455 protein-coding genes, 5 tRNA genes, 3 pseudogenes and 1 riboswitch (1 of these 464 running past the window's edge) are annotated in these 443716 nt (G+C 63.4%); of the genes and pseudogenes, 243 read left to right on the top strand and 220 right to left on the bottom strand.

The genetic code is table 11. The features are described from left to right. Both C1A35_RS00845 and C1A35_RS00850 read right to left on the bottom strand, forming a co-directional pair. A protein-coding gene (locus tag C1A35_RS00845) for a hydroxyacid dehydrogenase (RefSeq protein ID WP_104662485.1) crosses the window boundary here: on the bottom strand, positions 1-894 show its 5' portion. 147 nt of this gene lie to the left of the window's left edge; 894 of the gene's 1041 nt are visible here — the first part of the coding sequence; the start codon lies at positions 892-894; its stop codon lies off the left edge, out of view. A gap of 68 nt (positions 895-962) precedes the next feature. Continuing rightward, positions 963-1274: a hypothetical protein gene (locus C1A35_RS00850; RefSeq protein WP_104662486.1), complete on the bottom strand. Its 312-nt coding sequence runs from the start codon at positions 1272-1274 to the stop codon at positions 963-965. A 108-nt stretch (positions 1275-1382) separates the two neighbouring features. On the opposite strand from C1A35_RS00850, the gene C1A35_RS00855 reads away from it, so the two are divergent. After that, complete coding sequence (locus C1A35_RS00855) at positions 1383-2009, top strand: ribonuclease D (protein ID WP_104662487.1); 627 nt, start codon at positions 1383-1385, stop codon at positions 2007-2009. 101 nt (positions 2010-2110) lie between these two features. Here the strand turns inward: C1A35_RS00855 and C1A35_RS00860 are convergent, their stop codons facing one another. Further along, positions 2111-2470 (bottom strand): YqaA family protein, encoded by a 360-nt coding sequence (locus tag C1A35_RS00860; protein ID WP_104662488.1) that lies wholly within the window; start codon positions 2468-2470, stop codon positions 2111-2113. Positions 2471-2538: 68 nt separating this feature from the next. After that, positions 2539-2820 carry a SelT/SelW/SelH family protein gene (locus C1A35_RS00865; protein ID WP_104662489.1) on the bottom strand — a complete coding sequence of 94 codons (282 nt, stop codon included), beginning with the start codon at positions 2818-2820 and terminating at the stop codon, positions 2539-2541. Positions 2821-3035: 215 nt separating this feature from the next. Here C1A35_RS00865 and C1A35_RS00870 point away from each other — a divergent pair, with 215 nt between their 5' ends. Beyond that, positions 3036-3491: a DoxX family protein gene (locus C1A35_RS00870; protein ID WP_104662490.1), complete on the top strand. Its 456-nt coding sequence runs from the start codon at positions 3036-3038 to the stop codon at positions 3489-3491. A gap of 94 nt (positions 3492-3585) precedes the next feature. On the opposite strand, the gene rnk is transcribed toward C1A35_RS00870, so the two are convergent. Beyond that, positions 3586-3990 carry a nucleoside diphosphate kinase regulator gene (gene rnk / locus C1A35_RS00875; protein ID WP_104662491.1) on the bottom strand — a complete coding sequence of 135 codons (405 nt, stop codon included), beginning with the start codon at positions 3988-3990 and terminating at the stop codon, positions 3586-3588. 358 nt (positions 3991-4348) lie between these two features. On the opposite strand from rnk, the gene C1A35_RS00880 reads away from it, so the two are divergent. Genes C1A35_RS00880 through C1A35_RS00895 form a run of 4 tightly spaced genes read left to right on the top strand, consistent with a single transcriptional unit; the run spans position 4349 to position 6672 of the window. Next, positions 4349-5104: a type 1 glutamine amidotransferase gene (locus C1A35_RS00880; protein WP_104662897.1), complete on the top strand. Its 756-nt coding sequence runs from the start codon at positions 4349-4351 to the stop codon at positions 5102-5104. Continuing rightward, positions 5101-5583 carry a GFA family protein gene (locus tag C1A35_RS00885; protein ID WP_104662492.1) on the top strand — a complete coding sequence of 161 codons (483 nt, stop codon included), beginning with the start codon at positions 5101-5103 and terminating at the stop codon, positions 5581-5583. Before C1A35_RS00880 ends, C1A35_RS00885 begins: the two co-directional genes overlap by 4 nt. Further along, positions 5580-6143 carry a sugar O-acetyltransferase gene (locus C1A35_RS00890; protein ID WP_104662493.1) on the top strand — a complete coding sequence of 188 codons (564 nt, stop codon included), beginning with the start codon at positions 5580-5582 and terminating at the stop codon, positions 6141-6143. The genes C1A35_RS00885 and C1A35_RS00890 overlap by 4 nt, the downstream gene beginning before the upstream one ends. A gap of 25 nt (positions 6144-6168) precedes the next feature. Beyond that, positions 6169-6672 carry a GNAT family N-acetyltransferase gene (locus C1A35_RS00895; protein WP_104662494.1) on the top strand — a complete coding sequence of 168 codons (504 nt, stop codon included), beginning with the start codon at positions 6169-6171 and terminating at the stop codon, positions 6670-6672. A 98-nt stretch (positions 6673-6770) separates the two neighbouring features. Here the strand turns inward: C1A35_RS00895 and lepA are convergent, their stop codons facing one another. After that, complete coding sequence (gene lepA / locus C1A35_RS00900; RefSeq protein WP_407065194.1) at positions 6771-8597, bottom strand: translation elongation factor 4; 1827 nt, start codon at positions 8595-8597, stop codon at positions 6771-6773. Positions 8598-8667: 70 nt separating this feature from the next. Continuing rightward, entirely contained in the window at positions 8668-9909 is a 1242-nt protein-coding gene (locus tag C1A35_RS00905) for an MFS transporter (protein ID WP_104662495.1), read from the bottom strand. Positions 9910-10127: 218 nt separating this feature from the next. Between C1A35_RS00905 and C1A35_RS00910 the strand changes: the two genes are divergently transcribed. The 4 genes from C1A35_RS00910 (at position 10128) to C1A35_RS00925 (ending at position 13007) form a co-directional block, all read left to right on the top strand. After that, positions 10128-10706, top strand: coding sequence for a helix-turn-helix domain-containing protein (locus C1A35_RS00910; RefSeq protein ID WP_199772827.1), 579 nt, complete (start codon positions 10128-10130; stop codon positions 10704-10706). Positions 10707-10708: 2 nt separating this feature from the next. Next, positions 10709-11236, top strand: coding sequence for a GNAT family N-acetyltransferase (locus C1A35_RS00915; protein WP_104662497.1), 528 nt, complete (start codon positions 10709-10711; stop codon positions 11234-11236). A 295-nt stretch (positions 11237-11531) separates the two neighbouring features. Next, complete coding sequence (locus C1A35_RS00920; protein WP_104662498.1) at positions 11532-12557, top strand: histone deacetylase family protein; 1026 nt, start codon at positions 11532-11534, stop codon at positions 12555-12557. A gap of 102 nt (positions 12558-12659) precedes the next feature. After that, complete coding sequence (locus tag C1A35_RS00925; RefSeq protein ID WP_104662499.1) at positions 12660-13007, top strand: antibiotic biosynthesis monooxygenase; 348 nt, start codon at positions 12660-12662, stop codon at positions 13005-13007. A 58-nt stretch (positions 13008-13065) separates the two neighbouring features. Here C1A35_RS00925 and C1A35_RS00930 read toward each other — a convergent pair whose 3' ends face one another. Then, positions 13066-13704, bottom strand: coding sequence for an exopolysaccharide biosynthesis protein (locus C1A35_RS00930; RefSeq protein WP_104662500.1), 639 nt, complete (start codon positions 13702-13704; stop codon positions 13066-13068). 203 nt (positions 13705-13907) lie between these two features. Between C1A35_RS00930 and C1A35_RS00935 the strand changes: the two genes are divergently transcribed. Continuing rightward, positions 13908-14570 (top strand): OmpA family protein, encoded by a 663-nt coding sequence (locus C1A35_RS00935; RefSeq protein WP_104662501.1) that lies wholly within the window; start codon positions 13908-13910, stop codon positions 14568-14570. Between the two features lie 111 nt (positions 14571-14681). On the opposite strand, the gene C1A35_RS00940 is transcribed toward C1A35_RS00935, so the two are convergent. The 6 genes from C1A35_RS00940 to epmA all read right to left on the bottom strand — a co-directional run bounded on the left by C1A35_RS00940 (position 14682) and on the right by epmA (position 20691). After that, complete coding sequence (locus tag C1A35_RS00940; protein WP_104662502.1) at positions 14682-15497, bottom strand: class I SAM-dependent methyltransferase; 816 nt, start codon at positions 15495-15497, stop codon at positions 14682-14684. 80 nt (positions 15498-15577) lie between these two features. Further along, positions 15578-17005, bottom strand: coding sequence for an MFS transporter (locus C1A35_RS00945; protein WP_104662503.1), 1428 nt, complete (start codon positions 17003-17005; stop codon positions 15578-15580). Positions 17006-17094: 89 nt separating this feature from the next. Further along, positions 17095-17988 (bottom strand): RNA polymerase sigma factor SigJ, encoded by an 894-nt coding sequence (sigJ, locus tag C1A35_RS00950; RefSeq protein ID WP_104662504.1) that lies wholly within the window; start codon positions 17986-17988, stop codon positions 17095-17097. A 1-nt stretch (position 17989) separates the two neighbouring features. Further along, positions 17990-18421, bottom strand: coding sequence for a carboxymuconolactone decarboxylase family protein (locus C1A35_RS00955; protein ID WP_104662505.1), 432 nt, complete (start codon positions 18419-18421; stop codon positions 17990-17992). A gap of 168 nt (positions 18422-18589) precedes the next feature. Then, complete coding sequence (locus C1A35_RS00960) at positions 18590-19642, bottom strand: lysine-2,3-aminomutase-like protein (protein ID WP_104662506.1); 1053 nt, start codon at positions 19640-19642, stop codon at positions 18590-18592. Then, positions 19639-20691 (bottom strand): EF-P lysine aminoacylase EpmA, encoded by a 1053-nt coding sequence (gene epmA, locus C1A35_RS00965; RefSeq protein ID WP_104662507.1) that lies wholly within the window; start codon positions 20689-20691, stop codon positions 19639-19641. The genes C1A35_RS00960 and epmA overlap by 4 nt, the downstream gene beginning before the upstream one ends. 160 nt (positions 20692-20851) lie before the next feature. Here epmA and efp point away from each other — a divergent pair, with 160 nt between their 5' ends. Next, entirely contained in the window at positions 20852-21421 is a 570-nt protein-coding gene (gene efp, locus C1A35_RS00970) for an elongation factor P (protein ID WP_104662508.1), read from the top strand. Positions 21422-21583: 162 nt separating this feature from the next. After that, positions 21584-22825, top strand: a complete 1242-nt coding sequence (locus C1A35_RS00975) for an SAM-dependent methyltransferase (protein WP_104662509.1) — start codon at positions 21584-21586, stop codon at positions 22823-22825. On the opposite strand, the gene C1A35_RS00980 is transcribed toward C1A35_RS00975, so the two are convergent. Beyond that, positions 22815-23645, bottom strand: a complete 831-nt coding sequence (locus C1A35_RS00980) for a lipo-like protein (protein ID WP_104662510.1) — start codon at positions 23643-23645, stop codon at positions 22815-22817. The two genes, C1A35_RS00975 and C1A35_RS00980, sit on opposite strands and share 11 nt — an antisense overlap. A gap of 165 nt (positions 23646-23810) precedes the next feature. Between C1A35_RS00980 and mbfA the strand changes: the two genes are divergently transcribed. Beyond that, on the top strand, positions 23811-24794 hold the full coding sequence (gene mbfA, locus C1A35_RS00985; RefSeq protein WP_104662511.1) for an iron exporter MbfA: 984 nt from the start codon (positions 23811-23813) through the stop codon (positions 24792-24794). 70 nt (positions 24795-24864) lie between these two features. Here mbfA and C1A35_RS00990 read toward each other — a convergent pair whose 3' ends face one another. Both C1A35_RS00990 and C1A35_RS00995 read right to left on the bottom strand, forming a co-directional pair. After that, the gene (locus C1A35_RS00990) at positions 24865-25485 is read right to left on the bottom strand and encodes a transglutaminase-like cysteine peptidase (protein ID WP_104662512.1); all 621 of its coding nucleotides are present in this window, start codon (positions 25483-25485) and stop codon (positions 24865-24867) included. A 289-nt stretch (positions 25486-25774) separates the two neighbouring features. After that, the gene (locus C1A35_RS00995) at positions 25775-26575 is read right to left on the bottom strand and encodes an alpha/beta hydrolase (protein WP_104662513.1); all 801 of its coding nucleotides are present in this window, start codon (positions 26573-26575) and stop codon (positions 25775-25777) included. Between the two features lie 220 nt (positions 26576-26795). Between C1A35_RS00995 and infC the strand changes: the two genes are divergently transcribed. From infC to pheT, 10 genes are all read left to right on the top strand, one after another. After that, positions 26796-27332, top strand: a complete 537-nt coding sequence (gene infC / locus C1A35_RS01000) for a translation initiation factor IF-3 (protein ID WP_104662514.1) — start codon at positions 26796-26798, stop codon at positions 27330-27332. Between the two features lie 169 nt (positions 27333-27501). Next, positions 27502-28002: a hypothetical protein gene (locus C1A35_RS01005; RefSeq protein ID WP_104662515.1), complete on the top strand. Its 501-nt coding sequence runs from the start codon at positions 27502-27504 to the stop codon at positions 28000-28002. A gap of 256 nt (positions 28003-28258) precedes the next feature. Next, positions 28259-28744 carry a PepSY domain-containing protein gene (locus tag C1A35_RS01010; protein ID WP_104662516.1) on the top strand — a complete coding sequence of 162 codons (486 nt, stop codon included), beginning with the start codon at positions 28259-28261 and terminating at the stop codon, positions 28742-28744. A gap of 9 nt (positions 28745-28753) precedes the next feature. Next, positions 28754-29419: a response regulator transcription factor gene (locus tag C1A35_RS01015; protein ID WP_104662517.1), complete on the top strand. Its 666-nt coding sequence runs from the start codon at positions 28754-28756 to the stop codon at positions 29417-29419. Then, complete coding sequence (locus C1A35_RS01020; RefSeq protein WP_104662518.1) at positions 29416-30783, top strand: sensor histidine kinase; 1368 nt, start codon at positions 29416-29418, stop codon at positions 30781-30783. Before C1A35_RS01015 ends, C1A35_RS01020 begins: the two co-directional genes overlap by 4 nt. A gap of 219 nt (positions 30784-31002) precedes the next feature. After that, the gene (gene rpmI / locus C1A35_RS01025) at positions 31003-31206 is read left to right on the top strand and encodes a 50S ribosomal protein L35 (protein WP_077962740.1); all 204 of its coding nucleotides are present in this window, start codon (positions 31003-31005) and stop codon (positions 31204-31206) included. A 39-nt stretch (positions 31207-31245) separates the two neighbouring features. Continuing rightward, complete coding sequence (gene rplT, locus C1A35_RS01030; protein ID WP_012710091.1) at positions 31246-31650, top strand: 50S ribosomal protein L20; 405 nt, start codon at positions 31246-31248, stop codon at positions 31648-31650. Between the two features lie 145 nt (positions 31651-31795). Then, the gene (locus C1A35_RS01035) at positions 31796-32569 is read left to right on the top strand and encodes a serine/threonine protein phosphatase (RefSeq protein WP_104662519.1); all 774 of its coding nucleotides are present in this window, start codon (positions 31796-31798) and stop codon (positions 32567-32569) included. Between the two features lie 52 nt (positions 32570-32621). After that, a complete protein-coding gene (gene pheS, locus C1A35_RS01040) occupies positions 32622-33704 on the top strand; it encodes a phenylalanine--tRNA ligase subunit alpha (protein WP_104662520.1) in 1083 nt (360 codons plus the stop codon). Between the two features lie 33 nt (positions 33705-33737). Next, positions 33738-36164, top strand: a complete 2427-nt coding sequence (gene pheT, locus C1A35_RS01045; protein ID WP_104662521.1) for a phenylalanine--tRNA ligase subunit beta — start codon at positions 33738-33740, stop codon at positions 36162-36164. Positions 36165-36229: 65 nt separating this feature from the next. On the opposite strand, the gene C1A35_RS01050 is transcribed toward pheT, so the two are convergent. The 3 genes from C1A35_RS01050 to C1A35_RS01060 form a co-directional block, all read right to left on the bottom strand. Then, positions 36230-36631 (bottom strand): VOC family protein, encoded by a 402-nt coding sequence (locus C1A35_RS01050; RefSeq protein WP_104662522.1) that lies wholly within the window; start codon positions 36629-36631, stop codon positions 36230-36232. Further along, positions 36628-36990 (bottom strand): nuclear transport factor 2 family protein, encoded by a 363-nt coding sequence (locus tag C1A35_RS01055; RefSeq protein WP_104662523.1) that lies wholly within the window; start codon positions 36988-36990, stop codon positions 36628-36630. The genes C1A35_RS01050 and C1A35_RS01055 overlap by 4 nt, the downstream gene beginning before the upstream one ends. A gap of 100 nt (positions 36991-37090) precedes the next feature. Continuing rightward, a complete protein-coding gene (locus C1A35_RS01060) occupies positions 37091-38086 on the bottom strand; it encodes an aldo/keto reductase (protein WP_104662524.1) in 996 nt (331 codons plus the stop codon). 242 nt (positions 38087-38328) lie between these two features. Here C1A35_RS01060 and C1A35_RS01065 point away from each other — a divergent pair, with 242 nt between their 5' ends. Next, complete coding sequence (locus tag C1A35_RS01065; RefSeq protein WP_104662525.1) at positions 38329-39219, top strand: LysR family transcriptional regulator; 891 nt, start codon at positions 38329-38331, stop codon at positions 39217-39219. Between the two features lie 79 nt (positions 39220-39298). Next, entirely contained in the window at positions 39299-39934 is a 636-nt protein-coding gene (locus C1A35_RS01070; RefSeq protein ID WP_104662526.1) for a hypothetical protein, read from the top strand. Here C1A35_RS01070 and C1A35_RS01075 read toward each other — a convergent pair. Continuing rightward, entirely contained in the window at positions 39886-40359 is a 474-nt protein-coding gene (locus C1A35_RS01075; protein ID WP_104662527.1) for a GNAT family N-acetyltransferase, read from the bottom strand. The genes C1A35_RS01070 and C1A35_RS01075 overlap by 49 nt on opposite strands. 19 nt (positions 40360-40378) lie before the next feature. Further along, the gene (locus C1A35_RS01080; RefSeq protein ID WP_104662528.1) at positions 40379-41329 is read right to left on the bottom strand and encodes an aldo/keto reductase; all 951 of its coding nucleotides are present in this window, start codon (positions 41327-41329) and stop codon (positions 40379-40381) included. A 199-nt stretch (positions 41330-41528) separates the two neighbouring features. Between C1A35_RS01080 and C1A35_RS01085 the strand changes: the two genes are divergently transcribed. Next, entirely contained in the window at positions 41529-42515 is a 987-nt protein-coding gene (locus tag C1A35_RS01085; RefSeq protein ID WP_104662529.1) for a Gfo/Idh/MocA family protein, read from the top strand. A gap of 69 nt (positions 42516-42584) precedes the next feature. On the opposite strand, the gene C1A35_RS01090 is transcribed toward C1A35_RS01085, so the two are convergent. Further along, a complete protein-coding gene (locus tag C1A35_RS01090; RefSeq protein WP_104662898.1) occupies positions 42585-42989 on the bottom strand; it encodes a hypothetical protein in 405 nt (134 codons plus the stop codon). A gap of 130 nt (positions 42990-43119) precedes the next feature. Between C1A35_RS01090 and C1A35_RS01095 the strand changes: the two genes are divergently transcribed. Further along, positions 43120-43899 carry a helix-turn-helix domain-containing protein gene (locus tag C1A35_RS01095; RefSeq protein WP_104662530.1) on the top strand — a complete coding sequence of 260 codons (780 nt, stop codon included), beginning with the start codon at positions 43120-43122 and terminating at the stop codon, positions 43897-43899. A gap of 4 nt (positions 43900-43903) precedes the next feature. Here C1A35_RS01095 and C1A35_RS01100 read toward each other — a convergent pair whose 3' ends face one another. From C1A35_RS01100 to C1A35_RS01115, 4 genes are read right to left on the bottom strand one after another with little or no spacing between them, the layout of a single operon-like run. Beyond that, entirely contained in the window at positions 43904-44113 is a 210-nt protein-coding gene (locus tag C1A35_RS01100) for a hypothetical protein (RefSeq protein WP_104662531.1), read from the bottom strand. A gap of 24 nt (positions 44114-44137) precedes the next feature. Continuing rightward, positions 44138-44506 (bottom strand): transporter, encoded by a 369-nt coding sequence (locus C1A35_RS01105; RefSeq protein ID WP_234822693.1) that lies wholly within the window; start codon positions 44504-44506, stop codon positions 44138-44140. Between the two features lie 3 nt (positions 44507-44509). Beyond that, a complete protein-coding gene (locus tag C1A35_RS01110; RefSeq protein WP_104662532.1) occupies positions 44510-45214 on the bottom strand; it encodes a class I SAM-dependent methyltransferase in 705 nt (234 codons plus the stop codon). Then, positions 45211-46239, bottom strand: a complete 1029-nt coding sequence (locus C1A35_RS01115) for a glycosyltransferase family 2 protein (RefSeq protein WP_104662900.1) — start codon at positions 46237-46239, stop codon at positions 45211-45213. The genes C1A35_RS01110 and C1A35_RS01115 overlap by 4 nt, the downstream gene beginning before the upstream one ends. 251 nt (positions 46240-46490) lie before the next feature. On the opposite strand from C1A35_RS01115, the gene C1A35_RS01120 reads away from it, so the two are divergent. From C1A35_RS01120 to C1A35_RS01130, 3 genes are all read left to right on the top strand, one after another. Then, the gene (locus tag C1A35_RS01120; RefSeq protein ID WP_104662533.1) at positions 46491-48230 is read left to right on the top strand and encodes a hypothetical protein; all 1740 of its coding nucleotides are present in this window, start codon (positions 46491-46493) and stop codon (positions 48228-48230) included. 73 nt (positions 48231-48303) lie between these two features. Continuing rightward, on the top strand, positions 48304-49908 hold the full coding sequence (gene xseA / locus C1A35_RS01125; protein ID WP_104662534.1) for an exodeoxyribonuclease VII large subunit: 1605 nt from the start codon (positions 48304-48306) through the stop codon (positions 49906-49908). Between the two features lie 65 nt (positions 49909-49973). Further along, positions 49974-50564: an NAD(P)H-dependent oxidoreductase gene (locus tag C1A35_RS01130; RefSeq protein WP_104662535.1), complete on the top strand. Its 591-nt coding sequence runs from the start codon at positions 49974-49976 to the stop codon at positions 50562-50564. A 6-nt stretch (positions 50565-50570) separates the two neighbouring features. Here C1A35_RS01130 and C1A35_RS01135 read toward each other — a convergent pair whose 3' ends face one another. Then, positions 50571-51053: a MarR family winged helix-turn-helix transcriptional regulator gene (locus C1A35_RS01135; protein ID WP_199772829.1), complete on the bottom strand. Its 483-nt coding sequence runs from the start codon at positions 51051-51053 to the stop codon at positions 50571-50573. Positions 51054-51153: 100 nt separating this feature from the next. Between C1A35_RS01135 and C1A35_RS01140 the strand changes: the two genes are divergently transcribed. The 3 genes from C1A35_RS01140 to C1A35_RS01150 all read left to right on the top strand — a co-directional run bounded on the left by C1A35_RS01140 (position 51154) and on the right by C1A35_RS01150 (position 53163). Next, on the top strand, positions 51154-52032 hold the full coding sequence (locus tag C1A35_RS01140) for an EamA family transporter (protein ID WP_104662537.1): 879 nt from the start codon (positions 51154-51156) through the stop codon (positions 52030-52032). A 75-nt stretch (positions 52033-52107) separates the two neighbouring features. Then, positions 52108-52740: an RNA polymerase sigma factor gene (locus tag C1A35_RS01145; RefSeq protein ID WP_234822695.1), complete on the top strand. Its 633-nt coding sequence runs from the start codon at positions 52108-52110 to the stop codon at positions 52738-52740. A gap of 21 nt (positions 52741-52761) precedes the next feature. After that, positions 52762-53163 carry a VOC family protein gene (locus tag C1A35_RS01150; RefSeq protein ID WP_104662538.1) on the top strand — a complete coding sequence of 134 codons (402 nt, stop codon included), beginning with the start codon at positions 52762-52764 and terminating at the stop codon, positions 53161-53163. 89 nt (positions 53164-53252) lie between these two features. On the opposite strand, the gene C1A35_RS01155 is transcribed toward C1A35_RS01150, so the two are convergent. The 3 genes from C1A35_RS01155 to C1A35_RS01165 form a co-directional block, all read right to left on the bottom strand. Continuing rightward, complete coding sequence (locus C1A35_RS01155) at positions 53253-54506, bottom strand: aminopeptidase (protein WP_104662539.1); 1254 nt, start codon at positions 54504-54506, stop codon at positions 53253-53255. Between the two features lie 87 nt (positions 54507-54593). Next, positions 54594-55472 carry an MBL fold metallo-hydrolase gene (locus C1A35_RS01160; protein WP_199772844.1) on the bottom strand — a complete coding sequence of 293 codons (879 nt, stop codon included), beginning with the start codon at positions 55470-55472 and terminating at the stop codon, positions 54594-54596. Positions 55473-55564: 92 nt separating this feature from the next. Further along, the gene (locus tag C1A35_RS01165; protein ID WP_104662541.1) at positions 55565-56236 is read right to left on the bottom strand and encodes a glutathione S-transferase family protein; all 672 of its coding nucleotides are present in this window, start codon (positions 56234-56236) and stop codon (positions 55565-55567) included. Positions 56237-56320: 84 nt separating this feature from the next. Between C1A35_RS01165 and C1A35_RS01170 the strand changes: the two genes are divergently transcribed. Continuing rightward, positions 56321-56776, top strand: a complete 456-nt coding sequence (locus C1A35_RS01170; RefSeq protein ID WP_234822698.1) for a MarR family winged helix-turn-helix transcriptional regulator — start codon at positions 56321-56323, stop codon at positions 56774-56776. Between the two features lie 258 nt (positions 56777-57034). Here C1A35_RS01170 and C1A35_RS01175 read toward each other — a convergent pair whose 3' ends face one another. The 5 genes from C1A35_RS01175 to tatA form a co-directional block, all read right to left on the bottom strand. Next, positions 57035-57622 carry a dual specificity protein phosphatase family protein gene (locus C1A35_RS01175; RefSeq protein WP_104662543.1) on the bottom strand — a complete coding sequence of 196 codons (588 nt, stop codon included), beginning with the start codon at positions 57620-57622 and terminating at the stop codon, positions 57035-57037. A gap of 108 nt (positions 57623-57730) precedes the next feature. Continuing rightward, the gene (gene ybaK / locus C1A35_RS01180) at positions 57731-58204 is read right to left on the bottom strand and encodes a Cys-tRNA(Pro) deacylase (protein ID WP_104662544.1); all 474 of its coding nucleotides are present in this window, start codon (positions 58202-58204) and stop codon (positions 57731-57733) included. Positions 58205-58225: 21 nt separating this feature from the next. Beyond that, complete coding sequence (locus C1A35_RS01185) at positions 58226-58570, bottom strand: ArsC family reductase (RefSeq protein WP_104662545.1); 345 nt, start codon at positions 58568-58570, stop codon at positions 58226-58228. A gap of 124 nt (positions 58571-58694) precedes the next feature. Further along, positions 58695-59330: a YitT family protein gene (locus tag C1A35_RS01190; RefSeq protein WP_440271487.1), complete on the bottom strand. Its 636-nt coding sequence runs from the start codon at positions 59328-59330 to the stop codon at positions 58695-58697. Between the two features lie 5 nt (positions 59331-59335). After that, positions 59336-60505 carry a tyrosine aminotransferase gene (gene tatA, locus C1A35_RS01195; RefSeq protein ID WP_104662547.1) on the bottom strand — a complete coding sequence of 390 codons (1170 nt, stop codon included), beginning with the start codon at positions 60503-60505 and terminating at the stop codon, positions 59336-59338. A gap of 207 nt (positions 60506-60712) precedes the next feature. On the opposite strand from tatA, the gene C1A35_RS01200 reads away from it, so the two are divergent. Then, positions 60713-61186 carry an Lrp/AsnC family transcriptional regulator gene (locus C1A35_RS01200; RefSeq protein ID WP_104662548.1) on the top strand — a complete coding sequence of 158 codons (474 nt, stop codon included), beginning with the start codon at positions 60713-60715 and terminating at the stop codon, positions 61184-61186. Between the two features lie 64 nt (positions 61187-61250). On the opposite strand, the gene C1A35_RS01205 is transcribed toward C1A35_RS01200, so the two are convergent. Continuing rightward, positions 61251-62309 carry a succinylglutamate desuccinylase/aspartoacylase domain-containing protein gene (locus tag C1A35_RS01205; protein ID WP_104662549.1) on the bottom strand — a complete coding sequence of 353 codons (1059 nt, stop codon included), beginning with the start codon at positions 62307-62309 and terminating at the stop codon, positions 61251-61253. 173 nt (positions 62310-62482) lie between these two features. Between C1A35_RS01205 and C1A35_RS01210 the strand changes: the two genes are divergently transcribed. From C1A35_RS01210 to C1A35_RS01220, 3 genes are all read left to right on the top strand, one after another. Then, positions 62483-63109, top strand: coding sequence for a glutathione S-transferase family protein (locus tag C1A35_RS01210; protein ID WP_104662550.1), 627 nt, complete (start codon positions 62483-62485; stop codon positions 63107-63109). Between the two features lie 153 nt (positions 63110-63262). Beyond that, complete coding sequence (locus tag C1A35_RS01215; RefSeq protein ID WP_104662551.1) at positions 63263-63757, top strand: MarR family winged helix-turn-helix transcriptional regulator; 495 nt, start codon at positions 63263-63265, stop codon at positions 63755-63757. Beyond that, on the top strand, positions 63750-64460 hold the full coding sequence (locus C1A35_RS01220) for a GNAT family N-acetyltransferase (protein WP_104662552.1): 711 nt from the start codon (positions 63750-63752) through the stop codon (positions 64458-64460). The genes C1A35_RS01215 and C1A35_RS01220 overlap by 8 nt, the downstream gene beginning before the upstream one ends. Positions 64461-64465: 5 nt before the next feature. On the opposite strand, the gene C1A35_RS01225 is transcribed toward C1A35_RS01220, so the two are convergent. From C1A35_RS01225 to C1A35_RS01250, 6 genes are all read right to left on the bottom strand, one after another. Next, positions 64466-65032, bottom strand: a complete 567-nt coding sequence (locus tag C1A35_RS01225; protein WP_104662553.1) for a 2'-5' RNA ligase family protein — start codon at positions 65030-65032, stop codon at positions 64466-64468. 129 nt (positions 65033-65161) lie between these two features. Beyond that, positions 65162-65575: a GFA family protein gene (locus tag C1A35_RS01230; protein WP_104662554.1), complete on the bottom strand. Its 414-nt coding sequence runs from the start codon at positions 65573-65575 to the stop codon at positions 65162-65164. 116 nt (positions 65576-65691) lie between these two features. Further along, on the bottom strand, positions 65692-66159 hold the full coding sequence (locus tag C1A35_RS01235) for an SRPBCC family protein (protein WP_104662555.1): 468 nt from the start codon (positions 66157-66159) through the stop codon (positions 65692-65694). Continuing rightward, positions 66156-66485, bottom strand: coding sequence for an ArsR/SmtB family transcription factor (locus C1A35_RS01240; RefSeq protein ID WP_104662901.1), 330 nt, complete (start codon positions 66483-66485; stop codon positions 66156-66158). The genes C1A35_RS01235 and C1A35_RS01240 overlap by 4 nt, the downstream gene beginning before the upstream one ends. A 109-nt stretch (positions 66486-66594) precedes the next feature. Then, complete coding sequence (locus C1A35_RS01245) at positions 66595-67329, bottom strand: SDR family oxidoreductase (protein ID WP_104662556.1); 735 nt, start codon at positions 67327-67329, stop codon at positions 66595-66597. Positions 67330-67592: 263 nt separating this feature from the next. After that, on the bottom strand, positions 67593-68351 hold the full coding sequence (locus C1A35_RS01250; protein WP_104662557.1) for an alpha/beta hydrolase: 759 nt from the start codon (positions 68349-68351) through the stop codon (positions 67593-67595). 147 nt (positions 68352-68498) lie between these two features. On the opposite strand from C1A35_RS01250, the gene C1A35_RS01255 reads away from it, so the two are divergent. After that, positions 68499-68945, top strand: coding sequence for a MarR family winged helix-turn-helix transcriptional regulator (locus tag C1A35_RS01255; protein WP_104662558.1), 447 nt, complete (start codon positions 68499-68501; stop codon positions 68943-68945). 60 nt (positions 68946-69005) lie between these two features. Here the strand turns inward: C1A35_RS01255 and C1A35_RS01260 are convergent, their stop codons facing one another. Then, complete coding sequence (locus tag C1A35_RS01260) at positions 69006-69755, bottom strand: class I SAM-dependent methyltransferase (protein ID WP_337441987.1); 750 nt, start codon at positions 69753-69755, stop codon at positions 69006-69008. Positions 69756-69869: 114 nt separating this feature from the next. Next, positions 69870-71054 carry an MFS transporter gene (locus tag C1A35_RS01265; RefSeq protein WP_104662559.1) on the bottom strand — a complete coding sequence of 395 codons (1185 nt, stop codon included), beginning with the start codon at positions 71052-71054 and terminating at the stop codon, positions 69870-69872. A 110-nt stretch (positions 71055-71164) separates the two neighbouring features. Between C1A35_RS01265 and C1A35_RS01270 the strand changes: the two genes are divergently transcribed. Further along, on the top strand, positions 71165-72070 hold the full coding sequence (locus tag C1A35_RS01270) for a LysR family transcriptional regulator (RefSeq protein ID WP_104662560.1): 906 nt from the start codon (positions 71165-71167) through the stop codon (positions 72068-72070). A 207-nt stretch (positions 72071-72277) separates the two neighbouring features. Here the strand turns inward: C1A35_RS01270 and guaA are convergent, their stop codons facing one another. From guaA to C1A35_RS01290, 4 genes are all read right to left on the bottom strand, one after another. Then, positions 72278-73840 carry a glutamine-hydrolyzing GMP synthase gene (gene guaA / locus C1A35_RS01275; protein ID WP_104662561.1) on the bottom strand — a complete coding sequence of 521 codons (1563 nt, stop codon included), beginning with the start codon at positions 73838-73840 and terminating at the stop codon, positions 72278-72280. Positions 73841-73934: 94 nt separating this feature from the next. Continuing rightward, on the bottom strand, positions 73935-74573 hold the full coding sequence (locus C1A35_RS01280; protein ID WP_104662562.1) for a 5'-methylthioadenosine/S-adenosylhomocysteine nucleosidase: 639 nt from the start codon (positions 74571-74573) through the stop codon (positions 73935-73937). Continuing rightward, positions 74570-75022 (bottom strand): PaaI family thioesterase, encoded by a 453-nt coding sequence (locus C1A35_RS01285; RefSeq protein WP_104662563.1) that lies wholly within the window; start codon positions 75020-75022, stop codon positions 74570-74572. The genes C1A35_RS01280 and C1A35_RS01285 overlap by 4 nt, the downstream gene beginning before the upstream one ends. Before the next feature lie 77 nt (positions 75023-75099). Continuing rightward, positions 75100-75552, bottom strand: a complete 453-nt coding sequence (locus C1A35_RS01290) for a TspO/MBR family protein (protein ID WP_104662564.1) — start codon at positions 75550-75552, stop codon at positions 75100-75102. Between the two features lie 85 nt (positions 75553-75637). Between C1A35_RS01290 and C1A35_RS01295 the strand changes: the two genes are divergently transcribed. After that, positions 75638-76192: a GNAT family N-acetyltransferase gene (locus C1A35_RS01295; RefSeq protein WP_104662565.1), complete on the top strand. Its 555-nt coding sequence runs from the start codon at positions 75638-75640 to the stop codon at positions 76190-76192. Between the two features lie 42 nt (positions 76193-76234). Here the strand turns inward: C1A35_RS01295 and C1A35_RS01300 are convergent, their stop codons facing one another. The 10 genes from C1A35_RS01300 to C1A35_RS01345 all read right to left on the bottom strand — a co-directional run bounded on the left by C1A35_RS01300 (position 76235) and on the right by C1A35_RS01345 (position 87755). Beyond that, positions 76235-77326 (bottom strand): DUF1513 domain-containing protein, encoded by a 1092-nt coding sequence (locus tag C1A35_RS01300; protein WP_104662566.1) that lies wholly within the window; start codon positions 77324-77326, stop codon positions 76235-76237. 76 nt (positions 77327-77402) lie between these two features. After that, positions 77403-78392: a magnesium transporter CorA family protein gene (locus C1A35_RS01305; RefSeq protein WP_104662903.1), complete on the bottom strand. Its 990-nt coding sequence runs from the start codon at positions 78390-78392 to the stop codon at positions 77403-77405. Positions 78393-78599: 207 nt separating this feature from the next. Next, positions 78600-79712, bottom strand: a complete 1113-nt coding sequence (locus C1A35_RS01310; protein WP_104662567.1) for an imelysin family protein — start codon at positions 79710-79712, stop codon at positions 78600-78602. Continuing rightward, entirely contained in the window at positions 79712-81241 is a 1530-nt protein-coding gene (locus C1A35_RS01315) for a di-heme oxidoreductase family protein (protein ID WP_104662568.1), read from the bottom strand. Before C1A35_RS01315 ends, C1A35_RS01310 begins: the two co-directional genes overlap by 1 nt. A 48-nt stretch (positions 81242-81289) precedes the next feature. Continuing rightward, positions 81290-82570 (bottom strand): imelysin family protein, encoded by a 1281-nt coding sequence (locus C1A35_RS01320; protein ID WP_104662569.1) that lies wholly within the window; start codon positions 82568-82570, stop codon positions 81290-81292. 189 nt (positions 82571-82759) lie between these two features. Next, positions 82760-84046, bottom strand: a complete 1287-nt coding sequence (locus C1A35_RS01325) for an RsmB/NOP family class I SAM-dependent RNA methyltransferase (RefSeq protein WP_104662570.1) — start codon at positions 84044-84046, stop codon at positions 82760-82762. Between the two features lie 134 nt (positions 84047-84180). Beyond that, positions 84181-84555, bottom strand: coding sequence for a septal ring lytic transglycosylase RlpA family protein (locus tag C1A35_RS01330; protein WP_104662571.1), 375 nt, complete (start codon positions 84553-84555; stop codon positions 84181-84183). A gap of 461 nt (positions 84556-85016) precedes the next feature. After that, the gene (locus tag C1A35_RS01335) at positions 85017-85892 is read right to left on the bottom strand and encodes an SDR family oxidoreductase (RefSeq protein ID WP_104662572.1); all 876 of its coding nucleotides are present in this window, start codon (positions 85890-85892) and stop codon (positions 85017-85019) included. Beyond that, a complete protein-coding gene (queG, locus tag C1A35_RS01340) occupies positions 85880-87082 on the bottom strand; it encodes a tRNA epoxyqueuosine(34) reductase QueG (protein WP_199772831.1) in 1203 nt (400 codons plus the stop codon). The genes C1A35_RS01335 and queG overlap by 13 nt, the downstream gene beginning before the upstream one ends. Continuing rightward, a complete protein-coding gene (locus C1A35_RS01345) occupies positions 87063-87755 on the bottom strand; it encodes a glutathione S-transferase family protein (protein WP_104662574.1) in 693 nt (230 codons plus the stop codon). The genes queG and C1A35_RS01345 overlap by 20 nt, the downstream gene beginning before the upstream one ends. Positions 87756-87914: 159 nt before the next feature. Between C1A35_RS01345 and C1A35_RS01350 the strand changes: the two genes are divergently transcribed. Then, positions 87915-88721, top strand: coding sequence for an undecaprenyl-diphosphate phosphatase (locus tag C1A35_RS01350; RefSeq protein WP_104662575.1), 807 nt, complete (start codon positions 87915-87917; stop codon positions 88719-88721). A 169-nt stretch (positions 88722-88890) separates the two neighbouring features. Here C1A35_RS01350 and C1A35_RS01355 read toward each other — a convergent pair whose 3' ends face one another. From C1A35_RS01355 to dnaN, 7 genes are all read right to left on the bottom strand, one after another. Beyond that, entirely contained in the window at positions 88891-89052 is a 162-nt protein-coding gene (locus C1A35_RS01355; protein WP_104662576.1) for a hypothetical protein, read from the bottom strand. Positions 89053-89292: 240 nt separating this feature from the next. Next, on the bottom strand, positions 89293-90273 hold the full coding sequence (locus C1A35_RS01360; RefSeq protein ID WP_104662577.1) for a complex I NDUFA9 subunit family protein: 981 nt from the start codon (positions 90271-90273) through the stop codon (positions 89293-89295). 119 nt (positions 90274-90392) lie between these two features. Next, on the bottom strand, positions 90393-90680 hold the full coding sequence (locus C1A35_RS01365) for a DUF1330 domain-containing protein (protein WP_104662578.1): 288 nt from the start codon (positions 90678-90680) through the stop codon (positions 90393-90395). 115 nt (positions 90681-90795) lie between these two features. Further along, positions 90796-91500, bottom strand: a complete 705-nt coding sequence (pyrF, locus tag C1A35_RS01370) for an orotidine-5'-phosphate decarboxylase (protein WP_104662579.1) — start codon at positions 91498-91500, stop codon at positions 90796-90798. Position 91501: 1 nt separating this feature from the next. Continuing rightward, positions 91502-92089 carry a histidine phosphatase family protein gene (locus C1A35_RS01375; protein WP_104662580.1) on the bottom strand — a complete coding sequence of 196 codons (588 nt, stop codon included), beginning with the start codon at positions 92087-92089 and terminating at the stop codon, positions 91502-91504. Between the two features lie 4 nt (positions 92090-92093). Then, on the bottom strand, positions 92094-92696 hold the full coding sequence (gene pmtA, locus C1A35_RS01380) for a phospholipid N-methyltransferase PmtA (RefSeq protein WP_077962678.1): 603 nt from the start codon (positions 92694-92696) through the stop codon (positions 92094-92096). A 237-nt stretch (positions 92697-92933) separates the two neighbouring features. Continuing rightward, positions 92934-94052, bottom strand: coding sequence for a DNA polymerase III subunit beta (dnaN, locus tag C1A35_RS01385; protein WP_104662581.1), 1119 nt, complete (start codon positions 94050-94052; stop codon positions 92934-92936). Between the two features lie 236 nt (positions 94053-94288). Here dnaN and rsmI point away from each other — a divergent pair, with 236 nt between their 5' ends. From rsmI to C1A35_RS01430, 9 genes are all read left to right on the top strand, one after another. Further along, complete coding sequence (rsmI, locus tag C1A35_RS01390) at positions 94289-95233, top strand: 16S rRNA (cytidine(1402)-2'-O)-methyltransferase (protein WP_440271491.1); 945 nt, start codon at positions 94289-94291, stop codon at positions 95231-95233. Continuing rightward, a complete protein-coding gene (locus C1A35_RS01395) occupies positions 95223-95591 on the top strand; it encodes a YraN family protein (RefSeq protein ID WP_104662583.1) in 369 nt (122 codons plus the stop codon). Before rsmI ends, C1A35_RS01395 begins: the two co-directional genes overlap by 11 nt. A gap of 159 nt (positions 95592-95750) precedes the next feature. Then, entirely contained in the window at positions 95751-97049 is a 1299-nt protein-coding gene (locus tag C1A35_RS01400; protein ID WP_104662584.1) for an extracellular solute-binding protein, read from the top strand. Positions 97050-97054: 5 nt separating this feature from the next. Further along, positions 97055-98059 carry an ABC transporter permease subunit gene (locus tag C1A35_RS01405; RefSeq protein ID WP_234822700.1) on the top strand — a complete coding sequence of 335 codons (1005 nt, stop codon included), beginning with the start codon at positions 97055-97057 and terminating at the stop codon, positions 98057-98059. A 9-nt stretch (positions 98060-98068) separates the two neighbouring features. Then, entirely contained in the window at positions 98069-98911 is an 843-nt protein-coding gene (ugpE, locus tag C1A35_RS01410) for a sn-glycerol-3-phosphate ABC transporter permease UgpE (protein ID WP_104662585.1), read from the top strand. 66 nt (positions 98912-98977) lie between these two features. After that, complete coding sequence (locus C1A35_RS01415) at positions 98978-100090, top strand: sn-glycerol-3-phosphate import ATP-binding protein UgpC (protein ID WP_104662586.1); 1113 nt, start codon at positions 98978-98980, stop codon at positions 100088-100090. Then, positions 100087-101076, top strand: coding sequence for an endonuclease (locus C1A35_RS01420; RefSeq protein ID WP_199772832.1), 990 nt, complete (start codon positions 100087-100089; stop codon positions 101074-101076). Before C1A35_RS01415 ends, C1A35_RS01420 begins: the two co-directional genes overlap by 4 nt. A gap of 146 nt (positions 101077-101222) precedes the next feature. Beyond that, positions 101223-102170, top strand: a complete 948-nt coding sequence (gshB, locus tag C1A35_RS01425) for a glutathione synthase (protein ID WP_104662587.1) — start codon at positions 101223-101225, stop codon at positions 102168-102170. A 219-nt stretch (positions 102171-102389) separates the two neighbouring features. Continuing rightward, entirely contained in the window at positions 102390-103922 is a 1533-nt protein-coding gene (locus C1A35_RS01430) for a YifB family Mg chelatase-like AAA ATPase (protein WP_104662588.1), read from the top strand. 66 nt (positions 103923-103988) lie between these two features. Here C1A35_RS01430 and cysK read toward each other — a convergent pair whose 3' ends face one another. Beyond that, positions 103989-104957 carry a cysteine synthase A gene (cysK, locus tag C1A35_RS01435; RefSeq protein ID WP_104662589.1) on the bottom strand — a complete coding sequence of 323 codons (969 nt, stop codon included), beginning with the start codon at positions 104955-104957 and terminating at the stop codon, positions 103989-103991. Positions 104958-105094: 137 nt separating this feature from the next. Further along, the gene (locus C1A35_RS01440) at positions 105095-105712 is read right to left on the bottom strand and encodes a LysE family translocator (RefSeq protein ID WP_104662590.1); all 618 of its coding nucleotides are present in this window, start codon (positions 105710-105712) and stop codon (positions 105095-105097) included. A 269-nt stretch (positions 105713-105981) separates the two neighbouring features. Between C1A35_RS01440 and C1A35_RS01445 the strand changes: the two genes are divergently transcribed. Beyond that, the gene (locus C1A35_RS01445; protein WP_104662591.1) at positions 105982-106614 is read left to right on the top strand and encodes a LysE family translocator; all 633 of its coding nucleotides are present in this window, start codon (positions 105982-105984) and stop codon (positions 106612-106614) included. Positions 106615-106635: 21 nt separating this feature from the next. On the opposite strand, the gene C1A35_RS01450 is transcribed toward C1A35_RS01445, so the two are convergent. Together C1A35_RS01450 and C1A35_RS01455 are read right to left on the bottom strand one after the other, a co-directional pair. Further along, a complete protein-coding gene (locus C1A35_RS01450; RefSeq protein WP_104662592.1) occupies positions 106636-106941 on the bottom strand; it encodes an NIPSNAP family protein in 306 nt (101 codons plus the stop codon). Next, on the bottom strand, positions 106938-107852 hold the full coding sequence (locus tag C1A35_RS01455; protein WP_104662906.1) for a DMT family transporter: 915 nt from the start codon (positions 107850-107852) through the stop codon (positions 106938-106940). The genes C1A35_RS01450 and C1A35_RS01455 overlap by 4 nt, the downstream gene beginning before the upstream one ends. Positions 107853-107984: 132 nt before the next feature. On the opposite strand from C1A35_RS01455, the gene C1A35_RS01460 reads away from it, so the two are divergent. Continuing rightward, a complete protein-coding gene (locus C1A35_RS01460; protein ID WP_104662593.1) occupies positions 107985-108422 on the top strand; it encodes an Lrp/AsnC family transcriptional regulator in 438 nt (145 codons plus the stop codon). A 51-nt stretch (positions 108423-108473) separates the two neighbouring features. Here the strand turns inward: C1A35_RS01460 and dut are convergent, their stop codons facing one another. Continuing rightward, on the bottom strand, positions 108474-108947 hold the full coding sequence (gene dut, locus C1A35_RS01465) for a dUTP diphosphatase (protein WP_104662907.1): 474 nt from the start codon (positions 108945-108947) through the stop codon (positions 108474-108476). Between the two features lie 92 nt (positions 108948-109039). On the opposite strand from dut, the gene C1A35_RS01470 reads away from it, so the two are divergent. After that, positions 109040-110623, top strand: coding sequence for a peptide chain release factor 3 (locus C1A35_RS01470; protein WP_104662594.1), 1584 nt, complete (start codon positions 109040-109042; stop codon positions 110621-110623). 74 nt (positions 110624-110697) lie between these two features. Here the strand turns inward: C1A35_RS01470 and C1A35_RS01475 are convergent, their stop codons facing one another. From C1A35_RS01475 to C1A35_RS01485, 3 genes are all read right to left on the bottom strand, one after another. Next, positions 110698-111396: a B3/B4 domain-containing protein gene (locus tag C1A35_RS01475; protein ID WP_104662595.1), complete on the bottom strand. Its 699-nt coding sequence runs from the start codon at positions 111394-111396 to the stop codon at positions 110698-110700. Positions 111397-111429: 33 nt separating this feature from the next. Then, complete coding sequence (locus tag C1A35_RS01480) at positions 111430-112347, bottom strand: DMT family transporter (RefSeq protein WP_104662596.1); 918 nt, start codon at positions 112345-112347, stop codon at positions 111430-111432. Between the two features lie 95 nt (positions 112348-112442). Further along, positions 112443-113249, bottom strand: coding sequence for an AraC family transcriptional regulator (locus C1A35_RS01485; RefSeq protein WP_104662597.1), 807 nt, complete (start codon positions 113247-113249; stop codon positions 112443-112445). 184 nt (positions 113250-113433) lie between these two features. Here C1A35_RS01485 and C1A35_RS01490 point away from each other — a divergent pair, with 184 nt between their 5' ends. Then, complete coding sequence (locus tag C1A35_RS01490) at positions 113434-114129, top strand: DUF2268 domain-containing putative Zn-dependent protease (protein WP_158664939.1); 696 nt, start codon at positions 113434-113436, stop codon at positions 114127-114129. 18 nt (positions 114130-114147) lie between these two features. Here C1A35_RS01490 and C1A35_RS01495 read toward each other — a convergent pair whose 3' ends face one another. The 8 genes from C1A35_RS01495 to C1A35_RS01530 form a co-directional block, all read right to left on the bottom strand. Then, on the bottom strand, positions 114148-114567 hold the full coding sequence (locus tag C1A35_RS01495; RefSeq protein WP_104662599.1) for a GFA family protein: 420 nt from the start codon (positions 114565-114567) through the stop codon (positions 114148-114150). A 171-nt stretch (positions 114568-114738) separates the two neighbouring features. Further along, complete coding sequence (gene iolB, locus C1A35_RS01500; RefSeq protein WP_104662600.1) at positions 114739-115539, bottom strand: 5-deoxy-glucuronate isomerase; 801 nt, start codon at positions 115537-115539, stop codon at positions 114739-114741. A 236-nt stretch (positions 115540-115775) separates the two neighbouring features. Further along, positions 115776-116675 (bottom strand): myo-inosose-2 dehydratase, encoded by a 900-nt coding sequence (gene iolE, locus C1A35_RS01510; protein WP_104662601.1) that lies wholly within the window; start codon positions 116673-116675, stop codon positions 115776-115778. Between the two features lie 313 nt (positions 116676-116988). Then, entirely contained in the window at positions 116989-118842 is a 1854-nt protein-coding gene (gene iolD / locus C1A35_RS01515; protein WP_104662602.1) for a 3D-(3,5/4)-trihydroxycyclohexane-1,2-dione acylhydrolase (decyclizing), read from the bottom strand. 76 nt (positions 118843-118918) lie between these two features. Then, positions 118919-120856: a bifunctional 5-dehydro-2-deoxygluconokinase/5-dehydro-2-deoxyphosphogluconate aldolase gene (locus tag C1A35_RS01520; protein WP_104662603.1), complete on the bottom strand. Its 1938-nt coding sequence runs from the start codon at positions 120854-120856 to the stop codon at positions 118919-118921. Positions 120857-120980: 124 nt separating this feature from the next. After that, the gene (locus tag C1A35_RS01525; protein WP_104662604.1) at positions 120981-121835 is read right to left on the bottom strand and encodes a MurR/RpiR family transcriptional regulator; all 855 of its coding nucleotides are present in this window, start codon (positions 121833-121835) and stop codon (positions 120981-120983) included. Positions 121836-121888: 53 nt separating this feature from the next. Next, a complete protein-coding gene (locus C1A35_RS35695; RefSeq protein ID WP_158664940.1) occupies positions 121889-122122 on the bottom strand; it encodes a hypothetical protein in 234 nt (77 codons plus the stop codon). Then, positions 122107-123234, bottom strand: a complete 1128-nt coding sequence (locus tag C1A35_RS01530; protein ID WP_104662605.1) for a Gfo/Idh/MocA family protein — start codon at positions 123232-123234, stop codon at positions 122107-122109. The genes C1A35_RS35695 and C1A35_RS01530 overlap by 16 nt, the downstream gene beginning before the upstream one ends. 270 nt (positions 123235-123504) lie before the next feature. On the opposite strand from C1A35_RS01530, the gene C1A35_RS01535 reads away from it, so the two are divergent. Continuing rightward, complete coding sequence (locus C1A35_RS01535) at positions 123505-124311, top strand: class II glutamine amidotransferase (RefSeq protein WP_077962640.1); 807 nt, start codon at positions 123505-123507, stop codon at positions 124309-124311. Positions 124312-124498: 187 nt separating this feature from the next. On the opposite strand, the gene coaBC is transcribed toward C1A35_RS01535, so the two are convergent. Beyond that, the gene (coaBC, locus tag C1A35_RS01540) at positions 124499-125719 is read right to left on the bottom strand and encodes a bifunctional phosphopantothenoylcysteine decarboxylase/phosphopantothenate--cysteine ligase CoaBC (protein ID WP_104662606.1); all 1221 of its coding nucleotides are present in this window, start codon (positions 125717-125719) and stop codon (positions 124499-124501) included. Positions 125720-126062: 343 nt separating this feature from the next. Here coaBC and C1A35_RS01545 point away from each other — a divergent pair, with 343 nt between their 5' ends. Together C1A35_RS01545 and C1A35_RS01550 are read left to right on the top strand one after the other, a co-directional pair. Beyond that, on the top strand, positions 126063-127874 hold the full coding sequence (locus C1A35_RS01545; RefSeq protein ID WP_104662607.1) for a diguanylate cyclase: 1812 nt from the start codon (positions 126063-126065) through the stop codon (positions 127872-127874). A gap of 161 nt (positions 127875-128035) precedes the next feature. Then, a complete protein-coding gene (locus tag C1A35_RS01550; protein WP_104662608.1) occupies positions 128036-129616 on the top strand; it encodes an ABC-F family ATP-binding cassette domain-containing protein in 1581 nt (526 codons plus the stop codon). Positions 129617-129637: 21 nt separating this feature from the next. On the opposite strand, the gene C1A35_RS01555 is transcribed toward C1A35_RS01550, so the two are convergent. After that, positions 129638-130540, bottom strand: coding sequence for a cation diffusion facilitator family transporter (locus tag C1A35_RS01555; RefSeq protein WP_104662609.1), 903 nt, complete (start codon positions 130538-130540; stop codon positions 129638-129640). 212 nt (positions 130541-130752) lie between these two features. Here C1A35_RS01555 and C1A35_RS01560 point away from each other — a divergent pair, with 212 nt between their 5' ends. After that, complete coding sequence (locus C1A35_RS01560) at positions 130753-131529, top strand: DUF4239 domain-containing protein (RefSeq protein WP_104662610.1); 777 nt, start codon at positions 130753-130755, stop codon at positions 131527-131529. Positions 131530-131535: 6 nt separating this feature from the next. Here C1A35_RS01560 and C1A35_RS01565 read toward each other — a convergent pair whose 3' ends face one another. From C1A35_RS01565 to C1A35_RS01575, 3 genes are all read right to left on the bottom strand, one after another. Further along, entirely contained in the window at positions 131536-132804 is a 1269-nt protein-coding gene (locus C1A35_RS01565; protein ID WP_234822701.1) for an MFS transporter, read from the bottom strand. Positions 132805-133018: 214 nt separating this feature from the next. Continuing rightward, positions 133019-133489, bottom strand: a complete 471-nt coding sequence (locus C1A35_RS01570) for a nucleoside deaminase (protein ID WP_104662612.1) — start codon at positions 133487-133489, stop codon at positions 133019-133021. A gap of 11 nt (positions 133490-133500) precedes the next feature. After that, positions 133501-134094 (bottom strand): ankyrin repeat domain-containing protein, encoded by a 594-nt coding sequence (locus C1A35_RS01575; protein WP_104662908.1) that lies wholly within the window; start codon positions 134092-134094, stop codon positions 133501-133503. A 359-nt stretch (positions 134095-134453) separates the two neighbouring features. On the opposite strand from C1A35_RS01575, the gene C1A35_RS01580 reads away from it, so the two are divergent. Beyond that, a complete protein-coding gene (locus tag C1A35_RS01580; RefSeq protein WP_104662613.1) occupies positions 134454-135344 on the top strand; it encodes a LysR family transcriptional regulator in 891 nt (296 codons plus the stop codon). Between the two features lie 6 nt (positions 135345-135350). Here the strand turns inward: C1A35_RS01580 and C1A35_RS01585 are convergent, their stop codons facing one another. From C1A35_RS01585 to ubiE, 5 genes are all read right to left on the bottom strand, one after another. Then, positions 135351-136130: an SDR family oxidoreductase gene (locus C1A35_RS01585; RefSeq protein ID WP_104662614.1), complete on the bottom strand. Its 780-nt coding sequence runs from the start codon at positions 136128-136130 to the stop codon at positions 135351-135353. Positions 136131-136288: 158 nt separating this feature from the next. Next, the gene (locus tag C1A35_RS01590; RefSeq protein ID WP_104662615.1) at positions 136289-136549 is read right to left on the bottom strand and encodes a hypothetical protein; all 261 of its coding nucleotides are present in this window, start codon (positions 136547-136549) and stop codon (positions 136289-136291) included. A gap of 169 nt (positions 136550-136718) precedes the next feature. Then, positions 136719-137249 (bottom strand): GNAT family N-acetyltransferase, encoded by a 531-nt coding sequence (locus C1A35_RS01595; RefSeq protein WP_104662616.1) that lies wholly within the window; start codon positions 137247-137249, stop codon positions 136719-136721. A gap of 223 nt (positions 137250-137472) precedes the next feature. Beyond that, a complete protein-coding gene (ubiB, locus tag C1A35_RS01600; protein ID WP_104662617.1) occupies positions 137473-139047 on the bottom strand; it encodes a 2-polyprenylphenol 6-hydroxylase in 1575 nt (524 codons plus the stop codon). A 5-nt stretch (positions 139048-139052) separates the two neighbouring features. Beyond that, positions 139053-139829, bottom strand: coding sequence for a bifunctional demethylmenaquinone methyltransferase/2-methoxy-6-polyprenyl-1,4-benzoquinol methylase UbiE (gene ubiE, locus C1A35_RS01605; RefSeq protein WP_104662618.1), 777 nt, complete (start codon positions 139827-139829; stop codon positions 139053-139055). 175 nt (positions 139830-140004) lie between these two features. Here ubiE and mutM point away from each other — a divergent pair, with 175 nt between their 5' ends. The 4 genes from mutM to dnaA all read left to right on the top strand — a co-directional run bounded on the left by mutM (position 140005) and on the right by dnaA (position 144664). After that, positions 140005-140895: a bifunctional DNA-formamidopyrimidine glycosylase/DNA-(apurinic or apyrimidinic site) lyase gene (mutM, locus tag C1A35_RS01610; protein ID WP_104662619.1), complete on the top strand. Its 891-nt coding sequence runs from the start codon at positions 140005-140007 to the stop codon at positions 140893-140895. Positions 140896-140946: 51 nt separating this feature from the next. Continuing rightward, on the top strand, positions 140947-141720 hold the full coding sequence (locus C1A35_RS01615) for an enoyl-CoA hydratase (protein ID WP_104662620.1): 774 nt from the start codon (positions 140947-140949) through the stop codon (positions 141718-141720). Positions 141721-141909: 189 nt separating this feature from the next. Further along, a complete protein-coding gene (rpsT, locus tag C1A35_RS01620; protein WP_034797494.1) occupies positions 141910-142176 on the top strand; it encodes a 30S ribosomal protein S20 in 267 nt (88 codons plus the stop codon). 1042 nt (positions 142177-143218) lie between these two features. Continuing rightward, positions 143219-144664 (top strand): chromosomal replication initiator protein DnaA, encoded by a 1446-nt coding sequence (dnaA, locus tag C1A35_RS01625; protein WP_234822704.1) that lies wholly within the window; start codon positions 143219-143221, stop codon positions 144662-144664. Between the two features lie 51 nt (positions 144665-144715). On the opposite strand, the gene gcvA is transcribed toward dnaA, so the two are convergent. Continuing rightward, entirely contained in the window at positions 144716-145660 is a 945-nt protein-coding gene (gene gcvA / locus C1A35_RS01630) for a transcriptional regulator GcvA (protein WP_104662622.1), read from the bottom strand. A 133-nt stretch (positions 145661-145793) separates the two neighbouring features. On the opposite strand from gcvA, the gene C1A35_RS01635 reads away from it, so the two are divergent. The 9 genes from C1A35_RS01635 to C1A35_RS01675 all read left to right on the top strand — a co-directional run bounded on the left by C1A35_RS01635 (position 145794) and on the right by C1A35_RS01675 (position 152659). Continuing rightward, on the top strand, positions 145794-146753 hold the full coding sequence (locus C1A35_RS01635) for a DMT family transporter (protein WP_234822706.1): 960 nt from the start codon (positions 145794-145796) through the stop codon (positions 146751-146753). Between the two features lie 123 nt (positions 146754-146876). Then, complete coding sequence (locus tag C1A35_RS01640; protein WP_043615571.1) at positions 146877-147251, top strand: YciI family protein; 375 nt, start codon at positions 146877-146879, stop codon at positions 147249-147251. Then, positions 147248-148519 (top strand): RNA polymerase sigma factor, encoded by a 1272-nt coding sequence (locus tag C1A35_RS01645; RefSeq protein WP_104662623.1) that lies wholly within the window; start codon positions 147248-147250, stop codon positions 148517-148519. The genes C1A35_RS01640 and C1A35_RS01645 overlap by 4 nt, the downstream gene beginning before the upstream one ends. Positions 148520-148586: 67 nt before the next feature. Beyond that, positions 148587-149000: a DoxX family protein gene (locus C1A35_RS01650; protein WP_199772833.1), complete on the top strand. Its 414-nt coding sequence runs from the start codon at positions 148587-148589 to the stop codon at positions 148998-149000. A gap of 34 nt (positions 149001-149034) precedes the next feature. Beyond that, positions 149035-149400, top strand: a complete 366-nt coding sequence (locus C1A35_RS01655; RefSeq protein ID WP_104662624.1) for a DUF1801 domain-containing protein — start codon at positions 149035-149037, stop codon at positions 149398-149400. 400 nt (positions 149401-149800) lie between these two features. After that, entirely contained in the window at positions 149801-150193 is a 393-nt protein-coding gene (locus C1A35_RS01660; RefSeq protein WP_104662625.1) for an MAPEG family protein, read from the top strand. 37 nt (positions 150194-150230) lie between these two features. Next, a complete protein-coding gene (locus C1A35_RS01665) occupies positions 150231-150581 on the top strand; it encodes a YciI family protein (protein WP_234822707.1) in 351 nt (116 codons plus the stop codon). A gap of 8 nt (positions 150582-150589) precedes the next feature. Further along, entirely contained in the window at positions 150590-151840 is a 1251-nt protein-coding gene (locus C1A35_RS01670; protein WP_104662627.1) for an RNA polymerase sigma factor, read from the top strand. Between the two features lie 204 nt (positions 151841-152044). After that, positions 152045-152659, top strand: coding sequence for a glutathione S-transferase (locus C1A35_RS01675; protein ID WP_104662628.1), 615 nt, complete (start codon positions 152045-152047; stop codon positions 152657-152659). Between the two features lie 40 nt (positions 152660-152699). Here C1A35_RS01675 and hemW read toward each other — a convergent pair whose 3' ends face one another. From hemW to rph, 4 genes are all read right to left on the bottom strand, one after another. Beyond that, positions 152700-153884 carry a radical SAM family heme chaperone HemW gene (gene hemW / locus C1A35_RS01680; RefSeq protein ID WP_199772845.1) on the bottom strand — a complete coding sequence of 395 codons (1185 nt, stop codon included), beginning with the start codon at positions 153882-153884 and terminating at the stop codon, positions 152700-152702. A gap of 79 nt (positions 153885-153963) precedes the next feature. Beyond that, positions 153964-154608, bottom strand: coding sequence for an RdgB/HAM1 family non-canonical purine NTP pyrophosphatase (gene rdgB, locus C1A35_RS01685; protein ID WP_104662629.1), 645 nt, complete (start codon positions 154606-154608; stop codon positions 153964-153966). Positions 154609-154625: 17 nt separating this feature from the next. Next, positions 154626-155021 carry a VOC family protein gene (locus C1A35_RS01690; RefSeq protein ID WP_104662630.1) on the bottom strand — a complete coding sequence of 132 codons (396 nt, stop codon included), beginning with the start codon at positions 155019-155021 and terminating at the stop codon, positions 154626-154628. 16 nt (positions 155022-155037) lie between these two features. Beyond that, on the bottom strand, positions 155038-155757 hold the full coding sequence (rph, locus tag C1A35_RS01695; RefSeq protein WP_104662631.1) for a ribonuclease PH: 720 nt from the start codon (positions 155755-155757) through the stop codon (positions 155038-155040). Positions 155758-155917: 160 nt separating this feature from the next. Between rph and hrcA the strand changes: the two genes are divergently transcribed. Together hrcA and grpE are read left to right on the top strand one after the other, a co-directional pair. After that, entirely contained in the window at positions 155918-156997 is a 1080-nt protein-coding gene (gene hrcA, locus C1A35_RS01700; RefSeq protein WP_104662632.1) for a heat-inducible transcriptional repressor HrcA, read from the top strand. Between the two features lie 220 nt (positions 156998-157217). Further along, positions 157218-157835: a nucleotide exchange factor GrpE gene (gene grpE, locus C1A35_RS01705; protein WP_104662633.1), complete on the top strand. Its 618-nt coding sequence runs from the start codon at positions 157218-157220 to the stop codon at positions 157833-157835. A gap of 80 nt (positions 157836-157915) precedes the next feature. Here grpE and C1A35_RS01710 read toward each other — a convergent pair whose 3' ends face one another. Next, positions 157916-159151: a D-arabinono-1,4-lactone oxidase gene (locus C1A35_RS01710; protein ID WP_104662634.1), complete on the bottom strand. Its 1236-nt coding sequence runs from the start codon at positions 159149-159151 to the stop codon at positions 157916-157918. A 12-nt stretch (positions 159152-159163) separates the two neighbouring features. Then, positions 159164-159931 (bottom strand): SDR family NAD(P)-dependent oxidoreductase, encoded by a 768-nt coding sequence (locus tag C1A35_RS01715; protein WP_104662635.1) that lies wholly within the window; start codon positions 159929-159931, stop codon positions 159164-159166. Between the two features lie 147 nt (positions 159932-160078). Here C1A35_RS01715 and C1A35_RS01720 point away from each other — a divergent pair, with 147 nt between their 5' ends. Beyond that, positions 160079-160891, top strand: a complete 813-nt coding sequence (locus C1A35_RS01720) for a helix-turn-helix transcriptional regulator (RefSeq protein ID WP_104662636.1) — start codon at positions 160079-160081, stop codon at positions 160889-160891. 54 nt (positions 160892-160945) lie between these two features. Here the strand turns inward: C1A35_RS01720 and ptsN are convergent, their stop codons facing one another. The 6 genes from ptsN to lptC form a co-directional block, all read right to left on the bottom strand. Continuing rightward, positions 160946-161410, bottom strand: coding sequence for a PTS IIA-like nitrogen regulatory protein PtsN (gene ptsN, locus C1A35_RS01725; protein WP_043615607.1), 465 nt, complete (start codon positions 161408-161410; stop codon positions 160946-160948). Positions 161411-161582: 172 nt separating this feature from the next. Then, positions 161583-162155, bottom strand: coding sequence for a ribosome hibernation-promoting factor, HPF/YfiA family (hpf, locus tag C1A35_RS01730; RefSeq protein ID WP_104662637.1), 573 nt, complete (start codon positions 162153-162155; stop codon positions 161583-161585). A 223-nt stretch (positions 162156-162378) separates the two neighbouring features. Next, complete coding sequence (gene rpoN, locus C1A35_RS01735; protein ID WP_104662638.1) at positions 162379-163917, bottom strand: RNA polymerase factor sigma-54; 1539 nt, start codon at positions 163915-163917, stop codon at positions 162379-162381. A 146-nt stretch (positions 163918-164063) separates the two neighbouring features. Further along, positions 164064-164882, bottom strand: coding sequence for an LPS export ABC transporter ATP-binding protein (lptB, locus tag C1A35_RS01740; protein WP_043615614.1), 819 nt, complete (start codon positions 164880-164882; stop codon positions 164064-164066). A gap of 12 nt (positions 164883-164894) precedes the next feature. Then, positions 164895-165455: an LptA/OstA family protein gene (locus C1A35_RS01745; protein WP_104662639.1), complete on the bottom strand. Its 561-nt coding sequence runs from the start codon at positions 165453-165455 to the stop codon at positions 164895-164897. 15 nt (positions 165456-165470) lie between these two features. Beyond that, complete coding sequence (gene lptC, locus C1A35_RS01750; protein ID WP_104662640.1) at positions 165471-166139, bottom strand: LPS export ABC transporter periplasmic protein LptC; 669 nt, start codon at positions 166137-166139, stop codon at positions 165471-165473. A gap of 265 nt (positions 166140-166404) precedes the next feature. On the opposite strand from lptC, the gene sppA reads away from it, so the two are divergent. The 3 genes and pseudogenes from sppA to C1A35_RS01765 all read left to right on the top strand — a co-directional run bounded on the left by sppA (position 166405) and on the right by C1A35_RS01765 (position 168249). Continuing rightward, entirely contained in the window at positions 166405-167364 is a 960-nt protein-coding gene (sppA, locus tag C1A35_RS01755) for a signal peptide peptidase SppA (RefSeq protein ID WP_104662641.1), read from the top strand. A gap of 127 nt (positions 167365-167491) precedes the next feature. Further along, a pseudogene (locus tag C1A35_RS01760) lies at positions 167492-167797 on the top strand (integration host factor subunit beta); the annotation flags it as partial. Between the two features lie 107 nt (positions 167798-167904). Then, entirely contained in the window at positions 167905-168249 is a 345-nt protein-coding gene (locus C1A35_RS01765; RefSeq protein WP_104662642.1) for a DUF1049 domain-containing protein, read from the top strand. Positions 168250-168308: 59 nt separating this feature from the next. Here the strand turns inward: C1A35_RS01765 and C1A35_RS01770 are convergent, their stop codons facing one another. Next, positions 168309-168767: an SRPBCC family protein gene (locus C1A35_RS01770; RefSeq protein ID WP_104662643.1), complete on the bottom strand. Its 459-nt coding sequence runs from the start codon at positions 168765-168767 to the stop codon at positions 168309-168311. Between the two features lie 306 nt (positions 168768-169073). On the opposite strand from C1A35_RS01770, the gene C1A35_RS01775 reads away from it, so the two are divergent. The 5 genes from C1A35_RS01775 (at position 169074) to C1A35_RS01795 (ending at position 174917) form a co-directional block, all read left to right on the top strand. Continuing rightward, positions 169074-170228 carry a class I SAM-dependent rRNA methyltransferase gene (locus C1A35_RS01775; RefSeq protein WP_104662644.1) on the top strand — a complete coding sequence of 385 codons (1155 nt, stop codon included), beginning with the start codon at positions 169074-169076 and terminating at the stop codon, positions 170226-170228. Next, complete coding sequence (locus C1A35_RS01780; RefSeq protein ID WP_104662645.1) at positions 170225-171085, top strand: TrmH family RNA methyltransferase; 861 nt, start codon at positions 170225-170227, stop codon at positions 171083-171085. Before C1A35_RS01775 ends, C1A35_RS01780 begins: the two co-directional genes overlap by 4 nt. Next, positions 171082-171573, top strand: coding sequence for a signal peptidase II (lspA, locus tag C1A35_RS01785; protein WP_104662646.1), 492 nt, complete (start codon positions 171082-171084; stop codon positions 171571-171573). The genes C1A35_RS01780 and lspA overlap by 4 nt, the downstream gene beginning before the upstream one ends. Before the next feature lie 55 nt (positions 171574-171628). Then, the gene (locus C1A35_RS01790) at positions 171629-173905 is read left to right on the top strand and encodes a hybrid sensor histidine kinase/response regulator (RefSeq protein WP_104662647.1); all 2277 of its coding nucleotides are present in this window, start codon (positions 171629-171631) and stop codon (positions 173903-173905) included. Between the two features lie 121 nt (positions 173906-174026). Further along, the gene (locus C1A35_RS01795) at positions 174027-174917 is read left to right on the top strand and encodes a GNAT family N-acetyltransferase (protein ID WP_104662648.1); all 891 of its coding nucleotides are present in this window, start codon (positions 174027-174029) and stop codon (positions 174915-174917) included. A 349-nt stretch (positions 174918-175266) separates the two neighbouring features. On the opposite strand, the gene C1A35_RS01800 is transcribed toward C1A35_RS01795, so the two are convergent. Continuing rightward, positions 175267-177552, bottom strand: a complete 2286-nt coding sequence (locus C1A35_RS01800; protein WP_104662649.1) for an NADP-dependent malic enzyme — start codon at positions 177550-177552, stop codon at positions 175267-175269. A 103-nt stretch (positions 177553-177655) separates the two neighbouring features. Here C1A35_RS01800 and mutS point away from each other — a divergent pair, with 103 nt between their 5' ends. The 18 genes from mutS (at position 177656) to trmB (ending at position 199170) form a co-directional block, all read left to right on the top strand. Then, positions 177656-180409: a DNA mismatch repair protein MutS gene (mutS, locus tag C1A35_RS01805; protein WP_104662650.1), complete on the top strand. Its 2754-nt coding sequence runs from the start codon at positions 177656-177658 to the stop codon at positions 180407-180409. A 233-nt stretch (positions 180410-180642) separates the two neighbouring features. Then, complete coding sequence (locus tag C1A35_RS01810) at positions 180643-183483, top strand: [protein-PII] uridylyltransferase (RefSeq protein ID WP_104662651.1); 2841 nt, start codon at positions 180643-180645, stop codon at positions 183481-183483. After that, entirely contained in the window at positions 183480-185084 is a 1605-nt protein-coding gene (gene murJ, locus C1A35_RS01815; protein WP_104662652.1) for a murein biosynthesis integral membrane protein MurJ, read from the top strand. The genes C1A35_RS01810 and murJ overlap by 4 nt, the downstream gene beginning before the upstream one ends. After that, the gene (locus C1A35_RS01820; RefSeq protein ID WP_104662653.1) at positions 185084-185476 is read left to right on the top strand and encodes a VOC family protein; all 393 of its coding nucleotides are present in this window, start codon (positions 185084-185086) and stop codon (positions 185474-185476) included. The genes murJ and C1A35_RS01820 overlap by 1 nt, the downstream gene beginning before the upstream one ends. A 111-nt stretch (positions 185477-185587) precedes the next feature. After that, positions 185588-186652: a tryptophan--tRNA ligase gene (gene trpS, locus C1A35_RS01825; protein WP_104662654.1), complete on the top strand. Its 1065-nt coding sequence runs from the start codon at positions 185588-185590 to the stop codon at positions 186650-186652. Positions 186653-186804: 152 nt separating this feature from the next. Then, the gene (locus C1A35_RS01830) at positions 186805-187296 is read left to right on the top strand and encodes a universal stress protein (protein WP_034797413.1); all 492 of its coding nucleotides are present in this window, start codon (positions 186805-186807) and stop codon (positions 187294-187296) included. 106 nt (positions 187297-187402) lie between these two features. Continuing rightward, positions 187403-187969, top strand: a complete 567-nt coding sequence (locus C1A35_RS01835; protein ID WP_104662655.1) for a NifU family protein — start codon at positions 187403-187405, stop codon at positions 187967-187969. Positions 187970-188071: 102 nt separating this feature from the next. Next, positions 188072-188731 carry a tRNA (adenosine(37)-N6)-threonylcarbamoyltransferase complex dimerization subunit type 1 TsaB gene (tsaB, locus tag C1A35_RS01840; protein ID WP_104662656.1) on the top strand — a complete coding sequence of 220 codons (660 nt, stop codon included), beginning with the start codon at positions 188072-188074 and terminating at the stop codon, positions 188729-188731. Positions 188732-188737: 6 nt separating this feature from the next. Continuing rightward, positions 188738-189235 (top strand): GNAT family N-acetyltransferase, encoded by a 498-nt coding sequence (locus tag C1A35_RS01845; protein WP_104662657.1) that lies wholly within the window; start codon positions 188738-188740, stop codon positions 189233-189235. Between the two features lie 152 nt (positions 189236-189387). Then, positions 189388-190179: a lysophospholipid acyltransferase family protein gene (locus tag C1A35_RS01850; RefSeq protein WP_104662658.1), complete on the top strand. Its 792-nt coding sequence runs from the start codon at positions 189388-189390 to the stop codon at positions 190177-190179. A 71-nt stretch (positions 190180-190250) separates the two neighbouring features. Further along, the gene (miaB, locus tag C1A35_RS01855; protein WP_104662659.1) at positions 190251-191651 is read left to right on the top strand and encodes a tRNA (N6-isopentenyl adenosine(37)-C2)-methylthiotransferase MiaB; all 1401 of its coding nucleotides are present in this window, start codon (positions 190251-190253) and stop codon (positions 191649-191651) included. A 27-nt stretch (positions 191652-191678) separates the two neighbouring features. Then, the gene (locus tag C1A35_RS01860) at positions 191679-192734 is read left to right on the top strand and encodes a PhoH family protein (protein ID WP_104662660.1); all 1056 of its coding nucleotides are present in this window, start codon (positions 191679-191681) and stop codon (positions 192732-192734) included. Positions 192735-192751: 17 nt separating this feature from the next. Further along, entirely contained in the window at positions 192752-193258 is a 507-nt protein-coding gene (gene ybeY, locus C1A35_RS01865) for an rRNA maturation RNase YbeY (protein ID WP_104662661.1), read from the top strand. Positions 193259-193270: 12 nt separating this feature from the next. Continuing rightward, positions 193271-194440 carry a hemolysin family protein gene (locus C1A35_RS01870; RefSeq protein ID WP_104662662.1) on the top strand — a complete coding sequence of 390 codons (1170 nt, stop codon included), beginning with the start codon at positions 193271-193273 and terminating at the stop codon, positions 194438-194440. Between the two features lie 233 nt (positions 194441-194673). Next, positions 194674-196269: an apolipoprotein N-acyltransferase gene (gene lnt / locus C1A35_RS01875; RefSeq protein WP_104662663.1), complete on the top strand. Its 1596-nt coding sequence runs from the start codon at positions 194674-194676 to the stop codon at positions 196267-196269. A 145-nt stretch (positions 196270-196414) separates the two neighbouring features. Beyond that, entirely contained in the window at positions 196415-196834 is a 420-nt protein-coding gene (locus C1A35_RS01880) for a helix-turn-helix domain-containing protein (RefSeq protein WP_104662664.1), read from the top strand. Positions 196835-197035: 201 nt separating this feature from the next. Further along, entirely contained in the window at positions 197036-198304 is a 1269-nt protein-coding gene (metK, locus tag C1A35_RS01885; RefSeq protein ID WP_104662665.1) for a methionine adenosyltransferase, read from the top strand. 167 nt (positions 198305-198471) lie between these two features. Beyond that, positions 198472-199170, top strand: coding sequence for a tRNA (guanine(46)-N(7))-methyltransferase TrmB (gene trmB / locus C1A35_RS01890; RefSeq protein ID WP_104662666.1), 699 nt, complete (start codon positions 198472-198474; stop codon positions 199168-199170). 443 nt (positions 199171-199613) lie between these two features. Here trmB and C1A35_RS01895 read toward each other — a convergent pair whose 3' ends face one another. After that, positions 199614-199871: a DUF1150 family protein gene (locus tag C1A35_RS01895; RefSeq protein ID WP_077962565.1), complete on the bottom strand. Its 258-nt coding sequence runs from the start codon at positions 199869-199871 to the stop codon at positions 199614-199616. A gap of 47 nt (positions 199872-199918) precedes the next feature. After that, a complete protein-coding gene (locus C1A35_RS01900) occupies positions 199919-200350 on the bottom strand; it encodes an Hsp20 family protein (protein ID WP_104662667.1) in 432 nt (143 codons plus the stop codon). Positions 200351-200611: 261 nt separating this feature from the next. Here C1A35_RS01900 and C1A35_RS01905 point away from each other — a divergent pair, with 261 nt between their 5' ends. After that, the gene (locus C1A35_RS01905; RefSeq protein WP_104662668.1) at positions 200612-201556 is read left to right on the top strand and encodes a nucleoside hydrolase; all 945 of its coding nucleotides are present in this window, start codon (positions 200612-200614) and stop codon (positions 201554-201556) included. A 75-nt stretch (positions 201557-201631) separates the two neighbouring features. On the opposite strand, the gene C1A35_RS01910 is transcribed toward C1A35_RS01905, so the two are convergent. From C1A35_RS01910 to C1A35_RS01920, 3 genes are all read right to left on the bottom strand, one after another. Further along, positions 201632-204043, bottom strand: coding sequence for a methyl-accepting chemotaxis protein (locus C1A35_RS01910; protein ID WP_104662669.1), 2412 nt, complete (start codon positions 204041-204043; stop codon positions 201632-201634). Between the two features lie 381 nt (positions 204044-204424). Beyond that, the gene (locus C1A35_RS01915; RefSeq protein WP_104662670.1) at positions 204425-205324 is read right to left on the bottom strand and encodes a ribokinase; all 900 of its coding nucleotides are present in this window, start codon (positions 205322-205324) and stop codon (positions 204425-204427) included. A 51-nt stretch (positions 205325-205375) separates the two neighbouring features. After that, on the bottom strand, positions 205376-206569 hold the full coding sequence (locus C1A35_RS01920) for a DNA recombination protein RmuC (RefSeq protein WP_104662671.1): 1194 nt from the start codon (positions 206567-206569) through the stop codon (positions 205376-205378). Positions 206570-206720: 151 nt separating this feature from the next. Between C1A35_RS01920 and def the strand changes: the two genes are divergently transcribed. The 3 genes from def (at position 206721) to truA (ending at position 209087) form a co-directional block, all read left to right on the top strand. Beyond that, complete coding sequence (gene def / locus C1A35_RS01925) at positions 206721-207245, top strand: peptide deformylase (protein WP_104662912.1); 525 nt, start codon at positions 206721-206723, stop codon at positions 207243-207245. A gap of 163 nt (positions 207246-207408) precedes the next feature. After that, a complete protein-coding gene (gene fmt / locus C1A35_RS01930) occupies positions 207409-208344 on the top strand; it encodes a methionyl-tRNA formyltransferase (RefSeq protein WP_104662672.1) in 936 nt (311 codons plus the stop codon). Beyond that, positions 208344-209087, top strand: coding sequence for a tRNA pseudouridine(38-40) synthase TruA (truA, locus tag C1A35_RS01935; protein ID WP_104662673.1), 744 nt, complete (start codon positions 208344-208346; stop codon positions 209085-209087). Before fmt ends, truA begins: the two co-directional genes overlap by 1 nt. 10 nt (positions 209088-209097) lie before the next feature. Here the strand turns inward: truA and C1A35_RS01940 are convergent, their stop codons facing one another. The 5 genes from C1A35_RS01940 to C1A35_RS01960 all read right to left on the bottom strand — a co-directional run bounded on the left by C1A35_RS01940 (position 209098) and on the right by C1A35_RS01960 (position 216532). Further along, positions 209098-209697: a hypothetical protein gene (locus tag C1A35_RS01940; RefSeq protein ID WP_104662674.1), complete on the bottom strand. Its 600-nt coding sequence runs from the start codon at positions 209695-209697 to the stop codon at positions 209098-209100. Then, entirely contained in the window at positions 209684-210877 is a 1194-nt protein-coding gene (gene dapE, locus C1A35_RS01945; RefSeq protein ID WP_104662675.1) for a succinyl-diaminopimelate desuccinylase, read from the bottom strand. The genes C1A35_RS01940 and dapE overlap by 14 nt, the downstream gene beginning before the upstream one ends. A gap of 227 nt (positions 210878-211104) precedes the next feature. Then, positions 211105-214290 (bottom strand): efflux RND transporter permease subunit, encoded by a 3186-nt coding sequence (locus C1A35_RS01950; RefSeq protein WP_104662676.1) that lies wholly within the window; start codon positions 214288-214290, stop codon positions 211105-211107. 132 nt (positions 214291-214422) lie between these two features. Continuing rightward, on the bottom strand, positions 214423-215625 hold the full coding sequence (locus C1A35_RS01955; RefSeq protein WP_104662677.1) for an efflux RND transporter periplasmic adaptor subunit: 1203 nt from the start codon (positions 215623-215625) through the stop codon (positions 214423-214425). A gap of 82 nt (positions 215626-215707) precedes the next feature. Next, positions 215708-216532, bottom strand: coding sequence for an alpha/beta hydrolase fold domain-containing protein (locus tag C1A35_RS01960; protein ID WP_104662678.1), 825 nt, complete (start codon positions 216530-216532; stop codon positions 215708-215710). A 140-nt stretch (positions 216533-216672) separates the two neighbouring features. On the opposite strand from C1A35_RS01960, the gene C1A35_RS01965 reads away from it, so the two are divergent. Then, positions 216673-217584 carry a LysR family transcriptional regulator gene (locus C1A35_RS01965; RefSeq protein WP_104662679.1) on the top strand — a complete coding sequence of 304 codons (912 nt, stop codon included), beginning with the start codon at positions 216673-216675 and terminating at the stop codon, positions 217582-217584. Positions 217585-217707: 123 nt separating this feature from the next. Here C1A35_RS01965 and C1A35_RS01970 read toward each other — a convergent pair whose 3' ends face one another. From C1A35_RS01970 to dapD, 3 genes are all read right to left on the bottom strand, one after another. Then, positions 217708-219669: a DEAD/DEAH box helicase gene (locus tag C1A35_RS01970; RefSeq protein WP_104662680.1), complete on the bottom strand. Its 1962-nt coding sequence runs from the start codon at positions 219667-219669 to the stop codon at positions 217708-217710. Positions 219670-219807: 138 nt separating this feature from the next. Then, complete coding sequence (locus tag C1A35_RS01975) at positions 219808-220191, bottom strand: DUF805 domain-containing protein (protein ID WP_104662681.1); 384 nt, start codon at positions 220189-220191, stop codon at positions 219808-219810. Positions 220192-220196: 5 nt separating this feature from the next. Beyond that, a complete protein-coding gene (gene dapD / locus C1A35_RS01980; RefSeq protein WP_104662682.1) occupies positions 220197-221054 on the bottom strand; it encodes a 2,3,4,5-tetrahydropyridine-2,6-dicarboxylate N-succinyltransferase in 858 nt (285 codons plus the stop codon). Positions 221055-221419: 365 nt separating this feature from the next. On the opposite strand from dapD, the gene C1A35_RS01985 reads away from it, so the two are divergent. Continuing rightward, positions 221420-222319: an LOG family protein gene (locus C1A35_RS01985; protein WP_104662683.1), complete on the top strand. Its 900-nt coding sequence runs from the start codon at positions 221420-221422 to the stop codon at positions 222317-222319. 100 nt (positions 222320-222419) lie between these two features. Here C1A35_RS01985 and C1A35_RS01990 read toward each other — a convergent pair whose 3' ends face one another. Both C1A35_RS01990 and C1A35_RS01995 read right to left on the bottom strand, forming a co-directional pair. After that, positions 222420-222944, bottom strand: coding sequence for an EF-hand domain-containing protein (locus C1A35_RS01990; RefSeq protein ID WP_104662684.1), 525 nt, complete (start codon positions 222942-222944; stop codon positions 222420-222422). Between the two features lie 166 nt (positions 222945-223110). Next, positions 223111-223824, bottom strand: coding sequence for a pyrimidine 5'-nucleotidase (locus tag C1A35_RS01995; protein WP_104662685.1), 714 nt, complete (start codon positions 223822-223824; stop codon positions 223111-223113). Positions 223825-223979: 155 nt separating this feature from the next. Here C1A35_RS01995 and C1A35_RS02000 point away from each other — a divergent pair, with 155 nt between their 5' ends. The 4 genes from C1A35_RS02000 to C1A35_RS02015 all read left to right on the top strand — a co-directional run bounded on the left by C1A35_RS02000 (position 223980) and on the right by C1A35_RS02015 (position 227663). After that, positions 223980-224771 carry a sterol desaturase family protein gene (locus tag C1A35_RS02000; protein WP_199772834.1) on the top strand — a complete coding sequence of 264 codons (792 nt, stop codon included), beginning with the start codon at positions 223980-223982 and terminating at the stop codon, positions 224769-224771. Positions 224772-224829: 58 nt separating this feature from the next. After that, positions 224830-225744, top strand: a complete 915-nt coding sequence (locus C1A35_RS02005; protein ID WP_104662687.1) for a DMT family transporter — start codon at positions 224830-224832, stop codon at positions 225742-225744. A 75-nt stretch (positions 225745-225819) separates the two neighbouring features. Beyond that, positions 225820-226899, top strand: a complete 1080-nt coding sequence (locus tag C1A35_RS02010; RefSeq protein WP_104662688.1) for a bifunctional transcriptional activator/DNA repair enzyme AdaA — start codon at positions 225820-225822, stop codon at positions 226897-226899. Next, positions 226896-227663 (top strand): isocitrate lyase/PEP mutase family protein, encoded by a 768-nt coding sequence (locus tag C1A35_RS02015; RefSeq protein WP_104662689.1) that lies wholly within the window; start codon positions 226896-226898, stop codon positions 227661-227663. The genes C1A35_RS02010 and C1A35_RS02015 overlap by 4 nt, the downstream gene beginning before the upstream one ends. An 80-nt stretch (positions 227664-227743) precedes the next feature. Here the strand turns inward: C1A35_RS02015 and argB are convergent, their stop codons facing one another. Continuing rightward, positions 227744-228631: an acetylglutamate kinase gene (gene argB, locus C1A35_RS02020; protein ID WP_034797321.1), complete on the bottom strand. Its 888-nt coding sequence runs from the start codon at positions 228629-228631 to the stop codon at positions 227744-227746. A 155-nt stretch (positions 228632-228786) separates the two neighbouring features. On the opposite strand from argB, the gene C1A35_RS02025 reads away from it, so the two are divergent. From C1A35_RS02025 to msrB, 4 genes are all read left to right on the top strand, one after another. Then, the gene (locus C1A35_RS02025) at positions 228787-229326 is read left to right on the top strand and encodes a sigma-70 family RNA polymerase sigma factor (RefSeq protein ID WP_104662690.1); all 540 of its coding nucleotides are present in this window, start codon (positions 228787-228789) and stop codon (positions 229324-229326) included. Next, on the top strand, positions 229323-230042 hold the full coding sequence (locus C1A35_RS02030; protein ID WP_104662691.1) for an anti-sigma factor: 720 nt from the start codon (positions 229323-229325) through the stop codon (positions 230040-230042). The genes C1A35_RS02025 and C1A35_RS02030 overlap by 4 nt, the downstream gene beginning before the upstream one ends. Positions 230043-230209: 167 nt before the next feature. Further along, positions 230210-230767 (top strand): fasciclin domain-containing protein, encoded by a 558-nt coding sequence (locus tag C1A35_RS02035; protein WP_104662692.1) that lies wholly within the window; start codon positions 230210-230212, stop codon positions 230765-230767. 242 nt (positions 230768-231009) lie between these two features. Further along, positions 231010-231486, top strand: a complete 477-nt coding sequence (gene msrB, locus C1A35_RS02040; RefSeq protein ID WP_104662693.1) for a peptide-methionine (R)-S-oxide reductase MsrB — start codon at positions 231010-231012, stop codon at positions 231484-231486. On the opposite strand, the gene C1A35_RS02045 is transcribed toward msrB, so the two are convergent. The 6 genes from C1A35_RS02045 to rpmH form a co-directional block, all read right to left on the bottom strand. Beyond that, the gene (locus C1A35_RS02045; protein WP_077962537.1) at positions 231483-232022 is read right to left on the bottom strand and encodes a DUF1269 domain-containing protein; all 540 of its coding nucleotides are present in this window, start codon (positions 232020-232022) and stop codon (positions 231483-231485) included. The two genes, msrB and C1A35_RS02045, sit on opposite strands and share 4 nt — an antisense overlap. A gap of 141 nt (positions 232023-232163) precedes the next feature. Next, positions 232164-232817, bottom strand: coding sequence for a ribosome biogenesis GTP-binding protein YihA/YsxC (yihA, locus tag C1A35_RS02050; protein WP_104662913.1), 654 nt, complete (start codon positions 232815-232817; stop codon positions 232164-232166). Between the two features lie 56 nt (positions 232818-232873). Continuing rightward, positions 232874-233806: a DMT family transporter gene (locus tag C1A35_RS02055; RefSeq protein WP_104662694.1), complete on the bottom strand. Its 933-nt coding sequence runs from the start codon at positions 233804-233806 to the stop codon at positions 232874-232876. 155 nt (positions 233807-233961) lie between these two features. Beyond that, the gene (gene yidC / locus C1A35_RS02060; protein ID WP_199772846.1) at positions 233962-235749 is read right to left on the bottom strand and encodes a membrane protein insertase YidC; all 1788 of its coding nucleotides are present in this window, start codon (positions 235747-235749) and stop codon (positions 233962-233964) included. Next, positions 235749-236147, bottom strand: a complete 399-nt coding sequence (gene rnpA, locus C1A35_RS02065) for a ribonuclease P protein component (RefSeq protein ID WP_199772835.1) — start codon at positions 236145-236147, stop codon at positions 235749-235751. The genes yidC and rnpA overlap by 1 nt, the downstream gene beginning before the upstream one ends. Before the next feature lie 20 nt (positions 236148-236167). Continuing rightward, entirely contained in the window at positions 236168-236302 is a 135-nt protein-coding gene (rpmH, locus tag C1A35_RS02070; RefSeq protein ID WP_077962533.1) for a 50S ribosomal protein L34, read from the bottom strand. A gap of 385 nt (positions 236303-236687) precedes the next feature. Here rpmH and C1A35_RS02075 point away from each other — a divergent pair, with 385 nt between their 5' ends. The 3 genes from C1A35_RS02075 to C1A35_RS02090 all read left to right on the top strand — a co-directional run bounded on the left by C1A35_RS02075 (position 236688) and on the right by C1A35_RS02090 (position 240960). Beyond that, positions 236688-238688 (top strand): methyl-accepting chemotaxis protein, encoded by a 2001-nt coding sequence (locus tag C1A35_RS02075; protein ID WP_104662697.1) that lies wholly within the window; start codon positions 236688-236690, stop codon positions 238686-238688. Positions 238689-239150: 462 nt separating this feature from the next. Continuing rightward, positions 239151-240632 (top strand): sensor histidine kinase, encoded by a 1482-nt coding sequence (locus C1A35_RS02085; RefSeq protein WP_104662699.1) that lies wholly within the window; start codon positions 239151-239153, stop codon positions 240630-240632. 251 nt (positions 240633-240883) lie between these two features. Next, positions 240884-240960: transfer RNA gene (locus C1A35_RS02090), tRNA-Arg, on the top strand. A 151-nt stretch (positions 240961-241111) separates the two neighbouring features. Here C1A35_RS02090 and C1A35_RS02095 read toward each other — a convergent pair. The 8 genes from C1A35_RS02095 to spdA all read right to left on the bottom strand — a co-directional run bounded on the left by C1A35_RS02095 (position 241112) and on the right by spdA (position 250384). Next, positions 241112-241792: a hypothetical protein gene (locus tag C1A35_RS02095; RefSeq protein ID WP_199772836.1), complete on the bottom strand. Its 681-nt coding sequence runs from the start codon at positions 241790-241792 to the stop codon at positions 241112-241114. Positions 241793-241996: 204 nt separating this feature from the next. After that, the gene (locus C1A35_RS02100; protein ID WP_104662700.1) at positions 241997-242374 is read right to left on the bottom strand and encodes a MerR family transcriptional regulator; all 378 of its coding nucleotides are present in this window, start codon (positions 242372-242374) and stop codon (positions 241997-241999) included. 482 nt (positions 242375-242856) lie between these two features. Next, positions 242857-243288, bottom strand: a complete 432-nt coding sequence (locus C1A35_RS02105) for a DUF1810 domain-containing protein (protein WP_104662701.1) — start codon at positions 243286-243288, stop codon at positions 242857-242859. 40 nt (positions 243289-243328) lie between these two features. Beyond that, positions 243329-244315 carry an aldo/keto reductase gene (locus C1A35_RS02110; RefSeq protein ID WP_104662702.1) on the bottom strand — a complete coding sequence of 329 codons (987 nt, stop codon included), beginning with the start codon at positions 244313-244315 and terminating at the stop codon, positions 243329-243331. Positions 244316-244512: 197 nt separating this feature from the next. Then, positions 244513-245097, bottom strand: a complete 585-nt coding sequence (locus tag C1A35_RS02115) for an IMPACT family protein (protein ID WP_104662703.1) — start codon at positions 245095-245097, stop codon at positions 244513-244515. A gap of 230 nt (positions 245098-245327) precedes the next feature. Further along, the gene (gene putA / locus C1A35_RS02120; RefSeq protein WP_104662704.1) at positions 245328-249035 is read right to left on the bottom strand and encodes a trifunctional transcriptional regulator/proline dehydrogenase/L-glutamate gamma-semialdehyde dehydrogenase; all 3708 of its coding nucleotides are present in this window, start codon (positions 249033-249035) and stop codon (positions 245328-245330) included. A 187-nt stretch (positions 249036-249222) separates the two neighbouring features. Then, positions 249223-249537, bottom strand: a complete 315-nt coding sequence (locus C1A35_RS02125) for a YkgJ family cysteine cluster protein (RefSeq protein ID WP_104662915.1) — start codon at positions 249535-249537, stop codon at positions 249223-249225. Between the two features lie 40 nt (positions 249538-249577). Then, positions 249578-250384 carry a 2', 3'cyclic nucleotide phosphodiesterase SpdA gene (gene spdA / locus C1A35_RS02130; protein WP_104662705.1) on the bottom strand — a complete coding sequence of 269 codons (807 nt, stop codon included), beginning with the start codon at positions 250382-250384 and terminating at the stop codon, positions 249578-249580. 201 nt (positions 250385-250585) lie between these two features. On the opposite strand from spdA, the gene C1A35_RS02135 reads away from it, so the two are divergent. Beyond that, on the top strand, positions 250586-251620 hold the full coding sequence (locus C1A35_RS02135; RefSeq protein ID WP_104662706.1) for a proline racemase family protein: 1035 nt from the start codon (positions 250586-250588) through the stop codon (positions 251618-251620). Positions 251621-251798: 178 nt separating this feature from the next. On the opposite strand, the gene C1A35_RS37180 is transcribed toward C1A35_RS02135, so the two are convergent. Both C1A35_RS37180 and C1A35_RS37185 read right to left on the bottom strand, forming a co-directional pair. Next, positions 251799-252137 carry a tetratricopeptide repeat protein gene (locus C1A35_RS37180; protein ID WP_337441988.1) on the bottom strand — a complete coding sequence of 113 codons (339 nt, stop codon included), beginning with the start codon at positions 252135-252137 and terminating at the stop codon, positions 251799-251801. Next, positions 252114-252659, bottom strand: a pseudogene (locus C1A35_RS37185) (sel1 repeat family protein); the annotation flags it as partial. The gene C1A35_RS37180 and the pseudogene C1A35_RS37185, both read right to left, overlap by 24 nt. A gap of 191 nt (positions 252660-252850) precedes the next feature. Between C1A35_RS37185 and C1A35_RS02150 the strand changes: the two are divergent. Beyond that, positions 252851-253495: a FecR family protein gene (locus tag C1A35_RS02150; protein WP_104662708.1), complete on the top strand. Its 645-nt coding sequence runs from the start codon at positions 252851-252853 to the stop codon at positions 253493-253495. A 60-nt stretch (positions 253496-253555) separates the two neighbouring features. Here the strand turns inward: C1A35_RS02150 and C1A35_RS02155 are convergent, their stop codons facing one another. Further along, positions 253556-255418, bottom strand: a complete 1863-nt coding sequence (locus tag C1A35_RS02155; RefSeq protein WP_104662709.1) for a CHASE2 domain-containing protein — start codon at positions 255416-255418, stop codon at positions 253556-253558. 5 nt (positions 255419-255423) lie between these two features. Continuing rightward, positions 255424-256128 (bottom strand): Crp/Fnr family transcriptional regulator, encoded by a 705-nt coding sequence (locus tag C1A35_RS02160; RefSeq protein ID WP_104662710.1) that lies wholly within the window; start codon positions 256126-256128, stop codon positions 255424-255426. 264 nt (positions 256129-256392) lie between these two features. On the opposite strand from C1A35_RS02160, the gene C1A35_RS02165 reads away from it, so the two are divergent. Further along, positions 256393-256815, top strand: coding sequence for a DoxX family protein (locus C1A35_RS02165; protein ID WP_104662711.1), 423 nt, complete (start codon positions 256393-256395; stop codon positions 256813-256815). Positions 256816-256871: 56 nt separating this feature from the next. On the opposite strand, the gene C1A35_RS02170 is transcribed toward C1A35_RS02165, so the two are convergent. Both C1A35_RS02170 and C1A35_RS02175 read right to left on the bottom strand, forming a co-directional pair. Further along, positions 256872-257300 (bottom strand): RbsD/FucU family protein, encoded by a 429-nt coding sequence (locus C1A35_RS02170; RefSeq protein ID WP_104662712.1) that lies wholly within the window; start codon positions 257298-257300, stop codon positions 256872-256874. Then, positions 257300-258532, bottom strand: coding sequence for an ROK family transcriptional regulator (locus tag C1A35_RS02175; RefSeq protein ID WP_104662713.1), 1233 nt, complete (start codon positions 258530-258532; stop codon positions 257300-257302). The genes C1A35_RS02170 and C1A35_RS02175 overlap by 1 nt, the downstream gene beginning before the upstream one ends. Before the next feature lie 345 nt (positions 258533-258877). Here C1A35_RS02175 and C1A35_RS02180 point away from each other — a divergent pair, with 345 nt between their 5' ends. The 7 genes from C1A35_RS02180 (at position 258878) to C1A35_RS02210 (ending at position 265560) form a co-directional block, all read left to right on the top strand. Beyond that, the gene (locus tag C1A35_RS02180; RefSeq protein ID WP_104662916.1) at positions 258878-259903 is read left to right on the top strand and encodes a sugar ABC transporter substrate-binding protein; all 1026 of its coding nucleotides are present in this window, start codon (positions 258878-258880) and stop codon (positions 259901-259903) included. Between the two features lie 197 nt (positions 259904-260100). Next, the gene (locus C1A35_RS02185) at positions 260101-261186 is read left to right on the top strand and encodes an ABC transporter permease (protein ID WP_104662714.1); all 1086 of its coding nucleotides are present in this window, start codon (positions 260101-260103) and stop codon (positions 261184-261186) included. Beyond that, a complete protein-coding gene (locus tag C1A35_RS02190; RefSeq protein ID WP_104662715.1) occupies positions 261186-261968 on the top strand; it encodes an ATP-binding cassette domain-containing protein in 783 nt (260 codons plus the stop codon). The genes C1A35_RS02185 and C1A35_RS02190 overlap by 1 nt, the downstream gene beginning before the upstream one ends. After that, entirely contained in the window at positions 261965-262585 is a 621-nt protein-coding gene (locus tag C1A35_RS02195; RefSeq protein WP_104662716.1) for a nucleoside triphosphate hydrolase, read from the top strand. The genes C1A35_RS02190 and C1A35_RS02195 overlap by 4 nt, the downstream gene beginning before the upstream one ends. Positions 262586-262784: 199 nt before the next feature. Then, positions 262785-263822, top strand: coding sequence for a dihydroorotase (gene pyrC, locus C1A35_RS02200; RefSeq protein WP_104662717.1), 1038 nt, complete (start codon positions 262785-262787; stop codon positions 263820-263822). Positions 263823-263849: 27 nt separating this feature from the next. Next, a complete protein-coding gene (locus C1A35_RS02205) occupies positions 263850-264542 on the top strand; it encodes an orotate phosphoribosyltransferase (protein ID WP_043618867.1) in 693 nt (230 codons plus the stop codon). 91 nt (positions 264543-264633) lie between these two features. Beyond that, a complete protein-coding gene (locus C1A35_RS02210; protein ID WP_104662718.1) occupies positions 264634-265560 on the top strand; it encodes a carbohydrate kinase family protein in 927 nt (308 codons plus the stop codon). Positions 265561-265568: 8 nt separating this feature from the next. Here the strand turns inward: C1A35_RS02210 and C1A35_RS02215 are convergent, their stop codons facing one another. The 4 genes from C1A35_RS02215 to C1A35_RS02230 form a co-directional block, all read right to left on the bottom strand. Next, positions 265569-265784 carry a helix-turn-helix domain-containing protein gene (locus C1A35_RS02215; RefSeq protein WP_104662719.1) on the bottom strand — a complete coding sequence of 72 codons (216 nt, stop codon included), beginning with the start codon at positions 265782-265784 and terminating at the stop codon, positions 265569-265571. A 3-nt stretch (positions 265785-265787) separates the two neighbouring features. Continuing rightward, positions 265788-266342, bottom strand: coding sequence for a DUF2975 domain-containing protein (locus tag C1A35_RS02220; protein WP_104662720.1), 555 nt, complete (start codon positions 266340-266342; stop codon positions 265788-265790). Positions 266343-266487: 145 nt separating this feature from the next. Continuing rightward, the gene (gene pgi / locus C1A35_RS02225; RefSeq protein ID WP_104662721.1) at positions 266488-268113 is read right to left on the bottom strand and encodes a glucose-6-phosphate isomerase; all 1626 of its coding nucleotides are present in this window, start codon (positions 268111-268113) and stop codon (positions 266488-266490) included. A gap of 139 nt (positions 268114-268252) precedes the next feature. Then, positions 268253-269953: a long-chain fatty acid--CoA ligase gene (locus tag C1A35_RS02230; protein ID WP_104662722.1), complete on the bottom strand. Its 1701-nt coding sequence runs from the start codon at positions 269951-269953 to the stop codon at positions 268253-268255. Between the two features lie 336 nt (positions 269954-270289). Here C1A35_RS02230 and C1A35_RS02235 point away from each other — a divergent pair, with 336 nt between their 5' ends. The 8 genes from C1A35_RS02235 to C1A35_RS02275 all read left to right on the top strand — a co-directional run bounded on the left by C1A35_RS02235 (position 270290) and on the right by C1A35_RS02275 (position 281181). Continuing rightward, the gene (locus C1A35_RS02235) at positions 270290-271525 is read left to right on the top strand and encodes an MFS transporter (protein ID WP_104662917.1); all 1236 of its coding nucleotides are present in this window, start codon (positions 270290-270292) and stop codon (positions 271523-271525) included. A gap of 187 nt (positions 271526-271712) precedes the next feature. Next, positions 271713-272873, top strand: a complete 1161-nt coding sequence (locus tag C1A35_RS02240; protein WP_104662918.1) for an AI-2E family transporter — start codon at positions 271713-271715, stop codon at positions 272871-272873. 319 nt (positions 272874-273192) lie between these two features. After that, positions 273193-273279: a K(+)-transporting ATPase subunit F gene (kdpF, locus tag C1A35_RS37240; protein ID WP_057248082.1), complete on the top strand. Its 87-nt coding sequence runs from the start codon at positions 273193-273195 to the stop codon at positions 273277-273279. A gap of 81 nt (positions 273280-273360) precedes the next feature. Then, on the top strand, positions 273361-275070 hold the full coding sequence (gene kdpA / locus C1A35_RS02255) for a potassium-transporting ATPase subunit KdpA (protein WP_104662723.1): 1710 nt from the start codon (positions 273361-273363) through the stop codon (positions 275068-275070). A gap of 13 nt (positions 275071-275083) precedes the next feature. Then, positions 275084-277201 (top strand): potassium-transporting ATPase subunit KdpB, encoded by a 2118-nt coding sequence (kdpB, locus tag C1A35_RS02260; RefSeq protein ID WP_104662724.1) that lies wholly within the window; start codon positions 275084-275086, stop codon positions 277199-277201. 2 nt (positions 277202-277203) lie between these two features. Then, positions 277204-277773 carry a potassium-transporting ATPase subunit KdpC gene (gene kdpC, locus C1A35_RS02265; protein WP_104662725.1) on the top strand — a complete coding sequence of 190 codons (570 nt, stop codon included), beginning with the start codon at positions 277204-277206 and terminating at the stop codon, positions 277771-277773. A gap of 22 nt (positions 277774-277795) precedes the next feature. After that, complete coding sequence (locus C1A35_RS02270) at positions 277796-280492, top strand: sensor histidine kinase (protein WP_104662726.1); 2697 nt, start codon at positions 277796-277798, stop codon at positions 280490-280492. Next, positions 280489-281181 (top strand): response regulator, encoded by a 693-nt coding sequence (locus C1A35_RS02275; protein WP_104662727.1) that lies wholly within the window; start codon positions 280489-280491, stop codon positions 281179-281181. The genes C1A35_RS02270 and C1A35_RS02275 overlap by 4 nt, the downstream gene beginning before the upstream one ends. 34 nt (positions 281182-281215) lie before the next feature. Here C1A35_RS02275 and C1A35_RS02280 read toward each other — a convergent pair whose 3' ends face one another. Together C1A35_RS02280 and ampC are read right to left on the bottom strand one after the other, a co-directional pair. Next, positions 281216-282430: an alpha/beta hydrolase gene (locus C1A35_RS02280; RefSeq protein ID WP_234822710.1), complete on the bottom strand. Its 1215-nt coding sequence runs from the start codon at positions 282428-282430 to the stop codon at positions 281216-281218. 243 nt (positions 282431-282673) lie between these two features. Continuing rightward, complete coding sequence (gene ampC, locus C1A35_RS02285; RefSeq protein WP_104662728.1) at positions 282674-283846, bottom strand: class C beta-lactamase; 1173 nt, start codon at positions 283844-283846, stop codon at positions 282674-282676. A 524-nt stretch (positions 283847-284370) separates the two neighbouring features. Between ampC and C1A35_RS02290 the strand changes: the two genes are divergently transcribed. The 6 genes from C1A35_RS02290 to C1A35_RS02315 all read left to right on the top strand — a co-directional run bounded on the left by C1A35_RS02290 (position 284371) and on the right by C1A35_RS02315 (position 289834). After that, a complete protein-coding gene (locus tag C1A35_RS02290; RefSeq protein ID WP_077962498.1) occupies positions 284371-284622 on the top strand; it encodes a glycine zipper 2TM domain-containing protein in 252 nt (83 codons plus the stop codon). 17 nt (positions 284623-284639) lie between these two features. Then, entirely contained in the window at positions 284640-284990 is a 351-nt protein-coding gene (locus tag C1A35_RS02295; protein ID WP_104662729.1) for an EF-hand domain-containing protein, read from the top strand. A 403-nt stretch (positions 284991-285393) separates the two neighbouring features. After that, positions 285394-286749 carry a DUF3300 domain-containing protein gene (locus C1A35_RS02300; protein WP_104662730.1) on the top strand — a complete coding sequence of 452 codons (1356 nt, stop codon included), beginning with the start codon at positions 285394-285396 and terminating at the stop codon, positions 286747-286749. 21 nt (positions 286750-286770) lie between these two features. Continuing rightward, positions 286771-287727, top strand: a complete 957-nt coding sequence (locus tag C1A35_RS02305) for a DUF2950 domain-containing protein (protein ID WP_104662731.1) — start codon at positions 286771-286773, stop codon at positions 287725-287727. 5 nt (positions 287728-287732) lie between these two features. After that, positions 287733-288965 (top strand): hypothetical protein, encoded by a 1233-nt coding sequence (locus C1A35_RS02310; protein ID WP_104662732.1) that lies wholly within the window; start codon positions 287733-287735, stop codon positions 288963-288965. A gap of 155 nt (positions 288966-289120) precedes the next feature. After that, positions 289121-289834: a VOC family protein gene (locus tag C1A35_RS02315; RefSeq protein ID WP_199772837.1), complete on the top strand. Its 714-nt coding sequence runs from the start codon at positions 289121-289123 to the stop codon at positions 289832-289834. A gap of 80 nt (positions 289835-289914) precedes the next feature. Here the strand turns inward: C1A35_RS02315 and C1A35_RS02320 are convergent. Both C1A35_RS02320 and C1A35_RS02325 read right to left on the bottom strand, forming a co-directional pair. Continuing rightward, positions 289915-289990: transfer RNA gene (locus C1A35_RS02320), tRNA-Thr, on the bottom strand. Positions 289991-290066: 76 nt separating this feature from the next. Beyond that, positions 290067-291077: an NAD(P)H-dependent flavin oxidoreductase gene (locus tag C1A35_RS02325; RefSeq protein ID WP_104662734.1), complete on the bottom strand. Its 1011-nt coding sequence runs from the start codon at positions 291075-291077 to the stop codon at positions 290067-290069. A 342-nt stretch (positions 291078-291419) separates the two neighbouring features. Between C1A35_RS02325 and C1A35_RS02330 the strand changes: the two genes are divergently transcribed. Then, the gene (locus tag C1A35_RS02330) at positions 291420-292652 is read left to right on the top strand and encodes a biotin transporter BioY (protein WP_104662735.1); all 1233 of its coding nucleotides are present in this window, start codon (positions 291420-291422) and stop codon (positions 292650-292652) included. An 86-nt stretch (positions 292653-292738) separates the two neighbouring features. Here C1A35_RS02330 and ppk2 read toward each other — a convergent pair whose 3' ends face one another. Continuing rightward, a complete protein-coding gene (gene ppk2 / locus C1A35_RS02335; RefSeq protein ID WP_104662920.1) occupies positions 292739-293635 on the bottom strand; it encodes a polyphosphate kinase 2 in 897 nt (298 codons plus the stop codon). 184 nt (positions 293636-293819) lie between these two features. Between ppk2 and phoR the strand changes: the two genes are divergently transcribed. The 7 genes from phoR to phoB all read left to right on the top strand — a co-directional run bounded on the left by phoR (position 293820) and on the right by phoB (position 301739). Beyond that, a complete protein-coding gene (phoR, locus tag C1A35_RS02340) occupies positions 293820-295133 on the top strand; it encodes a phosphate regulon sensor histidine kinase PhoR (RefSeq protein ID WP_440271488.1) in 1314 nt (437 codons plus the stop codon). 195 nt (positions 295134-295328) lie between these two features. After that, positions 295329-296363, top strand: a complete 1035-nt coding sequence (locus C1A35_RS02345; protein WP_104662736.1) for a substrate-binding domain-containing protein — start codon at positions 295329-295331, stop codon at positions 296361-296363. Between the two features lie 94 nt (positions 296364-296457). Next, entirely contained in the window at positions 296458-297942 is a 1485-nt protein-coding gene (pstC, locus tag C1A35_RS02350) for a phosphate ABC transporter permease subunit PstC (protein WP_104662737.1), read from the top strand. Beyond that, positions 297939-299261 (top strand): phosphate ABC transporter permease PstA, encoded by a 1323-nt coding sequence (gene pstA, locus C1A35_RS02355; protein WP_104662738.1) that lies wholly within the window; start codon positions 297939-297941, stop codon positions 299259-299261. Before pstC ends, pstA begins: the two co-directional genes overlap by 4 nt. Before the next feature lie 13 nt (positions 299262-299274). Continuing rightward, entirely contained in the window at positions 299275-300090 is an 816-nt protein-coding gene (gene pstB, locus C1A35_RS02360; RefSeq protein WP_104662739.1) for a phosphate ABC transporter ATP-binding protein PstB, read from the top strand. Positions 300091-300140: 50 nt separating this feature from the next. Next, a complete protein-coding gene (gene phoU, locus C1A35_RS02365) occupies positions 300141-300854 on the top strand; it encodes a phosphate signaling complex protein PhoU (RefSeq protein WP_089043230.1) in 714 nt (237 codons plus the stop codon). A gap of 201 nt (positions 300855-301055) precedes the next feature. After that, positions 301056-301739: a phosphate regulon transcriptional regulator PhoB gene (gene phoB, locus C1A35_RS02370; protein WP_034797168.1), complete on the top strand. Its 684-nt coding sequence runs from the start codon at positions 301056-301058 to the stop codon at positions 301737-301739. Between the two features lie 68 nt (positions 301740-301807). Here the strand turns inward: phoB and C1A35_RS02375 are convergent, their stop codons facing one another. Further along, a complete protein-coding gene (locus C1A35_RS02375; protein ID WP_104662740.1) occupies positions 301808-302329 on the bottom strand; it encodes a GcrA family cell cycle regulator in 522 nt (173 codons plus the stop codon). Between the two features lie 420 nt (positions 302330-302749). On the opposite strand from C1A35_RS02375, the gene C1A35_RS02380 reads away from it, so the two are divergent. The 3 genes from C1A35_RS02380 (at position 302750) to C1A35_RS02390 (ending at position 306201) form a co-directional block, all read left to right on the top strand. Further along, positions 302750-303949, top strand: a complete 1200-nt coding sequence (locus tag C1A35_RS02380; protein WP_104662741.1) for an aspartate aminotransferase family protein — start codon at positions 302750-302752, stop codon at positions 303947-303949. 103 nt (positions 303950-304052) lie between these two features. Next, complete coding sequence (gene argF / locus C1A35_RS02385) at positions 304053-304970, top strand: ornithine carbamoyltransferase (protein WP_104662742.1); 918 nt, start codon at positions 304053-304055, stop codon at positions 304968-304970. A gap of 241 nt (positions 304971-305211) precedes the next feature. Further along, complete coding sequence (locus C1A35_RS02390) at positions 305212-306201, top strand: Hsp33 family molecular chaperone (protein ID WP_104662743.1); 990 nt, start codon at positions 305212-305214, stop codon at positions 306199-306201. 153 nt (positions 306202-306354) lie between these two features. On the opposite strand, the gene apaG is transcribed toward C1A35_RS02390, so the two are convergent. Beyond that, positions 306355-306747, bottom strand: a complete 393-nt coding sequence (gene apaG, locus C1A35_RS02395; protein ID WP_057248107.1) for a Co2+/Mg2+ efflux protein ApaG — start codon at positions 306745-306747, stop codon at positions 306355-306357. Between apaG and C1A35_RS02400 the strand changes: the two genes are divergently transcribed. Continuing rightward, positions 306746-306973, top strand: coding sequence for a hypothetical protein (locus C1A35_RS02400; RefSeq protein WP_104662744.1), 228 nt, complete (start codon positions 306746-306748; stop codon positions 306971-306973). The two genes, apaG and C1A35_RS02400, sit on opposite strands and share 2 nt — an antisense overlap. Before the next feature lie 2 nt (positions 306974-306975). On the opposite strand, the gene C1A35_RS02405 is transcribed toward C1A35_RS02400, so the two are convergent. Next, complete coding sequence (locus C1A35_RS02405) at positions 306976-308160, bottom strand: O-succinylhomoserine sulfhydrylase (RefSeq protein ID WP_104662745.1); 1185 nt, start codon at positions 308158-308160, stop codon at positions 306976-306978. Between the two features lie 44 nt (positions 308161-308204). Continuing rightward, positions 308205-308283, bottom strand: a riboswitch (SAM riboswitch). Positions 308284-308357: 74 nt separating this feature from the next. On the opposite strand from C1A35_RS02405, the gene C1A35_RS02410 reads away from it, so the two are divergent. From C1A35_RS02410 to C1A35_RS02425, 4 genes are all read left to right on the top strand, one after another. Further along, complete coding sequence (locus C1A35_RS02410) at positions 308358-309455, top strand: 2'-deoxycytidine 5'-triphosphate deaminase (protein ID WP_104662746.1); 1098 nt, start codon at positions 308358-308360, stop codon at positions 309453-309455. An 81-nt stretch (positions 309456-309536) separates the two neighbouring features. Next, positions 309537-309611, top strand: a tRNA-Gly gene (locus C1A35_RS02415). Positions 309612-309752: 141 nt separating this feature from the next. Then, complete coding sequence (locus C1A35_RS02420; protein WP_104662747.1) at positions 309753-310586, top strand: transporter substrate-binding domain-containing protein; 834 nt, start codon at positions 309753-309755, stop codon at positions 310584-310586. 311 nt (positions 310587-310897) lie between these two features. Continuing rightward, a complete protein-coding gene (locus C1A35_RS02425; RefSeq protein WP_158664942.1) occupies positions 310898-311701 on the top strand; it encodes a hypothetical protein in 804 nt (267 codons plus the stop codon). A gap of 173 nt (positions 311702-311874) precedes the next feature. On the opposite strand, the gene C1A35_RS02430 is transcribed toward C1A35_RS02425, so the two are convergent. Genes C1A35_RS02430 through C1A35_RS02440 form a run of 3 tightly spaced genes read right to left on the bottom strand, consistent with a single transcriptional unit; the run spans position 311875 to position 313857 of the window. Beyond that, positions 311875-312285: a tellurite resistance TerB family protein gene (locus tag C1A35_RS02430; protein WP_104662749.1), complete on the bottom strand. Its 411-nt coding sequence runs from the start codon at positions 312283-312285 to the stop codon at positions 311875-311877. A 56-nt stretch (positions 312286-312341) separates the two neighbouring features. Then, the gene (locus tag C1A35_RS02435; protein ID WP_104662750.1) at positions 312342-313190 is read right to left on the bottom strand and encodes a thermonuclease family protein; all 849 of its coding nucleotides are present in this window, start codon (positions 313188-313190) and stop codon (positions 312342-312344) included. A 13-nt stretch (positions 313191-313203) separates the two neighbouring features. Next, entirely contained in the window at positions 313204-313857 is a 654-nt protein-coding gene (locus tag C1A35_RS02440; protein ID WP_104662751.1) for a S24 family peptidase, read from the bottom strand. Between the two features lie 186 nt (positions 313858-314043). Here C1A35_RS02440 and C1A35_RS02445 point away from each other — a divergent pair, with 186 nt between their 5' ends. Continuing rightward, positions 314044-315126: a calcium:proton antiporter gene (locus C1A35_RS02445; RefSeq protein ID WP_440271489.1), complete on the top strand. Its 1083-nt coding sequence runs from the start codon at positions 314044-314046 to the stop codon at positions 315124-315126. A gap of 27 nt (positions 315127-315153) precedes the next feature. Here the strand turns inward: C1A35_RS02445 and C1A35_RS02450 are convergent, their stop codons facing one another. Next, positions 315154-315663, bottom strand: coding sequence for a winged helix-turn-helix transcriptional regulator (locus tag C1A35_RS02450; RefSeq protein WP_104662753.1), 510 nt, complete (start codon positions 315661-315663; stop codon positions 315154-315156). Positions 315664-315797: 134 nt separating this feature from the next. Here C1A35_RS02450 and C1A35_RS02455 point away from each other — a divergent pair, with 134 nt between their 5' ends. After that, positions 315798-316262: an SRPBCC family protein gene (locus C1A35_RS02455; RefSeq protein WP_104662754.1), complete on the top strand. Its 465-nt coding sequence runs from the start codon at positions 315798-315800 to the stop codon at positions 316260-316262. 71 nt (positions 316263-316333) lie between these two features. Here C1A35_RS02455 and C1A35_RS02460 read toward each other — a convergent pair whose 3' ends face one another. Then, a complete protein-coding gene (locus tag C1A35_RS02460; protein WP_104662755.1) occupies positions 316334-316915 on the bottom strand; it encodes a LysE family translocator in 582 nt (193 codons plus the stop codon). A gap of 216 nt (positions 316916-317131) precedes the next feature. Between C1A35_RS02460 and C1A35_RS02465 the strand changes: the two genes are divergently transcribed. Beyond that, positions 317132-318016 (top strand): DMT family transporter, encoded by an 885-nt coding sequence (locus C1A35_RS02465; RefSeq protein ID WP_104662922.1) that lies wholly within the window; start codon positions 317132-317134, stop codon positions 318014-318016. 20 nt (positions 318017-318036) lie between these two features. Here the strand turns inward: C1A35_RS02465 and C1A35_RS02470 are convergent, their stop codons facing one another. The 6 genes from C1A35_RS02470 to C1A35_RS02495 all read right to left on the bottom strand — a co-directional run bounded on the left by C1A35_RS02470 (position 318037) and on the right by C1A35_RS02495 (position 325246). Beyond that, positions 318037-318870: a methyltransferase domain-containing protein gene (locus C1A35_RS02470; protein WP_104662756.1), complete on the bottom strand. Its 834-nt coding sequence runs from the start codon at positions 318868-318870 to the stop codon at positions 318037-318039. A gap of 73 nt (positions 318871-318943) precedes the next feature. Further along, positions 318944-319372: a GNAT family N-acetyltransferase gene (locus C1A35_RS02475; RefSeq protein ID WP_104662757.1), complete on the bottom strand. Its 429-nt coding sequence runs from the start codon at positions 319370-319372 to the stop codon at positions 318944-318946. A gap of 159 nt (positions 319373-319531) precedes the next feature. After that, complete coding sequence (locus C1A35_RS02480) at positions 319532-321748, bottom strand: FAD-dependent oxidoreductase (RefSeq protein ID WP_104662758.1); 2217 nt, start codon at positions 321746-321748, stop codon at positions 319532-319534. An 11-nt stretch (positions 321749-321759) separates the two neighbouring features. Then, positions 321760-322173 (bottom strand): YbaY family lipoprotein, encoded by a 414-nt coding sequence (locus C1A35_RS02485; RefSeq protein WP_104662759.1) that lies wholly within the window; start codon positions 322171-322173, stop codon positions 321760-321762. A gap of 2 nt (positions 322174-322175) precedes the next feature. Beyond that, positions 322176-323384 carry an acetyl-CoA C-acetyltransferase gene (locus C1A35_RS02490; protein ID WP_104662760.1) on the bottom strand — a complete coding sequence of 403 codons (1209 nt, stop codon included), beginning with the start codon at positions 323382-323384 and terminating at the stop codon, positions 322176-322178. A gap of 65 nt (positions 323385-323449) precedes the next feature. Next, on the bottom strand, positions 323450-325246 hold the full coding sequence (locus tag C1A35_RS02495; protein WP_104662761.1) for an acyl-CoA dehydrogenase C-terminal domain-containing protein: 1797 nt from the start codon (positions 325244-325246) through the stop codon (positions 323450-323452). 489 nt (positions 325247-325735) lie between these two features. Between C1A35_RS02495 and C1A35_RS02500 the strand changes: the two genes are divergently transcribed. The 4 genes from C1A35_RS02500 (at position 325736) to C1A35_RS02515 (ending at position 331966) form a co-directional block, all read left to right on the top strand. After that, positions 325736-329551: a peptidoglycan-binding protein gene (locus C1A35_RS02500; protein WP_104662762.1), complete on the top strand. Its 3816-nt coding sequence runs from the start codon at positions 325736-325738 to the stop codon at positions 329549-329551. Between the two features lie 339 nt (positions 329552-329890). After that, entirely contained in the window at positions 329891-330817 is a 927-nt protein-coding gene (locus C1A35_RS02505) for a sulfite exporter TauE/SafE family protein (RefSeq protein WP_104662763.1), read from the top strand. Beyond that, positions 330817-331617 (top strand): TIGR02186 family protein, encoded by an 801-nt coding sequence (locus C1A35_RS02510; RefSeq protein WP_104662764.1) that lies wholly within the window; start codon positions 330817-330819, stop codon positions 331615-331617. The genes C1A35_RS02505 and C1A35_RS02510 overlap by 1 nt, the downstream gene beginning before the upstream one ends. Before the next feature lie 112 nt (positions 331618-331729). After that, positions 331730-331966 carry an Lrp/AsnC ligand binding domain-containing protein gene (locus tag C1A35_RS02515; RefSeq protein ID WP_034797129.1) on the top strand — a complete coding sequence of 79 codons (237 nt, stop codon included), beginning with the start codon at positions 331730-331732 and terminating at the stop codon, positions 331964-331966. Positions 331967-332017: 51 nt separating this feature from the next. Here the strand turns inward: C1A35_RS02515 and pdeM are convergent, their stop codons facing one another. Then, positions 332018-332743 carry a ligase-associated DNA damage response endonuclease PdeM gene (gene pdeM, locus C1A35_RS02520; RefSeq protein ID WP_199772847.1) on the bottom strand — a complete coding sequence of 242 codons (726 nt, stop codon included), beginning with the start codon at positions 332741-332743 and terminating at the stop codon, positions 332018-332020. 78 nt (positions 332744-332821) lie between these two features. Continuing rightward, positions 332822-335368 (bottom strand): ligase-associated DNA damage response DEXH box helicase, encoded by a 2547-nt coding sequence (locus C1A35_RS02525; RefSeq protein ID WP_104662765.1) that lies wholly within the window; start codon positions 335366-335368, stop codon positions 332822-332824. 108 nt (positions 335369-335476) lie between these two features. On the opposite strand from C1A35_RS02525, the gene C1A35_RS02530 reads away from it, so the two are divergent. Both C1A35_RS02530 and C1A35_RS02535 read left to right on the top strand, forming a co-directional pair. After that, on the top strand, positions 335477-335980 hold the full coding sequence (locus C1A35_RS02530; RefSeq protein ID WP_104662766.1) for an Rrf2 family transcriptional regulator: 504 nt from the start codon (positions 335477-335479) through the stop codon (positions 335978-335980). Positions 335981-336014: 34 nt separating this feature from the next. Beyond that, positions 336015-336479, top strand: a complete 465-nt coding sequence (locus tag C1A35_RS02535) for a carboxymuconolactone decarboxylase family protein (RefSeq protein WP_043622424.1) — start codon at positions 336015-336017, stop codon at positions 336477-336479. Positions 336480-336578: 99 nt separating this feature from the next. Here the strand turns inward: C1A35_RS02535 and C1A35_RS02540 are convergent, their stop codons facing one another. After that, positions 336579-337214: a YitT family protein gene (locus tag C1A35_RS02540; RefSeq protein ID WP_104662767.1), complete on the bottom strand. Its 636-nt coding sequence runs from the start codon at positions 337212-337214 to the stop codon at positions 336579-336581. Between the two features lie 106 nt (positions 337215-337320). Further along, the gene (locus C1A35_RS02545) at positions 337321-338274 is read right to left on the bottom strand and encodes a methyltransferase (RefSeq protein WP_104662768.1); all 954 of its coding nucleotides are present in this window, start codon (positions 338272-338274) and stop codon (positions 337321-337323) included. Between C1A35_RS02545 and C1A35_RS36305 the strand changes: the two genes are divergently transcribed. From C1A35_RS36305 to C1A35_RS02560, 4 genes are all read left to right on the top strand, one after another. Next, a complete protein-coding gene (locus C1A35_RS36305) occupies positions 338264-338467 on the top strand; it encodes a hypothetical protein (RefSeq protein WP_199772848.1) in 204 nt (67 codons plus the stop codon). The genes C1A35_RS02545 and C1A35_RS36305 overlap by 11 nt on opposite strands. Further along, positions 338436-338702, top strand: coding sequence for a DUF6460 domain-containing protein (locus C1A35_RS02550; protein ID WP_104662769.1), 267 nt, complete (start codon positions 338436-338438; stop codon positions 338700-338702). Before C1A35_RS36305 ends, C1A35_RS02550 begins: the two co-directional genes overlap by 32 nt. 2 nt (positions 338703-338704) lie before the next feature. Then, entirely contained in the window at positions 338705-339208 is a 504-nt protein-coding gene (locus tag C1A35_RS02555) for a CAP domain-containing protein (protein ID WP_104662770.1), read from the top strand. Positions 339209-339525: 317 nt separating this feature from the next. After that, on the top strand, positions 339526-340881 hold the full coding sequence (locus C1A35_RS02560) for an MATE family efflux transporter (protein ID WP_104662771.1): 1356 nt from the start codon (positions 339526-339528) through the stop codon (positions 340879-340881). Here the strand turns inward: C1A35_RS02560 and C1A35_RS02565 are convergent. Together C1A35_RS02565 and C1A35_RS02570 are read right to left on the bottom strand one after the other, a co-directional pair. Further along, complete coding sequence (locus C1A35_RS02565; RefSeq protein ID WP_104662772.1) at positions 340857-341942, bottom strand: quinone-dependent dihydroorotate dehydrogenase; 1086 nt, start codon at positions 341940-341942, stop codon at positions 340857-340859. The two genes, C1A35_RS02560 and C1A35_RS02565, sit on opposite strands and share 25 nt — an antisense overlap. Continuing rightward, positions 341939-342286, bottom strand: a complete 348-nt coding sequence (locus C1A35_RS02570) for a DUF952 domain-containing protein (protein ID WP_104662773.1) — start codon at positions 342284-342286, stop codon at positions 341939-341941. Before C1A35_RS02570 ends, C1A35_RS02565 begins: the two co-directional genes overlap by 4 nt. Before the next feature lie 169 nt (positions 342287-342455). Between C1A35_RS02570 and C1A35_RS02575 the strand changes: the two genes are divergently transcribed. Continuing rightward, positions 342456-342875 carry a hypothetical protein gene (locus C1A35_RS02575; protein WP_104662774.1) on the top strand — a complete coding sequence of 140 codons (420 nt, stop codon included), beginning with the start codon at positions 342456-342458 and terminating at the stop codon, positions 342873-342875. 82 nt (positions 342876-342957) lie between these two features. Further along, entirely contained in the window at positions 342958-343608 is a 651-nt protein-coding gene (locus tag C1A35_RS02580; RefSeq protein ID WP_077962455.1) for a response regulator, read from the top strand. Positions 343609-343671: 63 nt separating this feature from the next. Here C1A35_RS02580 and C1A35_RS02585 read toward each other — a convergent pair whose 3' ends face one another. Next, the gene (locus C1A35_RS02585; RefSeq protein ID WP_104662775.1) at positions 343672-347175 is read right to left on the bottom strand and encodes a PAS domain-containing hybrid sensor histidine kinase/response regulator; all 3504 of its coding nucleotides are present in this window, start codon (positions 347173-347175) and stop codon (positions 343672-343674) included. 261 nt (positions 347176-347436) lie between these two features. Between C1A35_RS02585 and mscL the strand changes: the two genes are divergently transcribed. Together mscL and C1A35_RS02595 are read left to right on the top strand one after the other, a co-directional pair. Beyond that, positions 347437-347865: a large conductance mechanosensitive channel protein MscL gene (gene mscL / locus C1A35_RS02590; RefSeq protein ID WP_104662776.1), complete on the top strand. Its 429-nt coding sequence runs from the start codon at positions 347437-347439 to the stop codon at positions 347863-347865. Between the two features lie 211 nt (positions 347866-348076). Then, the gene (locus tag C1A35_RS02595) at positions 348077-349243 is read left to right on the top strand and encodes a pyridoxal phosphate-dependent aminotransferase (protein WP_104662777.1); all 1167 of its coding nucleotides are present in this window, start codon (positions 348077-348079) and stop codon (positions 349241-349243) included. Positions 349244-349276: 33 nt separating this feature from the next. On the opposite strand, the gene C1A35_RS02600 is transcribed toward C1A35_RS02595, so the two are convergent. The 8 genes from C1A35_RS02600 to C1A35_RS02635 form a co-directional block, all read right to left on the bottom strand. Then, entirely contained in the window at positions 349277-349585 is a 309-nt protein-coding gene (locus tag C1A35_RS02600) for a chorismate mutase family protein (protein ID WP_104662778.1), read from the bottom strand. Positions 349586-350028: 443 nt separating this feature from the next. After that, positions 350029-351033, bottom strand: a complete 1005-nt coding sequence (gene cydB, locus C1A35_RS02605) for a cytochrome d ubiquinol oxidase subunit II (protein ID WP_104662779.1) — start codon at positions 351031-351033, stop codon at positions 350029-350031. Beyond that, positions 351023-352444 carry a cytochrome ubiquinol oxidase subunit I gene (locus C1A35_RS02610; RefSeq protein ID WP_104662780.1) on the bottom strand — a complete coding sequence of 474 codons (1422 nt, stop codon included), beginning with the start codon at positions 352442-352444 and terminating at the stop codon, positions 351023-351025. Before C1A35_RS02610 ends, cydB begins: the two co-directional genes overlap by 11 nt. A gap of 271 nt (positions 352445-352715) precedes the next feature. Further along, entirely contained in the window at positions 352716-353885 is a 1170-nt protein-coding gene (locus C1A35_RS02615) for a M20 aminoacylase family protein (RefSeq protein ID WP_104662781.1), read from the bottom strand. Between the two features lies 1 nt (position 353886). Next, positions 353887-354711, bottom strand: coding sequence for an ABC transporter permease (locus C1A35_RS02620; protein ID WP_104662782.1), 825 nt, complete (start codon positions 354709-354711; stop codon positions 353887-353889). Beyond that, the gene (locus C1A35_RS02625; RefSeq protein ID WP_104662783.1) at positions 354708-355433 is read right to left on the bottom strand and encodes an ABC transporter permease; all 726 of its coding nucleotides are present in this window, start codon (positions 355431-355433) and stop codon (positions 354708-354710) included. Before C1A35_RS02625 ends, C1A35_RS02620 begins: the two co-directional genes overlap by 4 nt. A 98-nt stretch (positions 355434-355531) precedes the next feature. Further along, complete coding sequence (locus C1A35_RS02630) at positions 355532-356314, bottom strand: transporter substrate-binding domain-containing protein (RefSeq protein WP_104662784.1); 783 nt, start codon at positions 356312-356314, stop codon at positions 355532-355534. Between the two features lie 36 nt (positions 356315-356350). Beyond that, positions 356351-357124 (bottom strand): ABC transporter ATP-binding protein, encoded by a 774-nt coding sequence (locus C1A35_RS02635; RefSeq protein WP_104662785.1) that lies wholly within the window; start codon positions 357122-357124, stop codon positions 356351-356353. 283 nt (positions 357125-357407) lie between these two features. Between C1A35_RS02635 and C1A35_RS02640 the strand changes: the two genes are divergently transcribed. From C1A35_RS02640 to C1A35_RS02675, 8 genes are all read left to right on the top strand, one after another. After that, complete coding sequence (locus C1A35_RS02640; RefSeq protein WP_104662786.1) at positions 357408-358031, top strand: TetR/AcrR family transcriptional regulator; 624 nt, start codon at positions 357408-357410, stop codon at positions 358029-358031. A gap of 17 nt (positions 358032-358048) precedes the next feature. After that, complete coding sequence (locus tag C1A35_RS02645) at positions 358049-359239, top strand: pyridoxal phosphate-dependent aminotransferase (protein ID WP_104662787.1); 1191 nt, start codon at positions 358049-358051, stop codon at positions 359237-359239. Continuing rightward, entirely contained in the window at positions 359236-360843 is a 1608-nt protein-coding gene (locus tag C1A35_RS02650; RefSeq protein ID WP_104662788.1) for a 5-guanidino-2-oxopentanoate decarboxylase, read from the top strand. The genes C1A35_RS02645 and C1A35_RS02650 overlap by 4 nt, the downstream gene beginning before the upstream one ends. A 165-nt stretch (positions 360844-361008) precedes the next feature. Further along, the gene (locus C1A35_RS36570) at positions 361009-361416 is read left to right on the top strand and encodes a hypothetical protein (protein ID WP_234822713.1); all 408 of its coding nucleotides are present in this window, start codon (positions 361009-361011) and stop codon (positions 361414-361416) included. 112 nt (positions 361417-361528) lie between these two features. Beyond that, complete coding sequence (gene secD, locus C1A35_RS02660) at positions 361529-364069, top strand: protein translocase subunit SecD (RefSeq protein ID WP_104662789.1); 2541 nt, start codon at positions 361529-361531, stop codon at positions 364067-364069. A 513-nt stretch (positions 364070-364582) separates the two neighbouring features. Further along, entirely contained in the window at positions 364583-364795 is a 213-nt protein-coding gene (locus tag C1A35_RS02665) for a hypothetical protein (protein ID WP_104662790.1), read from the top strand. Between the two features lie 222 nt (positions 364796-365017). Continuing rightward, complete coding sequence (locus C1A35_RS02670; protein ID WP_034797035.1) at positions 365018-365470, top strand: RrF2 family transcriptional regulator; 453 nt, start codon at positions 365018-365020, stop codon at positions 365468-365470. Positions 365471-365614: 144 nt separating this feature from the next. Then, positions 365615-366625, top strand: coding sequence for a KpsF/GutQ family sugar-phosphate isomerase (locus tag C1A35_RS02675; protein ID WP_104662791.1), 1011 nt, complete (start codon positions 365615-365617; stop codon positions 366623-366625). 34 nt (positions 366626-366659) lie between these two features. On the opposite strand, the gene C1A35_RS02680 is transcribed toward C1A35_RS02675, so the two are convergent. Next, the gene (locus C1A35_RS02680) at positions 366660-367184 is read right to left on the bottom strand and encodes an Lrp/AsnC family transcriptional regulator (protein ID WP_034797032.1); all 525 of its coding nucleotides are present in this window, start codon (positions 367182-367184) and stop codon (positions 366660-366662) included. A gap of 48 nt (positions 367185-367232) precedes the next feature. On the opposite strand from C1A35_RS02680, the gene C1A35_RS02685 reads away from it, so the two are divergent. Then, the gene (locus C1A35_RS02685; protein ID WP_104662792.1) at positions 367233-368396 is read left to right on the top strand and encodes an MFS transporter; all 1164 of its coding nucleotides are present in this window, start codon (positions 367233-367235) and stop codon (positions 368394-368396) included. Positions 368397-368423: 27 nt separating this feature from the next. On the opposite strand, the gene C1A35_RS02690 is transcribed toward C1A35_RS02685, so the two are convergent. From C1A35_RS02690 to C1A35_RS02710, 5 genes are all read right to left on the bottom strand, one after another. Further along, positions 368424-369737, bottom strand: coding sequence for a capsule biosynthesis protein (locus C1A35_RS02690; protein ID WP_104662793.1), 1314 nt, complete (start codon positions 369735-369737; stop codon positions 368424-368426). Between the two features lie 27 nt (positions 369738-369764). Then, positions 369765-371357 (bottom strand): LTA synthase family protein, encoded by a 1593-nt coding sequence (locus C1A35_RS02695; protein ID WP_104662794.1) that lies wholly within the window; start codon positions 371355-371357, stop codon positions 369765-369767. A 97-nt stretch (positions 371358-371454) separates the two neighbouring features. Further along, on the bottom strand, positions 371455-372294 hold the full coding sequence (locus C1A35_RS02700; protein ID WP_104662795.1) for an SDR family oxidoreductase: 840 nt from the start codon (positions 372292-372294) through the stop codon (positions 371455-371457). 147 nt (positions 372295-372441) lie between these two features. Continuing rightward, complete coding sequence (locus C1A35_RS02705; RefSeq protein ID WP_104662796.1) at positions 372442-373857, bottom strand: aminotransferase class I/II-fold pyridoxal phosphate-dependent enzyme; 1416 nt, start codon at positions 373855-373857, stop codon at positions 372442-372444. Beyond that, positions 373854-381365 (bottom strand): type I polyketide synthase, encoded by a 7512-nt coding sequence (locus C1A35_RS02710; RefSeq protein WP_104662797.1) that lies wholly within the window; start codon positions 381363-381365, stop codon positions 373854-373856. Before C1A35_RS02710 ends, C1A35_RS02705 begins: the two co-directional genes overlap by 4 nt. Positions 381366-381773: 408 nt before the next feature. Between C1A35_RS02710 and C1A35_RS02715 the strand changes: the two genes are divergently transcribed. The 3 genes from C1A35_RS02715 to pncB all read left to right on the top strand — a co-directional run bounded on the left by C1A35_RS02715 (position 381774) and on the right by pncB (position 385084). Continuing rightward, positions 381774-382961, top strand: coding sequence for a polysaccharide biosynthesis/export family protein (locus C1A35_RS02715; protein ID WP_104662798.1), 1188 nt, complete (start codon positions 381774-381776; stop codon positions 382959-382961). Between the two features lie 180 nt (positions 382962-383141). Further along, positions 383142-383741 (top strand): bifunctional nicotinamidase/pyrazinamidase, encoded by a 600-nt coding sequence (gene pncA, locus C1A35_RS02720; RefSeq protein ID WP_104662924.1) that lies wholly within the window; start codon positions 383142-383144, stop codon positions 383739-383741. A gap of 38 nt (positions 383742-383779) precedes the next feature. Beyond that, positions 383780-385084 carry a nicotinate phosphoribosyltransferase gene (gene pncB / locus C1A35_RS02725; protein WP_104662799.1) on the top strand — a complete coding sequence of 435 codons (1305 nt, stop codon included), beginning with the start codon at positions 383780-383782 and terminating at the stop codon, positions 385082-385084. A 444-nt stretch (positions 385085-385528) separates the two neighbouring features. Here pncB and C1A35_RS02730 read toward each other — a convergent pair whose 3' ends face one another. Continuing rightward, on the bottom strand, positions 385529-386242 hold the full coding sequence (locus C1A35_RS02730) for a DNA helicase (protein WP_104662800.1): 714 nt from the start codon (positions 386240-386242) through the stop codon (positions 385529-385531). Between the two features lie 689 nt (positions 386243-386931). On the opposite strand from C1A35_RS02730, the gene C1A35_RS36575 reads away from it, so the two are divergent. After that, positions 386932-387210 (top strand): hypothetical protein, encoded by a 279-nt coding sequence (locus C1A35_RS36575; protein ID WP_104662802.1) that lies wholly within the window; start codon positions 386932-386934, stop codon positions 387208-387210. Between the two features lie 348 nt (positions 387211-387558). Here C1A35_RS36575 and C1A35_RS02745 read toward each other — a convergent pair whose 3' ends face one another. The 23 genes from C1A35_RS02745 to C1A35_RS02845 all read right to left on the bottom strand — a co-directional run bounded on the left by C1A35_RS02745 (position 387559) and on the right by C1A35_RS02845 (position 398087). Next, the gene (locus C1A35_RS02745; protein ID WP_104662803.1) at positions 387559-388602 is read right to left on the bottom strand and encodes a tyrosine-type recombinase/integrase; all 1044 of its coding nucleotides are present in this window, start codon (positions 388600-388602) and stop codon (positions 387559-387561) included. A gap of 249 nt (positions 388603-388851) precedes the next feature. Continuing rightward, positions 388852-389214, bottom strand: coding sequence for a hypothetical protein (locus C1A35_RS02750; RefSeq protein ID WP_104662804.1), 363 nt, complete (start codon positions 389212-389214; stop codon positions 388852-388854). After that, positions 389211-389387, bottom strand: a complete 177-nt coding sequence (locus tag C1A35_RS35705; RefSeq protein ID WP_158664944.1) for a hypothetical protein — start codon at positions 389385-389387, stop codon at positions 389211-389213. Before C1A35_RS35705 ends, C1A35_RS02750 begins: the two co-directional genes overlap by 4 nt. Then, positions 389384-389557 carry a hypothetical protein gene (locus tag C1A35_RS35710; protein WP_158664945.1) on the bottom strand — a complete coding sequence of 58 codons (174 nt, stop codon included), beginning with the start codon at positions 389555-389557 and terminating at the stop codon, positions 389384-389386. Before C1A35_RS35710 ends, C1A35_RS35705 begins: the two co-directional genes overlap by 4 nt. Next, positions 389554-389913, bottom strand: coding sequence for a hypothetical protein (locus C1A35_RS02755; RefSeq protein ID WP_104662805.1), 360 nt, complete (start codon positions 389911-389913; stop codon positions 389554-389556). Before C1A35_RS02755 ends, C1A35_RS35710 begins: the two co-directional genes overlap by 4 nt. Next, entirely contained in the window at positions 389910-390395 is a 486-nt protein-coding gene (locus C1A35_RS35715) for a hypothetical protein (RefSeq protein ID WP_158664946.1), read from the bottom strand. The genes C1A35_RS02755 and C1A35_RS35715 overlap by 4 nt, the downstream gene beginning before the upstream one ends. Next, on the bottom strand, positions 390392-390874 hold the full coding sequence (locus C1A35_RS02760) for a hypothetical protein (RefSeq protein ID WP_104662806.1): 483 nt from the start codon (positions 390872-390874) through the stop codon (positions 390392-390394). The genes C1A35_RS35715 and C1A35_RS02760 overlap by 4 nt, the downstream gene beginning before the upstream one ends. Further along, positions 390871-391251, bottom strand: coding sequence for a hypothetical protein (locus C1A35_RS02765; RefSeq protein ID WP_104662807.1), 381 nt, complete (start codon positions 391249-391251; stop codon positions 390871-390873). The genes C1A35_RS02760 and C1A35_RS02765 overlap by 4 nt, the downstream gene beginning before the upstream one ends. A 1-nt stretch (position 391252) precedes the next feature. Further along, on the bottom strand, positions 391253-391504 hold the full coding sequence (locus tag C1A35_RS02770) for a hypothetical protein (RefSeq protein ID WP_104662808.1): 252 nt from the start codon (positions 391502-391504) through the stop codon (positions 391253-391255). Then, positions 391497-392351: a hypothetical protein gene (locus C1A35_RS02775; RefSeq protein WP_104662809.1), complete on the bottom strand. Its 855-nt coding sequence runs from the start codon at positions 392349-392351 to the stop codon at positions 391497-391499. Before C1A35_RS02775 ends, C1A35_RS02770 begins: the two co-directional genes overlap by 8 nt. Then, complete coding sequence (locus C1A35_RS02780; RefSeq protein WP_104662810.1) at positions 392348-392722, bottom strand: HNH endonuclease signature motif containing protein; 375 nt, start codon at positions 392720-392722, stop codon at positions 392348-392350. The genes C1A35_RS02775 and C1A35_RS02780 overlap by 4 nt, the downstream gene beginning before the upstream one ends. Beyond that, positions 392722-392934, bottom strand: a complete 213-nt coding sequence (locus C1A35_RS02785) for a hypothetical protein (RefSeq protein WP_104662811.1) — start codon at positions 392932-392934, stop codon at positions 392722-392724. Before C1A35_RS02785 ends, C1A35_RS02780 begins: the two co-directional genes overlap by 1 nt. Then, complete coding sequence (locus C1A35_RS02790; protein ID WP_234822714.1) at positions 392931-393437, bottom strand: hypothetical protein; 507 nt, start codon at positions 393435-393437, stop codon at positions 392931-392933. Before C1A35_RS02790 ends, C1A35_RS02785 begins: the two co-directional genes overlap by 4 nt. Before the next feature lie 351 nt (positions 393438-393788). Further along, positions 393789-394178: a single-stranded DNA-binding protein gene (locus tag C1A35_RS02800; protein WP_104662814.1), complete on the bottom strand. Its 390-nt coding sequence runs from the start codon at positions 394176-394178 to the stop codon at positions 393789-393791. Between the two features lie 3 nt (positions 394179-394181). Next, positions 394182-394931: a hypothetical protein gene (locus tag C1A35_RS02805; RefSeq protein WP_104662815.1), complete on the bottom strand. Its 750-nt coding sequence runs from the start codon at positions 394929-394931 to the stop codon at positions 394182-394184. Beyond that, positions 394931-395128: a hypothetical protein gene (locus tag C1A35_RS02810; protein ID WP_104662816.1), complete on the bottom strand. Its 198-nt coding sequence runs from the start codon at positions 395126-395128 to the stop codon at positions 394931-394933. The genes C1A35_RS02805 and C1A35_RS02810 overlap by 1 nt, the downstream gene beginning before the upstream one ends. A 94-nt stretch (positions 395129-395222) precedes the next feature. Continuing rightward, on the bottom strand, positions 395223-395513 hold the full coding sequence (locus C1A35_RS02815; RefSeq protein WP_104662817.1) for a hypothetical protein: 291 nt from the start codon (positions 395511-395513) through the stop codon (positions 395223-395225). Next, positions 395510-395863 (bottom strand): hypothetical protein, encoded by a 354-nt coding sequence (locus C1A35_RS02820; RefSeq protein ID WP_104662818.1) that lies wholly within the window; start codon positions 395861-395863, stop codon positions 395510-395512. The genes C1A35_RS02815 and C1A35_RS02820 overlap by 4 nt, the downstream gene beginning before the upstream one ends. 4 nt (positions 395864-395867) lie before the next feature. Continuing rightward, on the bottom strand, positions 395868-396122 hold the full coding sequence (locus C1A35_RS02825) for a hypothetical protein (RefSeq protein ID WP_104662819.1): 255 nt from the start codon (positions 396120-396122) through the stop codon (positions 395868-395870). 29 nt (positions 396123-396151) lie between these two features. After that, the gene (locus tag C1A35_RS02830; RefSeq protein ID WP_104662820.1) at positions 396152-396565 is read right to left on the bottom strand and encodes a hypothetical protein; all 414 of its coding nucleotides are present in this window, start codon (positions 396563-396565) and stop codon (positions 396152-396154) included. A gap of 2 nt (positions 396566-396567) precedes the next feature. Further along, entirely contained in the window at positions 396568-397266 is a 699-nt protein-coding gene (locus C1A35_RS02835) for a hypothetical protein (protein WP_104662821.1), read from the bottom strand. 9 nt (positions 397267-397275) lie between these two features. After that, the gene (locus C1A35_RS02840; RefSeq protein WP_104662822.1) at positions 397276-397476 is read right to left on the bottom strand and encodes a hypothetical protein; all 201 of its coding nucleotides are present in this window, start codon (positions 397474-397476) and stop codon (positions 397276-397278) included. A 311-nt stretch (positions 397477-397787) separates the two neighbouring features. After that, complete coding sequence (locus C1A35_RS02845) at positions 397788-398087, bottom strand: helix-turn-helix domain-containing protein (RefSeq protein ID WP_104662823.1); 300 nt, start codon at positions 398085-398087, stop codon at positions 397788-397790. Between the two features lie 935 nt (positions 398088-399022). Between C1A35_RS02845 and C1A35_RS02855 the strand changes: the two genes are divergently transcribed. The 27 genes from C1A35_RS02855 to C1A35_RS02985 all read left to right on the top strand — a co-directional run bounded on the left by C1A35_RS02855 (position 399023) and on the right by C1A35_RS02985 (position 414756). Next, a complete protein-coding gene (locus C1A35_RS02855; RefSeq protein WP_104662825.1) occupies positions 399023-399505 on the top strand; it encodes a hypothetical protein in 483 nt (160 codons plus the stop codon). Further along, positions 399502-399762, top strand: coding sequence for a Lar family restriction alleviation protein (locus tag C1A35_RS02860; protein ID WP_104662826.1), 261 nt, complete (start codon positions 399502-399504; stop codon positions 399760-399762). The genes C1A35_RS02855 and C1A35_RS02860 overlap by 4 nt, the downstream gene beginning before the upstream one ends. Then, positions 399759-399971, top strand: coding sequence for a hypothetical protein (locus tag C1A35_RS02865; RefSeq protein WP_104662827.1), 213 nt, complete (start codon positions 399759-399761; stop codon positions 399969-399971). The genes C1A35_RS02860 and C1A35_RS02865 overlap by 4 nt, the downstream gene beginning before the upstream one ends. Continuing rightward, positions 399968-400183, top strand: coding sequence for a hypothetical protein (locus C1A35_RS02870; RefSeq protein WP_104662828.1), 216 nt, complete (start codon positions 399968-399970; stop codon positions 400181-400183). Before C1A35_RS02865 ends, C1A35_RS02870 begins: the two co-directional genes overlap by 4 nt. A gap of 536 nt (positions 400184-400719) precedes the next feature. After that, positions 400720-401067, top strand: a complete 348-nt coding sequence (locus tag C1A35_RS02880; protein ID WP_104662830.1) for a hypothetical protein — start codon at positions 400720-400722, stop codon at positions 401065-401067. Continuing rightward, on the top strand, positions 401067-401249 hold the full coding sequence (locus tag C1A35_RS02885) for a hypothetical protein (RefSeq protein ID WP_104662831.1): 183 nt from the start codon (positions 401067-401069) through the stop codon (positions 401247-401249). Before C1A35_RS02880 ends, C1A35_RS02885 begins: the two co-directional genes overlap by 1 nt. Beyond that, entirely contained in the window at positions 401246-401599 is a 354-nt protein-coding gene (locus C1A35_RS02890; protein ID WP_104662832.1) for a RusA family crossover junction endodeoxyribonuclease, read from the top strand. The genes C1A35_RS02885 and C1A35_RS02890 overlap by 4 nt, the downstream gene beginning before the upstream one ends. Then, positions 401596-401988, top strand: coding sequence for a hypothetical protein (locus tag C1A35_RS02895; protein ID WP_104662833.1), 393 nt, complete (start codon positions 401596-401598; stop codon positions 401986-401988). The genes C1A35_RS02890 and C1A35_RS02895 overlap by 4 nt, the downstream gene beginning before the upstream one ends. A gap of 23 nt (positions 401989-402011) precedes the next feature. Continuing rightward, complete coding sequence (locus C1A35_RS37190; RefSeq protein WP_337441989.1) at positions 402012-402434, top strand: XF1762 family protein; 423 nt, start codon at positions 402012-402014, stop codon at positions 402432-402434. Continuing rightward, a complete protein-coding gene (locus C1A35_RS35720; RefSeq protein WP_158664947.1) occupies positions 402431-402769 on the top strand; it encodes a hypothetical protein in 339 nt (112 codons plus the stop codon). The genes C1A35_RS37190 and C1A35_RS35720 overlap by 4 nt, the downstream gene beginning before the upstream one ends. Positions 402770-402820: 51 nt before the next feature. Then, on the top strand, positions 402821-403291 hold the full coding sequence (locus tag C1A35_RS02910) for a GcrA family cell cycle regulator (RefSeq protein ID WP_158664948.1): 471 nt from the start codon (positions 402821-402823) through the stop codon (positions 403289-403291). Then, positions 403288-403617, top strand: coding sequence for a hypothetical protein (locus tag C1A35_RS02915; RefSeq protein ID WP_104662837.1), 330 nt, complete (start codon positions 403288-403290; stop codon positions 403615-403617). The genes C1A35_RS02910 and C1A35_RS02915 overlap by 4 nt, the downstream gene beginning before the upstream one ends. A 173-nt stretch (positions 403618-403790) precedes the next feature. Further along, entirely contained in the window at positions 403791-404396 is a 606-nt protein-coding gene (locus C1A35_RS02920) for a hypothetical protein (protein WP_104662838.1), read from the top strand. A 186-nt stretch (positions 404397-404582) separates the two neighbouring features. Then, positions 404583-404738, top strand: a complete 156-nt coding sequence (locus C1A35_RS35725) for a hypothetical protein (protein ID WP_158664949.1) — start codon at positions 404583-404585, stop codon at positions 404736-404738. 70 nt (positions 404739-404808) lie between these two features. Then, positions 404809-405015, top strand: a complete 207-nt coding sequence (locus tag C1A35_RS02925) for a hypothetical protein (RefSeq protein WP_104662839.1) — start codon at positions 404809-404811, stop codon at positions 405013-405015. A 93-nt stretch (positions 405016-405108) separates the two neighbouring features. Further along, complete coding sequence (locus C1A35_RS02930; RefSeq protein ID WP_104662840.1) at positions 405109-405450, top strand: DUF5681 domain-containing protein; 342 nt, start codon at positions 405109-405111, stop codon at positions 405448-405450. Further along, on the top strand, positions 405410-406789 hold the full coding sequence (locus C1A35_RS02935) for a terminase large subunit domain-containing protein (protein ID WP_440271490.1): 1380 nt from the start codon (positions 405410-405412) through the stop codon (positions 406787-406789). The genes C1A35_RS02930 and C1A35_RS02935 overlap by 41 nt, the downstream gene beginning before the upstream one ends. After that, positions 406789-408939: a portal protein gene (locus C1A35_RS02940; protein ID WP_104662842.1), complete on the top strand. Its 2151-nt coding sequence runs from the start codon at positions 406789-406791 to the stop codon at positions 408937-408939. Before C1A35_RS02935 ends, C1A35_RS02940 begins: the two co-directional genes overlap by 1 nt. Next, complete coding sequence (locus tag C1A35_RS02945) at positions 408939-409181, top strand: hypothetical protein (protein WP_104662843.1); 243 nt, start codon at positions 408939-408941, stop codon at positions 409179-409181. Before C1A35_RS02940 ends, C1A35_RS02945 begins: the two co-directional genes overlap by 1 nt. Before the next feature lie 14 nt (positions 409182-409195). Further along, entirely contained in the window at positions 409196-410215 is a 1020-nt protein-coding gene (locus C1A35_RS02950) for a hypothetical protein (RefSeq protein ID WP_158664950.1), read from the top strand. 19 nt (positions 410216-410234) lie between these two features. Beyond that, the gene (locus C1A35_RS02955; protein ID WP_104662845.1) at positions 410235-411245 is read left to right on the top strand and encodes a DUF5309 domain-containing protein; all 1011 of its coding nucleotides are present in this window, start codon (positions 410235-410237) and stop codon (positions 411243-411245) included. Between the two features lie 12 nt (positions 411246-411257). Then, the gene (locus tag C1A35_RS02960; RefSeq protein ID WP_104662846.1) at positions 411258-411689 is read left to right on the top strand and encodes a hypothetical protein; all 432 of its coding nucleotides are present in this window, start codon (positions 411258-411260) and stop codon (positions 411687-411689) included. Positions 411690-411761: 72 nt separating this feature from the next. Then, a complete protein-coding gene (locus tag C1A35_RS02965; RefSeq protein WP_104662847.1) occupies positions 411762-411989 on the top strand; it encodes a hypothetical protein in 228 nt (75 codons plus the stop codon). After that, a complete protein-coding gene (locus C1A35_RS02970) occupies positions 411973-412323 on the top strand; it encodes a hypothetical protein (RefSeq protein WP_104662848.1) in 351 nt (116 codons plus the stop codon). The genes C1A35_RS02965 and C1A35_RS02970 overlap by 17 nt, the downstream gene beginning before the upstream one ends. Beyond that, the gene (locus C1A35_RS02975) at positions 412323-412946 is read left to right on the top strand and encodes a phage adaptor protein (RefSeq protein ID WP_104662849.1); all 624 of its coding nucleotides are present in this window, start codon (positions 412323-412325) and stop codon (positions 412944-412946) included. The genes C1A35_RS02970 and C1A35_RS02975 overlap by 1 nt, the downstream gene beginning before the upstream one ends. Next, entirely contained in the window at positions 412943-414397 is a 1455-nt protein-coding gene (locus tag C1A35_RS02980; protein WP_104662850.1) for a hypothetical protein, read from the top strand. Before C1A35_RS02975 ends, C1A35_RS02980 begins: the two co-directional genes overlap by 4 nt. Then, a complete protein-coding gene (locus C1A35_RS02985) occupies positions 414397-414756 on the top strand; it encodes a hypothetical protein (RefSeq protein WP_104662851.1) in 360 nt (119 codons plus the stop codon). Before C1A35_RS02980 ends, C1A35_RS02985 begins: the two co-directional genes overlap by 1 nt. On the opposite strand, the gene C1A35_RS35730 is transcribed toward C1A35_RS02985, so the two are convergent. Beyond that, a complete protein-coding gene (locus C1A35_RS35730; protein ID WP_158664951.1) occupies positions 414717-415130 on the bottom strand; it encodes a hypothetical protein in 414 nt (137 codons plus the stop codon). The genes C1A35_RS02985 and C1A35_RS35730 overlap by 40 nt on opposite strands. A gap of 39 nt (positions 415131-415169) precedes the next feature. Between C1A35_RS35730 and C1A35_RS02995 the strand changes: the two genes are divergently transcribed. The 7 genes from C1A35_RS02995 (at position 415170) to C1A35_RS03025 (ending at position 422947) form a co-directional block, all read left to right on the top strand. Then, on the top strand, positions 415170-416030 hold the full coding sequence (locus C1A35_RS02995; protein ID WP_104662853.1) for a hypothetical protein: 861 nt from the start codon (positions 415170-415172) through the stop codon (positions 416028-416030). Continuing rightward, positions 416031-416993 (top strand): hypothetical protein, encoded by a 963-nt coding sequence (locus C1A35_RS03000; RefSeq protein ID WP_104662854.1) that lies wholly within the window; start codon positions 416031-416033, stop codon positions 416991-416993. It abuts the gene before it with no gap. Positions 416994-417002: 9 nt separating this feature from the next. Then, the gene (locus C1A35_RS03005; protein ID WP_104662855.1) at positions 417003-418862 is read left to right on the top strand and encodes a hypothetical protein; all 1860 of its coding nucleotides are present in this window, start codon (positions 417003-417005) and stop codon (positions 418860-418862) included. Positions 418863-418942: 80 nt separating this feature from the next. Next, entirely contained in the window at positions 418943-420091 is a 1149-nt protein-coding gene (locus C1A35_RS03010; protein WP_104662856.1) for a glycoside hydrolase family 73 protein, read from the top strand. Between the two features lie 10 nt (positions 420092-420101). Continuing rightward, positions 420102-421412, top strand: a complete 1311-nt coding sequence (locus tag C1A35_RS03015; RefSeq protein WP_158664952.1) for a hypothetical protein — start codon at positions 420102-420104, stop codon at positions 421410-421412. A 10-nt stretch (positions 421413-421422) separates the two neighbouring features. Next, on the top strand, positions 421423-422670 hold the full coding sequence (locus tag C1A35_RS03020) for a right-handed parallel beta-helix repeat-containing protein (RefSeq protein WP_104662858.1): 1248 nt from the start codon (positions 421423-421425) through the stop codon (positions 422668-422670). A 55-nt stretch (positions 422671-422725) separates the two neighbouring features. Further along, positions 422726-422947 carry a hypothetical protein gene (locus C1A35_RS03025; RefSeq protein ID WP_104662859.1) on the top strand — a complete coding sequence of 74 codons (222 nt, stop codon included), beginning with the start codon at positions 422726-422728 and terminating at the stop codon, positions 422945-422947. A gap of 4 nt (positions 422948-422951) precedes the next feature. Here C1A35_RS03025 and C1A35_RS03030 read toward each other — a convergent pair whose 3' ends face one another. Next, positions 422952-423989: a hypothetical protein gene (locus tag C1A35_RS03030; protein ID WP_104662860.1), complete on the bottom strand. Its 1038-nt coding sequence runs from the start codon at positions 423987-423989 to the stop codon at positions 422952-422954. A gap of 29 nt (positions 423990-424018) precedes the next feature. Next, the gene (locus tag C1A35_RS03035) at positions 424019-425053 is read right to left on the bottom strand and encodes a class I SAM-dependent methyltransferase (RefSeq protein ID WP_199772839.1); all 1035 of its coding nucleotides are present in this window, start codon (positions 425051-425053) and stop codon (positions 424019-424021) included. Positions 425054-425194: 141 nt separating this feature from the next. Here C1A35_RS03035 and C1A35_RS03040 point away from each other — a divergent pair, with 141 nt between their 5' ends. The 4 genes from C1A35_RS03040 (at position 425195) to C1A35_RS03060 (ending at position 427564) form a co-directional block, all read left to right on the top strand. Then, entirely contained in the window at positions 425195-426019 is an 825-nt protein-coding gene (locus C1A35_RS03040) for a glycoside hydrolase family 108 protein (RefSeq protein WP_104662862.1), read from the top strand. After that, complete coding sequence (locus C1A35_RS03045) at positions 426019-426258, top strand: hypothetical protein (RefSeq protein ID WP_104662863.1); 240 nt, start codon at positions 426019-426021, stop codon at positions 426256-426258. The genes C1A35_RS03040 and C1A35_RS03045 overlap by 1 nt, the downstream gene beginning before the upstream one ends. A gap of 219 nt (positions 426259-426477) precedes the next feature. Beyond that, positions 426478-426801: a hypothetical protein gene (locus C1A35_RS03050; protein WP_104662864.1), complete on the top strand. Its 324-nt coding sequence runs from the start codon at positions 426478-426480 to the stop codon at positions 426799-426801. 487 nt (positions 426802-427288) lie between these two features. Beyond that, complete coding sequence (locus C1A35_RS03060) at positions 427289-427564, top strand: DUF6107 family protein (RefSeq protein ID WP_104662866.1); 276 nt, start codon at positions 427289-427291, stop codon at positions 427562-427564. A 117-nt stretch (positions 427565-427681) separates the two neighbouring features. On the opposite strand, the gene C1A35_RS03065 is transcribed toward C1A35_RS03060, so the two are convergent. After that, a tRNA-Thr gene (locus tag C1A35_RS03065) sits at positions 427682-427756 on the bottom strand. Between the two features lie 151 nt (positions 427757-427907). Here C1A35_RS03065 and C1A35_RS03070 point away from each other — a divergent pair. From C1A35_RS03070 to C1A35_RS03115, 10 genes are all read left to right on the top strand, one after another. Then, complete coding sequence (locus tag C1A35_RS03070) at positions 427908-428159, top strand: hypothetical protein (RefSeq protein ID WP_104662867.1); 252 nt, start codon at positions 427908-427910, stop codon at positions 428157-428159. 261 nt (positions 428160-428420) lie between these two features. Next, positions 428421-429713 carry a UDP-N-acetylglucosamine 1-carboxyvinyltransferase gene (gene murA / locus C1A35_RS03075; protein ID WP_104662868.1) on the top strand — a complete coding sequence of 431 codons (1293 nt, stop codon included), beginning with the start codon at positions 428421-428423 and terminating at the stop codon, positions 429711-429713. 105 nt (positions 429714-429818) lie between these two features. Continuing rightward, positions 429819-430259 (top strand): DUF2948 family protein, encoded by a 441-nt coding sequence (locus C1A35_RS03080; protein ID WP_104662925.1) that lies wholly within the window; start codon positions 429819-429821, stop codon positions 430257-430259. 52 nt (positions 430260-430311) lie between these two features. Then, entirely contained in the window at positions 430312-431616 is a 1305-nt protein-coding gene (hisD, locus tag C1A35_RS03085; protein WP_104662869.1) for a histidinol dehydrogenase, read from the top strand. Next, entirely contained in the window at positions 431613-432089 is a 477-nt protein-coding gene (locus C1A35_RS03090) for a UPF0262 family protein (RefSeq protein ID WP_104662870.1), read from the top strand. The genes hisD and C1A35_RS03090 overlap by 4 nt, the downstream gene beginning before the upstream one ends. 14 nt (positions 432090-432103) lie before the next feature. Continuing rightward, on the top strand, positions 432104-432571 hold the full coding sequence (locus C1A35_RS03095; RefSeq protein WP_199772840.1) for an arsenate-mycothiol transferase ArsC: 468 nt from the start codon (positions 432104-432106) through the stop codon (positions 432569-432571). 270 nt (positions 432572-432841) lie between these two features. Beyond that, the gene (infA, locus tag C1A35_RS03100) at positions 432842-433060 is read left to right on the top strand and encodes a translation initiation factor IF-1 (protein ID WP_004435948.1); all 219 of its coding nucleotides are present in this window, start codon (positions 432842-432844) and stop codon (positions 433058-433060) included. A gap of 149 nt (positions 433061-433209) precedes the next feature. Beyond that, a complete protein-coding gene (locus tag C1A35_RS03105; protein WP_034797002.1) occupies positions 433210-433830 on the top strand; it encodes a Maf-like protein in 621 nt (206 codons plus the stop codon). Positions 433831-433833: 3 nt separating this feature from the next. Next, the gene (gene yacG, locus C1A35_RS03110) at positions 433834-434046 is read left to right on the top strand and encodes a DNA gyrase inhibitor YacG (protein WP_104662871.1); all 213 of its coding nucleotides are present in this window, start codon (positions 433834-433836) and stop codon (positions 434044-434046) included. Between the two features lie 341 nt (positions 434047-434387). Then, a tRNA-Phe gene (locus tag C1A35_RS03115) sits at positions 434388-434463 on the top strand. Positions 434464-434547: 84 nt separating this feature from the next. Here C1A35_RS03115 and C1A35_RS03120 read toward each other — a convergent pair. Next, entirely contained in the window at positions 434548-435612 is a 1065-nt protein-coding gene (locus C1A35_RS03120) for a tyrosine-type recombinase/integrase (protein WP_104662872.1), read from the bottom strand. Positions 435613-436476: 864 nt separating this feature from the next. Here C1A35_RS03120 and C1A35_RS03130 point away from each other — a divergent pair. From C1A35_RS03130 to C1A35_RS03145, 4 genes are all read left to right on the top strand, one after another. Then, a complete protein-coding gene (locus C1A35_RS03130; RefSeq protein ID WP_104662874.1) occupies positions 436477-436713 on the top strand; it encodes a helix-turn-helix domain-containing protein in 237 nt (78 codons plus the stop codon). Positions 436714-436865: 152 nt separating this feature from the next. Continuing rightward, a complete protein-coding gene (locus C1A35_RS03135; protein ID WP_104662875.1) occupies positions 436866-437069 on the top strand; it encodes a hypothetical protein in 204 nt (67 codons plus the stop codon). Further along, a complete protein-coding gene (locus tag C1A35_RS36580) occupies positions 437066-437566 on the top strand; it encodes a helix-turn-helix transcriptional regulator (protein WP_234822717.1) in 501 nt (166 codons plus the stop codon). The genes C1A35_RS03135 and C1A35_RS36580 overlap by 4 nt, the downstream gene beginning before the upstream one ends. Before the next feature lie 49 nt (positions 437567-437615). After that, positions 437616-438005, top strand: coding sequence for a hypothetical protein (locus C1A35_RS03145; RefSeq protein ID WP_104662876.1), 390 nt, complete (start codon positions 437616-437618; stop codon positions 438003-438005). 37 nt (positions 438006-438042) lie between these two features. Here C1A35_RS03145 and C1A35_RS36310 read toward each other — a convergent pair whose 3' ends face one another. From C1A35_RS36310 to C1A35_RS35735, 3 genes are all read right to left on the bottom strand, one after another. Further along, positions 438043-440187, bottom strand: a complete 2145-nt coding sequence (locus C1A35_RS36310; RefSeq protein WP_199772841.1) for a hypothetical protein — start codon at positions 440185-440187, stop codon at positions 438043-438045. 198 nt (positions 440188-440385) lie between these two features. Further along, positions 440386-442386, bottom strand: coding sequence for a phage tail length tape measure family protein (locus tag C1A35_RS03155; protein ID WP_104662877.1), 2001 nt, complete (start codon positions 442384-442386; stop codon positions 440386-440388). After that, complete coding sequence (locus C1A35_RS35735; protein ID WP_158664953.1) at positions 442376-442525, bottom strand: hypothetical protein; 150 nt, start codon at positions 442523-442525, stop codon at positions 442376-442378. The genes C1A35_RS03155 and C1A35_RS35735 overlap by 11 nt, the downstream gene beginning before the upstream one ends. A gap of 92 nt (positions 442526-442617) precedes the next feature. Between C1A35_RS35735 and C1A35_RS03160 the strand changes: the two genes are divergently transcribed. Next, the gene (locus tag C1A35_RS03160; protein ID WP_104662878.1) at positions 442618-443430 is read left to right on the top strand and encodes a hypothetical protein; all 813 of its coding nucleotides are present in this window, start codon (positions 442618-442620) and stop codon (positions 443428-443430) included. On the opposite strand, the pseudogene C1A35_RS36545 reads toward C1A35_RS03160, so the two are convergent. Then, a pseudogene (locus tag C1A35_RS36545) lies at positions 443427-443716 on the bottom strand (hypothetical protein); the annotation flags it as partial. The gene C1A35_RS03160 and the pseudogene C1A35_RS36545 overlap by 4 nt on opposite strands.

The following is a 443716-nucleotide window of genomic DNA, read 5'->3' on the forward strand; positions in this document are numbered from 1 at the left end:
GCCGGCGCGGTGCGCCGAGCGCAGGAAACCCGGCAGGCGGCGAACGGGGTGGTCGAGCGGCAGGGGCTCTTGCGGAAAGACATCGCTCGCCGCCACGATATGGCCGCGCGCGACGGCCGTCATCAGCGCCTCGAAATCGACGACACCGGCACGGCTCAAGAGAATGAAGGCGGCACCCGGACGCATGCGGGCAAACGCCTTCTCGCCAAGGAAACCTTCGTTCTCGCTGGTAACGGAAGCGACGACGAAGACGAAGTCGCTTTCGCCGAGCACCGTGTCGAGCGATGCCGGTTCGACACCGTTATCCCTCAGGACCGAGGCCGGCATCCAGGGATCGAAGACGCGGATCTTCGCCCGGAAACCGGCGAGCACGCGGTTCAGCGCCTTGCCGAGATCGCCGAAGCCGATGATGCCGATCTCGGAACCGGAAAGAAGGCGTGCCGAGCGGTTGCCGTCGCCGCCCCAGAGTTCGCGGCCCTCGCGGAAGGCAAGGTCGGCATCGACGACCCCGCGCGCGATGTTGAGCGCCATGGCGAGGCCGAGTTCCGCCACCGGTTCGGCAAAGACCTGGCCGGTCGTCACCACATGGATGCCGCGCTCGAACAGCACCTCGTAGGGCATGTTGTTGATCAGGTTGCTTTCGACGTTGAGGATCGCCTTCAGCCTGCCCATGCGCTGCAGCGTGGCATGGTCGAGCGGGGGCTGGCCGATGATGTAGCTGGTGTCGGCGAGCACGTCGTCACCAAGGCCGGCGATATCGTCCGGATCGGCTTCGACGATGTGGTACCGCCGGTGCAGCTCGTTCAGCGCGTCGGGCGTGAAGATCAGATCCAGCGTGCGTGGAGCCGGCGCGCTGATGGCGAGTGGCCGGTTGCCGGCCTTGGTGTCGGACATGGTTTCTCCCCGGCGGAGCGTGGCCTCCGCTTCCCTGGGCTCAGGCTAGGAAGAAATCTGCGCCTTGCCTAGTAACCAAGGCCACGTTTTTGCCGATAGAGCGATGGCGGCAGATCGCTGCCTTGGAACACGGGCCCGTCGCCACGGCGGCAGTTGTAGATCGTATCGTAGATCGGGCCGCCGCGGGCGCTCGATTCGAACGGGTAGTTGCGGTCGACGAAGGTCTGCTCGCAGACGGTCTGGTCGCCGCCACCGTTCAGCGGATCCATCTGGCGCACGCCAGGCAGGTCCCGATAGGTCTGCGCAGCAGCCGGCATCGCCGAGAGTGTCACGGCCAGCGCCAATGTGGAAAGGGTCAGGGCGGAGGGAAGCGACGTCATTGTCAGGACTTTCGAAACGGCAGCCGGCGGGCGTAGTATGACAACGGTATCGCCAACGCCAAACTTGCGCTATAGGCCACACCACTGCGTTTGATCTGGGGATTTTCGATGGCGAATGCAATACGGTTCCACGAAGGCGACATCTCTGCGATCGACGCAGACCGCTATCGAGGCGCAATCGCGATCGACACGGAAACGCTGGGCCTCATTCCGCGCCGCGACCGCCTTTGCGTCGTGCAATTGTCTCCGGGCGATGGAACGGCCGACGTGATCCGCATCGCCGCCGGCCAGAAGGAGGCGCCGAACCTCGTGGCCATGCTCGCCGATCCGGCCCGTCAGAAGATCTTCCATTTCGGCCGCTTCGATATCGCCGTGTTGTTCCACACCTTCGGGGTAACGACGACGCCGGTCTTCTGCACCAAGATCGCCTCGCGGCTGACCCGCACCTACACCGACCGCCACGGCCTCAAGGACAATCTCAAGGAAATGCTCGACGTCGACATTTCCAAGCAGCAGCAGTCATCCGACTGGGCAGCAGAGACCCTGTCGCAGGCCCAGCTCGAATATGCCGCCTCCGACGTGCTGCACCTGCATGCGCTGCGCGACAAGCTGACGGCGCGGCTCATCCGTGATGGCCGCATCGAGCATGCCGAAGCCTGCTTCGCCTTCCTGCCGACGCGCTCCAAGCTTGACCTTCTCGGCTGGGACGAGACGGACATCTTCGCTCACAGCTGATTAAGAGCGTGACGAGAGCGTCGCTGATCAGACGCGCCGTGGAACTTCGAATTGCCGCATGGCTTTGTCCTTTGATCGCAGCCGATCAAAGGATGCCGGCATCAGGGCGTCAGGTAAAGGACGACCGCATAGCGCGCCGCCTTGCCGATCGTGACGAACAGCAGGAATAGCGGCAGCTTCATGCGCAGCAATCCGGCGACCAGCGTCAGCGGATCGCCGATGACCGGAAGCCAGGAAAGAAGCAGCACCGGCTGGCCATAGCGGGCAAAGAGAGCCTCAGCTTTTTGCCGATTGGCGGGGGAGACCGGAAACCAGCGCCGCCCCTCGAAGCGGATCAGAAAGCGCCCGAGCGCGAAATTGACGACGGCGCCGAGCACATTGCCTGATGTCGCCGCTATGAACAGGGCAGGGCGGCTTGCTTCGCCGTGCAGGGCGGCGGCCACGACTGCGGCTTCCGACATGCCGAAAAGCAGGGTTGCCGACAGGAAGGCCGCGGAAAAGACCCCGGCGAGAATTCCGAAATCCAGGATCAGCTCCTGTCCGTATGGCCGAGATCGCGCTCCGGCTCGATGATGTCGCGGATGCGCTGCTTCAGTTCCTTCGGTCCCGGGAAGCCGCCGTCGCGCTTGCGCTCCCAGACGAGCGCGTCATTCACACGGATCTCGAAATTGCCGCCGGTGCCGGGAATGAGCGCCACTTCGCCGAGCGACTGGCCGAAGGTCTGCAGCAGTTCCTGCGCCATCCAGCCGGCGCGCAGCAGCCAGTTGCACTGGGTGCAATAGAGGATGGTGATGCGCGGCTTCTGGTCCATCGGGCGGTCTCGCATGTGTCTCGGGCGGCGACCATAGCGGCGGTGTGGACTGGAAACAACTCCATGCCGGAGTGCTTACTCACGCTGCACTCACATAATTGTCAACAAATTTAGTCATGTTTTTATCGGCGGGTAGCTTGCCTTGAGCGGTCGTCGCGGCGAGACATTGCGGCATTGCACAAATTGTCGCACCCCAACCGCCGGAGAGGCCACCGATGACCGACGTTACAGCTTCCACTTCCCGCCCGCGCGCCATTCTCCCGGCGCTGGAAAAGATCTATCTGCCGCTCGACACCTCCGCCGAGACGCTGCTGCGCGTCCTCGCTGGCGTCCTGCTCGCCGTGCACGGTTTCGGCAAGATCACCGATCCCTTCGGCGCGGTCGGCATGGTTGAAGGTCTCGGCTTTTATCCCGGCGTCTTCTGGTCGCCGCTTTTGGCCGCCACCGAATTCTTCGGCGGCATTTTGATCGCGATGGGTCTGCTGACGCGCCCAGCCGCCTTCGCCGGCATGATCGTTCTGCTCGTCACGGTCTATTTCCACGGCATCGTGCAGGGCGAAGGTCTCTTCGGCGCCGAAAAGTCGATCCTCTGGGCGGCAATCCTGTTCTTCTTCGCCATCCGCGGCGCCAACAGCCAGTCGGTCGACGCCAAGCTCGGCAAGCAGTTCTGATTGATCGAATCCGGCAAAAAAACGGGGAGGCGGTGACAACCGGCCTCCCCGTTTTCGTCTGTCGGCTGGCGTGGCTATCGCCGTCGGCAGCCTCTCAGGCGCTTTCCTTCGCCGTCACGCTGCGGATGGTCATCCGGTGCACCTTGCCCGACCGGTCCTGCCAGTCGATGGACTGCCCGACGGAGAGCCCGATCAGCGCCGCGCCGACAGGCGTCAGCACCGAGATACGGCCAGCCTCGATATCGGCCTCGCCGGGATAGACGAGCGTCACCTGCTTGGCAAAACCGTTGTCCGCCTCGAAAGCCACGGTGGAGCCCATCTGTACGCTGTCGGCGGGCAGCGCATCCGGCGCGCCGATCAGGGCGCGGTCGAGCTCGGAGAGCAGCGCCTCGGCCACATCAGGCACGCGCTCGAGTGCGGACGTGGCGAGTGCCGTCAGCCGCTTGTGATCTTCGGCATTGATGATGATCGGGGGAAGGTTCTTGCGGGATGCCGCCATGATGGGACCTGACACGTTCAATCGGAGCGCACGACAAAGGGCGCAATCGAAAAGGATTTCTGGAGATTCGGCGCTCGTTTAACCGCGTTCTGAAATTTCTTCTGCGAACGCGAAAGGCTCCCCTCACCCGGAGAGCGCAAGCGTCCGGGCCGGGGTCAGGTTCCTGCGATCGGGCACACCCGGAAGCAGCAGTGAGAAGAAATCGCCGGCATCATCATGCCCCAAGGGTCGGAAAGTTCGCGCGCGAAGTCAAGGCCCGCATGAACCCGTCCTGCATCATCGCATCGTCCACGTGACCTCTTGAACAGTGGCGGCGCTCGTGATCAATCTCGACTGGAGATGCGAAGGGATTGCGATGATGCGGGTGCTGGTGGTTGAAAACATGGCGAAGACCGAGCTCGGCCAGGTCGGCACGGCGCTTCGCGAGGCTAAGGCCGAGATCGAGTACCGCCGCGCCTATCTTGGCGACGCCATTCCCGAGACGCCCGAGGGTTACGATGCGCTGGTCGTGCTTGGCGGCGAGCAGAGCGCGCTCGACGACGCGGCCTATCCCTATCTGCCGGATCTTGCCGCGCTGATGCGCCGCTTCGGCGACAGCGATCGCTCCGTGCTCGGCATCTGCCTCGGCAGCCAGCTGCTCGCGCGCGCCTATGGGGGCAAGAACCTGCTGGGCGAAGCCAAGGAGTTCGGCTGGTGCGAGGTGCAGGTGCGTGGAGAAGGCGCTGAAGACCCGGTCCTTTCCAGCGTCGACGAGAGCTTCCCGATCTTCCAGTGGCACGGCGACACCTTCACGCTGCCCGAGGGCGCGGTCCATCTCGCCGAAAACGCCGTCACCCGGCACCAGGCCTTCCGCGTCGGTCGCGCCGCCTATGGTACCCAGTTCCACTTCGAGGCGGACACGCACCTGGTCGAGGACTGGAACCGCGCTTTCCCTGATACGATCAAGCGGCTCGATCCGACCTGGCTTGCGCGCTATCGCGAGCACGCCGCGCGCCATGGCCGGCAGGCGGATGCTGCGGGCCTTGCGCTGGCGCGCGCCTGGGTCACGACGATCGTTCGCCAGCAGGGTGGCGCGGCGACGGAGGAACTGGCGCTGGAGGAGATCGAAGGATGAGCGAAGCATTAGTCGGCGGCTGCTTCTGCGGCCGGATCCGCTATCGGCTGAAGGCGAAGCCGATGTTCGTCAACTGCTGCCATTGCAGCGATTGCCAACGGCAGGTCGGCAGCGCCTTCGTCGTCAACGGCGTCATCGAGCGCGACAACATCGAGATTACCGAAGGCGAGCCCATCGTTGTGATGCTGCCGACCGACAGCGGCCGCCCGCATGACGTTTTCCGCTGCGCCGAGTGCCAGACGGCGCTCTGGAGCGATTATGGCCGGCGCGGATGGCTTTCCTTCCTCAGGATCGCGAGCCTCGATCGCCCATCCGATTTCCCGCCGGATGCCCATATCTTCACCCGGTCCAAAGTGGGCTGGCTGTCGATCGAAGGCGGGGCACCGGTCTTCGAGGTCTATTACGACATGAAGACCCTGTGGCCGCCCGCAAGCCTAGCGCGGCGCGAGGCGGCGGAATCAAAGGCGAAAGCGACGTGAGCGGCAGCGAACGCGACAAGATGGCGGCTGGCGAATGGTACTCGTGCCTCGACGACGAGCTTGACGCCCTTCGCCTGACGGCGCGGGAAGCGGTCCACCAGCACAACACCATGCCGCCGGGCGAGCGCGGAAACATGGCGCCCGCCCTGCGCGCGCTCTTCGGCGCCGTGGGCGATGACGTCGTCATCGAGGCGCCGTTCCATTGTTCCTACGGCATCAACACGAGCCTTGGCGCCCGCGTCTATCTCAATGCCGGCTGCACCATCCTCGACAGCGGCCGCGTCACGATCGGCGAGAGGACGATGCTCGGGCCGAACGTGCAGATCTATTGCGCCGAACACCACAAGGACGCCGTGCTTCGCAGCCAGGGGCTCGAGGTCGCCCGTCCCGTGGTGATCGGCAGCCACGTCTGGATCGGCGGTGGCGCCATCATTCTCGGCGGTGTCTCGATCGGCGACGGCGCGATCGTCGGCGCGGGTTCGGTGGTGACGAAGGATGTGCCGCCTGGAGCGACCGTCGTCGGCAACCCGGCGCGCCCGCTCCGCAGACAGACCATTTGAGGCGATTTCAGGGGGACGATTTTCGATGAAGAACGAGACGAGTACGATCCATGTGCGCCCGGCGCGGCCGGACGACGCGCCAGCACTCAGCGCCTTCTTAAACGAGATCATCGCAATCGGCGGCACCACCGCCCACCAGACGCCGTTCACGCCGGAGCGCTTCGTCGAGCACTATCTTTCGGGTCCCGGCTTCGTCAGTTGCTTCGTCGCCGAGGACGAGACGCGTGAACCCTGTGCCTTCCAGGCTCTGGATCGCTGGGACGGAATCCCTAAGGACTGGGCCGATATCGGCACGTTCTCGCGCCCGGGCAACAAGGTTCCGGGTGCGGGCACGGCGCTCTTCAAGGCCACCTGCGATCACGCCCGCTCGATCGGCCTTACGGCCCTCAACGCCACCATCCGCGCCGACAACGTGGGCGGCCTCAGCTATTACGGCAAGATGGGTTTCGTCGACTACAGGGTCGACAAGGCGGTGCCGTTGGCCGATGGCCGGCCGGTGGACCGGATCTGGAAGCGGTATCTGCTCTGAGGGCGCGTCCGCTTTAGCCTCACCTAAGTCTGGGCGTCCAAACAAAAAGGGCGACCGAAGGCCGCCCTTTCAAACAAGGAATCATGCGGCGCCGCCGCTTACTCGTCGCCCATCTTGAGCGCGGCGATGAAGGCTTCCTGCGGGATTTCCACCTTGCCGAACTGGCGCATGCGCTTCTTGCCGGCCTTCTGCTTTTCCAAGAGCTTACGCTTGCGGGTGGCGTCGCCGCCGTAGCACTTGGCGGTCACGTCCTTGCGCAGCGCCGAGATAGTCTCGCGGGCAATGACGTTGCCGCCGATGGCCGCCTGGATCGGGATCTTGAACATGTGCTTCGGGATCAGCTCCTTGAGCTTCTCGCACATTTCGCGGCCGCGCTTCTCGGCCGCCATCCGGTGCACCATCATCGAAAGGGCGTCGACCGGCTCACCATTGACGAGGATCGACATCTTCACAAGGTTGCCTTCCTTGTGCTCGGTGATCTGGTAGTCGAACGAGGCGTAGCCCTTGGAGATCGACTTCAGGCGGTCGTAGAAATCGAAGACGACTTCGTTGAGCGGCAGGTCGTAGGTCAGCATCGCGCGGGTGCCGACGTAGGTCAGCTCGATCTGGATGCCGCGGCGGTCCTGGCAGAGTTTCAGGATGCCGCCGAGATAGTCGTCAGGCGTCAGGATCGTCGCGCGGATCCACGGCTCGTGGATTTCTGCGATCTTGACGACGTCGGGCATGTCGGCCGGGTTGTGCAGTTCGCGCTCCGAGCCGTCGGTCATGAACAGCTTGTAGACGACCGAAGGAGCCGTCGCGATCAGGTCGAGGTCGAATTCGCGCTCCAGGCGTTCCTGGATGATTTCAAGGTGCAGCAGGCCGAGGAAGCCGCAGCGGAAGCCGAAGCCGAGGGCCGCCGAGGATTCCATTTCGAAGGAGAACGACGCGTCGTTGAGGCGCAGCTTGCCCATCGCCGAGCGCAGGTCCTCGAAGTCGGCTGCATCGACCGGGAACAGGCCGCAGAAGACGACCGGCTGCGCCGGCTTGAAGCCCGGCAACGCCTTGTCGGTCGGGCGCTTGTCCTCGGTGATGGTGTCGCCGACGCGGGTGTCGGCCACTTCCTTGATCGAGGCGGTGATGAAGCCGATCTCGCCCGGGCCGAGTGCGTCCATGGCCACCATCTTCGGCGTCAGCACGCCGACGCGTTCGATCGTGTACTTGGCGTCGGTGCCCATCATGCGGATGGTCATGCCCTTTTTCAGCGTGCCGTCGATGATGCGCACGAGAACCATGACGCCGAGATAGGTGTCGTACCAGCTGTCGACCAGCAACGCCTTCAAGGGGGCCGTATCGCCGCCGTCGCTCTTCGGCGCCGGCAGTTTGGTGACGATCGCTTCGAGCACGTCGGGAATGCCGAGGCCGGTCTTTGCCGAAATCAAGACGGCGTCGGACGCGTCGATGCCGATCACTTCCTCGATCTGCTCCTTGATGCGGTCCGGTTCGGCCGCCGGCAGGTCGATCTTGTTGAGCACGGTGACGAGTTCGTGGTTGTTGTCGATCGCCTGGTAGACGTTGGCGAGCGTCTGGGCTTCCACGCCCTGCGACGCGTCGACGACGAGCAGCGAGCCTTCGCAGGCCGACAGCGAGCGCGAGACTTCGTAGGCGAAGTCGACGTGGCCGGGCGTGTCGATGAGGTTCAGCACATAGGTTTCGCCATCATTGGCCTTGTAGTGCAGGCGCACCGTCTGGGCCTTGATGGTGATGCCGCGCTCGCGCTCGATATCCATGCTGTCGAGCACCTGCTCGGACATCTCGCGTTCGGCGAGGCCGCCGGTGGACTGGATCAGCCGGTCGGCAAGCGTCGACTTGCCGTGGTCGATGTGGGCCACGATCGAGAAGTTGCGGATATGCGAAAGGGGCGTCTTCGAAGATGTTGTGCTCATGGGCCGCATATAGCAGTGCCTTCAACCGCCGCAAAGCGGGAAATGAAGGCTTCGTTCACTATAAATCAGGCTATTCGGCCCTTACCTCTGCCTCAACCAGTGCGCCGGCATTTGGCACCTGCGCGCTCTTCAGTTCGAAGCTCTCCCGTTCGGCGACCGGCACCTCGTCGCGCTTCCTGAGGCGGGCCAGCACGAAGAGGGCGTAGAGGGCCGCTACCGCCATGGCCGCATAGATGAAGGTGCGCTGGCCGAAGACGGGCGTCAGCACGGTCACCAGCATCGGCACGAGCGTCGCGGCAGCCGACCAGGCGACCAGCATGGTGCTGGCGAGCGGCACGAAATCGGCCGGGTCCGTGCGGTCGTTGGCATGCGCGTTGGCGATCGAATAGACGGTCTCGACAGCACCTGCAAAGAGCGCAAAGACCAGCATCAAGAGGATCAGGTTGCTGAAAGAGGCCGAAAGCGCGAAGAAACCGGCGGCGAGGATCAACAGGCAGGTGCCGATCAAAACGAGGCGGCGGTCGATCTGGTCCGACAGCGTTCCCATCGGGTACTGGATGGCGATGAGGCCGAACTGCATGACGAACATCAGATTGGCGACGTCGCCCTGGCTGACATTGTTGGCGGCCGCATAGATGGGCGTAAAACCCTGCACCACCATCGAAAGGCCGCCGGCGGCAAGCACGCCGATGAAGGCTACGGGGGAATTCCGCCAGACCATCGGGATGTCGATGCTGACCTTGGCGGGTGCCGGCGGGGTCGGCAGCCGCGTCAGCCCGATCGGCAAAAGCGCGAGCGCGGTGAAGAAGATGGTGACGAGCGGCGGCAGGTTGCCGTCGGCCGGGATCTGGCCGAACAGCCAGGCGCCGGTGCCGAGCCCGATGACATAGGCCATGTAGAACAGCGCCATCGCTTTGCCGCGCCAATGGTTCTCGCTCGCATGGTTGAGCCAGCTCTGGGCGATGATGAAGTTGGTGTTGCCGGACGCACCGTAAAGCCCGCGGGCGAGCACCCACAAAAGCGGATGCATGCCAAGCGCGATCGTCAGCGCCGAAAGGATGACGAGCGCCATCGAGCAGGAAAACGCACGGGCGTGGCCGACCCGGCGGATCATCGGCCCGGCGATGACGCAACCGATCAGCCCGCCGAAGGCGATCATCGTCACCGCTGCCCCCGGCACCCAGTCCGGTGCGTCCGAGCGCGTGAGCGCGAAGGGCACATAGGCGAGCATCATGCCGTTGCCGATCGCAACCGAAGTCATCGAGGCGACGATACTGGCGATCGAGGTCAGCGAGGAGGGCTGCTTTGTCATGTCCAACCTGTCGATGGAGGACGCATCCTGATGACGCGGATGCGGTGGATGAGAACTATCTAAAGTATTGAAGCGTAAGCTTTTCTCGTATCTGCGCATGAAGCTGCCACCATAGCCGAAGGATGGTCGCCGTGCTGTCGCCAAAGCGGCATCGCATGCCCGTATTTCCAATCTTTCTCAGTCTTGACTCCACTATATGAGAAATGCAATCTCAAATAATGGAAAACACCAGCGTCCCTCTCGAACATGCCATCGGCGAGCGCATCCGCACGCTGCGCAACGAACAGAACCTGACGCTCGACGAGCTTGCCGCAAGTTCCGGTGTCAGCCGGGCGATGATCTCGCGCATCGAGCGCGGCGAGGCGAGCCCGACCGCGCAGCTTCTCGCCAGGCTTTGCAGCGCGCTCTCGACCACGCTGTCAGCCCTTTTCGCCTTCGAAACCCAGCAGACATCACCGCTTGCAAGGCGCGCCGAACAGCGACTCTGGCGTGATCCGGAATCCGGCTATCTGCGCCGCTCCGTCTCGCCGGATGGCCTGGGCTCCCCGGTCGATATCGTCGAGGTCGAGTTTCCGCCGGGCGCCCGCGTGGCGTTCGAGCGGCAGCCGTCGGATCGGGGCATCACCCAGCATCTCTGGTTGTTCTCGGGCCGGCTGGAGATGACGACCGAATCCGGCTCTCATTCCCTTTCGGCCGGCGATTGCCTGTTCATGGGCCTGGGAGCGGGGCACATCTTCCACAACCCCCACGATGAGCCGGCTCACTACGCCGTCATCCTCTGCCGAACCAAGGTTTGACCATGTCCGAATTTGAGATCCGTCTGCTCGATGAAACTGAAGCCCGCGATGCCATCCCTGCGCTTGCCGAAGTGCTGTCCGACTGCGTCGAGGGCGGTGCCTCGGTCGGCTTCATGCAGCCCTATCCGCCGGAAGCGGCACTTGCCTATTGGCGTGGCGTTGCCGAGGCGGTTGCTGGCGGCGAGACGCTGCTAATGGTGGCGGAGGAGACGGGCCGCATCCTCGGCACGGTGCAGGTGGGGGTCGCGCAGATGCCGAACCAGCCGCATCGCGGAGACCTCAAAAAGCTGCTGGTGCATCGCGACGCCCGCGGCAAGGGGCTGGCGCGCCGGCTGATGGACGCGGTCGAGCGCGCGGCGGCGGCCCGCGGCAAGACGCTGCTGGTGCTCGATACCGCGACCGGCAGTGACGCCGAGGCGATCTACCCGCGCCTCGGCTGGGAGCGCGTCGGCGTCATCCCCGATTATGCCATGTGGCCGGAAGGCGGCCTCTGCGCCACGACGTTCTTTTACAAGCGGATCGCGGCTTAGCGGTCATTGCTGCGTGTCGCGATTGCCCCTCTCCTCGAGTTTAACCCGAGGACTAACCCTTTCCCCGCTCGCGGGGAGAGGGGACATGCGCGAGGTGCGGGCTGACCGCTTCACGCCTGATCGGAGAACCCGCGAGCGTACGACTGTGGCCGAGTGGGCGCCGCGCGTCTCCTTCGCCCCGCCTGCGGGGAGAAGGTGGCCGGCAGGCCGGATGAGGGGCATCCATTAAGGTTGCCAAGCCTGAAGCCTCGGGTAGGGTACGGGCACCCGTCTGTAGCCTCTTCAGGACATCCTCATGCGCATCTACTACTCCGAAGATCACAAGCTCCGCGACGCCAAGACCGAACTTTTTGGCGGCGAACTTGTGCCGCCTTTCGAGGCGCCGTTTCGCGCCGAATGGATCCTGGCGGCGGTGAAGGAAGCGGGTTTCCTTGATGTCGTGGCACCTGCGCGTCACGGTCTCGATGTCGCTCTCAAGCTGCACGCGCCCGATTATCTCGACTTCCTCGAAACCGCCTGGTTGCGCTGGGTCGCCGATGGCTACAGGGGGGAGGCGATCCCGGCCTGCTTCCCGGCGCGGCGCATGCGACAGCATCCGCCCAGGGATATCGACGGCGCGCTCGGCTACTATTCGTTCGCGGCGGAGACGGCGATCACCGAGGGCACCTATGCCGCCGCCCGCGCGGCGATGGACTGCGCCATTTCGGCCGCCGACCATGTCCATGCCGGCAATCGTGCGGCCTTCGCGCTCTGCCGCCCGCCCGGTCATCACGCGGCGATCGATCTTTATGGCGGCTATTCCTTCATCAACAACGCCGCCTGCGCCGCCCAGCGCCTGAGGGATCATGGCGCCAAAAGGGTTGCCGTGCTCGACGTCGACTTTCACCACGGCAACGGCACCCAGGATATCTTCTACGAGCGCGGCGATGTCTACTTCGCCTCGCTGCACGGCGATCCGGTCGAGGCCTTCCCGCATTTCCTCGGTTTTGCCGACGAGGAGGGTGCCGGTGCCGGGCTCGGCACGACGAAAAACTATCCGCTGCCGCGCGGCACGCTGTTTGACGCCTGGTCGACCGCGATGGCCGATGCGCTCGCGCGCATCGAGGCCTTCGGTGCCGAAGCCCTGGTCGTCTCGCTCGGTGTCGATACCTTCGAGCGCGACCCGATCTCGTTCTTCCGGCTGAAGTCTGAAGATTACCTGCGCATGGGCGAGGCGTTGCGGCGCGCCGGCCTGCCGGTTGTCGTCTGCATGGAGGGCGGTTACGGCGTGCCGGAAATCGGCCTCAACGTCGCCAATGTGCTGAAGGGGCTTTCCGGCTAGGCATTTCGCATTCGGAAAAATGCGCTTGCCTCTATTGACCTCAACTTTGCTTGAGGTCGTACGACTGCTCTCGTTCAAGAAGAGATCAAGAGGAAGAGAGCGATGAGCAGTCAATCGAATAGCGTGGCGCCACTTTACCGCATCAACAAATACACCGTGCCGGTGGAGGCACGGCAGCAGTTCGTCGAGCTGGTCGACAGGACGCTGGCCGTCATCCGCAAGCAGGATGGCTATGTGAAGGATCTGTTCCTGGAGCAGCATGCCGGCCCCGGCCAGTTCGATTTCATCACCATGATCGAATTCGCCAATGCCGACGTCGCGCCGAAGGTCGCCGCGGCGCTCGTTGAGTTCGACCGCCAGCTCGGCCTTGATCGCGAAGCGTTGATGAAGACGCTTGGCATCCGCACCGACTTCGCCAGCTACCGGGCTTTCGGCGGTCTGGCCGCTTAAGAAATGAAAAGGCCCGGCAGTTGGCCGGGCCGGTTCACATCTCTGACGTGAATACGCGTCAGGAAACGAAGAATGTCGACAGGCCCTGACCGGCGGCAAAGGCCATATAGGCAAGCACGGTGAAGTAGACCGTCGTCGCAACAAGGAAGAGATAGCCGCCGGCCACCATCAGCCCGTCGCGCTGGATGATGCCGAGCGAGAGAAGCAGGATTGCGATCCCCGGCAGCGTGTTCGACAGCGGGATCAGGCCGAGCGGGAACATCAGGAGAATGCCGCCGGCCATGATCATCAGGCCGTTGAAGCGGTTCATCAGCGCGCCCTGGGTCAGGAAGCCGAGACGCGGACGGACATAGCGGTCGAGCCTGGAAACGAGATCCGCCCCTTTTTTCAGCGTCGGCACCAGCTTTTCGGTCTCGATCCGGCGATCGAGAATGCGCTGCGGCATCCACGGCAGCCGGTTGAGCGTGACCGATACGGAGATCAGGATGATCGCCGCGCCGAAAACGGTGCTGACGCCGGGGATCGACACCGGAAGAAGAAATGGCAGCGTCAGCAGGGCGCACAGCAGCAGGAAGCCCTGTTCGCCGATCTCCGTCATCAGTTCGCGCAGCGTGATGGTCTCGCCACGGATCGAGGCAATCATGCCGTTGAGCGTGTCACTGAGACTGCGTTGCGTGTCGCCGAACTCGATTGCCATGAGCGCTTGCCTCTCTTTTCTTCGGTGCCCGTCCTATCAAGAGCGTGTGAAGGATCGGTTATTGTGTGCCCTGATGGCCACGCCTGCCGTTGGCGAAGCGGCATTTGCCGGCAAACCGTGGCGTGAATGGGACGCCTCTTCATCTTCCTGCCGCAATCCGTAGTATGAAGCAAATTCGAGCACCAATGGGGACAACTGATTCCATGATCAAGAAATGCGCCATTCTGGCTGTCGCGGCCATCTATCTTTCGGGATGCACCACCACCGATCCCTATACGGGTGAACAGAAGATGTCGAACACCGCCGGTGGCGCACTGATCGGCGCGGGCCTCGGCGCGGCAACCGGTCTGCTGGTCGGCGGCAGTGCGGCGGGACGCCGCGACTCCGCACTCGTCGGCGCTGCAATCGGCGGTCTCGGTGGCGGCCTGATCGGCAACTACATGGACAACCAGGAAGCCGAACTGCGCGCCCAGCTGCAGGGCACCGGCGTCTCGGTCACCCGCGCCGGCGACCGCATCATTCTCAACATGCCGTCGAACATCACCTTTGCGACCGACCGCGACCAGGTGATCCCGGCCTTCTACGACACGCTGAACTCGGTGGCGATCGTGCTGCGCAAGTTCAACAAGACGATGATCGATGTCGACGGCCACACCGATTCGACCGGCAGCGCCTCCTACAACCAGGGCCTCTCCGAGCGCCGTGCCGCTTCGGTCGCCAACTACCTGGCGGGCCAGGGCGTCGACCAGCGCCGCATGTCGGCCATGGGCTACGGCAAGGAGCGTCCGATCGCGTCCAACGGAAGCGAAGCCGGCCGCGCGCAGAACCGCCGCGTCGAAATCTCGATCGCCCCGATCAAGGCCTGATTGGTTGATATCGACGGCTTGCAATCGAAGGGCCGCGCCGCAAGGTGCGGCCCTTTCTCGTGGCCCTCGATCGAGAGCGCCGTGCGTTCATAGGAACGCAGAAGGGACGCTCTAGAAGCGATAGCGCAGCAGGCGGCCCATCCGGCGAAGCATCGGCAGCGCGCTGACGACATGCGCCGCAATCCGCGCCATTGGCGACAGGCGCGCGACCTGACCTGAATCATACTCGCTGATCTCGTCGAGCAGGGTCAGGCCGGGCACATCGCGCTCCAGCGCCCGCGCGTTTTCCAGCCCCCAGCGGAGCTCCGCCCCCGTCGCCCGCAAGGACGGGCTCAGCCGCAAAAGCTCGATGCCGAGATGGCTGTAGGCGTCAAAGACGATTTCTCCGCCGGCAAGGCAGGCGGTCAAACGTCGCAAGAGGTCGCGGACGTCCTGTTCGAAAAGATAGGGAAACACGCCCTCGGCGACGACGATCGCCGGGCGGTCGGCCGGAACGAGGTCGATCCAGTCACGCTCCGTTATCGACGAGGCGATCGTCGTGCAGCCGGCGCGCGCCGGGAAAAGCTGCCGCCGCAGGGCGATCACATCGGGAAAGTCGACGTCGAACCAGCCGATGGATGCGGGTGGGTCGAGCCTAAGGATGCGGGTGTCGAGGCCGCAGCCGAGGTTGAGCACGACCCCGTCCGGGTGGCGCCCGATAAAGCCGCGCGTCCAGCGGTCGAGCGTATCGGCGCGCACGGCGATCCCGATCGTCATGTCGTGGCCGGCATCAGGCGGTTTCGGCCTGCCGGCAAGCCGTCGCATCAGATCGGCGGCGAAGTGATCGTTAAGCAGGGAATCCGGGAACGCGCTCTCCGCGGCCTTCGCCTGGAGCGTGACCAGCAGGGTCTCCTGTACGCCGCGAAGGTCGATCTCCTCGGCTGCCATCCTCTCCTCCAAAGGGCGTCGGCATCCTGCCGCGCGCCTTGCATTGCGGGGCCGCCACCCGGGACGGCCCGCAATGGCACCTATTTGGCCGCCCGTCGCGCCCGCCAGACGCGGCCGGCCGTCAGCACCGCCAGCGCCGGCATCAGCGCGAACAGCCAGAAAAGCCAGCGCGTGGCGATCGCCACGCCTTCCGTCGAAGGCGTCTCGATGCCGGCGAGATTGGCGGTCAGCCCGGCCAAAGCTGCGCCGAGTGCTGCGGCAAAGAGCTGGACCGTGGTAATCGAGCTCGACGCCTTCTCCGCTTCGCCCTCCGGCGCAAATTCATAAACGGCCGTCACGATGTGCGGCCAGGCAAAGCCCATGCCGAAACCGACCGCCATGATGCCGATGCTGAGCGGTGCAGCGATCGTCATGAATTCCGCACCTGCCATCGGCATGAACAGGGCAATCAGCGCCAGACCGACGAAGCCGAAGGCCGGTCCGGCAAAGATCGTCTGCTTCGCGCTTTCGCCGTGCCAGTGGGCGCTGGTCATCGATCCGGCGGTCCAGCCGATCGACATCAGCGCCGCAATGTAGCCGGCTACCAGCGGCGACAATCCGTGCAGCTCCTGCAGGAGGTACGGCACGTAGATTTCCGGCTGCAGGCCGATCATCAGCAGGGTGATCGTAGCATAAAGGGCTGCCAGCGGGGAGGTCGGGGTGAAACTGCCGGAGGGTAGCAGCTTGCCGGCCGCGCGTTTCTCGACGACGAGCAGCGCCAGGAACAGGAGGATCGCGGCGCCGACGCAGCCTACCTGCTCCCCGGCCGTGCCGAGCGTGCTGGCGATGGAAAGCGCAAGTACGATGCCGACGAGCAGGGCCAGTTGCACCAGGGGGAGCGGCGTGCGTGCGCCTTCGCCGGCGGCCTTGCGCGGCAAGGTCGAGAAGGCGAGCGTTGCAAGCAGCGCCGTCAGCGGCAGGAGCGACCAGAAGGCGACGCGCCAGGTGGAAAACTCGGCGAACATGCCGCCGATCGCCGGGCCGACGAGCGTCGCCGTGCCCCAGGTGGCCGAGATCAGGCCAATGGCGCGCGTCCACAGCTCCGGCCGGAAGACTTCCCGGATCACGCCATAGGCGAGCGCATAGAGCAGGCCGCCGCCAAAGCCCTGGATCGCCCGGCCGGCAAGCAGCATCGCCATCGAGGGGGCGGCGGCACAGAGCAGCGTGCCCAGGCCGAAGACGAGCGCGCCGATCGCATAGGCGCCGCCGGCACCGACGGCGCCAAGAAGCCGGGCCGAAAGCGCTGCGCCGAGGATCGAGGCTGCGACGAAGACGGTCGTGCTCCAGGCGTAGTATTCGAGCCCGCCGATCTCGCGCACGATCGACGGCATGATCGTGGTGACGACATAGATGTTGAGCGCGTGCAGCGCGACGCCGCCACTCAGCACCAGCGAATGCACGGCGTTGCCGCCGGACAGAAGCGCGCGCCAGCCGGTTTCCTGATGGGGTGCGGGTGTTTTTTCAAGCATGTCAGTACCTCATGCAGCGGTATCGCCGCAAACGCGCGACCGGTCTGGCCGGTAGGGAGATCGCGTTTGCTGGGGCGATTTCGCCAATATCAGTGGAGCGCAGCCTCGCCGAAATGCGTGAGCTTGTCCGGGTTGCGCATGATGAAGATGTCGTCGACGTTTCCGTCGCCGTCATAACCGAAGGCGACGGTTGCGGCGATCTCGTTTTTCGCCTCGTCCCGAAGCACGATGCCGCGGCCGCCATTGATGTCGCCGATTTCCCAGACGTAGTGCGCCCAGTATTCGGTGAGCCGGTCGATGATGAAGGCGAGCACCGTGTCCTTGCCCGAGAGTACGCCGAGCACGGTTGCGACCTTGCCGCCGCCGTCGGCCGTCAGCTTCACATCGGCCGAAAGCAGTGCCGAGAGCGAGGCGACATTGCCGCCGTGGATCGCCTGATGGAAGGCGGACAAGAGTTCGTCCTGCCGCTCGCGCGGCGTCTGGTGCCGGGCTTTTTCCAGCCCGATGTTGGTCTTGGCGCGTGAGACCAGCTTGCGGGCGGCCGGTTCCTGCATATCGAGCGTTTCGGCCACTTCCTCATAGGGCTGGCCGAAGATTTCGTGCAGCAGGTAGGCGGCCCGCTCCTTCGGCGTCAGCCGTTCGAGCATCAAAAGGAACGCCGTGGTCAGCGACGAGGTCAGCGCCAGCTTTTCTTCCGCGTTGTCGTTGCTTGCCGTGTGGATCGGCTCGGGCAGCCATGCGCCGACATAGTCGACGCGCTTGCGGTGGGCGGCCTTCAACAGATCGAGGCAGCGACGGGTGCAGGCCGTTGTCAGCCAGGCCGCCGGCGTCTCGATCGTCGCACGGTCGACCTCCTGCCATTTCAGGAACGTATCCTGCACCGCATCTTCTGCGTCGGCCCGCGAGCCGAGGATGCGGTAGGCAAGGCCGAGAAGGCGCGGGCGCGCCTCCTCGAAGATCTGCATATGCTGCCGGTCGTTCATGTCAGTGCCTCGAAATCTGGATGCGGTTCCAAAGGTTGATCATCGCCACCGTCGCGGTGATGACGCTGATCTCCTTCTCGCTGAAATGCTGGCGCAACTCGGCGCGCAGCGGCGCGAAATCCGTGCGGGGCTCGAGTTCGGTCAGCGCCTCGGTCCAGGCAAGCGCTGCCTTCTCGCGCGGCGAAAAATCGGTGACCTGGTCCCAGACGATGATGCGGTCGAGCCGCTCGTTGCTCTCGCCCTCGGTGCGGGATTCCTTCGTGTGCATCTTCACGCAGAAGCCGCAGCGGTTGATCTGCGAGGCGCGCAGCTGCACCAGATTGTGGATCGTCCGGTCGAGGCCGTGCAGGTCCATGGTCTTGTGCACGTCGGCGAGCGCGCCGAGCACATCCGGGATTTCCTGTTCGTAGCGGACGGCTTTGCTATCGGTCATGGTCTCAACTCCATCGTTGTCGTGTTGCTTATGACCATTTGACGACCGACGCCGGACGCCTGTGACGCGGCGCTTCGATTTTTCTCGCAGGACACCGAGAAAAATGCATGACCTGATTATTTTGAAGAAGTTTCAATAATTTGAGAGTCGCGATTTCTCGCGGGGATGTCAGGCCTTCGGCGGGTAGCTGTGCTCGCCGCCGCGAAAATCGGTGACCGTGTAGCAACCGCCGCCGTCGGCAGCGATCGCCGCCGCGCTGATCACCGCCTTGCCGTGACCACCGGGAATGTCGAGGATATAGGTCGGTTGGCAGAGGCCGGAGACCCGGCCGCGCAGGGCCGCGACCAGTGCCTGGCCCTCCTCGATCGTGAGGCGGAAATGACTGGTGCCGGGCGCGAGGTCCGGGTGGTGGAGGTAATAGGGCTTGATCCGCGTTTCGACGAAGGCGCGCATCAGGCTGGCAAGCACCTCGGCATCGTCGTTGACACCCTTCAGGAGCACCGACTGGCTGACCATGACGATGCCGGCATCGATCAGCCGGGCAGAGGCGGTGCGCGCCTCCTCCGTCAGTTCGCGCGGATGGTTGGCGTGCAGCGCCACATAGGTCGCCTTGCCGCTGGCTTTGAGAGCCGCGATCAGGTCGGCATCGATGCGCGACGGCTCGACCACGGGCACGCGGGTATGGAAGCGGACGATCTTCACATGCGCGATCGGCTTCAGCCGTTCCATGAGTTCGGCGAGCCGGCGTGGCGACAGCACCAGCGGATCGCCGCCGGTGAGGATCACCTCCCAGATTTCCTCATGGCTTGCGATGTAGGCGATCGCGGCGTCGAGTTCGGCGGCCGTCAGCGTGCCCAGACCCTGCGGCCCCACCATCTCGCGACGGAAGCAGAAACGGCAATAGACCGGGCAGACATGCACGGCCTTCAACAGCACGCGGTCCGGATAGCGATGCACGATGCCGGCAACGGGGCTGTGCGGCTTGTCGCCGATCGGGTCCTCGCGCTCTTCGGGCAGCAGCGTCAGTTCGGCGGCGTCGGGCACGAACTGCCGGGCAATCGGATCATTGGGGTCGTTGGGATCGATGAGAGCGGCGATGGCGGGGCTGATCGCGACGGCGTAACGTTCGGCGACGGCGGCAACCGCCGCCTCGCGGGAGCTTTCGACGAGGCCGGCTTCGATGAGCTCGCGCGCGGTCTTGATCGGGCGATGGACGTTCACGCGCGTGTCTCCGCCACCGGTGCCCAGAGCACCTGGTCGATGCGTGCGGCCCCGGTTGCCAGCATCACCAGCCGGTCGAAGCCGAGCGCGATGCCGCTTGCCTCGGGCATGATCGCGAGCGCTGCAAGAAAATCCTCGTCGAGCGGATAGGTCTCGCCATAGACGCGGGCCTTTTCGACCATCTCCATCTCGAAGCGACGCCGCTGTTCCGTCGCATCCGTCAGTTCGCCGAAGGCATTGGCAAGCTCGACGCCGCAGGCATAGAGCTCGAAGCGTTCGGCAACGCGACGGTCGCGTGCGGCAGGACGCGCCAGTGCCGCCTCGGCGGTCGGATATTCGTCGAGGATCGTCGCGCGGCCGAAGCCGAGATGCGGCTCGATCTTTTCGACGAGCACCCGGCTGAAAAGATCGGCCCAGGTGTCGTCATGGGCGACCCGAAGGCCGGCTGCCGCCATCGCGGCGGCCAGATGGTCGCGGTCGGTTTCGCCATTGGCGGCGATCGAGGCCAATAGGTCGATGCCGGCAAAGCGCTCGAAGGCGTCCGCCACGCTGAGGCGCTCCGGAGCGGCAAAGGGATCGCAGGCCTGCCCCTGGAAAATGAACTGCTTCGTGCCGGTGGTTTCCGCCGCAAGCGCCAGGATCTCGGCGCAATCGCGCATCAGCGCTTCGTAGCTCTCACCGGCGCGGTACCATTCGAGCATGGTGAACTCGGGATGATGCAGCGGCCCGCGTTCGCGGTTGCGATAGACATGGGCGAAACAGGCGATGCGTTGCTCCCCGGCGGCAAGCAGCTTCTTGCAGGCAAATTCCGGCGAGGTGTGCAGAAAGAGCGGATGGCTCGAGCCGTCGTGGTTGAGAGCCTGCGTTTCGAAGGCATGCAGATGCGCTTCGTTGCCGGGCGAAACCTGCAAGGTCGCCGTATCCACCTCGATGAAGTCGCGCGCCTCGAAGAACCGGCGCAATGCCGATTGGATCCGGTTGCGGCCGAGAAGAAACGGGCGCCGGTCGGCATGGACATCGGGTGTCCACCAGGGTGAGGCATGCGACATGATCGGTTCGGTCCAGGCTTTCTTCGTGCAGATACCGGCTCAGGCTGGCTATTTGCGCGAAATTAGGGTAGTGGCGGCGCGAAATCCTTCTTTCCGCGTCCTTCAGGGCCCATGTTTCCGGCCCGCGGTGTCGCGCATACCTCTGTTACAAGGAAGACTAATGGTCAAGGTCATCGCTTCATCTGTCCGTAAGGGCAACGTTCTCGACGTCGACGGCAAGCTCTATGTCGTGCTCACCGCCCAGAACTTCCACCCGGGCAAGGGCACGCCGGTCACCCAGGTCGACATGCGCCGCATTTCCGACGGCGTGAAGGTCTCCGAGCGCTACCGCACGACCGAGCAGGTCGAGCGCGCCTTCGTCGAAGACCGCGAGCACACCTTCCTTTATGAAGATGCCGAAGGCTTCCACTTCATGAACCCGGAAAGCTATGACCAGCTGGTCATGACCACCGAGGACATCGGCGATCTCAAGGCCTACCTGCAGGAAGGCATGGCCGTCATTCTTTCGATCCACGAAGGCCTGGCGATCGCCATCGACCTGCCGCGCCACGTGATCCTCGAAATCACCGAGACCGAGCCGGTCGTCAAGGGCCAGACGGCGTCGTCGTCCTACAAGCCGGCGGTTCTGTCGAACGGCGTTCGCACGCTCGTTCCGCCGCACATCCAGGCCGGCACCCGCGTCGTCATCGCGACCGAAGACGGTTCCTACGTCGAGCGCGCCAAGGACTGAGGCGAAAGCCGACATCGCATTGGAGCGGGGACGGTGGCTTTAGCTGCCGTCCCCGTTTTCGTTTCGGCAGGCCTGGATGAGCAACCAGAAATTTAAGGGGCGCATTTCGAAAAACGGGTGCTAGGATGCCCGCGCTACGACGCGTGTCACGAGAGGGTCTGCATGTTCCCATTGTCGCATATGATGAAGTCGTTCATTCGCAAGGGTCGCCTGACGGTGATCGACGCCGACGGAAAACGCCACGTCTTTTCCGGAACGCCCGGGCCCGAGGTGACGATGCGGCTCACTGACAAGAAGCTCTATCGCAGTCTCGTCTTCAATGCGGAACTCGCCGCCGGCGAAGCCTACATGGACGGCACCATGCGCTTCGAGGAAGGCTCGACGCTCCGGGACTTCCTGACGCTGTTTTCGATCAACCGCCTGTCGCTTGGCTCCTATCCGATCCAGAAGGTGCTGCGCGCGGTCAAGATGCGCTTCCGCAAGCGCCAGCAGGCCAATCCCAAGGGCAAGGCGCAAGAGAACGTCGCGCATCACTACGATCTCGGCAACGAATTCTACAAGCTGTTCCTCGACGAGAACATGCTCTACTCCTGCGCCTACTTCCGCGAACCCAACGAGACGCTCGAGACGGCGCAGCGCAACAAGCTCAGGCTGCTTGCCTCCAAGCTCTGCCTGGAGCCCGGCATGAAGGTGCTCGACATCGGCTGCGGCTGGGGCGATCTCGCGATGTATCTCGCGCAGCTGGCCGACGTTCAGGTGCTCGGCGTCACCCTTTCCAAGGAGCAGCAGGCGCTTGCCACCGAACGGGCGCGCAAGGCGGGCCTGGCGGACCGGGTGCGCTTCGAGCTCAAGGACTATCGTGACGTTCAGGGACCGTTCGACCGGATCGTTTCGGTCGGCATGTTCGAACATGTCGGCGTGCATCACTATGACGAGTTCTTCAAGAAGCTGAACGCGCTGATGCCGGATGATGGCGTCGCCGTCTTGCATTCGATCGGCCATATGAGTCCGCCCGGCATGGCGAGTTCCTGGCTTCGCAAGTACATCTTCCCCGGCGCCTATTCGCCGGCGCTGTCGGAGGTCTTCGAGGTCGTCGAGCGCAACAGTCTCTGGGTCAGCGATCTCGAATTCCTGCGGGTGCACTACGCGACGACGCTCGCCCATTGGGGCGCACGCTTCGAGGCCAACCGCGACAAGGTGATCGCCATGTATGACGAGCGCTTCGCCCGCATGTGGGAGTTCTACCTGATCAGCGCCGAGATGATGTTCCGCACCGGCAGCCAGCTCGTCTTCCACATGCAGCTGTCGCGCTCGCGCGATGCGGCGCCGATCGTGCGCGACTACATCACCGATCGCCAGCGCGATTTCATGGCCCGCGAGCAGGCGCTCGCACTCACCCTTTGAACGCGTGATCGCTGTCGCCGTGCCAGCGCAGCCGTTTGTAGTCGAAGCCGAACTCGAGCGTCGGCTTGACGATCGCGAAGAACGGCGAGAGGTCGAAATCCCTGGGCGTGTAGAGCGAATGATGCCGGATGTGCAGGATCTCCTCGCGTGAATAGGTCGAGGTCGCAGCCGCCCGCCCGGGCGCGCGGGTGACCTCCGGCAGGATCGGGTAGCGGATCTGCTCGAAGGCTGCGGCGATCAGTGTCGAGCAGATCGCCCGTGTCGGATCACCGGAGCCGAAGGCAAGCAGCCGTCGTCGCCAACGCACCGGCACCGGCGGCGTCGGCAGGAAATAGCGCAGCATGTCGAGGATGTTCTTCAGGTCGTATTTCATCCCGAGCCTGGAGATCATGAAGCCGACGAGCGCCGTGCGGTCGTCCGGCGTCAGCGCGATCGGCCGGCAGATGCGCGTGTTGAACGAGGCGTATTTCTTCAGCGGCACGGCGACGCAGCCCTCACCGATGTTCACCTCGATCAGTTGCGGCCGCTCGATGACCGGCAATGTCGCCTGATCGAGCGTCAGCGGCATCTGGTCGCCGGCGAAGAAGGCTGCATGCGACCAGGTCGATTGCGTCAGATACTTGATCGCCGCCGATACCTTCTGGTTGCCCTCGATCAGGAGAACGTCGCCCGGGCGCAGCGTGCGCGCAAGCGTTTCCTGGTCGGAGGGCGTGTAGGGTTCGTAGCCCGATGTCTGCGCTTGCAGGCGCGCGGCAAGCCGGGCGCCGAGACGGTCCAGCAGCGTGTCCTTGCTTTCGGAAAGCGGATAGATGGTCCTCATCGAGGCGATTGCTCCGGGGAGGGGAATGAGATTCGCGAGTGGCCGGCATGGTGGCCGAGCCGCGACACTCTGTCGAGCGATTGTTACATGATTGCATGGCTTTGGCCTTGACGGTGCGATTCAGGGTTTCTATTTTAGAATCATTCTAAACAAGGTTTTCTCCCAATGTTTTCCCGCCTCTTCTCCCGTTCCAAACGTCCGTTTCTTTCCTTGAGCGAGCAGGAAATCCTGGCGCTCGCCATCTCCTCCGAGGAGGACGACGGGCGCATCTACCTCGCCTATGCCGACGCGCTTCGGGTGCAATATCCCCACTCGGCAAAGGTGTTCGAGGAGATGGCGGAGGAGGAAAGCCACCACAGGCAATGGTTGATCGATCTGCACATCCAGCGCTTCGGCAACCGCATTCCGCTCATCCGCCGCGAGCATGTGCGCGACTTCCCCGAGCGCAAGCCCGACTGGCTGATCGCCGAAATGCCGATCGAAAAGGCGCGCGAGGAGGCCGAAGCGATGGAGGAGGCGGCGCACCGCTTCTATGTCGAGGCCGCCGCCAGAACCCAGGATGCGGCGACCCGCAAGCTGCTCGGCGACCTCGCGATCGCCGAGAAGTCGCATGAATCGCTCGCCCGCCGGCTTGGCGAAGAGCACACGCCCGAAGACGTGCGCGCCGAGGAGGACCAGACCTCGCGCCGTCAGTTCATTCTCACCTACGTTCAGCCCGGTCTCGCCGGGCTGATGGACGGCTCGGTGTCGACGCTGGCGCCGATCTTTGCCGCCGCCTTCGCCACCCAGGACACCTGGCAGACCTTCCTCGTCGGCCTCTCGGCCTCCGTCGGCGCCGGCATCTCCATGGGCTTCACCGAAGCCGCCCACGACGACGGCAAGCTTTCAGGGCGCGGCTCGCCGATCAAGCGCGGCCTTGCCTCGGGCATCATGACCGCGCTCGGCGGTCTCGGCCATGCGCTGCCCTATCTGATCCCGCATTTCTGGACGGCGACCGCCACCGCGGCGGGGATCGTGTTCTTCGAACTCTGGGCGATCGCCTTCATCCAGAACCGCTACATGGAAACGCCGTTCCTGAGAGCCGCATTCCAGGTGGTGCTTGGCGGCGGCCTGGTGCTTGCGGCCGGCATCCTGATCGGCAACGCCTGAGGCCGCAGGAGCAGATACGAAAAAGGGCCGGTTCGACCGGCCCTTTTTCAAGCTCTTCGCTATGCTGAAATCAGTTGCCGACCGAGCCGACGACGATTTCCGCGCCGTTCTGGATCGTGACCCAGCGACCGCTGTGGTTCGAGGCCTGGCGCTTCAGGTAGCGATAGGGCGTGTTGGTCCAGAGCTTTACGCCGTTTTCGAGATTGTCGAGAATGAAGTCGCCCTGCGCGGTGCGCACGGTCAGCACCGCATGGCCTTCGCCATCGGGCTTGCGCACCACGGTGATCAGGAGGTCGCTGGCCGAGAAGCCCTTGCTCATCAGGCGCTTGCGCTTTTCGAGCACGAAGTCCTCGCAGTCGCCGGCATTGTCAGGATAGGACCAGACTTCGTCCCTGCCGTGCAGTTCCAGGTCGGTGATCGGCGTGATCTCGCGGTTGACGGCGGCATTCACCTGCCGGATCGTCGCCCAGCCACGTTCGGTCACGCGGGCCGCAACCGTGCCCTTGGAGCGCACATTGCACTCGCTCTTGTACGTCTGGCAGAATTCGTAGTGGCCGATCGGCTGCGATGTGGCTGAGCCGGTCTGCATCCATGGAGAAGAGCCTGCCTGTGCAGGAATTGCCGTGTTTGCTGAAATGAAAAGTGCGCAGACTGCCGCGATACTTCCCTTAACCCCAGTCCAAGACGCCATACAAGTCCCCTGCGACGCGGTATGCCGGACGCTCTCTGTCCGGACGTATTCGCGCAATCCTGAGTTGAAGGCAGCTTGTTTAGGTTCGTCCCCGGCGCTGCTCTAATCGTTAATAAAGAGTTAATAACGTCGGGGCGGCGGAGTCAATCTCCGGAATCGAGGCATAGGGTTTTATGGTTAAAACCAGGATCGGACGCGCGCGAACCGTTGCGCCGCAGGGGGTCTGCGACGCAGGACGGCTTTTGTCCTCAAGGTTCGGTCGGAAAGGAAGGAATAGTCCGGCGAGGGCTCAGGCGAGCATCGTGCCGATGGCCTGTTTCATTTTAGCGATGTCTTCTTCACGCGAGAGGCGATGGTCGCCATCGCGAATGAGCGTCATGACGACGTCGTCGGCGGGCAGGTGCTCCATCAGCCGCAAGGCGTGGGTATAGGGCACGTCGGGGTCGCGCATGCCCTGCAGGATGTGTACCGGGCAGCCGGTCGTGATCGTGCCGTCCAGCACCCGGTTGGCCCGCCCGTCCTCGATCAGCGCGCGGGTGAAGATGTTCGGCTCGGGGCTGTATTCGGAAGCCTCCTCGAAATAGCCGCGCTCGGCAAGCGAGGCCCTCTCGGCGTCCGACAGGTTGGGCTCGATCAGTTCGGCGGTAAAGTCCGGTGCCGGCGCGATCAGAACCAACCCGGCGACCCGGTCGCCTTCGCCGCGCTTTCTCAGCTCCTGGATCAGGCGCAGCGCAACCCAGCAGCCCATCGAAGATCCGATCAGCACAAGGCGCCCCTTGGTCGCGTGCTCGACGACCGCAAGGCTTTCCTCCAGCCAGCGCGAGATCGTGCCGTCGGTAAAGGCGCCGCCGGAGGCGCCGTGGCCGGAATAGTCGAAGCGTACGCAGTCAGTGCCCCGTTCTATGGCGTAGCGTTCGACCTCGACCGCCTTGGTGCCGGTCATGTCCGAGCGGTAGCCGCCGAGCCAGACGAGCGTCGGCTGCCCGGAGGGCTTGTCGGCACGCCACACGCGCATGGCGATCCTGCGCCCGGCTCCCGCCGCGCCGACCTCGATGAAGCTGATTTCCGTCTCGGCTGGCGTATTCTGCATGCAAATTCTCTCCAAAGGCCGGTTTAGCGGGTGATTTTCTTTCTAAAACAGATTCGTCTTGCTATCGACAGGTGGTGATTTTCCTTGCAAGCCGTGCTATTGACTCTGGCGCCGCAATTCACACATTGCCGTCGGTGACAGATTCAGGCGCTTCGTTTGGGATCGCGCCGGCGATCGAATTAAACAACATTTTTGGAAATAGCTCGAGGAGAGTACGACCATTCGCAGACCGTTCAAAGCGGACGCCCCCGTCAAGGAGGGGCCGCGCTCAAACAAGGAAATCCGGGTTCCCCGGGTTCAGCTTATCGATGCCGAAGGCCAGAACGTCGGCGTCGTTCCGATCGACCAGGCGCTCCGCATGGCGGACGAGGCCGGTCTTGATCTGGTGGAAATCGCGCCGAACTCCGAACCGCCGGTGTGCAAGATCCTCGATCTTGGCAAGCTGAAGTTCGCCAACCAGAAGAAGGCGGCCGAAGCGCGCAAGAAGCAGAAGATCGTCGAAATCAAAGAAATCAAGATGCGTCCCAACATCGACACGCACGACTATGACGTGAAGATGCGGGCGATGAACCGGTTCTTCGAGGACGGCGACAAGGTCAAGGTCACGCTGAAGTTCCGCGGTCGCGAAATGGCGCACCAGGAACTCGGCATGAAGCTTCTGCTGCAGGTCAAGGACGACACCCAGGCGATCGCCAAGGTGGAAGCCGAGCCGAAGCTCGAAGGCCGCCAGATGATGATGGTTCTCGCGCCGCGCTAAGCCGCTTGCCGCCCATCCATCGCAATCGACGAAAAGCCGCCTCCGGGCGGCTTTTTTTGTTGTCGATCCTTTTGCCTTTCCTGACAGAGCGCTGACAATTGTCCTCAGCGAGCTGTCAGGCATCCCGTGCCATTCTCTCCGCATCGCATCGGGAGAAGGAGCCGAGATCATGACTTCAGTGCTGCGAAAGGCCTTGCTCGTTTCTACGGTCGCCGTCTGCGGCCTCGTTTCGGCGCCGATCGGCGCTTCGCTCGTTGCCGGCGGTGCCGCGCATCCTTTCTCGACCATGGCGTTGGCCGACGACGATGATGACGACGACAACAGTGGTCGCGGTGGTGGTGATGATGACGACCGTGGCGACGATCGCGACGATGACCGAGACGATGACGATCATCGCGGCCCCGGTCACCGCGACGACGACGATGACGACATCGACGACGACTTCGACGATGCCCGGGATGACCATGAGATCGAACTGCGGGTTACCGACGAGAGCCTGCGAGGTCTGCGCAACGGTTCGCTGGTTGCCGTCGACAATCTCGGCCGGGTGCTCGAGGTCGATGTGGAATACGAACGGGGCGTTCGCGTCGTGACGGTCGAGCCGCGCGACAGCGATATCCGCCGCAATCCCGGACCGATCGGCAGCGTCTCCATCCGGCCGGCATTCTGATCCGGCCGCAATTTGCCCGGCGCATTAGCCCCACACCATGCGCCGGAGCAATGGTCGGCCGTCACCAGCCCCGCCCGGCGGCCCGACCCGGCAAGCGCATGCCCCCTGTGCCCGATACGGCGCTGGGGGCATGCGCGCCGCTGGCGTTCCCGTAAAGGCTGGAATAGGCTCGCCCCGGCGATTGCCCGCGGCCTGTTCTGCGAGCGCATTGTGAAGACGGAACCGGACCTGAGGAGAGCCGCGACAGGATGAAGCCATGGCGATGACACGTCGAGATCTGATCGCGCTCTTCTGCTGCTCGCTCCTGCTTTCGCTCGCGCCGCGGCCGGGCGGAATGACGGCCCTCGCCGAGGATGACGACGACGATGACGGCGGTTCGGGTGGCGGAGGCGGTTCGGGGGGCGGCGGCTCCGGAAACGACGACGATGATGATGGCGACGACGATGACGATGACGCGGATGAAGATGAAGATGAAGACCTCGGGCCAGATGGCGCGGGCAGCGGCCGCCGCAGCGATCAGGAGCGCGCCCGCGCCGGCGTCGAAAAGGGCGACATCCTGCCGTTGAAGGAAGTTCTGCAATTGGTCGACGAAGACAGATACGGCACGGTCATCGCGGTCGATCTCAAGCGATCGGGCGGCAGCGAGATCTACCGGCTGCGCACCCGCGACCGGCAAGGCACGATCCGCAACCTGCGCATCAATGCACGGACCGGCAAGTTCGTGAACCTGTTCGGTTTTTAAAGGAGCAGCATGCGGATTCTTCTGGCAGAGGACGATCCCAACATTGCGGCCCATGTGGCGAGCCGGCTGGAGGCGGAAGGCTACGGCGTCGACACGCTCGCCCATGGCCCGGATGTCTGGGAACAGGGGGAAACCGGCAACTACGCCTTGGTGATCCTCGATCTCGGCCTGCCGGGCATGGACGGGCTGTCGATCCTGAAACGCTGGCGACAGGCGGGACTGGAGACGCCAGTCCTGGTGCTGACGGCGCGCGGCTCCTGGATGGAGCGCGTCGACGGTTTCGATGCCGGGGCGGACGACTATCTGCCGAAACCCTTCCGGGCCGAGGAGCTGCTGGCGCGGCTGCGCGCGCTGTTGCGACGCGCCGGTCCCCGTCTGCAGTCGGTGCGCGCGGCCGGACGGTTCACGCTCGACGAAGCCGGGCGTCGGGTGACGTTCGACGGCCAGGCGCTCGACCTCAGTCCGCTCGAATATCGCATGCTGGCGCTGTTCGTGGAGCGCAAGGGCCAGGTCGTCACGCCGCTCGAACTGGCAAGCCACGTCCAGGGCCGCGACGACGATGCCGCCAAGAATGCGGTCGAAGCGATGATCGCCCGCCTGCGCAAGAAGACCGAGAGCGGCGCGATCGAAACGCGTCGCGGATTTGGCTATGTCCTGCCGGACGGTGGCGCGTGATCCGCTCGTTGCGGCTGAGGCTCGCGATCGGCGCGTCGATTGCCATCGGCCTGGTTCTGCTGGTGGTCTGGCTCTCCCTGAGCAGGCTTTTCACCGACTACGTCGCCGGACGCTACCGCGCCGAAATGGCAACGCTCGTCGATACAGTGGCCGCCCAGGTGCGGGTGCGCAACGGCGAACTGGTGCTGCCGCGCGAGCCCGCCGATCCGCGCCTCAGCCTGCCGGCCGGCGGCCGCTACTGGCAACTCGACCGTGACGGTGGGCCTCCCCTGCGTTCGCGCTCTCTGTGGGATACGGTGATCGACGTCGATCGACCGTCGGCGCCGCGCCACCTGGACTTCCTGCAAGCGGAGGGGCCCGACGGCGCGCCGATCCTGGTCTACCGGCAAGCCCTGACGCTCGGCGAAGGCGCGGATGCCAAGCCGTTTGCGGTCACTGCCGGCTTTGCGCGCCGCGAACTCGATGATGCACTTTCCGCCTTTCACGGCCGCATCCGGCTGATGTTGCTGGCGACCGCCTTCGTGCTTGCCGGCGCCGCATTCCTGCAGGGCGCGCTCGGTCTTCTGCCGCTGGCGCGCCTGCGGGAACGTGCCGCCCGCGTCCGGTCCGGAGAAGAGAAGGATTTTGGTCTGGCCGGCCCGAGCGAAGTGCAGCCGCTCGTCAGCGAAATCAATCTCCTGCTTGCGGAGCGCGCGACGGCGCTGGCGCAGGCCCGGGCGCGCGCCAGCGACCTTGCCCACGGGTTGAAGACGCCGCTGACGGTGCTGGCGCAGCTTGCCGAAAACCTGCCGGGGGAGCAGCGCGACATCGCCCTCGAACAGGTCGATCTCGTACGCCAGCGCGCCGACCGTCAGCTCCAGGCGGCCCGCATGGGCGTCGAGCGCATGGCAACGACCTTGATCGCCGATCTCGGCAACAAGCTGGTCAGCGTCCTGCGTCCAGTGACGGCCGAGCGCGCTATCGTCTGGGAGGTCGACATCGATCCGTCGCTCTCGCTCGACGTCGATCCGGCCGACCTTGCCGAATGTCTCGGCAACCTGCTCGACAATGCCGCCAAATGGGCGCGGGCGCGCATCCGCCTCTCGGCGGACGTGGTCGACGGGCGCGTGCGGATCACCGTCGGTGACGACGGGCCGGGCATTGCCGAGCGCGACCGCAAGCAAGCGACGCGTCGCGGAGCCCATGGCGCCGATGCCGGGCCGGGCCAGGTGTCCGGCAACGGCCTGGGGCTGGCCATCAGCGCCGACATAGCAGAAGCCTACGGCGCGAACATGTCGCTTGGGCAGTCGGCTCTCGGCGGCCTCGAGGTCGCATTGATATTCGACGTCGTTGGCGGCGGCCGTCGCCCGCGCGATCCGGTTTAGCGCGCAACGCGTCGTCGCAAAAGGCGGACTATGCATTCGGCCGAGGCACTCCATCGCCGCTTGCAGCCCGCCTCTTCGATTCCCCAGTTGCGCTTTTCGGGATGTGCGGTTATAAGCCCCCGTCCGAACGGTCCGGCAGGGCATGCCGTGGCCGTTCTTAACGCTGGAAATGGACCTCGTCTGTCCGTTTCGATTACTTAAGAACAATGGAGTAGCAAAATGCCCAAGATGAAGACGAAATCGTCTGCCAAGAAGCGGTTCAAGATCACCGCCACCGGCAAGGTTCGTGCAGCAGCTGCTGGCAAGCGCCACGGCATGATCAAGCGTACCAACAAGTTCATCCGCGACGCGCGTGGAACCATGGTTCTCGCCGAGCCTGACGGCAAGAAGGTCGTCAAGAACTACCTGCCGAACGGTCTCTAAGACTTTCAGGCATATTGGACACGTTAAGGAGATCATGACATGGCACGTGTAAAACGCGGCGTAACCGCTCACGCCAAGCACAAGAAGACGCTGAAGGCAGCCAAGGGCTTCTACGGCCGTCGCAAGAACACCATCCGCGCTGCAAAGGCTGCGGTTGACCGTTCGAAGCAGTACGCTTACCGCGACCGCAAGGTCAACAAGCGCAACTTCCGCGCTCTCTGGATCCAGCGCATCAACGCTGCCGTCCGCGAATTCGGCCTGACCTACGGCCGCTTCATCGACGGCCTGAACAAGGCTGGCATCGAAGTCGACCGCAAGGTTCTGTCCGACATGGCTATCCATGAGCCGGCAGCATTCGGCGCCCTCGTCGAAGCTTCCAAGAAGGCGCTCGCCTATCTCAAGGAAGCCGGCACGGCAAACGAGTTTGAAAGCGCTGTTCGTTAAGCCAGCGTTTTCCCAAAACCGTTCTTGAAATTTGTTGGGAAACCCGCGCTGGCAGGGCTGGCGCGGGTTTTTCTTGTTCTGCGGGAAGAAAGTGCACCACGATCGAAGGGGACCATCGGCAGTCCCGAAGCTTGATGACGACGACATGAAGGCTCTGCTGGTAGCGCTAGCCACCGGCCGGGGGCGCGTCGAGCGCTGCGACCTCAAGGATCGCATGGTCTGGATCAAGCGCTACCGGCGTCCCGGCCCCCGTCTTGGGCTGCGCGCGCAGGCCTTCGTCGCCCGGATCGGCGGGATCCCGGTGCTGTCGCCGTCCCCGCTTCTTGATGTCGAGGGCATGATCGAGCGCGAAGTTCGCCAGATCGCGATCTTTTCGGCGGCCGGTTTCAAGACGCCGGACGTCATCTACCGTGGGCCGAAGGTGCTGGTTCTCTCCCATCTTGGCCTGCCGATCAGCAAGCATATGGGGCCGCTGCGCGACAGCGATGCCGATGCTCACGATCAGCTTCTGGTGCGCTGCGCCGCGGAACTCGGGCGCCTGCACCGCGCGGGCCTCTGCCATGGACGTCCGCATCCACGCGATTTCATCCTTGAGGACGGCGAATTCGGTTTCCTCGATTTCGAGGAGGTGCCTGCAAGCGTGATGCCTCTGGCAACCGCCCAGGCGCGTGACCTCTGGCTCCTGTTCCTGCAGGTGGCGAGCCGGGCCTTGCAGCCGCAAACCCCGGCCGCGGCCTTTGCCGCCTGGAAACGCGCAGCCCCGGTGGAAGCCACCAGGGCGCTTTGCGAGATCATGCCGCTCTTCATTCGCTTCCTGCCGCTGGCGCGCTTGCTGCTGCGCATCCGGCAGGGCAACGACATCATCCGCTTCGTCGCTGCCACGGACTATCTGGCGGGTGCAACCCAATCACATTCCTGAACACAAGAACCGATATAGAACCGAACCCATTCCCGCATCGAGGCAGGACAGAATGAGCGAACTGGAAACACTGGAACGGACACTGCTGGCGGATATCGATGCCGCTGGCGACGAAGGATCGATCGAGGCGGTGCGCGTCAACGCGCTCGGCAAGAAGGGCTCGATCTCCGAGCTCCTGAAGACGCTCGGCACCATGACGCCGGAAGAGCGCCAGACCCGTGGAGCGCAGATCAACGCGCTGAAGAACACGGTGGCCGAAGCGATCGCCGCCCGCAAGTCGGCGTTGAAGGATCAGGCGATCGCCGAGCGCCTGGCGCGCGAGACCGTCGATATCAGCCTGCCGGTGCGCTCGTCGCCGGCCGAGCGCGGCCGCATTCATCCGATCAGCCAGATCGTCGACGAGATCACCGCGATCTTCGGCGACATGGGCTTCTCGATCGCCGAAGGTCCCGACATCGAGACCGACTACTACAACTTCACGGCGCTGAATTTCCCCGAGGGTCACCCGGCCCGCGAGATGCATGACACCTTCTTCTTCAACCCCGATGAGAAGGGCGAACGCAAGGTGCTGCGCACCCACACCTCGCCGGTGCAGATCCGCACCATGGAAGCGCAGAAGCCGCCGATCCGCATCATCATCCCCGGCAAGACCTATCGCCAGGATTCCGATGCGACCCACTCGCCGATGTTCCATCAGGTCGAGGGCCTGGTCATCGACAAGACCGCGAATGTCGCCAACATGCGCTGGGTGCTGGAAGAATTCTGCAAGGCCTTCTTCGAGGTCGACCAGGTAACGATGCGCTTCCGCCCGTCGTTCTTCCCCTTCACCGAGCCGTCCTTCGAGGTCGATATCCAGTGCGACCGCTCCGGCCCGATCGTCAAGTTCGGCGAAGGCACCGACTGGATGGAGATCCTCGGCTGCGGCATGGTGCATCCGAACGTGTTGCGCGCCGGCGGGCTCGATCCGGACGAGTACCAGGGCTTTGCCTGGGGCATGGGCCTCGATCGCATCGCCATGCTGAAATACGGCATGCCGGACCTGCGTGACTTCTTTAACGCCGACGTTCGCTGGATGACCCATTACGGCTTCCGCCCGCTGGACATGCCGACCCTGTTCGGCGGTCTTTCGGCCTGATCGCGCAGAAAAAAATAGGAAACAGGTGAAATCATGAAATTCACGCTCTCCTGGCTCAAGGACCATCTGGAAACCGACGCCACGCTCGACGAAATCTGCGCCCGCCTGACGATGATCGGGCTTGAGGTCGAAGACGTCGACGACAAGGCCGCCTTCAAGCCCTTCGTCATCGCCAAGGTCGTTTCGGCCGAGCAGCATCCGAATGCCGACAAACTGCGCGTGCTGATGGTCGACACCGGCAACGGCGCTCCGATCCAGGTCGTCTGCGGCGCGCCGAATGCGCGTGCCGGTCTCGTCGGCGCCTTTGCCGCCCCCGGCACCTATGTTCCCGGCATCGACGTGACGCTGGCCGTCGGCACCATCCGTGGCGTCGAAAGCCGCGGCATGATGTGCTCCGAAAAGGAACTGCAGATCTCCGACGACCACAATGGCATCATCGACCTGCCTGAAGATGCGCCCGTCGGCACGAGCTATGCCGCTTACGCCGGCCTCGACGATCCGATGATCGAGATCAACCTCACCCCCAACCGCCCGGACTGCACCAGCGTCTACGGCATCGCCCGTGACCTCGCCGCCTCCGGCCTCGGCACGCTGAAGGCGCGGCCTGCGCCGTCCTTCGCCATCGACGGCGACACGCCGGTGAAGCTCGCGCTCGATCTGGGCGAAGACACCCATCTCTGCCCCGGTTTCTCGCTGCGGCTGGTGCGCGGCGTCAAGAACGGCCCGTCGCCGAAGTGGATGCAGCAGCGGCTGCTGGCGATCGGCCTGCGCCCGATCAATGCACTGGTCGACATCACCAACTACATGACCTTCGACCAGGGCCGTCCGATGCACGTCTTCGACGCCGCCAAGGTCAAGGGCAACCTGACCGTCCGCCGCGCCAAGGACGGCGAGACGGTGCTGGCGCTCGACCAGCGCGAATACAAGCTCGGCCCGACCAATGTCGTCATCGCCGACGAAAAGGCGATCGAATCGATCGGCGGCGTCATGGGTGGCGAGCATTCCGGCTGCGACGAGAACACCACCGACGTCTTGATCGAATCGGCGCTCTGGGACCCGATGAACATCGCCAAGACCGGCCGCACGCTCGGCATCATCACCGATGCGCGCTACCGCTTCGAGCGTGGCGTCGACCCGGAATACATGGTGCCCGGCCTCGAGCGTACCACCGAGCTGGTGCTCGAACTCTGCGGCGGCACGGCGGCCAAGGCGGAAGTGGTCGGCTATGCCGGCTATACCGCGAAGATCGTCGATTTCCCTGTTTCCGAAGTGAAGCGGCTGACCGGCCTCGAAGTCTCCTCGGAAGAGAGCGTCTCGATCCTGAAGAAGCTCGGCTTCGGCGTTGAAGGTTCCGGCGAGCGCTTCAAGGTCTCGGTTCCGTCCTGGCGCCCGGATGTCGACGGCAAGGCCGATCTCGTCGAAGAGGTCATGCGCATCCACGGCGTCGACAACATCGTCGCCGCCCCGCTGCCGAGCCATGGCACCGTCAACGGCAAGATCCTGACGACGCTGCAGATCCGCACGCGCCTTGCCAAGCGGGCGCTGGCCAGCCGCGGCATGCTGGAAGCGGTCACCTGGTCGTTCATCTCCGAAGAGCAGGCGAAGCTCTTCGGCGGCGGTGCGCCGGCGCTGAAGCTCGCCAACCCGATCGCCTCGGACATGTCGGACATGCGTCCGTCACTGCTGCCGGGCCTGTTGACGGCTGCCCAGCGCAATGCCGACAAGGGCTTCGGCGACGTCGCGCTCTTTGAAGTCTCGGGCACCTATGAAGGCGATACGCCGGAGGCCCAGCGCCGCGTTGCCGGCGGCATCCGTCGCGGCACGGCCTCGCTCAACGGCGCCGCACGCCTCTGGTCGAATGCGACCAAGGGCGGCGGCAAGCCGGTCGACGTCTTCGACGCCAAGGCCGATGCCATGGCCGTGCTCGAAGCCTGCGGCGTGCCGATGGGCAACGTCCAGTTCGAGCCGGGCGGTCCCGCCTGGTACCATCCGGGCCGCTCGGGCACGATCAAGCTTGGCCCGAAGATCGTTCTCGGCACCTTCGGCGAGTTCCATCCGAAGACGCTCGAAGCGCTCGACGTTTCCGGTGCTTTGTGCGGCTTCGAGATCTATGTCGACGCGATGGCGGAGCCGAAGAAGAAGGCGACCCGCACGAAGCCGGCGCTCGACCTCTCGCCGTTCCAGGCGGTCAAGCGCGACTTCGCCTTCGTCGTCGACAAGGCGGTGGAAGCGGGCGCCATCCTGCGGGCGGCATCCGGCGCCGACCGCAAGCTGGTGACCGGCGTCAGCGTCTTCGACGTGTTCGAAGGTGCGTCGCTTGGCGAAGGCAAGAAGTCGATCGCCATCGAAGTGACCATCCAGCCGGTCGAGCGCACGCTGACCGACGAGGATTTCGAGGCGCTCACCGCCAAGATCGTCGCCAATGTGACGAAGACGACCGGCGGCGTGCTGCGCGCCTGATCCGAAAACGACAAGACGCATGCCGAAAGGGCCGCTGCATCGCAGCGGCCCTTTCTCGTTCGATCTCAGCCCATACGCTGCATCAACTCGATGCGGTTGCCGAAGGGGTCGCTGACATAGCACCTGCGGTAGCCGGCAAGCGGCTCACCTTCGCCGATCGTCACGCCGCCGGCTTCGAGCCTGAGGGTCATCCGCTCGAGATCGTCGACGAGGAACGCCGGATGGGCCTTGCGCGCCGGCACGAACGCCCGGTCGATGCCGAGATGCAGGCGGATGCTGCCTTGCTCGAACCAGCAGCCGCCACGGGCAAGAAGGTTGGCCGGCTTGGCAATCTCCGTCAGCCCGAGCAGGACGCCGTAAAAGCCGCGGGCCAGGTCTTCGCCGCCTTCCGGTATCGCGAGCTGCACATGCTCGATGGCGATGAGGCGGCCGGTCGCGGCGGCGGGAGAGGGGCCCGGTTTCGTCATCCGGCGTGCAGGTGATAGATCTTGTTGACGATCACCCAGCGCCCGTCGATCTTCACCAGCGACAGATAATCGGAGAAACGCTCGCCGGCAAAGCTGTCGACGACCTTCACCGTGGCGGCGTCGCCGGTGATGTCGATCATCTGCACGTCCATTTCCGGCTGGCTACCGGGCGGCGAAGCACCGGTGTCGAGGATCGCCTTGATGAAGCCGTCACGTGTCATCCATTCGAGCGCGCCCTTGTAGTTGCCGATGATCGCGGCATCGGGATGGAACGCCTTGCGCAGCGCCCCCTCGTTGGCAAAGGCCATGCCATCGACATAGAGGTGCACCACTGCACTGATCGCCTGCTCGTCGGACATCCCCGTGCCTCCCCAGTTGCTTGTAGCTCAGAGGTAGTGCGTTCGGCGGGAATTTCGATGGGCATTCTCTCCGCTTCGGGAAGCGGAGAGAATTTTTGGCTCAACGGTTGGTCATCGCCAGCGAGGCGTCCGTGTAACGCTTGCCGGCGACCAGGGTCGGGGAGAGGGTGTCGCCGAGCCGGCGCGCCTCGTCGGCCGTGAGCCGGATTTCAGCCGCCGCCGCGTTCTGCTCCAGATGGTCGAGCCTGCGGGCGCCGGGGATCGGCACGATGAAATCCCCCTGGTTGATCACCCAGGCGAGCGCGAGCTGGGCGGCGGTCACGCCCTTCTCCTCGGCCAGCGCTTGCAGCGTCTCGACCAACCGGACGTTGGCGTCGAAGTTCTCCGCCTGGAACCGCGGCAGCGAGCGGCGGAAGTCGTCGGCCTCCAGATCCTCGGCCTTGCGGATGGCGCCGGTCAGCATGCCGCGTCCGAGCGGGCTGTAGGGCACGAAGCCGATGCCGAGTTCACGGCAGGTGGCAAGCACCTCTTCTTCCGGGTCGCGCGTCCACAGCGAATACTCGCTCTGCACGGCAGCGATCGGATGAACCTTGTGGGCGCGACGGATGGTGGCGGCACTTGCTTCCGAAAGACCGATCGCCCGCACCTTGCCCTCGCGCACAAGTTCGGCCATGGCGCCGACGGTGTCCTCGATCGGCACGTCAGGATCGACGCGGTGCTGGTAGTAGAGGTCGATGACATCGGTGCCGAGCCGCTTGAGCGAAGCTTCCGCCACCGCCTTCGCCTGCTCCGGCCGGCCGTCGACGCCCGTGATGGCCTGGGTGGCCGGCACGCCTTTTTCGATGCGGAAGCCGAACTTGGTGGCGATCGTCACCTTGTCGCGCACGCGGCCGAGCGCCTTGCCGACGAGTTTTTCGTTTTCAAAGGGACCATAGACTTCTGCCGTGTCGAAGAAGGTGATGCCGAGATCGACGGCGCGGTGAAGCGTGCGGATCGATTCCGCCTCGTCGGCGGCGCCATAGGCGAAGCTCATGCCCATGCAGCCGAGGCCGATGGTGGAGACGGTGAGTTCATTCCCGAGTCTGCGGGTCTTCATGTCGTTTCCTGTCTGGCTGCCACGTGTCGGACCATAGCGCGCTGGGAGCGGGCGTCATTGTCCGAGGCGTGAATTGGTGGTGCCGCGGTGCGCCTCGTCCGGGCAAGCGGCGGTCTCTCGCGTTGCCATTGCAAACGCGCTCCTTGCTGCGTTCTCGCGTTGGCGACATCCGAAGAATAGGCCCATGCGCATCGGCTGAAAATCACTGTCAATTCTCACGGGCTGTTCTATTATTTCGATCAATGAACAGAACGCAGCTCTCCCAACTCGCCGTATTGGCCGCCGTTGCCGCCCATGGCAGCTTTCGCGGCGCTGCCCGGGAACTCGGCGTTGCGCCTTCGGCCGTCAGTCACGCCGTCGGCAGCCTAGAGGCGAGCCTCGGCATTCGCCTGCTGGCACGCACCACCCGCAGCGTCGCGCCGACGGAAGAGGGGCGCCGGCTGCTCGAACGGTTGGCGCCGGCACTGGACGAGATCGCCCATGCACTGGAAGCGGCCGCCGATGCCCGCGAGCGTCCTGCGGGCAATCTGCGCATCACTGCGCCGCGTTTCGCCGCCGATCTGATCCTGGCGCCGCGCCTGGGCGCTTTCCTCGACCTTTATCCAGAGATCGTGCTCGAAATCGCCAATGAGGACGGTTTTACCGATATCGTCGAAGAGGGTTACGACGCCGGCATCAGGCTCGGCGAGAGCCTGGAGGCGGACATGATCGCCGTGAAGGTCGGTCCCGAACTCGAAAGCGCCGTCGTCGCATCGCCCGCCTATTTCGAGCGCCATGGCCGGCCGCTGCATCCGCGCGATCTCGCGCGGCATCGCTGCATCCGCCGGCGCTTTTCCAACGGCACGCTCTATCGCTGGGAGTTCGAAAAGGACGGCGAGGAACTGACGGTTTCGGTCGAGGGGCCGCTGATCCTCGGGGAGGACCGGCCGATCATCAAGGCGGCGATCGGCGGGGCCGGTCTCGCCTACCTCTTCCTCTCTCGGGTCGAGACAGCGATCGCCGAAGGGCGGTTGGAGCGCGTCATGGAGGACTGGTGCGCGCCCTATGCCGGTCCTTATCTCTATTATCCAAGCCGCCGGCAGATGCGGCCGGCGCTGCGCGCCTTCATCGATTTCTTCCGCCATAGCGGATAGCGGCCGGTGGGAAATCGGGTTTCGCGGCTGGGTTGGAAATGAAATGTCTGCGGTTTCGTGTTGCTATGAGAGGAAGCCTATGAAAAAGCCTGGCTCAATGAAGGGTCTCGAAGATCTCGGCCGAGTGCGGCTCTCCCGCAACTTCTTCTTCCGTGAATTCCTGCATTCGGAAATCGCCGATTTCTACCGCATTCCGAACATTCCCGATGATCCGGACCTGGCGATTGAGGCAGGGCGGCGCCTGTGCGAGGAACTGCTGGAGCCGCTGGAGGCGACCTTCGGCCGCCTCGTCATCCGCTCCGGTTACCGCAACCGTGCCGTCAACGGCTTCGGCAACGCCAATGGCCTCAACTGCTCGACCAATGCCGCGTCGGCCGCCGATCATATCTGGGACATGCGCGATGCCGACGGCTGCATCGGCGCCACCGCCTGCATCGTCATCCCCTGGGTCTGGGACCGGCGCGGCGAAATCGGCGGCTGGCAGTCGATCGCCTGGTGGGTCCACGACCATCTGCCCTATGCGTCGCTGTGCTTCTTCCCGAAGCTCTGGGCCTTCAACATCCAGTGGCACGAGCGGCCGGCGCGCCGGATCATGAGCTTCGTCGAGCCGCGCGGCGTCTTGACCAAGGCCGGCATGGCAAACCAGGCCGGCCGTCACGAGGACGCCTATGCCGGGTTTCCGGATTTGAGGAGCGTGCCGAAATTGACCTTGTAGCGCACATGCGCGTCGGTGCCGGAGTAGTGGTCGTAGAGCCGCCGGGCTGTCGTATTGTCGGCCTCGGTGTACCAGTAGAGCCGGTCCCAGCCCTTGTCCTGGCAATGCGTGATCAGATTGTCGATCATCGCCCGCGCCACGCCCTTTCCGCGGGCCGCGGGATCGACATAGAGATCCTCGATGTAGCAGATCGGCTGGCGGAAGAAGGTGGCGAGCTGCTCCTGGCAGATCGCAAAGCCGACCACCTGTCCGTCAAGGATCGCCAGCCGCGCAAAGAGCGGCGCCGCAGGATCGATCAGCCTCTTCCAGGTAAGCTCGATGATGTCTTCGGCGAGATCGGTGCCGGAAAAGGCGACGTAACCGGCCCAGAGACGGCGCCAGTCGGCCTCGTCGCCGCCTGTCGCGGCGCGTATGGTCAATGCCATTTTGTTGTTTTTGCTCCCGTCATTCACCGACGTCGTTGAGTTTTCGCACCGCTTCGTCCGACAGCTTGAGTTCTGCGGAGCGGATGAGGCTCTGCAATTGCGCAAGGCTGGTGGCACTGGCGATCGGCGCCGTGACGCCCTTGCGCGTCCGGATCCACGCGAGTGCGATTTCCGCCTGGGTCGCGCCGGTGGCGGCCGCGATGTCGTCGAGGACGCCAAGGATGCGCATGCCGCGTCCGTCGAGATACTTCTCGACACCGCTGCCGCGCACGGAGCCCTCGAGGTCCTTGTGCGTGCGGTATTTTCCCGAAAGGAAGCCGCGCGCCAGGCCGAAATAGCTGATGACGCCGATCTCCTCGGTTATGCAGAGATCGCGCAGCGGCCCTTCGAACGCGTCGCGGTCGTAGAGATTGTATTCCGGCTGCAACACCTGATAGCGCGGCAGGCCCTGGTTTGCGGAAACGTCGAGCGCCTCGCGCAGTTGCAGCGAGTTCAGGTTGGAGGCACCGATCGCCCGAACCTTGCCTTCGGTCAGCAACTGGTCGTAGGCGCCAAGCGTCTCCTCATAGGGTGTGTCCGGATCGGGCCAGTGCGAGAGGTGGAGGTCGATATGGTCGGTCTGAAGCCGTTTCAGCGAATCCTCCACTGCCTGCAGGATCCAGCGGCGTGAGAGCCCCTTGCGATCGGGGCCGAGCTCCGAGCCGACCTTGGTGACGATGACGGCCTTGTCGCGCGACCGGCCCGACTGTTTCAGCCACTTGCCGATGATCGTTTCGGACTCGCCGCCCTGATTGCCGGGTGCCCAGGAGGAATAGACATCGGCGGTGTCGATGGCGTTGAACCCGGCATCGAAGAAGGCGTCAAGCAGCGCGAAAGAGGTCTTCTCGTCGGCGGTCCAGCCGAAGACATTGCCGCCGAAGACGAGGGGAGCGATTGTCAGGTCGGTGCGGCCAAGTCTCAGTTTTTCCATGGTTTTGCTCCATTGGACTGGAAGAGGGCATGTTGCGATCGGGAGGATTGCGAAGGAAAGATAGGGCAGAAAAGCTGACATTGTCACCCGCCTTTCGGCAATTTTCTGCGCGCCGCCGTCCCAGCCAATCCGCTGTCTGCCGCTTGCTAGGTACGTACCTCGGCGTTAGTCTCGGCGGCAAAGTTCAGGGAGCTCCACCATGTTACGTTTCGGAATTCTGTCGACGGCCCGGATCGGCCGCGATCTCGTCGTGCCGGCCATTCAGGATGCGGAAAACGCCGTCGTTTCGGCCGTTGCCAGCCGCGATTTCGCCAAGGCCCGGGCGATGGCCGATCGCTTTTCCGCGCCTTATGCTTTTGGCTCCTACGAGGAGATGCTGGCCTCTGATGTCATTGACGCGGTCTATATCCCGCTGCCGACGGCGCAGCACGTGGAATGGTCGGTCAAGGCCGCCAATGCCGGCAAGCACGTGCTGTGCGAAAAGCCGATCGCGCTGCGCGCCTCGGAGATCGATACGCTGATCGCCGCGCGTGACCGCAACGGTGTCCTGATCGCCGAAGCCTTCATGGTCACCTATAGCCCCGTCTGGCGCAAGGTGCGCTCGCTCATCGCCGAGGGGGCGATCGGCCGGCTGCGCCACGTCCAGGGCGCCTTCACCTATTTCAACCGCGATCCCAACAACATGCGCAATATCCCCGCGCTCGGCGGCGGCGGTCTGCCCGATATCGGCGTCTATCCGACGATCACGACGCGTTTCGTCACGGGCAAGGAGCCGGTGCGGGTGCAGGCGAATACCGATCGCGATCCGGAGTTCGGCACGGACATCTATTCGAGCGTGCGGGCCGATTTCGGCGACTTCGAGCTGAGCTTCTATATCTCCACCCAGCTCGCCGCGCGCCAGGTCATGGTCTTCCATGGCGACAAGGGCTTCATCGAGGTGAAGTCGCCGTTCAACGCCGATCGCTACGGCCGCGAGGAGGTGGAGCTCACGAACCAGAACCACGCCCAGTCCCAGCTCTTCCGCTTCCAGGATGCGCGCCAGTACAAGCTGCAGGCGGAGGCCTTTGCCCGCGCTGCCAAGGGCGAGGACGAGGAAGTGGTGACGCTCGAAAACTCGCGCCTCAATCAGAAATTCATCGATGCTATCTACCGCGCCAGCGCCAGGGATGGCTGGGAGGCGATCTGAACCGGACGAAGAACGCAAAGAGGCCCGCCGACATGGCCGGGGGCCTCTTCTCGATGCATGGACACCGCGTCAGGCGAGCGCCGCCCGTTCCCGCGCGAGGCCCCGCAGCTTGAGGAACAGGAAGTCGGCGACCGTGATCAGGCCGACGACGATAAAGCCGATGCCTGCGACCGAGAGAAGCGGGTAGGCGGCGAGCAGCAGGGCTACGCTTGCCACCTGCCAGAACACGTCGCCGGCGATGCTGACGCGTGCCGCGGCCGCCACCGGGCCGCCGTTGCGTGCCGCAGAGAGGTGGAAAATCCCCCAGAGCACCAATCCGACGCCGAGCACCTTCAACATAGCGGGCGTTGCGGCCGAGCTGAACAGCGCGGCGAGCGGTGCGGCGCCGAGGATCAGCACGGCGCCGACGGCCAGCGAGTAGACGCCGTCGGCGAGGAAGGTCTTGTTGAGCAGGCTGCGGTTCGAGAAGGTCATCGTCGGCTCCATCCGTTTGTCGATAACAGGATACTTGCGCCGATGAGGTCATCGAGCCAATTACCTCTGAGGTAATGGATTTTACCGGCCGCGCGCGCCACTCTGCCGGGCAAATGGAGAATCACGACACATGCAGTTTGGCGAACACCTGAAGGAATGGCGCGGACACCGCCGCATGAGCCAGCTCGACCTTGCGGTCGCCGCCGGCATTTCCGCGCGTCACCTTTCCTTCCTCGAAACCGGCCGCTCGAAACCATCGGAAGGCATGATCCTGCGGCTGGCCTCGGTGTTGGAAGTCCCGGCTCGCGACCAGGGCACGCTGTTTTCGGCAGCCGGCTATCGGCCGCGCATGGCGACACGGCCGGCCGCGGGGCTGGACGCCATGCCGCCCGTTGTCGCCAATGCGATCAGGCTGATCCTGGCGCGCCACGATCCCTATCCCGGCCTGGTGCTCGACCACGAGTACACGCTGCTCGTCGTCAATCCGGCGCTGGCGAGACTGGCCGTTGCCGCCGACATTCCGTTCCAGGCGGGAGAGAACTTCCTCGACACCTTCCTCGGCAACGAAAACGTGCGCAAGCTGGTCGTCAACTGGGAGGCGGCTGCCGCCGATCTCGTGCAGCGGGTGCGCACGGAAGCCTGGCTGCAGGGACCGCGCAGCCGTCTCGGCAAGCGCCTGGAAAAGGCCGCGTCCAACCCCGCCGTGGCGCGCGCGATCGAGAATCATCCGGATACCGACCGCTTGCCGGTGCTGCCGATCGAGCTCGATGTCGGCGGCCTGCGCTTGAGTTTCATCACCACGCTGCAGACCTTCGGCTCGACCCAGGACGCGCTGGTGGAGGGCGTGCTGATCGAGTCCTTCTTCCCCGCGGACGAGGAAACCAGGTTGTTCTTCGAGCGGAAGGGATGAGCGACTACCGGTCGCGCTCAAGGCCGATGGCAAGGGCGCCGCAGATCATCAGCGCGACGCCCATGTTGTAGGCGCCGATCGCCGCGGCTGCCTGGATCCAGTCGCCGGCGGCACCAGCCAGCGCCAGCAGCGCCGTGCCGGCGAACAGGCAGGCACGTGCCGATCTGAGGCCGCATATGGCAATGCCGAGCAGGAAGGAAACTGTGACGATCATGGGGCGCTGATCCTGGCCATCCGTTCAAGAGTTGATGATGATCATGCCGCCGATGATCAGCGCGGCACCGAAGGCGTAACGCAGCGTCACCGCTTCACCGAGAAAGACGGCGGCAAGCAGCGGCACGATGCAGAAGGTGAGCGCCATGAAGGAATAGGCGATCGTCAGCGGCACCGATTTGATCGTGAAGATCCAGATGATCGTGCCGATGCCGTAGACGGCGAGCGCGACAAGCAGGGTCGGGCTGAGGGCAAGCGCCAGCAGGTTCTGGGCGCTGGCGCTCCCGGTTTTCGCGCTCGTCAGCTTGAAGAGGATCTGCCCGGCCGAAATCAGCACCGGCGTGAAGAACAGTCCGAACCAGACGGTGGGCGCGAGATTGAGGTTCATCGCCATGGCTCACACCGCCTGAGTTCTGTCTTCGCAATAGAAGATGTCGCGGCCGATATCGATGCAGCTGTGCGCGGCCGGAACGGGATGCATCGCCCGCAGGAAGGAGTGGGTATAGGGGAAGAAATTGAAGTGCGGGTTGAAGGTGTAGCGATATTCGCGCTCGCGCGGCACGACGATGATCAGCCGCCGGCGGGTGATCCGGCGAAGTTCCGCAATCGCCTTGCGATAGTCGAGGATGTGCTCGATCACATGGGTGCACACGACCGTGTCGAACTCGCCGTCTGCAAAGGGCAGGTCCTCGATCATCGCGGCGTGATATTCGATGCCTTCGATCCGGGCTGCGTCGTCGATGGCGAAGTCGACGCCGGCGAGGCGCTTGACGGCAGGGTTGGCCGCGCGAATCCGCTTCAACAGGACACCGGTTCCGCAGCCGACATCGCAGACGCTGTCGCCGGCGATGCTCGCCGCGATCTTGCGCACGCAGGCCTCGGAATTGTCCGTTCCTTCATGCACCCGCGGATGCTTCCTGTAGAGGTCCTCATATTCGCACGCCGAAAGGAACGGCGCCCGTGCGCGAAACTCGGCGAGATGCGCGATGTGCTTGCCCCAGGCGAGGCTGGCCATGCCCTTGAACAGGCGCGAATCCCGCAGGATCGGCGGGATGACGTCTTCGATGAGGAAGCGGATGCGGTTGGTCGTTTCCCGGTTCATCCGCGGCGCTCCCGCACGATCCGCGGTGCCGACTGCGGGTCGGCTTCCTGGTCTTCAGTCAGAGACAAGGCGATGCCGCCATTCGCGTTCTCATGGGGCGCGGCGCGCGATGGCGTCGCGATATAGTGCAGCCGGAGCTGTTCGGTGCGGGCGCGCGAAACCGAATCGAGGATCAGGCCGGCGGTAAACATCATGATCGACACCAAAAGCAGCGCGAGCGAGAACACCCAGGTCGGCATGCGCGGCACGAGGCCGGTCGCGAAATATTCGATGAGGACCGGCGTCATGAAGATCGCGCTTGCCGCCAGAAACATCAGGCTGATGAGGCCGAAGAAAGTGAACGGGCGCGTCTCCTTCATCAGCATCACGAAGGTCCACAGGATCTTTGCGCCGTCCTTGCAGGTCGAGAGCTTGGAGTGGGATCCTTCGGGGCGCCGGCCGTAGTCGAGCTCGAGTTCGGCAACCGGCAATTTCAGCCGGGATGCGTGCACCGACATCTCCGTCTCGATCTCGAAGCCGTTGGAAACGGCCGGAAAGCTCTTGGCGAAGCGCCGCGAGAACACCCGGTAGCCGGAGAAGATGTCGTTGAAATCCGTGCCGAACATCGACCGGTAGAGCAGGTTGAAGAGCCTGTTGCCAAGCGCATGCCCCTGCCTGCCGGCGTCGTCGTGAACGCCGCGCCGCGTTCCGACGACCATGTCGGCGCGTTCGGTGATCAGGGTGCGCACGAGGTCTTCCGCATCGGTCGGGCAATAGGTGCTGTCGCCGTCCGCCATGACATAGATGTCGGCGTCGATATCGGCGAGCATGCGGCGCACCACATGTCCCTTGCCCTGCCGGCGTTCACGCACGACGGTCGCGCCCGCGAGCATGGCCTTCAGCGCCGTGCCGTCGGTCGAATTGTTGTCGTAGACGTAAATGCGCGCCGCGGGCAGTGCCGCCTGGAAACCCTGGACCACTTGTCCGATGGTCGATGCTTCGTTGTAGCAAGGCAAGAGAACGGCGATGTTGAAGCGGTCGAACATCCTGAAGGCTCGGTTGCTGTTGGATCGCGCCATCATAGGCATCAGGGTGTTAACAAGACGCCAAGCCACCCTGCATCGGGGGGCCGATAGGCCCGGCCCTGTTGCTTGGCGCTTTACGCTTTCTTGATCGCGCCGGCGTAGCATGCCCGCAGGATCGAGAAGGGCGGGAACCTATGTCGAGCGGCGCGGCGGCACTACCGGAAATGGCAGCGACAGAGAGGCAGAGGCAGCTCTGGTCGAGTCTGCGTTGGATGCTGCTCGCCTATGGTGCACCGACTGTCCTTTTCCTTGTCGTCCAGTTCCTGCGGGCACCCGATTATGTCGGGCGTGACAATGACGATGCCATGCGGCTGGTGCAGGTGCGCGACCTCATCGCCGGCCAGAGCTGGTTCGATCTGACGCAGACCCGTCTGGGGCTCGATGGCGGTACGCTGATGCACTGGTCGCGCTTGATCGACCTGCCGATCGCCGGGCTCATGTCCATGCTCCGACCCCTTGCCGGTGCAATGCAGGCGGAGGTTCTGGCGCTGGCGATCTGGCCGATCTCGCTGGCCGTTGTGCTGCTGGCGGCCATGGGGTTGGCCGGACGCCGTGCCGGCGGCACCCCCGCCATGCATTTCTGCCTCGGACTGACCGTGATCTTCATCGCCACGTCGAACCGTTTCCTCGGGGGCGCGATCGATCACCACAATCTGCAGCTGGTCCTGGTCGCCATCATGACGGCGATGCTCGTCGATCGACACTATCGTGCCGCAAGCTATGCGCTCGCCGGATTGGCGGCCGCGCTCGCCATCGCTGTCGGTGCCGAAACGACGCCGCTCGTTGCCGTCGTGTGCGCCATTGTTACCTGCCAATGGCTCTGGGTGGGTCAGCCGGTGCGGAGCGCGACCGTCGCCTTTGGTCTGTCGCTGGCAGCCAGCCTGAGCGCCATCTTCTTTGCGACCGTGCCGCCGCGCCTCTATTTCGTCGCGACCTGCGACAATCTCTCGATCGCCTTCTATTCGCTGGCGCTGACGGGAGGCGTGCTGCTGGCGCTTGCTGCCGCCACGGCAAGCCGCCGCACTCCGGCGGTGCGCTTCGGCGCGCTCGTTCTCTGCGGCTTCGGTGTTGCCGCCGTCGCGCTGGCTGTGGCGCCGCAATGCCTGGGCAATCCGCTGGCTAGCCTTGATCCCCTGCTTGTCGAGCTATGGCTCGATCGTGTCACCGAAGCGCGTTCCTTCGCCGCCGTCGCCGCGCAGGAGCCCGCCAATATCGGCGCCTACTATTTCACCGGCGCCTTTGCTTCGGCCATCTGCCTCTGGCGCATCTGGCGCGGTGACAGGGTCGGCCTCAATCTCGTTCTTCTCGCTCTGGTGCTTTCGAGCCTGTCGATCGCCCTCGTCCAGCTCCGCGGGATGGCATTCTCCAACCTTTTGGCCATCGTGCCGCTCGCGCTGCTGCTTGCCGATCTCCGTGCCCGCTCCAACGGCGGCACGGCCGGAACGCGTGCCTCCCTCCTCTATGTCGGCGCGCTCATCATTTCGGTTCCGGCGACCTGGGCCGTTGCCGGCACACTCGCTGCAAAGGGGATCGGGGGATTGACGGCGGAAACCGCAGCCACGAACGGCGGAGCGTGCCTGACGGAGGCGGCCGTTGCCGATCTCAAGGGGCTGGCGCCGTCGCTGGTCGTCGGGCCGTCGGATATCGGCGTGACGCTCCTTCGCCGCACCGGGCACCGCGTGCTGAGTGCGCCCTATCATCGCAATGCCGGCGGCCTCATTCAGGAATTGAAGATCGGCCTCGCCGAGCCCGAAGCCGCCGGCGCCATGTTGCGCCAGCTCGGGCAGCCGGTGCTGGCCTTCTGCGCGCGCGAGGTTCAAACGCAGGTCATTGCCGCCCGCGCTCCCGCCGGCCTCTACGCGCAACTGGCCGCCGGACGCGTGCCGGCGTTCCTCTCGCCCCTCCCGGTTTCGGCAGGCTCGCCCATGCGGCTCTATGTGCTGACGCCGTGAGCGCCATGCCTTTGGCGCGTGGAAAGCACGATGGATGTGCTGGCCTTCGGCGAAGGGTGCGGTAAAAGAGGCTATGGCCTCTTTCTTCGACAACGATTCTCCGAGCAACCTCACCGAATATTCGGTGTCCGAGCTTTCGGGCTCGATCAAGCGAACGGTCGAGCAGGCCTTCGACCAGGTGCGCGTGCGCGGCGAGATCTCCGGCTATCGCGGTCCGCATTCGTCGGGCCACGCCTATTTCGCGCTCAAGGACGATCGTGCGCGTATCGATGCGGTGATCTGGAAAGGCACCTTCTCGCGGCTGCGCTTCCGCCCGGAAGAGGGCATGGAAGTGATCGCGACCGGCAAGGTGACGACCTTCCCGGGCTCGTCGAAGTACCAGATCGTCATCGAGACGATGGAGCCGGCCGGCGCCGGCGCGTTGATGGCGCTTCTCGAAGAGCGCAAGCGCAAGCTTGCGGCCGAGGGCCTGTTCGATGCCGGCCGCAAGCGGCCGCTGCCCTTCATGCCGCGGGTCATCGGCGTCGTGACCTCGCCGACCGGCGCCGTCATCCGCGACATCCTGCACCGCATCGCCGATCGCTTTCCGGTGCACGTCGTCGTCTGGCCGGTCAGGGTGCAGGGTGATGGCTCGGGCGACGAGGTGGCGGCGGCCATCCGCGGCTTCAATGCGATCGAGCCCGGCGGCCCGGTTGCGCGGCCGGACGTGCTGATCGTCGCGCGCGGCGGCGGCAGCCTCGAAGACCTCTGGGGCTTCAACGACGAGGCCGTCGTTCGCGCCGCGGCCGCCTCGGAGATCCCGCTGGTTTCCGCCGTCGGGCACGAGACCGACTGGACGTTGATCGACTACGCCGCCGACCAGCGCGCGCCGACGCCGACGGGCGCTGCCGAAATGGCGGTGCCGGTCAGGGCCGACCTCGAGGCTGCGGTCTCGGGCCTCTCGGCGCGTCTGAAGGCGGCCGTCGGGCGCCAGATGGACAATCGCCGCCAGGCGGTGCGTTCGCTGGCGCGGGCGCTGCCCTCGCTCGATCAGTTGCTGGCGCTGCCGCGCCGGCGTTTCGACGAGGCAGCCCTCGGCCTCGGACGCGGCCTCGCAATGAACACCGCCAACAAGCGCCGCCAGTTCGAGCGGGTCTCTGCCGAACTGCGCGCCGATCTGCTCAAGGGCAAGCTTTCCGAGCGCCGCCAGCGCCTGGCCGATGCCATGAACAAGGCCGAGCGCATCGTCGAGCGGCAGGTGCATCGCGGCGAGGCGCGGGTATCGGCGGCGGATGCAGCGTTGCGCGCACTGCCGTCGCGCCTCCTCGGCCAGATCCACCGTGCGTCCGATCGTGTCGCCGGGCTTGCGGCCCGGTCCGATGTCGCGGTGCGCGCTGACGTGCGCCGTCTGCGCAGCGTCATCGTCGCCCAGGACCGCATCCTGCAGTCGCTCTCCTATCGCAACGTCCTGCAGCGCGGTTTTGCGCTGGTCCGGGATGGCGAGGGCGGCCCGGTGCGCCAGGCTGCGTCCGTTTCGGTCGGCATGGCGCTGAGCCTCGAATTTGCCGACGGTCGCGTTGCGGCCATTGCAGGGGAAGGCGAGGGCGAGCCGGCCGCTCTGCCCTCGGCGCCGCGCAAGAAGCAGACGAAACCCGTAGAGCCGACCGGTGGCACGCCGAAGCAGGGCAGCCTGTTCTAGGTCGCCGAACGACAACTAAATCCGGCAAAGCGTCTCAGTGTCCCGCTTGGGCGATATGGAGAAACATGCGTATCCTGCTCGTGCTTGCCCACCCGCTTGAAGACAGTTTCGCCGCGAGCGTCGCGCGGGAAGCGTGCGCGGCTTTGGAGGCGAATGGCCATTGGGTCGATTTGCTCGATCTCTACCGCGAGGACTTCGATCCGCGTCTCACCGTTGTCGAGCGCGGCAGCTACTTCACCGACGCCTATGATCGCGCGGCGGTCGCCGGCTGGATCGCCCGCTTGCAGGCGGCCGACGGGCTCGTGCTCGTCTTTCCGCAGTGGTGGTTCAATTTTCCGGCGATCCTGAAAGGTTTCTTCGATCGCGTCTTTGCGCCGGGCGTCGCCTTCGACAACGATCCGGCCGGCGGTCGCATCATCCCGCGGCTCCACAACATCAAGCTCTTCTGGGCGCTGACCACGACCGGTTCGCCCTGGTGGGTGGTGCACCTCTATATGGGCAATCCGGTGAGGCGGCTCTTGAAGCGCGGCATCGCCGCCTTCTGCGCCAAGGGGCTGAATTTCCGCATGCTCGCGCTGCATGACATGGACAGGGCGACCGATGCCAAACGCAGGGCACATCTGCAGCGCGTCCGCCGGCTTGCCTCCAGTCTGTGATCGCGGCTATTCGAACGCCGCGAGATATTTGCGCAGCAGTGCGTTGAGCACCAGGCGTTCCTCGGGCGAGAGGTCGGAAACGACACGATGCTGGTTCGCCACATGCGCTGTCGCGGCTTCGTCGACGCGGCGCAGGCCCTCTTCCGTGAGCGCGATGATCACGCTGCGGCGGTCCTCGGGGTTGGCGATCCGTTCGACGAGCCCCGCCTTCTCCAGCTGATCGATGCGGTTGGTCATCGTTCCGGAGCTGACCATGGTCGTATCCAGCAAGTCGCTCGGCGACAGCCGATAGGGCGGCCCCGACCGGCGCAGCGTTGCAAGTACGTCGAAGCTCGAGGCGTTGAGGCCACGTTCGGAAAAGCTCTTGTCGATCTCCCGGGCAATATGCGCCGAAAGCCTTGAAAGTCGGCCGAGCAGGCCCATGGCCGACACGTCGAGATCCGGCCGCTCGCGGTTCCACTGGGCCAATATCTTGTCGACGCGATCCATCTGGTCCTCCTTTGTTTTTCTCACCATAGAGTATCTTGACGTAGAGATAAACCGTGATAGGCTTAATTTATCTTGATGTAGAGATTCTTTAGGTGGAGATATGAGTTCGAACCGCAGCATCGACCTTGCCCTGACCGCGCTTGCACCGGCCATCTGGGGCAGCACTTATCTCGTCACCACGCAGTTCCTGCCGGCCGGTTATCCCTTGACGGTCGCCATGCTGCGCGCACTGCCGGCGGGGCTGCTGTTGCTGCTCATCGTCCGGCGCCTGCCGGAGGGCATCTGGTGGCCGCGGACCTTCGTGCTCGGCGCGCTCAACTTCTCCTTCTTCTGGGCGATGCTGTTCGTCTCGGCTTACAGGCTGCCGGGCGGCGTTGCCGCCACGGTCGGTGCTGTCCAGCCGCTGATCGTCATTCTGTTGTCGCGCGTCTTCCTCGGTTCGCCGATCCGCCTGCTCAGTGTCGTCGCCGGTCTCGCGGGTATCGTCGGCGTCGCCCTGCTGGTGCTGACACCCGGGGCCAAGCTTGATCCGCTCGGGGTGCTCGCCGGTCTCGCCGGCGCCGTCTCCATGGCCTTCGGCACGGTGCTCAGCCGCCATTGGGCGCCGCCGGTGCCGCCGCTCACCTTCACCGCCTGGCAGTTGGCGGCCGGTGGCCTGCTGCTCGTGCCGGTGGCGCTGTTCTTCGAACCGTCGTTGCCGCCGCTGACCACGGCCAACGTGCTGGGTCTTGCCTATCTCGGCCTGATCGGCGCTGCCTTCACTTATCTGCTCTGGTTCCGGGGCCTCTCGCGCCTCGAACCGTCGGCCGTCTCGCCGCTCGGCTTCTTAAGCCCAGTCGTCGCCATCCTGCTCGGCTGGGGCGTGCTCGGCGAACAGCTGACGCCGGTCCAGGCGCTCGGCATCCTCGTGGTCTTTGCCAGTGTCTGGCTCAGCCAGCGGGCGCAGCTCGTCCCCAGGGTGCGGCCGGCCAGAGCCTGAAATCAGGGCTTGCAAACACCGGGCATGCGCTTCACATTGCCGGCAACGTCAATCCTCAAAGAAGCGCATGTCCTGATGACCGAGCATCTGACGCCGGCGCATTATTCCGATCTCCTCCGCTTCGCCAGGCGCCAGACCCGCCGCGCCGCCGAAGCGGAGGATTTGCTGCACGAGGCGCTGATCGTGGCGCTCAAGGCCGGGCGCTTTCCGCCTACTGGCGATCGCGCCTGGTTCTGCGGCGTCATCCGCAAGCTTGCGACGATGCAGGCGCGTACGGCGGCCCGACGCTTCCGGCGCGAACAGCAGCTGGACTTGCCGGAAGCCGAGGAGGATGTGCGCTCCAATGCTCCGCTGGCCCTTGCCGCGACGCTGGCGCCCAGCCTCAGGGTCTTAATGCTCCTTGCGATCGCCGGTCACAACCGTCCCGAGATCCGTCATCTCCTCGGCATTTCCGACGAGGCACTGCGCCAGCGCATCCTGATGCTGCGCCGCGCCTGGCGCGATGCCGGCCACGCCGAGCCCATCCGCGAACTGACCGGGCTGCGTTACCCGCTCGAAAGCGGCCGCATCCGCCAGGCGCTTTTACCGGTGACGCGGAGCGGTCGCGCCGCCTTTGCCAGCCACGATCCGGACGGGCATCTCTTCGCGGTCAATTTTTCTGCACCTGCGCCTCACAAAACGACAACCGGCGGCAACAAGCCGGCGTAACCAACAGAAAGGGATGAACCAATGCTGTCGAAGATCCGTATCGGAAACATTTGCTACTATGTCACGGACATCGCCCGGACGGAGGCCTTCTACCGCGATGTGCTCGGCCTCGAAGTCCAGCGCATGGGCGATGACGGCGCCGGCAACGACTGGCTGATGGCGAGCATCGAGAACAACATCGACCTGATCTTCTTCGTCGCCGAATGCAAACCCGGAAACTCGCCGATCGTCGTCTTCGATCTTGCCGAAGGCGGTATCGACGATGTCGTGGGTGGCCTTGCCGAGAAAGGGGCGACGATCGTCACGCCGGTGAGCCATGCGCCCGGCGGCTGGTCTGCGGAATTTGCCGATCCCGATGGTCACGTCCTGTCGCTCTACCAGTCGGCGGAGGCGCCGCGCCTGAAGCGCGCCGCCAATCGCTGACGGGAAGATCCGACAACAGAAACGGCCGCCGCAGGGGCTGCGACGGCCGCAAGGTACTGAGGAAGACGAGCGCCCGAGAGCGCTCTCGATCAGGCCCACTCGCCCTTTCGCATGACCGGAACGCGGCTGCCGTCGGCGCGCACGCCGTCGATATCGACCGCACCCGAGCCGATCATCCAGTCGATGTGGATCAGGCTCGAATTGCCGCCCTGGGCGCGGATCTGTTCCGGCGTCAGCTTGGTGTCGTCGACGAAGCAGCCCGAATAGCACTGGCCGAGCGCGATGTGGCACGAGGCGTTTTCGTCGAACAGCGTGTTGTAGAACAGGATGCCGCTTGCCGAGATCGGCGAGGAATGCGGCACCAGCGCCACTTCGCCGAGCCGGCGCGCGCCTTCATCGGTGTCGAGCACCTTGTTCAGCACTTCCTCGCCGCGCGAGGCCTTCGCCTCGACAATCCGGCCGCCTTCGAAACGCACCTGGATGTTGTCGATCAACGTGCCCTGGTGCGACAGCGGCTTGGTCGAAGAGACGTAGCCCTCGACGCGCAGCGCATGCGGTGTGGTGAACACTTCCTCGGTCGGGATGTTCGGATTGCAGGTGATACCGTTCTTGGCTTCCGACGCGCCGCCGCACCACAGGTGCCCGTCCGCCAGCCCAACGGTCAGGTCGGTGCCGGGGCCGGTAAAGTGCAGCGCCGCGAAACGCTCGCCGTTGAGCCAGGCCGAACGCCGCGCGAGATTGGCATTGTGTTCCTTCCAGGCGGCGACCGGATCGGCGACGTCGACGCGCGAGGCGGCGAAGATCGCATTGGCGAGCTTCTCGACGGCAACGTCTTCCGGGTCGTTCGGGAAGACCAGCTTCGCCCAGTTGGGGTTCGGGTAGGAGACGATGTTCCAGTTGATATCGAAGTTCGAGATCTTTTCGAGCGCCGGCTTGTAGGCGATCGAGTTCGCCTTGTTGGCGCGCGCGACCTTGGCCGGGTCCTGCGCCGAAAGCATCATCGGATTGTCGCCGGAAATCGCAAGCCGTGCAGCGCCGCCAGCAAAGGCTTCGGCCATGCCCTTGAACAGCCAGTCGCTCGCCCGGTCGAAGCTTTCGTCCGGTGCGTAGGCATAACGCGACAGCGTCGTGTCCTCGTCCGAGTAGAGCGTCGTCACCAGGCCGGCGCCGGCCTTGTAGGCGTGTTTGGTGATGAGACGGACGAGCGGCATCGCGGCGACCGGCGCCGTCATCACCAGGTCCTGGCCGCGCTGGAGCTGCAGGCCGACCTGGATCGCGACTTCAGCGAGCTTGTCGAGTTTTGCCGGATCGATCGGATTGGGCGTATTTGCAGGATAGGTCATGATCTGCCTGTCTTTTGAAATCGGAAGAAGAAGACTTAGAGCGCTTTGCGGCGAAAATGAAGGCTGAGCGCCGGAGGTTCGCTGCAATCAGCGCGCGCCGATGACAGAACGCAGCCGCTCGACGTTGCTCCTGTGCACTGCCTCGTAGGGCGCGAAATAGAGGATCGCCCCAGAGGCGATCTCATCGGCAGCGAATTCCTTGAGCGGAGCGACCGGCATGCCCTTCTCTATCGCATCCGTCAGCCGCTCGATGTAGCGCCGGTTGGCATCGATCAGCTCCGGCCCGTAGCCGCCCGTGGCGATCCGCTCGCGGTCGCCGTGGCTCGGCAGGATCCTTTCGATCGGCCATTGCCGCAGGCGTTTGAGTTCCGCGACGTGCGTCTCCGTTTGGTCGGCCTCGCTGATGAAGGTCGTCGTGTCCTCAAGCGTATCGCCCGCAAGCAGCAGCTTCTCCTCGGGCAGCCAGATGACATTGCCGTCGGCGCTGTGGATCGCGAAGTGATGCAGTTCCACCCGGCGCTTGCCGACGGTCAGGACGAGCGTCTTATCGAACAGGCGATTGGGCATGATAAGGGGCTCGATCGGTGGGGTCGCCGTTTCGATGCGTTCGCGATTGTCCTCGAGCCTCTGCGCCGTCAATGTCAGCGCGATGATCTCGCAATCGGCAAAGACCGCGTTCCCGGCCACATGGTCCTTGTGCCAATGGCTGAGCACGACGCGGATCGAGGTGACGCCAAGGCCTTCGAGGTGCGTGCGGATCGCACGGGCATGGTCGAGCGAGATATGCGTGTCATAGACCAGCGCATCACGGCCGTCGACGATGGCGTAGGAGGCGACGCCGAGTTCGTAGGCGCCATCATCCAGCCAGTTCGCCGCCGGCGAATACAGCCGTATCCCGGCGGCACGCCCGTCATAATAGGCATAGACGCCGGCACAGGGCTCCAGAATCGTCAGGGTCGAGGTCATGTCCGTCACAAGGTGCTCCTCCAGCTTGGCGTGCGTCCTCTCATAGAGCAGGCGCGCGCCAAACTGAAGGACGGCATGGCCCGCGCGCTTCGCTATGCCTTCCGGGCGCGCAGCAGATAGGCGTCGTGCTCCCTGAGGAAGGTCATCAGCCGCTCGCCATAGTCCGGCGTCACGGCCGCCTTGACGCTCGGCCGCGCGGCGAGCGCCGTGCGCCAGGCGCCGACACGATCGAGCCCGTCGAAGATGCCGTGATCGGCGAGCGTGTCGAAGAGGTCGAAGTAGCGGAAGATCGGCGCAAACACCGCATCGACGAGTGAAAACTTGGCGCCGGCAAAGTAGGGGCCGTCGCCGAGCGCAGCCTCGACCGTCACAAATTTTGCGGCGATCGCCTTTCCCTTCTGTTCATAGGTTTCCCGGTCCTTCGCAGTCTCGAAACCCCAGAGATCCGAAAGGATCGACGAGCCGAACTCCATCCAGCCGCGATGGCGGGCACGCTCCAGTGCATCCCCGGGATGAAGCTTCGGGCCGGCTTGGCTTTCCTCGACATATTCGGCGATGACGGAGCTTTCGAAGAGCACGGTCTCGCCGCCGTGCTGCGGCACCTGCAAGAGCGGCACCTTGCCGAGCGGCGAGACCTTCAGGAACCAGTCGGGCTTGGCCTTGAGGTCGATATAGGTCCGCTCGAAACGGACGCCCTTTTCGTCGAGCGCGATCGAGGCGCGCTGCACATAGGGGCAGAGATGGTGGCTGACGAGGGCAAGCATGGCGATCTCCCGGTTGAAGCAAAGTAGATGCAATTGCATGTATGTGGGCTTGCCTCGACTTTCAAGATGGATGTAATTGCATCTATGGCAGACGAGACGAAAAATGACGCAAAGCGTCCCGGACCGGAAACGACCGAGGCCTGGATCGGGCTGATGCGCGCGCGGGAACGCGTGCTTGCGCGGATCGAAGCCGACTTCAAGGCCGCCGGCCAGCCGCCGCTTGGCTGGTACGACGTCTTGTGGGAACTGGTTCGGGCCGACGACGGCCGGCTGCGGCCCTTCGAGATCGAGGCACGTACCTTGCTTGCGCAGTACAACCTCTCCCGCCTGATCGACCGTCTGGTCAAGGAGGGACTCGTTCGCCGGGAGGCTTTCGATGCGGATGGGCGTGGACAATGGGTTGTCATCACCGAGGCCGGTCGGGCGATGCGCGAACGCATGTGGCGAACCTATGGCCCGTCGATCGAGGTGCATGTCGGAGCGAGATTGAGCGTAGCCGAGGCACGGCAACTGGCAGTGCTGCTGGCGAAGTTGAGGTAGAGCATTGCAGCTCAAGGAGAGCTTAACGGCGGACAATCGGATGGTGATCGCGGCGCTTGGATGGCCACTCACCCTGGCTCTCTCCCCGCGGCCAGGGAGCGGGGACGCGCGTCGCTCGTAGCGCCGTAGAACGGAGCGTAGTTGTTGAGGCGAGCGGGTGCCACGAGTCTCCTTCGCCCCGCCTGCGGGGAGAAGGTGGCCGGCAGGCCGGATGAGGGGGGCCGATGGGCCGAGCGCCAATCTGGACGCCGTCGACGCCTAGCTGCTCAGCCCGAACGACTTCTCGAGGGCTTCCCAGGTCTCGTCCATGGCGAAGGTGCCGGAGAGGTAGGGAACGGCCACATGACCGTAGAGCGGCGAAAGCTGCCACTCTGCCGTCTCCTCGTCGACGCCGGCGATCTGCTGCAGGTAGATGGTCGAGACGAGGCCGGTGCGGTCGGCGCCGGCCTTGCAGTGGATCAAAAGCGGTTTCGGCGCGTCCCTGAGGACCGCCATCAGCGCGTCGGTTTCCTTGCGGTCGATCTCCGCCGAGGCGGACATGGGGAAGTTGATGAGCCGGATACCGTTGCGCGCGGCAGCGGCGACCTCGTCGCGATACCAGCGCTCGCCCGGCTTCTCGCCGCGCAGGTTGAGAATGGTGCGGATACCGTAGGCCTTCGAATAGGTAGCGATCGCCTCCGGCGTCGGCTGTGCCGAACGGTAAACCTCGCCGGCCACGAGCGTGTGGAAATTGCCGGTCCACTGCAGGCCAACGAGGTAGAGAAGAAGGGCCGCGACGAGCGCAACCGTGCCGACGGCGAGGCGCTTCAGCAGACGCTTCGCGGTGAGAAAACCTGCAGACACCATGAGACAGACCCGACGCCGTTCGTGCGCGGGTCTGCCTGCGCTTGCACAGCTGTCGTCCCGCCAGTTCGGCACGTATTCGGTATCTGTGATGTTTTGATGGCGGCTGTTTCAGGCGATCAGCGGTGCCGCGACCGCCTTCAGCGCCGCCTGGGCGTCGCGGGGTGCCAGCCGCACCTGCAGGCCGCGCTGACCGCCGTTGATGTAGACCAGCACTTCAATAAGTGCTGTCTCCTCGATCGCCGTCGGTACCAGCTTCTTCTGGCCGAACGGGCTGATGCCGCCGACATGGTAGCCGGTCAGGCGCTCGGCGTCCGCCGGCTTCATCATCGCGGCGGATTTGCCGCCGAAGGCGGCGGCCAGCTTCTTCATGCTCACTTCGCGATCGGAGGGCACGACGCAGCAGACCGGCTTGCCGTCGACCTCGGCCATCAGCGTTTTCAGCACCCGGCTCGGATCCTCGCCAAGCGCTTCCGCCGCCTGCAGGCCGACGCGTTCGGCGTTGGGATCGTAGTCATAGCTGTGCACGCTGAAGGCGACGCCGGCCTTCGAAAGCATCTGCGTGGCGCGCGTGGTCTTCGACATCGTCTGGCTCCGGATCCGGCGTTACAGCGCTGCCTCGTAGAGATCCGGCTTGAAACCGATCAGCAGATTGCCGCCGGCTTCCAGCACCGGACGCTTGATCATCGAGGGCTGGGCGAGCATCAGCGCAATCGCCTTCTGTTCGTCGAGATCCTGCCTGTCGGCCTCGTCCAGCTTGCGGAACGTCGTACCGGCGCGGTTCAGCACCGTTTCCCAGCCGGCCTCCTTGCACCAGCGCTCGAGATGCGCGCGGTCGATGCCTTCGGCCTTGTAATCGTGGAAGCGATAGGCGATGCCCCGGCCGTCGAGCCAGGTGCGTGCCTTCTTCATCGTGTCGCAGTTCTTGATGCCGTAAATCGTGACCGTCATTCCCATGCTCCAGACCGCAGCGCGCAATTCCCGAACGGATCGCGCCGCCGGGAATCGCGCAATTTCAAAGAGTGGCAGGAGTGATAGCCGCCCGATGCGCGGGAGGGAAGACCGAGACCCTGCTTCAGGTCACGCCGACATAACGCCCGGGCTTGTGATTGATCGCCAGCGTCATGTTCACGACCGCCGCCCCGATCACCGAAAGTGCCAGGTTCGATGGCGGCAAGACGAAGAAAGCGGCAGCGAGGATCGCGAGATCCACGCCAAGCTGGAAGTAGCCGGCCCGAATGCCGAATTTTTCCTGGAGATAGATCGCCACGATGTTGATGCCGCCAAGCCCGGTGCGGTGGCGAAAGAGGATCAGGAGACCCATGCCCATCAGCCCGCCGCCAACGACGGCCGCATAGATCGGATCGAGCCGGGCGATCTCCACCCAGCCGGCCGTCAGCCGAGAAAACAGCGAGACGAGGCTGACGGCGATGAAGGTGCGCAGCGCAAACATCCAGCCGAGCCTTCTGACCGCCAGGACGTAGAAGGGCAGGTTGACGAGCGAAAAGACCAGCCAGAACTCGGCGCCGGTCGCATATTGCAGAAGCAGTGCCAGGCCCGACGTGCTGCCCGTGAGCAGCATCGCCTTGCTGTAAATGATGATGCCGAGCGACATGATCAGCGTGCCCGTCAGGATCGCCAGCGCATCCTCGTAGAGGCGATGGCGTTCAGTTGGGGTTTCTGTCGCGTCGATGCTGTGCTCGGCCATCATGGTCCTCAGAGGTTCTTGAACTTGGCGATAACGCCGTCGACTTCCGCCGTCTTCAGGCCGGCAATATTGATGCGGCCGGAACCGGGCATGTAGATGCCGTGCTCGTTGCGAAGCCGCATGACGTCGGCCTCGGCAAGCGGAAGCAGCGAGAACATGCCTTCCTGGCTGGCGACGGCGCCGAGCGCCTGCCAGCGATCACGCAAGCCTTCGGCGAGCGCGCGGCGGATGTTGGTGATGCGCAGCCGCATGGTTTCGAGTTCTTCTTGCCAGTCACGCTTGAGCTCGGCGTCGGAAAGGATCATCCGCACGATCGCTGCACCGTGATCCGGCGGCATCGAGTAGCTGGTGCGGGCAAGGCCGGCGAGGTTGGAGCGGACCGTATCGGCCGAAGACGACGAGGCCGTCACCGCGAAGATCGCGCCGGCGCGCTCGCGATAGAGCCCGAAGGACTTGGAGCAGGAAACGGCAACCAGCGCTTCCGGAACGACGCCGATCAGGTGGCGGAGACCGGCGACATCTTCGTCGAGACCGCGGCCGAACCCCTGGTAGGCAAGGTCGACGAGCGGCAGCAGGCCGCGCTCGGCGATGACGGCGGCAAGCTCCATCCACTGCGCTTGCGTGATGACGCCGCCGGTCGGGTTGTGGCAGCTCGCATGCAGCAGCACGGCATCGCCGGCGGCGGCACCCTGGAGCGCCGACAACATGGTGTCGAAGAGCACGGTCTGCGTGGGCACGTCGAAGAACGGGTAGCCGGCGGTTTCCAGGCCGGCCGTCTTGAAGATGCTCGCATGGTTCGGCCAGCTTGGCAGGCCGATCCAGATGCGCTTGCCGCCCATCTGGTGGATGAGGTCGGCGGCGAGCCTCAGAGCGCCGGAACCGCCCGGCGTCTGCACGCCGGCAATGTGGCTGCGATCGATGGTATCGCCACCGACCAGCGTCCAGAGATGATCGATGAAGACGAGATCGCCCTCGGGGCCGACATAGGACTTGCTGTCCTGTATTTCGAGCAGGCGCTTCTCCGCTGCCTTGACGGCGCGGAAGATCGGCGTATGGCCGGTTTCGTCGCGGTAGACGCCGACGCCGAGATCGACCTTTCCGGGGCGCTCGTCCTTGCGGTAGAGCCCGATCAGGGCGAGCAACGGATCGTCGGGTTGGCGGGTCAGAGCGTCGAACATGCCGGAAATTCCCCCTTGAGTGGCAGCGAAACGAGGTCGGTCGAGAAGCTTTCGGGCCGCCGATCCTCCGGCTGCCCTGCGGCTTCCTTCTTAAGTCAGCAAAGGCGCAAAATCGATGCGATTTTTGCCACGGAGACAATATCGACAGCGTGCTATTTGCGCAAAATTCTGCAATTGATTTGCTGATTTGCGCGTGGAGGCTCGGCGATGGTTGAGAAGATGGCGACGGAACTGGATCAGATCGACCGGCGGATCATTCGTCTGCTGGTCGAGGACGCGTCGCTCAGCAACAATGCGCTTGCGGCGAGGGTCGGTCTGTCGCCGGCGCCGCTGTCGCGCCGGCTTGCCAGGCTTTATGCAGCCGGCGTCATCCGCCAGACGGTGGTCGTCGATCCGAAGGCGGCCGGGATCGGTTTGCAGGCCTTTGTCGAGGTGACGCTGGAGCGGACCGCAAGCAAGGTCGGCCAGCGGTTCATCGAACTCGTGTCGCGCATGCCGGAGGTGGTGGAATGCCACACGGTTGCCGGCGACTTCGATTTCCTCCTGAAGATCGCCGTGCGCGACGTCGCCGATTACAAGCGCTTGCTCTGGAGCGAATTCGAACAGATCGCCGAGATCAAGACCTTGCGCTCGACCATCCTGCTCGACAGCCCGAAGATGACGGCCGCCACGGCGGGATGACGGCCGCACATTCGCTGGACATGATTGCGGGCGGAAGCCGTTGGCTTTCCGCCCGACATGGCACTCAGGCTTCGAGCGGTCCGGGCTTGCGCACGGCGCTTGAGGGCGCGGCGCAGGCGATCTTCATCAGGTCTGCGCGGCGCCGCGCAAGGCGCGTCGAGACGCGGGTGACGATCAAGCCGTCCTGCGGCGCACGCACCTCGGTGGCGCCGTTCACCTGGCCGGGACGCGCAAGAATGGTCGCGAGCAGGTCGCCGGCCTTCACGCTCTCGCCGATATCCCGGTGGAACAGGATAGCGCCGGCTTCCGGTGCCCGGATCATTTCGATGTTGTCGAGCGGCGCGACAATGCCGGCGAAGGGTGCGACCGGCTCTTCGCCGCCGGCAACGACGCCACGGGCGACGAGAAAGCGGAAGACGCCCTCTGCATCCTTGCGGGCGAGCTCCGGATAGACGTCGCGCGTGCCGCGAAGTTCCACCGTCACCGACAGGCGGCCGGGAAGCCGCGTCTTCTTCTGCCCGGTCTCGTATTTCCAGGCATAGGCCACGGCCTCCTCGAAGGCGGAGCTTTCGCCGTCCGAAAGGAACACCGCTTCCATGTCGAGCGCCGCCGCAAGGTCGCCCGCCTCCGGCCAGAAGGTCTCGTCGATATAGGCGTATTGCAGCGCCTCGTCGTCGCAATGAAGGTCGAGCATCAGGTCGGCCCCGAGCGCCATGTGCAGCAGCTGCCGCTTCAGCCGGTCGGTTGCCGAGTAACGATCGAGGTCGTCGATGAGGCTGTCGCGGTCGGCAAGAGAAATCAGCGGGAAGTCGCGGTTGAAATTGGTGCGCGAGCCGAGATCGAAGCGTCCCTGCAGCTCGCCGAAATGCGACTGCGCGGTGCCGATCGGGTTTGCCTGCGGCACGACGGTGATGTCGCCGAGGATGGCGCCGTCTTTCTCCGCCTGCTGCAGTCGCTGCAGCAGGAAATGCGCGAGCGCGGTGCCCGGCAGCTCGTTGGCGTGCAGCGCCGCCTGGATATAGGTCTTGGGTGCGGCGGCCGTTCTGCCCTTGAAGCGGAAGACTGGCAGCCGCCATTCGATGCCTGCCGTATCCCCGGCGATGATGATTTCGGAAATGTCCATGGGCTCCTCCCGTATCGTTCGTTGGGAGCGCTTATCGGCATTCCCTAGGCGCTCCGCAAGTCGCTAAGAACCGGGGGGGGGGCGGTTTCGGGTTGCGCCGGTGTCGCTATCGCTTTCATCATGGGAACGCCTATGGTTCTGTGAAGCATTGAGCACAGGTGGGAGACTGCAAGATGATCCTGATCGGCCAGTATGACTCACCCTTCGTCCGCCGTGTGGGCATCGCGCTCAGCCTTTACGGCATGCCGTTCGAACATCGCCCCTGGTCCTCCTTCGGCAATGCCGACGAGCTTCGGGCCTATAATCCCTTGACGCGCGTGCCGACCCTCGTGCTCAACGACGGGACGGCGCTGACCGACAGCCACATCATCCTCGATTATCTCGACGGTCTCGTTTCCGACGATCGGGTCATGTTCCCGCGGACAGAGCCGATGCGCCATCGGGCGCTCAGGATCGCCACGCTTGCGACTGGGCTCGGCGACAAGGCCGTCAGCCTCTTCTACGAGAAACGGCTGCATGGACAGGTCTCTGACCTCTGGGTCGGTCGGTGCCGCAGGCAGATCGAGGAAACACTCGGCGTGCTCGAGGCGAGCCGTGCCGAAAGCAGGACCGAATTCTGGTTGGGCGAGCGCATCGGCCATGCGGATATCGCCGTTGCGGCCGTACTGCGATTCCTGAACGACGTGCACGCCGATCTCGTGACGATCGCAGACTACCCGCGGCTCAGGGCGCATGCGGAGAAACTGGAAGCGCTTCCGGTGTTCCAGGCGATCAGCCAGCCCTTCGTCCCGCCGGCATGAGTTGCCTTTAGGACTTCAGCCGGAAGGGCCGGCGCCTGGCTGGGCATGATGCTTGCGCCAGCCTTGGGCTGCCTGCTTCTTCACCCCAATCGTTCCATGCTTGCATTTATATAACAAGTTATATATCGAGTTATGTAAATAGAGATCAGATGCATGGAAGACGTGGTTCGGCAGCTCGGTTACCTCTGTCTCGGCAGTCGCCTGAAGCGGATCGCGGAGCGCTTGCAAGCGGATGTCACCCGGTTCGGCGAGGGCGTCGGCTTCGACATTCCGGCCGGACAATATCCCGTGCTCGCCGCCCTGGATCGCCATGGCGCGCTGTCGGTCGGCGACCTGGTTCAGGCGCTTGGCGTCAGTCAGCCCGGCGTTACCCGCAGCCTGGCGCTGCTCGCCGAAAAGGGGCTGATTGAGATCGAACGGAATGAGCGCGATCGCAGGCAGAAAGCGGTGGTGCTGAGCTGTGAGGGCCGAAACATCGTCGAACGGTCGAAGCGTGACGTTTGGCCGCATGTGGAGACGGCCGTCACTGGCCTTTGCGCCGGGCTCTCGGGTTCGCTGCTGGACCAGCTTGACGCCATCGAGGCGGGGCTTGACGAGATGTCGCTCGACCGGCGGGCGCTGGAAGAGAAGGCGCACCAACGTGGCTGACCATCCGCTCGACCGGCCGGACTGGCACGCGCTCCAGTCACGCCAGGCACAATTCTCCCTCGGCGGCAGTCTTGCGAAGCGCTACGTTGCCGATGTTTCGATCTTTGCGGCTGCGCGCGACGACAGACCGGAATCGCATGCGGCGTTTCGTGAGCTCATTCCCGCGGACGGGACCGTCATCCACCTGCGGGCGGGCGAAGGCCCGTTGCCGGCCGGAACCCACACCGAAAAGACGGCACCTGCCGTTCAGATGGTCGCCACCGAAATGCGTGCCGGCGGAGGGACCGCGCCGATCGAGCCGCTCGGCGAGGCGGATGCGGCGGAGATGCTGGCGCTCGCCACGCTGACCAGGCCGGGGCCGTTCTTCGAAAACACCCACAGGCTCGGCTCCTTCTGGGGCATCCGGCAGCATGGGCGCCTTGTTGCCATGGCCGGTGAACGGATGAAGCTCGACGGCTTTACCGAGCTGAGCGGCGTCTGCACCCATCCCGATTTTCGCGGTCGCGGTTATGCCGCGGCTCTTTCCCGCGTGGTCTCCGACGCAATCCTCAGGCGCGGCGAAACGCCGTTTCTCCATGCCTATGCGGCAAACACGGTGGCGATCGATCTCTACCGATCCTTGGGCTTTGCAGTTCGCGCGCCCTTCGTGGTTACCGTCCTCTCGCGCGCAAGGAACGATTGGGACGCAGAGGGGCAACGCTGAACCGCTCAGCCAAGCGGCCAGCGGCCGACGATCCTTGCGGTGCCCGCTCCCTTCTGGGCATGGATCAGCACGAGTTCGCGCGCGGTCCAGGCGATCGCGTTAGCGATGTCGATTGCCGGTGCCGGCCGGTCGGCCCGGTAGAGCGTCATGTGCGGGATCGCCTCGATCGCGCCGTCGCTCGTTTGTCCGATCTGCTGCACCAAGGCGCCAAATCCCGGCGATGCCTCGCGCGACAGCAGCGCCCTTGGCCAATTCGTGCCGTTGCCGCTGCTTCTCAGTTGATCGAACCGGATCTCGAAGGGGGATAACGCTACCCGCGCGCCGCGCCTCATCGCATCCGCCATGGCAAGGTCCGGCACGCCGCGGCCTTCCCAGCGCTTGTCGACGGAAACATGCAGCCGGTCCGGCCTGTAGACGAAGCCGCAGGCGTCCTGATCCGCGAAGTCTCGTTTGGCAACCGCAATTGCCCGCCTTGCGGCTTGTTTATCGGGCAGCAGTGCGAAGTAGAGGATGTCGATTGCCGGCGCCTTTCCGGAAGCACCGAGATCGAGGGCGAATTGGCTCGACGACATGCATTCCTCCTCGGCCCGGGCCGCGTCACCATGTTTGGCCTCAACCGGAAATGGGGATACCAGGCGATGATGCCAAGGACGCCTGGCGGGCGAGGGGAGAGTTTGTGCTTTGGCGGAAGCCCCGCGACGCTAGTCCGGCGGCATCCGCTCGAATTTCTGCAGGGCCGGATCGAGGCGGTCCCAGCCGTGGCCACGCACCGTGTAGGTCACCGCCTGGGGTCTGTAACGGCCGGGATCGTCGAGGCTCGCTGCGCGAACGCTGAAGAATTCCGGCATGGCCGAGAAGGTCATATAGACCGGCGAGCCGCAGGTCGGGCAGAAGCCGCGCGTCTTCACGTGGCCGCTGTCGGCGACCATGTCCCAATGGGTGGCCTGGCCTTCGAGCTTCACGCCGTCGCGGCGGAAGGTCATGTGCGATCCATGCCCGGTCCCGCTCTCGTGCTGGCAGTCCCGGCATTGGCAGTCGTTGGAAAAGACCGGTTCTCCCGAGATCTCGTAGCGGATCGCACCGCAGGCGCATCCGCCGATATAGGACTTGCTCATGCATTCCTCCTGTAGCGGGCATGGCAAAGCCTTGCGCGGCCGCAAGCGCGGCGCCGACCCGTCACTTTGCCTGTCTCTTGGGGGGGGGCGGATCGCCGTGGCGATCCGCCTGGGTTTCAATGCTGCTCGTCGGTGACGGTGCCGAGCCGCGACAGGACCTTCGGCCAGCCATTGCTCATGTTCGCATAGGCGCTGTCGTTCTTTGGCGTGACAAAGCCGGAATGCACAAGTCGGAGGCGGGTGCCGTTGTCGACCTTCGTCAGCGTCCAGGTGACGATGGTGTCGAGACGGGAGCCGTAGCCGGTATTGCCCTCGTCGCCACCTTTCCAGGAATAGACGAAGCGCTCGTGCGGGCGCACCTCCAGCACCTGGCAATGGATCGTGCCATCCCAGGCGCCGGCCGGCGTCGTCTGGAAGCTGAAGCGGGTGCCTTCGACCGCCTGGAAGCCAGCCGGCGGCATGATCCACCGGCCCATCAGTTCGCCGTTGGTCAGCGTTTTCCAGATCGTTTCGGGCGTATGCGGAAACACTTCGTCGACGACGATGTCCTGGGTCTCGAGTTTCAGGGCGGCTGCGTCGGTCATGGATCGATCTCCTTGAGAAGGGTGCGCAGATTGGCAAAGCGGTCGCGCCAGAAGATGCCGTAATGGCTCATCCAGTCGACGAGCGGCGCCAGGCCCTCAGGCTCGGCGCGGTAATAGACGTTGCGGCCCTCCGGTCGCTCGGCGACCAGGCCCGCCTGTTTCAGCGATTTGAGGTGCTGCGAAATCGCGCCCTGGGTCACGCCGCTGCCGCGGGTTAACTCGACGACGGTAATTTCGTCGGCATTGGCGATGCGCTCGAACACGGCGCGCCGTGTCGGGTCGGCAAGGGCGCGCATGACGGCGGTGACGGGGGCGGTTTCGATCATCATGGCTAAGTCATTAGCGCATGCTGATTGATTAGTCAATACTATTGATTCGAGCGTGGCGCTCGAAGCGTGCCTCTTCTCGCCGGAACGATCGCCACCGAAGGGCGCCTCAGTGCGGGCTTGCCGTCGGGCGTACGACGATCTCGCTGACGTCGACATCGTCGGGCTGGCCGATGGCATAGGCGATAGAGGCTGCGACGGCGTCCGGGCTGATGCAGATGGCCCGCCATTCTTTCATCGCCTCTCGCGCAGTCGTATCGCTGATCGTATCGGCGAGTTCGGAGGTCGTCGTTCCGGGCGAGATGACGGTGACGCGGATGCGGTCGGTCTCCTGCCTGAGGCCGTCCGAGATCGCCCGCACCGCGAACTTGGTCGCGCAATAGACGGCGGCCGTCGGCGACACCGAATGACCGCCGATCGAAGAGACGTTGATGATCTGCCCGGACCCTTGCGCACTCATGATCGGCAGGGCGGCTGCGATGCCGTTGAGAACGCCCTTGATGTTCACGTCGACCATGCGGTCCCACTCGTCGACCTTGAGGGCTGCCAGCGGCGACAGCGGCATGACGCCGGCGTTGTTGACGATGACATCGAGGCGGCCGAATTCGGTGTGCGCAAAACGGGCGAAGGCGGAAACGCTCTCCCGGTTCGTCACGTCCAGCGTGCGAAAGCGGACCTCTCCGCCAGCGGCGGCGATTTCGCCGGCGATGCGCTCCAGCCGATCGGACCGGCGTGCGCCGATCACGACCTTGGCTCCGGCTGCTGCCAGCCGCTTGCCGGTGGCTTCGCCGATGCCACTGCTTGCGCCGGTGATGGCAACGACTTTTCCCTGAACATTTTCCATGGCTATCGCTCTTTCGAAAGGTTCGTTTTCTGATCGCGTTTGGCTCGGGCGCTGGCTTGGCGCCGGTGAGACAGAAGATAGAAAAGGCGATCCGTTCGATCGAGCTGCCGATCGGGGATGACGTGGTGAGAAACTCTAACCAATGATGGCGACAGTGGAGCCGGGTTCCAGGCGGATCGGTCTTTAGGTTGGCCCTGGAGACAAGCGAAAGGGGGCGAAGCTTCGCGCTTCGCCCCCTCTGTGTCGCTGTCAGCTGATCTCGCTTATTCGCTCGCCTGCGCGGCCTGCTCGATGATCGCTGCGACCGCCTCGGGCTTGGAGACGTAGATGGCGTGGCTGCCTGATGTTTCGACCACGGTGGAGCCTGCGCGTTTTGCCATCTGGCGCTGGGCGGCCGGCGGGATCATGTGGTCGTCGGTCGCGACCAGATAGAAGCTCGACTTCTCCTTCCAGGCCGGAGCGGTGACAGTGCCGGTTGTCGCTTCAATGCCCCACGGAACCTGGGAGTCGGCCATGAAGGCGGCAATCTCGGGATCGACATCGGCCGCGAAGGCGGCGGCGAACTTTTCCTTGTCGAGCGAGAGGAAGCCGTCGACCGGCGGCAGGATCGGCGGAACGGGCGCGCCGGCCGGCGGGTTGGCGATGAGCGAGGAAACGGACTCGCCCTTATCCGGCGCGAAGGCGGCGATATAGACGACGGATTTCACCTTCGCGTCGGTGCCAGCTTCCGAAACGACCACGCCGCCATAGGAGTGGCCGACGAGCACGACCGGGCCGTCCTGGGCGGCGATCGCGCGCTTGGTAGCCGCGACATCGCCGGCAAGCGTCAAGGTCGGGTTCTGCACGATGGTGACGTTGTAGCCGTCCTTCTTCAGGATGTTGTAGACGCCCTGCCAGCCCGAACCGTCGGCAAAGGCGCCGTGAACGAGCACGACATTCTTGCTGGCAGAGGCGGCCTGGGCCGGGGTCAGCGCGCTTGCGGAGAGGGCGAAAGCGGCGGCGGCGATGAGGGACTTGAGCATTTCGGGTCTCCTTCGATGTGTTGTTTTCGCGAAAATAATTATCGCGATAATCATCGTATACGCCGACTCGTTTTTCTTGTAAAGATACTTATTATCGCGATATTGATTTTCGCGGCATGAAACGCAGCGCGCCGCAAGGAGGCCGAAATGCCCGACGAACCGACAACGCTGCCGCTCGACAGCCAGCTCTGTTTTTCGATCTACTCCGCGTCGATCGCCATCCACCGCGTCTATAAGCCGATGCTCGACGCGCTCGGCGTGACCTATACGCAGTACCTCGTCCTAAGCACGCTCTGGGAAAGGGATGGACTGACGATCTCCGCGATCGCCGACAGGCTGGGCCTGGAGTCGAGCACCATCACGCCGGCCGTCAAACGGCTGGAGGCAGCCGGTTTCCTCGGCCGGCACCGCAGCGTCACCGACGAGCGGCAGGTGGAGGTCCACCTCACCGGGAAAGGACGCGACCTGCATGTCAATACCGGCTGTCTGACCGATGCGCTCCTGGAAAACTCCGGCTTCACCGTGCCGGAAATGGTCGACCTCAACGAACGGATCCGCAAGCTGCGTGACGGCATGCGCGACGCGGCCAAGTAGCGGCAGCGCGCATGCGTGCATCCTGAGGCGCGGAAGCCCTGGAGGTCACCTGCGGCGCGCCTATAGCCGCCGGCCGATCGGGATGATCTCGGGCGCGGACATTTCGAACGGCCTGCCGTCCCAGCCGCCAAGCCAGGTTTCGACGACCAGCCCCGCTTCGTCGATCATCGCGACGAGATCCTCATGGGAAGGGAAGGCGATTTTCGACCGGGCCTCGTAGACGCGTCCGTCCGATGCAGCCCGGTAGAAGGTTCCATATTCCACGACGCCGGTCTCGGGATCATGGCGGACGTCGTTCCAGGCGAGAACCCGGCCGAGGGCCGGATGAACGATATCCCGCTCGGATTCCTCCGGCGTCCATTCCCGCCATTCCTCGACAAGCGGGTTGCGACTGTCGAAGATGAAGCGCCCTTCGGGCGAAAGATGCGCGGCGATGGTCCGGAGCGTGGCGAGCTGATCTTGCCGGGTCAGGAAGACCTGAAAGGCATGACCGCTCAGCAGCACCATGTCGAAGGTCTCGCCAAGCCGGATGGTCCGCCCGTCGCCTTCGACCCAGCGCACCCGGTCGCCGCCCGGCCTTTGCCTTGCGACGTCGAGCATGGCCGCTGCCGGATCGACGCCGACGACCCGCTTGCCCGTCTCCGCAAGCGCAGCCGTGAGCATGCCGGTGCCGCATCCGAGATCGAGGATCGAGGCGCGGCCTTCGGCCATGGTCTTCAGATATTGCGAATCGGCGGTCCAGCCGTTCTCGATGTCGTAGAACGCCACGAGACCTGGATCGTTATAGAGCTTGTCCGACGGCATCGACATGGTGGTTGCTCCCCGCTCAATTGTGGGCCGTTGAAATTTATCCAATTGCGTCAATAGCTTATAGCGCCTCAAAACAAAAGGGCAGTGAAGCCGGCGCCGTCGTGACACGCTCGCTCATCGCGGTCGCAAGCGTGAGATCCAGGCCGTGAGCAGAATGGCCACGGCCGCAATGCCCGTAGCGACGTAACCGATGCTTTCCAATCCCCACTGCGGAATCACCAGGCCACCGATGATTGCGCCGAAGCCTGTCCCCGCATTGGCGGCGGACACGTTCAAGGTTCCGGCCAGAGCTTGGGCGTGTGACGCGGACTTCATCACCCGCACCTGGCAGATGGGAAAGAGCGCGGTATAGGCGATGCCCCACACCGAAAGCGCCAATCCCAGCAAGACGAAGGAACCCGCCAGCGGTACGCTGGCCGCCATGCCGACGCCCAGCAGCAGCGAGAATGCGGCGGTGGCAGCGAGCGGGCCGCGATCGACAAAGCGTCCGCCCAACCAGTTGCCGATGAGGCCAACGGCACCGAAGCCCATGAGCCACCACCCCACATGCGCCGGGGCCACGCCGGCGATCCGTTCCAGCGTGTCGGCCAGATAGGTGTAAGCGGTGAACATGGCGGTGAACACCACCACCGACAGCGCGACATTGCCGACGAAATACGGGTCTTTGAGGATGCGGGCCTGTTCCGCCAGGCGCAGCCGCCTGGGCAGTGCCACGGTCGGCATGAAAACGGCCAGAGCCAAAGCCATTGCCAGAGAAAGACCTGCCAGGACCCAGAAGGTGCCGCGCCAGCCGACGGCATCAGACGCGAGCGTACCCAGCGGAATGCCGAACAGCAGGGCGGCGGAAATGCCGAGATACACTTGCGAGACAGCGCGACCGGCACGCGCTGGCCCTACGATTTGCCCGGCCGTTTCGCTCGCCGTGCCCCAGAACACCGGCAGCACCAGCGCCGGAACGAACCGGGCGATCGCAAGAACCCAGACGTCAGACGCGATTGCGGCGAGCGCATTGGAGACGGCAAAGATCAGAAGAATGGCGATGAACAGGCGCTTGCGTTCGACATGCGACAGCATCGCTGTCAGCGCAGGGCCGAACAGCATGACCGTGAAGGCGAACAGGGTGACGAGCTGACCGGCGGCCGAAATCGAAATCTTGAGATCACGTGCCAATGCCGGCAGCAGCCCGACGATCAGATATTCGGTGGTAACGATGACGAAGGCCGCGACCGCGAGGATGGCGATGGAGAGGCTGTCGCGGCTGGCCGGAGCCGCGTCGCCTGGTGCTGCGAGGGATGACATCAGAAGATCCTGTGTGAATTCAATGCCATCACTCTATTCAAGAATTTCATTCTTATCTCGGATATGTTTTCCTTCAATTCATGAACTGAAGTCCGCAATGGGTGAGAAACATGATTTCGGCGGAGCGCCTGAAGGGCATCGAGACCTTTGTGGCAACGGCTGCCGCAGGCAGTTTCACGGCGGCGGCGGAACGTCTGCACTTGACCAGTTCCGCGGTGAGCAAGAGCGTGGCGCGCCTTGAGGATCGGCTTGGCACCCGGTTGTTCGAGCGCACGACCCGTCGCCTTGCTCTGACGGACGCCGGCGTGGCGTTCTACAGCACCTGCTTGCGTGTCCTCGCCGATCTGGAAGAAGCCGAGGCTGTACTCGCCGCGCAGCGCAGCGAGCCGGTGGGGCGCCTGAGGCTCGATGTGCCGACGACGTTTGGGCGTCTGCGCGTCTGGCCGCTATTGCTGCGGTTCGCGCAGCAGCACCTGCAACTGCGCCCGCACGTTACCTTCACCGACCGTTTCGTTGATCTGCTCGAGGAGGGCGTCGACGTGGCGGTACGCATCGGCGGTCCGGATCACTGGCCCGCCTCCGTGGGGCATCGTTCCCTTGGCCGCGAACGCCTGATCTTCTGCGCCTCGCCCGATTACCTCACCAGGCGGGGCACGCCGCTGTCGTCGGTCGAGCTCGCCCGGCACGATGCCGTGCTCTATGGCAAGGCCGATGGCACCACCAGCCCATGGCTGATTGCGCATGCCCCCGATGCGGTCGAGCGGCGGACGATGGAGGGCCGCATGACAGTTGGCAATGCCGAGGCGCTGGTCGCCGCGGCCAAGGCCGGATGCGGCATCGCGCAACTGGCGACGTGGCTGGTCGGCGACGAGATAGAACGTGGCGAACTCGTGCAGATTCTGCCGGAACTGACGACGGAAGGGCTGCCGCTCAATCTGATCTGGCCCGTCGGACGGCAGTTGCTGCCCAAGGTGGACGCCATGCTGGAACTGCTGGCCGACTTGCAGATCACTTGAAGCATGGCGCGCAAGAGTGTGCAGCGGCTTTGCGGCGAAAAACCAGAAACCTGAAGCGCACGTCGCGATCGTTCGCACGCGCTTTCCGGGCTTCAAGTTCTTGAGCTGTAACCGCGCGCTGGCCAGTCAGCACGGGGTCGAGAATGAGAAAAGCCCGCAGTTACGCGGGCTTGGCTCAGTTTTCGTGCCATGCGGCGGGACGCGGGATTATTCCCACTCGATCGTGCCCGGCGGCTTCGAGGTGACGTCGTAGACGACGCGGTTGATGCCGCGCACCTCGTTGATGATGCGCGTTGCCGCGCGGCCGAGGAATTCCATGTCGTAGTGGTAGAAGTCCGCCGTCATGCCGTCGACCGAGGTGACGGCGCGAAGGGCGCAGACGAACTCGTAGGTGCGGCCGTCGCCCATGACGCCGACGGTCTGCACCGGCAGCAGCACGGCAAACGCCTGCCAGATGGCATCGTAGAGACCGGCCTTGCGGATCTCGTCGAGATAGATCGCATCGGCTTCGCGCAGGATCTCGAGCTTCTCGCGGGAGATGCCGCCCGGGCAGCGGATGGCAAGGCCCGGACCCGGGAAGGGGTGGCGGCCGATGAAGCTGTCGGGCAGGCCGAGTTCGCGGCCGAGCACGCGCACTTCGTCCTTGAAGAGTTCGCGCAGCGGCTCGACGAGCTGCATGTTCATGCGCTCCGGCAGGCCGCCGACATTGTGGTGCGACTTGATCGTCACCGACGGGCCGCCGGTGAAGGAAACGCTTTCGATCACGTCGGGATAGAGCGTGCCCTGGGCGAGGAAGTCCGCGCCGCCGAGCTTCTTTGCCTCTTCCTCGAACACCTCGATGAAGAGCCGCCCGATGATCTTGCGCTTGGTCTCGGGATCGCTTTGGCCCTCGAGTTCGCCGATGAAGCGGTCGGAGGCGTCGACGTGCAGGAGGTGCAGGTTGTAGTGCTCCTCGAACATCGCAACGACGTTCTTCGCCTCGTCCTTGCGCATCAGGCCGTGGTCGACGAGGATGCAGGTGAGCTGGTCGCCGACGGCCTCATGGATAAGCAGTGCCGCGACCGAGCTGTCGACGCCGCCCGAAAGCGCACAGATGACCTTCTTGTCGCCAACCTGCTTGCGGATCGCCTCGACCGCCTTGGCGCGATAGGCCGACATCGACCAGTCGCCCTTGATGCCGGCGATCTTGTGCACGAAGTTGGAAATCAGCTTGGCGCCGTCGGGCGTGTGCACCACTTCCGGGTGGAACTGCACGGCGTAGTACTTGCGCTTCTCGTCGGCGATGAAGGCGAAGGGGGCGTTGGCCGAGGTCGCGACGACCTCGAATCCTTCGGGGATCGCGGTGACGCGGTCGCCATGCGACATCCAGACCTGATGGCGCGAGCCGACCGACCAGAGGCCTTCAAACAGCGGGCAGTCCTTCTCGACTTCCAGGAAGGCGCGGCCGAATTCGCGGTGGTGTCCGCTTTCGACCTTGCCGCCGAGCTGGGCGCACATGGTCTGCTGGCCATAGCAGATGCCGAAGACCGGAAGACCGGAATCGAAGATCACCTGGGCCGCGCGCGGCGAACCGATATCGAGTGTCGAGGCCGGGCTGCCGGAAAGGATCACCGCCTTGGGCTTCAGGCGCTGGAAGCCTTCTTCGGCCGACTGGAACGGTACGATTTCGCAGTAAACACCGGATTCGCGCACGCGGCGGGCGATGAGCTGCGTCACCTGGCTGCCGAAGTCGACGATGAGGACGGTGTCGGGATGGGCTGTCTGGGTCATTGGAAGCCTTCAAACAAGCTTGATCATGGCGAGCCTTTAATGAAAGCCCGCCATCAGCGCAACGATTACATTGCACCCCGACAATCCCGGGGTTTCAGACCCGGATTTCGCCGGTCGAAACTGCATTCTCCAGCCGGTCGATCACGGCTGCAAGCTTCTCGTCGATGACATGGAGATATTCCGTCCAGTCGTTGACGTGCTTGAGTTCGGCCTTGCCGTCGGAAATGCCGCGCAGCGCAATCAGCGGCACGTCGAAGGACTGGCAGGCGCGAAGCACGGCGAAGGTCTCCATCTCGACCATGTCGGCGTCGATCGTATCATAGGTCGCGCCCGAGACGATGTTGGCGCCGGTCGAAAGCCGCGCTTGCGGAACACCGGGAACCTTAAGCGGCAGCGGCACCACGGCGGGCAGGTCGAGAAACGGCGTGCGACCCTTCTCGAAGCCGAGCGGCGAGGCGTCCATGTCGCGGTAGCCGACCGAGACCGCCTGGTAGACTTCCGTCTGTTCGAGTTTAGCGGCACCGGCCGACCCGAGCGAAACGACGAGATCGGGCAGCGACCGCTCTGCCGCAAGTTCGGCGAGCGTGCGCGTCAGCACGACGGCGGCCTCGACCGGGCCGACGCCGGTCATCAGCGGCTTGATCCGTTGTTTCAGGTGCGGTCCGTATTCGGCGTCTACGGCCATGACGTAGAGCACCCTGCGTCCGGCAACGTCCTTGATCCCGAAACTCATCCTTCGATCCCTTCGCGTCCGCGCACCACCATCATCGTTCCCGTCATCGAGGCGATCAGCTTGGCCGGCCCGTCGGAGCGGATCGCATAGCCGCGTCCGTCTGAGACGATGATCGTCGAACCGGGCTTCGTCACCTCGCCGCGAAACAGGAAACGCTCGCCGCGCCCCGGCGACAAGAGATTGACCTTGAACTCGATCGTCAGGATCGAGGCATCCGGGTCGATCACCGAATAGGCCGCATAGGTGCCGGCCGAATCCAGCGCCGCCGAGATCACGCCCGCATGCAGGAAGCCGTGCTGCTGCGTCAGCTTGTCGTCGAAGGGCAGTTCGATCTCGACCGTGCCCTGCTCGACCAGCGTCAGTTCGGCGCCGATCGTGCGCATGGCCGCCTGCCGCGCAAAGCTGTCGCGGATGCGCTTGCGGAAATCGGGGGGATCACGCTCGTCCATCAGTCCATGGGCCTTTTTTGTCGGGCGGCATCATTATGCACGGCGGAGAGTGGCACGGTCGTGAAGGTCGGACAAGTTCAATTCATGAGCAATATCGAGCTGTTGAGCACGGTCGCGAACGCCACCCAGGCGAAATAGGGCAGGAAGAGCAGCGCCGAAATGCGATCCCGCTGCCAGCTTGCGATGACGAATGCGGCAACCGCTATCAAGAGCGCGATGATCACGATCAGGGCCGAAGAGATGTCCTGCATGCCGAAGAACAGCGGCGACCAGAGGAAGTTGAGGATCATCTGCGCCAGCCAAAGACGCATGGCGGCGGTGTGGCGAAAAGCGAGAAACATCCGAGCGCCGACGACGCCGATCACCACGTAGAGGATCGACCAGACCGGGGCGAAGACCCAGTTGGGTGGGTTGAAGGTGGGTTTTGCCAGCGACTGGTACCATTCGCCGGGGATGTTGTTGGTGCCGATGAGAAGGCCGAGGCTAAGAACGGCGGCGATGAAGACGGTGTAGACGGCAGTTCTGTTCATTGCTGCCACAGATAGAACAGACTTTCAGGCTTTCCAGCAGTGGACGCTGTTTCGAAGCCGCGATGTGCCACCTATATCATCTGCCATGAAGACCATCCAACGCATCGACATCCGGCCGGCCGGCCCGGATGACATCATGATGATCGCCTCCGTTATCGTCGAAACCTGGCGATCGACCTTCCACGGGCTGATTTCCGATGGCTTCCTCGACGCCATGACTGTCGAGGAACAGGCGCTGCGCCATGCAAGGCGCATGCGCATCGCCGACGTCTTCCATCTGGTCGCGGTGGACATGAGCAGCAACCGCGTGATCGGCTTTGCCAACTATGGCAAGGCGCGTTCGATGCCGCCGCGTTTCGATCGCGAACTCTATGCGCTCTATATCCTCAAGGAGTTCCAAGGGGCTGGCATCGGTTCGGCGCTGGTGCGCAGCGTCGCTGGCCATTGCCGGGAGCTGGGCGGCAAGTCCCTGTTTGCCTGGGTGCTTTCCAGCAACCCGAACCGGGCCTTCTACGAGCATCTCGGTGCCGTCGCCGTCGGACAAGGGCAGGTCAGCCTCGGCGGCGAAAATCAGGAGCAGACCGCCTACCGTTGGAACGACCTCGCCACACTTGCGGGCGAGGGCCGCCTTTCGGCCTGAAGGGTGCACGCAAGACCGCGGCGGCTCCCGGTTGCGGTGCGCCTAGCGGCGGTCGAGCCGCACGATGTGCTGGTCCCAGGCGACGCGGCTCTGGCTATTCTTGAAGCGGCCGTCATAGGAGGACACCGCAAAGCCGTGATCGGCCGCGGCCACGCCGGCGGCGTCGGCGACGCGCTCCTCCTTCAGCACCGCGCCGGTTCGGGCATCGAGCGTCACGGCGACATTGCCCTTCGGGGAAGTCAGGCCGATCAACCCTTCGTTCCGGTTGACGGCGATGGCGCCGACATAGTTCGCCAGCGCTTCCGTTGTATCCTCGGGCAGCGACAGGAATTTCAGATCCTCTCCTTCGGTGAAGGATCCGACGAGGGGCGGCAGGTCGTTGCGCGCGCCCTCGTATTGGCAGGCAAACCAGATCTCGCCCTTCGGGCCGATATCGACATGGCGGGTCGACAGGCGGCTGAGGTCATCCGGCAGGCCGTGCTTCTGAACGAGCGCGCCGGTCGCGGTATCGACCAGCGTCAGGCTCGGCTCCATATGGTCGAGATTGAGCTTGGTGCGGCCGAAATCCGGATGGGTCTCGATGCCGCCATTGGCGATCGCAAGCAGGCGGCCGTCGGCTGTCAGCGTCATGTCGTGCGGGCCGATGCCATAGGTCGGGAACTCGCCGATGCGGGCAAATTTGTTGGTGCCGTCATAGATGCCGACCATGCCGCGATTGGTCGCAAAGTCGTTCTCCGTGGCGTAGAGCAGCTTGCCGTCGGCCGAAAAGCAGCCGTGGCCATAGAAATGGCGGCCCTCCGCCGCGGCAATAACAACAGGTTCGACCCTGCCGTCGGTCGCAAGGATCATCGCATAGGTGCCGGGCCGGCGGGCAAAGGCGACGGCCCGGCGCGTCACCGGCGAGTAGGCCATGCCGTGAGCGCGCGCGGGCAGCGCCGTGCGGTCGATGATCTCGCCCGCTTCCGTCAGCGTCGCAACGCCGTAGCTTCCGTCCTGTGCCATGAAGGCCGAGGCGAAGACCGCATCCGCCCTCGCAAGTGCAAAGGCGCGATCGGGCGCAAGGCTCGCCACCCAGGCCGCACCCGCCATCTTCAGGAAACTGCGCCGGTCGATCAGGTCTGTCGCGGCCCGCATGCCATGGCCTCCAGCCACAAGATTAATCGCGAGACGGCGGCTCTTGCGCCGCCGCCTCGGCTTGCCATTCAAGCGTTCAGAGCCAGCCCCGCCGCTTGAAGTAGAAATAGGGCACGATCGCCGACATCACCATCAGCATCAGTGCCGCAGGGTAGCCGAACTGCCATTGCAGCTCCGGCATCACCTCGAAGTTCATGCCGTAGATCGAAGCGACCAGCGTCGGCGGCAGGAAGACGACGGCAGCGACCGAGAAGATCTTGATGATCTGGTTCTGCTCCAGATTGATGAGGCCGAGCGTCGCGTCGAGCAGGAAATTGATCTTGTTCGACAGGAACAGCGCGTGGTCGCCGAGTGAGGTCGCATCCCGCTGGATCAGCTTGATCCGCTGCCGGCTCTCCTTGGCCGCCTTGCGCGGGCCCATGCCCTCGAGCGCCACGTGATAGGCAACGAGCCGCCCGATGCTGACGAGGCTCTCGCGGATGACCGTCAAGAGATCGCCCTTCTGGCCGATCTGCTCGATCAGCGACTGCAGGTCGCGCGTCTTCTTGGTGGCGCTGGCATTGGTCTTGCGGAACACGTCCCGCGAAATGCCGTCGACCTCGCTGCCGGCGCGTTCCAGCGCATCAGCGGTGCGGTCGATGATCGCTTCCAGCAGGCCGAGCATCACCAGTTCGCCGCTTTCGCAGATCTGGCCATTGGCCTTCTGGATGCGGTGGGAGAAGGTCTGGAACGGCTTCGGGTCGGCATGGCGCACGGTAACCAGCGTCGTGCCCTTGAGGATGAAGGTCACCGGCACCTTGACCGGGTAGTCGCTGTCGAGCTTGGCAGCCGCCGTCATCGTCATGAACTCGGCGCCGTTTTCCTGGTAGAGGCGGTCGGAAAGCTCGATCTCCTGCATCTCGTCGCGGGTCGGGATCTCGATACCGAGCTGGCCCTCGACCAGGCGCGTTTCCTCAGGCGACGGATTGAGAAGGTCGTACCAGATGGCAGGGGTGGGCAGGGCGATGCCATCGAGCATGTCGACAAGCACGAGGTGGCTGTTCTGGCTTTTGAAGATGCGCAGCATATTGGGCTCCATAGGGCGAGTCATCCGACCGCCTGAAGCCCTGATCAATCAGGACCGGACGGCCGTGAGCGTGAAGGCTCGACTTCGACTGTCGGGGTTCATTGTGAGTTGGTCCTTGTGGTGAAACGTGCCCGCGAGAGCGGACACGGGAAGCGCTTTGCGCCCAAAAATCGTCATTGTCAACACCCGGTCGAAGAGCCGGATTTCTCAATCGCCGTCGGCAAAGGAGAAGCCGGCACCAAGCCCGATCGCGCCGCCGAAATCCTTGTTCAGGCGGTCGAGCAGATCGTTGGTGTTGAGCGAGAGGAAGGCGAGCTTGGCGCGCTTGTTTTCATCGGCAAGCGCCTGATCGATCGGTCCGTCGATATTGCCGGCCATGCCGATCACCGACTTGAACACGAAGTCGGCGGAGCCGGCGACCGAGCGGCTGTCTTCCGGCAGCAGGCTCTGCATGTCGGCGACGTCGAACAGGGTCTTCAATCCCCGCACATTGCCGGCGATCGACGCCATGGTGTTGCCGGAGCGCCAGTAGATCGCGAGCTTCGGACGGCCCTTGTCGTCCGTGCCCTCGTAGAACGGCTTCAGCCGCTGGTCCTTCACCGTCTCGACGCCATGGACGAGAATGCCGAGAAGCTCGGTCGCCGCCTCGCGGCTGTCGCGAAACTCCGGATTGTCGGGGCCTGGATGTTTCCAGGCGGCCTGAACGCCGTCGGGCTTCTGCCAGGCGGCCAGGAACTCGTTGGCGATGGTGTCGAGGTTTTTGGTGATCGCCAGGCCGTAGCGGCAGCGGAAGTCGCCCTCCTTGCTCAGGAGCGTTTCGGCGCCCGTACCGTAGAGCACATATTCGAGCGCGCCCAACCCTTGCGCGGCGACGCTCTTGCCCTTGAGCCTGGCCTCGTCGGTGGCGCTTTCGTCCTTTTTCGAAAGGATCGCCTGCACCTGCTTCAGGCCCGTGCTCTTGCGGTCGGGATAAAAGAGGAAGCGTTCGAAGCGGTTCTGTTCGAGCGCCGGACCGAGCCTGACGATTTCGATCGCCGACCAGGCGCCGACCAGGTCGGAAAACGCGCCTTGAGCGGTCTCGAGCGCCGGCTGCGACGGTGCAGCGCAAAGCTTGGCCGTCGCGGCGTTTGCGGCCGCCGCCTTCTCGGTGAGGTTGCGGTAGCCGGGGATGATGAAGGCCTCGACGGCCTTGGCCATGACCGTGGGCACGGCCGCTTCGTTGACGACGCGCGGCGAGAGCGCGCTTCCTTCCTGGGCCACGGCGGGGAGGGCGAAGGTGCTCAAGGCGAGCGCGAGGGCAAGTTTGCGTAGGTGAGGCATCACAAAGACTCCAGGAAGGCAAGGAGATCGCGGCGATCGTCTGCGGCAAGGGCGGCAAAGGCGTCGCGGGCCTTTTGCCCCTCTCCCCCGTGCCAGAGGATCGCTTCGGTGAAATTGCGGGCGCGTCCGTCGTGCAGCAGGAAAGTGTGCCCGCTGACCGTCTTCGTCAAGCCGATGCCCCAGAGCGGCGGCGTGCGCCATTCGCGGCCGCTGGCAACGCCCACCTGCTGGCCGTCAGCGAGACCTTCGCCCATGTCGTGCAGCAGGAAATCTGAATAGGGCCAGATGAGCTGGAAGGACTGCGCCTTGTTGGCCGCATCCCGGCGCGTGACGAATTTCGGCATGTGGCAGCTGATGCAGCCAAGGTCGTTGAAGGCCTTCTTGCCGCGCAGCGTCTCAGTAAAGCTCGCCTTGCGCCGCGCCGGCACGGCAAGGTTCTCCGAGTAGAAGGTCACGAGGTTCAGCACCGGATCGGGTGCCTCGGTCGGTCCGAGACGCGCCTGCTCGCCGGTCGGCATCGTCAGGCATTTTTCCTGCGCTGCAGTGCAGTCGCCGTGCGGTCGGTCGGCGTCGGGAGAGGAAATGCCGATATCGGTCGCGAAGGCATCGGCGCTCTGCTGCCGCACGGTGGCGTTCTGCGCCTTCCAGCCGAAGCGCCCGAGCAGCAGCTTGCCGGTCCTTTGATCGCGCGCCAGCGCCGGTCGCCCGCTGATGCCGTCCCTATTCGTATCGTCAGGATCGGCAAGCGCGAGGATATCCGCCTCGTGGATCGCCTCGATCAGACCGAGGCCAATCATCGGCTGTGCGACCCGGGGCGACAGTGTCGTTTCAGGATCGAGCGGACCATAGGCGAGGTCTGCGACGGAATAGCTGGGCCGGCGCAGAGATGCGGTTTCGCCGTCGGGGAAGGTGAAGGGCTCTTCGGTGTAGCTGACCTTCAGATGGCCTTCGGCGGCAAGGCCGGGCACGGCGCTGTCCTGAAGCTGGGCGCCATAAACAGGGTCGCCGAAGTTCACCACCTCGTGCGCCGCAACCATCCGGCGCTCCTCGTCGTCGCGGGGCGGCCGCGCCAGGCGGAAGAACATCGAGGTCGTATCGGCGGCACCCTCGGGCGGGCGCCCGCGCCCGTCCTTCAGGTGACAGCTCTGGCAGGCTCGGGCGTTGTAGAGCGGGCCGAGCCCGTCGGAGGCCTGGGTCGAGGACGGGGAGGAAACCCAAAGCTTGCGAAAGAGCGCGTTGCCGAGCTTGAAGCCCTCTTCCTCCTGGAAGGTCAGGTTGGCCGAGAATTGCGAGAAACTGTCGGCATTGACGGGCGCGATCGAGGTGGCAGCACCGCCGGACATGGCTTCGAAGGTTTCCGCCTTGGAAAAATCCGTCGCCGGCCGCGTCACCGCTGCGACGCGGTTGCGGTCCTTGCTGTCGAGGTCGGTGCGCGTGGTTGCAAGATCGTCGCCGGCCGCAGCGGGCAAGGCAAGAAAGAGTGCCTGGGCGAGAAGCAGCACAGGAAGGCGAGATGCGCCAGGTTTCATCCGTTTAGGATCGGGCCGCACCGGTTGGGAGCGGCCCGCCTTTTCAGCTTATTGGAAGACGGCGTTAGGATTATCCAGGCTGTCGGACCCTTCAAGCTCGACGGTGCCGAGATCCAGCGACGCAATGACGCGCTGCACGGTCTTTGCCTGGGCGATCAGGCCGTCGATCGCCGCCTGCACCGTGGCGTTGCCCTCGGCATTGCCTTCGCCGATCATCTGGTCGTAGGCCTCGGTCGTTTCCGCGCGCTTGGCCATCGCCTGCATCTTCTCGACGGTGGTCGCAAGGTTGGCCACCATCTCCTTGTCGAGCGCTGCATCCTTGGCGGCGACGAGTTCGGAGAGCGACGGGCCGGTCATCTTCGTGCCGTCGACGCGGGTGTATTCGCCCGTATAGGCCGACTGGATGCCGATCGCGTCGTGCAGATGCGAGTTGTGGGTGTTGTCGGAGAAGCAGTCATGCTCCTCTTCCGGATCGTGCAGCAGCAGGCCGAGCTTCATGCGCTCGCCGGCAAGCTCACCATAGGAGAGCGAGCCCATGCCGGTGAGGATGGCAACGAGCCCGGCCTTCGGATCGGCCTCGACGGCCTTGGTGGCGGCACCATCCGGGGTCCAGTTGGCGACCATTTCCTTGAGGTCGGAAACGAGCAGCTCGGAAGCGGCCTTCAGATAGGCGGCGCGGCGGTCGCAATTGCCGCCGGTGCAGGCCTTGGTGTCGTAGTCCGTATAGGGGCGGTTGCCGGCGCCGGCCTTGGTGCCGTTCAGATCCTGGCCCCAGAGCAGGAACTCGATTGCGTGGTAACCGGTCGCGACGTTCGCCTCGATGCCGCCGGCTTCCTGCAGCGTGCCCGCCAGGAATTCCGGCGTGATGTTGGAAGCGTCGACGTCCTTGCCGTCGATCTTGATCGTCTTGTTGGCAATTACGTTGGCGGTGAAGAGGGCGTTTTCGTCGCTCTCGCTGCCGTAGCTCGGATCGACATAGTCGATCAGGCCTTCGTCGAGCGGCCAGGCGTTGACCTTGCCTTCCCATTCGTCGACGATCGCGTTGCCGAAGCGGTAGACTTCGGTTTCCTGATAGGGGTTGCGGGCCTTGAGCCAGGCTTCGCGCGCAGCCTTCAGCGTTTCTTCGCTCGGCGTCGCGATCAGCGCGTCGACGGCCTTGTGCAGCGCTTCCGCGGTCGTCAGCGCATCTTCGAACTTGGCGTGGGCGACGGCGGTGTAGTGCTTCACCACGGCGGCGGCATCGGTTGCGGCATGGGCCGGCTGCAGGGCGAGCGCCGACGTCGCCGTCATCAGCGCCAGCGCGGCGCCGCGGAAGAAATTCTTGGTCATGACCCTCTCCTGTTGCTCCTTCGGCGCAGCCGAGCGAGCCCGCAAATGCGGCGTCGTTCAGGCGTTGGGGCCACATGACGAGGCCCGGCCGAGCCTGCCTCTCATGAACCAAAAGCAAACTTGTGTCAAAGTGTATAGTTTAGAACGTTTTCAATCTGATGCGCGTATTTTGACCAATGTCAAACGGCGTCAACCCTTGCGTTGCATCAGGCAGAAGAAGAAGCCGTCCGTGCCGGTCGAGGCGGGCGTCAGCGTCACTGTCTTCATGTCGGCCGACCAGGGCTGCGGCTTGTCGGTGCCGAACAGCGTCGCCCAGATGTCGGCGGCCGACAGGATCTCGAATTCCGGGTTGTCCTCGCAGAAGCCGTAGACCTGCGCCTCGTTCTCCTCCGGCAGAACCGAGCAGGTGACGTAGATCAGGTGTCCGCCGGGCCGGACGAACTGGGCGGCACTCGCCAGCGCTTCTTCCTGCTGGGAGATGCGCTCTTCGAGGTTCTTCTGGTTGAGCCGCCACTTGGTGTCGGGCCGCCGGCGCCAGGTGCCGGTGCCGGTGCAGGGCGCGTCGACCAGAACGCGGTCGAAGCGGCCGGCAAGCGGCGCGAGGCTGTCGGTCGATTCATGCACCTGGACATTGCGGGTGCCGGCGCGCTTCAGCCGCTCGATGATCGGGGCAAGCCGCTTGCGGTCGGTGTCGTAGGCGTGCACCTGGCCCTTGTTGTTCATCGCCGCCGACATGGCCAGCGTCTTGCCGCCGCCGCCGGCGCAATAGTCGAGCACCTGCTCGCCTTCCTGCGGGTAGGCGAGATCGGCGACGATCTGCGAGCCTTCGTCCTGGACCTCGAACCAGCCCTTCTGGAAGGAGAGTTCGGCCGTGACGTTCGGCAGGCGCGATGCGCCTTCGCCGGCCGGAATGCGGATGCCGTTGCGGGCGATCGTTGCAGGTTCTGCACCGCTGCGCTCGAGCGCCTTCAGCACCTTGGCGCGCGAGGCCTTCAGCGTGTTGGCGCGCAGGTCGAGCGTCGGTCGGCCGGCGAGCGCCTTGGCTTCCTCCAGCCAGTCGTCGGAGAAGTTCTCTTCGAAGGAGGCCTGGACCCATTCGGGGATATCGCCCTGCACGTGGGCCGGCGCGTCTTCGATCCGGCGCGACGTGAAGGCCTGAAGCTGTTCAGCCGGTGCCTCCGGCGCAAACTTGTCGCCATCGAGTTCGGCTGCGAGCGTTTCCGGCGTGAAGCCCCATTGACGGTACATGACGGCATGGCCGAGTGCGGCGGCGCTGTCGCTGTCCATCAGGTAGGCGTGGGAGAGTTTCATGCGAAGGGCGTCGTAGACGATGTTGCCGATCGCGGAGCGGTCGCCGGATCCGGCGAAACGGTGGGCAAGGCCCCAATCCTTGAGCGCGTCGGCGACCGGGCGCTTCCGCTTTTCGATATCCTCAAGAACCTCAATGGCTCCAGCGAGCCTGCCGCCCAAACGCATCTTCGATCAACTCCTTTTTCGCCGTGGTAACGGCGATGGCATCGAAGAGCAAGACGGAAGAGAAGATTAACCGCTCGGAACGGTCTTCCCAAGTAAAGCCGCCTGGCCACTGGCCGGGCCGCAGTATTTCAAGATCAGGAATTGATGACGCGATAACAGATGCTGGCATGGCCGGAACGGATCATGCCGATCTGCGAGGCTGCAGCCTTGGAAAGATCGATCACGCGGCCACGAATGAACGGCCCACGGTCGTTGATGCGAACGACCACGCTCTTGCCGTTGCGCTTGTTGGTGACCTGCACCTTGGTGCCGAATTTCAGGCTCCGATGAGCGGCCGTCAGGTGCGCGGCATTCATGCGTTCACCGGAGGCGGTCTTGGAGGTCAGCGCATACCAGGATGCGCCGCCGCAGCCAGCACCGGCTGCATGGCTATCGGAAACGGAAACGAGACCGATCGCGGTCGTGAACAGCGCTGCCGCGGCAGCAGTCTTGATCTTCGCTGGCGTCAAACTGGCGATCCCCTCGGTCAAAACACTTGGTTAAAAACTTCTGGGAACCGCTAATTGGGGCGAAAAATGGCGAAAACGTGCTTCAACCGTTTACGTTCTATTAGGGTTTATTAAAAAAGGACGAAAATTCAAAAACGTAGATTGTTTGAAATAGTTTAAATGCATCGCGGAAGTTCTTTGGAATCAGCGGTTGAACGCTCGACGGCCTCCGCACGCGAGCCGAGCTCGGTGGTAAACGAAAAACTTCATTAAAAATTTCGAATTGGACGAATCTTCCGGATTCTTGATGGTCGAAAACTCGCTACTATCGCACAGGTTGTATGAAATTCGCCAAGTATCGAACGAATATCCAAAGAATGTCACAATTGCGATCGCCGAGCCCTCACCATTACTGACGGACTGACTGTCGGCGTTCTATAAGCATTACGGGTTATGCTGTCAGGCGCGTGCCCTATTGCATTTCACTGTCCGCGCCAGGCGCCGGACTGCCAGAGCTGTGCAAGCGAAACGCGATAATCCGGATAGGCAAACTCAAAGCCTGCGGCGCGGATGCGGGCATTCGAAACGCGCTTGTTTTCGCCATAGAAGGAGCGGGCCATGGGCGAGAGTTCCGCCTGCTCGAACGGGGTCTCCGGCGGCGGCTCGACGCCCATCAGCCTTGCTGCTTCCGCCACCACGTCCTGCGGCGGCGCCGGCTCGTTGTCGGTGATGTTGAAGACGCCTGAGGTGCCGTTGTCGGCAAGAAACAGTGCAGAGGCGCCGATATCCTCGACGCGGATGCGGTTGAAGACCTGGCCCGGCTTGATCAGGCGCCTGGCGGTACCGTTTGCAAGATTGCAGAAGGCGTTGCGGCCGGGGCCGTAGATACCGGCAAGCCGCAGCACGGCGACCGGAATGTCCTGCTTCGCGCCGAAGGCGATCCAGGCGTCCTCCGCCTCCACCCGTTCGACCGAGCGCGCCGAAACCGGCTTGCGCAGCATGTCTTCGGTGACCCACGCGCCGCCATGATCGCCGTAGACGCCGACCGTCGAGAGATAGCCGATCCATTTGAGGTTTGGCGCCAGCTGCGCGAGGTCCGGGCTCCCGGCGCGAAACATGGGGTCGCCGTCGCGGCCGGGCGCGATCGACTGGATCAGGTGCGTTGCCTGTCCGAAAGCGGCGGCAAGGTCGTCAGAGATGGTCTCGCCGTCAAAGAGGATCGACTGGATGCCGGCCTGTTCGAGCCTCAGGGCTTTCTCGGCCGTGCGAGAGGTCCCGGTGACGCTGTCGGCCGTGGGGGCCATCGCCCGTGCGATTGCAGTGCCGGAATAGCCGGCGCCAAGGATCAGGACATGCATCGGCTTACTCCCGCAATCTGCCATTCGTTGAGGACGTCTTCGTCAGTCTCTCGCTCGCATTGTTCGGCAATTTCCGCAAGCGCCGCGGGCGCGACCAATCGTGACAGCGCCCAGACCGCCATCGCCCGAACGACCGGTGAGGCGTCGGCGAGGCGCGCTCGAACTGCGGGCGCGAGTGCGGCATCCCTGGAGTTGCCCGCCGCGATCAGCACGTTCCTGACAAAGCGATCGCGGCCGATGCGCTTGACCGGCGAACCCGAAAACAGGCTGCGAAAGCCCGGATCATCGAGAGCGAGCAGGGCCTCGAGGGGCGGCGCCTTGAGGTCCTCGCGGGCCTTCAGCTTCATTTCGGAGGCTGCCTGGGCGAACTTGTTCCAGGGGCAGGCGGCAAGACAGTCGTCGCAGCCATAGATGCGGTTGCCCATCAACGGCCTGAGTTCCCTGTCGATCGGGCCCTTGTGCTCGATCGTCAGGTAGGAAATGCAGCGCCGCGCGTCGATCCGGTAGGGCGCTGGAAACGCGTCGGTGGGACAGGCATCCAGGCAGGCGCGACAGGAGCCGCAATGGTCGCGCTCGGGTTCGTCGAAGGCCAGCTCTGCAGTTGTGAACAGGCTGCCGAGAAACAGCCACGAGCCGAACTCGCGGCTGACGAGATTGGTGTGCTTGCCCTGCCAGCCAAGGCCCGCCTTTTCGGCCAGCGGCTTTTCCATCACCGGGGCCGTGTCGACGAAGACCTTGACGTCCTCTCCGGCGCGCGCGGCAAATCGGGTTGCGACTTCCTTGAGCTTGCCCTTGATGATGTCGTGATAGTCGCGGTTCTGGGCATAGACGGAGATCGCGCCGCGGTCGACCTGTTCGAGAATGCCGCGCGGATCGTCGTCCGGCCCGTAGTTCATCGCGAACATGACGACGGATCGCACCTCGCTCCAGAGCGTGCGCGGATCGGAGCGGCGCCCGGCCGTCTCTTCGAGCCAGTCCATCGTGCCGTGGAAGCCCTCGTCGAGAAAGTCTCGAAGCCGTGCCGGCGCCTGCGGAATGGCGTCGGGCCGGGTGATGCGACAGAGATCGAAGCCCTTGTCGGCCGCCTCGGCCTTCAGGAACGCCGTCAGCTTCTGCCGCCGCCGTTCCTCGCTGTCTGCCTTGGCATCGATGCCGGGCACGGTTTCCGCCTCAGAAGTCGAGATCCGCATAGTGCGGAACGGGGGTCACGCCGCGCACGCGCTCGGCGAGCAGCGGCCGGAAGGAGGGGCGGGACTTCAGCCGCTGGTACCACTCCTTGGCGGTCGGGGCGTCCGACCAGTCGATTTCGCCGAGATAGTCGAGCACGGACACCGTCGCGGCGGCAGCGAGGTCGGCATAGGAAATCCGGTCGCCGGCAAGCCAGGTGCGCGATCCGGCCAGCCAAGAGAGATATTTCATGTGCTGGCGGATGTTGGCGCGGGAGGTGCGCAGGATCTTGCTGTCGGGCGCGCCGCCGCCCTGGTCCGGGGTCATCTGCAGCTTGTAGATCCGTTCGCGCACCAGCGGCCGCGTCACGTCGGCTTCCATCTTCTGCAGGAACCACTCGACCAGCCGGCGGATCTCCGCGCGCTGGAACGGGTCCTCGGCCAGAAGCCGCCGATCCCGCTTCATGATGCCGTTCGTCTCGTCGAGATATTCCGAGATGATCGTGGCGCCACAGAGCGCCCTCATACTGTCGTCAACATAGACCGGTAGCGTACCGGCCGGGTTCAACGCCAGGAAGTCGCGCCGGTTCTCCCAGGGCTGCTCCTCCGTCAGTTCCGTCTGGTAGCCGTACTCCGACAGGATCAGGCGAACGAAGCGTGAAGCGGCGGACATGGGGTGGTGATACAGTGTCGGCATCGATGATCTGGCTTCTCAGGGCTTTGCTGGGGGCGTCAGCGTGGCGGCGCAAGCGTCTGGCCACGGCTCATGTGTTAGAGCTATAGAAATTTGTGGTGGCAAACACAAGCGAATCAGCCTTTTCCTCCCACTCCAAAACTTGTCAGGAAAATCTCATATATGGCGGATCAATCGATCATCAGTGCGCTTGTCCTCGGTCTGATCGAGGGCCTGACGGAGTTTATCCCCGTCTCGTCGACGGCGCACGTCCTTCTCGCCGGCCACTTCCTCGGCTTCAAGTCGCCGGGCAACACCTTCGCCGTCCTCATCCAGCTCGGCGCCATTCTGGCGATCCTGCTCGTCTATTTCCAGAAGCTTCTGTCGATCGCACTGGCGCTGCCGACAAGCGTCAAGGCGCGCCGCTTCGTGGTGTCGGTGTTGCTCGCTTTCCTGCCGGCGGCGGTCATCGGCGCCATCGCCCATGATTTCATCAAGACGGTGCTGTTTGAAACGCCCGCCCTGATCTGCGTCGTGCTGATCGTCGGCGGCATCATCCTCTATGTGATCGACCGGCTGCCGCTTCAGCCGCGCTACACGGACGTGATGGACTATCCGCCGTCGCTGGCGCTGAAAATCGGCCTGTTCCAGTGCCTGGCGATGATCCCCGGCACCTCCCGTTCCGGTGCGACGATCGCCGGCGCCCTGCTGATGGGAACAGACAAGCGCTCGGCCGCCGAGTTTTCGTTCTTCCTGGCCATGCCGACGATGCTCGGCGCTTTCACGCTGGACCTCTACAAGAACCGCGACGCGCTGTCCTTCGACGACTTCACCGTGATTGCCGTCGGTTTCATCGCCGCCTTCGTCGCCGGCATCTTCGTCGTGCGCTCGCTGCTCGACTTCGTCTCGCGCCGCGGTTTCACGCCGTTCGCCATCTGGCGCATCATCGTCGGGACCGCCGGCCTGATCGGGCTGTGGCTTCTCGGCTGAGCCGGGATCGACGGATCTCAATCGAAGAAAAAAGGCGCGTTCCGGACGCGCCTTTTTCTTTGACCTGAAACAGGTCTCCAAAAACAAAGCCGCGTGCGTCTCAAGGAGAAACGCACGCGGCCACTGGCCCCCGCCAATAACTTTTTGATGCCTCGTCGAGGCGCCGGCCTTAGTTGCCGGAAAGATCGATCGATGCCGTCGTGCACGGATCGACGCCGTAGGCCGGCGCACAATCCTTGCCGCTGCTCGCGACCGTGTTCGGCGCGATGAATGAGCCAGCCAGAATGATCAGTGCCGCACACGCAAAAAAGATTGCGATCGACTTGCCCATGGACGCTATGCCTTTCGAGATTGCTGCTGCCGCCCGCCGTCATGCCTTGGGATCGGGGGCGCGAGGCGGTGTTTAGTTGGTGGATATGACATGATCAATATCAGGACATGTTGAATTTGCGGTAAATGCCAATCGCTTTTCCGACTGCGGCAGAACTGCAACGCTGTTACCGCAATACAACAGAAAACGGCCGCCGGTGGTTCCGGCGGCCGTTCAAAAAAATCGCTTAGTCGCTGCCGATCAGGCGGCGCGGCCGCTGCGGGTATACTGGCCCTGCGGGCGGTAGCGCACCAGATAGGTCGGCAGGATCGGCTCCAGCATCGTCGGCTCGATGCCGATGCCGGAAAGCGTGCGGCCCTCCGATACGGCCTTTGCCGAGACGACATTGTCGGATTTCAGCAACACCACCTGGTCGGCGGTGAGCGGCGGCGTGACGAAGGGGATCAGCGACGAAACGCTGCCGATCAGGGACGCGACGCCGAAGGGCAGCGAGACGAGCGTGCGCTTGCGGTCGATCGTGTTGAGCATGATCTCGAGACAGTCGCGGAAGCTCAGGACATCCGGGCCACCGAGTTCGTAGATCTTGCCCTTGGCGATCTTGCCATCGACGGCGCGGGCCACAGCTTCGGCGACGTCGGTCACGTAGACGGGCTGGAATTTCGTCTCACCACCACCGACCAGCGGCAGGACCGGCGAGAAGCGGGCCATGTTGGCGAACTTGTTGAAGAAGCCGTCCTCGGGGCCGAAGACGACCGACGGACGCAGGATGATCGCGTCGGGCTTCGTTTCCAGGATAGCGGCCTCGGCGCGGCCCTTGCTGCGGGCGTAGTTCGATGCAGAGGACGCGTCGGCGCCGATGGCCGAGATGTGCGTCAGCGTGGCACCGACGCCGCGGGCAGCTTCGGCCACGGCGCGGGCGCCGAAATCCTGCACCGCATCGAAGGTGTTGCGGCCGCTTTCGAACAGCACGCCGACGCAGTTGATGACGTGGTCGGAGCCTTCGACGGCACGGTCGACCGACTTGCGGTAGCGCAGGTTCGCCTGGACAAAGGAGATCTGGCCGACATTGCCGAGCGGCTGGAGATGACCGGCAAGGTCCGGCCGGCGAACGGCGACGCGGATGCGATAGCCGCGCTTGGCGAGCGCGCGCACCACATGACGGCCGACGAACCCGGATCCGCCGAAAATCGTCACCAGCGGCGGAAGGTTGGACAAGGTCATGGGATGTGCACTCCTGATCGGGTCGGAAAGAATTGATTGCTACATAGCCCAACAGCCGCGAGAGGTGAAGGCCAATCGGCGTCGGCTTGCAGGGCCTGCGGAAGGTGGCGGCCGAGGGATCAGACGCCTTCGACGACCACCATTTCGGCGTCGGCGACTTCCTGGCGGATCGCGGCGGCAATCTGGTACTCGGGCGAGTTGTAACAGTCGACCGCTGCCTGCAGCGACGGAAACTCGATGACGACGTTGCGGGCGCGAACGCCGCCCTCCAGTCGATGATGCGTACCGCCGCGTGCCAGAAAATTGGCGCCGTATTTCTCGAAGGCGGGCTTTGCCGCCGCCACATAGTCCTTGTAGCGCTCGGGGTCGCGGACATCGACCCGTGCGATCCAGTATCCCTTGGCCATATTGAGCTCCTCGTCTTGCAGCGCGAACGGCTGACGGGAGTGTTACTTCCGGCAAATTCGGGCCGAGGTCAAGCGGATCGGCGGGGTCGTCATGTCTGAAGGTGCGTCGCCCGCGTCAGCGTGCCAGCGCGCCGTCCATTTCGGCGAGAATTGCCCGGGCGGCGGCAAGCGGCTCGGCGGCTGCGACGATTGGGCGCGCGACGACAAGGTGGCTGGATCCGGCCTTGAGCGCCTCGGAAGGCGTCATCACGCGCTTCTGGTCACCCTTGTCTGCGCCGGTCGGACGGATACCGGGGGTGACGAGGGCCATGTTCGGCCCGATGATCTTGCGGACTGCCGCCGATTCCTCCGCCGAGCAGACGATGCCGCCCATGCCGGCGGCGCGGGCCTGCTCGGCCCGGCGCAGCACCAGTGTATGCGGATCGTATTCATAGCCGGCATCGATCACGTCCTGCTCGTCCATCGAGGTGAGCACGGTGACGCCGAGCAGGCAGAGGTCGGAACCCTTGGCAGCCTCGACGGCCGCCTTCATAGCCTTCGGATAGGCGTGCAGGGTCAGCATCGACATGCCCATCTTGGCGATGTTCTCGACGCCCTTGGCCACCGTGTTGTCGATGTCGAGCAGCTTCATGTCGAGGAAGACCTTCTTGCCGCTTTTGGCCAGGTCGCGCGCGAATTCCAGGCCGCCGGCAAAGACCAGCTGGTAGCCGATCTTGTAGAAGGAGACGTCGTTGCCGAGCGTCGACACGATCTTCTCTGCCTCGGCAATCGTCGGAAGGTCGAGGCCTACGATCAGTCTGTCGCGCGCGGTTTCGGTCATCTTAGATCCCCTGCCAGTGTTCCATCGGGGTCCAGTCGCATGCGACGGTGCGATCTGCAAGGTGGAAAGCGAAGACGTTGCCGCCGCCGCCCCCCTTCTGGTCGGCCGCACGCGAGATCGGCGCGCCGGTGAGCCGGCACTTCAGAAGCGTGCCGACGCCGCCGTGACCGACGAAGGCGATCGGGATCTTCGGATCGTGGCCGTCGAGAACACGCAAGACCGCCTGCGAGATGCGGGTCTGGGCATCAACCGCCCGCTCCCAGCCTTTGAAGCTCTCGGTGGGATTGGCGAAGAACCAGTCGGCCGCCTTCTCGAACTCCGGCGGTGGCAAGAAACCGGTGGCGGAGCGATCGTTCTCGCCCATGCCGTGGTGGATCTCGACGGTCGCGCCGGCCGCATCGGCCAGCAATTGCGCGGTTTCCACCGCCTTGGTCTCATCGCTCGAGACGATCCGTCTAAGCGATCGCACCCAGGGCAAGGCGGCAGTGACGACCGCGCGCCCGCGGCCAACGGCGGAAAGTCCCCATTGCGGAACGGGCACGTCCGGATCGATCTGGACCTGCGGATGGGTGACGTAGACGCCGAACATGTCGTCAGTGAGCCCGGCGATAGACCCAGAGCTGCGCCGGCGGAATGTTGCGCACGACGAAGTCGAGATGCTGGATGCTGTAGCGGTCCGGCATGGCGACGACCGGCGACAGTGGCCCATAGGAAATCTGCACCACCGGCCGTCCGACCGGAATGCGCGAGAGCAGGTCGTCGATCAGTTCGACGCGCCGGTGCATCGGGAAGTTCAGCAGCGGCACGGCCGAGACGACGCTGTCGAAGGTCTGGCCGTTGAGTTCGCCGAGGGTGTGCTCCAGGTCGAAGGCATCGCCGTTGATGAAGTTGACGCCGGTGAAGTTCGTCCTGAGCTGATTGTAAAAATCGGTCGAATACTCGATCGACACGAGATTGGATGGCTCAAGGCCGCGTTCCAGGATCGCCTTGGTGATGACGCCCGTGCCGGGGCCGAGCTCCAGAACCGGAAGGCCCGAGGCCGGATTGATGACGCTCGCCATGCGGCGCGCGGTGACGGAGGAGGTCGGCAGGATCGCGCCGACGGCCTTGGCATTGCTCATCCATCCCTTGAAAAAGCGAATCTCCTCGTCGAACTTCCGTCCGAGCCGTTCCTTCACCTTCACGCGCAAATTCATTGAACCCCTCAAAACCGCTGTCCTCTCCTCGTACAGGCCGTCCGCTGAAATCCCTCGCCCGGTGATTCGAGCCGGCTGCGGCGGCGGTCATCATAATGTGTCCCCATCTGCGGCAAAAACAAGTCTGTCTGCGCCTGAAAGCGTTCGCTTATCAACAGTCCGCAAATCCCGCGGCCAACAAAAAACCCGCCACGCGCGGGCGTGACGGGTTGGCGTATCGCGCCGCGTCAGGCCCGGCTACACGCGCATCGGCATGAGCACGTAGAGCGCATCTTCGGCGGCCAGATCGCGCACGAGCGTCGGCGAGCCCGGATCGGCCAGCATGAAGATGGCGTCGGTGCCGGTCAGCTGCGAGGTGATGTCGAGCAGGTACTTGGCGTTGAAGCCGATTTCGAGCGGATCGTGTTCATAGCCGACGGGCAGTTCTTCCGTAGCACTGCCGGAATCCGGATTGTTGACCGTCAGCGTCATCTGGCCTTCGTTCAGCGCCAGCTTGACGGCGCGGCCGCGCTCGGACGAGATCGTCGATACGCGGTCTACGGCCTGGGCGAAGGACTGGCAATCGACGCGCAGTTCCTTGTCGTTGTTGGCCGGGATGACGCGCTGGTAGTCCGGGAAGGTGCCGTCGATCAGCTTCGAGGTCATGACGATCGAGCCGATCGTCAGGCGGATCTTGGCGTCGGAGACTTCGACGGTGACGACGAGGTCCGGGTTGTCGAGCAGTTTCTGCAATTCGCTGACGGTCTTGCGCGGGATGATGATGCCCGGCATGCCTTCCGAACCCGACGGCGCTTCGACGTCTGCGCGCGCCAGGCGGTGGCCGTCGGTGGCAACGGCGCGCAGCTTCAGCTCACCCTTGCTTTCGACCGTGTGCACGAAGATGCCGTTGAGGTAGTAGCGGGTTTCCTCGGTCGAGATCGCGAACTGGGTGCGATCGATCAGCATCTTGAGGTCGGTCGCCTTGAGGCGGAACGAATGCGAGAAGCTGCCGGCGGTGAGATCTGGGAAGTCGGACTGCGGCAGGCATTGCAGCGAGAACTTCGAACGACCCGAAGCGACGGTCATCGCCGTGCCCTCGGCATTGGTGGCGAGCAGCACTTCCGAACCGTCGGGCAGCTTGCGCACGATGTCGTAGAGCAGGTGCGCCGGCACGGTGGTGGCGCCCGACTGTTCCACCTGCGCCGGGGTCGCCTCGGTGATTTCGAGGTCGAGGTCGGTCGCCTTCATTTCGAGGCTCGCGCCGTCGGAGCGCAGGAGCACGTTCGAGAGGATCGGGATCGTGTTTCGCCGCTCGACCACGCGGTGCACGTGGTTCAGCGATTTCAGGAGGTTGGATCGCTCGAGAGTAATGCGCATGGGATGCCGCTTTCAACCATTGCCCGGCGGGCGAACGTCCGCCTGAGCGTCAACTGCGAGTGCCCCGGCCGACCGACCGGATAGATGTGGACCGGCAAAATGGCAGAAAGAGCGCCCGGAAAGCAAGGGGTTTGAGGGCTTCTGTCCCCAGATGTGGCGCACCGGCCCGCCGTCTTGCCCTTGCTCTGTCATATGGGCTCACTCATAAAGACCGGATAGACACATCGGTGAGTACGATCAGGACGTTACAGGTGGAAAAGCAGAAGACAGCGGAACCGGCAGGCGGACAGAGGGAGCGCAGCTACCGGCTGCACAATGTGAGTATTCCGGCTCGCCCGCTCGATGCAGCGCTCTATCTGGTCGCAACCCCGATCGGAAATCTTGGCGACATCACGTTGCGGGCGCTGGAAACATTGGCCGGCGCTGACGTGCTTGCCTGCGAAGACACCCGCGTCACCCGCGTTCTGCTTGATCGCTACGGCATAACCAACCGCCCCTACGCTTACCATGAGCACAACGCGGACGAGGCCGGCCCCCGTTTGCTGGCAGCGCTTTCGGAGGGGCGATCCGTGGCGCTCGTCTCCGATGCCGGCACGCCGCTGGTCTCCGACCCCGGCTATCGGCTCGGCCAACTCGCGATCGAGGCTGGCCATCGCGTCGTCCCGATCCCCGGCGCGTCGGCGCCGCTTGCAGCCCTTGTCGGCTCCGGCCTGCCGAACGATGCCTTCCTTTTTGCCGGCTTCCTGCCGACCAAGGACAAGGCCAAGCGCGATCGCCTCAGGGAGTTCGCGACCGTGCCGGCAACCATCCTGTTCTTCGAATCGCCACACCGGATCGCTGCAACCGTCGCTGCGGCAGCCGAGGTCCTGGGCGAGGGCAGGCGGGCCTCCGTCTGCCGCGAGCTCACCAAGACCTTCGAGGAATTCCGCCGCGGCACCCTCGGTGAGCTTGCCGCCCATTATGAACAGGCGGGCGCGGTCAAGGGTGAGATCGTTCTGGTGATCGGACCGCCGGACGCAGCCCCCGAGCCGGAAGCTGCCGACGTCGATGCGCTGCTGCAAAGTCTCGTCGCCGACATGCCGGCCGGCAAGGCGGCAACCGAAGCTGCCCGCCAGACGGGCCTGCCGCGCAAGGAGCTCTATGATCGTCTGCTGCAGCTCAAGGAGCGCCATGACGACTGAGGCCGGCGACAAGCGGAAGCTGAAAGCGCTGAGGCGAGGGCATCTCGCCGAGTATCGCGCGGCACTCTGCCTCCTGCTCAAGGGCTACCGCATCGTCGCCATGCGCTATCGCACCAAGCTCGGCGAGATCGACATCATCGCAAGGCGCGGGGATCTCATTGCCTGCGTCGAGGTCAAGGCCCGCCGCTCGGCTGAAGACGGCGTCTTCGCCGTGACGGCCACGGCTGAGAGGCGCATTCGTGCCGCAAGTGACCTCTGGCTGGCGAAACAGCCGGATTTCAGCAGGCTTTCCGTGCGTTACGACATCGTCACGGTAACGCCCTGGGGCTGGCCGCGGCATCTGCCGGATGCCTTCTGAACCGGCGCGCGATGAAGAAAAATGATTGATGCGTTCCGTTCCAGCGTCCGGTGGAACATATTCGCGAATTTGTAATCGTTCCGACACAAAAGCGTTAAGGGCCTGTCATTGAACGTCACTAGTCCACTGCCATCCGCAACCCGGTGGAGAGGATCAGTCATGTTCAAGAAGTTTACGCTTGCAGCCCTTACCTTTGCTTTTTCCGCGACCTCGTCGCTTGCCGCAACCAACATTACCTGGTGGCACGGCATGGCCGGCCGCAACGGCGAAGTCATCAATGAAGTCTCCAAGAAATTCAATGAAGCCCAGAGCGCCTGCGCGCTGACCCCGGTTTCCAAGGGCACCTACGAGGAAGCGCTCGCTTCCGGTATCGCCGCTTTCCGCTCGGGTGAACAGCCGAACATCCTGCAGGTGTTCGACGCCGGTGCAGCCACGATCATCAACGCCAAGGGCGCGGTCATCCCGGCCGAAGACCTGATCATCAAGGCCGGCCACAACTTCGACCGCAACGCCTTCATCGACGGCGTGCGCCACTTCTACGCCGACAGCGAAGGCAAGTTCGTCGGCATGCCGTTCAACTCCTCCGCGCCGATCATGTACATCAACGACGAGGCGCTGAAGAAGGCCGGCGTCGAAGCGCCGAAGACCTGGGAAGAATTCGAAGCCGCAGCACCGAAGCTGAAAGAGGCCGGCTACATCCCGCTCGTCCAGTCGCAGCTCACCTGGCAGTTCACCGAGAACTTCTTCTCGCGCAACAACATCCAGTTCGCCACCAACAACAACGGCTATGACGCCGTCGTCGACACGCAGCTGAAGGTCACCGACCCGAACCTCGTCATGATGTTCGACAAGCTCAAGGCCTGGAAGGATGAAGGCTATTTCGCCTTCTACGGCGCCGGCTGGAACGACAACCAGAAGGTCTTCGAAGAAGGCAAGGCCGCCTTCTGGATCGGTTCGTCGGGCTCCTTCGGCGGCCTGCAGAAGACCGCCCAGATGCCGTTCTCGGCAACCTTCCTGCCCTATTGGGGCTCGATCAAGGGCGCCGGCACCAACTCCTTCATCGGTGGTGCGGCTCTCTTTGCCATGTCCGGCAAGTCGGACGAAGAGAACAAGTGCGTTGCCGACTTCTTCCAGTTCCTGACCTCGCCTGAGATCCAGTATTTCTACCACAAGGCCACCGGCTACGTCGCCATCACCAAGGCAGCCTACGAGCTCGCCCAGAAGGACGGCTACTACAAGGAGAAGCCGGTTGCCGAAGTCGGCATCAAGCAGCTCATGCTGCCGGCCGGCGACTGGTCGAAGGGCTACCGCCTCGGCTTCTATCCGCAGATCCGCGAAATCATGGAACGCGAATACGGCCGCATCTTCTCGGGCGAAACGACCGTCAAGGACGCTTTCGACACGATCGAGAAGGAAGGCAACGAGCTGCTCGCTCGCTTCGCCAAGACGGCCGGCTGATCTCCATGTCGACCGTGACAGATCTCCTCCCCGCAGCGCGGGGAGGGACCGGAACAAAGACCGGGGGGCGTCGCTTCGGCGCCTTCCGGCTTTTCGGTGGCCAGTCGAATAGCGGAGGCGAAAGCGCTGCAAAGCGCGTGCAGTTCGCCTCGCCGTTCCTGCCCTACCTCTTTCTCGCGCCGCAGCTCGCGATCATCTTCATCTTCTTCTACTGGCCGTCGGTTCAGGCGATCCAGTCGTCCTTCTATCTCGAAGACCCTTTCGGTTTCGGCTCGACCTTCGTCGGCATGACCAACTATACCGACGTGCTGAAATCAGGCGAATATCTCGGCATCGCCCGCTTCACCGCGGTGTTCACGGCCCTCGTCACCTTCTTCGCGCTGTCGATCGGCCTGTTGCTCGCCGTCAAGGCGGATGGCGTCATCCGCGGCAACGCGGCCTACAAGACGCTGCTGATCTGGGTCTATGCCATCGCCCCGCCGGTCGCGGGCCTCATCGGTATGATGTTCTTCGACCAGCATATCGGCCCGATCGTCGAGCTCGCCCGCTGGTTCGGCTGGGACATCAAGGTCGGTCTCAACTACTTCGACACCGCCTTTTCCATGGTGGTCGTCTCGGTCTGGAAACAGATCCCCTACAATTTCATCTTCTTCCTCTCAGGCCTGCAGGGCATTCCGGTCTCGGTGCGCGAGGCGGCGGCGATCGATTGCCGCTCCGGCTTCCGCCGCTTCTGGACGGTGATCCTGCCGCTTCTGGCGCCGACCGCCTTCTTCCTTCTGATCATTAACGTCACCTATGCGCTGTTCGATACCTTCGGCGTCATCGACGTGATGGTGAAGGACAAGGCCGCCAACAATCCGATCACCCTTGTCTACAAGGTCTACATGGACGGTTTCCGCGGCAACGATCTCGGCGGCTCGTCGGCCCAGTCGGTGATCCTGATGCTGATCGTCTTCGTCCTCACCATCTTCCAGTTCCGCTTCATCGAGCGGCGCGTGCACTACAACTGAGGTGGGCCGATGTATCGCACCAAGATTTTCGACCACATCATCCTGCTTCTCGGCGTCTTCATCATGGTGGCGCCGGTCGTCGTCGCCTTCATGACCTCCACCCACGAGGCGGCCGATATCCACCGCAACGGCCTCAGCCTCACCTGGGGCGGCCACTTCGTCGAGACCTACCAAACCGTGCTGACGCGCGAGGGCGGCTTCACCGGCAAGATCACCGGCTTCAACATGATGCTGAACTCGATGATCCTTGGCTTGGGCTTCGCCGTCGGCAAGATCGTGCTGTCGATGCTGGCGGCCTATGCGCTGGTCTATTTCCGCTTTCCGCTCGCGACCTTCTTCTTCTGGGTGATCTTCACGACGCTGCTCCTGCCGCTCGAAGTGCGCATCCTTCCCTCCTACGAAGTGATGAACACGCTGAAGCTGACCAACACCTATACCGGCCTGATCGTGCCGCTCCTGGCTTCCGCCACAGGCACCTTCTACTTCCGGCAGTTCTTCAAGTCGGTGCCGGACGAACTCTTGGAGGCGGCGCGCATTGATGGCGCCGGCCCGTTCAAGTTCTTCATCGACGTGCTGGTGCCGCTCTCGCGCACGATGATGGCGGCGATCTTCATCATCATGTTCGTCTATGGCTGGAACCAGTATCTCTGGCCCACCTTGATGACCACCGACGAAGGCTTCTTCACGCTGGTGCGCGGCATCAAGCAGATCCTGCTCGTCTGGGTCGGCTCGAACATTCCCGACTATAACGAGGCCTTTGCCTTGGCGATCCTCGCCATGCTGCCGCCCGTGATGATCGTGGTGATCTTCCAGCGCTGGTTCATCAAGGGCCTGACCGAAAGCGACAAGTAAGCGGAGGCGCGGCGGGGCAAGTGTCCCGCCCGCTCCTGAAACGACACCAAACTTACGGAGGCAGCCATGGCGGCCACTACCATCGCCGAGGTCTCGAAGATCTATCACGGCAATGTCGAGGCGGTGAAATCCGTCTCGATCGACATCGAAGACGGCGAGTTCATCGTTCTCGTCGGCCCATCCGGCTGCGGCAAGTCCACGCTTCTACGCATGGTCGCGGGGCTCGAGACGATTTCGAAGGGCACCGTCACGATCGGTTCGCGCGTCATCAACGAGGTCGATCCGGCCGAGCGCGACATCGCCATGGTCTTCCAGAACTATGCGCTCTACCCGCACATGACCGTCTACGAAAACCTCGCCTACGGCCTGAAGAACCGCAAGACGCCGAAGGCCGAGATCGACGCCCGTGTGGCGGAGGCCGCGCGCATGCTGGAGATCGAGCCCTATCTCCAGCGCAAACCCCGTGCGCTCTCCGGTGGCCAGCGCCAGCGCGTCGCCATGGGCCGCGCCATCGTGCGCAAGCCGGCGGCCTTCCTCTTCGACGAGCCACTTTCCAACCTCGACGCCAAGCTGCGCGTCTCCATGCGCGGCGAGATCAAGCGGCTGCAGAAGCGGCTCGGCACGACCTCCCTCTATGTCACGCACGACCAGCTCGAGGCGATGACGCTCGCCGACCGGCTGGTGGTGCTGAACGGCGGCCGCATCGAACAGATCGGCCGTCCGCTCGATGTCTATCACCGCCCGGCCTCGACCTTCGTCGCGAGCTTCATCGGTTCACCGGCGATGAACCTGGTCAAGGGTGAGATCGAAGGCGGCAACCTGCAGATCGGTCTCTACAGGATCGAGCTCGGTGGTCGCGCCCCGGTCAAAGGCCCTGTCACCGTGGGGCTTCGCGCCGAGGACCTGAAGCTCGCCGGCGTCGGCGAAGACGCGATGCTGTTCCAGGTCGACTATGTCGAGGAACTGGGCGCACAGCGGCTCGTGCACGGCACCATCGAAGGGCAGGCGCTCACCATCGCGCTGTCGCCGGAGACGCCACTTTCGGGCGACCTTGCCGTGACGATCGCGGTCGACCGCCTGCACTTCTTCTCGACCGAGACCGGCAAGCGGCTGGAGCGCGGCACGTCGTTTGGCAATGATGCCCCGGTCGAAGCCCTGCGCCTGGAGACGGCATCGTGATTCGTGAAACCGTAGAGCAGCTTGCCGTTCCCTCGCTCGAACTGCGCGAGGGCTTTGCCGAAATCGTGCGCACCATTGCCGCCCATGACGCAGCCATGGCCGCTCGACCCGAGATGAACAGCATCGAGGTCGGCGGCACGCCTTCTGCGGATGCGCCGCTTGGCTTTCCCTTCACCGTCGCCGCCTGGAACCTGGAGCGCTGCCTGTTTGCGCCCGAAAGTGCCGCCCATCTCGCCGCGACGCGACCCCCGGTCGTCCTGCTTTCAGAGATGGACAACGGCATGGCCCGCACCGGGCAGCGGCATCCGACAGCCGAAGTCGCGGCCGATCTCGGCATGCACTATGCCTATGGCATCGAGTTCATCGAGCTGGGCCTCGGCTCCGACACCGAGCGCGAATTCTGCGAAGACGATTTCAACGCCAAGGGTTTTCACGGCAACGCGCTGATGGCGTCGGTGCCGCTCGGCCACCCGTTCATGCTGCGCCTTTGGGGCGAACGCCTCTGGTTTACCGATGGCGAGCAGCCGCGCCTTGGCGAACGCTTTGCGATCGGTGCGGTCATTCAGACCGAGGCCGGCCCCTTCGTCGCCGTTTCCACCCATCTCGAAAGCGCAACGACCGCCGGCTATCGCGAGCGTCAGGTCAAGGAATTGATCGACGCACTCGACGAAGCCTTCCCCGGCCTGCCGGTGCTGATCGGCGGCGACCTCAACACCGGCAACCATGCCGGCGGCGACTTCGAGGCTGAGGGGCTCTTTGCCATGAGCGCTGTCAGGGGCTTCACCCGCCACGGCGGGCCGCTCGATGTCATGACCACCCGTCCGAGCCTGATTACCCGCTGGCCGGAGCGTTCCATGAAGCTCGACTGGTTCCTCTCGCGTGGTCTCACGATCGGCGAAACCAGGATCATTCCCTCCCTCGACGAAACCGGCCGGCCGCTCTCGGATCACGATCTCATCACCTGCGTCGTCGAAGGCTTCGAATAGGCTCTCCTCTCCTTGCCTAAGGTCCGTCCGCATTCTACATGTCGAGGGCTTTTCCGGTGCGGAAGCGGACGTGGTTTCGCTGTCTTCTTCCGTTCCGGCGATTTGAAATCGATCGCGCGTGACCGCGATGCATAGGGGACGGGAAGATGGCGAAAATCGTCAATGTCGGGGTCCAGATGGACCATGTGTCGGGCATCAACATTGCGGGGGATTCCACCTTCGCCATGAGCCTCGAGGCACAGTCGCGCGGCTATCGGCTCTTCCACTACACGCCCGAAAAACTGTCGCTGCGCGACGGCAAGGTCTATGCGAGCGTGCAGCAGATGACGCTGCGCGACGTCAAGGGCGACCACTTCACGCTCGGCGAGCCGGAACGTGTCGATCTCTCGACCATGGACGTCATCCTGCTGCGCCAGGATCCGCCCTTCGACATGGCCTACATTACCTCGACGCATCTGCTTGAGCGCCTGCATCCGAAGACGCTGGTGGTCAACGATCCGGCCTGGGTGCGCAACTCGCCGGAGAAGATCTTCGTCACCGAATTCGCCGACCTGATGCCGAAGACGCTGATTACCCGAGACCCCGCCGAGATCGCCAGCTTCCGCCAGGAAATGGGCGACATCATCCTGAAGCCGCTCTACGGCAACGGCGGCGCCGGCGTCTTCCATTCGACCCGCGACGACCGCAACTTGTCGTCACTGCTGGAAATGTTCGGCCAGATGTTCCGCGAGCCCTTCATCGCCCAGGAATACCTGCCGGCGGTGCGCAAGGGCGACAAGCGAATCCTGCTCGTCGACGGCGAGCCGGTCGGTGCCATCAACCGCGTTCCGGCAGACCACGACGCCCGCTCCAACATGCATGCGGGCGGCCGCCCTGAGCCGACGGAGCTGACGGCACGCGAGAAGGAAATCTGCGCCCGAATCGCGCCTGCGCTCAAAGCCCGCGGCTTCCTTTTCGTCGGCATCGATGTCATCGGTGACTACATGACCGAGATCAACGTGACCTCGCCGACCGGCATCCGCGAGGTCAAGAAATTCGGCGGCGCGGATGTCTCGAGCCTGCTCTGGGACGCGATCGAGCGCAAACGCGTCTGATCGAGCGTTTTGCTTGAGACCCGCCTCGGGTCGACGCAGCTTGCCGCGGACCTCTGTCCGCGGCCATTTTCCGGAACAGCCCTTGCCGGCTAGGCGCCGGCCCTATTGATGTTCTGTAATTGTTCTTGTTTTTGTGCGTGATCCGTGCAAGGCTCCGTCTTGCAACCCAAAGCGGTTGTGCGGCCCGGGAACATGGGCTGCCCGGGTGAGGGGATAGACATGGTCGCGCGCGTCAGCACGGTCGCATTTCAGGGTATCGAGGGTCTGCCTGTTGATGTGCAGGTGATGGTCGCGCCGGGCAAGGTCGGCATGCAGATCGTCGGCCTGCCAGACAAGGCGGTGGCCGAAAGCCGCGAACGGGTGCAGGCAGCCCTTCATGCCTCCGGCCTCGCCTTGCCGGCCAAGCGCGTCACCGTCAATCTCGCCCCCGCCGACCTGCCCAAGGAAGGCAGCCATTTCGATCTCGCGATCGCGCTCGGCCTGATGGCGGCCCTCGGCGCCATTCCGGGCGATGCGCTGGCGCCCTATGTGGTGATCGGCGAACTCAACCTCGACGGCACCATCGCCACCGTCGCCGGCGCGCTACCGGCTGCGATCGGCGCCAATGCGCTCGGCAAGGGGCTGATCTGTCCGGCCGAAAGCGGACCCGAGGCCGCCTGGGCCGGCGCCGAGATCGATATTCTGGCGCCGCGCAGCCTGATCGCGATCGCCAATCATTTCCGCGGCACGCAGGTGCTTTCGCGGCCTGAGGCCGCCATTCGCTCGGGCGCATCCAACCTGCCCGATCTCGGCGACATCAAGGGTCAGGAAAGCGCCAAGCGGGCGCTCGAAGTGGCGGCCGCCGGCAACCACAATCTGCTGATGGTCGGCCCGCCCGGTTCGGGCAAGTCGATGCTGGCCGCGCGGCTGCCGTCGATCCTGCCGCCGCTCAATCCGGCCGAACTGCTCGAAGTCTCGATGATCCATTCGATCGCCGGGCAGCTGCCGGGTGGCAAGCTCTCGGACCGGCGGCCGTTCCGCACGCCGCATCATTCCGCCACCATGGCCGCCATGGTCGGAGGCGGCCTGCGCGCCAAGCCCGGCGAGGCATCGCTCGCCCATAACGGCGTGCTGTTTCTCGACGAGTTTCCCGAATTCTCGCCGCAGGTGCTCGATGCGCTGCGTCAGCCGCTCGAAACGGCAGAATGCATCATCGCCCGCGCCAACCATCGCGTCAGCTATCCCGCCGCCATCCAGCTGGTCGCCGCCATGAACCCCTGCCGCTGCGGCATGGCCGGTGAGCCCGGCCGCACTTGCGCCCGTGGACCGCGCTGCATGGCCGACTACCAGGCGCGCATCTCCGGCCCGCTGATGGACCGGATCGATATCCGCATCGACGTGCCGGCCGTCAGCGCCGCCGATCTCCTCAAGCCTGCGGCCGCCGAAAGCAGCGAGGTCGTGGCCCGCCGCGTCGCCCGCGCCCGGGCGCTGCAGATCGATCGTTTTGCCGCCCTCGGCCATCCGGAGTTGACGAGCAATGCCCGCGCGTCGACCTCGATGATCGAGAAGATCGCCGCCCCCGATGCGGCCGGCTTGCAGCTCCTCAGGGACGCGGCCGAAAAGATGAAATTCTCCGCCCGCGGCTATCATCGTGTGCTGAAAGTGGCACGGACGCTTGCCGATCTCGATGGCGCGGCGACAGTCGGCCGTATTCATCTGGCCGAGGCGATTTCCTACCGGATTGCCGGCGAGCGGCTGCAGGCGGCGGCGTAGTGCTCAGCTCTTCCAACGAAAAAGGGCGCCTCGAAGGCGCCCTTTCCGTTAGTGGACTACAGCCAATCAGCCGCCGAGGCCCTCGAACAACGCTGTCGAGAGGTAACGCTCGGCGAAAGAGGGGATGATGACGACGATGGTCTTGCCGGCGTTTTCGTCGCGCTGGCCGACCTCGATCGCAGCCGTCAGCGCAGCGCCCGCGGAAATGCCGACCGGCACGCCTTCGAGCCTTGCCACGAGGCGGGCTGCCTCGATCGCCTCGGCGCTATTGACCGTGACGATCTCGTCATAGATCGAGGTGTCGAGGATCGCCGGGGCAAAGCCCGCGCCGATGCCCTGGATCTTGTGCGGGCCGGGCGCGCCGCCGGACAGAACCGGGGATTCTTCAGGCTCGACCGCGATCACCTTGATCGAGGGCTTGCGGGCCTTCAGCACCTGGCCGGCGCCGGTGATGGTGCCGCCTGTGCCGATACCGGAGACGAAGATGTCGACGGCGCCGTCGGTGTCGTTCCAGATCTCCTCGGCCGTGGTCTTGCGGTGGATTTCCGGGTTGGCCGGGTTCTCGAACTGCTGCGGAATGATCGCGTCCGGCAGCGTTTCGACCAGTTCCTGCGCCTTGGCGATCGCGCCCTTCATGCCCTTGGCGCCTTCGGTCAGCACCAGTTCGGCGCCGAGCAACGCCAGCATCTTGCGCCGCTCGACCGACATGGTCTCCGGCATGGTGAGGATGAGCTTGTAGCCCTTGGCTGCGGCAACGAAGGCGAGCGCGATGCCGGTATTGCCCGAGGTCGGTTCGACCAGCGTCGTACGGCCGGGCACGATCTTGCCCTGGGCTTCCAGGCTCTCGATCATCGCCACGCCGATACGGTCCTTGACCGAGGCGATCGGGTTGAAGAACTCGAGCTTGGCGAGCAGGTTCGCCTTGACGCCCTTTTCCTTGGCAAGCTTGTCCAGCCGCACGATCGGGGTATCGCCGATCGTTTCCGTGATCGAGGAGTAGACGCGGCCGCGGCCGGGCTTGCGGGTATCGGACATGGGTTTCTCCCTTGGGCGTGAATTGTCGTGCTATGAGAATAGGGACAATGGGCGCGCAATTCCAGAACGACAAACACCGCGCGGCGATCGGCCAGAGGAAAAACCACCGGCGAAGTCCTTGTTCGGGAAAAGTTTTTTCAGTTGGCGCGAACGGCGATGTAGGCGGCCGTGCCGGCCAGCACGCTGGCCGCAACCCGGTTCAGCGCTTTGAGGGCCTTGGGTTGCTTGAGCAGCAGGCGCGCACGCGAGGCGAGCAGCATGTAGGGCGTCAGCACCGCCAGGAGCACCAGGAAGGTTGCGGTCAGGAGCAGGCCGTAGTCGCCGGGGCCGATCGCCCGAATGTCGATCAGCGTCGGCACCAGCGCCACATAAAACAGCATCGTCTTCGGGTTTCCGAGCGTGACCAGCAGGCCCGAAAGAAAGGACATCGCCGCACTCGTCGAAGGCTTTGCCTTGATGTCCTCGGGCAGCAAGCCTGCGCTCCAGAGTTTCCAGGCGATGTAGCCGAGATAGAGCACCCCGGCAAACTTTACCACCAGGAAGGCGGTCGTGAAGGTCTGGGCGATCAGCGCCAGCCCGAGAATGACCGCCGTCAGGTAGATCATGTCGCCGAGCACGATGCCGAGGCCCATGAAGAAGGTCTCGCGAAAGCCGGAGCCGAGCGCGCGGGCGACCAGCGCGGTGACGCCGGGACCGGGAATGGCCGCCGCGATGAAGAGCGCGCCGCTATAGGCGATAAGAGCCGCGAGCGTCATGAACGATCCTTCCGATGGTGATGCAGCCTTTTAGCGTAATCCGCGAACGAAGGGAACGCCGCGAACGACAGTGCCTGCCGCTTGCCGCCCGAATGCTCAGCCGATTTGGCGATGCCGCAGCCATTGGAGGTGCTATGGTCGCCTGTGCGCGTTTGAGGGGTGGTGCTGCGGGTGCCCGGCGACAAAATTGACCCGGTGACAAGTCCGCCATTGTCTCGCGGCGGCGGGTGCGTAGAGCTTGCGGTGGAAGATAAGCGGGAGACGTTTCCATGCCCGAACTGAAAGACATGATCGGCTTTGCGCTTTTGGCCCTCGGCATGGTGCTGACGCCGGGCCCGAACATGATCTACCTGATCTCGCGCTCGATCAGCCAGGGGCCTGCTGCCGGGTTGATTTCGCTTGGCGGCGTCGCGCTCGGTTTCGTCGTCTACATGGTCTCGGCGGCACTCGGCATCACCGCGCTTTTGATTGCCGTGCCCTTCGCCTACGACGCGCTTCGGTTTGCGGGGGCTGCCTATCTCCTCTATCTCGCCTGGCAGGCGGTGAAGCCCGGCGGGCGCTCGCCCTTTCAGGTCAAGAACCTGCCGAAGGACGGGCCGAAGAAGCTGTTCGTCATGGGCTTCCTGACCAGCCTGCTCAATCCCAAGGTGGCGGTGCTCTATCTCTCGTTGCTGCCGCAGTTCATCCGGCCGGAGTTCGGCAACGTGCTCGGTCAGTCGCTTGTCTTTGGCTCGATCCAGATCGCGACGAGCGTGACCGTCAACGCAATGATTGCGCTTGCCGCAGGCGGCATCTCGGCGTTCCTTGCCGGGCGGCCGTTGTTCATGGTGGTGCAGCGCTGGGCGATGGGCACGGCGCTGTTCGGCTTTGCGCTGAGCATGGCGGCGGAAGCGCGGCGCTAGTCCGCGCTTGCCTGGAGTGGTTTACTCGAAAACCGGGCGCATGAAGCTGCGCTCGTAGCTCAGGATGCACCGCGTCTTCGCGGCATAGGCGAAGGCCTCCTGGCACTCCGGATCCGCGGCCATCTTCTGTCGATAGACCTCATAGGCTGCAAGACTCGGGAAGCTGAAGAGCGCGAGCGCGATGTTGTTCGCCCCTTCATGCGGCATGAAATAGCCGTGATGCGTGCCGCCCAGCCGATTGACGAGCGGGATCCAGAGCTTGGCGTAGTGCTCGAACTCGGCCGCTTTGTAGGGGTCGATAATGTATTTGAGGTAACAGGTGATCATGCGGCTCTCCCTTCGCGCTCACGCTTGATAGAAGAGGGCAGGCGAAGTTGCCAGCCGAGATTCATGCCGGCAGCGGCAATGAGGATTGCAACGGAGCCGAGGATCTGGATCGGCTGCAACTGGTGGCCGAAGGCGACCCGGTCGACGACGATGGCGGCGATCGGATAGATGAAGGAAAGCGCGCCGGTCATGTGCGTCGGCAGCCGCTGGATCGCGCCATAGAGCAGCACATACATGAGCCCCGTATGGATGACGCCGACGGCAACCAGGATCGACCATTGTGCGGCCCCTGATGGTGCGGGGGCGGCGAGCGCCATCGGCGCCAGCATCAGCGTTCCCGTGATCACCTGGATCAGCGCGATCAGATGCGGCGGCGTACCCTTGAGCAGCTTCGTCGCAATCGCGGCGATGGCGTAGAAGAAGGCAGCCCCGATCGAAAGCGCTATGCCCAGCAGATAGCTGCCGGAGGCAAAGCCATGGCCGGGCTTCGCTGCGACGATTGCGAGCATGCCGACGAAGGAGACCGAGAGCCAGAAAAGTTTGGTGGCGGTGATCTTCTCGCCGAGGAAGAGCGCGCCGAGCCCGAGCAGCATGAAGGGTTGCGTGTTGTAGACCATGGTGGCGATCGAGATCGAGGCGTGGGAATATGCGGCAAAGAGCATGAGCCAGTTGACGACGATCGCGATGCCGCCAACGACCGAGAGCAACAGCATCCGGCGGCTGAAGTGCCGGCGGTCGAGAAGTCCGAGCGCCCAGGCGATGACAACCAGCGTCGCCGCCCCGAAGACGCAGCGCCAGAACACCACGCTCGTCACCGGCTGCCCCGACATCAGCACGAACCAGCCGATCGTTCCGGATATCAGCATCGCTGCCGTCATCTCGATGCTGCCGCGTTTGAGTTCGGAATTCATGATTGCTGCTCCCATATTGGTGATCGCAGAATAGCTGGTGCCCTCGGCCTTTCCCATGGATGAACGAAGGCAATTGTGCTATATTGCCTAATTATCGAAGTTCTGTTTGGTGTTGTGACTTAGGGTGCCGTGATGCTGGACGAGATTGACCGACGGATCCTCGACATTCTGGCCGCCAATGCCCGGGTGTCGCTGAAGGAACTGGCGCAGGAGGCTGGCCTATCCTCGCCGAGTGCGGCCGATCGGCTGCGCAAGCTGGAAGAGCGCGGCGTTCTCGATGGCTTCACCATCGCGCTGAACCCGATGAAGCTCGGCTATCCGCTGCAGGCCGTCATCCGCGTTCGGCCGATGCCGGGCATGCTGCACATCGTCGAGCGGCTGATCCAGGACACGCCGGAATTCGTCGAATGCGACAAGGTCACCGGCGACGACTGTTTCATCGCCAAGCTCTACGTGCGCGACATGGCGCAGCTGGACACGATCCTCGACCGGATCGCCGAGAAGGCGCAGACCAACACCTCGATCGTCAAGTCGACGCCCGTCAAACGCCGCCTGCCGCCCCTGATCTAGGAGCAACTCCAGGAAAAGTGCGAAGCGGTCTTCCGCCCGGAATGGCGTGGATCAAACCCCGGTTGAACCAAAACCGCCGGCGCCGCGAGCGGTCTCGCTGGCATTCTCGGTCTCGCGCACGGAAACCTGGGTGACCGGTGCGATCACCATCTGGGCAATGCGCATGTCGCGCTCGATGATGAAATCCTCGTCGCCGAGATTGACGAGCAGCACCTTCACTTCGCCGCGATAGTCGCTGTCGATTGTGCCGGGTGTATTGAGGCAGGTGATGCCGTGCTTGAAGGCAAGGCCCGAGCGTGGGCGGATCTGCGCCTCATAACCCGCCGGCACCTCGAAAACGAAGCCGGTCGGCACCAGCGCGCGTTTGCCGGGCATCAGCATCAGCGGGCGATCGCCGGGAACGGCCGCGCGCAGATCCATGCCGGCAGCACCTGCTGTCTCGTAGGCGGGAAGGTCCAGGCCTTCGCCATGCGGCAGGCGAACGAGATTGAGGGTCGGGCGGGATTGGGATGTGTGCGTGCTCATGACCCGCATAAGCCGGGCGGCGGGCGCCTCGGTCAATTGCATAATCGGGGCCGAGCCTGTAAAGGACGCGGCAACTCACAGGATTCTACGACATGGCTGAAACTCTCGCCGAAGCGGTCTCCCGCCGCCGCACATTTGCGATTATCGCCCACCCGGACGCGGGCAAGACCACGCTCACCGAAAAGCTGCTGCTGTTCGGCGGCGCGATCCAGCTTGCCGGCGAGGTCAAGGCGAAGAAGGATCGCATCCAGACCCGTTCGGACTGGATGAAGATCGAGCGCGAGCGCGGCATCTCTGTCGTCACCTCGGTGATGACCTTCGAATATGGCGGCAACGTCTTCAACATCCTCGACACGCCCGGCCACGAAGACTTCGCCGACGACACCTACCGCACGCTGACGGCGGTGGATGCGGCGGTCATGGTCATCGACGCCGCCAAGGGTATCGAGCCGCGCACGCTGAAGCTCTTCGAAGTCTGCCGCATGCGCGACATCCCGATCATCACCTTCGTCAACAAGATGGACCGTGAAAGCCGCGATCCCTTCGAGATCCTGGATGAGGTCGAGGAAAAGCTGGCGCTCGACTGCGCTCCGGTCACCTGGCCGATCGGCCGGTCGAAGACCTTCTGCGGCTCCTATCACCTCGCCGACAACACCGTGCGCGGTTCGGACACGCAGGAAATCCCGACCAAGGTCAACGGCCCGGAAATGGCCTCCCATCGCCTGCCGGAAAACGAGCGCGACGCCTTTACCGAAGAGCTGATGCTGGCGATCGAGGCCTGCAAGCCCTTCGACAAGAAGGCCTTCCTCGAAGGTCACCTGACGCCGGTGTTCTTCGGGTCGGCGCTGCGCAACTTCGGTGTGCGCGACCTCATCAACGCGCTCGGCGACATCGCGCCGCCGCCGCGCGACCAGGTCGCCGACGTCCGCACGGTGCATGCGACCGACGACAAGATGACGGCCTTCGTCTTCAAGATCCAGGCCAACATGGACCCGAACCATCGCGACCGCATCGCCTTTGCCCGCGTCTGCTCCGGCAAGCTCGAGCGTGGCATGAAGGCGCGCCTGTCGCGCACCGGCAAGCAGCTGGGCCTCAGCGCCCCGCAGTTCTTCTTCGCCTCGCAGCGCCAGCTCGCGGACACGGCTTATGCCGGCGACGTCGTCGGCATCCCGAACCACGGTACGCTCCGTATCGGCGACACGCTGACCGAGGGCGAACCGCTGGTGTTCCAGGGCGTACCGAACTTCTCGCCGGAAATCCTGCGCCGCGTGCGTCTCGAAGATGCGATGAAGGCGAAGAAGCTGAAGGAAGCGCTGCAGCAGATGGCGGAAGAAGGCGTCGTCCAGCTCTTCTCGCCGGAAGACGGCTCGCCGGCGATCGTCGGCGTCGTCGGCGCGCTGCAGCTCGACGTGTTGAAGGAGCGCCTCAGTGCCGAATACGGCCTGCCGGTTTCCTTCGAAATGTCGCGCTTCTCTGTCTGCCGCTGGATTTCGTCCGATCAGCCGGCCGAACTCGACAAGTTCGTCACCGCGCGCCGCGGCGACATCGCCCGCGATCTCGATGGCGACCCGGTGTTCCTCGCGCAGGACAGCTTCTCGCTACGCTACGAGGCCGAGCGCTATCCGGCGATCAAGATGGTCGCGATCAAGGAATATCACGTCGCCAAGGCGGCCTGACCACAATCGTACCGGCCGGTGCCAAGGCATCGGCCGGTCTCTCGGCGCCGAAGCGCCGTTTCTGAACGAAATCCCTAAACCGAAAAATCGAAACGCGGCGACGAGCGATCGAGCATGGCCATGCTCGGGCGAGCGCCCCAGCTATGCTCGATTGCCTGCGAAAGCGCGGTGAGCAGGCCCTCGATATCCGCGCGCGCCGTCTCGTGCAGCGCTTCCGCCACGATGAGCGCTCGCCCCGTCTCCGACCGGATCGCCGATAGCCCGCTCTGCCGGTTGGTCCAGCGCCGGGCATGCGCGCGGCCCTCGGCATCCGCGAAGATCACTTCGCCGGGCTCCGGGTTTTCCAGCTCTCCGGAAAACGTCAGATAGCTTTCGTTACCGAGCGCACGACGGACATGCAGAAAACCGCCAACCTGCGCGAGATCGAAGACGGCGACCGGGATGGCGAAGGCGAGCGAAGCGGCGTTGCAAAGATCGATCAGCGGGTGGATCGAGGGCAGGTTGCCTTCCTTACGGAAGCGTCGCAGCAAGGCTTCGGAGGCCGAGCGATATTGCGTCGGCTTCAATCCCATCCTGGCAAAGGTCCGGCGCCAGGCCTGGATCTCGGGCAGATCGCTTTCCGATCCCGCGCCGAGGCGATCATTTGCGATCGCCTGGAACTGGCGAACATGGTCCTCGACCGAGACGCCGCCGCCTATGCCGTCGATGAACAGCGTGCCCGCGCTCAGCTCCGGGAAATCGCGCCAAATGTCGTCTGTGTGGTGGAAATGCATGGAGTTCCTCGAGATAGCTGCGTTCATTCTGGCTCACGCCTTTGCTGTCGGAAAGGTGCGTCCTGCCCTTTGGGCGGCGCGAATCTGGGGCAAGGTCAGGCCGAGGACGGCGGCAAGCACGCAGCCGATCCCGAGCAGTTGATGGACGCCGACCGGCTCGCCGAGCAGGAGAAAGGCGAAAGCGACGGCGGACACGGGCGCCAGCGCGGTGAAGACGGAGGCCTCGGTGCCGGTCACCCTAGCGGCGCCGGCGTACCAGAGCACGAACCCTGCCACCGTCGGGATGAGTGCGTAGTAGAGAACCGCAGCGATCGCGCTCCTGTCGAACTGCGCCGTCGAAGGTGTCTCGACGAGGGCGGGAACCAGGGCGACGACAAAACCGAGGCCCGCCATCAGCGTGGAAAGCGCCAGCGGCGAGATCTCCGCTTTAAGGCGTTTGTTGAGAAGAATGAACAGGCCCTCGCAGACGACGGCGCCGAAGATGAGGGCGACGCCGAGCGGCGAATGGGCGCCGCCGTCGCCGGGCTTGAAGACGATGGTCAGCACGCCGACGGCGGCAAGCGCGATCGCCGCAAGCACCCTGCGGTCCGGGCGCTCGCCGAGAAGAAGGATGGCGATCGCCGCGGAAACCACCGGCAGGGTGCCGATCAACACGCCGGCATCGGTTGCAGACGTCAGGCTGAGGCCGGCGATCAGCAGGGTGGTGTAGCCGACGCTGCCGGCACCCGCCTGGGCAATGAGGAGCAGCCAGTCGCGCGCCCCGAGTTTCGGCCATGACGTCCTGGTGAACCACATCAGAATGAGGAAGAGCGGGAAGGCGACGGCAAAGCGCAGGGCTGTGGCGCCAAAGGGGGCAAGGCCGACGGCAATGATCTTGCTGGCGATCACGGTGCTGCCGACGAGGATCATCGCCAGCGACAGAAAGAGATAACCCTGAAATTTTCCCGACATGTCCGTTCTCCATTGCGGTGGTGCCGCGCATCGTCGATGCGCAGGTGAGCAATGCGCCGGAGGAGAAGGTGGGTCTTGAACGGAATTGCGGAGGGTTACTTTCTGGCCTCGGCATAGCCGCCGGGCGAAAGCCCGTACTTGCCGACGAAGACGCGGGTCATGTGGCTCTGGTCGGCGAAACCGGCCGCGAACGCCGCCTCAGCCAGCGGCATGCCTCCATCGATCAGGCGGCGGGCGAGATCGATGCGGCGCTGGACGATATAGGCATGTGGCGTCAGGCCGACGGCCCCGGCGAAGTGGCGCACCAGTTGAAACCGGCTGAGCCCGGTCTCGGCGGCGAGGTCGGCAAGCGTGATCGCGGCTGTCGGATCGTCGTCGATCATCGTCTTTGCCGCGGTGACCGTTGCCGGTCTTTCCATGGGCCGGGGACCGCCGGTGGCGAGAACGCTCGCAAGCAGCAACAGAAGCTGCTCCTCGTGCCGGATGGCGTCGCCCTCAGCCGTCGAGGCGGTGATCGTCGCAAACAGCGCTCGGAACTGATCGGCCACCGCCCGGTCGTGAAAGGCGGGGGCGGTGAACTCGCCGCAATGCGAGCGGCCCTGGCTGATATCCTCGGCGGCAGTGGCGATGACCTGGGGATCGAAGTAGAGCATGCGCCAGGAACGGCCGGCGTCACCGATCGGCGCGCCGTCGTGCACCTCACCGGGGTTGACCGTGATCATGTCGCCGGCGCCGGCTTCGACCATGCCGCGGCCGCTCAGCGACTTCTGGGCGCCCTCGTAGATGAGACCGATGCCGAACTGGTCGTGGGTGTGGCGGGCGAAGGACTGGCGCGTTTCCGCCTCGACCGCGTCTATGCCCGCGGCCGCACTGCGCAGCATCCTGATCTGCCCCTTCGCCATTCCGCGCGCCTCTTCGTCTCCAGTCTGCCTTGTACACCGTGGTGCCACATCCGGCCATCGCAATGACACCGTGTCTGACTGACATCGGCGATGCTGCTAAACTTTCATCTTTCCGGCGTTGCAATCACCGGCCGCATCCTTACGTTGCGATGCCAGGCGACGGAGACAATAGGAGATGGTCGAAATGCTGGACCTGCGCGTTCACTTCCTCGAAGCGGACGGATCACTCGCACCTTGGCGAGACCAGATCCTTTCGGTGGTTCGAGAAACAGCCGAACGCATTCGCGGCCGAGTTCCCGACCTGGAGGCGGCTGCCCCCGTCGATATCATCATCGAGCGGCGGCCGGGTGAGGTCATTCCCGAACTGGGGCTGACAGGCTCCTGCTATCGGCGGGGGCTGGTCTCTTTGACGCTCGACCCCGAGAACGACAATTTCGAAACCAGCCTCGCAAGCGGCCACCTTTTGAGGACGTTGACGCACGAGCTGCATCATTCCTTCCGCCATGCGACCTGCGGTTACGGCTCCAAGCTCGGTGAAGCCCTGGTTACCGAAGGGCTTGCGGACGCGTTCGATGCCGAGATCAACGGCGGCGACGGCCATGCGTGGAACCACGCGATTGCCGCGGCCGATTGGGCGGGCGTGCTGGAACGTGCCGAGAGGCAGCTCTGGGCCGAGACCTATGATCACCCGGGCTGGTTCTATGGCGCCGATCGCTCTCTGCCGCGCTGGGCCGGCTACACGATCGGCTATCATCTGGTGAAGACCTATCTTGCGGCAAACCCGGATGCGTGCCCGTCGCGGATGACGGCGACGCCGGCATCGGTCGTCATCGGCGAAGCCTGGGTGCCGCTGAGGGCGCGCCTGCTCGCCGCCGCCTGATCGCCCGGTCGGGACGGTTCAGGGGTGGGGCGCTTCGTCGCGATCGCGGCCCGGCAACGTCCTGACGTCGCCGATCCACTGCAACGCGGAGGAGCACCAGATCTGCGACCTTGGCGTGAGTTCCCGGCGCTGGTTGATGGTACCCACCCGGATACCGACTTCCAGCGCGTCCTCGTCGGTGCCGGTCGTATAGATCGGCGAGCCGCAGTTCGGGCAGAAGAACTGCAGCCGCTGTCGACCGTTGTCGCCGATCTTCACATAGAGCTTCGGTTCGCCGCCGGTCAGGCGAAAGTTCTCGCGCGCCGCGCCGGCGGTGACGCGATAGGCGGACCCCGTCAGTTGCTGGCAATCGGTACAGTGGCAGATCCCGACGTCGGCCGGATCGATTTCCGCCTCGTAGGTCACGAAGCCGCAATGGCATTGACCGTCGATGTGCATCAAGGCCTCCCTGAAAGCGGGAAAGCTAGGGCGGAACGGGCAAAAGTGTATGCCGTTCTCATCCGCCCCAAAGCCTCAGGGGAGCGACCGGGCTCAAGGGATGCTGCACCTCGCCCCGTCGCGCGACACGTAAACGGAGCACGGCAAAGCCGACCGTTTGTTCGTCGCCGCTTACACGCCGGTGAACAGCCACTCGTGTTCGCGGGCGTTGTGGAACTTCCAGATGCGCTGCGGGCCGGCCATGACGTTCAAGTAATAGACGTCGTAGCCATGCACGGCGGCAACCGGATGATAGCCCCTCGGCACCAGCGTCACGTCGCCGTCCTCGACCGCCATGGTCTCGTCGAGCGAGCGGTCGTCGGTATAGACGCGCTGCATCGCAAAACCCTGCGGCGGGTTCAGCCGGTGGTAGTAGGTCTCTTCCAGATAGCTCTCGGCCGGCAGGTCGTCCCGGTCGTGTTTGTGCGGCGGGTAGGAGGAGGTATGGCCACCGGGCGTAATCACCTCGACGACGAGCAGCGACTGCGCCGAGCCGTCATCCTCCGGCATGATGTTGGTGACGTAGCGGGTGTTGGTGCCCTTGCCGCGGGTCATCTGCGGATGCGTGCCCGGTGCGATCACCTTCGCCTTGAAACCGTCGCCGCCCGGGGCCGAGCAGATGGCAAGGTCGAGGTCGGAGGTGGCTGTTGCTTGCCAGCGGCTGCCTTTCGGCACGTAGACGGCATAGGGCTGGCCCTCGAATGGCGTCATGCGCTCGCCGAGCTCGCCGAGGCTTTCGCCGTCGACGGCGACCTTCGCCTTGCCCGACACGAGCACCAGGCAGATTTCCTTGTCGCCGGTCTCGCCTTCGGTCGTCTCGCCCGCTTTCAGCCGTTCCAGCGCGAAGCCGACATAGGTCCAGCCGGCGCTCTCCGGCGTCACGTTTTGCATCAGGCCGGACTTGGCTTTCGGTTTGACGAGCAGCTTGGACATGTCGATCTCCCTGATTCTTTTTCTGGGACGCTCCACGTGTGTGGCTTGCCCCTCACCCTAACCCTCTCCCCGCAGGCGGGGAGAGGGGATTGTCGATATCGCTGCTACTCTCAGCCACGTCAGAGCCGGAGAGTGCGACGGTGCGGCATATCCCTTCTCCCCGCGAGCGGGGAGAAGGTGGCGGCAGCCGGATGAGGGGGTACCCCGAAGCCCACCCGGCAACCGGAAGGACGCGCTTACTTGTCGAGCCCGGCTTCCTTGGCAAAAGCCTTCAGCGACTTCAGCCCGAGCGACTGATATTCGAACGGGTTGCGCACAGCCGAATCCTGCTCGGCCTCGATCACGAGCCAGCCGGAATAGCCATGCTCGGCGGCGATCTTCAGCACAGGCAGGAAGTCGACGCCGCCTTCGCTGTCGCCGGGAACGGTAAAGACGCCACGGCGTACCCCTTCGAGGAAGGAGAGGCCTTCGCCCTCGACGACCTTGCGGACAGCGGGACGCACGTTCTTGGCATGGATGTGGCGGACGCGGTGCATGTATTTCTTCGCCACTTCGGCCGGATCCGAGCCGCCGAACCAGGCATGACCGGTATCGAGCAGTAGCTTCGTCGCCGGGCCGGTGTTCTGCATCAGAAGGTCGATTTCTTCGCCGGTCTGGACGATCGTGCCCATATGGTGATGGTAGACGAGATCGATGCCCTGGTCGGCGCAATATTGCGCGATCGCTTCGAGGTCGGCGCCGAACTTCTTCCACTGGTCGGCCGGCAGCACCGGCTTGTCGTTGGCAACCGACTTCTTGTCGTCGCCATGGATGGCGTTCGACGTTTCGCAGACGATCGCCACCTTGCAGCCGTTGTGCTTCAAGAGGTCGAGATGCGGCTGGATCGCCTTCTTCTCGGCTTCGACGTCATGGGTGAGCAGGTTGGTCGAGTGCCAGCCGGACACGAAGACGAGATCGTAGGAGCCGAGCTTCTGCTTCAGCGCCTCCGGATCGGACGGCATCTTGTGGCCCTTCTCGATGCCGTCGAAGCCGATCTTCTGGCAATCGGACAGGCAGTCCTCGAGCGTCAGATGCGCGCCGATCGAATGATCGTCGTCGTTGCTCCAGGCGATCGGGTTGGTTCCGTAGCGGATCATGTCAGTCGTTTCCTATAGCATTGTCCGCGCAGGCGGATCGTTCGTGTTGTCTCGTTGGCGCGGAAGGAGAGGGCAATGGCCCCTCATCCGGCTGCCGCCACCTTCTCCCCGCAGGCGGGGAGAAGGAATATGCCGTGCCCTCTGCATCTCCTCTCCACCTGTGGGAAGGGAAGCGCCGCGATCGCCGCAGTCCCCTCTCCCCGCGAGCGGGGAGAGGGTTAGGGTGAGGGGCCGTTGTCTGCGTCTCATCCTTCGGGCGTCGCCCGACATGCGAAAGCGCCCGCGCGAAAACGCGGGCGCCGAAAGGGCAATCTTAGCCGAAGCGCTGGGCGGCGAGCGCCTTCTCGTAACCCTCGCGCGCCGCGTTGACCTGAGCGCGGCCGGAGACCTCGGGCACTGCGACATCCCACCAGTGTCCACCGGCCTCGGTCGTGATCAGCGGGTCGGTGTCGATGACGATGACGGTCGTCCGCGTCTCGCTCGCGGTTTCCTTGAGCGCCGTTTCGAGCTCGGCGATGGAACCGACCTTGCGGGTGACGGCGCCCATGGCGCCGGCATGGGCCGCGAAATCGATCTGCGGCAGTTCGACGTGGTGCGTGTCCTTCAGGAGATTGTTGAAGTTGGCGCCGCCGGTGCCCATCTGCAGCCGGTTGATGCAGCCATAGCCGGCATTGTCGAGCAGCACGATGGTGAACTTGGCGCCGAGCATGATCGAGGACGCGATCTCCGAGTTCAGCATCATGTAGCTGCCGTCGCCGACCATGACGATCACGTCGCTCTCGGGCTTGGCGAGCTTGACGCCAAGACCGCCGGCCACCTCGTAGCCCATGGTCGAGAAGCCGTATTCCATGTGGTAGCCGCCGGGCTCCTCCGCCTGCCAGAGCTTGTGCAGCTCGCCGGGAAGACCGCCGGCTGCGCAGACGAGCGTCGTGTTCCTGGATCCGCGGGCGCGCTGGACGGCACCGATCACCTGGGCATCGGAGGGAAGGGCCGCGTTGGTGGTGGCCGTCGCCTTGTCGGCGGCCGCCAGCCACTCGGCCTTGCCGGCCTTGGCCTTGGCGGTCCAGCTCGGATCGGCCTTGTGGCTGCCGAGGCCGCCGGAAATGCGGTTGAGACCGGCGCGAGCGTCGGCAATCAGCGGCAGGGCGTTGTGCTTGCCGGCATCGAAGGGCTGGACGTTGAGGCCGATGATCTTCAGGCCTTCATTCTTGAACAGCGCCCAGGATCCGGTGGTGAAATCCTGCAGACGCGAGCCGACGGCGAGAACCACGTCGGCGTCCTCGGCAAGCGCATTGGAAGCGGAAGTGCCGGTCACGCCGACCGAGCCCATGTTGAGCGAATGCGAGTGCGGCAGCGCCGACTTGCCGGCCTGCGTCTCGACGACGGGAATGCCGTGCCGTTCGGCGAAGTCGGCGAGCTCCTTGCTCGCTTCCGAATAGAGCACGCCGCCACCGGCGATGATGATCGGCTTCTTCGCGTCTTTCAGCGCCGCGATCGCGGTCGCCAGTTCGTCGAGATCGGGCTCGACGCGGCGCGGCACCCAGACCTTCTCGTCGAAGAAGTTCTCCGGATAGTCATAGGCCTCCGCCTGAACGTCCTGGCAGAGAGACAGCGTCACCGGGCCGCAATCGGCCGGGTCGGTCAACACCTGCATGGCGCGGCGCAGCGCCGGGATGATCTGTTCCGGCCGGGTGATGCGGTCGAAATAGCGCGACACCGGACGGAAGCAGTCATTGGCCGAGATCGTGCCGTCGCCGAAGCTTTCGACCTGCTGCAGCACCGGGTCGGGGCGGCGGTTGGCAAAGACGTCGCCGGGCAGGAACAGAACCGGCAGGCGGTTGACATGGGCAAGGGCCGCTGACGTCACCATGTTGAGCGCGCCGGGGCCAATCGAGGTGGTGCAGGCCATGAAGCGGCGGCGGAAGCTCGCCTTGGCGAAGGCGATCGCGGCATTCGCCATGCCCTGCTCGTTCTGGGCGCGGTAGGTCGGCAGCGTGTCCTTGATCGCATGCAGCGCTTCGCCGACACCGGCGACGTTGCCATGGCCGAAGATGGCGAAGACGCCGCCGAAGATCGGCACCTTCTTGCCGTCGATCACGGTCATCTGGCGGGTCAGGAACCGCGCCACGGCCTGGGCCATGGTCAGGCGCACGGTCTTCTGGCTCATAATCTGTTTCCTCCTCGTGGCGGAACCATCCCGTTCCGCCCTGTCTGCAGCAGTGTCGACTGATACCTGCCGACCCTTATGCCGCCTTTGTTTCACCCAGTTGCAGCCAGAGATCCACCAACGCCTTGAATTTTCCGGCCATGTCGGCGATCGCCTGGTCGTCTGTCATCGTGCCGCCGAGCCAGGCTTTGCCGGCATCGGCGAAGATCGTGCGGCCGACGGCAAAGCCCTTGACGGTCTTCGAGGTGCGGGCGGCCGCAAAGCCGTCCTTGAGCTGCTCATAGGGCGCTTCCAGGCCCAGGAGAACCACGCCGCGGCAGAGCGGATCGCGCGCCTCGATGACGGCGTCGATCGCGCCCCAAGCGCTGCGGCTTGCCTGCGGCTCGAGCTTCCACCAGTCGGGCTTGAGACCGGCATCGTAGAGTTCGTTGAGCGCGCGCGGAATGGTCTGGTCGTCGAGCTTGCCGTGCTTGCCGGCGATGATCTCGATCAGGATCTCGCGGCCGACCTTGCGGGCCGCCTCGAAGGCAGAGCGCAGCTTTGCCACCTGCTGGGCTTTCAGTTCAGCCGGGTCGTCCGGGTGGTAGAAGGAGAGCACCTTGATGCAGTGGTCGACAGGCCAGTCGATGAGGCGGCTGCCGAGATCCTGGCTGAATTCGAACTGCAGCGGCCGCGAGCCCGGAAGCTCGATCGGCTTGCCGATCCAGAAGTCGCGATGGGCGCCGGCGGCATAAAGCGCGTCTCGGCCATATTTGTCGTCGATCAGCATGCCGAAGCCCGACCGTCCGGCTGCGACCTGTGCCGCAGCCTTGACCGCCAGAACCTTGAAGGCGGGAATGCGGTCAAGCAGCACCTGATCGCCGGCCGCCATGTCCTCGAGCTGGCTGCGGTGGTCGATCGCGAGCGCCATCAGAAGCGGAATGTCGCGGCGGCGGGTGGTCGCCCAGTGGACGTGGTTGATTGCCTCGTCCTTGCGCAGCGCCCGTTCCTTGCTGCCGTTTTCAAGGAAGAACTTGAGTTCCGTCCAGGTCGGGATCTCAGGCGCGCAGAGCAGGCGCGAGACGGCGAAGGCGCCGCAGGCGTTGGCCCAGGTGGCCGAGGTCGCGTGCGGCTCTTGTCTGAGCCAGCCGCGCAGGAAGCCGGACATGAAGGCGTCGCCGGCACCGAGCACGTTGTAGACCTCGATCGGGAAGCCCTTGCCGACGATGCCGTCTTCGAGATCGTCCGTGATCGGGCCGTCATAAACGATGCAGCCCATCGGTCCGCGCTTCAGGACGATCGTCGCCTTGGACAGCGAGCGGATGGTTTTCAGTGCCTGCAGCAGGTCGCTCTCGCCCGAGGCAATCAGTACTTCCTCTTCGGTGCCGACGATCAGGTCGCAATCCGAGAGAACGGTCTTCAGGTGCGCCGAGACCCGGTCCGACGCGATATAGCGGCTTTCGCCGGCGTCATGGCCGGCAAGGCCCCAGAGGTTTGGCCGGTAGTCGATGTCGAAGACGACCTTCGCGCCGTTTTCCTTGGCGATGCGGATCGCCTTGCGCTGGGCGGCATCGGTGTTCGGCTTGGAAAAATGCGTGCCCGAGACAAGGACGGCACGGGCGGAGCGGATGAACTCCTCCGAAACGTCGTCTTCGCAAAGCGCATTGTCGGCGCAGTTGTCGCGGTAGAAGAGCAGCGGGAAGGATTTGTCGTTCTCGACCGCGAGGATCGCAAGCGCCGTCAGCCGCTCCGGATCGGTGACGATGCCGCGCGTCTCGACGCCTTCGCGGGTGAGCTGCTCGCGGATGAAACGGCCCATCTGCTCGTCGCCGACGCGGGTGAGAAGCGCCGACTTGAGGCCGAGGCGTGCGGTGCCGACCGAGATGTTGCAGGGGCAGCCGCCGACCGACTTGGCGAAGCTCGAAACGTCTTCAAGCCGCGTGCCGATCTGCTGGCCATAGAGATCGACCGAGGCCCGGCCGATGGTGATCAGGTCGAGCGGCTTTGCTCCCTGTGCCGAAACGTTCTGGCTCACTGCTTCCTCCCCGCGGACACCTTGGCGGGCCCGACCATTTCCGTACTGTGGGTGATGGCGGTATGAAACATAAATTCCGACGTTTCGTCAATATGGAATTTTCATTCCATTCATTCCGTTTGTACTATTTGTCCTCTGCCAGCCGCTGCCGCTTTTCGGCAATGGCGACCGTCAGCGCCATGGCGAAGGCCATGCTGGCGGAGAGCGAGCGGAAGCCGGCATGATCGGCCTCGACCAGCTCGAACCAGACCTTCGAGGATTCTGCCAGCGGCGAGAAGGCCGAATCCGTCAGCGACACGACCGGCACCTTGCGCTCGGCGAGCAGCCGTGCCTGGGCGGCACTTTCCGACGCATAGGGCGAGAAGCTGACGGCAAAGGCCGCGTCGCTCTTGGTCGCCATCCCCAAGATGTCGTCGTCGATGCCGGCAGCCGTGCCGACGAGCTGGTACTTCACCTTCAGCTTGCCGAAGGCATAGGCCATGTAGCTCGAGATCGGGTAGGAGCGGCGCTTGGCGATCAGGTAGACCGTGTCGGCCTTGGCGAGGATATCGACGGCACGCTCGAAGGCTTCCGGATCGACCGAGGAGGCGATGTTGTCGAGCGAGCGGTGGGCGGCAGCGACGAAACCGTTGAAGATCGAGCCGCTTTCGAGCTTGCTGTGATCGTTGGCGCTCAGCGCCTTCAGCCGGTCCTCGTAACCGGGCGTACGCTCACGCAACCGCGCGCGAAAGATCTGCTGCAGGCTGGAGAAGCCCTCGAAGCCGAAATGCTGGGCGAAACGCACCAGCGTCGAGGGCTGCACTTCGGCTGAGGTGGCGATGCTTGCGGCCGTGCCGAAGGCGATTTCGTCGGGATTATCGAGCGAGTAGGCGGCAACCTGGCGCAGCCGTTTCGGCAGCTCCGCCTTGCGTTCCAGAATGGCGGCCTTCAGCGCCTCGAAATCCTGCGGCACCTCTGTCGTCGTTTCCGGCATGGCCATGTCTCGCTCGTCTCCCTCGATATCGGTCTGGCTTTCGGCCTCACCCTAATCGATTAGTTGGGAACGGGATAGAACAGGCGTTCTATTTTTCCTGAAGCATTTCCAGCAAAAGTGCGAATCGGTTTTGCGTCCGGAAATGCGCCCGGGATCGACAGCATTTCCAGCAAAAGTGCATAGCGGTTTCGCCTCCGGAAGTGCGCGCCAAAACAGAGAGCATTTCCAGCGAAAGTGTGCGGCGGTTTTCCATCCGGAGTGCGCAGTGTTGGGACCTTCAGATATGCACCCATTCGTTGGTCTTGGCCGACTGATAGGTCGCGGAAAGGACTTTCTGCACCTCGTAGCCCTCACGGAAATCGGTCGACGGCGACTTGCCGCCGGCGATGGCGTCGAGGAACTCCTTCACCTCGATCGCCTTCAGGTCGTTGAAGCCGATCTGGTGGCCGGGCGCCACGCAGAAGGCGCCATAGGGCGGATGCTCCGGCCCCGCCCAGATGGTGCGGAAGCCGCGGGTGCGAATGTCGTCGCCGGTCCTGTAGAGACGGATCTCGTTGAGCCGCTCCTGGGTAAAGACGATGCTGCCCTTCGAGCCGTAGATCTCGAAGTCGTGCTGCATCTTGCGGCCAGTCGCGATCCAGCTTGCCTCGAAGCTGCCGGTCGCGCCGTTTTCGAAGCGCACGAAGGCGCGGGTGATGTCGTCGACCTCGACCGCGCGGGTTTCGCTGGAACCTGCGGAAACCGGCCGTTCGGGGATCTGGATGATGGTTTCGGCGAGCACCTTTTGGATCGGTCCGACGAGGTGGCGCATGGAGGCGATGATGTGGCTGCCGATATCGGCGAGCGCGCCGCCGCCGCTGGCCGGGTTCAGGCGCCAACCCCACGGAACATTGGCGTCGGCCATGAAGTCTTCCGCATGGATGCCGCGCATCGAGCGGATCTCGCCAATCTCGCCGCTTTCAATGATGTCCTTGGCAAGGAAGATCAGCGGGTTCTTCAGATAGTTGAAGCCGACCTGGGTGACGACGCCGGCCTTTTCCGCCGCCTCCACCATCTCGCGGCATTCGGCGACCGTCGGCGCCAGTGGCTTTTCGCAATAGACATGCTTGCCATGGGCGATCGCCGCCAGCGCCATCTCCTTGTGCAAGAGGTTCGGCGTGGTGATGTCGATGATGTCGATATCCGGATCGGTCAGAAGTTCGCGCCAGTCGGCCGTCGCCTTGCGGAAGCCGAGCTGGCCGCGCGCACGCTCGGCACTTTCGACGGTCACGTCGGCGACCGAGACGAGATCGAGCTCGAAGGGCAGGTCGAAGACACGCGCGGCAATGGTGAAGCCGAGCGCATGAGCCTTGCCCATGAAGCCTGTGCCGATCAGGCCGATCCCGAGTTTGCGCTTGCTGCCCATGCCGAATTCCTCCCTGGCGGCGCTGCCGTATTGGCTCGAAATGAAATGAATTGTGCAAGTTTTGTCAATATGGAATATTTGTTCGAAATAAGGTGGAGTGAGCGCGCTGTGCCGCTCGAAACAGCCAAATCTGTGTGTTCCGGTTAGTCTTGCCTTGACGAAGGGGGAATGTGTTAACGCATTTTTACCATGTTCCGTTGGAACATCGCATTTCGTCATGGTTAACGAATCGCCCCGTTTTGAACGGTGCGAAGCTGGAGTGAAATCAGCATGTGCCGCTGGGCAGCCTATCGCGGGGAGCCGCTCTATCTCGAGGAACTGGTGACCTCTCCGGCGCACTCGCTGATCGAGCAGTCCCATTGCGCGACACGGGCAAAGACCGCCACCAATGGCGACGGCTTCGGCATCGCCTGGTATGGCGACCATCCCGAGCCCGGGCGCTACCGCGATATCCTGCCCGCCTGGTCCGACTGCAACCTGAAGAGCATCGCAAGGCAGATCCGTTCGCCGCTCTTTCTCGCCCATGTGCGCGCCGCGACCGGCGGCGGCACAAGGCGCGACAACTGTCATCCCTTCGTCTTCGGCCGCTGGTCCTTCATGCACAACGGCCAGATCGGCGATTTCGAGCATCTGCGCCGGCCGATGGAGAGCATGCTCGACAACGACCTCTATTCGGCGCGCACCGGCACGACGGACTCGGAGCTTTTGTTCCTGCTCGCCATGCAGTTCGGGCTCGACCGCGATCCGCTCGGCGCCATCGCCGAGGCGCTCGCCTTCATCGAGCAGCTTGCCGAGCACCTGGAGCGCCAGGTGCTGGTGCGCTTCACCGCCGCCTTCTCCGATGGTCACGATCTCTACGCTGTGCGCTATGCCTCCGACTGGAAGGCACCGACGCTCTATGCAGCTCCGATGGGGCCGAGCGGCGGCTATTGCCTCGTCTCCGAACCGCTCAACGACGATGACAGCGCCTGGGTCGAAATCCCCGACGGCACCGCCGTCATCGTCGGCGAAAACGGCGTCGATGTCCGGCTGTTTTCGACGAAAGGGGCTCCGGTCCGGTCGCGGCATCTCGCCTGAAGCACGTTAGCTGGGTGGTCTGCCCCTCATCCGGCTGCCGCCACCTTCTCCCCGCAGGCGGGGAGAAGGGACACGCCGCACCCTCCCGATCCATCTGCTCGCTGCGAACGCACCGTTCACGCAGGGCACGTCCCCTCGCCCCGCTTGCGGGGAGAGGGCTAGGGTGAGGGGCGCCTGTTTCGCCCGACTAGCCTTTATCTGCCCGCGCCAGCTGCTCGGCAATCATCGCCGCCAGCTTCTCCGCCACCGCATCCTTGTCCATCTCCGGCCAGTCGTCATTGCCGGCAGCGGAAATCAGCTTCACCTTGTTGCGGTCGCCGCCCATGATGCCGGTTGCCGGCGACACGTCGTTGGCGAGGATGAAGTCGGCGCCCTTGCGTTCGAGCTTGGCGCGGCCGTTGGCAGCGACGTTCTCGGTCTCAGCGGCAAAGCCGATGACGAGCTTCGGCCGCTTGGCATGATGGCCGACCGTCTTCAGGATGTCGGGGTTTTCCGCAAGCTGCAGCGGCGGCGGGGCCTCGCCCGGCTTCTTCTTGATCTTGTTGCCGGCGGCCGTGGCCACCCGCCAGTCGGCAACGGCGGCGACCATGACAGCGGCGTCGGCGGGGAGGGCGGCAAGCACCGCGTCGCGCATCTCCTCGGCCCGCTCCACGTGCACGACCCTGACGCCCGCCGGATCCGGGATCGTCACCGGGCCGGAAACGAGCGTGACGTCGGCGCCAAGCCTTGCCAGCGCCGCGGCGATGGCATGGCCCTGTTTGCCGGAGGAGCGGTTGGCGATGTAGCGCACGGGGTCGATCGGCTCGTGCGTCGGCCCCGACGTGACGACGACGCTGCGGCCGGCAAGCGGTTTTGGCGCACCTGCGAGCAGGTCTTCGACTGCAGCAACGATCGCCAGCGGCTCGCTCATGCGGCCTTCGCCGGCCTCGCCGCTTTCAGCCATCTCGCCCGCTTCCGGGCCGATGAAGCGGATGCCGTCCTTGGCAAGCGTCGCCCGGTTGCGGCGCGTTGCCGGATGCGCCCACATCTTCGGGTTCATCGCCGGCGCAACCAGCACCTGCCGGTCGGTTGCGAGCAGGATGGTCGAGGCCAGGTCGTCCGCATGGCCGTTCGCCATCTTTGCCATCAGGTCGGCGGTCGCCGGCGCGACCACGATCAGATCGCATTCGCGCGCAAGGCGAATATGGCCGACATCCTGCTCGTCCTCGCGCGAGAAGAGGTCGAGATAGACATGCGAGGCCGAAAGCGCGCCGACGGCAAGCGGCGTCACGAACTGCTGCGCGCCAGCGGTCATCACGGGCCGCACGCTCGCCCCGCGTTCCCTGAGGCGCCGGATGAGATCGAGGCTCTTGTAGGCCGCGATGCCGCCGGAGATGATCAGGAGAATACGCTTGCCCGACAGTGTCATTTGCACCCGGCCTTTCGGCCGCCCTCTCGCCCGGCAGGGGCCGCCGAGCCTACGCGATACCAGAACTCTTGGGACAGCCGGCTACGCCAGTGTCTCTGGATCGAACCTACTTGAGCGATAGGCCGGGCGCAACGTGTCCCGGTGGCGCAGAGCGGCTGAGCTGACATCGGCGCGCGAAGGCATTTCGCTACGCTCGTCCCTGGGCATTGCCGCTGGTTGTTCCCGTCCGTGGCGCACAATGGAACAAAAGCCGTGCGGTTCGCTTCAACCTGTTCCGCACCTGTTGCCGAAGCTTGATAATGCGGTTAATCCGCTTTCAATCCGCGGGGGCTAAGCTTCTTCCATGCGCATAAATGCGATCACCAATTGGGCCTATGGCGTAACCGTCCTGCTGACGGGGCTTTCCGGCGCGGCCTTCATCCTGTCGACGGACAGCGCCATCAAGGAGCGCCAGGCGGTTGAGCAGCATCTGGTGCTCGACACGCTGGGTGAAGAGCTTGCGCTCGGGGCGGAAACGCGAAGCGACGAGGCGCGCCTCTATGTCATGCGCGGCGACGAGCGCCATCTCGAAGCCTTCCATCGCGCCGAAGAGGAGGAGCGCCGACGCGAGGAGGCGGCAAAGACCGCGGCGGACTTTGGTGCGTCACCGGGCGAGATCGCCGCCTTGCAGGAAATCGTTCGCGAGGCGGAAGCGCTCGACAAGGTCGAGGTCGCCGCCATCGGGGCCTATCAGAAGGGCGACAGCACAGGCGCGCAGGAAAAGCTCTTCGGGCCCGAGCACGAGCGCCTGCAGGCAGCACTTCTCGACACCGTGGCGCGGTTCCGGGACCTGACCAACGTCCGCACCGGCGCAGCCCTCAATGCGGCGCAGGAGCGCAGCGATTGGTACGCGGCCGCCGCCAAGACGATGCTCGGCATCACCGCCGCCCTGTTCCTCAGCGTCCTCTACTTCATCCTGAAGCGTCGCGTCGCCATGCCGCTCACCCGCATGAGCGGCATCGTGACAAGGCTTGCCGAGCAGGACTACGCCGTGGAAGTTCCGCTCGACCGGCGCACCGACGAGATCGGCGAGATGAACAAGGCGATCCATATCTTCCGCGAGAACGGCCTGGAACGGGATCGGCTGGACGCGGAGCGACGGCTGGACCAGCAGACGAAAGACCTGATCCTGCAGATGATGCACCGGCTGCAGGCCTGCCAGAGCCAGGAGGAACTTGCCGAGGTCGTCGCCCGCTTCGCACCGCAGGTCTTCCCCAACCTCGCCGGCCATCTCTACGTCTTGAACGACGGCCGCACGCATCTGACCCGCGTCGGCACCTGGCTCGATCCTGAGCATTCGGCGCCATCCTTCCCGTCGAGCGCCTGCTGGGGGCTGCGCCGCGGCCGGCCGCATGTCAGCAATCGCGGCCACAGCGACATCGCCTGCCAGCACCTCGACGATGATGGCGTGACCGGCCTCTGCGTGCCGTTGACGGCCCAGGGCGATACGATCGGCCTTCTCTACTTCGAGGAACGGTCTGAGGAGGAGTTCGCCGTCGAGGCGTCGCGCCTCTATCTCGAACTGATCGCCGAAAACATCGGGCTCGCCGTCGCCAATCTTCAGCTGCGCGAGAAGCTCACCAATCTCGCGGTGCGCGATGCGCTGACGGGGCTGCTCAACCGGCGCTGCCTCGACGAGGCGCTGAACCGTGAGCCTCGCGGGCAGGGCGGCAAGCCACTCACCTGCCTGATGATCGACATCGACCACTTCAAGCGCTTCAACGACGAGTTCGGCCACGATGCCGGCGATGTCGTCATGCAGTATGTGGCGCAGATCATCGTCGATACGGTCGGCGATGCCGGCAGTGCCTATCGCTTCGGCGGCGAGGAATTCACCGTGCTGATGCCCGATGCCGGCGAGGCCGCAGGCTTCGAGCTTGCCGAACGCCTGAGAACGAAGATCGGCACCACGCCGCTCTCACATCGCGGCCGGATCCTGGGCACGGTTTCGGTCTCGGTCGGCATTGCCTCGGCCCCGGACGACGGACCGGTCGCCACGCTTCTGACCCGCGCCGATGCCGCTCTTCTCGACGCCAAGAACCACGGTCGAAACCGAAGCGTGCGCGCGTCCGGGCTGGCCTTTGGCGACGACGAGGCACGGCGCAGTCTCGCCTGATCTTCCCTTCACCGCTGCACGGCATCGAACGTCCCGCCTTGAAACGGGCGCATTCGATGCTATCTATTGCTGCGATAGAAATTTGAACAGGATACACGCATCGATGGATTTCACCCTGAACGCCAAGCCGAACCGTCTTGCCATCAGGGAAAACCGTATCCATGCCTGCTTCGATTTCACTCTCCCGAATTTCTTGGTCCACGCCTGAGGGCCGAAGCCTCTTTTCCAACCTCGATCTGACCTTTGGTCCTGTTCGCTCCGGCCTCGTCGGTCGTAACGGCGTGGGAAAATCCACGCTGCTGCGCCTCATCGAAGGCTCGATGGCGCCGCAGGCCGGCAAGGTCTCAGTCGTCGGCAGCCTCGGCGTGCTCAGCCAGACCGTTCAGGTTGCGGCCGACGAGACCGTCGCCGATCTCTTTGGCGTCACCGAGGCCCTTGCGGTTCTGCAGAAAGCAGAAGAGGGGCACGCCACTATCGACGAACTGGCTTCCGCCGACTGGACGCTGGAAGCCCGCATGCAGGAAGCGCTTGCGCGCGTCGGTCTGGAGGCATCGGTGGAAACGCGCCTTGCCGCCCTGTCCGGCGGGCAGATGACCCGCGTGAAGCTTGCCGCCCTCGTCTTCAAGGAGCCCGATTTCATCCTGCTCGACGAACCGACCAACAACCTCGACCGCGAGGGCCGGGCTGCCGTCGCCGCGCTGATGGCGGGCTGGCGTGGCGGCGCCATCGTCGTCAGCCATGATCGCGAACTCCTGGAGACGATGGATGCGATCGTCGAATTGACGTCGCTTGGTGCTGCGACCTATGGCGGCAACTGGAGCCACTATCGCGAACGCAAGGCGATCGAGCTCGCATCGGCCCGCCATGACCTCGCCGATGCCGAACGGCGCCTGGCCGAGGTCGAGCGCAAGGCCCAGGAGGCGGCCGAACGCAAGGCGCGCAAGGATGCCGCCGGCCGCCGCAAACGCGCCAAGGGCGACGAGCCGCTGCTCCTGCTCGACGCCAGGAAGGAGCGCAGCGAAAAGACCGGCGGCGACAATGCCCGGCTTGCCGAGCGTCGACGCGATTCTGCCGTCGGCGATCTCGCCGAGGCGCGCGAGCGCATCGAGATCCTGCAGCCGCTGACCGTTCGCCTGCCTCCGACCGGCCTGCCTGCCGGCCGGAGCGTCTTGCAGGTCGATGGTGTCAGCATTGGCTATGAACCGGGCAAGCCCGTCATCGACTGGCTGTCGCTCTCTATCGTCGGTCCGCAGCGCGTTGCGCTCACCGGCCGCAACGGCTCGGGCAAGACGACGCTGCTGTCGCTGCTGACAGGCGATCTGCAGCCATGGTCCGGCGGCGTGCGCGTGCTCGTCGATCACGCCATGCTCGACCAGAAGGTGAGCCTGCTTGATCCCGCGCTCTCGATCCGCGACAATTTTCGTGCCCTCAACCCGGACGCCAGCGAAAACGACTGCCGGGCAGCACTCGCCCGCTTCATGTTCCGGGCGGACGCGGCTCTCCAGGTCGTTTCGAGCCTCAGCGGCGGCCAGATGCTGCGCGCCGGTCTCGCCTGCGTGCTGAGCGGCAGCAAGCCGCCGCAGCTCCTGATCCTCGACGAGCCGACCAACCATCTCGACATCGATTCCATCGAGGCGGTCGAGGCGGGCTTGAGAGCCTATGACGGGGCGCTGCTGGTCGTCAGCCACGACCAGGCTTTTCTGGAGGCGATCGGCATCACCAGGCGGATCGCGCTTTCGTGAGCGCGGCGGCAGCCGCCTGGCTCATTCCGCCCATTGCGCTGCGCCGGTGAAGGCGATCGTCAGCCAGCGGTCGTGGCCGGGGTCGCCGATCTCTTCGCCGATCTCGGCGCGGATCCGGTCGAGATCGGCGAGCGTGCCGACCTTGGTTTCCGGCGTTCCGATCAGATGGACCTCGATCGTCTTGGAACGTCCGACCTTGGCGACATAGGTGCGGTAATCGGCAAAGCCGTGGCGCGCGACGGCGTTTGCGGCGGCCTGGCGCACGCGCTCGTCGAGCTCGGCGGGCGCGACCAGGAAGATTTCCTTCAGCGCCTGGAAGACCGTGCGGATCGGCAGCGGGATCAGGCAGAGCGTCAGCACGATCAGGATCGCCGGGTCGACATAGGGCGTGACGTATTCGTAGGCCGTACCCTTTAGGGCGGCGGCGATCACGAAGGCGACGAGCAGGGCGGATGTGATTGCACCGGACATCGCCCAGGCGCGCACGTCGAGCGCCAGGAATTCCGAACCGATCGGCCTGTTTGCCCGGCGTACATAGAAGAACATGAAGGCGCAGATCACAACGACGACGGCGGCATAGGCAATCGCCCAGTCGAAGGCGAGGTGGTTGCCGCCCGACAGAATGGAGCCGACGGCATTCACCATCGCGTAGAAGGAAAGCAGCGTCAGCAGCCCGGCATTGAAGAGCAGCACCATCGGTTCGATGTGCCAGAAGCCCATCTGGAAGCGCTTGCTCGGCTTCGGGATGAGCTGCGTCACGCCGAGCGCAAGCAGGGTCATGGAGGCGTCGACGGCCGAGAAGACGCCGTCGAACACGATGGAGACCGAGCCCGATAGCAGACCGAAGATAACGCCCGTCACCCCGACGACGACGGTGGCCGCGATCGATTGTTTGAGGACTGTCTGTTCGCTTGGCGCACTCATGATCTTGTTTTTACTCCGGTTTTGGTGTGGTGCGTAGGCGTTGGCAGTGTCGAAATGGTGGCAAGGCGGGTCGATGACGCTGCAAGCATAGCGTTTCGGCCCGCCGCAAGACAGCCGCCAGGGCCTGGTCCAGGGCATGCAGTTGTCTTTCGCCGGTCGTGGGCTCAGAATTGACGAAGGCCCGCGGCAGGAGAATGGGCTGTGGAGGGGACATGATCGTCGAGATGCTGCTCGGTGCTCTCTTCGTGTGCGGCACGGTCGCCCTGACGCTTGCCGCGTACTTCCTGATGCGGCTGATCATGGGCAGCGAGGCCGAGGGCCATGAAAAGGAGCTGGCCAGTTCGGTCATCTTCCGGATCTCGGCACTGCATGGCCTGATCCTTGCGCTCGTGTTCGCGCAGGAGATGGTCGAGTACCAGCAACTCAAATACGAAATGGCGACCGAAGCCGGCGCTATCGCTGACATCTACTATGATGCCGCGCGCTACGGCGAAGACTTCAAGGCACCGATCCAGCAGGCGATCTCCGCCTACGTGTCCCAGGTGATCGACGGCGAGTGGCAGTCATTGGCCGACAAGGGCCGTCTTTCAAATGAGGCCTGGACACTCTGGGACAATGCCTACCAGCATGTGCTGAACCTCGTGCCGACCGATAAGCGTCAGGACAGCCTGCGTAGCCAGATGCTGGAGCGGCTGCACGACGTTTCGCAGAGCCGGACCAAGCGGGAAAGCAACGTTGCGGACCAGATCGACAGCATCTTCTGGTTCGCGGCACTCTCCGGCGTGATCTTCATCGCGCTCGCCTATTATGCCTATCCGCCGAGGCCGCGGAACCTGCTGCTGCTCTGTCTCTTCGGTGCCTATACCGGCATCATCCTGTTCCTGATCTACGCCTTCTCCAATCCATATCAGCCGCCGGCAGCACTGGCGCCGGGGCCGCTCGAACGGGTGCAGGAGCAGATCAACGCCTCGCCCGCGACCGGCGGGTGACCGGTCTCAAGCGAACTGCCCCAGCCGCAGCAGGTCTCCCGTGGCGGCGCCATCGTCGAGCGCCGTGGTGCGCGCGGCCTCGGGACGTGGCGGCGGCATGGAATGGCCGATCGCAAACAGAACCGCACCTGCCGCCGCAAACACCCCGAACAACAGGAACATGCCAGCGCCGCCGACGGCGCCAAGGGCAAGGCCGCCCATGAGCGGACCGAGGAAGTTTCCAAACGTCGAGAGCGAGTGGGCACCGAAATAGGTGCCACGGTTGCCAGCGTTGGAGATGCCGTCGACCAGCACATATTCCGACGGCACGACCAGCACCTCGCCTATGGTGAAAAGGATCATCGAGGCGACGAGCATTTCCATTCCGGACGAGGCGGCAAAGCCGATTTCGCCGATCAGGAACAGCAGGCTGCCAAGCGACAGCGCGTGCAGGGCGCCGATCCGTTCGATGACGAAGCGGGCCGGCGTACTGGCGACCAGCACCGTGACCGCGTTGGTCGAAACCAGCAGCGCAAAAAGCGTGACGCCGTCCTCAAAGCCGGTATTGAGATACTGCGACAGGGTCACGGACCATTGACCGTGAACGGCGAGAAGCAGCGTGCCGCCGACGACGAAGAAGACCAGGCGCCGGTCACGCAGGGCGGCGACAAGTCCGCGCCAGCCACCGGGGCCCCCTGACGTTCGTTCGGTTTCGATAGCCTGCCTGCTGCGGGCCTCCGGTACCGTGAGCAAGAGTACGAGACCGAAGGCTGCGTGTATGACGCCCGCGATGACGAAAAGCGTCACATAGGCGGCACCGACCCATACGCCGATCAATGGCCCGATTGCCCAGCCGGCATTGATGGCGAGATAGCGCCAGGAGAAAACCTTGAGGCGCAGACGTTCAGGCGCCGCATCGCTCATCAGGGCGCGCGCGACCGGTTCAAAAACGGCGGCGGCAACGGCGGAAACGATGTGGGCCAGCGCGAAGGCGGCGATCGATTGCGCCAGTCCGAGCCCGGCCAGCGCCAGTCCGGCCATGAAAAGTGCGACGGTCAGCACGCCTTTTCGGCCAATTCGATCGGAGAGCGTGCCAGCGAAGGGGCTGACGATCGCGCCGAGCAGCGGACCCACGCCGATCAACGCGCCGATGCTGGCGGGATTGAGGCCGAAGTCACGCTGGAGGCGGATCGCAAGGAAGGTCAGGCTCATGCCCTTGGCGATCGTCACCACACCGGAGCCCGCGATGAGAAGCAGCGCGACGAAGCGGCCGGCTTTTTCGGAATAGGCAGTCATCACGGGCACCTGCTGGCTGGAAACCGCCCGGCCTCCCTAAAGGATGGGGCGGAGCAAAAGGAAGAAACGCCTATGCGATTACAGCCGGCACGTGTGTTCTGCAAGGGGGCGTCGATTCCCCAATTGGTCCCGGCATGAACAGAATAGCCCCGAGGCGGCCGTCGTCCGCCCTGGGGCTATTCGCAACGCGATGGCTGGGCGTTGGCCCGACAGCTCAAGCCTTGGCCTGTCGCTCTTGCCAGGCTGCGTAAAGCGGTAACGTCTCGGCATCGTCGACCGGCACATGGCGGAAGCGCATCGCCTGCTCGGCGAGCGGTTTTGCCAGTTCCGCATAGATCGCTGCGGTCGAGAGGCCAAAGGGTTCGGCGTCGGTATTCGAGTTCGCATAGGCGATCTCAGTGATGCCGGCCATGCGCATGGCCGCAAGGCACATCGGGCAGGGCTGGCCGCTGGCGTAGACCGCGGCCCCTTCGAGCCGCGGGGAGCGAAGCTTTTGGGCGGCGGCACGCAGCGCGTTCAGTTCCGCATGCGCGGTCGGGTCGCCGGATGACAGCATCTCGTTGACGCCGCGGCCAACGATCTCGCCGTCCTTGACGACGACGGCGCCGAAGGGGCGCCCGCCGTTCTCGATGTTGCGGCGGGCAAGCGCCACCGCCTCGGCCAGATAGGTCTGTTCCTTGTTCATCCTATTTCTCTCTAGCGGGCGCCGGCGTCGGCCAGCAGCTTCTCGATCTTGCCGTAGCCGCGCTGGCGGGCATGGGTCAGCGGGCTGACACCCTCGCCATCGGCAAGGTTCACGTCGGCGCCGGCCGCAATCAGCAGCCGTACGATCTCGGTGTGTTTTTCGCCGCCGCTGCCGAGGATGATGGCTTCGAGCAGCGCGGTCCAGCCGAGGCGGTTGACGTGATCGACGTCGATGCCGGCTTCGATCAAGGTCTTGACGGTCTCGACATGGCCGCGCTCGGCGGCCGGGATCAACGCCGTTCCGCCATAGCGGTTGGTGCTCTTGAGGTCGGCGCCATTGGCAAGCGCCAGCTTCAGGATTTCGAGATGCCCGCGCGCGCCGGCATAGAGGTAGGGGCTGTCCTGGATCTTGTCCTTGGCGTTGACGTCGGCGCCGGCCTCGATCAGGGCACGCGCCGCATCGACGCGATTTTCATGGGTGGCGGCGAGCAGCGCCGTCGCGCCGCTGGCGTCGCGCGCTTCGATGCTCGCCCCTTCCTTGAGCAGCGCCTTCACCTTGTCCGGATCGCCGGTCTCGGCGGCGGAGATCAGTTGGTTTTCAAGCATCGAGGCCCCCACGGTTTGAGGTGCAAGGCTGAAGGCGGCAATCGATGCGCCGATCAGCGAGCCGAAAAGTCTTGGTCGCATTTGGTCTTTCCGATCATGCAGGCCGGTCGAATGGATCGACCGATCGCAATGGTTCCGGTTACGAGCGAAACGTGGAAACCCGGAAGGGGCTCCGTCCATGCCGCTCTCGCTCATCGCGATCTCGTGCTTACTTGAGCCGATCCGTGACCTTTTCAAGGGCGCAAGACACGCGTCGTCGCCGAACGTCTCCCGCGCCCGGCATGGCCCTCCCACCTGCGACCTTAGGCAGTGCCGCATTCATTTGGAAATTAAATGTATGAATGCTATCAAGTGGAAATATGAATGGTCAGCCTTTCGATCTGGATCTGCTGAGAGCTTTCGCGACTGTGGCCGATTGCGGTGGTTTCACCGCTGCCGCCGGCCGGCTCAATTCCACCCAGTCGACCGTCAGCCAGAAAGTCCTGCGGCTGGAAGAGCAGGCCGGTCATCGGCTGCTCGAACGCAGCCATCGTCAGGTCCGTCTGACGGAAGCGGGCGAGCAGTTGATCGGCTATGCGCGGCGCATGCTGGCGCTCGATGCAGAGGCGCGGCAGCTTCTCTCCGGCGCATCGGTCGCTGCGACGCTGCGCCTCGGCCTGCCCGAAGACTTTGCCGCCGGTCGCACAACCCGCATGCTTTCGGCCTTTGCCCGCCGGCATGACAATGTCAGGCTCGAAGTGACGAGTGGGCTCAGCCGCGAGCTGCGGTCACTCTATGATCGCAGCGAGCTCGATATCGTCGTCGTCAAGCAGCGCCGTGGCTCAGGCGAGGCGGTGCAGCGGTGGCAGGAAAACCTATGCTGGATCGATAGCGCCGCCCATCCTGTTCTGGCGCTCGATCCTCTGCCGCTCGTCGTCTTTCCGCCGCGCGGGCTTTATCGCGACGACATGGTGGCTGCACTGGATGCCTCAGGGCGACGCTGGCGCGTGAGCTATACCAGCTCCAGCCTTGCCAGCATTCAGTCGGCCGTCGCGGACGGGCTGGGCATCAGCCTGCTGCCGGCCCGCGTCGTCCACGACGGGCACCGGACTGTGGGGCCGCAGCAAGGACTGCCGATGATCGAGACGATGGAGATCGGGCTCTATTACCGGCCGGAGGCCGGCGCTCTGGTCACGCGGTTGGCAGAGGATCTTTCAGCGCTCATCGGCGATGACAGCCGGGACGAGGAGCCGTCGCCGGAAATGTCCTGAACCGTATCAGAGCATCGAACGGCTGAGGCCGCCATCGACGGGCAGCGCCACGCCGGTGATGTAGCTTGCCTGACGGCCGGCGAGGAAGGCTGCGGCCGCCCCGAATTCCGCCGGCGTGCCGTAGCGGCCGATCGGGATGTCGCGTTGGCTGCGGGCTGCGACGGTTGCGATATCGAGCCCTTCGCTTTCGGCGTCCATCCGGTCGAAGCTGAGCGTGCGGTCGGTGGCAAGCCGCCCCGGCAGAAGCAGGTTGACGGTCACGCCGTCGGCCGCCACTTCGCCGGCAAGCGTCTTCAGCCAGCCGGCAACCGCACTTCTGAGTGCGTTCGACGCGGTGAGCCCGACGATCGGCTCGCGGATGCTGGTGGAGGCGACGGCGATGATGCGCCCGAACTGGCGGTCCCGCATGCCGGGCAGCAGCCGGCCGGTAATTCGCATGCCGGCCAGAACCATGGTTTCGAACTGGGCGCGCCAGAAATCCGGTTCGATCGCGGATGCCGGCGAGGGCGGCGGCCCGCCGCCATTCAGCACCAGAATATCGATGGCGCCGAAATCGGCTTCGAGTCGGTCCAGCAGGCCATCGAGGCTTTCCGGCTTCGAGAGGTCGAGGGCATAGCCGCGCGCCGAAGGGCTGATGTCGCCTGCCACCTTGGCGGCCGACGCCGCGTCGCGGCCGGTCAGCGCCACGATGACGCCTTCGCCGGCAAGAGCCTCGGCGATGCCGCGTCCCAGCCCTTTGCTGCCGCCGAGCACCAGCGCGCGCTTTCCAGCGATGCCAAGATCCATGACCGACCCTCCTCGATTGCGAAATTCAGAATGGCTCGGCATCCGAGCTACACCAGATTTCCTCGAAGCGGAATCGAATTGGCGACGGCAGATGTCGGAATGCAAAAGCCCGGCCGCGCTGCGGCCGGGCTCTCAAGCGCCCTCCCTCATTCTGCCGCTCAGCGGCAGATGCGGATTTTCTTGTAGTAGCGGTTGCCGTAGCTGTCGTAGCGCTTCACCGTCTTCAGGAAGCAATAGGGCTCGTCCTGGTAGTAGTATGGGCCGCCGTAATAGCTGCCGACGTAACCGACGCGGCCGCTCCAGCCATGACCGTAGTAGCCGTTGCCGAAGCCGATCGAAATGCCACCGGCCTGCGAAGGTGCTGCAAAAGAGATGGCGGCGGTGATGGCGACAGCGGCTGCGACGATGAACTTGCGCATGATGATCTCTCCTCCGGATGGGTTGGGATGAGCCTTCCTCATCCATGGAGAGAAGATCGCATGAGGTCGATATATTCGCAGTTCCGGATGGAACAGGATACGGCCGGCGGTTGCGCTGGATTGCAATCCGCCGGCCACAGTCTGTGCCGGTTGCCGCGTGTTGCGCTATTCAGGCGGCCCTGGGCGCTGCGGGCGCACGAATGCGGGCCATCGCGAACACGTCGGCCAGCACGCCGTTTCGCAGCGCGTAGGCCCGGTGCGTGCCCTCCATCTCGAAGCCGGCCTTGCGGTAGAGCGCGACTGCGGGCTCGTTGTCGGTAAAGACCGTGAGCTCGATGCGGCTGATGCCGAGCCAGTTGTCGGCGGCGTCGATCAGAGCGGTCAGCAACGACTTACCGATGCCTTCGCCGCGATGGTCGTCGTCGACGCTGATCCCGAGTGCTGCCGAATGATGCCGGCGCCCCTTGCCACGATGCAGTCCGGCCATGCCGAGGATCCGACTGCCCCGTTCGGCGATGATGACGACGCTGTCGTCCGAAAGGTTCTCCAGCCACTTGCGCGTCTGTTCCGGGGTGGCGAACGGCTGGCGCAACGTTCCCGAGCGAATGCCCGGCTGGCTCATCAGCGCTGCGATCGCTTCGAAATCGACGACGCGGGCCGCACGGATGCCAATTTTTGAGGGATCGTTTGTCTCGGTCATTGTTTCCTCTCTTTTGCTCCGAGGAAACAGGTCCCAACCCTGCTCGCCTCGGCAGGGTTGGTTGGGGGACATTTCGCTTAATTCAGCGCAACAGGTCTCCCGCACACCCCTGGGGTATGCATGCAAAGCACCATGACGAGAATCGAGCGATTGTCCATGCGGGCAGGATAGCAAGCGTGGGTAGAAAGACAAGCCCGCCGCGCCGGTTCGGGCGCGGGCGGGATCAGGTCACCTGCCAGGCGATATAGACGAGCGTGGCGGCGATCAGCCACAGCGCGACGCGGCCGGAGCGCGTGTGTTTCGCTTCCGCCTTGCCGATCGCATGCGCAGTCTCGGCATCGAAGCGCAGCCCGTTTTCGCTCATCGCCATGATCTCGCTCGAAAACTTTTCCGTGCGGGCGGCGATCTCGGGCGCGGCTTCGGCGAGACGAAGCGCCGCATGCAGGCCATCGCGCAGATCGCCAACGATGCGCTTCGGCCCGAGATTGTCGCGAATCCACTTGCCGACGACCGGCTCGGAGGCCTTCCACATGTTGAAGCGCGGATTGAGCGTGCGCGCGACACCCTCGACCACCACCATCGTCTTCTGCAGCATGACCAGTTCGGGCCGGGTCTGCATGTCGAAGAGCTCGGTGACCTCGAACAGCAGAGTCAGCAGCTTTGCCATCGAGATGGTCTCGGCCGGCTGGCCGTGGATCGGCTCGCCGATCGCGCGGATCGCCTGGGCGAAGCTTGCCGCATCGTGGTGGGAGGGGACGTAACCCGCCTCGAAATGCACGTCGGCGACGCGCTGGTAGTCGCGTGTGATGAAGCCGAACAGGATCTCGGCGAGGAACCGGCGTTCCTTCTTGCCGAGCCTTCCGACGATGCCCATGTCGACGGCAACGATATGGCCGGCATCGTCGACGAACAGATTGCCCTGGTGCATGTCGGCATGGAAGAAGCCGTCGCGCAACGTATGGCGCAGGAACGACTGGATCAGCACCTCGGCGAGCTGGTTGAGATCGTGGCCGGCCGCCTTCAGCCCCTCGATATCCGACATCTTGACGCCGTCGATCCACTCCATGGTGACGACGTCGCGGCCGGTCCGCTCCCAGTCGACCTTCGGCACGCGGAAGCCGGAATCGTCCTTGGTGTTCTCGCCAAGCTCGGAAAGAGCCGCGGCCTCCAGCCGAAGATCCATCTCGATCTTCGTCGTCTGCTCCAGCGTCTTGGTGACCTCGACCGGCTTCAGCCGGCGCGTATAGGGCAGGAAGCGCTCCTGCATGTGGCTGACGAGGTACATCGCCTCGATGTCGGAGGCGAAGCGCTGGCGCACGCCCGGACGGATGACCTTGACGGCGACCTTCTCGGGGCCGCTGTCACGCATCACGATCGCCGGATGCACCTGGGCAATGGAGGCGGCGGCCATTGGCTCGGAAAATTCGGCATAGAGATCTTCGACCGTGCGGCCGAGCGATCCCTCGATCGCGGCTTTCGCCTCGCTCTGAGGGAAGGTGGCCATGCTGTCCTGCAACAGCGACAGGTCGGCTGCAAACTCCGCGCCGACGACATCGGGGCGGGTTGCGAGGAACTGGCCGATCTTCACATAGGATGGACCGAGGCGGGCGACGGCGCGCGACAGCCGGTCGCTGCGCTCCTCGCCGGGTATCCTGCGGCGCGCCAACAGGCCGGCGGCCTTCTGGGCAAAACGGGCAAAGGGCGGCAGGTGCTCCGTCGGGACGGCCGAGACGACGCCTTCGCGCACGAGAACCCAGCCGATCCGCGCGAGGCGGATATATGCTCCAGGCGTGCTCATCGGGATCAGATTTTCCAGCCGGAATGCAGCGCTGCGATGCCGCCGGTGTAATTGGTGAAGGAGACGCGGGAGAACCCCGCCTCCTTGATCATCGTCGCGAAGTCCTTCTGGTTCGGGAACTTGCGGATCGATTCCACCAGATACTGGTAGGGCGCCTCGTCGCCAGTGATCAGCTTGCCGAACTTCGGAATCGCATTGAACGACCAGGCGTCATAGAAGCGGTCGAGCAGCGGCATCTCCACTTCGGAGAATTCGAGCACCAGCAGCCGGCCGCCGCGCTTCAGCACGCGATACGCCTCCTTCAGCGCCACGTCGATGCGCGGCACGTTGCGGATGCCGAAGGCGATCGTATAGGCGTCGAAGGAGTTCGCCTCGAAGGGCAGGTCCTCGGCATTGGCTTCGACGAAATCGAGGTTGGCGGAAAGCTTCTTCTTCTCGGCCCGTTCGGCGCCGACGGCCAGCATCGAGCCGTTGATATCGAGCACCGTCGAATGCGCCTTTCGGTCGGAAGCCTCGATGATGCGAAAGGCGATATCACCGGTGCCGCCGGCAACGTCGAGGGTCCTGTAGCCCTCGCGGCGCGGCGGGTTCAGCGCCGCGATCATCGCATCCTTCCAGGCGCGGTGGAGGCCCGCCGACATCACGTCGTTCATGATGTCGTAGCGCTTGGCCACCTTGTGGAAGACGTCGTTGACGAGCGGCTGCTTCTCGCCCGTACCGACGTTGCGGAAACCGAAGGATGTTTCCATGCCGCCATCGGCCGATACGCGCTGATCCGTCATACGAAGAACTCCACCTGAACCAATTTTTCCGGCACCATAGCGAAAAGGCCTGTCACGCGCTATCTCGTGGGCGGGACCGCGGCTGCGGCATAGCGCACCCCTATAGGATAAGAACGCCGCCAAGGAAATGCCAACCGCTCTCACGTCAGGGCGGCATGAAGTGAGGAGTGCAGTGATGCCGGAATTGCCCGAGGTCGAAACCGTCAAGCGCGGCCTGGCGCCGACCATGGAAGGGGCGCTGCTCGTCAATGCGGAACTGCGCCGGCCGGATCTGCGATTTCCCTTCCCGGAGAATTTCTCCTCGACCGTCGCCGGCCAGCGCATCGTCTCGCTTTCGCGCCGCGCCAAATATCTGATGATCGATCTCGAGGCCGGCGACGTGATCATCGCCCATCTCGGCATGTCCGGCTCCTTCCGCATCGAGGCGGGGGCGGTTCCGGCGGCGCCGGGCGAATTCCACCATCCGCGCGGCAAGGACGAGAAGCACGACCACGTCATCTTTCATCTCGACGGTGCCGCAGGCCCCGTGCGGGTGATCTACAATGACCCGCGCCGCTTCGGTTTCATGGACCTTGCCCGCCGGGATACCGTTGCGAGCCACGCCTATTTTCGCGCGCTCGGCGAGGAGCCGACCGGAAACCTGCTCGACGCCGCCTATCTCGCCCAGCGCTTTGCCGGCAAGGCGCAGCCGCTGAAGGCGGCACTTCTCGATCAGAAGAACATTGCCGGGCTTGGCAATATCTATGTCTGCGAGGCCCTGTGGCGCGCGCACCTGTCGCCCGTGAAACCTGCGGGCGCGCTCGTCGACAAGCGCGGCAAGCCGAAGGACGGGCTTTTGCGCCTGACCGACGCGATCCGCGAGGTGATCGCCGATGCCATTGCCGCCGGCGGCTCGTCGCTGAAGGACCATATCCAGGCCGATGGCTCGCTCGGCTATTTCCAGCACTCCTTCTCGGTCTACGACCGCGAAGGAGAGGCTTGCCGCACGGCTGGCTGCGACGGTACGGTCGCCCGTATCGTGCAGGCGGGCCGCTCGACCTTCCATTGCCCGCAATGCCAGAAATGAACGCCTGACCGTGCGCGGTCGGGTGCCCGAGTTGAACCGGAGGAGACTGGAATGACCTATGAAACGCTGCTGGTCGAAACGCGTGCCCGCGTCGGCCTGGTGACGCTCAATCGTCCGCAGGCGCTGAATGCGCTGAACTCGACCGTGATGCGCGAGCTCGCAGCAGTGCTGAAGGCCTTTGATGCCGACAAGGGGATCGGCGCCGTCGTCGTCACCGGCTCGGAGAAGGCTTTTGCCGCCGGCGCCGATATCAAGGAGATGCAGTCGCTCGATTTCGTCGAGAGCTATCTCGGCGAATTCATCGGCGGCTGGGATCAGGTGGCCGGTGCCCGCAAGCCTGTGATCGCCGCCGTTTCCGGCTATGCGCTCGGCGGCGGCTGCGAGCTCGCCATGATGTGCGACTTCATCATTGCGTCCGAGACGGCGAAGTTCGGCCAGCCGGAGATCACGCTCGGCGTCATTCCCGGCATGGGTGGCTCGCAGCGCCTGACGCGCGCCGTCGGCAAGGCCAAGGCGATGGACCTTGTGCTGACCGGCCGCATGATGGACGCGGCGGAGGCCGAGCGCGCGGGACTCGTCTCGCGTGTGGTGGCGCCGGAGAAATTGATGGAGGAAGCGCTGGCTGCGGCCGAGAGGATCGCATCCTTCTCGCTGCCGGCCGTGATGATGGCCAAGGAGGCGGTAAGCCGGTCGCTGGAACTGACGCTTGCCGAAGGCCTGCGTTTCGAGCGGCGGCTCTTCCATTCGCTGTTTGCGACCGAGGACCAGAAGGAAGGCATGGCCGCCTTCGTCGCCAAGCGCAAGCCGGAGTTCAAACATCGATAGCTCAAGGGAGACGCGCAGATTCTGGAAATTGCGCGTTGACGGGGCGGCCGTTTCCCGCTATACGCCGCCCTCAGTTTGGAACGCCATTCTGGGCTTTCCGGAAATACTCCCGAATTGCTTTGATGACAGGTCGCAGTGACCCGGCACGGCGAGGGCGGAGTTCATGTCAGTTTTCGAAGAGAGGCACAAATGGCCAATACAACTTCGGCGAAAAAGGCGACCCGCAAGATCGCACGCCGCACCGCAGTGAACAAGGCCCGTCGTTCGCGCGTCCGCAACTTCATCCGCAAGGTCGAAGAAGCCATCGCAACCGGCGATCAGGCAGTTGCAGCCGCAGCGCTCAAGGCAGCTCAGCCCGAGCTGATGCGCGCCGCCACCAAGGGCGTCCTGCATGCCAACACTGCATCGCGCAAGGTTTCGCGTCTTGCGCAGCGCGTGAAGTCGCTTTCGGCCTAATCCGGCTAAGAAAAATCTGTTAATCGAGAGCCCGGCCCTTGCGCCGGGCTTTTCGGATTCATACTTCTGTCATCGCGATGGTTAATCCGGCGGTCTTTGCTTATGTCAATGCGATGACAAAATTTATGTAAGTTTTTCAATGACTTGCGAGAGGTCCTTATCAAAAGGATATCTCTGGCTGGGGGTCCCTCGGGCCCATTCTGAGTCAAGCGAATTTTTATTTTTTTTCTTTTTCGCCAGCTAAGCAAAGAGCGAAAAATCAAAACCCTTGATTCAACAGGGATTCTTCACGGACTCGGAATGCGGCAAGCAAATGGCGGCGAGAGAGTCAACGGCCAGCGCTTAAGGTTGCGTAAAAATCGCGATTGATCTTGCCCATCGATCCTGCCTAAATGCCCTCCACAGGGGACACGGACCACATCTGTAAAAGGAAGCAAAAGAGGCCATTTCCAAGGAATGGTTTCGATGTTTCTGTCCTTTGTATCAGGGCGGCTCCGCGTCGTTCAATCAGACAAGTCGAAGGTGAAAAAACCGGATGGTTATACCACTCCGGACGAGGAACTTTCGTCCTGTGATTGTGGCGGGGTGCCGGGATCTCGATGACGGGTGCAAGCGGCGCCTGGACGCGAGATCAAGATCCAACGCGCGGCTCATCGCTTCGTACGAGGGTGCGGAGAGCTGTTGACGAGGAGGAGGATCCGGGACGGTGCGGGAGCGCACCGGAGGATTGTTGACGATAGGCGCGAGGGGACATCTGCCTGCCCGAAACGGCAAGTGGATGCGCGTAGCGCGCAGCGAGGCGGGAGATGAGGAGCCCGGCGTCGTTTGCGACTGTGACGTTCGGCGAAAGCGGCATGGCCTTCATGGGCGCCGCGGGCGACGGACATAAGAGATGAGGCCGGCAGCGATGACGGCATCTGAACATGAATTGGAAGGCGGCAAAATGCAGATGAATTTGGTGACGGCGGGCGCACTTCAGAAAGAAGGAGACGCATTTCAAGCCGGAAGCAATCTATCTCAGGCGGCGGGGGAAAAAATCGACATGAGGCACGACGCACTGTTCGAGCGGGTAAGTGCGCGTCTCAAAGCTCAAGTCGGTCCGGATGTCTTTGCAAGCTGGTTCGGGCGTCTGAAGCTCCACTCTGTATCCAAGAGCGTCGTGCGCCTTTCGGTGCCGACCACGTTCCTGAAGTCCTGGATCAACAACCGTTATCTCGACCTCATCACCTCGATCTTCCAGCAGGAAGACGGCGAGATCATGAAGATCGAGATCCTGGTGCGCACGGCAACCCGTGGCGCTCGTCCGACCACCCAGGAAGAAGCGCTGCCGCAGGCGGCAGAAGCAGCTCCGGCTCAGCCAGCGCGCCGTCCGGCCGCAGCCCAGCCGGTGGCAACCGTTGCCGCGGCGACCGTCGCAAGCATGCAGAGGCCGACCCAGGCGCCGCTCTTCGGCTCGCCGCTCGACCAGCGCTACAATTTCGAGAACTTCGTCGAGGGTTCCTCGAACCGTGTGGCGCTTGCCGCCGCCCGGACGATCGCGGAAGCCGGCGCTGGCGCCGTGCGGTTCAACCCGCTGTTCATCCATTCGAGCGTTGGCCTCGGCAAGACCCATCTCCTGCAGGCGATCGCCATCCAGGCGCTGCAGAGCGCGCGTGCGCCGCGTGTCGTCTATCTGACGGCCGAATACTTCATGTGGCGTTTTGCCACCGCGATCCGCGACAACGATGCGCTGTCGCTGAAGGAGTCGCTGCGCAACATCGACCTTCTGATCATCGACGACATGCAGTTCCTACAGGGCAAGTCGATCCAGCACGAGTTCTGCCACCTGCTGAACATGCTGCTCGATTCCGCCAAGCAGGTCGTCGTTGCAGCCGACCGCGCACCGTGGGAACTGGAATCGCTCGACAGCCGCGTCCGTTCGCGTCTCCAGGGCGGCGTCGCCATCGAGATGGACGGCCCGGACTACGACATGCGCCTCGAAATGCTGAAGCGCCGTCTGGACACGGCCCGTCAGGATGACGGTTCGCTCGACATTCCCGGCGAAATCCTCAGCCATGTGGCACGCAACGTCACCGCCAGCGGCCGCGAACTGGAAGGCGCCTTCAACCAGCTCCTGTTCCGCCGCTCCTTCGAGCCGCAGCTCTCGATCGAGCGCGTTGATGAACTGCTCGGTCACCTCGTCAATGCCGGTGAACCGCGCCGCGTTCGCATCGAGGACATCCAGCGCGTCGTCGCCAAGCATTACAACGTCTCGCGCCAGGAGCTCGTCTCCAACCGCCGCACCCGTGTCATCGTCAAGCCGCGCCAGATCGCCATGTATCTGTCGAAGACGCTGACGCCGCGCTCCTTCCCGGAGATCGGCCGTCGCTTCGGCGGGCGCGACCACACGACCGTGCTGCACGCCGTGCGCAAGATCGAGGAGCTGATCTCGGGCGATACCAAGCTCAGCCATGAGATCGAGCTGCTGAAGCGCCTGATCAACGAATAGTCGATCCTGACTGTCTTGAGAAAAGGGCCCGGACTCCGGGCCCTTTGTCGTTCAGCGTTGCGCTTTTGCTGTCAGCTTATGCGGTATCCCGGCGGCCGGATCCTCGGTCGCCTGCTGGGCGCGTGCCTCTGTGATGATCCAGCTGCGGAAGGCGACGACCGGCGGTCGGTCGAGTGCCGCCGGCGGATAGACGAGATGATAGGCGAGCCCGGTCATGACGCCCTCCGGAAAGGGGGCCTCCAGCATGCCGTCTGCGAGCTCCCGCGCCACCAGGGACAGGCGCACTAGCGCCACGCCGTCGCCGGCCTTGGCCGCATCGATCGCTCCGTTGCTGTTGACGAAGACCGGCCCGCGTCCCGGATCCACGCCCTCGACCCCGGCTGCGTCCAGCCATAACCGCCAATCCTGGCGGTGCACGTCATGCAGCAGCGCGTGGCCCGCGAGATCCTCTGGCCTGTCGAGAGGCTTCTTGGCCCTGAGCGCCGGATGGATGACCGGAACCGGGTCGTCGTCGATCAGGCGTTCGCTCATAAGGCCGTCATAGCGGCCGAGCCCATGGCGGATGGCGACATCGACCCCGTCGCTGTCGAAGTCCGTCAGCCGGTTGGTGGTGCTGATGCGCACGTCGATGCCCGGCACCTGCAACTCGAAGGCGCCAATGCGTGGCACAAGCCATTGGGCCGCAAAAGTGGGCGTGCAGCTGACTGTCAGCACCGGCGCACGCTTGCGCGCCGTCAGCTCCTCGGTCGCCTCGCGCATCATGCGGAAAGCGCGTCTGAGCGTTGCAAAATAGGTGCTGCCATCCTCGGTCAGCACCAGCTGTCTCGGTCGACGCTCAAAGAGCGTCACCCCGAGCGTCTGTTCCAGTTCGCGCACCTGCAGGCTGACCGCGCCTGGGGTGACATTGAGCTCGTGCGCGGCCTTCGTCACGCTCGAATGGCGCGCCGTCGCCTCGAAGGCGCGCAGCGAGGCGAGGGAGGGAAGGGATGTGGCCATGGTTTAGTCAAACTCAATCATGTGTCGAGAAATGATCGTTTGCTGGACGTCTAATATCCTGAGAATATTGGATCAAAGTCAAGATGTCGAAGTCATCGTGATTTAGCTGAACAAACAAACGAGGTTTACGGTCATGGTGCAAGCAACGCAGGCCAAGGTCATGGGCGCCCGGGAATGGGGCATGTTGATCCTGCTGTCCATTCTGTGGGGCGGCTCCTTCTTCTTCATCGGCGTTGCCGTCAAGGCGCTGCCGCCGGTCACGATCGTGGCGCTCCGGGTCAGCCTCGCGGCGCTCGCGCTGCTCGCATTCGTTCGCCTTATCGGACTGTCGATGCCGCGCGATCCGCGCGTGTGGCTGGCCTTCTTCGGCATGGGGCTGCTCAACAATCTCATCCCCTTCTCGCTGATCGTTTGGGGGCAGACGCATATCGCAAGCGGCCTTGCGTCGATCCTGAATGCCACCACGCCGCTTTTCGGCGTGATCGTGGCGCACCTTCTGACCGATGACGAGAAGCTGACGGCCAATCGCCTCGCCGGCGTCGTCGTCGGTTTCCTTGGGGTTGCGATGATGATCGGTCCGGCCGCACTCGGCGGGCTCGGCTCCAATCTCTGGGCCCAGCTCGCCATTCTCGGCGCGGCCCTTTCCTATTCGCTCGCGGGCGTCTTTGCCCGTCGCTTCAAGCGCATGGGTGTCGCGCCGATCGTGACGGCGACCGGCCAGGTCTCCGCATCGAGCATCATGCTGGTGCCGCTGTCTCTTCTCATCGACCATCCCTGGACGCTTCCCATGCCTGGCCTCGACGTGTGGGCGGCGATCGTCGGCATAGCACTGATCTCCACGGCGCTTGCTTACGTCCTGTTCTTCCGCATTCTCGAGACGGCCGGGGTCACCAACCTGATGCTCGTCACCTTCCTGATCCCGGTCAGTGCCATCCTGCTCGGTGCCATGTTCCTTGGCGAGACGCTGGAGCCCAAGCATTTCCTGGGCATGGCCTTGATTGCGGCTGGTCTTGCGGCGATCGATGGTCGGCTTATCCGCCTCTTCCAAAGGCCGGCCGCCGACCCCACGTTAGAGTGCCGCGACAACGCTTGAGCGTTTCTGATTTACACGCATTGCGGGCCGGTGGGCGAAAGCACCCGCCGGCCCTGTTTTTTTCATCCCGGTTGTCGGCTATTGCTTGCCGCCACCGTCTTTGTTTCAGGAGCTGGAGTTCCGATGCTTTACGCCGTGTTTTGCTACAATCAAGAAGATGTCACGAACGCCTGGACCAAGGAGCAGGACGAAAAAGTCATGCATGATCTGTTGGCCGTACAGAGCAAATATGCGGAGGCAGGCCGGCTTGGACCAGTGGCGCGCTTGATGCCGACGACGTCGGCGACGACGCTCCGGCACAGTCACAGCGAGACGATCGTAATCGATGGCCCGTTTGCCGAGACGAAAGAGCAACTGCTCGGTTTCTACGTCATCGACTGCGCGTCTGTCGATGAAGCACTCGATTTTGCCCGCGATCTGAGCTCCGCCAACCCGGCTGCTGGCTCCTACGAAATCCGTCCTCTTGCCATCTACAAACCCAGTGAGCTTGCTTCATGACAGACACAGCCTGGATAGACCTCGCACTTGTTTCGGCCCGGCCGCAGGCCGTGGGCGCGCTGTTGCGCTATTTCCGCAACCTCGACACCGCCGAAGAAGCGTTTCAGGAGGCCTGTATCCGCGCTTTGAAGACCTGGCCGAAGAGCGGCCCGCCGCGCGACCCCGCCGCCTGGCTGATCTTCGTCGGCCGCAACAGCGGCATCGACAAGGTGCGCCGCCAGTCCCGCGAGACGGCGCTGCCGCCGGAGGAAATTCTTTCCGACCTCGAGGATCAGGAGGGTGCGCTCGCCGACCAGCTCGACGGCTCCCATTATCGCGACGACATTCTTCGCCTGCTGTTCGTCTGCAGCAATCCGGCACTCCCGGCAACACAGCAGATCGCCCTGGCGCTGCGCATCGTTTCGGGCCTTTCGGTCAAGCAGATCGCCCGTGCCTTCCTCGTCAGCGAGGCGGCGATGGAGCAGCGCATCACCCGCGCGAAGTCGCGGGTCGCGGCCGCCGGCCTTGCCTTCGAGACGCCTGACGCCGCCGACCGCGCCGACCGGCTCGCCGCCGTCGCGACGATGATCTACCTCGTCTTCAACGAGGGCTATTCGGCGATGAACGGCCCGGAAAGCGTATCGGCCGACCTCTGTCAGGAGGCGATCCGGCTCGGGCGCCTGCTGCTGCAGCTTTTTCCGGCCGAGCCCGAGATCATGGGCCTGACGGCGCTCATGATGATCCAGCATTCGCGGGCGCGCGCCCGCTTCGATGCGGATAGCGCCGTCATTCTGCTTGAAGACCAGGACCGCGGCCTGTGGGACCGTCCGTTGATCGACGAGGCGCTGGCTCTGATCGACAAGGCGATGCGCTACCGGCAGCCGGGCGCCTACCAGATCCAGGCCGCGATCGCCGCCCTGCATGCCCGCGCCGAGCGCGCCGACGAGACCGACTGGGCCCAGATCGATCTGCTCTACCAGGCGCTCGAACGGCTGCAGCCCTCTCCGGTGATCACGCTGAACCGCGCTGTCGCGGTATCGAAACGCAAGGGGCCGGAGGCCGCACTCGCCATGATCGAACCGCTTGCCGATAAACTGTCCGGCTATTTCTATTTTCATGGCTTGAGCGGCCATCTGCTGAAGCAGCTCGGCAAGGTGCGCGAGGCGCGGGTCGCTTTTGACCATGCGATCGCGCTTGCCACCAACGCGGCCGAATGCGCCTACATCCGCATGCAGCTCGACAAGCTCGATGAGGCGCCTGGTATCGAGCTTTCCGAAAGAAAAATCTGACGGCCTCTGTCGGGATCCCTCACGCGGCTTCGTCCTTGGATCGACAACGAAACCCAAGGAGATACCCATGAACACCAGCCTTGCTGTGCCCGCCCCAACGGCAAAGTCGATCATCTTCGGCCGCTTTCTCAGCGGCGTGCTTGTCGCCTTCCTGGTCTTCGATGCCGTCATCAAGCTCGTGCCGCTTGCCGTCGTCACCGAAACCATGGTCGCGCTCGGTTATTCCTCCGATCAGGGCCTTGCGCGGCTGCTCGGCATTCTCACATTGCTGTGCACCGTGCTCTATGTAATCCCGCGCACCTCGATCCTCGGCGCCATTCTGCTTACCGGCTATCTCGGTGGCGCCATGGCGACGCATCTGCGGGCCGGCAGCCCGCTCTTCACCCATCTGCTCTTCGGCTTCTATCTGGGCGTCATGGCCTGGGGCGGCCTGTGGCTCAGGGATCCGCGGCTGCGCGCGCTCATCCCGCTCAAGAACTGACGCCCGACTTCGACCGCACAATTGAAGGACGACCATGACCAAGACAGTCGACGACTACATTGCCGGCCTGTCCGGCGTCCCTGCTGATGTGGCAAAACGCCTGCATGCGGCCCTCGTTGCCGCCGGTGGGCTTGCCGATGCCGTCAAGTGGGGGCACCCCATCTATGAAGCTGGTGGCCCAGTCTGCCTGCTCAAGGGAGCCAAAGATCACGTGACCTTCGGTTTCTGGCGCGGCGCCGAGATGCTCGATCTCGACGCCCGCCTGGAGAAGGGCGGCGGCAAGGGCGACATGGCCTATATACGCCTGCGCGCCACCGATGACGTGGACGACGCCGAGGTCGCCCGGCTGGTGGCTAGGGGCATCGAGCTCAATCGCCTGAAAGGCGATCCGATGAAGTAGGCTCTTACGGACGAACGTCTGGCCCGGCGTGATTGCGTCTCCTCGCGGAACCGGCTCGTGATGTCCGGTCCGCGAGACAGAATGATCCGGGCCGCTCTCCCTTCGTCGGCGGCGCGCGCCTACCTGTTCACTCGGTCTTTTGGCGCGCGAAAACCTATATCACCCGGTCTGTCCGGCTGGTCGCAATGACGAGTTCCGTCCCGACACTGCGGGGCACTGCCCGGTACCGTTAATTGTAGGCCGAGCGGGCTCGCGCCTGCCTTGCATCGCCATGGTGCGTCGGGCATCGTCCCTGGGGCCGATCCTCAAAAATTTTCGAAAAAGATTTTGCCCGTGTCGAAATTTGCGAAGCGCGGACGTCCATCGCACGCTGAGACCATTCAAGCCCATTGGAGAGACTATGACTTTTACGGTGACACCACTGTATGCGCTGCCGGTGGCGGCGATCTATCTGATCCTCTGGTTCCGCGTCAGCGCCTTGCGATCGGCGCAGGGCGTATCGTTCGGTGACGGCGGCAACGCGCTTCTGCTTCAACGCATTCGCCAGCACGGTAACTGCGCCGAATGGTCGGCTTTCGTCATCATCCTGATGATGCTTGCCGAAGGCATGGGTGCGCCGGCGCTCTACCTGCACATCTCGGGCGCGCTGCTGCTCATCGGGCGCATCGCGCACCCCTTCGGCCTGAAAGCCGACAATGCAGGGCACCCGCTTCGCTACGTCGGAAACGGCACCAACATCCTCGCTGCGCTCAACGCCATGGTCTGCCTCGGCGTCAACGCCGTCGACCTCTGACATCTGCACACGTTCGAAAGGCAAAACCATGCAATACATGCTGCTGATCTACAACGACCCCCAGAAAGAGCCCGCCTACGGTACACCTGCGTTTCAGGAGATGATGGCCGGGTTCTTCGCCGCCAATGCGCGGATGAAGGAAGACGGCGTGCTGCGTTCGGGCGAGGGCTTGCAGGGAATAGAAACCGCGACGTCACTGCGCATCAAATCCGGCAAGGTCGAAACCATGGACGGCCCGTTCGCTGAAACCCACGAGCATCTTGGCGGCTATTACGTCATCGATGTCGCGGATCTGGATGCGGCGCTCACCTATGCTGCGCTGATACCCTCGGCGCACTTCGGCACGATCGAGGTCCGTCCGTTGATGGACTACAACCCGACGAACTGAAGCGACCCATGACACAGGCCGTCCCCAAAGCCATCGCAGTGGCAAAGTTGCTCGACAGCACCCTGCGGTCGGATCGGGGGCGGCTGCTCGCCATTCTTGCGGCCAATCTGCGGGATCTCTCGCTGGCGGAGGACGCGCTTCAGGAAGCGGCAGTGTCGGCGCTGTCGCATTGGGGCAGGGCCGGCGTGCCGGCCTCGCCACAGGGCTGGCTCCTGACGGTCGCGCGGCGCAAGGCGCTCGACCGCCTGCGCGGCGCGCGCCGGGATGCCCGCAAGGCCGAGGCGCTGGCGCAACTGATCGTGCGGGAAGAGGCGGAACCGGACGACATCCCCGACGAGCGCCTGCGGTTGATCTTCGTCTGCTGCCACCCGGCCCTTGAACTCAAGTCGCGCGTCGCCCTGACCTTGCGAACAGTCTGTGGCCTCACCACCACCGAAATCGCCCGCGCCTTTCTCGACCAGGAGCCGACGATGGGCCAGCGTATCAGCCGGGCGAAGGCCAAGATTGCCGGTGCGGGAATTTCGTTCTTCGTGCCGACAGCAGAACATTGGCCGGCACGGCTGGATGCGGTGTTGACCACCATCTACCTGATTTTCACGACAGGCTATCTCGCGGGAAGCGACTGCACGCGCGACCTCTGCCTGGAGGCCGAATACCTGACGCGGATAATCGATCGGCTGCGCCCGGAAGACCCGGAAATCGAGGGGGCGCTGGCGATGATCCTGCTGACCGCCGCTCGCCGGGCAGCACGGATCGGCATCGACGGAGCGAGCCTTCCCTTAAGCGAGCAGGACCGCAATCTGTGGGATCGGGCGCAGATCACGGAAGGCCGCGCGCTTCTTGCGCGTGCGATCGCCCGACGAAGCCCGGGACCGTTCCAGATCAAGGCCGCCATCGCCGACTGCCGTTTGGCCGAAGGGGGACCCGACTGGCCACAGATCGCGGCACTCTATGCCGCGCTCTTTCGTTTCGAGCCGACGCCCGTGGTCTCGCTGAACGCCGCTGTCGCGGTGGCTGAAGCCGGCGATCCCGCAAGGGGCCTGGAGATCGTCGAAGGGCTTGCGGACCAGCTTGCGGACTATCAGCCCTGGTGCGCGGCACGCGCATCGCTGCTGGCGGCCACCGGCAAGCCGGTTGAAGCCGCCAGGGCCTATGGGCGCGCCATCGAACTCGCGCCCGGGCCCGCCGAGGTATTGTTTCTCGAGAAACGTTTGGCGGCACTGCCATGTACGGGGTCCGCCTTGCCGGGGCGGGAATAGCGGCAGTGTCCGGGCGCACTCCGGTGGCGATCTCCGTCGGGCGTCGCAAGAGGCTGACGGGATCGCTTGAAGGTCGATCCGAAAAGGTCGGCTCAAACGAAACGAAATTGCAGCTGGATCGACAAATCAGAGCGCCTTTATCGGCCGCGATGCAATATCTCTTCACGGGAACAGGAATTCAAGGCCAGATCCCGCGAGGCAATCATGATCCTCTACTACCAGACCCATTCCCCCTTCGCCCGCAAGGCGCTCGTCTTTGCCCATGAGGTCGGCCTTGCCGGCCGGCTCGAGGTCATCCACCACGAGACCAGCCCGACCCGGCGCAACGACGAGGTCTATGCGGAAAATCCGCTCGGCAAGGTTCCGATCCTGTTGCGTGAAGGCAAGGAACCGATCTTCGACAGTGACGTCATCTGCGCCTATCTCGACACGCTGCATGAAGGCCGCAAGCTGATCCCGGAAGCCGGCGAGCCGCGCTGGCGGTCGCTCAGACTGCAGTCGGTGGCCCAGGTTCTTGCCCAGACCGGCATCGGCCTTCGCTGGGAATGGGAGCGCCGTCCCGAACATCTGCGTTATCCGGCGCTCGCCGATGGCTATGCCGAAAAGATCGAAGAAACCTACGATTGGCTGGAGAGGACGCTGGAACCCGAGGCCGCCGTCGATATCGGCCAGATCGCGCTCGCGACCACGCTCTCCTGGATGGTCTTCCGCGAGCTGCCGTCGTTTCGCCATCGGCCGAAGCTGACTGCCTGGTTCGATGCGTTCGAGAACCGGCTGTCGATGCGGGCGACGCCGCTGTCGGGCGAAACGTTCGATTGAGCCTGTAGCCGGCGAAAGCCAACCTCAAGGCCTGGTCGACTTAGGGGCAGGCGAGATCGGCGACCACGGCGTCGAGGATCAGCATGCCGGCGGGCGTGCAGCGCAGGCGCGAATTGCCGAGCCGTTCGATGAAGCCGTGGTCGATCAGGAACTGTTCGCGATCCGGGTCCGGATCGCGGCCGGAAAGGCTCTGCCAACGGGCCAGATCGACACCTTCCTTGAGGCGAAGGCCCATCAGCAGCAACTCGTCGGACTGCGCCTCGAGATCGAGGGATTCCCGCTCGATCATGCCGTGGCCATGGGTCTCGACGAGGCGCAGCCATTCCTCGGGCTTGCGCTCCGTGGAGGTCGCGATCTTGCCGTTGCCGATACCGAGGCGGCCGTGCGCACCGGGACCGATGCCGGCATAGTCGCCATAGCGCCAATAGGTGAGGTTGTGGCGGCTCTCGGCACCTGGGCGGGCGTGGTTGGACACCTCGTAGGCCGGCATGCCGATCGCGGCGGTGATCTCCTGCGTCGCCTCGTAGAGCACGGCCGATTGCTCGCCGTCGGGAACGATCAGCTTGCCGGCCTTGTGCAGGCCGTAGAAGGGCGTGCCTTCCTCGATCGTCAATTGGTAGAGCGACAGGTGGTCGACCGCGTAGGAGACCGCCTCCTTCAGTTCGCGCTCCCACTCCTCGACCGTCTGCTTCGGCCGGGCATAGATCAGGTCGAAGGACATGCGCGGGAAGATCTCGCGCGCAAGCCGGATCGCCTTCAGCGCATCTTCGACGTTGTGCAGCCGGCCGAGGAACTTCAGGTCCCGGTCGTTCAGCGCCTGGACGCCGAGAGAGACGCGGTTGACGCCGGCGGCGCGGTAGCCGTGAAAGCGCGTCGCCTCGACGCTCGAAGGGTTGGCTTCCATGGTGATCTCGATGCCATCGGGCACATGCCAATGGCGAGCGATGCCCTGGAGGATGGCGTCAACCGTCGAAGGCTCCATCAAGGACGGCGTGCCGCCGCCCATGAAGACGCTGGTGACCGTGCGCGGGCCGGAGAGTTCGCGCACCTCTTCCATTTCCTTCAGGAAAGCCGCAACGAAACGCGGCTGGTCCACCGGCTGGTGGCGCACATGGCTGTTGAAGTCGCAATAGGGGCATTTGGCCGCGCAGAACGGCCAATGCACGTAGACCCCGAAACCGGGGTCCATGCCGTCACCGATCGCCGATAGCGTGGCCGTGTGCATTATTGCGTCTCTCATGATCACTTTCAGTAGGGAGCGGGATGCGGGCGGAAAAGCGCACGCACTTCTTATCCCGCTCAGATCAGGCTCCGAGGCAGGTCTCGGCAAAGATCTTGAAGGCGCGGGCGCGGTGCGACAGAGCCTCTTCGTCACCCGGCTTCCAGCCGTGTTTCTCGTCGGCGCTCATCTCGCCGAAGGTGGTCTCGTAGCCCTTCGGCTGGAACACCGGATCATAGCCGAAACCCTGGCTGCCGCGCGGCGGCCAGACGACGAAGCCTTCGACCTCGCCGCGGAAGAGCTCGACATGACCGTCCGGCCAGGCAAGGCAAAGAACCGAGACGAAACGGGCGGTGCGCGCGGAAGGCGTTTGGGCGCCTTTCTCCTGCAGCGCATCTTCGACCTTCTGCATGGCCATGGCGAAGTCGCGGCTGCCATCTTCGCGCTCGGCCCAGTTGGCCGTATAGACGCCCGGTGCGCCGTCGAGCGCGTCGATCGCCAGACCTGAATCGTCGGAAAGCGCCGGCAGGCCGGAGGCCTTGGCCGAGGCGAGCGCCTTGATCGTGGCGTTCTCCTCGAAGGTCGTTCCGGTTTCATCCGGTTCGATGAAGTTGAGGTCTGCGGCCGACTTCGCCTCGAAGCCGAGCGGTCCGATGAGGTCGCGGATCTCGCGGATCTTGCCGGCATTGTGGCTGGCGACGATCAGCGTCTTGTTGTCGAGTTTGCGCATAGTGTCTCGTTTCGTGTTCATTCGATGGACCAGAGGCCCGGCTCCGCACATTCCAGGCTGTTTCCAGCCGGATCGCGGAAGTAGAAGGACCGCGCCCCGTTCGGCCAGCGCGTGTCCGCCTCAATGGCGACGCCGGCGGCCTCCAGCTTGGCTTTCCAGGCGTCGAGTGCCTCCGCCGCAACGCGGAAGCACATGTGGCCCTGGCCGCTGGTGCCGTGCGGGATCGGCGGTTTCACTGTTTCGGCCGGATTGAAGATCAAAAGCACCCCCTGGCCGCAGCGGTAGAACACGTGCCGGTTTCCCGCACGCGTGATCCTCTGCAGGCCGAGAATGCCGCCATAGAAGGCCTCGGCGGCATCGAGATCCGTCGCATAGAGCGCGGTCTCGAGAATGCCTTCCAGCGCCGGGGCCATCCTGAAAATCCTTTCGTCAGCCGGCGATCGCCTGCTTTTGCAGCGCGACCAGCTCGGCAATGCCGTTCTTGGCAAGGCCCATCAGGCTTGCGAATTCCTCTTCCGAGAACGGCTTGCCTTCGGCCGTGCCCTGGATCTCGACGATGCCACCTGCGCCGGTCATGACGAAGTTGGCGTCGGTCTCGGCAGCGGAATCTTCCAGATAGTCGAGGTCGATCACCGACTGGTTGGCAAAGATGCCGCAGGAGATGGCCGCGACATGATCCTTCAGGACCTTCTCGACCTTGACCATGTTGCGGGCTTCCATCCACTTCAGGCAGTCGTAGAGCGCAACCCAGGCGCCGGTGATCGAGGCCGTTCGGGTGCCGCCATCGGCCTGGATGACGTCGCAGTCGATCGAGATCTGGCGCTCGCCGAGCGCCGGCAGATCGACCACGGCGCGCAGCGACCGGCCGATCAGCCGCTGGATTTCCTGGGTGCGACCGCTCTGCTTGCCGCTGGCCGCCTCGCGCCGCATGCGCTCGCCGGTGGCGCGCGGCAGCATGCCGTATTCCGCCGTCACCCAGCCCTTGCCGCCGTTGCGCAGCCAGGCCGGAACTTTTTCCTCAAGGCTTGCGGTGCACAGCACGTGGGTATCGCCGAACCGCACCAGACAGGAGCCTTCCGCGTGCTTGGAAAAATTGCGCTCGAAGGAAACCTTGCGCATTTGGTCGGTTTTTCTGCCGGATGGCCGCATCGTCAACTCCTATCGTATCTCGTCAGCCTTCTAGAGCATGGCAGAGGTAAAGGGAACCGGTGGAAAGCCGGGCTGCCGACCGTTTTTTCCCTTTTGCCAACGGATCGCAGGGACACTATATTCCGGCCACGGCAGGATGTGCCTGCATATGTGGAGTGACATGGTACTGCGCAATCCCGGAGCAAAGGAAATCGCCGCGGCGCTGGACGAGCGCTCGGGCGAAATCTTCCGTCGCATCGTGGAGACCTATCTGACGAGCGGCGAGCCGCTCGGCTCGCGCAATCTGTCGCGGCTTCTGCCGATGGCGCTGTCGCCCGCCTCCGTGCGCAACGTGATGAGCGACCTCGAAGATCTCGGACTCATCTATTCGCCGCATGTCAGCGCCGGCCGCCTGCCCACCCAGACGGGCCTGCGCTTCTTCGTCGACGCCTTCATGCAGGTCGGCAATCTCTCGCCGGAGGATCGCGCCTCGATCGACCGCCATGTGCGCCGTGATGATCATACACAGCCGGTCGACGCGCTTCTGACCGAAGCGAGCCAGATGCTGTCGGGCATGTCGCGCGGCGCGGGCCTCGTCATCACCGCCAAGGCCGATCCGGTCTTGAAGCATGTCGAATTCATCCGCCTGGCGCCGACCAAGGCACTGGCCGTGCTCGTCGGTGAACATGACCAGGTGGAAAACCGCATCATCGAACTGCCGGCCGGCGTCACCAGTTCGCAACTGACCGAAGCGGCAAACTTCCTCAACGCCCATCTTGCCGGTCAGACGATCGCCGAGGTCAGGGCACAGCTCGAAAGGGTGAAGCTGACGGTGCGCGGCGAACTCGACGCGCTGTCGCAGGATCTGGTCGAGCGCGGCCTGGCCATCTGGTCGGGCAACGAGGGCGACGAAAAGCCGGCGCGATTGATCGTGCGCGGCCGCGCCAACCTGCTTGAAGGGCTCGAAGGCGCTGAGGACATCGATCGGCTCAGAATGCTGTTCGATGACCTCGAAAAGAAGGACAGCATGATCGAGCTGCTCGATCTTGCCGAAAGCGGGCCGGGGGTGCGGATCTTCATCGGCTCGGAAAACAAGCTGTTCTCGCTCTCCGGTTCGTCATTGATCGTCGCGCCCTATCGCGATGGCGAGGATCGCATCGTCGGCGCCGTCGGCGTCATCGGTCCGACCAGGCTCAACTATTCCCGCATCGTGCCGATGGTCGACTATACCGCGCAGCTGATGTCGCGGCTTTCCCGTTAAAGACGGGCTTTGGGTGCAGCAAATCAGAGTGCTGCGGCGACCTTTGCGCGCCCGATAAGCCACGCGGCGCTCTCCGAGCGCGATTGAACCCTTGATTTTTCGGCCCCAAACCTCGATATCGGCTTCAAATCCAGTCCCTGAGCATTTTTGCTGAAACGCAGGCTCGCGCTTGCGGCGTGGAAATGCGAAGGACAATAGAGACGACACTGCGGAGAACGTCATGACCGACGATACGAACAAGCACGGACCCGAGGCCACCGACGAGGTATTCGACGCCGCGCCGGACGCTGCCGAGGCTGCCGAGGCAGCAGCCGTTGCCGAGCCCGATGCGTTGGAACTCGCCCGGGCCGAAAGCGCCGAGCTGCGCGACAAGTACCTTCGGCTTGCCGCCGAAATGGATAACCTGCGCCGTCGCACCGAACGCGACGTCAAGGATGCCAAGTCCTACTCCGTCGCTGGCTTTGCCCGCGACATGCTGGCGGTATCCGACAACCTGCGCCGCGCGCTCGACGCCATTCCGGCGGAAGCCAAGGAAGCTGGCGAAGCCGGTCTCAACACGCTGATCGAAGGCGTGGAAATGACCGAGCGCTCGATGCTCTCGGCGCTCGAGCGCCACGGCGTCAAGAAGCTGGAGCCCGAGGGACAGAAGTTCGACCCGAACTTCCACCAGGCCATGTTCGAAATCCCGAATACGGACGTTCCGAACAACACGGTGCTGCAGGTCGTCCAGGCTGGCTACACCATCGGCGACCGCGTCCTGCGCCCGGCCATGGTCGGCGTTTCCAAGGGCGGCCCGAAGGTGGTTGCCGGCGAGAACGGCGACGCGCCGACCGCCTGATCCTGACGATCGGAGTTCAAAAAAGAACGCCGCGCGACCATCGCGCGGCGTTTTTTGTTCGAGCGTTGCGTTAGCGGACGCTATCCGAAGAGCTGCTGCAGGTGGTCGTTGAGGAAACGTCCCTCGGGGTCGACTTTTGCCCGGAGCGCCCGGAAGTCGCCAGCCCGAGGGTAGAGGGCCGTTACGTCCTCGGCGCCGAGGAAGTGCAGCTTGCCCCAGTGCGGCCGCGAGCCGTATTGCCGGAGGATCGTGTCGACGTCCTTCAGGTATTCCCAGTAGTCGGTGCCCGGTTCGCCAGAGACCGAGAGCGTGATCGAGTCCTGCTCGAAGAACGGGCTGATCCAGCCGGTGTCGCCGGCGGTGAAGCGATATTCGATCGGGTAGATGCAGGTCGGGTGCTTCTCCAGCATCAGCTTGCGCACCGCCTTGACCGCGTCCTTGCCGTTTGCCACGGGCACCGCATATTCGAGCTCGTGGAAGTTCGGCACGTATTCGATCGGATAGATCTCCGAGGAATAGGCGATCTTTTCGAAGCCGCGCTCCATCGGCGCTTCCTCGGTGATGTCGATCACCTTCATCTCGCAGACGTCGGAGGTCTTGTCCGTGGTCGAGACCGAGGCCGTGTCGGGCAGGCAGTAGCAATGCCGGCTCTCAGGCACCGGGCACCAGAAGAAGCCGAAATGGCGATGCTTGGCGGCCAGCTCGTCGTGCTGCTCGATCATCTCGTCGAAGGTGCAGCGCCAGAGCTTTTCATGCAGATTGTAGCTCTCCATCGCCTGCAGGGTGATCTCCGAGATCACCCCGAGCATGCCGACCGATACGCGCGCCGCCTCCAGCAGGTCCGGCGTCGTCTCGTCGACGACGAGGATGTTGCCGTCGGGCTGCACCAGGCGCATGCCGACGATCTGCGAGGCCATGTTGCCGAGCCTGGCGCCGGTGCCATGCGTGCCTGTTGTCAGCGCGCCTGCGAGTGCCTGGCTGTCGATGTCGCCCTGGTTGATCAGCGACAGGCCGTTTTCCTTCAGCACCTTGCCGAGCTGGTTGATGGTGGTGCCGGCCTTGACCGCCACGCGCTTGCGCCCACTGTCGATGCTAACGACGCCCTGCATGCCGGAGAGCGTCAGGTGCAGGCCGCTCGTCAGCGCCACCGGCGTGAAGGAATGCCCGGAGCCGGCGCAGCGCACATTGAGCCCGCTGGATGTCGCCTCGCGGACCATTTGTGCGAGCGCTGCCTCGCTGTCCGGCGCGCCGCGGTGGCGCACGATGCATGATTGGTTTCCGACCCAGTTGCGCCAGTGGCCACCTGCCTGAAGCATTTTTCCCCTCCCTCAAACCGCGGTGAAGCAATTGTCGACGAACAGATGCGTGCCGTTGATGAAGCTCGCCTCGTCGCTCGCCAGAAACAGCGCCGCGTTCGCCACTTCCTTCGGGTCGCACATGCGGCCCTGCTGCGCGGCGATCGCCGCTTCCGAGACGTCGACCCCGTATTTGCTGAGCCCGACGAGTTCGCGCTTGCCGTGGTCGGTGGCGATGAAACCGGGGCAGACAGCGTTGCAGCGGATGCCGCGGTCCCGGAACTCCACCGCAATGGCGCGCGCGAACATGTGGCAGGCGCCCTTGGTGGTGTCGTAGAGCACTTCCATCGGCGTCGCGGCCACAGCCGAAATCGACGAGGTGCAGACGATGCTGCCGCCGCCAGCCGCAAGCATGCCCGGCAGCACCGCCTTGGTCATCAGGAACATGCTGCGCACATTGACCGCCATCAGCCGGTCCCACTCGTCCTCCTCGGTTTCGAGAAAGGGACCGACGGCCAGGATGCCGGCGTGGTTGAAGAGCACCGTGATCGCGCCGAAAGCCGCCTCGACCGCCTTGACGGCAGAGGTCACCTCGGCCGACACCGAAACGTCGGCGGGCGCAAAAATCGCCTCGCCGCCCTTGGCGCGGATCGCCGCGGCAACCTCTTCGCCCTTGCTGCGCGGCAGGTCGACGATGCCGACTTTGGCGCCCTCGCGGGCAAAGAGTTCGGATGCCGCAAGGCCGCAGCCTCCCGCGCCACCGCTGATCAGCGCCACCTTGCCTGAAAGCCTGCCTGTCATCGCGTCCTCCCTTCGTGCACCATCGCGAGCCGCCAAGTGGCGCGTTCGCGACAGGTGCCGTTTCCCTCTCCCTGGGAATTATTGTTGACGAGCGAGGGGCTGTCGATATCCCATGGGGGATACGTAGGGTTGGGGGATGACAAGGGAATGCGCGCAAGCGAGTCCGCCGACATTTCGGCGATGATCGGCCTGATCGGCACGGAGGATTTCGGTGAGGCGCTGGACCGGATGTTGCGGTCGGTCACCAGCTTCGATCTCTCGGTCGCCTTCGCCTATCCCTATGATGCCAGGCCGATCGTGCTGCATGACGGCTATACGGCCAAGGTATCGGCAAGTGCGCTTGCCGCCTATCTCGGTGGCGCCTACCTGCTTGATCCCTTCTATGTCGCCTGTTGCGCCGGCCAGCCGGCAGGGCTGTGGCGGATGCGCGAGCTCGCGCCGGACCAGTTCTTCCAGTCGGCGTTCTCGTCCTCGGCCGAAGTGCACCCTTGCGTGTCAATGGAAAAGGGCGTTCTGGTCGAGGAGGTGGGTTTTGTCATTCCGCTCGACGGCGGTCTGCAGGCGACCTATTCGCTGATGCGCGGGCGCGGCGGTGAGCCCTTCAGCGCGGCGGAGCTGGCGCGGCTGCGCGTCTATGAGCCGATCGTGCGCGAGGCCGTCCGATCGAACTGGCGCCAGCAGGGCCAGGCGGTTGCGTCGCCGCCATCCGAGGAGGGCGACGATGCGATGGAGGCTGCATTCGACAGCCTCTGTTCAGATCGGCTGACCAAGCAGCAGCGCAACATCGTGCGGCTGATCCTCAGGGGCCACAGCAACCTTTCGATCGGCAAGGTGATGAACATTGCCGAAGGCACGGTGCGTATCCATCGCAAGAACATCTATCGCCGGCTCGGCATTTCGAGCCAGGGGGCGCTGTTCCGGATTTTCATTGATCATTTGAACGGGCGTCAGCTTTACTGACGCAGGCTCCGGGCGACTGCGCGCATCCGGCCGGATGCGCCCCTTCGATTACGCTCAGGCCGCGTGCGAGGTCGCGTCGTCGTCGAGCAGCGTGTAGATCGCGCTGGCGGAATCGCTCGAGCGGATCTTGGCGACCATGTCCTGATCGCGCAGCACGCGGGCAATGCGCGACAGCGCCTTGAGGTGATCCGCGCCGGCGCCCTCAGGCGCGAGCAGCAGGAACACGAGATCTACCGGCTGGTCGTCCAGTGCCTCGAAATCGACAGGCGTGTCGAGGCGCGCAAAGATGCCGATGATCGAGGGAAGATTGTTGAGCTTGCCGTGCGGGATGGCGATACCGTTGCCGACACCGGTGGAACCGAGGCGCTCGCGCTGCAGGATCACGTCGAAGATTTCACGCTCGGGAAGCCCGGTGATCTTTGATGCTTTTGCCGCCAATTCCTGGAGGAGCTGCTTTTTCGAGTTGGCCCTCATGGCCGGGATGATCGCATTTTGATGCAGTAGACCTGCCAATGCCATTCTTTTGTCCTCGTTCGCCGGTTAGAGCCGGACAACATCATCATAAATGCGTCGCAATGGCTCTAACCATCTTTGTCATGGCGGGTTCCATGCACAGAAAAGTCACATTTTCCGGCCTGCCCGCTGATTATGGGCAAGGGGAGCACCGGCGTGCCGGCACCCCCCTATCCGCTCATGCTTTGATATTGGCAGCGTCGATCCAGCCAATATTTCCATCGTTGCGTCTGTAGACGATATTCAGATCGTCCTTGCCTGGGCTACGGAACATCAGGACGGGTTCGTCCGTCATGTCGAGCGCCATCACGGCGCTGGCGACAGACATCGTCCTCAACTGTTTCGTGCTTTCGGCGACGATCGTCGGTGCGTAATCCTCGGGGACTTCGTCATCCTCGAAGGGCACCGAATCCATCACTGTGTAGGCGACCTCGGCAGCGTTCTGTCCGTTGCCGTTATGGTGATCCTTCAGCTTGCGCTTGTAGCGACGCAGACGCTTTTCGATGCGATCCGACGCCGCGTCAAAGGCAGCCTGTGGGTCATTCGCCTGACCGTTCGCCTGCATAACCACGCCCGTATCGAGATGAAGCTTGCAGTCGGCGCTGAAGCGCGGCCCGGATTTTTCCACAGTGACCTGGCTTGAATATCCTCCGTCGAAATATTTGGTAACGGCCTGCTCGATCTGCTCGCCGATGCGGGCACGGAACGAATCGCCGATTTCCATCTGTTTACCGGATACACGCACACTCATGGAGTTTCCTCTCTCGTTCGTGATTTGCGCAGCCAGTCTATTCCAAGCGGTCCCGTCATCCAAGCCTTTCAGACTTGCGGGGCGCCTCTGTCGCAGCCACCGGTCGCACCGGGAGGCTTCCGGGGCGAGCATGTCCCGGCAATTGCGGCGGGCTCATATCGCCTGTGTCGGAGAGAGTCAATCGAAGGTCGCAAAAAAGTTAATGCGCCTTAACTTCCGGTGCTCAGAAACCCGCGGCTTTGGCCAGCGCGCGCTTCTCCCGCCGGCGCTGCACGGAGGAGGGGATGTTCATCGCTTCCCGGTATTTGGCGACGGTGCGCCGGGCGATGTCGATGCCGGCCTTCTTCAGGCTGTCGACGATATCGTCGTCGGAAAGCACGGCTTCGGTGCTCTCCTCGAGGATCAGCGTGCGGATCCTGTGGCGCACGGATTCGGCCGAATGACTGTCGCCGCCCTCGGCCGAGCCGATCGAGACCGTGAAGAAGTACTTGAGCTCGAACAGCCCGCGCGGCGTCAGCATGTACTTGTTCGAGGTGACGCGGCTGACGGTCGATTCATGCATCTTGATCGCGTCGGCGACGGTCTTGAGGTTCAGCGGCCGCAAATGGCCGATGCCGTTGGCCAGGAACGCGTCCTGCTGGCGAACGATCTCGCTCGCGACCTTCATGATCGTCCGGGCGCGCTGGTCGAGGCTGCGCGTCAGCCAGTTGGCGTTCTGCAGGCATTCGTTGAGGAAGGCCTGGTCGGCGCTGTTTTTCTGCGTGCCGCGCGATACTGAAGCGAAGTAGGCCTGATTGACCAGAACGCGCGGCAGCGCGTCCGGATTGAGCTCGACCAACCAGGAGCCGTCGGGGGCTGCGCGCACGACGATATCGGGCACGATCGCCTCGCTGACGCTGGTCTCGAAGCTGGTGCCGGGTTTGGGATCGAGCTTGCGGATTTCCGCGAGCATGTCGATCAGGTCTTCCTCGTCGACGCCGCAGATCTTCTTGAGCGTTGCAAAGTCTCGCCGCGCCAGAAGTTCGAGATTGGCAAGCAGCGCCTCCATGGCCGGATCGAGGCGGTCGCGGGCGCGCAGCTGGATGGCGAGACATTCGCCGAGCGAGCGCGCGAAGACGCCGGGCGGGTCGAACTGCTGCAGCGTCAGAAGCACGCGCACGACGTCGGCATGCGCGGCGCCCAGCCGCTCGCCGACCTCGCCGAGGTCCGCCTGCAGGTAGCCGGCGTCGTCGAGCTGGTCGATGAGATGCTGCGCGATCAGCCGGTCGGAGGCGTCCGGCAGCGCGAAGGGCAATTGTTCGAGCAGCGTTTCGCGCAGGCTCTTGCGGCCGGCGACGAAGTCGTCGAGGTCGTAGTCGTCGCCTTCGCCGCCGCCGGGCATCGATTTCCACTGGCCGAGCAGTTCCGGCGCGTCGGCGCGCTGCGGCGCCGTGTCGTCCTGAAAGACATTGGCAAAATCGGCATCGAGCTGGTCGTCGAGCCGCTCGCCGCTCTGCGACGTAGCGCTTTCATAGAGATCCGCCTGGCCGCCGCCGTCATCGCTTCCGGAAAGCTCGTCTCCGCCCGCCGTCTCGCTCCGCTCCGACACGGCGAGATCGTCATTTGCCTGAAATTCGAGCAGCGGGTTTTTCTCGACTTCCTGGGCGATGAACTGATTGAGCTCAAGATGCGTCATCTGCAGCAGCTGGATCGACTGCATCAGCTGTGGCGTCATCACCAGGGACTGGGACTGGCGCAGATGAAGGCTGGCGGACAGTGCCATGCTGACGCGAAACTCCCGAGAGATCTCCAGGGGCCGCGCGCTTCTCCGGTCGCCGGTGGCGGGCCCTTTTATAATTGGCCCAAAAATTGCTTATCGGAAAGGTTTGGTCAAGCGCGATCGCGGGCTGAATCGCCCGCGATCGGGTCTCAGAGGCTGAAATTGTCGCCGAGATAGAGCCTGCGCACGTCAGGATTGGTGACAATATCGTTGGCGCGACCATGCGTCAGCACTTCGCCCGCATGGATGATATAGGCGCGGTCGATCAGGCCGAGCGTCTCGCGAACGTTATGATCGGTGATGAGCACGCCGATACCGCGCGAGGTCAGGTGGCGGACAAGCGCCTGGATGTCGGCGACCGAAATCGGATCGACGCCGGCAAAGGGCTCGTCGAGCAGCATGAAGGTCGGGTCGGTCGCAAGCGCACGGGCGATTTCGAGACGGCGGCGTTCGCCGCCGGAAAGCGCGATCGCCGGCGACTTGCGCAGATGGGTGATGTTGAACTCGCCGAGCAGGTCGTTGAGCTTGCTCTCGCGCCGCTCCAGGTTCTTGTCGTGGACCTCGAGAACCGCGCGGATGTTCTCCTCGACCGTCAGTCCGCGGAAGATCGACGCTTCCTGCGGCAGGTAACCGACGCCGAGACGCGCGCGCCGATACATCGGCATGGTCGTCACGTCGTTGCCGTTGATCTCGATCGAGCCCTCGTCGACGGGCACGAGGCCGGTGATCATGTAGAAGCAGGTGGTCTTGCCGGCGCCGTTCGGGCCGAGCAGGCCCACGGCCTCACCGCGCCGCACCACCAGCGACACGCCGTTGACGACCCGGCGCTCGCGATAGGCCTTGGTGAGCCCGCGGGCGATCAGCGTGCCGTCATAGCGCGCCTTGTCGACCGCATGGCCGGAAGCGACCGCAGCGGTCGCCGACGGTTTGCGGACCCGTTTGCGCTTGTGGAGGAAGGGAAGTTGCACGAGCGGTCTACGTCAGTTCTTCTTGCGGGACTGCGGGTCGAGCTGGATCTGCACGCGGCCGCCGCAGGCTTCGAGCTGGGCCTCTCCGGTTTCCATCTGGACGTTGAGCTGGCAGCCGACGAAAACGTTCTTGCCTTCCGACAGAACGACCTTGTCGCCCTTGAGAACGAAGACCTGCTTGGTCATGTCGAACGAACCGGTATCGGCCGTCGCCTGTTGCGTGCCGGAGCTCAGGAACACCTTTTCGCTGACCTCGATACGGTCGATGTCGGCGTCGCCGCTCGAAACCGAGCCGCCGCCGGACTTGTAGAAGACGACCATGTTGCCGGCCTGCAGCGTCGTCGTGCCCTGCACGACCTTGACGTTGCCAGTAAAGATCGCTTTGCTTTCCGGGTCCTTGATTTCGAGCTTGTCGCTCTCGATCTGGATCGGCTTGTCGTTGGACAGTTCAAGGCCCTTCATCTTGCTCGACGTGGCCTGCGCAAAAGCGCCGGAGGCAATAATCAAAGCGCCCGCTCCGGCAATGGCCAGGCTGGCGGAAATCTTCAAAAATGAGGCGGTTGTGACCGACATGGAGTGCACCGGGTCCTATTTCGCGTTCTTGCGGATGGCGGTGGGCTCGACGTTCACCCTCACCATGCCCTCGAATATTACAATACGTCCCTTATCCGTCATTCGCAGCGTCTGCGCAATGATCGAACCGCCCTTCATGCTGATCGCAACGGGCTTCTTCGTTTCCATCTCGCCGGCATTGATGTCCAGATAGGCCGACTGGAAGTCGGCGTTGATGCCATTATTGACGGAAATGGTGAACGGGGCGTTCATGTCGAGCGTATTGGCGCCGCGATCGTAGATGCCGTTGGTGGCGTCCACCGTCGCGATCATGGAATCCTTCATCGGCATTTCCGCGTGGATCGTCTGCAGCGTGATGATATCGGGGTTGGCGATATCCTGGAGCGCCCGCTGCGCCTTCATCGAATAGCTGATGCCCTGTTTGTTGCGGCCGGAAATCGCCGGGTTCTTCATGACGATCTTGCCGTCCTCGATCGTTGCGGTCTCGATCTGCAGGTCGACGGGCAGGAAGGCGCGCACGAAGGATACGGCGGCAAATACGATGGCGATGATGCCGGCGACGATCGGCAGGATGACCTTCAGGCGGCGCACGCGCGCGGAATGCCGCGCGGCAAGCGCATAGGCGTCGGCGGAGCTCGCACCCGTATCGGCAAAGATGCCCGGGGCTGGCGCGTGGTTCAACATGGAAGGGCCTGTCGGTTCTACTGCTTTTATTGTCGTTGACCCGGTGAAGGGTCATTTACATACATGGGTGTAAGTCGTCGCAAATATGGATATTTTTTGCTGCCGCACAATGGCGCCGCAAAAAAACTCGGGTGAAGCGCAAAAACGCCAGCCGCGGCTTTCAACCGTGGCCAAGCGCGTCTATGGAATATGCCTCTGCGCGCGCAGATAGCATGTTCCTGCGGAAACTGACAGAAGCTGCGCCAACAAATCGGGAGAAACCCACATGGACGAACTCGCCATCGCCGATCGCCGCAGCTTGCGCCGGAAATTGAGTTTCTGGCGCTTTGTGGTGGCGGGCCTGCTTCTCGTCGCCGCATTCGCGATCTTTGCCTGGTCGGGGGCTGCCGACGACGTCGGCCGCAACAGGCAGCATGTGGCGCGCGTCGCAATCACCGGCTTGATCCAGGATGACCGAGAGCTGCTCGAACGTCTCCAGAAAATCGCCGACAACGACAGCGTCAAGGCGCTGGTCGTGACCATTTCGTCGCCGGGCGGCACGACCTATGGCGGCGAGGTCATCTATAAGGCGATCCGCAAGGTTGCCGCCAAGAAGCCTGTCGTTTCCGATGTCCGCACGCTTGCCGCGTCGGCGGGCTACATGATCGCGCTCGGCGGCGACACGATCGTTGCCGGCGAAAGCTCGATCACCGGCTCCATCGGCGTCATCTTCCAGTACCCGCAGATCAAGGAGCTGATGGATAAGCTCGGCGTTTCCCTGGAATCGATCAAGTCGCGGCCGCTGAAGGCCGAGCCGTCGCCCTTCCATCCGGCGAGCGACGAGGCAAAGGCCGTGATCCAGTCGATGATCGACGACAGCTACGCCTGGTTCGTCGACCTGGTTGCCGAGCGCCGCAAGCTGCCGCGTCCGGACGCACTGCTGCTCGCCGACGGACGCATTTTCACCGGCCGCCAGGCGCTCAAGGCGAAGCTTGTCGACACGCTTGGCGGAGAAGACGAAATTCGTGCCTTCCTCACGGAGAAAAAGGTATCCAAGGACCTGCCGATCGTGGATTGGGAAGCGCCGCGCAAGACCCTGCCTTTTGGTCTCGGCGCGATCGCCGCCAACTGGATCAAGATGTTGGGATATGACGCTTTTCCGGCAATGAGCGGGCTCGAAAAAGTTGCGGGCGACAAGTTGTTTCTTGACGGTCTTGTTTCGGTTTGGCAGGTTGATGGCCAATGAGCAAGGCGACATATACCCAGCCTGAACCGTGAAGCGATGTCGGTGATTTCGCAAATGCCGCGCACCGCCTTGCGGAAATCACAATGCAGACCGAAAAAAGCAAAACAAACAAGAATTTGAGGGGGCGACAGTGATCAAGTCAGAACTGGTGCAGATTGTTGCAGCTCGCAATCCGCATCTCTACCACCGCGATGTCGAAAATATCGTCAACGCGGTCCTCGATGAGATCACCGACGCGCTCGCCGCAGGCAACCGTGTCGAACTGCGCGGCTTCGGTGCCTTCTCGGTCAAGAACCGGCCGTCGCGGTCCGGACGCAACCCACGCACCGGCGATTCCGTTTTCGTCGAGGAAAAGTGGGTTCCGTTCTTCAAGACCGGCAAGGAACTGCGCGAGCGGCTCAATCCGGGCATGAACGGCGACGACGAGGATTGATCGTCCTTGGCGGTCGCCAGAGGCCCGCAAACGACCCCTGTAGTCGAGGCCCGTTGCCGGCAAGCGTCCGGCAAAGAGAACGGGTGTCGGCGAAATGGAGCGATTGAATGTTCAAGAAACTGATCAACATCGTTGTTCTCGTGCCGGTCGCCATCGTCCTGATCGTGCTGAGCGTAGCCAATCGCCAGAGCGTGACGCTGGCGCTGAACCCGTTCCGGCCTGAAGACAGCGTGCTTTCCGTCAGTGCGCCGTTCTTCGTCTTCCTGTTCCTTGCCGCGATCGTCGGCGTCATTCTCGGCGCTGCCGCAACCTGGTTCAGCCAGGGCAAGTACCGCAAGCGCGCGCGCAGCGAAGCGAGCGAAGCGCTGAAATGGCACCGCGAAGCTGAAAAGCACCGCAGCCAGGCGGAAAAGCTCGCGACCCAGGCGACGCTCGCCGCTCCGCAGAACTGATCAAGGCAGACATCCCCGAAGACCCGGGACGGCATGATCGCTCGGCCGGCGTCGGGCCTTCAGCTGGCGGCTTCCGGCGTCCCGCCGACGGCGGCGCTGAAATCGGCGAAGAATTGCTGTGCCAGTTTCTTGGCGGTCGAGTCGATCAGGCGTGAGCCGAGCTGTGCGAGTTTGCCGCCGATCTCCGCCTTGACGTCGTAGCGCAGCACCGTTTCTTCCCCGTCTTCGCTCAAGGCGACGTCCGCGCCGCCCTTGGCAAAGCCGGCAATGCCGCCCTTTCCCTCGCCCGAGATCGTATAGCTCTCCGGCGGATTGAGATTGGAGAGCATGACATTGCCGGTGAAGGAGGCCGAGACCGGGCCGATCTTGATCTTCACCACGGCCGCAAGCTCGGTTGGCGATTTCATCTCCAGCGATTGGCAGCCGGGGATGCATCGCTTGAGGATGTCCGGGTCGTTGAGGCCACGCCACACCGCGTCGCGCCCAGCCGAAATCCGCTCTTCGCCGGTCATGTCCATGCGTTTCCTCCCCCGTCCTGTGCCTTGCGCCCGGTATCGCGCGCAAGAGGTCCTCCGGACACATTAGACCTGCCGCTGATTGTCCGGAAGCCGGTTGTGGCTCGAGGAAATCTGCGGCGGGTTCTTGCGCCTTGATCTTCGCAAAACGGAAACGGCTTTGCCAAGAGCATCAGCGATGCTATTTGCAGCTTCAATGGATGCCGTGGCTGAAAGCTGCGGCGACAAACCTCATGGCGTCCGCCCGCTCGTACCGGATACTGCGCAGGGCAGGCGGCGCATGCTCTAACAAAGCCCAGGGATTTCAGCGTGAAGGAAAAGGACCGGCGGTCGAAGAATGCCTCCGTGACGACGGCCAAGGGCCGCGGTGCCGAGGCGCGTGGCGGCGGCCGCCACGGGGAGAAGCGGCCGGCACCGCAGAAAGGCGGCGGCTTCAAGGAGCGGCCAACGCGACCGGCGGCAACGCAGGGCGCGGAGATGCGTGAGAAGCCGGCAAAGCATGCGCCTGTGCAGGAAACGCCGGCGCGGGTGATCGCGCGGCGAACCGGTGACAAGCCGGCCGAGCGCGTGCCGCTCATTCTCGAAACGTCGGACGCATCCGGCTATCACCTGATCGACAGCGGCGCCGGCGAAAAACTCGAGCAATACGGTCCCTACCGCATCGTGCGCCCCGAGGCGCAGGCGCTCTGGCCGCGCAGCCTGCCCGATAGCGTCTGGGAAAAGGCCGACGCGATCTTCACCGGCGACACCGACGAAGACGGCATGGGCCGCTGGCGCTTTCCCGGCGCCGTGCTCGGCGAGACCTGGCCGATGCAGCTTCTCGGTACCGATTTCCACGGACGCTTCACCTCGTTCCGCCATGTCGGCGTCTTTCCCGAACAGCTTGCGCACTGGAGCTGGGTGAAGGACCAGGTGGAGGCGGCCGGACGGCCGCTGAAGGTCCTGAACCTCTTCGGCTACACCGGCGTCGCCTCGCTGATCGCCGCCAGGGCCGGCGCCGAGGTCACCCATGTCGACGCCTCGAAGAAGGCGATCGGCTGGGCGCGCGAAAACCAGCAGCTGGCGCGCGCCGAAAACCTGCCGATCCGCTGGATCTGCGACGACGCAATGAAGTTCATCCAGCGCGAGGAGCGTCGCGGCAGCCGCTACGACATCATCCTGACCGACCCGCCGAAGTTCGGTCGTGGTCCGAACGGCGAGGTCTGGCAGCTCTTCGACCATCTGGCGGCCATGCTCGACATCTGCCGGGAAATCCTGTCGCCCGAGGCACGCGGCCTGGTGTTGACGGCCTATTCGATCCGGGCGAGCTTCTATTCGATCCATGAACTGATGCGCGAGACGATGCGCGGCCGCGGCGGCCGGGTGGAGTCGGGCGAACTCATCATCCGCGAGGGCGGGCTTGACGGCCGCGAGCCGGGCAGGGCGCTTTCGACCTCTCTCTTCAGCCGCTGGGTACCGCAATGACGAACGACAGAAGCGAGCACGGCACTGGCCGTGTCGGTCAGGTGAAGGAGGTCACGAGCCTCACCAACCCGATCATCAAGGACATCCGCGCGCTGACGCAGAAGAAGCACCGCGACGAGACGCGCTCCTTCATGGCCGAGGGCCTGAAGCTGGTGATCGATGCGCTCGATCTCGGTTGGAAGATCAAGACGCTGATCTACGCCAAGGCGGCCAAGGGCAAGCCGCATGTGGAGCAGGTGGCGGCCAAGACCTTCGCCAAGGGCGGGCTGGTGCTGGAAGTCAGCGAGAAGGTGCTCTCGGCGATCACGCGGCGCGACAATCCGCAGATGGTCGTCGGCATCTTCGAGCAGCGCTATCGGTCGCTGAAGGATCTGAAGCCCGAGCTCGGCGAGACCTATGTGGCGCTCGACCGGGTCCGCGATCCGGGCAACCTCGGTACCGTCATCCGCACCGCCGATGCCGCCGGTGCCTCTGGCGTCATTCTCGTCGGCGAGACCACCGATCCGTTTTCACTCGAAACCGTGCGTGCGACCATGGGCTCGGTCTTCGCGATGCCTGTGGCGCGTGCGAGCACCGAGGATTTCATCCGCTGGCAGAAGTCTGCCGGCGTGAAGGTGGTCGCGACCCATCTCGCCGGTGCCGTCGACTATCGCACCATCGACTACAAGACCAAGCCGGTCGTGCTTCTGATGGGCAACGAGCAGTCGGGCCTGCCGGAGGAGCTTGCGCGCGAGGCGGGCGCGCTTGCCCGCATCCCGCAGGCCGGAAGGGCGGATTCGCTCAATCTGGCGATCGCCACCGGCATCATGCTGTTTGAGGCGCGCCGCCACCTTCTGACGCTGGATGCCCGCGCATGAGCGAGAAGCCGGTGCTGTTTTCGCGGCCGCTGCCGATCGCGGTCTTCATCGTCCTCGCGCTCATTGCTGATCAGGCGATCAAGTACCTGGTCGAGCTTTACCTGCCCTTCAACCAGGCGGTCCATGTCGTGCCGATGCTGGCACTCTACCGCACCTACAACTACGGCGTCGCCTTCTCGATGCTGTCGGGCATGGAGGGCTGGTTCATCGTCGGCATGCGGCTCACCGTCTGCGCCTTCGTGCTCTGGCTGTGGAAGCGCACGCCGAAGGATCGGTTCTTCGCCCATTTCGGCTATGCGCTGATCATCGCCGGCGCGCTCGGAAACCTCGTCGACCGGCTGCTCTTCGGCTACGTCATCGATTACATCCTCTTTTACACGGAGACCTGGTCTTTCGCCGTCTTCAATCTGGCCGATACGTTCATCACCATCGGCGCCGGCGCGATCATTCTTGACGAGCTGCTGCACGCGAAAAAGGCGCATCGCTAAGATTTTAGCGATGCGTTGAAGCCATTCGGAACGCCTGTCGTGTTACCCGGAACGCATGAGCGAACCGTCACGACTGCTAGAGCGGATCGAAACCGGCTTCGGGAGAGACGCCCGGGCGGGCAGCGTTGCGCCGGTCTCCGCGCTTCCGCTAGATGCACCGTCGTCCCGCGCGGCGCCGGAGCCGCCAGCTTCTGGCGGGCGCTCCGCCCTCAGGCACGCGTCCCTTGCCTTGCTCGGCCTGATCGCCTCCGGCCTTATTCTCGTGATCGGCATAACCGCCGGCTTTCACCTGTTCGCCGCGGCGATTGCTGCGGCCGGCGTGGTCGGCGCGCTTCTGCTGGCCGTCGAGGCCATCCGCTCCTTTGATAGCGCACCGGTTTCCGAGGAAGTGGAGCGGGACAACGATTGGCATCGCTCCGAAACGTCGGCACTGCTTTCGACCATTCACGATGCGCTGGGCGACCTTGCGATCATGCGCGGCATGGACGGCAAGATCGTCCACGCCAATGCGGTCTTCCATGAGGTCTGCGGCCAGCCGGATGTCCGCGGTCTGGCCTGCAGTGCCCTTGGCCTGAGCTTCGAGCCGAAGGCCGCGCCCAATCACTATCTCGTGCGCATCGCCACGGCCGAGGGCATCCGCCTTTTCGACTGGCATGACGTGATCGCCCGCGATCCGGCAAGCGGCAAGCTCATGCGCCACAGCATTGCGCGCGACGTCACCGAAGAGGCGCGGGCGGCGCGCGAGCGCGAGGCGGCGCGCCGGCGGGCGGAGGAAGCGAGCCGGGCAAAGTCGCGGTTGCTCGCCACCGTCAGCCACGAGATCCGCACGCCGCTTTCGGGCATTCTCGGCATGAGCCATCTGCTCGGCCAGACCCGGTTGTCGAGCGAGCAGAAGAACTATCTCGCAGGCATGCAGCAGTCCGGCCACGCGCTGGTGCAACTGGTCGAGGACCTGATCGACTTCTCGTCGCTTTCGGCCGGCCGCTTCCAGTTCCGCCCCAGCCGACAGGACCCGCGCGGCGTCGTCGAGAGCGTCGTGGAAATGCTCTCCAATCGCGCCCACGAAAAGGGCATCGAGATCGGCGCCACGGTTTCCGTCGACGTTCCCGCACTGATGGCGTTCGACGCGGCGCGCCTGCGCCAGGTGCTTTTCAACGTCATCGGCAACGCGGTCAAGTTCACGGAAGTCGGCGGCGTCTTCGTCAGCGCGGACACGATCGAAGACTGCGTGCGGATCCGCATCGACGATACCGGGCCGGGCATGACGCCCGACGATCTGAAGCGCATCTTCGAGGAGTTCGAGCAGGCCGGCAACGACGAACAGCGCGCCAAGGGTACGGGGCTTGGTCTGGCCATATCCAGGCGCATCATGCAGGCGTGCGGCGGCAGCCTCACGGCCGCAAGCGCGCCCGGTCGCGGCAGCCGCTTCGAAATCCGCCTGCCGCTTGCGGAGGTCGAGGCGGTCGCGACGGAGCGTCGTTCCACCCTTGCCGGATCGCATGTGCTGGTCATGGCCCCCGATGGCCCGGCCTCGGCGGCGCTGGCCGCAACCATCGCAACGCTTGGCGGGCGCTGCCACCGCGCGACGACGCTTGCCGCGGCCCAGCACGTTCTCGCCGACGTGCAGGCTGGCGGCGCGCCGCTCACCGATGTCATCGTCGATCATCGACACGCACAGCAGTACGAGCAGCTGCTGGCGCTCCAGCCGGCCATCGGCCGGCTGGAGCTTCGCCGCACCTACCTGATCAATCCGGAGGAGCGCAACAGCCACCCGGTCAACCAGATGGACGGCTACGAGGCCTGGCTGATCCGGCCCTTGCGCGAAAAGTCGCTGGTCGAGGTGCTGCTCGGCCGGCTGAAGGGCATCGAAAAGCGCGACGCGATCAACGACAACAGGCCGGTGCTTAGGGAAGAGCCCGCCGCCGACCCGGTCCGCCGGCCCGGAGATGGTATCCTGCTGGCCGAGGACGATCCGATCAACGCGCTGATCATCCGCACCCTGCTGCAGCGCTCTGGCCACGCGGTCCAGCTGGTCGGCGACTTTCCCGCGGTCGCGGAAGTGCTGCGGGCGTCTCCCGGAGGCGCCTCGCCGGCGCTCCTCGTCACCGACCTCAACATGCCGGGTGGAGACGGGCTTTCCATGATGCGGCAGATCCGCGCCGACGAGGCAATACGCTCCTTGCCAAGGTTGCCGGTCATCGTGCTGACCTCCGATATCCGCGAGGATATGCGCGACCGCCTGCTTGCAGCCGGTGCGGATGTCGTCCTCGCCAAGCCGGTCGAGCCGCAGGTGCTGACCTCTGAGATTGCGCGTCTGTTGGGTAAACGGTAAGGCTCGCGGTGGTAACGGTAACCATTCCGCAGCGGGGGTTGTACGCCGCTTTGATGTCACTATGTTGTTGCAGAAACGTGGTCTAAGCCCGGCAGACGGAATTGATTCGGGATGACGCGGGATGGCCATCGACCTATTGGAATCGGCGAACGTGGTTGATACTTCTCAGGCTTGCATCGGCAAGAAAGCTGCCGTTCCGACAAGCGACGTGCTTGGCCGGATCGCCAATCTTGAGACGCGTCTTGCCCGCACGGCATCGGAGATCGATGCCGCCCAGGCGGTGCGTTACAAGGTTTTCGTCGAGGAAATGAAGGCGCAGGTCGGCCCCGAGGCGGAGCGGCGCAAGCGCGACGTCGACAGCTGGGATGCGATCTGCGATCACCTGCTTGTTCTCGATACCGCGATCGAAGGCGACGCCGAGGATCAGATCGTCGGCACATACCGCTTGCTGCGCCAGGACGTGGCCGAGCGTTCCGGTGGTTTTTACTCGTCCTCCGAATTCGCGATCGACGCGCTGCTCGCCCGTCATCCGACCAAGCGCTTCATGGAGCTCGGCCGCTCCTGCGTGCTGCCGGAATACCGCACCAAGCGCACGGTCGAACTCCTGTGGCAGGGCAACTGGGCCTATGCGCTGAAATACGGCATGGATGCGATGTTCGGCTGCGGCTCGTTCCCGGGGGTCGTTCCGGCCGAGCATGCGCTGGCGCTGTCCTTCCTCCACCACAACATCCGCGCCCGCGACGACTGGGCCGTCAGTGCGCGCCCGGAACTGCACCGGACGATGGATCTGATGCCGGCCGAGGCGATCAACGCGAAGAAGGCGCTTGCCGCTCTGCCGCCGCTGATCAAGGGCTATATGCGCCTTGGCGCCATGGTCGGCGACGGCGCGGTGGTCGATCATGCCTTCCGCACCACCGATGTTCTGATCGTATTGCCGATCAGCAATATCTCCGGCCGTTACCTCAACTACTACGGCGCCGATGCCGGACGATTCGGTGGCGCCGTCTCCTGATCGGACCTCGGTTGGGTTAACCAAATATTAATGATGGATTTGACTTTCGGGGTCGAAAGAGAGACATGTATTGTCATGTTCTTCTCTAATTTCATGACGAACGAATAGAGAAATAAATGGAGAAACTGCCGATCTTCCGGGGGTCGGCAGGTATAGGGTTCCCAAGACTCCTGCTTTCATAACCTTAAATATAAAAGCACTGCCCGCTATCAAGCCCGCATCCTTATTAGGGAAGCGGGCTTTTCTTCTTTGAAGTTGTTTCGAATTGCTACCAATCGGGTGGTCGAAGTGACCCGATTGGAGGCGGCTGCTTCAGAATGGGGCAGCCGCCGGACCGGCAATGCCGGTCCTACATGCCGGCGTTGTAAGCCGCGATCGCCGCCATGTTGACGATGTCGGAATCCTTGGCCGACATCGAGACGATCTGAACCGATTTGTCCAGGCCGACGAGCAAGGGGCCGATCACGGTCGAACCGCCGAGTTCCTGGAGCATCTTGGTCGAGATCGATGCCGAGTGGAATGCCGGCATCACCAGCACGTTGGCGGTGCCCGAGAGGCGGCAGAACGGATACTGCTCCATGACGCGCGCGTTAAGCGCCACGTCGGCCGCCATTTCCCCGTCATATTCGAAATCGACGCGCCGCTTGTCGAGGATGTTGACGGCTTCGCGCACTCGCTCGGAGCGTTCGCCCGAGGGATGGCCGAAGGTGGAGTAGGCGAGCATCGCCACGCGCGGCACGTAGCCGAGCCGCTTGGCGAGGCCTGCCGCTTCCTCGGCGATCTCCGCCAGTTCCTCGGCCGTCGGCATGTCGTGCACGGCCGTATCGGCGACGAGCACGGTGCGGCCGCGGCAGAGCGCGATCGAGACGCCGATGACGCGGTGGCCCGGCTTCGGGTCAATGCAGCGGCGCACATCCTCGAGGGCGGTCGAATAGTTACGGGTGAGGCCGGTGACCATGCCGTCGGCGTCGCCGAGCGCGACCATGCAGGCGGCGAAGTGGTTGCGGTCGTTGTTGATCAGGCGCTGCGCATCGCGGAAGAGGAAACCCTTCCGCTGCAGGCGGGCATAGAGATAGTCCGTATAGGCGCTGACGCGCTTCGACAGCCGCGCGTTGACGATCTGGATGCCGGGGCGGTCGAGGTCGATGCCTTCGCGCTCCGCGGTTTCGCGCATGCGCTCTTCACGCCCGAGCAGGATGGCGGTGCCGAGCTGCTGGTTGGCATAGGCGATCGCCGAGCGCATGACCTGCACCTCTTCGCCTTCGGCAAAGACGATGCGCTTCGGCTGGCGACGGACGCGCTCGTAGATGCGCTGCAGCGTCGAGGCGATCGGGTCGCGGCGGGCGGAGAGCTGGCGGCCATAGGCTTCAAGGTCGGTGATCGGCTTGCGGGCAACGCCGCTTTCCATCGCGGCCTTCGCGACCGCCATCGGGATCGCCGAGATCAGGCGCGGATCGAAGGGGACCGGGATGATGTATTGCGGGCCGAAGCGCGGGCGGTTGCCCTGATACGCGGCGGCGACGTCGTCGGGCACGTCTTCCTTGGCAAGGCTCGCCAGTGCTTCGGCAGCCGCGATCTTCATCTCGTCGTTGATCGTCGTCGCGCGCACGTCGAGCGCGCCACGGAAGATGTAGGGGAAGCCAAGCACGTTGTTGACCTGGTTCGGATAGTCCGAACGGCCGGTGGCGACGATCGCGTCGTCGCGGATGCGGGCGACCTCTTCCGGGGTGATTTCCGGATCGGGATTGGCCATGGCGAAGATGATCGGCCGCGGCGCCATCGAGCGGACCATGTCTTCCGACAGTGCGCCCTTGGCCGAGAGGCCGAAGACCACGTCCGCGCCGTCCATCGCTTCGGCGAGCGTGCGGCGGTCGGTCTTGACCGCATGCGCCGATTTCCACTGGTTCATGCCCTCGGTGCGGCCCTGGAAGATCACGCCCTTGGTGTCGCACAGGATCACGTTCTCCGGATTGAAGCCCATCGACTTGATGAGCTCGATACAGGCGATCGCCGCCGCACCCGCGCCGTTGCAGACGAGCTTCGTCGTCTTGAAGTCGCGGCCCGTCAGCGCCAGCGCGTTGATGAGGCCGGCGGCGGCGATGATCGCGGTGCCGTGCTGGTCGTCATGGAACACCGGAATGTCCATGATCTCGCGCAGCTTCTGCTCGATGATGAAACAGTCTGGCGCCTTGATGTCCTCGAGGTTGATGCCGCCGAAGGAGGGGCCGAGGAAGCGCACGCAGTTGATGAACTCGTCGACGTTTTCGGTATCGACTTCGAGGTCGATGGAATCGACGTCGGCGAAGCGCTTGAACAGCACCGACTTGCCTTCCATGACCGGCTTGGAGGCAAGCGCGCCGAGATTGCCGAGGCCGAGAATGGCGGTGCCGTTCGAGATCACGGCGACCATGTTGCCGCGCGTCGTGTAGTCATAGGCGGTGTTGGGATCCTCGGCGATCGCCTTCACCGGCACGGCGACGCCCGGCGAATAGGCAAGCGACAGGTCGCGCTGGGTGGCCATCGCCTTGGTGGGGGAAATCTCCAGCTTTCCGGGGCGACCCTGCGAGTGAAAATCAAGCGCTTCCTGCGCGGTGACGCTCGTCATGGTGCGATCGGTCTTGTCGGTGGCCGGCATGTTTCCTCAATCCTCCTGTGGGCAGGCCTTGCGGCGCGCCTCTTTATGGTTGTCGTCTATATTTGCTTGGCGATAGTGTGCCATCTCTTTTTTCGGAACAATCATGAATTTCGTGACAGACTATTCGAACCGCGCGGGGGAGGTTTTATCCGCTGCCGAATTGGCGAGCGAGGAAAGCCGTTCCACCGCGACGCCGATGATGGAACAATTTATCGAGATCAAGGCGAACAACCCGGACTCGCTGCTGTTCTATCGCATGGGCGATTTCTACGAGCTGTTCTTCCAGGACGCGGTTGAGGCCTCGCGCGCGCTCGGCATCACGCTCACCAAGCGCGGCCAACACATGGGGCAGGAGATCCCGATGTGCGGCGTGCCGGTGCATGCCGCCGATGATTACCTGCAAAAGCTGATCGGCCTTGGTTTCCGCGTCGCCGTGTGCGAACAGGTCGAGGACCCGGCGGAGGCGAAGAAGCGCGGCAGCAAGTCGGTGGTCCGCCGCGACGTCGTGCGCCTGGTAACGCCGGGCACGATCACCGAAGAAAAGCTGCTGTCTCCGTCCGAGACCAATTACCTGATGGCGCTGGCGCGGATCAAAAGCGGCTCCGAGCCGGCCTACGCGCTCGCCTGGATCGACATCTCCACCGGCATCTTCCGGCTTGCCGAGACCGCCGAAAGCCGGCTGCTGGCCGATATCCTGCGCATCGAACCGCGCGAACTGATCCTTGCCGACACGGTGTTTCACGATCCGGAGCTTCGGCCCGTCTTCGACGTGCTCGGCCGCGTGGCCGTGCCGCAGCCGGCGGTGCTGTTCGACAGCGCGACGGCGGAAGGGCGCATTGCCCGCTACTTCGGTGTCAAGACGCTCGACGGCTTCGGCACGTTTTCGCGCGCCGAACTGGCGGCAGCGTCCGCAGCGATCTCCTATGTCGAGAAGACCCAGCTTGCCGAACGCCCGGCGCTCGGAACGCCCGAGCGCGAAAGTGCGGCCTCGACGCTGTTCATCGATCCGGCGACGCGCGGCAATCTCGAACTGGTCAAGACGCTGTCGGGCGCGCGCGAAGGCACGCTGTTGAAGGCTCTCGACCGCACGGTGACGAGCGGCGGCGCCCGGCTTTTAGCCGAGCGGCTGATGTCGCCCCTGACCGATCCGGATCGCATCAACGAGCGGCTCGACTCGATCGAGATCCTTGCGGACCAGCCCTCCTTTTCCGGCGACCTGCGCGATGCGCTGAGGCGCGCGCCGGATATGCCGCGTGCTCTGTCGCGCCTCGCGCTCGGTCGCGGTGGACCGCGTGACCTCGGCGCCATCCAGGCCGGCCTGCACGCGTCCGCGTCGATTTCGCGGCTGATGGCCGCCGGCACGCTTTCGGACGAACTGAAAGAGGCACGCGCGGCGATCGACGCGTTGCCCGCCGGCCTGCTCGGCCTGCTCGACGCGACGCTTGGCGAAGAGCTGCCGCTTCTCAAGCGCGACGGCGGTTTCGTCTGTGAAGGCGCCAACGCCGAGCTCGATGAGGTCAGGGGCCTGCGCGATCAGTCGCGCCGGGTGATCGCCGGGCTGCAGCTGCAATATTCCGAAGAAACCGGCATCAAGTCGCTGAAGATCAAGCACAACAACGTGCTCGGCTACTTCATCGAGGTGACGGCGGGCAATGCCGGATCGATGACCGACACGGATGCCGGCCGCGCCCGCTTCATCCATCGCCAGACCATGGCGAACGCGATGCGGTTCACGACGACGGAACTCGCCGAACTCGAAAGCAAGATCGCCAATGCCGCCGACCGGGCGCTGTCGATCGAGCTCGAAGCCTTCGACCGGATGACGACAGAGGTCGTTTCCGCTGCCGAGGCGCTGAAGGCCGCTGCATTGGCGCTCGCGACGGTGGACGTCTCTGTCGGCCTTGCTGTGCTCGCCGAAGAACAGGCCTACGCGCGGCCAACCGTCGACCGCTCGCGCATGTTTGCCATCGACGGCGGCCGTCATCCGGTGGTCGAGCAGGCGCTGAAGCGTCAGGCGTCCAATGCTTTCGTCGCCAACGGCTGTGATCTTTCCCCGCCGGAGGGCGAGGAGGGCGGCGCGATCTGGTTGCTCACCGGTCCGAACATGGGCGGTAAGTCGACCTTCCTCAGGCAGAACGCGCTGATTGCGATCATGGCGCAGATGGGCACCTTCGTACCGGCCGCGAGCGCCCATATCGGCATCGTCGACCGGCTCTTCTCCCGCGTCGGCGCCTCCGACGATCTGGCCCGCGGCCGCTCGACCTTCATGGTCGAGATGGTCGAGACCGCCGCGATCCTCAACCAGGCAACCGATCGTTCGCTCGTCATCCTCGACGAGATCGGCCGCGGCACGGCCACCTTCGACGGTCTGTCGATCGCCTGGGCTGCGGTCGAGCATCTGCATGAGGCGAACCGCTGCCGCGGCCTTTTCGCCACCCACTTCCACGAACTGACCGTGCTTTCGGAAAAGCTGGCGCGGCTCTCGAACGCGACCATGCGCGTCAAGGAATGGCACGGCGACGTGATCTTCCTGCACGAGGTCGGTCCGGGTGCGGCCGACCGCTCCTATGGCATCCAGGTCGCTCGTCTTGCCGGCCTGCCGGCTTCGGTGGTGGCGCGTGCCAAGGACGTGCTCGCCAAGCTCGAGGACGCCGATCGCAAGAACCCGGCGAGCCAGCTGATCGACGATCTGCCGCTTTTCCAGGTGGCGATCCGTCGTGAAGAGGTGAAGCCCGCCGGAAACTCCCGGGTGGATGAGGCGCTGAAGGCGCTGAACCCCGATGACATGACGCCGCGCGAAGCGCTTGATGCGCTCTATGCCCTGAAGAAGGAGCTGAGCGCCGCCAAGGCGGGATGAGGAACATGCGTGCGGTTTTTCGCCCGCATCCCGCCAGCCGTTGCCCAAGCCGCCGTGCGCCTTTTTCCTGTGCAAGCCGTCGGTAAAAAGGCTATACAGCGCCGCGCGCCTTTGCGGGCGCGGCGCTTGAATGCTGTTTGGTCTTTATTCGGCCTCGGTCGCAAGGATCATGCAGGAGCGCTTGATAGCGAACGACCACGCAACCAGTCGGTAAGGGCGCCCCTCGGCACTTCATGGGCAGACAAGACATTTCCTTTCCCGAAATTCTCGACGTCGCGGCGCTCCGGGCGAAATGCGACTTCATCGCTTCGGCCCATGCCGAACAGCGCGACCCGATGCGCCAGGCGCTTCTGGCCGCCTTCAAGCAGGCAAATGTCGCCGGCCGGGCGAAGGCCCGCGAGCTGTTTTACGCCGATGGCGCCGGCATTCTCTGCGCTGAGCGCATTTCCTGGCTGCAGGACCAGCTGATCACGGTGCTGCACGATTTCGTTCTGAACGAGATCTTCGATGCCGCCAATGCACCGCCGGCCTCGCGGATCGCGGTGACCGCGGTCGGCGGCTATGGCCGCGGCACGCTGGCGCCGGGCTCGGACATCGACCTTCTGTTCCTGCTGCCGGTCAAGAAGGCCGTCTGGGCGGAGCCGGCGATCGAGTTCATGCTCTATATCCTGTGGGATCTGGGCTTCAAGGTCGGCCACGCCACCCGCACGATCGACGAGTGCATCCGGCTGTCGCGCGCCGACATGACGATCCGCACGGCCATCCTCGAAACGCGCTACATCTGCGGCTCGGAGACCTTGTGCGCCGAGCTGGAAACGCGCTTCGATCATGAGATCGTGCGCAACACCGGGCCGGATTTCATCGCCGCCAAGCTGGCCGAGCGCGACGAACGCCACCGCAAGGCGGGCGACACGCGCTATCTCGTCGAACCCAACGTCAAGGAAGGCAAGGGCGGGCTTCGCGACCTGCACACGCTGTTCTGGATCGCCAAATATTTCTACCGGCTGAAGGACACCGCCGACCTCGTCAAGCTCGGGGTACTGTCGCGGCAGGAATACCAGCTCTTCCAGAAGGCCGAAGACTTCCTCTGGGCGGTGCGCTGCCACATGCATTTCTTGACCGGAAAGGCGGAGGAGCGGCTCTCCTTCGACATCCAGCGCGAAATCGCCGAGGCGCTCGGTTACCATGACCACCCTGGTCTTTCGGCCGTCGAACGCTTCATGAAGCACTTCTTCCTGGTGGCAAAGGACGTCGGCGATCTCACCCGCATCTTCTGCGCCGCACTCGAAGACCAGCAGGCGAAGGACGCGCCCGGTATTTCCGGCCTGATCGGCCGCTTCACCCATCGCAGCCGCAAGATCGCAGGCACGCTCGATTTCGTCGACGACGGCGGCCGCATTGCGCTGGCAAGCCCCGACGTCTTCAAGCGCGACCCGGTCAACCTTTTGCGCTTCTTCCACATCGCCGATATCAACGGGCTCGAATTCCACCCGGCGGCCCTTCGCCAGGTGACCCGGTCGCTCGGTCTGATCAAGCCGGCGCTGCGCGAAAACGAGGAGGCAAACCGCCTCTTCCTGTCGATCCTGACCTCGCGCCGCAAACCGGAACTGATCCTCAGGCGCATGAACGAGGCGGGCGTGCTCGGCCGATTCATACCGGATTTCGGCAAGATCGTCTCGATGATGCAGTTCAACATGTATCATCACTACACGGTCGACGAGCACCTGCTGCGCACCGTCGACGTGCTCTCGCGCATCGAGGGCGGCATCGAGGAGGAGGCGCATCCGCTGGTCGCCAAGCTGATGCCGGGGATCGAGGAGCGCGAGGCGCTCTATGTCGCGGTACTGCTGCATGACATCGCCAAGGGCCGGCCGGAGGATCATTCGACCGCCGGCGCCAAGGTGGCGCGCAAGCTCTGCCCGCGCTTCGGCCTGTCGCCGAAGCAGACGGAACTCGTCGCCTGGCTGATCGAGGAACATCTGTTGATGTCGATGGTCGCCCAGACCCGCGACTTGAACGACCGCAAGACGATCGTCGATTTTGCCGAGCGGGTGCAGTCGCTCGACCGGCTGAAGATGCTGCTTGTCCTGACCGTCTGCGACATTCGTGCTGTTGGTCCCGGCGTCTGGAACGGCTGGAAGGGGCAGCTGCTGCGCACGCTCTACTACGAGACCGAGCTGTTGCTGTCGGGCGGCTTCTCCGAACTGTCGCGCAAGGAACGCGCAGCGCACGCCGCCGTCATGCTCGGCGATGCCTTGACGGACTGGACCGAAAAGGAGCGCGACGACTATGTGCGCCTGCACTACCAGCCCTATCTCCTGACGGTGGCGCTGGAAGACCAGGTGCGCCACGCGCGCTTCATCCGCGAGGCGGACGCGGCCGGCAAGGCGCTGGCGACCATGGTGCGCACCCATCAGTTCCACGCGATCACCGAAATCACCGTGCTGTCGCCGGACCATCCGCGGCTGCTGACGGTGATCGCCGGTGCCTGTGCTGCGGCCGGCGCCAACATCGTCGACGCGCAGATCTTCACGACCTCGGACGGCCGCGCGCTCGACACCATCCTCGTCAACCGCGAGTTCGCCGTCGACGAGGACGAGATGCGCCGGGCGGCCAGCATCGGCAAGCTGATCGAGGACGTGCTTTCCGGCCGCAAGCGGCTGCCGGAAGTCATCGCCAGCCGGACCAAGGTGAAGAAGCGCACCAAGGCGTTTACGGTGACGCCGGAGGTGACGATCAGCAACACGCTGTCGAACAAGTTCACGGTCATCGAAGTCGAGGGCCTCGACCGCCCGGGCCTCTTGTCCGAGATCACCGCGGTGCTTTCCGATCTCTCGCTCGACATTGCCTCGGCACACATCACCACCTTCGGCGAGAAGGTGATCGACACCTTCTACGTCACCGACCTCGTCGGCCAGAAGGTGACGAGCGAAAACCGTCAGATGAACATTGCCGCCCGGCTCAAGGCCGTCATGGCCGGCGAGGGTGACGAAGCCCGCGACCGCATGCCGTCGGGCATCATCGCGCCGCCACCGGGCGTCTCCTCTCAAAGAACGACAAAAGCCGAAACATGAGTCTGGTCAAGAAATTTGCAACCGTCGGCGGCGCGACGCTCGGAAGCCGGCTCTTCGGTTTCATCCGCGAAACCTTCATGGCGGCAGCGCTCGGCACCGGCCCGGTCGCCGATGCCTTCAACACCGCCTTCCGCCTGCCCAACACCTTCCGGCGCCTCTTTGCCGAGGGCGCCTTCAACTCCGCCTTCGTGCCGCTCTTTGCCAAGGAGATCGAGGCGAACGGCATGGAGGGCGCGCGGCGCTTTTCCGAGGAAGTGTTCGGGGTTCTCTTTACCGTCCTGCTCTTCCTGACGATCGCCATGGAACTGACGATGCCCTTCATCGTCAGCAACCTGATTGCACCCGGCTTTGCCGACGATCCGGAAAAGCTCGGCAGCACCATCGTCTTTGCGGCGATCATGTTCCCCTATCTCGCCTGCATGTCGCTGGCGGCGATGATGGCGGGCATGCTGAATTCGCTGCACCGCTATTTCGCCGCGGCGATCGCGCCGGTGTTTCTCAACTTCATCCTGATCGGCGTGCTCGGCTATGCCTGGTATGCGGGCCAGGATCCGATCGCGGTCGGCTACGGGCTTTCCTGGGGCGTCATGGCTGCCGGTCTGGTCCAACTTGCGATCGTCTGGATCGCGGTGCGGGACGCCGGCATCAAGATCGGCCTGCGCCGGCCGAAGATGACGGCCAACGTCAAGCGCCTCTTGGTGCTGGCGCTTCCGGCGGCGATCACCGGCGGCATCACCCAGATCAACCTCCTGATCAACACCAACATCGCCTCGGCCCAGGAAGGTGCGGTGTCGTCGCTGGTCTATGCCGACCGCATCTACCAGCTTCCGCTCGGCGTCGTCGGCATTGCGGTCGCGACCGTGCTTCTGCCGGAACTGGCCCGCGCTCTGCGTTCGGGCAACGGCAACGAGGCGTCGAACCTGCAGAACCGATCCGTCGAGTTCACGCTGTTCCTGACGCTGCCGGCAGCCGCGGCCCTGCTCGTCATGTCCGAACCGATCGTCCGGCTGCTCTTCGAGCGCGGCAAGTTCTCGGCCGACTCGACCGTTATCGTCGGCCATATCCTGGCGATCTACGGCCTCGGCCTGCCGGCTTTCGTCCTGATCAAGGCCTTCATCCCCGGCTTCTTTGCGCGCGAGGATACGCGCACGCCGATGATCTTCGCCGCGATTTCCGTCGTCGTGAACGTCTCGTTGGCGCTCACCCTGTTTCCGCGTCTCGGCGCGAGCGGTATCGCCACCGCCGAGATCGTCGCCGGCTGGGTCAATGCCGTGCTGCTCTTCGCCACGCTTGTCTGGCGCGGCCATTGGGGCAGGGACATTCCGCTTCTGACCCGCATCCCGCGTCTCGTCATCGCCGCGGCGGGCATGGCGGCGGCACTCTACTTCGCCATCGATTGGTTCGCCTTCGAACTCTCGTCTGCCGCTTCCCTTCTGACGCGCGCGACGACGCTTTGCGGTCTGGTCGCCGCTGCCATGGTGATCTACTTCGCATTGGCCTTCGGGCTCGGCGGCGCCAGCCTCGGCATGATCCGTCGCAACCTCAAACGCGGCGCGAAGGCGCCGGCCGAGCCCGCCGCAGCACAGGAGACCGGCGACTGATGCGGCAGACGATTGCACGCGTTGCGTTGCTGGTGCCGGACTACGATGCCGGCATCGCCTTCTATTGCGGCAAGCTCGGCTTCGACCTCGTGGAAGACACCGTTCTCGACACCACCACGCGCTGGGTCGTCGTCCGTCCCAAGGGGGCGGTCGAAACGGCGCTGCTGCTCGCCGAGGCCGACGGCGAGCGCCAGCAGGCGGCGATCGGCAACCAGACCGGCGGCCGGGTCGGCTTCTTCCTGTTCACCGACGATTTTGCCCGTGACCATGCGGCGATGCGGGCCGCAGGCGTCGCCTTTCTGGAGGCGCCGCGCCACGAGCCCTACGGCACGGTCGCCGTCTTCAGCGACCCGTTCGGCAACCATTGGGATCTGCTGCAACCGGCCGGGTGAACGCACCGTTCTCGACCCCTTGATTGCCGTTGCCGCGACGTGCATAAGCCATGCCGTTAGCTACATGGGCCAGCCGGCCCTGGGGCCCTCCACCAGCCTATTGAGGACATCATGAACGAATTCAAGCCGCTCGTATTTTCCGGCGTTCAGCCGACGGGCAATCTCCACCTCGGCAACTATCTCGGCGCGATCCGCAAGTTCGTGGCGCTGCAGGAAAACAACGACTGCATCTACTGCGTCGTCGACCTGCACTCGATCACGGCCCAGCTCGTGCACGAGGACCTGAAGGGGCAGATCCGCTCGATCGCCGCCGCCTTCATCGCTTCGGGCATCGATCCGAAAGAGCATATCGTCTTTAACCAGTCGGCTGTGCCGCAGCACGCGGAACTCGCCTGGATCTTCAATTGTGTCGCCCGTGTCGGCTGGATGAACCGCATGACGCAGTTCAAGGACAAGGCCGGCAAGGACCGCGAGAACGCCTCGCTCGGTCTGCTTGCCTATCCGAGCCTGATGGCGGCCGACATCCTCGTCTATCGCGCCACCCACGTTCCCGTCGGCGACGACCAGAAGCAGCATCTCGAACTGACGCGCGACATCGCCCAGAAGTTCAACATCGACTTCATGGAGCATATCCGCAGCGCCGGCTACGGGGTCGACATGGTCGTCGGCGAAGAGCCGATCCATGCCTATTTCCCTCCGGTGGAGCCGCTGATCGGTGGTGCGACGCCGCGCGTCATGTCGCTGAGAGACGGCACCAAGAAGATGTCGAAGTCGGATCCTTCCGATCTTTCGCGCGTCAATCTGATGGACGATGCCGAAACGATCTCGAAGAAGATCCGCAAGGCCAAGACCGATCCGGACGCGCTTCCAAGCGAAGTGGATGGCCTGAAGGGACGCCCGGAAGCGGACAATCTCGTCGGCATCTATGCCGCGCTGTCGGACAAGACCAAGGAGCAGGTTCTGGCCGAATTCGGCGGGCAGCAGTTCTCGGTCTTCAAGCCGGCGCTCGTCGACCTCGCGGTCGAGGTTCTCGCACCGATCACGGCCGAGATGCGCCGCCTGATGGGCGACACCGCACACATCGACGCGATCCTGCGCGATGGCGGCGAGCGGGCGCGCGCGCGGGCCGAAAAGACGATGCGCGAAGTGCGCGAGATCATCGGCTTCCTGCAGTAATTGCGGTGAATTCGGGTCTCCCTGGCCCGAATTCTTAGCCCTGATCCGTCCTTGCCAGTCGGAGCGGGACGCGTGGAGAAAATTCCGCGTCCAGCTCCAAAAGGCCAAAATCAGACCTTGCGGCGGCTCGCCCGGGATGTATTGTTCACCCTATGGTCTCGACCCGACTCTCTCGACTTGAAGGTCACCGTCGCAAATTCATGGCGGTGATAGACGATACCCCGGAATGCGGGCGCGCCGTGCACTATGCGGGCATGCGCGCCAAGAACTCCAATGGCGGCCTCGTCCTGCTCTATGTGATCGCCGACGGCGACTTCCAGCAATGGTTGGGGGTTGAGGAAATCATGCGCGCGGAGGCGCGCGAGGAGGCCGAGGCGACGCTCGCCAAGGTGTCCCAGTCGGTCCGCGAGCGGATCGGCATCGAACCCGAGGTCGTCATTCGCGAGGGCACGGCCACGGAGCAGATCCATGCGGCGATCGAAGAGGATCGCGACATCGCCATTCTGGTTCTCGCAGCCGGCTCGGCGAAGGAAGGCCCCGGTCCGCTGGTGTCGTCCATTGCCGGCAAGGCGGCGGCCTTTCCGATCCCCGTCACGGTCATCCCCGATGCCCTGACGGACGAGGAGATCGACGCGCTCAGCTGACCTGCGTCGCTATGTGCTCTTGCGAGCAGAGGGCCATGCCCCTATATTCTTTTGAATTATTCTAAAAAGCTGGGCGGATGCCGATCCCGGCGAAACGGAGACAGACATGTTCATTCAGACCGAAGCCACGCCGAACCCGGCGACGCTGAAGTTTTTGCCGGGCAAGGTCGTCCTGGAAAACGGCACGGCCGAGTTCCGCGACGAAGAAGAAGCACGCGCCGGCTCGCCGCTCGCGGCACGGCTGTTTTCGATCCCCGGCGTCACCGGCGTCTATTTCGGCTACGATTTCATCACCGTCAGCAAGGAAGGCCAGGAATGGCAGCACCTGAAGCCGGCGATCCTCGGCTCGATCATGGAACACTTCATGTCGGGCCAGGCGATCATGGCTGGCAGCGGCCGCGCCGAGCAGACCGACGAGGAGGACGAGTTCTTCGACGAGGGTGACGAGACGATCGTCGCCACGATCAAGGAACTCTTGGAAACCCGTGTGCGCCCGGCCGTCGCTCAGGATGGCGGCGACATCACCTTCCGTGGCTTCAAGGACGGCACCGTTTTCCTCAACATGAAGGGCGCCTGCTCCGGTTGCCCGTCGTCCACCGCGACGCTGAAGCATGGCGTGCAGAACCTGCTGCGCCACTTCGTCCCCGAGGTGGAAGCGGTCGAAGCCGTCTGAGTTCGGACGCCACCACCGGCGTCTCGCGTAGCGTAGAGAATTGGCCGCAAAGCCCTCTCGGCTTTGCGGCTTGTGGCGTCTTAAGAAGATCACAGCGTTGAAATGATTGTACTTGCGCTCGACACGTCCGGTTCCGGCTGCTCCGTTGCCGTCTATGACAGCGAAACGGAAGCCGTGCTCGGGCGTTCCGGGGCCGATCTCGGCAAGGGACATGCCGAGCGGCTGATGGAATTCGTCGACGAGGCTCTGGCTGCGGCCGGCCGATCGCTCGACGATATCGACCGCATCGCCGTCACCGTCGGTCCGGGATCCTTCACCGGCATTCGCGTCGGCGTGGCGACTGCTCGCGGCTTGGCGCTGGCGCTCGGCAAACCGGCGGTCGGCGTCTCGACGCTTGCGGTGCTGGCCGAGAGCAGCCGGGCAGCATCGTCCGGCAAGGCCGTTCTCGTGGCCATCGATGCCAAACGGGACGAAGTCTACCTCCAGGCCTTCGACGCGACGGGTGCCGCCGCAACCGAGCCCGAAGCGTTTTCTGTCGAGGCCGCGCGCGGACGCTACGCGGATTTCGACGGCGTCGTCGGCGGTTCCGGCGCGCATCTCGTTGCCCCGGACATCCCATCCAAATCTCCCGAACTTATCGATATCGCCGCCGTCGCCAGACTTGGTGCCGCTGCCGATCCAGCCTCGGCCAAGCCGCGTCCGCTATATCTCAGAGGCCCAGACGCCAAGCCGCAGGCGGGCTTCGCGATTGCCCGAGCATAGACCGAGATGAGCTTTACCGACTATTTCACCCGCCGCACCGAGTTCGACATCTTCCCCCTGGAGGAAGCGGACCTGATTGCCGCGGCGGCGCTGCACCGCCAGCGTTTCGCGTCCCCGTGGAGCGACGGTGAAATTCATGCGCTTCTCCTCCAGGAGACGGTGTTCGGCTTTGTCGCCCGGCAGACCAACGGCAGTTTCCGTCCGGCCTTCGGCGGCTTCGTCCTCTCGCGTGCCGTTGCCGGCGAGGCGGAAATCCTGACGATCGGCGTCGAGCCGCGTTATGCGCGCTCCGGTCTCGGCTGGCGGCTGATGCAGGCGGCCATGCGCGAAGCGCTGGTCAAGGGCTCCGAGGCCCTGTTCCTCGAAGTGGACGAGACCAATCAGCCGGCGATCGGGCTTTACCGTAAGCTCGGCTTCAACAAGGTCGGCGAACGCCGCGCCTATTACCAGGACAAGGCCGGCCAGCGGACCGCCGCGCTTGTCATGCGCCTCGATCTTCGCTAGTCCCGAACGCGGATAGGACAGGATGAGGAAGGCGTAGGCGATCTTCCGCCCGCACCCCGCTTTCCCCTATTCAAGCAGCTCACGATGATCTTGCGTCGGTTCGGCTCGAGATCATCGCGATTCCAAGGTCTCGCGCAGGACACTTTTCCCGGATGGTCAATTGGCTACGGATTGCGATCTTCGCGGCGCTTCTGGCGCTGGTTTCGCTCGTGCTGATGCCGATCCAGGTCGTCTGCCTCTGGCTTGATCTGAAACCCCGGCGCTACCTGCCACGATATTGGCATCGTCTTGCCTGCTACCTTCTCGGCATCAAGGTGCGGGTCCATGGCATGGCGGACCGCCGCCGACCGTTGCTGATCTGCGCCAACCACGCCTCCTGGAAAGACATCCTGGTCCTCTCGTCCGTCGCGGATGTGGCTTTCGTCGCCAAGTCCGAGGTGAAGGGCTGGCCGGTCTTCGGCGTGCTCGCCCGGCTGCAGGCGTCGATCTTCGTCGAGCGCGAGCAGAAGCGCTCGACCGGCAAGCAGGTGAGCGAAATCGGCCAGCGCATGGCGGCAGGCGAAATCGTCGTTCTGTTTCCTGAGGGAACGACCTCGGACGGCAACCGCCTGCTGGAGATCAAGACATCGCTGTTCGGCGCTGCCGCTTCCGCGGTGCCGCATTCGCCGACGGGCCTCGTGCATGTGCAGCCGGTCGCGATCTCCTATACCGGCATTCACGGCATGCCGATGGGCCGCTTCAACCGGCCGATCGCGGCCTGGCCCGGCGACACCGAACTGGTGCCGCATCTGCTCGGCATCCTGCGCGAGGGAGCGATCGAGGTCGACGTCGATTTCGGCGAGGCGATCGACTACGACCGGCACACCAATCGCAAGGAAGTGAGCCGCAAGATCGAGCAGAGCATCCGCAGCATGCTGACGGACCGGTTGCGCGGGCGCGCCTGATACGTCCCGGGCAAGGGTGCCCGTGCCGAAAATACTTCAACTTCGGAGCGCTTTGCACTAAGTAAGCCGCCATGACCCAGGAAACAGCCCTTCTGTCGACACCGCCCGCCATGGGCGACGAGCGCGCGCCGGCCCGCAAGGTCTTCGTCAAGACCTACGGCTGTCAGATGAACGTCTATGATTCCGACCGCATGTCGGATGCCCTGTCGCGCGATGGCTATGTCTCGACGGACGTACTGGAAGATGCCGACTTCGTCCTCCTCAACACCTGTCATATCCGCGAAAAGGCGGCGGAGAAGGTCTATTCCGAGCTCGGCCGCCTGCGTGACCTGAAGAAGGCGAAAGCCGCCGAAGGCCGCGAGATGGTGATCGGCGTTGCCGGCTGCGTCGCGCAGGCCGAAGGTGACGAGATTCTCCGGCGCGCGCCGGCCGTCGATCTGGTGATCGGCCCGACGACCTATCACCGTTTGCCGGAAGCATTGAAGCGCGCCCGCAGCGGCGAGCGTGTCGTGCAGACGGACTATGCCGTCGAGGATAAGTTCGAGCACTTGCCGGCGCCGGACAAGGCGAAGACCCGCATGCGCGGCGTCACAGCCTTCCTGACGGTGCAGGAAGGCTGCGACAAGTTCTGCACCTTCTGTGTCGTTCCCTACACGCGCGGCTCGGAGGTTTCGCGTCCCGTTGCCCAGATCGTCTCGGAGGCGGAAAAGCTCGTCGAGGGCGGCGTGCGCGAGATCACCCTGCTCGGCCAGAACGTCAACGCCTGGCACGGCGTCGGGCCTGATGGCCGCGAGTGGGGTCTTGGCGACCTGCTTTCGCGTCTCGGCGAGATCGAGGGGCTTGCCCGGCTGCGCTACACGACGAGCCACCCGCGCGACATGGACGACAGCCTGATCGAGGCGCACCGCTCGATGGCAAAGCTGATGCCTTACCTGCACCTGCCGGTGCAGTCTGGCTCCGACCGCATCCTGAAGGCGATGAACCGCAGGCACACGGCCGCCGAATATCTGGCGCTGATCGCCCGCATCCGCGCGGTCCAGCCGGACCTCGCTTTGTCGGGCGATTTCATCGTCGGCTTCCCCGGCGAGACCGACGAGGACTTCGAGGACACGATGCGCCTCGTCGAAGCCGTGGGTTATGCACAGGCATTTTCGTTCAAGTATTCGACGCGCCCCGGCACGCCCGGTGCTGAGCTCGGCGACCAGGTTCCCGAGGACGTGAAGGCCAAGCGCTTGGAAAAATTGCAGGCTTTGCTGTTTTCGCAGCAGCGCGCCTTTGCCGAGTCCTGCGTCGGTCGCGAAATCGACCTGCTTTTGGAGAAGGCAGGGCGCATGCCCGGCCAGCTCGTCGGGCGTTCTCCGTGGCTGCAGCCGGTGAATGTTGATGCAAAAGCATCGCAAATCGGTGACATTATCAAGGTGCGAATCATCAAGGCCGGGCCGAACAGCCTGTTTGCAGAGATGATCGGGTAAGGACCGAAAACAAGGAGCCTGAACCGCTTGAACGGACACGAATTGATCTCTTCATCCACGCGCCAGTCGAAAACCTCTGCGACAGACGCCAATCACTTCGTGCTGACCTTCGAGAACAATCGGTTCGCCAGCGAGCTCTTCGGCCAGTTCGACCAGAACCTGAAGCTTCTCGAAGAGCGCCTGCGCATCGACGCCCGGCCGCGCGGCAATTCCGTCGCGATCTCCGGTGACGTCGTCGCCACCAACCAGGCGCGCCGTGCCCTCGATTATCTCTATGGACGGTTGCAGGGCGGCGCTTCGATCGATACCTCTGATGTCGAGGGCGCGATCCGCATGGCGGTTGCCGCCGACGATCAGCTACAATTGCCGACCATGGAGCGTAAAGCCAAATTGACGATGGCGCAGATTTCGACGCGCAAGAAGACGATCGCAGCGCGCACGCCGACGCAGGATGCCTATATCCGCGCGCTCGAGCGGTCCGAGCTCGTCTTCGGCGTGGGCCCCGCCGGCACCGGCAAGACCTACCTCGCCGTCGCCCATGCGGCACAGCTTCTCGAACGGGGCGCCGTCGATCGTATCGTGCTGTCGCGTCCTGCCGTCGAGGCCGGCGAGCGCCTGGGCTTCCTGCCGGGCGACATGAAGGAGAAGGTCGACCCCTATCTCCGGCCGCTCTACGACGCGCTCTATGATATGATGCCGGGCGACAAGGTCGAACGCGCGATTACCGCCGGCGTCATCGAAATCGCGCCGCTCGCCTTCATGCGCGGCCGCACGCTTGCCAATGCCGCCGTCATCCTCGACGAGGCGCAGAACACGACGTCGATGCAGATGAAGATGTTTCTGACCCGTCTCGGCGAAAACGGCCGGATGATCGTTACCGGTGATCCGAGCCAGGTGGACTTGCCGCGCGGCGTCAAGTCGGGCCTCGTCGAAGCGCTGCAGATCCTCAGAGGCGTCGAAGGCGTTTCGGTCGTGCGCTTCAAGGACGTAGACGTCGTGCGTCATCCGATGGTGGCGCGCATCGTCAAGGCCTACGAATCCCACACGGCCGTGCACGACGAAAGCGAGCAGGGCGACCGCTAGTAGCGGTCGCTGCGATCATGACGGCATTGGATATCCAGATCAGCGTGGAAGAGGGCAACTGGCCGGACGAAGCGGCATTGCTCGCTTTCTCGTCGCCGGTGCTCGAGGCAGCGGCAGCCTTTCTCGCAACCGAAGAGAAGCAGCCGCTGCCGAAAAATCCGCCGGAAGTCTCCCTCGTCTTTACCGACGACGCGTCCATGCGGGCGATCAACGCCGAGTGGCGCAATCAGGACAAGCCGACCAACGTTTTGTCCTTCCCGGCCTTCCCGGTGACGCCCGGCGCCATGCCGGGTCCGATGCTGGGCGACATCATCGTCGCGCGGGAGACGCTCGAGCGCGAGGCGATAGAGCTCGACAAGTCCTTCGATGCGCATCTGACGCATCTTCTCGTGCATGGATTCCTGCATCTTTTCGGTTATGATCATATGGACGATGATGAAGCCGAAAGAATGGAAGGCCTGGAGACTCGCATTTTGGCGCGTCTTGGCTTATCTGACCCCTACGGGGATCGTACCCCGGATTAACAGTTTGGACCGATGAGCGATTACAAAACACAGCCCGTCGCGCTGGCGACCGAGGAGGCCGATGCCTCCGGAGAGGCGGAGGCGGGCAGTAGTAGCACCGCCACTCGACACGAGGGCACGAAATCCACTTCTTCCTTCTGGAGCCGGGCCGCGCGCCTGCTGCGCGGCGCAAGTCCGTCGAGCCTGCGCGAGGATCTTGCTGATGCGCTTCAGACCGATGCCGACAACAATACGGTTTTTTCGCCCGGCGAACGGGCGATGCTCAACAACATCCTGCGCTTCCGCGAGGTCCGGGTCGAGGACGTCATGGTCCCGCGCGCCGACATCGAGGCGGTCGACCAGAGCATCACCATCGGGGAACTGATGGTGATCTTCGAGGAGTCCGGCCGCTCGCGCATGCCGGTTTACAGCGACGGGCTCGACGACCCTCGCGGCATGGTCCACATTCGCGATCTGCTCTCTTACGTCACCAAGCAGGCCCGCAACCGCCGCCGCAACGGCAAGGCGCAAGCCCAGGCATCGACGACGGCTGCCTCCTCCGAAAAGGCGCCGCGCTCGCCCAAGGCAAGCTTCGACCTTGCGCGCGTCGATCTTGGCAAGTCGCTGGAGGAGGCGGGCATCGTGCGCCAGCTCCTCTTCGTGCCGCCCTCGATGCTGGCGTCGGACCTGATGCAGCGCATGCAGGCCGCCCGCATCCAGATGGCGCTCGTCATCGACGAGTATGGCGGAACCGATGGTCTCGTCTCGCTTGAAGACATCGTCGAGATGGTCGTCGGCGACATCGAGGATGAGCACGACGACGACGAAGTGATGTTCGCGCGCACGTCCGACGATGTGTTCATCGCCGACGCGCGCGTCGAGCTGGAAGAGATTGCCGCGGCGATCGGCCGCGATTTCGACGTGCGCGAACAGCTCGAGGACGTCGACACCCTTGGCGGTCTTATCTTCGCCTCGCTTGGCCGCATTCCCGTGCGCGGCGAAGTCGTCCAGGCCATTCCGGGTTTCGAGTTCCAGATCCTCGACGCCGATCCCCGCCGCGTGAAGCGTGTTCGCATCATGCGCAAGCGCCCGCCGGCCCGCCGCCGCGTCCTGCGGCCGGAGGGCGAGACCGCTTCGGAAACCGGTCCGGTCAATCTCACCAACGGTGCTGCCGCCTCCGAGGCAGCGGCGCGCGAGCACTGATCGTCCGGGGCCCGCGCGTCTTGATGCGCGCGGGCAATCCCTTTCCATCCATCCGCGATGTCTCGCGAGCCTGTGGCGCAGGCACTGTTCCCGGGCCGGAACTCCTTGCCCTGGCTCCCAATCCAGCCCCGAAAGGGGACAAACAGCCGGTTTTTTGGAAGACTGGCGCCGATTGATTCGGGTGTTGTTTCGCTCCTTCGCCGTGGCAGGCGGCGGGATCGACTGGAGGCTGCATGGTAAGACTGGCTGGCAGGGTGATGCTTCTTTCCGGGTTTTCCCGGGCTTTGCTCGCTTTCTTCGCGGGGCTTGTCGCGGTTCTGGCGCAGCCGCCCTTCGGCATCTTCGCCTTTGCATTCGTCGCTTTCCCGATCCTCGTCTGGCTGCTCGACGGTGCGACCGGAAACCCGGAGGGTGGCGTCGTCAGGCGGCTCTGGCCGGCGGCGGTCGTCGGCTGGTGGTTCGGTTTCGGTTACTTCCTCGGCGGTCTCTGGTGGCTCGGCAACGCGCTGCTCGTCGAGGCGGATGAGTTTGCCTGGGCGCTGCCCCTTGCCGTCGTCGGCCTGCCGGCCTTTCTCGCGCTTTTCTATGCGCTCGCGACGCTGATCGCCCGCCTGTTTTGGTCCGACGGCGTCGGGCGCATCGCCGCCCTCGCCTTGGGGTTCGGCCTTTGCGAATGGCTGCGCAGCTTCCTCTTCACCGGTTTTCCCTGGAATGCCATCGGCTATGCGGCCATGCCGATGCCGCTGATGATGCAGTCGGCAAGCGTCGTCAATCTTTCGACCATCAACATGCTCGCCGTCTTCGTCTTTGCCGCTCCTGCCTTGATCGCGACGGGCAGGGGAAGCCGGATTGGCCTGGCGGTCGCGGTCCTGCTTTTTGCCGCCCATGTCGGCTTCGGCTTCTACCGCCTGGCGCAACCGGCGCCGGCATTGCCCGAGCCGCCGCTCACCGTGCGCCTCGTCCAGCCGGTGATCGATCAGGCAAAGAAGCTCGACGATGGCGAGCGTGCTGCGGTATTCGAGGAGCACCTTGCCCTGACCGCCGTCGCGCCTGAGAAAGATGGCAAGCGGCCGGATATCGTCGTCTGGCCGGAGACGTCGATCCCTTTCATCCTCACCGACAATCCGGACGCTCTGGCGCGCATCGCCGAGGTGCTCGACGACGACCAGGTGCTGATCGCCGGTGCGGTGCGCGTGGAGGATGCCGGCGCCGGTCTGCCGCCCCGCTACTACAACTCGATTTACCTCATCGACGGCCGCGGCCAGATCATCGGCGCTGCCGACAAGGTGCATCTGGTGCCCTTCGGCGAATATCTTCCTTTCGAGGATCTGCTGTCCTCCTGGGGGCTGAGTTCGGTCGCCGCTTCGATGCCCGGCGGCTTTTCCGCGGCCAAGAGCCGTTCGCTGCTGACATTGCCCGGCGGCCGCACGCTCTATCCGCTCGTTTGTTACGAGGCGATCTTCCCGGACGAGATCGATGGGGCCGCACGCCGGGCCGACGTGCTTCTCAACATCACCAACGACGCTTGGTTCGGCGATACGCCAGGCCCGCGCCAGCATTTCCACCAGGCACAATTGCGTGCAGTTGAAACCGGTACCCCCCTTGTCCGCGCGGCCAACAGCGGTATATCAGCGATTGTTGATGCACGTGGGGTTTTAATGGTAGGATTATCCTACAATTATAGGGGAGTGGTCGACACACTTCTGCCGGGAAGGATGCCTACCCCGTTGGACGACGCTATGCGAAGCCGCGTTTTCTGGCTGGGTGCGATCTTCCTCCTTCTGGTTGCAGTGTTTTCGCGTGTTGGTTTTAATATTAGGAAGAATTGACCTAAAACCCCTAAAATTGCATAGTGGTCCGCACCATCGTCCTTGTTGTGGTGACCTTGTTCCATCACCGTGGCGTTCGCTTCGGTGAACGAAGGTCTCATGCCGGGCGGTGGATAAACGAAACAGCGTGTTTGGGAACGCAGATATGATCGAAAACAAGAAGAAGCCGAACCCGATCGACATTCATGTCGGAAGTCGGATTCGTCTTCGCCGTACGATGCTTGGCATGAGCCAGGAGAAGCTCGGCGAAAGTCTGGGGATCACCTTCCAGCAGATCCAGAAGTACGAGAAGGGCACGAACCGCGTCGGCGCCAGCCGGTTGCAGAACATTTCAGGCATCCTGAACGTTCCGGTTTCCTTCTTCTTCGAGGATGCCCCGGGCGAAAACGCTGCCGGCCAGCCCGGCATGGCAGAAGCTTCCAGCTCGAACTACGTCGTCGATTTCCTGTCGTCCTCCGAGGGGCTGCAGCTCAACCGCGCTTTCGTCAAGATCACCGACCCGAAGGTTCGCCGCCGGCTCGTCGATCTCGTCAAGGCACTCGCTGCGGAAGCAGAAAGCGAATAGTTCCAACGTTCCCCGTCGGGACTTGAAAACAAAGCGGCCATTTGTGCCGCTTTTTTCTTGCGCGGCTTTCCCCTGGCGCATCAAAGTGATTGGCTGCAATGGCGACATAAAGATATATTTATGTCGTTGTGTGCTTGTTTTTCGGTCGCAAAACCACTAACACCGTGCCAGCGCTTTTTCTTCATTGAGGGGACTTCCCGCATGCGTGCAAACTACCTGTTCACGAGTGAATCCGTAGCCGAAGGTCATCCGGACAAGGTGTGTGACCGTATCTCCGACGAGATCGTGGATCTGGTCTACCGCGAAGCGGCCAAGACCGGCGTCGATCCTTGGGGCGTGCGTATCGCCTGCGAGACGCTGGCGACCACCAACCGCGTCGTGATTGCCGGCGAAGTGCGCCTGCCGCCGAGCCTTCTGAAGAAGGACAAGGACGGCAACGACGTCATCAACCCCTCGAAGTTCAAGTCCGCCGCCCGCAAGGCGATCCGCGAGATCGGCTATGAGCAGGACGGCTTCCACTGGAAGACCGCGAAGATCGACGTGCTCCTGCACTTCCAGTCCGCCCACATCGCCCAGGGCGTCGACAGCGCCGCCGACAAGCAGGGCGAAGAAGGTGCCGGCGACCAGGGCATCATGTTCGGTTACGCCTGCCGCGAGACCGCCGAACTCATGCCGGCGCCGATCTACTACTCGCACCGCATCCTCAACCTGCTCGCCGCCGCCCGCAAGAAGGGCGAAGGCGAAGTCGCCAAGCTCGGCCCGGATGCCAAGAGCCAGGTCACCGTACGCTACGTCGACGGCAAGCCGACGGAAGTCACCTCGATCGTTCTGTCGACGCAGCACCTCGATGACACCTGGGATTCGGCCAAGGTTCGCGCTGTTGTTGAGCCCTATATCCGCGAAGCCCTCGACGATCTGAAGATCGCCGACGATTGCACCTGGTACATCAACCCGACCGGCAAGTTCGTCATCGGCGGCCCGGACGGCGACGCCGGCCTCACCGGCCGCAAGATCATCGTCGACACCTACGGCGGTGCCGCACCGCATGGCGGCGGCGCCTTCTCGGGCAAGGACACGACCAAGGTCGACCGTTCGGCTGCCTATGCCGCTCGCTACCTGGCAAAGAACGTCGTTGCGGCCGGTCTGTCCGACCGTTGCACGATCCAGCTCTCCTACGCCATCGGCGTCGCGCAGCCGCTGTCGATCTATGTCGACCTGCACGGCACCGGCAAGGTTTCGGAAGACCAGGTCGAACACGCGATCCGTCAGACGATGGACCTGTCGCCGACCGGCATCCGCCGTCATCTCGATCTCAACAAGCCGATCTATGCCAAGACGTCCGCCTATGGCCATTTCGGCCGCAAGGCTGGCCGCGACGGTTCCTTCTCCTGGGAGAAGCTCGACCTGGTGAAGCCGCTGAAGGCTGCGATCGAGCAGAGCGGCGCCGTCAACGGCCGCGCCGCCGCCTAACAGGCGATGGGGCGCGGCGTCACGCCGCGCATTGAAGATAGCGCAACGGCCTGCTATCAGGCGTTTGCGAACATCAGGGCGGGCGCTCCGGCAAGGAGCGCCCGCTTCGTTCATTTTGATTTTGGGTTGGTCTGATCCGGGATCAGTGTGACCAAGGGAAAGACGACATGACCGAACCGCGCCGCGCCAGAGCAACCGAGGCCTTCTTCGGCCGCCGCAAGGGCAAGCCGCTGCGCGAACGGCAGGCGGCGCATCTGGAGGCCGTGCTGCCGACGCTGAAGCTCGACCTTTCGAGCGCGGCTCCGGCTGACCTGAAGTCGATGTACCCGCAAGGCGTGGACCGCATGCGCCTCGAAATCGGCTTCGGCGGTGGCGAACACCTGATCCACCGTGCTGCCGAAACGCCGTCGACGGGTTTCATCGGCGTCGAGCCCTTCGTCAATTCCATGGCCAAGCTCGTCGGCCACATCGAGGAGCGCGGCGTCAGCAACATCAGGCTCTACGACGACGACGCCACCCAGGTGCTCGACTGGCTGCCGGCCGCGTCGATCGACCAGATCGACCTGCTCTATCCGGACCCGTGGCCGAAGCGCAAACACTGGAAGCGCCGCTTTGTCTCCAAGGTCAATCTCGACCGCTTCGCGCGCGTGCTGAAGCCCGGCGGCCTGTTCTGCTTCGCCTCGGATATCGATACCTACGTCAACTGGACCCTTCTGCACTGCCGCGATCACGCAGCCTTCGAGTGGACGGCAGAGACGGCGTCCGATTGGCTGACGCCTTACGAGGGATGGCCGAGCACGCGCTACGAGGCCAAGGCACGCCGAGAAGGGCGCAGTTCCGCCTACCTCACCTTCCGGCGCGTCTAAAGCAATTCCAGGAAAAGTGCGAAGCGGTTTTCCGTCCGGAATTGCGGACTGGAAGCTCAATTCCAGGAAAAGTGCGAAGCGGTTTTCCGTCCGGAATTGCGGACTGGAAGCTCAATTCCAGGAAAAGTGCGAAGCGGTTTTCCGTCCGGAATTGCGGACTGGAAGCTCAATTCCAGGAAAAGTGCGAAGCGGTTTTCCGTCCGGAATTGCGGACTGGAAGCTCAATTCCAGGAAAAGTGCGAAGCGGTTTTCCGTCCGGAATTGCGGACTGGAAGCTCAATTCCAGGAAAAGTGCGAAGCGGTTTTCCGTCCGGAATTGCGGGCGCTGAAAGATCGATTCCGGGAAAAGTGCGAGGCGGTTTTCCGCTCGGGCTTGCGTCGCTCACGCGAGCGACGGCTTCCAGTGAAGCATCATGGTGCCGCCATCAGCGATGGCAGCCCGATCAGTGCAGGGTGACCGTCTTCAGATCGTCCTCTGCTGCCTTGAAGAAGGTGCTGGAGCGATTGTCCGTCAGGAGGATCGGTGTGCCGTCGGCGCCGAACAGCGCCCAGAGATCGATACCCGGTCCCATCTCCGGTGCTTCCGGGAAGCAGCGCGAGACTTCTTCCGAGCGCATTTTCCGGATGTAGCCGACTTCGCCCTCGCCCAGATGCGCAAGGTCGTTCTTCGACAGTGACGAGCTGATGTCTTTCAGTCCCATGGTGACACTCCGTGGTCGCCGGTGAGGGGAAAATCCCGCCGGTTATCCTACTCTGGGACTGAAATGTTAATTTTCTTTACCATACGCACCGGTTCGGGACGAACGAGATCGACCGAAAGCAGACCGTTGCGCAGTTCAGCGCCGAGAACTTTCATGCCATCGGCAAGAACGAAGGTGCGCTGGAACTGGCGAGCGGCAATGCCGCGGTGCAGGTAGTCTCGGTCGCCGTTGTCGATCTGCCGGCCGCGGATGACGAGCTGGTTTTCTTCGGTGGTGACTTCGAGGTCTTCGTCGGAAAAGCCGGCCACCGCCAGCGTGATGCGAAGACGTTCCGGTGCATCGGACGTATCATCGCCACGGATGCGCTCGATGTTGTAGGGCGGGTATCCGTCGTTGCCCTTGGCGATGCGCTCAAGGGTCTTTTCCATCGTATCGAAACCCAACAGCAGCGGGCTCGTAAAAGGCGTAATTCGGCTCATTCTTCAAGTCCTTGCGAGATCAAGCGACCGTTGTCCGGACCTGCCTTGCAGCATCCTCTCCGCAATATGGTAGCTGTGCGCAATGAGTGCAAGCCGCTTGCCTCCGGCGTGCACGCAAATCATAGTCCGCTCTCGCAGATTCCGGGAATGGGACAAAGGAACGCCAGGGCGTTTACTCCCGTCCGGCCCAATGCAAAGTATCGATCGCGCCGGGTTCGGGTCGGATCGACCCGAACAGCGTGATCCAGGGAGGACGAGAAAGTGCCCGTGCCGAGAAAGATAATCATAGACACCGACCCCGGGCAGGACGATGCCGCCGCCATCATGCTCGCCTTCGGCAGCCCGGAAGAGATCGATCTTCTCGGCATCACCGCTGTCGCCGGCAACGTGCCGCTGGCCCTGACGGCCCGTAACGCGCGCATTCTCTGCGAGCTTTGTGACCGGCCGAAGGTGAAGGTGTTCTCGGGCGCCGACAAGCCGATCGCCCGTCCGCTGGTGACGGCCGAGCACGTGCACGGCAAGACCGGACTCGACGGTCCGGAGCTTGCCGAGCCGACGATGAAACTCGAGGAGCAGCATGCGGTCGACTTCATCGTCGAGACGTTGCGAAAGGAGCCAGAGGGCTCCGTGACGCTCTGCACGCTCGGTCCGCTCACCAACGTCGCGCTGGCACTGCAGAAGGCGCCTGACATCGCCCCGCGGGTCAAGGAACTGGTGATGATGGGCGGCGGCTTCTTCGAGGGCGGCAACATCACGCCCGCCGCCGAGTTCAACGTCTATGTCGATCCCGAGGCCGCCGATATCGTCTTCCGCTCGGGCATTCCGATCGTGATGATGCCGCTCGACGTCACCCACCGGGTGCTGACCCACAAGGCGCGTGTGCAGAAGATCCGCGACATCGGCAGCCGCCCGGCGATCGCCATGGCCGAGATGCTCGAATTCTTCGAACGCTTCGATATCGAGAAATACGGCACCGACGGCGGCCCGCTGCACGACCCGACCGTCATTGCCTATCTGCTGCGCCCCGAGCTTTTCACCGGCCGGGATTGCAACGTCGAGATCGAAACCAAGTCGGAGCTGACGGCCGGCATGACCGTCGTCGACTGGTGGCAGGTCACCGGCCGGCCGCACAACGCCAAGGTCATGCGCTTCGTCGACGACCAGGGCTTCTTCGATCTGCTGACGGAACGCCTGGCCAGGATCTGAACCAGACTTCGGCTAGAAGGCTCAAACAAAAACGGCGCCCCGAAGGGCGCCGTTTTTCATGTTGGCGTCTGGCGATCAGAACTCTTCCCAATTGTCCTGGGCAAGCGCGTTGGCGCCCGAGGTTTGAGCAAGCACCTTCTGCGTCGAGGCCGAGTAGCCGCCACGCGCCGGGCTTGCCGCGGCGGTCGGAGCGGGGCGTGCCTCGCGGGCGGGTGCCGGCACCGGGGCTGGACGTTCGGCGGCGCGCATGCGCTCGGCCGTGCCGCGCAGCATCACTGCCGACGACGGCTGGGCCGATGCCGTCGCCTGCGCGACCCGGAAGCGGGCGACGAGCGTGTTGAGCGTGCGCGCCTCCTCGTTGAGCGCCATGCCGGCCGCGGTCGTTTCCTCGACCATGGCGGCGTTCTGCTGGGTCACCTGGTCCATCTGGTTGACGGCCGAGTTGATCTCCTTGAGGCCGACCGCCTGTTCCGAAGCGGAGCTGGAGATCTGGCGGATGAGACCGTTGATCTGAACCACCTGTTCGGCGATCTTCTCAAGTGCCCCACCGGCCTTGCCGACGAGATCGACGCCTTCGCGCACCTGGCCGGCCGAGGTGTTGATCAGCGTCTTGATCTCCTTGGCGGCGTTTGCCGAGCGCTGGGCGAGTTCGCGCACTTCCTGGGCGACGACGGCAAAGCCCTTGCCGGCATCACCTGCACGGGCCGCCTCGACGCCGGCATTGAGCGCCAGAAGGTTGGTCTGGAAGGCGATTTCGTCGATGACGCCGATGATGCGGCTGACCTCGTGCGACGACTGCTCGATGCCCTTCATCGCGGCAATCGCCTTCTGCACCACTTCGCCCGACTGTCCGGCATCGCTGCTGGCCGCTTCCACCGATTTCGCGGCGACCTTGGCGTTTTCGGCGCTGGCGTTGACCTGCGAGGTCAGCTCGTCGAGGGCGGCAGCCGTTTCCTCGAGGCTTGCGGCCTGCTGCTCTGTGCGGTGCGACAGGTCGTTGGCAGCACTGCTGATTTCGCTGGTGCCGTTGCCGATGTTGACGACCGAGTGGTTGACGGTGCGGATCGTCTCTTCGAGGCTCTCCATCGTCGCGTTGAAGTCACGCTTGAGCTGGGCGTATTCACCCGGGAAGTCGTCGGTGATGCGGAAGGCGAGATCACCTGAAGACAGATGCGAAAGGCCCTTGCCGAGGCGGGCGACGATGTCGCGTTGGAGCGCGCTCGATTCGGCGCGTTCGGTCTCCGACCGGCCGCGTTCGCGCTCGGCCTGTTCGCGCTCGTGGCGGGCTTCGCCTTCGAGGCGCTTCGTGTCGGCAAGCTGGTGGCGGAAGCCTTCGAGCGCCTTGGCGACCTCGCCGGTCTCGTCGGAACGATCCTGGCCGGCGATCGCCTTGGTGTAGTCGCCGTGGCTGAGATTGTTGACGCCCTTGACGAGTGCGGCGAGCGGCTTCTGCACGAAGCCACGGACGGCCAGGTAGAGGCCGAGCAGCACGGCGCCGAGCACGACGAGGCCGCCGACGATCATCATGTAGGTCTGATCCTTGACCGGTGCGTTGATCGCGCTGCGCGGCACGTCGACGAGCACGATCCAGCTGGTGTTCACGCCGGAAAGCGCGAACGGATAGACGAGGCGGTCGAAGGGTTCATTGCCGTCATAGGAAAGGTTGGAGATGATGCCCGGCTTGCCCGAGGCGAGCGCGTTCTTGACGATGTCGTTGCCTTCGCCGTCATAGTCCTTGAGCAGCAGTTCCGGGATCGGCGCAACCAGCCACTTGCCGCTTTGCGACAGCAGGTAGACGCGGCCAGTTTCGAACGGCTTCAGCTTCGCAAGGCCTTCGGCGAGCGAGGCGAGCGAGATGTCGACGCCGGAGACGCCGATCAGCTTGCCGCCGGACATGACCGGATAGGCGATCGAGCTCATCGCGGTCGGAACGTCGGTGCCTTCGGCGGTGTAGGGCTGGGTGATCGCGCCCTTGCCGCTCTTTGCCGCGAGCGCATACCACTCGGCCGGATAATCGGCCTTGAAGGTGGAGTACTGGATTTCGTTGTTGCGGGTCTTCGACCAGTAGGGCGTGAAGATGCCGAGGTCGTTGCCGCCCAGTTCCTTGTTGTTGACGACGTCTTCCTGGCGACCGTCGAAGGCCTTGGGCTCTTCGGCGAACCAGCTGCCGAAGGCAAACGGGTTCTGCTCGAGATTTGCCCTGAGGACGTTGATCACCCCGGTGCGTTCCATCGACTTTTCGGCATGCGCGCGGCCGATGACGCCGGCCATCGAGCGGGCGGCACTTGCCAGTTCGCCGACGTCGCCGGCGATGTCGGAGGCGATCGCGCGGGCCTCGCCGTTTGCCTGTTCGAGAACCAGCGTTTCGACGCGGTCCTGGGTCTGGGAGATGAGAACGAAATTCGAAGCGAGCAGGACGAGTGCAATTGTGCCGCCTGTCACCGCGATCAGTTTGGTCGCCAGCGATTTGGCTTGGAACTTGAACATGAAATCCTCACGTGCTGGGAGGTCCGCCGGCTCTCGCCTGCGGTGGACGCATTTCGCAATGGGGGTGAACTCCATCATGGAGCGTCAGATGCCGACCGGCATATTGGAGGCGACCGGGTCGTCGTGACCGGCTCTCTCAGGGTCCTGAATAGACTGGAGATTCTTAAGATAGGGCCAACGCGAGGGCTATTTTACGCGTCGCTTGCATAAAATTGCGCGCAAAGTTTTGCCTCCGCGACATCGGCTGTCCGGATTGCGCACGAGGGAATTTGAGCCGGCTGGAAACGAGCGGCGCAAGACCGCCGTCAAGAAAAAAGCGGGCGATTACCGCCCGCATCAGATGGCTTTGACCTCAGCCGCACTGACCCAAGGTATCGTGGTCTAGAGGCGCGATGCCACGTCGGCCGCAAGCGGGATCGAAGGCTGGGCGCCGCTCTTCAGGCAGGCGAGCGAACCGGCGACGGCCGCGCGGCGCAACGCATCGGGGAAGGCGATGCCGGCGTCGAGGCTGGCTGCGAGATAGCCGCAGAAGGTGTCGCCGGCGCCGACGGTGTCGACCGGCTCGATCTTCAGGCCCTTGGCGCGCTGGATCTCGCCTTCGTGCACGGCGACGACGCCCTCGGCGCCGAGCGTGACGATCACGGTCTGGCCGGTCTCGGCGTGAAGCGCCTTCATCGCCTCCTCGCGCTCCGCACTGCTGATGCCGCTCTTGCCGGCGAGCAGTTCGAACTCGGTCTCGTTGGCGATGACGATATCGGCCATCCGGCCGAGGCGGGCTGCCTCAGGCGTCAGCGGCGCGATGTTGATGACCGAACGTATGCCCTTCTGTTTGGCGGCATTGAGCGCCTTCTCGACGGAAGCAGCCGGAATTTCGAGCTGCAGCATCAGCGTGTCGCCGGGCTTCATCCCGTCGACCGCCTTCGTGGCATCGGCCTCGTTGACGGTCGCGTTGGCGCTGGCGACGACGACGATGACATTTTCGCCGTCACCGCCGACCAGGATATGGGCGGTGCCCGTCGGCTCACTGACCGTCTTGGTCAGCGACAGGTCGGCGCCCGCAGCCTTCAGCAGTTCCAGCGCGCCTTCGGCAAAACTGTCGGCGCCGACGGCACCCGCCATCTTGACCGTTGCGCCGGCACGCCGTGCGGCGAGCGCCTGGTTCGCGCCCTTGCCGCCGGCGGCGGTCGAAAAGCCGGTGCCGGCGACGGTTTCGCCGGGCTTCGGAAGGCGTGCGGTGGTGGCGATCAGATCCATGTTGATGGACCCAAAAACAGTAATCATCTGAAACTATCCTGTCGGCTTGCGAATTGGGCCGGAGAGTGCCCGACAGCCTCAGTCCTCGTCAACCACCCGCAGGCGCAATTGCCCGACGCGGTTGTCGACCGCGGCACGCTGGTCGCCTGTGTCCCGTGCGCCACCTTCCGCTTCAAGTTCGAGCGCCTCGATCTTGGCGCCGCGGCGGGTGAGCTTGCTGGAGGAAACCAGGATATCCTCGACATCCTTCTGGCTCATGGCGAAGTGGCCCTGAAGCTTGCGCACGCGCTCGTCGAGACGACCGAGGTCCTCCATCAATCTCGCAACTTCGCCCTGGATCAGATGCGCCTGCTCACGCATGCGCGCATCCTTGAGGATCGCCTGGATCACCTGGATCGACAGCAAGAGCAGCGACGGCGAAACGATGACGATCCGCTGGCGGTGCGCCTTCTGCACGATCGCTTCGAAATGCTCGTGGATCTCCGCAAAGATCGATTCGGACGGTACGAAGAGGAAGGCGGTGTCCTGCGTCTCGCCCGGGATCAGATACTTGCCGGCGATATCGCGCACATGGGTTTCCATGTCGCGGCGAAAGAGCTGCGCGATCTGCTGGCGGCGTTCCGGCGTGGGTGCATCCCGCATCGCATTCCAGGCTTCGAGCGGGAACTTGGCGTCGATGACGAGCGGCGGCTGGCCGTTCGGCATGCGGATGGTGCAGTCGGGACGTGCCCCGTTCGACAGCGTCGCCTGGAACTCGAAAGCGCCCATCGGCAGTCCGTCAGCGATGATCGCTTCCATGCGCGACTGGCCGAAGGCGCCGCGCGTCTGCTTGTTCGACAGAATGGCCTGCAGCCCGGCCATGTCCTTGGCAAGCGCCTGGATGTTGTTCTGGGCCGTATCGATGACTGCGAGGCGCTCCTGCAGCCGGCGCAAATTTTCATGCGTCGCCTTGGTCTGTTCGCTGATCGAGGCGCCGATGCGGTGGGTCATGCCGTCGATGCGCTGGCTGAGCGTCTGGTTGAGCTCCGCCTGCCGCGCCCCGAACACCTCGGCCATGGCGGCGACCCGCCCTTGCATCTCCGTCTGGGCGGCGAGCAGCATCGCCATCTGTTCCTGTCGTTCCTCGTCACGGGTGTCTCGCCGCCGGGAAAACGCCATCACAAGAGCAGCCGCGACGACAAGGCCGGCGGCAATCGCGAGATGGCCCAGGGTGATCGGCAGGGTGCCGACGAAAAACAGCGGCTGGGCGAAGGGGAGGGGCGCAGGTTCCATGCGTCAAACCTAACAGATTCTTCGGTTATGGATAGATCAAAACAAGAACATTCGACCGATGCAGTTAACGCGGGCCGATGCAGCAAGGGCTGCTGCGGGTGGCAAGGCAATTTCCTTGCACGCCGACGGAAAGATCGGCTATGGGAGCAACATGACGATCAAGCCGCTTATCATCCTTCCCGATCCTGTGCTTCGCCAGGTTTCCACGCCGATCGAAACCATCGACGCGGACGTCCGCCGTCTGGCCGACGACATGCTCGAAACCATGTACGACGCCCCTGGGATCGGCCTTGCCGCGATCCAGATCGGCGTCGCCAGACGCATGCTGGTGCTCGACGTCTCGAAAGAGGGCGACGAGAAGACGCCTCTCGTCTTCATCAACCCCGAGATCGTTGCGTCTTCCGATGAACGCTCGGTCTATGAGGAAGGCTGCCTGTCGATCCCCGACTATTACGCCGAGGTCGAGCGCCCCGCTGTCATCACCGTCAGGCACCTCGACCGCGACGGCAAGCAACAGACGATCGAGGCCGACGGCCTGCTCGCCACCTGCCTGCAGCACGAGATCGATCACCTGAACGGCGTGCTGTTCATCGACCATATCTCCAAGCTCAAGCGCGACATGGTGATCCGCAAGTTCACCAAGGCCGCCAAGACGCGCGGCGCAAAGGCGATCTGAGCCTTCGATCGCGGAAGATCGCGCGAAAGCTTGAAGGCGGGAACCCGTTGAACATTCCAGGAAGAGCGTGAGACGGCTTTCCTGGAATTGTCCTGTTTTTAGAGAATGAGATCATTTCGCCGTTTCCCCGCATGAAGTGATCTGAAAGGACGGAGTTACCGCCTTGTCGCTTCGCATCATCTTCATGGGTACGCCGGAATTCTCGGTGCCGACGCTGGCGGCACTTGCCGAGGCGGGCCATCAGATTGTCGCCGCCTATACCCAGCCGCCGCGGCCGGGCGGCAGGCGCGGGCTCGACCTGCAGAAATCGCCAGTGCATCAGGCGGCCGAGTTGCTCGGGATTCCCGTGCTGACGCCGGTCAACTTCAAGGACGAGGCGGACCGCCAGACCTTCCGGGACTTCGACGCCGATGTCGCCGTCGTCGTCGCCTATGGCCTGCTTTTGCCCGAGGCGATCCTCACCGGCACCAAATACGGCTGCTACAACGGCCACGCTTCGCTGTTGCCGCGCTGGCGCGGCGCTGCCCCCATCCAGCGCGCCATCATGGCCGGCGATCCTGAGACCGGCATGATGGTGATGAAGATGGACAAGGGACTGGACACCGGCCCCGTCGCGCTCACCAAGGTTGTCCAGATCGGCGAGACCATGACCGGCGGCGAGCTGCACGACCGGCTGATGCAGGTGGGCGCGACGTTGATGCGGGAGGCGATGGCCAAGCTCGAAGCCGGCGACCTGCCGCTGACGGCGCAGACCGACGAGGGTGTCGCCTATGCCGCAAAGATCAGCAAGACGGAAACGCGCATCGATTTTGCCCGCAGCGCAAAAGAGGTGCACGATCATATCCGCGGCCTGTCGCCGTTCCCGGGCGCCTGGTTCGAGCTCGAGATTGCCGGGAAGCCGGAACGTATCAAGGTGCTGAACTCCGAACTGGCAGCCGGCGCCGGCGAGGCCGGCACGGTGCTCGACGACAATCTGACGATTGCCTGCGGCGAAGGCGCCGTGCGCCTCACCCGCCTGCAGCGCGCCGGCGGCAAGGCGTTGGGTGCGGCCGACTTCCTGCGCGGAACGCCGGTGGCTGCCGGCACGAGGGTCGGCTGATGCCGCGATTCAAGCTGACCGTTGAATATGACGGCTCCGACTATGTCGGCTGGCAAAGGCAGGACAACGGCCAGTCCGTGCAAGGGGCGATCGAAAAGGCGATCCTGTCGCTCACCGGCGAGACCGTGTCCATCCGCGGTGCCGGCCGTACGGACTCGGGCGTGCACGCCAGCGGCCAGGTGATGCATGCCGATCTCACCCGTCCGTGGAAGCCCTATACGCTGCGCAACGCGCTGAACGCCCATCTGGGGCTTGCCGGTGAGCGCGTGGCGATCCTCGAGGCCGAGGAAGTGTCCGAGCAATTCGATGCGCGTTTCTCGGCGCTGCGCCGGCATTATCTCTACCGCATCATTTCACGTCCGGCGCCGCTGGCGCTCGAAGCCAGGCGAGCCTGGTGGGTGCCGAAGCCGCTCGACCATGCGGCGATGCATGCGGGTGCCCAGCGGCTCGTCGGCCATCACGATTTCACCACCTTCCGCTCCGCCCATTGTCAGGCGACGAGCCCGGTGCGCACGCTCGACCGGCTGGACGTGGCCCTGGTCGCCGGCGTCATCGAAATCCGCGCGACGGCGCAGAGCTTCCTGCACAACCAGATCCGGTCCTTCGCGGGCTCGCTGAAGCTGGTGGGGGAAGGCAAGTGGACGCCGGACGATTTGCAGGCCGCGCTTGAAGCGCGCGACCGCAAGGCCTGCGGCCCGGTGGCGCCGCCGGCCGGGCTCTATTTCCTTCAGGTGGATTACTGATCCCGAAATCTTAGCTTGTCGGGATCAGGCCGAAGAAGCGCTGCAGGAGATCGCCGATCATCATCGACGGCAGCAGGAAGAGCGCCGTCAGCGCTGAGGCAAGCAGCGTCTGGTTGCCCGTCACCATGCGCAGAAGCCGGAAGAGCACCGCGATGCTGATGACGAGCAGCGTCAGCCAGATGAAGCTCGTCAGCCCCTGGCTCCCGGGAATGACGACACGGATCGCCGCCGGCACCGCCATGGCATAGGAGAGCGGCACGGAGAGCCAGTTGGTGGTGACGACGATCGGCACCACCGCTCCGGCAAAGCCGAGCGGGCGTGACAGGATGGCGATCAGCACCAGTGGCAACAGCCAGCTGACGAGATCGACAACCAAAAGCTTGAAGATGAAGCCGATGCCGATCGTGGTGCCGTCAGGCATGACCGAGAGATAGTAGAGCCGCCAGGACGCCCAGGTGACGGCAATCGCCGGCAGGCACCAGAGCATGGACGTGAAGGAGCGCCAGAGGCCGCTCTCGCTGAAATCCAGCCAGCGGAAGCCTTCTTCTTTACCCTGCGCCAGGAGCCAGAGCCCCCGGATATAGGCAAGCACCTCATCAAGCAGCGGCATGGCCGAACCAGCGGGCGATGAACGTTTCATAGATGTTCGTCAGCGTCTCGAGATCGGCGACGGCGACGCGCTCATCGACCATGTGCATCGTCTGGCCGACGAGGCCGAACTCGACCACCGGGCAGTAATCCTTGATGAAGCGTGCGTCCGAGGTGCCGCCGGTCGTCGACAGCTTCGGCTGACGCCCCGTCACGGCTTCCACCGCGCCGGAGAGCGATTCGATCAGCGCATTGTTGCGTGTGAGAAACACGTGGCTCGGGCGCTCGGCCCAGGCGATCTCGTAGCGGACCGGCGCGCGGTCCGGACGCAGGTTGCCGCTTGCCGCCGCACGGTCGAGCCGGGCGATGATCTCGGCCATCAGGCTTTCCGCCGTCCAGGTGTCGTTGAAGCGGATGTTGAAGGCGGCCGTCGCCTTGGCCGGTATGACGTTGACCGCACCGTTGCCGACATCGATCGTCGTCACTTCCAGATTGGAGGGCTGGAAGCTCTCGGTGCCGTTGTCGAAGGGCGGGTCCATCAGCGCCTGCGTCAGCTGCAGGATGCCACGCACGGGGCTGTCGGCGAGATGCGGATAGGCCGCATGGCCCTGCACGCCGTGAACGGTGATGCGGCCGGAGAGCGAACCACGGCGGCCGATCTTGATCATATCGCCAAGCTGGTCTGGGTTGGTCGGCTCGCCGACGAGGCAGGCATCCCAGCGCTCGCCCTTGTCAGCCGCCCATTGCAGGAGCTTGGTGGTGCCGTTGATCGCCGGGCCTTCTTCATCGCCGGTGATGAGGAAGGAAACCGAGCCCTTCGGGGCCCCATGCTTTTCGATATGGCGGGCGATGGCGGCGACGAAGCAGGCGATGCCGCCCTTCATGTCGACCGCGCCGCGGCCGTACATTTCTCCGCCGGCGATGTCGGCCGAAAACGGCCCGTGGCTCCAGGCGGCCTCGTCGCCGACGGGAACGACGTCGGTATGGCCGGCGAACATCAGGTGCGGGCCCTCGGTCCCGAGCCGCGCATAGAGGTTCTCGATGTCGGGCGTGCCAACGTCCTTCGCCACCACGCGGTCGACTGCAAAGCCGAGCGGCTTCAGCATGGTTTCGAGTGCTGCAAGCGCTCCGCCTTCGGCCGGGGTGACCGAGGGGCAACGGATGAGGGTGGCGAGATTGGCGATCGGATCGGTGGAGGTCATCTAACGCTATGCCGTCTGCATGGCCGCGGGGGCCTTGGGAATGGAGGCTGCTGGTTTATCCGATCGCCAGCGAACTGTCACGCAAGATGGCGACCCGACGCGTGAGATGGGCAACTGGCGCGCGAGACGCAGAACGGCGCCGCGCCTGGGCGGAGGCGCAGCGCCGCAGCTTCAACGGGCCGGAGTGAACCGGCCCGCCTGAAGATCGCGAAGGGATGGAGAAGGGCTTATTCTCCGGGCGCCAGATGCGGCGCTTCGATATGGGCGCCTGCGTGCTTCAGCGGCCGCTCGCCGGCGAGCTTGCGGATCAGCACGTAGAACACCGGCGTCATGAAGATGCCGAAGGCGGTAACGCCGATCATGCCGGCAAAGACCGCAACACCCATCGCCGAGCGCATTTCCGCACCGGCGCCGGTCGACAGGACCAGCGGCACGACGCCCATGATGAAGGCCATCGAGGTCATCAGGATCGGGCGAAGACGCAGCCGGCTTGCCTCGATTGCCGCCTTGACCGGCGTGCTGCCCGAGAGTTCCAGTTCGCGGGCGAACTCGACGATCAGGATGGCGTTCTTCGCCGATAGCCCGACCAAGACGATCAGGCCGATCTGGGTGAAGACGTTGTTGTCGCCTCCGGTCAGCCAGACGCCCACCAGCGCCGCCATGATGCCCATCGGCACGATCAGGATGATCGCGATCGGCAGCGTCAGGCTTTCATACTGGGCAGCGAGCACCAGGTAGACGAGCAGCAGCGCCAGCGGGAAGACCAGGATGCCGGAATTGCCCGCAAGAATCTGCTGGTAGGTCAGGTCCGTCCACTCGTAGCCGATGCCCGGAGGCAGGGTTTCAGCGGCGATGCGTTCAATGGCTTCCTGCGCCTGGCCGGACGAGAAACCCGGTGCCGGGCCGCCGTTGATGTCGGCGGACAGGAAGCCGTTGTAGCGGATCGCCCGTTCGGCACCGACCGTTTGCTCGACCTTCAGCAGCGCCGACAGCGGGATCATTTCGCCGGACTGCGAGCGCACCTTCAGCTTGCCGATGTCGTCGGCATGGCTGCGGTAGTTGGCATCCGCCTGGACACGCACGCTGTAGGTGCGGCCGAAGGCGTTGAAGTCGTTGACGTAGAGCGAGCCCAGGTAGATCTGCAAGGTCTCGAAGACGTCGGTGACGGCCACGCCGAGCTGGCGCGCTTTCACGCGGTCGAGGTCGGCATAGAGCTGCGGCACGTTGATCTGGTAGCTCGAATAGAGCCCGGCCAGTTCCGGTGCCTGGTAGGCCTTGGCGAGGAAGGCCTTGGCCGCCTCGTCGAGCGCCTGGTAGCCGAGGCCGTTCTTGTCCTCAAGCTGCAGCTTGAAGCCGCCGGTCGTGCCGAGACCCTGGACGGGCGGCGGCGGGAACATGGCGATGAACGCATCCTGGATGACGCCGAATTCCTGGTTGAGCTGCATGGCGATCGCGCCGCCGGAGAGCTCAGGCGTCTTGCGTTCCTCGAAGGGCTTGAGGGCGACGAACACGATGCCGGAGTTCGACGAGTTGGTGAAGCCGTTGATCGACAGGCCCGGGAAGGCGATGGCGTTTTCGACGCCCGGGTGCTTGAGCGCGATCTCGCTCATGCGCTTGATCACGTCTTCCGAGCGGTCAAGGGTGGCTGCATCCGGAAGCTGGGCGAAGCCGATCAGGTACTGCTTGTCCTGCGCCGGCACGAAGCCGCCGGGAACCGCGCGAAACAGCGTGAAGGTGACGCCGAGAAGCACGACATAGACCACCATGATCAGCGACTTGCGCGTCAGGATTCGGCCGACGCCGCGGCCATAGGCTTCCGAGCTTGCCCCGAAGAAGCGGTTGAAGCCGCGGAAGAACCAGCCGAACAGCCTGTCCATCACCCGCGTCAGCCAGTCCTTCGGCGCGTGATGGTCCTTCAGGAGAAGGGCGGCCAGCGCCGGGGAGAGCGTCAGCGAATTCAGCGCCGAGATGACGGTCGAGATTGCGATCGTCAGCGCGAACTGGCGATAGAACTGGCCGGTAAGCCCGGTGATGAAGGCGAGCGGCACGAACACGGCGACGAGCACCAGCGCGATCGCGATGATCGGGCCCGAGACTTCCTGCATGGCGCGGTAGGTCGCCTGCACCGGCGACAGGCCCTGCTCGATGTTGCGTTCGACGTTTTCCACCACGACGATCGCGTCGTCGACGACGATGCCGATCGCCAGCACCAGGCCGAAGAGGCTGAGCGCGTTGATCGAGAAGCCGAAGACATACATGACGGCGAAGGTGCCGACGATCGAGACCGGCACGGCGACGAGCGGAATGATCGAGGCGCGCCAGGTTTGCAGGAAGATGATGACGACGAGCACGACCAGCGCGATGGCTTCGAGCAGTGTGTCGACCACCGATTCGATCGAGGCGCGCACGAACTGGGTGGTGTCGTAGACGATGCCGTAGTCGACGCCATCGGGCATGGTGAGCTTCATCTCGGCCATGGCCTTGCGCACGTCGTCGGAAATCTGGATCGCGTTCGATCCGGGGGCCTGGAAGACCGCCATGCCGACGGCGGGCTTGTTGTCGAGCAGCGAGCGCAACGAATAGTCGGAAGCGCCCATTTCGACGCGGGCAACGTCGGCCAGGCGGGTTACTTCGCCTTGAGCGCCGGACTTGACGACGATGTTCTCGAAGTCCTCGGGCGTCTGCAGGCGGCCCTGGGCGTTGACGGAGAGCTGCAGGTCGAGGCCCGGGACGGAAGGCGAGGCGCCGATCACGCCGGCTGCCGCCTGCACGTTCTGGCCGCGCACCGCATTGGCGATGTCGCTTGCGGCAAGGCCGCGCTCGGCCGCCTTCTGCGGGTCGATCCAGATGCGCATCGAATAGTCGCCGCCGCCGAAGATCTGAACCTGACCGACGCCTTCGATGCGCGCCAGCCGATCCTTGACGTTCAGCACACCGTAGTTGCGCAGATAGTTGATGTCATACTGGCCGCTCGGCGAAAGCAGGTGCACGACCATGGTCAGGTCGGGCGAGCTCTTGACCGTGGTGATGCCGAGGCGGCGCACCTCCTCGGGCAGCCGCGGCTCGGCCTGCGAGACGCGGTTCTGCACGAGCTGTTGCGCCTGGTCCGGGTCGGTGCCGAGCGCGAAGGTGACGGTCAGCGTCATCAGGCCGTCTGCGGTCGCCTGGCTCTGCATGTAGAGCATGTCCTCGACGCCGTTGATCTGCTCTTCGAGCGGTGTCGCCACCGTCTCGGCGATGACGGCCGGGTTGGCGCCCGGATATTGCGCGCGCACGACGATCTGCGGCGGCACGACTTCGGGATATTCGGAGATCGGCAGACCGGTCATGCCGATCAGGCCGGCCACGAAGATCAGGACCGAAAGAACGCCCGCGAAGACCGGGCGGTCGACGAAGAAGCGTGAGAAATTCATGGTATCCCCCTTGGGACGTTTCAGGGCAGAGCTCGCCCGTGCGCGGCGAAAAGCGTCGCCGCGCGGCAAGGTGTCTGCTGAGTGATGCCTGGGCTGGCCGCCTCTTCACATCGAGCGAAGAGGCGCTTCAGTTTACTTGGCGATCGAGGCGGTCGTTTCCTCGACCTGCTGCGGCGCCACGATGACACCGGGGCGAACCCGCTGCAGGCCGTTGACGACGATGTTCTCGCCCGACGCCAGACCGCTTTCGACGATACGCAGACCGTCGGAATTCGGTCCGAGCTTCACCTGGCGGTACTCGACCTTGTTGTCGGTGCCGACGACGAAGACGAACTTCTTGTCCTGGTCGGAGCCGATGGCGCGGTCGCTGATGACGAGCTTTTCTTCCGGGTCCGGTTCGCCGATGCGGATGCGGACGAACTGTCCGGGGATCAGCTTGCCGTCGGCGTTTTCAAGCGCCGCGCGCACCCGGATCGTGCCGGTTGCCGCATCCACCTCGTTGTTGATGAGCTGGATGTGGCCGGAGATCGGCGTGCCTTCGTCTGCGGCGGTGCCGACCTGGACCGGGATGCGTTCGATGGCGCTGCCGCCGGCGGACGCCGCGAGCCTTGCGAGTGCGGTTGTGACCACCTCTTCGCTGGCATTGAAGCTCGCATAGATCGGATCGACCGAAACGAGCGTCGTCAGCACGGGCGAGGCGGAGCCGGCGGCCACGAGGTTGCCGGCAGTGACGTCGAGCCGGCCGACGCGGCCGGAGATCGGGGCGCGCACCTCGGTATATTGCAGGTCGAGTTCGGCCGTGCGCAGGGCCGCCTTGGCCGAACGGACCTCGGCCTGCGCCTCGTCATAGGCGCTGGAGCGCTGGTCGACGCTGCTCTGCGGCACGGCACTGGTGGTCACCAGCTTGCGGCCACGCTCGAGCTCGATCTTGGCGAGGGAAACGCGCGCTTCGGCGGCAGAAACCTGGGCCTTTGCCCGCTCGACGGCGGCGGCATAGGGTTCCGGGTCGATCGTCACAAGCAGGTCGCCCTGCTTGACGAGCGCGCCTTCGCGGAAGTGCGCCTTGAGGATGGCGCCGCCGACGCGCGGGCGAACCTCGACGCGCTCGATCGCTTCGAGCCGCCCGGAGAATTCCTCCCAGGTGGTGATGCGCTTGGACTGCGCCCGCGCCACCGAGACCGGAACGGCCGGCGGCGCGGCGGCGGCCGCATCGGTCGCGGCATCCGCTTCGAAATGCTGCGGCAGGCCGAACAGGACGGCGGCACCGCCGCCGACAGACAAAAGGATGCTCAGGCCGGCGCCCCAGAGGGCCCGGCGGGTCACTGTCGATGTCATTTTTCTCTCCTTGCCGGTTGGGAGCCGGCGCTTTGCGTTCGATGCCAGATCGGGGGATGGGCTGGGTGACCGCCGCCCTCGTCTAACGCACCGTCATTTCCGCCGGCTTTGCCCCCGCCTTCTGGAAGAAGCGGGCGAAGATGCCGGTAATTTCCTTCTGCTGTGCCGACCAGCCTTCGCCGGAACACGCGTTCTGCGGCAACCATCCGGCGCGTCCCGACAGCACGTGGGACTCCACCGCCACGCCCGCCTTGCGCAGGCGCTCGGCATAGGCTTCAGCCTCGTCGCGCATCGGACATTCCTCGCTGGTCACGATCAGCGAAGGCACGAGGCCGGCAAGCCGCGTACAGTGGGCCGGCGCGGCGTAAGGGTGGGTGAAGCCACCGCTCTGGCCGAGATAACGTTGCCAGCCGTCGGCGATCGATTGCGCCGAGGACTGTGGGCAGTATTGCCGGAACGATTCCGTTGCCAGGCACGGGTCGAGCATCGGCGACAGCAGGATCTGGCCCTTGAGATCGGTCAGATACTGGTCCCGCGCCATCAGCGCGGCACCGGCGGCGACATTGCCGCCAGCCTCTTCGCCGGCCACGAACAGCGACGACTTCTTGTGCGCGAACTGCGGGCAGCGCGAGCGCATCGACGACAGCATGGCGTAGGCGACATCAAGCGCCGCGGGAAAGGGATTGAGGCAGGCCGCGGAATATTCCGGAGAGATCACCACCGCTCCGGCAGCCGCGAGCGCCTCGGCGACACGCTCGCCGGCGGCGATCGTTCCGCCGACGAAGGAGCCGCCATGCAGGTGCAACACGACCGGCGGCGGATTGAGCAGGGCCTCGCCGCGGTAGACGCGTGCCGTGCACGAGCCTTGGCCCGTCTGCATCGTCTCCACCTTGAACTGTTCGCCCATCTCTCTTGCCTTCGGCCCGAGCTAAACCCACATGTGGCGACAACACGCCACGATAGGAGAATAGCATTGTCTTCTGTCTGGAATAGTCTTTTCAATCTGACTACACTATTCGTATTCTCGAACAATTATGGCTCTTGAAAATGGACCAGCTCACGGCCATGCGCGCGTTCCTCCGCGTCGTCGAAACCGGAAATTTCACCCGCGCTTCCGCTTCGCTGAACATGCCGAAGGCAACGCTCACCAATCTCATCCAGGGATTGGAGGCGCATCTGCGCACGAAGCTTTTGAACCGGACCACTCGCCGGGTGCTGGTGACGCCCGATGGCGCGCTTTACTACGAGCGCGCCGCCCGCCTCTTGACCGACCTCGACGAACTCGACGGCAGCCTTTCGAGCGCCCAGACCTTGCCGAAGGGGCGGCTGCGGGTGGAGATGGCGAGCGCGATCGCCAACCTGATCGTGATCCCCGCGCTGCCGGAGTTTCACAAGCGTTATCCCGACATCCAGATCGACCTCGGGGTCTCGGACCGGACGGTCGACTACGTGGCCGAGAACGTCGATTGCGCCATTCGCGTCGGCGCGCTCACCGACCAGTCGCTGATTGCGCGCCGCATCACCGAGATGAGCTTCGTCGCCGTCGCGGCGCCAGAGTATCTCTCGCGCCACGCGGTCCCGCAGCACCCCTCGGATCTCTCGAAGAACTGCTACGTCGTCGGCTATTTCCGGCCGCAGACAGGTCAGCAGATGCCGTTCTACTTCAAGCGTGGCAACGAGGAGATCGAGGTGAACGGCCGCTACACGGTGGCGGCGAATGAATCGACCACCTATCTTGCCGCCGCCCGCGCCGGCCTCGGGGTCATCCAGGCGCCGCGCTTCATGGTGCGCGACGATCTCGTGACCGGCGCCATGCGGCCGGTGCTGGAGGATTGGGAGGTCGAGCCCATGCCGATCTATCTGGTCTATCCGCCGAACCGCCACCTGAGCAGCCGCCTGCGCGTCTTTGCCGACTGGGTGGTGAAGGTCGTCGCCCAGTCGCAGCTCGACACGGCCTGAACACCGCTCGCGGCAGGCGATGCCGGGCGTTACCCACCTTTGTGCCGATCCCAAGATGCAAAAAAAGCGCCGCGATCGGATCGCGGCGCCTTTGATTGGTTTTGAGTTTTGCCGTTGCCAGGCTCAGCCCTGGCGGTTCTTGGCGTTGCCCTTCGGCTTGGTCTTGGGCTTGAAGCCGCCGTCCTTGCCCGCGTCCGGCTTGCCCTTCTTCTTGTTGCCCCAGGGCTTGTCGGCGCCCTTCGCCGGCGGCCGATCCTCGGTATAGGCGGGGCCGTCGGTGTAGCCGGCCTTCTTCTCGAACTTGCGCTTCGGCTTGAAGTCGCCGCGCTCGTCGCCACGGGTGGTATCGTCGGAATAGGGGCGCTTCTTGCCGAAGCCCGGCTTATCCTTCGAGAAGTTCGGCTTGTCCTTGGAGTAGCTAGGCTTTTCCTGGCGCTGCTGGGTGAGATCCGGTGCGCCGGCAAGCGGCTTCACGCGAATGCCCTTTTCCAGCGTCTTGTCCTTGCCGATCGCCGACAGGAACCGTTCGGCGCCCTCGGCCGTCATTTCGACGAAGGTCTCTTCCTGCTGCATGCGGATCGCGCCGATGTCGCGCTTCGTCAGCTTGCCGTGGCGGCAGAGCATCGGGATCAGCCAGCGCGGCTCGGCGCTCTGCTTGCGGCCGACCGAGAGCGAGAACCAGCTGCCGTCGCTGAAGTCAGCCCGCTCGGCGCCGAAGTCCTCACGCGGTCCGCGCTCGTCGCGGCGCGGCTTGGCGCGGTTGTCGCCGACGGCGACTTCGATCAGGTCTTCCGGGGCCGACCGTCCCGAACGGAACTGGCGCACGAAGGCGGCGGCCATCTGCTCGGCGCCGTGGCGTTCGAGAAGGGCGGCCACGATCGCCTGTTCGTCCTCGCGGATCGGTTCTGCGAAGCTGGTGTCGGCAAGCAGGCGCTCGTCGTCGCGCTGGCTGACCTCGTCGGCCGACGGCGGACGAGCCCAGGTCGCGGTGATCCGGCCGCCGTCGAGCAGCCGCTCGGCCTTGCGGCGCTGGTTGACCGGCACGATCAGCGCGCTGACGCCCTTCTGGCCGGCGCGTCCGGTGCGGCCGCTGCGGTGAAGCAGCGTTTCCGAATTGGTCGGCAGGTCGGCGTGAATGACGAGTTCGAGGCCCGGCAGGTCGATGCCGCGGGCGGCCACGTCGGTGGCGATGCAGACGCGGGCGCGGCCATCGCGCATGGCCTGCAGCGCATGGGTGCGTTCGTTCTGGCTGAGTTCGCCCGAAAGCGCCACAACCGAGAAGCCGCGATTGTTGAAGCGCGCGGTCAGGTGGTTGACGGCCGCGCGGGTCGAACAGAACACGATGGCGTTGCGCGCTTCGTAATAGCGCAGCACGTTGATGATCGCGTTTTCGCGGTCGTTCGGCGCCACGGTGAGCGCGCGGTACTCGATGTCGACATGCTGCTTCTGTTCGGACGCGGTGCTGATGCGCACGGCGTCGCGCTGGTAGTTCTTCGCAAGCGTGGCGATCGACTTCGGCACGGTGGCCGAGAACATCAGGGTGCGGCGATCGTCCGGGGACTCTTCGAGAATGAACTCGAGGTCCTCGCGGAAGCCGAGGTCTAGCATCTCGTCGGCCTCATCGAGCACGATGGCGCGCAGCGACGAAATGTCGAGCGAGTTGCGGCGGATGTGGTCGCAAAGACGGCCGGGCGTGCCGACGACGATGTGGGCGCCGCGCTCGAGCGTCCGCTTCTCGGTGCGCATGTCCATGCCGCCGACACAGGAAGCGATGGTTGCGCCGGTCTCGCCATAGAGCCATTCGAGTTCGCGCTTGACCTGCAGTGCCAGTTCGCGCGTCGGTGCGATGGCGAGCGCCAGGGGTGCCGCGGCCGGTCCGAAGCGGCGTTCGTCGCCAAGCAGCGTCGGCGCCAGCGCCAGGCCGAAGGCGACCGTCTTGCCGGAGCCGGTCTGCGCCGAGACCAGCGCGTCCTTGCCCGCAAGCTCCGGGTCGCGCATCGCCTTTTGAACCGGCGTCAATTCGTTGTAACCGCGTTTTGCCAACGCCTCGGCGATCGCAGGCGCGATCCCTTCGAATTCAGTCATATCTTGTCTTTCGGATTTCGGTCGTCGTGCCCGGGACGATCGGATCGTCTCGGCGCCAATTGCCGCGGCCAACACGTCGCGGGCCTGTCATGGCGCGCTTCATACGCGCTCGCGCCGTTCTTGTACAGGGGCGAAGGGTCAGGGACCGGGTTCGTCGCTGTGCGCGCCGAATTCGTTGGGCCCCTGATCGCCCGGCCAGAGGCAAAGGGCGATGAAGACGACCGGGCTCAAGACCGGGATGAACAGAGTGAGGGAAAGTGGGCCGGGATAGCCGATATCGTGCAGGCGCTTGATCGCCAGCATGGCGATAGAGGGAAGCGAGACGAGGCTCGATACGACGAAAAGCAGCGTCCAGATCGCAAGCGCCGTCTCGTTACCCTCGTTGGCAACCATCCTGGCGACCATGAAGCCGCCGATCAGGAACCAGAACAGCCAGGAGAGAAAGAAGGGGAGGCGGCCGATGCGGCCGGAGGGGCTGAAGAACAGCCAGGTCATGCTCGGCTGCGGCCCCTCCGGTGTCATCGGGATCAGTCCCGAAGCAGTTCGTTGATGCCGGTCTTCGAGCGGGTCTTTTCGTCGACGCGCTTGACGATGACGGCGCAATAGAGGTTCGGCGCCGGCTGGCCGTTGCCCATGGTCGAGCCCGACGGCATCGAGCCGGCAACGACGACGGAATAGGGCGGAACTTCGCCATAGGTCACTTCGCCGGTGGCGCGGTCGACGATCTTGGTCGACTTGCCGATGAAGACACCCATGCCAAGCACCGAGCCTTCCCGCACGATGCAGCCTTCGACCACTTCCGAGCGGGCGCCGATGAAGCAATTGTCCTCGATGATCGTCGGGCCGGCCTGCATCGGCTCCAGCACGCCGCCGATGCCGACGCCGCCCGAAAGGTGCACGTTCTTGCCGATCTGGGCGCAGGAGCCGACCGTTGCCCAGGTGTCGACCATGGTGCCTTCGCCGACATAGGCGCCGAGATTGACGAAGGAGGGCATCAGGATGGCGTTGGGGGCGATGTAGGCCGAGCGGCGCACGACGCAGTTCGGAACGGCGCGGAAGCCGGCCTTCTCGAACTCGTTGACGCTCCAGCCGTCGAACTTCGAGGGCACCTTGTCCCACCAGACGGACTGGCCGGGGCCGCCCTTGACGATTTCCATCGGGTTGAGGCGGAAGGAGAGCAGTACGGCCTTCTTCAGCCATTGGTTGACCGTCCAGTTGCCGTCGTCGCCGCGCTGGGCGACGCGCACCTTGCCGCTGTCGAGCAGGTTGAGTGCCGTCTCGACGGCATCGCGCACCGCGCCGCGCGTTCCGGTGTTGACGGAATCGCGGTCTTCAAAGGCGGCTTCGATCGTCTGCGACAGGGAGGCGAGGTCGTGGTTCGTCATCGGAATTCCTTAAAGTTCGGCGGTTATCCTGCGAAAGCTCTACTGCATAAATCCCAAAATCGGAATCGATTTAAGGACAAAATTATGCAGCAGATCTAGCTGCTGCAGCGATCTTGACATGTCCTTCAGGGCACGGCGCTGCAGAACATGATCCTGAAAAGTTGAAGGGCTTTTCAGGTCCCGTGAGTGGCCAGGGCTTGGCAAAGCGAGGCGAACACGGCACTACAGCGCCGCGTGCCCGTTGGGGATGCGCAAAGGCCGCCGCGGCGCGTTGTGCGCTTGCGACCTTCATGACCGAGGATTGAGGATAGGACGCGTCTGGACGAGATGCCGATTGTCCGGAACGCGACGGGAAAGACGACATTATGGCACGCATGAAGAAACGCGCTCTGCGCCGCAAAGATGGGGTCTGGGATCCGCTGGCCGACAGCTCGCAGAGCCGGCAACGCGCACAGACCGTTCCGCTGACGCCGCAATCGGCCTCGCCCTCCTATCGCCTCGCCTATATCGACGACGATTTTCTCTGCCGCGAGGAACTGCGCCCGATCCGGCTGCAGCTCGAACTGTTGAAAACCGAAATGATGCTGGAGGAACGCGGCATCAATTCCACCGTTGTGATGTTTGGTGGCGCCCGCATTCCCGAGCCGGGCGGCGACGCCTGGGCGGCGAAGAACGAGACGCAGCGCAAGAACCTCGAAGCGGCCTCGGTCTATTACGAGGAAGCACGCAAGTTCGCGCGGCTCTGCTCCGAGCATTCGGCCAAGCTGCACTACAAGGAATATGTTGTCGTCACCGGCGGCGGCCCGGGCGTGATGGAAGCGGGCAACCGCGGCGCCGACGATGTCGGCGCGCCGTCGATCGGTCTCAACATCGTGCTGCCGCACGAACAGGCGCCGAACCGTTTCGTGACCCCGGAACTGTCGTTCAACTTCCACTACTTCGCCATCCGCAAGATGCATTTCCTCCTGCGCGCCAAGGCCGTCACCGTGTTCCCGGGCGGTTTCGGCACGCTGGACGAGCTGTTCGAGACGATGACGCTGATGCAGACCGGACGCCTGGCGCTGGTCCCGCTCATTCTCTTCGGCGAAAAGTTCTGGCGCTCGATCGTCAATTTCGAGGCGCTCGCCGAATTCGGCACGATCGCGCCCAACGATGTCGATCTGGTTCAGTTCGTCGAAACCGCCGATGAAGCCTGGGAGATCATTTCCCGCTTCTACGAAACGGTCGATCCGAAGTCCGTTCCGATGGCGAACGGCCGCCGCTAATCGTGCCATGAAAGCGCATAGCCCCTCGCTGGGGGAGCAAGGGGCTATGGGCTAGGCAGGAGCCTCTCCACCGGGCGGTGGGGAGAGAGAAGAGCTCCCGTCAGATCTTTTTGGTGAAGTCGGCCGCGTCGATGACGCCGTCGCCATTCTTGTCACGCCGCTTGAACATCGCCTCGGCGGCGCTTGAAACTTCGCTCGCGCTCAGCGAGCCGTTGCCGTCGGTGTCGACGCGCTTGAAGGCCTTGGGCCTCAGACCAGGCAGCATCGCCGGGCGGGCTTCCTTCAGCTTGGCAAGGGCGGTCTCGCGCTCCGTGCCGGTCTTGGCCTTGGCGTCCTTCCAGGCCTTGCGTGCCTCGCGGAAGGCCTCGCGCTTGACCTTCATCTCTTCGGTGCTGATCTGCCCGTCGCCATTGGTGTCGAAGGTCTTGAAATTGTCGGAGATCCGCGCCTGGAACTCGGTGAGCGAAACTTTCTGGTCCTTGTTGGTGTCGAGCCGCTCGATCATGCGCGCGCCGCGCTGTTCGGGCGTCATCTTTTCGCGTGCGGCGAAGGAGGGGGAGGCCATTCCGGTGACGGCGACTGAGAGTGCGACCACCCCGAGGATCAGCGTCTTGTTCGGCATCATGCGTCCTTTCGATCGGTTGTTTCTGATCGGAAGGATAGACGCAGGCGCAGCCGACGCCAGTTAAACTTTGGTAATTTAAGTCATTGGCCGAAAAGGGGTTTTTCGGCGGCCAAATTGTGTCGAGGCGGGCGGGAAACCGTGCTTGCGGCGTCCGCCCGCGCCCACTTTAGAGATCCGTGAGGAGGCTCCGCAGGAAGCCGGTGAGGTCTTCCGTCACGTAGTCGATCTGCTCGTCGGTGTCGTTCGACTTCTCCCACGATTCCGCAAAGGTGTATTCGAGGTTCTGCGGCACCAGGAGCACCGTCTTCATGCCCAGCGCCTTCGGCACCAGGAGATTGCGCGGCAGATCCTCGAACATGACGGCATTGCGGGTATCGACCCGGTGCAGGCTCATGAACTTGTCATAGGTCTCGCCCGCCGGCTTCGGCACGAAATCGGCGGCGACGATGTCGAAGATGTCGTCGAAGTGGTCGAGGATGCCGAGCGCGCGCGCCGTCATCTCCGCATGCGCAACGCTGCCATTGGTGAAGATGAACTTGCGGCCGGGCAGCGACCGGATGGCTTCGCCGAGCGCCGGGTCGGCAGGGACGATCGAGTAGTCGATCGCATGCGCCTGCTCGAGGAACTCGTTCGGGTCGATGCCGTGATGGATCATCAGGCCTTTGAGCGTCGTGCCGTGGTCGCGGTAATAGTCCTTCTGCAGCTTCTTGGCGTCGGCCGGATCCAGCGACAATAGCTTCGCCACATAGGCCGTCATGTTGCGGTCGATCTGCGCAAACAGGTTGACGTGGTGGGGATAGAGCGTGTTGTCGAGGTCGAAGACCCAGTCGGTGACGTGGGCGAATTCGGAGCGGGTCGGCAGGCGGTCGAGCTTTTTCATCTCCGCCTTATGACACGACGGATCGTGGCAGCAAACGAGAAAAGAGACGCGCCGCGCCTAAGCGCAATGCTGACGCATAGATTAGCGCTTTGAGTTATCAGCTGTGCGTGGCATCTTCCGCTCGCGCGGTTTTTGGCTCGGGGATGCGGATGCCAATGTCTGACGAAGTGTTCTATCTGCTGTTCCTGTTCGGATTCTATTCGTTCACCGTCGTCACCTATTTCGCCCTCGGCTACGGCATTACCTGGCTCAATGAGCGCAATCCCGAACGAAAGATCCAGAAGGGACGCGGTTCCGACAAGCGCCGCAAGGCCGAAATTCGCCAGAGCCTCAAATCGATGTTCAGCGCCTGCCTGCCGCTGACGATCGGCCTCTACGCTCAGCAGAAGGGTTGGGCGCCTGCGCCCTGGACGCTCAGCTGGTGGAACGCCCTGCCGCTCTTCGTGCTCAGCATGATCCTTTACGATGCCTGGTTCTATTTCATGCACCGGCTGCTGCACACCAAGTGGCTCTACCCGCTGCATGCCCTGCACCATAAAAGCGTCGCGCCGACGATCTGGGCCACCTATTCGGAAGACGTGCTCGACAACTTCCTGCTTCAGAGCTTTTCGGCCGTCGTCGTTTTTGCCGTACCGTTTCCGCCGTTGGTCCTCATCGCCCATAGGCTGTTCGAACATTTCAACGGCATGATCGGACACTGCGGTTTCGAGTATTTCGCCACCTCGACGGCCCGTCATCCGTCTCCGCTTTTGTGCACGACGTTTCACGACCAGCATCATCAGAGTTTCCGGTACAATTACGCCAACTACTTCTCCTTCTGGGACCGTGTGCTCGGGACGCTCGCGCCGAACTACGATCAACGGGTAAAGACGTTCGAGGACGAAGCGCCGCGCATCACGATCGGCGAGAGCCGGGAGCTCGCAGAGGTGCCGGAGAAGGCGGAATAACAGCCGGCCGCGCCGGTCGTCCTTGGCAATGAGCGGGCCTGCATGCTAGCTCGAAACGATGGAAACCTGGGTCCTCATCACCATCGCCGCGGCCTTCCTTCAGAACGTCCGCTCCGCAATGCAGAAACACTTGAAAGGCGTCATGGGCACGACGGGCGCGACCTTCGTGCGCTTCGGCTTCGGCCTGCCCTTCGCCTTCCTCTACCTCATTGTACTGTGGCAGGTGATCGGCCGCCCGCTTCCGGTGCCGAATGGCACCTTCTTCCTCTGGGCGGTGATCGGCGGGCTTGCACAGATTGCCGCCACCTTCCTGCTCGTCCACCTCTTCTCGTTCCGCAACTTCGCTGTTGGAACCGCCTATTCTCGCACCGAACCGGCCCAGGCGGCGGTGTTTGGCCTGATCTTTCTCGGCGAAAAGGCAAGCCAGGGCACGCTGGTGGCAATCGCCATCTCGGTTGTCGGCGTGATGCTGATCTCGGTGGCGCGCACGACCTTGAGCGCCCGCACGCTGGTGACCTCGGTGTTTTCGCGCACCGCCGGTATCGGTCTGCTCTCCGGTACCTTCTTCGGCCTTTCGGCGGTCGCCTACCGCTCGGCCTCGCTGGCGCTGGCGCCGAGCCTGCCCGCACCCGACTATATGATGCAGGCAAGCTTCACGCTCGGCTTTGTCATCCTCTTGCAGACCGTGGTCATGCTGATCTGGATCGTGCTGCGCGAACGCGACGAGCTGCCGCGCATCGCCGCCGCCTGGAAGCCGGCCTTCGTCGTCGGCTTCGTCGGCGCGTCTGCGTCCTTCGGCTGGTTCATGGCGATGACGTTGCAGCAGGCGGCCGTCGTCAAGGTCGTCGCTCAGGTGGAAATGCTCTTCACCTTCGCCTCGTCCTTCTTCATCTTCCGCGAATGGATCAACCGGCTGGAGCTTCTGGGCTGCCTGCTGATCGTGCTCGGCGTCGTGATGCTGGTCCTCATCTGAAGACGGGCGCTGATCTGAAAAATAGACGCCCGAAAACCGGCGTCGTGCGATGCGTGGTCATGCTAGAACTCGGGCATGTTGTTCGATCTTCCCTCCGATGAAACGCTCTACGACGCCTTGATGGCGCGCAGCAGCGAATACGAAGGTTCTGCCTTCGTCTGCGTCAAGACGACTGGCGTTTTCTGCCGCCTGTCGTGCCCGGCCCGCAAGCCGAAGCGGGAAAACACGATCTTCGTCGGCTCGATCGGTACCTGCCTGGAGACGGGGTTCCGTCCCTGCCAGCGCTGCCGTCCGCTCGCTACTTTCGGTGCAAAGGATCCGCTCGTCACCGAACTCTTGCAGGCGCTGGAAGCAGCGCCTGAGAGACGCTGGAGCGAGGACGATATCGTGCGCCGCGGGCTCGATCCGTCGACTGTCCGACGGGTGTTCAAACGCAATCTCGGCATCACCTTTCTCGATCTGGCCCGGTATCGCCGCCTGGGGCTTGCTGCCCGGCAGCTTGCCGATGGAGGGCGCGTGATCGACGCCCAGCTCGAAGCCGGTTACGAATCTCCGAGCGGCTTTCGTGCCGCCTTCCAGCGATTGCTTGGCGACGCGCCCGCCGCCGCTTTGGGGCGGGCGCTGCTCTCCTTCGACTGGATCGAGACGCCGATCGGCCCCATGGTTGCGATCGGCGACGCCACACATCTGCATCTGCTTGAGTTCCACGATCGCAAGGCATTGCCGACGGAACTCGCGGCGCTGAAGCGCGCGACGCGCTCGGCGATCGTGCCCGGCAGGACGGCGCCGATCGACAGGATCGAAGGCGAGTTGAAGGCCTATTTCGCGGGCGATATGGGCGCATTCCAAACGCCACTTGCGCCCGGCGGGACACCTTTCGAGCGCAACGTCTGGGCGAAGCTCGTGGAAATTCCCGCCGGTGGGACGCGGTCCTATGGTGACATTGCCCGCGAGGTCGCTACGATCCAGTCCGCGCGCGCCGTGGCCCATGCCAACGGGTCCAACCGGATCGCCATCGTCATTCCCTGCCACCGCTGCCTTGGCGCGGACGGTTCGCTCACGGGTTACGGCGGTGGGCTCTGGCGGAAACAATGGCTGTTGCGGCACGAGGCGAAAGCGAAACCTGTCAGCCCGTTCGTGGAGGAAACGCAATGAACCAGAAGGAAAAGGCGCTCGCCTTTGCCGCCCTGCATAAAAAGGGCGATCCGGTGGTGCTCTACAACATCTGGGATGCCGGCAGCGCCAAGGCGGTAGCCGAGGCGGGCGCGAAGGCGCTTGCCACCGGAAGCTGGTCGGTGGCGGCCGCGCACGGCTTCGGCGACGGCGAAAAAGTGCCGCTCGCCTGGCTCGCCGATATCGCCCGCCTGATCGTGGCAAGCACGGAGCTTCCCGTCAGCATCGATTTCGAGGGCGCCTATTCCGACGATTCGGCGACCGGTGCCGCCAATGTCTCGCGCATCCTCGATGTCGGCGCCATCGGCATCAACTTCGAGGACCAGGTGGTCGGCAAGGGCGGCGTCCATCCGGTCGAAAAGCAGGCGGCGCGCATCCGCGCCATTCGCGACATGGCCGACCGGCGCGGCATTCCATTGTTCATCAACGCCCGCACCGATCTCTTCCTGCAGGAAGGCGACGAGAGCCGGCATGCCGGCCTCGTCGACGAGGCGATCGCCCGCGGCAAGGCCTATGCCGAGGCAGGCGCCAGCGGCTTTTTCGTGCCGTGGCTGGTGGATGAAGCCCTGATTGCCAAGGTCTGCGCCGCCTCGATCCTGCCCGTCAACATCATGATGCGACCGGCAGCACCCGACCTGAAGACGCTCGCCCGCGCCGGTGTTTCCCGCGTCAGCTACGGCCCGGGGCCCTACCGCGTGATGATGGAGAAGCTGAAGGTGGCGGCGACCGAGATTTACAGCGGCTGATCGGAATTCGCCCTGAAAACGAAAAGCGGGAGAGGCCATGCCTCTCCCGCTTTCTTGTTGTGCGAACCAGTTCGGTGCGGTCAGGGCACGATCAGCGTGCCGGCGCCGCGCTCGGTGAAGATTTCGAGCAGCACCGAATGGGCGGTCTTTCCGTTGAGGATGACGACGCCCTGGACGCCCGCCTTGATGGCGTCGATGCAGGTCTCGACCTTCGGGATCATGCCGCCGGAGATCGTGCCGTCGGCGATCAGCGCGCGGGCCTGGGAAACCGAGAGCTCCTTGATCAGGTTGCCCTGCTTGTCGAGAACGCCGGGCACATCCGTCAGGAACAGGAGGCGCGTCGCGTTCAGCGCCCCGGCGATGGCGCCGGCAAAGGTATCGGCGTTGATGTTGTAGGTATGGCCGTCACGGCCGGGCGCCACCGGCGCGATCACCGGGATCATCTCCGAGCGGGCGAGCAGGTCAATCAGGGTGCGGTCGACCTCGACCACCTCGCCGACGAAGCCGAGATCGAGCACGCGCTCGATATTGCTGTCCGGATCCTTGACCGTCTTGCGCGCCTTTTCGGCGAAGACCATGTTGCCGTCCTTGCCGCAAAGGCCGATCGCCCATTCGCCCGTCTGGTTGATGAGCGCGACGATCTCCTTGTTGATCGAGCCGGCGAGCACCATCTCGACGATCTCGACCGTTTTCTCGTCGGTGACGCGCAGGCCGCCTTCGAACTTCGATTCGATGCCCATCTTCGTCAGCATCGCACCGATCTGCGGGCCGCCGCCATGGACGACGATCGGGTTGACGCCCGACTGCTTCAGGAGTGCGATGTCGCTGGCAAAGGCGCGGCCGAGCTCGCTGTTGCCCATGGCGTGGCCGCCATATTTGACGACGATCGTCTTGTTCTCGTAGCGCTGCATGTAGGGCAGGGCCTGGGTGAGCAGGCGTGCCTGGATTTCACTTTCATTGGCGGACATGGCGGACCCTCGAAAAATACCGGCTGCTGTTTAGCGCAAGTTCCGGACCGATGGAATGATCGGCGAACAAGATAAAGCCGGAATGACGGCATGGCTGGCACATTGTGAACGGCGCCCTATCTCCGTCTGTGAACGAGCTTTGGGGCGCGCACTGGATGATGGATGAGGATATTGCCGGGCTGCTTGGCCGCGTCTCGCTCGGCGATCGCGATGCCTTTGCCGAACTCTACCGCCAGACGAGCCCGAAACTCTTCGGCATCTGCCTGCGTATCCTAGGAAACCGGGGCGAGGCGGAAGAGGCGCTGCAGGAAATCTACGTCAAGATCTGGCAGCGCGCCGGCCGTTTCGTTCAAGGGCAGGCGGCGGCCAGCTCCTGGTTGGCGGCGATCGCGCGCAATCAGGCGATCGATATCATCCGTGCGCGCAAACCGGCCGCCAACGTGATTGACGAAGCCTACGATTTGGCTGATCCTGCTGCCGATCCGGAAAAATCGGCAGTTGTGAGAGCGGAAGGCAGGCGGATCGATGCCTGCATGGAGGAGCTTGAAAAGGATCGCGCAGACGCGGTGCGGCGCGCCTATGTCGAGGGCCTGAGCTACCAGGAACTGGCGGATGTCTTCGCGGTGCCGCTGAACACGATGCGGACTTGGTTGAGGCGCAGTCTCCTGAAGTTGCGAGAGTGTATGGAACGATGACGACGCCAACCCCAGAGGGCCGGGACTTTCGTCGCGACGAGGTGATCGCGGGCGAATATGTGCTCGGCGTGCTGTCTGCCGACGACCGCCGCAAGGTCGAGGCCAGGCTTGCCTCCGATCGCAATTTCGCAGCCATGGTCGACCGCTGGCAGAGCAACCTTTCTTCCTTCGACGAGGGCTATGATCCGGTGGTGCCTCCACCCAAAGCCTTCTCCGCGATCGAGCGGCGGCTTTTCGATACGCTGCGGCCCGAACCTGTGCCGCCCCGCGGGTTCTGGCATTCGCTGGCGCTCTGGCGCGGGCTGGCGCTGGCCTCGCTCGCCGCGCTGATGGTAATGGGCGCTTCCATGGCCGGCCTGTTCGAGGCGCCGTCGACCGGCGCTTCGCTCGTTGCCGAGCTCTCGGGAAAAGGCAGCGCCGTCGATCTCGTCGCCCGTTTCGACCCGGCGTCGGGGCGCCTGCAGGTGACGCCGGTGGCTGCCGGCCAGGCGGAACAGAAATCGCTCGAGCTCTGGCTGATCAACGGCAGCAACCCGGCGATATCGCTCGGCGTCCTGCCGCAGACAGGCGAGGGCGAGATCGCCGTACCGTCCACCTTCCGGTCAAGGATCTCCGCCGGCTCGGTCCTTGCCGTCAGTGTCGAACCGCTCGGTGGTTCGCCCACCGGCGTGGCCACCGGACCGATCATCGCGCTCGGCAAGGCACGGAACCTCTGACCGCATCGTGTTGATAAATATCATTATTTATCAATAGGATAATCTGTCAGAATAATTTCTGAAACTCTTTCTCGCGCGCCTCCGTTGCTTGTCATGTTCCCCAAGGAGGGAACGGCAGCTTCGGGGCGGCTCAATCGCCGCCTCCCCTCAAAAGGAAGGAAGAGAAGATGTTCAGGTCTGCAATTCGCGTTGTCGCCACGGCGTCCGTTCTCGCAGCAAGCGCATTCGCCGCCCATGCCGAAAATCCGATGGTCGGCGGCGCGCCGATGTATGCGGAGAAAAACATCGTCGAAAACGCCGTCAATTCGAAGGATCACACCACGCTGGTCGCCGCCGTCAAGGCTGCCGGCCTGGTGGAGACGCTGCAAGGCAAGGGCCCGTTCACGGTTTTTGCGCCGACGAATGCCGCCTTTGACGCGCTGCCGGCCGGCACCGTCGACACGCTCCTGAAGCCGGAAAACAAGGAGAAGCTCACCAAGGTCCTGACCTGCCACGTCGTTGCCGCCGACGCGATGTCGGCGACGATCGCCAAGATGGTCACGGACGATGGCGGCGAGCATGACGTCAAGACGGTCGGCGGCTGCATGCTCAAGGCCAGGGAAGACGGCGGCAAGCTGACGCTCACCGACGAGACCGGCGGCTCCGCGACGGTGACGATCGCCGACGTCAAGCAGTCGAACGGCGTCATCCATGTGATCGACAAGGTCTTGTTGCCCAAGGGTTGACGTGGTTCACAACGAGGTCGCTGAACAAAACGCTGCGCACGCCACCGGTTGCACGTGAGCACCGCAGCGCTGTGCGACCCACGGGCCAAGGCGGCTCCCCTCGTCTTGGCGCCTTGCCACCGGTCACCTGGCCGGTGGCGTTTTTCGCGCCTCACGGCGCTTTGATCGGCATTGTTTTGCCGTGGCCGCGTCCCGCCGTTATCTTTTCAAGGTGGCCCGAAGCCGATGGGAGGTTGGCATGAATGGCAGGCACGGCATTGGCCGCAGCCTTCGCGTTGCGCGGCCTGACGCCGCTTGCACGGGCAGCGGGAACGGAGACCTTCGAGGTTGTTAAATCCGATGCCGAATGGCGCGCGATGCTCACCGCCGATCAATACCGCATCCTCAGGCACGAGGATACGGAGCGCCCCTTTACCAGTGCGCTCAACCACGAGAAGCGCAAGGGTACCTTCCAATGCGCCGGCTGTGCACTGCCGCTCTATTCGTCCGAGGCGAAATATGACAGCGGCACGGGCTGGCCCAGCTTCTGGCGATCGCTCCCCAATGCCGTGGCGACACGCAACGACACGTCGCTGTCCATGAGCCGTACCGAATGCCATTGCCGCCGTTGCGGCGGTCACCTCGGTCACATCTTCGACGATGGCCCGCCGCCGACCGGCAAGCGCCATTGCATCAATGGCCTGGCGCTCGCCTTCGTGCCGGCGGGCAAATCCAGCTAGAACGAGCCGGCTGGCGGAGAAGCCGCGCTTGCGCCAGAGAGTGCCGCCTGCAGCTTTTGTTCCTGTTCGGGGGAAAGCGACGTCTTCAGCACGCGGCCGCGCAGGTCGGGGAATTCGGCGAGAACCTTTTCCGGCTGTACCTTGCGCACCAGGATGAACAGGGCCGAGGAATTGTTCGGGATGGTGTTGCCGAGCGACTTGATGAATTCGTCGTCGATACCGTAATCGCTGAGCGAGCCGGAGAGGGCGCCGGCACCCGCGCCGAGCGCGCCGCCGATCGCAAAGCCTGCCAGCGGATTGAGGAACAGAAGGCCGACCAGGCCGCCCCAGAGCGAGCCGGAGAGCAGGCCGGAGGTGGCGCCAACGGCGGTCAGGTTGAGGCTCTGCTTGAGATGGACCTTGCCTTCGGTGTCGCGCACGACGACCACCGCATCCTCGAGGTCGATCAGATATTCCTTCTTCAGCCCGGCGAGCCGGACCAGAACCCTGTCAGCTTCCTCGGGGGAATCGAACCCGACAACGATCAAATCGGACATGTCTCACTCCTATCTCTGGCCGCGCCACCGATCTGGACGCAAGGCAGAGATAGAGCGGATTGCATGTCGGGGTAGTGACAGAGATCAAAGACATGGGGTTCGCGATGACCCTCGGGCCACCCCGGCCGCAGCCTTGTGGGGCTAACGGGTGATCGCCGTGACGATCGCCGCTCGCAGATCCTCGAGACCTTCGCCCTTTTCGGAGGAGGTCGAAAGGACCTCCGGGTAGGCTGCGGGGTGCTTCTTGATTTTCTCGAGCGTCTCGGCGACCAGCCGCGGCACGCCTGCGGCCTTGATCTTGTCCGTCTTGGTCAGCACCAGCTGATAGGAGACGGCTGCCTTGTCGAGCAGGTCGAAGACCTCGTCGTCGTTCTTCTTGATGCCGTGGCGGCTGTCGATCAGCACATAGACGCGCTTCAGCGTCGAGCGGCCGCGCAGGTAGTCGAAGACGAGCTTCGTCCAGGCATCGACCTGCTCCTTCGGCGCCTGAGCATAGCCGTAGCCGGGCATGTCGACGAGCGCCATCGGCGGCAGGTCATCCCCTTCGCCGGAATAGCCATCGGGCACGAAGTAGTTGAGCTCCTGTGTCCGACCCGGGGTATTGGAGGTTCTTGCCAGACCCTTGTGGCCGACCAGCGCGTTGATCAGCGACGACTTGCCGACGTTGGAACGACCGGCAAAGGCAATCTCGGCCGGACCTTCCGGCGGCAGGAACTTCATGGCGGGCACGCCGCGAATGAAAATCCACGGCCGGCCGAACAGCGGCTTGTCGTCTTTGGGTCTGGTGTCGGCCATCGGCGGTCGGTCCTTCATCGAGAAAGTCCTTGGCTTCAAGGTTTTGGCCGTGGATGTCAAGGCGTCGGCGTGCGGACCGGCCGTGTGGGGATGACTTGCGTTCGCCGGAACTCGTTGAAGAGATAGGCGAGCAGCGCCAGAAGAATGAAGGTGCCGCCGACGATCGTCCGGCTGCTTGGCACCTCGCCGTGGATGATCGCGACCCAGAACGGTCCGAGCACGGTTTCGGCGGTGCCGAGCAGGGCGGCGAGCGCCGAAGGCACCAGTCGGGCGCCGGTGACGAAGAGCGCCATGCCAAGCCCGAGGTTGAAGGCGCCGAAGACGAAGAGCAGCGCGAGCTCGCCTCCGGTGACCGAAAGCCCCGACGACTGGCTGGCGGCAATGGCGCTGGCGGCAAAGCAGCCGAAGCAGGTGGCGGGCGTCATGCGCACATGCGGGTAGCGGCGGGTGATCACGGTTGCGAGCGCGAAGACGACCGGGATCAGCAGTGCCAGCGCGTCGCCGACCGGAGATACGCTGCCCGTCAGGCTTTCAGACACCATGATCGCGACGCCGAAGATGACGGCGGTGATGGCACCCCAGGTGAAGCGCGACACCCGCTCGCGAAACAGAACCCAGCTCATCAGTGCCGCAAACAGCGGCACGCCGGCGCCGAGCAGCACGACATTGGCGATCGTCGTGTAGGAGATGGCGATGATGAAGGACGTCGAGGCGATGGTGAAACAGAGCCCGACCGCGATGCCCGGCCAGCCCATGCCTTTAAACAGCGCCACCGTGCCGCGCGGTCCGTCGCGCACCAGCATGAAGGCGAGCAGGAAGAGCCCGGCAAACAGGCAGCGCCAGAAGACGATGGTCCAGCTGTCGGAGATATCCAGGAAGCGGGCGATGGCGCCGCCGAAGCTCCAGAAGAAGGCCGAGCCGAAGACGAGCAGGGCGCCAAGCTTCTCGCTGGCGGGTAACGGGGCAGAGGTGGCCGACGGGTCGGTCATGGCGGATTGTCCTGGAGCAGGGCGCAGAGAATTCAATAGCGCTGATGCCTGCGCCGCGCGTCCGCGTCAACGCCATTGCGTGTCGTGCGGTGGCGCAGAAACGAAAAAGCCCCGGACCGTGGTCCGGGGCTCTGGGATAGTTCTCACCTCCGGCGTCATTCCGCCGGTTTGGGTTTCTTCGAAAACAGGCTCTTCAGGTTGTCGAAGAGCTCGATCTTCACGCCCTGGCGCTTCATGATGATCGACTGCTGGAGCACCGAAAGGGTGTTGTTCCAGGCCCAGTAGATCACGAGGCCAGCGGGGAACGATGCCAGCATGAAGGTGAAGACGACAGGCATCCAGGTAAACAGCATCGCCTGGGTCGGATCCGGCGGCGTCGGGTTCATGCGCATCTGCACGAACATGGTGACGCCCATGATGATCGGCCAGACACCGAGATGCAGGAAGGCCGGACCGTCGAAGGGCAGCAGGCCGAAGAGGTTGACGATCGTCGTCGGATCGGGCGCCGAAAGGTCGTGGATCCAGCCGAAGAACGGCGCATGGCGCATCTCGATGGTGATGTAGATCACCTTGTAGAGTGCGAAGAACACCGGAATCTGGATCAGGATCGGCCAGCAGCCGGCGAGCGGATTGATCTTCTCGTCCTTGTAGAGCTGCATCATGGCCTGCTGCAGGCCCATGCGGTCGTCGCCGAACTTCTTCTTCAGTTCCTCCATCTTCGGCTGAACCTTCTTCATGTTCGCCATCGATGCGTACTGCTTGTTGGCGAGCGGGAAGAAGATGGCCTTGACGACGATCGTGGTGATCAGGATCGCGATGCCGAAGTTGCCGAACAGACGGAAGAAGAAATCCATCATTTTGAACATCGGCTTGGTGATGAAGTAGAACCAGCCCCAGTCGATCAGCTTGTCGAAATTGGGGATCGAATAGGCCACTTCGTAGTTGTCGACGACGGGAACTTCCTTCGCGCCGGCAAAGACCAGGTTCTTGAGCTCGGACGACTGCCCAGCCGCGATGGTGACGGCATCGCCCTTGTAGTCGCTCTGGTAGCGGCCGCGGCCGTCGGTGAAGTGCGAGAAGCGGGTGTCGAAAGGCGTCGCCTGCGGCGGAACGATAGCGGCCGCCCAATACTTGTCGGTGATGCCGAGCCAGCCGCCGGTCGCCTTGCCCGGCTCGATGGCCTTGTCGTCCTCGATCTTGGAATAGCCGACTTCCTGCAGGCCATGGTCGCCGATAACGCCGATGAAGCCTTCATGCAGCACGTAGACGCTCGGCGTCGTCGGCTTGTTGAAGCGCGTCACGCGGCCATAGGACGAAAGCGTCAGCGGCTCGGCAGCGCCGTTCTTGATGCTGTCGACCACCTGGAACATGTAGTGGTCGTCGACCGAGATCGTGCGGGTAAAGACGACGCCCTTCTCGTTGGTGAAGGTGAGCGTGACCGGGGTCGACGCGGTCAGCTTGTCGCCGCCCGAAAGTGTCCAGACGGTCTGCGGACCGGGCACGGTGCCGGTCGCCTCGCTGCCGACATAGCCGAGTTCGGCGAAGTAGCCGTCGGTCGTTTCGGCCGGGCTGAAGAGGGTGATGACCGGGCTCTTCGGATCGACCGTCTCGCGGTATTCCTTGAGCTTCAGGTCGTCGAAGCGAGCGCCGGTCAGGTTGATGGAGCCGGAAAGCGACGGCGTGTCGATCGCAACGCGTGCCGACTTGCCAATCGCCTGGTCGCGGCTTTCGCCGGCGCCCGGGATCGTGCCGCCACCCGGCAGGGTCTGGCCCGGCGTCTGCTGAGACGGCGTTGCCGACTGCGACTGCGCCTGCTGGGCCTGCAGCGCTTCCGCAGCGATGCGTTCCTTTTCAATCTTCGGATTGACGTAAAGGAACTGCCAGGCGATGAGGATCAGCACGGACAGGCCAATCGCCACGAAATAGTTGCGGTTTTTTTCCATCATAGTTTCCTGGAACCGGCCGGCGGCCGCTTCTGTTTCGGCTTGTTTTCGATGCGCTCGCGAAGGCCCCGGGTCAAGGCGTCGAAGGGAGCATTCAGGAGTTCGCGTCGGGCGACAATCACATAGTCGTGTCCGGGTTTCATTGCAAACCCGGCGGATAGCCGCACCGCCTCTTTCAGGCGTCGGCGCATCCGGTTCCGCTCGACGGCATTGCCGTGTTTTTTGGTGACGGTGAAGCCGACGCGGGCTTCGCCCCCCGGATCGTTGTGGTCGAGCACCTCGAGGAGAAACAAGGGGCCTCTGCGGCTTTCTCCTGCCCGAACGGCCAAAAACTGCGGACGGCTTTTCAGCCGCCCGACAGTCGTTTTGTCTTTATCTGACGTCATGTGCCCGGACACTGGTTTCGGGCAATTTCGGCTTAAGCCGAAAGACGCTTGCGGCCACGAGCCCGGCGGGCTGCGAGGACCTTCTGGCCACCCTTGGTAGCCATACGCGAACGGAAGCCGTGGCGACGCTTGCGAACAAGCTTGGACGGTTGGTAGGTACGCTTCATTTATTTAATACCGCGGTGTGCGGCCCTTCTTGGGTTTGCGTGTAGCAAGGAGCGTTTACGTTATCGGACATGGCTCCGCCATTTCGGGCAGGGCTTGACCGGACGTGCGCGGCTTATAAGGGCAAGTTTCCCGGAAAGTCAATTGCGGACGGCGATTCAAACGGCGCAGACCCCGTAAATGTCGCTTGGCGACGATGGGGCGGCCATGATCGCAAAGGGGTGCACCTAGCCGAGATTGGTGAATGGAGTGCTAACTCCGTCTCCCCAGAATGCCGGCCTGCAGCGATCACCTTTATTAACCACGCCTATTTTAGGGTGCCTGCGGTGCAATGGGGTCGCGGCGTGTCCGATAATCGGATGGTCTTCCGGCCTTGTGGAGGTCGGGATGAAAATACGCGGCAAGATCAATCTAATCGTCGGCATCATGAGCGTGCTGGCGGTTGCGGTAACCGGCATGTCGCTGGTTGCTGTCAGCAAATACAACGAAAAGTTCCACCAGTACGAGAACGTGGCGAAGCGCGCCTTCTACGCGGAACGCCTCAACCGTCTGGTGACCGCGGTCGTCATGGAATCGCGTGGCATCTATGCCGCCCCGACCATTGAGAAGGCCAAACCCTTCGCAGAGGGTATTCGCAAGAATCTCGACAAGATCGATACGCTGATGACCGAGTGGCGCCCGCTGATCCCGGCGGAAACCATTGCCTCCTTCGACACGCTGGTGGCGCGGGCTGCGGAGTTCAAGACCTTCCGTGTCGAGACCGCCCGGCTTGGCGAGGAGGTCTCGCCGCAGGCCGCCAACGAGCAGGGCAACACCGACGCCAACCGCGCAAACCGCAAGGCGTTTCAGGAGCAGATCGACGGCGTTGTCGACATCAATCTGAAGACGCTTGAAGTCGTGACGGCTGACGTTGCCACCTTCGAGCGCGGCGTCATCGTCACCATTCTCGCCATCGCCGGCCTCGGCCTCATCGCCGGCATCGGCGCGGCCTTCTACATCGCCACCAACCATCTGAGCCGTCCGATCCTTGAGTTGACCGGCAAGATGAAGCAACTCGCCGGCGGCGATCTTTCAGCCGACGTGCCTTTCGTCGGCCGCAAGGACGAGATCGGCGAAATGGCGGAAGCCGTCGAGGTCTTCAAGCGGAACGGCCTGGCCGTCCGCGACCTCAATGCGCAGGAGGCGGTGCTGCGTGAAAAGAGCGCCGACCTGCAATCGAGCATCGGCGTCGTCGTGGCAGCGGCTGCTGCCGGCGATTTCACCAGGCGCATCGGCAAGGACTACGAAAACGACGATCTCAACCGCTTTGCCGGCAGCGTCAACGAGCTGGTCGGCAGCGTCGACGCCGGTATCGCCGAAACCCGCCGGGTGATTGCGAGCCTTGCGGCCGGCGATCTGACGCAAAGCATGAACGGCCACTATCAGGGTGCCTTCGCCGAGTTGCAGAAGAACGTCAATGAAACCCTGTCCACGCTGCAGAAGACGCTGCGCGAGGTCCGTGTGACCACCGACTCGATCAACGGCAATTCGTCCGAGCTTCGTTCGGCCGCCGACGACCTGTCGAAGCGCACGGAGCAGCAGGCGGCAGCGCTTGAGGAAACCTCCGCGGCGCTTGACCAGATCACCGTCGCGGTGAAGAGCTCCACCGAGCGGGCGCAGGAAGCGACCGTCATGGTCAACGAGGCCAAGCACAGTGCGGCGCAGTCGGCCGCCGTCGTGCGCAACGCCGTCGACGCCATGGGCCGCATCGAGCAGGCTTCGAGCGAAATCGGCCAGATCACCAACGTGATCGACGAAATCGCCTTCCAGACCAACCTTCTGGCGCTGAACGCCGGCGTCGAGGCGGCCCGTGCCGGGGATGCGGGCAAGGGCTTCGCGGTCGTCGCGCAGGAAGTGCGCGAGCTCGCCCAGCGCGCCGCAAGTGCTGCCAAGGACATCAAGTCGCTGATCTCGAAGTCGGGCAGCGAAGTCGCAACCGGTGTCCGCCTGGTGCAGGAGACCGGATCGGCGCTCGGCGAGATCGAGGAACGGGTCCTCAAGATCAACGACCACATCCACTCGATCGCGACCGCAGCGCGCGAACAGTCGACGGGCCTCAGCGAAGTCAGCACTGCCGTCAACCAGATGGATCAGGTGACCCAGCAGAACGCTGCGATGGTGGAAGAGGCGAATGCCGCCACCCACAAGCTCTCCGGCGAGGCCAACAACCTCGCCAGCCTGATCGCCTACTTCAAGGTCGACAACACCGCGGCAAGGCCGGTGGCGGTTGCGCGCGAAACCACCCGCCCGGTCGAATCGCCGGCGCGGCGCATGATGGGCAACGTCGCCCGAGCCTTTGGCGGCAGCTCCGCTGCGGCGGTCGCGAAGGACGATTGGGAAGAGTTCTGATCGGCGGCTTGCTCCGCTGAGGGAATGGAGCCCGCGGTGCCCTAACGGTGCCGCGGGCTTACTGTTTTGCGGGTCTCGAAGGCCTGCCACCACCTTGCCGAGCGGGTCCGGCCGCCTTTGTGATCCGCAGTGCGTTGCCCAAGACATAGCAGCACTGTTCCCTGGGTGACTTACATTGGTTCCAATTCTGTGCAGGTAGGCCGAACCGAGGCTGGCGCGCGCCTGAGGAAATGGTTTCGGCGGTGCAAGGGGAGAACGATGGGCGGGACGCGGTTCCTTATCATGATCGACGGGACGGGACGGAAAGGTGCCCGCGCCTATGTCGCACCCGGCGCGGCCCCTGCGCGATTGGAAATCAGGCGGTCTTCTCCTATTATGGAGCCTTGGCGCAAAGACCCCTGGCTCGGGCACTTGTGCGCGGCCTCGGGCGTTTTGGTTGGCGGGCAGGGAAGTTTGTAAGGCATGGCGGAAGAGACGCGTCCGGCAACGGCGAGCGAGCCACTGAAGACGAGTGCGGGCTTCTTCCGGGGTCTTTCCGGCAAGCTGCTCCTGCTCACCATCGTCTTCGTCATGCTGGCGGAGGTGCTGATCTTCGCGCCGTCCGTTGCGACCATGCGCATCCGTTGGCTTGAGGACCGGCTGAACACGGCGGCCGCTGCCGCCGTCGTCGTCGACGGTCTGCAGAATGTCGAGCTGCCGCGCAGCGTGCAAAAAGACACGCTGATGGCGACCGGCACCAAGGCAATCGTCATCCGGCGCAAGGATGCCTCGCGCATGATCGCGCTCACCGACATGCCGCTCGAAATCCAGGGCGAATACGACGTTGCGAACTCGACCGCCGTCGCTGCCATCCGCGACGCCTTCGATACGCTGCTCTTTGGCGGCGACCGGGTGATCCGCGTCTACGGGCCGCTCGGCGAAAGCGATGCGACGATCGAACTCCTGATGAAGGACGCGAGCCTGCGCAAGGCGATGCTCGTCTATTCGCGCAACGTCTTTGTCCTGTCGCTGATCATTTCGCTGATCACCGCGGCGCTGATCTTTCTCGCCATCAACCGCATGCTGATTGCGCCGATCCGGCGGATGACGGCGAGCATGCAGGAGTTTTCCAACGATCCGGCCGATCCCGCCCGCGTGCTGGTGCCGCCTGAAGGCCGGGACGAACTCGCCGTCGCCGGCCAGCATCTCGCCAGCATGCAGCGCGAGCTGCAAAAGACGCTGAAGCAGCAGAAGAGCCTGGCGGAACTCGGGCTCGCCGTGTCGAAGATCAACCATGACATGCGCAACATCCTGTCCTCGGCGCAGTTGATTTCCGACCGCCTCGCCGATGTGGACGACCCGGTGGTCAAGCGCTTCGCGCCGACCCTGCTGCGCACCATTGACCGCGCCGTCGGCTACACCCGCGAAGTGCTTTCCTATGGCCGCACCACCGAAGCCGAGCCGCACCGCCGCTTCGTCGCGCTGAAGCCGCTGGTCTCCGATGTTGCCGAGCTGCTGGCGATCGATCCGCAGTCCGGCATCGATTTCCAGATCCAGATGCAGGACGACCTCGAAGTCGATGCCGACAGCGAGCAGCTTTTCCGGGTGGTGCACAACATCTGCCGCAACGCCGTGCAGGCGCTGACCAGTCACGAGCCGGAGGACGGGCGCCCGCGGGTCGTTGCCGTCTCGGCCATGCGCATCGGCAGTGTCGTCACCATCTCCGTGGACGATACCGGCCCCGGCATGCCGCCCAAGGCGCGGGAAAACCTGTTCGCCGCCTTCCGCGGCTCGGTGCGCTCCGGCGGTACCGGCCTTGGGCTGGCGATTGCGCGCGAGCTGGTGCTTGCCCATGGCGGCACCATCGCGCTCGTCGAAAAGCCGACGCCGGGCACGCTGTTCCGCATCGAGCTGCCCGACCGGCCGGTACCGCTCGACGCCTTCCGCTCGAAGTTTCGCCATTAGAACTGGCAAATCTGCCGAAGCGACGCTGGCGGGGCTGCGGTCTGGCATCCGCGATATTTTTTCCATGGCCGCTTCCATCTGGACAATGCCCTGCTTTCCAGGGTGTTGCTGCGTCGTCGTGGCGAAGACTGTCCACAGCGGATCGGGCCATCGTCGTAAAAATGAATTTTTTTACAGAACGGCGCTTGCAATCCCCGAAAGGACCCTTTAGAGAACCGCTCACGCAAGCGGTTCGACCGCTTCAGGCAAAAGCACCCGTAGCTCAGCTGGATAGAGCACCAGACTACGAATCTGGGGGTCAGGAGTTCGAATCTCTTCGGGTGCGCCATTCTTTTCAAAGACATAGATGATGTCTCGATCCGGATCGTCCGGATCTCCCATCTTGGTTGCGCGTCGCGACCTTGCGTTTCGCGACGCGCCTCTCCTATCCCTCAAGTGTCTTTCGCCCGCGGCGCCAAGCGCGCTTTTCCATAGGCCCCTCAGGATTGGCCGACGCTGTAGCCCTTCTCTACAAGCCAGGCGTCGTGCAGCCACTTTTCCGTTCCGCGGCGGCCGGGAAAGCTGATCCAGTGAATGTCGCGCTCGAAGACCATGACCTTGCGGTCCGCGCCGACGATGACCCACATCCAGAGACCGTCGGCCTCATTGCGCATCTTGACCTTCATGCCCGTGAGGGTCAGGTCTTCGGTGCGCCCGTTGCGGGTCGCCCGCAGCGGTTCGTCATGCGGGTCGATCCAGCTGATCCGCAACCCCGGCAGAAGGTCTGGCGCCGCCTCGCGCAGGAAGTCCATGGCGATCGCCTGCGCTTCCTCGCGCGTCGGCAATCGGCCGCCGACGAGGTCGAGATCGATCCGGGCGAAGCCCTTGAGACGGCCATCATCGGCGACGACAGTGCTGAAATGTTCGCCGCCGAGCGCGGCATTGCGTCCGTCCGTCCGCTCGTAGCGGACAAGTTCCGCACCTTTGCCATCGACGACGGCGGCCCGACGACCCGCCTCGCGATAGCCGGCCGGCATGAAGGCGTTGATGGTGGTGGTCGCGGGCTGACCGCTGCGGGTCGCAGCGGTCCTCACCGTCTCTGCCAGGGCGATATTTGCGGTTGCCGTGCCGGCGGCAAGGCCGAGGGCGGCAAGGACCGCGAGAGAGCGTGTATGCGGCATGTCCAGAGCTCCTTTGTCTGGTTGGGGAAGGTGGTCACAAAGGCGCGTCGCGGTCGCGGACGGCCAAGCGGCGGCGCTTTGAAAGTTGGCGCCGCCGACGACGGAAGCGGAGTGCGAACAAGGGCGGCTGAAAGGCGACGGACCCTGAATAGAACCTGACGTTAGGTGTAGATTTGACGTATGGCGGTGTCCGTCCATGCGTCCCTACTTTTGCCGCGCCTGTGCGATCAGGCCGAGCATGCGGGCTATGTTGTTTTCCAGATCGCGTTTGAATGTGGAGAGTTCGTCAAGTTGGGTGTTCGTCTTGTCGAGCTGGGCCTGCAGGATTTCCAGCACCCGCTCCTTGCCCCTGATGCCGCTTGCATCTTCGAAATAGAGGTCGATCACAGCGGCGATCTCGTCGAGGCTGAGACCGAGGCGCTTTAGCGCCGCAATCTTCTCCAGCCGTTTCAAGGCGATCTCGTCATAGTAGCGGTAGCCGGTCCCTTCGCGCTCGGCCGGCTCCACCAGCCCCAGCCGCTCATAGTAATGGATCGTGCGGTGGCTGACGCCGGCCCGTTCCGACAATTCTCCAATCTGCATGAGCGACGACAATCCGACCACCTATCTAAACCTGACGTTGGGTGTAGATTTAGGAAGCGGTCGGCCGTTCGTCAACTGCGGTTGTGATACTTGCGTCGCGCGCGCCGGTGTGAGCCTTCGCTGGGCCACCCTTCGAAAGGATTAGGAGACATTAATATACGTTGGCATATAATGATTTACGCGCCGGGAACGGTGCATCGGCGGCGGGCCGCAGCGATGACGAACCCGATCACGGAAGCTGCAGCGGCTTCACGATCTTTTGACGCCGGCGTGTGAAAACTGGCCTGTCGGCTTCCTATATGAAGGAGGAGAGGGCCGCTGAAGGAAGGAGGTGCCGATGTATCGCTACATGATGAAAGAACTGCTGGTGATTGTTGCTGGCCTTTCGGTTTGCGCCTTCACGATCCTGTTCTTTCTGATCAATTCGACGCCCAACCTCTGACTGTGGCCAGAGGCGCTCGCTCAGCGCTCGAACGCCGGCATCAACGCCGTTGCGCCAGGATGTCCATAGTGCGCCGATCCCTTTCTCCCGCGAAATAGCGCTCAAGCGCCTCCCCGAACGGGCTCCCTTCTTTCTCGACCTCGGCAAAGAGCGTCATCGATGACCGGAACTTCATGTCATCGGGACTGGAGAAAATGTCATGGGCCGATTTTCCCGAAACCGAGTTGACCAGTTCCGTGCACTCCCGGAGCCTCGGGCCAAGCACCGGGTGGACGAGATAGGCCGACGCTTCGTCAAGCCCCGACAGCGCATAGCGCTCTGCCATGGCCGAATGGCCAAGGCCTGCAAGCTGCGGGAAGACGAACCACATCCAGTGCGTCTGCTTGCGCCCTTGCCGCAGTTCATCCAGAACCGCGGCGTAGACGCGGTCCTGGGCCGTGACGAATCGTTGCAGATCGAAGGGATCGGTCATGGTTTTGCCTCCCTTGGCCGCCCCTCGGCCGGGGCGTCAGTTACCAGCGGTGATGAACATGGACCTTCACCAGTCGCTCGTAAACCGCGGCAATCGCCGCCTTGGTTTCTTCGTCGATGGCGCCAAGCGCGCTGGCGGCGGCATTGGATTGCGCCTGCGCCTCGTTGCGGGCGCCCGGGATGACCACCGAGACCGCCTGCTGCTCGAGGATCCAGCGGAGCGCGAACTGCGCCATCGGCGCGCCCTCGGGCACCAGCGGGCGAAGCTCTTCGACGGCCTCCAGCGCCGCCTCGAACGGCACACCGGCAAAGGTCTCGCCGACATCGAAGGCTTCGCCGTGGCGGTTGAAGTTGCGGTGGTCGTCGGCGGCAAAGGCGGTATCAACGCCGATCTTGCCGGAAAGCAGGCCGGAGGCGAGCGGCACGCGCACGATGACGCCGACGTTTTTCTTCCGCGCCTCGGCGAAGAACAGCTCATGCGGACGCTGGCGGAAGATGTTGTAGATGATCTGCACGGTCGCAACGCCGGGATACTCGATCGCCTTCAGTGCTTCCTCGACCTTTTCGACCGAGACGCCGTAGTGCCGGATCTTGCCCTTGGCGACGAGCCGGTCGAGCGCGCCGAACAGCTCCGGCCGGTAGTAGACCTCGGTCGGCGGGCAATGCAGCTGCACGAGATCGAGCGTCTCGACGCCGAGATTTGAAAGGCTGCGGTCGATGAAGGCTTCGATGTTTTCGCCGGTATAGCCTTCGGTCACATGCGGGCTCAGCCGGCGGCCGGCCTTGGTGGCAACGAAGGGCTTGTCGCCGCCGCGCTCCTTCAGTACCGCCGAGATGATCTTTTCGGAACGGCCGTCGCCATAGACGTCGGCGGTGTCGACGAAGGTGACGCCCGCATCGAGTGCGGCATGGAGCGCCCGCTTGCCGTCCGCCTCGCTGACGTCGCCCCAGGAGCCGCCGATCTGCCAGGCGCCGAAGCCGATCTCGGAAATGGTTGCGCCGGTATTGCCAAGAACTCTCGTCTTCATGCTGCTGTCTCCTGTTGTGCGCGGTCGATCATAGGCTGCGTGGAGCGCTTCTAGTATGACGGGCTCAAGCGCGTAAATTAGAGCGAGACAGAGACCAGGGAACCGCGCACACCTTTTTCCCGGAGCCGCTTCAAAAGCCCGATTGAAAAACGCAAGTCCGGACGAGGTTGAGCGCCTGAGCGCCGGTGCGCCAGGGGTTAGTCGTCGAGCGACACCACGGCCTTGCCGCGACTGAGGTCGACGACCATGGCAAGGATCGCGTCGGCTTCATCCTTGCGCAGGTCCACGATGAGGACCGGGCCCTTGTCCGTGAAACTCTCGCCGGCAATGGTCACGTTGCGGGCGAGAAGCCGTGCCTTGATCAGCGCCATGTCGGAAAAATCGACGGCGACGGTGGCGCGCACCGTCTCGATCATCTCGATCTTTTCCGCTGCCCGCAGGCACAGCGCCGCGGTGCCGCCATAGGCGCGCACTAGGCCACCGCTGCCAAGCAGGATGCCGCCGAACCAGCGCGTGACCACGACGGCGACGCCGTCGAGTTCCTGGCCGTCGATGGCGGCCAGGATCGGCTTGCCGGCCGTGCCGCTCGGCTCGCCGTCGTCGCTGAAGCGATAGGCCTGGCCGATGCGCCATGCCCAGCAATTGTGGTTGGCCGCGGGGTCGGAATGGGAGGCGAGGAATTCCTTGGCCGCCTGTTCATCGGCGATCGGCGCGGCAAAGGCCAGAAACCGGCTCTTCTTGACGTCCTGGGTTGCCGTTGCGATGCGCTTGAGGGTGAACATGGCTGCTTCCGTTTCTCAAGTGCTGATAGCGGATCGGGCGGGGAAGCGCCATGGTCTCGGTGGATGCAGCTTGTGGCCTGGGCCGTGTGCTCGACACACTGGAGACCGGCACACACTTCGCCGCTACGCCCCGACGAGTGCAGGGACGAGGACGCCCCTTTGGGTGGAAGGTCAGTCAGCTTAACCCTCTCCCATGTCTGGGAGAGGGTACTCGCAAGCTCTGGAACCGATCAGCCGATCGCCATCAAGCTGGCGTTGCCGCCGGCCGCTGCCGTGTTGATCGAGGTCGAGACCTCCTCGAGCAGCCAGTTGAGGCAATAGGCGTCGGGGTTCTTGCCGATCTCTTCGCTCGAAGCTGCCTGGACGAGGACGAGCGGACCCGGAAGGCCGGCGATCGCCTTGCTGACCTCACGCACCCGGGCGCCGTCGCCTTCGACGAGGGCGCCTGCAAACGGGCCGTCGGCCGCCCAGTCCTTCGACCAGGAGAGGCGTGCGGCGACGCTCGCCGGCAGGTCCTTCAGCGATGCCTGCAGACCGGAAGCCGCATCGACGACAACGGTGTTGCCGGTCGCAAGGGCAGCACCGAGCTGGTGATAGAGACCGGTCTGCGTCGCCGGAACCAGGAGCACGCGGCCGCGCGGATGCAGCGCATAGAGGTTGCGCTCGCCGACCGGGCCCGGAAGCTCGGAGGCAAGGCCAAGCGCCGAGTTGCTGCCGGCGGTGCGGGCAGCTTCGGCCTCAGTCTTTGCACCCTTGCCGTCGAGCCACTTGGCAAAGTCGAGCAGAACGGGATCGGTGTGCACCGAGCTGTGCTGCGGCGGCACCGGGGCTGTGGCGACGAGGCGGCCGAGATAGAGCGGGCCGCCGGCCTTCGGGCCGGTGCCGGAGAGGCCGCGCCCGCCGAACGGCTGGACGCCGACGACGGCGCCGATGACGTTGCGGTTGACGTAGAGATTGCCCGCCTTCACCCGCGAGGTGACATGGGCGATGGTCTCGTCGAGGCGCGTGTGCAGGCCGAAGGTGAGGCCGTAGCCGGTGGCGTTGATGTCGTCGATCAACCGGTCGAGATCATCGCGGCGGTAGCGGATGACGTGCAGCACCGGACCGAAGACCTCGCGCTTGAGATCCGAGAGCTTGTCGAGTTCGATGATCGTCGGCGGCACGAAGGTGCCCTGTTCGGTGCCGGAGGCAAGGCCGATCTGCTCGACCTTGCGGCCGAGACCGCGCATGGCGTCGATGTGCTTTTCGATGATGCCCTTGGCCTCGGCGGTGATAACAGGGCCGACGTCGACCGACAGACGATCCGTGCGGCCGATCTTCAGCTCGTGCAGCGCACCCTTCAGCATCGAAAGCGTGCGGTCGGCAACATCTTCCTGCAGGCAGAGCACGCGCAGCGCCGAGCAGCGCTGGCCGGCGCTGTCGAAGGCCGAGGCGATGACGTCGCCGACCACCTGTTCGGCAAGCGCTGAGCTGTCGACGATCATAGCATTCTGGCCACCGGTTTCGGCAATCAGCGGGATCGGCCGGCCGGCCGGCGACAGCCGGTCGGCAAGCTGCGCCTGGATCAGGCGGGCGACTTCGGTCGAGCCGGTGAACATCACGCCGGCGATTTCGGGCGCTGCCACCAGGGCCGCACCGATGCGTCCGTCGCCCGGAAGCAGCTGCAGCGCGTCGGCGGGAATGCCGGCCTCGTGCAGGATGCGAACGCCTTCGGCGGCGATCAGCGGGGTTTCTTCAGCGGGCTTTGCCAGCACCGGGTTGCCGGCAACGAGTGCTGCGGCAATCTGGCCGGTGAAGATCGCTAAGGGGAAGTTCCACGGGCTGATGCAGACGATGGGGCCAAGCGCCTTGTGGGCCGGGCCGAGCGTCCGGCGGGTCTGTTCGGCGTAGTAGCGCAGGAAGTCGATCGCCTCGCGCACTTCGGCAATGGCGTTCGGCAGCGACTTGCCGGCTTCGCGCGAAATGAGACCGAGAAGCGTCGACATGCGCGCCTGCATCAGGTCGGCAGCACGCACGAGGCAGGCGGCGCGCTCGGCCGGCGAGACGGCGGCCCAGCTTGTGGCGGCCTTGGCGGCAAGCGTCGCGGCCTGGCGCGCGTCGGCTTCCGAAGCCTCGGTGACCGAGCCGACCACGTCGCGGTGGTCGCCGGGGTTGACGACGGCGCGGGTTTCGCCAGTGGCGGGGCCGGTTGCGAGCTGCGGAACGGCCTTCCAGTCGACGGCGGCACTGGCCTGCAGTGCTGCGGTCAGCGAGGTCAGGCCCGCTTCGTTGGAGAGGTCGAGGCCGGCGGAGTTGCGGCGCGTTTCGCCGAAGAGATTGTCGGGAAGCGCGATCTGGTCGTGCGGCGCACCGACGACGGGCATGGCGCGTACGATCTCGACCGGATCGGCGATCAGTTCGTCGACGGAAACCTTCGGGTCGGCGATGCGGTTGACGAAGGAGGAGTTGGCGCCGTTTTCGAGCAGGCGGCGAACGAGATAGGCAAGCAGCGTCTCGTGCGTACCGACGGGCGCGTAGATGCGGCAGGGACGGTCGAGATTGCCCTTGCCGACGACCTCGTCGTAGAGCGGTTCGCCCATGCCGTGAAGGCATTGGAACTCGTACTTGCCGACCTTGAAGTCCTTGCCGGCGATTTCGTAGATGGTCGCCAGCGACTGTGCGTTGTGGGTGGCAAACTGCGGGAAGATCACGTCGGTCGCAGCCAGGAGCTTCTTGGCGCAGGCGATGTAGGAGACGTCGGTGTAGATCTTGCGGGTATAGACCGGGAAGTCTTCAAGACCGTCGAGCTGCGCGCGCTTGATCTCGGCGTCCCAATAGGCGCCCTTGACGAGGCGGACCATGACGCGGCGCTGGGCGCGGCGGGCAAGGTCGATGATGAAGTCGAGCACGTAGGGGCAGCGCTTGCCATAGGCCTGGACGACGAAGCCCATGCCCTCCCAGCCGGCGAGGTCCTTGTCGAGGCACAGTTCTTCAAGCAGGTCGAGCGAGAGTTCGAGGCGATCGGCTTCCTCGGCGTCGATGTTGAGGCCGATATCGTACTTCTTGGCGACGACGGCGAGCGCCTTCACCTTCGGCAACAGTTCGGCCATGACGCGCGAGGCCTGCGAACGGGCGTAACGCGGATGCAGCGCCGAAAGCTTGATCGAGATGCCCGGGCCTTCATAGATGCCGCGGCCGGCCGACGCCTTGCCGATGGCGTGGATCGCCGTTTCGTAGTCGCGGTAGTAGCGCTCCGCGTCCGCGGCCGTCGTCGCCGCTTCGCCGAGCATGTCGTAGGAATAGCGGAAGCCCTTCTGTTCGAGCGCGCGCGAACGGCGCAGCGCCTCGTCGATGGTTTCGCCGGTGACGAACTGCTCGCCCATCATGCGCATAGCCATGTCGACGCCGCGACGGATCACGGGCTCGCCGCAACGGGCGATGAGGCGGGTGAGCGCTGCGGAAAGGCTGCGGTCGTTGACGGTCGAGGTCAGCTTGCCGGTGACGACGAGACCCCAGGTGGCGGCGTTGACGAACAGGGAGCGGCCGCCACCGATGTGGGACTTCCAGTCGCCGTCGGCGATCTTGTCGCGGATCAGCGCGTCACGTGTGGCGGTATCGGGAATGCGTAGCAGCGCTTCGGCAAGGCACATCAGCGCCACGCCTTCCTGGCTCGAAAGCGAGTATTCCTGCACCAGTCCCTCGACGCCGGAACCCTTGTGCTTGGCGCGCAGCGCCTCGATCAGCTTGCGCGCGGTCTTGGCAGCGGCCTGGCGGGTGGCGGCGTCGAGCGTTGCCGCTTCGACGAGCGCCGGCAGCGCTTCGGTTTCCGGCCGGCGGTAGGCGGCGGTAATCGCCTGGCGCAGCGTGCTCTGCGGCCGGACCGGCGGGGCGAATTCGGCGAAGGGAGCCTGCGGCGCGCCGGTCTCTGCAGTGGTCTTGTGAAGCGGTGTCTGGCTCATCGAGCGCTATCCTCCGGGAAGCGGTTCTTGAGGGCGCGGCGCGCCCTCGATCGTGGGCGGAAAATACGCTTCCTTCCGCCGTGTATCCATCCGGCAAATTTTGTCTTTGGCGGAATGTTTCACCGTTCCGCGCGCACAGTGCCGCAGAGGATGCGGAATGTTCGCGAAATTGCCGGATGATCCGGTGTCAGGCCGCCTTGCCGAAATGCTTCTCGCGGGCCATCAGGCACTCGTCATCGCCCGGCATGCAGGTGCGACAGACGATCGGCCGGATCGCGTAGATCTTGCAGCCGACGTGCGCGCCGAGCTTGCCGCTGAGTGCCAGGCAGCGATCGTCCTCGCAGCGCATGCCGCCAAGGTCGGCGGACACGTATTCCGCCGGGATCAGGTCCAGCTCTTCGTCCGTCTCCAGCGAGAAGCGCGGCCAGTCGGCCGAATAGGCACAGCAGGCGCCGCAGCTCTGGCAGTCGAAGGTTTCGTCGATGGAGGTCGGTTCGGTCATGCGCCAAACTAGCATGAAGGCCGACAGTTCGAAATGGCCCTCAGGCGATGGCGGCATCCCGGCGGGCGATCTCGTAGTCCTCCGTGTGCACCAGCACGCCGTCCTCGGTCACGACGGCAATGCCATAGGCGGCCGGCTCGTCGACCGACAGCGAAGCGTCGGGCGCGTCGAAGGGCATCGGCTGCTGGTGTACCGGGCTCTTGAAGACGGAAAAGGGGATGCCTCGGCTGGAGCCGCTGATCGTGCGGTGCACATGGCCGGCGAAGATATGGCGAACGTTGCCGTGCGGTTTGACGAGGTCGTAGAACTCCGTCTCGTTGGCGAGCCGGATCATGTCCATGCCGGTAAATCCGGTCCTGTGCGGCGGATGATGCATGAAGAGGAGCACCGGCTTGTCGGCCGCCTCGGCCAGTTGCCGGTCGAGCCAGGCGAGGCGCTTGGCGCAAAGCACGCCCGCATGGCTGGTCGGATAGTCGTAGGGTGGGGCGAACAGCGTATCGAGCAGGATGGCGCGGCAGTCGGCAAAATCGATCGTCTGCTGCACGAAGCCGTTCTCGTCGATCCCGGCATCGGCAAAGACGTCGAGGAACACGTCACGTCGGTCATGATTGCCGATCGTGATGGCGACCGGCGGCTGAAGCTGATCGATGAGCCGCTTCAGGCGTTCGTAGGATCCGCGGTCCGCGTAGTGGGTGAGGTCGCCGGTGAAAATCACCCGGTCGGCATCCGCGTGATAGCGGTTGACATGCGCGATGCCGTTGGCAAGGCGCTGATGGGGATCAAGGCCGATGATCGTCGTGCCCTCGGGCACCATGTGCAGGTCGGTGAAGATGATCAGCTTTGTCATGGAGTTCCAGTGGGTTGGGTCGCGGCTGCCCAAGCTGTCGCGCCTGAGGGCGGGCGTCAAGCGGCATCTTTGGGCTCGACTGACGTGGCCAGGTCCGGCGGTTTTTCTTGCGGGCGCCTGCGGAAAGCGCTATGGCAGGCGCATCTGATATATCAGCCATGATCGCCGCTTTGGCCATGGCAAGCGAGGTGGAGAAACGGCATGCGGTGGAAGCGCACGATCCAGTTGCTGGACATTCATTGCGAGGGCGAGATCGGCAAGGTCGCGATCGGCGGCGTGCCGAAGATCCCGGGCAACTCGATCGCCGAGCAGCTCAACCATATCAACACCGTCGACGACAGCCTGCGCCGGTTCCTGTGCCTGGAGCCGCGCTCCGGCTCGATCGGCTCGGTCAATCTCCTGGTGCCGGCGAAGCGGCCGGAAGCCGATGCCGGCTTCATCATCCTGCAGGCCGATCAGGCGCACGCCATGTCCGGATCGAACTCGATCTGCGTCACGACCGCGCTCTTGGAATCCGGCATCATCGAGATGAAGGAACCGGAGACCGTCGTCATGCTCGACACCGCCTCCGGCCTCGTCAAGGCGACCGCCACCTGCCGCGACGGCCGCTGCGAAAAGGTGAAGCTGACGATGGTGCCGTCCTTCGTGCATGAACTCGACGTCGAGGTCGACACGCCGAAGTGGGGCAAGATCAAGCTCGATCTCTGCTATGGCGGCATTTTCTATGCCCTCGTCGACGTCGGCCAGATCGGCACCACGATCGACAAGGCGAACGCCCGCGAGATCGTCGAAGCTGGCATGATCCTGAAGGATATCGTCAACCGCACCATCCCGGTCGTCCATCCCGAGATCCCCGAAATCAAGGGCGTCGCCTATGTGATGTTCCGCGATGTCGAGGCCGACGGCACGATCCGCACCTGCACGACGATGTGGCCGGGCCGCGTCGACCGCTCGCCCTGCGGCACCGGCAGCTCGGCCAATCTGGCGACGCTACATGCGCGCGGCAAGGTCAAGGTCGGCGACGTACTGAAGTCGCGCTCGATCATCGGTTCGGAATTCGAAGTCGGCCTCGAAGGCGTAACGACGGTTGCCGGCCGCGAGGCGATCATCCCGACGATCGCCGGCCGGGGCTGGACCTTCGGCCTGCATCAGGTGGCGCTCGATCCCTTCGATCCGCTCGCCGACGGCTTCGCGCTGACCGATACCTGGGGACCGCAGGCGGGCGAGATCCGCTAAAGCAATTCCAGGAAAAGTGCGAAGCGGTTTTCCGTTCGGAATTGCGAGGTATCAAGCCAAGTCCAGGAAAAGTGTGTAGCGGTTTCCGTCCGGACTTGCGGCACTGTCTTGCAAACGAAAACGCGGGCCGAAGATCATGGGATCTCCGACCCGCGTGGCCCTTGGGAGGCGTGTTCGGTTACTTGATGCGGCTGGCCTTGGGGAGCATGGCTGTCTCAAACCCATCGCTTACGCTGAGTTCGGCGAGCTTCTGGCCGGCAAACGCATCGCCTTCATTGGCGGCCTTGCGGAAGATTTCCCGTGCCGCCGGGACGTCCTGCTTGATGCCTTCGCCGTTCTCGAGCATCAGGCCGAGATTGACCATGGCATCGACATTGCCGCGCTCTGCGGCCAGCCGGTAGAACTTGGCGGCCTTGCCATTGTCTTCCGGCACCAGCTTGCCCTCGTCCAGGAGGACCGCAAGGTTGAAAGCCGCGACGTCGTCGCCGGCAAGCGAGGCCCGCTCGAACCATTCCAATGCCAGCGCGCCGTTGACCGGGGTCCCCATGCCGTCGCGATAGGAGACGCCGAGATTGTAGGCGGCAAGGATGTTGCCGGCGGCGGCGGCCTTCTGGTTCAGCGCGAATTCGGTTGCCGTGTCGCCCTCTTCGCCGACGAGAACGGCATAATTGGTCATCGCCAGCGCATGGCCATGGTCGGCGGCTTCGCCGAGGATGCGCTGCGACTGGATCTTCTGCCCGGCCTTGTCGAGGACGCGGGCGAGCTGGAACTCGATGCGCGCGCCACTCTTCTGGTTATAGGCCTCGCGGCAGGCGGAAAGCGCGACGCCGATCTTGATGTCCTCGGTGGCAACCGCCGGGAAGGTCTGGTTGCGCTGCAGGTCGAAGATGCTGCCTGCCTCGCGGTCGCAGATTTCGGCGGCGGAAAGGTCGGCGGCGCGGGCTGAAGGAAGAGCGATGGCAGCAACCGCCAGCAGGCTGACGACAGCCAGAAAAACAGCGTTGATGATGCGGGTGCCGGATGCGCTGCGGTTTTCCATGATGCTCTCCCATGTCTTGACGATGAAGTTATTCGTGCCCGCCGGGTTCGGCTGTTCCGGCGGGAACAGCCCGGTGGCGGAAGCTCTGGCGAAGTGAGGCAAGATCGTCGCGCGGGCCTTCGAGCCGGCTTGCATCCGGGCCTGTCGGGGCTATCCTCGTATGGCGGCAACGCACAAACGGGAGAGAGACAATGGAAAACCGTGCAGCGCCGACGCAAAAGATGCTGGTGAGCCGGCGTGCCGTCGTCGGCGGCCTGTTGCTGACGGCGGTCGGCGGCGGTGCCGTCCCCTCCCGGGCAAGTCCGGCGCTTGGCGAGGCAACGGAGGTCCGCGGCGATGTCCGGCTAAGGCAGCAGAAAAAGGACGGGCCGCTCGCCGTTGGCGGTCAGCTTTTCGAGAACGACCGTGTGCACACGAACGCCGAGAGTTTTGCAACCTTGCAGCTCGGCTCGGATACGCGCGTGCTCTTGGGCGCTGAAACCGACCTGCTTGTCGATAGCTTCATCGCCGGGCAGGGCGGCACGCTCGAACTCGGAACCGGCCGCATGGTTTTCGATCGGCCGGAAGGCCTTCCCAAGGTCGACGTCGCCGTGCGCACCGCTTTCGGCATGATCGGGGTGCGGGGCACCAAGTTCTTCTGCGGTCCGAGCCGGGCCGCCTTTGCCGTCTTCGTCGAACATGGCAGCGTCTCGGTCGAGCGTGGCGGTGTCAGCCGGATTGTCGCTGCGGGGCAGGGGGTGGAGTTTCATCATCGCGGTGATGCCCCGAGCGAGCCGGTCGATTGGGGCGAGGCGCGCATCAAGGAAGCCTATGCGAGCGTCGGCTTGGCCCGCTGATTTGGCGCCGGACCGGCGTTGTGCGAAGCCGCGCGTGCAGTCGGAGTGAGATCCGCCGCCTCAGTCAGCCACCGTGAACAACTCCATCGTCGCAAAGCCGCGGATCTCGTGGCTGCCCAGCGGGCGTAGCGGCTGTTTGCTTTCCGCGGCGGCGGCGGGCCCGATACAGATCGCCGTGCCGAGAAACTTGTTGGCCTCCTGGAGGCGCGCCGCCAGGTTGATCGCATCGCCGTGGGCCGTGTAGTCGAGCTTGCCGCCGGCGCCGACTTCGCCGACGACGGCCGGTCCGGTCTCGATCCCGATCCTCGTGCGGCCGAAACCGTTGGCGGCGAACTGCGGGCGCCTGCGCATCTCCTCCGTCAGCGCGTGGATCGCCCTGGCGCAATCGATGGCCCTGTCGACGTGCTGAGGCAGATCCTCAGGCGCGTTGAAGAACGCATGCACCGCATCGCCCACCACCTTGTCGACCATGCCGCCATGATCGGCCACCAGCGCGTTGACTTCGGCGAAATAGATGTCGAGCAGGGCGATGAGGTCCCGTGGCTTCAGCCGTTGCGATAATGTGGAAAAGCTCTCGATGTCGGTGAAGAGTGCGGTCACCTGGCGCTCCTCGCCACCGACGCGGGCAAGCTCCGGATTGTCGATGTAACGGGCGACGACCGATTGCGGCAGGTACTGCGAGAACTTCTGCCGGGCCGTGGCTTCGGCGCGCCGCACCCGGGCAAATTGCAGCAGGCTCGTGACAGCGAGGACGGCAACGAGCGCCACGGAGATGCCGACGGCATCGATGAGCCAGCCGCTGCCATCGTAGATGAGGGCGGCGGCGGCAATGGCGGTGGCGACGGCTGAAAGGCCGAGTGCGGCCGATGTCAGTGGGCGCAGGCGGGTGGCGGCAAAGGCGACGCCGATGCCGGCGACAAGCGCGGCCGCGGCTTCGGCAAGCGGCAGTCGGCCGTCGCGCTGCGGGATGAAGCCGGTCAGGACCGCGTTGGCGATGTCGGCATGGATCTGCACCGAGGGTTCGAGCGGCATGGAGGCGCTCGGCCTGAGGCCTCCGAGGCTCGGCAGGCTGCTGCCGATCAGCACGAGTTTGCCGGCGAAGCGCTCGGCAGAAGCCTTGCCGGACAAGACGTCGGCCGCCGAAACCGTGCGTTCGCTGAGCCGTTCCGGCGGGCTGGCGATGAAACGCAGGCTTCCGGTGTCGTCGAGTAAGATCGTCTGCCCGTCGATGCGCACCCAGGCCGGCTGGCCACCGAGGATCGGCGTGCCGCCGCCCCGCATCAGCCGCGTCGCTTCGATTGCCAGCGTCGGATAGGCGTCGTTGCCGAGGATGGCATAGGCCTGGGCCCGGCGTATGCGCGCATCCTCGTCGCCGACGAGAAACGAGGCGGCCGCCGCGCTCGCCTGATCCATGAAGGCAGGGCACGAGGTCTCGGCGCCGTCGAGGAACCAGAGTTCAGGCGCGGTGAAGGGGCGGCTGAGCGCCAGCGGTGGTACCGGACGCGGCCGCTCCTGCACCGTATCGGCAACGAGGAAACCGAGAACGACGGCGGTCTTCGAGAGCGCGTCGGTAAGCGCCGGGTTGCCGTCGAAGTCGCGGTTGCAGTCGGCGCTGAAGACGAAATCGACGGCAATCACCTTGGCGCCGGCCTGAGCGAGCCGCGACAGCAGGTCGGCGGTTGCCGTCCGGTCCCATTCGCCCGATGGGCGCGACTGGTGGGCCTGCCGGTCGATATCGACGACGACGATGTCGGGCGACCGGGGCGCCGGAACCCATTGCGTCAGGCTGTCGAAGAACAGTTCGCGCTGTGTCTCGAACAGCGGTCCGGCGTAGAAATAGAGCGCGATGGCCGCAAGCAGGCTCGTGAGGCAACCGCCGGCGAGCGGCGTGAAGCGCAAACGCCGGCGCGGCTCAGCGGCCATGCGGACTAGTCCTCCTCGGGGTCGGCGATGCTCTGCAGGCGGCCGACCTTGCAGGCGATGATGCCTTCGTTCCGCTTGATCGCGCCGCTCTCCTCCAGCCATTGGATGGCGCGGTTGACCTTGGGCCGGCTGGCGCCGAGCACGCCGGCGATGTCCGTCTGGCTCATCGTCAGCCTGAGATTGGCGCTTTCCGGCAGTTCGTTGCCGTGGATCTGCCGCAGCGTCGCGAGGAAGAAACGCGCCACCCGGGCGTTGAGGTCGTAAAGCGCGATGGTCTCCAGCCGCTCGGTCGTGTCGCGAAGTTGGGCACAGAGGAAACGGATGACCGCTTCGGCCGCCTCCCGGCGATTGGTGACGATGTCGAGGAAAGCCTTCTTGCCGATCACGTAGCCTTCGGACGCGGTCATCGCCGTCGCATCGGCCGAACGGGTCTGGCCGTCGAGCACCGCCATCTCGCCGAAGATCGCGCCTGCTTCATGCTGGCGCAGCATCAGTTCGCGCCCCTGCGGGGTTATCAGCGAAAGCTTGATGCGCCCGGAAGTGACGACAATCATGTAATTGCCTTCGTCGCCGCGCTGGAAGATCACGGTGCCGGCCGGCCATTTCCTGTAGGTTGCGATATCGGCAAGCTCGGCAATCGAGCTCTTGTCGAATTCTTCAAAGATCGGAAACGAGCGCCAGAATGTCGGGCTCCGGTTGATTTCGTTCATGTCATGCCCCCGCGCGGCGTTCCCCAGCCGCGCCGAAATTCTTCGCGCAGCCGCTTCGTTGTTGCAACAGAAAAGAACAAGGCACTGCCGATGTGGTTCCGTATTCCCTTGCGGTTCTGCGTCGAGAATCCGCCGACGGACGGTTGACGATGCGCCGTCGGCGTTTCATTTTTGTGAACGATCTGTCGCTTGCGGAGCGGCTAGATGATTTTGAGAATGCTGATACTTCTGTTGCCAACAACCGTTTCTCTACAGGAGCCTTCCATGCCTCAGAATGTTGTCGTCCTCGTCGGACGCGTCCTGCTCTCCATCATGTTCGTCATGTCCGGTTTCAGCAAGCTGATGGATCCCTCGGGCACCGCCCAGATGATCACCGGCGCCGGCTGGCCGGCCGCGACCGCACTTGCTTACCTCGCAGGCCTCTTCGAACTCGTTGCCGGTATTGCCGTTATCGTCGGCTTCCAGACGAAGATTGCCGCCTATCTGCTCGCGGCCTTCAGCCTGGTCACCGCTTTCGCCTTCCACAGCGGCGCGATCAACATCCCGAACTTCCCGCCGGAAGCCAATGGCCTGCTCACCGTCTTCAACGGTCTGATGATGATGAAGAACATCGCGATCGCCGGCGGTTTCCTGGTGCTCGCTGCCTTCGGCCCCGGTGCCCTGTCGGTCGACAAGCGCGGCGCCTGAGCCCGGTCTTTCCGCCATCATAAGGGCCCGCCGTCGATCGGCGGGCCTTTCGCGTTTCAGGGATAGATGACGCCCTTGCGCAGAATGACATTGCCGTAAAGACGGGGCTCGCTGGTCTGGACCACCGTGTGGGCGGCCTTGACGCGCGGATAGAAATCGGCGCCGAGCAGCGGCACGACGCGGCGGTTCGGCTCATGCCGGCCGCAACAGGCGACGATCTCGCGATGCACCGGGTCGAGCGCGTCCAAGTCCTGCTTGACCGTGGCGCGGAAGATCGCCTCGGGGACGAAATCATCGATCGGCAGCACGCTCAGGATGGCGTCGAGCACCGGGATCAGCAGATGCCCGTCGAGCCGGACGAGACGGCGCGCATGCTCCTGGCCCGGATAGTTGCCGTCGACCAGCGCGATCTCGTCGCCATGGCCCATGGCTCTCAGCGTTGCGAGCAGCTCGGGGCTGAGGATCGGGTTCAGGCCTTTCAGCATCAGCCGAGCTCCTTGAAGAGAACATTGGTGTCGAGCAGGTAGCGGGAAAAGAGCGGCAGGCTCGCGCCGCCGATGGCGCGGGCATGGCTGCCGACCATGCCTTCCACCAGTTCGGGAATGGTTACGCCCTGAAGGTCGAGGTCGTGGAGCGCCTTGCGCGTGGCGCCAAGCAGCCGCGCCCGCACCCAGGGCGGGAAGCCGCCGTCGATGACGACGGCCGAGAAGTCGACGATCGAAACGGCGGAAACGACCGCCTGGGCGAGGGCCGCTCCGCAATCGTCGATCCAGATGTCGAGCGGTTCGCCGAAGTCGATCCAGTCGTCGGCCGAATACCAGAGCGGCCGCGGGTCGATGCCGCGCTCGCGCAGCAGGTTTTCAAGTACGAAGACCGAGGCGATCTTGAGCAACTGGATGGTCTTGCCGTCCTTGCCCGAGACCGGCAGCGGGCCGACGGCGCCGGCGGTCCCCGTTCGTCCGGAGAAGAGCGCGGAGTTCAAGACGACGCCGCCGCCGATGAACGAGCCGATGTAGAAATAGACGAAATCCGGATAGCTGGCGCCGACGCCGAAGGCGAGTTCGGCGCCGCAGGCGCTGGTACCGTCGTTCTGCAGGAAGACCGGATAGGTGGTGCGGGCCGCGACTGCCGCCTGCAGGTCGACGTCGCGCCACTTGTTCATCTCTTCGCGCGGCGCGCCCACTTCCTCCGCCCAGTTCCACAGCTCGAAGGGGGTGGCGATGCCGATGCCGGCAATCCGCTTGCGCTGGTCGGGGTTAAGCTGCTGTTCGAGTTTCGCCATGCCCGAAATGATGAAGTCGACGAGATCGCCGGGCAGCGGATAGGGATGGACATGGTGCAGATGCAGCCGGATGGTGCCGACGAAATCCATCAGCACCAGATCGGCGCTGCGTCGGCCGATCTTGACGCCGAAGGAAAAGACCGCGTCCGGATTGAGCCGCATCGGCGTCGAGGGTTGCCCGACCTTGCCCCTGATGGGGTCACCCTTGACCAGAAGGCCGTCGCTCTCGAGCGCCCGCATGATCACCGAAACGGTCTGCGCCGAAAGGCCGGAGCGCCGGGCGATGTCGGCCTTGGAAAGGCCGCCATGGCGCCGGACCAGCGACATGACGAGCCGCTCGTTATAGGCGCGCACGCGGGTCTGGTTCGCCCCGCCGCTCGGGTCGATGACCTCAGGTTGGCTCGGTCCCCGATCGGGACCGTCTGTCAGTGACATGCCACCGTCTCCTCCCGTTGGCATTGGATCATGAATGGAGCGGGATCAGGGTTGAAAACCGCATGTGTGTTTCCTCATCCCGTCCGCTGCCCGCTTGGCGCAGGTCTCTTGTTTCCACTTGTCGCGGCTCTGTCAATTTGATGCGCGCCCCAATCCTCCGCCGGAGCGGCGCCATCCCAAGAATGCCACATCGAAATAATAATTCAATTTGATTTATTTATTGACACCCCGGAAATTTAGTGTTTGTTTTTGTCTCGGAAGCGCCAATTGCAGCGGAGGAGAATGCTGCGGCGGCGTGGCCTGGGCCGGTCCGCCGGCACGATTTTCAATCCTTGGGAGGATTTCATGAAGAAGACTGTTCTTTCCGCAGCCTTTGGCGCGCTGTCGCTTGGCGTCGTCTTCGCCGCGCCGGCGCAGGCCGCCGATGTCGGTGCCTGCCTGATTACCAAGACCGACACCAACCCGTTTTTCGTCAAGATGAAGGAGGGCGCGACCGCCAAGGCGCAGGAACTCGGCGTGACGCTGAAGGCCTATGCCGGCAAGATCGACGGCGACCATGACAGCCAGGTGGCTGCGGTCGAATCCTGCATTGCCGATGGTGCCAAGGGCATCCTGATCGCCGCCTCCGACACCAAGGCGATCGTCGATCAGGTCAAGAAGGCGCAGGAAGCCGGTCTGCTCGTGATCGCGCTCGACACGCCGCTCGATCCGGCAACCGCTGCCGACGCGACCTTTGCCACCGACAACCTGCTTGCTGGCAAGCTGATCGGCCAGTGGGCCGCCGCCACCATGGGCGATGGCGCCAAGACCGCCAAGATCGGCTTCCTCGACCTGACGCCGTCGCAGCCAACGGTCGACGTTCTGCGCGACCAGGGCTTCATGATCGGCTTCGGCATCGATCCGAAGGATCCGGCGAAGATCGGCGACGAGGATGACCCGCGCATCGTCGGCCACGACGTCACCAACGGCAACGAAGAAGGCGGCCGCAAGGCGATGGAGAACCTTCTGCAGAAGGACCCTGAGATCAACGTCATCCACACGATCAACGAGCCGGCCGCCGTCGGCGCCTATCAGGCGCTGAAAGCCGTCGGCAAGGAAAAGGACGTGCTGATCGTCTCGGTCGACGGCGGTTGCCCGGGCGTCAAGTCGGTCGCCGAAGGCGTCATCGGCGCGACCTCGCAGCAGTACCCGCTGATGATGGCGGCTCTCGGCATCGAGGCGATCAAGAAGTTCGCCGACACCGGCGAAAAGCCGAAGCCGACCGAAGGCAAGGACTTCTTCGACACCGGCGTTTCGCTCGTCACCGACAAGCCGGCCGCCGGCGTTGAATCGATCGACGTCAAGGTCGGCACGGAGAAGTGCTGGGGCTGATCGCCGCCACGCTTCGAACGCATGAGCCAGTCACCGAAGGGCGGCCCCGGCCGCCCTTCGCGTAAGCGCCGATGTCTTTGACAAGGCGATGAAAACCGCGCAGCTTTTAAAGAGTGCTATTGCCCGCGTCTTGGTGGGCGGGCTGTGCACGACGCCATCGCAACCCCTTGGGAGTGGGGTTCACGGGAGGAAGGTCCATGGGCGAGCCCAACACAGCCGCACAGCCATCCCAGGAATTCGAAAAAGTCCTGGTCAACAGTTCGACGCAGGTCGCGTCGTTCGATACGCATGACAAGACAGCGGTCCAGAAGATCCAGCATTTCCTGCATTCGACCCCGGCGGCCGTGCCGTTCATCGTGCTGGTCGCGGCGATCCTGATCTTCGGCATCGCGATCGGAGGCAAGTTCTTCTCGTCCTATACGCTGACGCTCATTCTGCAGCAGATCGCCATCGTCGGTATCCTCGGTGCCGCACAGACGCTGGTGATCCTGACCGCCGGCATCGACCTTTCGATCGGTGTGATCATGGTGCTTTCGGCCGTCATCATGGGCAATTGCGCCGTGACCTACGGCCTTCCCGCCCCGGTCGCGATCTTCCTCGGCTTCGTCGTCGGCGGTGCCTGCGGTTTCCTCAACGGTTTCCTCGTGTCCCGGGTCAAGCTGCCGCCGTTCATCGTCACGCTCGGTACCTGGTACGTGATCATGTCGACGAACTTCATCTATTCGGCCAATGCGACCATCCGTGAGGCGGACGTCACGGCCGTCACCCAGATGCTCCACGTCTTCGGCGTCAGCTTCAAGGTGGGCTCCGCCGTCTTCACGCTCGGCGTGGTGATGATGGTCGTTCTGGTCTTCGGCCTCTGGTATGCGCTCAACCACACTGCCTGGGGACGACATCTCTATGCGGTCGGCGATGACCCTGAAGCGGCAAAGCTCTCGGGTATCCGCACCAGCCGTGTGCTCTTGAGCGCCTATACGCTCGCTGGCCTGATCGCGGCGCTTGCCGCCTGGGTCTCGATCGGCCGCAACGGCTCGATCTCGCCGTCTGCCGCCGTCACCGACTACAATCTGCAGGCCATCACCGCAGCTGTCATCGGCGGCATCTCGCTCTTTGGCGGCCGTGGTTCGATCCTTGGAACGCTGATCGGTGCCATGATCGTCGGCGTCGTTTCCATGGGGCTCAACATGATGGGCGCCGATCCGCAGTGGAAAGTGTTCCTCACCGGCGTCTTGATCATCACCGCCGTCGCAATCGACCAATGGATCAGAAAGGTAGCAGGCTGATGGCTCAGGAACCCATTCTCACCGCCCGCGGTCTCGTCAAGCGCTACGGTCGCGTCACCGCCCTCGACCATGCCGACTTCGATCTCTATCCGGGCGAGATCCTCGCCGTCATCGGCGACAACGGCGCCGGCAAATCCTCGATGATCAAGGCGATCTCCGGCGCCGTCACGCCGGACGAGGGCGAAATCAGGCTGGAGGGGCAGCCAGTCCACTTCCGTTCGCCGATGGACGCACGCTCCGCCGGCATCGAGACGGTCTACCAGAACCTGGCGCTGTCGCCGGCGCTGTCGATCGCCGACAACATGTTTCTCGGCCGCGAGATCCGCAAACCCGGCCTCATGGGCAAGCTGTTCCGCACGCTTGATCGCTCGGCGATGGAACAGAAGGCGCGGGCAAAGCTCTCCGAGCTCGGCCTGATGACCATCCAGAACATCAACCAGGCGGTGGAAACGCTTTCGGGTGGCCAGCGCCAGGGTGTTGCCGTGGCGCGGGCTGCAGCCTTCGGCTCCAAGGTGGTGATCATGGACGAGCCGACAGCGGCACTCGGCGTCAAGGAAAGCCGGCGCGTGCTGGAGCTGATCCTCGATGTGCGCTCGCGCGGACTGCCGATCGTCTTGATCTCGCACAACATGCCGCATGTGTTCGAGGTGGCCGACCGCATCCACGTTCACCGTCTCGGCAAGCGGCTCTGCGTCATCAATCCGAAGGAGCACACGATGTCGGATGCGGTCGCCTTCATGACCGGAGCGAAGGAGCCGCCGCGCGAGGCGCTTGCGGCATGAACGTCGAGCCGATCGTAAGCGAGATCCTGAAACGGGCGGCCGGTGCTGCCCGTTTCGTCGTCGCCATCGCCGGACCGCCGGGCGCCGGCAAGTCGACGCTGGCCGGGGCGCTGGCCGAAACCCTGGTTGCCGGCGGCGAAAGGGCGGCAGTACTGCCGATGGACGGCTTCCACATGGACAATGCCGTTCTTGAGCAAAAAGGTCTGCTCCCACGGAAGGGGTCGCCGGAGACCTTCGACGTCAGGGCGTTCCTTTCGACGGTCGCCGCGGTGCGCGACAATGACGGCGAGGTGCTGGTACCGGTCTTCGACCGCTCGCGCGAGATCGCGATCGCTTCCGCCCGCATCGTCGCGCCCGAGACGCGCATCATCCTGGTGGAGGGCAACTATCTGCTGCTCGACGAGGCGCCGTGGGACAGGCTCGAAGGCGCTTTCGATCTCTCGATCTTCATCAATCCGGGCATCGAGGAATTGGAGCGGCGGCTGCTGCAGCGCTGGTACGATCACGGCTATGACGAGCAGGCGGCGAAGCGCAAGGCATTCGGCAACGACATCCCGAACGCGCATCGCGTGGTCGAGCATCAGCGGCCCGCAGATCTGGTGCTGACGGATTTCTGAGCGATGGTCGGATTGCGGATTGTGTTTCCGGGGGCATTGGTGTTATCGAGACGCGGTTCCACCACATGAGTAACCGCCCGCTACCCGCGCACCCGCCGGCTCGCAAAGCTGCGCGCGCGGATCGGGCGCGAGCACCGGAGAGGGATACTTTTAGCGGTTATCCGCCCGCATCCCGCTCCGACCTAGGAGAACGCTGACCATGCAAGACCTCGTTATCCGCCGCCCGGATGATTGGCACCTTCACCTGCGCGACGGCGACATGCTGAAGGGCGTAATCGCCGACACCAGCCGTCATTTCGCCCGTGCGATCATCATGCCCAACCTGGTGCCGCCCGTCGTCACGACCGCGGACGCTGCCGCCTATCGCGATCGCATCCTCGCGGCTGTTCCCGCCGGTGATCGGTTCGAGCCGCTGATGACGCTCTATCTCACCGCAGGTACCAATCCCGACGATGTCGAAGCCGGTCACAGCAGCGGCCTCGTCAAGGCGGTCAAGCTCTACCCGGCGGGCGCGACGACCAACTCGCACAGCGGCGTGCGCAACATCGACGAGGCGATGCCGGTGCTGGAGCGCATGGCGAAGATCGGCCTGCCGCTCTGCGTGCATGGCGAGGTCACGAGCTCCGATGTCGATATCTTCGATCGCGAGGCCGTGTTCATCGAGACCGTGCTCGACCCCCTGCGCAAGCGCCTGCCGGAACTGAAGGTGACGATGGAGCACGTCACCACCAAGGACGGCATCGACTATATCAAGGGTTCCAAGGCGAACCTCGCCGGTTCGATCACCACCCATCACCTGATCATCAACCGCAATGCCATTCTGGTTGGCGGGATCAAGCCGCATTACTACTGCCTGCCGGTCGCCAAGCGCGAAAGCCACCGCCTGGCGCTGCGCGCGGCCGCCGTCTCCGGCGACAAGCGCTTCTTCCTCGGAACGGACTCGGCCCCGCATGTCGACCCGCTGAAGGAATGCGCCTGCGGCTGCGCCGGCATCTACACCTCGATCAACACCATGAGCTGCCTGGCGCATGTGTTCGAGGAGGAAGGCGCGCTCGACAAGCTCGAAGCCTTCGCTTCGCTGAGCGGTCCCGCCTGGTACGGCCTGCCGGCCAACGCGGACACGATCACGCTCAGGAAGCAGGCCGAAGCGGTCATCTATCCGAAGAAGATCGAGACCGGCGCCGGTCCGGTCACCGTTTTTGATCCGATGTTCCCGCTGCACTGGGCCGTCGTCTGATCGCCTGAGAATTTGAAGGAGAGATTGATGTTTTCCAACGCGTTCACCGACAAGGCCGTGATGGCCGAGCTGGTCGCCAAGATGCTCTGGGAGATCAAGGCCGTGCACTTCAGCGCCGACAAGCCCTACAAGCTGTCGTCCGGCATGGCGAGCCCCGTCTATATCGACTGCCGCAAGCTGATCTCCTATCCGCGCATCCGTTCGGCGGTCATGGATTTTGCTGCAGCGTCGATCCTGCGCGAAGCCGGCTTCGAGAAGTTCGACGTGGTTGCAGGCGGCGAAACCGCCGGCATTCCCTTCGCCGCCATGCTTGCCGAACGTCTCGGCCTGCCGATGATCTATGTGCGCAAGGCGCCCAAGGGCCACGGCCGTAACGCCCAGATCGAGGGCCACATGCCGGAAGGCGCCCGCGTTCTCGTCATCGAGGACCTGACGACGGCTGGCGGTTCGATGTTCAAGTTCATCGATGCCATTCGCGCCGCCGGCGGCATCGTCGATCACGGCATTGCGCTCTTCTACTACGACATCTTCCCGGAAGCGGTCGGCGAGATGAAGGGCAAGGGCGTCGACCTGCACTGGATCGCCACCTGGCGCAATGTGCTTGCGGTCGCCCGTGAGCAGAAGCTCTTCGACGAGAAGACGCTCGGCGAAGTCGAGGCCTTCCTCAACGCGCCGCTCGCCTGGTCGGGCCGCAACGGCGGCGTGAGCGCCCTTGCATGATCTCTGACGGGGCCCCGGTTCGGCCGGGGCCTCGCAACTTCTGAGCTTTCGTTTTTAAATCGATTGAAATTCTATCGAGGAGGAGAAGCCGATGATCGTATGTTGCGGTGAAGCGTTGATCGACATGTTGCCGCGCGACACGACCGCAGGGGAAAGCGCCTTTGCGCCCTATGCCGGCGGCGCGATCTTCAACACGGCCATCGCGCTCGGCCGTCTCGGCATCCAGACCGGCTTCTTCACCGGCCTCTCCGACGACATGTTCGGCGATATCCTGCGCGAGACGCTGAAGGCGGCGAATGTCGATTTCGGTCCGTGCGCGACCCTCTCGCTGCACACGACGCTCGCCTTCGTCAAGCTTGTCAACGGCCATGCGAGCTACGCTTTCTTCGACGAAAACACCGCCGGCCGGATGATCACGGCGGAGCATCTGCCGGCGCTTGGCGATTTCTGCGAGGCGCTGCATTTCGGCGCGATCAGCCTGATCCCCGAGCCCTGCGGCTCGACCTATGAAGCCTTGATGACGCGCGAACACGAAAAGCGGGTGATCTCCTTCGACCCGAACATCCGCCCCGGCTTCATCAAGGACAGGGACGCCCATCTCGCCCGCATGAACCGCATGGCGGCGATGTCCGATATCATCAAGTTCTCCGACGAGGACCTCGCTTGGTTCGGCATGGAAGGGAGCCACGACGCGCTTGCCGCCGAATGGCTGGCGCGCGGACCGAAGCTGGTCCTGATCACCAAGGGCGCCGACGGCGCCGTCGGCTACACAGCACGCCACAAGGTCGAGGTCGCCGGCGAAAAGGTCACGGTGGTCGACACGGTCGGCGCCGGCGACACCTTCGATGCCGGCGTGCTGGCGTCGCTGAAGCTTGCCGGTCTTTTGACCAAGGCAGACCTTGCCGATCTCAGCGAGACGGCGGTTCGCAACGCTCTGGCGCTGGGCGCCAAGGCAGCCGCCGTCACCGTTTCGCGTGCCGGCGCGAACCCGCCGTGGAAACACGAAATCGGTCTCTGAGCCTTTTCCTACTCTTCCGGCTCCGGGCGGTATTCCAGGATATCGCCCGGCTGGCAATCGAGCGCGGCGCAGATCTTCTCCAGCGTATCGAAGCGCACGCCCTTCACCTTTCCCGATTTCAACAGCGAGATGTTTTGCTCGGTGATGCCCACCTGCTCGGCGAGGTCGCGTGAGCGGACCTTGCGTTTGGCCAGCATGACATCGAGGTTGACGACGATCGGCATGCGCTAGACGAAGCCCCTGTTCTCCGCCTCGACCTCCGACGCGATGACCATCACGTGGCCAAGACCGACGACGAGGCCGGCCATCAACAGCACGATCATGGTGCCGCCATTGATGTCGAAGACCACCGCATGGCCCGTTTCGCCCGGATTGTCGTAGGTGACGGCGAGGATGCCGATCCCGTTGCTGACGGTCATGCAGAGCGCGCCGGCGAGGGCGGTCAGCCCCACCCGGCGCAGCAGAACGCCATTGCGGCCGGAGAGGATCTCGCCACGCTGGAAGCTGTCGAAAAGCTGCCAGGCAAAGGCGAGGCCGGCGATGATGAGCGCATTGTTGATGGCCGTCAGGAAGATGACCGTGGCGATGGCGCGGTAGGAAAGGGTGATCGCTGCCATGCGGGGGAAGACGACATCGCGAATGCCCTGCTCGAACCCTTGACGGTCGAAAAGGATCTGCCAGTGCATGTAGACGATGGCGGAACAAAACAGCGCGCCACCCAAGACGATCATGACCTTCATGAAGCGGCTGAGCTTGCGCAGCCTCCTGGCGGCGTCCGTCATAGAGAATCCCCTATCGGTTGACTTGGATTTTTATCGTAAAACGATAAATAATTCTCGTCAATCGCGATTCCGGTGCCGGCCTGCGCTCTGCGGCTGGGGAGAGGGCGAAAGGCGCGATCCGCGCCTTTCGCCTCAGCTGTTTGATTTAACGGGCCGCCTTCAAGAGGGCTGCCACCAGGCCCGCCGTCGATGAATCGTGGCCGGCGGCGCTCTCCTTGCCTTCGACGACAGGCAGCAGACCGGTTGCCAGTTCCTTGCCGAGCTCGACGCCCCACTGATCGAAGGAGTTGATGTTGAAGAGCGCGCCTTCGACGAAGACGCGGTGCTCGTAGAGCGCGATCAGGCGGCCGAGCGCAAAGGGATCGAGCTGGTCGTACACGATCGTCAGCGACGGACGATTGCCGGTGAAGACCCGGTGCGGGGCGATCTTGTCGGCCTTGGCCTCGGCCATGCCCTTGGCGGTGAGCTGCGCCTTGGCTTCAGCCAGCGTGCGGCCCTTCATCAGCGCCTCCGACTGCGCCAGGCAATTGGCGATCAGCAGTTCGTGCTGGTGACGCAGGTCCTTTTCATGGCCGTTGGCGGCGATCATGAACTCGGCGGGAATGATGTCCGTGCCCTGGTGGATGAGCTGGTAGAAGGCGTGCTGGCCGTTGGTGCCGGGCTCGCCCCAGACGACCGGGCCGGTCGAATAGTCGACCGGCGTGCTGTCGAGCGTCACCGCCTTGCCGTTCGATTCCATGTCGAGCTGCTGCAGGTAGGCGGGGAAGCGCGACAGGCGCTGGTCGTAGGGCAGGATCGCGCGCGACGGGTAGCCGAGCACGTTGCGGTGGTAGAAGCCGAGGAGGCCGAGCAGAACCGGAATGTTCTGCCGGATCGGCGCCGTGCGGAAATGCTCGTCGATGGCATGGCCGCCATCGAGGAAGCGGCCGAAATTCTCCTTGCCGACGGCGATCATCAACGGCAGGCCGATTGCCGACCAGATCGAGTAGCGGCCGCCGACCCAATCCCAGAAACCGAAGACGCGCGCCTCATCGATGCCGAAGGCGGCGACCTTGTCGAGTGCGGTCGAAACGGCGGCGAAGTGGTGGCCGACGGCGGCCTCGCCGAGCTTGTCGGCGATGAAGGCGCGCGCGGTCGCCGCATTGGTCATCGTCTCGATGGTGGTGAAGGTCTTCGAGGCGATGATGAAGAGCGAGGTTTCCGGGTCGACCAGTTTCAGCGTATCGGCGATATGGGCGCCGTCGATGTTGGAAACGAAGTGGAGGCGCGGACCGTCATGGAAGGGCGCAAGCGCCAGCGTCGCCATGACCGGGCCGAGGTCGGAGCCGCCGATGCCGATGTTGATGACGTCGGTGATCTTCTTGCCCGTGGCACCCTTGAGTGCGCCGGAGCGGATGCCGTCGGCAAAGGCGCCCATGGCGGCGAGCACGCCGTTGACGTCGGGCATCACGTCCTTGCCGTCGACGAGGATAGGGCGGTTGCCGCGGTTGCGCAGCGCCGTGTGCAGTACGGCGCGCTCCTCGGTGATGTTGATGATGTCGCCGCGGAACATGGCGTCGCGCTTCTCCTCGACTTTTGCCGCCTTGGCGAGCGCCTCGAGGCCATCCAGCACCTTGTCGTTGACGGCGCATTTCGAATAGTCGAACAAGAGATCGCCGAGCGTGGTGCTGAAACGCTGGAAGCGCCCGGCGTCGCTGGCGAAGGCCGCGCGGATATCGGTTGCGTTGGTCTCGGCGGCAGTTGCTTTGAGTTGGTCGACAAGCGCTTTCATCGCGGGGCTCCTTGGTCGGACAGGGGTGTCGGACAATCGCCTGCGTAGCTATTCGCTTTAAGTGGACCAAATCAAGACTGGAAAACCGCCAAAGCGGCGGTTTTCAGGATTTTTTAAATCGTTTGAATTTTGCAGTAGTTTACCCGCGCAGATCCTTGCGCAGGATCTTGCCGACATTGGTCTTCGGCAGTTCGGTGCGGAATTCGACGAACCGCGGGCGCTTGTAGTTGGTCAGGTTGGCGGCGCAATGGCGCTTGACCTCCTCTTCCGTCAGCGAGGGGTCCTTCCTGACCACGAAGAGCTTCACCGCTTCGCCGGAATGCTCGTCCGGAATGCCGATCGCCGCGCATTCGAGGATGCCCGGATGGGTCATCGCCACCTCCTCGATCTCGTTCGGGAAGACGTTGAAACCCGAGACCAGGATCATGTCCTTCTTGCGGTCGACGATCTTGACGAGACCGTCGGCGTTCATGAAGCCGATGTCGCCCGAGCGGAAGAAGCCGTCCGGCGAGATCGCCTTGGCGGTTTCGTCCGGGCGCTGCCAGTAGCCGGCCATCACCTGCGGACCACGGATGCAGATCTCGCCGACCTCGCCGATCGCCAGCGTGTTGCCCTGGTCGTCGCGGATTTCCACGTCGGTGGACGGGATCGGCATGCCGATCGTGCCGGTGAATTCGGTTGCGTCGAGAATGTTGGCTGTTGCCACCGGCGAGGTCTCCGACAGGCCGTAGCCTTCGGCGATCGAGCAGCCGGTCATCTGTTTCCAGCGCTCCGCCACCGGACGCTGGATCGCCATGCCGCCGCCAAAGGTCAGCATCAGCGACGAGAAGTCGAGCTTCTGGAACTCCGCATTGTTCATCAGCGCGTTGAACAGCGTGTTGAGGCCCGGGAAGATATTGGTCTTGTACTTGCCGAGTTCCTTGACGAAGCCCGGAATGTCGCGCGGATTGGGGATCAGGATGTTGTTGCCGCCGGTGGCAAGGCCCATCAGCGAATTCACCGTCAGCGCGAAGATATGGTAGAGCGGCAGCGCGCACATGAAGACGAGATTGTCCGGCCGGGCGCGCGAGCGGAACGCCGTCTGAAACCAGATTTCCATCTGCGCCATGTTCGACAGCAGGTTCGAATGGGTGAGCGTCGCGCCCTTCGAGACGCCCGTCGTGCCGCCGGTATATTGCAGGAAGGCGACGTCGCTGGCGGCGACGTTGGGCTTCGTCAGCTTGGCTCGCCCGCCCTTGGCAAGGACGTCCTTGAACGAAAGGTGTCCGGGGATCGACCAGGCGGGAACCAGCTTCTTGACCCGGCGGACCACCAGATTGACGATCGCGCCCTTCAGGCCGAGCATGTCGCCCATGGTCGCGACGACGACGTGCTTGACCGAGGTCTTGTCGACCACCTGCTGCACGGTGTGCGCGAAGTTCTCCAGAACGAAGATCGCCTTGGCGCCGGAATCGGTGAGCTGGTGCTGCAGCTCGCGCGGCGTGTAGAGCGGGTTGACGTTGACGACGGTGAAGCCGGCCCTGAGGATGCCGTAGACGATGACCGGGTTCTGCAGGATGTTCGGCATCATCACCGCGACGCGGTCGCCCTTGGCAAGGCCGAGCGATTGCAGCCAGGCGCCGATTTTGGCGGACTGGGCGTTGAGATCGGCAAAGCTCAGCGTCTTGCCCATGCAGGTGAAGGCCGGGCGGTTCGAATAGCGGGCGACGGCATGGTCGAAGAATTCGCCGATCGACTTGTAGGGCAGGGGGCCAATTTCGGCGGCTATTCCGGGTGGATAGGATTTCAGCCAGATCTTGCCTGGGCTGATACCCGTCTGTTGTGCGCTGACTTCCGCCATGACCTCTCTCCCTCTGGTCGCCACAGGCTGGCCTGATCGCGGCCTGAGAAAATCCCTCCAGATCCTCTCATGCCGATGAAGATGATGCTTTTGCGACACCTCTTCAAGCTGAGATTCGGGATTATATAACTTTGACGTAAACGTCAACTGAGCTTACGGTTAACAGGCGCCGGCGACCCTCGCGGAAAAGTATGACGAGAACCGCAAAAGCTTTGCCTGCCGCGGGAAAAACCTGTATTGCATTGCAGCATATCGCTGTTGCTCCAATTCAACATCCGCCGACATATCCCCCAGATTTTTCTCCGGCCGCAAGGCCCGGCGACACTGGCCATTGCCATGAGTGAACCCATGTGTGACGAAGCCTTCTCCTCTGCCGTCGATCCGCGCCGGGCCCGCGTTTCCGCCGCCGAAGTGGCGCTCGCCGTCGGCGGCTTCGGGATCGGCACCGGCGAATTCGCGATCATGGGACTCCTGCCGCAGGTTGCCGAAGACGTATCGGTTTCGGTGCCCCAGGCCGGCTGGGTCATCAGCGCCTATGCGCTCGGCGTCGTCGTCGGTGCGCCGTTGATCGCGGTGCTCGCCGCCCGCTTCTCGCGCTTCCGGGTGCTTTTGGTCCTGATGCTGGTTTTTGCGATCGGCAATTTTGCGAGCACGATCGCTCCGGATTTCTACACGCTGATTGCCGCGCGCTTCTTCGCCGGCCTGCCGCATGGCGCCTATTTCGGCGTGGCTGCGCTGGTGGCCGCCGGCCTTGCGGCGCCGAACCAGCGGGCCCGCGCCGTCGGCCGGGTAATGATGGGGCTGACCATCGCCACCCTCTTCGGCACCCCGCTCGTCGCCTGGTTCGGCCAGGCGCTCGGCTGGCGCTCCGCCTTCGCGATCGTCGGTGCCATCAGCCTCCTGACCATGGCGCTCACCTTCGTCCACGTGCCGAGGGACAAGGGCAACCCGAAGGCGACGCCGCTTCGCGAACTGGGTGCGCTCGGCAAGTTGCAGGTCTGGCTGATGCTCGGTATCTGCGCCATCGGCTGCGGCGGCATGTTCGCCGTCTTCAGCTACATCACGCCGGCACTGACCGAGGTCGCCGGTGTTTCGCTTGCCAACGTGCCAATCATGCTTTCGGTCTTTGGCGCCGGCATGATCCTCGGCAACATCGTCGGCGCGCGGCTTGCCGACTGGGCGCTGCTGCCTGCGATCGGCATCGCCATCGTCTTCAACATCTTTGCCTATGTGCTCTTCTATTTCACCATGGGTAATCCATGGATCGCCATCGTCAACGTCCTCTTCATCGGCGGCGGCTTTGCCGTCGTTCCGGGCGTGCAGACGCGGCTGATGGATGTCGCGGGCGAAGCTCAGACCTTGGCCGCGGCCCTTAGCCACTCCGCCTTCAATCTCGCCAACGCACTCGGCGCCTGGCTGGGCGGCGTTTCGATCGCGGCGGGTTACGGCTGGACCTCCACCGGTCTCGTCGGCGCGGTTCTCGGCGTGGCCGGCTTCGGTATCTTTCTCGCCTCGGTCTTCGTCGATCGCGCACAGCCTGCCCGTATGGCTGCAAAACCTGCGGCGGAATGACCGGCCCATCGAAAGAAGGCCGGAGGCTCCTGTACCCTCCTAAATTTTTCTGTCATGTCCCGCCGCTAGCGTCGATCTTGGCCCTGAAACTACCGTAAAGCAGGGGCAAAGGGCGGCGCTTGGGCGTCAGACAGGCTGGCAAGGCCTCGGGATTGTTGTAAGCTCGTCGAAAGACGGAGGATCATTGGTGCAATTGGGCAATCGTGAACGAGAGAATTTTGTCGTGGAGCCGAGGCTCCTCGGGCAAACGGCTATTTCGCGCCACGCCCTGGTCGGCCCCATGACCGCAGCCCGCTGGATGCTGGTCTTCGTTCTGCTTGCCGGCGTCTACTTCTTCCATGGTTTCGTCGTGCCGGTGCTGGCCGCCGTCGTCATCGGCTTTGCCAGCTGGCCGATTTATCGCCGGCTGCTTGCCGGCGTGAACGGCAACCGGACGCTGGCCGCCAGCATCGCGCTTGTCTGCGTCATTTCCTTCATCGTCGTCCCGATCTCGATCGCGGCCGTTTATGCGGTCGACGAAGTGCGCGACTGGGTCGTCTGGGCCGTCGAGACCAATGCCAACGGTGCCGTCGTGCCCGCATGGCTGTCGAGCATTCCGATTGCCGGTGTCTGGCTTGGCGAGCAATGGGTCAAGCATATCGGCCACCCGGGCGCACTCGGCGAACTGGTCCAGCTTGTCAGCGGTTCCAACATCGGCAACATCTACCGCGGCGTCCTGGTCGTCGGTGCCTCGACGTTCCATGCCTTCCTGACGCTGCTGTTCATGCTGATCACGCTGTTCTTCGTCTATCGCGACGGACAGTCTTTCTCCGGCCAGCTCGATCGCCTCGGTGAGCGCATCTTCCCGATGCGCTGGGAACGGCTGTCGCGGGTCGTGCCGCTGACGATCAGCTCGACCGTGACCGGCATGGGCATCATCGCCATCGGCGAGGGTATCGTGCTCGGTGTTGCCTATTGGCTCGCCGGCGTGCCGTCGCCGGTAACCCTTGGCATCATCACCGGCCTGATGGCGCTCATCCCCGGCGGTGCGCCGCTCTGTTTCACCCTGGTTTCGGTCTATCTTGTCGCCAGCGGCTCACCCATTCACGGTCTGGCGCTGTTCACCTGGGGCACGACCGAACTCTTCATCGTCGACAAGACGCTGCGCCCGCGCCTCGTCGGCGGCCCGATCAAGCTCCCCTTCCTGCCGACCTTCTTCGGCCTCGTCGGCGGGGTGAAGACCATGGGTTTCCTCGGCCTCTTCGTCGGCCCGGTGCTGATGGCGCTGCTCGTCGCCATCTGGCGTGAGTGGATGCGCGAAGTCGCCACGCCCACCGAAACGGGCGTCGACCACATTATCAAGGGCTGACCGCACCCTCGATCGGCCGTCGGCATCCGGCGGCCGGCCGGCTCGGCTCCCTGAAGCGCCAGGCGTTTTCCAGCCAGGCAGATCTGCGCGCCGGGTGCCACCCGCTGCCGGTGACCAGCCCGTCAGGCGTCTTTATCTTTTCCTTACGCCTCCTTCCGACCATCGCAATCGATAATTGACCCGCTGCGGGTCCAAGATCCGGACCTCAACAGTCCGGAGAATTTGCATGTCCGATGTTCTTTTCCTCGCCGCCGGCATCGGCGGCTTTGTCGTGTTTGCGCTTTATGCGCGCGCGCTGAGCCGGCTTTAGGAGGGCGTTATGTTCGAAGCCCTGATCGGTCTCGCCGTCGCCGTAGCACTTGCGGCCTACCTCGTCGTCACCCTCGTTCGCCCGGAACGGTTCTGACGCTCTAGCCAACCAGAAGAGGTCACGGTGAGTTTGGGCCGACGCGGCCCAAAGTCGTTGTGATCCAGCGGAGAAATCCTCATGTCTATCATCGGGTGGCTGCAGATCAGCCTCCTCTTCATCGCCGTCCTGATCGTCATCAAGCCATTGGGGCTTTACATGGCGCGGGTCTTCTCCGGTGAACGCAACGTCTTTTCGCCCGTCCTCGGCCCCGTCGAGAGCGGCCTCTATCTCGCCGCCGGCGTCGATCCCAAGAAGGAACAGGGCTGGCTCGCCTATACGATGTCGATGCTCGCCTTCAGCCTCGTCGGCTTCGTCTCGCTCTATGCGATCCTGAGGCTGCAGGCCTATCTGCCGATGAACCCTCAAGGGTTCGCCGGCATGCCTTCCGATCTCGCCTTCAATACGGCGGTGAGCTTCGTCACCAACACCAACTGGCAGAACTACGGCGGCGAAACCACGCTCAGCCATTTCAGCCAGATGGCCGGCCTGACGGTGCACAATTTCGTCTCGGCTGCGACCGGCATCGCCATGGCGCTCGCCGTCACTCGCGCCTTTGCCCGCTCCAACGCCTCGACCGTCGGCAATTTCTGGGTCGACCTCACCCGTTCGACGCTCTACGTGCTTCTGCCGATCGCCGTCGTCATGGCCCTTGCCATGGTCTGGTCCGGCCTGCCGCAGACCTTCAACGCCGACCTGACGGCAACGACGCTCGAAGGCGCCAAGCAGACGATCTCGGTCGGTCCGGTTGCGAGCCAGGAAGCGATCAAGCAGCTCGGCACCAATGGCGGTGGCTTCTTCAACGTCAACGCCGCCCATCCGTTCGAGAACCCGACGGCGTTCTCCAACTACCTCAACATCTTCTCGATGCTGTCGATCTCGGCAGCGCTCGTCTACACCTTCGGTCAGATGGTCGGTAACCGCCGCCAGGGCTGGGCCTTCATCGCCGTCACCGCGATCCTTTTGATCTCGGGCGTCGCCGTCGTCTACTGGGCGGAAGCCCAGGGCAACTCGATCCTGACCGCACTCGGTCTCGATGCGGCCCAGGGCAACATGGAAGGTAAGGAAGTCCGCTTCGGCCAGGCAATGACGGCGCTCTACGCGGCGGTCACGACCGGCCTGTCGGACGGTGGCGTCAACGGCATGCACGGTTCGTTCACCGGTCTTGGCGGTCTCGTGCCGATGTTCCTGATGCAGCTCGGCGAAGTTCTGCCCGGCGGCGTCGGTTCCGGTCTCTACGGCATGGTCGTCTTTGCGATCCTCGCCGTCTTCGTCGCCGGCCTGATGGTTGGCCGCACGCCGGAACTGCTCGGCAAGAAGATCGAGAGCCGCGAGATGAAGTACGCGATGTTCGCGGTCCTCATCCTGCCGGTGACGATCCTCGGCTTCACATCCGTCTCGGCCATGCTGCCCTTCGCCGTTGCGAGCGTAGGTACGGCGGGCCCGCACGGGCTGTCGGAAATCCTCTACGGCTTTACGTCGGCGGCCGGCAACAACGGCTCGGCCTTTGGCGGCCTCACCGGCAATACGCCCTGGTACAACACCACGCTCGGTCTCGCGATGCTGCTCGGCCGCTTCGCCTATGCCGTTCCGGTGATGGCGATCGCCGGCTCGATCGCAGTCAAGACCCGCGTGCCGGCCTCCAAGGGCACCTTCCCGACCGACACGCCGCTCTTCGTCGGCCTGCTTGTCGGCATCATCCTCATTCTCGGCGGGCTGCAGTTCTTCCCGGCGCTCGCTCTTGGTCCCATCGTCGAGCATTTCTCGATGCTTGCCGGTCAGACCTTCTAAAGGAATTCGACACATGTCTTCCAAACCAGTCGCTCCTAGTCTTCTGGACCCGGCCATCCTCCTGCCGGCGATCAAGGCGGCGTTCGTCAAGCTCGACCCGCGCCAGCTCGTGCGCAACCCGGTGATTTTCGTCACGGAAGTGGTTGCGGCCGTGGTCACCGCTCTCTTCATCCGCGACATCGCCACCGGCACCGGCAGCCCGCTCTTCTCCGGGCAGATCGCCGCCTGGCTGTGGTTCACGGTGCTGTTTGCCACCTTTGCCGAAGCCGTCGCCGAAGGGCGCGGCAAGGCCCAGGCCGACAGCCTGCGCCGTACCAAGTCCGAGCTGACGGCGCGCAAGCTCGTCTCCGCCGAAGGCCGCGAGACCCAGACGATCCCGGCGACTTCGCTGAAGGTCGGCGATCTCGTGCTCGTCGAGGCAGGCGAACTGATCCCCGGCGACGGCGAGGTTGTCGAAGGCGTCGCCTCGGTCAACGAAAGCGCGATCACCGGTGAATCGGCGCCGGTCATCCGCGAATCCGGCGGCGACCGCTCGGCCGTCACCGGCGGCACGCAGGTGCTTTCCGACTGGATCAAGGTCCGCATCGGCGTGGCACCTGGCAACACCTTCGTCGACCGCATGATCGCGCTGATCGAAGGCGCCCAGCGCCAGAAGACCCCGAACGAGATCGCCCTGTCGATCCTGCTTTCGGGTTTGACGCTGATCTTCCTGGTGGCCGTCGTCACGCTCTGGGGTCTTGCCGGTTATTCCGGTACCGTTCTCTCGGTCACCGTGCTTGCAGCCTTGCTCGTAACCCTGATCCCGACCACCATCGGTGGCCTGCTTTCGGCCATCGGTATCGCCGGCATGGACCGTCTGGTGCGCTTCAACGTCATCGCCACCTCCGGCCGCGCCGTCGAGGCCGCCGGCGACGTCGATACGCTGCTGCTCGACAAGACCGGCACCATCACGTTCGGCAACCGTATGGCCGCCGACTTCATGCCGGTGCCCGGTGTCAGCGAAGCGGAACTTGCCGATGCGGCACTGCTCGCGAGCCTCGCCGACGAAACGCCCGAGGGCCGCTCGATCGCAGCGCTCGCGACCGGTGAGTTCGGCCGCCAGGCGCCCAATGTCTCGCTCCCCGAATCGGGCAAGGGCGAGGTCGTGGCGCTTGCCGTCGGTGGTGGCGCCAGCCAGGCTGGCGCAACGCGGATCGACGCTGTCATCCCGTTTGCCGCGGAAACGAGGCTCTCGGGCGTCGACTTCGGCGGTCGCCGGCTGCGCAAGGGCGCCGTCGACTCGATCCTGAAGTTCACTGGCATCCGCGACGAGAACGTGCCGAGCGAGTTTCGCCGCGCCGTCGACCAGGTGGCGCGCACCGGCGGCACGCCGCTTGCCGTCGCCGATGGTCCGCGCCTGCTCGGCGTCATCCACCTGAAGGACGTCGTCAAGCCGGGCATCAAGGAGCGCTTCGCTGCTCTTCGCGCCATGGGTATCCGCACCGTGATGGTGACGGGCGACAACCCGGTGACCGCTGCGGCGATCGCGTCGGAAGCCGGTGTCGACGACTTCCTTGCGGAGGCAACGCCTGAAGACAAGCTTGCCTACATCCGCAAGGAGCAGCAGGGCGGCCGCCTGATCGCCATGTGCGGCGACGGCACCAACGACGCACCGGCACTCGCCCAGGCCGACGTCGGCGTCGCCATGCAGACCGGCACCCAGGCTGCCCGCGAGGCCGCCAACATGGTGGACCTCGATTCGAGCCCGACGAAGCTCATCGAGATCGTCGAGATCGGCAAGCAGCTGCTGATGACCCGCGGCTCGCTGACGACGTTTTCGATCGCCAACGACGTGGCAAAGTACTTCGCCATCATCCCGGCGCTGTTCATCACCACCTATCCGGCCCTTGCCGCGCTCAACGTCATGGGCCTTGCTTCGCCGCAATCGGCGATCCTGTCGGCTGTGATCTTCAACGCGCTGATCATCGTCGCGCTGATCCCGCTGGCGCTGAAGGGCGTCAAGTACCGGCCGGTGGGTGCCGCAGCGCTTCTGCGCCGCAACCTCCTTGTCTACGGTCTTGGCGGCATTCTCCTGCCTTTCGCAGGCATCAAGCTCGTCGACCTTGCCGTCAACGCACTCAATCTGGTGTAACCATGCTGAACCAAATTCGCCCCGCCATCGTGATGATCGTGCTTCTGACCGCGATCACCGGCCTTGCCTATCCCTTTGCGATCACCGGCGCGTCGCAGGTGCTGATGCCGGCACAGGCAAACGGCAGCCTGATCGAGAAGGACGGTACCCTCATCGGCTCCGAACTGATCGGCCAGAACTTCACCTCCGACAAATATTTCTGGCCGCGTCCGTCCGCGACCGGGCCGGAGGCCTACAATGCCGGCGGCTCGAGCGGCTCCAACCTCGGAACCACCTCGGTCAAGCTCAGGGATCGCGTTGCGGCCGATGTCGAGCGCCTGAAGGGCGCCGGCTTCACCGGTGAAATTCCCGCCGATGCGGCAACGACCTCCGGGTCCGGGCTCGACCCGCATATCACCCCGGCCTTCGCTCAGGCGCAGGTCGCCAGGGTTGCCAAGGCGCGTGGTCTCAGCGAAGCGGACGTCGCCGCTTTGGTCGACAAGGCGACCGAGGATCGGCTGTTCGGGGTCGTAGGCGAGCCGCGCGTCAATGTGCTAGAACTCAACCTGGCCCTGGATGCGCCCCGAACCTGACACCGCACGCCTGAGACATTGAATGCCCGAAAGTGATCGCGACGCCAAGAGTCGCCCCGACCCAGACGCGCTATTGGCCCTTGCCGCGCAGGATCGCCGAGGAAAACTGACCGTTTTCCTCGGCGCCGCGCCCGGCGTCGGCAAGACCTATGCGATGTTGTCGCGGGCCCGGCGGCTGAAACAGGATGGGGTCGATATCGTCATCGGGCTGGTCGAAACCCATGGCCGCAGCGAGACAGCGGCACTTATCGATGGACTGGAGATCCTGCCGCGCCGCGATGTGAACCATCGCGGCCGCATGCTTTCCGAGTTCGACCTGGACGCAGCGCTTGCGCGTCGGCCGAAGATTATCGTCGTCGACGAGCTGGCCCACAGCAATCCGGCCGACAGCCGGCACCCGAAGCGCTACCAGGACATTGAAGAACTGATCGCGGCCGGCATCGACGTCTGGACCGCGCTCAACATCCAGCACCTGGAAAGCCTTTCCGACGTGGTTGCGCAGATTGCCGGCGTGCCGGTGCGCGAGCGGGTGCCGGATACGGTGCTGAAACGTGCCGATGAAGTGTTGCTCGTCGACTTGCCGCCGGCCGAATTGATCGAGCGCCTGAAGGAAGGCAAGGTCTACCTGCCGGACAGTGCCAAGCGCGCCACGGATCGCTTCTTCCGGCTCGGCAACCTGACGGCACTGCGCGAGCTGGCGCTTCGCCGCACGGCCGACCGGGTTGACGACCAGATGGTCGACTATCTCAAGCAGAACGCGATCGAAGGCGTCTGGGCAAGCGGGGAGCGCCTGCTTGTCTGCATTGGTTCAGATCCCTTGTCGGAGAAGGTGGTCCGCACGGCGAGCCGGCTCGCCGAAGGCTTGAACGCTCCCTGGATCGTCGTCTTCATCGAGCGTGCCGACCGCGAAAGCGGCGACGGCGACGACGTGCGCCGGCTTGACGAGACTTTCCGTCTTGCCGAACAGCTCGGCGCCGAAACCCGCCGTATTATCGGCAACGACTTCGTCGAGGAAATCCTGAAGCTCGCGCGCCGGGAACACGCGACGCAGATCGTCATCGGCGCGCGCCGCCAGCCGTTCCCGATGCGGCTGTTTCGCCAGTCGCTTCCCGACGCCTTGGCCGAGCGCGTGTCCGGCATCGGCATTCACCTTGTGACCGATCGCGAGGCGGTGCCCGTCAAGCCGCGATCGAAGATGAAACGGACGCTGCCGCCGGGAACCGGGCGGGCCATCGGCATCGCCGCCGGGTCGGTCGTCGTCTCGACCGCCGTTGGCCTGCTGCTTGGCCGTTTCGTCGTCCTGCCCAACATCTCGCTGCTTTATCTGCTCGCAGTGCTGGCCTCGGCGACCTATGCCGGTCACATCGCAGCGATCGCGGCGGCGTTGTTTTCGGTGCTTGCCTACAATTTCTTCTTCATCAAGCCGACCGGCACCTTCACGATCGCCGAGCCGCATGAGGTGTTCGCGCTCGTGATCTTCCTGGTCGCGGCTGCTCTTGCCGGCAGCCTCGCCTCGCGGGTGCGTGAGCAGGCGAAATCGGCACGCCAGCGCGCGGCCGCGACCCAGGCGCTTTACGACTTTTCCCGCAAGCTCTCCGGCACGGCCAAGGCCGACGACGTGCTCTGGGCGGCGGTGACGCAGATGCAATCGACGCTGAAACGCAGTTCGGCGCTGCTTCTGCCTGAGGACGGAGACCTGCAGCTGAAGGCGGCCTGGCCGCCGGATACCGAACTCGACGTCACCGACATCATGGCGGCGCGCTGGGCGATGGACAAACGTGAGCCGGCCGGCAACGGCACGGGCACGCTGCCGAACAGCCCCTTCCATTTCCGGCCGCTGACGAGCCCGCACGGCGTCGTCGGCGTCTGCGGCTTCGTCCAGGCGGACAAGCCGCTGGAGATCAACGAGGAGCGGGCGCTCGCCGCAATCCTCGACCAGACGGCGATCGCCGTCGACCGGGCGCGCCTTTCGCGCGAAAGCCTCGACCAGGCGGCAAAGCTCGAAGGCGAGCGCTTTCGCGCCGCTCTTCTGTCGTCCATTTCGCACGATCTGAGGACCCCGCTTGCGACCATCACCGGCGCCGTCACCAGCCTGCGCCAGCTCGGCGATCGCATGCCACCGGAAAGCCGCGACGACCTGTTGCAGTCGATCGAGGAGGAGGGCGGCCGGCTGACGCGCTTTGTCGCCAATCTGCTCGACATGACCCGGATCGAGGCCGGCACCGTCAACGCCAAGCGCGATTGGGTCGATGTCGCCGACGTCGTGCGCGCCTCCGTCGATCGCGCCCGCAAGTACTTCCCGGATCGCGAGGTCGAAACGAGCATCGCGCCCGACTTGCCCCTGATGCGCGGCGACAGCGTGCTGCTCGGCCAGGTGCTCTTCAACCTGCTCGACAATGCCAACAAATACGGCGGCGATGAGCCGATCAGCATCTATGCCCGCGCCGAAGGCAATGACATCGTGCTGTCGGTGACCGACCTCGGCAAGGGTATCCCGCCGAAGGATCTCGAGCAGGTCTTCGAGAAATTCTTCCGCCGCGGCAAGGCCGATGGCCGAACGCCGGGAACGGGGCTCGGGCTTTCAATCGCCAAGGGCTTCGTCGAGGCCATGGGCGGACAGATCAAGGCGGAAAGCCCGGCGCTCCGCCGCCGCGGCACGCGCATTTCCATGCGCTTTCCCGCTGCCAAGGCTGAAATTTCCGAAAAGGACCGTGCATGAGCGTGGAGCGCATCCTCGTTGTCGATGACGAACCCCAGATCCAGCGTTTCCTGAAGCCGGCGCTGAGCGCTGCCGGCTATGACGTCCGCGAGGCGATGACCGGCGCCGAGGCGCTGAAGGCGGCCGCGACGATGGCGCCGGATGTCGTCATCCTCGACCTCGGCCTGCCGGACATGGACGGCAAGGAGGTCATCGCCAACCTGCGCGGCTGGTCGCAGGTGCCGATCATCATTCTCTCGGCCCGCGACCGGGAAAGCGAAAAGATCGCCGCACTCGATCTCGGTGCCGACGATTACATCGAAAAGCCCTTCGGTATCGGCGAACTGACCGCCCGCATCCGCGCGGCCCTTCGCCATCGCGTCCAGATGGAAGGCGGCCAGACGCAGCTTTCCGCTGATGGCGTGGCGATCGACACGATCAAGCGTGTGGTGACGAAGGACGGTGAACCGGTCCGCCTGACGCCGAAGGAATACGACCTGCTGGTGATGCTGGCGCATCACGCCGGCCGCGTCGTCACGCACAAGACGCTGCTCACCTCGGTCTGGGGTGTCGCCCATGGCGAAGACCTGCATTACCTGCGCGTCTTCATCGGCCAGTTGCGCGGCAAGATCGAGCGTGACCCGGCCGATCCGAGGATCATCCGCACGGAGCCGGGCGTCGGCTACCGTTTCGTCGGCGACGAGGGCTGACGGCAGGTTGCCGGCAAAGACGACTCGCCGCCCGTTACTGGATCTTGACCGGCGTTGGCGTGTCGGTCGCAAGCGTGTCTCCAACGACGACCTTCTTCTTCCGCGCCGGCTGCGGGTTTTCAAGGATCGACACAGGCGCCGCGACGGTCACGGCTGCGACGTTGCCGACGTTTCTCGCCGTGCCGGCGACGACTGCGGCAATGCCGGTTCCAACCGAAATATCGGAATCGGTGAGCGTCTGCCCCGTGGCGAGCCGCTGACCGATCAGCTGAACGATTTCTGGGCTTTCGGCGAACTTTCCGTGGTGCAGGCCGTCCTCGGACTTAACCTTTGTCAGGTCGATGGCGGTGATGCCGGCTCGCTCCAGCTGGGTGCGGTAGGGTTCTGCCGACGGATCGATCGCGCCGAGACGGGAAACGTCGCCGGAGATGAAGCTCGAAAGCGCCAGCGCCCGGTCATCCTGCGAAACGAAGATCGTGAACTTCGGCCGCTTCTTGCCCATCTCGACGAACTGCTTGGCAAAGACGTCGAGATCGATATCGGGCGAGGCGAGAATGACGTTTTCGATCTTGGAGGGGACGTTGCCGTCGCGGATGCCCATCTGCCGCAGCGATTCCATCGTCAGCCAGGTGCCCATGGAGTGGGCGAGGATGGTGATGCTTTTCACCTTCGGCGCGTCGGAAAGCTTCTTCAGAATGTCTTCGAGCGCCGTGCGCGAATAGTTCGTGCTTTCCTTGTCGTAATTGTAGTCGAACACGTTGGCGCGCGAAGGCCAGGTGAAGAGAACCGGCGTCGCTTGCACATCCGAGTCATGGACGATCTGCGCCAGCCGGTAGACCGAGTCCTCGTAGCGGTTGTTGAAGCCGTGCACGAAAACGAAGGCATTGCCGCCGACATCATGCTGCAGGAACCAGGATTTGGCTTCATCGAGCGACCTGAGCTCGTTCACCCGCGTGACGGCGAATTCCTTGGCTGGATCCGGCGGCAGCTTGCGCGGCCATTGCACGGTGCCTGACTTGCGCACGGTTTCCGGCGGGATCGAGACCGCGACATCGGTGAGGAACGTGTTGGCGTCGCGTTCGCCGGAAAAGAGCGTTGCCGGGTCACCTGAAGGTTCGCGCGTGGTCGCAACAAGCATGTCGACGGTGGACGCGCCCGGGACCGGTGCGGTGAGCGCGACGGGCGCCATCACGCCCTTGGCATGGCCGCCGCAGCCAGTAAGCAGTGCCAAGGCAGCCAGCACGAACATCGTTCGTCCCCTGCCTGCGTGCCTCTCTACCGAACCTTTAAACCCCACCCACTCGAACATCGGCATCCCCACATACGCCTGAACTCGACTGCATCTGACAGCGCTTTCGCGAAACGCAGATGACAATACTCGGCGCTAATATGCAAGCAGGCGCTGATTGAAGATTCGCTATAGAGTTGTTGATGGACGTCGTTTCCCGCGCCGCGGGCTTGCCGCGACACGAGCGATGCGAACATCCCGCCGCTACTTGGCCGTCGCTTCCAGCGCCGTCAGGATTGCGTGGGCCGCCTTGATCCTCTCGGGGATCGGGACGTTGCGGTTGGCAAGCAGCACGATGCCGATCTTCTTCTCCGGCACGAAGGCGACATAGCCGCCGAAACCGTTGGTGGAGCCGGTCTTGTTGTAGAGCGTCGGGCCATCGGGGCGCTTCGGAGGATTCAATGCTTTGACCGGATTGATTTTCAGGGCCATGTCGCTGGAGTTGCCGTCGAGCAGCCGCTCCAGCGAAACCGGGTAGGGGTACTGTTCCCAACCCAGCCCCTGGACCATCTTGGCGCTGTCGAAATATCCGATATGGGTGCCTTCGATCGCCTTGCGGACAGTGCCGCCGAATTGTTCAGGCCGGATGTTGGCCTCGACGAAGCGGATCATGTCTGCCGCCGAGGACTTCACGCCGTAGGCTTCGGCGTCGAACATGCCCGGGTTGACCCGGATCGGCTTGTCCGCCTTGGCGTAACCCCACGCATAGTCTGCCATCGCGTCCTGCGGCACGGTGACATAGCTGTGCTTGAGGCCGAGCTTGGGAAAAATCTCGCTTTCGAGAAGCCCGGCGAAGCTGCCACCCATGGCCAGCGCTGCGGCGTGACCGAAAAGACCGATGCTCGGGTTGGAGTAGCCTCGGTTCGCGCCCGCCTCGACCCTTGGCTTCCATGCGCTGAAATAGGCGAGCATGTCAGCGTCGCTCTTGATCCCGTCCGGAAACTGCAGCGGCAACCCGCCGGCGGTATAGGTACCGAGTTCGAGCAGCGTCGTCTTGTCGATGGCGGTGCCGGCAAGGGCGGGCATGAACTTGCCGGGATGGTCGTCGAACGAAAGCTTTCCGAGCGCCTGCCCGTAGGCGGCGAGCGTGCCGGCAAAGGTCTTGCTGATCGAGCCCAGTTCGAAAAGCGTATCCTCGGTGACCGGCGCCTTCGTTTCCTTGGAGGCAACGCCGTAGTTCATGAAGTAGCGCTGGCCGTCGACAGTCACCGCGACGGCCATGCCTGGCACCTTGTGTTCGCGCATGATCGGGCGGATCGCCTTGTCCACGGCAGCGGCAATCTGCGCCCGGTCGCCGCTTTCGGCAAAGGCGCTTGATGCCAGGGCTGCAAGGATTGCAGTAGAAAGACCTAATTTGATTGTCGCCATTCTGTCCATTCGTTCTGTTCTCTCTTGATAGGTATGCTGTCAGTGGCGCGGGCCGTCAGCAGCGGTCGGAGGCGCCTTCCGGATCCGAACCGGTGCTTTTCCCACCCTTTGCTCCGCCAGATCATGGAGATCTGCAAGGGATGCCCGACAGGACGGGAAAGAGCTAGACGGGGCGGCTCCGCGGGGCAAACGACGATATTTCGAGGGTGCCCCTAGAAAATCTAATGGATCAAGTCTGCGCACCGGAGCGGGGCTCAAAGAGCTGAGGACGGTGAATGGCAAGGGCACTTGCGCGGCGGCGCCATAAAATCACGCGATCCGTTGTCATTGCGGGCTCTCGGGCGTAGTATTCGCCGGCAGTTTAAGGGGCCGTTGTTGCCAGACTGCATGTTTAATCCGGGAGCTGCTTCTGATCGAACAGAAGAGTCTCTCCGATTCCGGGAGCATATTCGGAAGCTTATTTACATCCGACGCCACTCAATGGCGCCTCCGCCGATCTCTATTGCAATCAGACGGCCATATTGGAGGATAAGATGAGCAAGCAGACCATAACTATCATTCTTGCCGGCGCCCTAGCCTTATCGGGGTGCCAATCGGCCTATATGTCCAAGAGCGGTTCGACCGGCAACGAATTCGGCTGCATTGCCGGAACCGTTGGTGGCGCCATCGTCGGCGGCCTGATCGGCTCGACGATCGGTTCGGGCACCGGTCAGCTTTGGGCGGTTGGTGGTGGAGCGACGCTCGGCGCTGCCGCCGGCAACGCGCTGACATGCCGCTACTATTGATCAAGGAACGGAGCAGGATGAAGAAAATCGTTCTCATGAGCGTGCTTGCGCTCGGCCAGATCACACCGGCGATCGCGCAGCAGGCTGCGACGATGAACCAGGGACAGATGAGCGCGCTCGACAGCAACAAGGACGGCGCGGTCGATCGGTCCGAGTACGAGGCCTTCATGGCGAGCGCCTTCGTCAATCTCGACAAGAACAAGGACGGAAACCTTACGGCCGACGAGACGAAACAGGCGCTGAACGCTCAGCAGTTTGCCGCCACGGATGCCAATGGCGACGGCAAGGTCAGCCGGAACGAATTTCTGGATCGGGTGATGGCGGATTTCAAAACCGCGGATCGAAGCGGCGACGGCAGCCTGAAATGATGCACGGAGCCGGTGGCGATCGCCAACGATCCGGTCGTTCGCCGCCGGTGGGGACGGGCTTCGGCCACGGCTCTCGCGCAGGCAATGGCGGCGTGCGCGCTCGGACGGCTTCATTTTCCGGTTGCAATTGCCGAGCGTTCTGTTTCTCATGTCTAAAATTCTCCGGCAGCCGTTGAGCTGGCTGCCGGTGCTCATGCCGCTCTTCCCGATTGCCCCATTCGGCACTTCCGACAGGCGTCTTGGTTTCCCATGCAAGCATCCGCCTTGCGCAAGGGGGCGTCGATGACAGCGAATGGGAATTCTCGCGATTGCCCGCCGGCCCTATGAGGCCGGCGCCGTTACGTCCAAGCCGGGGTATCTCCCGGGCTCGTTTGTTGATCGTTGTGCCTGGATAGGAGAGACCATGTTCGACCGACCTCGTTCTTTGCGCGCGCCGACGGTGGCATTGCTTGCGATGCTGTCGGGTTCGCTTGCGGTGGGGAATGCGCTGGCGCAGGAGCAGGCCGCCGCGCAGGCGCCGGCCGAAGAGGCGCCGCAACCGCTCAGCGAAGACGAACTCGAAGTCCTCGTTGCGCGCATTGCGCTCTATCCTGACGAACTCGTCGCGCTCGTGACCTCGGCTTCGCTCTACCCGCTGCAGATCGTCGAGGCGGAGCGTTTCCTCGAGACCTCGAAGACCAAGACGGACATGAAGCCGAAGGACAGCTGGGACGGCAGCATCGTCTCGCTGCTGAACTATCCGGAGATCGTCAAGATGATGAGCGACGATCTCGACTGGACCCAGTCGCTCAGCGATGCGCTCGCCTATCAGCAGAAGGACGTGCTCGTCGCCATCCAGCAATTGCGCGACAAGGCCGTCGCCGACGGCGTCATCAAGTCGGACGACAAGGTGGTGGTGAAGCAGGAGAACAACAACGTCGTGATCCAGGCTGCGAACCCGGAGAAAATCTACGTCCCGCAATACGAGCCGCAGATGCTCTACGACCCCGGCTATCAGCCGGCGCCGATCGCCTACTATCCCGAGCCCTATCCGAACTACTACTACCCGACGGCGACCTTCTTTGCCGGCGTGGTCACGGGTGCTGCCTTTGCCGCCGTCGTCGACTGGGACGATTGGGGCGTCTGGGGCGGGCGCTGGAACGGTGGCGATGTCGATATCGACTGCAACAACTGCTTCAACAACATCAACGGCAAGGTGAAGTTCAACGATATCGACTGGAAGAATGTCGACCGCAGCAAGATCAGCTTCGACAAGAACCAGTTCGCCAAGATCGATCGCACCTCGATGGAGCGGGACTTCAAGTCGGCAAAGGGCAACAACATCGCCAACCGGGCGAAGGTGGCGCACACCGACCAGATCGGCACGGCGGCAAACAGGGCCGGTAGCCGGGTCTCGGTCGACGATGTGCGCAAGAGCAAGGTCGAGGCGCGCCAGCGGGAAAATCTCGGGCGGGGCGATATCGGCTCCGGCGAGCGCAAGCCGGGCAATCAGGTCAAGGCAAGGCCCGCCGGCGCCGACAAGATCGGCAACGCCAAGCCTGCTGCCAGGGCCGATCGCCAGGTCGCCAAGCCGAAGCCGGGCGGCAAGATCGATCGTGGCGGTGGCGGCAAACCATCGGCCCTTGGTCAGGTCCAGAGCGGCCGGGTGACCAAGATGCAGTCGGACCGCGGCCGCCAGGCGCTTGGCGGCGGACAGCGCGGTGGTGGCCAGCCGCACCGCGAAATCAGGCGCGGTGGCGGCGGCGGACGGCACCGGTAACTCAAGGGGAGGAGAACGAAAATGACCAAGCGCGTACATAGCCTGCTCCTGTCCTCCTTTGCCGCAGTCGTGCTCGCCGGCGGTTCCGCGGCGATCGCTTCTGCGCAGGATGCCGCGGCGCCCACGCCGCTTTCCGACTATGCGGCCGCAAGCGATCCGCCGGTGTTCGACACGCCGGAACAGGCGGTCGACGCGTTCAAGGCGGCCGTCGGTTCGGGCGATTTCGCCAAGCTTGCAAATCTGGTGGGGCTGGATGCCGAAAAGGCCAAGACAAGCGACGGCGTCATGGACGCCTATGCCGATATCCAGGCAGGTGTGAAGAAGAAGGTGGCGGTCGAGGATGTCGAGAACCGCAAGGTTCTGGAGATCGGCGAGGTGCTCTGGCCCTTCCCGTTCCCGATCGCCAAGGGCGACGACGGCAAATGGGCCTTCGACACCTATACCGGGCTCGAGGAGATCGCCAATCGGCTGGTCGGGCGCAACGAGCTCGACACGATCGCCACGGTTCGCGCCTATGTCGAGGCGCAGGAGGACTATGCGCTCGAGGACCACGACGGCGACGGTGTTCTCGAGTACGCGCAGAAGCTGATCAGCAGCGAAGGCAGGACCGACGGGCTCTACTGGCCCGCGGCCGAGGGCGAGCCGCAAAGCCCGGCCGGCGAAGCGCTCGCTGATGGTGCGGTGCTTGCCAAGGCCCAGGCCGGCAAGGGCTATTTCGGCTATCGCTATCGCGTGCTGACGAGCCAGGGCGACAACATCGCCGGCGGCAAGTACGACTACATCATCAACGGCAACATGATTGCCGGCTTCGCCCTGGTCGCCTGGCCGGTGCGATACGGCGCGACCGGCGTTCACACCTTCGTCGTCAACCGCAACGGCACCGTCTACCAGGCCGATCTCGGCGACAAGACCGAGAGCGTTGCTCACGGAATCCGGCAGTTCAATCCGAACGACAACTGGCAGGTCGTGGAGGACTGACCACCATGAGCGGAGCGGACCCCGGCGACAAGGCACCCGGCAGCGACGCGGCGGATGCCGCGCCGGCGGCCCGGCAAGGGAAGATCGCCGAGTATCTCGCCTCCCACGGCGGGCCGTTCTTCGAGCTCCAGGCGCGGCTGAAGCTGCTGCGCGCCAACGCCCTGCAATCGGGCAGGAGGGCCGTGCTTTTCGTTGCGCTTGCCTGGGGCGTTCCCTTCCTGCTCGGCGTGCCGGGCAGCTTGTCGCTTGATCACGGCCAGGGCGCCTATCTGACCGACCCGGGTGCCTGGGCGAGGTTCTTCATTGCCATTGCCGCCTTCGTGCTGGCCGAGCAGCAGGTCGAACGCGGCCTGCGCATCAAGCTCGGACAGTTTTCGCGCGCGCCGCTCATCGCTCCGACCTCGATGCCAACAGCCGCGCGCGCGATTTCCGATGCGCTGAAGCAGCGCGATTCCGGGCTTGCCGAAACCGTGTGCCTGGCTCTCGCCGCGGTCGCCGCGCTGCTGTCTTTCCTGAACTTCCACGGAGCGGACGTTTCGTCCTGGGCCGTCGAGCATTCGAGCGAGGGCAACAGGATTACCGCGGCTGGCTGGTGGTCGATCTGCGTCAGCCTGCCGCTCTTCGTCTTTCTGTTCCTGCGCGGCGTCTGGCGGCATCTCGTCTGGGCGCGGCTCTTGCGCAGGATCGCCCGGCTGGAGCTTCGCCTGGTCGCCACCCATCCCGATGGCAAGGGCGGGCTCGGCTTTCTGTCGCAATATCCGAACGCCTACATGTTCTTCGTCTTCGGCATGAGTGCTGCGATCGCCGCCGCGGTCATGAAGCACCTGCTGCAGGAGACGCTGTCGATGACGACGTTCAGCATGATCATGAGCGGCTGGCTCGCGATCGTGGTTGCGTTCTTCGCCTATCCGCTGTCGGCCTTCTCGAAACCACTGGCGCAGTTGAAGGAAAGCGGGCTCCTGATGCTCGGCGTCCAGGCGACGCGCTTCCAGCGTGCCGCCGAGCGCAAGGTGCTCGGCCGCAACGTGGCCGCCGATCCGGGCCCGGAACCGGAGGAGGAACTGGCCGACCCCGGCAAGCTGTTCGACGCGACCAACAAGCTCTCGACCATGCTCATCAGTCGCAGCGCGGTCGTGCCGGTCGCCGCCGCCGCCCTCATCCCCTTCGCCGTCGCAGGAGCAACGAGGCTGCCCTACAAGGAAGTGTTTTCGGTCTTGAAGAAGCTGTTGCTGCTGTGACGCGACGTCACGTCGCCCGGGAGGGCCTTACGCTGATCGAGCCCGGCTTGTCTGATTGGATTTGTCGCGGCGACGTTCGAAACAGAAAATCCGGCCGTCCGTGGGCCAGGATTGGGAGGGGTATTGACCTCAACTAAAGTTGAGGTCGTATCACCTTGTCCGATAGAGCCAATAGTCATGCGACGGGATCGGACTTCATGCACATCTCCAGACTGATATTGCCTGCGTCCGATGTCTCCGGAAGCGCAGCCTTCTTTCGCGACGTCCTCGATTTGCAGACGGCCGGGAACTCCATCCGGGTGGGTCGCAGCGAAATCCAGCTGATCCCTGCGGTCGAAGAAGCACCGCGCGGCGTGCATCTGGCCTTCAACGTACCCTTTGAGCGCTTTGACATGGCCGCCGCATGGTTGAAGGGGCGGACACCTCTCCAAAGGGAGCCGGGTGGAGACGAGTGTTTTGCCCTTGAGGGAGATTGGCAATCAAGGTCGATCTACTTCGACGGCCCCGACAATGCCGTGCTTGAATTGATCGGCCGCCGCAGGCTGATCGATCCTGCGGGCAAGCGACCGTTCAGCGGTGCTGAACTGTCCTGCCTCAGCGAGGTCGGTGTCCCATCCGACGATGTCGAGGGTATGGTGGCCGAGGCAGTCTGGACGTTTGGCGTCGGAACGATCGGGCCAGCCTCGTCCAGTTTTGCCGCCATCGGCAATGACGAGGGCATGCTGATTGCCGTCGATCCGAACCGGGCTTGGTTTCCGGAAAAGCGTCAACGCCCCGGCGCCAATGGACTGGAGATTTGGGTGAACGACGTGAAGTCACCTGGAACTATGTCTGATGCCAGGCACGGCTGGAAAGTCCGGGCAAGATAGGGCAGATCCCGGCTGCTTGGCTGACGACAGGAAGCGGTGCTTACGCTCTCCGGCGAATGCGCTCTGATTTTCAGGGAGAATGGTGCCGCTTACGTGACTCGAACACGTGACCCCATCATTACGAATGATGTGCTCTACCGACTGAGCTAAAGCGGCCCGGAGGCCGTTCCGCGGAAGCCCGCGGAACGAATGTGAGGCGCTGATAAACGCAAAGCGCCAAGATTTCAAGCCATCAGTTTCGAGAAGTTGAAAATTCCTTGTTGGTGGCCGCGAGCGGCATGGCGTTCAGGCCGAGGCGGGTGCGCGCCGCGTCGTATTCGCGCTCGAGCCGGTCGACCAGGCGGGCGACGGACGTCACTTCCTTGACCGCGCCGATGCCCTGGCCGCAACCCCATATGTCCTTCCAGGCCTTGGCGCCGTCGGTCGCCGCGGCGAAATCCATCTTCGACGGGTCCGCCTCGGGCAGATTGTCCGGGTCCATGCCGGCGGCCGAGATCGAGGGCTTCAGGTAGTTGCCGTGAATGCCGGTGAAGTAATTGGAGTAGACGATGTCGGCGGCGTTGCTGTCGACGATCATCTGCTTGTAGGCGTCGCTGGCGCGCGCCTCTTCCGTGGCGATGAAGGGCGAGCCGATATAGGCCATGTCGGCGCCCATCGCCTGCGCCGCCAGAATGGCGCCGCCGGTCGAAATCGCGCCGGAAAGAAGCAGCGGCCCGTCGAACCAGGAGCGGATTTCCTGGATGAGCGCAAAAGGAGAAAGCGTGCCCGCATGGCCGCCGGCGCCGGCGGCAACCGCGATCAGCCCGTCCGCACCCTTGCGGATCGCCGAATTGGCGTGGCGGTTGTTGATGACGTCGTGAAGCACGATGCCGCCATAGGAATGGATGGCGGCATTGACCTCTGGCACCGCGCCGAGCGAGGAGATGACGACCGGCACCTTGTACTTGATGCAGAGCATCAGGTCCTGTTCGAGCCGCGCATTGGACTTGTGGACGATCTGGTTGACGGCAAAGGGCGCGGCCCGCCGGCCCGGATTCTTCGCGTCGTGATCGGCCAACGTCTCGGTGATCTCGGCCAGCCATTCGTCGAGCTGCGACTGCGGTCGGGCGTTCAAGGCGGGGAAGGCCCCGATCACGCCGGCCTTGCACTGCGCGATTGTCAGCTTCGGGTTGGAAATGATGAACAGGGGGGCGCCGACAACCGGCAGTCTCGTCGTTCCGGAAAGAATTGGCGGAAGCGGCATCGGTTTCTCCATCCCTCGGTAAGGCGCGCCAAAGTTTTGACGTTTGCGTAAACGTCAAAATAGATAGCAGCAAGTTTGCCGCTTGCAAAGGGTGGTTTTGGCGGCGATATCGCCGCCGCTTTTGTGCCGATGCCCGGTGAAGGACAGCGTTTTCCCCGGCCTTGGCCGGTCGCGCCGGTCGCCGGACTTGCGGATTCGGACAGCAGCGGTTACGCAATTGTTAACAAAACCAACGGCGTGCCTCCAGATTTAACCGTTATGCCCTTGCGGTTGGATCGAGGATGGCGGTCAGCTGCGGCGCGCCGGCAGGTCCAAAGCCCTGCCTACACAGAAGGACGTGATGTGAGCGGACTTGAGACTGCGATCAGAAATGCGCTTGAGCGCTCCGATCGCGCCAATGCGGAAACGCGGGCGCGCATCTATCAATCGGCCCGTCAGGCGCTCGAAACCGGGTTGCAGAAACAGGGGATCGAGGACGTCAACGTCATCGCCCAGCAGCGTCATCGGCTCGAGGCCGTCATCCACGCGATCGAAACGGAGGAGAGGGCGGCGCTAAGGACGCGACAGCCCGCGCCCCCGGTGGCCAGCCTCGACGATGCCGCGCGGGCGCGCGGGCCGGTGCAGCCGCGGGTCGAGCCGCAAGTCCGGTCACAGCCCCAGACGCAGGCCCAACCCCAACCTCAGGCCGAGACTCCGCCCCAGAACCAGCCCCAGGCACCAGCGGCCGGTCGCAGGGAGCCCGGGTTTGCCGCCGACGCGCCGCGCCAGGCGGCGAGCGACGGCGGGCTCGGCGGTCTGCGCGCCGATCGCGACGGTCCTGTGGTGTCGACGCGCGCCGCCGCCGAAAGCACGGCGAATGCAGGCGAGGCGGCCAGCCTCGCGCCCGCGGTGCGCGGAGATACACGCAAGCGCCGGCGCAAGCGCAGCCGTCTTCTGTCCTTCACCATGGTCGTCCTGACGCTCGCCGCCGCGGTGGGAGCCGCTGCCTGGTGGGTGCAGACCAACGACCTGCTGAAATCCGCCGCCGAGCGCGACACGAATGTCGCCAATCCTCCGGCATCGGTCGCATCGGAAGACTTCGATGGAGCGGCCGGATTGCGGACGCTCGGCGCGCAGCAGGGTTTTACCGGTGATTGGGTCGAGGTCTTCACGCCCACGGAAACGGGCGCGATCGCGCCCGGCGCGCAGGCAAAGGTCGAGCCCGTGGACGACGAAGGCGGACGACGCGTGCAATTGACATCGGCGGTCGCCGACACGGAAGGGGATGTCACCATCGAAATCCCGGCGACGGTTCTGGCGGAACTTTCCGGCAAGACGTCGACCCTCGCACTGACCGTGCAGGCTGAGCCCGGCAAGACCACCGAGTTTGCGGTCGAATGCAACTTCTCCTCGCTCGGCGAATGCGGCCGCCACCGCTTCACCGTACATGACGAGCGGCTCGACATGCTGTTCAAGATCACCTTCGACCGCAGCCTGGCGCCGAACTCGCCCGGCCAGATCGTGATCAACAGCGATATCAGCGGCGAGGGCAAGAGCCTGAGCCTCTACGCCATCCGCGTTCTGCCGGGGCAATAAGGCCGGCTGTCAAAGCGTTGCAGACGGGCCGGCGGGTACTGCCTGCCGGCCCGTCTGCTTCCCGTCGGTTCCAATAGGGCTGGCGTCTACTTCAGGAAGCCGGGGCCGGACCCGATGATCTTGTCATCGACCTCGCCGATCGCGCCCTTGTCCTTGCCGTCGTAATCGAACGAGGAAAGGATATGGCGGAGCAGGTTGAGCCGCGCCCGCCGCTTGTCGTTGCCGCGCACCACCGTCCAGGGCGCATGATCCGTGTGGGTCGCCTTCAGCATCTCGTCGCGCTTGGCGGTGTAATCGTCCCACTTGTTGAGTGCGGCGATGTCCATCGGCGACAGTTTCCAGATCTTCAAGGGATCGTGGCGGCGATCGTGGAAGCGCTTGAGCTGCATCTCGCGGCCGATATTGATCCAGAATTTGAAGAACTGGATGCCCTCGTGCACGATCATCTTTTCGAAGCGGGGAGCCTGCTTCAGGAATTGCTTGTGCTCATCGGGCGTGCAGAAGCCCATGACCGGCTCGACGCCGGCGCGGTTGTACCAGGAGCGGTCGAACAGCACGAACTCGCCCGCGGTCGGCATGGTCGCGACATAGCGCTGGAAATACCATTGCCCGCGTTCGGTCTCCGTCGGCTTGGTCAGCGCGACAACACGCGCCCAGCGTGGGTTGAGGTTGCCCATGGTGGCGTGGATGGCACCGCCCTTGCCGGCAGCGTCGCGGCCCTCGAACAGCGCCATCATGCGTTTGCCGGTCTTCTGCTGCCAGAGCTGGACCTTGACCAGTTCGACCTGAAGCGCTTCCAGCGTCTCGGTATACTCTTCCTCGTCGAGCTTCTTCTTGTAGGGGTAGTCGTCCGAGGAGAAGGCCTCGTCGTCGATCCACTTCGGCAACTCGGGATTGTCGATGTCGAAAACGCGGCTCTTGCCGCCGATTTCGAGTTCCACAGCGCGGTTTTCCACCTTGTCCGTCGTCTCCGTCACCGCCATCGGTTCGCCCTTTCGGCTTGGCGCAGGGGCCCGAAAACCGGCTTCGATCATCGGATGGATCATGCGCGTTTTCAAACTTTCGGACCCGCGCACGCCGCCGGATGAGTAGAGCGCGCGCGACCCGATTTCGTTGGAGGAGGCCATAATTGCGTTGCGGATTCAAGCCGGTCGTGAAAATCATGTCATGAAGGATCGCTATTCCTCGGCCATTTTGGTCCGGGAGGAAAAGAAAGTGATTCATGAGGATGTCGAGGTGGACGGTTCGAAAGCGTTCTGGCGGGACCTGCTGCCCAGGCTGAAAGCGGAGCGTTGGCTGCTGGGGCTCACCGTGCTCCTGGCAATCCTGGCGACCTTTGCCGGCATTCATTTCCTCATCGTGCTGCCCTTCTGGATCGTCCTCGTGGCAGCACTGCTCAACCGGAGCGCGCCGGCCTCGGTGATCCTGAGCCCGGCCAAGGCGGTGGTCGCTGTCGGCCCGGCGAGTGACCCGCTCGTGCCCGCCTTGAATGCGCTCGACATGCCGGTCCTGGTGATTGCCGCCGACGAGACGGTGGTTTTCCAGAACGTCGCCGCTGAAAAGGCCTTCGGCACCATCCCGCCAAACACCTATCTCGCCGCAAAGGTGCGCTCGCCCGGCATCCTCGACATGGTCCGCGAGACGATGGCGACCGGCAAGGCCAACCAGATCGAGCATAACGAGCAATTGCCGTCCGACGCCGTCTATGTGGTGCGGGTCGCTCCGGCCGAGATTCCGGGCGATGGGCCGGGCAAGCGGATTTTCCTGCTGACCTACCGCGATATCTCCCAGGCGCGCCGGATCGACCGCATGCGTTCGGATTTCGTCGCCAATGCCAGCCACGAGTTGCGCACGCCGCTGGCGTCGCTGCGCGGATTCATCGAAACCCTCCAGGGCCCGGCGCGCAACGACCTGAAGGCGCAGGAGAAGTTCTTCGGCATCATGCATGAGCAGGCAACGCGCATGAGCCGCCTGGTCGACGATCTCCTGTCGCTTTCGCGATTGGAGTTGCGCTCGCATATCGCGCCGGAAGATCCTGTGGACCTTGCGCCGTTGCTCGGCCATGTCCGCGACAGTCTGCTGCCGCTCGCCAGGGATCTCGACGTTACAATCACGCTCGAAGTTCCCGAGAGCCCGGTGGTCATAGAGGGTGATCGCGACGAACTGATCGAGGTTTTCGAGAACCTGGTCGAGAATGCGTGCAAGTACGGCCAGGAGGGCAAGAAGGTCGATGTCCGCCTGAGCGGCGGAGAGGGCGCGCAGGCGGAAGTGATCGTCCGGGACTATGGCCCGGGCATTCCGGCCGAGCATGTTCCGCGCATCACCGAACGGTTCTACCGGGTCAATGTCGAAGCGAGCCGCTCAAAAAAGGGCACCGGTCTGGGCCTTGCCATCGTCAAGCACATTCTCACCCGGCATCGCGCCCGCCTCCTCATCCATTCCGAGGTCGGCAAGGGTACGACCTTTACGGTCCGCTTCTGACATATTGGTGCGGGAAAAGCCGGAACTGTTTATTTTTCATTAGCATTTTCAATGACATGAGCTGTCATAAATGTTTCGTCAAACTGACATAAAAGGTGTGGCCATCGGCAGCTAGTTAGGGGCAGCCGATAAGACGGCGAAGAGCGCTGCAACGCTTGGCGCACACCAACACAAGCCCATTCCGGGAGAACTTTTATGAAAGCTCTTAAACTCACTGTCGCGGCGCTGGTAGCGTCTGCCGCATTTGCCGGCGCAGCCGCAGCTCGCGACCAGGTTCAGGTCGCTGGCTCCTCGACCGTTCTTCCCTACGCCAAGATCGTCGCCGAGACGTTCGGCGAGACCTTCCCCGACTTCAAGACCCCTGTCGTCGAATCCGGCGGTTCGTCCGCTGGCCTCAAGGAATTCTGCAAGGGCGTCGGCCCTGACACCATCGACATCGCCAACTCCTCGCGCAAGATCAAGGACAGCGAAGTCGAGGCCTGCAAGGCCGCCGGCGTGACCGAAATCCAGGAAGTCAAGATCGGCTATGACGGCATCGTCTTTGCGACCGACGCCGGCAATGCCGACCTCGCCCTGAAGCCGGAAGACCTCTACAAGGCGCTCGCCGCCGAAGTTGTCGTCGACGGCAAGATCGTCGCCAACCCCTACAAGAAGTGGTCGGAAGTCAATTCCGCCCTTCCGGCCGTCGAGATCGCCGCATACATCCCGGGCGAAAAGCACGGCACCCGCGAAGTCTTCGAAGAGAAGATCCTGGCCGCAGGCTGCAAGAACGCCGGCGCGGTTGACGTGATCAAGGCCGCCGTTGCCGACGAAAAGCAGCAGCACAGCAAGTGCGTCGCCGTTCGTAAGGACGGCCTGGCTGTCGACATCGACGGCGACTACACCGAGACGCTCGCCCGTATCGCTGCCAACAAGAACGGCATCGGCGTCTTCGGCCTGTCCTTCTACGAAAACAATGCCGACAAGCTGAAGGTCGCGACCGTCAACGGCATCGTGCCGTCGACCGAAACGATCGCTTCCGGCGAGTATCCGGTTTCCCGCCCGCTGTACTTCTACGTCAAGAAGGCACATCTCGGCGTTATCCCGGGCCTCAAGGAATATGTTGAGTTCTTCCTCGACGACCAGATGATCGGCCCGGACAGCCCGCTCGCCGAATACGGCCTGGTTGCCGCTCCGGATGCCGAGCGCGAAGAAATCCGCAAGGCCTTCTCGGCCGGCAACATGCTCTGATAACGACAAGCCCCGGCGCGAGGTCCTTGCGCCGGGGCATGCCTTCATTCGATTGGCCGGCACCCATGACGGGCGATGCCGGGGAGACGTGCCGATGAGTACTTCGCTCCTTCTTTTGTTAATTGTTGTTATTGGTTTCATTGCCTATTTTGCCGGTCGCACCCGTTCGTTGGCGCTCTCCGGCGGCAAGCTCTCCAACCTTCATTCCCTGCCGGGCTATCACGGTAGCTACGTCGCCATCTGGGCGATGCTGCCGGCGGCACTCGTTCTCGGCGCCTGGCTCATTGCCGCTCCCGTCTATATCGATGGAAGCACGCGCGCGACCCTGCCGGATACCGTCCAGAGCCAGGGCCCTGCCGCCGTGCAGCTCGCGCTCGGTCAGGTCAAATCCGTTGCCGGCGGTCTGCTGCGCCTGAGCGGCGAAGAACTCGCAGCCCTTGAGAGCGGCTCCGCCAATCTGCGCGCGACGCTCGCGTCCAAGGGCGTCGCCCTTGCCGGCGAAGGCGATCCCTACATGGTCACCGTCGCCAAGCACTTCAACGCAATGACTGCGACCAACCGTTGGCTGATGACGGCCGCCGTTTTGTTGATCGCGGTTGCCGGCGGCGTCTACGCCATCCGCAACGTCGCCGCCCGTTTCCGCGCCCGCAACCAGGTCGAACGCGTCATTCTCGGCTCGCTGATCGTCGCGTCCTCCATCGCCATCCTGACGACGGTCGGCATCGTTGCCTCGATGCTGTCGGAAGCCGGCCGCTTCTTCACCATGGTCTCACCGCTCGAGTTCTTCTTCGGCACCGTGTGGGATCCGCGCTTCGCAGCCGCAGGCAGCGGCGGCGCTTCCGGTCAGTTCGGCCTGATCCCGCTTCTCGCCGGCACGCTCTACATCGCCTTCGTCGCCATGCTCTTTGCGGTGCCGATCGGCCTCTTCGCCGCCATCTACATGGCGGAGTATGCCAGCCCGCGCCTGCGTTCGACGGCCAAGCCGTTGCTCGAAGTGCTCGCCGGCATCCCGACGATCGTCTACGGTTTCTTCGCGCTCGTCACCGTCGGTCCGTTCCTGCGCGACATCTCCGCCCAGCTGAACGGTCTCCTCACCGGCGACTACCAGAACTTCATTCAGGCGCAGAGTGTTCTGACCGCCGGTATCGTCATGGGCATCATGCTGATCCCGTTCGTGTCGTCGCTCTCGGACGACATCATCACCCAGGTGCCGCGGGCATTGCGTGATGGTTCCCTCGGTCTCGGCGCAACCCGTTCGGAGACGGTCAAGAAGGTCATTCTTCCGGCAGCGCTTCCAGGCATCGTCGGCGCTCTTCTCCTGACCGCATCGCGCGCCGTTGGCGAAACCATGATCGTGGTGCTGGCCGCAGGCGTTGCAGCGCGCATGCAGATCAATCCCTTCGAGCCGATGACGACGGTGACCGTGAAGATCGTCAACCAGCTGACCGGCGACCTCGAGTTCACCTCGCCGCAGACGCTGGTGGCCTTCGCACTGGGCATCACGCTCTTCGTCATCACGCTCGGCCTCAACATTTACGCGCTCTACATCGTGCGCAAATACCGGGAACAGTACGAATGACCGACATCGCTTCCACGACCGTCCGGATCTCCGCCCGTCCCGAAACCGCAAAGCGCGATATCGGCATCAAGCGTCGCTATGCTGCCGAACGCCGGTTCCGCGCCTATGGCATTGCGGCAATCAGCACCGGTCTCTTCTTCCTGGCACTCTTGCTGTGGACCGTCATTTCCAACGGCTACACCGCGTTCCAGCAGACGACGATCACACTGCCGATCGAGTTCACCGAAAAGGTCGTCGACCCCAAGGGCGAACGCGCGACCGATGGCAAGGTGCTGTTGACCGCCAACTACCCGCTCCTGGTGCGCGATGCGCTCGTCAAGCAGCTCGGCATCGATGCGAGCAAGCGGCCGCAGGTCAAGCAGGCGACCGACATGGTCTCTGCGAGCTCCCGCACGCTTCTGCGCGACATGGTCGTGGCCGACCCGTCGATCATCGGCAAGACGGTCCCCGTCACGCTGCTCGCCGAAGCCAACATCGACTCCGCCTTCAAGGGCCAGATCGACCTCAAGGTCGATGAGAGCAAGCGCAAGGTCAAGAACCAGCAGGTCACCTGGATGAACCAGCTGGCGGAAGCCGGCGTTCTGAAGAAGAGTTTCAACACCGGTATCTTCACCTTCGGCGCCTCCAGCCGTCCTGAAGCGGCAGGCGTCGGCGTCGCGGCCCTCGGCTCGTTCTACATGATGCTGATCGTCCTGGTGCTGTCGCTGCCGATCGGCGTCGCCGCCTCGATCTATCTCGAGGAGTTCGCGCCGAAGAACCGGCTGACCGATCTGATCGAGGTCAACATCAACAACCTCGCGGCCGTTCCGTCGATCGTCTACGGCCTCCTGGGTCTCGCCGTCTTCATCAACTTTGCCGGCATGCCGCGCTCCGCGGCCGTGGTCGGCGGCTTCGTGCTGACGCTGATGACGCTGCCGACGATCATCATCGCCACCCGCGCGGCGCTGAAGGCGGTCCCGCCGTCGATCCGCTCGGCCGCCCTCGGTCTCGGCGCGTCGAAGATGCAGACCATCTTCCACCACGTGCTGCCGCTGGCGATGCCGGGCATCCTGACCGGAACCATCATCGGTCTTGCGCACGCGCTTGGCGAAACCGCGCCGCTGCTGCTGATCGGCATGGTCGCCTTCGTCGTCGACTATCCCGGTTCGCCTATGGAACCGTCGACAGCGCTGCCGGTGCAGATCTACATGTGGGCCAACGAGGCGGAACGCGCCTTCGTCGAGCGCACCTCCGGCGCGATCATCATCCTTCTCATCTTCCTCGTCGTCATGAACCTTGGCGCCATTCTGTTGCGACGTCGCTTTGAGCGCCGTTGGTAGTGAGGTAATTACTATGAACATCATGTCAGAAGCAGCCGTCGAGAAAGCCTTGGATCAGAAAATGAACACCGTGCCCTACAAGATGATCGGCAAGGATGTGTCGGTCTATTACGGCGAGAAGCGCGCGCTTTTCGACGTCAACCTCAACATCCGCGAGAACACCGTCACGGCGCTGATCGGTCCTTCGGGTTGCGGCAAGTCGACCTTCCTGCGTACACTGAACCGCATGAACGACACGATCGAGAACTGCCGCGTCACCGGCAAGATCACGCTCGATGAGGACGACATCTACGATCCGACCATCGACGTCGTCGAACTGCGCGCCCGCGTCGGCATGGTCTTCCAGAAGCCGAACCCGTTCCCGAAGTCGATCTACGACAACGTCGCCTACGGTCCGCGCATCCACGGGCTTGCCCGCACCAAGGCGGATTTCGACGAAATCGTCGAGACCAGCCTGCAGAAGGCGGGCCTGTTCAACGAGGTGAAGGATCGTCTGCACGAGCCGGGCACCGGTCTTTCCGGCGGCCAGCAGCAGCGCCTGTGCATCGCCCGTGCTGTCGCCGTCAGCCCGGAAGTCATCCTGATGGACGAGCCCTGCTCCGCCCTCGATCCGATCGCGACCGCCAAGGTCGAGGAGCTGATCCACGAGCTGCGCACGAACTTCACGATCGTCATCGTGACCCACTCGATGCAGCAGGCCGCCCGCGTCTCGCAGCGCACCGCCATGTTCCACCTCGGCAACCTCGTCGAGGAGAACGACACCGACAAGATGTTCACCAATCCGGATGACCAGCGCACCCAGGATTACATCATGGGCCGCTTCGGCTGAGGCCGCATAAGGCTGCAACAGTAACTGCAAAGCGCCCGTAAGGATCGACGATCATGTCCATGCATATCATGTCCGCCTATGACGAAGAACTGAAGTACCTGACGCGCCGCATCTCGGAGATGGGCGGTCTTGCCGAGCAGATGGTCGCCGAGTCCGTCCGCGCGCTGGTCAATTCCGACCTGGCTCTCGCACAGAAGGTGATCTCGGACGACACCGTTCTCGACGACGCCGAGCGCCAGATCGGCGAGAAGGCGATCGTTACGATCGCCAAGCGCCAGCCGGTCGCCGCCGACCTGCGCGAGATCATGGGGTCGATCCGCATCGCCTCCGATCTGGAGCGCGTCGGCGACCTTGGCAAGAACACCGCCAAGCGCGTGATCGCGGTCGCCGGCTCCGGCATCCCGCGCAAGCTCGCCCGCGGCCTCGAGCATCTCGCTGAACTGGCTCTGGTCCAGCTCAAGGAAGTGCTTGACGTCTACGCCTCGCGTTCGCCGGAAAAGGCCAACAGCATTCGCGAACGCGACGAGGAGATCGATGCGATCTACACCTCGCTGTTCCGCGAGCTCCTGACCTACATGATGGAAGATCCGCGCAACATCACGCCCTGCACGCATCTTCTGTTCTGCGCCAAGAACATCGAGCGCATCGGCGACCACGCGACCAACATCGCCGAGACGATCTATTACATGGCGACGGGCGCCCAGCCGGAAGGCGAGCGTCCGAAGGATGACACCACGTCGACGCTGGGCTCGGTCAACGACTGAGCGCCAAGCGCGCCGTAAGCATGCATGCCCTTTGAAATCTGATCCGGTCGCGGCTTCGGTCGCGGCCCCGAATTCCTGTATCTGAGCATGCGGTTTTCGCCCCGCCTTTGAAAACGGCGGATGTGCTCCAGATTTAGAGTGTCTGAGCGCCGGCCGGGCCGATGAGCCCAAAGGCCGCCCGCGGTAAGGAGACGTTACCTGATGTTGCCAAAAATCGCCGTAGTCGAAGACGAAGAGGCGCTGAGCGTTCTGCTGCGTTACAATCTGGAAGCCGAAGGCTTCGACGTCGATACGATCCTCAGGGGCGACGAGGCGGAGATCCGGCTTCAGGAGCGGCTGCCCGACCTCTTGATCCTCGACTGGATGCTGCCCGGTGTTTCCGGCATTGAACTTTGCCGCCGGCTGCGCCAGCGCCCGGAGACCGAACGTCTGCCGATCATCATGCTGACGGCGCGCGGCGAGGAAAGCGAGCGCGTCCGGGGTCTGGCGACCGGTGCCGACGACTATGTGGTGAAGCCCTTCTCGACGCCGGAGCTGATGGCGCGCGTCAAGGCGATGCTGCGCCGGGCAAAGCCCGAGGTGCTGTCGACGCTGCTTCGCTGCGGCGACATCGAGCTCGACCGCGAGACCCATCGTGTTCATCGCCGCAGCCGCGAAGTGCGCCTCGGCCCGACCGAGTTCCGCCTGCTGGAATTCCTGATGTCTTCTCCGGGCCGGGTCTTCTCGCGCTCGCAGCTGCTCGACGGTGTCTGGGGCCATGACATCTATGTCGACGAGCGCACCGTCGACGTGCATGTCGGCCGCCTGCGCAAGGCGCTGAACTTCTCGAACATGCCCGATGTCATCCGCACGGTTCGTGGCGCCGGATACTCGCTCGAAAGCTGAGTGGCCTGAAAATCGCCAACAAAAAAGGGGCCGATCGGCCCCTTTTTCTTTTGATGCTGTGTGGGTGCTTAGCGCATCCGCCGACGCTCGGCCGACGGCTGGTAGGCAAGCCGTGCATGGAAGCTGCAATAGGGCGAGGATTCCGGGGAATCGTTGCCGCAGAAGTGGAACTCCTCCTTCAGCGGGTCGCCGATCGGCCACTTGCAGGTGCGCTCGGTCAGCTGGGTCAGCTCCAGGCGGCGCGACATCGGAACGACAACGTCGGTCCGGGTGCTGAAATCCTGTTCGGCAACGAGATCGACTTCGATCTCTTCCTTGAGCACGACAGCGCCAGCGGGACGGGCAACGGGACGGGCCGAAACGCGCGAGGCGTAGTTCGGAGCACGGGGCGCCGAGGTCGGACGCTTCGGACGGGCCGCCGTGGTGGTGCTGCCGCCGGCCTTGGCGCGGCCCGGCAGGCTCAGGCGGTGAACCTTGCCGATGACAGCGTTACGGCTGACGCCGCCGAGCTGTGCCGCGATCTGGCTTGCGCTCAGGCCCTCGGACCAAAGCTTCTTCAGTTTCTCCACCCGCTCGTCAGTCCAGTTCATTTCTGCACTCTCCGTTCTCAGCGTTGGGGATGGCAGAATCCCTCACCGCACCCCGGCTGAACCCCGGGGTTGCAAACGCGATAACTCTTTTGGTGACTAGGTCCGCCGCATGCGTCTAGTAATTGAATGTTAACGTACTGACCGCCGGACTCCGTGGCAAGAGTCCCGGGAATCGCGCCGAATCGATTTCGTAGTTTTCCCCAACTTGCTCGGCCGGCGTTGCATTTTTGCAAGCCCTCTTTGAGGATTTTTCTTTCGCCAGGAATCGGGTCTTCATGCTGCGCTGCAAGGCTTGGTTTTGTTGACATTGCAGCGCGAAATGGGAATAGTGCCTGCGCCGCCGAAAGGCGGCATTTTTGATTTTTATCGGCCCGCGTGAGGCGCGGGACCGGTGTGATCTGGAGTGAAGGAGAGCCTCGCATGACTGCAACCACGCCGCTTTACGATACCTACATGCGCGCGCCGTTGCGTTTCGAGCGAGGAGAGGGCGTCTGGTTGATCGCCGAGGACGGCACGCGCTATCTCGACTTCGGCGCCGGCGTTGCCGTGAATTCGCTCGGCCACGGGCATCCGCACCTCGTCGAGGCGCTGAAGGCACAGGCAGACAAGGTCTGGCACCTGTCCAACATCTATGAAATCCCGGGCCAGGAAAGCCTCGGCCGGCGGCTGACGGCGGTGACCTTTGCCGACAAGGTGTTCTTCACCAATTCCGGCGCAGAGGCGCTGGAGTGCGCGATCAAGACGGCACGGCGTTATCACTTCGCCAAGGGCCATCCGGAGAAGTTCCACGTCATCACCTTCGAGGGCGCGTTCCATGGCCGCACGATCGCGACCGTCGCAGCCGGCGGTCAGCAGAAGTACATCGAAGGCTTCGGGCCGAAGGCTCCGGGTTTCTACCAGGCGCCGTTCGGCGACATCGCCGCCGTCAAGAACGCCATTACGGAAGAAACGGCAGCGATCCTGATCGAGCCGATCCAGGGCGAGAGCGGCATCCGCCCGGCGACCAAGGAGTTCATGCAGGAACTGCGCGCGCTCTGCGACGAGTTCGGCCTGCTTCTGATCCTGGACGAGGTTCAGACGGGCGTCGGCCGCACCGGCAAGCTGTTTGCCTATGAATGGGCGGACATCCGGCCGGATATCATGGCGGTCGCCAAGGGCATCGGCGGCGGCTTCCCGTTCGGCGCCTGCCTCGCGACGGAAGAGGCCGCATCTGGTATGGTGGCGGGCACGCACGGCTCCACATACGGCGGCAATCCGCTGGCGATGGCCGTCGGCAATGCGGTGCTGGACGTCGTACTGGCAGATGGGTTCCTGACGCATGTGCGCGATGTCGCGCTCGTCTTCCGCCAGGGCCTCGCGTCGCTCAAGGACCGCTTCCCCGATGTCATCGAGGAGATCCGCGGCGACGGCTTGATGCTGGGGATCAAGGTGAAGGGTCCTTCGGCCGATCTTCTGAAGGAAATCCGCGCGGAAAAGCTCCTGGCCGTGCCGGCCGGCGAGAACGTGCTGCGCCTGCTGCCGCCCTTGACGATAACGGCGGAGGAAGCCCGCGAGGGCCTTGCACGCATCGAGCGCGCCGCCGAGGCGGTCAGGAAGGCGAGCGGCAACGCCGCCGCCTGACGGTCAGGCCTTAAAGCCGACCCAGGCGTTAGAATGACCTTCGTGCTGGCGCGTGATTGCGTGCCGCACCGGGGATCGATTTTTCAGACAGGAACCGAGTACGATGGCAGGCACCAGACATTTTCTCGATCTTTCGGCCATGACGGCCACCGACCTCCGGACGATCATCGACGATGCGCGCGTCCGAAAGGCGGCGACCAAGGCCGGGACCGCCGAGAAGCCGCTCGCCGGCAAGATGCTGGCGATGATCTTTGAAAAGCCCTCGACCCGCACGCGCGTTTCCTTCGATGTCGGCATGCGCCAGCTCGGTGGCGAAACCCTGTTTCTTTCGGGCACCGAAATGCAGCTCGGCCGCGCCGAGACGATCGGCGACACCGCCAAGGTGCTTTCGCGCTATGTCGATGCGATCATGATCCGCACTACCGACCACCGCCGTCTTCTGGAGCTGGCCGAGCACGCGACGGTCCCCGTCATCAACGGCCTGACCGACGATACCCATCCCTGCCAGATCATGGCCGATATCCTGACCTTCGAGGAACATCGCGGACCGGTGAAGGGCAAGACGATTGCCTGGACCGGTGACGGCAACAATGTCCTGCATTCGCTGATCGAAGGCTCTGCCCGTTTCGGCTACCGCATGAACATGGCAGTGCCGCTCGGCTCCGAGCCGCAGGACAAGTTCCTGAACTGGGCGCGCAACAATGGTGGCGAGATCCTCCTGTGCCACGACGCTGAACAGGCCGTCGCAGATGCCAACTGCGTTGTCACCGATACCTGGATCTCGATGAACCAGGAGCATCGCGCCCGTGGCCACAACGTCTTCCAGCCCTACCAGGTCAACGAAGCGCTGATGAAGCGTGCGGCCTCCGATGCGCTGTTCATGCACTGCCTGCCGGCGCACCGCGGCGAAGAGGTGACCGACGAGGTCATCGACGGCCCGCAATCGGTGGTGTTCGACGAGGCGGAAAACCGGCTGCATGCGCAGAAGTCGGTCATCGCCTGGTGCATGGGGCTCGTCTGAGCTGCCGTCGGGCGGGCTCTTGACATTGCCGGTCGGCGACACGATCTAGGCCGCATGCGGGGCGCGCTCCTGAGACCAGTGCAGCGCCAACCGTCATCGGCGGTGTGCGGCGCAATGGGCGAACGGCACATGCCTGGTGGACAATCCGTTCATCGCGGGATCAATTAAGGCAGCGGGCAGGTTTGCGCGGGGAGAGAGATGTTCCGCGCGCAGTCTGGTTGGCTGAGGCAAGGAGCAAGATATGACCGACATGACGCCAGGGCTGGGTGAGTTCGACTTCGCCGGTGACGATCACGTCGTGCCTTTCCAGGTGGAAGGTCTCGACGTGCGCGGCCGCGCCGTGCAGCTCGGCCCGATGCTGGACGCAATTCTCGAGCGCCACAACTACCCGCTTCCGGTCGCGCGCCTGGTTGCCGAAACCGTCGTGCTCACGGTTCTGCTCGGCACGTCGCTGAAATTCGAAGGCAAGCTGATCGTCCAGACGCAGGGCGATGGCCCGGTTGATCTGGTGGTTGCCGATTTCTCGACGCCGGATCGCGTGCGCGCCTATGCCCGCTACGATCAGGACGCGTTGGCGGCCGCCGAAAAGGACGGCCGGACGCTTTCGCACGAGCTGCTCGGCAAGGGCGTGCTCGCCTTCACCATCGACCAGGGCGCTCACACCCAGCGTTACCAGGGTATCGTGGCGCTCGACGGCGCGACGCTCGAAGACATCGCCGGCGTCTATTTCCGCCAGTCGGAGCAGATCCCGACCAAGGTGCGCCTTGGTGTGGCCGAGCTTCTGGATCGCGATGAAAACGGCAAGCCGCGCCACCGCTGGCGTGCCGGCGGCATGGTCGCGCAGTTCCTGCCGGAAGCGCCGGAGCGCATGCGCCAGCCGGACCTTTCCGGCGGTGACGGCGACGATGGAGAAAACGCGTTCGAGGACGACGATCTCTGGGCCGAAGCCAAGGTGATGGTCGAGACGATCGACATGGACGAGCTGACGGATCCGATGGTCGGGACCGAGCGGTTGCTCTATCGCCTGTTCCACGAGCGCGGCGTTCGCGTCTATGAGCCGCAAGCGGTTTATGACCGTTGCAGCTGCTCGCGCGAGAAGCTTCGCTCGGTGCTGTCCAACCTGAACACGGAGGACCTCGAAAGCACCATCGAAGACGGCGCCGTGCAGGTCACGTGCGAGTTCTGCTCGACGACCTACCGCTTCGAGGCAAGCGAGGTGCGCCCGCAGTAGAACGTGTGGCGGCGTGGCTCGATCTTGGATCAGTCGACCAGGTTTGCAGGTGATACAACACAACGAGACGGGAAGTGTGCGATCAACCCGCGCGCTTCCCGTTTTCGTTTGGACCAAGGGAGGATCCGGTTTGCAGATTTCGCAGCGGCGCCCCTAGTTGAGCGTGCGCACCAGGCCGGGTGAATCGAGCGAAAAGGCCGGAATGGCGACGTTGAAGGTCTCGCCGCCCTCGGCTTCCATGCTGTAGTGGCCGAACATGACGCCCGACGGCGTATCCAGCGGGCACCCGGAGGAATATTCGTAGGTATCGCCGGGATTGAGCAGCGGTTGCTCGCCGATGACGCCCGGACCGCTGACTTCGTCGACCTGTCCATTCTCGTCGGTAATGTGCCAGTAGCGGGTCATCAGCCGGACGGCCGCATCCGAATGGTTCGAGATGACAATGCGGTAGCCCCAGACATAGCGGCCATCATCCGGATCCGACTGCTCTTCGAGATAGTACGGCTCCACCGTAACTTCTATGTCGCGGGTCAAAGCGCGATACATGGGCATCACCTTGCTTCAGGTCTTTCAGGGTATTCTACAGCAAGATGGTTTCGTCAAGAATAACGGCAAGATTGTGCGGTCCCAACATGGGACGGGTGGCCATCTTGGTGTGTTTGGACGGGTGAAATGCGCGTGGCGGATCGGCCCTGCGCCGCTGGCGAGCCTTGCGGTGATCGCCAGCAAACATTGGTGGCCGCCGTTCGTCACGGCGGCCGTGTCTTCGTAACCTCAGGCCTTCACGGCCTTCAGGGCGCGCGCGAAATCCTCGACGACATCGTCGCTGTCCTCGATGCCGGCGGAGAAGCGCACGGTGCCGGCGGAAATGCCGAGCTCTTCGCGTGCCTCGTCGGTCAGGTTCTTGTGCGTGGTCGTGGCCGGATGGGTGATCAGGCTCTTGCTGTCGCCGAGATTGTTGGAGATGCGCACGATCTCCAGCGCGTTCTGCAGCGCGAAGGCCGCATCTTTGCCGCCCTTCAGTTCGAAGGCGACGAGGGTGGAGCCGCCGGTCATCTGCTTGGCGATGATGTCGGCCTGCGGATGATCCTTGCGGCCGGGATAGATGACCTTGGCCACCTGCGGCTGTTCCGCCAGGAAATCGGCGACGCGGCGGGCGGTTTCCGTCTGCTGCTTGACGCGCAACGGCAGGGTCTCGATCCCCTTCAGCAGCGTCCAGGCATTGAACGGCGACATGGCCGGGCCGGTGTGGCGGAAGTAGTCGTGCAGGTTCTCGTTGATCCATTCCTTGTCGGAAAGCACGACGCCGCCTAGGCACCGGCCCTGGCCGTCGATATGCTTTGTCGCGGAATAGACGACGATATGGGCGCCGAGCTCCAGCGGCTTCTGGAAGAGCGGCGTCGCAAAGACGTTGTCGACGACGACCTTGGCGCCGATCTGGTTGGCGAGCTTGGCGACGCCGGCAATGTCGATGACTTCGAGCGTCGGGTTGGTCGGGCTTTCGAGAAAGAAGACCTTGGTGTTCTTCTGGATCGCCTTTTCCCAGTTCTTAAGGTCGCGGCCGTCGACGAGCGTGCACTCGATGCCGTATTTCGGCGCCAGCGTCTCGACGACCCAGCGGCAGGAGCCGAAGAGGGCGCGGGCGGCAACGATGTGGTCGCCGGCCTTCAGCTGGCAGAGGATCGCCGCGGAAACGGCGGCCATGCCCGAGGCCGTGGCGCGTGCGTCCTCCGCACCTTCCAGCATGCACATGCGCTTCTCGAACATGTCGTTGGTCGGGCTGCCGTAGCGTGCGTAGATGAAGCCGTCGGTTTCGCCCTTGAAGCGCGCTTCGGCCGCTTCCGATGTCTCGTAGACAAAGCCCTGGGTGAGGAAGATCGCCTCGGAGGTCTCGCCGTGTTGGGAGCGGGTGGTTCCGCCATGGACCAGTTGCGTTGCCGGGCGCCAGTTTTTGCTCATGTGACGGTCACTTTCAAAAACAAAAAAACCGGCCGCGTGAAGGGCCGGTTTGACACCCGGCCTTTTTAGCTACTTGTTTAACGTGGCTGCAAGCCGACCGGCCAAATCACCACGGGATAAAGCTTCAATACTGCCAGGGTGCGCTTGCGTCAATTCCCGGAGTTTGGTTTTGTCTCGCAACTGAAAAGAGGACTGCAATGGGCCGCAATACCGGGATTTTGGCCGATCGCGCGATCGCCGCGCTGTTCGAATCGGGACGCCTGAAGAGCGAGAAGCCGCTGGATGACGATCAGATCCAGCCGGCAAGCCTGGACCTGCGCCTCGGCGCCAAGGCCTTCCGGGTCCGCGCGAGCTTCATGCCGGGTCCGTCCCACCTTGTTGCCGACAAGCTCGACCGGCTGAAGCTGCACGTGGTCGACCTGACCGATGGTGCGGTGCTGGAAACCGGCTGTGTCTACATCGTGCCGCTGATGGAGAGCCTGGCGCTGCCCGAGGGCATGTCGGCCTCGGCCAACCCGAAGAGCTCGACCGGCCGCCTCGACATCTTCACCCGCGTCATCACCGACCGGGCCCAGGAATTCGACAAGATCCCGGCCGGCTACAGCGGTCCGCTCTATCTCGAAATCAGCCCGCGCACCTTCCCGATCGTCGTGCGCCGCGGCTCGCGCCTGTCGCAGATCCGCTTCCGCATGGGCCACTCGATCCTGTCGGAGCAGCAACTGCAGGCGCTGCACGAGAGCGACGTGCTGGTGGCAAGCGACAAGCCCAATGTCAGCGGCGGCGGCATCGCGCTGTCGATCGACCTCAAGGGCACCGGGCCCGAGGGCCTGATCGGCTATCGCGGCAAGCATCACACCGCCGTCATCGACGTCGACAAGAAGGCGCAGCATGCGATCTTCGACTTCTGGGAGCCGCTCTACAGCCGTGGCCGCGACGAGCTGATCCTCGATCCGGACGAGTTCTACATCCTGGTGTCACGCGAGGCGGTGCATGTGCCGCCGCTCTTTGCCGCCGAGATGACGCCGTTCGATCCGCTGGTCGGCGAATTCCGCGTGCATTATGCCGGCTTCTTCGATCCGGGCTTCGGCCATGCGTCTGCTGGCGGCACGGGCAGTCGTGCGGTGCTGGAAGTGCGCAGCCATGAGGTGCCGTTCATCCTCGAACACGGCCAGATCGTCGGCCGCCTGATCTACGAACACATGCTGGAACGCCCTGATGGTCTCTATGGTCTCGGCGTCGGCTCGAATTACCAGGCGCAGGGCCTGAAACTCTCGAAGCATTTCCGCGCCGAGTAGGGGATTTCGCAGCGACCCTCGCGCGATCCCGCGCAAGGGTCCTTGACAGATCGCCCCGGTTCGGGAAATTTCGCAGGCACCGCGGGTGTAGTTCAGCGGTAGAACGCCAGCTTCCCAAGCTGGATGTCGTCGGTTCGATCCCGATCACCCGCTCCATTCCTTCCTGACCAAGCCGTTGCCTCCGTGTCGCAAGGCCTATGGCCAGTTGCGATGCGGGCGGTTAACTTGGAACGCGATGAATCATCCCGCGGTTCTAAGGGCCGCATCTGACACACGAGACGTGCCGGCCCGCTGCCCATGAGACTTTTTTCCCTGTTTGCCCTTTGCGCATCCTTGATCGCGACGCCGCTTGCGGCCGCGGCTGAGGACCTGCCCACCCTCTTTGATGCGCGTGAACGCATCGCCAAGCCCGATCTGACCGGGCTTGCACGCCTGCGCTTCCTGACGACGGTGGACTTTCCGCCGTTCAACTTCATCGACCAGTCCGGCAAGCTTTCGGGCTTCCACGTCGATCTCGTACGCGAGATCTGCCGCGAGCTCGACATCGAAGCCAAGTGCCAGATCCAGGCGGTGACCTATGCGGAACTGCTGCCGGCGCTGGAAGAGGGGCAGGGCGAGGCGGTCGCCGCCGGCATCGCCGTCGGGCCGGAGCTGCGCCAGCGCTTCGGCTTTTCGCGCGCCTTCATGCGGCTCCCGGCGCGTTTCGCCGTCAACAGCAAGGCGGCCGGCGCCGTCACCGCGCCGAAGGATCTTAAGGGAAAGCCGGTCGGCGTCGTCGCCGGCACCACGCATGAGGCGATGTTCAAGGCGTTTTTCCCGAAGATCGAAGCCAAGGTCTTTCCGGATCGCGACGCCATGCTGGCGGCGCTCAAGAAGGGCGAGGTGCCGGCGGTCTTTTCCGACGGCATGCAGCTCTCCTTCTGGATTTCGGGCACGACCGCCGGCGGCTGCTGCGCGCTCGTCGATGGCGCCTATTTCTCGCAGCGCTTCCTCGGCGAAGGCCTGACGATCATGAACCGCAAGTCGGAGCCGGCTCTGACCCAGGCGATCGACCACGCGCTGCTGGCCCTGTCGCGCAGCGGCCGGCTGGAGGAGATCTACCTGCGCTACTTCCCGAACGGGATCTACTGAGCATAGGCCCCTGGTGGGAGACTTGGAGCGAGGGGCGCGCACCTCAGTTTGGTATCTGCCCAATGCGCACTCGGTTCAGGGAATCCGCATGTCCTTCAGGCGCGCCATCGACGTACCATTATCAGGGGTGGTGTCGTCGTAAATCAGTAATCGCTATTGTTGTATTTCGTTTACAGTCCATTAATACTCTACCGGTGTATTTGGCAGGAATTGCCCTCTTTGGTAGAAATGCGATCGACATGAACCGTTGATCCGTCGGCCTCCTCGGCAGCCCATGACAGGCGAACGAGACGCAAGAAAACGGACAGGCCATGACCGCGATCCTTCCCGCCCACGCCGCATTGACCATTCTCCAGCAAAAAACTCCGGACGCGGCCGCAAGAAAGAGCGCAACGGATGCCATTCTGGACATCGTTGGCGCAAGAACCGAAGCGCGCAACAGGACGGAAACCGTCGCCAATGCCGCGGCAAGACCAGCCGCAGTCGTAGCCGCGCCAGAGCCCAGGGGACCGAGGGCCGTTGGCGGTACCGTTTCTTCCGAAATATCCCCTGCCCATAAAAGTGCCATGACCACAGCAGCCCAGCTTGAATTCCGGCCAATAGCGGCAACAGTAGAGCATGCGGAAATCTTTGCCGGCGGCCTCGCGCGCGACATCGACGACTACAATGGCAAGTTTGAAACGAAGACGATCTGGAGCCGTGCGGAATACGAGGCCCATGTCAGAAGTGGGGAAGCCGACCGGATCGCCAAAGGCGAGGATGCGGACGCCGCCAGAAAGCAGACAGAGTTCCTTCTGAGCGATAAACTCTACGACAACTACGTAAGGCGAGCCACGTCTGACAACTACTGGCTCAACCGCAACTCAAACGATGCCGCGTACAATCTCGTAAACGGTGCGGCGCAGCGCTTCAGCCATTCCTTCGGGGTCGAAGTTCCCATCAGCTATGACGAATCCGGCCGAGCCAGGCTCGGTGCCTTTGACGTCCACTATGAGAGCGGAGCCAAGATGCTGAGCTACAATGAGGATGGTTCGATGACGAGCTACAACCAGGATGGGACGGTACGCCTGTCGCTTGCTCGTGCACGGGACGCGCGGGATTACATTGAAGCTTGAAGATGCAACCGACCGCTTTATCCACTTGAGTGTCGGGGGGCCTTTTGGCGCGCTCCCTCGACCGCACGGTTCCTTTAATCGCAGCCGATTGAGGGACGAAAACACATAGGAACTGGGGCGTTGTCTGCGCCCGGTCGTCAGCGTGCAGCGGGGGCACCGTGCTGCGACATGCCTTACCGCCGGAAACGGGCAAGCGCCCCGCGTTCGATCGCCGCACAGGTGAGCTTGTCGAGGCCGAGACGGTCGCGCAGCAATTGCAGCAGCCGGATTTCTTCGTTGCGGATGCGCTGGTCGGCGGCCGCGATCTCGACGGCAAGCGCGTAGGCCGTCTCGTGGAACTTCTCCGGCAGTGCCTCGCGCACGATCTCGAGCACGATGTCGAGCCCCTCGGGCGCCGCCAGCTGCGCCGAACATTCGTGGCCGATATGGACGAGGCTGTCCTCGTCGAAGCCGTCGAACACTGGAAGGAACTGTACCAGCCGGCCGATGCGGGCGAACTCGTCGTCGCTCATCTCGCGGTCGACCGCCGACATCATCACCATGACATAGACGAGGGCTTCGTGGTGGCTGAGGCTTGGCAGCATGGGGTTTTCCGGCGGTGCGATCGAAACGGCTGAGAGCTGGGTGTTATCGCGGCTGTTTACAAGTCCGGCTGCGGGGTGTCCACCTCGATGCCGAGGGTCGGGTCGTCGAACGTCATCGGTGTGTGGCTGAGGTCGCGCGGGTCGTCGCCGTAAAAACCGAGCCTTGCCTGGCGTGCCGCATCGGCGCGCTTCTCAAGGGCCGAGCCGGCGACCGGCGTCGCCCAGCCATTGTCGACGAGCCAGGTGGCGAGATCCTGTCCGCCGAGCGTGCAGGATGCCATGGCCGAAGGGCCGGAGCCTCCCTCGGGCAGGTCGCAGCTGACCGCGCGTGCGCGCAGGAAGTTCCTGAAGGCGGTCCGCGCGACGATGCCGCAGGGCCAGCTCTTGCCGCCGCTTTCGCAGGTTCTCTCCGGCTGTTCCGGCTCGATCCCGTCGATCTGCAGCGTCAGCTTGTCGAACTGGATGACGCCGGCAGCGACTGCCACCGGGCGATAGAGGACGGTCGGTCCGGCGGCTTTCGCTTCCTTCTTCGGCTCCGATAGCGGCGCGCGCGGTTCCACCCGTTCGAGCGGCGCGCTGGTGACGGTGTCGGGCAGGCCGAACTGTTGCGGCTCTATGGCGCGCGCGGCCTTTTCCGTCGTCGTGGTGCCCTGCGGTTGCTCGCCGGTCGCCGCCGCGCCGGGTTGGTTCGCACGATCCAAGGGCGTGCCGAGGTCGAGCGGGACGTCGTCGCCGGCCTCGTCCGGCGTCGCCTCGAAATCCGTCATGTCGGGTGTTTCGAGAACGAGGTCCGGTGTGGCGGCGGTCTCACGGTCGCGGATGGCGGCGGCGCCCGCATAGAGGATGCCGGTGAAAAGCGCGATTGCGGCGATGCCGCCGGCAAGGGTGTAGAAATGTCGCCGCATCGGCAAGGACGTCCTATTGGCTGGCCCAGATGATCCGGGCGATCCACTCGATCTGGCTGGTCTCGAAGCTCCGGTTCGGATGTTCGGGATTGAGGGACAGAAGCTCGATCATGCGCGGCGTCTGGCGCGTCAGCACCTTCGCCATGACCTCGCCTTCACGTGTCTTCACCACGACCCGATCGCCGCGTCGGACCGGCGCGCCGGGATCGACGATCAGGATGTCGCCGTCGCGATAAAGCGGCAGCATGCTGTCGCCCTGAACGCCGAGCGCATAGGTGCCGCTGCGCTTTTCCGCATCAGTCGGAAAGTCGATGACATCCCAGCCCTGGCCAGCCGGAAAGCCGCCGTCATCGAAGAAACCGCCCGCGCCCGCCTGGGCAAAACCGATCAGCGGGATCGTCGCGGCCGCCGCCGGCTCTAGGGACGATGGCCCCTCATCCGGCTGCAGCAGGCTTGTGAACTGGTCCATGGTGGCGCCGGTCGCCTCCAGCACCTTGGCGATCGATTCCGTCGAGGGCCAGCGTTCCCGCCCGTCGGCCGACCGGCGCTTGGATTTGTTGAAGGAGGTCGGGTCGAGGCCGGCACGGCGCGCGAGACCGGACGGCGAGAGCTGATGGCGCTCGGCCAGGGTATCGATAGCGTGCCAGATCGTGCCGTGAGACAACATGACGAAAGATCCGGGCCGGGCAGGCGGCCGCTTGCTGGTTTGTTCGCCGGTACACTACCGAAACGCCGCGAGGCGGTAAAGAATCAGGAGGAAAATAGTCCTCTTCCCGTCATTTGCATTGAAGGGCGCGGCCCCTATAGTTCGGATGACGGGCTGGACGGGCTTTCGGTGGAGGGCGTTTTGTTGATGCGCATGAAAGCGGAACGCCTGCTGATCGTCGCCCTGCTTGCCGCGGTCGCGGGGCTTGCGCTCGAAGGCCGGCTTCTCGGGATGGGACGCTTCGCGACGCTTGTCAGCGCCGGTTGTCTGGTGGCCGCGATCGTGCTTGCGTCGCTGCGGGTGGCGCATCACGCCGAGGTGCTGGCGTCCAAGGTCGGCGATCCCTATGGCACGATGATCCTGACGCTCTCGGCGGTGCTGGTCGAGGTTGTGGTGCTGGCGATCATGATGACGAGCGAGACCTCGCCGACGCTGGTGCGCGACACGATCTATGCGGCGGTCATGCTCGACATCAACGGCATCCTCGGCCTGGCGGCGCTGCTCGGAGGGCTGAAGCATGGCGAGCAACCCTACAACGACGATTCCGCCCGCACCTACAGCGTGATGATCCTGACGGCGATGGGGATTTCGATGATCGTCCCGGAGTTCGTGCCGGCGGCGAAGTGGCACTATTATTCCGCTTTCACCATCGGCGCGATGATCACGCTTTACGCCCTGTTCCTGCGCATGCAGGTGGGCGTGCACAGCTATTTCTTCAGCTACAGCTATCCGAAAGCCAAGGGCGAGGGCAGCGCGCTACAGGATACCGGCGACCAGCCGGTGCTGCCTTCGATCCTCACCTTGATCTTCGGCATCGTCGTGATCGGCGTGCTGGCAGAAACAATGTCGGCGCTGCTGACGTCGGGTCTGAAGGGCAGCGGCGCACCGCCGGCCGTCGCCGCCATCGTGGTGGCGGCGATCTCGGCCTCGCCGGAGATCATGACCGCGATGCGGGCAGCCCTTGCCAACCGCATGCAGGCGGTCGTCAACATCGCGCTCGGTGCTTCGCTGTCGACCGTCATTCTGACGGTGCCGGTGATGGAGGCGATCGCGCTTTACACCGGCCAGCCCTTCCTGATGGCGATGTCGCCGGTGCAGACGGTCATGGTGGCGATCACCTTGATCGTTGCCGCCATCAATCTCAACGACGGCCAGACCAACGCGATCGAGGGCATGACGCATTTCGTGCTGTTCGCCACCTTCGTCATGCTCTCGGCGATCGGGCTCTGAGCGGATGACGGGCCCGGTCGTCTGGTGTCAGGCTGTTGCCTTTTCGCGCGCTTTCCTGGCGACCACCTCCTCATAGGCGGCCTGGAGCGTGGCGCGCACCCGCGGCGGTCCGTCGAGCGGGGTGCCGAGATGATCGTGCCGCAGCTCGTCCATGAAGCGGTCCCAGAGCGCCGGCCCGCCGTTCTCCATGAGCTCGGCGCGAATGCTCAGCTCCTCGCTGACCGGCAGGTAACGCCGCCCCCAGGCGCCGAGCTGGGCCATGATCGGCACCAGCGCAATCGTCATTTCCGTCAGGCTGTAGATCGCCTTCTGCTTGTGCGTGGGATCATCGCGCCTGGTCAGCATCCTCTGTTCGACCAGCATCTTCAGGCGGTCCGCCAGGATGTTCGACGAGATGCCCTCCTGGGATCGCAGCAGCTCGCGAAAGTGCCGTTTGCCGCCGAAGATCATGTCGCGAATGATCAGCAGGCTCCATTTGTCGCCGAACACTTCCAGCGAAAGATTGATCGGGCAACCCGAGCGCATGTCGTCCTTCATTGGCACCTCTTTAAAACCGCTTGCATTATCGCATCACTGGCGCTAACGTTCAACTGCTTTCAAAGTTATAGCAGTTCATAAATTGAACCAGTTAAAGATAGGCCATCGGTTTTCCGGCCCGGAGGAGGAAAGACATGACTGACAGATCCGTGGAACATGCAAGCTTCACCATCGAGCGGAGCTTCAAGGCGACGCCGGAACAGGTGTTCAAGGCGTTCTCGGAGCCGGCCGCAAAGGAACGCTGGTTCGTCAATGTGGAAGCCGGGGCCAAAATCACCCATGACTTCCGCGTCGGCGGGCGTGAGAGCGGTCGTTTCAGCCAGGACGACGGGACGACCTATTGCGACGACACCGTCTATCTCGACATCGTCGAGAACCGGCGGATCATCTTTGCCTACACGATGACGCAGAACGACCGGAGGATTTCCGCCTCCGTCGCCACGGTCGACATCCGGCCCGCCGGCGGTGGCACGCAGCTCGTCTTTACCGAACAAGTGGCCTTCCTCGACGGGCTCGACAAGCTCGAGTATCGGCGCGGAGGCTGGGAAGAGTTGATGGAGGCGCTGGCCAAGGAACTCGGCGAGACGGTTGCCGCCTGAGGCACACCGATTGGCCGCGCATCGCGATCGATATCCCGCAGGACACACGCGTTGGTCCTGCGGGATTTTTTCTAGTGCATGGCCGCAATCGCGCTGCCGGCGATCCCGACGGAAAAAAGCGTGAGGCAGACGGCGGCGATCCGGCGCGGCAGATGCGAGGCCGACAAGCCTTTCGACATCTGTACCAGCATGCTGCCGGCGCCGATCCAGGTGGATCCGACGGCGACGACCAACAGCGAGAAGCAGGCGATCCAAGGCCAGACGGCTGCAAGTCCGGTCTGCGGCAAGAGCACCAGGGCGACGATCAGCGCCTTCGGATTGAGCAGCGTCGTGATGAAGACCTGACGGATGGAGATGACGGCGCCCTCGCTGCGCTCGGCATCCGTGGTCCAGAGCGCATAGGCGAGATAGAGAACCCAAGTTGCGGCGACGAGCCTGAGCGCCAGGCCGAGCTGCGGGTGTGCGGCGAGGAAAGGCGCGAGAAGCGCGACCGACGGTATGATCACGGCGAGATAACCGCCGAGCTCACCGGCAAGCAGGGGCAACGAACGGCGGAAGCCGGCCGATGCGCCGGAGAGCCAGAGCAGCGTGTTCGTCGGTCCTGGTGTCGCGAGCAGGACGAGGGCGGCAAGGGCGAAGGCGAGCGGCTGCATGTCGTTGGACCTGTTTCGTGGTCGTTATCGCTGCCTTCTAGCAGCGGCGCAAGCGCCCGTTCTTGATCTCCATCAAGCCCGGTGCCCGATCGGCGCGGAGGCCATCCCAAGAAATCGCCACAGCGCCGCCTTGGCATGCCCCTTCCGCCTCCGCCGCGGCCGCGCTATCAGACGAGTTCCGCCGCTCCTCTCCCCGCCGGCGTGATCGAGGCTTCCATGAACAAGACCGTATTGTCAGGCATCGTCATGACGACGTTTTCCTATTTCCTGTTTTCGCTGCAGGATGCGTCGGTCAAATGGCTGGTCGTCGGCTATTCGGTCTGGCAGATCCTGTTTACCCGCAGCATCACCATCCTTGTGCTCTGCCTTGTCATCGGCCGCGGCAAGCTGGTGCGCAGCGCCGTCTCCTCGCCGGTAATCAAGCCGCTCTTCATACGCAACCTGTTGCTGCTGGCCGCCTGGCTTTGCTATTTCAACGCCGCGCGTGACCTCGGCCTCGCCGAAATGACGACGCTCTATTATGCCGCGCCGATTATCGTAACGTTGCTCGCCGTGCCGATCCTGAAGGAGGACGTGCCGCCGATCCGCTGGTTCGCCGTTTTCATCGGCTTCGTCGGCGTGTTGATTGCCTGCGATCCGCTCGGCACCGGCATGAAGCTGTCGCTGCCGGTGTTCCTGGCGCTGACAGCCGCTGTCTTCTGGGCGATTGGCACGGTTATGCTGCGCAAGACCGCACTGCAGGAGGCGACCCTGGTGCAGATGACGATCTCCAACGTCTTCTTCATCGCCATGACCGGCCTTGCAGTCGGCTTCTTCTGGACGCCGCCGGCGCTCTTAGACGTCGCGCTTATGGCCGGGACCGGCGTCATTGCCGGCATCGCCCAGTACGCGCTTTTCGAGGGCATGCGCCGCGCGCCGATTTCGGTGATCGCGCCGTTCGAGTACACTTCGCTCGTCTGGGCCTTCGGCCTCGGCTTCCTGATCTGGGGCGATGTGCCGGCCATGAATGTCTTTGCCGGCGCTGGACTGATCTTTGCCGCCGGCCTGCTGATCATCGTCGGCGAACGTCTGGCGCACCGGCGCGCCGGCGCCGCTGCCTAGGCGGCCCGAACGGGCACCTTTCACGCCTTGACGACGAGCGCCTCGGGGACGCGGCCGGTCAGCCGGAAGAACAGATGAGACGTCACGAGCACCTTCGGATCGGCAAGGTGCCGGTCGAGTGCGGCGAGATCGTCATCCAGTTCCGCCTGGCTGACGAAGCCTTCGGCGACGAGGCTGTCGCGGACATTGTTGATGAAATCCTTGAGGATCGGCCGGCGGTCGTGGCCGGGCGGGTAGACATGCTCGACCGCATCGACGGTGATCGCCTCGACACCGGCGTCCCGGAACAGCCGATGCAGCCGGCGGCCGATGTGGAGATCAATGCCTCTCGCCGCGGAATAGGCGATGTAGGCAGCCAGCAGCCGGTCCCAGGCGGCAAGCGGCGGATCGCAAATATGCGCCAGGAAGTCGGCCTCGAAGCTCGCGATCCAGCCGCCGGGTCTTACCAGCGATACCATTTCGAGCACGATAAGCTCCGGCCGCGGCACGTTGACGAGCACCAGCCGCATATGGGCCCCGTCGAAGGAGCGGCGTGGCAGGCCGGTGGCATAGGCGTCGCCTTCACGCACCTCCACCTGGGGGAGTGCGTGGCCGGCGACAAATCGGCGGGCAAGCGCGACGAAATGCGGGTCGCGCTCGATGCCGAGCACCGAGCCGGTCGGCCCGACGCGCTTGCCGATGAGATGCAGAACGCCGCCGGGACCGCAGCCGAGATCGACGACGCGTTCGCCCGGCCTGATGCCGACCCTTTCGAGTTGCTGGTCGGAGTCAGGGGCGAGATTGGCAATCTGTCGCTTCAGGCGTTCTTCCTCGGGCCCGGCGCGCCCAAGCAGATAGAGATCAGGCTCGCTCATGGCGTGTCCCCCTCTGACCTCGGCGAGGATGCGCCTGTGTCCGAAGCTCGTCAATCAGAAGATGCTGATAAGCTTAATGCGCCTCGGACGTCATAAAGCGGCGTTCGGCGGTTTCCTCATAGATGACAAGGCCTTCGCGGCGATAGAAGGCAACCGCCGGGTTGGTGGTGAGCACGCTGAGGCGCAAGGGCAGGCCGATCGATACAGCCTCTGCAAGTACCCGCCTCAGAGCGAAAGCGCCATGGCCGCGCTTCTGATGGCCGGGCGCGACATAGAGCTTGTTGACCCAGAGATGGTCTTCGCGCCGCGTCACCGAAACACAGCCGACATCCTCTCCGTCTGCGACGATGATGCGGTGCTCATCAAGGGGCAACGCATCCGCCGGACGCGGCCGCCAGTTGCCCCAGAGCGCGATGGCATAGGCGCGCATGCAGGCCTCTTCGAGCCAGTGTAGATAGGATTCGTCGCCGGCTATGGCGGGGCGGAGGGCGGTTTTGTTCATGGCTTCGTCATGGGGCGCTGTTCAACCCGGATAGGCCTAGCACCGCAACTGTAACAGAGTGATGGCGTTCGCGCCGGGCTTCCGGCCAGGCCTCGAACAGGGCCGTGCCCAAACGAAAACAGGCCCCGAAGGGCCTGCTTCCAATACGTCGGGCGGAGCTTACGCCGCCTGCTTCTTCTCGCCATAGGGGTCGAAGCGGCCGTAGAAGGTTTCGCCGCGCTCGGCCATCTCCTTCAGGAGCGCCGTCGGCTTGAAGTGGTCGCCATAATCCTTGGCGAGCGTCTCGCACATCTTGACGAAGGCGTTCACGCCCATGCCGTCGATGTAGGAGAGCGTGCCGCCGGTATAGGGCGCAAAGCCGAAGCCGAGGATCGAGCCGACGTCGGCTTCGCGCGGATCGGTGACGATGCCTTCTTCCATGGTGCGGGCCGCTTCGAGCGCGATCGTCGCGAGGAAGCGGCTCTTCAGCACCTCGACGTCGATCGTGTCGGCGTTCTTCTGCGGATAGAGCGTCTTCAGCTCCGGCCACAGATACTTCTTGGCGGGCTTGGCCGGGTACTCGTAGAAGCCCTTGCCGTTCTTGCGGCCGCGACGGTCGAGTTCGTCGACGAGCTTGTTGATCAGCGCCAGGTGCTTGGGATCGACGGCCTTTTCGCCGAGGTCGGCGACGGTGGCCTTCAGGATCTTCTGGCTGAGGTCGATCGCCACTTCGTCGTTGAGCGACAGCGGGCCGACCGGCATGCCGGCCATCTTGGCGGCATTCTCGATCATCGCCGGCGGCACGCCTTCGATCAGCATGTCATAGGCTTCGTGGATGTAACGGAAGACGCAGCGGTTGACGTAGAAGCCGCGGGTGTCGTTGACGACGATCGGCGTCTTCTTGATCGCGGCGACATAGTCGAGTGCAGTGGCAAGTGCCTTGTCGCCGCTCTCCTTGCCGAGGATCACTTCCGTCAGCATCATCTTTTCGACCGGCGAGAAGAAGTGGATGCCGATGAACTGGCCGGGGCGCTTGGAGTTCTTGGCAAGGCCGGTGATCGGCAGCGTCGAGGTGTTGGAGGCAAAGATCGCGTCCTCGGCGAGGACAGCTTCCACCTTCTCGATCACGTCCTTCTTCACCTGGCGATCCTCGAACACCGCTTCGACGACGAGGCCGGCGCTCTTCAGATCGTTGTAGTCGGCCGAAGGCGTGATGCGGGCAAGCAGCGCTTCGCCTTCTTCCTTGGTCAGGCGACCCTTGCCGATCGAATCCTTCACCAGGCCTTCCGAATGCGCCTTGCCCTTTTCGGCCGCTTCCATATCGCGGTCGATCAGCGTGACAGTGATGCCGGCTGCGGCGGTCACATAGGCGATCGAGGCGCCCATGAAGCCGGCGCCGACGACGCCCACATGCTTGAACTCCGACTTCGGCACGCCGGCCGGACGGCGGGCGCCCTTGCCGAGCTCCTGCATCGAGACGAACAGCGAGCGGATCATCGAGAAGGCTTCGGTCGTCTGAAGGATCTCGGTGAAGTAGCGCTGCTCGATCTTGAGCGCGGTGTCGAACGGCACCTGCAGGCCTTCATAGACGCATTTCAGGATGGCGACGGCGCCCGGATAGTTGCCATAGGTTTCGCGGCGCAGGATGCCGGAAGCGGCCGGCCAGAGCTGGGCCGAGGCGGGCGTCCAGATGCCGCCGCCCGGAACCTTGTAGCCCTTTTCGTCCCAGGGCTGCACCGGCTTCAGGCCGTTCTTGATCATCGCCTTGGCGGCGTCGACGAGCTTGTCGGCGTCGACGACCTCATGCACGAGCCCAAGCGCCTTGGCGCGGGCGGCCGTCAGCGACGACCCCGTCGTCATCATCTGCAAAGCGTCCTGCGCATTGGTCAGGCGCGGCACGCGCTGGGTGCCGCCGGCGCCCGGGAAGATGCCGACCTTGACTTCCGGCAGCGCGATCTTCACCGACTTGGAATTGGAGGCGACGCGGCCGTGGCAGGCAAGCGAAAGCTCGAAGGCGCCGCCCATGCAGGTGCCGTTGATCGCCGAGACCCACGGCTTGCCCGAGGTTTCGAGCTTGCGGAAGAGCCCGGTCATGCGGCCGACCAGGTCGAAAAGCTTCTGGGCGGCGTTATCCGGATCCTTCTTCTTCTCCTCCTGCTGGAAGGTGAACATCGACTTGATCATCGACAGATCAGCGCCGCCGGAGAAACTCGACTTGCCGGAGGTGAAGACGACGCCCTTGACCGCGGCGTCTGCAGTCGTCTGGTCGACGATGGCGTTCAGTTCTTCCATCACCTCCTGGGTGAAGACGTTCATCGACTTCTCAGGCATGTCCCACGTGATAAGCGCGATGCCGTCGGCGTCGGTCTCGATCTTGAAATTGGTGTAATTCGTCATGGTTCTCCCCCTCAGTAGAGAATGGGTTCGATCTGCAGCGAGATATTCGATCCGCCGCTGTAACGTTGCTTGCTGGTGTTGGTGGCGATCAGCCGCCCGTCGCGCTCGACGCGGATGCTGAAGCCGGCGTCGACGGCCTTGTCGAGTTCGGGCTTCGGCACTTGCAGCACGAAGGGCACGCGGGTGGCCTTGCCGTCGCTGACGACCGATGTCTCGGCAATCAGCTTGGCAGCGACGTCCATCACGCCCTGCTCCTCGAGCCGGATCGTGACGGTGCCGGCCGGGACCGGGCCGCTCGCGACATTGGAGATCGCACCGGTGAGCGTGAAGCTGTTGCCGCCTTCTTCCTCGTCGGAGACGCAGCCGGCGGCTGCAAGCAGCCCCAGGCCCATCACCCCGAGAAGCGTGCGGCGCATCACGTCCATCGTCAGACCCTTTCGATGATCGTGGCCGTGCCCATGCCGGCGCCGATGCAGAGGGTGACGAGCGCGGTGTTGAGGTCGCGGCGTTCCAGTTCGTCGAGCACAGTGCCGAGGATCATCGCGCCGGTCGCGCCGAGCGGGTGGCCCATGGCGATCGCGCCGCCGTTGACGTTGATCTTGTCGTGCGGGATCTCGAAGGCCTGCATGTAGCGCAGCACGACGGCGGCGAAGGCTTCGTTGAGCTCGAACAGATCGATGTCCGACAGCTTCATGTCGGCGCGCTTCAGAAGCTTCTCGGTGACGTCGACCGGGCCGGTCAGCATCAGCGCCGGATCGGAGCCGATGTTGGCGAAGGCGCGGATGCGGGCGCGCGGCTTCAGGCCCATGCTCTCGCCGCCGGCCTTGGAGCCGAGCAGCACGGCAGCGGCACCGTCGACGATGCCGGAGGAATTGCCGGCGTGGTGCACGTAGTTGATCTTCTCGATTTCCGGATGCGCCTGGATGCCGACGGCTTCGAAGCCGCCCATTTCTCCCGGCATCTGGAAGGACGGGTTGAGCGAGGCGAGCGCCTGCATGTCGGTGCCCGGGCGCATGTGCTCGTCACGGTCGAGGATCGTCAGGCCATTCTGGTCCTTGAAGGGTACGACGGACTTCTTGAAATAGCCCCTGTCCCAGGCGTGCGCCGCGCGCTTCTGGCTTTCAACCGCATAGGCGTCGACGTCGTCGCGGCTAAAACCGTATTTGGTGGCGATCAGGTCGGCCGAAACGCCCTGCGGCATGAAAAAGGCCGGCAGATTGACCGAGGGGTCCATGAACCAGGAGCCGCCGGACATGCCGAGGCCGACGCGCGACATCGATTCGACGCCGCCCGCGATCACGATGTCGTCGGCGCCCTGGGCGATCTTGGCAGCGCCGAAATTGACGGCGTCGAGGCCGGAGGCGCAGAAGCGGGAAATCTGCATGCCGGGCGCACGGGTCGAGTAACCGGCTTCGAAGGCGGCAGCCTTCGGGATCACGGCGCCTGCGTCCATCACAGGATCGACGCAGCCCATGATGATGTCGTCGACGGTCGAAGTATCGAGGTCGTTGCGGTCGCGCACCGCTTCCAGCATCTTGGCGGCGAGCCGAACGGACGGCACTTCGTGCAGCGATCCGTCCTTCTTGCCACGGCCGCGCGGTGTGCGCACGTGGTCGTAAACGAAGACTTTCGTCATGTCTCATCTCCCTTTCGGCAGCACCATCCGGTACTGCCCGTCAAACACTTGTGAAATCGAACGCCTCAGAAGGCGGCCGCGTCGAGCGCCATCAGCGTGTCGGCGCCGGTTTCGATGCGGGCCTTGCGCAGCGCCGTTTCCGGCAGGATCCTTTCCATGAAGAAGGTCGCGGTGATCAGCTTGTTCTTCAGATAGTCTGCGCGCGCCGTTTCGCCAGAGGCAAGTTTTTCCTCGGCCGTCTTGGCGATCTTCGCCCACATGTAGCCGAGCACGACGAGGCCGAAGAGGTGCATGTAGTCGGTCGAGCCGGCACCGGCATTGTCAGGCTTGGCCATGGCGTTCTGCATGAACCACATGGTGGCGGCCTGCAGGTCGTTGAGGCCCTTCTTCAGTGCCTTGGTGTAGGCGGCGAGCTTCTCGTTGCTGCGGTTTTCCTCGCAGAAGTCGCCGATCTCCTTGAACAGCGCCATGACGGCGCGGCCTCCGTTGAGGCCGAGCTTGCGGCCGACGAGGTCGAGCGCCTGGATGCCGTTGGCGCCCTCGTAGATCATCGCGATGCGGGCATCGCGGACATACTGGCTCATGCCGTGTTCTTCGATGTAGCCGTGGCCGCCGAACATCTGCTGGGCCATGACGGCGTGGTCGAAGCCCTTGTCGGTCAGGACACCCTTGAGGATCGGCGTCATCAGCCCGAGGATGTCGTCGGCCGTCTGGCGGTCGGCGTCATTGTCGGAGCGGTGGGCGATGTCGGATTTCAGCGCCGTCCACAGCGTAAAGGCGCGGCCGGCTTCGTTGAAGGCCTTGATCGTCATCAGCGTGCGGCGCACGTCCGGATGCACGATGATCGGGTCGGCCTTCTTGTCCGGTGCCTTGGGGCCGGAGAGCGAGCGGCCCTGGATGCGGTCGCGTGCATAGTTGGCGGCGTTCTGATAGGCGATCTCCGCGATCGACAGGCCCTGCAGGCCGACGCCGAGGCGGGCCTCGTTCATCATCACGAACATGGCGTTGAGGCCCTTGTTCTCCGCGCCGATGAGGTAGCCCTCGGCCTCGTCATAGTTCATGACGCAGGTCGAATTGCCGTGGATGCCCATCTTGTGTTCGATCGCGCCGCAGGAAACGCCGTTGCGTGCGCCCGGTTCGCCGGCGGCATCGAGCTTGAACTTCGGCACGATGAACAGCGAGATGCCCTTCACGCCCTCCGGCGCGCCCTCGATACGGGCAAGCACCAGATGGATGATGTTGTCCGACATGTCGTGTTCGCCGGCGGAGATGAAGATCTTCTGGCCGGAAATCTTGTAGGCGCCGTTACCATCGGGCACCGCCTTGGTGCGCAGCAGGCCGAGGTCGGTGCCGCAATGCGGTTCGGTCAGGTTCATCGTGCCGGTCCAGGTGCCGGCGACCATCTTCGGCAGGTAGGCCTGCTTCTGTTCGTCGGTGCCGTGCACGAGGATCGCGGCGATCGCGCCCTGGGTGAGGCCCGGATACATGGTCAGCGCCATGTTGGCCGACGACATATACTCGCCGACGGCGGTGTGGAGCGTATAAGGCAGGCCCTGACCGCCGAATTCTTCCGGGACGGCAAGGCCGAGCCAACCGCCTTCGCGGTAGAGGTCGAAGGCTTCCTTGAAGCCTTTCGGGACGCTGACCGAACCGTCGTCGCGACGCTTGCAACCTTCCTGGTCGCCGGAAAGATTGACCGGGAACAGCGCTTCTTCGGCAAGCTTGGCCGCTTCGCCGACGATCGCTTCGATCATGTCCGGCGTCGCGTCGGCAAAGCCGGGCAGGTTGTTGTAGCGCTCGATGCCGAGCACGTCGTTCAGGATGAAGAGGGTATCGTCGACCGGGGCCTTGTAAATGGGCATTCTTTCCTCGCCTTTGGTGCTTCGGGCCGCCGTGTCTCGTCATCGACGCCCGGTTGCAGGATGCCGGATGCGCCGCCATCCTCATTGGTTCCGGGGCATCTTCCCCCTCCCGCGGTTCCACGGGAAAGCGGGATGCGCCGGGGCGGTCTCGCATCGTTGGCCGGATGCTACGAAATTTTGACGTTTGCGTAAACGTCAAAAATTGCACGGCATGCAAATTCGTTGGCGGGCCGGAGCTCCGGAGGATTCCACGCGATCCGGGGCGGGTCCGACGCACGATCCTGCCAAATCGTTAAAAAATCACCCGCAGGTTAACTGCTTGTTTACCACGTTTCGTGAAAGGTGCGTGTTGAGATGGTCAAAGCTGCAACCTGTCCTGGCGTCGCATCGTTGTAGTTTTGCCCACGTCGGAAGCGCCACAGGGGTGAAGAAAGCAGTTTTCTTCCGTGACGACTTTCGAGATGGCCGACGACAGGGGCGAAGAACACCATGAGCGGATTGCGATCAAATCCTCAGCGCGCAGGCAGCCAGTCCTATAGCGAGCGGCCGTCGCTCGACGCCTTGAACCGCACCATCGAAGGACTGGAGGCGCGGATCGAAGGCCTGATGAGCGGAACGGCCCGCGACGCGGCGCCAAGACCGCCCGAGCGCCAGCCCGCCCGTGAACCGATCCGGGAACCGGCATCGCCCCGTGACGCCGTCGCCGAAATCATGCAGCGCCAGCGCAGTCTCAGCGCCTCGCGCGAGCGCCTGGCGCTTCGCGACCGGCTGCCGCAGCGCGAGCCGGAACGTTATGCCCCCGAGCGCCCCGTCTCCGAACGCCCCGTTTCCGACCGCTTCGTCGAAGAGCCGCGCCCCCAGCTTCACAGCCAGCCGCAGCGCCCGTCCGCGGCCGTCAACGAAATCGCCGAAGCGCTCGTCGGCCTGCGCCAGGACCTGAAGCGCGACATCACCGACGGGCTGACGCGCGAGATGAATTCGCTGCGCTCCGAAATTCGTGGCATCAAGGCACAGGCGCAGGACCACACCTTCGCCGAAGACGTGCGTGGCGACATGCAGCGCCTTGCCGACAGCATCCAGCATCTTGGCCGCCAGGCGTCGCCCGCCCAGGCCGATGCGCTGCGCGGCGACTTCGACGAGCTGCGTGCGATGATCGACGGTGTTGCGCGCGAAGACAGCATGCGCCGCATGGAAAGCCGCTGGAACGGCGTCGAGGACCGGCTGATCGCGTTTGACCAGAACCGCGACGACGAACTGGTGGCGCTTGCCTATCGGCTCGACGAGATCAAGTCGCAGATCGGCTCGCTGAAGAACAGCTCCGCCGTCGATGCCCTTGAGGACAAGCTGATCGCCGTTGCCCAGGCGATCGAGATGCTCGGCCGCCAGATTCAGCCGGACGATCGTCGCCTCGTCTCGCAGTTTGCCGATCTCGACAGCCGGCTCGACGAAATCAGCCGCGCCATCGCCGCCAACAGCCGCACGACCCCGGGCCTCGATACCGGCTTCGTCAATCGGCTCGAAAGCCGGCTCGGCGACCTCTCCCGTCAGATCGACAGCCTGGCGCGCCCGAGCGATTCCGGCCTCGGCGCTCGCCTGGAGGCCCTGACAGTCCGGGTCGAGGATCTCGCCAGCGAAAAGGCGGCCGCACGATTGGAAGAACGCCTCGACCAGCTTTCGCTGATGTTGGAGCGCAGCAACAGGACGGCGCAGTCGGACCTCAACGATTACCTGTCGGACATTTCCCGCAAGATCGAGGCCCTCGACCAGGGCAGCGTCAACGATGCGCTCGCCGAGCGGCTCGACTATCTGGCGCGCCGGATTGACGAACTCGACGCCCATGGCGCCCAGCCGATGTCCGATCCGCGTTTCGACCGGCTGGAAGATCGCCTGGTCGGCATCGCACAGCGGCTCGAAGAGACCCACGCCGCACCGTTCGACGACCGCGCAGCTCTTCAGAACCTCGAAGCCCAGATCGCCAACCTGTCGACGCTGGTCAGCCAGCCGCGGGCGGACGTCGGCCAGAGCGCCATGCCCGTCGATTTCGAAAGCCGCATGACCGCGCTCGAGGACTATTTCTCGACCAGCGACGAGTACATCGTCGAAGCCGCCCGCCAGGCGGCCGAAGCGGTGATGGAAGCCTATTCCAAGAACGGCCCCGCGCAGGCGTCGTCCGGTGGCGACCTGGCCGCGATCTCGGCGCTTGCCGAAGACCTGCGGACGCTCGAGGACCTCAGCCGTTCCAGCGAGGAGCGGACCGCACGCACCTTCGAAGCGCTGCACGAAACCCTCGTTCACATTGCCGACAAGCTGGAACGCATCGAAAACCGCGAGCCGGCGATGGCAGCGCCGCCTGCCATGCCGGCGGCGCACGAAGCGGTTCACATGCCGCGCGCCGCCCAGCCGGAGTTCAACGACCCCTTCGGTGGCGGCGATCTCGATGATCGCTACGACGACCTCAAGCGCAACGTCCGGGCCCTCCAGGCGGAGGATCAGGCCGTCGCAGCCCAGGCCGTCGAACCGGCAACGGCCCTTGCGGACGATGCGCAGGTCTCGACCGTCGAGCTCGAAGAGCCGCGCGAACCGGCCGCCGCCGCTCGCACGGGCCTGCTCGCCGGCCTGACCCGGCGCTTTTCCGGCAAGCGCTCCGAGCAGGCGCCGGAACAGGCGCGCACGCTCGTCGAGCCGACCCCGTCGATCGATCCCTCCGAAATGCTGGCGCCGGAAGAAGCCAACCAGCTGCTCGAGCCGGGTTCCGGCGTTCCCGACGTCAAGAAGATCCTGGAGCGCGTACGCGCCGGACAGATGAACAAGGCAGGCATCCAGCCGGCCGATGGCGACAAGTCGGACTTCATCGCCGCCGCCCGCCGCGCCGCCCAGCTTGCCGTGGAAGAGGCCGACACACTCAACAAGTCCGGGGACAAGGCAGCGACCTCCGGCATCGGCGGTGCCTTTGCCCGCCATCGCCGACCGATCCTCATGGCCGTCGGCGCCGTCCTTTTGGCGATCATGTCCTACCCGATGGTCAGCTCGATGCTGAACAAGAAGGAAGTGTCGGCCGAACCGGTGGCAGTCATCGAGCAGACGGTCACCCCGCAGGCAGCCGAGTTCAAGGCGGCCAACGACCAGCCGACGCCGAGCGCAACCGTGACAGCACAGGAAGCTCCGGTTACCGGGTCCGAAACGGCTGTCGCGACGCCGCTCGATTCCGTTGAGCCGCCGGCGAAGACCTCCGAGGCCTCGATCGCGGTAACCGCGACGACGGTACCGACGACCACCTTTGCAACGCCGACGGACGGCAAGGCGCCGATGCTTGCGCCCGTCGCCGAGACGACGACGCCGGTCACCGAGTTCCAGCCGGCTCCGGCGGCAGCGAACGCCTCGGTCGCAAGCGCGCCGGCCGATGGCGCCGCGACGACCCCGGCGACGACAGCCACCCTGGTGCCGAGCGACATCGTCTTGCCGGAAGGTTTCGGCCCGGTCGCGTTGGTGACGGCCGCCAAGGGTGGCGACCCGCTCGCCTTCTATGAAATCGCCGTCCGCTATACCGAGGGCCGCGGCGTTGCCGAAAACATGACGGAAGCCGCGAAATGGTATCAGCGCGCCGCCGATGCCGGTGTCGTGCCGGCCCAGTACCGCCTCGCGACCCTTTACGAGAAGGGCACCGGCGTGACGCGCGACGCGGCCAAGGCGAAGGCGCTCTATCTCGCCTCCGCCGGTCAGGGCAACGCCAGCGCCATGCACAACCTCGCGGTCATGCTGGCGAGCGGCCGCGATGGCGCGCCTGACTTCAACGAGGCAACGAAGTGGTTTGCGAAGGCGGCCGAACTCGGCATCCGCGACAGCCAGTTCAACCTCGCGGTCCTCTATGCCCGTGGCAACGGCGTGCCGCAGGACCTGACCGAATCCTACAAGTGGTTCTCGGCCGCCGCCCGCGAAGGCGATCTGGATGCCGGGGTCAAGCGCGACGAAGTTGCCAAGGCGATGAAGCCGGAGCAGCTCGAAAGCGCCAAGGCCAAGGCGGAAGCCTGGAAGGCGGAGCCGGTCGACGCCAAGGCGAACACCGTTGACGTTCCGGACGCCTGGGTCGGCCCGGCCAACAAGACGGCCAGCGTCGACATGAGCAAGGCGGTCCGCAACATCCAGGCGATCCTCAACAACAATGGCTTCGATGCCGGCAAGCCGGATGGGCAGATGGGCAAGAAGACCGTCGCCGCCATTAAGGCGTTCCAGAAGTCGGTCGGCCAGGAGCCGACGGGCGAAGTCACCGAGCAGTTGGTCAAGGAATTGCTGAAGCGCAATTCCTGACCTTCGGCCTTGCGCCGTAATAAAGCCGCAGAGCCGGGCGACACGGGTTGCGGGTGGCGAAGCCATCCGCCATGTGGCTGAAAAGGTTGAAATCTCGGGCTGCTGCATAATTCCTTAATCGGAATCGGGCTAAGGAAGAACCGATGCAGCAATCAAGGTCCGGTTCGCGGCCTTGGCACATCCTGGCGGAAGCGCAACGCTGCAGGAGTGCATGACGGAGGCCGCCTCGCCCTCGGGGGAGGTGCCGGCCCTTCGAATAATCCCTCATTCGTGGTGATTTGCTTGCCACACTAACTGGTTCGCCCGCATCGCGGGCCGTTGGCATATCGAGGTCCCGGCGTGACGATCTATCTGCCCATCGCAGAGTTGTCGGTGAACATACTCATCATTCTCGGCATGGGCGCTGCCGTCGGCTTTCTGTCCGGCATGTTCGGCGTCGGTGGCGGGTTTCTGATCACGCCGCTCCTGATCTTCTACAATATCCCGCCCGTCGTGGCGGTGGCGACCGGCGCCAACCAGGTGGTGGCCTCTTCGATCTCGGGCGCGATTACGCATTTCCGGCGCGGCACGATTGATATCAAGCTCGGCACGGTGCTGCTCTGTGGCGGTCTTGCCGGCGCGACCGTCGGCGTCTGGCTGTTCTCGCTGCTGCGCCGCATCGGCCAACTCGATCTCGTCATTTCCCTGCTTTACGTCGTTCTGCTCAGCACCGTCGGCGGCCTGATGCTCTGGGAGAGCATCACCGCCATGCGCAAGGCCGCCAAGAACCAGCAGACGACCTTGCGTCGCCCCGGCCAGCACAACTGGGTGCACGGCCTGCCCTTGAAGATGCGTTTCAAGAAATCGAAGATCTATCTGAGCGTCATTCCGGTCGCCGGTCTCGGCTTCTGCATCGGTATCCTGACCTCGGTCATGGGCGTCGGTGGCGGCTTCATCATGGTGCCGGCGATGATCTATCTCCTGCGCATCCCGACCAATGTCGTCGTCGGCACGTCGCTGTTCCAGATCATCTTCGTCTCGGCCTATACCGTCATCGTCCAGGCCTCGACCAACTATACCGTCGATATCGTGCTCGCCTTCGTGCTGATGATCGCCGGCGTCATCGGTGCCCAGTACGGCGTGCGCGTCGGCCAGAAGCTGCGCGGCGAACAATTGCGCGCGCTGTTGGCGCTGCTCGTTCTTGCCGTCGGCATTCGTCTGGCAATCGAGCTCATCATTCCGCCGAAGGACGTCTATTCGGTCGTATCCGCGGGGTTCGGCTTCTGATGATCCGCCTCGCCCGCACAGCTCTCGCTCTCCTTGTTCTCGCTTTCGCCGCCCCGGCGCAGGCAGCCATCCAGGACGAGAATGCCGACTTCACCGAGAAGCTGGAGATCGGCATCTCCACCGACGAGATCGCCATCACCTCCGATTTCCGCGGCGCCGACCTGACGATCTTCGGCGCCGTCGACGGCTTCGACCAAGCTCTGCTCGCCCAGGGCCGCTACAACATCGTGGTCTCCCTCGAGGGGCCCAAGGACAACGCGACGGTGCGCAAGAAGGAGCGCGTCTTCGGCATCTGGGTCAACACCAGCTCCATGACCTTCGAGCTGGTGCCGGAATCCTATTCGCTGTCGTCGACGCGCGACATCGAGACGATCGCGCCGCCCGGCGAGATGGGCAATATGGGCATCGGGGTCGATCACATGCGGCTGGTGCCGCTTGGCTTCGTCGGCGACGGCAGCAATCTCGGCGAGTTCCGCAATGCCTTCCGCCGCATCCGCGAGACCAGCGGCGTCTACGAGCGCGATCCTGGCGGCGTGCAGTTCATCAGCTCTAGCCTGTTCAAGGCCTCGGTGCGCCTGCCGGCCAACGTGCCGAACGGCGTGCATGTGGTTCGCGCCTATCTCTTCCGCGACGGCGTCTTCGTCGCCGCCAAGGCGCTGCCGCTGCGTGTCGTCAAGACCGGCCTGGAGCAGTTCATCACCCAGGCGGCGCATCAGCAGCCGCTGCTCTATGGCCTGATGGCCGTGCTGCTCGCCGTCATCACCGGCTGGGGCGCCAGCGTGATCTTCCGCAAGGAATAGCGACGGGCGATCTTCGGCGACGTTTCCTTTTGCGCGCCGGAGCGCTATGGAAAGGCATGCCGCGTGCGTTTCATCAGCGCATGCCGCCGCAGATAAAAACAGAGGAAGCTCGATGAAACCGATTTTTGTCCAGTTGCAGTGCGCTCCCGGCAAGACCTACGAGGTCGCCGACGAGATCTACCGCAAGGAGATCGTTTCGGAGATGTATTCGACGAGCGGCGATTACGACCTGATCATCAAGGTCTATATCGAAGAAGGCCAGGACATCGGCAAGTTCATCAACGACAACATTGCCACGGTGCCGGGCATCTCGCGCTCGCTGACGACGCTGACCTTCAACGCCTTCTGATCGCAGGCGGAGCCCCGGCGCGGGAGCGCCGTGCCGTTTTCGCCACTCTCGTCAAGCGATCAGATTGGCAAACCGCACCGAATAGATCCGGTCGCGCCCGAGCATATGGGCGACGAGCTTGTTGCGGTCGAAAAGCCCGGTCATCGCCCGATGCCGGAGATCGAGCCCGCCGGTCGTAACCCCGAAGGCGGGCATCAGCATGCGCGTGCCATCGGTCGCAAAGCAGGCGCGGCGCACGGCCCTTTCGCGTCTCACCACCGTTGCCGCCGGATGCAGGTGCCCCGCGATTTCGCCGACGGCCTCGCCGCGCTTCGGCTCGTGCCGGAAGATCAGGCCCGCATGGCCAAGCTCGTCCATCGAGGCGCCCGGCAGGCCGAAAGCGCCGTCCGGGTCGTGGTTGCCGTTGATCCACACCCATTCGCGCCCGTGGGCCATGGCCGCGATCATGTGGCGAAAGGCGTCCGGCATCGCCGCCGAGCCGACACGGTCGTGAAAATTGTCGCCGAGGCTGATGACAAGCTTCGGGTCGTGGCGGGCGATCGCCGCTTCGAGCACGCGCAGGGTCGCAAGCGTGTCATAGGGCGGAAGCAGCATGCCGCGCCGGGCAAAGGCCGAGCCCTTTTCCAGATGCAGGTCGGAAACGACCAGAGTCCCGGTCTCCGGCAGATAGAGGCCGCCGAGCGGATCGCAGATCGCCGCCACGCCATTGATCGTCGTCTCAGCGTGGAGGAGGGGTGCCGCGGTCTGAGCCGACAGGGCGTGGGCGAGGCGGTGCATGGTCACGGTCTCGCACATTGTGTGCGGCGGGATGTGCCAACCGAATGCGGGAGACCGCTCATTCTCAAAACGTCTTTCCTATCGATCCGCATCGTCACCCATCGCCTCGCGGATCAGGTCGTCGGCGGCTTCCGACAGCAGGAAATCCTGTGCTTCGCCGTGGATGATTTCCTTGCCGATTTCCAGCATGACCGGCACCGCCAGCGGTGAGATCCGGTCGAGCCGCCTTTGGGTGATATGCCCCTTGATTCGCCTCAGCATATCCCCGAGGCGGGCGATATCCAAAAGTCCCGTTGCCGCATCGTTGCGGGTTGCCTCGAGCAGCAGGTGGTCCGGCTCGTGCGCGTGCAATACGTCGTAAATGAGGTCGGCGGAGACCGTCACCTGCCGGCCGGTCTTTTCCTTGCCGGGATGGCGCTGGTCGATCAGTCCGGCAATGACGGCGCAGTTGCGGAAGGTGCGTTTCAAGAGGAAAGATTCGTTCAACCAGGCTTCGAGATCGTCTCCGAGCATATCCTCGTCGAAGAGGTCGGCGAGCGCGCCGCGCCTGAGTTCGAAGGTGGCGCCGAGGTCGTCGAGCGCCCAGACCGCCAGCGAATAGTCGGTCGCGACGAAGCCGAGCGGCTTCAGCCCGGCGCGATCGAGCCGCCGCGTCAAAAGCATGCCGAGCGTCTGGTGCGCCAGCCGTCCCTCGAAGGCATAGATCACCATGTAATGGCGGCTGCCGCGGGGAAAGGTTTCGATCAGAAGCTCGTCCTCGCGCGGCAGCATCGAGACGTCCTTCTGCAAGGACAGCCAGTCGCGCACCTGTTCCGGTAGCGCTGCCCTCAGGGCCGGGTCGGCGAGCATCCTGCGAACCTGTGCAGCCAGATAGGTCGAGAGCGGAAACTTGCCGCCGGCATAGCTCGGCACCTTCGGGTCAAAGGTGAAGGCCTGGCTGACCAGGCACTCGTTTTCGCGGATGCCTTCGAAGCGCAGGACCTTGCCGGAGAACATGAAGGTGTCGCCCTGAGAGAGCATTTCGAGGAAATATTCCTCGACCTTGCCGAGCGGCATGCCGCCGCGGCCAAGCGAGCCGCGCGCATTGCGCTTGACCAAACGCACGTTCAGCATCGGCGATTCGACGATGGTGCCGACGTTCAACCGGTACTGCTGCGCCACCAGCGGATTGGAGACGCGAAAGAGCCCGTCCTTGGTCTTGCGGATGCGGGCATAGCGTTCATAGGTCTTCAGCGCATAGCCGCCGGTCGCGACGAAGTCGATCACCCGCTCGAAGGTCTCCCAGGCGAGCGCCCTGTAGGGGGAGGCGCTGGTGATTTCGTCATAGAGGTCGAGCGGATCGAAGGGGGCGGCGCAGGCCATTCCGAGCACGTGCTGGGCGAGCACGTCGAGCGCGCCCTTGCCGACCGGCGGGGTATCCTGCGCGCCGATATAGTTGGCGTCGAGGGCGGCCTGGCACTCCATCACCTCGAAGCGGTTGGCCGGCACCAGGATCGCCTTCGAAGGTTCGTCCATGCGGTGGTTTGCGCGGCCGATGCGCTGGGCCAGCCGGCTTGCTCCCTTCGGTGCTCCGACATGCACGACGAGATCGACATCGCCCCAGTCGATGCCGAGGTCGAGCGTCGAGGTCGCGACCACGGCCCGCAACCGGTTCTCTGCCATCGCCGCCTCGACCTTGCGGCGCTGGGCGACGTCGAGCGAACCGTGATGCAGAGCGATCGGCAGGTTGTCGTCGTTGATCGTCCAGAGCTCCTGGAAGAGCAGTTCCGCCTGGCTGCGGGTGTTGACGAAGAGCAGGGTGGTGCCGTGCTCCTTGATCGCGGCATAGACATCGGCAATGGCGTAGCGCGCCGAGTGTCCGGCCCAGGGCACGTGTTCCTCGGTCTTCAGAATGGAGATCTGCGGCTTGGCCCCGCCCTGAACCTGGACGAGGCCGGCATGGTTGTTCGCTTCCGGCTCCTGCGGCGCCAGCCACCGCTGCAGGTCCATCGGGTCGGCGACCGTCGCCGAAAGGCCGATCGTCTGCAGGCCGGGCGCCAGGCGGCGCAGCCGCGCCAGGCCGAGGGAAAGCAGATGACCGCGCTTCGAGGTGACGAGTGAATGCAGTTCGTCGAAGACGACATAACGCAGATCCCCAAAGAAACGTTGCGCTTCGCCGTTGGCGAGCAGCAGCGCCAGCTGCTCCGGCGTCGTCAGCAGAATGTCCGGCGGGTTGAGCTTCTGCCGCTGGCGCTTGGCTGTCGGCGTATCGCCCGTGCGGTTTTCGACGCGGACCGGCAGGCCCATTTCCCCGACGGGCTTCATCAGGTTGCGCTCGATGTCGACGGCAAGCGCCTTCAAGGGCGAGATGTAGAGCGTGTGAATGCCGACGAAGGCCGCGCCCGGCGGGATCTTGCCGCGGCGGGTGAGGTCAACCAGCGAAGGCAGGAAACCGGCGAGCGTCTTGCCGGCGCCCGTCGGCGCGATCAGCAGCGTGCTTTCCCCGGCCTCGGCGCGGGCAAGCAGCTCCAGCTGGTGCGCACGCGGCCGCCAGCCCTTTTCGCCGAACCAGCGCAGAAAGGGGGCGGGCAGGGTCAGGGCATCGCCCTGCGGTTCTCTGGAATCAATCCTGTTCACGGAGAACAAAGGTAGATCAAATCTCTCAAAAGAGAAGCCCGCCCGCACGAAGCGAACCACCCTGTTGACTCGCTCCCTAATCGTAGATAAAAAATATCCACGATTAGGGAGTTCCCCATGAAACTCGGTGACGGGGTCGAGCAGGCCATTCACAGCGTGACGATGCTGAGCTGTCTGCAGCCGGGCAGCACGCTGTCGGCGGCTGCCCTTGCCGAGTTCCATGGCGTCTCCACCAGCTATCTCTTGAAGCACCTGCAGGCGATGTCCGGTGCCGGACTGCTGGAGGCCGTTCCAGGCCCCAAGGGCGGTTATCGTCTCGCGAAGGCGCCGGAGAAGATTACCTTGCTCGATATCGTACTTGCGGTCGAAGGCCCGGAGCCGGCGTTCCGCTGCAACGAGATCCGGCTGCGCGGTCCCAATCCCTATGCCTGCAAGCCGACCGCGCCCTGCACCATCAATGTTGCGATGCTGAAGGCCGAGCAGGCCTACCGCGCCGAACTCAGGCGCGTGACCATCGCCGGCATCCTCGACGATCTCAACGCCAAGGATGACGGCAGCATTTCGGCACGAACCAAAGCGTTTCTGGCGATCAACGAACGCAAATCGTCCGCCAGCGCCTGACCCCATCAATCCCGTTCAGCCCAAGGAGAAGTCCATGCAGCCGCGTTTCAACTTCGTCAAAGCCGCTCCCGATGCCTATAAGGCGGCGGCCGCCTTCGACAGCTACATCATCAAGGAATCGGGGCTCGAGCCGCGCCTGATCCATCTGATCAAGCTCCGGGCTTCGCAGATCAACGGCTGCGCCTATTGCATCGACATGCATGTGAAAGAGGCGCGCCACACCGGCATGAGCGAACAGTGGATCCACCTGATCTGCGCCTGGCGGGAATCGCCGATCTATGACGCCCGCGAACGCGCGGTGCTCGCCTGGACGGAATCGCTGACCAATCTCGCCCAGACCGGCGCGCCCGACGCGGATTTCGAGCCGTTGCGCGCGCATTTCAGCGAGGCCGAGATCACCAAGATCACCATGGCAATCGGCGTCATCAATGTCTGGAACCGTGTCGCCGTCGGTCTGCGGTCGCAGCATCCGGTCGACCAGCCGGTCATGGCCGCCTGAGGTCGCGTGCGTGAAAATCCAGATAGCCCCGAGGTCCGCTTCGGGGCTATCTGCGTCGCGCTGGAGCGCCATCTGCGTTCATAGGAACGCGCGGCGCTCTTAGAGCGCGATGTAGCGGTCCGCGCGGTGGTTGATGGCAACGAACAGGTTGAGCACGACCGCGCCGAGCACCGACCAGGCGACGACCTCGGGCGAGGTTACGCCGAAAGCGAAGACGAGCACGACCATGTCGATCGCGAGCTGTACAAGCCCGGCGCGAATGCCGAAGCGTTCCTGCAGGTAGATGCCGAGAATGCCGACGCCGCCGAGGCTGGCGCGGTGGCGGTAAAGTGCAAGCAAGCCGTAGCCGAGAAGCAATCCACCGAGAAGTGCCGCCCAGGCGGGCTGGATCGTGCCGATCTGGAAGAGCCGCGACTGGATGTCGGTCAGGAACGAGGTGAGGCCGATGGCAATGAAGGTTTTCATCGTGAAGGCCGGGCCAAGCCGCTTCAGCGACAGATAGAAGAACGGCAGGTTGAGCAGGAAGAAGGCGAGGCCGAAGTTGACGCCGAAGGCGTAGTGCAACAGGAAGGCGACGCCCGCCGTGCTGCCGGTCAAAAAGCCGGCGCTCGCGAGGAAATAGAGACCGAGTGCTGCAATCAGGCTGCCGGTGAAGATGCCCTGCAGGTCCTCGACGGCCGAGTGCCGGGTCGGGCTGGTGTTCCAGAGACCGAAAACGCTGCTGATCTGGGCCATGGCAAATCCTCGATTGCGATGGCCTGAGCAATGCTGCAACGCACAACAACAATCAAGAAAAATATGTCAGTTATGCTGACCTATTTTTGCGACCCTGCCTTGCGTTTTATGCAGGCTTGCGCGCCAGGAACAGGATGCCGAAGACCGGTTCGCCCGCATCCATGCGGATAGCGGTGCGCTCAACTGCGATGAGTTCGAGACCATGGGCGGCGCAGAGACCGCGGACATAGGCTTCGCCATGGGCATAGCGCAACGACGGTCGCAGCAGAAAATCCTCGATGTCGCCGGCGTCTTCGACCGAGAAGGCGAAGTATCCGTTTCCGGCGAGCAGTTGCGTTGTGATGTCGAAGACGCTGTCGAGATTGCCGAGATACATGAGAACGTCGGCGGCGCTGACGAGATCGGCCCGGGCGGGGGCGAAATTGCCGAAGATGCCGGAGGCATCGGGTGAAAGTGAAAGATCGGCGCGGGCCAGCCGATCGTAGGTGGATTTCGCCTCGGCCTTGGCGAGCATGTTGATGGAGATGTCGAAACCTTCGAGAAAGTGCGCCTGATCCCGGATGCGTTCGCCGAAGAGGCCGGTGCCACAGCCGAGATCCGTCACATGCTCGAAGATGAGCGCTCCGGAGTGGCTTTGCCCGACATGGTCCTGAATGAGCGCGGCAAGCTTCTGCGGCACGGTGTAGCCGAGTTTCTCCACCAGCGCCTTGTCGAAGCGGTCGGCATAGTCGTCGAAGAGCCGCTCGACATAGAGGCTCGGCGGCTGCTCCGGCATGGCGGCGGCGCCAAGCAGCGCCAGCTTCAGGCCGGCGCCGAAGATATCCTGAGGGCTGAGCGCAAGCGTTTTCCGGAGCGCTTCGATCGCCGCCTCTTTCCGGCCCGATTTTTCCTCATAGTCCGCGAGCCGAAACCAGCCGGCTGCCCAGTTGGGTGCCTGTTCCAGTGCCTGTGCCATGAGTTCGGCCGCACTTGCGGGCTCGCCGCCCTCGGCAAGCATTTTTGCGTAGTCGGCGCGGCGGTCGGCGATCAGGTCGCCGGAGGAGAGCTGGTTGAGCGTCATCAATGTTAGATGTTGGTTGCGATCAGCGCTTCTGACGCCGGATGCCGCAAAATACAAGCGGAATCTGCCGCAGTCCGGGAGCCATGCCGTGCGCACCAGCCCGGTGACTTGCGACGCTGCCGATCGCGGCTTATGTGAAGACAAACAGGAGAAGTTCGCGGATGTCGGACGGAATGAACAAATTCTTGGGTGACTCGCCGCTGCGCGTGCTGGTCAAGCTCATTGTGGTGTCGATCCTCGTCGGCTTCGTCATGAGGATGTTCGGCTGGTATCCGACCGATATCTACTTTGCCGTCCGCAACTTCCTGCTCGACCTCTGGTACACAGGCTTTGCAGCCCTTGGCCGGGTGGGTGACTACCTGCTGCTCGGTGCCGTGATCGTCGTGCCGGCCTTCGTCATCCTCCGTGTCCTGAACTACCGGCGCTGACGATGCAGGACGGTTTTCTTCTGATCGAACGCCGCGGCCTGTTGCGCGCAACCGCCATCCTATCGCTCGGCGCGCTGGCCGGCTGCACCACCTCCAAGGTATTGACGCCCGAAAGCGGTACCGGCAGCGACCAGACCGAGGCGAGTCTCGGCTATGTCAACAAGCTGCGCAAGGGCAAGGGGCTGACCGCGCTCGTCGCCGACCACGCGGCCTCGGTCGCCGCCATGAACCAGGCGGCGCGCATGGCCAAATCGGGCAAGATGCAGCATCTGATCGGCTGGAACGACAGTTTCTACGACCGCATGAAGGGCCAGGGTGTGACGCTTCCGGCCGCCGAAAACATCGCCGTGGGCCAGGACGACGCCGCGCGCGCCTATGACGCCTGGTACAAGTCGCCCAAGCATCTCGAAAACATGCTCGGCAACTACCGCGGCCTCGGCGTCGCGGTGGCCCAGAACGCCGCTTCGGGCAACCGCCCCTTCTGGGCGATGGTGCTTTCGGGCTGATCCGGCCCAGCGATCTCCGTAGACGACTGCCCCTCATCCCCCTGCCGGGACCTTCTCCCCGCAGGCGGGGAGAAGGGGACGCATAGCACCCCCTCATTCAAACAGCCGCAACTTCAACATCGTGCCTTCCCACTGACGTTTAACGACAGATGCGCTTTGCGTTTGCCACGTCCCCTCGCCCCTCCCGCGGGGAGAGGGTTAGGGTGAGGGGCTCTTGCCGCACTGAGATGTTTTTGGCCACGGCTGCACGGCGCGCTTGCATCCGCCCATGATCATTCCCTAAAACGATCATCGCTCCAACTCAGCCGGACCGTTCGATGACCGCCTCTTCCGCCTCGCCGAGCGACGCTGCCGGCCCGTTCCATGTCACCCATCGGCTGATCCTGGCGATCGCGCTGCCGATGACGCTCGGCTTCCTGACGACGCCCCTGCTCGGGCTGGTCGACACCGCCGTCGTCGGCCGCATGGGGCAGGCGACGCTTCTCGCGGGTCTTGCGGTCGGTGCCATCCTGTTCGACCTGATCTTCACCACGTTCAACTTCCTGCGCGCAGCCACGACCGGATTGGTCGCCCAGGCCTATGGTCGCGGCGACCGGCGCGAGCAGCAGGCGGTGTTCTGGCGCTCGCTCGTCATCGCGCTCATTTGCGGCACGGTCAGCCTTCTCGTCTCACCGCTTCTCCTGTCCGGCGGTCTTTGGCTGATGGGACCTGAGCCGGAAGTGGCAGCCGTCACCAGCAGCTACTTCCTCTGTCGCATCATTTCGGCACCGGCGGCGCTTGCCAACTACGCCATCCTCGGCTTCGTGCTCGGCCGCGGAGAGGGCACCATCGGCCTAATGCTGCAGACGCTGATCAACGGCATCAACATCGTGCTGTCGATCCTGCTCGGCTTGGTCTTCGGCTGGGGTGTGATCGGTGTCGCGCTCGCCACCGTCACCGGCGAGATCGTCGGCGCGCTTGCCGGATTTGCCATCGTCTACGGCCGCTTCGACCGCAAGGATGCGCCGCGCTGGGCCGAGATCTTCGATCGCGAACGGCTGAAGCCGCTCTTCGGGCTCAACCGCGACATCATGATCCGTTCCTTCGTGCTGCTCGCCGCCTTCACGCTGATGACGCGCATCGGTACCGCCTTCGGGCCGGTGACGCTTGCGGCGAACGCCGTGCTGATGACGATCTTTCTGGTGGCCGGCTACTATCTCGACGGGCTCGCCAACGCCGCCGAACAGCTCATCGGCCGCTCGATCGGAGCCCGCTACCGTCCGGCCTTCGACCGGGCGCTGCGGCTCACGGCCGCCTGGGCGCTGGGGCTTGCGCTGGTGACGACCGTTGCCTTCCTGCTGTTCGGCGACGGGCTCATCGATCTGCTGACGACAGCGCCCGACGTTCGCGCCGAGGCCTACGAATATCTGCCCTGGGCGGCCGTGACGGCGATGACGGGCGCGCTCGCCTTCCTGATGGATGGCGTCTTCATCGGCGCCACCTGGTCGCGCGAGATGCGCAACATGATGATCGTGGCCTTCGTCGGCTACGCCGCAGCGCTCGCCGTGCTGGTCCCCGCCTTCGGCAACCATGGCCTCTGGGCGGGTCTCAACCTGTTCCTGTTGATGCGCGGCCTGTTCCTGCTGTCGCGAATTCCGACAAAGGCGCGTCAGACGTTCCGGCCGGCCCAATAGTCGAGGCGGCTGTCTCTGATATCGCGGATCGAGGTAAGCCGCTCGCGATCGCACAACGCGGAGAGCCCACGCACGATGCGGCCGGGAAGGGCCGGGCCCTCATAGACCATGCAGGAATAGAGCTGCACCAGGTCGGCGCCGGCGCGGATCTTTTCGGCAGCGGTTTCGGCAGAGCTGACGCCGCCGACGCCGATGATCGGCAGCTTCGGGCCGACGCGGTTGCGCATGCGGGCAAGCACCGCCGTCGACTTCTCAAAGAGTGGCTTGCCCGAGAGGCCGCCGGACTCCTTCGCTTGGGCCTGATCCTGCAGGCCGTCGCGCGACAGCGTCGTGTTGGAGACGATCAGGCCGTCGAGATTGTGCGCCAGCACTTCGGCAGCGATATCGTCCATGCCCTCTTCGGTGAGATCGGGCGCGATCTTCAGGAAGACGGGAACGCGGCGATTGCTGCGCAGCGCCTCTTCGTCGCGCGCCGAGAGCACGGCGGACAGGAGGGCGGCGAGGCTTTCGCGCGCCTGCAGGTCGCGCAGGCCCGGCGTGTTCGGCGAGGAAATGTTGGCGGTGAAATAGCGGGCGACCGAATAGAACGTGTGGATGCCGGCGACATAGTCGGCGATGCGGTCGGCGCTGTCCTTGTTGGCGCCGATATTGACGCCGATCAGCGCATCCCGCGGGCAGGCCTTCAGCCGTGCCAGCGCTGCGCCATGGCCTTCGTTGTTGAAGCCGAGCCGGTTGATGACGGCCTCGTCCTCGACCAGACGGAAGATGCGCGGCTTGTCGTTGCCGGCCTGCGGCTTCGGCGTCACGGTGCCGATCTCGGTGAAGCCGAAGCCGATCTTCAAAAGCGCTTCCGGCACCTCGGCGTTCTTGTCGTAGCCGGCCGCCATGCCGATCGGGTTCGGGAACGCGATCCCGGCAATCGTCTGGGAAAGCCGTTTGTCGGCTCCGGCCGGACAGCTCGGTACCAGCCCCGTCTTCAGCGCCTTGATCGACAGGCCGTGTGCCGCCTCGGGATCGAAGAGGAAGAGGCCGCGGCGGGCAAGACTGGTCAGCGGGTTCATGCGTCGAGTTCCGGGAAGGCATGCGCGCCATCGGCGCCGAGCGGCAGCGGCCTTTCCCAGGCCACGGCCGAGAGGAAAAGCGGGGCATAAAGATGCGGGAAGAGGGCGCCGCCGCGCGAGGGTTCATAGACCAGCTCTTCGCCAAGTGCGTCGCCGTCGACGGCGACCAAAAGCAGGCCTTCCTGTCCCTCGAAATAGCGCGCCGCCGTCTCGACGACCTGTTCGGCGGTCGAGAAATGGATGAAGCCGTCGGCGAGATCGACGGGTGCTCCGTCGAAACGTCCGCTGCGCTTGGCTTCCTGCCACAGCGAGGCCGGAACGATCTTGTAGATGATGGAACCCATGGTGCCCGTCTGTCCCCGTAATTTTCTGTCGTCGCCTTGCCGTAAATATCGGCGATTGTCCATCGCGGAAGGACGACGATTCGCGCATAATCCGCGGTGAAGACCGATTTCGCTCTTCTCGTTCGCGCACATGTGATGTTCCGACAAGGATCGTAACGGAGAAGATGTCATGAAAAACGCTGCTGCCATACTTCTGTTCGGTATCGGGCTGGCACTGGCCGGCGGCGCCAGCGCGCAGGAACAGGCGCCCGGGCGCTATAGCATGCAGAAGTCCGAGACCGGCATCGCCCGGCTAGACACCCAGACGGGCGAGGTATCGCTCTGCCAGGAAAAAGACGCGCAGCTCGTCTGCCGCATGGCGGCCGACGAACGCGCCGCCTTCGAACAGGAATTGGACCTTCTGACCAAGCGGGTCGAGGCCTTGGAAAAGGCGGCCAAAGCCGGTGAAAGTGTCGCAAAACAGGATCTTCCGGCCGAGGAAGAGATTGACCGCGCAATGGGCATCATGGAAAGAATGATGCGTAGGTTCATGGATATCGTGAAGGATCTCGAAGGCAGCGACCCCGCCCAGGAGCCGCAGAAGACCTGAGCTGCCGGATCGACCATGCGGGATGCGGATCGGCGCGTTGGGGGCGCGCAGGTTTCAACCCGGGCTCTTGGGAGGGAGCAGCATGACACCGGACATGACCATCATCATCGCGGACGACCATCCGCTGTTTCGCGGCGCGATGCGCCAGGCGCTCAGCGGCATGGACGGGGCGCCCGCAATCGTCGAGGCAGGCGATTTCGCAGCCGCCCGCAAGGCAGCGGCCGATTGTCCGGATGCCGATCTCATGCTGCTCGACCTGACCATGCCGGGCGTCAGCGGGCTTTCCGGTCTGATAGCGCTTCGCGCCGAGTTTCCGAGCCTGCCTGTCATGGTGGTGTCCGCCCATGACGATCCGGCCACGATCCATCGCGCGCTCGACCTCGGCGCATCAGGCTTTCTTTCTAAATCGGCCGGCATCGAGGAAATCCGCGAGGGGATCGAGAAGGTCATGGCGGGCGAGGTCTTCGTTCCCGCCGGCTACGATCAGGCGCAGGAATACGAGCCCGAGGTCGCCGACCTGCTCCAGCGCCTGCAGACCTTGACGCCGCAGCAGTCGCGCGTGCTGAGTATGCTCGGAGAGGGCCTGCTCAACAAGCAGATCGCCTATGAACTCGGCGTATCCGAGGCGACGATCAAGGCCCATGTCTCGGCGATCCTGCTGAAGCTCAATGTCGACAGCCGCACCCAGGCGGTCATCCAGCTTTCGAAGATCGGCACTGTCGCCGCCGCCTGATGCGGCCCTCCGTGGCTTTGTGATTTCCTCTTGTCTCAGCCGGCCCCGAGATGCGGGAGCCGCTCATTCCGCAGCCGTTCGCGCCGCCGTCGAAAGTTGCGTCAGCCAGGCGCGCATCGCCGCCGGGCGCACCGGTTTGTTCTGGATCGCGATGCCGTCGCGTTCCGCCGCGGCGCGCACTTCCGGCGATCGGTCGGCCGTCACCAGCAGCGCCGGCGTCGCTTCGCCGGTCGAGGCCCGGATGCGCGCGACCGCCTCGATGCCGGTGCCGTCGTCGAGATGATAGTCGGCGATGATCGCATGCGGTTTCTCGCCGGGCTGCGCGCCAAATTCGGAACAGGCAGAAAGCGATTCCGCCGTGCTGACGACGCAGCCCCAGCCGGAAAGCAGTACCCGCATGCCCTCGAGAATCCGGGGTTCGTTGTCGATGCACAGCACGCGCAGGCCGGTGAGTGCCTCGCTTGCCTTGTGCTGCGACACCGGACGGACGGCGACCCGGTCGCCGGCGCTCGCGTCGAGCGGCAGCGTCACCTTGAAGGCCGTACCCTTGCCCGGCGTCGATTGCAGGCTGACCGGATGGTTGAGCACGCGCGAAATGCGATCGACGATCGAAAGACCGAGGCCAAGGCCTGACGCCGTGCGGGCGCCCTCGTCGAGCCGGGCGAACTCCTTGAAGACGGTGCGGAACTTGGAAGACGGAATGCCGATGCCGGAATCGAGCACCTCGATCGTCGCCATCGCACCGCGTCTGCGCACCCCGACCAGCACCTTGCCGGTGAGCGTATACTTGATCGCATTCGAGACGAGGTTCTGCACCACGCGGCGAAGCAGGTTGGGATCGCTGCGCACGACGAGCGATGTCGGCATGATCACGAGCTCCAGGTCCTTGGCGCGCGCCATCGGTGCAAAGTCGGTCTCGATCCTTCTGAGCAGGTCGTTGAGCGGGACGGATTGTATCCGCGCCTTCATGGCGCCGGTGTCGAGGCGGGAAATGTCGAGCACGGCACCGAGAATGGCCTCGACCGATTCCAGCGAGGAATCGATGTTTTCGACCAGCGTGCTGTTGTCGGATTCGCCGAGCCGTTCGACCAGCGACGACGAATAGAGCCGCGCGGCGTTGAGCGGCTGCAGGATATCGTGGCCGGCGGCGGCGAAGAACCGGGTCTTGCCGATATTGGCCTCTTCCGCGGCCGCGCGCGCTTCGGCAAGCTCCCGGTTCACCCGGGTGAGTTCGCCCGTACGTTCGGCGACGCGCAGTTCCAGCGTCTCGTTTGCCTGCTTCAGCGCCATGTCGGCCGCGACGCGCTGGGTGATGTCGGTATAGGTGGTGACGATGCCCTTGTCGGGCATGGCGTTGGTGCGCACTTCGATGATGCGCTCGCCGTTGCCGAGTTCGAGCAGGAAGGGTTTGTCGAGCGTCAGGAAGTTGGCGATCAACCCCTTTTCCTGTTCCTTGCGGATGTCGCCGCGCTTGGTGAGGGTGGCGACGATATCGGCAAGCGGGAAGCCGACCTGGCCGGCAGCCTCCGGCAGGTCGAGAAGCTGGCGAAAGCGCCGGTTCCAGATGATCAGGTTGTTGGCATTGTCGAAGACGGCGATGCCCTGGTCCATCTGCGCAAGCGCGGTGTTGAGCATATCCTGATTGTATTGCAGCGCCTCGCTCGCCTGGTCGAGCAGCCAGGCCGTCTCGGACGACGTGTCGTCGCCGCGCTGCAGCGCCAGCGACAGCACCAGCCGCGCCGAGGACGAGCCGATGGCGCTGCCGAGCAGTTGCTCGGAGAAATGCACCACCGCCATGTCGGCAGGCGCATTGTCGTCGAGCCAGCGGCCGGTCTGGCGCTCATAGGTATGGAAGGAGCGCTGCATGCGCTCGGCGCCCATGTAGCGCGCGATCGTCGCCTTGAGGTCGCGCACGGTGACCTTGGTCTTGCGGCCGCGAAAGGCGCCTTCGGTTCGCGATCGGCGGGTGATGAACACGCCGGCCTGGAAACGCTCGATCGGTTTCGGCGTGCGTGTCAGCGATCCGAGGACATAGGTGGTGCAGTTGACGAGCAGGCTGAGTGTCGTCGCGTTGACCAGCGGATCGGCGTCGGGGCCCGAGAACATGTCGGTGAAGGGCAACAGGAAGCTTAAGACCGTCGTCGCCACGTGGGAGTTGTCGGGGCCGCCGAGGCTCGGCAGGAAGAGCAGATAGGCCCAGACGAGGAAGCCCGAGACCATGCCGGTGATCGCGCCGCGGGCGTTGGCCTGTCGCCAGACGAGGCCGCCGAGCAATGCTGGCGCCATCTGCGAGATCGCGACGAAGGAGAGAAGCCCGAGCGAGGCGAGACCGGCGCTGATGTCGGCGGAGCGATAGTAGCCGTAGCCAAGCAGCAGGACGACGAAGATCGCCGAGCGGCGGATGTTGAGCAACGTGCCGGCCAGGTTTTCCTGCAGGCCGCCGCGCTGGCTGAGATTGCGGCGCAGGAACACCGGCATGACGATATCGTTGGAGATCATGATCGATAGCGCCACGGAGGCGACGATCACCATGGCGGTCGCAGCCGAAAAGCCGCCGATGAAGGTAATCAGCGTCAGCACCGGCAGGCCGTTGGCGAGCGGCAGGGTCAAGAGATAGAGATCCGCATCGCCGGAGCCGGAAAAGGTGAGAATGCCGGCGATCGCAATCGGCAGCACGAAGAGATTGATGCCGATCAGATAGAGCGGAAAGAGTATGCCGGCGGTGCGAAGCTCGCCTTCGGTCCGGTTTTCGACGACGGTCACATGGAACTGCCTGGGCAGCATGATGATCGCGAAGGCAGAGGTGACGATCAAAAGGATCCAGCGCGCCGTCGGGGTCTCGTAGGACAGCGCCGACTGCACGGCCGGGCTCTGTTGAGCGAGCGACCAGAGATCGGCCGGGCCGTTGAAGATGACGAAGACGATGTAGAAGCCGGCGGTGACGAGCGCCACCAGCTTCACCAGTGACTCCATCGCGATCGCGAGGATGAGCCCGTCCTGGTGCTCCGTCGCATCGGTGTGGCGGGTGCCGAAGACGATGGCGAAACAGGCGAGGAACAATGTGACGAGCAGGGGAAGCTCGATGTAGCTCTGCCCGGCGCCGATACCGTAGTCGCTGGTGTTGATCATCGCTGCGACCGAGCTCGAAATCGCCTTCAGCTGCAGCGCGATGTAGGGAATGGCGCCAACGAGTGAAATCAGCGCGACGATCGCGGCCACCGCCGGGTTCTTGCCGTAGCGCGCTGCGATGAAGTCGGCGACCGATGTCAGCTTCTCGGTCTTGGCAAGGCGGATGATCTTGCGGATCAGCGGCATGCCGAGCGTGAACATCAGGATCGGGCCGATATAGATGCCGGTGAACTCGAGCCCGCGTTCGGCCGCAAGCCCGATGCCGCCGAAGTAGGTCCAGGAGGTGCAATAGATGGCGAGGCTGAGCGCATAGACGAGCGGTCTGCCCTTCAGCGCAGCGCTGTTCCTCCTGGCCCGCCGGTCGCCATAGCTTGCCACCGCAAAGAGCAGCAGCAGATAGGCGAAGGCCGAGGCAAAGATGACCGAACCCGAAAGCATGCCTCATTCCTCCAGGATGGAGCATAGGACAAGTCCGCCGGGTTGAGAATTGCCCGCCGCATGAGTCTTAAGTTCAAGGCCCGACAGGAGAAATCGGCATGCGTCGCACGCCCGTTCCTCGTTGTTGCTCTATCCGCCGCTAATTGATCAAAGGCAAAGAAAGGTTTTCTCGCTGCCCGCTTTGGTTTAGTTTCCGTAAACGCTTGCAGCGCGGGACAGCGCCGCCGGCCGTTTTCAAACGGGGATAATACGGAGAGATTTATGCTGAATGAGTTCAAGGAGTTTATTGCCCGCGGGAACGTGATGGATCTCGCGGTCGGTGTCATCATCGGCGCCGCCTTCAACAAGATCGTGACGTCGGTCGTCGAAGACCTTGTCATGCCGATTGTCGGTGCGCTCACCGGCGGCGGCTTCGATTTCTCCAATTATTTCGTGCCGCTTTCGGCCAACGTGACGGCCACGTCTCTCGCCGCTGCGCGCCAGCAGGGCGCCGTCTTTGCCTACGGCAACTTCATCACCGTGCTCATCAACTTCCTGATCCTTGCGTGGATCATCTTCCTGATGATCAAGGCCGTGAACCGCATGCGCACTTCGCTTGAAAAGCAGAAGGAAGCAGCCCCGGCCGCACCGCCGGCGGAAGACATTCAGCTCCTCGGCGAAATCCGCGACCTGCTGAAGCAGCGCGCGTGACCTTTTCCTCGCGGCCCTGGCTTGGCCGGGGCCGCGAAACATCACAGAAATCGATAAACCGGTCAGATAAAGTCGCGTGATCGCCTTTGCGAAAGCGGCTAGAAGCAACGGGCAATCCTTGAGCGGGTGCACTTCCGCTCTAATCCATTGGAATCTTTCACGATGATCCCAGGCGATGTGGCCTGTAACGTCGTGCATCCGGAGCCCGCCGATGACTATCCTCAGCACCATCAGCCCCCGCGCGCTCTCAGCGCCCGAAAGCGGTATCGTCGAGGTGGTGAACTATGCCCGCGGTCGCGACGGCTTGATCCCGCTGTGGGTCGGCGAAGGCGACCTGCCGACGCCGGCCTTCATCAGCGATGTCGCGCGCGACGCGCTTGCCGCCGGCGAGACCTTCTACACCTGGCAGCGCGGCATCCCGCCGCTGCGCGAGGCGCTCTCTCGCTATTATCAGCGCCGTTTCCAGAAGGCCCTTGCGCCCGAAAATTTCTACGTCGTCGGCTCCGGCATGCAGGCGATCAAGCTGTCGATCGAGGCGATTGCCTCGCCCGGCGACGAAATGGTGCTCCTGACGCCGGCCTGGCCGAACTTTGCCGCCGCCGCCGATCTCTCCGGCGTCCGACCGGTTTCGGTGGAGCTGCGCTTCGAACACGGCAAGTGGCAGCTCGATCTTGATCGGCTGCAAGCCGCGATCGGACCGAAGACCAAGGCGCTGTTCATCAACACGCCGTCGAACCCGACCGGCTGGACCGCGACCCGCGAAGAGCTGGCGGCGATCTTGCGCCTGGCGCGCAGGAATGGGCTCTGGGTCATCGCCGACGAGATCTATGCGCTCTATTATTATGGCGGCGCCCGCGCGCCGTCCTTCCTCGATGTCATGGAGGAAGGCGACCGCATCCTGTTCGTCAATTCCTTCTCGAAGAACTGGTCGATGACCGGCTGGCGCGTCGGCTGGATCGTTGCGCCGCCGGAAATCGGGCAGGTGCTCGAAAACTTGGTGCAGTATTCCACGTCGGGCGTCGCCCAGTTCATGCAGCGCGGGGCCGTCGTGGCGCTCGATGAGGGCGACGCCTTCGTCGATGCCAATGTCGCCAAAGCGGCTACGAACCGTGACGTCTTCTGCGACGCGCTGATCGCCACCAACCGGGTGGAAACCCTGAAGCCCGACGGCGCGCTCTATGCGTTCCTGAAGATCGACGGCGTCACCGATTCACGCGCGGCGGCGATCGATATCGTCGACAAGACCGGCGTCGGTCTTGCGCCGGGTACCGCCTTCGGTGACGGCGGCGCGCTGTTCATGCGCGCCTGCTTCCTGCGCGATCCGGCGCAGGTGAAGGAAGCGGCGGATCGCCTGCAGGGTTACATTCTCGGGCGCTGACGGCCGCAAATCGAGAGATCGAAGACGGCGACGCTATTCGTCGCCGGTCTCGCCGAGCAGCTTCTGCTCATGGGCGATCGCGTGACCGATCAGCCGCGCCCAGATGTCCTCGTAAAAATCGGGATCGAGGTTGACGCGCGCAGCGTTCTTTCGGGCGTTCTCGCGCACCTCCATCACCCGCGCCGGTATGTCGGCCTTGAGCTTCAGCGGCCGCTTGATCTCGGCGGCGCGGTCGATATAGCCCCAGCGCTCGGCAAAGAGCGCCATCAGCGCCTGGTCGAGCCGGTCGATCTCGGCACGCACGTCGGCCATGGTTTCGCATTGTGCGGGGGTCTTCTGCATCTGTCTCGTCCGATTGCCTGAAGCGCAGCCCTTCGGCCAGTCCAGGATGTTCGAGCGTCCCTCGGCTCTCGGCAAGCGGGGCGCTCTTGTGGCGCACTGCTAACAAACGGCGAGCTCTCTTGGAAGGGGCAACAGGGTCGCAAGCACGCGACCTTCAGGTGGTCACCTCAGCAGGCGATCGCTTTGCAGGGGAGGAGGGTGCGGTCCTGTCTCCGTCTGCGGCGATCGCCTGCTGACGTGTTGAGGGAAGTTAGCCGGCCAAGCTTGAGCGAGGCTTTTTAGAGCGGAGCACGCCTGTGTCGCTTCCGCTTGAACTCGCTCAATAACCGGTCACGTTCCGATCATCAGCTTGATCGCAAGGCCGACGACGGTGACGGCCAGAACCCCGGCGCACCAGAGGCCGACGAACCAGAGAAGCTTGCGACCGGTTCCGGTTTCATCCGTCAATGGTAGCCCTCCTCCGGATCGACCTTGCCGCGGAATACCCAGTAGGAATAGGCGGTATAGGCGAGAATGATCGGCACCAGCACCAGCGCGCCGGCGAGCAGGAAGGAGTGGCTCTCCTCCGGCGCGGCCGCGTCCCAGATCGTCAGCGACGGCGGCACCATGTAGGGATAGAAGCTGATGCCGATGCCGGCGTAGCCGAGCACGAAGAGCCCGAGGGCGGCGATGAAGGGGCGGCTGTCGTGCCGGCTGCGAATGCCTGTGAACAGCGCATAGAGGCAGCCGAGAACGAGCGCCGGCACGATGACGCTGAAGATCGCCGTCGGAAAGCCGAACCAGCGGTCCGGATATTGCGGCTCCAGGAACGGCGTCCACAGGCTGACGATGCCCATGGCGGCGACGGTGCCGAAGGAGCATCTGAGCGCGAGGGCGCGGGCCCGATCGGCAAGATCGCCATGGGTCTTCATGACCAGCCAGGTGGCACCCAGAAGCGCATAGCCGACGACGACGGCGATGCCGGTCATGATCGAGAACGGCGTCAGCCAGTCCCACCAGCCGCCGACATAGGCGCGGTTCTCGACCGGAATGCCCTGGACGAGCGCGCCGAGCGTGATCCCTTGGGCCAGCGCCGCCAGCATCGAACCGCCGGAGAAGGCCCAGTTCCAGAGGTATTCGGCGCGCCGTGTGCGCCAGCGATATTCGAAGGCGACGCCGCGGAAGATGAGACCGATGACCATGGCGATGATGGGCGCATAGAGCGCCGGCAGGATCGTCGCATAGGCCAGCGGAAACACCGCCATCAGCCCACCGCCGCCGAGCACCAGCCAGGTCTCGTTGCCGTCCCAGACGGGCGCGACGGAATTCATCATCACGTCGCGATCGTGTTTCTCGGGGAAGAACGGGAAGAGGATGCCGACGCCGAGGTCGAAGCCGTCGAGAATGACATAGGCGAGCACCGCAAAGGCAATGATGCCAGCCCAGATGAATGGCAGATCAAACTCCATGACGACCTCCATGCGTACCGGAATGTGTGGTGGCGGGGCCGGGCATGATGCCGGCGCTGCGCAGCGGTCCCTCGTCGAGATCCGGCATCGGATCGCGCGGCAGCCGCGCCATCAGGCGCAGGATGTAGAAGGTGCCGGCGCCGAAGACGAAGAAATAGACGATGATGAAGGCGATCAGCGAGGCGGCGACCGCGGGCGCGGCGATCGGCGCCACCGAGTTTGCCGTCAGCAGATGGCCGTAGACCGTGTAGGGCTGGCGGCCGACCTCGGTCGTGACCCAGCCGGCGAGCACGGCGACGAAACCGGCCGGCCCCATGGCGATCGCGGCGCGGTGCAGCCAGACATTGCTGTCGAGCGTGCCGCGATAACGACACCAGAGCGACCAGAGCCCGATGCCGAGCATGGCAAAGCCGAGGCCGACCATCACCCGGAACGACCAGAACACGATGCCGACAGGGGGGTGCAGTTCCTCGGGAATCGTGTCGAGCCCGGCAAGCGGCGCGTTCAGGTCATGCTTCAGGATGAGGCTCGAGAGCTTGGGAACCTCGATCGCATAGTCGACCCGCTTTTCAGGTGAGTTCGGGATGCCGAACAGGATCAGCGGCGCTCCATCAGGATGGCTCTGGTAATGGCCTTCCATCGCCATCACCTTGGCCGGCTGGTGCTCCAGCGTGTTGAGCCCATGCATGTCGCCGGCGAAGATCTGGATCGGGGCGACGATCGCCGCCATCCACATGGCCATCGAGAACATCTTTCGCGCCCGCCGCGGTGCGGTCTTGCGGATCAGATGCCAGGCGCCGCAGGCGCCGACGACGAAGGCGGTCGTGAGATAGGCGGCGAGCACCATATGCGTGAGGCGGTAGGGGAAGGACGGATTGAAGACGATCGCCCACCAGTCGACGGGAACGAACTGGCCCGCCTCGTTCATCGCGAAGCCGGTCGGCGTCTGCATCCAGGAGTTCGCCGAAAGGATCCAGGTGGCCGAAATCAGCGTGCCGATGGCGACCATGAGGGTTGCCAGGAAATGCAGCTTCGGCCCGACGCGATTGAGGCCGAAGAGCATGACGCCGAGGAAGCCGGCCTCGAGGAAGAACGCCGTCAGCACCTCATAGCCCATCAGTGGCCCGATTATCGGACCGGCCTTGTCGGAAAAGACGCTCCAGTTGGTGCCGAACTGGTAGGACATGACGATGCCGGAAACGACGCCCATGCCGAAGGCGACCGCAAAGATCGTCTTCCAGAAATTGAAGAGCTCGAGATAGACCTCGTCCTTCTTCCACAACCACAACCCTTCGAGCACCGCGAGGTAACTCGCAAGCCCGATGGAAAAGGCGGGGAAGATGATGTGGAAGGAAACGGTGAAGGCGAACTGGAAGCGAGCGAGCAGGGTCGCATCGAAACTCTCAAACACGGGCGCAATCCTTTCAGACACGCGGATGCGACGCCTCACGGAAGCGTAGGCCGCAATGCTCTGGCTGCTGCATCATTTGTCCGGTGACCGATCGCCGATCAGGGGACCTATCTTGGCCTCTGGCCGAGGCAAATCCTTGGGTTGCGCCGGCTTTTCAGCATGCACTTGAATCTGCGCCAAATTTGCCAAACGTCAATGACAGCGCGTCCGCCACGTTGTCACACTGCGGCAATGTTGCGCTGCGGCATATTGGCGAAAGGTGAGCGGGATATCAGCGGCGCGCGAGATAGGCCTCGGCCAGATCGGTCCAGAAGGCCGCACCGATCGGCAGCAGGTCGTCGTTGAAATTATAGCCCGGGTGATGCAGTGGCCTGTCGTCGTCGCTCACTTTGGAGCCGAGGAAGAAGTAGGTCCCCGGCCGTTCTTTCAGCATATAGGCGAAATCCTCGCTGCCCATGAAGGGACGCGCAAGATCGACCACCCTGTCGGCGCCGGCAAAACGGACCGCAAGATCGCGTACGAAGTCCGTTTCGGCTTTGTGGTTGATCGTCGCGTCGTAGCTGCGCTGGTAGTCTACGGTTGCGCGCATGCCGAAGCTCGTCGCCTGCGCTTCGGCGATCATGCGGATGCGGCGTTCGAGTTCGTCGCGCACATCGGGCTCGAAGGAGCGGATACCGACGACGATCTCGGCGCGCTCGGGAATGATGTTGCTCGCCGAACCGGCATGAAAGGCGCCGACGGTGACCACGGTCGGATCCATCGGATGGATATTGCGCGAGACGATCGATTGCAGCGCCATGACGATCGAGGCGCCGCAGACAATGGGATCTGCGGTTTCCTGCGGCTCGGCGCCGTGACCGCCGCGGCCGTGCACGGTGATGCGCGCCTCGTCGACCGCCGCCATGATCGGGCCATCTCGCAGGGCAAATTGGCCGAAGGGCAGGCCCGGCTCGTTATGGAGCGCGAACACGGCGTCGCAGGGGAATTTGTCGAACAGCCCTTCGTCCATCATGATCTTGGCGCCGCCGAAGTTCTCCTCGGCCGGCTGGAAGATCAGGTGGATCGTGCCGTCGAAATTGCGGCGCTCGGCAAGGGCGCGGGCAGCACCGAGCAGCATCGTCGTATGTCCGTCATGGCCGCAGGCATGCATCAGGCCCGAGGTCTTGCTGGCATATTCGAGCCCGGTTTCCTCCAGGATCGGCAGCGCGTCGATATCGGCGCGGATGCCGATCGAGCCCGTGCCGGTGCCGTTGCGGAGCGTGCCGACGACGCCGGTCTTGGCAAGGCCGGTCGTCACCTCGTAGCCGAGGCTTGTCAGATGCCGGGCGATGAAGGCCGAAGTGCGTGTCTCCTCCAGCCCGAGCTCGGGATGGGCATGCAGGTCGTGGCGGATCGCGACCAGTTCCGGCATGGCATTGGTGATCGAGGGGGAAAGCTTCATGTCAGGCACCGCGGGTTGGGATGCGATTTTCGAAGGTGCGGAAGGCGATTACCAGGATGCCGGTGAGGCACATGTAGATGAGCGCCAGCAGGAGCAGCGGCTCGTAGGTCAGGAAGGTTTCCTGCCGCACCTTGGAGATGACGGCATAGACGTCGACGACGGTGACGGTGGCAACCAGCGGCGTCGACTTCAGCTGCAGCACGGTTTCGCCGTTGAGCGTCGGCAAGGCGCGATGGATGGCGCGCGGCAGCCAGATGCGGCGGAACATCGTCCAGCGACCCATGCCATAGGCTTTCGCGGCCTCCAGCTCGCCTGGCGGCACGCCGGCAAAGGCACCGCGCATCACTTCGCCCTCGTAAGCCGCAAACGAGATCGTCAGCGCCGCCACGCCATAGGGCCAGGCCTCGCGCAGATAGGGCCAGAGGAAGGATTGGCGGATCGCCGGAAATTGCGGGAACAGCGAGCCGAGTCCGTAATAGAGCAGCCAGAGCTGCAGGAGCAGCGGCGTGCCGCGGATGACCGTGCAGAAGACCTTGGCCGGCAGTTTCAGGAACCAGGGGCCGGTCACCTGCACGAGGCCGATCGGCACGGCGAGCAGGAAGCCGAGGATGGCGGTGCTGAACAGCATGATGAGGCTGACGAGAATGCCCCAGCCGAGCCGCGGCAGGTAACGCGGCAGCCAGTCCCAGCGCATGAAAACGGCGACGGCGACGACGAAGGCCGCGAACACGAGCATCATGACGATGCGATGCGGCAGGAAGAAGCTTTTGGCCGTCGGCAGATCCTCGGGCGTGAAGGCGACGGCGTGGGTGGTTTCGTCGGTCATCGGTTCACCGCAAAACCGCGTCGGGCATGGCGTTCGAGCATGCCGATGAAGACGTTGGAGACGAGCGTCAGCGCCAGGTAGAGCGCACCGGCGGCGAGGAAGAACAGGAGGTAGGCCTTGGTCGTGCCTGCCGCCTGGCGGGTGACAAGCGTCAACTCGCTGAAGCCGACGACGGCAAGAAGTGCCGTGTCCTTCGTGGCGATCAGCCAGAGATTGGAAAGCCCGGGAATGGCATAGGGCAGCATCGCCGGCAGGGTGATGCGGCGCAAAACCTTGGCCGGCGACATGCCATAGGCGCGTGCCGCCTCGATCTGGCCTGCGGGCACCGCCTTGATCGCGCCGCGCAGCACCTCGGTCGAGTACGCCCCCTGCACGACGCCGATCACGAAGATGCCGGCCATCAGGCCGCTGATGTCGACCGGGCCGATCGCAAAGAGGGCAAGCACCTGGTTGAGCAAGTCGGTGCCGGCATAATAGAGCAGAAGGATCAGCACCAGTTCCGGCACCGCGCGCACGACCGTGGTGTAGCATTCGAGCAGGTCACGCAGCACCGGGCCGCCATAGAGCTTGCCGAAGGCGCCGCCGATGCCGAGCGCCAGGCCGAGCGTGAAGCCGCCGACGGCAATCTGGATCGAGTTGAAGAAGCCTTGCAGCAGCACGCCGCCCCAGCCGGGTGCTGAAAGCGAGAGCAGGCCCCAATTGACGAGGGAATCCGCAGCCATAGGTCGAGCTCCGATGGCGCCGGCCGGCGGACGCTGCAGCGCTGCGTGCCCTTCAGACACCCAACGCTGCAGCAGGTCGATCGCCGGCCGATCGCGCCTTACTTGCCGTAGACGTCGAAGTCGAAGTACTTCTTCGAGAACGTGTCGTAGGTGCCGTTGTCGCGGATCGCCTTGATCGCGGCGTTGACCTTGTCCTTGAGCTCGGTTTCGCCCTTGCGCAGGCCGACGCCGACACCGGGACCGATCACGGCGACGTCTTCGGCGACTTCGCCCTTGTAGTCGCAGCATTCCTTGCCCTGGTCGGTCGCGAGGAACGCTTTCAGCGCAATCGCGTCCGCCTGCACGGCGTCGAGACGGCCGGCGGCGAGGTCGTTGTTGGCCTCGTCCTGCGTCTGGTATTCCTTGACGTCGACGCCTGCCGGCGCGAAGTGCTTGGCGGCATAGGCCTGGTGGACCGTCGACACCTGGACGCCGAGCGACTTGCCGTTGAGGCCTTCCGGCGTCGGCTTGATGTCCTGGCCCTTGGTGCCGATGATGCCGGTCGGGGTGTTGTAGTACTTGTCGGAGAAATCGATCGTCTTCAGGCGTTCATCGGTGATCGACATCGAGCTGATGATCATGTCGATCTTCTTCGACGTCAGCGCTGGAATGATGCCGTCCCAGGCGACCGGCGTCAGCACGCATTCGAGCTTGGCTTCGGCGCACATCGCATTCATGAACTCGACTTCCCAGCCTTCCCATTTGCCGCTGGCGTCAGGTGCCGTGAACGGCGCATAGGGCTCGGCGGCGACGCCGACCTTCAGCGCTTCCGCCGATGCCGCGACACCGCCGCTGACGGTAATTGCCGCCGCGACGGCCAGGACTTTCAATGCCTTCTTCATGCTGTTCCCCTTTTTGGTTGTTTAGCATTCAGGAATTCAGTGAATGGAACTGATGAACTTCTTGAGCCTTTCCGATTTCGGCGCGCCGAAAATGGCCTCTGGCGGGCCCTGTTCCTCGATCACGCCGTTGTGCAGGAAGACGATGTGGTTGGCGACGTCGCGCGCAAACTTCATCTCGTGGGTGACGAGGATCATGGTGCGCTTTTCGCGCGCCAGATCGCCGATGACCGAGAGAACTTCGCCGACAAGCTCCGGATCGAGTGCCGAGGTCGGCTCGTCGAAGAGCATGACCAGCGGCTGGATCGCAAGCGCCCGGGCGATCGCGGCGCGTTGTTGCTGGCCGCCGGAAAGGAACGCCGGATAGGCGTCGCGTTTCTCGTAGAGGCCGACGCGCTTGAGCAGGGTTTCGGCCGTCGCGATCGCTTCGGCCTTGGGCTTGCCGAGCACGTGGATCGGCGCCTCGATGACGTTCTCGAGGATGGTCATGTGCTGCCAGAGATTGAAGCTCTGGAACACCATGCCGAGCTGGCTGCGGATGCGCTGGACCTGGCGGCGGTCTTCCGGCACCAGGCCACCACGACCGTCGGATTTCATCTTGATCTTTTCGCCATGCACGCTGACGCTGCCGGCCGAGGGAAGTTCAAGCAGATTGATGCAGCGCAGGAAGGTGGATTTGCCGGAGCCGCTGCCGCCGATAATGGCGATCACGTCGCCCTGCTTCGCTGTGAGCGAAACCCCTTTCAGCACTTCCAATGGCCCGAAACGCTTGTGCAGGTCAGTGACCGCGATTGCCTGGGCCGCATCCGTCATCGGCGCGCCGCTCCCATGGCTCCGCGAGCTTTTTCTGTCCGCATGAAACAGTTCCCCTGTCGTATCCGCGCGGCATCTTTGGCCTGTCACGGGTTTTGTTGGTGGGCATGGTTGCACTTGTGTAGCTATTATTCAAGCGTATAATAATACGCGCCGTCGATTTTTTGACGCCCGCCCAAAGCCCTGATTTCCCGAAGGAGCCGCCCATGCCCCCGTTCCGGCCGAAGCCTTTGCCGACCGCGCCTGAACAGGATTTCGCGCAGCTTCTCGGCCAGAGTGCCGCATGAACAGACGCAGCTTTCACCGCGCGCCGGAGGGCGAGCGCCGCCAGGAACTGATCGAAGCGACGCTCGACTGCATCTCCGAATTCGGGCTGAAGGGTGCGACGGTCAGGCAGATCGCCATCCGCGCCGGCGTGACGGCCGGGCTGGTGCGCCACTATTTCGAATCGAAGGACCAGATGGTTGCCGAGGCCTATCGGGCCGTCATCGCCTCCTTGACCGAGAAGGCGAGCAAGGTCGAGGGCGATCCGGAGACGCGGCTTCGCGATTTCATTGCGATCAACCTCACCGAGCCGGTCGCCGACAGCCGCAGCATCTCGCTCTGGGCCGCCTTCATCAGCCAGGTCCGCGTCGACCCGGTGCTCTCCGAGATCCATCGCGAGGGTTATCTGACGTTCCGCAATTCGCTGCAGGAACTGCTGGCCGACTTCCTCGCCGCCAAGGGCAAGCCGGCCGATGCCGAAACCTGCCGGGCGTTCGCCATCGCCATCAACGGGCTCGTCGACGGCCTCTGGGTGGAAGGGTGCCTGGCGGGCGACCTCTTTCGCGAGGGCGAGCTCGTCGCCATCGCCATGTCGTCGGTCGAAGCGCTGCTCGGCACGACGATCGGAACTGTAAAACAATGAAAACGGGAGAAAGCACCATGCGCTATGCGTCCATCACCGAACGTCTTGCCGACCTTGGTTCGGGGAAATGGGCGCTGCATATCCGTGCCCGCCAGCTGAAGGCAGGTGGCGCCGACATCATCGAGCTGACGATCGGCGAGCCGGATCTGCCGCCGGATCGCGCCCTTCTCGACGAATGCCAGCGCGCGATGAATGCCGGGCGCTACCGCTATTCCAATGGCCGTGGGGAGCCGGCGGTCGTGGCGGCCGTCGCGGAGAAATACCGCCGCCGTCGCGCCGATGTGACGACGGATAACGTGCTTTGTTTCCCTGGCACGCAGACGGCGCTCTTTGCCGTGATCCTGGGGTTGGCGGAGGCCGGCGACGCCGTACTTGTCGGCGATCCGCTCTATGCGACCTATGAAGGGGTCATCCGCTCGACCGGCGCCCACCCGGTGCTGGTGCCGCTGAAGCCGGAACACGGTTTCCACATGCAGGCCGCCGACCTCGAAAAGGCGATCACGCCGGAAAGCCGGGTGCTCCTGCTCAACACGCCGCACAATCCGACCGGCGCCGTGCTGACGGTCGACGAGATTGCCGCGATCGGCGAGGTCGCCCGCCGTCACGATCTCTGGATCGTCTGCGACGAGGTCTATGAGGAACTGGTCTTCGACACCGTCTTTGCCTCGCCTTTCGACAATCCCGATCTTGCCGAGCGCACCATCGTCGTCTCGTCGATCTCGAAGTCGCACGCAGCCCCTGGCTTCCGCAGCGGCTGGGCGGTCGGCCCGGTCGAGTTCACCGAGCGGCTGCTGCCGGTCTCTGAAACCATGCTTTTCGGCACCCAGCCCTTCATCGCCGACATGACCGCCTACGCCCTGACGCACGACATCGATACGGCGCGGCGGATGCGCGATTCCTACAGGTCGCGGGCCGCGCAAATCGTCTCCGGTCTTGCCGAGGCACCCGGTATCGAAGTGTTCGCGCCGGAGGCGGGCATGTTCACTTTGATCGACGTTTCCGGAACCGGCCTCGACGGCGATGCGTTTGCCTGGGCACTGCTCGAAGAGGAGGGTGTTGCCGTCATGCCCGGATCGTCCTTCGGTGACGAGGCACAGAACTACCTGCGCGTCAGCCTGACCGTGCCCGACGGTGCCATCGACGAGGCCTGCCGGCGTATCACGGCGCTCGCAAAGCGAGCCAGCCTGCGCAAGGAGCGCCGCGCATGACGATGGAAAAAACGGTTGGAGAAGTCCTCGTCGATCTGCTCGAAGCCAATGGCGTCGAGGTGGTTTTCGGCATTCCCGGGGTGCACACGGTCGAGCTTTATCGCGGTCTGGCGGCCTCGAAGATCCGTCACGTGACGCCGCGCCATGAACAGGGCGCCGGCTTCATGGCCGACGGTTATGCCCGCGTCAGCGGCAAGCCGGGTGTTGCCCTCGTCATCACCGGGCCCGGCCTCACGAACACGATCACGGCCATGGCCCAGGCGCGGCAGGATTCGATCCCGATGCTGGTGATTTCAGGCGTCAACCGCCGCGATTCGCTCGGCCATGGCCGTGGGCTTCTGCACGAACTGCCCGACCAGCACGGCATGATGAAGACGCTGGCGCTCTATTCGCACACGCTGCTCAATCCGGAAGACCTGCCTTTCGTCGTCGACCGCGCCTTCTCGGTGCTCGTTTCCGGCCGGCCGGGACCGGTGCATATCGAAATCCCGACCGACGTGATGTCGGCGAAGATCGCGCCGCAGGCGGTGCGGCCGGCAACCGCCACGCGCCCGCGCTCCGACAGCGAGACGCTGCAGCGCGCCGCCATCCTCTGCGCCGATGCCTCGCGGCCGGTGATCATCTGCGGCGGCGGTGCCCTGACGGCGGAAGCCGAAGTGGCGGAGCTTGCCGAAAAGATCGGCGCGCCCGTCGTCACCACCGTCAATGCCCGCGGCATGCTCTCGGGCAGTCCGCTCAGGGTTCCCGCAAGCCCCAGCCTGAAGGCGGTCCGGTCGCTGCTGAAGGAAGCCGACCTGGTGCTCGCGCTCGGCACCGAAATGGGCCAGACCGACTACGACATGTATGCCGACGGCGGTTTTCCGGCGCTGCGCAACCTCATCCGCACCGACATCGACGCGGCGCAGCTCGCGCGCGGTCCATATGCAGCCCTCTCCATCCTCTCCGGCGCCAAGGCGGCAACGGCAGGCATCCTCGCCTTCCTGCCCGGCCACGCCGCGAAGGATGGCGCGGGACGTGCCGAAACCGCACGGCGGGCGGCGCTGAAGGAGCTGACGCCGAAGATGCGGGCCGAGATCGCCGTCGTCGAAACCATCTACAAGACGTTGCGGGATTGCACCGTCGTCGGCGACTCGACCCAGGCCGTCTATGCCGGCAACCTCTATTGTGATGCGCCGCGGCAGCGCAGCTGGTTCAACTCGGCGACCGGCTACGGTTCGCTCGGCTACGCGCCGCCGGCAGCCGTCGGCGCGGCGGTCGCAGACCCATCGCGGCCGGTGGTCTGCCTCGTCGGCGACGGCGGTTTCCAGTTCTCGCTGGCCGAGATCGGTTCGGCCGTCGATGCGCAGGCGCAGGTGATCTTCCTCGTCTGGAACAATGACGGCTACCAGGAAATCGAAAGCTACATGGTCGATGCCGGCGTCACGCCGGAAGGCGTCAAGCCCTCGGCGCCGGACTTCCTGCTGGCGGCCAAGGCCTATGGCGTCGAGGGGCAGCGGCTTGCTTCCGTCGGCGATCTTTCCCAGGCGCTTGCAGACGCCGTGAAGCGCAAGGGACCGTCGCTCATCGAGATCCACGAACGGCGAACGAGCGGCCTGACGGCCTGAACAACGCAAGCCGCGAAACGGGCCGGATTTGACTTTTCCGACCTGGAATGGTGTTAAAGGCGCCCATGCTCGATTCCGGCCACGTTCTTTCGATAAGGTCGGGCATTCGGGCTATATTTTCGTCTCGCTGGCGTTCAGCCGTCAGGGAAAGGGACCGCGTCCTCGATGGACCGCATGGGTGGTGGCAGCAAGAACATGCAGGCCGGCCGGCTTCTCGCCGTGCTGTGGCTGTTCTGCGCCTCCTTCGCAATGCAGGTCATCTCGGTCGGGCAAAGCATCCCCTCCCGCTCGTCATCGGGGGCCCAGGCCGGCAATGTCAGCGACACCGGTTCGAGCGACCGCCCCACCGCAAGGCAGCTCTCGCGGGCGACACCGCTTTCAGACCTGCGTTTCACGGCCGAGCGCAAGGACGCCAAGTCCGCAGCCGACGATGGCTTGCCGGCGCTGCTGCCTGAATCCGCCGAGCTGAAGTTTCCTGAACTTTCGGGCGGCCAGGTCCTGCGCCGCATTGCGCTTTCCATCGGCAAAACGCCGAGCCACGGCCCGCATATCCGCGCGCCTCCGCACGCTTGATCCCACCATCCATTCCGGCTGGCCTGCGGCTTCGGTCGCAGCATTGCCTTCAATGAAAACAAAGTCCTGACGACGCGCCCCGTGCCCGTGCAGGCTCTTTTGGAACCACACCATGCGTACATCGAAATGGGCGATTCTCGTCTATCTCGTCGTGATCATCTTCGGATGTGTCGCGGCGCTCCCCAACGTGCTGACGCAAGCACAACGTGAACAGTTTGCCGCCTGGCTGCCGGTCAAGCCGGTGACCCTCGGCCTCGACCTCAAGGGCGGCTCGCACCTTGTGCTCGAAGTCGATGCCAACGGCCTGCGCAAGGCTCGGCTTGAAACCCTGCTCGACGATACGCGCAGGGCGCTGCGCACTGAGCGCATTTCGGCCTCTTCGGCTCGCATCGCCGGCGATACCGTCACCGTGAAGATCGAAGACCCGGCTGACCGGGAAAAGGTGCTGCCGAAGCTGAAAGAGCTGGCGGCTCCGGTCGGCACGCTCGGTTTCGGCGGCTCGGCCTCCGATATCGAGGTCACCGAGAATGCTGACACCGTCACCATCGCTATGACCGAGGCCGGCCTTGCCGACCGCACCACCAAGGCAGTCGAGCAGAGCCTGGAAATCATCCGTCAGCGCGTCGACACCGTCGGCGTTGCCGAACCGTTGATCCAGCGTGTCGGTTCCGACCGTATTCTCGTGCAGCTTCCGGGTCTCGAAGACCCGACGGCGTTGCGCCAGCTCCTCGGTTCGACGGCGCAGATGAGCTTCCACATGGTCGACCAGACCGTGGATCCGAACCAGCCGCCGCCGCGTGGCGTCGACATCCTGCCGGGTGCGCACGACAACAACAAATACGCGGTCGAAAGCCGCGTTGCGATTTCGGGCGAGCGTCTGGCCGATGCCAAGGCCGGCTTCGACCAGCGCACGAATGAACCGATCGTGTCCTTCACCTTCGATACACTCGGCGCGCGCCAGTTCGCTGAAATCACCCAGGCTGCCGTCGGCAAGCCCTTTGCCATCGTTCTCGACGGCAAGGTCCTGACCGCACCGGTCATCCGCGAACCGATCATCGGTGGCAACGGCCAGATCAGCGGCAACTTCACCGCCCAGGAAGCGACCGTTCTGTCGGCGTTGCTGCGCTCCGGCGCACTGCCGGCGCCGCTGACCGTCATCGAAGAGCGTTCCGTCGGCCCGAACCTCGGCTCCGACTCGATCCGCATGGGCATCTATACCGGCCTTGCCGGCTTTGCCCTCGTCGTCACCCTCATGGTCGTGCTCTACGGCGCATGGGGCATGATCGCCAATGTCGGCCTGGTGCTGCACACGATCCTGACGATCGCGCTTCTCGCCATGCTCGGCTCGACGCTGACCTTGCCCGGTATCGCCGGTATCATTCTCGGCATCGGCATGGCGGTGGACGCCAACATCCTGATCAACGCGCGTATCCGCGAAGAAACGGAAGCGGGCGCCGGTGCGATGAAGGCGCTCGATATCGGCTTCAACAAGGCCTACGCAACCATCATCGATAGTAACGTCACGACGCTTTCGGGCACCGTGCTGCTCTTCGCCTTCGGCTCCGGCCCGGTCAAGGGCTTCGCCGTCACGATGATGCTCGGCATCATCATCTCGATGTTCACATCGATCACCGTCGTTCGCCTGATGATGCGCGAAGTCGTTGTCCGCCGGAAGATGAAGAAGCTCGAGATCCCGTCGCTGTTCGGCAAGGTTCCGAAGCTTCCGTCCTTCTCCTTCATGAAGGGCCGCTTTGTCGCCATCGGCATGTCGGCCTTCCTGTCGGTCAGCTCCGTCGTGCTGTTCTTCACGCCTGGCCTCAACTACGGCATCGACTTCGTCGGCGGCATCCAGGTCGAGACCACCTCGAAGAACACACTCGATCTGCCGGCGCTGCGCCACAACCTTGAAGCCCTCAACATCGGCGAAGTGGCGCTGCAGGAATTCGGCCAGGACAAGTCGGTCCTGATCCGCGTCCAGCGTCAGCCGGGCGGCGAGCAGGAGCAGACCGCGGCGCTGAACCGCATCAAGGATGCCGTCGTCCAGACGATCCCGGATGCGAGCTTCGAACGCACCGAAGTCGTCGGCCCGACCGTCAGCACCGAGCTTGCCCGTTCGGGCTTCCTCGCCGTCGGTCTCGCCATGGTGGCGATCCTGCTCTACATCTGGTTCCGCTTCGAATGGCACTTCGCCGTCGGCGCGATCGCGGTCCTGTTGCTCGACATCACCAAGACGATCGGCTTCTTCGCGCTGACTGGCATCGACTTCAACCTGACGGCCATTGCGGCGCTCTTGACGATGATCGGTTACTCGGTCAACGACAAGGTCGTGGTTTATGACCGCATGCGCGAGAACCTCAGGAAGTACAAGTCGATGCCGTTCTCGGATCTCATCGACATGAGCATCAATCAGGTGATCGCGCGATGCATCTTCACCTCGATGGCCACGGCCTTCTCGCTGGTGCCGATGGCGATCTGGGGCGGCGATGCGGTCAAGAGCTTCGCCTGGCCGATGATCTTCGGCGTGATCGTGGCAACGACCTCGTCGATCTATATCGGCGGCCCGATACTGCTGTTCCTCAATCGCTGGTGGAAGGATCGCGAAGCGTCTCGCGGCGGCACGACCACGCCGCAGGCGGGAACGCCGGCGGCCTGATCCCGCTTTTGAGGATATAAAACGTGAAGGGGCGGCCGGAAGGGCCGCCCCTTTTTTGTCCGAATGTGCTGTCTTTATCCACCCGTGCCTTGCAGACTGATTCTTCGCTTCCTAAATAGCGTGGGTCGCCGGTTTCGGGACGGGTGAACGGATTTTGCGTCCGCGACCCCTAAAATTTAATAGGTGAAGAATTTTTTTTCTGCGTCTTCATCTTTTTAATTGACGGAATTGGTAGATTATTCTAGTTTGCCATCACGTGACGCGGGGAGTCCGCCTCACGGTTGTTCATCAAACGCTCCGGCATTGCTGATGCCGGGCCAGCCAAAGGAGAGTGACATGTCCGAAACCGTCTCGACCGCCGCCTTCTTCGGCACGCGTCTCCTTTGTCGCGCAACAGAGAAAAAATGGCACATTCGCAATCTTTGCCGAATGTGACCTTCGAACCCCTCGAACTTTATCTTTTGCCGAAATTGAAAGTTTCCGCGCCGCAGGCGTGGATGGAGCGTTATTTGTATGAGCAAGCAGGTTATCGAATTTGGCGGCGAAGCCGTCGGTGTTGTTGTCCCGGATGAAGATCGCTTCAAGTTCCTGGCGGTGAAGTATCACGTCTGGGATCTGGACGCGAAGCGCTTCGGCTCGGCCGACGAGGCACGGGCCGCGATCCGGCAGCTCTTGGCCCATCAGGCCGTGCAGGCCAAGCGGCATAACCATAGCGCCGCCGCCTGAAGCGGGTGAGAAAAGCCGGTTTCGGCTTTTCTCCCGCATCCGTCCGGACGGCATTCCAACATCTTCGCCGTATCCGCTGCGCCCATTGCCCGCGACATCGGCCAATTCCCCACTATAATTATATGTTGGCAGTACGTTTCTTGTGCTATGCCAAGATATATTTGCATTTGCGCGGATGATTCCCGTTTCTTAGGGGTGCCGCCGCAGGGAAAGCGTGCCGGAATGCTGACGAAGAAGGGAAAGTACGGACTGAAGGCCTTGGTCGATCTTGCACGGCTGGAGCCGGGCGAGACTGCCTTCATTACCGAGATCGCGCAGCGCAACAACATCCCGAAAAAGTTCCTGGACACGATCCTGCTCGAACTGCGCAACGCCGGCATGCTGCGCTCGAAGAAGGGGCCTGGCGGCGGTTACTCGCTATCGCGGCCCGCTTCCGAAATCCGCATCGGCCACGTGATCCGTACGCTGGACGGTCCACTTGCGCCGATCCGCTGTGCGAGCCGCACGGCCTACGAGGTCTGCGAGGACTGCAACGATCCCGAGACCTGTCAGGTGCGGGTTTCGATGACGACGGTCCGCGATGCCGTCGCCGCGATTCTCGATTCGATGACGCTCGAAGAGTTTGCGGCCGACAAGTCGATGCCGCTCGAAATGGAAGAAAAGCGCGCCGGCTGACGAAAACGCCGCAGATCGCGCCAGTTTTCCCCCGAACTCTGCTTCCAACACTTGGTTTGCCAAGAAAAAGCGCTTATCTGCCGTCAATGGTCTGGCGGGCAAATTCATGCCTGTTGCTTAAGTCGTCTGAGAATTGGGGTCATCATGGGTTTGAGACATGTATCGGCGGATGATCGCACCGCACTTGCGGCCCTGGAGTCGATCGGTCGGACGCTGACGACCGCGATGGCTGGCATCAAGGCGCTGGCGGATCAGTTCGGCGCCGACGAAGTCTTTGCCCGCAGTGTCGTCGAAGCCGTTGAACTGGTCGGCGAAAGCAAGGGCCGCGTCGTCGTCTCCGGCGTCGGCAAGAGTGGCCATATCGGCCGCAAGATCGCAGCCACCCTGGCCTCGACCGGAACGTCCGCCTATTTCGTGCACCCGACCGAAGCAAGCCACGGCGACCTCGGCATGGTCACCTCACAGGACGTGCTGATCCTGCTCTCCTGGTCGGGCGAGACGGCCGAGCTTGCCAACATGCTGACCTACGCCAAGCGCTTCAATGTGCCGATCGTCTCGATCTGTGCCAACCGCGACAGCGTGCTGGCGCGCAACTCCGAAGTGCCGATCGTGTTGCCGAAGGTGCAGGAAGCCTGCCCGCACGGCCTCGCGCCGACCACGTCGGCGATGCTGCAGCTTGCCATCGGCGACGCGCTTTCCATCGCGCTGCTGGAGCGGCGCGGCTTTTCGGCCGAGGACTTCAAGACCTTCCATCCGGGCGGCAAGCTCGGCGCGCAGCTGCGGCTCGTTCGCGAACTGGCGCATGAGGGCGCCCAGATGCCCTTGCTCAGGATGGGCCGCCCGATGAGCGAGGCGCTGATTGAGATGTCGTCCAAGGGCTTCGGTGTCGTCGGCATCGTCGACGACGCCGGCAAGCTGGTCGGCGTGATCACCGACGGCGACCTGCGTCGTCACATGTCCGGCGACCTTTTGCTGCAGCCGGTCGAGGCGGTGATGTCGCGCAATCCGCGCGTGATCCGCGGCGACGTGCTTGCAAGCGGCGCCATGGAGTTCATGCAGCAGCACAAGGTGACGGTGCTGTTCGTGGTCGACGATGGCGGAGCGCCGGTCAGCATCCTGCATATCCACGACCTGCTGCGCGCCGGCGTCGTCTGAGAGCCAGAGCAGTGCTCCGGCCGGCGAAGACGACCTAACCCTTCACCACGGCGGGCCAATCGCTCGTCGTGCCCGGCTGCACCGGCCGCTCCAGATAGGTCGAAAGCACCACATAGCTGCGCGTCGCCTTGACGCCGGGCGTGTCGTAGAGGCGCGCCAGCAGCCCTTCGAGCGCGTGCGTGCTTTCCGTGCGAACCTTGAGCAGCATGCACGTGTCGCCGGCGACCGAATGGATTTCCTCCACTTCCGGGCATTCCTCGATCGCAAGCAGCGCCTGGGTCTTGCCCCAACCGGTCGTGTCGACATGGACGAAGGCAAGCAGCGTCTTGCCGACCGCGTCCGGATCGATGAGCGCAGATACGCGGCGGATTGCACCCGACCGGCGGAGCCGCTTTACCCGTTCATGCGCCGCCGGCGGCGAAAGCCCGACGCGTTCGCCAAGCTCGGCATAGCTCGTGGTCGCGTCCTCGACCAGAACGCCTAATAGCTTTCGGTCCATCGCGTCGAGGTCGCGTTCCGGCGGACGTTTCCGCCGAACGTCATCTGTATTTTGATCCATACCGAAAATTCCTCTTGTTGCTGAATTTCATTCTGCAAAAATGAAGGAATGACGAACATCAATCAACCCATTTCACCGGCCTCCATCGACAGGGTGCGTATTCCGCCCTTCGCCTATGTCCTGACCGTGTGCATTGGCGTCATCGGCTCCAACTCGCTGGCGCTCGGGCCGATCGCGCCGGAAGTGGCACGCAGCCTCGGCGCGGATGTTCCGTCGGTGATGGTCGCTTCGGCCGCATTCGGGCTTGGTACGGCCGTCAGCGCCATCTTCCTTGGCCGCTTCATCGACCGCTACGGTCCGCATCGCATTCTGGCCGCGGCCCTGTTGCTTCTGGCCGCCGGGCTTGCCGGCAGCGCGCTGGCGCCGATGCTGGCGTTCCTGGTCGCCGCGCAGCTCGTGGTCGGCGTCGCCACGGGTATAGCGCTTCCTTCGATCTACACGCTGGCCTCGATGATCGCGCCGGCCGGACGGGAAAGCGAGACGATCGGCCTGGTGCTGACCGGCTGGACGCTCAGTATGGTGGCCGGTGTGCCGCTATCGGCAGCGATCGCCGACTTCGGAGGATGGCGCGCCGTCTACGTCGTCGTCGCCGCAGCCACGCTGATCGCCTGCGCCGCGGTCAGGCTCGCTCCGGTGCGCGAACGCGCGGCCGGCACGACGACGTCGCCGCTGGCAGCACTTGGCGTACGTGGCGCTGGGCCGCTTCTGGTCGCCTGCGCTGCCTTCATGGCCGCATTCTACGGGGTCTATGCCTATATCGGCGAGCACCTGCACGCGGCACTCGGACTGCCCCTCAGCGCCAATGGCCTTGTGGCCGTTTCCTACGGGTTCGGCTTCGGTGCGGCTGCCCTTCTCGACCGCCTGATCGATCGCTTCGGCGCGGGCCGATTGCTGCCGCTGATTTTCCTTGTCGTCGCCGGCGTCTATGCCGCGATGGCTGCCGCGAGCGGCTCCTACACGGCTATGCTCGTTGTCGTCTTCTTCTGGGGCCTTGCCAACCATTTCGGTCTCAACGTGCTGATCATGCGGCTGACGGGGCTCGATCCGGCCAGGCGTGGCGCGATCATGGGGCTGAACAGCGGCGTCACCTATCTGTCGCTCTTTGCGGGGACGCTTGGTTTCGGCGTGGTCTATGCCGGGGCCGGTTTTTCCGCGCTGCCCTTGACTGCCGCCGGACTGATGCTGGTCGCCGCGACGCTCGCACCGCGCTGAGGCGCCCGGCCGAAATCGAGGGGTGCTCTACCCGTGGCGGGACGCGGAGCGCGTCCGCTTTGCCGGTTTCCGGCGCGGCGGCGGGTCGATGAAGGCACCGGGCTCGTTGAGGCTGCACTCGTTCAGCCGCCGGGCAATCGCTTCCGCGCCGGCATCGGTCCCGGCGCGGGAATAGAAATTGCCGCGCACCTGGATCGACGCGGCGAGCAGGCGGAACATCGCGACACCGAGTTCAGGCTCCGGCGCTTGCGGCGCCTGCCAGAAGGCGTCGAGCGGCTGCTGGTCGGTCAGCCCGGCAATATCGAAGACGGCAGTGCCGAGCACCTTGACCGGCCGTCCCTGTTTCAGGGCGTGCAGGCCGGCCGTGGAATTCACCGTGACCATGCCGGCGCTCGCCTCGCCAAGTGTGTCGAGGTTGCCGCCATCGAGGTAGAAGACGCGCCCGCCCAGGCTCAGGGCCGTCGCTCGCTGTTCGATGAAGCTGCGCCAGGGGATGAGGTCGTTGTCGAGCGGATGCACCTTGAAGACGAGGCGCGCATCTTGCGGGGCGCTCGCCGCAAAGGAAGCCAGGACCTCCGAGATCGCATCCTTCTGGCTGTGGAAGGGCGAATGCGCCCTTAGCTGAAAGTCGGTTTCGAGCTGGAGCGGATAGACGAAATAGGGGGTGTCTTCGGAAAGCAACTTGGCAGCGGTTGCCACCGCTTCCGAGCTGCGCCGCTTTTCGCAGAGGAGCCTGCGCACCCAGCCGGCATATTCGGCGAGCGGATGAAAGATCGCGTGGCGGCGGTAATGAGGAAACAGGAACCAGAAAAACACGTTCGGCAGATTGTAGAGCAGATCGTAGCTCGCATCGGCGAGGAACGTCTGGCTGTAACGCTTGCGCCAGTCCGGCTCCGGCAGGCTCGAAGCGGCCGAAAGGATCTGCGCGGCGTCGTTCGGAAAATGGGAATTCGACGACATGCCGTTGCGCTCGAGCGTCAGCCAGTCCGGCCGCAGGTAGCCCATCTCGATAACGGCGACACGGACGCCGGCCTGCCTGGCGACGGTGGTGGCTGCCCGGTGGTAGGGCCGCTCCTCGCCGAGAAGCAGCATATCGGTGACGCCGTGGGTGGCGATGAAGGTCTGGAGATAGCCGGGCCAGGCTGCCGCCGTACCGCGATAGTTGAAGCCGCCCTTGCGGCGCCAGAAGATCTGGTCGCCGACGTTCAGATTGATCCTGAAGCAGCGGTGGCCGAGCGCTTCGAGCCGGTCGGCGATCTTGCGGAAGATCGGCGAGGAGGGGCCCTGCAGGAACAGGAAGACCCGCTGTCCCGGCCGGCCGGCCGCACCGGCCGATGTCATCGAAGCGTTCTCCATTGCCGACCGCCGCTATCGCAGCGTATCCTTTCTGAGGTTCGCGTGGTTGAGAAGCGCCTCGATCAGGTTCCACGCTTCGACGCTGCTGGGCTCGACCGACTTCTGGGACGCGCGCTTTGCCTTGGCGAGCGGCACGATCAGATAGTCGGTTCGCGGATCGGGAAAGGGATCCGCGAAGGATTTGAGCAGCGGCGCGTGGTCGCCGTAGAAGACGAGCCAGACCGGACGGTCGAGTTTGTCCAGCCGCTCGCTCAATGTGTTGAGCGCTGCGTCGGACTGTTCGAGGATAGCCAGGTAGATGTCGACGGGATTGGTGAGATCGCCGACTCGGCCCGGCTCCCATGGACCGTGATTGGCCATGGAGGCGACGAAGATGAAGCCGTTCTCATCTTCGGGCAGCGTCTCGCACGCATCGATCACCTTTGCTGCGAGCTTCTCGTCGGTGACGTAGGGCCCGTCCCGTTCGGGGTGATGGTCGAAGCCGTCGAGCATCGTCAGCTTGGAGAAGCCGAGCTGCGGCATCGCCTTGTGTCTGAGAAAGAAGGTCCGGTCATAGGGGTGGATGAAGTGGGTGTTCCAACCGGCCCGCTTCATCTTTCCCGGCCAGACGACGTCGGCATAGTGCGACGCGCGCAGATACGGATAGCTGGCGTCGACATGGATGTCGTCGGGCTCCAGCCCGCTGATGACGGCGAATTCGGTGCGCAGCGTGTAGCCGCCTTCGAACACGCTGCTGAGCCGGCCCCATTGCACCGCCTCGCGCCGCAACCGGTCCAGCGTCGGAAGTTTCAGGGTATCGACGCCGAAGTGCCGCATGTCGATGAAGGATTCCGATTGCCAGACGACGATCAGCGGCGAGCCGTCGTCACCGATCAGATCCTGCACGGCGGCCCGGACGATTTCCGAAAGTTCCGCGACGATCTTCTCGCGCCGGACGCCGAGCCAGATGATGAATCGGAAAACGACCGAGCCGAAGGTGCCGAAGCGCACCGTGTTCATCTTGACATCGAGCACCTTGAGCAGCCGCTGCACCAGCGCCGCGGTCGGCCGGTTCACCGGGCCATAGAAGAGCAGGAGCCAGGGACCGTAGGCGATACCGAGCATCACCAGGATCCAGAAGGCCTTGCCCCGATCCGGCAGGATGGACGGCTCGAAATACATGTAGAGGCCGGAAACGCCGAAGACGTAGAGGAAGGCGACGGTCCAGAAGACGACGTTCAGCGAACTCGCATAGAAGATCGTCTTGTACTTGAACACGTCGACGACAAGCGCGATGTCGGAGAAGATCAGCGGCTCGCGGATGAATTTGAACTTGGCGCGGGAGATGCCGGTGAAGATGATGAAGAAGCTCATCGTGCCGGCCGCCGCATAGAGCGGACGCCAGGAGCCGGCGAAGAAGCCGGCAAAGACCAGCGCGATGACCGGCAGGCGGGCAAGCACATCGACCACGTCCTGCGTGCGTCCGAAGGGCGAGGGATTGGCGCGCCGCTCCCGCTTCGGCAGAGCGAAGCGGTCGGTGAAGAAGATCACCGCACAGGATAGCAGATAACAACCAAGCGTCAGTGTTATCGGGTAGTCGTGCAGCTGAAAGGGAAGCAACGCCAAGCGGAAACCTTCATGTCTTCATGCTGGCCGACGCCGCTTTTTGCGGCACAGCGTCCGCCCGACACTTAGATCTTATCGATGCTAGGTACAAGCGCCGTCAGGTCTGCCGCTCAGACACTCCACGATTATGCGCGGCCGAGGTGCTGTCCTGCGCGATCGCCCTGTCGAACCACCAGTGGATCACGGGGCGAACGGCTGGTCCGAAACGACCGAGCAGGTAGAGCGTCAGCCCGAAAAAGGTCTCGAACCGACCCCGCTCGATGCTCCCGGCAATTCGCTTGGCCACCGCGTCCGCCGGCCAGGGCCGGACCACGCCCATGATCTTTTCGGCCTCGCAGGGGCGGGTCGCCAGTTCGCGTTGAAGCTGCGGTGTCTCCGTGTCCGGTGGGAAGCACACGGAGACGCCGACGCCGTGCGGACGGGCTTCGAAGCGGAGGGCCTGGGCAAAGCCGTGAAGCGCGAACTTCGAGGCGCAGTAGGCCGAATAGCCATAGATGCCGATGAGGCCGGAGCCTGAAGAGATCATCATGATCCGGCCCTTTCCGCGCCGTTTCATGCCGTCATAGACGGCCCGCACCGCATGGACGGTACCGGAAAAATTTATCTCCATCTGCCGTTGGAACGAGGCACTGTCGAGCTCTTCGAACCGGCCCGGTTCGACGACGCCCGCCGACGTCACCAGGATATCGCAGGGACCGAAAGCCTGTTCGCAGCGCCGGATCGCCGCCGCCACGTCGGGCTCCTCCGCGACATCGGCGGCCTCGATCCGGATGCTGTCGGCTTTCGCCCCGGTGGATGCGGCCAGCTTCGCCTGCGCCTGCTCGAGAAGGTCGCGAGAGCGCGCGATCAGCGAGACACGGGCGCCGCGCCCCGCATAGATCGACGCGACCGCCAGGCCGATCCCGCTCGAGCCACCGGTGATGATCACATGCGTCATGCTGGTCGTCCGTTCTGGAGCAGTTTCGGAAGGGGTGCGAGATAGCCTTGTGTCCGCAATTGCGTGAAACAAAGAGATAGAACGTTCCGTGGCGAACTGTTTACCGGAAACGCTTCAGCATGCCGGCGGCAGATGCGGCGCTCTCGCTTATCGCGCCGAGAGCGCCTTCAGCATCTGGTCGATGTCGATGCCGCCGAGACCAAAGTTGCGTTCGGTGAGGTCCGTCAGACGCTCGGCCGTCAGCGTCACCGTCCGGCGGATCTGCTCTTCCGTATGATCGCTGGTGATGAAGAAACGCAGGCGCGCAAGCCCCTCGGGCACGGCCGGGTGGATGATCGGCAGCGCGTTGAGGCCTTCGGCAAGCAGGTCGTTCGAAAGCTGAACGGCGCGCAACGAATCACCGACGAGGACCGGAACGACGGAAAAGCCGCTGCTGAGGCCGGTGTCGAGGCCCGCTTCCTTGGCAAGCTTGAGGAACAGCGCGCCGTTGCGACGCAATGCGGCCGTGCGCGAGGGTTCGCGCTCCAGCACCTCCAGGCTTGCAGTTGCCGCTGCCGCCAGAACGGGCGCCAGACCGACGCTATAGACGAAGCCGCCCGCGGATGCCTTCAGCACTTCAACCAGCGCATCGCTGCCGGCGATGTAGCCGCCGCAGCTCGAGGTGGTCTTGGACAAGGTGCCCATCCAGATGTCGATCTCGCGCGGATCGACGCCGAAATGTTCGGCAAGGCCGCGCCCGGTCTTGCCGAGAACGCCGAGCGAATGCGCCTCGTCGACCATCAGCCAGAAGCCGTACTCGGCCCTGAGCTTCAGAAGCGCTGGCAGATCGGCGACATCGCCGTCCATCGAGTAGATGCCTTCGACGATGACCATGATGCGGCGATAGTCGCCGGCAACGGTGCGCAGCACGTGTTCGAGGTCGGCGACGTCGTTGTGCTTGAACAGCCGGCGGGTCGCGCCCGAGAGCTTGATGCCGGCAAGGGCGCTGTTGTGAATGAACTCGTCGTGGACGACGAGGTCCTTCGGTCCCATCAGGCAGCTGATGGCGGCGACATTGGTCAGGTAGCCGCTGACGAAGCAGACGGCGGCATCGACGCCATAGAAGCTTGCGATCTTCTCTTCGAGCGCCACATGCACCGGGCGCTCGCCGGCGACGAGACGGCTCGCCGACGCGGAAATGCCGAAGGTGTCGATGGTATCGCGCGCCCGCGCGAGCACCTCCGCATGGCGGTTGAGGCCGAGATAGTCATAGGAGGCGAAGTTGATCAGCTTGCGTCCGTCGATGACGGTGGTTGCCCCCGCCGCCGTCTGGTGCGCACGGTAGAACGGATTGGCAATGCCGAGTTGTTCGCTTGCGAACTTCTGGGTCATCACCTGCTTGTATTCCGGCAGGTCTTCGAAACGAGCCTGCTGCCGGCGTGCCGGCGGCGGCATCTCCCGCTCCGAGCGCGCCATGCGGTTGCGCTCGGAGGATTGGTGCGTGTTTCTCATCCGGTCCAGCAGGTTCTCCTTGAGGCTGCTGGTCATCTTGGATGCGCCAGGACCGTTTCCGTTCGTGCTCATTGGCCTTGTGCTTTTTCCTTCGCCGTTCCGACGTGCCTTTGCGCAAGCTCGTTGACGATCTTGTCGTCGGCGGGTTCCGCATCGTCGCTCTGGTCGCGCTTGCTGACCTTTTCATAGAGCTTGCGGGCGACATCGCCAACCGTCGTGTTGTCCGCGACGCCGCTGAGCGGCATGTCGAAGCCGGTATTCTGCTGGAAGCTCATGCCGAGTTCGACGGCCATCAGGCTGTCGAGGCCGATTTCCTTCAACACCTTGGCACGCGTGACCGTATCCTTCGACACCCGCAGGATCGCGGCGATCTCGCCGGCGACGAGGTCGAAGAGGATGTCCTCGGCCTCCTGCGGCGACTTGCCCTCGATCATGGCGACCAAGTCCATCTTGGTGCCTTCGCCGCCGGTCGCATGCTGGTCGGCGCTGCGCAGGATGACTTCGAAGAGGGCGTTCTTGGCGACCGGCAGGTTGCGCGCGGCCGACCAGTCGATTTCCGAAATCATCACGGTTGCCGCATCGACGGTGCCCGGATCGAAGGCCAGATGGCTTTCGACCATGTCGAGCGCGGTCTGTGCCTTGAGCGCGGTCTTGCCGATGCGCTTGGCGAGAATGTCGTTCACATCCGTGTTCTGGACCAGGTAGCCCCTGTCGGCGATCGCGCCGAAACCGACGGCAAGACCCGCAAGGCCGCGGGCGCGACGGGCGCGGGCGAGACCTTCGAGATAGCCGTTGGCCGCAACGTAGTTCGCCTGTCCGGGATTGCCGACGAGTGTCGTCGCCGACGAGAACAGGATGAAGTTGTCGAGCTTGTCGGCAGCGGTCAGCTGATCGAGAACGGCTGCACCCTTGGCCTTGGTGTCGATGACCGGGCGGTTGCGTTCGCGGTTGAGATTGCTGATCAGCGCATCGTCGAGCACCATCGCCGCATGCACCACCGAACGGAGCGGTGCCACGGCGCGCAACTGCTTGAGCAGGCGCTCCGTCGCCACCGGATCGGTGACGTCGCAGGCGTGCACCGTGGCGGAGACGCCGGCCTTTGCCCAGATCTCCATCATGGCCATGGTCTCGGCATCCGCCTGGCCGCGGCGCGAGCAAAGCGCGATCTTCGTCGCGCCCTTTTCGACGAGCCAGTTGGCGGCAGCCAGGCCGAAGCCACCAATGCCGCCGACGACGAGATGCATGCCTGTCGGGTCGACCTTCATGCCGCCATGCGGACGCTTGGCGACGCGATGCTTGCCGACGACCGGCGGCAGCACGACGATCTTGCCGATATGCCCGGCATTCTGCATCAGCCGGAAGGCGTTGCCGATCTCGTCGAAGTCGAAAGCGCGGTAGGGAAGAGGCGTCAGCTTGCCGTCTTCAAACAGCGCGCCGATCTCGGTGAAGATGCGCTTGGTCAGCTTCGGCTGATTGACCAGCAGCTGGTCGGCGTCGATGCCGAAATAGCTGACATTGCGACGGAACGGCCTAAGGCCGATCTTGCTGTCGGCATAGTAGTCGCGCTTGCCGAGTTCAAGGAAGCGGCCGAACGGTTTGACCAGCGCCAGGCTCTGTTCCATCGCCTCGGCAAAGAGCGAGTTGAGCACGAGGTCGACACCTTCGCCGTCCGTCACGGCGCGAACGTCGTTGACGAAATCGAGCGAGCGCGAATCGAAGACGTGGTCGGCACCCAGCATCGACAGGAAACGACGCTTCTCGCGCGATCCTGCCGTGGCGATCACCTTGGCGCCCTTCAGCTTTGCGACCTGAAGTGCGGCAAGGCCGACGCCGCCCGCGGCGCCGTGGATGAGGATCGTTTCATCGGGCTGGATCCGCCCGAGCTCAACCATCGCGTAGTAGGCCGTCAGGAACGCGACAGGGACCGTTGCTGCGGCGACGGGGCTCACCGACTGCGGCAGCCTGGCGACGCCGGCCCGCGAGACGACCGCATGGGTCGAGAAGGCAGACGACGCGATCGCCATGACTGCGTCGCCGACGACAAGGTCATCGACGCCGTCGCCGACGGCGACCACATGGCCGGAAAGCTCCATGCCGATGGTCGCGCCTGCGAAACCATCCTCAAGCGCCTCTTCCGGCAGAAGGCCCATCGCCCACATCACGTCGCGGAAATTGAGGCCGGTCGCTGCAACCGCGACGACGACTTTACCCGGACCTGCCGCGGGAACATCGGCCTCCTCCCAGACAATGCTGCCGACCTGCGAGCTGACGCGCTGGCGGATCGTGGCGGCCTTGAAGGCGGCCGTCGCTGCGTGCGCATTGTCGACCGGACCCGGCACGGCGCGGATCTCGGAGAGCGCAGCGCCGTCCTTGCCTTCGAGCAGCCACTCACGGTTCGCTCCGGCCACCGCCAACAGAGGCAACGCCGCAGCCATTTGAGCGGTCGCCGTCGGCGAACCGTCGATATCGAGCGTGTGGACGTCGAGGAACTCGTACTCGTTCTGAAGCACGCGCGCGAAGGCCCAGAGACCGGCATTGACGCCGTCGCTTGCAACCGCCGCTCCGACCGTCCGGTTGGCGATTGGGGCGCCGCCGGGGCTAACGAGCACGAGGCGGGGGCGCTTGTCTGCGGCGGGCTCGGTGCCGGCCATATGCTGCCGCACCGCTTCGGCAAACGCGCCGAGGACGAGGATCTGCGTTTGCAGCGAAGCGGAATCGTCGGTGCGCGAAGTGGCCGGCGGCGAGGCGAGGAAGACTGCCCGAAGCGGCTGCTCGCCGAGGGTCTCGAAGGCCGTCAGAAGCGCGGTCTTGTCCGCCGACGCGTCGCCGGTCAGGCTGACGCGAACGGCTGAACCAGAGGGCTCGCGTTGTTCATGCCCGGCGATCTCCAGCAGCAGGTAAGGGCCGGACGCCGGTGCCGTGGCGCTGACGGCGGCTGTTGCCGCACCGCGTGCTTCGACGAGGATGACGTTGCCGCTTGCACATTCGCGGTCGGCAATTTCGATCTCGCGCAGGTCGAGATCGCCAAGACATTTCTGCCAGTGCGGGACGGCTGCCAGGTTGCCGATCGGGAACTCTGCGGTCTGGCTGCGCGCGAACCAGCCTTCCGACAGGCCAAGCGCGAAATCGTTGAACAGCGAGGGCGCGCTGACGGCGGCAATCAGTCCACCCGTATCGCTGAGCGCGGTCCGCAGCGCAGTGCGCACCGCGACATCGTCCTCGATCAGGCCATAGAGCGCGTCGGAGGCGCTGACGGCGAGATCGAAGGACGCAAGCGTCGCAAGCTCGCCCTTCTTGAGAATGCGCACATGGGCGTCGTTCTCGAAGCCCAGCTCAAGGCCGCGCTGGGCATTGTCGCGTGCCTCGAACACCGTAAGGCTTGCACCATGCTTCTCGGCAAGCGTCGCCAGCCGCCGGGTGAAGCCGGTCGATACGCTGCCGATTTCGACGATGCGCAGGCGCGCCCCGGCCGGCTGCGTTGCAAGGGCTCGCTCGAGGGCTTCCAGAACGCAGGCCATCCGCTGGCGGCTTGCCTCCGAATGAACGGCCTGATGGTCGAGCGTCGCGTCGCTGATGAAGCTCGACGCGGAGTTCGCTTCGTCACCGGCCTGCAGAGCTTCGATACGCGTGAGCGCTTCCGCATAGGCGTTGTTGATCAGCACGGCCTCGACTGCACGGTCGGGCCGCTCGCCGTAAAGTTCGCTCAGAATTTCAGGCACGCCCGGCAGGTTGAACTCCTGCGCGACGGTCCAGACGCCATCCCTGTGCTGGCTGATCCCAGCATCCTCCAGCACGTAGAGGCAGCTCGTCAGGAAACACTGGAAGGCGAAATCGCCAGGCAGGTTGTCGCCCTTGATCGTCGAGCGTCCCTTGCCGAGCTTGAGGGCGATCTCCTGGCAGGCGCGATAGATCGCTGCGTTGAAGAGCAGCGTCGCATTGTCGACGCCGGCTTCGCCGGCAGTCGGCATGGCGATCGATACCGGGGCCAGGCTGTTGCGCGGAAGACCTGGCAGGGCGGCTTCCGACTGCACCGCCTCGTAGTGGAACGACAGCGCATCGAGCGTCTTGTGCTTGCGCAGATAGGTGCGGCGGAAGCGGCAATCCTCGAAATGGGCGATCGGTTCGCCCGACTGGCCGAAGAAATGGAACTTCGCCTTGATCGAATTGGCGCTGACGCGCTCGATCTCGATCATGGCGCGGGCGATCGGCAGGCCGCCGTTGACGACGCGCACCGAACCGAAACGAACCGGAATATAGGGAGCACCGCTCTTGTCGCCGGTGAACCGGTCGAAGAGCGCCACCAGCCCGTGGAAGGTCGCGTCGACGGAAATCGGATTCAACGCATAGCTGACGAGCGGATGCCCGGCAGCATCGGCCGATTTCAGCTCGACGTCGACCAGCCGGTCACCGTAGGCAACAGCCTTCGCCAGCAGCTGGAAGCGCGGGCCGTAGTCGAGGCCGAATTGCCGCGCCGTTTCGTAGGCGCGGGCAGGGCCCACCGTCGCCGTCTTCGCCAGGCCGGCGAGCGAGGGATAGGCGCGCTCCTCGGCTGGCAGTGGCTTGCGGCAGCGGGCAACCGCATGCACGGCCCAGTCGTCTTCCGACAGCCGTTCGCGCGAGCGAATCTCGATGTCGCCGGTCTCCGGCGACAGAACCGTCGACAGTTCCATGATTTTCGTGTCGCTGAGCTCCAGCGGCCGGACGATTTCGAGATTGGTGATCTCGACCTCGTCACTGCCATGGAACTGCTGCGCTGCCGCTACTGCGATCTCGATGAAGCCGCTGCCCGGCAGGATCGCCTTGCCGTCGACCACGTGTTCGGCGAGATCGGGGAAGAGGTGGGCGTCGATATGGTTCTTCCAGCTGCCGCTGTTCGGATCGCTGCGCCAGCCGGTCAGGCGGTAGGGCCGGGCGATCCGGCCGAAAAGGTCGGTGGCATCGGTCGTTGCCGCCGGGCGCAGCTCGACAGGCTCGAAGGGCAGGCTTGGCAGCGCGACCGAGGCGTTGCGCTTGCCGAAGACCCGGGTCGTGTCGACCACGGCGCCATGCGCGACGGCACGCGCCATCGCGACCGAAATCGGATCCTGGCCGCTTTCGGCGACGTCTCTGAGCAGCGTGGGCACGACCATGCCGGGAGCCGCCGCCTGCTTGATCGTCTCCTTGACATAGGACGACAGGATCGGGCGCGGTGAAATCTCGACAAACAGGCGGCAGCCCATCTCGATCGCCGCTTCGGCGGCGGCCTGGAAGCGGACCGGCTCGCGGACGTTTTTCCACCAGTAATCCGGGTCGAGCTGCGTGCCCTCGAGCGCGGCACCGGTGACCGTCGAGAGATAGGTCAGTTCCGTGCGGCGCGGCGCGATGTCCGGAATGTCCGAGAGGAAGGCGTCCTTCGCCCGGTCTATGATCGGGTGGTGGAACGGATAGTTGATGTCGAGGATCTGGACCGGGATCTTCGCCTTGCGGGCGGCATCGCGGAAGGCAGAGATCTGTTCGGCCGGACCCGAGATCGTCACGGAATTGTGGGCATTGACGGCAGCGACACAGAGTTCGTCAAGGCCGCGCGCTTCGGCAAAGGCATGGGCGGCGTCTTCGCCGAGCATGACGGCGGCCATGGTGCCGTGGCCGGCGAGCAGGTCCTGGTGCAGCGAGCGCTTGGCGACGATCGAAACGGCATCGACGAGCGAGAGCGCACCGGCCGCGTAGGCGGCGGCAATCTCACCGACGGAGTGGCCGAAGACGGCGACCGGCTTGATGCCCATGGCAACCAGCGAGTCCGACAGGGCGGCCTGCACGGCGAAGAGCAGCGGCTGGGCGATCTTGGTGTCGGCAAGCTTCTTGTCGAGATCGGGATCGGTCAGGAGATCGGTGAGCGTGATGTCGGAATGGAACTTGAACAGTGCGCTGACCGAGGTGAAACACTGACGGAAATGCAGGTTCTCGCGGAAGGCTTCCACGCCCATGCCGGCCCACTGCGAGCCGTTGCCCGAAAAGACGAAGGCGACCTTGGCATCCCGCACGACGGCTTCGCCGACCTCGCCGATGCCGGAGCCCGGCTTTTCCAGGTGGCTCGCGATCGCGCGCACGATATCCTCGGGCTGATCGCTGCGCGCCGCGAAACGATGGCGCATATGGGTGCGGTTGGCGCCCGATGCGGCGATCATTGCGCGCGCTTCGCCCTTGGAAGCATGGGCGAAAGCTGACTTGTAGTCGCTGAGAAGCGCCTCCAGGCTCGACGCCGTATGGGCGCTCGCCAGGAAAACATGTCCGGAGGACGAGGGGTTTGCGGCCTTTTCATCGGCTGCCGGCTCCGGGTCGCTGATGACGACGTGCGCATTGGCACCGCCGAAGCCGAAGGAGTTGATGCCGGCGAGGCGCGCGCGCTTGCCGCGCAGAAGCTCGATCGGGTTTGCCGTGACGCGAACGTTCAGGCCGTCGAAGTCGATGTGCTCGTTCGGCGTGTCGAAATGCAGCGAAGCCGGAAGGTAGTTGTTTTCGAGCGCCATCACGGCTTTCAGCATGCCGAACAGGCCGGAAGCCGGCTCGGTATGGCCGATGTTCGACTTGATCGAGCCGATCGGCACCGGAGCGCGGCGCTTGGCGCCGATGACCGTCCCGATCGACCAGACTTCGGCCGGGTCGCCGACCTTGGTGCCGGTGCCGTGACCTTCGACGAAGGCCACCTGGTTGGCGTCGATGCCGTTGCCTTCGTAGATTGCTCTCAGCAGATTGGCCTGGGCCTCGCGCGACGGCAGCGAAATGCCGTTGGTACGCCCGGCCGAATTCACGCCGGTCGCAACGATGCGCGCGTAGCTGCGGTCTTTCTCACGGCGCGCCCGGTCGGAACGGCGCAGCACGAAGACCACGCCGCCTTCGGCGCGTACGTAGCCGGCGCCGTCGTTGTCATAGGCGCGGCAAAGCCCTTCCGGCGACAGCATGCGCGCCTGGGCGAAGCCGACGAAGGGAAGGGGATGGGCAAGAATGTTGACGCCGCCGACGATGGCCGTGTCGATCTCGCCGGATGTCAGCGCCCGCATCGCCTGGTCGAGCGCGACGAGCGAAGAGGAACAGGCGGTATCGACCGTCATGCTCGGGCCGCTGAGACCGAAAATGTGCGAGATGCGGTTCGAGACGATCGACAGCGTGTTGCCGGTCATGAAATAGGGGCCGGCCGCCGCCGGATCCTCGACCGTCAGGTTGGCGTGGTCGAGGCTCGATGCGCCGATATAGACACCGACGTTTTCGCCATGCAGCGAGGTTGCCGAGATGTTGGCGTCTTCAAGCGCGCGCCAGGCGAGCTGCAGCAGCACGCGCTGCTGCGGGTCCATATACATGGCCTCGCGCTGCGACATGCCGAAGACGGCCGGATCGAAATCGTAGAGCTGATCCAGAACGCCGGCCGCGAAGGAGTAGGTCTTGCCCTGGGTGCCCATGACCGGGTGCCAGAATCGCGCGACATCCCAGCGATCCGACGGAATGCTGGTGACGGTGCACTTGCCCTGACGTAGAAGTTTGAACAACGCCGAGGGCGATTCTGCTCCAGGGGCGAGGCATGCACGCCCAATAATCTCAACAGCCATGTATGATCGAACGCTCTAATAATGCCGTTAAAGTTGCACCTGCGATTGCGCGACAGAGGCCGAAATGCAATCGCCAATCGTCATGCTTCCGGGCTATCCCCAGCTATATTCGCTCCGCCTCATTAGTCAGCTTTTAACTTAAAGTCCCTAGCTTTCAACCCCAAAGACTGAAGATATACACGCTGTCAACGCCAGTCCAAGTCGGATGGGGCGACAAACCACGCTCAAGGTATCGAAGGTATGACCAGAAAGACGCGGGCCGAAATAAATTGCCGGTCTTGGTCTTCGGGTGACTTGTTGTGGGACGGCGATTGTGCTTTTCAGAGACCGGTGAAAACCCGGCCGGGGGATGATGCGGTGCAGAACTATGAGCAAAATCATGGCTGTGCCGAATGTGGAGTGTCGTAGTTGAAACGAGTCAGTGCCCTTCTGCTTTGTTCCGCCCTCGTGGGATGCCAGGCCGTGCCTGGTGAGGGGCCGCTGGCCGGAGCGATCGTCAAGGATGCCGGCCAGTCCGGTGCCGAAATCGGCCGCCAGAACGCAACCGTCTTCGACATCGTCGATGTGGACGGCCGCTCGGCGCGCCTCGTCTCCGACTACGTGTCTTCGACGCTCAACCGCCGTTTCGGCATCGGTGGCGGCGTCGGCCGCGTCGTGATCGGCGTCGGTGATGCCCTGAAGGTTTCGATCTTCGAAGCCGGCAGCGACGGCCTGTTCTCGACGCAGGATTCCAAGCAGACGAGCATCGATCTCGTCGTCCAGCCGGACGGCAAGGCCGCGATCCCCTATGTCGGTCCGGTGCGCTTTGCCGGTTTGACGCTGGAACAGGCACGCCAGGAAATCCTGGAAGCGCTGAAGCAGAAGGCCGTCGAGCCGGACGTGATCGTCACCAGCATGAGCACCGCGTCGCGAAACGTCACCGTTTCGGGGGCCGTCGGCAGATCGTCCGTGGTGCCGCTCAGCCTCGTCGACGAGACGATCAACGAGGTCATCGCCAAGGCCGGCGGTCCGGTCGCGCAGCCCTACGAAACCTTCGTCACGCTGGTGCGCGGCAAGAAGACCGGAACGGTCCTGCTGAAGTCGATCATCGACAACCCGTCCGAAAACATCCACGTCAAGCCGGGCGACCAGATCTTCGTGACGCGCGATCCGCGACGCTTCACGATCTTGGGTGCGGTCAAGGCCAACCAGCGCGTCGATTTCGGCGCGAACGATCTCAATCTGCTCGAGGCCATGGGTCTTGCCGGCGGCGGCGCCGACTACACGCTCGACATGAAGGGCTACTTCATCTTCCGCTACGAAGAACCCGATGTGGTCATGAGCCTGCTCGGTCAGCAGCGTTTCAACGAAATGCTGCGCAAGGGCATGAAGACCGACAACGTCGGCCGCTACCCGATTGTCTACCGCTTCGACATGAGCAGGCCGGACAGCCTGATCGTCGGCCAGACCTTCCCGATCAAGAACCGCGACGTGATTTATGCCTCGCGTCACCCGTCGGTCGATTTCTCGAAGTTCCTGAACTTCGTCGCCCAGCCGGTCGGCATCGCCAATTCCGGCTTCTCGATCGCCGACAACATCAACAGTCTCGGAAACTGATCGTTTTCAGTTGCATTCGAAAGAGGGCGTCGGCCTAGGCCGGCGCCCTCTTTCGTTTATCTGCCTTCCCGATTTAGGAAGCCTGCGGAACTGGCTTGTCGTCGCTCAAATTCTGTGATTGATCTTGGACTTAAATCGATTTTGGTGATCGATGAGGATTGATCGGCCAAGAGGTGAATGATGGCGGATAAAGCGTTGATCGTCGTGGATGTGCAGAACGATTTCTGCCCGGGCGGAGCACTCGGCGTTGCCGGCGGAGACGAGATCGTGCCGATGATCAACGGCCTGATCGGCCGCTTCGAGCATGTGGTGCTGACCCAGGATTGGCATCCGGCCGGCCACTCCAGCTTTGCTTCCAGCCATCCCGGCAAGACCCCGTTCGAGATGATCGCCATGCCGTACGGCGCGCAGACGCTTTGGCCGGATCATTGCGTGCAGGGCAGCGCCGGTGCTCAATTCCATCCGGCGCTGGAGTGGACCCGTGCCGAGCTTTTGATCCGCAAAGGTTTCCGGCCTGAGATCGACAGCTATTCCGCCTTTTTCGAAAACGATCGCCGCACGCCGACAGGCCTTTCGGGCTATCTCAAGGATCGCGGCATAAGGAAGGTGACGCTCTGTGGCCTTGCGACGGATTTCTGCGTCGCCTTCTCCGCGATCGACGCGGTCGCTCAAGGGTTCTCGACATCCGTCATTCTCGACGCCTGTCGAGGCATCGATCTCAACGGTTCGCTTCAGGCCATGATCACGCGCATGCGTGATGCCGGCGTCGAGCTGAACTAGTTCGAGAGCCTCGCGCTGAGGAAGGAGAGGTTTCACCAATGACGAAGACCGATATCGCCAGGCGCGTCTACAACCATGCCTGGAAGCTCGACCCGATCGTGCGCAGCCTGCTGGACACGGATTTCTACAAGCTCCTGATGCTGCAGATGATTTGGCAGCTCTATCCGGATGTCGACGCGACCTTCTCGCTGATCAACCGCACGAAGACGGTGCGGCTTGCCGACGAGATCGACGAGCAGGAGCTGCGCGACCAGCTCGATCATGCGCGCGAGCTGCGCTTCTCCAAGAAGGAAATGATCTGGCTTGCCGGTAATACGTTCTACGGCCGCAAGCAGATCTTCTCGCCGGAGTTTCTGGCCTGGCTCGCCAGGTTCCGCCTGCCGGACTACGAGTTGAAGCGCAGCGACGGCCAGTTCGAGCTGACTTTCCGCGGCCGCTGGGCAGAGACCACCATGTGGGAAATCCCGGCGCTGGCGATCATCAACGAACTGCGCTCGCGCTCGGCGATGAAGGGCCTCGGTCCCTTTACCCTCGACGTGCTCTATGCTCGCGCCAAGGCGAAGATGTGGTCCAAGGTCGAGCGCCTGCGGCAATACCCCAACCTCAGGATCTCCGACTTCGGCACGCGCCGCCGGCACAGCTTCCTCTGGCAGCGCTGGTGCGTCGAGGCGCTGAAGGAAGGGATCGGCAGCTCGTTCTCCGGTTCCAGCAACGTGCTGCTCGCCATGGATACGGACCTGGAAGCGCTCGGCACCAACGCGCACGAACTGCCGATGGTGGCCGCAGCCCTTGCCCGCAACGACAAGGAGCTGGCCCAGGCGCCCTACAAGGTGCTGCAGGACTGGAACCAGCTCTATGGTGGCAATCTCCTGATCGTGCTGCCGGATGCCTTCGGCACGGCGGCGTTCTTGCGCGATGCGCCCAAATGGGTGGCGGACTGGACGGGTTTCAGGCCGGACAGCGCGCCGCCGATCGAGGGTGGCGAAAAAATCCTCGCCTGGTGGAAGAAGATGGGCCGCGACCCGCGTGAAAAGCTGCTGATCTTCTCCGACGGTCTCGACGTCGAAACGATCATCGAGACCTACAGGCATTTCGAGGGGCGGGTGCGCATGAGCTTCGGCTGGGGCACCAACCTCACCAACGATTTTGCCGGTTGTGCCCCGACGGAAATCAGCGGCCTCAACCCGATCTCGATCGTCTGCAAGGTCAGCGAAGCCGACGGCCGGCCGGCGGTGAAACTCTCCGACAACCCGCGCAAGGCGACCGGCGACCCGGCCGAGGTCGAGCGCTATCTCAAGTTCTTCGGCTCCCAGGATTTCGTCGAGCAGGCGGTCAAGGTCTGACCGCCAAGTAACGCCTAAGTCAAACGACGCCGGGTGTTGAGCATTCCTGAAAAAAGAAACCGGCAAAAGCCGGTTTCAAAAGGGGATCAAAGATGTTGCGATTGTCCATCATCGCGATGTCAAATCTGGCAGTGGAATCTTAAGGCTCCGTTAAGTTGCCAACCTGCCGTTGTATTTTTGGCTTCGCCAAAGAGCATCTCGATCGTTCGGGATTCGCTTGCCGCTCATTTAGCGTCTTGTCGCATGTCGTTATCGCAAAACCGCTGCGTACTTTTGCGCGAAATGCTTCAGAATACGAACATGTAGAGAAGGATGATGACGATGAGCGGCACGCCCATGAGCCAGAGGATGATGCCTTTCATTGAAGAGCCTCCGCGTTTCTGCCTTTGAAACGGTAACGCGACACCGGGAAATACGTTCCCGACGTCCGACCGGCGCCGGGCGTCAGTTCGTCGCTTGAAACTGGAGCTCTCCCTTGTTCAGGAAGCAGGTCTTGTCGAAAAGCCGGAGATCCACCGGGTTTGGCAGGCGGATATCGTGAATGTCGGGAAACGGCTTTCCTGTTGCCTCGTAGGCCCGGTCGATCTGCGAAATGAAGACGAGGATCAGGCCGCGTTCCCGCGCAAAGGACTTGAGGGTGCGGACCTGCTCGCCAAGCGCGGGGTTCTCGCGCCTCTGGTCGAGGAGCTGGAGATAGTCGACGACAACCAGCGTGCCGCTCGCAGCCGATGCCAGCTTGCCGACGATGTAGCCGGAACTGATCGCGTCGGAGCAGTCGATCTCGAACAGCGTCGCAAATCGGGCATAGTCCGCTCCAATGGCCGCAAAACGATCGGTCACGTCCCTGACGGTATATTCCAGGGTGAAGAAGAAGGCTCGATGCCCCGATCTCATCGCGTCGACGGCAAGCTCGAGGCTTTTCAGCGTCTTGCCTTGACCGGGCCGGGCACCGAGAAGAACGAGATCTCCGGGCATGAGCCGCGCAAGCAGCGTGGCCTCGGACCCTGCGGCGGCATGACTGGCGGCAAGCAGGCTCCAGCTCGCTCGGCCCTCGCGCGCGGCGATGCGATCGAGCGCTTCATGCAGCGGAATTCTGAGTTCGCGGGACAGACGCTTTGCTTCGCGCTTCAAATGATAGATGGGCGCAGACAACGTCATCGGTAACCTCCTGATGCGGGCGATCTTCGCAGTCCCTCCTTATGCTCAATGCCCGAACAGTCGGTTCGATGATGAAAATGCCCCGTATGAAATCTACTTTCCCGATCGGAGGGGGGAGGCGTGGGCGCGCCCGAATCGGAGGATAGCGCAGATGGTCGGAGACGGTAATTGCGCCCGATGAGAAATTTGTGCCCGGGGGGCGTCTCTTTCCGGTGCCATAGATGCCCTGCCTCGAACACGGCAACAGGGCAGGCAGGAACGTCGCGGAGATCGAGCCGCGCGCTATGGTGAGTTGGATGTAGATCGTTTGATCGAGTTCGTCGTGATCGGGCACAGCTTTTCTCCCTGGCAGGTTCACCGCCGGTTGGTGTTGTGCGGCCTGTTGGAAAACGCGCGCCCCGCCTGGCGCTCGGTACCAAGGCTTGTTTCGACGGCGGCCACGTCGCCGGCCGGTGTTCTAAGCAAAACCAGTTGGAAGGACCTCTGCCGGTGGCATACCCGAAGCCGCCCCGCTTCTTGCAGCCGGGATGCTCGCAGAGGTGGGTGACAGGGTCGCCTGCGTTGGAGCTTCGCCGAGATTGGAAAGGTCGGTACAAGGAGCGGTCGGAGAAAATTAGCGCCAAAGGATATATTCAGTATTTAAGAGTTTACTTTAATATATATGGCAGGCATCGCTGGAGGGTTCGAAACTGGAAAAGGGGCAGAAAAAACGTTCTCTCGCGGAGGACGATAGGCGCGAGTTCCTAATAGCTTGCGGCCGATTCGCGGCATTCACGCCCCCCACAGTGACAATGCTGCTGTCAACCAGCCTGACGTCCGAGGCAATCGCGAAATCCGGGAGTGGTGGTGGTTCAAAAGGGCGTGGAGACGGGGGTAAGGGCGACAGAGGGAAGGGGAAAGAGAACGAGAAAGGGAGAGGGAAAGGGGAAGGAAAGGAGAAAGGGAAGGGCAACGCTAGACGCGGATAGCGCCGGTATGGACCCCTTCCTTGCGGGCAGTTGGAACGGCCGTCCGTGGGCGTGATCGGCGGCGCCTGGTGCAGGACAGTCTTTAGATTTATTGGACGGAGCCGAATCTCGCTGGCGTTATGCCGATATCTCTCATCCGACAGGTTTGGGGAACGAACCGGAACGTGCTGCACTGATTTTGCACGGTTGAGCCATGCAATTCGTGGTTTGTTGCGCGCATTTACGTCGTTTCACGCAACGGTGGATATCGCTGCGCTGGCTTGATGATCTGATTTCGTTCGAGAAAACTGGTGCTGCTAGAGAGATTTGAACTCTCGGCCTCTCCCTTACCAAGGTACTCGTCCGAGTCTATTTTATGCCTTTCTTTCCAAAGTGATAGCCTTTCCTCTCTTTGTCCTGTGCCGAAACTGAGACAATTCGCGTGTTTTTCTTGTCGAATTGCTCGGCCAAGGAGCGCCCGGCTTCCTTGCTGTGGACATACGTCTCCATGAACAGTTTGGCTGATTTCCAGCCGCCCGCATCCATGACTTTCTTGATGTCTCCAGACACGGCCATTCCGTTCGTCCCGAACGAGTGACGTCCGGCAGAGTGCGTTGTCCTGCGCTCGATGCCCGCGCGTTTGCATACGGCAGCTATGCGCTTGTTCACGGCTTTCGAGTCCGTGTAGGAGAAGACGGGCTTGCCTTCGCTAATGCCTAGCTCGCTGATCCTGGCAATAAGCTCGGTGGTGAGGCCGCGCATGGAGTTGTCTTCCGTCTTGGTCTTGACCAGAACGGCTATGCGCTCTCCGAGGTCAACGTCTTCTCCCATGAGATTGACTGCCTCAGCCACTCGCGCGCCTGTCTGGTTCATAAACAAAACCAGTGCGGAAAGGTGATAGAGCTTGTCCTTGTCGGATTGCGCAAGAAATTTCGCCATCCATTCGTCATCTACCGGCTTGTGCTTGGTTGATTTCTTGACCTCAAACATCTTCACTTCGATCGGCGCGCACCATCCTAGGTCATGAGCATGCCGGATGACAGCGCGCGCCGGCACAATAGCTTGCCGGTTTCGCGTGGCTGCAGACGCCGTAGGGTATAGCGTCAACGCCATTTGGCGGAGTTCACCAGGCTTGATGCTGGCAACCCTCCGCCCTTTGAAGTGCTTCAAAATCTTGGGAATGAACCTGCCTTCACCGCCTTGCAACAAGTAGGCTTCGGCTGCCTCTTCGAATAGCCTTACGGCTTCCTCTCCATACGTATCACGTTTGAAGAGCCGCGCTTGGTAGATGGCAAGCTTTTCTTCGGCTTCCCTCTTGTCGCTAGTGCCAAGGCTCTCGCGTATGCGCTTTCCTCCGAAGGTGCCAGAGGCATAGTAGATTCCTCCCCGCTCTTTGAGTTTGAGGCCGGGCATGAGATTTTCTCCCTCAGTAATGCGATATGTTCGGGGTAGAAGACCTTTTTCGCCCCGCGGCGCTCATAGTGCGGATGCAGCTTGATTGCGTCAATGAGGAAGCGGCGCGAGATACCTAGCACAAACGCGGCTCCGTCCATGTCTACGGGCGTGATCTGCTGCGCCCATGCTGGCAATGCTGGTGCTGTCATATCAGTTCGTCCAGTTGATCAAGGCACCGAAGCCGCCGAAGGGGGATAAGCCGTGAGGTCATGGGCGATCCTTCAATGCCTTGAGGATCGCGACACAGAGAGCCGCGGCGGCCGATGCGTCAGTCTCTCCTTGCCCTATCGGCTCTTCGAAAAACATCAGCGCGGCGCCATAGAGCGGTTCGTCCGTGCGCGTCTTCCCCTTGGCTACGTGATACCAAGCGCCAGGTAGTACCTTATCCGCGAGCGCGATGGCCGCATCCAGCGAAGAGGTGAGATTTGCGGGCGTGTGCTTCTGGTAGTCGAATGACCACCAGTCCCTATGCGTCCATTGACCAAGGGCGATCATGATATCCGTATCGAGGCGAGCGTCTGGGCCCGTCGCCTTCTCCAAGCGCGAAATGAGTTCGTCGAGTTCCGTCATTCCTCGCCTCCTCGATCCTGGCGGGCTGGCCTAAGCACGCGAACTCCCGCTTGCTCTGCCAGTATGTCTTCCATGCGCGGCTTCAACTTCGCCGGTATGCGCAATCCAGAGAAGGCGGCGCGTATCTTGGCATTGGTCTCCTCGGCCGATTTCTTCGTTTCAGCGTCGGTCATGGCGCGAGGTCCTTCCACGTCGGCATCTTTGCTTGCAGGTTGGACTTGTGCGGCTCGGGGCAGACCCACCAGCCGAAGTCAGAAAGCCGCTTGAACAGCCACCAGCGGAACGGGGCGAGAGTCAAGGTGTCACTGACGCCTTGACGGAATGCGGTTCGGTCGAGTCTCATGTCCGCGTCTCCTCGGCTTTGGCGCGGAGGGCTTGGACGATGAGAAGCTGCAGGCTGACGGCTGTCTCACCACGACTGTTTATGGCGTAGGCAGTCAGAGAAGCCTCCCTGAAAGCACCCGCCCGCGCTTCGGCAAGCTGCCTCCTCACTGCCATCAACTCGTCATGCAGGGTGCCGGCGGCTTCAAGGTTCCCGACGCGGCGCTCTTTGAGTTCGTCCAGCTCCCGCCGCATACGGTCTAGTTCGGCGTCCTGCTGAGAGATGCGGTCTGCTGCCTCACCGCATATGCGGCTGCCTAGAAAGCGTTGCTGACTATTCCAGTCGGCGTCGAGCAGGCGTTTGACAAGATCACTCATGGCTTGGCTCTCCCTGCTTCAGGCAGCCAAAACCAGTTGGTGCCGTTATGGATCATCCCAATTGTCGATGGAGCCACGCCGTAGCGTTTTGCTAGCGATGTCTGCGGGATCTTGCCTTTCAGCCTGAGAATTTCCCTGGCTTGCTGCTCCGTGAGCTTCGCCGTCCCGGACCTTTCGCCGCGGCTATGCGTGCCGTGTGCCAGCCGATCCGACTGGTTCCCGGATGGCGTTTTCCACAAAAGATGATGCGGATTTACGCAACCTTTGTCTCCTTTGCCGCATGAATGGGAAGCTTGAGAATTTGCCGACGGCGGTTCACCATGGACGAGAAGGCAAATATAGCGATGGGCACCAAACCATTTCTCTCCGTCTTTTATTTTCCCATAGCCGTCGGTTAGGCTGAACGGCCACATCAAGCACTCGTCCCCTTCGTGGGCTAGAGCAACCTCGTGAACAAAACGGATCGTAGGGGCTGCTGTCATTTCGATCCTCCAAGGGCTGGTGGAGCGGGCATAGGCATCCAAGCATCTGGAAGTTCGCCGAGGTCACGGCCGATCGCGTGCCCGAACGTCATCCAACGCCGTCCGGTCCCCATGTTCACCAGCATCCCGGCATACACGCCGTTGTTGCCATAGTAGTCGAGGCCGGGAATACGGATCAGGATCGAGGCGTTTTCAGGCGCTGTCTCGATCGGCTGCCAGCCATCGGGCGCTGAAGGGGCGGCGTACAGGGGCTCGCAAACGTAGACATCATCGCGCGCGAACAGGCTGTATCCCCAAGGGCTATTCTCCCTGAGCTTCCAGCGGTACGCCACCGGCTCCCCCACTACCGCCTCTGCTGGCACGGAGAGGGCGGCCGTGACAATGCGAATAACAGACGCCTTAGCTTGATCTTCGGTCAGGTAAACGCCTTCCAAATAGGCGTCAAATGCAGCCTCGATCTGGGTCGGTGTTGGCTTCATTGGCGGGGCTCTCCAACAGGAACGATATCAAGCTGATAACCGGCTCCGTCGCAGCGGTTTTTGCACCACCAAAGCGGCTCAAGTGTATCAACATCTGTGCCGAGCATTCCCACCATGGCCGATTGCCGTGCTGGTCGATAAGCCCTGACCATTTCGGAGCTGAGGTAATGGTCGCGGCAGTGACGGCAAAGGACTTGGACTGACGCGGTAGGAGGTCCGAAGCCATCGTCTTCATGGTCTCCGACGTCGCCGAAGTGCTCGATAGCCAGGGCTTCAAGCTCGGCGTCCAACCCATCCAGAGCATTATCTGTCTGAACGGAATCGCATTTCAAAGATTCGCGGTGCAGTGCGCGAAATGCCTTGCGGAACGGGTGCATGCTATCTCTCCCCCTCCCTGCTGGTGGACTGGGAAGCGGAGAGGTCGGAGCGGCGGGAAGCACGAAAACTGGAAAGAGCCTCAATGGCACCGTCGCGGCAGCCTCGGCACATGTCTTTCCATTCGAAAACGGCGTCCATCGCCCATTCGCCTTCAAAGTGAGCCATGACCTTTCCTTTGGAGGCGGGTTTCTGCTCACCAAGGTTCGTGCCGCAGACATCGCACGTGTAGTGGATAGAGGTATGTTCAGCCATGTGCGTGCGCTCCAGCTTTAATGACGAGTTCACACAGGCCGTCGTCGCGCTTTCGCCACTCACCTGCGTTGATTGACTGGCCGGCTGCGTTCTCTACTTCGATGAAGCGAGGCCCGTCAGGCGACGGAAATCCATCGAAAACGATGTGGTAATCGACCGGCTCCGCGACGTGTGCGCTTTTGTAAAGCGGCTCGATGATACGTCGCTCATTCGCGTCAGGCTCACCTTCGGTGACAATCCATGAGCCACAGTCTTTCCATTTCCACCGCCACGCAACAGCCTGAAACTCCTGCCCCTCCAGCGCCTTCGTGGTGATTTCCTGAAGGGCTCGGCTGGCAATCGTGCACAGGCCGACGCAAACGCATTTGTCGCCGAGCGAGCACCCAAGCGGGCCGATTTCACGGTCGAAGCCCATATCGTGCGGGCAACGGGTATCGCAGATCTTCTCCAGCGCCGATGTTGCTGCCTTCAGCTTGTATTCAAGGGCAGCAACCGCCTCCACCTCCTGCCCGCCGTCCTTGCCGGGGGAGGAGGGAGTGACGAGATCGATAATGGCCTCAACGAAATTCTTGGCCGAAAGCGTGGCGACCGTATATTCCGCTTGCGGGAACAGGGGCGGGTGCTTGTCGCGCGTCATTTCCTCGGCCACTTTTGACGGAAGATGCTGCCAGATCAGCTTTGCGATCTGTTCTTCGTCCAGCGCCTTCCCCTCTCCTGCAATGGGGAGGGTGGATAGGGCGGCTTCGAGGGCCTTAGCGATATCGCCACCGCAGCTTTCCATCTTCGACACTGCGTTAACCGGCCAAAATGCCAAGGCAAAGGCCTCGATTGCTTCTTCGGTGATCATGCGTCAATCCTCTCGTACCGGCCCGTAGACCAGTTGAATTTGGTGTTGGCAGGCTTCTGGAAGCCGCGGCCCTTGCTCTTGATGCCGAGGTGCTTGTCCTGCATGCGCACCGTTTTCGCGGCCATGGGAATGTCGTGCTTGGCTGTCTTCCAACGGTGGCAGCGGATGCAGACGGCGGCGCAATTCTCCAGGCTGTCATCCTTGGAATTCGCGTCCAAAACGATGTGGTCGAACTCGACGCCGAAGCCGAGAGGCGAGCTGCAGCGCTGGCCGCGTTCAAGGCCATACATCTTGCCTACGGCCTCGCACTTCATCTTCGAACGTTTCAGAGCCTCGCGCTTCGTCTTCTTCGAGAATTCGGCTCTGGACATCACTTCCTCACGAATACGCGAAGGAGCCGCTGCAGAACGCCTTCCTGCGGCTCTGTAGATTGGACGAAACGGGAGCGGCGGTCGGAGACCTGATCCATGCCAATTTCGGCTCTGAGCTTGGCGTGTGTCTCTTCTCGCTTTTGAAGATGGGCGAGGGTGGAGGGCCGGCAGTGCGGGAATTTCTTCATGTGGTCTTGAATACTGCTGCTCATGCTGCATTCTCCGAAAAAGCATCCTTGATGCTGATGCCGTAGGTTGCGATGATCCATTTCTCAGCGGTGGCAATGAAGTCGTCGAACTCGCTCTCGCTCATGCTGGCGAAGCTGACGGACTTCGGAACGGCCACGGTGAAGCCCTTGACCAGAACCGGCGTGACAAAGCCCGTGTGGAGCTTCACAACATCATGAAGTGCCTCTGGCGAGGGGGCGCACTCGCAAGCCTTCACGACGCGCCCCAGGTACGACCAGTAGAGGCGAAGCTTTGCCGGCGAGCGGCCTTCCGAGACCGTGATCTTGATGCGCTGCCCAATAGGAAGGCGCTGGATAAGGTCAGCGTCGGTCATCATCTCGGGGATGAGATGGTTTCCGCGTCTCTGGACGTAAATCTGGGGCTGTTCGCTTTTAGCCATGATGGTCCAACTGCTTGTTTTTGCCTTCGAGTTCCGGGAACATGGCATGCAAGCGATGGTGGCACTTGGCGCAGAGCCAAACGACATCTAACGGCTTCGCATAGTCCTTGTGATGAGCATGCACCTGATCAGACCCGCAGAACTCGCAATCAAGCTTTTGAAGGCGCCCGTCCCTAACTGCGTTCGATACGGCGGACTGAGCCCTATACGCCTGAGGGTTCTTGGCTCTCCAAATCTTGGTATTCTCGACGTTCTTCGCGATCCGTTCCGGAGATTTTGACCGCATACGGTCGTATTCACGGACCTTTTCATTGTTGCGAGAACGATTTCGAACCGCTGCTCGGTGGCATTCCTTGCAACTCGCCAAGTTCGAAGCGTAGAACTCGACCTTATGCTTGGTAATACCGCACTTCTTGCAGGTGATCATGAGGCACCTCACTAAAATGGAATCGTGTCATCGAGGTCTTTGCTTCTCGACTGCTGGCTAGGCCCGTCTTCGTAGTCGTAGCCGGTCTGCTCTCGCTGCGTTGCTGCCTTTGCCTCGCCACCGCCCATCAGCGTGACTTCGGATACGTTGACCGTCAGGTACGTTCTGCCTTCGTGTTCGCGCGTACCAAGGTCGCCGCATGCCGAAACCTTTGTGCCCTTCTTCAGGTATGAGGTGAGAGAGTCCCCGCGTTTGCCCCAAAGGCTGCAGTCGAAGAACAGGGCCGACTTCGTGCGGGCGTCATTCACGGCCACAGAGAAGCCAAGGACTGGCTCGCCAGACTGTGTTCGCCGCAGCACAGCATCCTTGGTTATGTTCCCTGAGATAACGATATTCTTCATTGCCTATTCTCCAGCCGCCAGAGGGCTATTCATGAGGGCGTTTTCCGCCTCGATCTTCGCGGTAAGCTCCTGCTCGTATCCGCCGAAAAGCTCTGACAGGCCGAAGAGGAACGAGTTGTTCCAGCCATTTTTCTTGGCGTCGGCGCGGTAGTGTTCTTTGACCTTCTCGAACTGGGCGAAGGTGTGAACGTCCACCATGTCGTTCGCTAACTGGTCTCGGACGCGCTCGAACTCGCCGTCGCGCTTGAGCTGGGCGCTGGACTTCGGCTTGTCGTTGGCCGGCGGGGGAAGCTCTGTCTTTTGCTCTGCGAACTCGTTCTTGAGCGTGTTGACGTACTTGCTGTCGTCGAACATGCCCATGTGAACGTCTGCGCCGACGCCGATCAGTTTGAGAGCATTGGTCACAGCGTCCGTGAAAGCCTTCTTGAAGGCTTCATCGTCGGTCTGGACGCCGTACTTGTTTTTTCCGGCTACCTTGTCGCCACCGACGCCGAAAACCGTCTGTTCACGCTTCTCGTACCAAATCGAAACGGTGCAGTAGACCAGCGTTTCTTCGCCAGCGATAACGACCTGGAACGAAGGTTCGCCAATTCCCCAACCTTGACCACAGGGGCCGAACTCCTCGGTCATCCGGCGATAGGAGAACATCGGCTTGATAGCAGTTCCGCGGAACCCGCCTCCGCGCGTGAAGTCCTTCGTGTGCTTCGGGTCTGTTTTGCCGAGCTTGTCCCAGAGAGCGGTTTTCTCGGTCATCACGCTGCCTCCATCTGACGAGCGGCAATCATCCGCTCAATGCGCCATTCCTCGCGAGCCGCCATGATCTCGTACCACTGGGCGTCTTCCTCGCGGCGCTCTGCCAGTTCGAGGCGACCTTCAGCCATGTACTCATCCGCCATCTTGCGGGCGTGAGCGGCGTGCTCTCTGAGGCGGTCTGGTGTCGGATAGGTCATAGCTGGCTCCCGATTGCGTAGCCGAGACAGAAGAAAACGGTGATTGCCACGGAAAGCTCTGTGCTCTTCTGGCGGGAGAATTGGCGGAGGGCGGTCATGAACGGCCCTCCGCCTTGGCAACAACAGCGCGCATGCGATTAAAGGCCGTTTCCGATTGCTCGAAATATTCAGAGAACGACAGTGCCGCTTTGCCGTCCTCAACGCGAAGAATGTCGTTGACGACATCAAGAAGCTCAGGAGCGGCGGCGATCAGGCGGGCATCAGCCTCGGAGGCGTATAGATCACCTTGACGATGCGGCCCCTTTTCAGGATCGCCAATCGAAAGCCAGATGCTCTTGTCTCGACGAACGCCATATTTCCAAGGGCCAGGAGTGTGCTTGCTCATTCCGCAGCCTCCACCCACTGATCGCCAACGCGGCTATCGAGCATTGCCTGATAGGAATAATCGGCGTCAGGCTCGGACTGCTCGGCGTACTTCTCCGCAAAGAAGGTCTGCGCGTGAGGATCGTTCTCGATGACATCCTTCATGATGTCGAAGAGCCAGCGCTTGAGCTGACTACCGAGGCCAGCACCGCCGTTACGGTCGAAGAAGGCGCCATCGTCGAGGCGGATATCGGAGACGTAGAACGCGTCGTCTCCGTCGCTGACAAGCTCTGCGACCCCGTAGGCCATCATTCCGTTACCGAATACTGGTAATTCATCAAATTCGTAGGGAATCGAGAATGCTGTGTTCATCGTCTCAATCCTTGGAAAAGTGGTTGATGATCTCTGGGAGAAGGTTCCGAAGGACGGCTATTGCCTCTCCGTCGTATCGGTCTGGCAGGCCGCGAGGTTCTCCCTCGTCCTGGTATTCAAGGCCGTACTCCATCACGTCTGTATTCCGTTGGACGTGGCGGATAGCCTCGTAGAGGGCCTTTTTGCTCCAAGGGCCCGCAGACAGAGACGCCTCTATCGAGGCCAGCGCGTTTAGCAGTTCCGCCTTCTCCATCTTCATCTCCGTTCCGTGGTGTTCAGCAGATCAAATCAGTCGATTTGCTTGGTGGTGAGGACGTATCTGTCGCCAACCCGCGTCATGCCCATGATCGCGATGCCGCTTGCAGAGCCATATGCAGAGGCCCACAGAGGTGTTTCGTCGTGCATGGTGAAGTCGCCGCCCTTGTAGCCCTCGAACGTGTTGCCGATGGCGTCGCGCGCCTCCTTGAGGAGTTCGCCGGCAGTGATGGGCGATGAGGCAGGCGGGAAAGATAGATCGCTGTAATAGCCGCGATAGGATTCTGGCGCCGAAGGGCTGACCGCCGCGTCAAAGTCGAACACTACGATAGCTTCCGGTTCTGCAGCAGACAGCGCTTCGACAAGCGCGCCGAGCGTCAGGTGGTAGTTACCGCGCTCACGAGAGCTTGCTTCGTTCATTGCGTCTACGAGTGCCTGAAGGTTCATCGTCATTTCCTCTCGCTACCGGTGTTCAGCAGATCTGGCGCGGCGTAGATCAAGTAAGCGTCGGTCTTGGTAGCCAAGATTCTCGGTTCACTGACCTTCTTCAACGTCTCTCGAATTGAAGTTAAAAGCTTCATTTCTTCGTTGGGTATTCTGCTTCCGTGGAAGTATTCGGAGTCGGCGCGCGGATCGAAGTAGGCCTCGCATTCGGACAGAGCGGCAGTTAGGTATGAAACCTCATCAAGCAACCGGCACAGTTCGGTGGCCAGTTCACCACGTTCTCGCCTAACGGTTTCCGCGTCATCTGCTTGATTGCTAGCGTCAACCTTTAGACGCTCTTGTTCTTTGTCGCGCCTGATCTCCGACTTGCGCCCCATCCACATTTCTGTGTCGAGCCACATGTCAGCCCCAGTAAAGGAATGCTTGTGAAGCCATTCCCATTGGGGGCTGAGATCGACAAGCTCAAGGACGCGATCGGCGTAGTCTTTGTTGACGGCAGATATCGCAGTTTCTCTGCTGTCGAATTTAGGTGCTTCACCGTCAACCTTCGGCAACCCGACGCCGTTCCACAACGCGCCTTCCTTGATCCGCCAAACATCGTACTGAAAGCCGAACGGTGTCTTAGCGATCGTGGAGGAGTAGCCTGCTTCATCGGTGCTTTCCGGACTCCAAGCCAATGGCTTGACATTTTCTCCGCGTGACATGTCCGATCCTCACAGCATCGAGCAGTAGGACATTGCAGCGTCCTTATTCGGGAACTGCTGGCGTCCTGCTGCGGTGTGTACGTTCCAAGGCGAGAAAGGCTTGTTAGACTTCATCACCGTGGCGATAACCTCGCCTTCGCGGACCAACTCGAATGCCGAAACCCTCTGGCCGTTGAAGGTGTATGCCCTGTGGTTCGTGATCTCGGTCATTGTCTCTTCCTCTCGCTACCGGTGTTCAGCAGATCTGGCGCTTGCCGTCTTCGTGCCTTTCGATGTTGACCATTATGCACGCGATTGCGTTCACGTCAAGCTGTATCGAACGAAAAAACGTGCAATCAATTCTTAACAAAGAATGCTGATAGGAAATAAATCCTATTGACTGGCGAAACGCCGAGGCGTTCAATCATCGCGCTGAAGTTGAGAATGCAAAGGCAGTGATGTGGAAGATTTAATACGGATAGCGCTTATGTGGCGCGACCTAAGTCAGTCCCGCCGCTCCGACATTAGGAGCCAGGTATTATCTACCTTTGTTTTTCCAGAAGCGCCCGCAAATGACGCTTTTGATCGTCTGGCATCGCCGCCACAAGGCGCAAAAAGTCTTCGTCCTCACGGGACATCTCAACGCCAGTAAATATGTACGCTAGGCTGACGTTCAGAACATCAGCGAGCTTGACGACGCGATCAGCGCTCGGAGCCTTCCCCCCAGCCATGAATTCACTGACAAAATTAGGACCGAATCCGCACTTGGCTGAGAGTGAACGGTATGATTGTCCGCTCTCATCAATCTTCACGCCTAAGCGGGCTCTCCAGTCGTCGGTCATAAGCTGTCATTACCATAATTGAAAAAATCTGCATGAACGTTATTGCGTGGGCTTGCTATGAACGCGAAAGCGTGCATAATGCGAGACATGCAAACGAACCTCTTAAATGACATCGAATATTTCTTGTCCGAAACGGGCATGACTGAAGCCACGTTCTGCCGAATGGTAGACAACGGGCGACTGTTCGAGCGCCTTAGGACGGTAGGTAAACGAGGTCGCCCAGGAAGGGTTTGGCCTGAGACTGAATCTGAAATACGCGCCTTCATGATCGCATACAGAATGCGGAGGAAGGAAGTTGCATGACCGTCTTACTCAGCTTCAAAGCTGGGAGGGTCACGCAATGATCGCTCCCGAGATTCTCGACGCAATGGTTGCCGCTGGTTGCACAGCGGAACAGATAGTCGCGGCAGTGAAGGCTGACGCTCAGGCGGATGCAGATAAGCTCGCTCGGAAGCGTTCGGCCGACGCTGAACGGAAGCGCAAACAAAGGGCAAATGTCACGCGGACATCGTGTGACATCGATGGACATGGTGTGACATCCACGGAATCCGTGGACCCCCCTTTCTCTGATAAAGAAAGGTCCCCCACACCCCCTAAAGAAATTAACTCTAACCCCCGCGAAACAAAACGCGCGCGTGGGTCGAGGCTTCCAGACGATTGGGCTCTCCCGGCGAAATGGGGGCAATGGGCTCTTTCGGAGGGATGGATCGAGGCGGATATCCGTTTCGAAGCTGAACGGTTCCGAGACTTCTGGTGCTCGAAAGCAGGCAAGGACGCCACCAAGATCGATTGGGAAGCCACATGGCGAAACTGGATCAGAAGCGCGAAAGGCAGGTCGCAACAGCGATCCCAGCCTCCTCCAAAGCCAAAATCCGAATTCCAACGGAAGCATGAAGAAGCAATCGCAGTCCTGACCAAATCCCTCGGAGGGAACGATGAACGAGATAGTTTCCACGGTGCAACAATCGACATCAGCGCAGCAGATTTCCGCGCTCACTGAGCGTCTGGCACCTGCCGGTGATGAAGTCGTTAAGTCAAGCATCCTAAGCCTGCTTCGTATGGGTCTTGTGCTTCCTCAAAACATGGAAGCATCTGACATGGCTGCGGCATACGGTTTTGCTCTCGCGAAGGTGTCTATACACGGCATCAAGGCCGCTACGGCGAAGATTGCTCGCGGCGAATACCAGCGAGACTTTATGGACATCATCCCCCGTCCGCCAGAGTTCGCAGCTCTAGCCAGGGCAGAAGAGGCATCGATCCGGGCCGATCTGGTTCGCCTTCGCGAGACCGAGGCATCACGCCTTCTCTGCAAGTCAGAGCCGAAGAACGAGGAAGTTAAGGCGCGCATTCGTGAGCTTGTGGCCTCTGCAAAATCGTCCCTCACCCCCTCGAAAGAGAAGGTGGAGACAGCGTCATGAGCGAGAAGCTTGCAAACTGTCCTTTCTGCGGTGGCGAGGCCAAGCACAACGATGGCGGCAACAGCGTCTACGGACGGTTCTGGTGGGCTGTCTGGTGCGATGAGTGCGAAATCGAGATGCGAGACCGAGAGGTCTGGAAGCATGAAGGAGACCGCACAGTCCTCGCTCTCCCGGCCAAAGAATGTTTCGACCGCTGGAACCGTCGTCACCAAGAGCAAGACCAATCCTCCACCTTCGAACGGATGATGAGCAAATGACAGGCCGACACGCAGGATACTTTGTCTCTCTTGAAGAGAACCTCAGAGAGGATGACGCAGAGGCCACCCTGAATGCTCTCAGGCAGATCAAGGGCGTCCTCAGCGTCGAGCCAAAAATTGCTGATGCGTCCGACCTGATCGCAACAGCCCGCATTCGTAGAGAATTCGAAAGAGCATTCATCACTGCTTTCCAAGGGGCTTTGAAATGACCGACACCTTTATTTCCTTCCAAAGCGCAATGCTCATCGGCCTTACCTGCTTGGTATCTGGCATGTTCTGCGGCGCAGGTGCCTTTGCTGCTGCTCTTGAGATCTTCGGTCCTGAGAAGGAGCCGCGCGTCGATTATGACCGTCTTCAGCGCGAGCTTGACGACGAGTTCGGCGGCACTGGCACGGAAGCCGGCGTTCTGAGGACGCTCTGAAATGGACTGGCAGCCGATCGCGACATTCTTGGATGAGGATACAAAGGGACCTTGGACTTCCCAATACCTCCTTGCCCATTCCGAGAAAAAGTGGCGCCGGTTCGGCCGTTTCGATCGCACTCTGAAGCGCTGGTATTACAGCGGGACTGATGAGCGTTCCCAATGGTCTCAGATAGAAGGCGATGCCCCAACACATTGGATGCGCATACCTGAACTACCGAAACACGATTAGCTGGCGGTCCCCCTCCCTCCGCCGCCGGCTAACGCGAGACCTCTTCCGGTGTCCTCCGCTCCGTTGAGGAGGTCTCGCAGTAAATTCGAGGGAGATCACTCGCGAGGCGCAAAACTACAGCCTGGGTGATCTCTCCTAAGCAGACGAACTGGAATTCTGCAGCAGTTTGATTGGCGTCATCGCCGCAGAATTCTCTAGTGAATGGAATGAGTTGAAACATCTCGTTCGCCTCTCGTTGACAGGTTCAATCTGTCACGGAGCGATGAGCATGAGGTGCAGAGAAACTAAGCATGTGGAGCATGAAATGACGAGCGCAGTTCAAGCCCAAGGGTATGTAAAGCGTATGCTTGAACTTGAGGGCACGACGTGGGGCAACCTCACGAACGCACTTGAGGGTATCGAGCGCCGCTATGGCATTCCCTATTGGACACTGAACAACCTTCGCACCGGTCGGGCAAAGACCGTCGAAGCTGGCCTGTTCAAGCGTCTCCAGCGTGCCTACTACGATCATTGCGAGAGGCAAATCTCTCGCCTCCAGCATGAACTGGAGATCGAGAAAGCGAGGGACGCGAATGATTTGGATGCGGATCTGTTGGCTCAGGTTCAAAGCCTGGCTGAGAAGGTCAAGGAAGCGAAAGGACGAGTAGGCTGATGCCTTTGCGCGTTCCTGAGAAAGTTGCCTTCCTCGACGGGGAAATTGCGGGCCTCCAAGCTCGTATCGGAGGGGAAGGCAACGCCGTCCAGCTCCACAAGATGGAGATGCTTTCAGACATCAGGGACGACTACCGGAAATCCATTGAGGCAGCACGCAAGCGGGAAGAGGCGTCGGAATGATGAAGTTCCAATTACCTTACCCACCCAGCGGCTGGGAGCTTTACCGAGGATGGGGCAAAACCCGCTCGCTGTCTTCCGTCTACAAGAAATGGCGCACTGACGCAGGCTATTTCATCAAGGTTCCCGAGAAGCCGATCGATAAGCCGTTCTCGCTGGCAATTGCCCTCAAGCGCCAGAACATGCGCCAGGATCTCGACAATCGAAGCAAGGCAATCCTCGACTGCCTTCAGCATTACCAAGTGATCAAAAACGACAATCTCTGTGAACGGTTGACGATGTGCTGGTCAGAGGACTTGCCGGCCGAATGCGTCGTGATTTTGCAGATAGCGGAAGAAGGATTGGCAGCGTGAACGAGATCATGGAAATCCTCTCTCCGGTGCTAGGAGAAGAGCTGGCGAAAGATGTCATCTCCCATCGCAAGGGCCTCAAGTGCCCACTCACGCCTCGCGGCGCCAAGGCCCTACTGAAGCAATACGAGATGACCGGCAACCCGATCGAGGCAGCCGAAGAGCACCTTAACCGCGGCTGGCAGGGATTTAAGGCCGAATGGATGCAGAAGGGCAGGAGCTTCCGCGACGAGCGCAACCCGATGCCTGTCCAGTCAGCGAACTACGGCCGCCCAGAGCCCGTCAACCATCAAGAGCCAGCATCATCACAGGTAGACCCGGAACGGCGCCGGCAGCTTGCAGAGCTTGCAAGGCAGACGGCACGCGGCATGTCGGCGAGGACGGTGCAATGAGCCAACGCCTCTCCGCAGTCCCCATGGATCTGGATAGCGCGAACGAGTTTGTCCGCAGGCTCCACAGGCATCACCAGCCCGTGGTCGGCCACAAGTTCAGCCTTGGGGCGGTGAAGGCAGAAGAGATTGTAGGGGTGGTGATAATCGGACGGCCGGTGGCTCGTCTGCGTGACGACGGTTGGACGCTGGAGGTAACTCGCCTCGCTACGGACGGCACAAAGAACGCCTGCTCATTTCTATACGGCGCAGCTGCTAGGGCTGCGTTCGCCTTGGGCTACAGACGCATAGGCACGTACATTCTTGCCAGCGAACCAGGAACCACCCTGAACGCGGCAGGCTGGCGTCTCGTTGGTGAGGTGAAGGGCCGTTCTTGGTCGTGCGCCTCTCGCCCTCGCGTCGACAAGCACCCCACACAGGACAAACTGCTTTTTGAGAGGTGCTCATGAAGAACTGGGCCGCAATCCAGACAGAAAGCGCCAGGCGAGAACGCCGCCAACTCCTCTTCAAAGACATGACATTCGAACAGGCACAGGCAGCAGCGAAAGAGAAAAGAGTGCCAGCAGGATCGGTCTGGCACTGGTCAACGGGAAATATGTACGGGCCGATTGGCTCGATGGAGAAAAACAATGGGCCAGCCATGTCCATGGACAAAGAGAGAAACATCAATCGTCCACCTTCTGTCTCTCGGCATGACAGCCAAGGAGATGTCGAGGGAGACGTGTACGAGCCCCAATACACTCACGAGCGCTATTCAGATCATCAAGTTGAAGGCTGGCGTTAGGGGAACTGCTGCCGGCGTTGTCGCCCTCGCACTCCGGGAAGGATGGATCCAGTGAACGTTCATACAGTTGATCTCAAGAAAGCTGCAGAACTCTGGGCACAGAATGTTTCTGCCTCGCAGATCGCGGCCATGTTCGGGGTTACCCGGTCGTCTATCATCGGTTTCACGTACCGGAACCGTGAAATGTTCCCAAAGAAGCCGAAGAAGGTTTCGGAGCGACGCATTCGCGCCGAGGCTCGGGCTCTCATGCCTAAGCGCCCTAAGCCAGAGAAAGCGCCGAAGCTGCCGAGCCCTCAGAAGGTCGCCAAGATCGAGGCAAACGAATACGACACCTCAAGAGCGGATTTCCAGAAGCCCCTTCACCTCCTGTCATCGTGCGAATGCCACTGGCCGCTGAATGAGGGCTCACCCTTCATGTTCTGCGCCGCCGAGACCGACGAAGGGCAGAGCTTCTGCACCCAGCACAAATTGCGGGCATACCGTCCGCGGATCAAGGCAGAGCGCGAGAGGGATGCGGCATGACAACGATGGTCGAGAAGGTGGCCCAAGCAATCGCGGACAACATCAACGCGGGTCTTCCAGATGGCGTCGAGATCGATACTCGGTATGCGGCACTGGCTGCTATTGAGGCGATTGATAATGAAACCCCCTTGGACATATGGGAGGCGGCTAAGCGAACTTGGTCAGTCACAACGTCGGCGCACTCTAGCGACATCGACGATATCGCTCACGCTCTCAACGCAGAGCGCCACCGCTGCATCTCCATAGCCCAATCCATAGACCCCCATAACGAAGCAGAAGCCCACCTTATCGAGACCATCGTGAGGCGAATTAGGGGTGAAGGATGAGCCCAGAGAACAGAGCTTGGGTCAGGACGATCTTCGACATCATCATAGCATCCGTAGTTATAGCATTGATCAAATGGTCAACAGACGGCGCCATTAGCATGAGCGTTGAGTTCTATCTGGCCGTCATGGCTCTTTCACTCGCACATCGCGCCAATATCAAGACAGGTGAATAGATGGTCTCCAAATCCGCCAAGCTCCGCAGCCACAGAATCAAGCAACGCCAATACGCCGGCCGTCCCAAGAAGGAAGGCGTAGAGCGCTACACCAACGGCGAGATCAAGCATTTCGAGCGGGAGAAAGAAGTGAGAGCTGTTGTCATGGAGGCGCGAGACCGAGTGCATGGCAACGCGATCGACAACGCCAGCCAGTACGCCGGATACGTCCTCGGTCGCATGTTCCTCGATGGAAAGATCACCCAGTGCGAGCGCGAGGCCGGTGATGAGTATGCCATGCGCATGATCCGCTACTATGGCTTGACGGGCATTCCGTTCCCAAGCGCGAGAGCCCAGAACCTACACAGTATTAAAGGTTTCGATGGCGAAACGACCTCTGAGCGCGCAAGAATGGCCCGAGAAGCATCGAACCGAATGATGGAGCTTGAGGGCATATTGCTTCGTCTTGAAGATGGACCGAGAGTAAAGCAGACGGTCTACAACACCTGTATTCAGGACTATGACATCATGCGTACTATGAGCGAATTGCAGTTGTCCTGGCTAAAGAGGGGATTGCAAGAGCTTCACTGGGCTATGGGTCTTGCCAAATCGAAAGCGGCGGGATAAGTTTATTGCATGAATAGGGCTTTGCCCTCAGAGATCGGGAAGCGAGCCTAGACCCATCGGCCTGATACGGCGTTAAGCTGCGCTGGTGGGAGGAGTTGATTACTCACATACGCCGTTGAGCCCTTCCCGAGCATCCACGCCCCGCCCTGAGAGATCAGAGGCGGGGCACATCATTTGGAGAGGGCGATGAACGAGAACATCGGATATCTCAAGCTCATCCAGAAAGAGCCGCGCACCTGGCGCCTCTTCGACGCCGACGGCAAGGTTCTTGACCAAGGCGACTGTGTACGCTGCACCCAGAGCGCGATCAACCGCGACATGCGGATAGCGACGATCCATTGAATAAGCCCAGCCCGCCACCCGGCTGGCTCGGCCCCTGGTTCGGAAAGCCCAAGCCCTCAGGAGGGAAGTGATGGATCGCCCAGACCTCCGAGCCTTCCAACTCAGGCAGGAACTTCAAATGCTCTTGCGGCAGATCACAGACGAAGGCTCCCCGATGGATTCGGGCGGCGGCCTCGGCTCTGAGGACATCTGGTGTGTCGTTGACGGCCATCAGTTCCACATCCAGATCAGCCACGACGTCAAGCAGCTCGCGGCCAAGCCAACAACAGGGAAGTGAGATGAGCACCTGGCGCCGGTTTCTGTCCTGGCTGGGCTTTCGCCGGCCGGCGGTCCATCAGCCGTTTGCGGTTCTGAAAACAGAGAGCAAACAATGGCTCGAAACCCAAACCTGAAGCCTTTCGTCAAAGGCCAGTCGGGCAACCCAGGCGGCCGGCCCAAGGGATTGGCTGCGAAGGCGCGCGAACACGCTGACAGGGCGCTCGACGTTCTGACGACAGCGCTTGCTGACGCGGATGCAAAGGTTCGCATCGCTGCGGCTCGCGAGATCCTTGATCGAGGCTACGGCAAGCCGGTGACGATGACGGCCGACGTATCGAGGAAGCTAGACGAGATCGATGACGATACACTCGATAGTGCAATCGATGCCCTCCGAGCAGCGACAGGCGTTGCTGATGAAGCTGGTGAGGGAGAGGGAGCGCCGACAGCGCATTAACCGGCTGCGGGACTATGTGCCGTATGCAAAGCAGGTCGAGTTCCACGAGGCAGGAGCTGCCTACCGCGAACGCCTGTTCATGGCGGGCAACCAGCTCGGCAAGACGCTCTCCGGTGCGGCTGAAGCTGCAATGCACCTCACTGGGCAATATCCGGACTGGTGGCCTGGTCGCCGTTGGGATCGGCCCATCACGATGCTTGCCGGCTCGGAATCATACGAACTGACCCGCGACGGCGTGCAGCGCTTGTTGATCGGGCCGCCTCTCAACGAAGAGGACTGGGGCACTGGCTATATTCCGAAGGCTGCCATTGTGGACACCACGCGCCGCGCTGGCGTGTCTGGCACGCTCGATAGCGTCACGGTTCGGCATCAGTCGGGTGGAACATCGACAATCCTTCTCAAGGCATACGAGCAGGGTCGCGGCAAGTGGCAGGCAAACACGGTTGATTATGTCTGGTTCGACGAAGAGCCTCCGGAAGACGTCTATTTCGAAGGGATAACGCGAACCAACGCCACCGGCGGCTCGATCGCCGTCACGTTCACGCCTCTCAAGGGCATGAGCACGGTTGTCGCGAGGTTCATCATGCCGGGTGAGGACGAGGGCGCCAAATACCGCACCGTCACCACCATGACGATCGACGACGCGGACCACTACAGCGAAGAGGAGCGGGCGCGGATCATCGCCAGCTATCCGGCGCATGAGCGCGAGGCACGCACAAAGGGTGTCCCGTCGCTCGGCTCTGGCCGCATCTTCCCGGTCTCGGAAGAGAGCATCACGGTTGCGCCTTTCGAGATCCCGAAGCACTGGGTTCAGATCGGCGGCCTCGATTTCGGGTGGGATCACCCGTTCGGCGCCGCCGGCTGCGCATGGGACCGCGACGCGGACGTGTTCTATGTGACGAAGGAATACCGCGAGCGCGAGGCAACTCCGCTCATTCACTCCGGCGCGCTGAAGCCCTGGGGCGCCTGGCTGCCGTGGTCATGGCCTCACGATGGCCTGCAGCACGACAAGGGCAGCGGCGAGCAACTGGCGGCGCAGTACCGCGGCCACGGCCTCAACATGCTGCCAGAGCGCGCCACGTTCGACGATGGGACAAACGGTGTCGAAGCCGGCTTGGCCGACATGCTGGACCGCATGCAGACGGGACGGTTCAAGGTCTTCTCGACCTGCACGCACTGGTTCGAAGAATTCCGGCTTTATCACCGGAAAGACGGGAAAATCGTGAAAGAGCGCGACGACGTGATTTCGGCTTCGAGATACGCGCTGATGATGAAGCGTCACGCTGAGATTGAGAGAGCGCAAGTTCTCGTCATGCCTAAACGGGAATGGGTTGTTTGATGGCTGCACGCGACAAGGCGATGGAAGAGGACGAGATCAAGGCTCTCGTCACGGCAGAGATTCGCGACGCCGAACTCTATTTCCGTGATGACGTGGTCCAGAACCGCGAACGCGCCATCAACTACTACAACGGCGAGATGCCCGACACGCCGGCCGCCGATGGTTGGTCCACGTTCAAGAGCCGTGATGTGTCAGACGTGATGGGCTGGGTTCTGCCTGGCATCATCCGCGTGTTCTCGGCATCCGACCGCATGGTCAACTATGAGCCGCGGCGCCCGGGTGACGAGCAGTTCACGGACCAGGCGTCCGACTACGCGAACTATATCTTCTGGGTCGACAACAACGGCTATCGCATCCTCTGGGACGCGACGCATGACAGCCTGTTGCTCGCCGACGGCATCGTGAAGACCTATTGGGACGACAGCGAGGAATGCGAATACTCGGTGCATTCCGGGCTCACGGCCGAGCAGGTCATGCTGCTGACCGACGAGGAAGGCGTTGAGATCACAGCGCAGGGTGAAGGTGAGCCCTACGTCGATGTCGACCCTATGACCGGCGAGCAAGTCGAAATCCAGACCTACGATGTGAAAATCAAGCGCGTCACCATGCAGGGGCGGCTGCGCGTCGAGACCGTCGAGCCGGAAAACTTTCTGGTCGACCGGAATGCAATCTCGATCGCCGATGCGCGCTTCGTCTGCCACCGCGACCCGCATGTGACCCGCTCGAAGCTGATCGAGATGGGCTTTGACAAGTCTATCGTCGATAGCATCCCGCGCTATACCTTCGGCTATTCGCAGCTCTCGGAAGAGGCGACGGCGCGCGACCCGAACGTCGTAACCGACAACATCGGCGACAAGTCGATGGATCGCGTCGAGCTTTACGAATGCTATGTGAAGGCTGATGTGAACGGCGACGGCATCGCGGAGACAGTGCTGGTCTACTACGCGGGCGGCAACGGCGCCGGCACGCTGCTTGACTGGGAAATATGGGACGACGATCTGCCGTTTTCGCAGATCCCCTGCGAGCCGGTGCCTCATCGCTTCGTCTCGCGATCGCTTGCCGGCGAGGTCATGGACGTTCAGCAGATCAAGACGGTCCTGTTCCGTCAGATGCTGAACAACCTGTATCAGGTGAACAACCCGCAGAAGGACATCGAGGCGGGGTCCGTCCTGAACATGAACGAACTGGTCAACCCGACGATCGGCGGGGTACTGATCCGAAAGGCAGGGTCGCAGCCGATCAAATACAACGTCGTGCCGTCCATCTTCGATTCCGCGCTCGCCGGCATCCAGGCGATGGATAACGTGACAGAGATGCGCACGGGGGTTTCGCGCGCCACGATGGCCCTCGACCCGATGACGCTGCAGAACCAGACGGCCACGGCCAGCCAGAACCAGCGGGACAGCGCCTATTCGCAGATCGAGTTGATTGCCCGCAACCAGGCGGAACTGGGTTGGAAAGACGTGTTCGCGAAGATCCTTCGCCTGATCGTGAAGCATCAGGACAGGCCGCGCACCATTCGCCTGCGTGACCAGTGGGTGGATATGGATCCCCGCCAGTGGAACGCCGGGATGGATGCCGTCATCAACGTTGGTCTTGGCACTGGCTCGCGCGACCGCGACATGTCGATGCTCAACATGATCCTGCAGAGCCAGATGGGCATCACAGACCGCTTCCAGGCATCGGGCATGACCCAAGAGGCCTTGGACATGGTGCCCCGCATCAAGAAGACGCTTGTCAAGCAGGCTGAGGCAGCCGGCATCCGCAATGGGGACGACTTCTATCCAGAGATCACGCCGGAGCGCCTGCAGCAGATCGCACAGCAGCAGGCCGACGCGGCGCAGCAGCCAGACCCGAAGGTTGCCGCCGACATGGCGAAGTCGCAGGCGGACATGGAGCTGAAGAGAGAAAGCCAGCGGCAGGATACGATGCTGAAGCAGGAACAGATTCGATCTGACGCCACCCTTAAGCGCGAGGAAATGGCTATAGATGGCGCACTGAAGCGCGAGCAGTTGAACAAGGAAATCCAACTGAAGCGCGAGCAACTGGCCGCCGAATTGGCCTTGAAGCGAGATACCGCAGTTCTCGGCGCGGCAGTCAAAGGCGCCTCTGCCTCGTCTGAGGTTCACGTGGGCGGGGAGCCTGGCTGATGACCATGGACAAAGAGTTTCTTGCCCGTGAGGCCGTGAGGCTTCGCGACGACCCCGTGTTTCGTGAAGCGCTGGCCCGGATCCGAGGTGATGCCGTTGAGCGTATGATCCAGACCCCGGCGGCCGAAACGGACAAGATCACCGAATTGCAGGCGCTAGCGCGAGCCTGTGACCGCCTCCCGAGCGAACTCGAGGCGATGATCCAGAGCGCCCAACCGCGACAAGTTCCCCGCGCTGTATAGCAAAGGAAAGTCTTATGACTGACACAGCTACGACCTCCCCGAGCGGGACCGTAGAACAAGCCCCCATGTCTTTTGATGCGGGGGTCGATGCCATTGAAAATCTGCTGTCCGACGACCCTGAAATGGATCTCGAAGGCGCAGGTGAGGCGCAGGCCAAGGAAGGCGACAGCGTTCAAGCCCAGGCTGAAGACGATGAGCCTGATCTGGTCCTTGATGACGATGACACAGACGAAGCAGCGGACGTTGCAGCCGATGCCTCTTCGGAACCCGCAGACGGCGTGATCATCACGCTTCAGGGCGGTGAGAAGATCAGCTTAGGCGATCTGAAGCGCAACAATCTGTATCAGCGTGACTACACCCGCAAAACCGAAGAACTGAAGCAGCAGCGCGAGCAGTTGCAGCAGGAATTCGACAAGCGGGCGAGCGACGCGGAAAACGATATCCGCCATCGACGCGATTTCATTCTGGACAACTGGAAGCGGTTTATCCCGCAAGAGCCAGACCGGGCAATGATGGACGAGCGGTCGGAAAAGTTCGACCCGATCGGCTATCTCCAGGCAAAGCAGAACTACGACGACACCGTCGCGGAGTTCAACGCCATGCACTCTGAGCGCGTGAACGAAGCCAACACGGCCGCTGAAAAGCAGAAGGCCGATGCGGAAGAGTTCGCACGTGAGGAGTGGGGCAAATTCCTCGCAAGCAACAAGCGTCTGCAAGACGAGACCAAGCTGAAAGCTTTCCGGGACGACGTGAAATCGATCGGCATCGAGCACTACAAGCTCAATGCCGAAGAGATCAAGTCCGTCACCGATCATCGCTATATGCAGGTTCTCGCCGACGCGATTGCCTATCGCAAGCTCGTCGCCAAATCCCAGGCGGCGAAGCAGGAAATCACTGCCAAGCCCAAGCTGCGCCAGCAGCAGCGGATGTCTCCGCAAACCGTCCAGTCCCGAGACCGTCAAGGCCGATTCGAGAACGCGCGCCAATCCGGCAGCCTCGACGCTGTCGCGCGATCCATCGAAGACCTCATCTAACGTCTGAAGGACAATCACCATGCCTCAGGTATCAAATACCTTTGAGACCTACGACGCCGTAGGCAACCGCGAAACCCTCGCGGATCGCATCTACATGATCACGCCCGAGGAAACCCCGTTCCTCTCCATGATCGGCAAGACCGACGTGGACGGCGTGCACCCGGAATGGCAGACGGACACGCTTGCCACCCCGGATACCGCCAACAACCAGCCGGAAGGCAACGATTGGTCTTTCCAGGCCATCACGCCGACGACCCGCGTTGGCAACTATTGCCAGATCTCCGACAAGCGCATCGTCGTTTCGAACACGCAGGAAGTCGTGTCGAAGGCCGGCCGCAAGTCGGAAATGGCGCGCGAAATCGCCAAGAAGGGCCAAGAGCTGAAGACCGACATGGAGGTCATTCTTCTGTCGAACCAGGCATCCTCGGCCGGCTCTGGCAACGCCGCATCGAACCGCCTTTCCGGCGGTTTCCGCGCTTGGCTCTCGTCCAACGACAGCCTCGGCGCTGGCGGCGCATCCGGCGGCTTCAACGCTGGCACTGGTATTGTTGACGCTGCCACCAACGGCACCCAGCGTGCCCTGACTAAGGCTCTTCTGGATACGACCATCCAGGCGACCTACATCTCCGGCGGCAACCCGACAACCCTTCTCCTCTCGCCCTACGCAAAGACGGTCTTTTCGACCTTCATGAGCGACGCCAACGTTGCGCAGCAGCGCTTCGCGGCCAAGGGATCGAGCCAGACGACCATCGTCGCCGCCGCTGACATGTATCTGTCGGACTTCGGCACCCTGACCGTCGTTCCGGATCGTCAGATGGCCCGCGCCGGCGCCACGATCGCCCGTAATGCCTTCCTCGTCGACCCGTCCATGGTTCAGCTCGGCACGCTGCGCGACATCGCAAAGCGCGACCCGGCTGAAACCGGCGACGCGAAGAAGAAGGTTCTGAACGTCGAATACACGCTCGTCGTGAAGAACGAAGCCGCCCACGGTGTCGTCGCCGACATCTTCGGCATGACCGCATCGAGCTAAGGAGACACGGATATGCCTTTCCAGCCCATCAATATCACGGCTGCCACGCTCTCCCTGGTCGCCTCGTCTCATGGTGAAGCCACGATCACGGCAAACCGTGCCGCCGGCATCACCTTCACGCTCCCGGCATCGGAAGGGAAGGGTGCGTATTTCCGCATCGTTGTCGGCACCACGATCACGTCGAACAGCCTGATCGTGAAGGTCGCCAACGCAACGGACGTCATGACCGGCACGGCAATCTTCGGCCAGGACGCGGCGGATACCGCCAACCTGTTCGAAACCGCCTCGACCTCGGACACGATCACCATGAACGGTTCGACAACCGGCGGCATCAAGGGCGACATCATCGAGCTTGAGGACATTTCCTCGGGCTTGTGGAGCGTCAAGGTGCTCGGCTCGGCCACCGGCACGGAAGCGACGCCGTTCTCGGCGACCGTCTCCTAATCCGGATCATCTCGAAACTTGGAAGGGCGCTCTCTGGGGCGCCCTTTTTGATTCCGCAACAGAGGATTTCCAATGGCACCCGAAGCAAAGAAGACCGAAGACAAGACTTTCCCGGTCAAGCTGCTCAAGAACTATCGCCCGCTCGGCGATTTCCTCATCGAGGGCGACGACGAACTGCGCGAGCCGACCGGTGATGAGCGGGCCAAGGTCAAAGCCGGCGCCGTCATTCATCTGCCGATCGACGAAGCCCGCGACATCGTCAGCAAGAAGATTGCCGATCGCAATGACGCAATCGCTTGATCTGCGCAACATCGACGGTGCGGCCTGGGAACTCGAAGAGGTCACCCCGCACTATCGCCGTTGGCTGCTGCCGCTCGGCGAAGGTCGCTTCATCCGCAAGACAGAGTTCTTGGCGGATGACGAGTTGATCAAGGAAAACCGGCAAGCCTTCAACGACAGCGAGGGCAAGCGCTGGGGCGACGGCCAGATCGTGGCTCGTGTCCCGCTGAACAAGCTCTACGGCAGCCAGGACCAGATCATGGAAAAGCTGCGCGAGGGCGACCGAGACCACCTGAAATGGTGGCTCAACTCCGAAGCCGCACGGCCATACCGCACATTCAAGGGGCGCATCTGATGGACTATGCAGGCCTTCAGGCCGCGCTGGCTGACTGGGCGGCGCGAACCGACGTCACAGCCACCATCCCGTCCTTTGTCGAGTTTTCGACGGCCATGTTCAATCATGGCATTCCCGACAAGGGCGTGGCTCCTCTTCGCGTGCGGGAAATGGAGGCGATTGCGACGCTGACGCCGTCTAGCGGAGCCGTCACGCTGCCGGCCGACTACCTGCAGTACATCCGCGTCGTTGAAGACGCGTCGATCCGGAGAGAACTGAAGTTCGTCACGGCGACGTATACGGATCAGGCGTACCCGGATCGCGCCGGAGGCTTGGCCTGTGATTTCACGATCATCGGCTCGTCGCTGACGATGTACCCGGTATCTGGCAATGACATCGAACTCACCTATTTCCAGGCAATCCCGGCTCTTTCGGACAGCAACACGTCCAACTGGCTGCTCGCGAAGCAACCGAGCCTCTACCTGCACGCCGGCTTGATGCAGCTTGCCCTCTACACCAAGGACAACGACCTGTTTTCCCGCTCGGCGGCGCTCGTCACAATGATCATCGACGGGCTGAATGCGACGAACGAACTCGCGATTTATGCGCGGGCAGGTACGCGAGTGCAGGGGATTGCACCTTGATCATCCCGTTCCCGGCCTTCGAGCCCGATCAAAGCCAGTTCGACGGCACCAACAGCAACAACGTGGTGAACGCTCTTCCTGTTTCTGACGGGTGGGGCCCGATGCCCGGTTTGACGGAGATTTCGCAGGCGCTTGGCGCTGAATGCCGCGGCGCGGTCTACGTCCGCACCTCAACGGGCACGTTCACGATCATCGCCGGCACGTCAAGCGCGCTCTACAAGCTCAACACGACCGACTATTCGTGGACCAATATCAGCGGGCCAAGCGCGCCGTATGCCGTCCCGCTTCAGGATTCTTGGACGTTCACGCGGTTTGGTGACCAGCTTGTCGCTCACAACATCGCCAATCCCATTCAGGTCTACGACATCGAGGCCAGCGGCAACTTTGCGGATCTGGCGGGCAGCCCGCCTAAGGCAAAATATTCCTGGGTGGCCGGAGACTTCCTCGTCCTCGGATATCTGGAGGGTGCCGTTGGGCAAAAGACCGTCCGTTGGTGCGGGCAGAACAACCTCGAGCATTGGACGATAGGCAAAGAAGGCGCAGACGTTCAGGAGCTTCCAGAAGGCGACGAGGTGATGGGCGGCTTCGGCGAGCAGGGTGGCTTCACTGTCATCCAGCGCGCCGGGATGCAGTATTTCCCTTTCGCTCCGTCTTCGGGGTTCACCTTCACGCGAACAGTCGTCAACCCGAAGCAGGGCACGCTTGCGCCGCGGTCGATTGTCTCGATCGGGCCGGGGGCTTTCTTCTACTTGTCCGAAGACGGGTTCTTCGGCGGCGTGGACCGCAAGCCGATCGGCGCGGAGAGGGTAGATCGCTGGTTTCTCGACCAGATCGACCAGACCTATCTTGCTGACGTTCAAGGGGCTGCTGATCCGTTCGAAAAAATCGTTTGGTGGCGCTACCGGGCGGCAAACGGCAGTTTTTACCGACTCGGATACGATTGGCAGCTTGACCGGTGGTGCACGACAGATTTGCAGGTCGGGGAGATGGTCGCGCTCGCCACTCCGGGCGTCACTTGGGATGGTCTTGACCTTCTCTACGCCAACATAGACGCTGCGATCGAGCCCTTCGACAGCCGTCTCTTTTCTGGTGGTCGCCCGACCTTCGCGACGTTCACGACCGACAACAAGCTGGCCTATTTCACCGGCCCGAACCTGCAAGCGACCATCGACACGGCAGAGAACGAGATCGATGGCATGCGCCGATCCTTCGTCAACGGGGCTCGCGTTGTCACAGACGCAACGAGTTTCACCCTCTCGGACGGTGTTTCCGCCTTTCACGGCGGCGCAATGACATTTTCGACCGCAAACAGCCCGCATCCAAGGACTGGGCTTGTGCCGTTCCGTTCGGACGGCCGGTTGCACAAACAGCGTCTGGTCGTTCCTGCGGGTGCGGTATGGAGCATTGTTTCATCGGTCAACGTCAACGCCCAGCCGAGTGGTGAGCAGTAATGAGCGTTCACGGCAACTACGCGGGCAACCCGGAACAGCCGGTTCACCAGGTGCTGACCAACACGTCTTTGACGGACATCGGCGATGCCGCCAAGAAGATGGTCAAGATCCTGGCATCGGTCGCCATCGCCAACCCGAGCGGATCGGGCGTGGACTGCTCTCTCTACTGGTACAAAGCTGCCACGGCTACGGACCATCTCATATGGTTCAAGACCGTTCCGACAAAAGACACGCTGTCAATCGCCGACCTGCCTGTCAGGCTAGCAGAGGGCGACAAGATCAAGGCGATCGGCGACAACACGGTTTGCGTGACGCTGTTCTATCTCGACTTGATCCCGCTCAACAGGCCGACCGTATGAGGATCGGGATTGCAAATGCGACCGAGGTTGATGCGCTGTGGCCGAAGCTCGCCGTCAGGTTCCAAGAAGCGATCGACGCCTGCGGGGATGATCTCGCGCTCGGTGATCTTTGGCAGTTGTGCAGGTCTGGAAACGCCTTCCTCGTCTGCGCCGTCTCTGGTGACGAGCCTGTCATGGGCGCCGTTCTCCAGTTCCAGAGATGGAGCAAGGGCCCAGTTCTGCGTTGCCTGATCATCGGCGGCGAGCAAATGGCTGCTTGGCTGCCCGACTGGATAGCCGCCGTGCGCGGCATGATGCGCGAGGGCGGCGCAACCAGATTTGTCTTCGACGGGCGAGACGGCTGGAGCGAAGTGCTCCGCCGATCGCTTGAGCATGCCCGAAAACTCCGCACGACCTACGAAGTGGAAATCTAGATGTCCGGTGGAAGCAAGACCCAAACGACCACGACGAACAACGCGCCCTGGTCGGCGGCACAGCCTGCGCTGAAAACCGGGCTGGATCAGGCTCAGAACCTCTTCAAGGCCGACCCGACAGGGCAAAACAGCGTCTACAAGGGCTCGACCGTCGTTCCGTGGTCGTCTCAGACGCAGAACGCCATGAATGCGATCCAGACGAACGCGCAGGACAACATCAACAACCCGACCGGGACGTCCAGGCAGTATCAAGACATCATCAACCGCGGCGGGTTGACTACGGCGCAGCAGAATGCCCTTCAGAACACGCAGAATACCGCCAATGCTGCATTCGATATCAACGCGAACCCTGCCTTCCAGCAAGTGCTTAAGCAGGCACAGGATTCCGCATCGAATGCGGTCAATTTGAACGCTGGTGCGGCTGGACGCTACGGCTCCGGTGTCCATCAGGGCAATTTGGCTCGCGAAGTCGGCGACCTGACAAGCCGGATGGTCGGGCAGGAATACCAGAACTGGCAGAATCGTCGCGATGCTGCAAACACCAATCTTTTCAATATGAGCCAGCAAGGTTTCGGGAACATTGGAGCGGCCTATCAGGGGCTGAACAAGCCTGCGCAAGACCTGATGCAGGTCGGCGGCATGAATGAAGACTTGGCGACGCGCCAGAAGAACGATGAGCTACGGCTGTTCAACGAACAAGCCAACGCGCCGTGGAACCAACTTGCGCGGCTCAATGCGATCGCCTCGGGCGCCGGCTCTCTCGGCGGCACGCAGACGACCGCGCAGCCAGGGCAAAACCCGTTCTTGAGCGCACTCGGCTATGGGGCCACTGGTCTAGGCCTACTCGGAGGTATGTTCTAAATGGCTGGTCCGTTCGACTTCCTGCGCAACAACAATCAGGCGCTCACGCAACTTGGTCTCGGGCTGCTTTCCGGCCGCACTGGTCAGGAGCAGGCCGCCGCCGGCGCTGCAGGTCTTGCGCAGGGCATCAACCAGAACAAGACGATGCAGTTCCTGGCGAAGCAGTATCCCGACCTCGCCGAAGCCGTGCAGTCGGGCGCGCTGACGCCTGGGGATGCGTGGAAGATGGCCTATCAGCAGAAGCTCTCGGCAGAGAAGCCGAAGTCACCGATCGAGGTGAATGGGCGTCTGGTAGACCCGACGACATACGAGGTGCTTGCCGATTTCAGCAGCGCGCCGAAGGGGCCGGAGCCGACAGCGCTGATGCGGGAACTTGAGGCGGCCGGACTGCGCCCCGGAACGCCCGAGTATCAGGAGGCCATTCTTGCCAACAACCGGCCGAAGGGCATGATGGTCGAAAGCGACGGGCAGGGCGGTTTCCGCATGGTTCAGGGCACCGACGTTAGCGGCGGCGCGAACCTGAATGTTGAGCAAGGAAAGAACACCGGCTTCCTCATTCGGGCGCAGGACGCCAACAAGACGATCGGCGCGAAAGAGGGTGAAGGAACGAGTCTTTGGAACAAGGCGATGCGCAATGTCCCTGGCGGCCTTGGCAACTACGCGATCAGCGATGAGGCGCAGCAACTCGACCAGGCCAAGCGAGATTTCATCAACGCCGTGCTTCGTCAGGAATCTGGCGCCGTGATCTCCGACGAGGAATTTGCGAACGCCGAGAGGCAATATTTTCCGCAGCCAGGTGACAGCCAGCAGGTGATCGAGCAGAAGCGCCGCAACCGTGAGAACGCTGTTGCTGGCTTCCGCATTCGCTCTGGCCCTGGGGCGAGCGCCGTTGATCAGATGCAGCCGCCGGCCGCGCAGCCGCAACCTGGCGTCATCGACTACTCCGACTACTTCAAGCAGTGAGGCGACGCTATGCCCGTTGTGCGCATGCCAGATGGGACGCAGGTCCGCTTTCCCGATGATATGCCGGCCGAGCAGATCCGCAGCCTGATCGCGTCAAAGTTCCCCGACGTTGTGCCGAAGACACCGGCAGAAGCCGCGCCGCCGGCCGCCCAAGACACATTCCAGCGCGGGACGATCCTGCCCGTGGAGAAAAACCTTCGGACGGGTGAAATGAACTGGGCGGTCCCCGGATTGCTTCAGGGCGCGTATGAGAGCGCCAGAGATGCCTTCACCCTTCCTGGTCGAGCCATGCGCGGCGAAGTGCCGATGACGGATGCAGCTGGCAACGTCTCACCTGAAGCGATTGGGGAGGGCTTTAACTTTGCGCTTTGGGCCTCTCCTGCGTCTGCCGCTTCTCGCCTTCCTTCGAAAGCCGCGCCGGTCGCCAAGCCAAAACCAGAGGGCGTTCAGGTTGCAGAAGCTGCTCGGCGTCTTGGAGTGGACCTGCCTCGCGCTGCTGTTAGCGATAGCGTTTCTGTCCAGCAGGCAGGAAAGACGCTGACGAATATCCCGATCGGCGGCGCGCCGCTTCGCAAGGCGTCCGAACAGGCCATCTCTCAACTCGACGACGCCGCGCTGCGCGTCCAGCAAGGCTATGGGCCTGGCAGTGTTGCCGGCGCTGGCTCTGCGGCACGCGAGGGCATCACCGCGCACGCGAAGGAAGTGTTGCCGGCAAAAGTTGGGGCGCGATACGATGTCGTTGACAACCTTGTCACGCCGAATGTCGTCACGCCGCTCACTCAAACCGGTCGTGTTGCCGGCGAAATCCTTGCCAAGCGCGAGAATGCCAAGATCGCCGGGAACAGCGAAGCCGTGAACCTGATCCGGCGCGCAGTCGCAGAGAAGGATGGCCTCAACTATCAGGGCATCAAGGACCTCCGCACGGCCGTCGGCGAATTTGTTGACGATCCGGCCAAGATCGCCGCTTCGGGCATCTCGGCGAAGGAGATCAACCGGATCTATGGCGCGCTAACCGATGACCTCCGCAATGCCGTTCAGCGATCGGGCGGAGATGAGGCCTTAGCCGCTTTCGAGCGGGCAAACGCATACGCCGCCAAGAAGTTCGCCGAGCGCTCCGACCTGCAAAAGGTGCTCGGCAAGCAAGCCTCCGACGAGGGCGTCTTCTCGAAGATCGAGGCCATGGCCGGCTCCACCTCGCGCGCTGACCAGAACGGCCTTCTCCGGGTGCGTGGCGCCGTCGGCAAAGAAGGCTGGGATGAGATCTCGTCCGCTGTCATCGCAAAGATGGGACGCGACGCCGACGGCAAGTTCTCGCCAGATCGCTTCCTGACTGCCTATGGCAAGCTCTCGAAGACCGGTAAGCATGCCCTGTTTCGTACGACGGGGAAAAACGACCTGGCAAACTCGATCGATGACATCGCGACCGTCTCGCGGCGCTTCAAGCAACTGAACCAGTTCGCCAACCCCTCAGGCACCTCTCAATCGGTCATGTCCGGTTTCGGGGGCGCCGCGCTCTTTGTCGAGCCAATGACGACGATCGGGACCGTGGCCGGTAGCCGTGCGCTATCCTCGCTCCTAGCCAAACCGACTTCTGCCAGGAAATTGGCGCAGTGGGCGCGGGCATACGAACAGGCGGCCGCGCAGCCGAGCGTGAAAACTCAGGCGTTGCTTGAGGCTAGGGCTAAGGTTCTAGCGATCGATCTGGCTGCGGAAACGGGTACTCCGGCCGCGGTCAAGCAGATCACCCAGGCGATATCTGGGGTGGGTCGCGTGCCAGCAGAGCCACAGGACAATGGCGAGCGGCGACAAGAAAATCAGGACAACCGTCCAAACGGCCAGTTGCGTATGCTTCTTCCGAACGAGGCTTAGGGGCATCCCCACAACATACACGAGCAGAAGAAATTGAACAGGCGGTTCTTCGGAGCCGCCTTTTTCTATGAGGCGATCAAATGGCGTCACGGCGAGAGCGCTTTTACAACGATGCCTATCGGCAGGCCCGCGAATCCGGTCTCAACGACCCGCAGGCTCGTCTTGCCGCATCTCAGGCCGCGCTGGAAACCGGATACGGTCGCAGCGTCGTCGGCAACAACTATTTCGGCATCAAGGCCGGCTCCTCTTGGAATGGGCCGACCGTAGCCGCGCGGACGTGGGAAGACACGGCCGGCGGCCCGGTGCGAGAGACAGCACGCTTCCGATCCTACGAGAGCCCGGTCAACGCGTTCGGGGATTGGGCACGCACAGTCAGCCGGAAATGGAGCGATGCATTCACGGCGCCGACCTTCAATGAAGCCGTCGAGGGCCTGAACTACGGCCGCAGGGGCGGCTACGCGACAGACCGCAAGTATGGCGACAAACTCCGCGCGATCGACGCCCGATATGGCCCCCAGGCCGAAGCCACCACCGGCATCATGTCGGCAATCAGCCCAACAGAGAGCGCAACCCCCATGGCGAGACCCATGTCATTGGCCGAGCAATACGGCCTTCTCGACCAGGCGCGTGGCATGCAGCGCGATATTGGCCTTCTGCGGCAGGACGTGGCTGCACAAGACCCGATGGGGCAGCTACGCCGCGACCTGATCGCCCGGAACAAGGCCTATGAGATGGCGACGGCGCCAGCGGCAGGCGGCATCCTTCAGGATCTGCCCGAAGCTCCGGTAACTGCCAACGTGCCAACCATGGCGGCATACGAAGAGCCGCCGCCGGTCTCCAGTTCAACCCCGTTCGCTTCCGTCATGTCGCCTTCGGCCGGCGGGCTCTTGTCTCCCGATGAGCAAGCCATGATCGACGCCCAGCAGATGCGCTTAGCCGAGATGGGGCCGAACCGCCGAGCACAGATAGGCGCGGCTCTGAAGAAAGGGGCCAGCGCATTCGGCGGCGGCGTCCTCGGCGGCCTTCTTCTCGGGCCGATCGGGGCTGTTGCCGGCGGTCTCTTGGGGCCGTCGATCGTCAACGGCATGACTGGCGCGGCCAACTATCCAGACGCTCCCAAGAGCACGCCCCGCGGCGACGGCAAAATGACCGAGTACGGCGACCGCGTGCGCAGTGAATCCAAGCAATTTGACCGAGCCGTCCGAAGCGGCCGCGGCGGTCTTTGGTAAGAGGCACGAGATGGCAAAAAACAACGTTCGCGATTGGTCTTCGACCGCTGCCAGCAACACTGACGTCGGCGGCATCGGAATTGAGGGCACAAACGCTGTCAGCAACTTCGACAACGGCCTCCGTACTGTCATGGCACAGGTTGCGGCTGTGGATGAAGGTACGGAGCCGGTCAACGACACATGGACGTTTGCCGATCCTGCGGACCCCACGAAACGCGTCCGCCTCGATGCTGGGAACGTTGCCGCTGGGCAGACTCGTGTTTTGGCGATGCCAGATGCGAATGTCACCATCTCCTCTTTCATGGCAACCGTTCTCGATGATACGACGGCTGCGGCTGCGCGCTCTACCCTCGATGTCTACAGCCGCGCGGAAAGCGGCATTCTTTCCGGACTCCGGAACGTCGTCATCAACGGCAATTTCGACTTTTGGGAGCGCGCGACGAGCCAAACGAGCGCCGGATATGGTTCCGACGATCGTTGGGCGAATGATCATTCTGGCTCTACCAAAACCCATTCGCGGCAAAGCTTTACCCTCGGCCAAACTGACGTTCCGGGCAACCCGGCCTATTTCTCGCGCACTGTCGTAACGTCGTCCGCGGGCGCCAGCAACTACGTTCTAAAGGAGCATCGGGTAGAGGGAGCCACAACTCTCTCTGGAAAGACGGTCACGGTAACCTTTTGGGCCAAAGCTGATGCCTCCAAGAATATCGCCTTCGAGGTTGTGCAGAATTTCGGTACTGGCGGCTCTCCGAGTGCGTCCGTTTCTACGCCGGCTGGCCTTAAGGCACTGACGACAGCCTGGCAGAAATTCTCCTTTACGGTGGCAATACCCTCCGTTTCCGGCAAGACGCTTGGATCAGGCAACAACGATTTTCTTGAACTGGTTTTCTGGTTCGACGCTGGCTCGAGCTTCGCCACCCGCGCCAGTTCGCTCGGCCAGCAGTCAGGAACATTCGATATAGCCCGCGTGTCGGTTGTCGATGGCACGGCAACGAGCGAAACAGACCCGTTCTCCCCGCGCCATTTCCAGCAGGAGCAGGCCCTTTGCCAACGGTATTATTGGCAAAATGCCTCCGGTGAAAATCTCATCCAGTCCTATGCGGCGGGTGCGGGGCTCGGTGTTTCCTTCAATTTCCGCCATCCCGTCGTGATGCGCGCGACCCCGACGATGGGGACGACATTCACATCGTCGGGGTCAATCGGGGCACCGTCGTTCAGCCGCATCGGCCCGCGGACATTTGTCATTACCGCGACGGGCAGCGGTGCAGGTGCCTTCACCATCGATACCAGCGCCGCAGTGACCGCGAGCGCGGAACTTTAAGGAACATTGTATGACCTATTTGGCGACAGGTTTCGCAATCGTCGGGAAATACCGGTTCAACATCACCAATCCTTCTTACGCGGCAGTCGGAAACAATGCCAACAACCAGACACCGGCCATTCAAGCCGCGATTGATGATGCAGAGATAGCCGCATTAGCGGCCGGCGGAGCGGACGTCATTTTCCCCGATGGCGGCGAATACCGCATCACAGCAGGTCTTCGCGTCAAACAGGGTGGCGTCAACCTCATCGGCGAGGGTGGTGCGGCACTTTATCCAGTCGGCAATTTCGACACTATTCGTTTCGAAAGCGCTTCGACACAGACATATATGTATCGGAACAGCATCCAGGGCCTCCTATCCTTCGAGGCAGGGAAAACAGGCGGGGTGACGCTAGCCGGAAAATACGTGGCTGATTGCGAGTTCGAACTGTCTGGTTTCAATGGCTTTTCCGGTTGGGAACTAGAAAGTTTCAACACAGCAAAGATCACAGGCAAGCTGAACAGTTACACCGGTGGCGCCGGCGCTTACTACGGTCATGCGATAGGCGGTCGCTTGCTTCCTGGCGGTGGCTACAACGCGCGCTCGGATAGTCTGATCCTGAATCTGATCACTGGCGGCGCGCTGTGTGCCGGAATGCAGGGCGTCATCCTCGACGGTTTCATGCATACCGTTACCGCTGAGCGCCTTTTCTGCATCAATGTCGGCGGCAATGGCGTCATAACGCAAAACTCGGTTTCGGCGGTCGATAAACCCGCCTTCCTTGAATTCAAAGATCTACAATGCGACGGGTGCTCATCCGATAGCGTTCGCCTCAATTCTGGACAAGATATCGTCTTCAACGGCGGCCATCTGAACCGATCGCGCACAGGATCGAATCTCTATATCGCGCCAGGCGTCAAGGACGTAGCCGCGTCCGCGACGAGATTCATCGGCGCGACAAAGGACGGCATAGAGCATTACGGCAAGGGGCTTCGACTCAACGGCATCATAGCCAAGAACAACTCGAACAACGAATTTGGCGGCAGCACGAATGTCTATCGCGGGTTGATCATGGGCTCAACGTCCCGCGATGTTGCGGTTTCTGGCTGTCAGTTCGGGGATGCGGACACGCCCAGTTTTCAGTCCTACGGCATCGCGATCGATGGTGCGGCGAACTCCTTCGGGATCACTGGCAACAATGTGAGCCATAACCAGACCGGCGGCATCATCAATAATGCGGGCACCGGCGCGACAAAGGTTGTCGCGAACAACTTCTAAAGCCTTGCTCAGTCAATCCTGAAAGAGTAGAGGGCTCCCAATCGAAGGAGCCCCTATGAGCTTAGAGAAGCAGAAAGCCGCCTACGAGGCTGAAATCGAGAGCTGCGAAGAAGAGCTAGCCGAGCTTGAGCGCGGTGATCTTCAAGCTTCCTACGAAGACGCCGACGGTAACCTCGTAGATGTGACCGACAAGCGCATCGCTGAACTGAAGCACAAGATCAAGACGTTTCGCACGTTCGTCTTGGCGATCGAGGCGACGTCGGCTCCCAAGCACTGATCCATTACGGATCGAGCCTTACCAGCGTTACGTCAACAAGCTCAAACTCGCCTTCAATTGCACCCTCTCCGATGAACGTACGCACCTCGACCGGCATGTGCGGGCGGGTTACCTCAAATTCGAGATGAACGGTGAAGGAGCCGCTCGCTGGCAGAGGGCTTTTGCCGAGTGCGGCTATTTTCCCATCCGCCAAGACATCGACAACGATCTTGTTGCCGGAAAAGTTCTTGTCGACGGAGAATGTGACATCGGCCCGCCAATTACCACTGGGGAGGTGCATGTACGGCCCGAAGCTCATGGCGCGCGCCGGTCCTGTCATATCGACGGGGCCGTTGATGCCATGGTGCGGCTTTTCACCGCTCAAGCACATGGCCACCGGCCACGTTATCCGTTGAACCGCTTCTCCAGACATGAGAGGGTCATAGTTGCTGGCCGCGACGCTGATAAGTTCGCGGTCGGCTTTCGTGAGTTTCGAGGCGCTTGATCTGGCTTCGACCGCGTGCTCGATCCTTTCGTCGATGATCTCGGCTAGTGGCGTGGCCTTGGCTCCCCCGGCTTGTCCATAAAGCGCCAGGATATTCTGAATATTCTGCGTGGTCAGGGAAAAGCCCAACGAAAGAGATATTCGGCTAATGAGGGTTTCCAGTTCGGCCGCATGGGTTCCTAGCCTAAGCGGAACGATCGTCTCGGAAGACGCGATCGGGAACAATGCTGACGCTGATTGGCTAACGAACCGGAGTGCTTCCAGCAAGGAAAGTGAGCGGGCCTGCATCGAATAGAGAACAGCTTGCTCAACCGGTTCGACGATGAGAACCGTCGGGACGCCATGTTTGACGATTGATTGGCATATTTTGTCGTCGGGGACGTCAAAATAGAGCAGCGCATGGCGCTCGCCTCTTTGCGCAAGGCCATCGCGAAGCTGGTCTAACGTATTGGCGACGATGTAGTGGTAATCTCCGAACCGTTCACGGAGTATATCGATACCAAGCCGGGACACGAACATGGCGTGTGGAGAGGGGAGCCCGCAGAAAACGTAAATCATCTATGCGGCGCCCCCCGTAACTGCGGATCTTACTTGGTGATGATCAGGCCGAAGCAGGTTGCAGGGATGCCGTCAACCGATACCTTGATGTGGTTGTTGTCGCTCCCCCAGATCCCCCGCATGTAGTCTCCCATGTCGTGGGGGAACGGCGGAACGTCGATGAACTTGTCCAGCGGCTTGTTGCCAACATCGAAGTCCAGCGGCGCGACTTTGTAGCCCTTTGCGGTCAGCCGCTCGCTGATCTCCTGGAAGTGCTTCCGCTGGAAGAGGACAGTGTTCCAATTGTCGAAGGTGATGTCGTCGCGGGCGAAGTTGAACTCGGTCGTGTGGACCGCAACCCCGCCGGGCTTCAGGACATCGATCGAGTTCTCAATGAAATTCAAGCCCTTCTCGATGCTGCCCAGGTGTTCCAGGGCGCAGATCGACCAGCAGAAATCGAAGTCGCGCAGGTGGCTGGGGATGGCATTCATATCGACGTATTCAAGCGATACCTTGCGGTCAAAGACTTCCCTTGAGACAAGGTGCCCCTTGAAGGCGACATCCAGCGTCTTCGTGTGCTGGTTGGTGTCGGCCCATCCCTTGGTGTTCTGAGCTTCGGGTTGGAGGTCTGTGACAACGACCTCGGCCCCGTACGATGCCATTAGGGACGGCAGCGGTTCCGTGCCGCAGCCAAAGCCAAGGCCGCGCTTCCCCTCTGCCAGCACGCCGGCATTGTGGAACGCTTGCATCGCATAGCAAAGTTCCCAGAGCTTACGATGGAAGATCACCGGAACTTTTAGCTTCGATGCCCAGTAGGCGACCCAGTCCGATTCAAGATCGAATTGGGTGCTCGGCTTCGAACCCAAAGATACGGAAGTCGGGGACAGATTTTCCCGAACTGGAAGTGCGGCAGCGAGTGCACGCGCCAACTCATATCCGAAAAACTTCACGTTCAGCGCCAGCACATTCACGTTTCTGATGGCCTCAGACAGTGCGTTGATGTTCGGCTGCGATTCTTCGTTGACCAGGCTCTTCAGTATGGCGATCTGGCTGCTCAAGTCGTCAAGTTGCTGTCTCTGATCCAATGTCGTCTCCATGAGGCTCGTCTGGGTGACGGACGCTTAGCAGTCGCGTGATCTCGATGCAATCGGGCAGTCCTTTTCAAATGGTGCATAGCGGCCCGCGCGCAACCTAAACAAGTATACCCAACAACCAAGGAAAACTTCATGGCTCGGGAAACTCTTCCCGTCGCCCTCGATCTCACGTTCGGGGATGAGGGCGGCTATTCGAATCGCAAGTCCGATCGGGGTGGCCCGACGAAGTATGGGGTCACGCATACGACCTTGGCGGCGCACCGCGGCGTTCCGTCTGTTACGGCCAACCAGGTCAAGGCCATGACGAAGATGGAAGCCGAGGACATCTATCGGCGCTCCTACTGGGGCCAGAGCGGGGGCGATCTCTTGCCGCCGGGGCTCGACTATGCCGCCTTCGATTTCGGCGTGAACTCCGGGCCGGCGCGTGCGGTGAAAACGCTCCAGGAGGTCGTCGGCGTTCGCGAAGATGGGCACATCGGTGAGCAGACGCTTGCGGCGGTGCGCCGTTACCCGGGCGGCGTCGGCGCCGTGATCCGCGACTACTGCGCGGCTCGCATGGTCTACCTTCGGTCGTTGACCAATCCCCAGACCGGATTCCCGGCGAACGGGCGCGGATGGACAATCCGCGTCACCGGCAAGGATCCGCAGAAGCAATGGGCTGATCAGCCGGGCGTCATCGGCAACGCACTGCGCCTGGCTGCCAATGCCAGCGGATCAGACGTCGAGAAGACGCAGACGCCTGCGGAAGCGGGCGCCAAGGCAGATAGCCGCGACACTGGTCTCGGCGAGGTGATGAAGAAGCCGGAAGCATGGGGACCGCTCGGCGGCCTTCTCTCGGCCGGGGGTGCGCTCTTCGCCGGCAATGGCCCGGTGCAGTGGGCGCTGGCTGCTGCGCTCGTCGCGTGCGTCGGCGTCGGGCTCTACTACTTCGTCCGGCGCATTCGCGAGGCTGGGTGATGTTCGCGGCTCTCCTCATCCGCATCAAAGGCTATGCGGCGGCCGCCATTGGGGCGGCGCTATTCCTTGCCTTCGTCTTTCTAAAAGGGCGCCAGGACGGCAAGAACGCCGCGGAGCTTGCCCAAGCGAAGAAGCAGGCGGAAGCGATCAAACGAAAGAAGGCCTCAGATGAACAAGTTGACGGCATGTCTCCTGACGATCGCCGCGATGAGCTTAGCAAGTGGATGCGCGACCGGTGACTTCTGCAATGTCGCGGCGCCTATCAGGCCATCTGTCTCCGATGTTTTGACGGACGGGACCGGAACGCAGATCGTCAAACACAATCGCTACGGCCAGCAGGAATGCGGATGGCGGCCATGATCGGCCCGGCTCGCGTCATCCTCTCAATCCTGATCGGCGCCCTTATCATCGCCTTGGCAGGGCTCGTCCTTCTCACCATCAACAGCTAGGAATCTCGTATGAAGACCATGGAAGAAGTAGTAGCAGCCGGCGTAAAGTCCCAGGCCGCACTGGATAAGCACCTCACCGCTGCCCGCAAGGAAGCTGCGAAGCTTGCCAAAATCACCGAAGCAGGTGTTTCCTTGGGGATGGTCCCGAAGGCAATCCGAGCAAAGACGATCATCGCTGAAGCTCACACAATCCCCGGCCTCATCGCGCAGGCAGCCAAGGCCGCGGCTGATCTGCATGCCAAACAAACCGCCATTTGCCAAGAAAACGGCGTCGATACCCCCACTCCTGATAGCGTTGGCGGCGTCGTTGTCTTCGGAGGAGGTGGCCGATGAACCAATATGAGGTCGCGTTGCTCATCATGGCTCTGGTGACGGCATTCGTCGCCAGAGGTCTACCCAGAGCGTGGCTGTGGATCGCGGCCGGCGCTCTGTCTTTCGTCGTGTCCGCCACGTGGTGGAGACTACACCTGCCATACCATCCCGCGGCGACACTTATCTGTGATGCCCTGGTTTGCCTGAGCATCTACTCGCTAGCCAGAGAGGAATTTGAAATCTGGCTGTTCAATCTCTTTCGCCTCTCCGTCCTCGTCAGCCTCCTGAAGCTTTTCGGCGTAATTCAGGAGAATTTGATATACGCGGCAGCCTTAGAGTGTGTTAACTTTGCGGCACTGCTACTGCTGGGTGGTACTGGAATCTTGGCGGGGACTGCCAATGGAGGTCATACTTTCGGCTCTTGGATTGGCAATTTTCGTCGGCTTGGGCGTTCTCTCCGTTCGGCTCGTCGATCGCCTCCGTGGTTCACGATTCCGAGATAGCTGAAATGGAAGACAGCCTCATAGCAAAGATCGTGGGCGTCCTTTCGGGCGCCTTTCTCAGTTTATCCTACGACCCGCCACGCTCTCGCGCTGGCTTCCTCCGCAGAGGTGCTTCGAGCATAATTTTCGGTTGGGTCTTCGGCGAGCCTACCCTGGTCTTCCTCGAATGGAAAGGCGATTACAACAGCACGGTAGCCGCCTTCTGCCTTGCCTCGATGTTCAGTTGGTCCGCTATCGGTGTCCTGAAGCGGATTGTCGAAGCGTACAAGAAGGAAAGTTGAATCGATGAGAACGAAACCAGATTCAGGTGAGCCAAAACTGTGCCACATAGCCTGTCACACCTGTGCATAGTTCTGCACTTGTTCTGGTTTCGAAAATCCTCAAAATCCTAGGGAAACTGGTGCTGCTAGAGAGATTTGAACTCTCGGCCTCTCCCTTACCAAGGGAGTGCTCTACCCCTGAGCTATAGCAGCATCTGGCGGCCGGTTCGTGTGTCAGCCGCATCAAGCGAGGGGGCTATTGCCATAGGTGAGCGGGGAGTGCAAGCCGGAATTCGAAGTTTTTCGTGAAGAGCTGTGAGAAAAGTCTCTGGCGCTTCCGAAGGTCCCGGTTTTGCGCTAAGGCATGGACATGCAAACAGACGACAAGGAAGGCGGCAAAGCCGTGCCTGCGCCGGAAGAACGGCAGGTCGAAGGCAAGGTGCGCCGGGAAAAGAAGAAGGATACGACCGAGGCGGACCTGAAAAAGGCGCGTCTTGCCAGGAATTTGCGCGACAACCTCATGCGCCGCAAGCAGCAGATGCGGGCGCGCCGATCCGGCGCTGCCGATGACGTCAGCGGTCTTCCTGCCGCAAAAACGGACGAATCCCAAGATTAGTACGGACAGGAAGCGGCATCAGTCGCTTCCTTCAAGATTTGCCGGCGGCATTGCCACCGGCCGTTCGACCGCACATTCCCGTAAATCGGAACCGATCAAGGGGGAAACTGTGGGGCGACCTAAATGTTACAGCGCCAGGTGTCTGAAGGGATGCGCGGCGTTCAAGGCACTTCTAATTTCGCGGCATCTCCACTAAAGAGGCGCCTTCAGACAACATCGGATTATTTTGGAAAGGCGGGCCAAGCCCGTTCAAGAGGCCTCATGGATCGCATCAGGATTGTAGGCGGCAACCAGCTCAACGGCGTCATCCCGATTTCGGGCGCCAAGAATGCGGCCCTGCCGCTGATGATCGCGTCGCTTCTGACCGACGACACGCTGACGCTCGAAAACGTGCCGCATCTCGCCGACGTCGAGCAGCTGATCCGCATCCTCGGCAATCACGGAGTCGACATCTCGGTCAATGGTCGCCGCGAGCGCCAGGGCGAAAGCTACGCCCGCACCATCCATTTCACCTGCCGCAACATCGTCGACACGACCGCGCCTTACGAGCTGGTCTCCAAGATGCGCGCGAGCTTCTGGGTGATCGGTCCGCTGCTTGCCCGTGAGGGCAAGGCCCGCGTTTCGCTGCCGGGCGGTTGCGCCATCGGCACGCGTCCGGTCGATCTTTTCATCGAGGGCCTGCAGGCGCTTTCCGCCAACATCGAGATCGACGGCGGCTACGTCAACGCGACGGCGCCCGAGGGCGGTCTCGTCGGTGCCCGCTACACCTTCCCCAAGGTCTCGGTCGGCGCCACCCACGTTCTGATGATGGCGGCAACGCTTGCCAACGGCACCACGGTGCTCGGCAATGCCGCGCGCGAGCCTGAAGTCGTCGACCTTGCCAACTGCCTCAACGCCATGGGCGCCAAAATCACCGGCCAGGGCACCGCGACGATCACCATCGAGGGCGTGCGCTCGCTCTCCGGCGCCCGTCATCGCGTTCTTCCGGATCGTATCGAGACCGGCACCTATGCCATGGCCGTTGCCATGACCGGCGGCGACGTCATCCTCGAAGACACCGACATGGCGCTGCTCGACACGGCGCTGGAAGCGATCCGCCGCGCCGGTGCCGAGATCACCGAGACCAACAGCGGCATCCGCGTCGTTCGCAACGGCGCCGGCATCAAGCCGGTCGATATCGTCACCGATCCCTTCCCGGGCTTCCCGACCGACCTGCAGGCGCAGTTCATGGGCCTGATGACCATGGCCAAGGGCACCTCGCACATCACCGAGACGATCTTCGAGAACCGCTTCATGCACGTGCAGGAACTGGCCCGTCTCGGCGCCAAGATCTCGCTCTCCGGCCAGACGGCGAAGATCGAGGGCGTCAGCCGGCTGAAGGGCGCGCCTGTCATGGCGACCGACCTTCGTGCCTCCGTCTCGCTCGTCATCGCCGGCCTTGCCGCCGAGGGCGAAACCATGGTGTCGCGCGTCTACCACCTCGACCGCGGCTTCGAACGGCTGGAAGAGAAGCTCACCCGCTGCGGCGCTCATGTCGAGCGTGTCAGCGACTGATTTGACCCGTTGCGCCTGATACCGTTGCGGTTTCAGGCGCAACATCCTATGTCCATTTCAATTGTGGCACGGCAAGATGTGCGGCGAACGAAAGGAATGGATGGCATGAGTGGATTGAAGCTGCTGGCGCTCGACGAGGAGGATCTCGCTGTCGTCTCCGCCCACGTCCAGGATGCCGTGTTCAAGGTCTCGGGCCTGGAATACGATGCCCGCCGCAAGCAGTTTTCGCTTGTCGTCAACCGCTTCGTCTGGGAGACGGCCGACGGCAAGCGCCGCTCCTTCGAGCGCCGGCGGGCGTTGCTCCTCTTCAAGCGCGTGAACGCAGTGCGCTCCGTCGGTTTCGACCGGCGCGACGGCGAGGCGGTGCTCGATCTGCTGACGCTGAAGTTCACGGTGAAGGGCGAGGGGCCGGAAGGGGCGCTCGAGCTGGTTCTGGCCGGCGACGCCTCGATCGCGCTTGACGTCGAATGCATCGAAACGCAGCTTGCGGATACCGGCGGCGCGTGGGAAACCGCTTTCAAGCCCAAGCATCCGGAAGGCGCTTGAACCCGCGCTCCGAACGACAGGCATACGACACCGGCATACAAGGACGTCCCCTTTGGCAATCAGGCTCAATTTCCTCGACGGTGACTTCGAACAAAAGTTCGCGTCATTCCTGACGACCAAGCGCGAGGTGTCCGAGGACGTCAATGCGGTGGTCAAGGCGATCATCGACGACGTGCGGGTGCGCGGCGACGCAGCACTTGCCGAATACTCGAAGCGTTTCGACGGCGTCGATTTCTCCGTGACCCCGATGGCCGTCAGCGCCGCCGAGATCGATGCGGCAATCCAGGCTGTCGAGCCCGAGGTTCTTGGCGCCCTCAAGGTCGCCGCCACCCGCATCGAGGCGCACCACGTTCGCCAGCGTCCGAAGGATGATATCTACGAAGACGCCATGGGCGTCGGCCTCGGCTCGCGCTGGACGGCGGTCGATGCCGTCGGTCTCTACGTGCCGGGCGGTACGGCAAGCTACCCGAGCTCGGTGCTGATGAACGCACTGCCGGCAAAGGTCGCCGGTGTGCCCCGCATCGTCATGGTGGTGCCGGCAACCGGCGGCAAGATCAATCCGGCGGTGCTGGCTGCCGCACGGCTTGCCGGTGTCGAGGAAATCTACCGCATCGGCGGCGCGCAGGCCGTGGCCGCCCTTGCCTATGGCACCGAGACGATCGCGCCGATCGCCAAAATCGTCGGCCCGGGCAATGCCTATGTGGCCGCCGCCAAGCGTCAAGTCTTCGGAACCGTCGGCATCGACATGATCGCCGGCCCCTCCGAAGTGCTCGTCATTGCCGACAAGCACAACGATCCGGACTGGATCGCCGCCGATCTGCTCGCTCAGGCCGAGCACGACGTCGGCGCCCAGTCGATCCTGATCACCGACGATGCCGAATTCGGCCAGGCGGTCGAGGACGCGGTCGAGCGGCAGCTGAAGACGCTGCCGCGCGCCGAAACCGCTTCGGCGAGCTGGCGCGATTTCGGTGCCGTCATCCTGGTCCCGGACCTTGAAAAGGCCGTGCCGCTGGCAAACCGCATTGCCGCGGAACATCTCGAGCTGGCGCTTGCCGACCCCGAGCCGATGGTCGCCAAGATCCGCAATGCCGGCGCGATCTTCGTCGGACGCCATACGCCGGAAGTCATCGGCGACTATGTCGGCGGCTCCAACCATGTGCTGCCGACCGCCCGTTCGGCACGTTTTTCGTCCGGTCTCGGCGTGCTCGACTATATGAAGCGCACGTCGATCCTGCGCCTTGATGCCGAGCAGTTGCGGACCTTGGGTCCTGCGGCGATCGTGCTTGCCAAGTCCGAGGGCCTTGAGGCGCATGCGCGCTCCGTCGCCATTCGCCTCAATCTCGGGGATGCTGGATGAAGGCGGACCGCAACCAGCGCCTCTGCGATGTCGTTCTGGACGAGACCATCGGCCGCTCGACGCCTGATGTGGAGCATGAGCGCGCGGTTGCGATCTTCGACCTGCTGGAAGAAAACCTGTTCGAGCCGGTCGGCCATCCCGGCGGCCCCTACAAGCTCAATCTCTCGCTGGTCGATGCCAAGCTCGTCTTTGCGATCTCGACCGAAAAGGGCAGCGACGTCGCCACCCATATCCTGTCGCTGACGCCGTTTCGCCGGATCGTCAAAGACTACTTCATGATCTGCGAGAGCTATTACGAGGCGATCCGCTCGGCCACGCCGAGCCAGATCGAGGCGATCGACATGGGGCGTCGCGGCATTCACAACGAGGGCTCGCAGACCCTGATGGATCGCCTCTCCGGCAAGATCCGGCTGGATTTTGACACCGCCCGCCGCCTGTTCACGCTCGTCTGCGTGCTCTACTGGCGCGGGTGAGGGCGGGGACCGGTATGGCGGGAACCGAGGCTCAGCGCTTGAAAATGCCCCGCTCGGTCCTCTTCATGTGCGGCATGAACGCCATTCGCTCGCCGATGGCCGAGGCGCTTGCCAAGGCGGCGCTGCCGGCAGGAACCTATGTCGCCTCCGCCGGTGTGCGGCATGGCGAACGCGACCCCTTCGTCGACGTGGTCATGGCCGAGGTGGGCTTAAGTCTCGGGCGCCACCAGCCGCATACGCTCGACGAGTTGGAAGACGACTATTTCGACCTTATCGTCACGCTTGCGCCGGAGGCGCATCACAAGGCGCTCGAATTGACCCGCTCCATGGCCGTCGACGTGGTCTACTGGCCGACGCCGGATCCGACGGTTGCCGCCGGCACCCGCGAACAGATCGTCGATGCCTATCGCGCCGTGCGCGATCATCTGTCGACGCTGATCAATCATCGGTTGGTCGGCTCGAAGAAGCCGGAAGACGCCTGAGGTCTTGTCGAAAATCTGCGGTCGGTTTCCAGTCTCGGACGTTTCCCTGCCTGCTTAAATCCCGATCGATTCAAGGCTAGAGACATGGAGCGGTGCAAAGTGCTATAGCGGCTCTGCGCTTCTGATCCGACGCGCGGCTCTGTAGCCCGTCACAAAAGCGCAAAAGCCGGTCTTAGATGGTTCACAAATCCTCGTCGATTGTGTAGTTTCCGGCGAATTTTTCGGGATACCTGACGGTTCCCTAAACAAAGATAGAAAGAACAGTCCTACATGGCGAAAGAAGAAGTCCTTGAATTCCCGGGCGTGGTCACAGAATTGCTTCCCAATGCGACCTTCCGCGTGAAGCTCGAAAACGAGCATGAGATCATTGCCCACACGGCTGGCCGCATGCGCAAGAACCGCATCCGCGTGCTTGCCGGCGACAAGGTTCTCGTTGAAATGACCCCGTACGACCTCACCAAGGGCCGTATCACCTACCGCTTCAAGTAAGCCGCTCCGGCTCTTAGCAATTCCTGGAGCATTTCCGCTTCTTCTTCGAATCGCGAAAACGCTCTAACCTTTGGTTGGATTGCAATTTCAGACGTAAACCGCCTACCCCGCATTTTGCTGGAATTGCTCTGGAGTGACGGCTCGTTCCGATGACAGTGGCCAAGAAACTGATACTTGCGTCCGGTTCGCCGCGTCGCGTCGAGCTTCTGGCGCAGGCGGGCATCGAGCCCGCGCGCCTGATGCCGATGGATCTCGACGAGACGCCGAAGCGTGCCGAACATCCACGTTCGCTCGCAAGGCGGCTGTCGGCCGAAAAGGCGCGGGCGGCACTGGCCGCGGTCAAGGGCGAGGCCGGCTGGGACGGAAGCTACATCCTGGCGGCCGATACGGTCGTCTGCGTCGGCCGACGCATCCTGCCGAAGCCGGAACTCGTCAGCGAGGCCTCGAGCGCACTGCATCTCCTCTCGGGCCGCAGCCATCGCGTCTATACCGGCGTCTGCCTGATTACGCCGGATAAGACCGTGCGCCAGAAGGTGGTCGACACCAAGGTGCGCTTCAAGCGCCTGTCCGGCTTCGATATCGAGAGCTATCTCGCTTCGGGCCAATGGCGCGGCAAGGCGGGCGGCTACGGCATCCAGGGCATCGCCGGCAGTTTCGTGGTCAAGCTCGTCGGCTCCTACAGCAACGTCGTCGGCCTGCCGCTCTATGAAACCGTCAGCCTGCTTGTCGGCGAAGGCTACGACGTGCACAATCGTTGGCTGGAAGGCTGAACAGTGACCGACGACACGAAGAAAAGCGGTTCCAACGTCGCGCCCCTGCGCGCGCCGCGCCCCTGTCCGGAATGCGGACGGCCGTCGCAGCGCGAGCACTATCCCTTCTGCTCCGACCGCTGCCGCAATGTCGACCTGAACCGCTGGCTCTCCGGCTCCTACGCCATTCCCGTTGCCGACGACGAAGCGAAGGCCGACGAAGGCGACGACCGCTAAGTGCAGCGCTTCGGCCGGACCCGCCGGTCCGGCTTTTCCTTCCCCACATCCTCTTTGCCGCGAACGACGCCTAGAAGACCCTCGCGCGTCACCGGGTGCGTGCGATCATCTTTTTCGGCTTCCAGCGGCCACTTTCCACGAAAAATGGACGAATGAGAGGATGCGATCTCTCTGAAACTCCTCGCTTTTTCGGCTCTTCGATTGTCCACAGGATTTCGGTCAAAAAACTTTCATTTGGCGCTGGACACTGCCGAACAAGATGCTATAACCCCGCTCGTTCCCGGGGCAAACACAAGCGCCCCGATGGTTCCGCAAGGAGCCGATGCCCGAAACGGCAGGATGCCCGGATAGCTCAGTTGGTAGAGCAGCGGATTGAAAATCCGCGTGTCGGTGGTTCAAATCCGCCTCCGGGCACCATTCTTAACGGCTTGGTATTGCTCAAATTTTAGCTCCTTGTTTCGGTTAAACAGACATGTCGTCTAGACAGCTTTTCTGACCGTTCTAGACGTTTTTGGTTTTCCTTCTGTTCACCTCGGCCTCGAAGTCGCCGATGGTTTCCGCCATCTTCTTCGACATGTCGGCGCGACGTGAATAGTGCTTTGCCATCGCTTCGGTTTTCTGGCCCAGCATCTCGGCGATGGCCGAATAATCCTTGCCCATTTCGCGCAAGATGGTCGCCACTGTATGGCGCAGGCCCTTCAGCGTAAGGTCCGGCTGAACCTTGCCTTCCTTTTCGAGCGCTTGTCGAACAGGGCGCCAGGATGCACGGAACCCAGAAACCGTCCAAGGCTTGCCGTAGCTGTTTGCGCAAAGCGTCAGTGTTGTAGCAGGATGCTTTGGCTCGGCGGCGATGGCGTCGAGCACTGGCTTCGGCAGCGGCACCCAAACAGGAACGCCAGTCTTGCCACGGCGTGTGTCCAATCGCCCGTCGGAAACGGCCGTGCGTGGCAGCGTGAGTGCGTCTTGGGGATCGAGGCCACAATACATCATCAATGCGACAGGCAAGCGCATGTGAGCGGGGAGGGCGGCGGTGACCGCGTCACGCTCATAATCCAGCCAAGGCCGGTTCGCTTCCTTTGAATCTGTCGGCTTGCGAACGCGCTTGACCTTTGACACTGGGTTAACCGTCATCATCTCCTGCTCGATCGCGTGCTCAAACAGGATGGATAGAACGGTCAGCGTGTAGTTCGTAAACTTGCGCTTCTTCTTCTCGAATGTCTTATCGCGCAGCCTGGCCACCCAGCCTTGCGTTAGCTCGGCGAGAGGCGACGGTCCTAGTGGCTTCAGGTACTCCAGCACCTTCTGATAGTCAGACTTCGTGCGGGTCTTTAGTGACTGGAAGCCGGCCGATCGGCGATAGGACTCAATAAGCGCCGCCAGCGTGCCGGGTTTTGCTTCCTGCCCCTTAGTCTCAGCGTCGACTGCTGCCAGCTCTGCGAAGAACTCAGGTGTTCCGAACTCAGCCGCAAGCCGGCGGCCAGATTTCCGGTGGTAGGCATACCACCTGCCGGTCTTCGGCTCGAAGTATCGCTTGAGCCCTTTGATGCGGACGACGGTTCCAGTCATAGAGCATCCAGCAATTGGTCGGCCGTTCGCAGCGCCGCTCCAGATCCTGCTAGGCGGTCAATCCATTGGTCGATGGCGCGAACGTCATAGCGCTCCATGCGCACGCCGGCACCCAGCGCAATTGCTCGCACTGGGCAGATAGAACCGAAAGTTGGTACGCTAAGGCCGCAATAGGCGGCGGCCTGAGACTTGGTCAAAAGGCGAGGGAAGTTATCGTTGGCAGCAGTGGGCACGGTTCCTCCTCAAATTGCATCACATATAAAAACCGTTTTCTGATTTCGATCGTCCAGTGGCACTTGAAAAAATACCGCCGGCTGGTGAGGCCGACGGGTCGCTGTGGTGGGCTTCGGATGGGTGACGGGCGACGGCACCTGTGAGATACCGCCACCCGCCCGACTGACGTGTCAAGCGCCAGTCGCCCCGCGCGGGGTCTCGGATAAAGGGCCGCGCTCGACGAAGAACGGAGCGCGGCAAGGCTGCGGAGGTGCCGCAGGGAAACTAGTGGGTAGGCGACAGGTACTGCCCTAGAAAGGTGCGGTGTGGTCGGCCGTGGTCGGCGCCCAGCAAATCAACGTCATAAAGCTCCCTACCTGCCGCGCTTCTTCTTCTGTCGGTGACAACGGCCATGAGGTCGCCGCTGAAAACTATCTGCCCAATTTTGAATGCGAAGGCCGGTCTTCTTCTGACGAGCGCGCGCGGCAATTGAGTTCTGGTGGCGGTTGTCGGTGCGGGGACGTGTGCGTTCATGGCTGTCTCCTCATGTTGCGATGTTGCCGAAAAAGCGGTATGTCATTAAAAAACACCAACATCGCGCCAATGTCAACATTAAATACTGACATTGGCGTTTTTTAATGAGGATCGACCATGACACCCGCGCAATGCCGCGCCGCGCGCGCACTTGTAAACTGGACACAGCCGCATCTTGCCGAAGCGGCCGGTGTGTCACCCTCGACGCTTCGTGATTTCGAGTCCGGGAAGCGGGTACCGATCGCCAACAACCTGGCCGCTATCCGTGCTGCGCTCGAGGCGGTCGGCGTGACATTCTTGGAGGATGGCGACGTCGCTGCCGGGCCAGGCGTCGCGATGCACCCGACGAACTAAACTCGTTGACCGCTTCAATTTCTGCTAATAGCTTCCCGTAGCGCCCACCAAGCGCAGCCTTGCGGGGCCCACCACCACTTTTAGGAGACCTATGAATTTGCGGTCGGCGTTCGTGCCGGCGGCCAGGTCCGTGTCTTCTGTTCAGGTGGGAAATGTCCGAGAAAAACTCAAAACGCATCGAAGAGCTCGAAGCGAAAATACAGCAAGCTTATCAGGTTATCGGGGTGCTACTCGCAGGCCCAAATGGTGATGCGCCTGACTTCGACCTCCCAGAAGGGCAGCGCGCCCTCGACTACTTCTCCCACGAAAACTACAGCGACGACTTCCTGCCATTCGTGCATCCGAGGCACAAATGACTGGCAACGATAACGCCCCACGCCTCATCGGCCGTAAAGAGGCCGCTGAGTACTGCGGCATATCCCCCTCATGCTTCTCCATGTGGGTGGCAAGCCACAAGATGCCTCCCGCCGTCCCTGGCACTCGCAAATGGGACCGGAGGGCGATCGACGCAAAGCTCGACGAGATCAGTGGTCTGGCCGCTGCCGACGGGCCGGAAGACGCTTACGACAAATGGATGCGTGAGCACGGCGGGAAACAGGAAGCGCGTAAGGCATTCCGGCCCCATCTCAAACTTAGGGAAGGGCCGCGACGTGTTCTTGTGTTTATGGCCGCGCATCCGGAATGCGACACCATCGATCAAATTCGCGGGGCAGGGCAACTGACGATAGACAAGTTGATGACGGAGGGGGCGGTGAAGTCAGTTGGAATGGATGACGCTGGTCAACGCCATTACGCGCTGACCAAATTGGGTAAGGAAGAGGCTGCCAGGCTCGAGCAATGGCTTGCCCCTTGACCACCACCCAGAGTCGAGCAAACATCCACCCGCAACGGAGGGGCAACTCATGAATTTCAGGATCTTGGCCGCGGCACTGATCGCCGTGAGCGTTACGTCATGCGCCACAAGCGAAAGCATGTCGCGCATGAATACCTATAAATTCCCGGTCCATCACGTGAAGATGGCCGATGACACATACCGCGTCTATGAGCACAAAACCGACAATTCTCTGATGGTCGCGCCGAGCCTCGGCAAGACCATGGCGATTGGCGCAGCCCAAGGCGCTACCCTCGGGCTGGCCGATACTATGACGCCGGAACAGAAGCTTGAGGCGGCCGCCCAGCAGCATCTTGCGAATACTGGCCGCGGGGGCTGCAAGATCACGCGCGGGTATCTGCTGAGCAAGCCGCTTTATGAATTCTGGTTCGAGTGCCCGCCGGTGGCGCCGAAGGCGTAGCTGCCGCAACGCGATGAGGGGTAGGCGCCGACCTTCTCTAGTACGTGTAGTCGCACAGGATCTGTCCGGCGTTCGAAACGGTAGCGGGGAACGAAGTCGCATACGCCGTGACAACATCCTTATAGAGGGTGTCTCTGATAGACCCATTCTTCGCTGCAGCCTCAACTTGGAAAGCGTACGACGCCCGGCTGAAGCCTTCGACCGTGCAATCGCGGAAATTGAAGCCGTTTGCAGTCGCTGCGATGTAGACGGCCGCCGCGCCGGCGCTGCCGATCTTTGACATGTCATTGAATGTAGTGCCGATAAACTTCGTGTTACGCCCCTGCAAGTTGACCGCTTGGGTACGGCAGTTGCCGATGCGACCACCGATAACCTTCGTGTCCCAGGCCCCGGTGCCAAGGAACATAGCGCAGTCATCATTACTGCCTTGAGGGTATGGGACGTCCATTGCACCAGAGGTGTTCGAGATATCGCATCTGCTGAATTCCGTCCTGTAAGCCTTCTCGATCACGACACCGATGTTAAGGGCGCGGTCAACTTCGAACTTCCGGAAGTCGCAGAAATTGGGCACGTCTGCGAGTGTGGTTGCCGAAGACGTGAGTTGGAGCCCTCGGTTGCAACCGAGCGCGTAGAAGCCATCGGTGTGAACGCCAGCGACGCGACCATCGACAACCAGGCCGTAGGATCCGGCGTTATATGCCTGCACCGTGACCTCATCAAATTTGACGATGTCGGTTCGACCGGAGCCGGCTGGATTGCTTCGGACGGTGACCCCGGCTCCGGTCGTCTGGTTCGGCATGTTGTAGTGCACGAGCTTGTGGTAGACAGAATTCAAGTCCTCCCCATAAAAGCCGGCGTAGCTGCCATCTGTCACAACGTCGTTGATGTTGATGACATTTGCCTTGATCGCCTTGATATCGATGCCCGACGTACGCGCACCGCCACCCGCGTAGAGGTAGAGGTTTTCGAGCGTGACGTAATAGACCGGGTTCGTGCCATTGCCGATCAGGATCATGTCTCCTGTCGTGTTCAACCATTTCAGCCTGGCTTTGTCCCCCAAGCCCCGCACCTTCAGGTAGGAACCAGTGTATCCGGACTTGTGGCAACTGATGGCCGTGCCGATTTTCCAATCTCCGGAAATGGGCGGTAGCCAGAGCGTGCCGCCGCCCGCAGTGATGAGCCGGTCGATCGCTGCATTGATCATTGGAGAGTGGTTTGTATCGCTAGCCTGCGCGCCGAGCATCTGCGGCGCCAGTCCAGTCCGATTGATTATCGCAGTGAGCGTTTCGGGGTTGCTCATCTGATCGAGCGTCAGGCTGACGGTCTCGATCTCCTTCTTAACCTTCGCCGGATTCATGTTCCGATTGGTTGCAGTGCCAGCCGTCGCCTCGGCATCGCTCGCATACGGATCCGGTGCCTGTATCGACACCCATGCCGAGCCAGAATAGTACTTCATCGCCTGAGATGTGGTATTGAGGTACAGATCGCCCTGCTTCACCGGGCCGCCTTCCGGGTTCAGCGCAGGGTCCGAGGCCAGCGGGCCGTAGTAGGTTGTCCTGAACTCGGCGAGAATCGCCTCCGCAGCGGCAACGATCGCCGCACTGGCCTGGTCGCTCACGAGCCTAAACGTCGAGCCTGAGACGATGCCCATAACGATCATGCCGGCGGCAAGACCACCGGCCGCGATGTTGCTTCCAGAGTTCGTCTTGATCGTAAGAGCCGTGCCGCCGTTGAAGCTGATCGTCACCGGGGTCGCGGTGTTCGCCTCGAAAATGTTCGTCCACACAAGCGCGTTGCCGCTGACGGGGATGCTCGTCGTCGCCTGAATCGCGTTGGGCGTGCCGGCACCGACATCACTGGCGATGATGAAGGAGAACGGCAGGTCTGCGACTCTCGTCCAAGAGCCGAGGCCGGAGGCGCCAACCTTCATGTAGACGCCGTTGTTGGCGACCGTCGCGTCGCCGATTACCCAAGCCATCGTGTTGGCGGCGTAATTCAGGCTGGCATCCAGGGACGCCTTTGAGGTGAAAATCTTGCCGCCATCGGTGTTGATGAAGGCGTTGATGATGCCCTCATAGCCAGTCAGAAGCTGGCGGATTTCGGATTTTCTTACCTTGTGGTTTCCAGACGACGGAATGCCGTCGGTTTCGTAGTCTCGATAGACCGTCGCGGCCGTAGCCATAGTGTCTCCCATAAAAAGAAAGCCCCGGCGCTAGCCAGGGCTGTAAAACTCAAATTTTCGGGGGGGGCGGTTACTGGTCGAAACCAGTGCCGTCGTCGAAGGTCGATCCGTCGTCGAACGGAACTCCGTTCTCTTCTTCGTCTTCGGGCGCCTCGTCAGGCGCTGGATTTGGGTTGGTCATTTGATTTCTGTTCTCCGTTATCGCCACTGGCCGCCTGATTTTTCCGACTGATATTTCGCCATGGTCGGCACGACACGCTTGCCGGATTCGGACACAGCGACTTTGACGATCGTGCCGCTGGCCGTTTGGATGCGCTGATCGGCGATGTCTGCCATGCGACCAGAGTCGTCCTGCAGAACGATTGTCACCGTGTCGTTCGATTTGGTAGCAGCCCGCGGAATCCGCGGCTCCATCAGCTTCACGGGGATGTTTTTGCCATCCGGCAGAGGCACAGCGGCCTCTGGGCCGGCTTCGCCGAAGATTGCCGCGGTGCGCGAAACACCGCCGCGCGCGAACGTCTTTAGTGGCTGTGGTCGCCCATGAGCGGCCACGCCACCCTTGGCAAAGGGAAAGATCGCACTCAACAGCCCGCCGAACAGGCCACCACCTCCGCCGGAGGCGGAAGGCATGGAGATCAACTGCTGCACAACCTGCATCAGGATTTGCAGGAGCTCTTTTCCCTCTAGCTTGCCATCTGCCAGTGCGTTCGCCAGGCCTTGAACGGCGGTCTGTGCCACTTGTCCGAAGTCGGCATATTGCTGCGTAAGCGCCGTCGTTTCTTGCCGTGTGCTGGCTGTCACATCGCGAAGGCCAGCCCATGCGTCTTTCGCCTCACCAAGGCCGGTGGCGAACTTCGAACTGTAGTCTCCAACGCTGGTGCCCAGTGCGTCCTTGCGGTTCGACTTGCCGACGCCACCAGGGCCAGCAAACCACGCTTCGGAAGCGCCCTGCATGCCGAATTGGTCGATGTAACCGCCAAAGACATGATCGAAAACCTTGTCTTGGAATTGCGGGTTGGCCAAGAATTGCTCGGGCGTGAGCGCTGTACCGATGGCGCGTTTCGTCCACTCCGCAATGTTGCGGCCCATGACCTGGTACTTGCCGTATGCGCGGTCGCCGTTCTCCAATATTGGACCAAGCGCGCGGTAATTGCCGCCGCTCTCAATATTCGAGATCGAGTCGCGCGCCGCCTGGAGTTGGACACGGCGGTTGGCATCGTCGGCGGGCAGGGGATTGAACGGCACGATGCCACCAGACATAGCCGGCGCCGCGCTCTCCGCCTCTCTGCGGGCAGCGCTGGCTTTCTTGGCATATTCGGCGAGGGCTGCGGCGACGCGGTTGATCGATCCAACGAACGAATCGGCCGCGGTCACGCCAGTCTCGCCCCAAGCCTGGGCCAGGGCGGTTGTCAGTTCCGCCGCCTCCTTAGTGGAGTCCTTGCCGTCGGCTACTGTAGCATCGAGAGCCTTAAACGCTTGCTGGATCCGAAGGATGCTCTCTTCCTCTGCGCCGGCGGCGCGCAGTTGGGCAACAACGTCGACGAGTTCGACGGCCAGACCCTTCGTGACCTCCTTTGCTTCGGCAAGGACTTTGTCGACGTACTGCTCGGTAGCGTTCTGCAAATCTGCGAGGTTCGCCGCCTTCTTGGCTTCCTCCGCGAAGGCCTTCAGGGTCGGGACGGCATCGCCCCACTCGCGAGCAACCGCGTCGATCAGATCAACGTGCGCCTTCAGCGCTGTATCCGCAGCCTCGGTACCTTCGCCGACGCTGGTGAAGTAGGCAATGGCCCGCTCGCCCAACAGCGTGAATGCGGTGGTGGCCAGCGTGATCGGATTGAAGACCGCTGCCGCCAGGGCTCGGAATGCGTTGGCGGCGCCGCCGGCCGATTGTAGGGCCATCCGGATTTGGTCGGCTTGCGTAGCGACGGCGCGCAGGGGTGAAGTGCCAGCCGCGATTTGGGCAGCGATGTCGCCGAACTGGGCGGAAAGTTGCTTGGCGGCGAAGCCTTGCTGCCTCATGGATTCTGACGAGCGCTCAAAGCCCTTCGCGACGTTGTCGTTTGCGCTGCGGAAGGCATCCTCGGTCTTCTTAGCGGAACGCTCAGCAGCCTTAGCGATCGATGCCAACTGCTTCTCGAATTTCGCTTGAGTCGCCTCTATCGCGACGATGAGGCGAGCTTGATCTGCCTCACTCGCCATCTGGTGTCTCCAGAGACGTGACCGCGGCCAGAACTACCAGCAGCAGCGCCACAGATGTTGCTTCGATGCCGTGCCTCTCGGCGAGCGACATAGCGAGAGCAGACGCCTCGGCAAACGCGTCCAAGATTTCTTGTTGCATGACTACTCCCTTTCGCCAAGTGACGAAATTCGGTTGGGGATGATTTAGGGTTGTGACTGGACTAGCGCGCTGCTTATCGGCGATCGTCGGGCATGAAAGAGCGCACACATTTCCTCTTCGGCCTCTCCGTGGGGCTGCTTGTCCTCGTGGCCGTTATTGAGGCTGTCAGAAACAGCTTCGATCGCTCGGCTTACGAAAACTTCGACATATTCATAAGCGGCCTAGGCGGACTTCGTTGGATATACGATTACCAAACGCTCATCGCTGGCATCGCCGCGGTGTGGGCCGCGAGGTGGAGCGTGAACGCGATCAGGAGGCAAATCGCGCAGGTTGACCGCATAGAGAGCGACCGCAATGACGCAAAGCGCTCCGCCGCTCGTGCGGTGCTGCCATTGTCCTTAAGCTTTCTCAGTGAGTATGCGGAGGAGTGCGCTGCAAAGTTGCGTGAGCTTTTGGATAAGTGCGAGAACGGAATACTGCCAAAACACATTGCTATCCCGGCATTTCCCGACGTGCCTGTGGACGTGGTATCTGCCTTAAAGGAGCTCATTGAGTTTAGCCCGTTGTCAGAGCGAGTGTCGTTGGCGCGGCTGCTTGGAGCCCTTCAGATTCAGCGATCCCGCATCAAGGGCATGCCGAAGCGGCAGCGAAGGGAAGAGGAAACGATATTCGGGAACAACATCAAAGCCTACATCCTCGATTGCGCTGAGATATATGCTCGATCGGCCTCCCTCTACAATTTCGGAAGAGGGGTTGAGAATGCGATGCCGGCCGACGTAACGCGTAGCGAAATGCTCAACGCCTTACACAACATGAACATCTTTGATGAACTGCATGAGGAACTCGCCGAGCAATTTGGCTTACGCGCCGAGGGAGTTTGGGTATCCCGCAGCTGGCAGGCCTAACGCCTTCGCTTCCCTTTCGTCCATGGCGTACCAAAGGTCTCGACCGCCCAAGGCTCGTCCAGGTCCGGATGACGCGGCAATTCCATGAACGCCGCGCCCAGCCTCAGCCACGCTGCCTCGGTTTCCTCAAGCGAGGGGCGGCCGTATTCGTCGACCTCGACACCCGACATTTGTAGCTCCCAAAGCAGGTCATATCCTGTCGAAAAGACGGTCGCGTCCCCACAAGTGGTGTAGCTGGGCGGTAGCGAAGCCGCTCGCGAGCGCGCCCTCGACAGCGCCGTAGCGA

The organism is Ensifer adhaerens, assembly GCF_002940685.1.
Lineage (GTDB): Bacteria > Pseudomonadota > Alphaproteobacteria > Rhizobiales > Rhizobiaceae > Ensifer > Ensifer adhaerens_E.

Coding starts and splice junctions, on each gene's coding strand:
- C1A35_RS02195 (WP_104662716.1), top strand. CDS start 261,965: ATGAACGTCGAGCCGATCGTAAGCGAGATCCTGAAACGGGCGGCCGGT.
- C1A35_RS02105 (WP_104662701.1), bottom strand. CDS start 243,288: ATGACCGATCCCTTCGATCTGCAACGATTCGTCACGGCCCAGGACCGC.
- C1A35_RS02205 (WP_043618867.1), top strand. CDS start 263,850: ATGTTTTCCAACGCGTTCACCGACAAGGCCGTGATGGCCGAGCTGGTC.
- C1A35_RS02485 (WP_104662759.1), bottom strand. CDS start 322,173: ATGGACGTGATGCGCCGCACGCTTCTCGGGGTGATGGGCCTGGGGCTG.
- argB (WP_034797321.1), bottom strand. CDS start 228,631: ATGTCCGCCAATGAAAGTGAAATCCAGGCACGCCTGCTCACCCAGGCC.
- C1A35_RS01240 (WP_104662901.1), bottom strand. CDS start 66,485: ATGATCGAAACCGCCCCCGTCACCGCCGTCATGCGCGCCCTTGCCGAC.
- C1A35_RS01205 (WP_104662549.1), bottom strand. CDS start 62,309: ATGGACATTTCCGAAATCATCATCGCCGGGGATACGGCAGGCATCGAA.
- C1A35_RS02835 (WP_104662821.1), bottom strand. CDS start 397,266: ATGTCACGCGGAGAAAATGTCAAGCCATTGGCTTGGAGTCCGGAAAGC.
- C1A35_RS02405 (WP_104662745.1), bottom strand. CDS start 308,160: ATGAGCAAAAACTGGCGCCCGGCAACGCAACTGGTCCATGGCGGAACC.
- C1A35_RS02300 (WP_104662730.1), top strand. CDS start 285,394: ATGTTCGACCGACCTCGTTCTTTGCGCGCGCCGACGGTGGCATTGCTT.
- C1A35_RS01165 (WP_104662541.1), bottom strand. CDS start 56,236: ATGCTTGCCCTCGTCAGCCACCATCTCTGCCCCTATGTGCAGCGCGCC.
- C1A35_RS02865 (WP_104662827.1), top strand. CDS start 399,759: ATGACAGGCCGACACGCAGGATACTTTGTCTCTCTTGAAGAGAACCTC.
- C1A35_RS01745 (WP_104662639.1), bottom strand. CDS start 165,455: ATGTCGGTCACAACCGCCTCATTTTTGAAGATTTCCGCCAGCCTGGCC.
- C1A35_RS02450 (WP_104662753.1), bottom strand. CDS start 315,663: ATGAAGGACGACATGCGCTCGGGTTGCCCGATCAATCTTTCGCTGGAA.
- C1A35_RS03045 (WP_104662863.1), top strand. CDS start 426,019: ATGTTCGCGGCTCTCCTCATCCGCATCAAAGGCTATGCGGCGGCCGCC.
- C1A35_RS02970 (WP_104662848.1), top strand. CDS start 411,973: ATGACGCAATCGCTTGATCTGCGCAACATCGACGGTGCGGCCTGGGAA.
- C1A35_RS02235 (WP_104662917.1), top strand. CDS start 270,290: ATGAGTGAACCCATGTGTGACGAAGCCTTCTCCTCTGCCGTCGATCCG.
- mbfA (WP_104662511.1), top strand. CDS start 23,811: ATGTTTTCCCGCCTCTTCTCCCGTTCCAAACGTCCGTTTCTTTCCTTG.
- C1A35_RS01665 (WP_234822707.1), top strand. CDS start 150,231: ATGCTGCTGATCTACAACGACCCCCAGAAAGAGCCCGCCTACGGTACA.
- C1A35_RS35705 (WP_158664944.1), bottom strand. CDS start 389,387: ATGACCGACGCTGAAACGAAGAAATCGGCCGAGGAGACCAATGCCAAG.
- C1A35_RS01055 (WP_104662523.1), bottom strand. CDS start 36,990: ATGTCCGACGAGCAGGCGATCAGTGCAGTGGTGCACCTCTATGTCGAT.
- iolE (WP_104662601.1), bottom strand. CDS start 116,675: ATGATCCGCTACGGAACCAACCCGATCGCCTGGAGCAACGACGACGAT.
- C1A35_RS02380 (WP_104662741.1), top strand. CDS start 302,750: ATGACTGCAACCACGCCGCTTTACGATACCTACATGCGCGCGCCGTTG.
- C1A35_RS02545 (WP_104662768.1), bottom strand. CDS start 338,274: ATGACGCTCAACCAGCTCTCCTCCGGCGACCTGATCGCCGACCGCCGC.
- msrB (WP_104662693.1), top strand. CDS start 231,010: ATGGCAGGCACGGCATTGGCCGCAGCCTTCGCGTTGCGCGGCCTGACG.
- C1A35_RS01635 (WP_234822706.1), top strand. CDS start 145,794: ATGGTGCAAGCAACGCAGGCCAAGGTCATGGGCGCCCGGGAATGGGGC.
- C1A35_RS02470 (WP_104662756.1), bottom strand. CDS start 318,870: ATGAGCGAGCCTGATCTCTATCTGCTTGGGCGCGCCGGGCCCGAGGAA.
- C1A35_RS01100 (WP_104662531.1), bottom strand. CDS start 44,113: ATGATCGTCACAGTTTCCTTCCTGCTCGGCATTGCCATATGCGGCCTC.
- C1A35_RS02800 (WP_104662814.1), bottom strand. CDS start 394,178: ATGAAGAATATCGTTATCTCAGGGAACATAACCAAGGATGCTGTGCTG.
- C1A35_RS01265 (WP_104662559.1), bottom strand. CDS start 71,054: ATGTCATCCCTCGCAGCACCAGGCGACGCGGCTCCGGCCAGCCGCGAC.
- C1A35_RS02940 (WP_104662842.1), top strand. CDS start 406,789: ATGGCTGCACGCGACAAGGCGATGGAAGAGGACGAGATCAAGGCTCTC.
- lptC (WP_104662640.1), bottom strand. CDS start 166,139: ATGTTGAACCACGCGCCAGCCCCGGGCATCTTTGCCGATACGGGTGCG.
- C1A35_RS02805 (WP_104662815.1), bottom strand. CDS start 394,931: ATGACCGAGAAAACCGCTCTCTGGGACAAGCTCGGCAAAACAGACCCG.
- C1A35_RS02480 (WP_104662758.1), bottom strand. CDS start 321,748: ATGACGAATTACACCAATTTCAAGATCGAGACCGACGCCGACGGCATC.
- C1A35_RS01145 (WP_234822695.1), top strand. CDS start 52,108: ATGACCGAGCATCTGACGCCGGCGCATTATTCCGATCTCCTCCGCTTC.
- C1A35_RS01135 (WP_199772829.1), bottom strand. CDS start 51,053: ATGGATCGCGTCGACAAGATATTGGCCCAGTGGAACCGCGAGCGGCCG.
- C1A35_RS02995 (WP_104662853.1), top strand. CDS start 415,170: ATGTCCGGTGGAAGCAAGACCCAAACGACCACGACGAACAACGCGCCC.
- C1A35_RS01200 (WP_104662548.1), top strand. CDS start 60,713: ATGGTTGAGAAGATGGCGACGGAACTGGATCAGATCGACCGGCGGATC.
- C1A35_RS01120 (WP_104662533.1), top strand. CDS start 46,491: ATGCTGCTCGCCTATGGTGCACCGACTGTCCTTTTCCTTGTCGTCCAG.
- cydB (WP_104662779.1), bottom strand. CDS start 351,033: ATGGAGTTTGATCTGCCATTCATCTGGGCTGGCATCATTGCCTTTGCG.
- C1A35_RS01010 (WP_104662516.1), top strand. CDS start 28,259: ATGGCGATGACACGTCGAGATCTGATCGCGCTCTTCTGCTGCTCGCTC.
- C1A35_RS01615 (WP_104662620.1), top strand. CDS start 140,947: ATGACCTATGAAACGCTGCTGGTCGAAACGCGTGCCCGCGTCGGCCTG.
- truA (WP_104662673.1), top strand. CDS start 208,344: ATGCCGCGATTCAAGCTGACCGTTGAATATGACGGCTCCGACTATGTC.
- C1A35_RS01715 (WP_104662635.1), bottom strand. CDS start 159,931: ATGACAGGCAGGCTTTCAGGCAAGGTGGCGCTGATCAGCGGTGGCGCG.
- C1A35_RS01830 (WP_034797413.1), top strand. CDS start 186,805: ATGGTCTCGACCCGACTCTCTCGACTTGAAGGTCACCGTCGCAAATTC.
- C1A35_RS01415 (WP_104662586.1), top strand. CDS start 98,978: ATGGCGGCCACTACCATCGCCGAGGTCTCGAAGATCTATCACGGCAAT.
- C1A35_RS02945 (WP_104662843.1), top strand. CDS start 408,939: ATGACCATGGACAAAGAGTTTCTTGCCCGTGAGGCCGTGAGGCTTCGC.
- C1A35_RS01900 (WP_104662667.1), bottom strand. CDS start 200,350: ATGAGCCGAATTACGCCTTTTACGAGCCCGCTGCTGTTGGGTTTCGAT.
- apaG (WP_057248107.1), bottom strand. CDS start 306,747: ATGTATCGCGCTTTGACCCGCGACATAGAAGTTACGGTGGAGCCGTAC.
- dapE (WP_104662675.1), bottom strand. CDS start 210,877: ATGACCTCCACCGATCCGATCGCCAATCTCGCCACCCTCATCCGTTGC.
- C1A35_RS02825 (WP_104662819.1), bottom strand. CDS start 396,122: ATGAAGATGGAGAAGGCGGAACTGCTAAACGCGCTGGCCTCGATAGAG.
- C1A35_RS02110 (WP_104662702.1), bottom strand. CDS start 244,315: ATGAAGACGAGAGTTCTTGGCAATACCGGCGCAACCATTTCCGAGATC.
- C1A35_RS35730 (WP_158664951.1), bottom strand. CDS start 415,130: ATGCTCAAGCGATCGGCGGAGCACTTCGCTCCAGCCGTCTCGCCCGTC.
- C1A35_RS01050 (WP_104662522.1), bottom strand. CDS start 36,631: ATGACGAAACCGGGCCCCTCTCCCGCCGCCGCGACCGGCCGCCTCATC.
- C1A35_RS35735 (WP_158664953.1), bottom strand. CDS start 442,525: ATGCAACAAGAAATCTTGGACGCGTTTGCCGAGGCGTCTGCTCTCGCT.
- C1A35_RS01365 (WP_104662578.1), bottom strand. CDS start 90,680: ATGGCCAAGGGATACTGGATCGCACGGGTCGATGTCCGCGACCCCGAG.
- C1A35_RS01170 (WP_234822698.1), top strand. CDS start 56,321: ATGGCAGACGAGACGAAAAATGACGCAAAGCGTCCCGGACCGGAAACG.
- C1A35_RS02230 (WP_104662722.1), bottom strand. CDS start 269,953: ATGGCGGAAGTCAGCGCACAACAGACGGGTATCAGCCCAGGCAAGATC.
- C1A35_RS01895 (WP_077962565.1), bottom strand. CDS start 199,871: ATGGGACTGAAAGACATCAGCTCGTCACTGTCGAAGAACGACCTTGCG.
- C1A35_RS03000 (WP_104662854.1), top strand. CDS start 416,031: ATGGCTGGTCCGTTCGACTTCCTGCGCAACAACAATCAGGCGCTCACG.
- tatA (WP_104662547.1), bottom strand. CDS start 60,505: ATGTTCGACGCTCTGACCCGCCAACCCGACGATCCGTTGCTCGCCCTG.
- C1A35_RS01215 (WP_104662551.1), top strand. CDS start 63,263: ATGGAAGACGTGGTTCGGCAGCTCGGTTACCTCTGTCTCGGCAGTCGC.
- C1A35_RS02445 (WP_440271489.1), top strand. CDS start 314,044: ATGCGCATGAAAGCGGAACGCCTGCTGATCGTCGCCCTGCTTGCCGCG.
- C1A35_RS02870 (WP_104662828.1), top strand. CDS start 399,968: ATGACCGACACCTTTATTTCCTTCCAAAGCGCAATGCTCATCGGCCTT.
- C1A35_RS35720 (WP_158664947.1), top strand. CDS start 402,431: ATGAAGAACTGGGCCGCAATCCAGACAGAAAGCGCCAGGCGAGAACGC.
- C1A35_RS02790 (WP_234822714.1), bottom strand. CDS start 393,437: ATGTCGTTTGGCTCTGCGCCAAGTGCCACCATCGCTTGCATGCCATGT.
- queG (WP_199772831.1), bottom strand. CDS start 87,082: ATGCGGATCTCGACTTCTGAGGCGGAAACCGTGCCCGGCATCGATGCC.
- C1A35_RS02625 (WP_104662783.1), bottom strand. CDS start 355,433: ATGGCTGCGGATTCCCTCGTCAATTGGGGCCTGCTCTCGCTTTCAGCA.
- miaB (WP_104662659.1), top strand. CDS start 190,251: ATGACCCAGGAAACAGCCCTTCTGTCGACACCGCCCGCCATGGGCGAC.
- C1A35_RS01880 (WP_104662664.1), top strand. CDS start 196,415: ATGATCGAAAACAAGAAGAAGCCGAACCCGATCGACATTCATGTCGGA.
- pheT (WP_104662521.1), top strand. CDS start 33,738: ATGAAATTCACGCTCTCCTGGCTCAAGGACCATCTGGAAACCGACGCC.
- C1A35_RS02180 (WP_104662916.1), top strand. CDS start 258,878: ATGAAGAAGACTGTTCTTTCCGCAGCCTTTGGCGCGCTGTCGCTTGGC.
- C1A35_RS35715 (WP_158664946.1), bottom strand. CDS start 390,395: ATGACAGCAGCCCCTACGATCCGTTTTGTTCACGAGGTTGCTCTAGCC.
- C1A35_RS00995 (WP_104662513.1), bottom strand. CDS start 26,575: ATGCAGAATACGCCAGCCGAGACGGAAATCAGCTTCATCGAGGTCGGC.
- C1A35_RS03135 (WP_104662875.1), top strand. CDS start 436,866: ATGTCCGAGAAAAACTCAAAACGCATCGAAGAGCTCGAAGCGAAAATA.
- C1A35_RS00885 (WP_104662492.1), top strand. CDS start 5,101: ATGAGCGAAGCATTAGTCGGCGGCTGCTTCTGCGGCCGGATCCGCTAT.
- C1A35_RS03095 (WP_199772840.1), top strand. CDS start 432,104: ATGGCGGGAACCGAGGCTCAGCGCTTGAAAATGCCCCGCTCGGTCCTC.
- C1A35_RS03030 (WP_104662860.1), bottom strand. CDS start 423,989: ATGATTTACGTTTTCTGCGGGCTCCCCTCTCCACACGCCATGTTCGTG.
- C1A35_RS02975 (WP_104662849.1), top strand. CDS start 412,323: ATGGACTATGCAGGCCTTCAGGCCGCGCTGGCTGACTGGGCGGCGCGA.
- C1A35_RS01335 (WP_104662572.1), bottom strand. CDS start 85,892: ATGCATGTCCTGATCCTTGGCGCCGGCTATTCCGGCACTGCAATCGCA.
- C1A35_RS02295 (WP_104662729.1), top strand. CDS start 284,640: ATGAAGAAAATCGTTCTCATGAGCGTGCTTGCGCTCGGCCAGATCACA.
- C1A35_RS02680 (WP_034797032.1), bottom strand. CDS start 367,184: ATGGATCAAAATACAGATGACGTTCGGCGGAAACGTCCGCCGGAACGC.
- C1A35_RS01095 (WP_104662530.1), top strand. CDS start 43,120: ATGCAGTTTGGCGAACACCTGAAGGAATGGCGCGGACACCGCCGCATG.
- C1A35_RS01350 (WP_104662575.1), top strand. CDS start 87,915: ATGGCGGATCAATCGATCATCAGTGCGCTTGTCCTCGGTCTGATCGAG.
- phoR (WP_440271488.1), top strand. CDS start 293,820: ATGAAGGATCGCTATTCCTCGGCCATTTTGGTCCGGGAGGAAAAGAAA.
- C1A35_RS03105 (WP_034797002.1), top strand. CDS start 433,210: ATGACAGTGGCCAAGAAACTGATACTTGCGTCCGGTTCGCCGCGTCGC.
- C1A35_RS00910 (WP_199772827.1), top strand. CDS start 10,128: ATGGAAAACACCAGCGTCCCTCTCGAACATGCCATCGGCGAGCGCATC.
- ubiB (WP_104662617.1), bottom strand. CDS start 139,047: ATGAGCACGCCTGGAGCATATATCCGCCTCGCGCGGATCGGCTGGGTT.
- C1A35_RS01650 (WP_199772833.1), top strand. CDS start 148,587: ATGAACACCAGCCTTGCTGTGCCCGCCCCAACGGCAAAGTCGATCATC.
- C1A35_RS03090 (WP_104662870.1), top strand. CDS start 431,613: ATGAAGGCGGACCGCAACCAGCGCCTCTGCGATGTCGTTCTGGACGAG.
- C1A35_RS01270 (WP_104662560.1), top strand. CDS start 71,165: ATGATTTCGGCGGAGCGCCTGAAGGGCATCGAGACCTTTGTGGCAACG.
- C1A35_RS02085 (WP_104662699.1), top strand. CDS start 239,151: ATGGCGGAAGAGACGCGTCCGGCAACGGCGAGCGAGCCACTGAAGACG.
- C1A35_RS01175 (WP_104662543.1), bottom strand. CDS start 57,622: ATGGTGTCTGCAGGTTTTCTCACCGCGAAGCGTCTGCTGAAGCGCCTC.
- C1A35_RS01235 (WP_104662555.1), bottom strand. CDS start 66,159: ATGACCGACGCAGCCGCCCTGAAACTCGAGACCCAGGACATCGTCGTC.
- C1A35_RS01590 (WP_104662615.1), bottom strand. CDS start 136,549: ATGCGCAAGTTCATCGTCGCAGCCGCTGTCGCCATCACCGCCGCCATC.
- C1A35_RS35725 (WP_158664949.1), top strand. CDS start 404,583: ATGAACGAGAACATCGGATATCTCAAGCTCATCCAGAAAGAGCCGCGC.
- C1A35_RS02135 (WP_104662706.1), top strand. CDS start 250,586: ATGCGGTGGAAGCGCACGATCCAGTTGCTGGACATTCATTGCGAGGGC.
- C1A35_RS00930 (WP_104662500.1), bottom strand. CDS start 13,704: ATGGCAATCGAGTTCGGCGACACGCAACGCAGTCTCAGTGACACGCTC.
- sppA (WP_104662641.1), top strand. CDS start 166,405: ATGGACGAACTCGCCATCGCCGATCGCCGCAGCTTGCGCCGGAAATTG.
- mutS (WP_104662650.1), top strand. CDS start 177,656: ATGAATTTCGTGACAGACTATTCGAACCGCGCGGGGGAGGTTTTATCC.
- C1A35_RS01250 (WP_104662557.1), bottom strand. CDS start 68,351: ATGCTCAAGTCCCTCATCGCCGCCGCCGCTTTCGCCCTCTCCGCAAGC.
- C1A35_RS02930 (WP_104662840.1), top strand. CDS start 405,109: ATGGCTCGAAACCCAAACCTGAAGCCTTTCGTCAAAGGCCAGTCGGGC.
- C1A35_RS02710 (WP_104662797.1), bottom strand. CDS start 381,365: ATGGCTGTTGAGATTATTGGGCGTGCATGCCTCGCCCCTGGAGCAGAA.
- C1A35_RS01985 (WP_104662683.1), top strand. CDS start 221,420: ATGGCACGCATGAAGAAACGCGCTCTGCGCCGCAAAGATGGGGTCTGG.
- C1A35_RS01595 (WP_104662616.1), bottom strand. CDS start 137,249: ATGACCGAGACAAACGATCCCTCAAAAATTGGCATCCGTGCGGCCCGC.
- gcvA (WP_104662622.1), bottom strand. CDS start 145,660: ATGGCCACATCCCTTCCCTCCCTCGCCTCGCTGCGCGCCTTCGAGGCG.
- C1A35_RS02165 (WP_104662711.1), top strand. CDS start 256,393: ATGCCTCAGAATGTTGTCGTCCTCGTCGGACGCGTCCTGCTCTCCATC.
- C1A35_RS01570 (WP_104662612.1), bottom strand. CDS start 133,489: ATGAACAAGGAACAGACCTATCTGGCCGAGGCGGTGGCGCTTGCCCGC.
- C1A35_RS00880 (WP_104662897.1), top strand. CDS start 4,349: ATGCGGGTGCTGGTGGTTGAAAACATGGCGAAGACCGAGCTCGGCCAG.
- C1A35_RS01580 (WP_104662613.1), top strand. CDS start 134,454: ATGAATGGTCAGCCTTTCGATCTGGATCTGCTGAGAGCTTTCGCGACT.
- ppk2 (WP_104662920.1), bottom strand. CDS start 293,635: ATGGCGGTGACGGAGACGACGGACAAGGTGGAAAACCGCGCTGTGGAA.
- C1A35_RS01495 (WP_104662599.1), bottom strand. CDS start 114,567: ATGCACATCGACGGTCAATGCCATTGCGGCTTCGTGACCTACGAGGCG.
- C1A35_RS01490 (WP_158664939.1), top strand. CDS start 113,434: ATGCTGGACCTGCGCGTTCACTTCCTCGAAGCGGACGGATCACTCGCA.
- lnt (WP_104662663.1), top strand. CDS start 194,674: ATGGTAAGACTGGCTGGCAGGGTGATGCTTCTTTCCGGGTTTTCCCGG.
- dnaA (WP_234822704.1), top strand. CDS start 143,219: ATGAGGCACGACGCACTGTTCGAGCGGGTAAGTGCGCGTCTCAAAGCT.
- C1A35_RS01690 (WP_104662630.1), bottom strand. CDS start 155,021: ATGGCCCCGGCGCTGGAAGGCATTCTCGAGACCGCGCTCTATGCGACG.
- C1A35_RS02185 (WP_104662714.1), top strand. CDS start 260,101: ATGGGCGAGCCCAACACAGCCGCACAGCCATCCCAGGAATTCGAAAAA.
- C1A35_RS01720 (WP_104662636.1), top strand. CDS start 160,079: ATGCGCGCAAGCGAGTCCGCCGACATTTCGGCGATGATCGGCCTGATC.
- yidC (WP_199772846.1), bottom strand. CDS start 235,749: ATGGAAAAAAACCGCAACTATTTCGTGGCGATTGGCCTGTCCGTGCTG.
- C1A35_RS01140 (WP_104662537.1), top strand. CDS start 51,154: ATGAGTTCGAACCGCAGCATCGACCTTGCCCTGACCGCGCTTGCACCG.
- ybaK (WP_104662544.1), bottom strand. CDS start 58,204: ATGTCGAAGACCACGCGCGCCACGCAGATGCTTTCGAAGGCCGGCGTC.
- C1A35_RS01530 (WP_104662605.1), bottom strand. CDS start 123,234: ATGGGCAGCAAGCGCAAACTCGGGATCGGCCTGATCGGCACAGGCTTC.
- C1A35_RS35695 (WP_158664940.1), bottom strand. CDS start 122,122: ATGGGTGCATATCTGAAGGTCCCAACACTGCGCACTCCGGATGGAAAA.
- hrcA (WP_104662632.1), top strand. CDS start 155,918: ATGGTACTGCGCAATCCCGGAGCAAAGGAAATCGCCGCGGCGCTGGAC.
- C1A35_RS02510 (WP_104662764.1), top strand. CDS start 330,817: ATGATCCGCCTCGCCCGCACAGCTCTCGCTCTCCTTGTTCTCGCTTTC.
- lspA (WP_104662646.1), top strand. CDS start 171,082: ATGAGCGAGAAGCCGGTGCTGTTTTCGCGGCCGCTGCCGATCGCGGTC.
- C1A35_RS02310 (WP_104662732.1), top strand. CDS start 287,733: ATGAGCGGAGCGGACCCCGGCGACAAGGCACCCGGCAGCGACGCGGCG.
- C1A35_RS01795 (WP_104662648.1), top strand. CDS start 174,027: ATGGCCATCGACCTATTGGAATCGGCGAACGTGGTTGATACTTCTCAG.
- pncA (WP_104662924.1), top strand. CDS start 383,142: ATGGCGGATAAAGCGTTGATCGTCGTGGATGTGCAGAACGATTTCTGC.
- ubiE (WP_104662618.1), bottom strand. CDS start 139,829: ATGACGGATCAGCGCGTATCGGCCGATGGCGGCATGGAAACATCCTTC.
- C1A35_RS02055 (WP_104662694.1), bottom strand. CDS start 233,806: ATGACCGACCCGTCGGCCACCTCTGCCCCGTTACCCGCCAGCGAGAAG.
- def (WP_104662912.1), top strand. CDS start 206,721: ATGACGATCAAGCCGCTTATCATCCTTCCCGATCCTGTGCTTCGCCAG.
- C1A35_RS01835 (WP_104662655.1), top strand. CDS start 187,403: ATGTTCATTCAGACCGAAGCCACGCCGAACCCGGCGACGCTGAAGTTT.
- C1A35_RS02845 (WP_104662823.1), bottom strand. CDS start 398,087: ATGACCGACGACTGGAGAGCCCGCTTAGGCGTGAAGATTGATGAGAGC.
- C1A35_RS01320 (WP_104662569.1), bottom strand. CDS start 82,570: ATGACCAAGAATTTCTTCCGCGGCGCCGCGCTGGCGCTGATGACGGCG.
- pstB (WP_104662739.1), top strand. CDS start 299,275: ATGAACATCATGTCAGAAGCAGCCGTCGAGAAAGCCTTGGATCAGAAA.
- C1A35_RS01130 (WP_104662535.1), top strand. CDS start 49,974: ATGCGTATCCTGCTCGTGCTTGCCCACCCGCTTGAAGACAGTTTCGCC.
- mscL (WP_104662776.1), top strand. CDS start 347,437: ATGCTGAATGAGTTCAAGGAGTTTATTGCCCGCGGGAACGTGATGGAT.
- C1A35_RS02375 (WP_104662740.1), bottom strand. CDS start 302,329: ATGAACTGGACTGACGAGCGGGTGGAGAAACTGAAGAAGCTTTGGTCC.
- C1A35_RS02580 (WP_077962455.1), top strand. CDS start 342,958: ATGACACCGGACATGACCATCATCATCGCGGACGACCATCCGCTGTTT.
- C1A35_RS01990 (WP_104662684.1), bottom strand. CDS start 222,944: ATGATGCCGAACAAGACGCTGATCCTCGGGGTGGTCGCACTCTCAGTC.
- C1A35_RS01260 (WP_337441987.1), bottom strand. CDS start 69,755: ATGTCGATGCCGTCGGACAAGCTCTATAACGATCCAGGTCTCGTGGCG.
- C1A35_RS02030 (WP_104662691.1), top strand. CDS start 229,323: ATGACGACGCCAACCCCAGAGGGCCGGGACTTTCGTCGCGACGAGGTG.
- C1A35_RS02630 (WP_104662784.1), bottom strand. CDS start 356,314: ATGAAGAAGGCATTGAAAGTCCTGGCCGTCGCGGCGGCAATTACCGTC.
- C1A35_RS02620 (WP_104662782.1), bottom strand. CDS start 354,711: ATGACCGACGAAACCACCCACGCCGTCGCCTTCACGCCCGAGGATCTG.
- C1A35_RS01670 (WP_104662627.1), top strand. CDS start 150,590: ATGACACAGGCCGTCCCCAAAGCCATCGCAGTGGCAAAGTTGCTCGAC.
- C1A35_RS01445 (WP_104662591.1), top strand. CDS start 105,982: ATGCCCGAACTGAAAGACATGATCGGCTTTGCGCTTTTGGCCCTCGGC.
- C1A35_RS36580 (WP_234822717.1), top strand. CDS start 437,066: ATGACTGGCAACGATAACGCCCCACGCCTCATCGGCCGTAAAGAGGCC.
- C1A35_RS02210 (WP_104662718.1), top strand. CDS start 264,634: ATGATCGTATGTTGCGGTGAAGCGTTGATCGACATGTTGCCGCGCGAC.
- C1A35_RS01210 (WP_104662550.1), top strand. CDS start 62,483: ATGATCCTGATCGGCCAGTATGACTCACCCTTCGTCCGCCGTGTGGGC.
- C1A35_RS02985 (WP_104662851.1), top strand. CDS start 414,397: ATGAGCGTTCACGGCAACTACGCGGGCAACCCGGAACAGCCGGTTCAC.
- C1A35_RS02430 (WP_104662749.1), bottom strand. CDS start 312,285: ATGCTGCCAAGCCTCAGCCACCACGAAGCCCTCGTCTATGTCATGGTG.
- C1A35_RS02280 (WP_234822710.1), bottom strand. CDS start 282,430: ATGTTCGTGCTGGCTGCCTTGGCACTGCTTACTGGCTGCGGCGGCCAT.
- C1A35_RS01585 (WP_104662614.1), bottom strand. CDS start 136,130: ATGGATCTTGGCATCGCTGGAAAGCGCGCGCTGGTGCTCGGCGGCAGC.
- C1A35_RS02045 (WP_077962537.1), bottom strand. CDS start 232,022: ATGTCCGATTTGATCGTTGTCGGGTTCGATTCCCCCGAGGAAGCTGAC.
- tsaB (WP_104662656.1), top strand. CDS start 188,072: ATGATTGTACTTGCGCTCGACACGTCCGGTTCCGGCTGCTCCGTTGCC.
- C1A35_RS01395 (WP_104662583.1), top strand. CDS start 95,223: ATGACGACTGAGGCCGGCGACAAGCGGAAGCTGAAAGCGCTGAGGCGA.
- C1A35_RS02095 (WP_199772836.1), bottom strand. CDS start 241,792: ATGCCGCATACACGCTCTCTCGCGGTCCTTGCCGCCCTCGGCCTTGCC.
- C1A35_RS02270 (WP_104662726.1), top strand. CDS start 277,796: ATGCCCGAAAGTGATCGCGACGCCAAGAGTCGCCCCGACCCAGACGCG.
- C1A35_RS02100 (WP_104662700.1), bottom strand. CDS start 242,374: ATGCAGATTGGAGAATTGTCGGAACGGGCCGGCGTCAGCCACCGCACG.
- C1A35_RS03025 (WP_104662859.1), top strand. CDS start 422,726: ATGAGCTTAGAGAAGCAGAAAGCCGCCTACGAGGCTGAAATCGAGAGC.
- phoB (WP_034797168.1), top strand. CDS start 301,056: ATGTTGCCAAAAATCGCCGTAGTCGAAGACGAAGAGGCGCTGAGCGTT.
- C1A35_RS01535 (WP_077962640.1), top strand. CDS start 123,505: ATGTGCCGCTGGGCAGCCTATCGCGGGGAGCCGCTCTATCTCGAGGAA.
- C1A35_RS02955 (WP_104662845.1), top strand. CDS start 410,235: ATGCCTCAGGTATCAAATACCTTTGAGACCTACGACGCCGTAGGCAAC.
- C1A35_RS01455 (WP_104662906.1), bottom strand. CDS start 107,852: ATGAATTCCGAACTCAAACGCGGCAGCATCGAGATGACGGCAGCGATG.
- C1A35_RS01780 (WP_104662645.1), top strand. CDS start 170,225: ATGACGAACGACAGAAGCGAGCACGGCACTGGCCGTGTCGGTCAGGTG.
- C1A35_RS03015 (WP_158664952.1), top strand. CDS start 420,102: ATGGCAAAAAACAACGTTCGCGATTGGTCTTCGACCGCTGCCAGCAAC.
- C1A35_RS00935 (WP_104662501.1), top strand. CDS start 13,908: ATGATCAAGAAATGCGCCATTCTGGCTGTCGCGGCCATCTATCTTTCG.
- yihA (WP_104662913.1), bottom strand. CDS start 232,817: ATGGCCGACACCAGACCCAAAGACGACAAGCCGCTGTTCGGCCGGCCG.
- C1A35_RS02730 (WP_104662800.1), bottom strand. CDS start 386,242: ATGACGTTGTCTGCGCCCATCTATCATTTGAAGCGCGAAGCAAAGCGT.
- C1A35_RS01185 (WP_104662545.1), bottom strand. CDS start 58,570: ATGACGGTCACGATTTACGGCATCAAGAACTGCGACACGATGAAGAAG.
- C1A35_RS03145 (WP_104662876.1), top strand. CDS start 437,616: ATGAATTTCAGGATCTTGGCCGCGGCACTGATCGCCGTGAGCGTTACG.
- C1A35_RS01485 (WP_104662597.1), bottom strand. CDS start 113,249: ATGGCGAAGGGGCAGATCAGGATGCTGCGCAGTGCGGCCGCGGGCATA.
- rpmI (WP_077962740.1), top strand. CDS start 31,003: ATGCCCAAGATGAAGACGAAATCGTCTGCCAAGAAGCGGTTCAAGATC.
- C1A35_RS03020 (WP_104662858.1), top strand. CDS start 421,423: ATGACCTATTTGGCGACAGGTTTCGCAATCGTCGGGAAATACCGGTTC.
- C1A35_RS02570 (WP_104662773.1), bottom strand. CDS start 342,286: ATGGGTTCCATCATCTACAAGATCGTTCCGGCCTCGCTGTGGCAGGAA.
- C1A35_RS03005 (WP_104662855.1), top strand. CDS start 417,003: ATGCCCGTTGTGCGCATGCCAGATGGGACGCAGGTCCGCTTTCCCGAT.
- C1A35_RS01375 (WP_104662580.1), bottom strand. CDS start 92,089: ATGTTCGGCGTCTACGTCACCCATCCGCAGGTCCAGATCGATCCGGAC.
- rph (WP_104662631.1), bottom strand. CDS start 155,757: ATGCGGCCATCCGGCAGAAAAACCGACCAAATGCGCAAGGTTTCCTTC.
- C1A35_RS02585 (WP_104662775.1), bottom strand. CDS start 347,175: ATGCTTTCGGGTTCGGTCATCTTTGCCTCGGCCTTCGCCTATCTGCTG.
- C1A35_RS00870 (WP_104662490.1), top strand. CDS start 3,036: ATGACCGACGTTACAGCTTCCACTTCCCGCCCGCGCGCCATTCTCCCG.
- C1A35_RS01450 (WP_104662592.1), bottom strand. CDS start 106,941: ATGATCACCTGTTACCTCAAATACATTATCGACCCCTACAAAGCGGCC.
- kdpB (WP_104662724.1), top strand. CDS start 275,084: ATGTCTTCCAAACCAGTCGCTCCTAGTCTTCTGGACCCGGCCATCCTC.
- epmA (WP_104662507.1), bottom strand. CDS start 20,691: ATGTCGCATGCCTCACCCTGGTGGACACCCGATGTCCATGCCGACCGG.
- C1A35_RS01655 (WP_104662624.1), top strand. CDS start 149,035: ATGACCAAGACAGTCGACGACTACATTGCCGGCCTGTCCGGCGTCCCT.
- C1A35_RS01355 (WP_104662576.1), bottom strand. CDS start 89,052: ATGGGCAAGTCGATCGCAATCTTTTTTGCGTGTGCGGCACTGATCATT.
- kdpF (WP_057248082.1), top strand. CDS start 273,193: ATGTTCGAAGCCCTGATCGGTCTCGCCGTCGCCGTAGCACTTGCGGCC.
- C1A35_RS03050 (WP_104662864.1), top strand. CDS start 426,478: ATGAAGACCATGGAAGAAGTAGTAGCAGCCGGCGTAAAGTCCCAGGCC.
- C1A35_RS00920 (WP_104662498.1), top strand. CDS start 11,532: ATGCGCATCTACTACTCCGAAGATCACAAGCTCCGCGACGCCAAGACC.
- C1A35_RS01940 (WP_104662674.1), bottom strand. CDS start 209,697: ATGCCGCTGCTTGATGAGGTGCTTGCCTATATCCGGGGGCTCTGGCTC.
- C1A35_RS01850 (WP_104662658.1), top strand. CDS start 189,388: ATGGTCAATTGGCTACGGATTGCGATCTTCGCGGCGCTTCTGGCGCTG.
- C1A35_RS03160 (WP_104662878.1), top strand. CDS start 442,618: ATGAAAGAGCGCACACATTTCCTCTTCGGCCTCTCCGTGGGGCTGCTT.
- C1A35_RS01470 (WP_104662594.1), top strand. CDS start 109,040: ATGGCTGAAACTCTCGCCGAAGCGGTCTCCCGCCGCCGCACATTTGCG.
- C1A35_RS02915 (WP_104662837.1), top strand. CDS start 403,288: ATGACAACGATGGTCGAGAAGGTGGCCCAAGCAATCGCGGACAACATC.
- C1A35_RS01280 (WP_104662562.1), bottom strand. CDS start 74,573: ATGAGTTTCGGGATCAAGGACGTTGCCGGACGCAGGGTGCTCTACGTC.
- C1A35_RS02275 (WP_104662727.1), top strand. CDS start 280,489: ATGAGCGTGGAGCGCATCCTCGTTGTCGATGACGAACCCCAGATCCAG.
- C1A35_RS02765 (WP_104662807.1), bottom strand. CDS start 391,251: ATGCACCCGTTCCGCAAGGCATTTCGCGCACTGCACCGCGAATCTTTG.
- pgi (WP_104662721.1), bottom strand. CDS start 268,113: ATGAAAGCGCTTGTCGACCAACTCAAAGCAACTGCCGCCGAGACCAAC.
- C1A35_RS03070 (WP_104662867.1), top strand. CDS start 427,908: ATGGACATGCAAACAGACGACAAGGAAGGCGGCAAAGCCGTGCCTGCG.
- C1A35_RS02755 (WP_104662805.1), bottom strand. CDS start 389,913: ATGAGTGATCTTGTCAAACGCCTGCTCGACGCCGACTGGAATAGTCAG.
- pheS (WP_104662520.1), top strand. CDS start 32,622: ATGAGCGAACTGGAAACACTGGAACGGACACTGCTGGCGGATATCGAT.
- C1A35_RS00860 (WP_104662488.1), bottom strand. CDS start 2,470: ATGTCGGAAGCCGCAGTCGTGGCCGCCGCCCTGCACGGCGAAGCAAGC.
- C1A35_RS02000 (WP_199772834.1), top strand. CDS start 223,980: ATGTCTGACGAAGTGTTCTATCTGCTGTTCCTGTTCGGATTCTATTCG.
- C1A35_RS02665 (WP_104662790.1), top strand. CDS start 364,583: ATGAGCAAGCAGGTTATCGAATTTGGCGGCGAAGCCGTCGGTGTTGTT.
- C1A35_RS02435 (WP_104662750.1), bottom strand. CDS start 313,190: ATGCGGCGACATTTCTACACCCTTGCCGGCGGCATCGCCGCAATCGCG.
- C1A35_RS02640 (WP_104662786.1), top strand. CDS start 357,408: ATGAACAGACGCAGCTTTCACCGCGCGCCGGAGGGCGAGCGCCGCCAG.
- C1A35_RS01085 (WP_104662529.1), top strand. CDS start 41,529: ATGTTACGTTTCGGAATTCTGTCGACGGCCCGGATCGGCCGCGATCTC.
- C1A35_RS02115 (WP_104662703.1), bottom strand. CDS start 245,097: ATGTTCACCCTCAAGCGCATCGCAACGGCAACCCAGGACGTCAAGAAG.
- C1A35_RS02155 (WP_104662709.1), bottom strand. CDS start 255,418: ATGGCCGCTGAGCCGCGCCGGCGTTTGCGCTTCACGCCGCTCGCCGGC.
- C1A35_RS01325 (WP_104662570.1), bottom strand. CDS start 84,046: ATGCGTTTGGGCGGCAGGCTCGCTGGAGCCATTGAGGTTCTTGAGGAT.
- C1A35_RS01430 (WP_104662588.1), top strand. CDS start 102,390: ATGGTCGCGCGCGTCAGCACGGTCGCATTTCAGGGTATCGAGGGTCTG.
- C1A35_RS02780 (WP_104662810.1), bottom strand. CDS start 392,722: ATGTCCAGAGCCGAATTCTCGAAGAAGACGAAGCGCGAGGCTCTGAAA.
- C1A35_RS03060 (WP_104662866.1), top strand. CDS start 427,289: ATGGAAGACAGCCTCATAGCAAAGATCGTGGGCGTCCTTTCGGGCGCC.
- secD (WP_104662789.1), top strand. CDS start 361,529: ATGCGTACATCGAAATGGGCGATTCTCGTCTATCTCGTCGTGATCATC.
- C1A35_RS02670 (WP_034797035.1), top strand. CDS start 365,018: ATGCTGACGAAGAAGGGAAAGTACGGACTGAAGGCCTTGGTCGATCTT.
- C1A35_RS03040 (WP_104662862.1), top strand. CDS start 425,195: ATGGCTCGGGAAACTCTTCCCGTCGCCCTCGATCTCACGTTCGGGGAT.
- C1A35_RS01245 (WP_104662556.1), bottom strand. CDS start 67,329: ATGGAAAATGTTCAGGGAAAAGTCGTTGCCATCACCGGCGCAAGCAGT.
- C1A35_RS01525 (WP_104662604.1), bottom strand. CDS start 121,835: ATGGCCATGCCGGAAACGACGACAGAGGTGCCGCAGGATTTCGAGGCG.
- C1A35_RS01820 (WP_104662653.1), top strand. CDS start 185,084: ATGCGGCAGACGATTGCACGCGTTGCGTTGCTGGTGCCGGACTACGAT.
- C1A35_RS01995 (WP_104662685.1), bottom strand. CDS start 223,824: ATGAAAAAGCTCGACCGCCTGCCGACCCGCTCCGAATTCGCCCACGTC.
- C1A35_RS02555 (WP_104662770.1), top strand. CDS start 338,705: ATGCAGGACGGTTTTCTTCTGATCGAACGCCGCGGCCTGTTGCGCGCA.
- C1A35_RS00990 (WP_104662512.1), bottom strand. CDS start 25,485: ATGGCGTCTTGGACTGGGGTTAAGGGAAGTATCGCGGCAGTCTGCGCA.
- C1A35_RS03120 (WP_104662872.1), bottom strand. CDS start 435,612: ATGACTGGAACCGTCGTCCGCATCAAAGGGCTCAAGCGATACTTCGAG.
- C1A35_RS02035 (WP_104662692.1), top strand. CDS start 230,210: ATGTTCAGGTCTGCAATTCGCGTTGTCGCCACGGCGTCCGTTCTCGCA.
- pncB (WP_104662799.1), top strand. CDS start 383,780: ATGACGAAGACCGATATCGCCAGGCGCGTCTACAACCATGCCTGGAAG.
- C1A35_RS02005 (WP_104662687.1), top strand. CDS start 224,830: ATGGAAACCTGGGTCCTCATCACCATCGCCGCGGCCTTCCTTCAGAAC.
- C1A35_RS02305 (WP_104662731.1), top strand. CDS start 286,771: ATGACCAAGCGCGTACATAGCCTGCTCCTGTCCTCCTTTGCCGCAGTC.
- C1A35_RS01105 (WP_234822693.1), bottom strand. CDS start 44,506: ATGGCGATGAACCTCAATCTCGCGCCCACCGTCTGGTTCGGACTGTTC.
- C1A35_RS01965 (WP_104662679.1), top strand. CDS start 216,673: ATGGACCAGCTCACGGCCATGCGCGCGTTCCTCCGCGTCGTCGAAACC.
- dut (WP_104662907.1), bottom strand. CDS start 108,947: ATGAGCACGCACACATCCCAATCCCGCCCGACCCTCAATCTCGTTCGC.
- C1A35_RS02455 (WP_104662754.1), top strand. CDS start 315,798: ATGACTGACAGATCCGTGGAACATGCAAGCTTCACCATCGAGCGGAGC.
- C1A35_RS01845 (WP_104662657.1), top strand. CDS start 188,738: ATGAGCTTTACCGACTATTTCACCCGCCGCACCGAGTTCGACATCTTC.
- C1A35_RS01960 (WP_104662678.1), bottom strand. CDS start 216,532: ATGGGCGAACAGTTCAAGGTGGAGACGATGCAGACGGGCCAAGGCTCG.
- C1A35_RS02925 (WP_104662839.1), top strand. CDS start 404,809: ATGGATCGCCCAGACCTCCGAGCCTTCCAACTCAGGCAGGAACTTCAA.
- guaA (WP_104662561.1), bottom strand. CDS start 73,840: ATGACCCAGACAGCCCATCCCGACACCGTCCTCATCGTCGACTTCGGC.
- C1A35_RS02075 (WP_104662697.1), top strand. CDS start 236,688: ATGAAAATACGCGGCAAGATCAATCTAATCGTCGGCATCATGAGCGTG.
- C1A35_RS03080 (WP_104662925.1), top strand. CDS start 429,819: ATGAGTGGATTGAAGCTGCTGGCGCTCGACGAGGAGGATCTCGCTGTC.
- C1A35_RS02150 (WP_104662708.1), top strand. CDS start 252,851: ATGGAAAACCGTGCAGCGCCGACGCAAAAGATGCTGGTGAGCCGGCGT.
- pmtA (WP_077962678.1), bottom strand. CDS start 92,696: ATGAATTTGCGCGTGAAGGTGAAGGAACGGCTCGGACGGAAGTTCGAC.
- lepA (WP_407065194.1), bottom strand. CDS start 8,597: ATGAGCACAACATCTTCGAAGACGCCCCTTTCGCATATCCGCAACTTC.
- C1A35_RS01545 (WP_104662607.1), top strand. CDS start 126,063: ATGCGCATAAATGCGATCACCAATTGGGCCTATGGCGTAACCGTCCTG.
- C1A35_RS02810 (WP_104662816.1), bottom strand. CDS start 395,128: ATGACCTATCCGACACCAGACCGCCTCAGAGAGCACGCCGCTCACGCC.
- C1A35_RS03130 (WP_104662874.1), top strand. CDS start 436,477: ATGACACCCGCGCAATGCCGCGCCGCGCGCGCACTTGTAAACTGGACA.
- gshB (WP_104662587.1), top strand. CDS start 101,223: ATGGCGAAAATCGTCAATGTCGGGGTCCAGATGGACCATGTGTCGGGC.
- C1A35_RS02575 (WP_104662774.1), top strand. CDS start 342,456: ATGAAAAACGCTGCTGCCATACTTCTGTTCGGTATCGGGCTGGCACTG.
- C1A35_RS01640 (WP_043615571.1), top strand. CDS start 146,877: ATGCTTTACGCCGTGTTTTGCTACAATCAAGAAGATGTCACGAACGCC.
- iolD (WP_104662602.1), bottom strand. CDS start 118,842: ATGAGCCAGAAGACCGTGCGCCTGACCATGGCCCAGGCCGTGGCGCGG.
- trmB (WP_104662666.1), top strand. CDS start 198,472: ATGACCGAACCGCGCCGCGCCAGAGCAACCGAGGCCTTCTTCGGCCGC.
- C1A35_RS02760 (WP_104662806.1), bottom strand. CDS start 390,874: ATGAAGCCAACACCGACCCAGATCGAGGCTGCATTTGACGCCTATTTG.
- rnk (WP_104662491.1), bottom strand. CDS start 3,990: ATGGCGGCATCCCGCAAGAACCTTCCCCCGATCATCATCAATGCCGAA.
- ybeY (WP_104662661.1), top strand. CDS start 192,752: ATGACGGCATTGGATATCCAGATCAGCGTGGAAGAGGGCAACTGGCCG.
- C1A35_RS01645 (WP_104662623.1), top strand. CDS start 147,248: ATGACAGACACAGCCTGGATAGACCTCGCACTTGTTTCGGCCCGGCCG.
- kdpA (WP_104662723.1), top strand. CDS start 273,361: ATGTCTATCATCGGGTGGCTGCAGATCAGCCTCCTCTTCATCGCCGTC.
- pstA (WP_104662738.1), top strand. CDS start 297,939: ATGACCGACATCGCTTCCACGACCGTCCGGATCTCCGCCCGTCCCGAA.
- C1A35_RS02745 (WP_104662803.1), bottom strand. CDS start 388,602: ATGCCCGGCCTCAAACTCAAAGAGCGGGGAGGAATCTACTATGCCTCT.
- C1A35_RS01305 (WP_104662903.1), bottom strand. CDS start 78,392: ATGCTGCGCATCTTCAAAAGCCAGAACAGCCACCTCGTGCTTGTCGAC.
- C1A35_RS01155 (WP_104662539.1), bottom strand. CDS start 54,506: ATGACCTATCCTGCAAATACGCCCAATCCGATCGATCCGGCAAAACTC.
- C1A35_RS02635 (WP_104662785.1), bottom strand. CDS start 357,124: ATGACGGATGCGGCCCAGGCAATCGCGGTCACTGACCTGCACAAGCGT.
- C1A35_RS00915 (WP_104662497.1), top strand. CDS start 10,709: ATGTCCGAATTTGAGATCCGTCTGCTCGATGAAACTGAAGCCCGCGAT.
- C1A35_RS01060 (WP_104662524.1), bottom strand. CDS start 38,086: ATGAAGACCCGCAGACTCGGGAATGAACTCACCGTCTCCACCATCGGC.
- C1A35_RS02565 (WP_104662772.1), bottom strand. CDS start 341,942: ATGAACCCGCTGACCAGTCTTGCCCGCCGCGGCCTCTTCCTCTTCGAT.
- C1A35_RS02540 (WP_104662767.1), bottom strand. CDS start 337,214: ATGGCCCAGATCAGCAGCGTTTTCGGTCTCTGGAACACCAGCCCGACC.
- C1A35_RS35710 (WP_158664945.1), bottom strand. CDS start 389,557: ATGAGACTCGACCGAACCGCATTCCGTCAAGGCGTCAGTGACACCTTG.
- C1A35_RS02785 (WP_104662811.1), bottom strand. CDS start 392,934: ATGAGCAGCAGTATTCAAGACCACATGAAGAAATTCCCGCACTGCCGG.
- C1A35_RS02950 (WP_158664950.1), top strand. CDS start 409,196: ATGACTGACACAGCTACGACCTCCCCGAGCGGGACCGTAGAACAAGCC.
- C1A35_RS01090 (WP_104662898.1), bottom strand. CDS start 42,989: ATGACCTTCTCGAACCGCAGCCTGCTCAACAAGACCTTCCTCGCCGAC.
- C1A35_RS02815 (WP_104662817.1), bottom strand. CDS start 395,513: ATGAGCAAGCACACTCCTGGCCCTTGGAAATATGGCGTTCGTCGAGAC.
- C1A35_RS02650 (WP_104662788.1), top strand. CDS start 359,236: ATGACGATGGAAAAAACGGTTGGAGAAGTCCTCGTCGATCTGCTCGAA.
- C1A35_RS00955 (WP_104662505.1), bottom strand. CDS start 18,421: ATGACCGATAGCAAAGCCGTCCGCTACGAACAGGAAATCCCGGATGTG.
- C1A35_RS01555 (WP_104662609.1), bottom strand. CDS start 130,540: ATGAGTGCGCCAAGCGAACAGACAGTCCTCAAACAATCGATCGCGGCC.
- C1A35_RS01440 (WP_104662590.1), bottom strand. CDS start 105,712: ATGACGCTCGCGGCTCTTATCGCCTATAGCGGCGCGCTCTTCATCGCG.
- C1A35_RS02690 (WP_104662793.1), bottom strand. CDS start 369,737: ATGACATCGGCCGGTGCGGCCGGCCGGCCGGGACAGCGGGTCTTCCTG.
- C1A35_RS00980 (WP_104662510.1), bottom strand. CDS start 23,645: ATGAGGACCATCTATCCGCTTTCCGAAAGCAAGGACACGCTGCTGGAC.
- C1A35_RS02440 (WP_104662751.1), bottom strand. CDS start 313,857: ATGTTGTCTCACGGCACGATCTGGCACGCTATCGATACCCTGGCCGAG.
- C1A35_RS02530 (WP_104662766.1), top strand. CDS start 335,477: ATGAAACTCGGTGACGGGGTCGAGCAGGCCATTCACAGCGTGACGATG.
- C1A35_RS00865 (WP_104662489.1), bottom strand. CDS start 2,820: ATGGACCAGAAGCCGCGCATCACCATCCTCTATTGCACCCAGTGCAAC.
- C1A35_RS01345 (WP_104662574.1), bottom strand. CDS start 87,755: ATGCCGACACTGTATCACCACCCCATGTCCGCCGCTTCACGCTTCGTT.
- ugpE (WP_104662585.1), top strand. CDS start 98,069: ATGTATCGCACCAAGATTTTCGACCACATCATCCTGCTTCTCGGCGTC.
- C1A35_RS02170 (WP_104662712.1), bottom strand. CDS start 257,300: ATGCTGAAAGGCCTGAACCCGATCCTCAGCCCCGAGCTGCTCGCAACG.
- C1A35_RS02935 (WP_440271490.1), top strand. CDS start 405,410: ATGAAGCTGGTGAGGGAGAGGGAGCGCCGACAGCGCATTAACCGGCTG.
- C1A35_RS01660 (WP_104662625.1), top strand. CDS start 149,801: ATGACTTTTACGGTGACACCACTGTATGCGCTGCCGGTGGCGGCGATC.
- C1A35_RS01810 (WP_104662651.1), top strand. CDS start 180,643: ATGGGCAGACAAGACATTTCCTTTCCCGAAATTCTCGACGTCGCGGCG.
- sigJ (WP_104662504.1), bottom strand. CDS start 17,988: ATGAACGACCGGCAGCATATGCAGATCTTCGAGGAGGCGCGCCCGCGC.
- C1A35_RS01035 (WP_104662519.1), top strand. CDS start 31,796: ATGAAGGCTCTGCTGGTAGCGCTAGCCACCGGCCGGGGGCGCGTCGAG.
- C1A35_RS02325 (WP_104662734.1), bottom strand. CDS start 291,077: ATGCCGCTTCCGCCAATTCTTTCCGGAACGACGAGACTGCCGGTTGTC.
- pdeM (WP_199772847.1), bottom strand. CDS start 332,743: ATGCACCGCCTCGCCCACGCCCTGTCGGCTCAGACCGCGGCACCCCTC.
- pyrC (WP_104662717.1), top strand. CDS start 262,785: ATGCAAGACCTCGTTATCCGCCGCCCGGATGATTGGCACCTTCACCTG.
- C1A35_RS01920 (WP_104662671.1), bottom strand. CDS start 206,569: ATGGAACCTGCGCCCCTCCCCTTCGCCCAGCCGCTGTTTTTCGTCGGC.
- C1A35_RS01150 (WP_104662538.1), top strand. CDS start 52,762: ATGCTGTCGAAGATCCGTATCGGAAACATTTGCTACTATGTCACGGAC.
- C1A35_RS02400 (WP_104662744.1), top strand. CDS start 306,746: ATGGGCATCACCTTGCTTCAGGTCTTTCAGGGTATTCTACAGCAAGAT.
- C1A35_RS02125 (WP_104662915.1), bottom strand. CDS start 249,537: ATGACCGAACCGACCTCCATCGACGAAACCTTCGACTGCCAGAGCTGC.
- C1A35_RS02010 (WP_104662688.1), top strand. CDS start 225,820: ATGTTGTTCGATCTTCCCTCCGATGAAACGCTCTACGACGCCTTGATG.
- C1A35_RS01675 (WP_104662628.1), top strand. CDS start 152,045: ATGATCCTCTACTACCAGACCCATTCCCCCTTCGCCCGCAAGGCGCTC.
- C1A35_RS02345 (WP_104662736.1), top strand. CDS start 295,329: ATGAAAGCTCTTAAACTCACTGTCGCGGCGCTGGTAGCGTCTGCCGCA.
- C1A35_RS01225 (WP_104662553.1), bottom strand. CDS start 65,032: ATGTCGTCGAGCCAATTCGCCCTCGATCTCGGTGCTTCCGGAAAGGCG.
- C1A35_RS01480 (WP_104662596.1), bottom strand. CDS start 112,347: ATGTCGGGAAAATTTCAGGGTTATCTCTTTCTGTCGCTGGCGATGATC.
- C1A35_RS00895 (WP_104662494.1), top strand. CDS start 6,169: ATGAAGAACGAGACGAGTACGATCCATGTGCGCCCGGCGCGGCCGGAC.
- C1A35_RS02820 (WP_104662818.1), bottom strand. CDS start 395,863: ATGAACACAGCATTCTCGATTCCCTACGAATTTGATGAATTACCAGTA.
- C1A35_RS01295 (WP_104662565.1), top strand. CDS start 75,638: ATGAAGACCATCCAACGCATCGACATCCGGCCGGCCGGCCCGGATGAC.
- grpE (WP_104662633.1), top strand. CDS start 157,218: ATGACCGACGATACGAACAAGCACGGACCCGAGGCCACCGACGAGGTA.
- rdgB (WP_104662629.1), bottom strand. CDS start 154,608: ATGCGCAAACTCGACAACAAGACGCTGATCGTCGCCAGCCACAATGCC.
- C1A35_RS01550 (WP_104662608.1), top strand. CDS start 128,036: ATGCCTGCTTCGATTTCACTCTCCCGAATTTCTTGGTCCACGCCTGAG.
- C1A35_RS01190 (WP_440271487.1), bottom strand. CDS start 59,330: ATGATGGCCGAGCACAGCATCGACGCGACAGAAACCCCAACTGAACGC.
- C1A35_RS36570 (WP_234822713.1), top strand. CDS start 361,009: ATGGACCGCATGGGTGGTGGCAGCAAGAACATGCAGGCCGGCCGGCTT.
- C1A35_RS02855 (WP_104662825.1), top strand. CDS start 399,023: ATGAACGAGATAGTTTCCACGGTGCAACAATCGACATCAGCGCAGCAG.
- C1A35_RS02885 (WP_104662831.1), top strand. CDS start 401,067: ATGCCTTTGCGCGTTCCTGAGAAAGTTGCCTTCCTCGACGGGGAAATT.
- C1A35_RS02025 (WP_104662690.1), top strand. CDS start 228,787: ATGATGGATGAGGATATTGCCGGGCTGCTTGGCCGCGTCTCGCTCGGC.
- C1A35_RS02290 (WP_077962498.1), top strand. CDS start 284,371: ATGAGCAAGCAGACCATAACTATCATTCTTGCCGGCGCCCTAGCCTTA.
- hemW (WP_199772845.1), bottom strand. CDS start 153,884: ATGCACACGGCCACGCTATCGGCGATCGGTGACGGCATGGACCCCGGT.
- C1A35_RS01285 (WP_104662563.1), bottom strand. CDS start 75,022: ATGGACGAGCGTGATCCCCCCGATTTCCGCAAGCGCATCCGCGACAGC.
- C1A35_RS02390 (WP_104662743.1), top strand. CDS start 305,212: ATGACCGACATGACGCCAGGGCTGGGTGAGTTCGACTTCGCCGGTGAC.
- C1A35_RS02410 (WP_104662746.1), top strand. CDS start 308,358: ATGGGCCGCAATACCGGGATTTTGGCCGATCGCGCGATCGCCGCGCTG.
- C1A35_RS02420 (WP_104662747.1), top strand. CDS start 309,753: ATGAGACTTTTTTCCCTGTTTGCCCTTTGCGCATCCTTGATCGCGACG.
- C1A35_RS03155 (WP_104662877.1), bottom strand. CDS start 442,386: ATGGCGAGTGAGGCAGATCAAGCTCGCCTCATCGTCGCGATAGAGGCG.
- C1A35_RS02460 (WP_104662755.1), bottom strand. CDS start 316,915: ATGCAGCCGCTCGCCTTCGCCCTTGCCGCCCTCGTCCTGCTCGCGACA.
- C1A35_RS02160 (WP_104662710.1), bottom strand. CDS start 256,128: ATGAACGAAATCAACCGGAGCCCGACATTCTGGCGCTCGTTTCCGATC.
- argF (WP_104662742.1), top strand. CDS start 304,053: ATGGCAGGCACCAGACATTTTCTCGATCTTTCGGCCATGACGGCCACC.
- C1A35_RS01950 (WP_104662676.1), bottom strand. CDS start 214,290: ATGAATTTCTCACGCTTCTTCGTCGACCGCCCGGTCTTCGCGGGCGTT.
- C1A35_RS00945 (WP_104662503.1), bottom strand. CDS start 17,005: ATGCTTGAAAAAACACCCGCACCCCATCAGGAAACCGGCTGGCGCGCG.
- coaBC (WP_104662606.1), bottom strand. CDS start 125,719: ATGACACTGTCGGGCAAGCGTATTCTCCTGATCATCTCCGGCGGCATC.
- C1A35_RS01910 (WP_104662669.1), bottom strand. CDS start 204,043: ATGTTCAAGTTCCAAGCCAAATCGCTGGCGACCAAACTGATCGCGGTG.
- C1A35_RS01015 (WP_104662517.1), top strand. CDS start 28,754: ATGCGGATTCTTCTGGCAGAGGACGATCCCAACATTGCGGCCCATGTG.
- C1A35_RS02615 (WP_104662781.1), bottom strand. CDS start 353,885: ATGAAGCTTTCCCCCTCGATCACCAATGCCATGCCGGAACTGGTCGCG.
- C1A35_RS01230 (WP_104662554.1), bottom strand. CDS start 65,575: ATGAGCAAGTCCTATATCGGCGGATGCGCCTGCGGTGCGATCCGCTAC.
- C1A35_RS01800 (WP_104662649.1), bottom strand. CDS start 177,552: ATGCCGGCCACCGACAAGACCGATCGCACCATGACGAGCGTCACCGCG.
- C1A35_RS02960 (WP_104662846.1), top strand. CDS start 411,258: ATGCCTTTCCAGCCCATCAATATCACGGCTGCCACGCTCTCCCTGGTC.
- C1A35_RS01870 (WP_104662662.1), top strand. CDS start 193,271: ATGAGCGATTACAAAACACAGCCCGTCGCGCTGGCGACCGAGGAGGCC.
- C1A35_RS02490 (WP_104662760.1), bottom strand. CDS start 323,384: ATGACGAAAGTCTTCGTTTACGACCACGTGCGCACACCGCGCGGCCGT.
- C1A35_RS03010 (WP_104662856.1), top strand. CDS start 418,943: ATGGCGTCACGGCGAGAGCGCTTTTACAACGATGCCTATCGGCAGGCC.
- rpoN (WP_104662638.1), bottom strand. CDS start 163,917: ATGGCACTGTCCGCCAGCCTTCATCTGCGCCAGTCCCAGTCCCTGGTG.
- C1A35_RS01290 (WP_104662564.1), bottom strand. CDS start 75,552: ATGAACAGAACTGCCGTCTACACCGTCTTCATCGCCGCCGTTCTTAGC.
- kdpC (WP_104662725.1), top strand. CDS start 277,204: ATGCTGAACCAAATTCGCCCCGCCATCGTGATGATCGTGCTTCTGACC.
- C1A35_RS01765 (WP_104662642.1), top strand. CDS start 167,905: ATGTTCAAGAAACTGATCAACATCGTTGTTCTCGTGCCGGTCGCCATC.
- rplT (WP_012710091.1), top strand. CDS start 31,246: ATGGCACGTGTAAAACGCGGCGTAACCGCTCACGCCAAGCACAAGAAG.
- C1A35_RS01255 (WP_104662558.1), top strand. CDS start 68,499: ATGCCCGACGAACCGACAACGCTGCCGCTCGACAGCCAGCTCTGTTTT.
- C1A35_RS01405 (WP_234822700.1), top strand. CDS start 97,055: ATGTCGACCGTGACAGATCTCCTCCCCGCAGCGCGGGGAGGGACCGGA.
- C1A35_RS02175 (WP_104662713.1), bottom strand. CDS start 258,532: ATGTCACTGACAGACGGTCCCGATCGGGGACCGAGCCAACCTGAGGTC.
- C1A35_RS02500 (WP_104662762.1), top strand. CDS start 325,736: ATGAGCGGATTGCGATCAAATCCTCAGCGCGCAGGCAGCCAGTCCTAT.
- C1A35_RS01915 (WP_104662670.1), bottom strand. CDS start 205,324: ATGATTACTGTTTTTGGGTCCATCAACATGGATCTGATCGCCACCACC.
- C1A35_RS01065 (WP_104662525.1), top strand. CDS start 38,329: ATGAACAGAACGCAGCTCTCCCAACTCGCCGTATTGGCCGCCGTTGCC.
- C1A35_RS02675 (WP_104662791.1), top strand. CDS start 365,615: ATGGGTTTGAGACATGTATCGGCGGATGATCGCACCGCACTTGCGGCC.
- infA (WP_004435948.1), top strand. CDS start 432,842: ATGGCGAAAGAAGAAGTCCTTGAATTCCCGGGCGTGGTCACAGAATTG.
- C1A35_RS01110 (WP_104662532.1), bottom strand. CDS start 45,214: ATGAACCGGGAAACGACCAACCGCATCCGCTTCCTCATCGAAGACGTC.
- ampC (WP_104662728.1), bottom strand. CDS start 283,846: ATGGACAGAATGGCGACAATCAAATTAGGTCTTTCTACTGCAATCCTT.
- C1A35_RS37190 (WP_337441989.1), top strand. CDS start 402,012: ATGGATCTGGATAGCGCGAACGAGTTTGTCCGCAGGCTCCACAGGCAT.
- hpf (WP_104662637.1), bottom strand. CDS start 162,155: ATGAGTGTGCGTGTATCCGGTAAACAGATGGAAATCGGCGATTCGTTC.
- C1A35_RS01315 (WP_104662568.1), bottom strand. CDS start 81,241: ATGAAACCTGGCGCATCTCGCCTTCCTGTGCTGCTTCTCGCCCAGGCA.
- C1A35_RS02220 (WP_104662720.1), bottom strand. CDS start 266,342: ATGACGGACGCCGCCAGGAGGCTGCGCAAGCTCAGCCGCTTCATGAAG.
- C1A35_RS01160 (WP_199772844.1), bottom strand. CDS start 55,472: ATGACCTCGACCCTGACGATTCTGGAGCCCTGTGCCGGCGTCTATGCC.
- C1A35_RS02840 (WP_104662822.1), bottom strand. CDS start 397,476: ATGACCGAGATCACGAACCACAGGGCATACACCTTCAACGGCCAGAGG.
- C1A35_RS00905 (WP_104662495.1), bottom strand. CDS start 9,909: ATGACAAAGCAGCCCTCCTCGCTGACCTCGATCGCCAGTATCGTCGCC.
- C1A35_RS00855 (WP_104662487.1), top strand. CDS start 1,383: ATGGCGAATGCAATACGGTTCCACGAAGGCGACATCTCTGCGATCGAC.
- C1A35_RS02880 (WP_104662830.1), top strand. CDS start 400,720: ATGACGAGCGCAGTTCAAGCCCAAGGGTATGTAAAGCGTATGCTTGAA.
- C1A35_RS01115 (WP_104662900.1), bottom strand. CDS start 46,239: ATGTTCGACCGCTTCAACATCGCCGTTCTCTTGCCTTGCTACAACGAA.
- C1A35_RS01005 (WP_104662515.1), top strand. CDS start 27,502: ATGACTTCAGTGCTGCGAAAGGCCTTGCTCGTTTCTACGGTCGCCGTC.
- C1A35_RS02830 (WP_104662820.1), bottom strand. CDS start 396,565: ATGAACCTTCAGGCACTCGTAGACGCAATGAACGAAGCAAGCTCTCGT.
- metK (WP_104662665.1), top strand. CDS start 197,036: ATGCGTGCAAACTACCTGTTCACGAGTGAATCCGTAGCCGAAGGTCAT.
- C1A35_RS00850 (WP_104662486.1), bottom strand. CDS start 1,274: ATGACGTCGCTTCCCTCCGCCCTGACCCTTTCCACATTGGCGCTGGCC.
- C1A35_RS01975 (WP_104662681.1), bottom strand. CDS start 220,191: ATGACACCGGAGGGGCCGCAGCCGAGCATGACCTGGCTGTTCTTCAGC.
- C1A35_RS02860 (WP_104662826.1), top strand. CDS start 399,502: ATGAGCGAGAAGCTTGCAAACTGTCCTTTCTGCGGTGGCGAGGCCAAG.
- pstC (WP_104662737.1), top strand. CDS start 296,458: ATGAGTACTTCGCTCCTTCTTTTGTTAATTGTTGTTATTGGTTTCATT.
- C1A35_RS02465 (WP_104662922.1), top strand. CDS start 317,132: ATGAACAAGACCGTATTGTCAGGCATCGTCATGACGACGTTTTCCTAT.
- C1A35_RS02685 (WP_104662792.1), top strand. CDS start 367,233: ATGACGAACATCAATCAACCCATTTCACCGGCCTCCATCGACAGGGTG.
- C1A35_RS01080 (WP_104662528.1), bottom strand. CDS start 41,329: ATGGAAAAACTGAGACTTGGCCGCACCGACCTGACAATCGCTCCCCTC.
- pyrF (WP_104662579.1), bottom strand. CDS start 91,500: ATGACCGAAACCGCGCGCGACAGACTGATCGTAGGCCTCGACCTTCCG.
- C1A35_RS02595 (WP_104662777.1), top strand. CDS start 348,077: ATGACTATCCTCAGCACCATCAGCCCCCGCGCGCTCTCAGCGCCCGAA.
- C1A35_RS01460 (WP_104662593.1), top strand. CDS start 107,985: ATGCTGGACGAGATTGACCGACGGATCCTCGACATTCTGGCCGCCAAT.
- C1A35_RS02770 (WP_104662808.1), bottom strand. CDS start 391,504: ATGGCTGAACATACCTCTATCCACTACACGTGCGATGTCTGCGGCACG.
- murJ (WP_104662652.1), top strand. CDS start 183,480: ATGAGTCTGGTCAAGAAATTTGCAACCGTCGGCGGCGCGACGCTCGGA.
- dapD (WP_104662682.1), bottom strand. CDS start 221,054: ATGACGAACCACGACCTCGCCTCCCTGTCGCAGACGATCGAAGCCGCC.
- C1A35_RS01560 (WP_104662610.1), top strand. CDS start 130,753: ATGATCGTCGAGATGCTGCTCGGTGCTCTCTTCGTGTGCGGCACGGTC.
- C1A35_RS01575 (WP_104662908.1), bottom strand. CDS start 134,094: ATGCTTGAAAACCAACTGATCTCCGCCGCCGAGACCGGCGATCCGGAC.
- putA (WP_104662704.1), bottom strand. CDS start 249,035: ATGAGCCAGACACCGCTTCACAAGACCACTGCAGAGACCGGCGCGCCG.
- C1A35_RS02705 (WP_104662796.1), bottom strand. CDS start 373,857: ATGAGCACGAACGGAAACGGTCCTGGCGCATCCAAGATGACCAGCAGC.
- C1A35_RS02515 (WP_034797129.1), top strand. CDS start 331,730: ATGAAACCGATTTTTGTCCAGTTGCAGTGCGCTCCCGGCAAGACCTAC.
- C1A35_RS36310 (WP_199772841.1), bottom strand. CDS start 440,187: ATGGCTACGGCCGCGACGGTCTATCGAGACTACGAAACCGACGGCATT.
- C1A35_RS01770 (WP_104662643.1), bottom strand. CDS start 168,767: ATGGACATGACCGGCGAAGAGCGGATTTCGGCTGGGCGCGACGCGGTG.
- C1A35_RS02425 (WP_158664942.1), top strand. CDS start 310,898: ATGACCGCGATCCTTCCCGCCCACGCCGCATTGACCATTCTCCAGCAA.
- C1A35_RS02600 (WP_104662778.1), bottom strand. CDS start 349,585: ATGCAGAAGACCCCCGCACAATGCGAAACCATGGCCGACGTGCGTGCC.
- C1A35_RS02475 (WP_104662757.1), bottom strand. CDS start 319,372: ATGAACAAAACCGCCCTCCGCCCCGCCATAGCCGGCGACGAATCCTAT.
- C1A35_RS01360 (WP_104662577.1), bottom strand. CDS start 90,273: ATGACCTTGTCCAACCTTCCGCCGCTGGTGACGATTTTCGGCGGATCC.
- C1A35_RS02920 (WP_104662838.1), top strand. CDS start 403,791: ATGGTCTCCAAATCCGCCAAGCTCCGCAGCCACAGAATCAAGCAACGC.
- dnaN (WP_104662581.1), bottom strand. CDS start 94,052: ATGCGCATTACTCTCGAGCGATCCAACCTCCTGAAATCGCTGAACCAC.
- murA (WP_104662868.1), top strand. CDS start 428,421: ATGGATCGCATCAGGATTGTAGGCGGCAACCAGCTCAACGGCGTCATC.
- mutM (WP_104662619.1), top strand. CDS start 140,005: ATGCCGGAATTGCCCGAGGTCGAAACCGTCAAGCGCGGCCTGGCGCCG.
- C1A35_RS02215 (WP_104662719.1), bottom strand. CDS start 265,784: ATGCCGATCGTCGTCAACCTCGATGTCATGCTGGCCAAACGCAAGGTC.
- C1A35_RS01310 (WP_104662567.1), bottom strand. CDS start 79,712: ATGCCTCACCTACGCAAACTTGCCCTCGCGCTCGCCTTGAGCACCTTC.
- C1A35_RS00940 (WP_104662502.1), bottom strand. CDS start 15,497: ATGGCAGCCGAGGAGATCGACCTTCGCGGCGTACAGGAGACCCTGCTG.
- C1A35_RS02700 (WP_104662795.1), bottom strand. CDS start 372,294: ATGACGCATGTGATCATCACCGGTGGCTCGAGCGGGATCGGCCTGGCG.
- C1A35_RS00975 (WP_104662509.1), top strand. CDS start 21,584: ATGTTCCCATTGTCGCATATGATGAAGTCGTTCATTCGCAAGGGTCGC.
- C1A35_RS01475 (WP_104662595.1), bottom strand. CDS start 111,396: ATGCATTTCCACCACACAGACGACATTTGGCGCGATTTCCCGGAGCTG.
- rpmH (WP_077962533.1), bottom strand. CDS start 236,302: ATGAAGCGTACCTACCAACCGTCCAAGCTTGTTCGCAAGCGTCGCCAC.
- iolB (WP_104662600.1), bottom strand. CDS start 115,539: ATGTCCAAGCTGCTCGTCAAACCGAAAGCCAAGTCCGGCCTGATGCAA.
- rpsT (WP_034797494.1), top strand. CDS start 141,910: ATGGCCAATACAACTTCGGCGAAAAAGGCGACCCGCAAGATCGCACGC.
- xseA (WP_104662534.1), top strand. CDS start 48,304: ATGGCCTCTTTCTTCGACAACGATTCTCCGAGCAACCTCACCGAATAT.
- spdA (WP_104662705.1), bottom strand. CDS start 250,384: ATGACAAAGCTGATCATCTTCACCGACCTGCACATGGTGCCCGAGGGC.
- C1A35_RS01400 (WP_104662584.1), top strand. CDS start 95,751: ATGTTCAAGAAGTTTACGCTTGCAGCCCTTACCTTTGCTTTTTCCGCG.
- C1A35_RS01070 (WP_104662526.1), top strand. CDS start 39,299: ATGAAAAAGCCTGGCTCAATGAAGGGTCTCGAAGATCTCGGCCGAGTG.
- C1A35_RS02495 (WP_104662761.1), bottom strand. CDS start 325,246: ATGCCCATTTACAAGGCCCCGGTCGACGATACCCTCTTCATCCTGAAC.
- C1A35_RS02190 (WP_104662715.1), top strand. CDS start 261,186: ATGGCTCAGGAACCCATTCTCACCGCCCGCGGTCTCGTCAAGCGCTAC.
- C1A35_RS02750 (WP_104662804.1), bottom strand. CDS start 389,214: ATGACGGAACTCGACGAACTCATTTCGCGCTTGGAGAAGGCGACGGGC.
- C1A35_RS02645 (WP_104662787.1), top strand. CDS start 358,049: ATGCGCTATGCGTCCATCACCGAACGTCTTGCCGACCTTGGTTCGGGG.
- C1A35_RS01955 (WP_104662677.1), bottom strand. CDS start 215,625: ATGACATCGACAGTGACCCGCCGGGCCCTCTGGGGCGCCGGCCTGAGC.
- ptsN (WP_043615607.1), bottom strand. CDS start 161,410: ATGGCATTGGCAGGTCTACTGCATCAAAATGCGATCATCCCGGCCATG.
- C1A35_RS01565 (WP_234822701.1), bottom strand. CDS start 132,804: ATGACTGCCTATTCCGAAAAAGCCGGCCGCTTCGTCGCGCTGCTTCTC.
- C1A35_RS02550 (WP_104662769.1), top strand. CDS start 338,436: ATGTCGGACGGAATGAACAAATTCTTGGGTGACTCGCCGCTGCGCGTG.
- C1A35_RS02015 (WP_104662689.1), top strand. CDS start 226,896: ATGAACCAGAAGGAAAAGGCGCTCGCCTTTGCCGCCCTGCATAAAAAG.
- C1A35_RS01075 (WP_104662527.1), bottom strand. CDS start 40,359: ATGGCATTGACCATACGCGCCGCGACAGGCGGCGACGAGGCCGACTGG.
- C1A35_RS00925 (WP_104662499.1), top strand. CDS start 12,660: ATGAGCAGTCAATCGAATAGCGTGGCGCCACTTTACCGCATCAACAAA.
- C1A35_RS01790 (WP_104662647.1), top strand. CDS start 171,629: ATGAGCGAACCGTCACGACTGCTAGAGCGGATCGAAACCGGCTTCGGG.
- trpS (WP_104662654.1), top strand. CDS start 185,588: ATGAACGAATTCAAGCCGCTCGTATTTTCCGGCGTTCAGCCGACGGGC.
- C1A35_RS01970 (WP_104662680.1), bottom strand. CDS start 219,669: ATGACTGAATTCGAAGGGATCGCGCCTGCGATCGCCGAGGCGTTGGCA.
- C1A35_RS02775 (WP_104662809.1), bottom strand. CDS start 392,351: ATGATCACCGAAGAAGCAATCGAGGCCTTTGCCTTGGCATTTTGGCCG.
- C1A35_RS02965 (WP_104662847.1), top strand. CDS start 411,762: ATGGCACCCGAAGCAAAGAAGACCGAAGACAAGACTTTCCCGGTCAAG.
- C1A35_RS01300 (WP_104662566.1), bottom strand. CDS start 77,326: ATGCGGGCCGCGACAGACCTGATCGACCGGCGCAGTTTCCTGAAGATG.
- C1A35_RS01710 (WP_104662634.1), bottom strand. CDS start 159,151: ATGCTTCAGGCAGGTGGCCACTGGCGCAACTGGGTCGGAAACCAATCA.
- C1A35_RS02560 (WP_104662771.1), top strand. CDS start 339,526: ATGACCGCCTCTTCCGCCTCGCCGAGCGACGCTGCCGGCCCGTTCCAT.
- C1A35_RS02535 (WP_043622424.1), top strand. CDS start 336,015: ATGCAGCCGCGTTTCAACTTCGTCAAAGCCGCTCCCGATGCCTATAAG.
- C1A35_RS02890 (WP_104662832.1), top strand. CDS start 401,246: ATGATGAAGTTCCAATTACCTTACCCACCCAGCGGCTGGGAGCTTTAC.
- cysK (WP_104662589.1), bottom strand. CDS start 104,957: ATGTCCGATACCCGCAAGCCCGGCCGCGGCCGCGTCTACTCCTCGATC.
- efp (WP_104662508.1), top strand. CDS start 20,852: ATGGTCAAGGTCATCGCTTCATCTGTCCGTAAGGGCAACGTTCTCGAC.